Genomic DNA, 456,613 nt, shown 5'->3' with positions numbered 1-456,613 from the left:
ACGTGTACCACCGGCTCGGCGCTGACCTGGCCGCGCGCGGTCTGCTGGAATCGGCGCAGGACGTGGTTCACCTGACCGAGGAGGAGATCCTCGGCACCTACGACGGTACCGCGGTCACCGACGACCTGCGTGGCCTGGCGGCCCTGCGCCGGGCCGAGTACCACGCCCGGGGCGCCGAACTGCCGATGGACTTCGTGACCATGGGACCCGTCCGTGACGGGCTACCGGACCCGAACCGGGGCACGGCCGCCGAGGGCACTCTGCACGGCCTGGGCTCCAGCGGGGGCGTCGTGCGAGGCACCGCCCGGGTGGTTGTCGACCCGCATCAGCTCGGCGAACCCACGGACGACATGATCCTGGTGGCCAGGGAGACCGACCCCGGCTGGCTGTTCCTGATGCTGTCCGCCCGCGGCATCGTCGTCGAGCGCGGCACCCTGCTGTCGCACACCGCCATCTCCGGACGCAAGTTCGGCATCCCCACCATCGTGGCGCTCCAGCACGCGACAACCCGCATCCCGGACGGCACCCGCGTCGAGATGGACGGCGCGGCCGGCACGGTGACGATCCTTGAGGAGGACGAGGCATGACACCCTCTTCCGTGACCGGCCCCGCGTCCCGCCCTCGCCCGGCGGACGAACCCCGCTCCGTGGCACGCAGCGCCCTCCGTCTGCGCGCCTTCTTCGCCGAACGGGCCCCCACCCGGATCTACTTGACCTATGCGGTGCTGTGGGTCCTGGCCCTCCAGGGCACACTGGCGGTGCTCGCGCCGGAGTCGGACTGGAGACTCGGGGGTTCCCTCCTCACCGAGATCGCCACCGTCTATCTGGCGCTGCTGTTCATCCGGGTCGTCGACGAGCAGAAGGACCTGGAGTACGACCGGCAGTACAACCCGGACCGGCCGCTGCCGCGCGGCGCGATCGACGTGGTGGAACTGCGGGCCGCCATGGTACTGATCGTCGTCGCGGAACTGGCGCTCACCGGCTGGCGCTCACCGCTGCTGGCCGGATGGCTGCTGCTGGACCTCGGGTACATCTGCTTCCTGGTCCAGCTGGAGCGTTGGTCGGCGAGGGTACGGGACCGGATCTTCGTCAACCTGCTGGTGAGCTATCCGGTGCAGGCGTTGCTCAGCGTGCACATCTGGCTGTCCTTCCGGCAGGCGACTGGCACCGGTCCGGTGCCGGACGCGGTGTTCGGCGCCTTGCTGTGTGCCTGCGTCTTCCTGCACTACGAGTTCGCCCGCAAGACCGGTGCCCGCGTGGTGCCCGGTGCGTCGCTCTATTCGAACGTCGTCGGCCTGCGCGGCTCGGTGGCGCTGACCTCGGGCTTCGCGCTGGGCGCCGTGGGGCTGGCGCTCGCCCTGGTGCGTCCCTGGGAACTGCACGGCGCGGTGGCGCTGGCGGGCTGGCTTCCGCTGTCCGCGCTGGGCTTCGTCTGGGGCGGAGGCGAACGGTTCGCCTCCCTGCGCACGCCGACCTGGCCGCCCGGTCCGGCCATGGGCTTCCTGGCTTGGTGCTACCTCGGCGTGTTCATCACCGCACTGGTGGTGGCCCGGCCGGGGTTCGGGGGATGACGCCGATGGCGCGGCGCACACCCGGAGCGGATGCCGCGGGCCGCCCGGGTCCCGAGGGCCGCCCGGGCAGCAGCGGGTTCGGGGCGGCAGAGGGCGGCACGGGCTCCCTCGCGCCGCCCGCCGTCCACCGTGAGGTCCGGCTGGCCGCCCACCCGGGCCGGGAGCTGCGGCCGGAGCATTTCGAGACGGTGGAGGTCCCACTGCGCCGACCGTCCGCCGGCCAGGTGCTGGTGCGGAATCTGGTGCTGCGGATCGGTGCTGCCACCCGCACCCTGATGGCGGATGCCGAGGTGCTGCCGATGCCCTCCTGCCGGCCGGGCCGGGCCCTGCGCGGCGCCGCTCTCGGCGAGGTGGTCGAGGCACCGGGGACCGGACTGCGCCCCGGCGAGCTGGTCCGGCACGACTTCGGCTGGCAGCAATACGCGCTGCTGCCCGCCGACGCCGTACGACGGGTCGACTCGGCCCGATGGCCCGATCCCGCGGCATGCCTCTCCCAGGGGTTCGTCGGCTGGCTGGCGGTGACCCGGGGCGGCAGCGTGCGCTCCGGCGACACGGTCCTGGTCACCGGGGCGGCCGGCGGGGTCGGGTGTGTCGCGGGCCAGTTCGCCCGGCTGCATGGTGCCGGGCGGCTGATCGGAACGGTCGGATCCCGCTGGAAGGCCGACTATCTGGAGCGCGAGCTGGGCTTCGACGCCGTGCTGGTGCGAGGCGAAGGCTCGATCGGGGAGCAGCTGCGCGCGGCGGCGCCGGACGGCATCGACGTGCTGGTCGACACGGTGGGCGGCGAGCAGTTCGAGGCCGCCCTGGCGGCGGCCCGCCGCAGGGCCAGGTTCATGGTGGTGGGTGCCCTCGGCGACCAGGCCGCCGGCGGAACCCGGGCCGAGGCGACCGTCGACAACCTGTGGCTCGTCTCCCGAGGGATCACCCTCAGCGGGCTGTCGGCCGTCGACCACCACGCGTCGGTCGACTGCTGGGAGGCGGAGTTCAGCGGCGCGCTGCGTAACGGTACGGTCCGTTTCCCGCACGTACGGCTGACCGGTCTCGACCGGGCCCCCGGCGCGCTGATCGACCTGATGGCGGGCCGTCACCTCGGCACGGTGCTGGTGGAACCCACCTGATCCGGCGTGCCCCGCCGTGCGTCCGGGGAAGTTTCGGTGAGGCGACGACGATGACCTGATGTCGCGGTTGCCCAAGGGATCCCAACGGGATGGGGAGTTGAACATGGAAGAGATCGTCGCCCTCTACGCCCAGGACGAGGTGCCCGGCCGGGTCGTCGGCACCGCGCGCAGGAGCCGGGTGAGGGCCGAGAACCTGCCGCACGCGGCGGTGAAGATCCTCGTGCGCGACGCCGACGGGCGTATCTACGTGCACCGACGCACCAGGACCAAGGACCTCTATCCCGGCCTCCACGATGTCTGGGTCGGCGGGGTGATCGCCGCCGGCGAGGAGCCGCTCTCCGCTGCCGAGCGCGAACTCGCCGAGGAACTGGGGCTACGGGGCTGCGCGTTACGCCCCACAATGCGCCACTGGTACACCGACGCATACACCAACTACCTGACGTACGCCTACGAAACGCTCTACACCCCGGGCCGGCACGGGCCGATCATCCACCAGCCGACAGAGGTCGCCGACGGCTGGTGGCTGCCCTGGCGCGAACTGAACGCCCAACTGTCCGACCCCCTCTGGCAGTTCGTACCGGACGGGCGAGAACACCTGATTCGCTACGCCGCGCAGCACCCCGAATCGGGAGGTCACCACCCCTGACCCGAGGCGTTCCACGGCACCCGGCGAAATGCCGTGTCACGTAGGTCCGGCAGGCGTTCACTCCGCAGGGGGGCGAACCGGGTCAGCAGTTCGCGCGGGATGACGACGAACGTCTCCGAATTGCGCGTTTGTGCGCAACCGCCTGCGGTCGGCTCTACGGGTGGCGGGTGGTCGGGATCCAGGTGCCCTTACGACGGCCGCTGAGTGCCTCGATCAGTTCGACCGGTTCTCGTGCTGCTACAGCACTGCGGGCACCCGCCAGGACGGCTCAAGCGGCATCGGCCGTCTCCTGCCGGGGGCCGTGCTCGTCGCCCGCTCCACGGCACCAGCCCCAGGTCAGTGACCTGGGGCTGGTGTGTTCTCGGCCGAGGAGGTGGCCGGGGGTGGTGAGGGCTCCTGCTCACCGGTGCGGGGCTCGCGATCTGCACCGGGTGGCAGGCCCCTCGTCCCGAGTGGGGGCCGTTTACCGAATGTCGGTGGCCGCCGGATTACGCGCCAACTCGGTTAGCTGGGGCTTGTGTTGCCGCAGCGGTTGGTGCGCTCTTCGTCGGTCATGGGGCGGGACTGGATCCTGATGATCTTGTAGGTGATGTCCCCCTCGACATCGGTGAAGTCGTGGGGACCATGGAAGTTGTGCTCGTTCACGGGAGCGAAGGGGTTCGACTGGTCGACGCCGTTGAGGTGCCAGTTGCCCTTTGCCTTCCGGGTGACCGACACCTCGTCGACCCAACCGATCTCGCCGGGCTTCAGAGTGCCCGTCGTATCGCTGCTCTCCGTGCTCTGCTTGAACCAGGTGTGCTCGATCTTCGGCAGCACCGAGACGGGGTTCGCGCCGACCGACATACCGACGACCGTCGTTTCGCCGGTGGTCTCCGCCTCGCCCTGCTTGAAGTCCGCGTTCTCGGTGGTGCAGTTGTCGCGATAGTCCCCCACCTTCGTCGGCGTGCCCTCGGTCGGCTCACTGACCCATGCGGTGGGGGTGAAGGTGCAGTCCTGGCCACAGTCGGCGAGGAACTCCGCGACCTTCTCGGGGGTGCTCCAGATGCCTTCGCCCTGGGAAACGGGCACGTCCGGCGGGTCGGTCACCCAACCGCCGCCGCCACCGTCCGCCTGCGCCGGGGTGATGGACAGGCACAGCGTCGCCGCGAGGGCCATCGATCCCACCGCGACCGCCTTTGCCCGCCGGCCTCTGCCGGACGGGAGAACATTGCGTACTCGTATGTTCATTTTTTGCGTCCCTACTTTCCACCTGAAGCGCGATTACGTCCTGCGGTTCCGTTCACGACTCCAGGTGCTGCCGTCCCGGGAAAGCGACACCCGGGGTGAGTGAGGTGTGCGTCAGCTCCGAACCGGCCAGGAACGGAGCCCCGCCGGCCAGGCGGCCCTAAGGGACTGCCACTGCGACCGGCACACCACCGATATTCGGCCACATGGCTCATGTTCGGCTCATAAACCGCTCACAGGCGTCGCCCGCGCGGCCGTCACCGAAGAGTTGCTCGGTTTCGCGGGCTCGGTCGCGTGCTTGCCGCTCGGCGGCCGCCCGAATCCCGGGATCAACCACCATGGTTATCCGGCTCGCCCGGTGTGCGGCGAGGGCCTGCTGCCAGCCGGCTGATGGCTCCTGGCTGGGGTACTCGGGCGCGGCCGCAGCCGCCATCGGCGGATCGGTGGGAGGTGAGAGAGCCGCTCGTTGCCCGGACACGTGAAATCCTGCGCTTTCCGGGCCCCAGGTAGGTGGCGGCGATGGAGGCGCAGGCGACTGCGGCGATGCCGAGCCACTGGTACCGGTCGAGGCGCTGGCCGAGGACGAGCAGGCCGAACAGGGCGCCCGCGGCCGGCTCCAGGCTCGTCAGTACGCCGAAGACGCGCGGCGGAATCCGGCGCAGGGCTTCCAGGTTGAGCGAGTACGGCAGCACGCTGGATACCACTGCCACGACGGCCGCCACCCACAGGACGTGCGGGTCAAGCAGGCCGGAGCCGGCGCGCGCGATGCCATAGGGGGCACTGAGCAGCGCCGCCCAGGCGATGGCCACGGCCAGGCCCTGGCCGCCGCTGAGGCGGGTGGCCATGCGGGCGGAGACCAGAATGTACCCGGCCCAGCAGCAGGCCGCCCCTGCGGCCAGGGCGAGGCCGACCGCGGGCAGAGAGGTACTGCCCCCGCCGCTGAGCAGGAGCACGCCTCCTGCGGCCAGGCAACCGGGGAGCAGGTCGAGCGCGCGGCGGGAGCCGGCGAGGGCGATGGCGAAGGGGCCGAGGAATTCGATCGTGGCGACGATCCCGAGCGGGATGTGGTCGACGGCTTCGAAGAAGGCGATGTGGTGTCCGGCGAGCAGGGTTCCGGCGGCGAGCACGGTCTTCCAGGCTCCCTTGGCCGATTTGAGTGCTTGGCGCCTCGGGCGCCACAGCACGCAGAGGATCAGGCCGGCGATGAGAAGTCGCAGGAACACCACGCCCGCGGCTCCTGCCTGGGGATAGGCGCTGGGGGCGAGGGCTGCTCCGAACTGGATCCCGCTCACTCCGGCCAGCACGAGACAGGGCGCGGGCACCTTGCCCGCGACGGCGGAGAATCCTTGGTCCACACTTCTTTGCTGCATTTCTCCGTCCGCGGTTCTGGGCCCGGGCATGGGGGCGCCCGGTCCGTGGTTCTTGTAGGCGGCCGGCGACGTCAACTGCCTGCCGGGAAATGTTCAACCGGAAGCGAACAATAGCAATGTACGATGGGTATCGAACATCTCGCAAGAGTGCGAGGGCCGTGGAGGAGGCAGAGGGATGTCGAAACAGGCTGAAGCCACAGGGCGCCGACCGGCCCCCGTGCACACCCACCCCGACGACGTCCCCGTGCTCACCGCCCTGTCCGCGCTCGCGGACCCTGTGCGCATGCATCTGATCCGCACTCTGGCGGAGCACCCCGACTGGACGCTCAGCTGCAGCAACTTCGACGTATCCGTCGGCAGAGCCGCCAAGAGCCACCACTTCTCCGTCCTGCGCGACGCCGGCCTCGTCGAACAGCGCGACCAGGGCACCAAACGGCTCAACCGCCTGCGCCGCGAAGAGTTCGACGCCCACTTCCCCGGCCTCCTCGACCTGGTCCTCCGTGCCGACTAGGCAGTTCACTTGTCATCGGGCGGACCAGAGGGAAATGCCCGCGATGTGGAGTCCGGCCAGGTAGATGGTCGCGGTCTTCTCGTAGCGGGTCGCCAGGCCATGCCATTGCTTGAGGCGGTCGATACACCGCTCGACAGTGTTGCGCTGCATCCGAGGTAAGCCACTGGGCCTTCCAAGACCGTGGACTCCATCGCTTGCGCATCACCCACTCCGTCGCCGGTCCGGCATCCCGCCGGATCGCCACCAAAGCCGGCTTCCTCGGCTTCCTCCTGGAAGGCGCAGATCGCGCCGTAACACCCCGTCTCAGCAGGGGAATTCCTTGGGCAGGCCCAGTAACAGCGGCGGTTCCTCCCCTATGGTGACGCTGACTCAATACTGACAGCGAGGAGCAACTATCCATGGCGGTCTCGATCGGATTGCATGTCAGCCCGGAATTTCCCGTGATGCTTGAGCGGATTGACGCACTCGGCGAGGCCCTTGACGCGGACGCGGACGCGGCCGAGGAACTCGGCAGACTCACCGAGGGCATCGCGCGGGCGTTGCTGGGTGCTGGGGTCGTGAGGGCCGCACTGCCGCAGAGCCTTGGCGGCTACGAGTTCTCCCCACGCCAATTGATAGAGACAGTCGAGCGGGTCAGTTACCACGATTCCGCGGCCGGTTGGACGATGATGGCGCTGCAGTTGATGACCGGCACCACTGCGGCCTATCTCGACGCCGTCGCGGCGGCCGACTTGTTCCCGGATGTCGCGGGTGGGGACCACGCGTTGTTGGCCGGTCACGGCACCCGGCCCGGCCGGGCCGTCCCGGTGGAGAATGGCTATCTGGTGAGCGGCAGTTGGCAGTTCGCCTCCGGAATGGCGCACGCCACCCATATCCACAGTGCGATCCAGGTCGAGGGCACCGGGGAGCTGCGGGTGCTGGCGATGCCGAAGTCGCAGGTGGAACTCGTCGACAACTGGGATGTGCTCGGGCTGCGTGCGACGCACAGCATTGATTACCACTGCGCCGATGAGTTTGTCCCGGCGACGCACACGTATCTCGCCACGACGACGAACCCGGCCAACGGCGGCGCGATCTACCGCGTCGGATTGGTCAACATGTCCGCAATCGGACACACCGGTTGGGCGTTCGGTGTGGGGCGGCGCCTGCTCGATGAACTGAAGTCGGTCGCCGCGGCCAAATCCGGCACTCGTAACGCCGCCGTCGACACCGCGCAGTTCCACGCGGAGTACGCGACCGCGGAAGCCAAGCTTCGTTCGGCACGGGCGTGGGCGATGGAGGTATGGCGAGGTATCGAAGACACCCTGGATGCGGGCGAGTTGCCGAGTACCGAGCAGGACACTCTGCTCAGGCTGGCGCTCAACCACGCGACGTGGACCGTGCAGGACGTGGGTCAGACGGTGCACCGATGGGCGGGGACGGCGGCGATCCGGCGCGGGCCGATCGACCGGTTTCTGCGTGATCTCGGCACTGGTACCCAGCACATCACCTCAAGCCCCACGGTCCTGCAGAACTGCGGGAAATGGCTCAGCGGCGCGCAACCCCAAGCGCACTGGGAATTTCTCGACTTGACGTCATGACCACGAGGCCGGCGAGTTCGCACCGGCACGAAAGGGCAGCCGGGCGAATACCGGCTCCCCTTCGTGCCGGATTTCGCCGGCTCCCCGATTTCATGGTGCCTGCTTGCGACGCCACCGCTTGGCAGCGGCGTCAAACCTGGTCCTCCGCCGCCCCCCGGCCCCAGCCTGGCGCCCCTGCCTGGTCGAGGCCGAGCGGCACTGTCAGGACCGAGGACGGACACAACGGCCTGCATCGTCCTGTCCGCCGCCCGCCGCCCGCTGATCGACAGGGCGGTCCGGTCGAAAGACCGGATTTCTCCTATGCCCGCAACGTCTCCGAAGGCGACTCCCCGAACTGTTGGCGGTACGCGAGTGAGAAACGACCCGGGTGCAGGAAGCCCCAGCGGGAGGCGACGGCGGTGACGGTCGCGGCACCTGGGTCGGAGGCCAGGAGTTCCTTGCGTACGCGGTCCAGGCGGACCTCGCGCAGGTACGCGAGCGGTGTCGTGTCGAGGTGCCGGCGGAAGCCTTCCTGAAGGGCCCGTACGCCGACGCCGACGCATTCCGCGATCTCCGCGACCGTGAGCGGCTCGGCGGCGTGTCCCTCGATGACCTCCATGGCGTGGCGGACCGCCGGCGGTGCGACGCGCGGCTGCTCGCCGAGCAGCGCCGACGTGTAGTTGTTGGGCTGAGCCATCAACAGCTGGGTCATGAGGAGTGACTCAAGCTGCTTTGTCACGACGGGCTGGCTTGTCATGCCACCAGGCCCCTCCGCCTCCCGGCGCATGAGGTCGACGATGTTGAGCCAGGACCGGGAGCCCGGAGTGGTGAGGTTCATGCCGAGCGAGAAGAGGAGCGGGCGGCGCACGGTGCGGCCGAGCAAACTGCCCAGGTGCGATTCCAGCGACGATCGGTCGAACCACACGATCAGCTGCGGATTGCCGTCACCCCAGCGCATGTCCAACTTTCCGGTCGGAGAGGGGACAGAAGCGAGTTCCGGGGAGGAAATAATCTCCTCGCGGCCGCAGGTGATTTCGGCGTAACCGGCGAGCGGGATCTGGACAAGGTAAAAGCTCTCCAGATCGCCCGGTGTGATCCGGACTTCCGTTCCGTAATCGAGGTAATAGAGACCCGTCCGATCGAAAGGTGCGCCGTGCAGCCTGGCATCGAGCGTCGCCGAACGCCGCATGATGCGCAGGTCATGCGGACAGAAGGCGCGGCCGACCTCGGCCCGCGCCTCCCAAATGTCCGTTGTATGGAACCGCTGGTGATTTGCGAGGGGGGACTCTTCAGCGGGCATATAAACCTCCACCGCCGAGATGCGCGATCGGGACAGCAATCCGCGTGATCCGGATAGCGAGGGTGATCTTGCCATACCAAGATTGCCCCCTGACCACCGCGGACCCGAGAGAATCCTGGGAATCAACAATGCAGGGACTGCCGGGCCGGACTGCGCTCGTCAGAGGCGGAGTCACGCCCAGCGGACAGCCCGTCGCATACGCGCTGCGCTTATTACGCGCGACCGGCGCGGCGAGGGCCGCCAAGGCCGTACCCCCGCACGTCGCGGCACCCTTGCCTCTGCTGCCCCGGCCCGCCGATTCGGCCGGGCCCCTCTAGCCGGCCGGGTCACCCGGGGCCCCTCCCCCGGTCCTACGGGTGACCCGGCCTCCCGCGGCTGCCCGCCGGCCCCCCTCCGGCAGGCAGCCGCCTTCCACACAACCGCCACCCACTCATTCACGCCGCCACGTGCCGAAACGCTGCACAGCGCACGGCACGGCACTGCACGGCACTGCACGACACCGCTCAAAAAACCGCACACCCCAACCCCCGGAGATCCCCCTCATGCGCAAGATCACCATCGTCGGAGCCGGCCAGGCGGGCCTCCAGCTCGGTATCGGTCTGCTCAGCCACGGTTTCGACGTCACCCTCGTGTCCAACCGGACCGGAGACCAGATCCGCGAGGGCCGGGTCATGTCCAGCCAGGCCATGTTCGGCACCGCGCTGGCCCACGAGCGCAACCTCGGCCTCGATTTCTGGGGCGACGCCTGCCCGCCGATCGCCGGGCTCGGCGTGAACATCGCCGACGGCCAGGGCGGCCGGGCGCTCTCCTTCGACGCCCGTCTTGAGGCCACCGCCCGCTCCATCGACCAGCGCGTCAAGATGCCACTCTGGATGGGCGAGTTCGCGCGCCGCGGCGGCCGTCTGGACCTCTGCGAGGCAGGCATCGAGGACCTGGAGCGCTACGCCGCCGAGTCCGACCTGGTCATCGTCGCGGCCGGCAAGGGCGAGATCGCCGGGCTGTTCGAGCGGGACGCCATGCGTTCGCCGTACGACGCTCCGCAGCGCGCGCTGGCTCTGGCGTACGTCACCGGCATGGCAGCGCTCCCCGACCGCCCCGGCGTCAGCTTCAACGTCATCCCCGGTGTGGGTGAGTACTTCACCATGCCCAGCCTCACCACCAGCGGCCCCTGCGACATCATGTTCTTCGAGGGCATCCCGGGTGGCCCGCTCGACTGCTTCGACGGGCTCACCCCCCACCAGCAGCTGGCGAAGTTCCAGGAGCTGCTGCGGACGTACGTTCCGTGGGAGGCCGAGCGCTGCACCGATGTCACGCTCACCGACCAGAACGGCACCCTCGCGGGCCGCTTCGCGCCGACCGTCCGCAAGCCCGTCGCCACGCTGCCCTCCGGTGCGCAGGTGCTGGGCCTCGCCGACGTCGTCGTCCTCAACGACCCGATCACCGGCCAGGGGTCCAACAACGCCTCGAAGTGCGCGGCCTCCTACCTCGCCACCATCCTGGACCACGGCGAGCGCCCGTACGACGCGGCGTTCATGGAGCTGGCCTTCGGCCGCTTCTGGGACAACGCGCAGTCCGCCACGGCCTGGACCAACGCGATGCTCGGCGCCCCGCCGCAGCACGTCCTGGAGATCTTCGGCGCGGCGAGCGCCAACCCCCGTATCGCCGCCCGCTTCGTCAACGGCTTCGACGACCCGCGCGACCTCTTCCACTGGTTCATGGACCCGGTCGCCGCGAAGAACTACCTGACGGAGACCGGCGCCTGAGGGACCCCGTCAGGAGCTGGACAGAGCAAACTGACGCTACGTCAGCGATACAAACGTAAGCAGATCGGGACAGCAGGACATGAGAAGGATCGCGGTGGTTGGAGCCGGGCAGGCGGGTGCACAACTCGCCCTGGGACTCCAGGCACACGGTTATGACGTCACCTTGGTCACCGACCGCGGCCCCGACGAGATACGTCGCGGCCCGGTCATGTCCAGCCAGTGCATGTTCGACACCGCGCTGCAGAGCGAGCGCGAACTCGGCCTGCACCACTGGGAGGACCAGACCCCGGACATCTCCGGCATCGCGTTCTCTCTCATCGGTCCGCACGGTACTCCGAACGTCTCCTGGCGCGCGCCGCTGGAGGGCCCTGCCCACTCCGTCGACCAGCGGGTCAAGTGTGCTGCCTGGATCGAGCAGTTCGCGGACGGCGACCGCGGCGAGATCGTGCTGCATGAGGCGGGCGTCAACGACCTCGAATGGTACGCCCGTACGCACGATCTCGTCGTGGTCTCCACGGGCAAGGGCGAGCTGAGCCAACTCTTCCCGCGAAACTCCGAACTCTCCCCGTACGACCGGCCGCGCCGTGCGCTGGCCCTGACGTACGTCACGGGAATGGCGCCGCGGGAGGGAGAGGACGCCGTCCACTACCGCCTCGTACCCGGCGTCGGCGAATACTTCTCCTTCCCGGCCCTCACCACCACCGGACCCTGCGACATCATGGTCTTCGAAGGCGTCCCCGGTGGCCCGATGGACTGCTGGGACGACATCCGCACACCTGAAGGCCACCTCACCCGCTCACTGGAAATCCTCCACCGGTTCTTCCCCGACGAATACGAGCGCTACCGGCACGCCCGGCTCACCGACAACAACGGCGTGTTGCGCGGCAGGCTCACTCCGACCGTCCGGCACCCCGTCGCCCGCCTGGCCTCCGGCCGGCACGTCCTCGGCATGGCCGACGCCGTCGTCCTCAACGATCCGATCACCGGCCAGGGTTCGAACAACGCGGCCCAGGCCGCGACCCACTACCTCGACAGCATCCTCCGCCACGGCACCGCCGAATTCACCCCGCAGTGGATGCAGCGCACCTTTGACAACTTCTGGCGTGGCTGGGCTCAATGGGCCGTCGGCTGGACCAACTCCCTCCTGACCGACCTGAGTCCCCACCACCACGACCTGCTGACAGCGTCGGCCGAAATCCCCTCCGTCGCCGGCGCCCTCGCCGCCGGATTCGACGACCCGCGCACCCTCTACCGCTGGTGGTTCGAAGAGGCCGAGGCACACCGCTTCCTGGCCGAGAAGCGCGCCCAGCACGCCGCCCGCTTCGACGGCCGCGAACTGCGCCGCGCGCTGGGCCAGTACGCCACCGGCGTGAGCGTGGTGACGGCCCGCGCCCCCGACGGCCGCAACGTCGGCATGACCGCGAACTCCTTCACCTCCGTCTCGTTGGACCCGCCCCTCGTCCTGTGGTGCCCCGGCAAAAACAGCCCGAGCCTCCCGGACTTCACCGACGCCTCGCACTTCGCCGTCCACGTACTGGCCGCCGACCAGCACCACCTCTCCCGCCAGTTCGCCACCCCGGCCGACGACAAATTCCGCGGTACCCCCACCACTCCCGGCATCGCCGGCACCCCCCTCCTGGACGGCGCGGTCGCCCGCTTCCAATGCCGCACCGTCCAGCGCCTCGACGCAGGCGACCACATCATCTTCCTCGGCGAGGTCGAACAGTACGAGGCCGACGGCGGTACCCCTCTGGTGTTCCACTCGGGGTACTACCACGTGGCGACGAAGCATCCAGATCTGTGAACGAGCAAGCGGATCCGGGGATGTACGACGACCTGTGGCCCATGGAGGGGCTGCCCGGGCGTGCCCGGCTACGCCGTCCGCCCTGTTGCATCGACGGTGATGAAATGCTTCCGCCTCATGCAGCTGGGGTTCTCGAACAAGGAACCATATAGCCGACCGGCTGCTCCGGGCTCAGGCCACCATCCGGGCCGGCCATCGCCGCTGAACTCGGCCGCAGCCCGTCGACCTTCGGCAACTGTCAGCCTTTCGGCCTGATCGGCGGCTGGCCCGCGGACGAGTCGTGGCTTCGGTCCCCCGGAGCAGGAAGCGCAGGCAGAGCAGGAGCAGCAGGACCCGACCCTCACGTTGTCGATCAGCGGACCCTAGGCGCCGCTGGCAGTGGTGCTGGCGAACGACAAGGTCGTGGAGGCACCGGTGGCCACGAACGTCACCTGACGTCCCACGTCCCACACCCATCCGGGCGAATGTCTTGCCAGTAGTGTCGAACGAGAAGTCCTGGAAGTTCTGTCCGTCAATGAGCACCTGACCTGTCTTCACGCCCTGATTGCCCGCCGGGTTGCCGGCCAGGGCGTAGGAGACCGTGTACGTCCTGCCCGCTGTGGTCCTGAAAGTCGGCGACACCCAGGTGGTAAGGGGTTCGGGCGTACTGGTGGAGCACACGAAGTCTGTAGCGCGGGCCTCGCCAGGGACAGATCGCGAAGACGGCGCCCGAGGGTATCGGCCCTGGTGAGTTCGCCGTCGCACGCCGCGCTTGCGCATCAGCGCGCCGAGAGAAATCAGCCAGGGCCGGCCGCGAGCACGTCACCGGCTGCGAGTGGCGGCTGACTGATCAGAGTCCATTCCGCTCGTACACGGGTCATGCCCAGGGGATGGTCCGCCAGGGGCTCTCGGCGTGGGTGGCCAGCACTTGATGGGCGTGGAGCATTTGCGTGTACCAGTGCCCGAACTGCTCGTCGTCGAAGTGCAGGCAGCGCCCGAGGATGTAGCCGGCCGCGAATTCCTCCCAGGAGTTGTAGGTCATCTTGCTCAGACGTGAGACGTGCACTACCGCCTGTTCAGCCTCCGGGATATCCGTGAAGCGGGCGCCGACTCCCCAGCGGGCCATACAGGAAGCCCGTCCGTAGTCCCACGCCAGCGCGGACCGCACGCGACTGTTGGCGGCAAGGATTCCGTCCGCGCGAAAACGGCCTTCGTAACGCGTAATGCGGCCGATCAGTTGCTTCACTCCGGCAACTTCGGCTTCGGAGACCATACCGCCCCTTTCGGTGGCGCTGTGGAGCAACACTCTTTCAGCCGTCTCCCTCCACAGTCCCGGATCGACCTGCCCACCGAACTGCTGGGACAGGGAGCTGCGAATCTCCAGTACGAACTCCCAAGGGCCCCTGACACCCTTGCCTTTGAGGAGGCCGTCCAGTGCACCTTGCCAGCTGCTTTGGTCGGTTACTCCCCACCACTGTTCCAGGCTTTTGCGCTCCAGGAAGTAGCCGTTGCCGTGAGTACCCATGGCGTTCCACAAGGCTCCGTTGGAGACGTTCATCAGCGCCCCGCACCCAAGCCCGTGGGCGACGGGCCCCTGGAGCGGGGCACCCACCCACAGGGTTCGCAGAGTGCCACGCTGCACGTCCGACCCCTTCCCCCGGTCCGCATGCGCCTTCCACAACCCCGGATTGGGCGGGAAGTACGCCTCACACGGAGTGCCCGGGTTGACCGCCAGCCACCGCTCGTCGTTGCCCCACGACTCGGCAAAGACACCCAGGGAAATAAGGCCGAAAACCGGATCAGGCGCCGGGGCCGGCAGGGTTGGCCAGCAGTGCCTCATCGATCATCTTGCTGGAGCGGATGACGACGGACTCCGCCGGTTCCTGCGGCCAGACGGCAATGAGGTAGTCCTCGACCGGCTCGTCGCTGACACCGTCCGAGTTGATCGAACGTCCCGATGCGTGGACGCGCATTCGGTACCAGCCCGGCCCTTGGGGGTTGAGCAAGGGAAGGTCATCGGGCGTGATGTCGTAACCGGAGTTGATGCGCAGCTCACCTTCGACCGACCGCACGCTGACCTCTACGATCTCTTCCCAGCCGGTCGCCTCAATGGGCGGTGCGGCATCGAAGCGCTGGGCCGATACACGCACTTGACCGGTGTTGATGCCGGTGAGGATCCACGCTCCGTGGGCCATCGGAGCGGCGAGGCCGTTCGACCACCGCACCGTTTCCATGGGCGCTGGGGCGTCGTCCGAGACGCCGAAGACGCCTTCGTTGACGAACATGACAGACGATGTGGTCACGGAGGTTTCCTGTGTCTCGCTGTTCGGTGTGGGGCCGGGGTCGAGGACAAGAAGCTGTCCGTAGGGGACATTGGTGTTGCTGTACTCGGTTGCCTGGATGAGGTAGCGGTCTGCTGCCGCGGATCTTCCCGCAAGTGTTCCGGTCGGCTACTTGGCCAGGTAGCCGCCGTCGACGACATGGTCGCTGCCCGTCACGTACGAGGCGTCGTCGGACACCAGGAACGCGATGAGTGCGGCGACTTCGGCCGGCTGGGCGGTCCGCCGCAGGGGGACGGCGTTGAGGAGACCGTCGGTGGCTCCGGGCGGCAGCGAGGTGACCATAGGGGTGTCGACGATGCCTGGTGATACCGACACGACCCGGATGCCGTGGCCGGCGTATTCGCGCGCCGCGGTCCGGGTAAGGGCGAGGACACCCTGCTTAGCGGCTGCGTAGGCCGCGTGCCCTCGGAAGCCCGAATGTGCCGCTATCGAGGCGAGGTTGACGATGACACCACCCGTGGCGGTCATCGCGGGGAGCTGGCAGCGCATCGCGTGGAAGACGCCGTACAGGTTCACCCTCATCACGGTGTCGAAGTCGGCGGGCGGGAGTTCGGCCAGTGGGCTGAGGGGGCCGTTGATTCCGGCGCTGTTGACGGCGATCTGCAGGCCGTCGCGCAAGGTGGCGGTTTCCGTGACGACGCGGGTGACGCTGTCCGGGTCGGTGACGTCGATGCGGCGGGGCAGGGCCGTGCCACCGGCTGCGGTGATCTGCCGGGCCACACGGGTCGCGCCGTCCTCGTCGAGGTCCGCGATCACCACCACAGCGCCTTCCGCGGCCAGTCGCCGCGCACACGAGGCACCGATCCCGGAGGCGCCGCCGGTCACCAGGGCGACCCGGTCCCGTAGTCGACCGGGCTGCGGGCCGTCACCTGACGTCTGTGCGTGTGCTGGCATGTGCGGCTCCTGACAAAGTCTGTGGAGGGAAGTGTGAGAGGCCGTGCGGATCAGGACGGGCGGGCATGCGCCGTGAGCGGCAGCCGGTCCGGGCGCAGGACGGTGCCGACCAGGGTCCGCACGGGGGTGGAGCCGGCCGGTGTCAGGCGCCGGTGAGCGGTGAACGCGGCCAGCGCCAGGGTCAGTTCGGTCCAGGCGAAGTCTTCCCCGATGCACAGCCGGCTGCCTGCTCCGAAGGGCAGATAGGTGTGGCGCGGCGCCTTCGCGGCGGCGTCGTGCGACCAGCGCTCAGGGTCGAAGTCGTCCGGGTTCTCGTACAGTTGCGGATCGCGATGCAGGGCGTACGGACTGAAGAACACCTCGGCGCCCGGGGAGAGCCGTACGCCGCCGAGGGTGACCGGCCGCACCGCGCGGCGCATCAGCAACCACGACGGTGGATGCAGCCGCAGCACTTCGGTCAGCACCTGTCGTGTGTAGACCAGTGCGGGAAGATCCTCGAACCCGGGGGGCCGTCCGGCGAGAACGGCGTCGAGTTCGTCGTGGATCCGTCGTTGGACGTCGGGACGGCGGGAGATCTCGTGCAGCGCCCAGGCCAACGACGCGCTGACGGTGCCGGTACCGGCCAGGAACAGGGTGATCAGTTCGTCGGTCACTTCGGCGTCGGTCAGGCCACCGTCCGGGCCGCCCGTGGCCAGGAGCATCGAGAGCAGATCGCCACGATCCCGGCCGTCGGCACGGTATGTCTCGATGATGCGGTGCTGGACGGCCACCAGCCGGCGCAGCGGGCCGGCCTGCGGCGGCCGCCATCCCGCCGACAGCGGGAGGCGTTCCGCCCAGGCTTGCAGCGGGGAGAGGGCAAGGCGCATCGAGTGGTACTTGACGGACAGCCAGTCCTTGACAGCGGTGTGCAGTTCGGGGTCCTGGGGATCCGCGAAGAGGGTACGCAGCAGGATGTCGAGCGTCAGGCGGTGGATCTCCGGCACCAGGTCGAGAGTGGTACCGGGTTCCCAGACGGCGGCCCGTGCCAGGGACCGTTCGGACATGATGCGGGCGTAGCCGGCGATCCGGTCGTGGTGGAAGGCGGGTTGCATCAGCCGGCGGTGGCGGAGATGGCGGTCGCCGGCGGCAGTGATCAGCCCGTCGCCGAGAGGCACGCGCAGGGCGTCGAACATCGCGCCCTTGTCGAAGGCGCGGGCCTGCACGGTCAGCAACTCCCGGACGATCTCGTGTGAGTTGACGGCGTGTACCTGCCGGGGGCCGATGTAGATCTTCGTCACCGGTCCGTGGTGCCGCAGCTCGCGGAAGAAGCCCGGAGCATCACGGTGGATCCTCGGGGCGTGCCCGGCCAGCGGCACGCGGCCGGGGGCAACGGGGGCTTCGGTGGCGGCATCGGTGGGGGCATCAGTGGGGGCATCGGCGGCGGTACGACGTCCCGGTCCACCGGTCAGCCGTGCACCGATTCTGCTCATGCCGGTCCTTCTCGTACCCGGCCGCATGTCAGCCCTCCTCGTGAGCGGAGTCGGTGGCCACCGCAGCGGTTCGCAGACGGCGCTGCCCGGCAAAGAGGCCGCCGACGGCCAACGCATGGGTGTGGGTGGGGTAGTGCGTGAGGAGCGGTCGCGGGCCGTACATGAGCGGTACGCCCGGCCAGGTGCCGTCGTCGCGCTGAGTTTCCACAAGGTAGCCGAGCGCCGGTGCCCAGTGTTCCTCGTTGAGCAGGCCGCCGCGTTCCAGGGCCGCGAGCGCCAGTCCGGTTGCGGCAGGAGTGCTGGGGCCGGCCTCTTCGACGGGCCAGCCACCATCGGAATTACGGGTTTCGGCCAGAGTCCGGGCGGCGGGGTGGCCTCCCGCAGGTACTGCCGCGTCGAGGGCGGGAAGGACCTCGGCGGTGGCGTATGGCAGCCCCCGGTACCACCCGGCGTGCCAGCGTCCCTGTTCGCCGAGGCGTTCGGCAAGCCAGCCACGCGCCGCGGCCAGTTGCACGCGGTGGCGGCCGGAGTGGCGGTCCAGTGCGGTGACGACATGCGCCACCACGTCGTCCACCGGAGGGTCCCCGGCGGACTGCCAGGTCCGCCAGAGACCGTCGGCCGTCTGCTGCCGGACCAGGTGACGTAGCCCGGACCGGATCGTGGTGCCGGGCGCGCCGCTTGCGCCGCCCAGAGCGATCAGGACGGCCGCGGTGGTGTCATTGTCGGACTCGACGCCCAGCCGGTACGGCCAGCCGCCGTCCGGGTTCTGTGCCGCGACCAGGAACGCGACGGCGGCCGGAAGCCCGTGGCGGTCGAATTCCGCTGCGCCGTGGAAGGCGCGGACGGTCAGCGCGGTGTCCCAGACATCGCTGTGGGAAAAGCGCCAGGTCCCGTCAGCGAGTTGGCTGGTGAGAAGGTACTCCGCACAGCGGCGGGCGGCAGCCGTGCCGGGGGCGGCGGCCTGGAGCGCGAGCGCCGCGAGAGCGGTGGTGACCGGATTGGCGAAGAAGTCGCCCGCTGGGGACTGCTGGTCGGCGACCATTTTGGCGGCGTGCCGGGCGGACGTCCGGTCGCCGAAGTGGGTCTCCACCAGTGCGTGCGCAGACCAGACTTCCACCCGGGTCCAGCGCTTGAGCCGCCCCTGGGCTGCGACCGCGGTGGCCAGCAGGGTGCGCAGTGCGGCGGGACCGGTGCCGCCACTGATCGCTCGGCCGGTGTACAGGGCAATGGCCTGGAGGAGCCGGGCACGGGCCGACAGCGTCGGGTCCGCGAAGGAGGGGTGGCTCACGTCGATGGGGCCGCCGGTGTCCAGGGCCAGGGACAGCAGGGCGGTCTCTACGGCGTGGGCCACCGGATGGTGGTTCTGCGGGGCGGCACCGTTGGCGAGCCACGCCCTGCCCCGCTCGGCGGCTCGGTCGGCGCCGGGGTGGGGAGAGCGCGCCAGGGCCAGCGTGCACAGTGCGGTCTCAGTGATGCGAGGGTCGGGGGTGGCCAGCCATGAGCCGTTGTCCCGCTGGGTGGAGAGTGTGTGCCGGGTGGCGAGGGCCAGCGCACGGCTCACCCGTGTTGCGAGCGTGGGCGAGAGATGGGCGTCCGGTATGGACGGTAACGCAGGTCCTGTTGACATCTGACCCCTGTCTTCCCGAGTTCCGCTTCCGCTTCGTGGGCGTGCTTCACTGGCGTGACTCATCGTCGTGCTTCACCGGCGTGACTCATTGGCGTGGACGACGGCCCGACGCGCTGCTGGCCCGCCGGGGGCAAGCGAGGCGATGCGGCTGCGGCGCGTGCACCGGTCCGGGTGCATGCCGAAAAGCACGGAGCTCAGGAACACGCACGAGCGCGGGACGTAGCCTGACGGCGTGGACACTTCGCGACCGCACAGCCACCCTCCCCGGGAGATCGTCTCCATAGCGGACACATGCTCAGCCGCATTGCAGAGCATGCCGCGACTGGAGATCTGGCTCAAAGAGCTCGGGCTGCCCGTGGACACCGCACTGGTTCCCCTGATGTGCCTTCAGACTGCGTTCTTCACCCCTTGGCTGCCGCCGGAGACCTGCTACCAGATGTCCCGGCTCACGGTCTGGCTGATGGCGGTCGACAATGTCCTGGACGCACCGGACGCGGCGGATGCGGCGGATGCGGCGGACGCACCGGGTGCAGCGGACACCGTGGGCCCGGACAGGACCCCAACCCACGTCCGGGCCTGGCACCAGGTCCTCGCGAGGCGCGGCAGCGACAGCAGCGATCCCATGACGCGCGCTCTGGCGGAGATCGCCCGGGACCTGCACCGCGACGGCCGGCCCGAACTCACCGCCGTCTGGCGGAAAAGCATGCATCAGACGCTCATCGGCATGCAATGCGAACGCGAGACGGCCCGGACTGCGGCCGCCGGTGGCGGCGTGCCCCGGCTGACGGACTATCTCCGGCACGGCGCCTGGACCATTGGCGTCGAACAACAGGTCACCGCCCTGTGGGCCCTCATGGACGAGCCAGGTCTGCCCCGACGCCTTCCCGTGCTGCTCGGCGCGCTGCGCGAGGCCGCGACCGCCATCCGTCTGCTCAACGACCTGCGCGGCCACCAACGGGAACAGTCCGAGGGGAAAACCGACGCACTCGCCATCGGCCTGACCGAGCAGGAGGCGTACCAGCGCGCCGAGGCAGCGCTCGAAAGCTGCCGGCGGGCACTGGCTCCGCTCACAGCCGCCGGGTACGGTTCCGCGGTGGCACTGGAGCGGGTGGCGCTCTGGCACGCCCGGATGTACCACCGCTTCGACCCCGTACGACCCGGCCGGGCCGCCACCTCTTCCCTGCCGGGCGGACCGGGAAGCGCCGCGCACGCCCGGCACACCCCGTTCGTTCCCCAACCGAGGGAGGCCCCGGCCATGAGCATCGAGCAGGAAGTTCTGGACGTCATCGCGTCCGGAGGGCAGTGCGACAACGCGAAGCTGGCAGAGCTCTTCGACCGGCTCGAACCGGTCGACACCGCTCTCCTCCTCGGCACCTGGCAGGGTGGCGGGTTCGAGCACACCAGCGAGAACGCCGCGCTGCTGACGAAGATGCGGTGGTACGGCAAGCGGTTCGTCGACGCCGACCACGTGGAGCCGCTGCTGTGCCGCGACGAGGACGGGACGGTCTTCTCGTACGAGGAGATGGGCCTCGCAACATTGCATGAGGTCATCTACCGCGGCAAGCAGTCCACGGCGATGGTCTATGACCAGCTGCCCATCATCGACCATTTCCGCCGGCTCACCGACAACGTCCTGCTGTGCGTCATGGACAAGAAGGAATCCCCCACGGATTTCTTCTTCCACCTCACCCGCGTACCCGCGTCACTGCCCCAGCCATCCAGCGACGGCAAATAGCAAGCCAGCGAGCAGAGTTGGCGTCAGCGCCGCGACGCGTCAGGGCGATTCCACCGCACCGAGGAACCCGCCCGAACGGCACGGAGGGACGCGGCGAGTGCCGTGCGCATCCGTGATGTGGGTTGCTGAGATCCGTCTGACACGGCGACCCTGGCGCCAACCTGCTGGCCCTTGCGTCCCCAGCACCACTCTCTGATGAACCATCAGGAAAAGTCGCCATCGAGTCAGCATCAACCCTCCCAGGACCTGGTTCCAGTCAGCCACACGTGCAGTGGCCGCGCCCGGCGGGCCATGGCTCGCCAACGGGCCCCTCCGGCCCCCTGGCACACATCATCGCCCTCGTCATGCTCACCCTCGCCGGAGACAAACCCACCGCCAGAGCCATACATACAGCAGGAGAGCCTGAACTCGCACGCCTGCCCAATGGGGGATCACCGAAGGTATGCGGCATGACGCTGCAGCCCCAGCCGGGAACCCGTGGGCTTCGACTGGCCGGACCCGTCCGCCGTCTGCATCGATCTCGTCCGCGTCCCGGACCCGGAGACGGTGAAGTGCCGCGTGCACATCGAGCTCACCACCACCTCCGACGCCCATCAGGCGGAGTTGGTCGCACGTCTGAAGGAGCTCGGGGCGACGCCCGCCGATGTGGGCCAGGGCGATGCGCCGTGGACGGTGATGGCCGACCCGGCGGGGAACGAGTTCTGCGTCCTCGGCCGGGGCTGACGCGAAACTCCGTCCGCGCCCTCATGGCGGTGCGGCAGTGCGCGACGCAGGGCCCCGCCCCCGGCCGCCCGCACCCGCACCCGCACCCGCACCCGCACGAAGTGCACGGGGTGGCGCCCTTAGCGGCATCCACATCGGACACGCCGGCGTCCACGGCCGCCCCGGAGGCAAGCCCACCTGGGGCCCACCCGTACATAGCGCCCTGCGACACCTCATCACGGCGGCCCGTGGCTGATTTGCCTCCCACCGTCGCACCACGTCAGTAGCTGTGGCACCTGGCTGCCTGCAGTGCAGGTCATGAGCTCGAAGCATTCGTGCCCACCCAGGCCGAAATCAGGGTGGTCGCGAGCTGGTCAAGGAACCAGAGGAGGAGCGCCAGGCGTCTCCAAGTGATCAAGAGCTTGAGGAGAGGGCGCGGTGCGAATCTATATCAGTGCGGACATGGAAGGCGTCACGGGGCTCGTCGACGCCGACGATGTCCAGCCCAGCGGCCGGGACTACGAGCGTGGACGACTGATGATGGCGGAGGATGTCAACGCGGCCGTCCGTGGCGCCGTCGCGGCCGGCGCCACCGAGATCACCGTCAACGACGCGCACGGCCCGATGCGCAACATCTTGCCCGAGTCCCTGCACCCGGCAGCCCGCCTCATCCGCGGCAAGCCCAAACACATGGGCATGCTCGAAGGTCTCACCGCCGAGCAGGACGCCATGATCTGCGTCGGCTACCACTCCCGGGCGGGTGCGCTCGGCGTGCTGAGCCACAGCTTCATGGGCCACGAGATCGAAGACATGTGGCTGGACGGCCGACCGGTCGGTGAAATCGGCCTGGCCCACGCCACCGCGGCCGCCATCAGCGTTCCGGTGGCGGCCCTCACCGGTGACGACTTCGCCTGCGCAGAGATGACGGAATGGGACGCCTCGGTGAGGACCGTGGCCGTGAAGTGTGCGCGGGACCGGTTCGCTGCAGATCTGCGCCCGGCGGACGAAGCGCGTGCGGCCATCGAAAGAACGGTCACCGCCAGTCTCTCCGCAACACCGAGCGTATTCACTGCTGCTGCGGCCCGTTCCACTCTCGCGGTCCGCTGGCAGTCGGCTTCAGTGGCCTCGACGCTCCTGGGAATCCCGGGAGTCACCTCGACAGATAGCCGAACCGTCCAGGCTCAGGGCACTCTGCCCACCCTTTATCGGCTGTTCGGCGTGTGGATGCGGGTGGCAGCATCCCTGACCAACCAGCCACCGTACTGCTGACCTTCCCGGCCGCGGTGGTTGCTGGCGGAGTCCGCGTCAGGTCAGGCCAGTGCGGGTTCAAGAGTGTTACAGCGCGATGCGGAGGTGTGCTGAAGATGGGGGCGCCAGCTGATTCGCGCGGTGGCAGTGTGCTGGACCCGTGGCAGGCGTGGCGCGCCTTGGTGAAACGTGGTTCGGCTTGCGGACTGGTTCCCGCATGACGCGCGGACGCCCCGGTTCAGGCTGGTCGGCTCTCTCCTCGGACCGCCCGCTCATGCGGCAGGTGTGACGGCCCTGGGCCCGGATCTTGTCTCGTGGAGCGTCCGGGCGCTTCGGGGCTGCCTCCACCTGGACTCCAAGGTCGATTGTCAGTGGTGGGTGCGACGATGGGTGCATCGACTCGGAAAAGGGGGAGCGGTTATGTCCGGAAGCCAGAACTACATCAATCACGTTGCTCTTGTGTTGGATGCCAGTTCGTCCATGTCACACCTGAGCCGCAAGGTCGTCGAAGTCGCCGACCAGCAGATTGCATATCTGGCCCGCCGATCGCAGGAACTGGACCAGGAAACCCGCGTTACGGTGTACGTCTTCGCAGACAAGGTGGAGTGCGTCATCTACGACAAGGACGTGCTGCGGATGCCGTCCCTGAAGCAGCTGTACCGAGTTGGTGGAATGACGGCTCTGCTGGCCGCCACGCTGAAGTCGCAGAAGGAGCTGGCGCAGACAGCTCAACTTTACGGCGACCACAGCTTCCTGACGTTCGTACTGACTGACGGACAGGAGAACGCAAGTCATCGCTGTTTGGATGCCCCTGCCAGGGATCCGCGTGAACTGGTACAGGCCGTGGCCAAGATGACCGAGACACAGGCGGACAACTGGACGCTGGCCGTCCTTGTGCCGGACCAGATGGGCAAGCGCGAGGCCATGCAGTGCGGTTTCCCGAAGGACAACATCGCCATCTGGGACGCCACGAGCACACAGGGTCTGGAAGAGGCCGGCCAGGTCATCCAGGAGGCCACCGAGAAATTCATGGTGGGCCGCACCCAGGGCATCCGGGGATCGCGGGCGGTGTTCTCTACAGGCGCCGAGGCTGTCAACAAGGACACCATAGAGGCAGCCGGTCTCACCCCGGTGAATCCGTCCGAATACCAGCTGATTCCGGTGGCTCGCGAAGCGACGATCCGGGACTGGGTCGTCGAATGCGGGCACACTTTCCGTACCGGCTGTGCGTTCTATCAGCTGAGTAAGTCGGAGAAGATCCAGGCACGAAAGCAGATTGCGGTGCTGGAGAAGAAGTCGGACCGGGTGTACACGGGTCCGGAGGCCCGGGCCCTGCTCGGCCTGCCGGACATGGAAACTCGCGTCAAGCCGGATCACAACGACGACTTCACGATCTTTGTGCAGAGCACCAGCGTGAACCGGAAGCTGGTACCGCACACACGGCTACTGCTGATGAGCTGACGTCTGAAAAGCCCCGCCGGTCCGACTGGCGGGCTCCCCAGGCAGGCAGGCCGACTCACCGCGAGGGCTCTCTTCCACGTCCTTGTCGGGCTGGTCAGCGTTCAGTCCCTCATCGAGCTCGTCAGCCGGTGAGGGACTGAACGACGCCGCGGGCCCGGTTCGTTGAACGCGAAGGTGGCTCACATCTCCGGAGCAATGAGGCTACGGAGCAGCGGAGTGGCGATCCGCACGATGTCCTCCACGTCTGCCTCGGCCAGGTCGGGAAGGTGCAGCAGATGGCGCTGGGCGGCGAGGCCCATCATGATCGCGCTGAACAATGCGGCACGCAGTCGCGCGTCGGGGGCATCGATGGTGGCGGCGATGTGATCGGTGACTTGCACGGTGAGATGCCGACGCAGCAGCTCTGCCGCTTCGTCGCTCGTCATGCTGGTCCGCAGGAGCACTGCCATGGGGCTGTCCGGATCCGCCGCCCAGGTGTCCAGCATGCTGCGCAGGCGGTTCTCCACCGTCTGGCCGGGGTCGCTGGTGGTGAGTTCGTCGTGGGGGATCTGCCAGTGGACGGCCTCGCGGAACAGGTCCTGCTTGCTGCCGAAATACTGGATTACGGAGGACTTGTCCACCTCAGCTTCGGTCGCGATGGCGCGGATGGTGGCGCGCTCGTAGCCGACCTCCGCGAACTTCCGCCGTGCGGCCGTCAGGATGCGCCGACGTGTGCGCTCGCCTTTGCGCTCCGGAAGGGCTGCGTCCTCGGCCGGGCCCCCTGGGCCCACTTTCCGCTGCGCGGCCTGTCCGGGCGCATGCACGGCCTGTCCGGGCGCATTCGTCACTGCATCGGCGCAGGTCAAGTCGGCCTCCTTTCCGGTGCCGGTCCTGATGCTACAAGCACCTCCGGGCGGCGCCGAGTACTTGGAGACGGCAGATCGGAAGGCTCCGCAGAGGGAGGAGCCGATGCTGTTGCAGGGTGAGGGCCGGCTCCCACCGCTACTGCACTCCGGCCGGTGGAGTCCCAACGGCCGGAGTGAGAGGCAGCGGTTCGGCGAATCCGTCACCGTAGTGGTGTGCGGAGGAGAGCCGCCGGCTCAGGCGACCAGCGCCGCTGCGTCCTCCACCAGCCGGTTGAGGTCCGGCAGAGCATGGGACCGGCGCTGGAGTCCTTGGGCGCGGGACCGGTAGGAGCGGTCCTCCAGTACGTTGCGCGCCGCCTCGGCCAGCGAATTGCGGGTGACGTCCTGGACGTCTATCCGCGTCCCGACGCCCAACTGCTGCAGTCGGCCCGCATTGTGGGACTGCTCGGCGAACAACGGCACAGCCACCATGGGGACTCCGGCTGCCAGCGCCTCCCGGGTCCCGTTGAATCCAGCATGCGTAATGAACAGATCGCTGGACCGGAGCAGCAGTTCCTGCTGGACGAACGACGTCAGATGGACGTTGTCGGGGCGTGCTCCGTCCCACTGCCGCGGGTCGCGGTCCGCCCCCAGGGCCACGACACCGGTGACGGGCAGCTCTCCGAGAGTCTCGACGATGGTCTCCAGCAGAGTCTGAGCGCCGCCAGGAAGCCGGGTGGCGTTCGAGCCGAGGGTGGCGAGGACGAGCGGCCGGTCCGTGGAGAGTTGGGCGATATCCGGGTCGAGGGCACCCTGTGCCGACTGGGCGGGGACCTGGTAGTAGCGGGCGCTGGGCAGTCGGCTGTCCGTGGGGTAGAAGTCCTCCGGAACCACTCCGGCGCGGAACGCGCGGAACGTGTGCCAGGCGTCGCTGACCGGTGCCAGGCCGAGCTTCCCGCGTTGCCGGTTGAGTTCCTCCGTCACGACGGGATGGGCATAGGGCGCCATCGGCGCGATGTCCAGAGCGCCGTGTGGGATGCCGAGGCATTCCGCCGCCAGATAGCCGCCGTACTCCGTCGACTCGTGGAGGATCAGGTCCGGTTGCCAGCTCCGCGCCACCTCGAGGAGGTCTTGGGCGCCGGCCTCGGCAAGGTGCCCGACAAAGGCCGAAGCGAAGAATTCCGGCGACAGCTCGACGGTCACGGAACCGGCCTTCTCCATGCCCGGCGGGGGCCGGAGCCTACCCCCCTGGAGCGCTTCCCCCATCGACTGGACGTTGGGCAACGTCAACGCGGTAAGTCCGCGCTTCTCGATGTGCTGGACAACTCCGGCTCCCGTGGCGACGGCTACCTCATGACCTGCCTCTTTAGCTCTCTCCGCCACTGGGAGCACCAGGGGGGCGAGGTGCGAATAGATTGCCTGTGCAGTGATGAGAATGCGCATGATGCTCGCTCTCCACGATGCGGTGCAGGCGCCACGGTGTGGGCCCCGCCCCGGACTTCACGGCCGATTTCCCAAAAAATAAACGCTTGTTGAGAATCTATCACTCGCCCTTCGCGCCCCCTTCAGGCCCCTGCAACACCCGCTCGTGCTCGCGTGCTTGCGCCCACGCCCACTGGCTTCCCGCCCGGCGAGGGAGCAGCGGAAGCGAAGCGATCAACGCCGTCTCCCCGCGGCACATCTGAAACCTGCGAAGGAAGTGAGCCGGATTGCCGAGCGCCACGCACCCGCAACCCGGTGCCCTGCGCGCGAGTGGAAGCGAGCCGCCGAACCTCCCCGTCCGACCACCAGGTTCGTGCCGACCTTTCGGGTGCTCGACGGGCGAGGCACACACGGGTGGATGTTTTGCGACCTGAGTGCACCGCCGGGCAGCCAAGTCCCGCCCCGTACCCCTGACTTTGTTCGGCGAGAACGCTCAGGTTCCGCTGCGAGAGGTCACCTCGGCGGCGGGGTCCGGAGTGCCGTGCCGAGTGAACGCCCACAGCACGAGCCCGAGGCAGCTGAACGTGGCACCCAGTGCGCATACGGCGCCCCAACCGGCCACCGTGTAGAGGGAGGTCGCGGCGATGGCGCCGGTGGCGCTGCCGATCGAGTAGAAGACCATGTATCCGCCGATCAGCCGGCTGCCCGCTTCCGGGTGCAGCGCGTAGATCAGGGTCTGGTTGGTGACATGGACCGCCTGCACGGCGAGGTCGAGAAGGATCACCCCGACGACCAGCGCCCAGAGCGAGCTGCGGGTGAAAGCCAAGGGCAACCACGAGACGGCGAGCAGTGTCAGGGCGATGCCGGTGGTCCGCCGGGAGAGTCCGCGGTCGTTCAGACGGCCCGCCGCGGTCGCGGCCAGGGCGCCGGCGACACCGATCAGCCCCAGCGCCCCGATCGCGCTGTGGGGCAGGAAGTGCGGGGCCTCGCTGAGCGGCAGCGCGACGCTGCTCCACAGGGTGCTGAAGGCGGCGAAGACCAGCAGACCGAACAGGGCCCGGAGCCGCAGCAGTTGTTCCCGTGCGAACAGGGTGATCGTGGAGCGCAGGAGCTGTCCGTAGCGCAGAGTTGTCGGGGGAGCGTCACTGTGGCGCGGCAGCACTCGGTACAGGACCAGGGCGAGCAGAGCGGTGAGCGAGGCCGAGGCGAGGTAGACGGAGCGCCAGCCCGCGAGATCGGCCATGAGGCCGGATGCGGTGCGGGCGAGCAGGATTCCGATGACCACGCCGCTGGTGACCAGACCGACGACCCGTCCGCGCCCGGCGGGAGGGGCCAGTGATGCCGCGAAGGCCACCAGCGTCTGCGTGACGACCGCGAGAAGCCCCGTCGCGGCCATGCCCACGAGCAGGATCGCCGCCGTGTGGGCTGCGGCCACCACGGCCAGCGCCACCACCAGGAACAGTAACTGGGCCACGATGAGCCGCCTGCGGTCGGCCACGTCGCCCAGCGGTACGAGGAAGAAGAGTCCCAGCCCGTATCCGACATGCGTGAGGGTGACCACGCTGCCGACAACTGCCGGACTCATGCCGAGGTCGTGGCCCATGGTCACCAAGAGCGGCTGAGAGAAGTAGACGTTGGCCACCGCGGCCCCGCACGCGACGGCGAACAGCATGACGACGCCACGGGACAGGACGAACATGGAACCTTCCCCGCTTTCCCCGCTTCGCGCCTCGGTCCGTCGCGTCACAGCCTCACTTTTGCCGGGCATCAGCACAGCCACCCCTCCGCACATCTGGTTTCATCTTGCTACCAACAATGGCGACGGTGACGGTAGCCTTTTAGGTAGCATGTTGCAACCATCGTGAGACTGAGGGACGTGAGGGACGCCATGGTGACCAGGACGCGCTTCGACGACAGCGAATGTCCCGTCGCCCGGTCGGTGGACGCGATCGGCGACTGGTGGTCCCTGCTGATCGTGCGGGACGCCTTCGACGGAAGCCGGCGCTTCGGGGAGTTCCAGCGCAGCCTCGGCGTGGCGAAGAACATCCTCACCGCGCGACTGCGCACCCTGGTCGCCGGCGGCGTCCTCGAATCCGTCCCCGCCTCGGACGGCAGCGCCTACCGCGAGTACGTACTGACGCCGAAGGGCAAGGCGCTCTTCCCCGTCATCGTGGCACTGCGACAGTGGGGCGAACAGAACTTCTTCGCCCCCGGCGAACCACACTCACAGTTGGTAGACCGCCGACAGGGACATCGCCTCCGCGCACTGGAAGTGCTCTCTGCGGACGGACGACGACTGAACCCCGACGACACCACCGTCCACAAGGTCTCCGCCCAGTGATCCGAGCCGGAGTCGACCGCCTTTGTGAAGGCGTCCTTATCGACCGCATGGTGCTGCTCGTTGAGGCCTGCTGCTCCGGTGCTTCCCAGCGGACCGCTGCCCGCCGTCCGCTGCCCGCTGCCCGCCGTCCGCCGTCCGGCTTACGTCAATGGCCTCTGCGCCAACTCGCCATCGACTGCGAGAGCACCAACGTGGAGTCAAGCGGGTGTAGTACGCGGAGTGGGCTCAGCGCCGCCCCACTTGCACGTAGGCGTGGGCATTACACAGATCCACAAGTGAGGTTCTGAATGCACGGGAGACGCCGCCAGTGCGCTCCTTTACGACAGGGGGTACGGCCCCGGACCGGCCGCTACAGACGGCCGGCCGGGTATACGCCGCCGTGGCTTCCTCAGGCTTGCCCCACGGACAGGCGGACGAGGTGGTGAGCGCACCGGTGGCTGCTGCCCCCCTCGAACTTCTGGAGGACGTGGCTGAGTTAGGGAGGGCTATGCGGGCTAATCGTCGATGCACTTGGGGTACTTCGAGCCCCGGTAGCAGTCGTGGTAGTCGTACTTGCTGACCCGGAACTTCTTCGCCTTCCCCTCCTTCTTGGGATCGACGACCAGGTAGAACTTCTTCCCGTCCTTGGACTTGTCAGTGACCCGGCCCTCAGGGCCTTGACCAAAGTCCTGCGCGCACCCGGCGAGTGCGAGGGCGGCAACTGCCACGAGGACGGGGGCGAGGATAAGGCGACGCATGTCGTGCTCCGATCAAACTTTGAGACGACGGCAGTCTAGGAGGTCGGCTGACCAGCAGAGCAGGCAGGGCTACCCGCTTCCACCGACGAGCAAGGCTCGACGAGGGCGACCGTGGGAGCTTCCGATCGAAGATCGCATATTGCTGGTCGCGGCGTACTAACGCACGAACTTGACGTTGTGCCAGCTAGCTCCGCTGTTCGGTATCTCGAAGTCCACGATCGACCGAGTCATCGACCACCTCGGGCCGCTTCTCGCGCTCCAGCCACGCAAACGGTTCCCGGTTCCGCAGGGACACCGTGCTCATCGTGGACGGCCCCCTGGTGCCCATCCGCGACCGCTCGGGGTGGCCGAGCAGTCGAAGAACTATCGCTACGCCACCGTCCACCAGGTCGTCATCGACGCCGACAGCCGCATGGGAGTCGCGGTCGCCCAGCCCCTACCAGGCAGAGAATTCGACTCAACTACGCAGTCCTGGACTGCGACTTCGATGTGCAAGGCAGCTCGGGACAGATGCGGACCACGGCATGAGTCTTCGCTACGCCGGCCGCCATACCGGCGGGCGTCCTCACGTCCCGAATACCCCGAATACCTCGAAGGCGTCACCGCACAAGCCGCCGAGGCCCGCTCCAAGGACCGCCGACCGTCGCCGGGTCAGGAAGATCGCCCTCTAGATGGACTGGGCGCCTGCCTCGCGTTGTCCATCGCCGTCCTCATCAGGCTGGCGCATGGCTGCTACGAGTTGGACCACCCACCCAGCGGCTGGTGCCAGGACAACTCAGCCGTCTGCGTGCACTTCTGACAACTCAGGCCCGGAGGTACGGAATAGCGCCGCCAGGCCATCGCGCAGTGCGGGTGCCTCTCCGACCTGGTGAGCACCTCGCCACGTCGGCTGCAGGCTGTCGTCTACGTGCGCCCGGCACTCCGCGTCAGCTCGTCGCATGAGGGGCGGGCTAGAGCAGCGACGTGGAGTACGAGCGGGCGCAGCACGTGGAGTTGGGTACAGCGGATTCCCGCTGCAAGCGCGGCACAGGGACATGGCAGTGCGCCGCAGGGCAGGAACCTGCGGCGCACCGTGGGTGGCTGGTGAGACGGCATCAAGCCTCACCGGCCGGTTGGGGAGGTCAGTGGCTGTGACCCCAGTGACCGTGGTGCCCGCCGTGGCGGCCCCAGCTTTCGAAGTCGACGATGCGGCGGTGGTCGTTGCGCAGGATGGCGGTGTCGTTGTTGTCCCACACGTAGGTGCGGCGGTCCTGGTAGAGGTCCCAGCGGTTGTCGCGTCCGATGCCGGTGTGGACACGGACCTGACTGTGGCCCTTCAGGCGCACATTGCCGAAGCGGTAGGTCTGCCCGGAGCGGTCGGACAGGGTCCATCCACGGAGGTTGACCGCGCGGTGACCGGTGTTCTTCACCGTCACATATTCCGCGTTCAGACTCCGGTTGGAGTGGTCGTCGCGCCCGGGGCTGTCGTACTGGATCGCTCCGAGACTCACCGCCGAGCGGTGGTGGTGCGGGGCCGGAGCGTGGTGGCCGTGGCCGGCCGCGGCGGCCGGGAGGACAGCAGTGGCCGCGAGAGCCGCAGAGCCGAGGACCGCGGCGGCGATACGTGAAGCGTTACGGGACACGAAAACCCCCTGGATACGACGCCACAGCGGGGCGCCGGAAACCGGATACCCGGCCGGTTTGACCGGGCCCCCACACAGTGACCGCCCGTCATGCCTTGACGGAAGAAATCCGGTTTGGTGTTACAAAACACGGACATATACACAACCCCATCAAGCCAGGCGCACACTCCCCCGCGCCCATCAGCCCCAATGCGACGCCCTCTACACGCATCCAGGCGCCCCAAGGGATTACCGACAAATCACGCATGGGGCCCGCTCAAGGATGTCGAGAGCTAGTGCCGTATCAGGCAATGTTTGCCCTGTTGCGACGTGACGTGCCGTTCGGATGCCGGCTCGGGCGGCGAGGTGTTGAAGGCAATGCGGGTGATAGAACGAGTACGCGCCACGCGAGATTGATAACGCTGAAGCGCGACGTCCGCTGGTTCCACTAACGACGGGCGGTCTCCTGCACGCTGAGCAGCAACCCGTCCTCCATTACGGCAGTCACCACCCGCACGCCGACGACGGAGCCGTCCACGATGTGGCGCTCCAGGAACCGGTACACCTCGGGGGTGATACTGGTGACTTCCTCGACCTGGATCGACAAGCCAGGCTGGCTGCCGCCCGCACTACGCAGGGATTCTCGTAGCGTCTCAAGGTCGAGGATCGCTCCATCTGTCGTCACGAGCACGAAGGACTCGTGGTGTGCGCCCAGGAATGCGTTGAGGCTTTCGGCCTCTCCGTCCCTCAGCCACGCAGTCAACTGGTCATGGTGTCGGGCCAAGAAGTTTCCGTTCATCCCCCAACTGTGGCAGCTGAGGCCTACCGACCGACGGGCTGGGGAGCGATATCGCACCAGGGCGAACGACGGCTGATGCGGCACTAGCGCGGCGGCGACGAATTGGACTCCGACGGCGCCCACGGGCAATTCCCAGAAGTCCGACGTCGTCCCTTTCCGCCGGCAACCCCACCACACTCACCCTCGGCGACCACACCGAACTCGCCCTCCGCAAAGGCCCCGAAGACAACCCCAAAGCCACCCGCTAGATCCCCTCGGCAGCGGCCACCAAGTCGTCCTGGCCGACGACGGCAGCTACGCCGTCGCCCTCGCCGACCACTACGGCACCAAGCCGACTACCTGGCCCGGCTCCAAGGGCTACGTCGGCGGCACCGACGACGCTGGCCTCACGCGCCTCGGTGCCCGCGAATACGCCCCAAAGACCGGACGCTTCCTCTCCGTCGAACTCGCCGATTGCAAAGGGTCAGGCTATGAAGCCGCCGGTGACCGAGCAGGTGGCAACGGACGGCTATCGAGTGTCGCCGTCCAGGAGATCGGTCAGGTCGGCGAAGGCCTTACGGACCGCCTGCGGGTTCTCGATCCAGGGAAAGTGGCCGGCACCGTCGATCGTGCGTTGCAGGACGCGGGGCTGGTCGAAGGCGTCGTCGTCCTGCCAGAGACGCTGGTCGACCACGTGATCTTCGGCGCCGCTGACGATCAGCGCCGGAAGCCTGTTGTGCGGCTTCCAACGGGCTTGGTAGGTGTCGTCGAAGTGGGCGTCGGCCCAGGCCACCGCGTCATGACAGTAGGCGAGGTCTTCCAGTGCGGCGCGACCCGCGGCCAGTCCCTCGGGTGTGAAGTTCCATGGCGCGGCGGCGAGGGTGAGCGTGCGCAGGGTCTCGTCGTTCGGGTCCCGGGCGTAGTCCCCGGCTGCCGTGTCCAGGCCGCGGATCGGATGGGCTTCGGCCCACCGGGCGAAGGACGGGCGCCAGCCGGCGTGCGGAGCGCTGCTGACCAGGACCATTCCGACAAGCTGCTCTTCCAGCTCGGGGACGGAGAGGATGAACATCCCACCGGTGGAGTGGCCCACCATGACCACCTCGTGCAGTGCCTGGGCCGCTTCGGCGAGCACGTCTGGCCACCGCTCGTAGGGGTGGTCAGGCACTTCCGGCATGCCACGGTTGGAACCGTCTCCCGGCAGGTCGACCAGCCATACCGTGCCCGGTACCTCGGCCGCACGGGCCAACCCGAGCACGGACTCGGATCCCAGACCAGGGCCGCCGGGCACAAACAGCCAGTTCCACCGCCCCTCGCGCTGCGAGACGCGGCGCAGCCTGACCCCCGACCGCGTCCAGCGATCCTGGCCTTGCACCCCCACGCCGCCTCACCCTTCCTCACCCGAACTTGCGCACTTGCGACTTGCGAACTTGCGAACTTCGGATCCATGCAACCAGAACCCGGACGCTCTACCGCCCGCCGGGCCGAGCAACCATTCAGACAGCCCCGCCACCGCACAGCTCGCCGCAGCGCCAGCACTGCTCCGCGTACGCCAGGAAGCCATGTCAGGTTCTCGCCCGCGGGCTGTTCGGCGCTGGCCCAGAAGCCGGGCCGACGGCCGCGCCGAGAGCGATGCCGGCGCGGTCGGCTGCCCGTCAGCGACGCCGGGGTGACCGGTCCGCCGTGCACACACCAACGCTAGTTTCTTCGACATAGTGGCGTGGAACGGTGACCGACGCCGTGGCGCAGGTGTGTCCGATCAACCCGGTGATCGACCTGGCGCCACGCGCCGGGACAGGCGCGTCGGCGTATGGGCATGACAACGGGCCATGCCCGTACCGGTGGGGCGAGTTGATGTCCTGACACGGGTCTTCCGCGGTGCTTCCACCGGCGGAGAGACGGCATCTCCGCTGGTGGGTTCTCATCAGCGAGCTCCTGCGTCGCGGTCGCGGTGCAGGCATGAGCCCTGGAACGAGTTCGGCCCGCAACAGCCAGGCAGGTTGGGCCGCGCCCTCGTCGCTCTGGGCGGACGGATAATCTGGGCCCGTCAGCGAAGATCGCAGAAGGGCGGAGCACATGGCAGACATCATGGAGACGGCGGCGCGGAAGGTCTTCGAGCGCTATGACATCGACGGGGACGGCCTGGTCACCGCGGACGAATACCGGAAGGTCGTGGCGGAGTTGGAGGGCTCGGAGATCACCGAGTCGGAGGCCCAGGCACTGATCGACTCGCTCGACACCGACAACGATCGCCAGATGTCGTTCGAGGAGTTCTGGGCGGCCATGAATCGCTGAAAATCCCGCGCCCGGCGTGTGAATGCCGCAGGCGGTGTGGCACTTTCCCGTCATCGCGTGGATCGTGGACGACGCAAAGCGAGGCCATGCCCGTATTCCCGCAAGAGCTCCGGCTTGAGAAGGAATGCAAGTGCCAGGAGAACGACTGGAATGTGCACGGGATGAGCAGCGTACGGACCGTCCTGATGTCCGCCGTGCCCAATATGGGCCGGCGGCGCTACAACGGCTCTGATCTCGAATCGGATCCCTGGGCTGCAGTAGCCGCGGATGGTGGTTGAGCCGGCCGAATACACCAGTACGCGCAGACCCCGGGCCGTCAAGAACCCGGGGTCTCGTGCTGTCAGGGCTCGAACTCGGGAAGGCAAGCCAGGCCGGTGTCGAGCATGATGCGGTCGAGCGTCTCGGTGAGGGTGTGAGGGTCTGGCGGCGTCGATGACTGAGGCGTATAACGCCATCCCCATCCTCAAAAGAGGAACGCTTGCCTCGCCATCGCTAAAATCACCCCTCAGAGATAAAGCCCATTCGAGTGAATGTGGGGGCGGCGAGAGGCGCCAGAAGTGAACAAAGCCAATCGGCACCTATGCACTGAGCGCCGACTATCGTCGAGTTCACATCCCTCTGCAGGAGATCCTCATGGACTACTTCGACCTCGGGACCTTCACCCGGCCCGTATCGACACGTTCGCCGGAAGCACAGCTCTGGTTCAACCGTGGCCTCGCCTGGAGCTACGGGTTCAACCACGAAGAGGCCGTCACCTGCTTCGAATCGGCGGCGGCAGCGGATCCCGGCTGCGCCATGGCGTATTGGGGCATCGCGTACGCCCTGGGCCCCAATTACAACAAGCCCTGGGACTTCTTCGACGAGACCGATCTGCAGCGCACGGTGGAACGGGCGCATGCCGCCGTCGAACGGGCCCATGAGCTGTGTGACGGGGCCACGCCAACCGAGCGCGCGCTCATCGCGGCATTGCGCGAGCGCTACCCCGCCTCGTGCGCCGTGGAGGACTGTTCCGTCTGGAACGAGCCCTATGCCGTGGCCATGCGCGCCGTATACGAACTCGCACCCGACGACCTGGACGTCGCCACCCTCTACGCCGACGCGTTGATGAACCTCACCCCGTGGCAGCTGTGGGACCTGCGCACGGGCGAACCCGCCGGCGACGCGCGCACACTGGAGGCGAAGGCCGTCCTCGAACGCGCGTTGCTCACCGCGGCCGGCAGCGATCACCCGGGCACACTCCACATGTACATCCACCTGATGGAGATGTCGCCGACGCCGGAGAAGGCTCTGTCGGTCGCCGACCGGCTGCGAGGGCTGGTCCCGGACGCGGGGCACCTGCAGCACATGCCCTCACATCTCGATGTGCTGTGCGGGGACTACCGACGGGTCGTGTCGGGCAACAGCGACGCGATCAGGGCCGATGAGAAGTACCTGCGGCGGGCCGGCGCGATGAACTTCTACACGCTGTACCGCTCGCACAACTACCACTTCAAGATCTACGGTGCGATGTTCCTCGGCCAGTCCAGGACGGCGCTGGAGACGGTCGCGCAACTCGAGGCGTCCATCCCCGAGGAGCTGCTGCGCGTGGAGAGCCCGCCGATGGCCGACTGGCTGGAGGGCTTTCTCGCCATGCGGGTGCATGTGCTGATCCGCTTCGGCCGGTGGACAGACATCCTCGCGCTGCCGATGCCCGCCGACCGGGAGCTGTACTGCGTCACCACGGCGATGCTGCACTACGCGCGCGGAGTGGCGTATTCCGCCACGGGGGCGACCGTCGAGGCCGAGGCCGAGCGAGAGCTGTTCCGCCGCGCGGCCGAGCGGGTTCCCGAGACGCGGATGCTGTTCAACAACACGTGCCGGGACATCCTGGCGCTCGCCTCCGCCATGCTCGACGGCGAACTCGCGTACCGCAAGGGCGAGTACGACGCAGCGTTTGCCGCCCTGGAGCGCTCCATCGAGCTCGACGACAACCTGCCCTACGACGAACCGTGGGGCTGGATGCAGCCGACCCGCCACGCCTACGGGGCGCTCCTGCTGGAACAGGGCAGGGTCGAAGAGGCCGAGGCCGTCTACCGGGCCGACCTCGGGCTCGACAACACCCTGCCCAGGCCGTTGCAGCATCCCGGAAACGTCTGGGCCCTCCACGGCTTCCACGAATGCCTCGTGCAGCTCGGCAGGACGGGAGAAGCCCGCATCGTCGCCCAGCAACTCACCGTGGCCACCGCACTCGCGGACGTCCCCGTCGAGGCGTCGTGCTTCTGCCGCCTCGACACCGCCGCCGGCGCGAAGAGCGGCTGCTGCTCCGACGGAACCCGTGACAGTGCGAACTGACGCCGGGTACCCACTCCCTTGCTACCCGCGCTGCTGCGCTCTCCTCCCCCGCGACCCCCGCGACGCGCCCCCCCGCGGCGTCACGGTCGCGTACGGCGTCGCGGTCGCGCGCGGCGTTCGGCCAGTCACGAACGGGCTTGCCGAACGCTTCACTCTCACCGGCCCCCGGATCACGCCAGCCCCGTCCACGCGTCAGCTCCGAACGTGCCCTTCACGTCGGATGCGATGGTGATGGCGTCCACCTTGGCCTGCAGGGCGTACACGGTCGTCTTGCGTGCGCCGCGGACGCTGAGGTGGACGGGGCTGTCGCCCGGGTGGTCCGCGAGGATGCGCTTGAGTTCTCTGACGGACTGTTCGGTGATCCGGTGGGCGGGGAGGGCAAGCCGCACGGGGGGTCTGCCGCCGTGTTCGGCGGAGGAGACGTCCAGTACCGCGAGTTCTCTGCCGAAGACGTTCACGGTTCCGTCCCGGTCCTCGATCTTGCCCTTGACGGAGATGACGTTGTCTTCGGCCAGCGCGTGCTGCACGAGCTGGTAGGCGGCGGGGAAGAAGAGGACCTCGATGCCGGCATCACGGTCCGCCAGGTTCACGATGGCCCAGGCGTTGCCCTGTTTGGTCATCTTGAGCTGGATGCCGGTGATCAGTCCGGAGAGCTGTACGTCCCCGGAGGTGCGGCCGGAGGCGAGCAGTTCGGCGATGGAGCAGTCCCGTGCGCCGGAGAGGATGTGCTCGGCTCCGTCCAGCGGGTGGGCGGAGACGTAGAGGCCGAGCATGTCGCGTTCGGTCGCCAGGAGCTGTCTGCGGGGCCACTCGGTGTCGTCGATGGCAAAGTTGAGACCGAAGGGCGCAACGCTGCTTCCCTCGCCGCCCAGGTCGGCGAAGAGGTCGTCCTGTCCGAAGCTTGCCGCCTTCTTCACGGGGATGACCGCGTCGATGGCGTCCTCGTGGATGGCGGTGAGGCCCTTGCGGGAGTGCTGCAGGGAGTCGAAGGTGCCGGCCTTGATCAGGGACTCCACAGCTCGTTTGTTCAGTGCGGGCAGGCCGGCCTTGTCGAGGAAGTCGGAGAAGGAGGTGAATTTCCCTTCCCGGCGGCGGGCCTCGACGATGGCCTCGATGACGTTGTCGCCGACGTTGCGTACGGACCGCAGTCCGAACCGTACGTCGTCGCCGATGGCGGTGAACTCGGCGACGGACTCGTTCACGTCGGGCTGGAGGACGCGGACGCCGTTCTTACGGGCGTCGGCGAGGTAGACCGCGGCCTTGTCCTTGTCGTCGCCGACCGAGGTGAGCAGGGCGGCCATGTACTCGGCCGGGTAGTTGGCCTTGAGGTAGGCGGTCCAGTACGAGACGAGGCCATAGCCGGCGGTGTGGGACTTGTTGAAGGCGTAGCCGGAGAACGGGAGCATGACGTCCCACAGGGCTTTGACGGCTTCCTCGCTGTACCCGTTGCCCCGCATGCCGTCGTGGAACTTGTCCCACTCCGCGGCCAGCACCTCCGGTTTCTTCTTGCCCATCGCACGGCGCAGCAGGTCGGCGCCGCCGAGGGTGTACCCGGCCAGTTCCCGGGCGATGGCCATGATCTGCTCCTGGTAGACGAGCAGGTGGAAGGTGTTGCCGAGGATGGGATCCAGGGCGTCGCGCAGTTCGGGGTGGATGGGGGTGATGTCCTGGCGGCCGGTCTTGCGGTGGGCGTAGTTGGTGTGGGCGTTGGCCGCCATGGGGCCGGGCCGGTAGAGGGCGTTGACCGCGGCGATGTCCTCGAACCGGGTGGGTTCCATCTGCTTCAGCAGTACGCGCATCCCGCCGCCGTCGAGCTGGAAGACGCCGAAGGTGTTGCCCTCGGCCAGCAGCCGGTAGGTCTTGGTGTCGTCCAGGGGGATGACGACGGTGGACGGGTCGCCGTCCAGGGGGTCTACGGTGGCGAGGCTGATTCCCCGGTTCTCGCGGATGTTCTCGATGGCCTGGTCGATGACGCCCAGGTTCCGCAGCCCCAGGAAGTCCATCTTGATCAGACCCATGTCTTCGCAGGACGGGTAGTCGAAGCCGGTGATCTTCACCCCGTCCGAGGCACGCATGTGCAGCGGGATGCGGTCGGTGAGCTTCGTCTTGGACAGGATCACCGCCGCGGCGTGCACGCCGGTGCCGCGGGTGAGGCCCTCCACCCCGCGGGCGGTGTCGATGACCCGCTTCACATCCTGCTCGTTGCCATACATCTGCCGGATCTCGCCGGCCTCGCCATACCGCTCATGGGAGGAGTCGAAGACGGCGGCCAGTGGGGCGGACTTGCCGTTGTGGTCCGGCGGGAGAGCTTTGGTGATCCGCTCGCCGTGGGCGTACGGGTAGCCGAGGATGCGTGAGGAGTCCTTGATCGCGTTCTTGGCCTTGATCTTGCCGAACGTATTCACCATGGCGGTGTACTCCTCGCCGTACTTCTCGGTGACGTAGCGGACCATCCGGTCGCGCTGACGGTCGTCGAAGTCGAGGTCCACATCCGGCGGGTTGATGCGCTCGGGGTTCAGGAACCGCTCGAACAGCAGGCCGTGCTCCAGGGGGCACAGCTCGGTGATGCGGGTGGCGTAGGCGACGATCGAGCCGGTGGCCGAGCCCCGGCCCGGGCCGAGCGGGATCTTGTTGTCCCGGGCGTGGCGGCAGATGTCCGCCACGACGAGGAAGTAGGAGCTGAAGCCCATGGGGCCGATGACCGACATCTCGGTCTCGAAGCGGTCCACGATGTGCGGGGGAACCGGGTCCCCGTAGCGCATGGCCAGCCCCTTGAGGACTTCCTTGCGCAGCCACGACTCCTGCGTTTCGCCTTCGGGCACGTCCGGGAACCGCGGCATCTCGTCGACGTAGTCGAAGACCTCGTCGTAGGACTCGATGCGCTCGGCGATCAGCAGGGTGTTGTCGCAGGCTTCCGGAAGCTCCGAGAACAGGCTGCGCATCTCGGCGGCGCTCTTGAGGTAGTAGCCGGAGCCGTTGAACCGGAAGCGGCCCGGGTCGTCCTTGTTCTTGCCGACGCCGATGCACAGCAGGCTGTCGTGGGCGTCGGCCTGGTCCTCGGTGACGTAGTGCGCGTCATTGGTGGCCAGGAGGGGGATGTTCAGTTCCTTGGCCAGGCGCAGCAGGCCCTCACGGACCTCACGCTCGATGTCCAGGCCGTGGTCCATCAGCTCCAGGAAGTAGTTCTCGCGGCCGAAGATCTCCTGGTAGGCCGCGGCAGCAGTCTTCGCCTCGTCATACTGGTTCAGCCGCAGGCGGGTCTGGATCTCGCCCGAGGGGCAGCCGGTGGTGGCGATGACGCCGCCCGGCCGCTCGGCGATCAACTCCCGGTCCATGCGCGGCTTTCCGGCAGGGAACTGACCCTCATAGCTGGCCTGCGTGCTGAGCCAGAACAGGTTCCGCAGGCCCTGGCTGTTGCGCGCCCACATGGTCATGTGAGTGAAGCGGCCGCCACCGGAGACATCCTTCGACCCCTCACCGTCCGCGTTCGTGGCGCGACGGCCTCCCGGCCCCCAGAACTCCTGCTTGCGGACGAACCGAGAGGAAGGCGCCATGTACGCCTCGATGCCGATGATCGGCCTGATCCCTTCGAAGCCCTTCGCGACCTGCGCGAACTCGTAGGCACCGAACATGTTGCCGTGATCGCTCATGGCGATCGCGGGCATCTCCTGCCGGGCCACCTCGGCGAACATCGGCTTCATCTTCTGTGCGCCGTCCAGCATCGAGTATTCGGTGTGATTGTGCAGGTGAACGAAGGAATCCGGCACGTGTGGGTCGCCTCCGGGGTGAGTAGGGAGCCCCATCCATCCCGGCCAGGGACGCGATGGTGCCTTGTGGTGGCCGACCGCACAGGCATCAGCATCGGCATCGGCAGATGGCTGAGCGGCTCGGCTCGGCTCGTCGCGATGCGGTCGCGCCGACGGAGCGGCCAAGGGGTCGCACCGCCCGTGCACGTGGTCAGTCCGAGCCCTTGGCCGCGCAGGCCCGGCAGCCACCCGGCAGCCGGGCAGCACGCCTCCTGCCGCACTGCTTGCGAAACCACAGGTTGACCAGAGACATCAAAGCCAGCGCGGCCTACGGGAATCAAACAACCATTTCGCCGCCCGCAGTCAACGATTGGTTGTCCACCTAGGATGGTCAGCGTGGACCTCATCGCCGTGCGCACCTTCGTCACCGCCGTCGACGCGGGACAGTTCCAAGAAGCCGCCGCCAACTTGTCGATCACCCCACAGGCCGTATCCAAGCGCATCGCCGTGCTGGAGAAGGACCTCGGTGTGCAGCTGTTCAGCCGTACGGCCCGCGGAGCCCGGCTGACCATCGACGGACAGGCGTTCCTGCCTTACGCCCGGGCTCTCCTGCAAGCCGAGGAACGGGCAGCCGCCTCCGTGCGGCCGGGGCGCCGAGCGTTGCGCGTCGATGTGATCGGCCGCCGGGTTTCGGTGGCGGGTCTGCTGCGTGACTTCCACCGCGCGCATCCCGAGACCGATCTCGATGTCGTGACCCTGTTCGACTCGGACACGGCCATCGCCGCCGTCCGGTCCGGGACGATCGACGCGACCTTCCGCGCGGTGACCATGCCGGGCCGGCAGCTCCCCGACGGCATCGAGGCCACCCCGGTCTACGACGAACCGCTCCACCTGTTCACCGGACCGGCCCACGAGTTCGCCACCGCCCGCGCGATCACGCCCGCCCAGCTCGCCGGGCGCCGGATCTGGATGCCCGGCAACCTGCCCGGCACCGAGTGGGCCGCCTACTATGACGAACTCGCCGCCACGTTCGGTCTCACCATCGACGCGGTCGGCCCCAACTTCGGTATCGAGCCCCTCCTCGACACGATCGCGGCCTCCTCAACACTGGCGACCTTCGTCAGCGAGCAAACTCCGCTGGTCTGGCCTGCCGGCCACGACCTGCGACGCATCCCCCTGCACGACCCGACCCCGGTCTACCCGCACTCACTGATCTGGCGCACCGACAACCCGCACCCCGCCCTCACCGCACTGCGAAACCACCTCACCTCTGCCTACCCCGGCCGGCCCGACAACGGGACCTGGACACCGGACTGGGCTCAGGGCGCCACACCGCCGAGCTAGGCCGGGGACACCAACACACGACAGCCATCGGGCCGAAGGAGATGCCGGGCGCACTTCATCTCGTCATTCCCGTTTAGACCGTGTCCTACGTGGTGAGGCGGACGAGGCGCTTGTAGCAGCAAAGGGCGGCGGCGAGTCCGAGAAAGGCCAGGTAGTTGCGGGAATGGCGCTCGTAGCGGGGGCTGAGTCTGCGGTAGCCGGACAGCCAAGACATCGTGCGCTCGATCACCCACCTCCGGCGCCCTAAGCGTTCGCTGGATTCGATGCCTTTGCGGGCGATGCGCACTCCGATCCGCTTGCCGCGCAGCCATTTCCGCAGATCGGCGCGGTCATACGCCTTGTCGGCGTGAAGGCGCTGGGGCTTGAGGTACCGGCCTCGGTGGGGGTCGTGTCTCGTTTGGTGACCCGCCACCATGGGCTTCAGCCCTTCGCTGTCGTGGGTGTTGCCGGCCGAGATGCCGACGAGAAGGGGCAGCCCGTTCGCGTCCGACAGGATGTGCATCTCGGAGCCCGGCTTGCCCCGGTCCACGGGGCTCGGACCTGTGTGTTCGCCCCCTTTTTAGCCCTGACATGGGCGGTGTCGAGGACAACGCGGGTGACGTCGATCAGGCCGGTGTCGTCGAGGCGGTGCAGCACGGCTGCGTGCAGGCGGCCCCAGACGCCGGCTCTCGACCAGATCAGGAACCGGCGGTGGGCGGTCGACTTCGATATGCCGAAGCAGGGCGGCAGTTGGCGCCAGGCGCAGCCGCTGACCAGGACGTAGACGATGGCCGCGAACAGTGTCTCATCAGGCGTGTCCTGCGTTCCGCCGCCCTGCGGCCGCACTCTCGACGGAGGGATCAGCGGCTTCGCGATCTCCCACAGTCCGTCCGGAACAATCCAACTCCACGTACCCCGCCCCATACCGAAGCCAACGACCGCCTCACCACGTAGGACACGGTCTAAATCAGTCACACCCCGATCGTTGCATGGCTCCAGAGGGAGTGAAGGGGCGGCTCATACACCGCACCCTTCACCGAAGCCCCCGGCTCGCGAGTCGTGGTATTCCACCAACACATCAGCAAGTACCGGTCGCCTTGAGTGGCTGCTGCCGTACGTGGCGCCCCACAACCTCACGGCGCAAGCTCACGGCACAAGCACCTGTTCAGTCGAGCATGGCGGTGGCTTCGACCTCGACCAGATGCTCGGGCACGTCCAGGGCCGCAACGCCCAGCAGTGTGGCCGGCGGTACGGGGGTGACTCCCAGCTTGGCGGCGGCCCGGGTGATCCCCTCCATGAGCAGGGGCATCTTGTCGGGGTCCAGTCGACGACATGGACGGTCAGTTTCGCCACGTCGTCGAAGCTGCCACCGACCTCGGCCAGGGCGGTGCCGATGTTGAGGTAACACTGCTCGACCTGAGCTGCGAGGTCGTTTCCGCCGACCGTGACCCCTTCGGCGTCCCAGGCGACCTGCCCGGCGATGAAGACCAGCCGCGTCCCGGAGGCGATCGACACCTGCCGGTAGGCATCGATCTCCGGCAATCCGCTCGGGTTCACCAGGGTGATGGCCATGCTGCCCGCCTCCTTGCCATAAGAGCCCGTGGGCTCGCTTCCACCGAATCGGGACCAGGACCTTCCCGGTCTCTTGTGGTTACTCAGGAACCGTAGGAGAGTGGCCGCTGACATGGAAGAACGCACTTTTCAGTGACTGGGGAACCTCATGGTGACCAAGCAGTTCAGCGGCTCGCCCGACGAGGCGGACCTGACACGCGCGGACTCTCTGGCACGGGAGATCTTCTCGGACATCGCCAACAAATGGGCGCTCCTGATCATCGAAGCCCTGGGTGAACGCACCCTGCGCTTCAGCGAGTTGCGTAACGAGATCGAGGGCATCAGCCACAAGATGCTCACCCAGAACCTGCGCATGCTGGAGCGCAACGGCCTGGTCCAACGCACCGTGCACCCCACCGTGCCGCCACGGGTCGAGTACACCCTCACCGAACCGGGCCAGGCCCTGCGGGTGACCATCGACGGCATGTGCGACTGGACCCACCGGTACCTCGGCCACATCGAGGCCTCCCGCCACCACTTCGACTCCTGACGGACCGATGGGGCGCTGGAGCGCTGGAGCGCTGGAGCGCTGGAGCACTCCTACGCGGTGCCACTCCAGGATGACGAGCGGCAGTGAGGACGGCAAGCGGCGCTGAGGCCGCTCGCCCGCTCGTTCGCCGCGTGTCAGCGCAGCTCGGTTGCCGGCCAGGCGCGCGGGTACGGTACACGCAGCGACTCGGCCGCCACCGGGGTGTGGTCGGCGGCGGCGTGGAGGCGTCCGTCGCGCAGGACGAGGGCACGGTTGCGGAGCATCGCGGCGACCAGCTCGGTGGCGAGCGCCTCGGGCGTGAGGTCCAGGAGCCGTGCCGCGTCGGTCAGCCAGGCGCGGGCATGAAGGTAGGGCTCGACCTCGTCCGACGCGATGCCTCCGCGGATCATCAGGGCGAAGGCGAAGATGCGCCGGGCGCCGTACCAGACCGCCCCGTCCGGATCGTCGACGAGGCGCTGGGCGCGGCGCAGCGCGGTACCGAAGGCGGCCGTGGGGTCGGCGGGGATCGGGCCGTGCGAGGGAAGGATCACGCGAGGGGCCAGGTCGGCCATCCGCTTGAGGGAGGCGAGCGCCGTCGTGGCCGCGTCGAGCCCGTCGAGCGCGAGGTTGACCCACCCGACGTCATAGTCCGACAGCGCGTCCCCGGCCACGAGGAGCCGCTCGTCCGGTTGCCACAGCGCCAGGTGGCCGGGGGTGTGCCCGGGGGTCCGGACCACTTCCCAGTCGGTGTCGCCGAGGCGGAGCACCTGCCCGTCGTCGAGCGACATGTCTACCGTGTACGGGGCGACCGGCTGGTCCAGGTACTCCGCTGCACAACAGCCCGGGTCCCGGCGGGAGATCGCCTCCGCCTCCGGGGCCCCGGCCGCGATGGCAGCGCCCCTCGCCTGGAGGAGGGCGTTGCCGCCGACGTGGTCGGAGTGCCAGTGCGTGTTCACGACCAGCCCGATCTCCCCGGCGTGCGCACGGGCCCATGCAGCCGTGTCCTCCGCGTGCCCGACGAACCCGCTGTCGACCAGGGCCGGTTGCCGCCCGTGCAGCAGGAGCAGGTTGGCGTCGGGGAACGGCCTCAGCCGCCACGTCACCCAGGGCGGCAGCGACGGCTGCCCGCTCACTGCTCGGGCCGTTTCACGCGAATGAGCGTCTGCTGCCCATTGGCGACGAGCTTCCGCTCGCCGTCGTCCTGAACTCCGAACACCTCCAGCTGACACACGGTCAGCGTCCGCCCGGACTTCAGGACCGTCCCGACCGCCTCGATGCGGTCACCGGCAGCAGGCGCGAGAAGGTTGATCTTGTACTCGACGGTGAGCACGTTGTGTCCTCGGGGAACAGCGTGTAGGCGGCATAGCCGCCGGCGCTGTCCGCGATGGCGCTGGTGGCGCCGGCATGGAAGTAGCCGTGCTGCTGGGTGACTTCGGGCCTGCCGGGGAGCTCGATGTGCACGCGGCCCGGCGCGATGCGGGTGAGCGTTGCTCCGAGATGAGCCATCAGCCCCTGGCGGTCGAAGCTGTCCTGGATGCGCTTCTGCACCTCGGGGCTCGCCTGGTCCGGCTGCGACTGGTCTTCCACGTGCGCCTCCTTCGACGGACATCATGGTCTGTGAACGGGGTGAGGCGGGTTCGTCAGCCGGCCTGGCGTTCCACCAGCAGGAGCCCGCCGATGACGATCATCATGGCATCCGAGGCACGCGTGACCGCCCGGGCTGCGGAGGGCCGGGTCGTTACACCGACATCGAGCCGCACCGGGACTTTCCACCACGCCTCGCGTCACACGCCCTCTGACCGCACTTCCCGCCCTGGGGCGAAGCGAGCAAGCCTTCAAGTGGCCGTCGATGGCGCCGTGCCGATGACGCCGTGCCGATGGCGCCGTGATGCCGCATCCGGTTCGCGCTTACCCGTCCTGACCGGGGCCGTCTTCCTGGCGCGCCAGAGGCGTGGTGGCCCAGCCGTTTTCCAGCAGGGCGAACAGGTCGCGTACGGCCCGGGCCGGCTCGTCGCTTGCGCGGGCCAGACTGGGGACCTCCAGAGCGAAGCGTGCCAGGCCGGTGACGGCAAGGTCGTCCGCGGCCAGCCCAGTGGCATCGGCGAGAGTGGCGGCCAGTGCCTTCTCGTGGCGTGACCACATGCGCCGGGCGTAATCCCGCAACGCGGGGGTGGATTCGACGAGGAGGAAAGTGGGGTCGTCGGTCCGCACGGCGGTACGGGTGCGCACCATGTGGTCGCGCAGGGCGTGCAGCACGGGCTGACCGGGGGCTCGGTCGCGAATGGCGGCGATCAGGGCGCTCTCGATGTCCGCGTCCAGGTCGAAGACGAGGGCTTCCTTGCTGGGGAAGTGCTTGAAGAGCGTACTCAACGAGACATCGGCCGCCTCCGCCACCTCGCGCACACCGACGTCGTCGAAGCCGCGCTCGGTGAACAGCCGCACTGCGGCATCCGTCAGGGCCTGCCTCGTCTGGGCCTTCTTGCGTTCGCGGCGTCCGGTCGTTGTCTCGGCCATGCGCCCACCTTACCCCCTTGAAGAGATTTGATCGCAAAGGCAATCGGATAAAAAATCAGAGCAGTTGTACTTTTGGAGCTGCTGCGCTTCTATGAGCTGGAACGCCTGACCGGCACCCAGCCGCCGGAGCCCGGGGTACATCCCCACACCGGAAGGACGCATCTGCCCTGCCCGAAACGAGGCGTCGGCTTCGGCTTCGGCTTCGCCACAAGTCACCGGCACTGTCTTCAACCGTCGAACGGAGCGTGATCCTCATGTCCACCACCCCTCGCATCGCGATCGCAGGCGCCGGCCTCGGCGGCCTCGTCTGCGCGCGCGTCCTGCAGCAGCACGGCCTGCCGGCCACGGTCTTCGAGCGTGAGACCGCCCCCGACGCACGCTCGCAGGGCGGCACTCTCGACATCCACGAGGACACCGGCCAAGCGGCCCTGCGCACAGCCGGACTGTTCGACGAGTTCCTCGCCCTGTCCCGGCCCGAAAGCCAGGAGTGGCGCCTGTACGACCGCCACGCGACCCTGATACGCCACGACCAGGCCGGCGAGGACGATCTGAGCAGGCCCGAGATCGACCGCGGCCATCTGCGCGCGCTCCTGCTGGACTCCCTCGCCCCGGGCACGGTCCGCTGGGGCCACTCCGTAAGGGCCGTCACCCCACTCCCCCATGGCACCGCCCGCCTACACCACCACAACCACACCACCGAGGACTTCGACCTGGTCATCGGCGCCGACGGCGCCTGGTCCCGGGTACGCCCCGCGCTCTCCGACGCCCAACCCTCCTACGCCGGTGTCACGTTGGTGGAGGCCCACTTCGACGACGTCGACCACCGTCACTCCGGCATCGCCCGCCTGGTAGGTCGCGGCACCATGTCGGCCAAGGCGGGCCGCCGCAGCCTGGTGCTGCAGCGCAACAGCAACGGACACGTCCGCGCCTACATCAACTTCCGCGGCCCCCAGGACTGGCACGCCGGTGTCGACCTCGCCGACACCGAAGCCGTACGCGCCCGCCTCCTCGCCCAGTACCAGGGCTGGGACGAGAGCCTGCTGGACATCCTGCGCGACAACGAGGGCGGGTTCATCAACCGGCCCATGTTCGTCCTTCCCGTTCCCCATACGTGGCGGCGCGTCCCCGGCATCACCCTCCTCGGCGACGCCGCCCATCTGATGCCGCCCGCCGGCGTCGGCGCCAACCTCGCCCTGCTCGACGGCGCCGAACTCGCCCAGTCCGTCATTGGTCACTCCACCATCGCCGAGGCTCTCGACGCCTACGAAAGCGTCATGCTGCCCCGCGCCGCCGAGAACGCGAAGACCGCCCAGCAGATGCTCGCCGGCCTCATGCCTGACACCGACTCCGACGACGCCGCCTTCCCCGACAGCCTCTGGCCGGCCGCCCCTCTCCCTGACTCGCGCCCTGCTCACACCAGCTGAACAGCTGCCAACGGTCAGCTTGCAGCTCTGGCCTGGCGCGGCTTCTTCAGCGCCTCGGATAGGAGGACTTCTTACGCGGTTCTGACTCACACGGCGACCATGCAGAACGACGGAAAGCATCGCTGTCTGAGCTTGCGGGAGCGAGCAACTTCGGTGATTGACCTTCACCTTGGGGAAAGTCGCAGCCTCGTGGCATGCACTCTCAGATGCCCCCGTTCCGCTATCAGGAACTCCTCCGTCAGGCCGACGAATACCGACTTGCCCAGAAGGCGTGGAAGGGCAGTCGGCGCCGGCCCGCCGGCCGGGCTACCGCGGCAGGCAAACCGCTGTTGTCCATGAGCTGGTTCAGGCGCGGGCGCAGGCGGGGCACAGGCCCCGGTAGGTCACCTCGGCCCCGGAGACGGTGAAGCCGAAGCGTTCGGAGGCGGGCAGGTCGGCCAGGGGGTCGCCGCCGGGGTGGACGTCGCGGATGGCGCCGCAGCCCGAGCACACCAGGTGCTGGTGGGGGCGGTGGGCGTTGGGGTCGTAGCGTTTGGCGCGGCCGTCGGTGGCGACCTCGATGACCTCGCCGAGCGAGACCAGTTCGCCGAGGGTGTTGTAGACGGTCGCGCGGGAGATCTCCGGCAGCCGTGCGGTGGCGCGTGCGAGTACCTCGTCCGCGGTGAGGTGGATGTGCTCGCCGTCGAGTACCTCGGCGACCACCCGGCGCTGGGCGGTCATCCGCCAGCCGCGTCCGCGAAGCCGGTCCAGCAGGTCACTCATGACCACCAGCCTAACTGTGCATGGTCTGACAAATGAATTCGTACGGACCTGGTTGTTGTATTGACTTGGACATAGTCGATCGTAGGATCAGTTCCGGCGACAGCCAAGAGACAGGACAACAGCAGGGACAAGCCCGTGACGGTTCAGGAGACGGGTCCGCTCACCACCGAATCCGGTGCTCCGGTCGCGGACAGCCAGTGCAGCGAGCAGGTGGGCGTCGGCGGCCCGGCACCGGTCCGGGGCCGGGTCCCGCTGGAGACGCCCGCCCGCCCCGGCCGCGAGCGCCCCCACCGCGTGTGTGCCGTTCGTGCGGTCTCGTCGCTGACGTCGGCCGCGCGGCCGCCGGCGTGGAGCTCTGCCTGACCACGTCCGACCACCACGGCCCGTTCGACAAGACTTAGGCACCCAGCGGGGCCTGTGCCCCGATTGTTGACCATCCCCAGTTCCTGAGACCCGTGATCCGCCCCGTTCGGAAGGATTTCCATGTCTGAGAACCACGATGCAATCGTCACGGACCCGAAGCCCGAGGAGGCAGGTGGCTGCCCGGTCGCGCACGGCCGCGCCCTCCACCCGACCCAGGGTGGTGGAAACCGCCAGTGGTGGCCGGAGCGGCTCAACCTCAAGATCCTTGCCAAGAACCCTGCCGTGGCGAACCCGCTGGGCGAGGAGTTCGACTACGCCGAGGCGTTCAAGAGCCTCGACCTTCCAGCCGTGAAACGGGACATCGCGGAGGTACTGACCACCTCGCAGGACTGGTGGCCGGCCGACTTCGGGCACTACGGCCCGTTCATCATCCGGATGGCGTGGCACAGCGCGGGCACCTACCGGATCAGCGACGGCCGCGGCGGCGCCGGTGCCGGCCAGCAGCGCTTCGCCCCGCTCAACAGCTGGCCGGACAACGCCAACCTCGACAAGGCCCGCCGCCTGCTGTGGCCGGTCAAGAAGAAGTACGGCCAGAGCCTGTCCTGGGCCGACCTGATGGTCCTGTCCGGCAATGTCGCGCTGGAGACGATGGGCTTTACGACCTTCGGTTTCGGCGGCGGCCGTGCGGACGTCTGGGAGCCGGAGGAGGACGTCTACTGGGGTCCGGAGACCACCTGGCTCGACGACGAGCGCTACACCGGTGACCGGGAGCTGGAAAACCCCCTCGGCGCGGTCCAGATGGGCCTGATCTACGTCAACCCGGAGGGCCCGAACGGCACCCCGGACCCGCTCGCCGCGGCCCGCGACATCCGTGAGACGTTCCGCCGGATGGCGATGAACGACGAGGAGACCGTCGCCCTGGTCGCCGGCGGCCACACCTTCGGCAAGACCCACGGCGCAGGTCCGGCGGACAACGTCGGCCCCGACCCCGAGGCGGCCACGTTCGAGGAGCAGGGCCTGGGCTGGAGGAACACCTACGGCACCGGCAAGGGCGGCGACACGATCACCAGCGGTCTCGAGGGTACGTGGACGAACACCCCGACGGCCTGGGACAACAGCTTCTTCGAGATCCTCTTCGGCTACGAGTGGGAGCTGTTCAAGAGCCCCGCCGGTGCGCACCAGTGGCGGCCGAAGGGCGGCGCCGGGGCCGGCACCGTCCCCGACGCCCACGACGCGTCCAAGAGCCACGCCCCCACGATGCTGACGACCGACCTCGCGCTGCGCTTCGACCCCGCCTACGAGCAGATCTCGCGTCGCTTCCTGGAAAACCCCGACGAACTCGCGGACGCCTTCGCCCGCGCCTGGTACAAGCTGACCCACCGCGACATGGGCCCGAAGTCGCTGTACCTGGGGCCGGAGGTCCCGGCCCAGACGCTGCTGTGGCAGGACCCCCTGCCCGCGGTGACGCACGAACTCGTCGACGCCCAGGACATCGCCACCCTCAAGAGCCAGATCCTCAGCCAGGACCTGCCGGTCTCCCAGCTGGTGTCCACCGCCTGGGCCTCGGCCTCGACCTTCCGCGGCAGCGACAAGCGCGGCGGCGCCAACGGCGCACGTATCCGCCTCCAGCCGCAGAACGGATGGGAGGCCAACGACCCCGACGAGCTGGCAACGGTCCTGCGCGCCCTCGAAGGGATCCAGCAGTCCTTCAACGGCTCCCACACCGGCGGCAAGCAGATCTCACTCGCCGACCTGATCGTCCTCGCCGGCGGCGCAGCCATCGAGCAGGCCGCCAAGGACGCCGGCTTCGACATCCAGGTCCCCTTCACCCCCGGCCGCACCGACGCCTCCCAGGAACAGACCGACGTGGAGTCGTTCGCCGCCCTCGAACCGACCGCCGACCCGTTCCGTAACTACCACGGCAAGGGCAATCGCCTGCCGGCCGAGCACCTCCTGCTCGACAAGGCCAATCTGCTCACCCTCAGCGCCCCCGAGATGACCGTCCTCCTCGGCGGCCTCCGCGCCCTGGGCGCCAACCACCAGCAGTCCTCGCTCGGCGTGTTCACCACCACCCCCGGCACCCTGACCAACGACTTCTTCGTCAACCTCCTCGACCTGAACACCACATGGAAGGCGACGTCCCAGGACCAGAGCACCTTCGAGGGCCGCGACGCCACGGGCGCAGTCAAGTGGACCGGCTCCCGCGCCGACCTCGTCTTCGGCTCGAACTCCGAACTGCGCGCACTCGCAGAGGTCTACGCAAGCGATGACGCGAAGGAGAAGTTCGTCAACGACTTCGTCGCGGCATGGGACAAGGTGATGAACCTGGACCGGTTCGACCTCAGCTGACCATGACGTCCAGGCCGGTCGGCCCCGCGCCGGCCGGCCTGGACACCCACTGCCGATAAGTCGCGGCAGGATCCGCCCCACACGCACGGCACGCACGGCACGCACGCCGCCGAAAAGACCGTGGCCGTGGCCGTGGCCGTGGCCGGGCAAGAAGGAATGCCCGGACGGGCCCCGTCAACCGGCGGGTGCTGCGGCGCGCTTCACCGCCGCCTGGCGAACCAGGCGACCGAAGCCACGGTCCCCGTTGACACCACGACGGCCACCTTCACCGACAGGAGTCCGAGGCCGGGAGTCCACCACCCAACCTTCCACGCCAGGACCCATAACAGCCCTAAAGCCACCACTGTGCAGCCCACAGACGTGGCGACACGCACGGTACGACGGCCTTGAGACTCCGCACTGTTTCCCTCATCCATGGGTGCGACTTTAGGGACCAGGTCGAAGTCCGCTCCGGCCAATTCAGGCTTTGGCCAAATCGCCGGGAGCAGGACCTCTGCGTTCACCGCCGTCCCCCGGCCTGGTCGGCCCGATGAGGGTCGGTGCGTACGTGCGCACGCACCCCTTGCAGGCCGAACAGGATGAGAAGCTCAACCACGCCGCCGTCGGCACTGCCCAGCCAGTGGGGCAAGGACGTGTCGAACTCGGCTGCCTCACCGGGCGGCAGCGTCAGGTCGCGCTCGCCGGTCACGAGCCGCAGGCGTCCGCTGAGCACGTAGAGCCATTCGAAGCCTTCGTGAGTCTGCGGGGCCGGTTCGAGTGGTTCCGGCTGGGCGGGGATGATCATCTTGAACGCGTGCACCCCGCCCGGTCGCCGGGACAGGGGCACGAAGGTCATCCCGAACCGTCTGATCGGCTTGAGGTGTATCCGGGGGTCGCCGGTGTGCGGGGCGCCGACGAGGTCGTCCAACGGAACGTCATAGGTACGGGCTAGCGGCAGCAGCAACTCCAGGCTCGGCCGGCGCTGCCCGCTCTCCAGCCGGGACAGAGTGCTCTCCGATACGCCGGTCGTCGCCGCGAGGCCGGCGAGGGTGATGCCGCGGGCACGACGCAGCGCACGAAGGCGCGGCCCCACCGCGTCGAGCACTTCATCGTCCGTCCTGTGATCCATCAGGTCATCTTGCCGTAACCGCAAGATTCCGTGCCAGGTCATGGGATGCCTGGCAAAACTGAGCGTATCCCGACACAAGGAGTCTTGATGAACACCACCGATGCGGTCGCGTTCTGGGACGGCGTCTACGCGGCCCGACCGGCAGCCGGCGGCCCGCAGCCGAATGCCCGCCTCACCGAGACGGGGACGGGCCTGCCGCCCGGTGACGCGTTGGACCTCGGATGCGGCGACGGCGGCGACGCGCTGTGGCTCGCCCGCCTGGGGTGGCAGGTCACCGCCGTCGACATCTCGGCCGTGGCGGTCGAGCGGCTCGCCGCCCTCGTCCGCTCACACGGCCTGGACGACCGCGTCACCACCGTGCGGGCCGACTTGCACACGTCTTTCCCGCCCGGCGGATTCGACCTGGTCTGCGCCCACTACCTCCACACCCCCTTCGACCTGGACCGGGCAACCGTTCTGCGCTCGGCCGCGCACGCACTGCGCCCGGGCGGGCGGCTGCTGGTCGTCGACCACGGCTCGGCCGCGCCGTGGTCGTGGAACCAGGAGCCCGGCATCCGCTACCCGAGCCCGCGGGAAGTCGCCGCGGGTATCGACCTGGCGCCGCAGACATGGACGGTCGAGCGGGCCGACGCACCCCGCCGGATCGCGACCGGACCGGACGGGCGCACCGCCGAGGTCACCGACCACGTCCTCCTCATCCGCCGCACCGCCTGACACGGGGGCCGATGCCCGCCCCGACAAAGGAAGGGAGACCACGATGCCCAGCACCACGCGCCGCAACGGCCGCCGCGACACCCCGCCGCCCCGTACCGGAAGCAACGAGACCGAGATCCTGCACGGATTCCTCAACTACCTCCGGACCTCGATCGCCGCGAAGGTCGACGGCGCCCCCGAACCGCAGGTGCGCACAGCCGCAGTGCCGTCGGGCACGAACCTGCTCGGCCTGCTCAACCACCTGACGTTCGTTGAGCGTTCGCTGTTCCTCGGGGACGACGTCACCGACTGGCAGGCGACGTTCCAAGCCGCACCGTCGGACAGCGTGGCCGATGTTGTCGCCCGCTACCGCGACGCGGTCAAGCGCGCGAACGACGTTCTCGACGGGTGCACCGATCTCGGCGCACCCGTCCCCCGACTGCGGCCGGACCGCCCCGCTCCCAGCATCCGCTGGGCACTCACCCACATGATCGAGGAGACCGGCCGGCACGCGGGCCACGCGGACATCCTCCGCGAACTCATCGACGGCACGACCGGCCGCTGATCCGCCTTCAGGTCTCGTTCGGCGGCACGGCGTTCGGCGGCACCTCTGACCGGTCCCCGTTCACCAGCACCGAGATCGACGAGTACGCACGAACCTACAGCCGGCCCAAGGTCCTGTCGGGCGGCTTCGAGCTCTACCGCGCCCTCGACAAAGACGTCCGCGACACCGTGGCAGCACCACCGATACGTGTCCCGGCCCTGCTCATGACCGCCCAAGGACAACTCAACGCGATCCGGGGCACAGTGGCCCCGCGCATGACCAACATCGTGCGGGCGGTGGACGTGCCGAAGGCCGGGCAGTGGCTCGTCGAGGAGAACCCCCCGTTCGTCACCGCCGAGCTCTTGCGCTTCCTCGACGGATGACCACGCCACCGATGCGGCGCGAGACGCCGCTCGGCACGGGCGCCACTTCCGGTCGTCACCATCCAGTTCGCCGACTGGCTCTCGCCCCACCAGATCAACATGCGGCCGACCGACCGCCACCACGTCGACCGCGTCTTCCTGGCCGGGAACACCGTCCACATCAACATCCACTCACAGGAGCCCTCTGCCATGCACACATACGACGTCACAGTGACCACCAGCGCCTCGCCGGAAGTGGTCTGGAAGCTGCTGGTCCACGCCGCGAGCTGGCCGCTGTGGTCCAAGGTGGACAGTCTGGACACGACACGGTCGGTCGACCTCGACCCCGGCGGCGACGACGGCGTCGGTGCCGTCCGGGCTTTCCGAACGGGACGCACCGTGACCGGGGAGCGGCTGACCGAGAAGGTCGAGCGACGCCTCTTGGCCTATGAAGACGCGTTCAATTCGTCGCTGCACAACTATCACGCGCGCATCGAGCTGAAGCCGACAGCGAGCTCAGGCACGGTCATCCACTGGTACGGCGAGTACGAGACGAGCTGGCTGTTGGGCTGGGTCATGCCGCGCTACCTCCAGAAGTTCATGCAGGGCATGGCGGATGGGCTGGCCCGCTACGCCGAGGAGTACAAGCCGGCTCAGTGATGCCTACGCCACAGCGCGCGTTCAGCCGGGGCCGCGGCTGATGGCCGCCAATGGGGGCTTGCTGAAATACGTTTACGGCGTCGTGGGGAGTGCCTCTACTGTGACCCGATGACGACTCAGGTGATCGTGCTGAACGGCGGGTCCAGCTCGGGCAAGTCCGGAATTGCCCGGTGTCTGCAGGCGGTTCTGCCGGACCCATGGCTTGCCGTCGGGGTCGACACTCTGATCGAGGCGATGCCCGTATCCATGCAGACATCGGATGCAGGGATCGAGTTTGCCGAAGATGGCGGGGTGAGTGTCGGGCCGGAATTCCGGACGCTGGAAGCAGCATGGATGGCGGGGGTCACCGCGATGGCCAATGCAGGCGCCCGGATCATCGTCGATGAGGTCTTCCTTGGTGGAGCGGCGTCCCAGCAGCGGTGGCAGAAGGCTCTTGGCGGACTGGACGTGCTGTGGGTCGGCGTCAGATGCGAGAGCACGGTGGCCGCAGGCCGCGAGATCGCCCGCGGGAATCGGGTCAAGGGAATGGCCGTATCGCAGGCGGAGGTGGTCCACCAGGGCGTGCTCTATGACCTGGAGGTGGACACCACGCACAGCGAGTCCCTGGAGTGTGCGCGGACCATCGCCGCTCAGACCCGGTGATGGTCACCTCGGTCGCCTGACACCACGGTGGTCCGGCAAACGGCTGGTAGCGGCCGGTAGCAGCCGGCCAGGGACAGGGGACGCGCCCAGCAGCTGAGACGGGTGCCCGCCAGCTGTCGATGTGGGTGTTGAGTTTGCCGGTGGGGGCCCGGTGGGGCCAGTGCGTGCAAGGGGCGCCTTGGATGCTCGGGGGCGTCAGTTCGCGGTCAGGACTTCGCGGGCGGCTCGTTCGCCGGAGCGCACCGCGCCCTCCATCAGTCCGTGCATGAGGGTCGCCGACTCCGTGCTCGCCCAATGGATCCGGCCCACGGGCTCGCGCAGCGCGCTGCCGTAATTGGTCAGCGCGCCCGGCGGGAAATGGGCGACCATTCCGCCCAGCGACCACGGTTGCTCGGACCAGTCGGTCTCCAGGTATGCGGTGGGACGGCGCGCCTCCGGGCCGAAACGCTCGGCGAGCGCGTCCAGCCAGACCTCCTTTCGCTCCTTGGGTTCCAGGCGGCCCAGCCGTACGGCACCAGCTCCGAACGCATAGCTGCTCAGCACGCCCGGCACTCCCGAACGCGGCGTCTGGTCGATGGTGATCGGGACGGGCGACTGGGGCGAGAGCGTCTGGCCGGACAGCTGCTGGCCCCGCCAGAACGGCTCGGAGTACTGCGTGTGCACCCGGATGATCGCCCCGGGCACCACGCGTTGTCGCAGGTGGCTATGGGCAGCGGGCAGCGGCGGGTCGAAGGAGATCCGGCCGGCTAGGACCGGCGGAGTGGCCACGATGACCCGGCGGGCCCGTACGGTGAGCGCGTCGGTGATGACCTCGACGTCGGTCGTGTTCTGGACGATCCGCCGGACCGGGCTGGACAGGTGCACCGCCGTGCCCAGGCGCGCGGCCATCCGCCGGGCCAGTTCGGGGGCTCCACCGTCCACGAGGTGGGATTCCGTCTTCCGGTTGTCGGTGTAGTAGCCGAAGCCGGCGCCCCCGCCACCGCGTGCCAGAACGAGCGCGCCCAGCAGGGAAACCTCCGCCGGGTCGGCACAGAACAGCAGATTCATCGTCGACCTGAGGAGGGTGTGGGCGGCGGCCGAGGGCACGTTGAGTGGATGGGAGAGCCACTGGCCGAGTGTGCGGGCATCCCAGGTCCGTGCGCGCCGTGCCTCCCACGGGGCATCCGCCGGCAGCCGCCGTGCCATCAGGTTCAGGCGCAGGAAGGCCAGCCCGAGCGTGGCGAGTGCGGCCGGGCCGGTCTTGGGGATGCCGCGGTAGCGGTGGTTGCGGCCGTCGAGGCGTACGAGGTGATCGCCCTTGTCGTACTGCGGGTAGACCTCGAGCCCCAGCTCGCGGCAGAGCTGGAACATCCGGTCCTGGCCCTTTCCCAGCCAGGTGCCGCCCGCGGAGACCACGGTGCCGTCGGGCAGCTCCCGGTTCCAGACACGCCCGCCCACCCGGTCCCTGGCCTCGAGTACCACGACCTCACGCCCGGCCGCAGCCAGCTGCCGCGCGGCCGCCAGTCCCGCGAATCCGGCACCCACGACGCATACGTCCGCCGTCACCTGTTCCATGACCCACCTCCACAGTGCAGCCTCGCGCGCCGGGGCCCGCGGCGCCCGGTGGGTGAGTCGGCCGGGCGGGCGCGGGCGTCCAGTCGGGTGACGTGCCTGATCGGGATCCGGCCTCGGTGTTCGGTGCGGTCGGTCGGGCGCGGCGCCTGGCGATCCGGGGCGCGCAGGGGTGCCCCGTGTCGCCAGGTGGGTGAGGGCCTGTGATGGCGGAGTGAGGCGCTGTTGTTGTGTGTGGGCCGGCTGGGGGCGCGGTCAGTGGTGGAGGAACGGGAGGAGGTGCTCGAGGAGGGCGTCGGGGTGCTCTTCGGGAACGTAGTGGCCGCAGTCGGGCAGGACGGCGCTGTCGAGCTGCTCGGTCACGGGTCCGAGGAGGTCAGCGAGGCGTTGGCCTTGTCCGTGGGCTCCGGCGACGCTGAGGACGGGCAGGGTGAGCGGATGGCGCTTGCGCCGGTGGTTCTGGGCGATGTTGTCGTCGGTGGCCCGGTAGTAGTCGAAGCTGGCGCGCAGTGCCTCGGGGTCGCGGGCGAGGCTTTCGACGTAGAAGGCGACCGCTGAGTCCGGCAGCGGGCGGGCGGCTTTCTGGCGGAACTGGTCGCCGTAGTAGATGTGCTCGCGGCCGCGGACGAGCTGCTCATTGACGGACCGCTTGCGGTTGAAGGCGAAGTGCCACAGCAGGTCGTTGTGTGCCTCGGAGCCGAAGAGGGGGACGTCGGGCGCGAGTCCGGGGATGGTGGCGTCGAGCAGGGCGAGGCGTTCGAGCACATCGCGATGATCGGCGGCTAGGGCGTAGCCGATCCACATCCCGACGTCGTGCCCGGCCATGGCGAAGCGTTCGTGGCCGAGCGCCCGCATGAGGGCGACGAGTTCCGCCGCCACGGTGCCGGTGTCGTATCCCCCGTGGGGCTTGTCGGACGGTCCGACTCCGCGGGGGTCGACCGCTATGACTCGGAAGTGCTCCGCCAGGCGTGGCATGACCAGGCGCCACACGTACCAGTTCTGCGGCCAGCCGCCGACGAGGAGGACGGGCTGCCCGGCGCCGCCCTGCACGGTGTGCAGCTCCACCTCGCCGATACGGACGAGGGTGCTGTCGAAGACGTCCGTGAAGCCGTCCGGGAGCCAGGGGACGCCGCTCACGGTGCCGAAGCCGGTGAGCGGCCGGAGGGTCGTCGCGGTCATCCGCGTTCTCCTTGCGTGGAGGTGGGGTGGAGTGAGATGGGGTGGGGTGGGGGGGTGTGCGTCGAAGGCGTTGGCACGGTGACGTCGGTGGGTCTGAGGTCCTGGCCAGTTGCCATTGGAACCGCTTCAACTGGTTCACCTGAACCTATTAAGACGGTTCGCTCCATAGACGTCAAGTGTTGGCGTCCGGAGGGGGAGCGACTACGCTGAACCACCATGACCGGTTCATCCGCTGTTGGAAGCGCTCCCACCCCGGCCTCCGGGCGGCGCAGCTCGGAGGGTTTCCGGCTCGGAAACGAGATCCTCGCGTTCCGCTTCGTCGCCACGCTCGGGGAACGGCGCGCCGATCCCGTGGAACGGATCGGCACCCCCGAGCAGCTGCGAGCCTGGCTCATTGCCAACGAACTGGGCAGTGCGGACATGCCTGCCTCCGAGTCCCTCTTGCGGGACGCGCGCGCACTGCGCGAGGCCATTCACCGGGCCGGCACCGCCATCGCCTCGGGCGGTGTTCCGGATCCGGCTGACGAGGAGCTGCTCAACCGCTGGACCGCACGGCACCGGGCGCGGCTCGTCCTCACCGGTGGGCGGGCCAGGTGGCATCTCCCGGAGACCGACTCCGCGCGCGCCGCACTCGCCGTCGTCGCCCTGGACGCCGTCGCGACTCTCGGCGGCCACGGTGACGGTGTGATCAAGCGCTGCGAACAGCACACCTGCGGGGGACTCTTCGTGGACACCAGCCGCGGCCGACGGCGGCGGTGGTGCTCCATGGCCACCTGCGGGAACAAGGTGAAGAAGGCCAATCTCAAGGCAGCACGGGACGGGACCGAGCCGGGCCTCACGGACGGGTGAGCTGGCACCGGCCACTCCGTCGCCTCCGGGGAGGCCCTCCGGGGTGCGGCCGGTGGCTCGGTCCTCGCCGGCGGCGCAGTCCCACGAAAGGTGCCCGAACCCGACTTCGCCCCGGGTCCGGGCACCTTCACCTGCTCACTGACTACGGCAACAACACCGACACCGGCTACAGCCACGACACCGGCCTACGACTACAGCCACAGCACGGCTACGGCTACGGCTACGGCTACGGCTACGGCTACGGCTACGGCTACGGCTACGGCTGAAGGAGAATCCTCATCCCGCCGTTGCGCTCGATCGCCTGCTCGCTGTACAGCAGCGGGAAGTACTCCCCCGCGCTCCACTTGTCCTGGAGGTCCTTGTAGTGCTTACTGCGCTGATCGCCCGACTGGCCAGGGGCGTTGATGACGCGCGAGTTGTCCCACGCGCCGACGTCTAGTGCCATCTTGAACGTCGCGCCGACCACTTCCGCATACGGATGGTCGAGGTGGTGGAAGTACGAGACAGAGACGGTGTCGAAGCTTCCGCCTCTCTCGGTGGGGCCCACGTTCGGGCCGCCGAGCGGGTGCAGGAACACATGGATGTGCATGGCGCCCCACCGCCACGCGCGCTCGTCGGCGCCGAGTTTCGACGCGACCTCGGTGTAGGCCTTCGGGAGCGTGCTGAGCAGCAGTTCGTCCCGCTTCCGCGCGCCGTCGGCGCCGAACCAGTCATCGGGGCGGACGAATGAGTCATTCATGACGCGCAGGTCGAATTCGATACTGATGCCCACCAGGTAATCCGCCGCCGGCTTCGGCAGCAGGAGCTGTGCCCAGGCGGGGTACAGGAACCGCATCATCCACGTTTCGAACAGCGCCGCTGCCGCCGAGTCCTTACTGGCTACGCCGTCATAACTGGACAGCAGTCGCAGTGCCTTGGCCGTCGTCGGGTCGGTCGAACGCAACTTCTTCACATACGGCAGGAACTGGCCGGCGACTCCTGACTTCACGTCGTTCTGCAGCGCCAGGGTGTCAGCGATGGATGTACCTCGCTGCTGGGAAAGGACCTCGTGAATACGGTCCTTCCGATAGGCCGGCTGCCAGTCGTAGGTGGGTATCGGGTAGCCGGGAGGGAAATTGAATTCGTTGGCCGACACAAAGAATCCCGACCGGGGATTACGCGAGGTGGGCAGCTGCGCGTTGTCGTAGAACCCGTCCCATTCGAAACGCCCGTCACCGGGCACCGGAAGCAGACCGTCATACCCTCTGCCGCTGCGCTTCGGGATCAACGCTCCGGGGGCCCAGCCGATGTCACCCTTGGTGTCGGCGTAGACCAGATTCGACCCGGGAGTCTTCCACCTGCTGATCGCCTCGACGAATTCGCGCGAGTCCTTGACACGCTGGAAGTTGAGGCTGCCGAGATACGGCGACGTGCCCGGTTCCGTCCAGACGGTGCGCACCGCATACGCCTTGTGGTTCTTTTCGTCGATTTTTACGACGGGTCCGTGTCGGGTGAACGACAGCTGAGCCTGGCGGGGTTCACCGCCGGCCACCGCGATCTTTTCCGTGACGGTGGTCAGCTTTTCCCAGCGATCGCGGTAGCGGTATCTGCTGTGGTCTTCCGGATCGAGCTCGTAGACATAGAGATCCGCCTGGCCCGCGGGGAGATTGGTCAGGCCGAACGCGACCATGCCGTTGTGCCCCATGCTGATGCCGGGATTCCACGGCTCACCGGCTCCGATGATATTCAGTCCCGGAGCGCTGAGATGGGCGATGTAGCGGTTGGCGGGGAGCGTGTAATCCTCCCGGTGCGGGTCACCCGCGAGGATCGGCCGACCGGTCGCCGTACGCGTCGCCGCGACCGCCCACGCATTGCTTCCGGTCGCGCTCTCCCGCAGCACATTCCGCCCGTCCGGCATTCTGCGCAGCTTGCCGTCCGCAAACACCATGGGAGAGGTAGCAAGGCTGTAGACCCCCAGGACATCGGCGGGTATGAGGCTCAGATCGAGCCCCTCCGGCACCTGAACCGTGTGGTCGGGTTCCAGCTTGTGGAAGTACGTACTCGCCTTGTTCCCTCCGACGCTCATGAGCCGGGCACGGGCGACCTGCGAACTGAGGTTGCCCCCGATTCCGTGGGTGCGGATCCGCACCACGTCCTCCGGACTCCAGCGCGCGGGCCGGTAACCCAGCTTCTGGAATTCGGCCGGCAGAGCGTCGGGATGGTCACCGAGCCAGTCGATGTAACCGTTGATCCCGGCGACGAAACGGGTCGCCGCCTCGCGGGCCTCGGGACCGTAACTCGCCCACTCGGCCGCCATGTCACCGCGGTAGAGGAACAACCGCGCGGCCCGGTCCTGTTCGACGTATGACGCGCCCAGCACCTCGCTGAAACGGCCCAGACCCCGCCGCCGCCAGGTGTCGATCTGGAAAAGCCGCTCCCGGGCAGCGTTGAATCCCTGCGCCTGGAAAAGGTCACCGACATTGTCGGCGAAAATGTGCGGCACGCCCCACACATCGACCGTCACACGGACCGGCTTCTTCAGCCCGGGCACGGAATACCTTTGCCCCTCGTCCTCCTTCCACTGCGTACGCAACGGCTGGGCAGATGCCGTACCGGCCGGCAGGGTTCCGGTCAGCGCGACGGCAGCGCCGGCAAGACCGGTACCCAGCAGAGCCCGACGGGAAGGAGGAGGTGACATGGCATTCCTCACAAACGAGTTCGGCAAACGGTCAGTGCCCGCGGAGGCATCACGCAGAGGGGCGTCACGACTATTTCCCCGGGGAGTTGAGGTCGATCCCCTCGCACCGGAAAGCTATCCGGCCCACGAGCGCCACCACACCCGTAACCTCCCCCTAATCTCCGGGGGCTTTTCCGCTACCCCTAGGAGAGGGACCACACGAGACTCCGCACTCGCCGCCCCCGCCGTCGCCCAGGCACTCACACACAGGGACGGGTCAGGAACAGGTCCCGGTTGCCCCGGTTGACCCGGTTGACCGGCTCAAGGGCTCGGAATGCCGCTGGTCGGGGGCTGGAGCCGCTGGATCATCTGCTCCATGACGGCGACGGGTAGCGACGGGTGCCGCGCTGCAGTCTGTGCGGTGTCGGTGTCACGGAGCAGTTGGACCAGCACTCGGGCGGGCAATCGTGGGTGCCGGGCCGCCGCGTGGCGTATGTGCTCGTGCGGGTCGTCGAGCATCCGCACGGCCGATGCGGGCGTCAGCCGGGGGTCGTTCGCTGCCCGCAGCCGTACCTCCGCCTCGGTGTCGCGGCTGAATCGCTCCACCAGTTCGGGCGTCGATTCCGGGTCATCAAGGGCCAGTTGACGCATACGCGGGTTCGGGTCCCCGGCGTAGCGCAGGAGGCCGTGGCGGGGGAAGTTCGGATGGCCGCGGGGGCGGTCCGGGGTGCTGAGGCTGCCGGTCCACCATTGCCACACCCTGAGCAGCATCTCGGCGGGTGCGTCGTCGCAGGACTCCGCGAGAAAGAGCTGGACGACACGGTCCTCGTCCTGGGCTAGACGTTCGATGACGTCCGGTGGGAGATGCTGGGCACGGGCGACGCTTCTGCGCACGAGGGGGTGGGACGAGGCGGCCAGGCGGCGCATGGCGTCGGTGTCGTCGTGCAGCGCGGTGACCCAGCGGAGTGCGGAGTGGTGTCCGCGCGGGTCGAAGTCGATCTGGATGCCGGACCGCTGCTCCTCGGTGAGATCGGGGCGGGTGGCCACCACGGAGCGGACGTTCTCGTCGGGGTCCCGGGCGAGGAGCGCGACGAGGTCCCGCTCCAGGTGCGGGTTGCCGGCGAGGGCGCAGCGCTGGGCCGGAGTGCCGTGGTGTGCACGGTTTTCGGCGAGTTCGCGCTCCAGGCGACAGGTCTCCACGGCACGGTCCTTGAGGTCCTCGGAGTCGAAGACCGATGGGGGCATCGGATGGTCCTTGTGGTGCTGGAGGATTGCCTCTGCGCGGACCGTGCCGTGGAGGTCACCCAGGAGATTGCGCCTGACCGGGATCTCCAGGCGAGCCCAGGCCCTCGCGCAGACCATGGCGCGCACGGCCGGGTCGGGGTCGGCAGCCAGCGCGGTCACGGTGCGCGGAGGAAGTCCGGGCAGACGGACGGTCTCTTCGCGGACCGGTGCGTAAGAGTCTGCGGACAGCTGTTCATGGACGGCCTCGGTGAGCTCTGCGCGCCGGTCCGCCGCGAGCGACGTGAGGACCCATCGGCGCCGGGGGTGCTCCTCGCCGAGGATCAGACGGGCCCACTGCTCAGCAGTGATGTTCGGCTGGGCCTCGGCCAGCAGCTCCCGCACCTTCCACTCCGGGTGGACCATCGCCGCCTCCACTACGGCGGTGGGCAAGCGGCGCCACAGAAGGAAGTGCGACAGACCCAGCAGCCTCGCGCGTACGTCCTCGGGCGTGGACGGGTTGAGTGCCAGTCCATGCGCCCACAACTCGCGCAGCCTGCCCGGAGGACACGGCCCCTGAAGCAGCGATGCCCAGGCGGCGGCCCGCTCCTCCGGGGACTCCTGAGCCTTGGTCCGCGCGGCAGCCTCCTGCCGCTCCTTGATCCGGTCCACGGTGACGAGCCAGACCTCGCCTTCCTCGGTGGTCGCCCCGAGCAGGGTGTTGCCGTCCGTCGAGAGCGTCAGGAATTCCGGTTGGCCCGGCCGCTCCCCCAGCACGCCGGCAAGGTTCCATCGGGCGGTGAGCCGCACCCGCGTCCAGCCCCTGGGCACGCATCCGGTCCCGTTGCCGGCGACATCGATGAGGAACACACCGTCCTCACCGATGATCCCTTCCTTGACCGCGAGCCGGTGCCACTGAGTGTTGAGCTCGGCGACCACGTCCGGCCGGTCGATCTGCACAGCCACGGCCGGCTCAGCTTCGAAGGCAATCACTGGACGCCATGCGGCCCGGGGCGGCAGTACCTCTTCGGTGCGCCGGTCCCCCACGATGTCCAGCCCGGCGCGCCGCAGCAGTTCCACGTACTTGTCACTCCCACCCGTCATGGAAGCCCATCCTGCCTTGATGCGCTTCCTGGTCGCTCAGCGGCTCATGTCGCAGGCACCGCGGGTCTGTTGGAGCTGAGGCCGTCCCGGCCGTCAGCATCGGCCGCGGCGAGTACGAGGACACGTCCGGTGCTCCGGCCGAAGACCAGGCGGGCGCCCTGTCGCAGGCAGGAACGGCGCTGCCTCGCCGGTCCGGGGAACCATCTCCGGCTTCGTCTCGTCAGTCATCACGTGTTTGGACCTTGGGATGACATTGACGAGTTCACCAGCCGCATCGAGAACGTCATCGGTGGCTACCCCACCGGTGATCCGTGGGCGACGATTGACATCTGTATCAGCGAGCTGGAGACCGACTTGGACAGTGACGCCACTGTCTACTGGGTCCTCGGGGTCGCTGCCGTCGGCCCGTGGATGGAGTGGTGCGACGAGCGCCCGGATCTCGTCCGCCGAGCGGAGAAGGCGCTGGAGGCAGCGCTCGCCGCCTTCCGTCAGCGGGAGGACAGCTGTACGCATGACACTCACCCGTGGGATGAGGGGCCTTTCAGCATCCCGGACGATCTCACTGGCTTCATGTACCGGCTCCAAGAGGCGGACGACTGGGAACCCGATCCGGAGTACCCGGAAGACGAGGCGCCGTACGGCCCGGACTTCAGCGAACTCATGCGCTGCCCACGCAATGTGGCCGCCTTCGCGAGTGCCGCCGTGTAGGGCGAACTTCCCCGAAGGATCCAACGGTGGTGGCGGGCTCGAAGACTGGGCGTGGCCTCGGTTGATCAGGCAGGTCCGCGGTGTAGCCGGGTGGTATCGGCGCGGGACATGGCGGAGGCCGGCGGGTCGGCCGAGGCCGTGGTGATGGCTTCGTCCAGGACGTCGCGGGAGCGGATCAGGTCGGTGATCATTCGGTCGATGCGCTCCCGTTCCGCCGTGAGCTCGGTGACCAGCCGCGGGGTGGCGATCTCGGACGGGCCGCCGTCCGCATCCCTCATGCAGGGAAGCAGCTGCGCGATCTTCTTGCTGTTCAGCCCCGCGGCGTAGAGCGCCTGGATGCGGATGACCCGGTCGACGGCCCACTCGCCGTAGTGCCGCTGGCCACCCGGAGTGCGCTCGGCCCTCAGCAGCCCCTGCGTCTCGTAATAGCGCAGCGAACGCTCGCTCACCCCACTGCGCCGGGCCAGTTCACCGATCCGCATGTCCCCACCCCGCCCCATCCCGTGTGCCCGCCGACGGACTTGAATCTGACACTGATGTCAACTTCTACCGTACCGACATGACGCACACGCCAGCCATATCCCGCCTGTTCGAACCTGCCCGCCTCGGCGCTCTGCACCTGCCCAACCGCCTGGTCATGGCACCGTTGACCCGCAACCGCGCCGGCGTCGACGGTGTCCCGCAGCCGATCATGACCACGTACTACGCACAACGCGCCTCCGCGGGACTGATCATCGCCGAGGCCGCCACACCGAACGCCGTGGGGCAGACGTACCCCCACATCCCCGCGATCTACAACGAGCGGCACGTCGCCGGATGGCGGCACGTCACCGAAGCGGTGCGGGCCGCGGGTGGCCGGATGTTCCTGCAACTGCAGCACGGCGGCCGGGTCGGCCATCCCGACAACAGTGGGCTGGTACCGGTCGCGCCCTCGCCGGTCCCGCTGCCGGAGACGATCCACACCCCCGACGGGCGCCAGGACGCCGTCGTGCCGCGGGAGATGACCCTCGACGGCATCCGGTCCACCGTGGCCGACTTTGCCACCGCCGCCCGCAACGCCCTCGACGCCGGCTTCGCCGGAGTGGAAGTGCATGCCGCCAACGGCCACCTCCTGCACCAGTTCATGTCGCAGGGCACCAACCGCCGCACCGACGCCTACGGCGGCTCGGTCACCGGCCGCATCAGGTTCGCCGTCGAGGTGACCCAGGCCGTCGCCGAAGCCATCGGCCCCGACCGGGTGGGCCTGCGCATCTCCCCTGGAAACACCATCAACGGCATCGACGAGGGCGACACCGGGAACATCTACCCGGCGCTCATCGAGACCCTGGCCGACTCCGGCCTGGCCTACCTGCACCTCGTGTTCGCCGACCCGGACCAGCCCCTCTTCCATGACCTCCGCAAGTCCTGGCCCGGCACGCTGATCGCCAACCCGGCCCTGGGCTGGGGAACACCACTGCCCGCCGACGGCGGCATGCAGGCGGGCGAGCGGCTGCTGGCCGCGGGAGCCGATCTGATCGCCCTGGGCCGCGCGTTCCTCGCCAACCCCGACCTGGTCGAACGGCTGCGCATCGGCGCACCGCTCAATCCGGTCCGCGACCAGCACATGATGTACGTCGGCGGAGAGACCGGGTACACCGACTATCCCGTGCTGGCCGCGGTCCAGCACCGAGCCGAGACACAACCCGGTTCCGAACCCGCATACGCCCACGCCCACACGCCTGCGTCCAATCCCGCACCCGCACCCGCACCCGCCGGACCGTGACCTTCGCCGACAACCTGGCTGCCTCCAGCCCCGGACCGTCAGGGCTTCCACGCCCTGCGGATCGCCGGGCGGGGGGCCACGGATGCGGGCCGCCGCCATGAGCCATAGCTATAGCGACGGCCCCGGTCCGCTCAGCTCAGCTCAGCCGGGTAGCGGCGTACGCCTCGATGGCATCGCGCTGATACTCGGCCAGGCCCGGCGCGATCGTCTCGTACGCCGCGCGCCACTGCTCGTTGTCCACGCAGGCACGCCCGATCGCGCGATACTCCTGGGCCGAAACTGCCCGGAGTTCGGCCAGCGCACGGTACTGGGCATCGATCTCGGCCTGCGCCGGTACGGCGTCGGCAGGCGTGCCCGCGGCCAGCAGCTCCGCCAGCCGGATCATCTGAGCCGTGCGCTTGCGGTGCCCGGCCTCGATCTCCGCCTCACTCATCGCCGAGGTACGCCGCTCGGTATCCCCCGCCAGCTCCGGGAAAGCACGCAGGCTCTCCCCGTACTGAGCTGGCTCCACCCCCTCGAAGAGGTTCTCCGGCCGGTTGATGCTCGTCATGGGTCTACCGTCCTTCCTGGACTGCTCCAGTTCGGTGATCGTGCGGGAGACGGTGCCGGCCAGGGCGTCGAGCCGGTCGCGCTCGGCGAGCAGCCGACGGTGGTGGCCGCGCAGGGCCTCCAGTTCGTCGACCTGCGCGGCCAGGACCCGGCCGATCTCGGACAGCCCCAGGCCCAGCGCCCGCAGTACGAGAATCTGCTGCAATCGCAGCAACTCGCGCTCCTCGTAGTAGCGGTGACCGTTGGAGCCGATCCGGGCCGGCGGCAGCAGACCGATCTCGTCGTAATGCCGCAGCGTCCGGGCCGTCACACCCGACATCCGGGCGACCTCCGCAATCGGCCAGGCCATCGCCGCCTCCTCACAAGTGCTTCACCGGGCCGACCTCTCCGGCCCTGTTCAAGACGGTAGAAGCTGCCGCAGCGACAACTTCAAGCCCAGTCCCATGATCTCCAGCCCCGCCGGGACGGCACCTGGGCGGAGCTCCGCGTGCACGCGGACGGCGTCGCCCTTTTCCGCTCTGAAGAGTCAGAGTCCAAGAGGGGAAAGGCCGACGCCTCCACAGTCATCTCCGCCGTGCTCGTCTTCCCGCGGTGTGACCAAGGGAGACGGCGTTCCTCACTCAGGCAGGGTCGGATGCTTTGCGATGGTCAACCATGCAGTCCGGTCCGGGGGACATGATGGTTTCGTGGCCATTTTCGGCCCTTACGCGGAAGGGCGGCGTGCCGTTGGGGCCGAGAACCTCGACGATCTCGACGACCCGATCGTGTTTGCCCACGACCCGACCGTGCATCACAAGGCGATCCCCTTTGGAGGCGTGCATCGTTGCGTTCCTCTCTGCCGTTTGCGACACCGCTGACTGCCGGCATCACCCGTTGTTGCAGAGCGTAAGGGATTGCGTACGCGATTCGGCTCTCCCCGCGGTCGACTGAGGGGCGTATTGGCCGGCTCTCAGTCGACCGGGGTGCTCATGAGGCGACAGCCGCAGAGCCGGTTCACTGCCCCGGGCTGCCCCGGCTGCCCCATCTGCCCCGGCCGTCTCGCTGCGGGAGACCAAGGAACCCCCTCATCAGGTGCGGCGCAGACCGAAGCCACTCAGCGCAGTACGGCCGCCAGCAGGTCGGTCCCCAGCGCCGTCAGATCGGGCAGATTGAGGGTGTGACGGACGTACCGACCGTGCCGCCGGGCCGTGAGCAGGCCCGCGCGGCGCAGGACAGCGAGGTGGCGGGAGACCTCCGGGGGTGAAAGTTCCCAGGCGTGGGCCAGCTCACCGGTGGTGTGCGGGCCGCGGGCAAGGGTGCGCAGGAGCCGCAGCCGTACCGGATGTGCGAGTGCCTCCAGCCGTAGGGTGACCGTTTCCAGCGCTACGGGTTCCGATGGACTCTGCTCGGCCACGGGGTACTGCACCACCGGCTGCCACCCGGGCGCGTGGACCACCACCAGGTGCGGGCTGCCGAAGACGCTGGGTATGAAGGTGACCCCGGTGCCGTGGGCGGCGGTCGCCTTGTCCTGCAGCTTGTCCACGATGATGCAGTCGCCGTCCGGTGCCAGGGTGACCGCGCCGGAGACCGATGCGAGCGCCGCCCCGATGCCCTGGCGCTTGAGCAGGTCGTTCTTCAGGCGCAGGTCGTTGGCGAGCTGCACGGCGACGCCCGCCCAGGCGGCGTCGAAGAAGGCCTCGGCGCACTGTTCGAGAGTGTGGCGCACCCGCGCCCGCACAGCGGCAGGGTCCGCGAGCAGCCGTTCCGTGAAGGCTTCTTGCCGCGCGCCGCGAGCCTGGGCCAGGTCCAGGGCACGCTCGCGCGCAGTCGCGTCGGTGAGCGGCGACGGCGCGGCGAAGTGGACCCGGTTGCTGCCGCACGTGGTGACGAGCGCGGCGGTCACATACGTCTCGTCGTCGATCCGGTCCACATCGTCCAACTCCTCGGCGAGGGTCGCCCGGGGCCGTGCGGGGATCAGGAAGTCGGCTTGTGACGAACGCCAGAGGAACTCCGCCTCCCGCAACCGCTCGGACAGCTCCGGCCGCAGCCCGGACCGGACCTCCGCCGCCCAGCCGGTGAACTGCGGATGATGCCCGGGTTCGGCCAGAACGTGCAGCATCGCGGTCAGCTCGGCCAGCGGGGAGGCGGCGAACCGCAGCCGCTCGGACGGCAGGCCGCTGATGTCGATCCTCAACGTCATCCCCTCAGCATCACTGACCGGTTGGCCGGCGACGGCGTCGGTTGACGGTGTCCGTCAACCGACGTGCCCAGCCCGGCCTCCCAACGCACCGTAACCGCCATGTCAACCACCACCAAGATCCAGCCTCGCGCCCTCGTCCGTGCCTCCGGAGGCCCCCGCTATGCCGTCGCCCTGGCCGTGGACGCGCTCGGCACCGGCCTGCTGCGGCCCTTTCTGCTGCTCTACGGGGTGACGGTGCTGAGGCTGTCCGCGCCGGCCACCGGCATCGCCATGACGGTCGGCATCGTCGCGGGTCTGGTGTGCATGCCCGCGGTGGGCCGATGGCTGGACCGGGGCGCACGCAGCACGGTCGTGGCGGCGTCGATGCTGGTGCGGGTGGTGGGCGTGGCGCTGCTGCTGGCCACCCCGGCGGGACACGTCTGGCTGTTCGGGACGGCGGCGCTCTTCCTCGGCATCGGCAACCAGGCATGGCCGGCCGCCCACGCGGCTCTCGTGGCCACGGTCGCCCACGGCCGGGAGCGCGACGCCGCTCTCGCGGGAGGCCGCGCCCTGCGCAACGCCGGCCTGGGCGTTGGCGCACTCCTCGCCACCGTATGCCTGGCGGGCGGCACCACCGCGTTGCAGGCGCTGGCGGCCGTCACCGGGCTCGCCTATCTCGCCGCGGCGGCCTTGGCGTGGTCGGTCCGCCTGCACGCGCGTCCGGCCGCCACCCCGGCCGAGGACGGCACCGACGGGCCCGCACCTCGGATGCGCGCGCTACTGGCCGCCAACGTGATCTACGTCTTCTGCCTCAACGTCCCCGAAATCGCGCTGCCTCTGGTCCTGGTGACACAGTTGCACGCATCGCCGGTGTGGTCGGCGGCCATCTTCGTGGCCAACACGGTGCTGGTGGTCACCCTGCAGGTTCCGGTCACCGTCCTGATGTCCCGCTTCTCCCGGCGGAGCGTGCTGGCTCTCGCCGGCGTGGTACTCGCCGCGTCCTACCTCGGCTTCCTCGTGGCCACCTCACTGGGACACGGCTGGGGTGCCCCGGCCGTCGCCACGGTGTCCGTGGTCTGCACTCTCGGCGAGATCATCTATGCCGGCAGCGCCACCGCACTCGTCACAGCCCTCGCCCCGGCCCAGGTACTGGGACGCACCCTCGCCCGCTTCGAGCTCTCCACAGGCTTCGGCCTCGCCGTCTCCCCGACGGTCATCACCGCTCTCGCACCCCACGGCCCGACGGCCCTCTGGGGCAGCCTCGCCGCTGCGACGCTCGTCTCCGCCTCCGCCATTGCCATCGAAAAGGATCATGGAACCGCCGAGCAGGATCAAGGAACGGCCCAGCCGACGCTGTCGCCGGGCCCGAGCAGGCCCGCGAGCTCAGCAATCGCTTCCGGCAACGGTGTGAAGTAGCGGCGGACACTCTCCGGCTTCTGGTGCCGGGACTTCGCCGTCAGCATCAACGGGGACGTGCGCGCCCTGCTCGCCGAGGCCGGCCAGGTGGTCGTCCTACCGCCCCACCGGTGAGGTGTCCACCACCGGCGAGATGCCACCACCGGCTCGAGGACAACCCCCAGCGCTCTCCCTCCTCATCCGCGCCGAACCACCCACGGCGTCCTTCGGCTGACCCCGGCGTCTCCGCCCCCGCCATCACCAGCCGCGGCCAACCGCGGCCAGCCGTCGAATCCGGCGCGGTCGCCCTGGCCGTACGTCCGACGCAAAATTGCTCGCCCTCATCGGTCACATTCCTTCGCCGTGGCACGTCACCGCGGTGAGGAACGCAAGAGAGCCGGCCGCACAAGTACGCACCGGCATCCGCCTGATGGGAGCATTTCTGATGTCCACCGCCTACATCGTCGTCACCCTCCTCGCCGCCGCCATGGCCGGCTTCTCGGCCGCCTCCGTCTTTCTCGGGGCCCAGTGGGTCGTCCAGCCACTTGCCGACTACGGCATCTCCCGTTCCTGGTGGCCCTGGCTCGGCGCGGCCAAGGCCGCGGGTGCGGCGGGCCTGCTGGCCGGCCTGGTCCTGCCGGTCATCGGCGTCCTGGCCGGGGTCGGCCTGGTGCTGTACTTCGCCGGAGCCGTCGTCACCGTCGTCCGGGCACGCTGGTACTCCCACATCCCGTTCCCGCTGCTGTACGCGGCGCCGGTGGTCGGCGCCCTGGCACTGGGGTTCACCGCCTGAGCACCCGTCACATCCCCCTGGGCCGATCAACGACGTACAGCGGTCCTGATCTGCCGCGTCAACACCGCGGCGAGCAAAACGAATGGTGCGCGGCGCGAACGGCGTGGAGCATGGAAACCATGAGCAAAGAAGTCCGACGGCAGCTGCAAGAGGCCGCCGAGAAACACCAGTTGACGCACCTCGATCGCGCGCTTCCGGGCAGTGACGAGCTCGAGGGGTTCGTGGTCGAGGTGACGCCCTCATGGACGGTCATCGCGGAGTGCAACCGTCTCGCGCTGGACGGTTTCGTGGCGCTCAGAACGCGCGACATCGTGAAGGTCAGACGCCAAGGATCCCGCGATCTGATGGTGCGCTGGCTCCAGCGGGAGGGCCCCTGGCCTCCTCCGGGGCCGCATGGTCCCCTCGCGCAGACGGACTTCCGGTCGCTGGTGGAGTCGGTCAGCAGGAATTACCACCTGATAGCAGTCTTCGAAGAGGATCTGGACCCCGGTGTGGTGTACATCGGGGCACCGGTGCGCTTCGGAAAGAAGCGGCTCAAGCTGCTTGAAGTCAATCCGAAAGCCCGCTGGGCCAGCGCCCCGACGTCCTTCCACTACGACGACATCACCCGAATCGACTTCGGGGACCGGTACAACACCATCCTGGACACCCTGGCCGGCCCTCCGCCCCGGTAACGAGTCGCCCGGCGCGCCTACGACGAGTGGGGGGAGGTGCAGCGCACGCGTACGCACCGTGGAAGGTTGTGTATGACCTGCTGGCGCCGATCGGCCGCGTGGCCGAGTGGCCGAGTGGACCGCGGCTGGAGTCCGGTCCCGGCTGCACCAGGTTCTCCTGGCCAAGCTTCGCGGCGCGAACGCCCTGGACTTCTCCCGGATGCGCACTGATCTGCTGGCGACGCCTGAATTCCCGATAGCAGCTGCAGGACAGGCACGGCCTACGTTGACGGCCCGGCGGCCGGCCTCAGGTCGGCTTGCGCCACACGGAGATGTGCTTCGCGGAGTCCTGGGTGAACGGGGCCCCGTCCCAGTCCGCGACTCGACGTTCCAGCTCGAGCCCAGCGATGCGTGCCATCAGGTCGAGCTCTGCCGGCCAGGCGTACCGGTGCCGGGAGTTTCCGCGGCGGTAGCGGCCGTCGTCGCCGTCGCGGGTGAAGTGGTGCGAGACGAGAATCTGCTCGACGAGGTCGAAGGTGTCGAAGCCGAGATGTTGCTCCGATACGTCGAACGGCACCGCGACCTGGCCGGGCGGCAGGAACCGCAGCGGCGGCACGCCCAGCTCGATGACGAATCGGCCGCCGGGCTCCAGATGGCGTGCGGCGTTGCGGAAGCACTCGACCTGCTCGTCCTGTGTGAGCAGGTTCGTGATGGTGTTGTAGACGAGATAGACCAGGGTGAACTCGCCGGGGATGACGGTGGTAGCCATGTCCCCGATGGCTACCGGGAGCGTGTCCTCGTCGATCTTGCGCCGCAGCACCGCTGCCATGTGCTCGGACAGTTCGATACCCGCTACCGGCACGCCGCGTTCCCGGAGCGGGACGCCCACTCGTCCGGTCCCGATGGCGAACTCCAGCGCCCGGCCGTCTCCGGCAAGGTCGGCGAGGAAGGCGAATGTTGGTCCGAGGACGGCGGCCGAGGACAACTCAGTCTCCTCGGCGTCGTAGCGGTCGGCGGTCGCACGGGTCCACAGCTCACTGCTCGTCACGGGCGGCCACTTTGCCGGGTGCCGAGGGGCGCTGTCGAGCGGATTTACCTTCCACGTGATCCAACTAGCTTGGAGATCATTTCGTTAGGAGCTCTTGGGCGCATGCCTGATTGACCCGGGGAGATGAGCAGGGCCAAGGGCCAACAGCCGGCCGGGATCAGCCGCGAGGTGGATGCTCGTGGTCAACCAGCCGCGGGAGCGGCCGAAAGCATGGTCGATCGGCTCGCTGTCTCCTCCCGCCCCTTGCGACCGGTCAGGGAACAGGACTCGATCCGCGCCCACTGGGAAGGCGTCCCGTCAACGGCACGTTCACATCCACACAACGATCAGACCGTGCTTCAAAGACCCGATCCGGGTACCGCCTCGAACGTGTCACGAGGCGCGCGGCAGCGCGAGCCAATCCTGCCACGTAATGTCGCGGCCCAGATAACGGGGCTGCTGGAAGGGCCAGTCGGCGGCGATCCACTGCGGCACCAGCGCATCGAGCGCGCGCTCCATCTCGCCGCCGGCGAGGTCGTCCACCACCCACCAGGAGACCTCTCCGTCGGAACCGGTGCGCTCGGGCGGGTCGATGTAGACGCAGCCGAGGATCGCCGTCTCCTCTTCGTCCAGCAGCGCGTAGTTGAACGACTGGTGCGCGGCTATCTCCTTCTCGTGCCGCAGCAAGTCGATGCGGTCCTCTTCGTAGGTCATCGTCTCCTTGGGCCAAGCCCAGGCCGGGCCGAAGATCTCCCACAAGCGCTCTCGGGAGCCCATCACGGCGGGGTAGTCGAGCGCGGTGTCCGCCTCGCGGATAGGCCGCAGGTGAAGCGCGGTGTCGGGGACGGGCACGTGGACGGGGTGGACGAAGTCGTCAGGCAGCCAGCTCATAAGGGCCGAGGCTACAGCCGCAGCCGGTCCGCGCGGGATGATTCAGGCGAAGCGGATGCCAGCGCCGACGACCACGGGGCTTCGACAAGACCATCCGCATCTACCAAGCCGCCCCCCACACATCGACCGGCCCTGTACATCGACCGGCCGGCCCTGTACACCGCAGCAACCTTCCTCTGGGCCAAGGTGCGGGCGCCGGGTTGACCTTGTCGCGACGTCAACGTGTCCGCTGGCGGCGTACCGGGGGACATACGAGCCCACGCCGACACCCACCCCAGGAGATGCCGCAGATGAACGAGGCCGCCGAGCCGAGCGCCGTACGGACCCTGCCGTTCGAGCGGCCCGGTCCGCTGGAACCGCCCCTGGAGTACGCGGAGCTGCGCGCCGGCGCGCCCGTAGCGCCTCGGCGCCGCCCTCGCCCGCATCGAACTCGGCGCCGCCTTCAGCGCCCTCGCGCGCCGCCTCCCGGGCCTGCGGCTCCAGGTTCCCGTCGACGACCTCGTCTGGGCCGGCGGGCAGACCGACGCCGGGCCCACAGCCGGAAGCTGGAGGGCGGTGAGTGCGCCGGCCAGGTGCGGTGGCCTAGGGCGCGTGGTTTATACATAGCGGCGGCAGTGACCGGGCGGGCGATGTCGTGACGGCCGGCGGCTGGGGGCTGAGGGCTGAGGGCTGGCGATTGGGGCCGCGGATAGCGGGTGGCGGATAGCGGGTGGCGACTGGCGACTGGCGACTGGCGGCTGGCGGCTGGCGGCTGGCGGCCAACAAGGGGAGGGAGGTCCCAGCGATGCGATCAGGGGCGGCGGGCAGGGCAGTTCGTCAGTCGGCTTCGGGCCCGAAATCGGTGGAGGGGGCGAAGGGTGACTGATTAGCCTCAGGCCAATGAAGCTGCTGACCGTGAACCTGGGCAGGCCCAAGGCCGTGGAGTACGCCACCGGCCCGAGCGGCACCACCGGGATCTTCAAGGAGCCCGCCGACGGTCCGGTCCGGGTGGCGGATCCGGGCCCACCGGGACGGGGAGCGAGTGGCGTGGCCGGTGACGCGGTCTGCGACCTGAGTCGTCATGGCGGCAACGACCAAGCGGTGTACGCCTTCGCCCGGGAGGACCTGGACTTCTGGGAGCGCGAGCTGGGACGGCCGCTGCCCAATGGCGCGTTCGGGGAGAACCTCACCACGTCCGGCCTGGACGTCAACGGCGCCAGGATCGGCGAGCGCTGGCGGATCGGTCCCGATGTGGTGCTGGAGGCCACCAGTGGACGGATTTCCTGCCTCACCTTCCAGCGCCGGATGGGCGAGGAGGGCTGGGTCAGGCGCTTCACCCGGCATGCCGCCACCGGGGCCTATCTGCGGGTGATCGTCCCCGGCGAGATCCGCGCCGGCGATCCCATCGAGATCGTGCACCGGCCGGATCACCGGGTGACAGTGGCCATGGCCTTCCGGGCGGTCACCTTGGAAAGGCAGCTGCTGCCCGAGGTCCTGGCCGCGGGCGAGGCCCTGCATACCGAGGTACAGCGAGTGGCACGTGAGTATGTCACCGCGCTCAAAGAGCGTGCGCAGAACGGGACTTGAGCAAGCGCCAGTGAGCAGAGACGGACTCGAGCAGAGACGGACTTGAGCAGCGACGGGCTCGGGACGAGCTGGAAAGGTGTGAGTAGGGGCGGCGGGGCGGGCCATGGTCGGCTGCCGTGTCATGCGCCGGCGGCTGCCACGGCCGCCACTCCTTGCGGCCCGGTCCCGTTTGCACGCCTGCTCATTCCTGGCGAGGAGGATGAGGTTCGGGGGTGGCCACGGCCGACTCTTTTCTTGCCCGGCCCCGGTCAAGGGACCATGCGCCCAGACCCACCAGTACCGCCGCCCCGGCCCCGTACACCGGCAGCCAGAGGGTCGTGGTGTGCGCCAGGCAGTCGGCAACAGCCATACGGCTCTGAGATGTCTGTGCCTGAGCCAAGGCGGCGCTGCCACGGCCAGCCAGGTTCGCGAGCTCGGCCGCCGTCCGGATGGCTTCGTATCTGCCCAGCTCAGGACATGTGTTACGAGTTCCCGGCATCGGAAACAGCCACGCCCAGCGCTGCAGCATGGGGGCCAGGGTGATCGCTACGCACAGACCGACGACCAGCGCATACGCAGCCAGATTCCGTGCGTACGCAGAACCGAGGCCGGGCCTCCATGTCGGCAGTCGGTAAAAGGAGAAGATCACCGCAAGGAGGGTCACCCCGACGTATGTGGAGAACCATTGCCAGGAACCCTGCGCGAGTGCGGCCGTCAGCACGGCGGCGAGCGCGATGCCGATGACGCCCGACTGACCGGGAGTGTCCTGGCCCGCGCCGGTGGATGTCGACTGCCGGGCTTCTTGAAGGCTGGGGTGGTCGTCGCCCATGGTCCCTCCTGCATGGTTCCGAGGCCCTCAGCATCCGGGGACATCGCGCCCAGGCACGGCGCCATGCCGGGCCGTCCCGGAAGCCCCGCCCGGTTGGCCTGCAGTTCTAGTGGTCGTCGAACGCCTCACCCCTTGGGCGGCGATGAGCCGGCGCGCCGACCGTCCTCCCGGGCGGCCACTCCGGTGCCGAGCGCACCGCGCACTGGACGGTGCTGGGGGCAGTGTGCGAGCAGCATCCGGCGGGCCGAGTCGCCGGCATCAGCCGTGAGGTGTGAGTCGCCGAAGCGCGGGACGCCGCCTGGCGGCAGCACGCCTGATGCGGTGTCAGCTGTCGCGCTTCGGCTCCATCGTCGGATGAGCCGAAGCACGGTAGGTGCCGTCTGCGGCGCCGGCTGACCTGCACCTGCACCTGCGGCTTCGACCGGGCGAAGCACGATGGTTGTCACCCGGGGCGGCGCGCTGTCTGTCACCAGCAGCGCGCGAAGCAGGATCGGTCTCACTGGCTCCGGCGCTTCGCCGATCGCCTGAGCTGCCCGGCAGCCCCGGCGGGGAGAAGCTGTGTCAGAACCCGTGCGCCGGGCCATGACGGAAGTCGCTTGAACCGGTCACAGACCGGCGACGTCTCCGGCCCTCTTCAACACGGAGCCGAGCGTGTCCACCACGGCGTCGTGGCGCCTCGCGCGCGCCGCCCGGTCCGCCGGCACCAGCCGCGCGGCGGCCTGCACGGCATGGGCGTCCGGGTCGCCGAAGGCATCCCGCGGGTGCTCTCCCGTATCCGCGCAGTGCGCCGTGACATCCTTGACCGCCTGGAGCACGACTGCCCGGTCCACGCCCGGCTGCATGACCAGCCGTACCTGGAAACGCGCCATCCACTTTTCGCGGTCCTTCTCCCTCGCCGCGTCCGTCGTCCGGTCCTTCTTCGCCATGTGCCCTCCTGGGTGATCGGCAGCCGTCCGTCATGGAGTTGGACGCCGGGGCATCGAAGTGGGTTGCGGAAGCGGGAATCTGATGCGTTTCAGGTGACTGCCGGGAGCCGCACTTGCTCTACCGTCCGGCCCACTGTCGCAGACGTCACGAATCACGGGTTCTGGCACAGCTTCCGGCCCGCGCGCCTTGTCCGCGCCCTGTCCGGAATTCCGCCCTGATGACGGCAACAGCCTGCCTTGGTGACAGCTATCGTGCTTCGGCTCATCGGCTCCAGGCTCTCACCCCGCCTGCGCCGACTTCAGAAGTCGAGCTCCACATAGTCGATGTCGCTGAACTCGACCAGGAGGCCGTCGGCGCGGCGGCCGCGGTCCTTGAAGTAGATCTCCTGCAGGCCCTCGGCGGCGATGTTCTGGAGCTGTTGCTCGGTGGCGCCGGAGGCCTGGGCGGTGAAGAGCCGGGCGGCGTAGGCGGGCGGGAGGTGCTGGGTGATCAGCCGGATCCGTCCGTCGTCCGTCGAGCCGGGAGCTGCGGTGAATCCGAACCGTGCGCGTGTCTCGATGGTGATTCCATCGGTGGACGCGGCGCGCTGCTGGGCCTTTTGACGCACCTTCGGCTGCCAGCGCCGGCGGACCTCGCGCTCCATGCGGGCCGCGAGCTCGCGGCGGGGCCGCTTGATCTGGTCTTTGACATAGCGCTCCACCGTGCGTTGGCTGACGCCCAGGAGCTGCGCGACGGCCTTGGTGGAGCCCTTGTGCTGCTTGACCAGGAACCGCATCTGCGCACCGGCCGACTTCGGGATCGGCCGGGTGGCGGTGGCGGCCGCTGCCTTCTCCAGGCTGTCGCCGAGGATGCCCACGAGGTGTTCCTACTCTCCGTCGAGTGCGGCGTCGGTGCCCTTGATGTGGCGGGCGGGGTTGTGGCCTTCATCGAGCATCTGCACGGCCCACAGCAGCTCCTGGGTGCCCTCGTGCTTGACCATGCCGGGCGAGACGCCGAGCCGGAAGCTGCCGGGGGCCGGCTTGCCGTCCGCGGTGTGCGGCAGGAAATCCAGCGGGCCGGGGCCGTCGGAGAGGTACACGGCGCAGTCGGACAGCAGCGCGATGGGGAGCAGGGCGTCCTGGCTGAGCATCAGGTTCCCTGACGGTGCCGGAGCCTGCTGGGTGGCCAGCGCCGTCTTGAGGATCTTGCGGTGCATGTTGACCCGGGCGGCGGAGATGACGGCGGCGCGGATGTCGGGGCGCCAGGTCGGGCGCTCCAGTGCCGGCCACCGCTCGCCGTACTGGTGCTTGATGCTCTTGGGCCGCTCGCGGAGCTTGCCGATACCGCCCTTGACCGTCGACTTGACGGCGGAGAGCACTGCGGCGAGCGCCGGGTCCTCCTGCTTGTGGCGGGCCATGGCTTCCAGGAACTCGGGCTCCGGCAGATCGGAGGTGACCCCGAGATCGGCCATGGTCGCCTTGTACGCCTCGCCGATGCGCTTGTACCAGGGGTCCAGGTACGGGCCGGACTCGGTGCGGATCCACGCCTCCAGCGGCCGGATCCGGGCCGGCAGGCGGTAGGTGTCAATGAGCTCCTGGGCGTAGGCGACGGTGGGCGTGGCATACCAGGCCGGGCCCTCGGGCCGGGCGCCGTGCGGGGTGAACGGCGACGGCAGACGCGGGTCGAGCTCGATGCCGGACAGGTCCACCAGCCACGCGCCCGGCGTCTTCTTGTCGAAGGCCGGCGCCCTGACGTGGACCGGCGCTGAGAGGCCGACAACCAGGCGGTTGGCGGCGGCGAGGAAGGCGGTGTTGACGTCGATGCCGACCGCGTAGCTGCGGGTGCACTCGGCGTCGGTGAGCAGCTGCGGGTCACGGATCCACTCGTACGCCTCCTCGTCCAGGACCTCGGACGGGGTGCGCTGGTGGGCGCGGGGGTAGAGGGCGGCGACGACCGGGTGCTCGTCCGGGGCCTCTGCCGGAGCCGGGTCGACCGGCTCGGTCAGCGAACCGGGCATCGGGCCGGACACCCAGCTGCCGGTCTTCTCGTCCTTGACCGCGCGGGTCGGCGGGCGCAGCGCGGTCATCGCCTCCAGGCCGGAGACGGCGGTCGAGCCGCGCGGGGTGATGACGCGCGAGGCGTAGGTGCCGAGCACGCGGGCGATGTCGGCAGGCTCCAGCTCGTCAGTACTCCCCCACGAACGGGAATCGAGCGCCCCCCAGGGCAGCACCGCGAGCTGTACGCACTGGCGCCTGCCGCCCTCGGCGGGCCGGTAGATGCGGGCCCACGGCCCGAACCCGCGCTTGGTCAGCTGCCACTTCGCGCGGGCGAGCTGCTTGACGACCTGGTGGTCCTCCGGCAGCCGCAGCCCTCGCCTGTCCTCCAAGCGCTCCGGCAGCCCGAGGCGCTCGGCGGCCGCAGCGGTGAGCACGATCAGCGGGTCGGCGTCCTTGCCCGACGGGTGCAGCCGGGGCGCGCCCAACTGCCCCTCCGACAAGGTCCAGTCGACCAGGACCGGGACCGTCTTGGCAGGGCAGTCCAGCACCAGACCGCCGACGCAGTACAGCGAGCCGTCGCCGTCCAATACGCCCAGCGGGCCGTTCGCGAACCGCTCGTCGACAGCGACCGGCGCCGCGGCGAGCTTGTGGGTGGCCTTCTTCACCGCCGGGCGCGGCGACGACGTCGACGGCTTGGGGCTCGCCGAACGGGCGGCCGGCGCCTTCGCCATGGTCGGAACGGAGCGGTTCGTGCTCGCCGGAGCAGTCATGGCATCAGGCTCATCGCCCCGGCCCGTGGACGCGTTCCCCGCTTCCGGGGCGTCGGGCACGGCCACCGGCTCCGGGGCGGTGGGCGCGCCGGTGGGCGTGGCCGAGGCCTCGGTCGGCGCCAGGGCGGCGGTGTCGGGAGCGGGGAAGCGGGCGGCGAGGCCCTCCAGAAGCCGGGCGTAGGCGGCGCGCTTCGGGGGCCGCGGCTCGGTCCGGCCGGCCTCCCAGTTGCCCACCGCCTCACGCCGGGCGTTGAGCGCGGTGGCGATCTGAGCCTGACTCAGCCCCGCCGCCTCACGCAGCCTCTTGCGCTCAGCAGGACCCGGCAGGTCATCCTGTGCAACCTGCTCCAGCAGTGCATCGACAGCACTGAACAGCTCGTTCTCCTTGGACACAGAGTCCACCTCCAATAAGAACCCTACCCCAATCACGCATTGGATCGCGCGATTGAACGCACTTCAATCGCGCAGGTCGGAGTGCGGGTGCCACCCGCCGCACGGCGCCGGTCCGGTGCCGGTGCCAGCGCCGGTGCCGGTGCCAGCGCGGCCATCCTCGCCACAGGTCAGGGCGCAGGGGCCCGCTCGGGGTCTGCTGCGAGCTCACCTACGCGAGCCACCTGACTGATTCCGCTGCTGGTCAGCGCGCCGCCTGCCGGGCCGAAGCGGTCCGACTCCGCTCAGCCGCGGGTCAGGGCCCGCACGGCGGGACTCCGGTCACGGAATGAGCCCAAGACCGGCCGCTCGCGCGTCGGGCGATGAGTTCTCGCCGGTCCGGGAGTCAATACGGGTGCAGGCAGTCTCCGCACCCGAAAGGCAGCGTCATGAGCAAGCTGATCGTCACCGCGTTCGTCACCCTGGACGGCGTCATGCAGGCCCCCGGCGGCCCGAGCGAGGACGTCGATGCGGGCTTCGAGCACGGCGGCTGGCAGGTCCCGTATGTCGACGACGACTTCCTGGAACTCATCCAGGGGGTCTTCGAGCGGACCGACCATCTCCTGCTCGGCCGGAAGACCTATGACATCTTCGCCGCCCATTGGCCCCGCGTCACCGACCAGAACGACCCGATCGCGGTGAAGCTCAATGCCATGCCCAAGTACGTCGCCTCGCGCACCCGGAACAGCCTGGAGTGGCACAACTCCCATCTCCTGAAGGGCGAGGCCGCAGACTCCGTCGCACAGCTCAAGGAGCAGCTCGACGGCGTGATCATGACACAGGGCAGCAGCGACCTCATCCGCACCCTGCAGCAGCACGACCTCGTCGACGAGTACCGGCTGCTCGTCAATCCCCTCATCCTCGGCACCGGCAAGCGACTCTTCAGCGAGGGTGCCGCGCCCTCTGCCTGGACGCTCACGGAATCCCGCCCCACCGGCGTGGGTGTGCAGTACTGCACCTACGAACGCGCCGGGAAACCCGAGTACGGATCCTTCATGCTCGACGAGCAGGGGTGAGGACGCTCCGTGCGTCAGAGCATCGGGCCGGAGTTCCTGCACACGGCCGGCGGCTGCGAGTGAGGCCAGCGTCGTTCCGCCGAGGAAGGCCGCGCCCAGCTCGGGCGAGTTGAGGCGCAGGCCAGGGGAAGCGCCCGTACGCGCACAGTCGGCCGGGAGTTGGGCTGCGCCGGAATATTCGCGTGCGCGTGTACGGCACCCGCAGCTAGCTTTCCACCATGGCAATAGTCAGCAATTTCCTCTGACGGGGGTTCGTCGGCAGACGCGGCGCGCCGTTGACCCAACGGCCCGGCGCCGGTTGTGTCTGCGTCTGCGTCTGCGTCTGCGCATCGTCACTTCACTGCGTCCGCCATGTGCGGACGAGCGCTGTGCCCTGAACCTCCGAGCCGAGAAATGAGCTCCATCTATGCCTGTTCAGTCTTCTTCCCGAACCGTGCTTGCCGATTGGTTCCGCGAGCACTCCACCACCCTGACCACCCTTGATCCGCAGCAGCCCCTCGACGACCTCGAAGCGCTCAGGGAGATCGTCGGCGATGCCCGTGTGGTCGCGATCGGTGAGGGCGCCCACTTCGTCGAAGAGTTCTCGTGTGCTCGCCAGCGGGTGCTGCGCTATCTCGCCGAACGCTGCGGATTCACCGTATTCGCCTTCGAGTTCGGCTTCAGCGAAGCCTTCCCGCTCGACAGGTGGCTGCAGGGCGACGGAGAGGACGGCGACCTCGCGAAGGTGAGCCGGGCCGCCGCCGAGTGGGGCGCTTCGGACCTCATGCACTGGCTACGCCGCCACAACCGCACCAGCGGGTATCCGTTGCGCTTCGCCGGCATCGACGTTCCGGAAGCCGGCGGCACACTGCGGCCTGCCCTGGAGCCGGTGGCCGACTACCTGCATGAGGTCGACCCCGACGCGCTCCGCCTCGTCGATACGGCCCTGGAGGTAAGCGACCGGTTCCTCAAGGGCAGCGGCTCCGGCGCTGCGGCCGCGCCCAGATGGGCCGGTCTGGAGGCCGCCGAGCAGAACGAGCTGACCGCCGTACTGGCGCGGCTGTTGTTACGGCTGCGCGCCGCCGAACCGCTTTACGTCTCCCGTAGCAGCCAGCGCCACTTCGATATCGCCCGGCGCAGAGTGGAAGCGGCCTGTCACACCGACTACATGTTCCAGGCCATGAACGCCCTGCTGTCCGGCCGGGGCCTGGCGGCGGACCTGTCGGTCCGGGAGATCTACATGGCCGAATCGGTGCGCTGGCATCTGGATCACGCCGAACCGGGGGCCCGGATCGTCCTCGCCGCGCACAACAGTCACATCCACAAGACGACGCTTGAGTTCGACGGCGGCCTCACCGCACTGACCATGGGCCAGCACCTGCACCGGATGCTGGGCGAGGACTACCGCACAGTGGCCTTCGTCCATACCGCCGACCATGTGCCGGAGATGTACCCCGACCAGAGCGCCGCGGTCGGCTTCACCCTCGCCGAAGCCCACCTTCAGCCGGCCGAGCCCGGCAGTGTCGAGGCGGCCCTCACCGACGCGGGCCTCGCCGACCGGATCACGTTGACCGACCTGCGCGACGCACCGCGCGACACCCAGGGGGCACCGCTGCTCAACAGCATCCGGAGCCAGAGCTCCGCCCTGAGCACCCCGGTCCCTGAGGCGTTCGATGCCTTGCTCGCCGTTCCGACGGTCACCCGGGACCGCACCGTGCGCTTCTGATCACCCCGATCCGAGGTAGGCGGGTCTCCCGGACGGAGGCCCCGCCTACCTCGGATCTGGTCAATCCGGTCAATCCCAGTCGGCGGGCAGGCCCGACCCGTCACCGTGGAGGACCTGGCTCGCACGTGCCTGGCGCGGGCACCCCGTCAGGTGACGCATGTCGCCGTGCTGTGATCCTCCACCCCCTGGCTGCCGCCGGGCACTCCGTACTCAGCGCGTCTGCGTGAAGGTGCCGACAGCCTGGCTGTGGTGGGCGACTGCCCGCGTCTCCCCAAGCTCCTCCACCGCGATGGGAAGCGGTCCGCCGGTGTGTTTCAGAGGGGAAGCCCGACCAGTCCCCACCGGCGTTGTTGGGCTTCGCCGACCACTTCGGCCCAGCCGGACAGCAGCTCGGTGAACTCCTCGAAGTCCGCGATCCACCGCCCTGGGCATGCCGCGTGGTGTGCGTACGGTTCGCGCAGTTGCGGCAGGGCGGGGGCAGCCTTCTGCCAACAACGGTGCAGACCGGCCACGGTCCGGGGGCCGCGGGCGATGAGCGGACCCGGTCGCCACAGGCCGTCCTCGGAAGGGAAGACGCCGGCGTCCACGTGCTCGGCGTCGCTCTCGACCTCAGGGCCCGACCACAGCAGAGCCGTCAGGAAGTCGTCCAGCGCCGTACGCAGCGTGGTCCCGGCGGCGCCCCGGACGTCCTCCCACGCCTGGACGAGCCAGAAGTGCGGCTTGTACGAGCCGAGGGTGCCGCCGAACTCGTACCGGCCCAGCCAGGCCCTGTCCGGCTCGGCCGGCCACACCCAACCCGCGTCGGCCTCATCGCTTTCGTCATCCGCGTACGCCGACTCCTGCAGCACTTCGAGCCGGTCGTCCGGTGCGATCTCCATGAGGTGCGCCCAGTCGACGACCAGGACCGTGATGTCCATGCCCATGCGAGGAGGCTAGCCCGGTCGCGGAGGAGGCTGGCCCGGTCGCGATCGAGCCTGGGCGCCCCTCCCTGCCTGCGGACGGCTCGACTCGGGGTGCCAGGCCCCAACACATGGGCGCGCAGTGTCGGCCGAACGGGCGGAAGATGACGCGACGACCCTCGCCAGACCTCGTCTGTGGGAATGGCGATGGCATGAGCCACTCGCACCACTCCGCCGCCGCGCACACCGGAATCCTCGGCCTCCTCGCCACCGTGACCTGGCAGGTCCTGCCGAGCAGGTCATCCTGAGCGTCCAACTCACCGCGATCACACTGGGCACCCACTCGTACAAGGCCCGGTGAGGCTCTGCCGGCTGCGCATCCGCCGACGGATCCACGCACACGGCATCGATCCCGCCGAGGCCCCCGAGACCTCCGAGACCTCCGAATGGACCGACCTTGCCGGCTGACGGTCTCCTCGCACTCCCGCATCGAACGGCAGGTAATCGCAGGTGAGAGCTTTTGTTCTCCGGAAGGTCGGCGAGGTCGGCGTCATCGAGAAGCCGGTCCCCGAACCCGGTCCCAATGACGTGGTCGTGCGTACCACCGCGGCCTTGGTGTGCACCACCGATGTGCACGTCATGAGGGGCGTGATTCCGGTTGCTCCGGATGTGACGCTGGGGCACGAGGCGGTCGGTGTCGTCCATGCGCTCGGCTCGGCCGTCGAGGGACTGACCGAAGGCCAGCGCGTCGCGGCTGCCGGGATCACGCCCTGCTTCCAGTGCGAGTCCTGCCAGCGCGGGTTCTCCTCGCAATGCCGCGGACAGATGCTGGGCGGCGCCCGGTTCACCAATCAGCGTGACGGGACCCTGGCCCAGTACTTTCTCGTCAACAACGCCGAGGCCAATCTCGCACCGATTCCTGAAGAGCTCTCCGACCACCAGGCGCTGTACGCCACCGACATGCTCTCCACCGGGTTCGTCGCGGCCGAACACGCGGAACTCGAACTGGGCGAGACCGTCGCGATCTTCGCGCAGGGCGCGGTGGGACTGTCGGCGACGATCGGGTGCCGGCTGCTCGGCGCCGGCCTGATCATTGCCGTCGAGTCGGTTCCCGCCCGTCAGGAACTCGCCCGCCGCTTCGGCGCCGATCTGATCGTCGACCATACCCGGTGCGATCCGGTCGAGCGGATCCTGGAGCTGACGGACGGTCAGGGAGTCGACGCGGCGATCGAGGCGCTCGGCGCTCCCCAGACCTGGGAGGCGGCCTTCCGGGTCACGAAGCCGGGAGGGCGGATTTCCAACGTCGGGTACCACGGTGAGGTGCGAGAGCCGCTGAAGATCCCCCTGGAGCCGTTCGGATACGGCATGTCGGACAAGCAGGTGTACGGCGGGTTCAACCGCGGAGGGCGCGGGTGGCTTCGGCGGATCTTCCGGTTGATGGAGACGGGGAAGGTCGACCCCACACCGATGACCACGCACGAATTCAGCTTCGACGAGATCGAACAGGCCTTCCGGATGATGGCGTTGAAAGAGGGGGGCATCATCAAGCCTCTGATTCACTTCGAGGCGGACAGTGTGTAGGTCCCTGACCCTGTCCCTGGCCCTGTCCTTGTCCCCGCCTCTTCCCTTTCCTTGGAACTCCTGCCCCGGTCGCCGTAATTGAGGTGATCGCGGCTGGGGCGGTCGGTCAGGCCGGGGCTGTGACGCACGAGGAAGAGCAACCGTTGACCGGTGGGAACGTCAGCGATGGCGTCGTCCGTGTCGGGGATACCGTCCGCCGTCCCGCGGGGCCGTGGACCCCTGCGGTGCACGCGCTGCTCACGCATCTGTATGAGGGGGGTTTCCGTGCTGCTCCTCGCCCCCTCGGCATCGACGATCAGGGCCGTGAGGTGCTGACCTTCGTGCCGGGCAGCGTGGTCTGGCCCGACCGGTTCTCCCTGCTGGAGCCCGCTGAGCGGCTGGCCCGCGTGGCACGTCTCATCAGGGAATTCCACGATGCGGTGCAGGACTTCACCCCACCACCCGACCCGCAGTGGCAGGTGCTCCTCCCCGCCGAGGGAAGCGAGATCATCGCCCATCAGGACCTGGCCCCATGGAATCTCGTGGTCGGCGAGGACGACGAGTGGGCCTTCATCGACTGGGACACGGCCGCCCCGGGATCCCGGCTGTGGGATGTCGCGTATGCCGTGCACGGCTTCATCCCGCTGTCGGCGCATCCCGGCCGGCAGCGCACCGATGCCGGAGAGCGGCTGCGGATCTTCGCCGATGCCTATGGACTCGACGAGGCCGAGCGGCGTCAGCTGGTCCCCCTGCTGGGGCGTCGCACGCGCGCCATGCATGACTTCCTGCGGGATCAGACCGCTCTGGGCAAGCAGCCCTGGGCGACCCTGTGGGCGGAGGGTCACGGCGATGTGTGGCGAAGTGACGCCGCATACATCGAGCAGCGTGAAGAACAGTGGGCGAGTGTGCTGCTTGGCAGTTGAGGGGCCGAAGCGGCGGAGGCAGCCGAAGTGAACTAGCCGTCATGCCCGGGCCGCGGTCGTCATGGACTCGCGTGCCGTAGGTGCAGATGGCTGTCAAGGGGGTACAACGGCGGTGCCGCGGGCAGGGTCCGTGCGAACTCGAAGCGGCTCTTTTGTGCGACGCGGCACGATGCGACGTTGTCCGCCTGGTGCAGGAGTTCCATGACTTCCAGCCCCTCGGCGCGGAAGGTCTCGAAGGCCCAGGTGGTGAGCGTCTCCAGCGCACGGGAGGCGATGCCTCGGCCGCGTGCGTGTGCCAGTGTCCAGTAGCCGGCTTCGGCAGACGGTTTGCCGGGAGCGATGTCCTTGAGCACGACGTTGCCCACCAACTGTGGGGCGGTGGTATCGGATTGGGCTTCCAGGACGGCGAAGCCGAGCTGGTCTCCCACTGCCCAGCCTCGCTGCTGGGCCTGTATCCACTCCACTCCTCCGGCCTCGTTTTCCGGACGCGAGCTGGTCCAGCGCCCCAGAGTGGGGTCCCGGTACGCCTCGACGACCGCGTCGACGTCCTCCAGGCACCAGGGGCGAAGAACGAGCGCGGGCGCGGTGGGCGTTGCGGCCGCGTGGAGCATCACGGATGTGTTCACCGAGCGCCCCCTTGCGGCAGCGTGATCACTGTGCTGGTCATGTAGCAGACTCCCGCCCTCTCACCACGTCGCCGTCACCACCTTCTGCGGGTGCACCGAGCCTGTTCTGTGAGTGCACCGAGCTGAACGGGCCGGTCGAGCACCGGTTGCAGACTACTTGGCCCCGCCGGCCAGTGATCAGTCCGCGGCGAGGAACGGCCCCTGACGGTCACCCCTTGCTCAGACGCACCGTGTCCCCTCCCGTGTCGCCCGTGAGGACATCGATCCGGACTCCGGTGTCCGGGTCGGTGAAGGTCTGGCCGGGCGTGTAGGCGGCCATGTCCAGCTGGGTGCAGCCGGTGGGCGGGGTGGTGGCCGGGTGGGCGTTGAGGATCCTGACGGGGCCCTCGCCGGTCGGGGTGGCGGAATCGACCTTGTAGAGGAGGACGCCGGTGGAGCAGGCATGCTGATCGTTGCCCTCGGGGCGGCGGGATTCGGCGACATACGCCGTGGTCTCGCCGGTGCGCAGGACGGCGAGCTTGGTGCCGCCGGGGCGCTCCACCGGGGACAGCCGTACCGTACGGCGCCCGGTCCCCGGCAGGCAGGCGACCTGGTGGTCGCGGGTCCAGCCGAGCTTCCACGAGTGCCAGCCGAGGTACTGCGGGGCGGCTCCCGCGATGTTGCCCATGACGTCCCAGCCGCCGGCGTACCGGTGGGTGGAGCCGGTGAAGGAATACAGGTCGGGGAGGCCGAAGGTGTGACCGGTCTCGTGGGCGGCGACCTTGTGTCCCCAGCGCCACATGTCCTGCCCGAAGGTGACGGCCCACTTGATGCGGCGGCCGTCGGCGGTGACGCCGGGTGTGGCCGGGTCGTAGAGGTAGGTCGGGGAGAAGGTGATCGCGGCCGCCGCCTTCGTGGGGACGACGTAGACCATGTCGTACCGGGAAAGGTCCGCGTGGGGGTCGGCGGCGGTGATCGCATCGCGCAGGTACTTCTCGTGGGCCTCGAAGGTGAGGTCCCGCTCGAAGCCGTATGAGGTGGAGTCCGCGGGCATCCTGATCCAGCGGTGCAACGAGGTGAGGGCGAGCCGGGAGCGGCCGTAGCTGGCTCGGCGCATCCAGTCGGCGGCCGGGGCGAGGTGGGTGGCGTACGCGTCCGTGGAGTCGGTGGCCCGGGCGTCGGGGAAGTCCACGAACAGGGTCAGGACGCGGTGGGTGCCGCCGGGGCGCTGGAAGCGGGTTCCGTCGGTGTCGTGGCCCTCGTCCGTCCAGCCGGTCTTGCCGGGGAGGGCGCAATCAGCGGCAGGGGCCGGTGAGTTGGGCCGGGCAGTGGCGGTCGAGATGGCCGGGGTGGCGAGACAGGTGACGAGGGCGAAGGCCGCGGCGAGGGGCCGCAGGCGGGTCGGCAGGGCGGACATGGCTCTCCCATCGGAGGCAGTGGGGGGAGGGAGCAGCGGGCGGGAGGTGTTACGCGCGGCCTGCGGCCAGGTCCATCAGGCGGGACAGGACCCGGCCGCCGGAGGCGGAGACCCCGTCGTGCTCCCACTCATTGGTGACCCAGACGCGGGTGGCGCCGACCTCGCGCGCGGTGCGCAGGGAGAGCCCGGCATCGACGTACATGTCGTCGTGGTAGACGATCGCGGCGAGCGGGACCTGGTTGGCGGCGAGGCGGTGGGGGTCGTACAGCGGCGGCCAGTCGGCGCGTGCGGCCAGCAGGTCGGCGGCGTCCGCGAAGGGCCGCAGGCCGGTGATCTCCCGGAACATCCAGGGGTAGATCATTTCTCCGGTGAGGAGGAGGGGGTCCGCCTCCTCGGTGAAGGCGGTGAAGCCTTCGAGTGCCCGGGAGGCTGCCCAGTCGGTCGGGCCGGCGCCCTGCCCGTAGAGCGTCTCCTGCAGCACGGCGTAGAGGGGATTGTCGGTGAAGCCGGTCAGGTTCCGCACCTGGTGGAGGAAGGTGTCGGTCAACTCGCCGTCGGTGTCCAGGGATTCATCGAGCAGCCAGTGGAGCCGTTCGAAGCCGTCGCCCATGCCGAGGGCGAGGCCGAGGGTGCGCAGCCGGCGGACGGTGAGCCGGTCCCCGTCGGGCAGTCGGACTTCGGTGGTCGCTAGGAGATCGGCAATCCTGCGGAGGCGGGCGGCGTCGTCCGGGTAGCGGGCGTAGAAGTCGAGGACGCGGTCTTGCACCCGGGGGTAGGTACGGGCGTAGACGTCGTCGGCGGTGGCGGTGAGACCGGGCAGACCACCGGTCACGTAGCAGGCCCGCAGGCCCTCGGGGGCGCGGGAGAGGTAGGTGAGGGTGAGGAAGCCGCCGTAGCTCTGGCCGAGCGTCTCCCAGGGTTCGTCCTGGCAGAGTTGCCGGCGGATCAGTTCGGCGTCGGCCACTATCGAGTCGGCGCGGAAGTGGCCCAGGTACGCGGCGAGTTGGGCGGGGGAAGCGAAGCGGGCGGCGGCTCGGGCGGTGACCGGGGTGGAACGGCCGGTGCCGCGCTGGTCGAGCAGGAGCACCCGGTGGGTCGTGAGCGCCTGGTCCAGCCAGCCGGGTGAACCGTGCGACGGGCGGGGGGATTTGCCGCCCGGACCGCCTTGCAGATACAGCAGCCAGGGCAGCCGCTCGCCCGCGCGGGCCGGGTCGACGACCTCGCGGGCGAAAACCTGTATGTCCTCCCCGTCGGGGGCGGAGTGGTCCAGGGGAACGGTGAAGACGTGATCGACGGTGGTGTAGGCGGGGTTCATGGGTCGGTCCCTTTCACAGCCCGAGGGCAGGATGAAGTGTGACATTGCATGACACAGGCAGGGTGCGGCCCGTCGTCGGCGGGGAGCCCCCTCCCCACGTCACGTCAGCGAAGGGGGCTCGCCTCAGTGGGCCGCGCTCCGGCCGGGCCGCCGCTACCTACCGGATTTCGCCGCGGTTCCGCTCCTGGCCCAGAGCGAGCGGACATGGCCCAGGTGCTTGGCCATGCACTTCTCGGCGCCCTTCGCGTTGCCCGCCAGCATGAGGTCGAGGAGTTCGAGGTGTTCCTCGGCCGACGGGATCAGCTCGCCCCGCTCGTCCAGGCCGGTGAGCCCGTACAGGCGCGAGCGCTTGCGCAGCTCACCGACGGTCTCGACGAGGCGGTCGTTGCCACTGAGGCCGAGCAGTTCGAGGTGGAACTGCCGGTCGGCCTCCAGGTAGCCGATGAGGTCGTGGTCGCGCGCGGCGCGCACGATCTCCTCGGCGACCGGCCGCAGCGCCTCCAGCTCCTCACGGGCGGCGGTGCGGGTGATCCGGCCGATCATGGGGATCTCGATGAGCGCGCGGATCTCGGTGTACTGGTCGAGGTCGTGCTCGTTGACTTCGGTGACCCGGAAGCCCTTGTTGCGGACGGGCTCGACCAGGCCCTCGCGCGCCAGGTCGAGCATCGCCTCGCGCACGGGCGTGGCCGAGATCCCGAAGTCCTCGGCCAGGACCGGCGCCGAGTACACCTCCCCCGGCCGCAGTTCCCCGGAGATCAGGGCGGCTCGCAGGGCGTGGGCGACCTGGTCGCGCAGCCGCTCCCGGGTGGCGTTGAGATCGCGGTGCTTCAGGTGCCCCATAACGGTGGTGATCCCTTCATGCCGGAGCGGATCACCAGCATACAATTTCACATTGTTTCCGCAGGTGACAGGGTGTATGTCCGGCTGGAGGTGTAGAACTCCAGGGCGGCGCGGCCCTGTTCCCGCGGTCCGTGGCCGGATTCCTTGGCGCCGCCGAACGGCAGATGGAAGTCGACTCCGGTGGAGGGGGCGTTGACCCTGATCATTCCGGTGTCGAGCCGGTCGAGCCCGTGCAGGACCGGGTCCAGGCCGGCCGAGTGGACCGAGGTGACCAGGCCGTACGGGACCGAGTTGGTGATCCGGACCGCGTGGGCCAGGTCGTCGGCGGGCAGTAGCGCCGCGACCGGTCCGAAGACCTCCTCGCGCAGCAGTGGGTGGTCCGGTGGCACCTTCTCGACCAGGGTCGGGGCCGCATACCAGCCGGGAAGGCCGGGCACGGTGCCGCCCGCGAGGACCGAGAGCCCGTCCCAGGCTCTGCTGACCCGGTCGCGTGCGGGCTCGTTGATGAGCGGCCCGCACACGGTGGAGGCGTCGGCCGGGTCACCGACGGCCACTGCGCGCAGGGCTTCCGGGAGCGCCTCCCGCAGGGGGTCGAGGGCCGCGCCGACCGCGATCACGCGACTGGTGGCGGTGCACTTCTGGCCCGCGTATCCGGCGATCGCGGCCGCGATGTGGAGCGCGGCCTGTTCGATGTCCGCGTCCGGGAGGACCAGGGCCGCGTTCAGGCCCCCCATCTCGGCCTGGACGGGGATGCCCCGGGCCGTGGCCGTATGCACGACCGCCCGGCCGACGGCCGTCGACCCGGTGAAGGAGACGACATCGGCGGCGGAGACGAGTGCGTTGCCCTCGGTCGCTCCGCCGGGCAGCACGGTGAACACCCCGGCCGGCAGGGCCTGCTCGACGAGGGCGGCGAGGCGCCGGGCGCAGGCCGTCGCCTCGGGGGCGGGTTTGAGGACTACCGTGTTGCCCGCGGCGAGCGCCGGGGCGGCCTTCCAGCTCGGAATGGCGAACGGGAAGTTCCACGGGGTGAGGAGGCCGGCGACTCCGTAGGGACGGCGGCGGGTCAGCAGCAGCCCCGGGCCGGCGGCGGTTTCGTGCACGGCGCCGAGGGGTTCGTAGGGGGCCTGGGCATAGTAGCGCCAGATCGCGACGGTTCTGGCGACCTCGGCGCGCGCCTCGGTGAGCGGCTTGCCCACTTCGCGTACGGCGAGCGCGGTCAGTTCGTCCGCGGCGGCTTCGAGGGCGGCGGCGACCGCGCCCAGGGCGGACGAACGGGCGGCGGCACCGCCGGTCGACCAGTTGGGCTGGGCCGCACGGGCCCGCTCGACGGCAGCCACCGCGGCGAAGGCCCCGGGCGCCGGGAACGACACCAGCACATCGGAAGGGTCGGCCGGGTTGCGGGAGGTGACGGAGGAGACGGCGGTGGTCACAGGAGGAAGCCTCCGGGGAAGGGGTCGTCCGGGTCGAGGAAGTACTGGGCGGTGCCGGTGATCCAGGCGCGGCCGGTGACGGTCGGTACCACGGCGGGCAGCCCGCCGACCTCCGTCTCGGCGACGAGCCGGCCGGTGAAGCGGGTGCCGATGAAGGACTCGTTGACGAAGTCGCGGTCCAGGGGCAGTTCACCGCGGGCGTGCAGCTGTGCCATCCGTGCCGAGGTGCCGGTGCCGCAGGGCGAGCGGTCGAACCAGCCCGGGTGGATCGCCATCGCATGCCGCGAGTGGCGGGCGTCCGAGCCGGGAGCGGTCAGATAGACATGCTTGACCCCGGCGATCTCCGGTTGCTCGGGGTGGACGGGGCGGTCCGGCGACGCGTTGATCGCCGCCATGACGGCCAGTCCGGCGGCCAGCAGGTCGTCCTTGCGGGCCCGGTCGAACGGCAGCCCCAGCGCGTCGAGTTCGACGAAGGCGTAGAAATTGCCGCCGAAGGCGAGGTCGTAGGTGACCCTCCCGTACCCCGGGACCTCCACCGTGCGGTCCAGGGCGGCGCAGAAGGCGGGCACATTGGTGAGGGTGACCGATTTCGCCACCCCGTCCGCCACGTGTACGTCGACGGAGACCAGGCCGGCCGGGGTGTCGAGCCGGACGGGGGTGACCGGCTCGGTCACCGGCACCATGCCGGACTCGACGAGGACGGTGGCGACCCCGATGGTGCCGTGCCCGCACATCGGCAGCAGGCCGGAGACCTCGATGTAGAGGACGCCGAAGTCGGCGTCGGCGCGGGTGGGCGGCTGGAGGATGGCGCCGCTCATGGCGGAGTGCCCGCGCGGCTCGTACATCAGGAGGGTCCTGAGATGGTCGAGGTGCTCGATGAAGTGGAGCCTGCGCTCGGCCATGGTGGCGCCGGGGATCACACCGACGCCCCCCGTGATCACGCGCGTGGGCATGCCCTCGGTGTGCGAGTCGACGGCGTGGAAGACATGACGCGTACGCACCATGAGTCCTTTCGAAGCGGCACGGATGCGGTCAGTGGTGTCCGGCGGCCCGGGCCTTCTCGGTGGCGGCCCGGACCTCGGCCTCGATCTCGCCCGTGAGCGGGGAGCGCGGCGGGCGGGCGGGGCCACCGCGGCGGCCGACGAGGTCCATGGACAGCTTGATGCACTGGACGAACTCCGTCTTCGAATCCCAGCGCAGCAGCGCGTGCAGGGACTTGTAGAGCGGCAGGGCGGTCTCCAGGTCACCGGCGACGGCGGCGTGGTACAGCTCGGCGCAGGTGGCGGGGAAGGCGTTGGGGTATCCGGCGATCCAGCCGACCGCACCGGCCACGGCGAGTTCGAGCAGGACATCGTCCGCGCCGATCAACAGGTCGAGTTCCGGGGCGAGTTCGGCGATCTCGTAGGCGCGCCGTACATCGCCGGAGAATTCCTTGACCGCGACGACGCTGCCGTCCTGGTGCAGCCGGGCCAGCAGTCCGGGTGTCAGATCCACCTTGGTGTCGAGGGGGTTGTTGTACGCGACGACCGGCACTCCCGCCTTTGCGACCTCGGTGTAGTGGGCGCGGACGGCCCGTTCGTCGGCGCGGTAGGCGTTGGGGGGCAGCAGGAGGACCGAGCCGCAGCCCGCTTCGGCCGCCTGCTCCGCCCAGCGCCGGGCCTCGGCGCTGCCGTAGGCGGCGACGCCGGGCATGACCCGCGCACCGTCGCCCGCCGCTTCGACCGCGGTCCGCACCACGCGGGCCCGCTCCTCGTCGGTGAGGGTCTGGTACTCGCCGAGCGAGCCGTTCGGTACGACACCGTCGCAGCCCTGCTCGATCAGCCACCGGACGTGCCGGGCGTAGGCGTCGTGGTCGACGGAGAGATCGTCGCGCAGGGGCAGCGCCGTGGCGACCATGATCCCGCGCCAGGGGCGGATGCTGTTCCAGGTGAGGGTGGTCATACCAGTGAACCCTTCTATGGTGTGTGACATTTCATTGGGCCGTCCGCGGCACCCACAAGGGCGGCCCGCGGGTCAGTCGTCGACGGGCGGGGCGGCGTCCGGCCGGCTCCCGGTGGGTTCGTCGGGCGAGGCGAGCGCCGAGAGCGGCACGGGCACCGCGAACGGGCGGCGTTCGGCGGGTGGTTCCGCAGCTCCTCCGCCTGCCGCCAGGCACGCTGCGGCCGTCCCGCACATCCGCCCCTGACACCAGCCCATACCGGCCCTGGTGAGGAGTTTGACGGTGTGTGCGTCACGGGCGCCGAGGTCGGTGACTGCCTCGCGGATCCTTCCGGCGGTCACCTCCTCGCAGCGGCAGACATCCGTGTCGTCGGTCAGCCAGCCCGTCCAGCCCGCCGCCGGTGCGTGACTGACGGCCATCGCCTCGGCGAAGGCACGCATCCGGTCCCGCCGGCGCCGCAGCTCCCGCACACGCCCTCCGTGGACGGGGTGCCCGTGGAGTCTGACGGCTGCCGCCAGCCCGGCCAGCTCCCCTTCCGCGCGGGCGAGTTCTGCGCCGCCCACCCCCCCGGTCTCCCCCGCCGCCCACAGACCGCGTACCGAGGTCTCCTGAAGGCCGTCCAGGGCCAGGGCCAAGGTCCCGTCCGCGGTGGTGCGGGTGGCGCAGCCGAGTGCGGTGGCCAGTTCGATCTGCGGGACGAGGCCGTGTCCCACCGCGAGCGCGTCGCATGTGATCCGCCGGCCCGTCCCCCGTACGGGCCGCCAGTCGCGGTCGAGCCGGGTGACGGTGACGGCCGAGACCCGGTCGGTGCCGTGCACCTCGGTGACCGCGCTGCGGGTGCGCAGCCGTACCCGGTGCCGCAGCAGAGCGGCACCGTGCACCGCCGCCTCGGCGAGTTTCCGCGGGTTGGCCGCGAGCGCACGGGGATGGCGTGCGTATCCCTGATAGCCGGATGCCTCGATCACGGCGGGGACCTGCGCACCGGCGGCGGCCAGCGAGGAGGCGACCGCGAGGAGCAGGGGGCCGCTGCCCGCCACGACGATGCGCCGGCCGGGCAGCACCAGGCCGGACTTGAGCATGGCCTGCGCTCCCCCGGCACCCACGACCCCGGGCAAGGTCCAGCCGGGGAAGGGGAGTTGACGTTCATACGCGCCGGTCGCGAGCAGAACCGCACGGGCCCGCACCCGCACCGGCCGCTCGTCGGCGCCGTCGGCCCCGGTGGCGGCGTGCACCGCCCACAGGTCACCGTCCTCCTTCGTGACGGCCCAGACGTGGTGCCCGGACAGCTGGCGGACGTCGCTCCGCTCCAGCCGGCGGCGCAGTGCGGCGAAGGCCGGCCAGTCATGGTGCAGCGCCTCGGGCCGGGCCGCGCCGAGGGCCGGCGCCGGATGCCGGTAGAACTGCCCGCCGGTCTGCGGCGAGGCGTCCAGCAGGGCTACGGACAGGCCGTGTCCGGCGGCCGCGACGGCGCCGGCGAGACCGGCGCAGCCCGCTCCGATCACCGCGAGGTCGTACGGGTCAGACGCCGATGCGGGCATGGCCGTGTCCCTCCTGGGTGGTGATCACGTCGCCGGGGCGGGCGGGCACCAGACAGGCCCTGCGGTTGGGCTCCCCGTTGATGGTGGCGAGGCAGTCGTAGCACTGTCCGATGCCGCAGAAGGCGCCCCTCGGGCGGCCGGTGGTGCGGGTGGTGCGCCAGGCGAGGATGCCGGCGGACCACAGGGCGGCGGCGACGGACTGGCCGGGAAGAGCGGGGACCGGACGGCCGTCCATCGTGATCTCGAACGACGCGCCGGGGTGCGCCCCTGCCAGTTCGGCGGGGGTACGGGCCACTGCGGGCCTCCTCTCCTAGTGGACGGGTCAGGCGGTGGCTTCGAAGCGGGCGGGGTCGAACGGGCCCGGGTCCAGGGGCAGTTCGCCGCCGCCCAGGGACCGCGCGATGAGCAGCCCGGTGGCCGGGGCGAGACCGATCCCCGCGCCTTCGTGTCCGCAGGCGTGCAGCAGGCCGGGCACCCGCGGATCGGGGCCGATGGCCGGCAGATGGTCGGGGAGGTAGGGGCGGAACCCCACGTACGTCCGCATCGCGCGGACCCCGGCCAGGACCGGGAACAGGGCGGTGGCCTGGGCCGCCAGGCGGCGCAGCACCTCGGTCGACAACGTGCGGTCGAAACCGACCCGTTCGCGGCTGGCACCGATCAGGACGGGGCCCGCCGCGGTGCCCTCGACCACCGCCGAGGTCTGCAGCGCCGCCGAACCGCTGGCGACATCGGCCACATAGTCGGCCGCGTAGACCTTGCGCCGCACCACCCGCGGCAGCGGTTCCGTGACGAGCACGAAGCCGCGGCGCGGCAGCACCGGTAGCCCGACGCCCGCGAGCCGGGCGAACTCGCCACCCCAGGTACCGGCCGCATTGACCACATGCGGAGCATGCACCTCACCCGCCGCCGTACGAACCCCCCGCACCGAGCCGTCCGCCGCGGTCAGCAGGCCGGTGACCTCCTCACCGAGCCGCAGACACACCCGGTCACCCGCCGCGCGCAGCAGATGCGCGGCGGCCAGGGCCGGCATCACCTGCGCGTCCTGCGGGTAGTGAAAGCCCCCTGCCAGACCGGGAGTCAGATGCGGCTCCAGTTCCTGCAACCGGTCCCCCGGGACCTCCTCCGCCCGCACACCGGCCTTGCCCTGTCCGGCCGCGAAGTCACGCAGGGCCTGCATCCCGGCCTCACCGGCGGCGACCACGAGGCCGCCCTTGGCCTCGTACTCGATCTGCGGCGGGAGCAGTTCCGCCAGTTCCCGCCACAACCCGGTGGACAGCAGGGCGAGATCGAGTTCGGGCCCGGGTTCCTTGTCGGAGACCAGGAGGTTGCCCTCGCCGGCACCCGTGGTGCCGCCCGCGACGGGGCCGCGGTCGAGCACGGTGACGGAGAGGCCGGCGCGGGCCGCGTAGTAGGCGCAGGCCGCGCCGACCACGCCCGCGCCGACGACGATGACATCCGAGGTTCTTCTCGTGGGCACGTCAGTAATATTTCACATTGCACTGACGATGCCAAGGGTGGCGCGTCATACGACCGCAACTCCCCCGGGACGGACGGCCGTCGAGGCGTCCCGATTCTCCAGGACCCCTCGGATCCGGGTAAGTAACGGACGCGCCAACACCTCTCCGGCGCCTGCCACTTCCCCGAGGCGGTCTGAACACGGTGATGCCCCGGATCCGGCACGGGATCCGGGGCACCGCTCCGTCATGGCACCGTCTGGACCGTGGTTCCGGCGGAGGGCGCGAAACCGACGTCGCCGTTGTAGTTGCCGGTGACGAGGTGGGTCCCCTTCTGCAGCGGGTTGAAGGACACGCTGGCCGTGCCGCCGACGAGGGGCACGGCCTGGGGGGTGCGTCCCGTGATGGCGAGGGTGACGGTTCCGGTGGGCGTACCCGTTCCGGGGGCGACCGGAACCACGGTCGCGGTGACCGTGACCCGGTCACCCGTCGTCGAGGGGTTGGGGGTGGAGACCACGGTGGTGGAGGTCGCGGCCCGGTTGACGGTCTGGGTATCACTGCCGGTGGAGCCCGTGAAGCTCGCGTCCCCGCCGTAGGTGGCCGTGAGGGTGAAGGGGCTTCCGGTGGTGGTCGTGTAGGTGTGGGTGACGGTCGCGACACCGCCGGAGAGCGTCGCGGTGGCGGCGCCGGTGCCGTCACCGAAACTGAAGGTGACCGTCCCGGTCGGCGCACCGGCCGGGGACGAGACGGTAGCCCGGACGGTCACCGTCCCACCGGACGCCGAGGGGTCGGGAGTGGAGGTCACCGTGCTGGTGGTCGCGCTCTTGGTGAGCGTCTGGGTGTCGTTGCCGGTGGAGGCCGAGAAGTTGGTGTCCCCGTTGTAAGTGGCCGTGACGGGGAAGGGACTTCCGTTCCTGGTGGCATAGGTGTGGGTGACGGTAGCGGTGCCGCCGGAGAGCGTTGCCGTGGCGGCACTGGTGCCGTCCCCGAAACCGAAGGTGACCGTCCCCGTGGGAGTGCCCGCACCCGGCGCCACCGCGGAGACCGTCGCCGTCAGCGTCGCCGCCTGCCCCGCCACCGACGGATCCGGCGAAGACACCACCGCCGTCGTCGTCGCCGCCTTACCGACCGTCTGCGTATCGCTCCCACTCGACGGCGTGAAGCTGCCGTCGCCGTTGTAGGTCGCCGTGAGCGGATACGGGCTGCCGGAGGTCCCGTTGAACGTGTGCGTCACGGTCGCGATGCCGCCGGAGAGCGTCGCGGTGCCGGCGCCGGTGCCGTCACCGAAACTGAAGATGACCGTACCCGTGGGAGTACCGGCACCCGGCGCCACCGCGGAGACCGTCGCCGTCAGCGTCACCGCCTGCCCCGCCACCGAAGGATCCGGCGAAGACACCACCGCCGTCGTCGTCGCCGCCCTGCCGACCGTCTGCGTATCGCTCCCACTCGACGACGTGAAGCCGGCATCCCCGTTGTAGGTCGCCGTGACGGGGAAGGGGCTGCCGGTCCGGGTGGTGTAGGTGTGGGTGACGGTCGCGATGCCGTCGGAGAGCGTGGTGGTGGTGGAGCCGGTGCCGTCGCCGAAGCTGAAGGTGACCGTGCCGGTGGGGGCGGCGGCGCCGGGCGTGACGGAGGCGACGGAGGCCGTGAGGGTGGTGGGCTGACCGACGACCGTGGGATCGGGCGAGGAGGCCACCGCCGTGGTGGTGCCCGCCTTGCCGACGATCTGGGTGTCATTCCCGCTCGACGACGTGAAGTTGGCATCCCCGTCATACGTACCCGTAATGGCGAACGGACTCCCCGACGTACTGCCATAGGCATGCGTCACCGTTGCCAGACCATTACTCACCGGCGCCGTAAGAGTCGGACTCCCATCACCGAAATCAAACGTGACCGTACCCGACGGCGCACCCGCCCCCGGCGCAACAGAAGCCACCGAAGCCGTAACAGTGGTCGACTGACCCACCACCGTGGGATCCGGCGACGACACCACCCCAGTCGTCGTCGCCGCCCTGCCGACGGCCTGAGTGTCACTCCCACTCGACGACGTGAAGTTGGCATCCCCGTCATACGTACCCGTAATGGCGAACGGACTCCCCGACGTACTGCCATAGGCATGCGTCACCATCGCCAGACCATTACTCACCGGCGCCGTAAAAGTCGGACTCCCATCACCGAAATCAAACGTGACCGTACCCGACGGCGCACCCGCACCCGGCGCAACAGAAGCCACCGAAGCCGTAACAGTGGTCGACTGACCCACCACCGTGGGATCCGGCGACGACACCACCGCAGTCGTCGTCGCCGCCCTGCCGACCGTCTGGGTGTCACTCCCACTCGACGACGTGAAGCTGTCGTCCCCCTCATATTGCGCGGTCACCGTGTAGGGGCCGCCCGCGCTCGTGTACGTGTGCGTGATCCTGGCGACGCCGTCGGAAACCGATGTCAGAGTGGGCGGTGTGCCGTCCCCGAAGTCGAAGGTGACCGCGCCGGCCGGCACCCCGGCTCCCGGCTCGACCGGTGTGACGGTCGCGGTGAAGGTCACCGGCTGGCCGACCACGGACGGGCCCGGCGTGGCGGTCACCGTCGTCAGCGTCGACGCCGGATCGACCGTCTGGCTGTCCGTGCCCGAGGAGGAGCTGAAGTTGGCGTCCCCGCTGTAGTTCGCGGTCACGGTGTGGGGGCTGCCCGTCGCGGTGGTGTAGGCGTGCGTGACGGTCGCCACCCCGCCGGTGACCGGTGCCGTGAGGGCCGCCGTTCCGTCGCCGAAGGTGAAGGAAACCGTTCCGGTGGGCACCCCGGCGCCGGGCGGGGTCGGTGCCACGGTCGCGGTGAAGGTCACCGGCTGGCCCGTCACCGAGGGGTCCGGGGAGGAGCTCACGGTCGTCGACGTGGTGGCGGCGCTGACCGCCACCGTGTGGTCTCCGGTGATGGTGGCGGGGGCGAAGTCGGCGTCACCGCTGTAGGTGGCGGTGACCGTGTAGGGGCTGCCCGCCGTGCTCGCGTAGGCGTGCGTCACGGTCGCCACGTCGGAGGAGACCGGTGCGGTGACGGGCACGGTGCCGTCGCCGAAATCGAAGGTGACGGTCCCGGTGGGGGTGCCCGCGCCCGGAGGAACGGCGGTGACCCGGGCGGTGAAGGTGACCTGCTGCCCGGCCACGGACGGATCCGGGGAGGTGAACAGGGTCATGGAGGAAGAGGTCTGACCGACGGTCTGGCTGTCGGTGCCGGTGGAGGAGGCGAAGTCGGTGTCCCCGCTGTAGTCGGCCGTGACGGTGAACGGGCTGCCGGACGTACCGGCCCAGGTGTGCGTCGCGGTTGCCACCCCGGCGGTGACCGTGGCGGTGACGGAGGGGGTGCCGTCGCCGAAGTCGAAGGTGACCGTACCGGTGGGGGTGCCGGCCCCCGGAGCGGCCGCGGAGACCGTCGCGGTGATGTCCACCGGCTGGCCCGTCACCGCGGGATCGGGCGAGGAGGCCACGGCGGTGGTGGTCGCGGCCGGGGTGACGGTCTGGGTGTCGGTCCCCGTGGAGGGCGTGAAGTCCGTGTCCCCGCTGTACTCGGCGGTGAGGGCGTACGGGCTGCCGGACGTACTCGTCCATGCATGGGTCAGGGTGGCGGTGCCGTCCGTCACGGATGCGGTGACGGGCGGGGTGCCGTCGCCGAAGTCGAAGGTGACCGTACCGGTGGGGGCACCCGCCCCCGGGGCGGCCGCGGAGACCGTCGCGGTGATGTCCACCGGCTGGCCCGTCACCGCGGGATCCGGCAACGAGCTGAGCACCGTCGTCGACATCGCCGGCTGCACGATGTGGGTTTTGGTCCCCACGGAGGGGGTGAACTGGTCGTCGCCGCTGTAGGCGGCGTGGACCGTGTAGGGGCCGCCCGTGGCGCTCGTGTACGCGTGCACCGCGGTCGCCACCCCACCCGCTGCGGTGACGGTGACCGGCGCGGTCCCGTCCCCGAAGTCGAAGGTCACCGTCCCCGTCGGCGCGCCATCGCCCGGGGCTTCGGACGTCACCCTGGCGAGGAACGTCACCGGCTGGCCGGTCACCGAGGGCTCCGGCAGTCCGCTGACGGTGGTGGTGGTCGCGGCCGGGGCCACGGTCTGGGTGTCGGTGCCGGTGGAGGGGCTGAAGTCGGCGTCCCCGCTGTAGGTGGCCGAGACGGTGTACGGGCCTGCGGAGGTGCCCGCCCAGGTGTGGGTGAGGGTGGCGGTGCCGTCCGTCACGGGTTCGGTGACGGACGGGGTGCCGTCACCGAAGTCGAAGGTGACCGAACCGGTGGGGGTACCGGCCCCCGGGGCGACGACAGAGACCGTCGCGGTGATGTCCACCGGCTGGCCCGTCACCGAAGGCTCGGGAACTCCGCTGACGGAGATGAAGGTCGCGGCCGGGGCCACGGTCTGGGTGCCGGTGCCGGTGGACGGGGTGAAGCCGGCGTCCCCGCTGTAGTCGGCCGTGACGGTGTACGGGCTGCCGGACGTACCGGCCCAGGTGTGCGTCGTCGTGGCCACCCCGGCCGTGGCCGGCACCGTGAGGGGTGACGTACCGTCACCGAAGTCGAAGGTGACCGTGCCGGTCGGTGTCCCGTCCCCCGGCGCGGCGGCCGAGAGGGTCGCGGTGACGGTCACCGGCTGGCCGGTCACCGCCGGTTCGGGCGACGTGGTGACCACCGTCGTGGACCCGGCCTGGCCGACGGACTGCGTGGTGGTGTCGCTGGAAGCGGTGAAACCGGTGTCGCCGCTGTAGGTGGCGGTGGCGGTGTACGGGCTGCCGGCGGGACCGGTGTAGGCGTGCAGGGCCGTCGCCACCCCGGCGATGACCGGCAGCGCGGCCGGGTCCGTCCCGTCGCCGAAGTCGAAGATGACCGTTCCTGTCGGCGACCCGTTTCCCGGTTCCACCGGAGCGACGATCGCCGTGAAGGCGACCGGCTGGCCGACCACGGACGGGTCCGGCTCGGAGGTCAGCGTGGTGGTCGTCGCGGCCTGCAGGACCGACTGGGTGGCCGTGGCCACCGAGTCGGTGAAGTCGTCGCTGCCGCCGTAGGTGGCGGTGATCGTGTACGGGCTGCTGACGCTGCCGGTGTAGGTGTGGGTGAGCGTGACGGCTCCACCGGCCAGGGGGGCCGTGGCCGGAGTGGTGGCATCGCCGAAGTCGACGGTGACCGTACCGGTCGGTGTGCCGGCACCCGGCGGGACCGGTGCGACCGTCGCGGTGACGGTCACCGGCTCCCCCACGACCGAGGGGTTCGGACCGGAGGTCACCTCGGTGGTGGTCGAGGCCGGGTACAGGGTCTGGGAGGCGGTGGCCGTGGCGGGGCTGAAGTCTTCGTCCCCGCTGTAGGTGGCCGAGAGGGTGAACGGGCTGCCGGCCGTGGTGGTGTACGCATGAGTGACCGTCACCGTGCCGGCCACGGCGGTGGCGGTGACGGTCGGGGTGCCGTCGCCGAAGTCGAAGGTGATCGTCCCGGTCGGGGTGCCCGCCGCCGGGGAATCCGCCGTGAGGTTCGCGGTGACGGTCACCGGCTGGCCGACCGTGGAAGGGTCCGCCGACGAGAAGACGGTGAGGGACGCGGTCGCCGGGTTCACGGTCTGGGTGTCGGTGTCCGTGGAAGGCGTGAAGCTCGCCCCGCCGTTGTAGGTGGCGGTGACCGGGTACGGGCTGCCGGAGGTGTGGGGGTAGGCGTGCACGGCGGTCGCCACCCCGTCGGTGAGGGGCGCCGTGAGGCCCGGGGTGCCGTCGCCGAAGTCGAAGGTGACCGTGCCGGTCGGTGTACCGGCACCCGCGTCCGCCGAGGTGACGGTCGCGGTGAAGGTGACGTACTGGCCGGTCACGGACGGGTCCGGCGCGGAGGCCACCGTCGTCGACGTGGCCGCCTGCGAGACCGTCTGGGTGTCGAGACCGGCCGAACCCGCGAAGTTCCCGTCACCGTTGTAGACCGCGGTGATCGTGGCGGGATCGGCGGCCGCGGTGTAGGTGTGGGTGGCCGTCGCCGTGCCGCCCGTGAGCGGGGCCGTCACGGTCGGGGTGCCGTCGCCGAATTCGAAGGTCACCGTCCCGGCCGGGGTGCCCGAGGCGGGCGGAACGGCCACGACGGTCGCGGTGACGGTGACCGCCTGTCCCACTACGGACGGGTCGGGAGCGGAGCTCACCGTCGTGGAGGTGCCCGAAACGCTGGTCTCCACGCCCTGGGCGAACGTCCCGGTGGAGGCGGCGAAGTCGGCGTCACCGCTGTAGGTCGCGGTGACGGGGTAGGGGCTGCCCGCGGTGCTGACGTAGGTGTGCGTCACCGAGGCCACGTTGTGGGAGACCGGTGCCGTGGCGGGAGTGGTGCCGTCACCGAAGTCGAAGGTGACCGTGCCGGTCGGCGCACCGGCCCCTGGCGGCACCGGAGTTACCCGCGCGATCAGCATGACGCTCTCGCCCACCGCCGAGGGAACCCGCGAGGAGGTCACCGTGGTGGTGGTCGCGGCCGGGGCGACGGCGTGGACGAGGGTGTCCTCGGACGCGGCGTAGTTGGCGTCACCGAGGTAGACCGCGTTGATCGTGTAGGGGCTGCCGGAGACGCTGGTGTAGGGGTGGGTGACCGTCACCGTGCCGCCCACGAGCTCGGCGGTGATGACCGGGGTGCCGTCACCGAAGTCAAAGGTGACCGGCCCGGTCGGGATGCCCGACGCGGGCGCGGTGGGGGTCACGGTGACGGTCACCGACTCCCCCGTCACGGACGGGTCGGGAGCGGCGGTGACCGTGGTGGTGGTCGCGGCCTGCTCGACACTGTGCGTTGTGGTGCCGGCGGACTCGGTGAAGTTGTCGTCCCCGCTGTAGGTGACGGTGACCGTGTACGGGCTGATGGGCGCGCTGGTGTAGGCGTGGGTGAGGTCGGCGGTGCCGTCGGTGAGGGGGGCGGTGACAGGTGCGGTGCCGTCACCGAAGTCGAAGGTGACCGTCCCGGTCGGAGTACCCGCGGCCGGTGTGGGAGCCGCGACGGTCGCGGTGAGGGTGACCGTCTCGCCGGTGACCGAAGGCTCCGGGGAGGAGCTCACCGTCGTCGTGGGCACCGCCTTGGCGACCGACTGAATGTCCGTTCCCGCGGAGGGGTTGAAGTTGTCGTCGCCGCTGTAGGTCGCGGCGACCGTGTACGGGCTCTCCGCCACGTCCGGATTGACATGGGTGACCGTGGCCGTGCCGCCCTCGACGGGTGCCGTGACGGGCGGGGTGCCGTCGCCGAACTCGAAGGTCACGGTTCCCGTCGGCGCTCCGGCCGCCGGGGCCTCGGGGAGGATCTGCGCGACGAAGGTCGTCTCCTGCCCCACCGTGGAGGGGTCGGGTGCGGAGGCCACGGCGGTGGTGGTGTCGGCCGGCTGCACGGTCTGGGTGTCGGTACCGAGCGAGGTGGTGAAGTCGTCGTCACCGTTGTAGATGGCGGTGACCGTGTACGGCAGTTCGGCCGCGTCGTTGTAGGTGTGGGTGAGGTCGGTGGCGCCGTCGGTGAGGAATGCGGTGACGGGTGGTGTGCTGTCGCCGAAGTCGAAGGTGACCGTCCCGGTCGGGGTACCGGCACCGGGTGCGAGCGCGGTGACCGTCGCGCTGAATGTGACCGGCTGACCCACCGTCGAAGGATCCGGCGCGGAGACCACGGCGATCGTGGTGCCGGCCGGCTGGACGCTCTGGGTGTCGGTACCGAAGGACGTCGTGAAGTCCGCGTCACCGTCGTACGTGGCGGTGACCGCGTAGGGGCTGTCCGCCGCGGCGGCGTAGACGTGGCCGGTGGCGGCGGTGCCGTCCGTGAGCGGTGCGTCGACGGGCGCCGTACCGTCGCCGAAATCGAAGGTGACCGTCCCGGTCGGGGTACCCGCTCCGGGCGCGAGCGCGGTGACCGTCGCGCTGAACGTGACCAACTGCCCCACCATCGAAGGATCCGGCGCGGAAACCACCGTCGTCGACGACGCGCTCGGTCCCACCGACTGGCTGCCGGTCCCCGTGGAGGGCTCCAGGTTCCCGTCGCCCTGATAGGTGGCGGTGACCGTGTACGGGCTGCCCGTCGTACCGGCGTAGACATGGCTGGTGGCGGCGGTGCCGTCGGTGAGCGGTGCGTCGACCGGCGGGGTGCCGTCGCCGAAATCGAAGGTGACCGTCCCGGTCGGTGCGGCGGCTCCGGGCGGGACGACGGCGACCGTCGCGGTCGCGGTCACCGGCTGTCCGGCCACGGAGGGGTTGGGCGCAAGGTCCACCGTGGTGGCCGTCGCCGCCTGCTGCACGGTCTGGCTTTCCGTCCCCGTGGAAGGGGTGAAGTTGTCGTCGCCGCTGTAGGTGGCGGTGACCGTGTACGGCAGTGCGGCGGCGCTCTCAAAGGTGTGGGTCACGGTCGCGGAGCCGCCCGCCACCGGCACGGTGGCGGGCGGGGTGTTGTCGCCGAAGTCGAACGTCACGGTGCCCGTCGGCGCACCGGCTCCCGGTGGGGTGGGAGCGACCCGCGCGACGAAGGTGACCGGCTGCCCGGCCAGGGACGGATCGGGGCCGTGGGTCACCGTGGTGGTGGTCGGCGCTGCTTCGACGGCCTGGGTGTCCGTTCCGGTGGTGGCCATGAAGTAGAGGTCGCCGCTGTAGTTGACGGTGACGGCGTAGGGGGTGTCCGACGCGCCGGTGTAGGCGTGGTTGACCGTGGCCGTGGCGTCCGTGAGGGGGGCCGTTACCGGCGCTGTTCCGTCGCCGAAGTCGAAGGTGACGGTGCCGGTCGGTGTACCCGTCGTGGGCGGGACCCCCACCAGGGTCGCGGTGAAGGCCACTTCCTGACCGGCAAGGGAGGGGTCCGGTGTAGAGGTGACGGTCATCGCCGTCGGCGCCTTGTAAGTGAAGGCGTTGGGAAGCGTGACACTGCCCGCGGGTGTGGTGACGACGAAGTCGGCGGGGCCGGGAACGCCCTCGGGCGTCACCACGACGAGCAGGTTGTCGGAGTACGCGCGAAAGGACCTCACGGGGACGCCGTCGATCGTGACGCCGCTGACGCGGGCGAGGCCGCTGCCGGTCAGGACGAGGGTGGTGCCGCCCGCGATCGGCCCGGTGTCCGGGCTGACGCCGGTGACATCTGCCACCGCCGCGTAGGTGTAGAGCAGTCTGTTGCTCACCCCGCCGCGGGTGGTGATACGGACGGGGACGGTGCCGGGCCCCGCGGCAGGAGGAACGGTGACACTGACCTGCCGGTCGGAGAGCGCCGTGGGGAAGGCGACGGCGTCGCCGAAGCGGACGAGCAGCGCGGTGCGCAGATTGGCGCCGGTGAGGATGACGGTGTTGCCGCCGCCGATCGGACCGGTGGCGGGAGCGATGCCTGTCAGGCTGGGCCAGAAGATGTAGAAGAAGTAGCCGACCCGGGCGGATCCGCCGGGGGTGGTGACCGTGACCGGGACCGCCCCCTGGCCCGAGGGAGTCACCGCGACGATGGTCGTGTCGTCGAGGACGGTGAAACTCGCTGCCGGGCGCGGACCGAAGCTGACGGCCGTGGCGCGGCTGAAGTTGCGCCCGATGATGGTCACCAGGGTTCCGCCGCTGTAGGAGCCCTGGTCGGGGAAGACACCGGAGAACTGGTTGCGCGGTGCCGGCGTGCCGGAACGGGCGGCGGCATCGAACCGTCCCGGCATCGGTGCGAGGGCCGACCGGTTGCGCAGCTCGGCAAGGGCGCGCAGCAGGGTGCCGCTGTCGTTCGACGCCGGCACATCAGCGTGGTCGACCACGGTGCACAGGACCGGGCTGTGGGCTTCGCCCCGCGCCACCAGCGGGACGGGCGCGGTGAGGGTGGGGACGATCCGGTGGGACCACGGGTCGAGGACGGCGATGCAGTTCCCGTGGCGGTCGGTGAGGATGACGAGCCCGCTGGGGCGTTCCGGAGTCAGCATGCCGGTGTCACCGCCCACACCGCGGCCCCGGTGCTCGGGTCAACGGGGCGTTCTTCGCCGGGCAGTTGCAGGAGGGGGGCGTGCCGGCCCGTCGTGACCATCCATCGAAGACCGATGGCGCGGACGGGGCACACAGCGCGGGCAGCAGGCATGACGGGCTCCAGACCAACATGCGGGCCCGCCGCACCATGAGGCGCCCGCAAACCGCGCGCCGACATGGCCGGTCCTGCACATCCCCACGGAGGAGCGCCCGAACGGCATCGTCATCACACACCGATGCGCCGAACCAGGCAAGACGCCTTCCACTCCCCCGGAAAGGATGGGCGGCCCACCGGAATCGGACGGACTCAGTAACCCATCCTGGTGAAGTGAAGGCAACACACCGAGATCGAGCTCACCCGAACGGGCGAGCGGAACCCGGGCACCGGCGCACCGCGGTGACCTGTCCCACGGCATGTCAACTCGGTGCCGGCGGTGCCCGGTCCGCCCCGGGCCGGCCGCCCAGCTCAGCCCGCGAAAGCCCGCACGAACTCGTTCGTCTTCTTGCCGATGCTCGAACAGGTCGCCATCGCCTTGATGTTGGCGCCTCCCGGACAGGGCTTGTCCCGGGTGACCGACCACATCGACAGCCGGCCGAGCCCCTTCTCCTCGGCGAACTTCTTGAGCTCGGCCGCGTCGTCGGGCCGGAAGACCTCGCCCTTGACGTCGTTCACACCGATCATCGGCGTGACCGCGACGCTCTTCCAGGCCTTGGCCTCGTCCCGGATGCCCAGCACGCCCTTGACCTGCTTCTGGGTGGCGGTGGCGGCCGCGACGGCGTATTTGCCCATGTCGCCGTCGTAGTAGGTGCCGTAGTCCATGGCCATGATGTTCACGGTGGAGATCCGGGCACCGTTCTTCTTGGCGCTCTTCAGCACATCGACGGCGTGCCGGTTGAGGCCGGAGGGCATCACCGGGAGGGTGTAGGAGACGTCCAGTTTCCTGCGCTGCTGAAGCCGGGCGATCGCCTTGGCGCGGAGGTCGTTGGCCTTGGTGTCCGTCAGCGCGGGGCCCTCGATGTCGAAGTCGGCCTTGGTCAGGCCGTATGCGTCGATGACCTTGGTGTACGCGTTCACCAGCTTGTCCACCGAGCCGCAGACCCGGGCCAGTTCATTGCCGCTCTGCCCGCCGAAGGAGATCCGTACATCGCCGCCCTGGGCGCGCAGCTCGTCCGCCTGCCGCGCCACGGGGTTGGCGCCGAGCGCCTGCCGGCCGCCCCACTTGGGCACGCAGCCGCCTCCCGGGGAGACGAAGGCCAGGTTGTACTCCTTCACGCCGGTCTCCTCGGCCGCCTTGACGAGGTCGAAGGAGGGCTTGAGCGAGGTGTCCACGTAGGGCGAGAAAGCGCCGGTCTTCGGCGTGGGAGCGTGGCTGCTCTGCTGCGGGGAGGGAGGCACCGGGTCCGGCCGCTTGGGCTTCTCCGGCTCCTCGGACGAGCACCCGGCGAGCAGCGACGCCGCTATCACCGCCGCCGTCGCCGCGACGGCGGTCGGCCTCCGCTTGCGGCTCCGCCGAGAAACGTGCGCGTCTGCGTGGTGCGTCATCATCGGGCGGCCTCCAACGGTGGGGGTGGGCAGTGCTGTTCGGACCTACGGCACGGGGGCGACGGGAGATTCCGTCTGCCGCGGCCCGGGTCCGGGGACTTCGGGCGGCATGTGCGGGAGGGAAGGTCCTGGTGCAGCAGTCCACGCAGCACGCGCGACGTCAGCCCGTCAGCGTATAAGGCCGGCCCGTTTGTCATGACCGCCATCGTGCCATCCGGAGCGGACGCACCGGAGGGTGGGTTCGGGGCGCGGCCCGGCATCTGAGGTATGGGACAACTCACACCGCATGGCTGGAACTCATACTTCCGTTCCTCCGACTACCTGGAACGGTACCGGCAGCGGGCCGGGCCACCTCACCTTCGAGCCGGGAGCCCCGCGTGTCCACTGAACAACGTCTCGCATCGAGCGACTCACCGGGCTCCCCGGACCCCACCCGCTCCGGGGAGGAGCGGACAGTACGGCGTACCGGGTGGGCCGCGCTGCGTCCGCTGGTGTTGCGCCTGCACTTCTACGCCGGGGTGCTGATCGCGCCCTTCCTGCTCGTCGCCGCGGTCACCGGACTGCTGTACGCCTGTTCCTTCCAGGCGGAGAAGGTCGCCTACGCGCATGAGCTGACGGCGCCGGCCGGCACGGAGAAGCTGCCGCTGTCGCAGCAGGTCGCCGACGCCCGCAAGGCCCACCCCGAGGGCAAGATCGCCGCGGTACGCCCGGCGCCTCAGCCCGGGGACACCACCCGTGTCCTGCTCTCCGACGTACCTGGGGTCTCCGACGACCACCAGCTCGCGGTCTTCGTCGACCCCTACACCGGCAACGTCAGGGGGGCTCTGGAGACCTACGGTTCCACGGGCGCACTGCCCCTGCGCACCTGGCTCGATGCGCTCCATCGCGATCTGCACCTGGGCGAGGGTGGCCGGCTCTACAGCGAACTGGCCGCCAGCTGGCTGTGGGTGGTCGCCGGGGGCGGACTTGCGCTGTGGATCGGCCGTAGGCGCAAGAACCGCGGACTGCGGGCCCTCGCGCTGCCGGACCGCACCGCCACCGGCCGCCGCCGGACCCTGTCCTGGCACGGCGCGGTCGGCCTGTGGGCCGCGGTCGGCCTGATCTTCCTCTCCGCGACCGGTCTGACCTGGTCCGCGTACGCCGGGGCGAACATCGGCGACCTCCGGGAGGCCCTGGGCCAGGCCACCCCGACCGTCTCGACGGCCGTGACCAAGAGTGATGCCGGACATGACGGACATGGCGGCTCATCGGGGATGGCCGGAATGCCTGACATGCCGGGGATGGGCGGGACGAAGGAGAACCCGTCGAGCGGATCCGCGCCGTCGGACGTGGGCATCGACAAGGTGCTCCGAGCGGCCCGCGCCCAGGGGCTCTCCGATCCCGTCGAGGTCGGCCTGCCGACGGACGAGGGCACCGCCTATGTCGTCAAGCAGGTCCAGCGCAGCTGGCCCGAGAAGCAGGACGCCATCGCCGTGGACCCGGCCACGGGAAAGGTGACCGACGTCTCGCGCTTCGTCGACCACCCCGTCCTGGCCAAGCTCACCCGCTACGGCATCGACCTGCACACCGGCACTCTTTTCGGCATCGCCAACCAGATCGCCCTGGCCGCGCTCGCCCTCGCCCTGATCTTCCTGATCCTCTGGGGCTACCGGATGTGGTGGCAGCGGCGCCCCACCCGCGACCGCGCCCTGTCCTTCGGGCGTCCGATGCCGCGCGGCGCATGGCGGCAGGTGCCGCTGCCCGTCCTCATTCCGCTCGTGCTCGCCGTAGGGGCGGTGGGCTGGCTGGTACCACTGCTCGGCATTTCGCTGGTCGCGTTCCTGGCCGTGGACATCGCCCTCGGCGCGCTCGCACGCCGTCGCCGCGTATCCACCACCGCCGGGGACTGACGGCCCTTACGTCCTGGTCGTGGCGGTGGCGCTCGATTGCGGTGGTCTGCGGGCGATGACCCACGGCGCGGTCACGCGTCGCGCATCTCCGCCAGCCGGAAGGGCCCCGCCGCGCCAGGGCCGTACATCACCGGCAAATTGCGCCCCAGAGGTACGACGACGAGCGGCTCGTCACGGTACTCCTTGAGGAATTTCTCCAGGGGCTCCCAGATGAGGCTCCGGTACCCGGACTCGGTCCGCTGATGCTCAAAGGAGAGGGTCAGCGCGGAGTCCATGACGGTGACGCTCACGGAGTCCACCTCCAGCCACTCTCCACCGATCCAGGCCTCAAGCCTTACGTATGACATGACGCAAGGGTGCCCCGCGCCACACCCGGCTCGCAAACCACACGACGCCCTTGGCAACGAACGCCGCCCGGCCGGCGGCGCTCGCCGCACCGAAAGCCACCTTGCGGCACATCCCCGCAGGTCCGGGCTGGGAGCGCCGTGCCGGGGCCGGCGCCGGGACCGGTGCGGGTGGCGTTTGCCGATCCGGTTGCGGACGCGGTTGCGGAAGATGCGCCGCGATGGGTCAGAGCGCAGCACGCCGCGTACGCCCGGTGCATACGCTGCCGCGCTCCAACAGCTGGTGGTCCGGCGAGAAATGCCCTGAGGACGGCCGCGGGCCCGGCCCATACTGGTGACGTTTCATCAGGCCGACGGACCGTACTTCACAGGCTGACCGCACTTCACAGGCCGACCCGCCCATGCCACCCACCAGCCGTGGCTCTCCCGCTCCGACGGGATCCTTCTCAGCCGGTCCACAGCGGCATGACTGTTCCCACCCTCACACGGAAAAGGACATGTGCCATGCGTCGTCTTCACTCGCTCGCCCTCGCCGCAACCGCCCTGGCTGCTGCCGCCTTCAGTGCCGCACCCACTGCCCAGGCGACTCCCACGGCATCCGCCGGCCTGGCCGCCTACAACTGCAGCTCCGGATACTTCTGCATCTACAGCGACTGGAACGGCGGCGGAACCCGCTGCCAGTGGTCGCAGGCCAGCAAGGCGAACACCGCCGACGACTGTTCCTTCATTCAGCGGGGACAGAATGTGCGCTCCGTATGGAACAACACCGGGCACCGTGTGCAGTACTACACGCAGACCAACTACCACGCACGCGTCGGCTCCACGCCCGCCCACGCCGGCGGCAACTTGCAGGGCAGCTACCAAATCCGCTCCTTCAAGCCCCAGTAGGAGGGTCCGGTCGCGGACATAGGCCCAACGCCTGTACTCCGCGCTCCCGTTGCGGGGGCCGTAAGGAGCACACGACGAAGCACCGACCAGAAATCCTCCCCGCACCCGCGCGGGAGGATGGTCCGCCCCCGTGCGACACCGCCGCACCACCCGGTGGCAGTGAGTCAAGGGGTCACGACAGCCCGCCAGGTTCCCAGCGCCCGGCGGTCTGCTCGTGGGCGATGCGTTCCCATTCCTTGGTGCCGCCGGGCAATGGCCAGGCCCAGGTGGGACGGAGGCCGGTGCGCGCTGCGTCGAGCCGGCGGATGAGTGCCGGCCCGGCGAATTCGGCGCCATCGGGGACGCCGGAACCATGGAGGACGCGCAGCTCGGCGAAACGTGTCAGTTCGGCCTCGTAGGCCGCTACCGCGTGGCGGGTTTCGGTGTCTGCCTCGTCCTCGGGGACGGTCCGGTGGAGTTCCAGCAGTCCCGGGTCCACGGACTCGGCGATCGCCGCGGCGAGGCGGGCATGGCCGTCCAGGACGAGGTGGCAGTCCAGACCGCTGACCCACCAGAGCAGAACGGGCGGCAGAGTCCCGTCCAGGGCCTGCTTCCGGTAGGCCTTGACCCGGCTGTCGTCGGCGTCCGGCATGGGTCGCAGCGGAAAAATCTCCCATGATCCGTTGTGGAGGTACCAGTCGACGTACCCGTCCGGGTGGCCGTCGATGAGCATCGAGCTCCAGTACTCGGCGGGTGCGCGGCGTCCGTGGTTCCAGTGGCGCAACCGGGGATCGGGAGACAGTACCCAGCGGCCGTCGTGCAGGGGCGTCCCGGGCGACGTGGCCAGTAGTTCCGCGAAGCGATGGGCCCAGCGCTCGGCGGACCCGCCGTACGCGCGAGTCGTCTGCGCGCGCAGCGGTGGCACGGGGGACCGGTAGCGGTCCGTGCGGAAGAAGTCCACTCCGGAGGCGGGCGGGTGCACCGCGCCGAGCAGTACCGGATCCCCTTCCTGGGTCAGCAGCAACCGGAGCGGCGCGGTCCGCAGACACAGATCCGGCCTGGGGCGCGCCCGGACATCCAGCGTCAGCCCGGCCCAGGCGCCGTCGGGATCGGTGAGGTTCGCACGCAACATCCTGGGACTGTAGACGGGGCGGACCGTCACCATGCGGCCGAGGGTGCCGTTGCTGCACGGCACCGCAGCAACATCGCGGCCCGCACCGGGGCAGTGGCGAGTGTCAGCGACGCGTCCCTTCCAGCCGGCCGATGACGGCCACTCCGCGGCCCGGCGAGCCCGCGCCCGAGTGCCTCGGCCTTCCCTTCCAAAACCCGCCCGGACCCAGGCGCGCTCCGAAGGGTCCGGCCCCGGCGGGGGGCGACGTAACATACCGGGAATTGTCCGCACGTCCGTTTGGTCGCCGCTATGTCGCCTGAGGTTGCCGGCCCCGCCACCGCGCCCGCTCCCCTGCCGGACCGGGCGCCGCCCGGCCCGGGCCCCCTGTTCCGGCTTCCTGGGCTTCCCTCGTGGTGGCGGCCGTGGGGCGCCACCGCTCTGGACGTGCTGATAGCCATGGGCTGTGCGTGGTTCGACGCACAGTTCCGCACCTCCTTCGTTGAGGAGCAGCTCCACAGCCCGCTCCCCCAAGGCTGGGCCGTAGGACTCACGGTCGTGGGCGCTCTGCTGCTGGTGCTGCGGCGCCGATTCCCCGCGGTGGTCACCGCGGCCATCACCTGCGGTCTCCTCCTGGGCACCGGATCCGTCCTGGCCACGGTGGTGGCGTTCTACTCACTGGCCCGGCACACACCGCGGGTGCGTACGGTGTTCGTCGCCGCGCCCGTCGGACTGTTGCTCGTTCTGGGCGTCGCCGTATTGCATCTGCGGCAGTACGCCCCGCACCACGGGACGGAGGTCACCCGGGAGCCGGTTCTCATCGCGCTCGTCGCTCTGACGGGCGTTGTGGTGCCCGTACTGGCCGGCCTCTACCCGAGGGCTCCGCGGCAGCCCTGGTGGTGGGAGCACCGGAGCGCGATGCTGTTCGACGTCCTGCTCGTGCTGCTTTTCCCGCTCGCGAATCCGGTCGCGCTGGTGAGCGGTCTGAACGGCCCGGACGACGATCCACTGCTGGTGCCGGCTCCGGTGCTCGTCCTGCTCGTGATGGTGCAAGGGGTGGCGCTGATCTGGCGACGGCGCTATCCGGACGCGCTCGCCGCGGTCGCGGTGATCCTCATCCCTCTCGTGCTGCCGTCCTTCAGCATCCTCCCCGTCAGCCTCTACGCGCTGGCGAAGTACGGGGCGTCGCGGCGCAATCTCCTCCTCGGCTCCGGCGCGGCGGCGGTGGTCCTCGTCGCGTGGACCGTGGTCGCCACGGAGTTCGAGGCCGAGCAGTTCATTCCCTACTCGATCTTCCTCGTGGTGCCCTCCGTAGTGGTGCCGGTGCTGTTCGGCATGTACCGGGGTGCCAAGCGGAGCCTGATGGTGACCCTCCAGGACCGGGCGGACCGGCTGGAACGGGAGCAGCATCTCCTGGCTTCGCAGGCCCGGATGGAGGAGCGCACCCGTATTGCCCGGGAGATGCACGATGTGGTCTCCCACCGGGTGAGCCTGATGGTGGTCCACGCCGGGGCGCTGGAGGCCGGAGCCGGCGGCCCCGGGGTCGCCACGGACACCGGCCGGCTGATCGGGGACATGGGCCGGCAGGCGTTGAACGAGCTGCGCCAGGTGCTCGGGGTGCTGCGCCTGGACGACGGGGAGCAGCAGGTTCCGCTCTCCCCGCAGCCGACGCCGGAGGACCTCGCGACCCTCGTGGAGGAGTCACGGGCCGCCGGAATGCAGATCGCCTTCGACGTCATCGGCGAACCGTCGGCCACGGACTCCACGGTCCAGCCCACCCTGTACCGGGTGATCCAGGAAGGGCTGACCAATGCCCACAAGCACGCGGGCAACGTACCGGCCCGGGTGGAGGTGCGGTACCGCAAGGACACGGTGCGGGTGATCGTGGAGAACGAGGCCCCGGCCGGGCCGGTGCCCACCCTGCTGCCGAGCGGAGGACACGGTCTGGTGGGGCTGGGCGAGCGGGTGACCGTGCTCGGCGGCACCTTCGAGGCGGGGGCACTGGAGAACGGCGGCTTCCGGATCACCGCCACCGTCCCCCTCCGCTGAGCCCGGTTCCGCGCCGGCTCCGCCACGCTAGGCGGTTCACCTGCGCGGATGCCCGCCCCGTAACACATGGGCGACGCGTCCGCAGGAGAAGGAACCCCTCCGGGTCCGCCTGGCCGAAGCCCTGCCCCCTCCCCCGATGAATTCGGTCGATATCGGGCAAGATTCCAGTATGGGTACTCAATATCCGGAACCGGATCCACGTGATGCGCCAGGCCTCGGGCCCGGCGGCGGGGTGCCACCCGAGGAAACACCCGCGGGCGAGGGCAGTACCGGGGCAGAGACCGGTCCCCGCGACAAACAGACGCGCGGCTGGTCCACGGGCCCGGTCATCGTCCTCGGCATCATCGTCGTGCTCTGCGCGGCCTTCTTCATCGCTTATGCCGTGATCGTGGCGCTGTAACCGGACGGACGACATCGGCGGCGACCCGGCGGGCGGCAGCCGCCGCCGTGCCGATGAACCGTGTCGCCGATGCCGGTGAACCGCCCGCGCTTCGGCTCACTGCGACCTGGAGCATGCAGACGCAAAGGACGCGGGCGTGTTCTCCACGAGGCCGGGCGTGGCCGAGCGAGTGGTGGGGCGCACCTTCACGCAGCCTTCACGCAGCCCGCCCCGGGCGCCGCCGATGTCCCACGTCCTGCTCAGGTGCCGCGAGCGTTACAACAGACCGGCGATGCTCGGCGGTGCGAATACGTGACGGGCTCGGTGTTCCAGGACGAGCACGGCAGGCATCTGCCGCTTCTCGTCGAATGTGCACCTGTCGCATGACGGGTCGATCGCGGGGACGTCCGACGCATGGTGGGTGGCGATGTGCCGGGCGAGTCGGATCTGGGTGGACACCACCGTGTCGAGGGGGTCGTAGTCCACCCCCGGCTCACCCGCCTCGCGTGCGGCATCCACCACCTCAGGGGCGCGCTTCATCGCCTTGTACAGCTCGGTGCACTCGTGGCAGCTCCACATCCATGGAGGAGGCAGTGGCCACTCGTCGGCGCCGGGCACGTCACTGGAATCCATGCCCGTCACCGTAGCGACCTGTGGACCTCGCGGGGAGCAGATCAGCCGAATCCCCCTACTGGGCAGCAGTCTTGGCTGAACACCCTATTTCCGAACAACACACCTATGCCGTTTCCTGCGCCACGCTTTGATCCCTCCCATCCCCCGAGAGCTACCGCACCACCGCACCGACTGCAGCGCACGTCACTTCACCCCTGCCAGGAGCGCCGGAACATCGGCGAACGCGGCGTCGGCGGCCTGGCCGCAGACCTTGCCGGCCGTTTCGCCGGCGAAGCTGAAGACGCCGGCCAGCTCAGGGCCGCGGCGTCCCCATATAACGAGAGGGCTGCCGCTGTCTCCGAAGCACATGGTCGTGCCGCCGTCGGATATGTCACGGGCGCACAGGACCGACGCCTTGTCCACGACGGCGGGTGTCTGGGCGGCGCACTGCGCATGGGTGCGGACGGTGAGGTCGCCGCGCCGGAGTACGTCACCACGGATCTCCTTCCCCGGCTGGGAGCGGTCCGGTGCGGCCGTGGTGCCGTGACTGAAGAGGGATACGGGAGTGCCGGGAAGCGGCCGGTGGTGCGCGACGGGGAGCGGTTTGACGCCTCGGACAGGGGCGCTGAGGCGGATCTCTGCCATGTCGTAGGCAGCCGAGGAGAGTGCGACGTTGTCGGGGTCCACTGGGGAGGGCAACAGCTCGTATCGGGGGTGGGTGGTGACGCTGCGGATGTCGCGTACGGTGCCGGGGTCCTGCGACAGGACCGAGGACCCGATGTGGACCTCCGCCCGCCGGGTGTCCTGGCCGTCGAGGCAGTGGGCCGCCGTCAGGACCCGGTCGGGAGCTATGAGCGCACCGCCGCACGAGGCGCGTTGCAGCAGCGGGGCATCGCCCTTCACTGCCAGGGTCGCCAGCCAAGGAGCAGCGCCCCTCTGAGGCAACTGCGTACCCCCGGACATGGCGTGCACCGAGCCGGCCGTGCTCACGCTCAGCGCCACACCGACCAGGACCGCACCCAACACCGCCCCCGCACGCCTACCACGACCACGCCACACCGGTCGCCACTGCGCTTCCCCACGCACTTCGTTCCCCCGTCTCTCGCATCCCGTCTCGGATGACATGAGTCGAAGTTAGCGACGAGGGCGGCGGGAGTAGTCAGACCACGGTCGCGTCAGCGGTCATCCTCCGGAGTGAGCATCCCCTGATCCACCGTCAGGGTCACTGCCGCGGGGCTCCGCGACGGACCACGGACGCCGGCCGGAGAACCGCTGGTGGGAGGGGTGGGCGACCACTAGGGGGTGTCTGATCATTGAGCTTGTGGTGAGTCGCGGTGAGCTGGGCTTGAGCTACTTCAGTCTCCCTGCGACCACGCCGCTGTGGGGAGTGACAGGTAGACGCCGAAGTCGCGGAGTCCAGTGGCGGTGCTGATGGCCGCGTGAAGCCCATCTACGCGTTCCTGGCGGTTGGCGGCCCTGCTCTCGAACCACTTTGACCTCACCTCGATGACCACGTCCAAGGCGCTACGGTCCAGCGGGCCCAGCCTCCGGAAGCGAATCTCCACATCGCCCGGCCGCAAGGCCCCGTCGTACGGTTCCTCGGGACACTCCACGGCCTTGGACACCAGGTGCGGCAGTAACGCCCCCAGTTCGCGGAGCTTCGATTCAGCGACACCCGGCGCACAGGTAACTTCCACGAGCGGCATCGGACCACTCTAGACTCGCTCCGGACAACTCCGGACAACGGTCACGTTCGGTGTTCGCGGAGCCGGAGCAGCGACCTGGTCGGACCGCTCAGGGAAGACCGCGCGGATGCCGCGGCGTCACAGGCCGAGCCGGTCCCGGGCACGGGAGCCGGACCGCTGCGCTCACCCCGCCAACTCCCCCAACAGCGCCCACGTGCGCCGTCGGTCGGCGTCCCCGGCAATTTCCGTTCCTGAGAACACGACTTCCGTCGCCCCGGCGTCCCGGTAGCGCCGTACCTCGGCGGCGACCGTCCGCTCGTCCCCGATCACGGCCACATCGGCGGCCCGTTTGCCGCCGGAGAGTCCGATGACCCGTGCGTAGGACGGGAACTGCTCGTAGAACGCGAGCTGTTCGGTGGCCTTCTCGCGCACGGCGTCGACATCGTCGGTCACCACGCCGTGTACGAGTGCCACGATGCGGGGCGCCGGACGGCCGGCAGACTCCGCCGCTGCGGTGACGGCCGGGACGATGTGTTCCGCCAGGGCGCGCGGTCCGGCGAGATAGGGCAGGATCCCGTCCGCCAGCTGACCGCTGACGCGCAGTGCCTGTGGGCCCATCGCCGCGACGAGCAAGGGCACGCCGGATTCCGCGCCCGGCACGCGCGCGGGGATAGGCGTGGTCGCGGTGAGCAGCTCGCCATGGAAGTCGGCGGTGCCGGTCTCCGTCAACTGCCGTAGAGCGGTGAGGAATTCCCGCAGTCGGGCGATGGGCCGTTCGTGCGGGATACCGAAGCCCGCCTCGGTCAGCAGCTTGGTGCCGAGGGCGAGTCCGAGGTGGTAGCGCCCGTGTGTGGCCGCCTGTGCGGTCTGGGCCTGACTGGAGATGAGCAACGGGTGGCGGCCGAAGACGGGGATCGCGGAGGTGCCCACGTGCAGACCCGGTACTGCGCGCCCGACGATCGCCGCGAGCTGCGGCGAGTCGGCGCCGAAGGTCTGGCCGAACCAGGCAGATCGCAGCCCGGCGGCCGCCGCCTCCTCGGCGAGTCGTACGGTGGCGTCGACCTGGTTGTCGGCGCCGGTGGCGTTGAGTGCTACTCCTACAGTCATGTCCGTTCAAACCACGGGCAGTTGGCCGCCATTCCGTTCCCATGTGACAGCTTCGTGTCAGCGGTGCGCGGCCGCTCGGCCGGCCGCTGCGCCGCCTCAGGCCCGTCGCCGGCTCAACCGCCAGTACTGGCGCCTCTTCTCGTCGCGTACGACGACCCCCATCCTGGCCAGCTCTTCGCGCAGCTCTCGGAGATCCCCGGAGGAGCTCTTCTTGTCCAGCAGCTGCGCGCGGGCCTTCAGCAGTGCGTTGGCCCCCTGCGGCAGTCCCGGCATGTCCGACACCCAGCGCCGGAAGTCGTCCTTGTAGGGGTCCTCGTCCGCCCAGCTGTAGCCATGCGCCCTGAAGGCGTCGGCGACGCGCCGGGCATTCAGTTCGCAAGTCTCCCGGGCGAGTTCGTCCTTGTCGGCGTCCAGCAGAACGAGTTGTTTGCCGTCCAGGAATACCTGGACGACGCGGTCGCGCGCGAACTCCCGGTCCTTGGCTTTCCGGGTAAGGGTTGTCCGCTCGTTCGACACGGCGACGGAGAGCTCCTCGTGCTGGGCCATGAGCCCCACGGTCAGCCCCAGGGCCGCTCCGGCACACACCAGGCCCACAGTGAGCCAGGGCTCCGGAACCGAGGTCAGGAGCCTGGCCGGCCCTTGCATCGGCGCCCAGGGCAGTGTCACCAGCCACTCCGCCAGGACCTTGACCAGCCAGCCCGCTCCGGCTCCCAGCAGTGCGAGGGCGAGGTGAACAAGCGCTGCCGACCAGGCGGGTTGCGCCAGGACCGTGGTTTTGTCCAACCGGACGTGGGGTGCGAGCCGGTCATCCATGGGTGTGTCCCCCTTCAGGAGTCTGTGTCGCCCAGGAGTCTGCGTCGCCGCGGCCGGGAGAAGCCGGCGCGGTGCGGCGCAAGAGCGGAAGCCAATCATAAACCGAGCGCGCGGTCTATTATTGGCTGATGCGAAGGAGCAGTTCAGTCATGTGGAAGGTCAGTCATAGGGTGAAGCCATGAGGACGATCGATCCGGCGAAACACGCAGCGCGGCGTCAGCACATCGTGCAGGCCGCGTGCGAGCTCTTCGCCACGCAGGGGTTCGAGCGCACCACGACGGCCCAGATCTGCAAGGCCGCCGGTATGAGCTCGGGAAACGTGTTCCATTACTTCCCCAACAAGCGCGCGATCTTCCTCGCCCTCCTCCAGGACGACAAGGACGACAAGACCGAGCGGCTGGCCCGGGCGACGGCCGGCGCCGACCCATGGGCCGCTCTCCTGGACGTCGTGGAGTTCCTGGCCGCACCCGCCGCGGAACCCCTGACGCCGCCGCTGGTGATGGAGGCCATGCTCCAGGCACACCGCGACCCCGAGCTCGCGGGACTCCTGAGCCAGGACAGCACCGACGAGCACTCCGTGATCACGGAACTGCTCACCAAGGCCGCCGCGGCCGGTCAGATCGACCCCGGCCTCGATCCGGACCACACCGCCTCGTGGGTCATGGCCCTCATCGCTTCGATGTACACCAGCGCGGCCACTGAGCCATCCTTCGACCCGGCCGGACAACTGCCCACCCTGCTCCTCATCGTGCAGCGCTTCCTGCGCGGCGAGCCATCTGAGCACCGGAGCAGCGCCGGCTGACACCTGGACCCGCGCCCTGCCGGTCCGCCCCTCCCCACCCGCAAAAGGACGACCTGACCCGTGAAGAAGAGTGCGATAGCCGGCGGCTGCATCCTCGGCCTCGTCGTGATCGCCTGCGCCTACAAAGGCGGCACCGTCACCAACGACCCGCTGACCCTCGCCGAGTACCGGAAGATCAAGGCCGGCAGCAGCGAGAAGACCCTGTTCGCCTACACCAATACCTGCCGCCAGAACAGCGAGTCCGAGCGCGCCCACGACTACCCGACCACCTGGACCTGCTACGGCGCCGACGGCAGCAGCAACGCCGTGTTCTTCTACTCGGAGGGTGAGATGTTCAGCAAGTCTCAGTCCGGGCTGATGTGAGGGACCGGGCCGACATGACGGCCGTGCGCCGCACGGCCGGCCCACCCCTCCCCCGCCGTACGCAACGCCCCTGACGCACACGGGAGTTGCGCTCCGGCAACGCCGACGGAGCGCCACGAGGCGGCGCCATAAGGCTTCCTTTAGGAAATGCAAAGCACCGTTATGAGGGTAAATCCCGTCGTAAATCGGGCGTCAGGCGATGTCACACGATGGGTCCGGACACGCTTTGACGGGCCACCTCGACATTACTACGTGTGGTAGTGGTGCTGAAACGCCAGGTAGTCGCGCACACATTCGGGATTGCACAGTCAGTGCAGCGAGCATTTCCGGCCGCACGCCGTCACACAGCTGGTTGCGGGTGGAGGAGCTCCGACCGGACGATCAGGCTCCCGCGTGTCGGCCGGCTGTGCACCGGCCGACCGGCACGCCCGTAGGCGAGGAGGTCCTGTGAACGACCAGACGAGTCTCAGCCCGGATGCGGCACGGCAGCTTGCCACCACCACCAAGACCAGCCCGCAGATGCGCGGCATCACCCCGCGCTATCTCCTTCGGGCTCTGCCCTGGGTGGATGTGGAAGCCGGTGTCTTCCGCGTCAACCGCCGCCGCACCTACGTCCTCGGCGACGATCGCATCAGCATCCACGCCGACGGCGGCTCGCCCCGCATCATCCCGGGAGACCTGCGGGAGTTGCCGTACCTCCGGGAGGCCGATGACGCACTGCTCTCCGAACTGGCCGGCTCCTTCACGGAAGTCAGCTTCGAGGCCGGACAGATGCTCGCGCAGGACGGCGATGCGCACGACAAGCTGTGGGTGATCGCCCAGGGCCGCGCCGAGAAGCGGGTGAGCGGCCGTTACGGCGAGGACGCCGTACTCGAAGTGATCGGCGACGGCCAGTTCTTCGATCTCGACGCCTGGACCCGCTCCGAGCCCCTGCCGTACCGCGTCCGGGCGCTCACCCCCGGCGTGGCACTGTGCGTCGAGCGCAGTGTGCTCGAGGGGCTGTGTGAACGCAACACGGCAGTGCGGGGAGCGATGGACGCCTACCTCTCGGCGGACGGAGTGCTGCCGGGCGCCGAGGTGCCAGTCGATCTCAGCTCCGGGCATGTAGGCGAACCCGACCTTCCCGCGACGTTTGTCGACTATGAAGACACGCCCCGCGAGTACCACATGAGCCTCGCCCAGACCGTGTTGCGCGTCCACACCAGGGTCTCCGACCTCTACAACGGGCCCATCGACCAGATCCGGGCCCAGTCCAACCTCACCGCGCACGCACTGCGCGAGCGGCAGGAGGCCTCGCTGCTCAACCACCCGCAGTTCGGTCTCTTCAACAATGTGGCCCCCGGGCAGCGGGTCCAGGCACGCACCGGTTCCCCGACCCCCGACGATCTGGACGAGCTGCTGACCCGGGTCTGGAAGCAGCCCGGCTTCTTCCTCGCGCACCCCAGGGCCATCGCCGCGTTCGGCCGGGAGTGTACGCGCCGGGGCGTGCCCCCGGTCATCGACAACCGGTTCGGCAGCCCCCTGCTGAGCTGGCGTGGAGTCCCGCTGCTCCCCTCCGACAAGGTGCGGTTCTCCGGCGGTGCGGGCATCGGCACCACCGAGATCCTGCTGATGCGGGTGGGCGAGGCCGAGCAGGGCGTGGTGGGTCTGCGTCCCGCGAAGGTCGAGGACGAGGTGGAACCCGGTCTGTCGATGCGGAACATGGGCGTCGACCAGAAGGGCATCACGTCCTACCTGATGACGGCGTACTTCAATACCGCGGTGCTGGTGGAGGACGCGCTCGCCGTGCTCCAGAACGTCGAGGTCTCCAACTACCATGACTACTCCTGACGTTGTCCGGGGTCTGTGGCCCGGGGCGCCGACTCCGAACCTCCTCGGCGACGGCCTGCTGTCGCCCGATCCGGCCACGGCCCCGCCCACGGATCCGACCGTCCCGGCCGGCCACCCCGCGCAGTTCACCGGACTCCCCGGTCAAACGGCCGCCTTCTCACCCGAGTTGGCGCGCCGTGACGTCCCGATCCTGCACCGGACCGTGAACGGGCATCCGCTGGTCTGGCTGGACAACGGAGCCACCACACAGAAGCCACGCCAGGTGATCGAGGCACTGGCCGGCTTCTACGGTTCCGCCAACTCCAATATCCACCGTGGTGCGCACACCATGGCCCGGGAGGCCACCGAGGCGTACGAGGCGGGCCGCTCGGCGGTCGCCCAGTTCCTGGGGGCACCCTCACCGGACGACATCGTCTTCGTACGCGGCACCACCGAGGCCATCAACCTCGTCGCCCAGAGCTGGGGGCGGGCCAACCTCGGCCCCGGGGACGACATCCTGGTGCCGGTGCTGGAGCACCATTCGAACATCGTGCCCTGGCAGTTGATCGCCCAGCAGACCCGGGCCCGGGTGGTACCCGTACCCCTGCAACCGGACGGGCAGATCGACCTCACCGCGTACGACGATCTGCTCTCCATGCGCACCCAGCTCGTCGCGCTCAGCCAGGCGTCGAATGTGCTGGGCACCGTCCCGCCGGTGCGCGAGATGACCGCACTCGCCCATCGCTACGGGGCCAAGGTGCTGGTGGACGGGGCGCAGGCGGTGGCGCACTTCCCCGTCGATGTGCAGGACCTGGACGCCGACTTCTATGTGTTCTCCGGTCATAAGCTGTTCGCCCCCACGGGCATCGGCGCGCTGTATGCGAAGCCGGAGATCCTGCGGGACATGGCGCCGTGGCAAGGCGGCGGCAACATGATCGAGTCGGTCGACTTCACCCGTACCACCTATGCCCCCGTCCCTCACCTCCTGGAGGCCGGTACCGGACACATCTCCGGCGTGGTCGGTCTGCTGGCCGCACTGAACTGGCTGACCGCCTTCGACCGCGATGCCATCGCTGCCTACGAGACCTCACTGATGGCGTACGCACAGCAGGCCCTGGCCACGGTCCCAGGACTTGAGCTGCTGGGCTCCGCGCCCGACCGTATCGCCGTACTGACCTTCACCCTCGCCGGTCACGACCCGTCGGAGATCGCCGCCTGGCTGGACCGTGACGGCATCGCCATCCGGGCCGGGCACCACTGCGCCCAGCCGGCCCTGGCCCACTACGGCCTGGAGAGCGCGGCCCGTGCCTCGCTCGCGCTCTACAACACATCCGAGGAGGTGGACAAGCTGGTGGCCTCGCTGCAGCAGATGCAGCAGGCCGCCTGACGCTCCGCTCCGTCCGGCGTCGCCGACCGGCTACCGGTCGGCGACGTCGGCGCGGGGTGTTTTCCGTTCCTGACGGCCGGTGGCCTCGTGCACGGTTCATACTGGGCACCAGGCCGCACATGAGGGGGAACCGAAGCCATGACATGGTCGGGAGACGGGGTCCAGCCGCCGCAGCGGGTCGCTGATGTGTCGTCCGCCCGCTGGATCGAGGAGAACGTCGGCGGGTTCGACAGTGGTGTCCATGCCCTGCTGCCGGCCGGGTTCGAGGCCTACGTACGGTTGCTGCATCCCAGCGAGCCGTCGGACGGCCGGTTCGAGCGGTGGGCGGAGGTCGCCCAGCGGTCGGGCCGCGCGCTGCGCCCTCTGGCGCGCTTCGAGGAGGTGGCCGGCCCGGGTGATGAGCCGCCGTGGCAGGGTTCGCTGCCCGAGCATGTGCTGGCCGCTCTGTGCCCGGTGCTGGCAGCGGAAACCGCCACGCCGCGGCAGTGCCTCTTCGGGCTCTGGGAAGGCTGGGGCTGGTCCGATGACAACGGGCCGATGGTGCAGTTGAGCGGACGCGCCTACTCGCTGTACGAGGGGCCGATCGAGGCGGCGATGGCCACGGGAGACCGGAGTGCGGGGGTCTTCTTTCCGCAGTCGCCGAACCTGTGGTGGCCACAGGACCGGGCCTGGTGCGTCGCCACGGACGTGGATCTCGACTCCACGTACATCGGTGGGTCCGCCCGCCTGGCGCAGCAGCTGGCGGGCGCACCGGACATCGAGGTACTTCCGGCGGCGCTCGACGACCGGCTCGGCTGAGCCGCGCGTCGAGCACCTCTCATGACGTTTCCGGTCCGGGCGGTCAGCGCCTCCTGCAGGCGTTGATGCGGACCGTCGCGCTGGTGTGCTTCACCTGCTTGGTGTGCGGGGTGTACCCGGGCGGGAAGGTCACCACGCCGACGGAGTAGCCGGTGTAGTTCTGCCGCTTGATGCAGCGGCGCGCGGCGTTCTGGCTCACCTTGTTGCGTCCGGCGTTGACCTTGGCACCGCTCTGCTTGTACAGCGTTCCGTTCTTGTACAGGCCGACGCGGAGGGCCAACTGCGCGACCGACTTGGAGCACTTGATGTCGGCGGTGACGTTCACCCTGTGCCGGTTGTCGGCGTGGGCGTGGTGGGAGTAGTGCGGGAGGTGCGTGGTGATCTTGCAGGTGATCACGTCACCGCTGCGGGCGTCCACCGTGCGTACGGTGGTGGCACCGGTCGCGGTGTCAGGCCCCCCATCGGCCGTCGAAGCGCCGGCGGTCCCCACTCCCATGGTCAGTGCGAGCACACCGGTCAGCGCACCGGAAAGCAGCGTTCGCTGTACAGTCCTCATGAATCTCCCCCTGTGTAGCGCCCGTTGGGGCGCAATGCTGATGCACCGTCACCTCGCAGTGGCCGTTCCGAGGTCCGGCGCGCTGGCCACATAATTCCGCATCAGGGCGACGAGCGCAGGCATATTGCCCATATACCGCCGCGGGCGCGCTGCTCGGCACGGATCGCCCGTTTCATGGGAACCGGCATCCTCACTGCTGAAAGAGCTCCAGCACGCCCTGCGCACCGGCGGGGGAGATCATGATCTCCATGATGCCGGCGGATTCCTGTGCGGCGGCGGCGCCACGTTCGAACATCGCGGTCTCGTAGCTGCTGAGGGCGGCGGTCATGTCGTCGGGCGCGGCGGCGAGCGCGAGGGCGAGATCGGTGGCGCCGAGCATGGCCATGTTGGCGCCCAGCCCTACGGGGGGCATCAGATGGGCGGCGTCGCCAAGGAGCGTGACGCCGGGGGTGCCGGGCCAGGTCAGCCCGACGGGCAGCATGGTGACCGGGCGGGGCACGACGGTGTCGTCGCACGCCTGGATCAGGGCGGTGAACTGCGGGGCCCAGCCGGCGTAGAGATCCGTCAGGGCCGCGCGGGCCCGGGCGGGTTCCGCGTACGGGATGCCGCAGGTGGTGAGCCAGTCCTCGGGGGTGCGGAAGCTGAGGTATACGCGGACGCGGCCGTCGCCGTTGCGCTGGGCCGCCAGGCACTGGTTGGCGCCGATGGCCCAGTAGTTGCCGCGTCCGACCATGGCGGCGAGATCGGGGTGGGTCCGGTCGATGTCGGGGATCCCGCATTCGATCGAGTTGACACCGATGTGGCGGGGCACGGCGTCGGTCAGCAGCGGGCGGACCCGGGAGTGGGCACCGTCCGCGCCGATGAGCAGGTCACAGTCGGTGCTGGTGCCGTCGGCGAAGTGGATCCGGTGTCCGCCCTCGGGCAGGGCGGTGGCGTACCGGAATGCGTGTCCCCATATGACGGTCCCCTCGGGGAGGGAGTCGAGCAGGACGTCGCGCAGGTCGGCGCGGTCGACCTCGGGCCGGTCCAGTGGGGCGTCGTCGGGGGTGTCCTGCTGGAGCAGCACGGTGCCGGTGTGGTCGAGCAGGCGCAGGTCCTGGCCTTCGCGGCGGGCGATGGCGTGGAAGCGGTCCTCCAAACCGGCCTCGCGCATGGCCCGTTGCCCACTCTCCCGGTGCAGGTCGAGCATGCCGCCCTGGGTGCGCGCGGCACGGGAGGCCTCGCCTTCGTGGACGACGGCGTCGATGCCGTGTACGCGCAGGGTGCGGGCGAGGATCAGGCCACCGAGGCCCGCTCCGATGATGGCGATGCGCGGAGTGCGCGTCGTGATGTTCATGGTCTCTGCTTTCTCCGTGTGTGCAGTGGTGAGCGCCCGGAGCCGGGAGGGCATGGGGCACCCCTGCCCGGCCCGGAGAACGATCGATACAGCGCATCGCGACGATACACTGTATCGATCGGGGCGGCGTATCGTTATCTGCGCACTGCGGAGACCTGCGGAAGACGAGGCGTGATGGCAGAACGACGAGAGGCCGGCAGCGGCGAGCCCGCACTCATCTGGGAACGGCCCGAGCCGCCGAGCCGGCCGACGCCGAGCCCGCTGAGCAGGGAGCGGATCGTGCAGGCCGCCATCGGACTCGCCGACACGGACGGGCTGGAGTCGGTGTCGCTGCGCAAGGTCGCCGCCGCCCTCGACGCGGGCCCGATGAGGCTGTACCGCTACCTGTCCACCAAGGAGGAGTTGCTGGACCTCATGGTGGACGCGGTGTACGGCGAGATCCCCGCGCCCGAGCCGGCCGACGGGGACTGGCGCGGCACGCTGCGCTCCCTCGCCCACCACACCAGGCGGGCCGCTCTCCGGCACGAGTGGTTCGCCGACCTGCTCGCCGGGCGGCCGCACCTCGGCCCGCACGCGCTGGCCCACACCGAAGCCTCATTTGCCGCGCTGCACGGGGCTCCCGGATTCGACGACATCGACACGGTCTTGCCCGTCGTCGACGCGGTGAACGCCTACCTGGTCGGGGCGATCAGGAAGGAGATCTCCGTATTGCGCGCCGAACGCGTCACCGGCATGGACGAGGAGCAGTGGCAGCGGGCGGCCGCTCCCTATCTCAGCCGGGTGCTGGCCACCGGCCGTTATCCGACGCTGTCCAAGGTCGTCCAGGACGCGGCCCATCCCGACGCGGAGACCACCTTCGACGCCGGCCTCGACTACCTTCTTGACGGGATCGCCGCACGGATCGCCCGCTGAGGACCGCGGGCGATTGCCGCCGGCCCGATCCCTTTGCGCCCCGGCCGCACGCTCGGACGCGTCATCCGGGACCTGCTCATATCGAGCACCCCCTCACGAGCCCTGGGTGACCGAGCTGCGGTCGGCCGCCGCTGACCGCTCGGGGCGGCTCGTACGGTCCGCGGCGCGTGCGGTGAAGATGCCGATCGCGCAGAGGACGGCGAAGCCGAACAGCAGCCATCGCGCCGAGCCGAGCGTCGACGGCCCGCCCAGACCGACCAGGACACCGGCGACCGCCGTGCCGAACGCGGTGGACATCGTCGTCACGGTGGCGATCGCCGCGGCCGCCTGCCGGCCTTCCGCCGGGTCCGCGGCGGCCGCCATCGCGGCCACGGACAGGTGCGGGTAGGCGATCCCGATGCCCGATCCGGCGACGCACAACACCGGCACCCAGATGACCACCCACCAGATGGGCACGTTCTCACGCAGCAGCAGCCCCTGGACGAGGAAGCCGAGCGCAAGCAACACCGGGCCAAGGGTGCGCAGTCGGCGCACGGTGCGCTCCCGGACCGCCGATGAGCTGCCGATCTGGGTCAGAGACCACCCGAGGGAGACGGCCGCCCCGAAGAAACCGGCCACGAGTGGGGGCAGCCCGGCCAGTCGTTGGCCGAACAGCGGAACGAACGACTCGACCGCGACGCCGAAGGCGAGCAGACCGAGCGTCAGGTAGACCCACTTCAGCGCGGAACCCGCACGGTATGCCGCGCCGGGGAAGACCCGTCGCTCGCTGCGCCGCTCATGGGCGACGAATCCGACGACCAACAGCAGCGCCACCGCAAGGCCGGCTGCCCTCGCCACGATGTCGTGCAGGACGCCCGCCACACTGACGGCCGCGGTGGCGGCCATGACCAGCACCAGCGACACGACCGGCACCGGAGCCGCCGCGCCGTTGCATTCACCTCGGGGCAGCACACGGGGCACGGCCGCGCCGCACACCGCCGCGACCCCCGCCATCAGGACGAACGCCAGGCGCCACGAGCCGAATTGGGCGAAGAGACCACCGAGCGCCGGACCGACGAAGTTTCCGACGCCGTACATCGCCGACATCAGCGCATTGCCGCGGGTCCAGAGCCGACGTGGCAGCGCCGACCGGATGACGGCGAACCCCAGTCCGGACAGCAGCCCGGCACCGAGCCCTTGGAGACAGCGGCCCACCAGCAACACCGGCATCGTCGGACTCACCGCACAAGCCAGTGAGCCCACCAGGAACAGGGCGAACCCGACGAGGTAGGCACCGGCACTCCCCCATCGTGCGAGGAACCGGCTGACGAGCATCGTCGCGATCACCATGGCGACCAGGTAGAGCGTCATGTTCCACGCGTAGAAACTCTCGCCCCCGATATCGGCCACCGCGGTGGGCAACATGCTCGATGCCAGGTAGATATTGACCGCGCCGACGAGTACGCCGGCGGCCAGTACCACCGCGGCTCCGCGATACTCCGGGCCCAAAAGCTCCCGCCAGCGGGGCGGGGCGGCGAGGTCGGGAGTCCCCCGATCATCTCCACCAACTCCACCAGCGCGAGGGAGGTCGTCTTGCGTTGAGTTAGGGAGGTCGTCGTGCGTTGGGTTTCGGATGTGGTCGGTCTGACCGGCGCTTTCGACGGGCTCCGGCTCCACCGCAGGCCTCGGACCAGGCAGTTCGCTGTTGTCGGCAGTCATGACTTCAAGCGTTCCATTGAAGTGGGACCGGAGACTTTGTGCCGTATCTGGCCGTCGGGGCAGGGCCGATGGGCGGATAACCCTCAAACCGCGGGTTGAAGCCGCGGTAGTCCGGAAGGGAGCCATGGATGCCCAGAACGGCTGCGGGGGCGGCACCGGGGCCGGTGCGGGACCGGACCCGACCGTGGTCAGCAGGCGGTTTCGCGCTGTCGGCGCCATTCGGGGGCCAGGACCGACCAGACCTCCATGTCGTGGCGTACGCCCCGGTGCGGGTAGCTTTCCCGCTGCACTCCTTCGCGCACCATGCCGAGCCGCTTGGCGACATTGATGCTCGGGGTATTGGCCGAGGCCGCGATCCACTCCACGCGGTGCATCCCGCGCTCCTCGACGGCCCAATCGATGATTACCCGGGTCGCGCGCGTGATCAGCCCGCGCCCGACCGCCGACTCCTCCAGCCAGCAGCCGGCCTCGCAGCTGCCGAACGTGACGTCGAACGTCACGAACAAGACACCGCCGACGAGCACTCCATCACTCCAGATGCCGTAGAGACGGCCGCTGTCGGCCGCTGCCTTGTCCGCGTACATCTGCAGAAATGCCGTGGCGGACGCGAGGTCGGTGGCGCGGTCCGGCAGCGCGACGTATTGGCCGATGTACTCGCGGCCCCGGTCCATGTGCGCGAGGAACTCCCCGGCATGCCACGGCTCCAGCGGCCGCAGCTCGGCACCGTCGTCACCCAGCGATATCGCAAACACCCGGTTCCCCCTGCACGACACAACGCGTACTCGCCGGCCCTTTGCTGCACGAACCCGGCACGAGCGGCGCCGGCTCCGGCCGCTCGTGCACTGCGCCGGAATAGTCCCATACAGGTACGGCCATGAGCGTGCGGCGGAGGAATCGGCGGGGCGTTCCGCCATGCCCGTCGGCAGTGAAAGCACCGGCGTTGGGGGCCGTGTCCATGGGCCGCCAATGGGCCGTTCCCTGGGCCGTCGCCGTTATCCACAGGCAGAGCCGAATGTCAGTGGCGCATGGCACGATCCTCACATGTCTGCTGCTCCGTCGGTCATGCCGCCCGCCGATCCCCACAACTCCACCGTCTACCTGGACTGGGCGACACTCCATGCGCCCGCGGCGGAGGACGAGGCGCGCGCCCTGCTCGCGCTGATCCAGGAGAACGGCTTCGAGATTTACGAGAAGCCGGGCCGCTTCCTGGACCGGGTCAAGTACCGGGCGCGGGACCTCCCGGTGGAGCAGTTGCCGTGGTTCTGGGACATGACCGGGCATCGCATCGCCCGACGGCAGCCGCGTCATGCGGCGAAGGCCTACGGTCTGGCCCGCGCGGCGGAGGAGGAGCACGGCCTGCCGGTCGACGAGGTCTACCACCGCGAGAACACTCTGCTCTTCGCACGCTTCGGCGCCCTGCCCGCGACGGTGCCCGCCGTCCACCAGCGCCGGCTGCACGCCACACTCGAACCCCGCACCGCCCACCAGGAGTTCCTGCGGCTTCTGCAGGCCATCGCCGCCGGGGGCGCCGCGCTGCCGAAGGATGCGCACCGAAGGATCCAGGCATCGGGCAAGGCTGCCGGGCTGAGCGCGGAAGACGGCGCGCGGGCACTCGGCGACCTCCTCGCCGCCGCGAAGGGGACGCCTCTTCCGGACGGTCTGTTGGAGGGCGCCGCCCGGGTCTTCGCAACGGTGCCCCCGGAGCCGACGGTGCGCCAGGCGCTGGCCGAGCTGTTCCCGACCTCGGCCACCGACGGCGGCGCATGGCTGCGGCTGCTGGCGGCGACCGGTATCGACGAGGCCATGGCCGAAGGGCGGATCGTCCCGGCCGGCGGAGCGGCGGCATGGCTGAGCGACTTCGCCCGCCACTACTCCTTCCTGAAGACGGGCCGTGCCGTCCGGCGGCAGGCCATGCCACCGGAGCTGTTCGCCCTGGTGCCCCGCATGGCTTCTCGGATCAAGGCGGATGACACTCCGCTGTGCCTCCATCAGACACGGTTCCGGCGTCCCCGCTTCGACGCCGATCTCGTCGACCTGTGCCTGGCGAGCGGGCTGGCCGTGGTGGATCCGGGCCCTCGGGTCGAGTTGGAGTTCTGGGGGAAGGAGTCCCGGCGCGACATGCGGGCGCTCGCCGCCGATCCGGTGCTGGGAGTGCGGCTGGCCGGTACCCGCTATGCGCCGAAGCCCCCGCCCACGGGCGCGCGTCTGCCCCTGCGCGAGGGGGCGGATCCGGAGCTGCACGCACGGGTGACCCGACTGCTGGACGCCCTGGCGGAGGGCGGGCTGGGCGCGGCGCAGGAGGCGGTGGCGGAGCTGGACACCGTTCTGAGCCCGCCTGCGATCACGGCACTCGACGGCATCGACGCCGCGCTCAAGGACCTCGACGGCATCGGCCCACTGCTGCGCACCTTGCGCTCCGGTCTGCCGGAAGAGCTGGGCTGGCCTGCGCTGGACGATGCCCTCGCAGAGCTCAATGGCGCTGCGGGGGACGGGACTTGGCGGTCGGCGGCAGGGCGGTCGGAAGAGCCCGGGACATCCGGGGTAGCGCGGGCCGAGGTGGGTACGGCGGTGGCCGGTGTCACCTGCACCTGGCCGGTGCTGACCGTCTTCACCCGGGAACGGGCCATCGCCGTGGACTTCGCCGGGCGGCGCGGCGAGTGCACTTTCTCCCTCCCGGAGGACGGCGCGGTGCACTCCGTCTTCTACGTCGGCGGCAGCTTTCTGGTCGGCTGCTCCCCTGACGGTCACTCGACTTATGCGCGCAAGGCCTTCTGGGCCGACCGGCCCGAGGAGGTCTTCGAGCCCGCGGCGGCGCTCGGCATGGTCCCGTTCGGTGGCAGTACGGACGGCGCGCTCGGCTATCAGTTCGCCACCGCCGACGGCACCGGCCGGTACGACGGCGAACGGGTCCTGCGGCCAGGGGGACACGAGGGCATCGGCTACTTCGAGCAGCAGCTCAATGACGGTACCCGGCTGTGGAGTTCACGTCTCTTCGGCGGCGAGCGCGACAACGGCGCCTGGCGGGAGATCGACCCGGTGACCGGAGCGCGCACCGACCGGGCCGGTCTGCCGCCGTTCCTCGCCGCCGAGCCGCCCCAGGGCCTGGTCCGCACCCATGACCTGCAAACCCTCGCCCCGCTGCCGCCCGGTGCCCCCGCCTCTCCGCTGGGGCAGGCGGACGGGGTGTCCGGCTGCCGGGTGCTGCACTGGAAGCGCAGCGCGCCCCGGCGCTATCTGCTGGAGGGCGTCGACGGGCGGCGCGCCGAATTCCAGGTCACCCGCCAGGGAGAGGACCCCTGGGGCATCATCCGGCTTCCCGAAGGCGGCGCAGAAGCCGTGGTGACCGAGCACGACGCCATGCGCTGCTACTCCGCCGACGACAACTCCCTGCTGTGGCAGGTACGGGGATTCCCCCAGCCGAAACGCCGGGGCCGGTGGGCGGGCTCCGGGCAGGACGCGCCGATGTTCCCGCCGCCCGCCTTCTGGCACTTCCTGACCCCGCGCGACACCGCGTCCTCCGGCGCTCTGCGCACCGTCGGGGAGGATGCCGCGCGGGCCCTGCTGGAGACGGCCCGTACGGGCGATGAGGACGCCGTCCGCGCCGCATCCGCCCGTGTGCTGCCCGGAGTGACCCATCCGCGGATCCTCGACGGCGTGGTTCGTGCGGCGCGCGCCGCGGCCACGGTGGCCGAGCGCCGCGAGGTGATCTCCGGCCGTGTCGCGCTGATCGGGGCGGGCGCCCAGGTCCGCCCGGCGGGTGAGGTCGCCGATGTCGCGCTGTTCGCCGCCCTGCGCGAGCTGGTCAGGCCTTACGTCATGTCCTCCCGGCCCGGCACGCGGCCCGCGACCGTCACGGCGCTCGCCGCCGACGGGGAGTTTCTGCGCGGCCGGATCGACGACGGTGCCCGAAGGGTCAGCCCTCCGGCCCGGCCCCGGGACTGGGCAGTGCTGCTGGGCCACATCGACGCCGCGGCCTGGCGCTTCGCCGTCGAGACCACGGCAGCGGAGGACGTCACCGCGCTCGACGCCCTGCTGCGTACCTGGGCCGCTACACCGTTCGCCGAGCCCGGGGCCTGGCGGCTGGGCCGCGCCACCGGCGAGGCCCTGCGCCCGCTCTGCGCGGACGGGCGGGCCGTGGCCACCGGTATGGGAGACGGCCGCCAGCAGATCGCCCCGGATCCCAAGGCCCCTCTCGACCCGGCCGCCGAATACCGCTTCGTCCAGCCCGCATCCGCCCCCGTGCCCGAGGCTGCCACCGAGGTCCGCACCGTCACGGTCACCCGCGAGGACGCGGCCCGCCTGCGCGCTCTGCTGGACCTGCGCGCCGCTCACGGCCCCGTCCGTATCACCCCCGAGGCGGTCGCTGCGTTCGTCGCGGGCACGGGCGTACGCCGGGCCGTCGCCGTCTGGGCCCTCGCCGGACTGCCCACCAAGAACGATGGACGCACCGGCACCCAGCGCATGCTGCGGGCCAAGCCGTATCAGGCGACGGTCCAGGTCGTCCGGGAGGCGGAGCATCTGGTCGCGCGCCTCGGGACGGACGGTCGGCGGCGCGTGCTGGCGGCCGGTCCGCCCGACGACCCGGCGGAGCTGTGGACACCCGGTGGCCCGGTCGCGGCTGCGGAGCGGATGGCGGCGGCATGGACGGCGCTCCTCGGCCGGCAACGCCAGGTCGACGAGGAGCTCAGCGCGGAGGTGGAACGCGAGCTGGGGCTCGACGATTCCTTCTCGTCGGAGCTGAGCGCGCCCGACGGCGGCAGCCTGCTGACCGAAGACCTGCGGCATCTGATCGCCACCGATGAATACGGCTACCCGCATGTCTACCCTGCCGCCGCCGACGGCTCCCCCGGCAAATGGCCGTCGCGCACCATGCCCTACGCCGGGATCGCGTCCCTGCTGGTCTGGGCGCTGACCGAGCGGCCCGTAGGCGATCCCGTCACAGTGGGCGTACCGGCGCTCTGCGCCCGGCTGCGCGAGCGCCTCGACGCACCGGAACTCCTCGTCGATCTGCACAGCCATGCCCTCGACACCGATGTCGCCGGCGTCTTCGGGCCCGCACTCCATCCCGTGGCGGTCACCGGACCACTCCCCGACAGCCGGCGCCCGCCGGTGCTCTACGACCAGGGCCTGCTCATCGTCCAGGCGGAGACGTCCCTGTCGCAGGTCTTCCTGCGCCCTGCGGGCTTCTCCGAGCGCGGCCGCTACGAGTACGCGACCCGGATCTGCGCAGACCTCGGCCACGGCGCGCTGGTCGCCGCGATCGACCGGATACGGATGCTGCGCGACGGCGTCGAAGCGCTGGCGGAGCGCGCCGCGCACACTCCCGTTCCGGCCGGCGGCTATGAGGCGAATCCGCTGCTGAGCGTGCCCGAACTGGTCGACGAGGCGGCCGCTGCGCTCGCCGTCGGCCGCGACGCCGCCGCGCTCTACCTCCAGTTGCTCACCCTGGCCCGCCCCACCGACCGCAACATCCGCCGGTGGAACGGCTGGACGCAGACGCGGCACCGCACCGCGCAGGCGGAGCTCGTCGCGTGCCAGGCCGTGCTGGCGGACAAGCGCTCCCGCGCCGGCCGCTCGGTCTTCATCCCCGGCGGCTGGACGGACCTCAAGGCTCCACACCTGCCACTGGAGACCGCCAAGCTCGCGGCGTACGGCGCCATATCCACCGAACGGAGGGAAATACAGGGCCCGTTCACCCGCCTGTTGCCTCCGCGCCCCCTCCACATACTGTTCGCCGAGGCCTGGCAGTCCACCCGATGAACACCGGCTCGCAGATGGGGCCCGCCGTGGTGCCCGCCTCTCCCCCACCTCCTTGTACGCGTGCGGGACGGCGTGGGCAGAGCGGGCCGGACCGCTCGCGGAGGGAGCTGGGCGGTGCAGCTGAGTGCTGCACCTGATCGCAGGACGTCGGCCTCACCCCGCCGGCGGACCTGGTCGGCGGGGTGAAGCCGACCTGAACTGCCGGCGTGCGCGAGCCGGCCTCAGCGGTCGGACGACCGTGCCCAGGACGCGGTCGGCCGGGTAGAACCCGAAGTGCCGGGAGTCCACGCTGTGTTGCAGGTTGTCACCGAGCAGGACCAGACTGCCGGCCGGCACCCGGGGCGGGCCGGGGCGGGCAAGGGGCGGCGCGGAGAGCATGGGCTCCGGCACTCGGGGCGGCCGGGGGCGGGCAAAGGGCGACGCGGACAGCATGGGCTCCGGTACCGGGTCACCGGGGAGTGCCGCCAGTCGCTTGATCAGCCACTGGCGCTGTCCCACCGCCCGGGCTCCGGCGCCGGCGGGCAGGGGGCCGCTCGGCCACCGTGTGTGGACGGCGGGCCGTTCCACGACGAGTACCTGACCTCGGGTGGGGCGGGCGGTGCGGCGGACGAGCACCCGGTCGCCGTCCCGGTAGGCAGGGGCCATGCTCACTCCTCGTACGGTCACGACAACGAGGCGGTGGCCCAGCAGGACGGCGGCCGCGGGCAGCAGTCCTGCGAGGCCGAGGAGGGCGGCGGCCGTCGCGGCGCTCATGGCTGCCGTCCGTTAGGTGCCGCGGTGGTGTCCCGGTAGCCGGCGGCTTGGAGCGCGAACAGCCGGGCGTACGCACCCTCTGCGGCCATCAGCGCGTCATGGCTGCCGAGTTCCGCGATGCGGCCGTCGCGCAGCACGGCGATCGTGTCCGCTTCCCGCACCGCTCCCAGCCGGTGCGAGATCAACAGGCTGGTGCGTCCGCTGCGGTGGCGCTTCAACGAGGAGTGGATCTCGGCCTCGGCCTCGGCGTCGAGGCCCGACGACGGTTCGTCCAGGATCATGAGGTCACGGCGGTCCCGCAGGAAGGCGCGGGCCAGGGCGAGCCGTTGCCACTGGCCTCCGGAGAGGACGACGCCCGTTTCGGGGTCGTCCCGGTCCGTTCCGGCGAAGAAGATCCGGGACAGCAGGGTGTCGTATCCGTGTGGCAGAGCGGCCAGTTGGGGGGCGATTCCCGCCCGGGTCGCCGCCGCGGCGACCCGGGCGTGGTCGGGGCTCGCGGAGATGTCGCCGAGGGCGATGTTCTCGGTCGCGGTCATGTCGTAGTTCATGTAGTCCTGGAAAACCGCGCCGAGGCGGCTGCGGAGTTCGGCCGGGTCGGTGTCGCGGAGGTCGACGCCGTCCCACAGCACGGCTCCCCGAGTCGGGTCGTAGAAGCGGCAGATGAGCTTGATGAGGGTCGACTTTCCGGCGCCGTTGAGGCCGACGAGTGCGAGGGAGGTGCCGTGCGGGAGGAACAGATCGATGCCGCGCAGCACCCATGGGTGGTCGTCCGCGTAGCGGAACCACACGTCTTTGAGCTCGATGCCGTGCCGTAGCGCGGGGAGCGTGCGCGGCTCCGGGGGAACGGGCAGGTCCGGTCCGGCATCGACCACGGCGGTGTAGTGGCCGAACAGCAACAGTGCCTGATGGGTCCTGGCGAAGGCGGTGGCGAGCGAGGCGAGCGCGCCCTGCACCCCGCCGATGGCGGCGACGAAGATCGTGACGTCGCCGACGGAGAGCCGGCCGTCCCTGGCCGCCGCCACCGCCCACAGCAGCCCGCCCCCGGAGACCAGTGCCGCGAGCAGTCCCAGTGCGGTCTGCACCCGTGCCTCCCGCAGATCGAGGCCGCGTCGTGCCTCGTTCACGGCCCGCCGGTCGGCGACCATACGCCCGCGCAGAAAGGCGCCGGTGCCGAACAGCCGCACCTCTTTCGCCGCTTCCATCCGCGAGAGCAGCGTGCTGTAGAAGAACTCGCGGCGCTCCACGGGGCCCAGGTCCCACGCCATGCGTGCGCGCAGCCGCGACAGCCACAGCTCGGCGGCCAGCACCGGTACCGAGGCGGCCGTGACCAGGAGGGTCATCAGGGGGCTGAGGACGAACAGCGAGCCGAGGAAGCCGGTGACGGTGAAAACGGAGCCGGCGACGGTGAGCACCGCGTCGAGCACCTGGCCCGGTGAGGCCCCGCCGGACTGCTGGGCGAGCCGCAGCCGGTCCAGGAACGCGGGGTCTTCGAGTCGGCGCAGACCTACGAAGCCGTCCACCGCCCGGTAGAGGCGTTCCTGCGCCGTGACGGCGACTTCCCGGCCCAGCTGCGCCCGCAGATACTGGGCGACCTCCCCCGTCAGCACCAGGGCGACCCCGGCCGCCGCCAGTCCCATCGCGGGCCGGGCGACCTGCGCGAGAGGCGCGCCATCGGCCAGTGCGTCCAGGACGAGCTTGGTCAGCCACGCGGTCGCCACGGGCAGCACGCCGGCGGCCAGGGTGAGTACGGCGTATCCGGTGAGCAGGACGGGCGCCGCTGCCGCGACCAGGGTGCAGGCCGCCCGGGCCAGACGGAGCGGAGCCGCCCCGTCCGTTGCGGACTGCGGAGGTGTGTGCGGTACCGGACCGGGCGCCGCGGGCTTCGGCACGGGCTTCATGCGGCCATCGCCGTCGGGCGCTTCAGGTCCACCGCGTTGGAGGTGACCACCGGCCGCCCTTCGGCGTCGGGGCCGATCCGCAGCAGAGTGGGGTAGGAATGCACCCCGAAAGCCCTGCTCAGCGCACCGTTGGGCTCCTCGATCACCACCTGGGCGACCGGGCCGAGCGGCGCGGCGAACGCGGCGGCCTCCCGGGGCTCTCCGACCACGACGGCCAGGACACCGCGGCGCCCGCCGGGCAGGGACCGTGTGTGGGCCACGAACGCCGGCAGCTTCTCGACGCACGGGGCGCAGCCGGGCGAGAGGAACGCCACCAGCAGGTCATCGGCCAGTGACGCCCGGGTCAGGGGCTCACCTGCCTCGGTCACGGTCTCGAACTCGGCGATCCGCGTGCCGACTTCGAGTTCTGCGGAGGGGGCGCCCCGTCGGCCGGTCAGCAACCCGCTGTGTTCCCGCAGTCGTTTGACCATCGCCAGGGCGAGGACCAGGTTGAGCGCGCTCAGCGCTCCGACGAACACGACCGCGGCGGTCAGGTAAGGCATATCGGCTCCAGGTTCATCGTCGTTCCGGCGTCATCGGCGAGAACAGGGCCAGCAGTTCGTCGAGGGCGGCGACGAGCCCGCCGAGGACGAGACCGGCCGCTGCCGCCACCAGTGCCCCTGCCGGGTGCCCGTCCGGCGCGGCGACGGCCGTGATGGTCGCGCCAAGGAGAGCGAGCACGGCGAGGAGCAGGTTACGGAGGAGATGGTGCGGCCCCAGCGGGGTCGTGGAGGCGCCGAAGCAGTGGCAGGGTGTCTGTGCGCCGCTCCGCAGCGCGCGAGCGAGGCCGGCGGTGAAGACCAGCAGCAGAGCGATGGCCAGCGCGAAGCCCGCCACCGCCGTCGCCCGGCCGGGCACCGCCAGGGCCAGCACCACGCCCGCTTCACCGGCGACGATGAGCACCGCCAGCGGCCGCACGTGGGCCCGGGGCACGACCACCAGACTGCGCAGCGACCGTTCGAACCCACCGAACCCGCCGCGGACCAGCGTCTTGCCGCACAGCGCGAGCAGGAAGACCACGCCGATCAGGCATTTCAGACCGGTCATCAGGTAGACCATGGCATCCTCCGGGAAGCGTTCCTGGGGCGGGCCCGGAGACCCGCCCCAGCAACACGGCACCTGGTTCAGTCAGTTCCAGTCACCGGGCGTGCAGTTGTCGCAGTAGCCGAAGATCCAGTCGCCCGTGGAGCCGTCCGAGCACGCCAGCCGGTACTTCCACCACGTGTGGCGGGTCGAGTTACATCCGCTGGTGCCTCGTACGCACAGGTACTGGTAGTCGCACGAGGTGCTCGAAGCGTCGGCTGCCACCTTCGGCACGATCCGTTCGAGGAGTCTGCTCCCCAGTGTTTCCATCCTTGCGAACATGGTTGCTCCAAGTCCTGATCGGCCCACGACTCCGCGTCGTGGGACATGAGTGCGGTGCTGGAATCGCATCCGTACGCACAGCTGACGGGCTCGGACGGTCTGCGCCGGTGCCCGGACACGACGATGCCGGGGACGGCGGCGGATCGCGTTGACTATCCGTGCAGAGCGCTTGCCGATTCGCGCACGGCGCCGCGGAGGGCGTGCTGCCGGTAGTCCCGGGGCGGCATGCCGTAGGCCGCGCGGAAGGCGCGGCTGAAGTGCGCGGGATCGATGAAGCCCCACTGGGCGGCGATGGCATGGATGGGGCGGAGCTGGAGGTGGGGGTTGGCGAGATCGCGGCGGCAGCGTTCCAGGCGGCGGCCGCGTATCCAGGCGGCGGCCGTGGTGCCTTCCTCGGCGAACAGCTGGTGTACGTAGCGGACCGATATGCGGTGGGCCGCGGCAATGGTGGCCGGGGAGAGCGAGGGGTCGCCGAGATGCCGGCGGATGAAGTCGCGGATCTGCACCTGCAGGGCACGTCTTCGGGATTCCGGGGTCATGGTGTCCTCGGCGTCCAGGCAGCGGCCGAGCACCGCGGCGAGGAGATCCGCGGTGACCGACCGCAGCGTGGGGATATCGGCGGGGGTGAACTCCTCGGCGCGGGCATTGACCTCGGTGAGCCAGCGCCAGAGCACCCCGCCCAGCCCTTGGCAGCCGCTTATCGGGCGAGCGCTCACCCGCTGAACGGTTTTCCAGGGCAGTGGCAGCAGTTCCCGGGGCAGCTGGATGATCATGGCGGCATAGTTCTCCACCTCGCCATGGAGCTGCCCACGGAACGGAAGGCTGCTGTCCACGAGCACCAGTTGCCCCTGCCGGATGGACGTATTCCGATCGCCCTGGGAAGCGCCGCCGGCACCGGCGAGCACGCAATTGACTTGATAGAATTCCCGATCACTTTGCTGCCGTATGAGCTTGGGTGTGCGCACGACCTCCAGACTCGGGAAGGTCATCGTCGATATCTGCGCGTCACCCATGTCCAGCACACGCATCGTCGCACGGAAGTTGTCTTCGTGTTCGCTGCGCATCCAGTTGCGCATGTGTGATTGGGAAGCGAATTCCTCCCACAGCGCGAACCGGTCCTGCGCAGCTACCATCTCTGTGCTGAAGTTGCTCACCAGCATCGCTCCCCCGCCTCTCCGTGCTGGCCCCAGCCCGTCGTTGCCTGAGTATGTGGGGAAGTTCCCTGGACAGCCGAGTAGAAGACCGGCCGTTCTCCGCGCTTTCCGCAATATCAGCAACGATGAATTGCCCGCAGGATCAGCGTCGAAGAGACCGCTCAACGACTGTGCGGACGGAATGCATTCAGAAACGGGGGCATGCGGAAGCGGGCGATGAAACACCGCCCGGCACGGTGAACGCGGTCGCCCGCCCCTACTCGTCCGAAGTCGGCTCGGACGCCTCCTGGAACGCGGCGAGCATCTCCGCGGACCACGTCAGACTGCCGTCCCGAAGGTCGCTCATCACCCCCTGGAGCCATCGCTCCTCGGCACCGAGGACGGCCAGCAGATATTCGTTCTCGATCAGAGTGATCCGCGGCAGTCCGACCTCGGCGTCGGCGGTCTGGCGCTCCAACTCGGCGCGTCGGTCCGCGAGCCGGGCCGCACGCCGCTCCAGGATCGGCAGCACCTCGGCCGGGCTGAGCATGAGCATGTTGGACAGCGCCGCCGGGAACACCGGGAACTCCGCCTTGGGGACTGCCAGCATCTGCTCCAGCCAGTCACGGGTGACCGCCCGGCCCTCATCGGTCACCTCGTAGACGGTCCGCTCGGGGTACAGCTGGTCGCGCTCGGTCTGCCGGACGGCGATCAGTCCGCCGGCCTGCAGCCGCTCGATGGTGCGGTAAAGCCCGGCCCGCTGGCCGACGTTGACGACGTGCACCTTGCCCCACCGCTTGAGCAGCTGCTGGATGCCGTACGGGTGCAGCGGCCGGTGGTGCAGCAGCACCAGCACGGTCAGGCCGAGCGGCGAGCTCTTCACGGTGGCGGTCATACCCGGCATCGTAGTCAGCGAAGAAACTAGTTGCATTTCTACTAGTTGCATTGCAACTATGTCTTCAGCAGTATCCAAGCGGCCACGGGAGGGGACATGAGCAACAACGGCGGTCACGGTGCCGGTGTGCGGACGGCGTTGGTCATAGGGGGCGGTGTGGCGGGCCCGGTAACGGCGCTCGCGCTGCGCAGGGCGGGCATCACGGCGACGGTCCATGAGGCGTACCCCAGCGCGGCGGACGGAGTGGGGGCCTGGCTGGGTCTGGCACCGAACGGCCTGGCGGGTCTGGCAGTGGTCGGTGCCGATGCGGCGGTGAGGGCCATCGGGCAGCCGGTGCCCGGTGTGGTGATGGCGGACGGTGCCGGGAACCGCCTCGCCGCTTTCGGTGGTTTCCCCGAGCTGCCCGCCACGCTGACGATGCCGCGCGACCGGCTGTTCCGGGCACTGACCGACCATGCGGTCGCCGAAGGTGTTCGGTTCGCGTACGGCAAACGGCTGGTCGCCGCCGAGGAGACGCCCGACGGCGTCACCGCCCACTTCGCCGACGGGACCTCCGCGACCGGCGACATCCTGATCGGCGCCGACGGCATCCGCTCCACCGTCCGCACCGTGATCGACCCGCAGGCACCCACCCCCGAGTACGGCGGCGTCCTGAGCTTCGGTGGTTACGCGGCGGCGGACAGCGGGGTCGAGACCGAGCCCGGCGCCATGCATTTCGCGTTCGGCCGCGCCTTCATGGGCTACTGGCGGGGTCCGGACAAGCGGCTGATCTGGTTTGCCGGTCTGCCGACGGACACCCCGCCGGGCCCGGCCGAACTGGCGCAGGTGCCTGCCGCCGAGTGGCTCACCAGGCTGCGCGAGCTGTACGCCGGCCACGTCCCGGGCGAGCAGCTGCTGCGGCACACCGGCCCCGACGAGCTGATGGTGGTCGGCCGGATGGAGCGTATGCCGTCCGTACCGCACTGGCACCGCGGCCGGATGGTACTGGTGGGCGACGCGGTGCACGCCCCCTCCTCCAGCTCCGGTCAGGGCGCCTCGCTGGCCATCGAGAGCGCGGTCGAACTGGCCCGCTGCCTCCGCGATCTGCCCACGCCCGACGAGGCGTTCGCCACCTATGAGGCCCTGCGCCGCCCGCGGGTGGAAGCGATCGGCCTCCATGCGGCGGCCGTCAACAAGGTCAAGGCCGGCAAGGGCGAGCACGCGCCGGCGTTCCCCGCACCGGAGGAGATGTTCCGCCCGTTCCACTTCCATCGGATCGAGTGGGAGGAGAAGGTGAGGGCCGGCGTGACGCCCTGACGGGCACGGCCGGAGGGGCCGCTCGTCACGACCAAGGTCGGCGTTGCGCGATCGGGGCCCTCCGACGAGTGGAGACTTGACGGGCGGCCGGCCGTGCTGCGCGCCCAGGTCGAGCAGGCCCCGCGCCGGCTGCGCGTCGAGTGGATCGAACTGCTCCAGCTGCTCCAGCTGCTCCAGCTGCACCGATCGATCCGGAGACACCACTCGCAGATCAGCTCGGCACGCTGCGGAAGAGACACGCCCTAAGGCCGGTAAATGCATGCCGCCAGCGGCGCGTACACCTTCCAGTCCAGCGTCTCGTACAGCGCACGCCCTTCGTCGGTCGCGCCCAGTACGCCAAGGGCGGCGCCTTCGGTCACCGCGTGATCGGCGAGGGCACGCATGACGAAGGCGCCCAGGCCGCGGCGGCGATGGGCCCGCTCGGTCGTGACGCTGTCGATGACCGTAGCCTTCCCGAGGAGGGCCATCTGCCCCTTCGCGGCCAATTCGCCTGCTGCGTCGTGCACTTGGACGTAGGTGACGCCGTCGCGGGTCTCCACCGAGGCGGTGTAGCCCTCGGGTGCCCTCGGTGCCGTGGCCCGGAGGTCCGTGGCCATCAGATGGCCCGTCTCACCCTTGTCCACCACCCAGCCCGCAGGGAGCCAGCGCCCGACCCCCTCCGGATCCATGGGTACCTTGAGCCAGGTGTGCGGCACGGTGACCGAGGCAGCCGCCTCGCGAACCGCCAACTCATGGGCGTCCGGCAGCACATGACGCCCCACTTGGTCCGGCCGGCCCACTTCGACGTAGAGCCCCCAGGGCCTTTCGGCCGGCCTCGGCGTGTGCCGTGAGACGGCCCAGCCGGACACCCAAGTCCTGACCAGTTCCGGAACCATCAAGCCCTCCCCAAGTAAGTGTCACCTTCTGGGAGTGCACATTACGTCACCGCGTGGCTCCGAGCATCTCCTTTGCGGTGCGTCCCCGGAGCCTGCGAGCGAGGAGGGGACGCACCGCCGCGCCTCCGCACGTGCCGCCGGCGGGAGAAGGGCTTGGGGTGCCTGGGTCCGCAGCCGTATCAGATACCGGGGGGCGCAACTCGGGTGTAGGTCGTCGGGGCGCTGGTGCCGCCAGGAGAGGTGACGGTGATGGCGACCGGCCCGGCGACTCCGGCCAGGACGTCGGCGACGAGGTGGGTGTCGGAGACGACGGTGAACCCGGTCGGCACGGCGCCGAAGAGCACCATGGTCGTCTGGGCGAAGTTGCTGCCGGTGAGGGTGACGGTGCTGCCACCGGAGGCGGGCCCCTGGTTCGGCACCAGAGTCGTGACGATGGGCGCCGCCAGGTAGGTGTAGGAGACCGGGTTGCTCGTGCCGCCGACAGTGGTGACGGTGACCTGCACCGGTCCGGCGGCTCCCGCCGGGACCACGGCGGTGATCTGGGTGTCCGATACCACCGTGAACGAGGTGGCGGCGGTGGCTCCGAAGCGCACCGCGGTGGCCTCGATGAGGTGCGTGCCGGTGAGCGTGACGGTGTTCCCGCCCGCGAGCGGGCCCGAGAGCGGGGCGACGCCGAGGAGCACCGGGGGGCTGACGTAGAAGTAGGCATTCGGGAGGGTGCTGGTGCCGCCGGGGGTGATGACGGTGACGTCGACCGGCCCGGCGGTGGCCGCGGGGGCCACGGCGGTGATCTGGGTCGGGGAGACCACCGTGAAGGAGGTCGCAGGGGTGGCGCCGAAGAGGACCGAGGTGGCTCCGGTGAGATTGGTGCCGGTGAGGGTGACCGTGTTCCCGCCTGACGTGCTCCCCTGGTTGGGGCTGATGCCGCTCAGGGTGGGGGCGCCGGAGTAGGTGTAGGAGAGGCCGTTGCTGGTGCCGCCCGGGGTCGTGACGGTGATCTGCACGGTGCCGGTTCCGGCCGGGGCGACGGCGGTGACGTGGGTGTCGGAGACGACGGTGAAGGAGGTTGCCGGTGTGGCACCGAACCGCACCGCGGTGGTGGCGGCCAGGCCCGTGCCGGTGAGCGTGACCGTCGTCCCACCGGCGGCCGGGCCGGAGTTGGGAGTCGCCGAGGTCAGGGCCGGCACAGGCGCGGAGACGTAGGTGAATGACACACCGTTGCTGGTGCCACCGGGCGTCGTGACGGTGACCTGCACAGTCCCGGATCCCGGGGGCGCCGTCGCCGTAATCTGCGTAGCCGACACCACAGTGAACGCAGCCGACACACCACCGAACCGCACCGCCGTCGCACCCGAAAACCCCGAACCCGACAACGTCACCACCGTCCCACCAGACGCCGGACCCGAAGTCGGACTCACCGAACTCAACACCGGCACAGGCACCGAGACATACGTGAACGACACACCATTGCTGGTACCACCAGGCGTCGTGACCGTCACCTGCACAGTCCCCGACCCCGCCGGCGCCGTCGCCGTAATCTGCGAACCCGACACCACAGTGAACGCAGCCGACACACCACCGAACCGCACCGCCGTCGCACCCGAAAACCCCGAACCCGACAACGTCACCACCGTCCCACCAGACGCCGGACCCGAGCTCGGACTCACCGAACTCAACACCGGCACAGGCACCGAGACATACGTGAACGACACACCATTGCTGGTACCACCAGGCGTCGTGACCGTCACCTGCACAGTCCCCGACCCCGCCGGCGCCGTCGCCGTAATCTGCGAACCCGACACCACAGTGAACGCAGCCGACACACCACCGAACCGCACCGCCGTCGCACCCGAAAACCCCGAACCCGACAACGTCACCACCGTCCCACCAGACGCCGGACCCGAGCTCGGACTCACCGAACTCAACACCGGCACAGGCGCGGTGACGTAGGCGAAGGTGACGAACTGGTTGCTGGTGCCGGCGGGGGTGGTCACGGTGACCTGCACCGTTCCGGAACCAGCGGGGGCGGTGGCGGTGATCTGGGTGTCGGAGTTGACGGTGAAGGAGGCCTGCGTGGCGCCGAAGCGGACGCCGGTGGCGCCGGTGAAGCCGGTGCCGGTCACCGTCACCTGGGTGCCACCCGCGGTGGAACCCGAAGTGGGGGAGACGGACGTGACGGCGGGCGTGGCTGCCGCCAGCGGCAGCACGGCGGTAATGGTGGGCGGGGGTACGGAGCGATTCACGGCCATGGTCCTTTGTGGGCGTGAGCCCCGGCCGGCCTGTGGAGCAGCACCGGGCCGAGGCTCGTCAAGGGAGGGAAGTAGGGCCCGGGCAGGGAGGTTCGCCCCCTGTCCGGGCGGGTTGTCCGCCCACCTGATCGCACGACCAGGCCATCGGCGGCTCAAGGTCCGGTCAGATGCCGGGACCGGCGAGGTAGGTGAAGGCGTCGGTGGAGGTGGCGGTACCACCGCTGGTGGTCACGGTGACATCGACGGCACCGGCAGCTCCGGGCGGGGTGACGACCGAGAGGCTGGTGTCGCTGAGGACGGAGAACGGTGCGAGCGTGCCCTCGAAGTCGACCGACTGCGTGGTGGCGAGGTTGGTGCCGGTGATGGTCACGACCGTGCCGCCGGTCGCCGGGCCCGAGGTGGGGTTCAGGCTGACGATCGTGGGCGCGTCGACGTAGGTGTACGACAGGCCGTTGTTGGTGCCGCCCGCGGTGGTGACCGAGACGCCCACCGGGCCGGCCGCCGCGCCCGCCGGAACGGTGACGGTCAGCTGACCGTCGTTCACCACGGTCGGGGTCGCGGCGGTGGCACCGAAGTTGACCGCGGTGGCGGTGCTCAGACCGGTGCCGGTGATGGTGACGGTGTTGCCGCCCGCGGTGACGCCGGTCACCGGGGACAGGGAGGACTTGAACGGCGCACCTACGTAGAAGAACTGCAGCGGGTTGCTGGTCCCGCCGGGGGTGGTCACCGTCACCGGTACGGTGCCGGTGCCGGACGGGGATGTCACGGTGACCGAGGTGGGGGTGTTGGCGGTGATGGTGGCTGTCTTGGTGCCGAAGCGCACAGCGGTGGCGCCGCCGAGGTTGGTACCGGTGATGACGACCGTGGTACCGCCGCCGGTCGATCCCTGGTTGGGGGAGATGGGCATGATGATGCTCCTTCGGTGAGGTGTGTGTGAGGGAGAGCTGAGCCGGAACCGGATGGCCGCGTTCGCCGTCGACGGTTGGGGTGGTGCCTGGTGGAGCATTCGGCCGAGAGCTCGGCCGGACCGTCAGGTGCAGCCCATGACGCTGCCTGACGGAGCACAGTTGTCCGGGGAGTTGTCTCGCACGGTCGTGGCCAGCAACGTCACCCCACCGGAGTTGACGTAGATGCCGCCCCCACTGGAGGTTGCCTGGTTGCCGGTGACGGAGCTGGTGGTCAGCGTGATGCTGCCGTTGTCGTTGTAGATGCCGCCGCCGGCGACGGCGGTGTTGCCGGTGACGGAACTGGAGAGCAGCGAGACCGTGCCGCCCAGGTTCGACAGCCCGCCTCCTGGGTACGGAGACACCGCGCTGCCACCGCGGAGGGTGATTCCCACCGCGCTCAACTGGCCGTTGGTGCCCGGCACGTTCGCGGCGCCCTCCACCTGCAGAATCCGGAAGGCCGGCGCGCTCGGTGCGCGGGTGATGGTGACTCCCAGACCCAGCAGGGTGATCGGGGTGGTGATCGGCGGCAGCCCCACCGGCCCGTGGGGCGAGCTGCCGTGAGCACTGGTGAGCTGGTAGGTGCAGAACGGAACCAGCGCCAAGGTGTCCCCGCCGGCGGCGTTCGCCGTGTTGATCGCGTTCACCAGCGAGGTCTCGCTGCACAGCACCGGGATCTGGGCGTGCGCCGTGGTCGGAGCCGCGGCCATGGCCACGGTCAGTCCCATGGTCAGCGCGCAGACCCCGAGGATGGATCGCAACGTGCGGACAGTTCGCATGACGCCCCCAGGAAGAGGTGACGTGAGCTACCACACCAGCCGGTACGCACGAACAGGCACCGGGTGGTGAATGCACTTCCTCAACGTGGGAGCGCTGCCTCGATGCCAGGGCCGCACCGCTGCCTGCACTCTCAATCGGACACAAGGGCAGACCAGTTGCCTCTCCCCCGAGAGGAATGGGCAGCCCACCGGATTGGAATGTGACCAGTTATCCATTGGGGTGAGGACGCCTGCAAGGTCCTTGACGACCCCTCACCCAAATGGCAGAGCGCGCATCGGCAGGGGTTCAAAACTCCGGCGTCGCTGCTGGGCTCCGCCCCTGATACGCCGGGCGCGGACGCACACCGCGCCACCGTCCGGACCTCGATGGTGAACGCCGTCAACTACCGCTGAATGACCCGTGCTTGATCACGCCCACGGCTACGGTGAACGGGTGACCGATACCTGGAACGCTACCGACGCCGGGATCCTGAGGCTTCCTTCCGGCCGGCTGATCCGAGGCCGGGGGCTTCGCCGACCGCTGCCGGCCGGCCCGACACCGGCCTTCGCCGTCTATCTCCTCGGCAAGCAGCCGCCCGAGGTCCCCTGGGAATTCCAGTGGCTTCGCTGGCCCGACTTCCGGCTGCCCAGCAGTCACACACATGCCCAGGCCATGCTCCGTACGGCATGGGAGCGTGCCGACGCCGAACGCGTCGAGCTCGCCTGCGCCGGTGGCCGTGGCCGGACCGGCACCGCCCTGGCCTGTCTCGCTGTCCTGGACGGTGTACCGGCCGGCGAGGCAGTGGACTTTGTACGCCGGAACTACGATCCCCGGGCCGTCGAAACCCCCTGGCAGAAGCGCTATGTCCGCCGCTTCGCCGACTGACGTCGACAGCCCGCCAACCGCCTCGCCCCATGCCGGGCTCAGCGGCCGAGGCGTCCCCGGACCATGCCGACCATGGCGCTGAGTTCCGACACCCGCATCCAGTGCGCGAGCAGCACGAAGACACCGAGCAGGACGCTCCCGCCGGCCAGCAGCGTCACGAGTGAGCCCAGGGCGTCGCTGCCGAGGGCCTGGGTGACCGCGTACGCCACACCGCCGCCGGCCAGCGCGGCGGGGATCGCCGCGCCGGTCAGCCGGGCATAGGTACGCAGGACGCGGGAGCCGTCCAGATCGCCGCCCAGCCGCCTGCGCAGACGGCGCCAGGCGGTTCCGACGCCGACCGCGTAGCCCAGGCCGTACGAGGCGGCCATTCCGGCGACGGCCCAGCGCGGCGGGAGGAGGGCGAAGCACGCCCCGGACGCGGCGGCGTTCACCACGGCGACGATGACGGTGTTGTAGAAGGGGGTCCGGGTGTCCTCGTAGGCGTAGAAGCCGCGCAGCACGACGTATTGCACCGAGAAGGGGATGAGTCCCGGGCCGAAGGCCATGAGGACGTAGCCGATGCCCCGGGCGCCCTCGGCGCCGGAGCCGGCGTAGAGCAGGGTGGCCATCGGTACACCCAGCGCCAGGAAGGCGAACGCGCAGGGCACGATGGCGACGGCGGAGGTCCGCAGGCCGTAGGAGAGGTCGTCGCGGATCGCCGTCACGTCGTCGTCCTGGACCGCGCGGGACATCCGGGGCAGCACCGCGGTCATGACCGACACGGTGATGATGGCCTGCGGCATCTGCCACAGCAGCTGGGCGTAGTTGTAGGCGGTGAAGCCGGAGCCGGTGTACCCGGCTCGATCGGCGAGTGAGCCCGCCTTGGTGGCCAGTTGAATCACGACGGTCTGGCCGAGCTGGTTGGCGAGGACGAAGAGGAGCGTCCATTTGGCCAGGCCCATGGCCTTGCCGAGGCCATGGCCACGGAAGTCGAAACGCGGGCGGAGTGTGAACCGGGCGTCGCGCAGATAGGGCAGCATCGCCAGCGCTTGGACGGCGAGGCCCAGGAGGGTGCCGAGGCCCAGGAGCCGTACCCCTTCGGGGGTGATGGTGGAGGGGTCGACGCCGGAATCGGTGAAGCCGCCGAAGGCCCAGATGAAACCGCCGAAGGCCGCAATGGTCACGAGGTTGTTGAGTACCGGGGTCCACATCATCGCGCCGAAGCGGCCCCGGGCGTTGAGGATCTGTCCGAGCACCAGGTGGGCGCCCATGAAGAACATGGTGGGCAGGCAGTAGCGGGCGAAGGTCACGGTGACGGCCATCCGCCGTGGGTCGGCGGCGATGTCCGGCGACATCATGTGCACCAGCAGCGGAGCCGCCAGCACACAGACGACCGTGACACCCGCCAGCACCACCATGACCAGGGTGATCAGACGGTTGGCGTAGGCCTCACCACCGTCGTCGTCCTTCTTCATGGCGCGCACGAGTTGCGGGACGAAGACGGCGTTCAGCGCACCGCCGCCGACCAGGAAATAGATCATCGCGGGCAGGACATTGGCGACCTGGTAGGAGTCGTTGAGGGGGCCTACGCCGATCGCCGCGGCCATGACGAGCGTGCGGAGAAAGCCGGTGATGCGGGAGACGATGGTGCCCGCCGCCATGACGGCGCTGGACTTCAGCAGACCGGCTGCGCCACCACCCGCACCCTTCGGCTCGGGTATCGGCGCACCGGCCTGCGACGGCAACGGAGCGCTCTGCTCCCCCGCCGGATTCCGGTTCCCCAGGCGTGGCCGCAGGGGCACCGTGTCATCCGGCAGGACGTGGCCCCCCGGCTCCCGACCGTCGTTCTCCCGCGCCCGCACGTTCATACCGTCCCCACCCTGTCCGCCCCCGGCCCGTCAAAGGCCCGTCCTCACTCAGCGGGACACTCTTTCATCTGCCGGCTGACGCCCCGACATGTGGCATGGTCAAGGGCTATTCCGGGGCTCGGGGAGGCGGAGGGTGGGTGTGCCGGGCTGTCGTCGTGTGCGTGCTCCGGCCGGATCAGCCGATCTGTGCTCCGGTCTTCTCAAGGGCCTCGCGCACCGGCTGGTAGTAGGTCACGCCGCCCAGGGAACAGTCGCCCCTGCCGCCTGAGGTCAGGCCGAGCGCGGTGTCACCCTCGTAGAGCGAGCCGCCGCTGTCCCCCGCCTCCGCGCAGACGGTGGCCTGGATGAGACCGTCGACCGAACCCTGCTGGTAGTTGGCCGTCACCTCAAGGGCGATGACGTCACCTTCATGCACATGCGTGGAGCCGCCGCTGCGCTGCACCTTCTGGCCCACGATCGGATCGCCCGCCTTGGCGATGGTCTGCATGCTGCCGTTGTAGAGATCCACCGCGCTGGGGTGCAGGATGTCGGCGGCGGTGTACTTCACGAGCCCGAAGTCGTCGCCGGGGAAGGTCCCGGCCTCGGTCATCGCGATCTCGGTGCCCCCCTGCGTCGCGGACCAGCTCCGTACGGCGTTGGTGCAGTGCCCCGCGGTCAGGAAGTACGGCTGGCCGCCCTTGGTGACGTTGAAGCCGAGCGAGCAGCGTGCTCCGGTCCCCCAGATGGCGTCGCCGCCGGCGATCAGTGGCCGCAGCGCGTCCGCCGACTGCCTGAGGGCGACCCGGTCACCGAGTGACGCGGCGACCCTCTTGAGCTGCTCCAGCTTGTCGCCCTGGACCGTGCGGTCGGCGTTGATGACCACCTTGTTGGTCCTCGGGTCCATCCCCCAGGAGGTGCCGGGGATCGTGGCCTGCTTCTTGAGGGTCGCGCGGGCGGCGTCCAGCGAGGCGAGCGAGTGCTTGACGATCCTGGGTTCGGCGCCGGCCGCCCGCGCCTTGGCCGCGGCGGCCTCGGTGGTGACGTTGACGATGAGCTTGTGGTGCTCGGCGTCGTAGTAGGCGCCTGCCCCGTCGGCGCCGAGGGTGGAGCTGAGGCCCTTGGCGCGCTGGCCGGCGGCGCTGGCCGACGGGGGGTCGGGGTTCTTGGCGGGGGCGGCATCGGCGGTCTGCAGGGTGAGTGTGGCGACGGTCAGGGCCACCACCAGAGCGGCACCGGTGAGGACGGTGCGGGGCGTCGGTACGCGGGTGTGCTTCAACTCGGGACCTCTGGTGGGGATGGGACCGGACAAGGGGTGCCGGGGCGGACGGTTGCTTCGTCGCCTGCCCCACCCCTCAAGGGGCGGCGCACCGCCTGCGGCCCGGGGGCGTGACATCGCGGCGCGGACGTATCTCTTCCTGGCCGCGCCGCGCACCACACCCGCCCGGCCACAGGTCCGCGGGAATCACCTGTACGGCCGGTGGCCGGCACAGCGTTCGCCGCGGTGACGAATTCCGGCAGGTGTGGTCGCCGGAGAGCCTTCTGCCGGTCCGGGGCGGCGGCACAGGCGCTCTTCGCGCCGGGTCACATAACGCCCGGCGCGATCACCAAACGCTGGACCGTACGAGTGAAATCGGGTCACCCACCCTATGCACGGGGCGTAGCGCGGTGGGTCAATCGTGCTATCCGCGCGACGGGCCGCCCATTCCTCCGCACGGGGCAAGGACCAGTCCTTCCATCCGATCCCGGGCGACCCACCGGCGCAGCCATACGTAAATGAGTGGTGGCACGGGCCTGGGTGATCCCCCGCAGGAGGCCTCTCGTGCACCATCCTTCCGGTCCGTCGTCCGAGTCAACCGCCATGGCGGGAGGCCCCGTTGCGGGTCACAGGGACGCGAAACCACCGGGCACGGACAGCACACCCCCGGCTCCCAAGCGGTTGTCCTCGCTGACCGGTCTGCGCTTCGCCGCCGCGGTCGCCGTGCTCTATACGCACAGCATGCTGATGATCAACCCGCATCTCGCCAAGACCCTCGGGCCCGAAGTATGGGTGGGCGGGAGTGCGGTATCGCTTTTCTTCATTCTGAGCGGCTATGTGCTCACACACTCCGCCCGACCGGACGACACCGCACGCGCCTTTTGGCGGCGGCGGGCCGCCAAAATCTTTCCCAATCACGCGCTCACCTGGTGCATCGTCGTCGGCGCGCTCGCCTGTGCCGGTGCGACGACCTTCTCTGAGGGTTCCGGGATAGCGGCCAGTCTCTCCAGCCTCTTCCTGGTGCACACCTGGGTACCCAGCCACCTCTTCGTCTCCGCGGGCAACCCTGTTTCCTGGTCCCTCGCGGCCGAAGTGTTCTTCTATTTCCTCTTCCCCTTCATGCTGCCCCGGATCAAGCGGCTGTCGCCTCGTGGGCTGCTCATCGGCGCGGCAACGGCGATCGCGGTCGTCTGGTTGTGGCCGGTGTTCTGCGCACTCGTCGTCAACCCTGACGGCTCGTCCTTTCCCGAGTACTGGTTCCTGTACATGCTGCCGGTCACCCGGCTGCCCGAGTTCGTCCTCGGCATGCTGGCGGCGCGTATCGCCTCGTCGGGACTCCGGATTCCGCGGATCGGCGTCATCCCGTCCGCGCTGGGTGTCATCAGCGCGGTCATCATGAACTCCGCGTTCCTGCCGCAGGGCTTCCTGTACGCGGCCTCGACCGTCGCCCCGCTCGTCGTGCTGGTCCATGCGACCGCGGAGCTCGATCTGCGCGACCGGACCTCGCTGCTGCGTACCCGGCCCCTGGTGCTCCTCGGTGAGATGTCCTACGCCATGTACCTCGTCCACTTCCTGGTGCTGGGGCTGCTGTACCTGGGGCTGAAGGACCACGGCTGGAGCAATCTCAGCGTGGTGCTGCTCGGGATTCCCTTCGTACTGCTGACTTCGTGGCTGCTGTACGCAGGGGTGGAGCGGCCCTGTGTGCGCCGCTTCTCCACGCCCCGTGCCCGTGCCCGTACCCGTGCGGCGGCGGCCTCGTGAGCGCCGGACGGTGCCCTGGCCGACCGCGGGCACAGCTGCCCGGCCGGGCCTTCCTGCCGCGGTGCGCGATCGGGGCGACGCAGCAGCGGGTTGCCGCTCGCCTCGGCCGGCCGGTCCGGCTCGGCCTGCTGGCGGTGCGGCCCAGGAAGGCCAACCTCGCGTATCGCACCCACCCTCAACACCGACGGCCGTGCCCACGCCACCAGGACTACAGCTGAAAGGGGCTCCCCGTGACGAACAAGCGAAGCGAGCAGATCGCCGCCCACAGACCCCGCTACCAGGACGAGCTGGCGCATGGGCTGGAGCGGTTCTTCGATCCGGAGCGCACCACCTGCCCGTGGTGCACCTCCGCCCGCCTGCGCCGGCGTCTGTGCACCACCAACCACCCCCAGCGCAAACCGGGGAAGTTCGTCCTCGACCAGTGCCGTAACTGCGGGCACGTCTTCCAGAATCCCCGGCTGAGCGCGGACGGGCTGGATTTCTACTACCGCGACTGCTACGACGGCCTGGGCGAAGCAACGATGGCGCGGATGGCCGCCTCGCCCCTCGCGGTCAAGCTCTACCGGGCCCGCGCGCGGGCCCTGCTCCCGTTCAGCCGCCCCGGACGCTGGCTGGACGTGGGGACCGGCCACGGCCACTTCTGCGCCGAGGCCCGGCGCATCCATCCGCGTACCGAATTCCACGGGCTCGACTGGGGCGAAGGTGTCGAGATCGGCGTGCGCAACGGCCGTCTCGCCCGTGCCTACCGGGGCTCCTTCGCCGGTCTGGCGGGCCAACTCACCTGTCAGTACGACGTGGTGAGCATGTATCACTACCTGGAACACACTCTGGCGCCGCGGCAAGAACTGGCCGCCGCGCATACGGCGCTCCGGCGCGGTGGGCACCTCCTGATCGAGGTCCCCGACCCCCAGTCCGCCGCCGCCCGGTTACTCGGCCGCTGGTGGGGCCCATGGCTCCAGCCACAGCACCTGCACCTGATCCCCCTGGACAACCTCTGCGCCGCGCTGACCGAGCAGGGTTTCACCGTTGTGGCCACCAACCGGCGGGAGCCGCACATCCCCACCGATCTGACCTCCGCGGCCGTGAATGTGCTCAACTCCGTACTCCCGGGCGAAGATCTGCCCTGGCTGCCCAGGAGGCCCGGCCCGGTCAGCCGCTGGGTCCGCAGGCTGTCCCTGCTGGCCGCCGCGCCCGCCCTCCTCGTCCTCTTCGGACTCGACATCCTGCTGGCGCCCCTCACCCGGCGCACCCGTCTCTCCAACGCCTACCGGGTGATCGCACAGCGGGACTGACAGCGGCCGCCCTGCACAACCGTGCAGGAAAACAAGCGTTTTCGGCTCCACGGGACTCCGGTGGATACCCCACCCGGGTGAAGCACTCCGTGGTCGGAATCGCCGGAACTCAGGGAACGGAACACTGCCGACCATGCACATCCTGATCGCTACCGCAGGTTCGCACGGGGACGTGGCTCCCTACACCGGCCTCGGTGCCCGGCTGCGGCAAGCCGGACACCGGGTGGTGATGGCCACCCATGCCCGCTCGGCCGAGACGGTCCGCCGCAGCGGCCTCGGCTTCCGCCCGCTTCCGCTCGATCGGTACGCCACCTCCGGAACGGGCTCCCAGCAGGGAGACGGGCCGGGGAAAGGGGGCTCCGGGGCCGGTCTCTCCAAAGTCGAACAGATAAAGCTGGCCAGGGAATTGGCGCCGGAGATGGCCGACGCGGTGGCGGAGGCCTGTGCGTCGGGCGCGGAAGTCGTGCTGCTGTCCAGCAGTTTGGCGCCGTTGGGGCTGGTGGCGGCGGAGGGTCTGGGGCTGCCCAGCCTCGGCGTCTTCCTGCAACCCCTCGCGCCCACACGGGAGTTCCCGCCGGTCATCTTCGACATGCCGTCGATGGGGCCGTTCACCAACCGGGCCGCGGCACGGTGCGCCGAGTCCTTGCTGACCCGGGCCTTTGCCCCGGGCGTGCGCCATCTGCAGCGACGGCTGGGTGTGCCGCCGGCCGCCCTGGAACGCCGGCGGGCCACCTGGCCCGTCCAGCACGGCTTCAGCCCGGTGGTGGTCCCCCGGCCCGTCGACTGGCGGCCGGGGATGGAGGTGGCCGGCTACTGGTGGCCGTCGGAGGACCCTGACTGGACGCCGGAGCCCCGGCTCGCGGACTTCCTGCAGTCCGGTCCGCCACCGGTGTATGTGGGATTCGGCAGTATGCAGCCGAGCGATCCGGAGCGGCTCGGGCGGCTCGTCGCACGAGCCCTGAAGCTCGCCGGCGTACGCGGTGTCGTCCAGGCGAGCTGGGCCGGTCTGTCGGTGGACGGCGACGAGGTGCTGACGGTGGGCGAGGTGCCGCACGCCTGGCTGTTCCCGCGGATGGCGGCCGTCGTCCATCACGCGGGGGCCGGAACCACCGCGGCCGGTCTGCGCGCGGGGGTGCCGGCGGTCCCGGTGCCGATGATGCTGGACCAGCCCTTCTGGGCAGCGCGTCTCACCGCACTCAGGGTCAGCCCGGGAAAGGTCCCGTTCCGGCGACTCTCCGCAGAGAACCTGGCGGAGGCGCTACGGAAGGCCGTGCACGACCCCCGGTACCGTCATCGCGCCCGGCAGGTCTCGTCGTTGATCGGCGCCGAGGACGGTGCCGGCCGGGTCCTGACGGCCGTGGAGCATCTGGCGGGGCGGTGACACGGGAGGCGAGACCGCCGATCGCCGAGGGCTTGATGAGGTGGCGGCGCGAGGGCGCTTGTCGCGAGGGCGCTTGTCGGGGCCGCACCGAGGCGATCAGCCTGCTCGCTCTGTCGGCCGGCCTGGGCACCAGCGTCCTGGTCGGCCAGCGCACCCCGGAGGCCGCCGCGCCGGTCCTCCGCCATCACCTGGACCGGCTCTTCCCGAACAGCGGCTGAACCGGTGCTTCTCTATGGGGCGTTGGGGCTGCCGTCGGCGGGAACCGCGGACGGGCGGGGCAGAGGACGAGCGGGGCGGCGGACGATGACGCCGCGCGCTGACGCCGACGGACGCGTCCGTCATGCCGAGTTCCGCCCGCCGTCGCCAGGTGCGCTACGGCCACGGCGGCCTCGGGCGGCACCGTCGTACGCTTCGCCGATGCCGGCTCTCCCGCGGAAGGACTCTGCATGACCGAGGCGTTGACCCCACGACTCATCTCCGCCGTCTACGCGAACGAGGTGGACACGGCGGAAGAGCTCCTGCGGCAGGGTGCTTCCCCCGCCGCCCCGGATGCCGACGGGGAGACGCCGTTGTACCTGGCTGCGGTGTCAGGCCAGTCGGACATGGTGCGACTGCTCCTCGAAGCAGGAGCCTCACCCGATACGGAGAGCAGGGGGCAACCGGGAAGTGAGGGGCTACCGCTGTGTGCGGCGGCCTGCTGGGGCCATGACGAGGTGGTGCGCGCACTGCTCGCACACGGCGCCGACCCCGATCTCAGGGAGGATGACGGCACGTCGTACACCCCCTTGATGTGGGCGGCCACCAACGGCCACCACCGGACCGCCCAGCTCCTACTGGAGGGACAGGCCGATCCGGACGCAGGTCACCGCGACCGCACCCCGCTGATGGTGGCGGCCGAGCGAGGATCGATCGCGGTCGTGCGGGCCCTGCTGCATCACGGCGCCAGCCCGCGGCTCACCGATGCACAGGGCCGGACGGCCTGTCATCTGGCCCGCGAGGAGAGCGGCAAGGACATCGAGAGCGAGCTGCGCCGGAAGGCGGGCGCGGCCCCTGACGCCCGGTGCGAGGTCCGGCGCAGCCCTCGCCCCGAAGGCACCGAACTGGTCGAACTCACCGTCCACGCACCGGACGGCACCGGTGGGGCCGAGTACCACCAGGAGACGGGGCACGCCGCGATCGTGGCCCTGCTGGAGGAGAACACGCCGGATTGAGGCCGGCCGGCACGGGGGCGCACAAGGCCTCAGGTCGCGCCCCGGCCCAGGTGTTCGGGACCGGCCCGCGTCCTGCGGCTTCCCGTATATCGGCCACATTCATAGGATTTCTGCTTTTCTCGGCCTTCTGTCTGCATTGCGTAAAACCATGGGATTTGGCGGGATGAAGAGTGCGCCACAGGTGCATGGTCATTCCTGCCCGGCCACAGGCGGGGCAGCCAACATCACCGCAACGCAGAAAGGCATGATCCTCAATGATTGACGGGTTCAAGCGCGCCATCGCTCTCGGCGCCGCCACCGTGGCTCTCGCCGGAGGTGCGGTCTTCTCCTCGGTGGGAGTCGCCTCGGCCACGCCGTCGCACCCCGGCGGCCACTCCCCCACCAGGCACGTCGACAGGGGCCGCTGTCACATGGTCCATGGACACTGGATCCGTGTCTGGCACCCGGCCTGGCGGGACCGGCACGGCCACCGCCACCCGGGCCACTGGACCCGGACCTGGCACCGGGCCCACCTGGTGTGCCACAGACACTGACCGGACCGCCCCCGGTAGTTACCGGGCCCCCGAGCCGCTTGCGACTCGGGGGCCCTCTGTCATGACCGGAAGTCGCGGCCGCCCTCAGTGCACACCGTGGGGCCGGAATTGGATACTGATCCGCGGTCCTGTCGCGCGGGTGCTCTTGGGGATCGCATGCTCCCAGGTCCGTTGGCAGGAGCCGCCCATCACGAGCAGATCGCCGTGCCCGAGCGGGCGCCGTACCGTGCCGCCGCCGCGCCTCGGGCGCAGCAGCAGATCGCGCGGCGCACCCACGGACAGGATGGCGACCATCGTGTCCTCCCGTCTGCCGCGGCCGATCCGGTCACCGTGCCAGGCCACGCTGTCGTGACCGTCCCGGTAGTAGCAGAGGCCGGCCGTCGTGAACGGTTCGCCGAGCTCGGTGGCGTAGTGGGCGGAGAGCGCCTTCCTCACCTCGTCGAGGACGGGGTGCGGCAGGGCGTCGTCGGCCTGATAGAAGGCGAGCAGTCGCGGTACGTCCACCACCTGCTCGTACATCCGCCGGCGCTCGGCCTGCCAGGGAACCTCGGCGGCAAGCTGCTCGAACAGGGCGTCCGCCCCGCTCAGCCAGCCGGGCAGCAGATCGATCCAGGCACCGTCGCCGAGCTCGGACCGGCGCATCGCGCGCAGCGGACCGAGCCGGACCTCATCGGTCTGGTCGAAGAGCGAGCCCTGGAGATGCGTGGCCATGCCGTCAGGGTACGCCCATAATCGAATGTTTGTTCTGGCACGGTGGGATGCGGCGGGATGAGGGCGCAGACCTCGGCGCGGTCGCGAGCACCCTCCTCCCCACCGCTTGAAGCCGGGCGCCCACCCCATATGAACGGCCCCTAGGATGCTGATCATGACCGATTCGACCGCGCCCCGTATCGAGATCAACGGCCGTGCCACCGAGGCCGATCCGCTGCTGTTCGACATGCTGAGCGGCCAGGGACATTTCACGGCCATGCAGGTCAGGACGGGCCGTGTGCGCGGACTGGATCTCCATCTGCACCGGCTGGACGTGGCCACCCGTGAGCTCTTCGGGGTGGGGCTGGACGGCGAGCTGGTCCGCGGCAGAATCCGCCATGCCCTGCGGGAACGGAGCCAGGACGCCGCGGTCCGTGTCTACGTCTACCACCCCGAGCCCGGCGACGGGCCGGTCACGGTGGTGACCGTCCGTCCCCCGGTCCCCGAGCCCGGGACCGCACAGCGTCTGCGCAGTGTGGCGTACCAGCGGCCCGCGGCCCACCTCAAGCATCTCGGGGGATTCGGGCAGCGGTACCACCTGAGCCGGGTGCAGCAGGAGGGGTTCGACGAGGCTCTTCTGGTGGCACCGGACGGTGCGGTGGCCGAGGGCGCGACCACCAACATCGGCTTCGTCAAGGACGGAAAGGTCATCTGGCCCGACGCACCCGCCCTCCTGGGAACCACCATGCTGGTGCTCCGGCGGGAACTGGACCGGGCCGGGGTGCCCTGGACGCAACGGCCGGTGCACACCGACGACTTGGCCTCCTTCGAGGGGGCCTTCGTCTCCAACTCCCAAGGCGTTGCCGCCGTCTCGGCGATCGACGACACACGCTATCCGGCGGATACGGAGCTGGTGCGCACGCTGCGGAGCCTGTACCAGGCCGCCCCCTGGGACGAGATCTGACCGCTGCCGCCCGGCGTGCGAGCTTCCACGGCACTTGGCACCTGCGCCTGAGTGCATCCGCTCATGCGCACCTCCGATTCGGACGCCTTGCTCGCCGTGTGTGCTCCGCCGCATACCGTCCGCAAGAGAAGGCCGCGTACAGGGAGAGGGCCTTGCCCGGGTGCGGCGCCAGAGGCAGGCTGAACGTATGGGCAACGGCGAGGGCCCCACGCTCATCACCTCCGTCCAGCGAGCCTTCCGGCTGATGGAGGCTGTCGGCGCGCACGAGGGCGGCGCGCCCGCGAAGCAGCTGGCACGGGAGACGGGGCTGCCCCTGGCGACCACGTATCACCTCCTGCGCACACTGGCTCACGACGGGTACATCCGGAAGCTGGACGACGGCGGTTTCGTCCTGGGCGAGAAGCTGACCACGCTGCACGCCGGCGGACAGGGACAGGCGCTGCTGACCCGGGTCCGGCCCGCGCTCGCGGCGCTGCGGGACGCCCTTTCGGCCGCCGCCTACCTGACCTTCTACGAGGACGGCGAAATCCGGGTCGTCGAGATCATCGACGGCCCCCGGGCACCGCGGGTGGACCTCTGGGTGGGCTTCGAGGACGCCGGGCACGCCACGGCGCTGGGCAAGTGCGTGCTGCGCGAGCTGGACGACGAAGCCCGTGACGACTACCTCTCGCGACACCCTCTCGCCGATCTCACACCGCGCACCATCACCGGCCGCGCCGAACTCCTCCGGCAGCTCGACACCACACCCCTGCAGCCGGCGATGACGGACATGGAGGAGTACGCCCTCGGGACGTTCTGTGTCGCGGTACCGGTGTACAGCGGTGAGACGCTCGGCTCCCTCGGTGTGTCACTCCGGGCGGATCGGATCTCCCGCATCGACGAGGTCCGGAACCGGCTGATTCCGGCAGCGGGCCGCGTGACCAGGGGGCTTTCGCTCACTATCTGAAATCCCGGTCCTTGCGGCCGCCACCCTCACACCCGTTTCCTAGATGAAACGGACATTTAGGTACGTAAGTGCCATGAGCAGGGAAGCGAGCCGCGGACGAGGACATGCGCCCAGCCCGAACCCACCACCCCACCCACCGGCCGCAGCGACAGCTTGCCCGTCCGTTCTCCGCTCTGTGGAGGGCTGCCCGTCGTCCTGCCCCGGCCCGGGGTGATGCTCCGTCCGGCGGCGCGGGCGTCCGCCGGCACTTCGCCGCCGGAGTGCCGGTTCTGATCATCGCGGCCGTCGCGCTCCTCGCCCTGACGGGCGGGACCGGGATGAGCTGGCTGCCGCTGCTCGCCGTCGGCCCCGCGCTGGCCGCCGCCACCAGCGGGCCGTGGGGAGTGCTCCGCATCGGTGCGCTGGCCGTGGGGCTGGGCGCCGCCATCGGTGTGCATGCCGGTACCTCGGATCGTGAGCTGGCGATCGTGCTGTCCGCACTGTCCGCCGTGACCTTGGCCAGCACTCTGGCCAGTGCCCTGCGCAGGCGCCGTGAACGGGTACTGGCCGCCGTCCGCTCGGTCGCCGAGGCCGCACAACACGCCTTCCTCAAACCGGTGCCCTCGACCGTGGGGCATTTCCAGGCGGCGGTCCGGTACAGCGCCGCCGCTGCCGAGGCCCGGATCGGCGGGGACCTGTATGCGCTGGTGCCCACGCCCTTCGGCATCCGGCTCATCGTCGGCGACGTACGCGGCAAGGGCCTGCCGGCGGTCGGGGTCGCCGCCCTGGTCCTGGGCGTCTTCCGGGAGGCGGCCTACGACGAGCCGGATCTCCTCGATGTCGTCCACCGGATCGAACGGAGCCTGGCGCGCAACCTCGGGCCGGACGACTTCGTCACCGCGGTGATCGCGGGATACCCGGACGCCGACCGGATGGAGCTGGTCAACTGCGGGCATGCCGCTCCACTGCTGGTCCAGGACGCGGGCGTGCTGCCCGTGGAGCCTGCCCGGCCGACCCCGCCGCTCGGCCTGCGGGCGCTCGCCGACGAGACCCCGAGCCTCCAGGAAGTAGCCCTGGCCGACGGGAACCAGCTGCTCTTCTACACCGATGGCGTGACCGAGGCCCGCGACCACGAGCGGGAGTTCTACCCGCTCCGGGAACGGCTGGCCCTGCACCTCTCGGAGGACCCGTCCCGCACCCTCGCCGCGCTCCATGAAGATCTGCTCACGCATGTGGGCGGAGAACTCCACGATGACGCCGCGATGCTCCTGCTCCGGAAGCCGGCCGTCGCCCCGGCGGCACCGAGCGGCGTCGACGAGCCGGCCGTCCGGTACCCCTCCCGGCCGGTGGCTGCCGAATAGCCGAAGAGGACGCGGGCGCTGATCCGGAGGACGGACCTTGAGGCCGGCTCGTCCTCCGGATCAGCGCCCGGCAGGACGGCCGTGAAGGCGGGAAGCGGCTCCCGCCACGGTCGCCCCGGTCAGCAGGAACCCGGTGGGTGAACTGAGTACAGTCGTTATGTCGATCATGTCGCACGTCCCGGCCGGCGGACGGCTACGTAGTGGAGGGCGCCTCAGATGTCGAAACCACCGCTTCCCGACGCGGCAGTCACCATGCTGGGCAAAGCGAACCCCGCGGTCATCACCACGCTGCGCTCGGACGGGCAGCCGGTCTCCACGGCCACCTGGTACCTCTGGGACAACGGCCGGGTGCTGGTCAACATGGATGAAGGCCGAAAGCGGCTGGCGCACCTCCGCAACGACCCCCGGGTCACCCTCACCGTGCTGGACGAGGGCAACTGGTACACACACATCAGCCTCATCGGCCACGTCGCCGAAATCCGTGACGACGACGAACTCGCGGATATCGACCGCCTGGCGCGGCAGTACCTCGGCAAGCCGTACCCACAGCGGGACCGCCGCCGGGTCAGCGCCTGGATCGAGATCGACCGCTGGCACGGCTGGGGCAGCTTGAAGGACAGCAGCCAGGCCGGCTGAGGACGGCCGGACCCGGCGGGGCGGGGCGGGGCACTCGCGTCCGCTCGGCCACCGGCCCCTGGCCGCCGTGCCATTTTCTCGCCGTCTTCCCTGCCGTCTTCCTCGCCACCACTCTGAGCCATCGCTCTGAGCCACCTTCATGGAGGCCGGGGCCACCGTCATGGCGGCCCCGTCACCCCTCGGCGAGCAGTCCCTTGCGCAAGGTGGTGCAGGCGCGGGTCAGCAGGCGCGAGACATGCATCTGCGAGAGGCCGAGCTCCTCGCCGATCTCGGCCTGCGTCATCTCCGCCCCGAAGCGCAGCTGGAGGAGGGTGCGTTCGCGGTCGTCGAGCTTGGCCAGGTGCGGCTTGAGGGCCTGGATGTCTTCGGCCAGGGCGAGGGCGGGGTCCTCGGTGCCGATGAGGTCGGCGACGAGACCGGTCTGCTGCTTGCCGCCACCGCCGGCCTGGATGGGCCGGTCGATGGAATCGCTGTCATAGCCGTTGCAGGCCACCAAGCCCTCGGACACCTCGTCCTCCGGCATGTCGAGGTGGTCGGCGAGCTCCGCGACGGACGGCTCGTGGCTGCCCTGCCCCTCCAGTTCCTCCCGGGCCCGGGCAAGGTCGATCCGCAGCTCCTGCAGGCGCCGCGGCACCCGCACCGACCAGGTGGTGTCACGGAAGAACCGCTTGATCTCGCCCTGGATGTACGGGACGGCCAGCGTGGTGAACTCGACGTCACGGGAAGGGTCGTAGCGGTCGATCGCCTTGATCAGGCCGATCGTGCCGACCTGCAGAACGTCTTCCATCGACTCCCTGCGGCTGGAGAACCGGCGGGCGACATAGCGCACCAGGGAGAGGTTCATCTCGATGAGGGTGTTCCGCACGTACTGGTACTCGGGCGTACCCTCCTCCACCGTCTCCAGCCGCTGGAGGAAGAGCTTGGACAACTCCCGTGCGTCTGCCGGAGCGACGCGCTGCGGAGCGGGGATGTGCGGCAGCACCGTCGGAGCCGGAACGGCACACACCTTCGACGTGGTCTCCGGCTCCATTCCTGCCTTCATGGTGCTGTTGGTCCTCATGCTTCTGGCTCCCGCCTGTTGCTGAGCCCCCGTCGCACGCTCCCCTACCCGTCGCTGCCACATGCATGTCCCGTCGTTCCTGTGCGTTGACCCGTGGCGGGCGGTGCCGCTGAGCGCTGCCGGCGCGCGCAGGAGCTCGGGACTTGGTGAATCGGCGGCGTATGGCAGCGGCGAGACCGGGAGAGCCAACTGTCCACGTTTTACGTGCTGTTGGAGATCCGCGGAGGGTGCGCCAAGAAATTTGTTGCTTCTGCGGCGGCAACGTGTCAGCATTCTTAATGCAACTAATGTTGCACTAGCGTCTGTCGGTCAACCCTGCTCCGACGCTGCCGCTCCCAAGCACACGCCCGCTCCCCCATCCCTGACCACCGCCTCATGTGCTGCCCCGCCCGCCCGAAAGGACCAGCCCCACCGATGCCCCGTCGTGCCGCCTCGTTCCAGCAGATCCCCGTCTCCGACGCCGCCGCGGGCCCGTACGCCCTCACCGCCGGCCCCGATGGCGCACTGTGGTGCACCTTGGTCCACGCGGGGCAGATCGCCCGGCTGACACCGGAGGGTCAACTCGACCGCTATGCACTCGACTCCGCGTCCTGCGGACCGTCCGTCATCACCTCGGGACCCGACGGCGCGTTGTGGTTCACCCGAAGCCAGGACCATCGGATCGGGCGGATCACCGTGACCGGCGAGGTGACCTCCTTCCCCCTTCCCACTCCGGGCAGTGGGCCCTACGGCATGGTGTCCGCTCCCGATGGAGCGCTGTGGTTCACACAGCTGCATGGCGACCGGATCGGCCGGATCACCACGGACGGCCGGGTGACGGAATTTCCGCTGCCCCTCAGCGGCGCGTTCCCCTCAGCCATCGCCGCCGGCCCCGATGACGCCCTGTGGTTCACCCTCAATCAAGCGCATGCGATCGGCCGCATCAGCTTCGACGGCGAGATCACGCTCCACCCCCTTCCCACCGAGAACGCCGCACCGGTCGGCATCACCTGCGGCGGGGACGGCGCTCTCTGGTTCGTGGAGATAGGCGCCGGCCGGATAGGCCGGATCACGACGGACGGCGAGATCGACGAGTTCCCCCTCCCGGACCCTGCGTCCCGGCCCCACGCGATCGTCGCCGGCCCGGCCGGTGACTGCTGGTTCACCGAATGGGGAGCCAACCGCATCGGGTCCATCACCCCTGACGGCCGCATCGAGGAGTACGACCTGCCGATTGCCGCGTCCGAACCACACGGATTGGCCTTCGGGCCGGACGGTGCCCTCTATGTCGCGCTGGAAATCGGAGCGGTTGTCCGACTGGCGCCCCAGGGGGAGCGAGGGGGCCGCCACTGACGAGCGGGCGACGGCATCGCGCAACCAGAATTGGAGCCGGAACCGGAGCCGGAACCGCGCCCCGCCCCGGAACCGCACCCGGACCCGGAACCAGAGCCGAACCCCGTAGCGGACCCAGAACCCGGAGCCGGTCGTGGTGGAGCGACGTGTCGCGTCCCGTCACTCAGGGCCCACGCTCCGCAACCCGGAGGTGTCGCTCTTGTGCCACACCGCGGTGTCGCTGTCGGTGAGCTCCCTCAGGGTGTCACCATCGACAGCACAGGCATCGCCCTGACCGCACGGGCAGCCGACGATGCCGTGGACGGGACCGCCCACAGGGCGGAGCGCTCGGCGGGCCGACGCCCGAGGAAAGGTGCCTCCATGAGCAGTCCAGCCGCCCGGGGGCGGATGCTGGGTGATCTTATTGCCGCGAGCCATGTGGTCACGCTGGAGCAGATCCCGGACCTGGTCGCCAAGCACGCGGCCAAGGTCGGCTGGCTGGATGTGCAGATCTACCTCGCCGATCTGCAGCAGGTCATTCTGTGCCGGCTCGCCGGCTACGCCTCCGGTTACGGAGCAGGGGTGGAGCCGGCGTCGGATGTGGTGCGGGTGGAAGGCACGCTCGCCGGCCGCGCGTTCCAGACAGGGGGCATCGTCGCGGGTAGCACCTCCGAGAGCGGCCAGTGGTGGGTTCCGATGCTCGACGGCACCGAACGGCTGGGAGCGCTGCGGGCCACCGCCGCCCCGGGCACGGAGATGGACGCCCAGGCGGCCCAGGACCTGCGCAATCTCGGCGGGCTGGTCGCCTTGATGGTGGTCAGTAAGCGAGGGGTGAGCGATACCTACGCCCGGCTGGTGCGGCGCCGGAGGATGAATATCGCCGCGGAGATGGAGTGGCGCGTCATGCCGCCCAGAACCTTCGCCACCGACCGGGTGCTGATCAGTGCCGTGATGGAGCCGGCCTATGAGGTCAGCGGCGATGTGTTCGACTACGCCATCGCCGAAGAGACCGTGCACCTGGCGCTCTTCGACGCCATGGGCCACGACACGGCCGCCGGGCTGACCGCGAACCTCGCGCTCGCGGCCAGCCGTAACCACCGCCGGCGGAACTGCGGAATCCTGCAGATCGCTGAGGCCGTGGAAGAGGCCCTCGTGAAGCAGTTCGACGCCAACCGCTTCGCGACCGGCATCCTGGCCGAGCTGAACGCCGCCACCGGGGTACTGACCTGGACCAGCCTCGGACACCCGCTGCCGGTCGTCATCCGCAAGGGGCGCACCGCCCTGCCCCTGTCCTGCTCCCCCAGCCCTCCCATGGGTACCGACCTGGGCGTGCCGCCCACGCTCTGCCGGGACCAGCTGGAGCCCGGCGACCGTCTGCTGCTCTACACCGACGGCATCACCGAAGCCCGTGATCACAAAGGTCAGGAATTCGGCCTGGAGAGCTTCACCGACTTTCTCATCCAGCACCATGCGGACGGACTGCCCGTGCCGGAGACCCTGCGCCGGCTGATCCGGCGTCATCTTGCCTACCACGACGGGCGGCTCGAGGACGACGCCACCGTTCTGCTGCTGGAGTGGAGCGGTCCCACCCCCTACCGCCCCGCCCGCGTCGAAGCCCTCGCCGGTCTCCCCGAACACACCACCCCCGCCACCGCCCTGCCCACCCCCTGGACGACTCCCGGCACAGCGGCCGGGTGACGCGTCGGCGCAGAGGCACACCCTCGGGCAGAGGCACACCCTGGGGCAGAGCGGCACCCTCGGGGACGAGTGGATGACGGTGCCGTACGCACACCGGCTGAGGGCGACGGGCGGCGACGGGCCCGGTGGTTTCCGCTCTGCGGCCAGGGGCAAACGGAGTGCACCCTCGACGGCGGGAATAGCCTCTGGAGGCAACGCATGCACACGACGACCGCGGTACCCCATATCGGACGAGGCACCGCCCACCGTGCGGCCCGCAGCTCCGCGGTCCGGGCCGCGGCACGTGGTGGTTTCGTGGCTCGGGGCGTGATCTACCTCCTCGTGGGTGTGCTGGCGCTGCGGATCGCGTTCGGTGACTCCGGTGAGCAGGCCGACCGGGGCGGGGCGCTGGCAGAGCTCGCGGCCAGGCCGTTCGGCAGCCTGCTGATCTGGGCACTCGGTCTGGGCCTGGCGGGGATGGCGCTGTGGCGCCTGTCCGAGGCGGGGTTCGGCGCGGCCGGGCCCGACGGGCACAAGGCCGGTACACGGCTGCTGTCGTTGGCCCGTTTCGTGTTCTACGCCGTGGTGTCGTTCTCCGTGGTCTCCTTCGCCGCGGGGAAGCAGGGCAGCGGTAGCGGGGCGAGTGACCAGCAGTCCCGGGATGCCACGGCCCAGGCGCTGGGCCTGCCCGGCGGCCCCTGGCTGGTGGCGGCCGCGGGAGCGGGCATTGCCGTCGCCGGGGCCTGGATCGCGGTGCGCGCCGTCCTCCGTAAGTTCCGCAAGCATCTCAACGGGGGCGGAATGTCGCCCCGGCTGCGGCGCGGTGTGGAGGTGCTCGGCATATCCGGTGGTCTCGCGCGCGGTGGGGTGTTCGCGGTCGCCGGGGTATTCGTCGTCAAGGCCGCGGTGACCTACGACCCCGGCAGGGCCAAAGGCATGGACGACACGCTCCGCTCCTTCGCGGACACCCCGGCCGGTCCCTGGCTGCTCGCCGCGATCGCGGCGGGCCTCGCCCTGTTCGGCCTCTTCTCGTTCACCATGGCCCGGTGGCGCAACTTCTGAGGGCATCACGCCGCGCGGACGGTGCAGGTCCCGCGGCGCTCCAGGGCCCACCGGCATCATCACAGCACGCCTCACACTCCCCTGCCCCACGACAGGAGCTCACCTCGTATGACCGAGACCCATCAGACCCCCCGGACGGTACGAGCGATGTTCCGCGCGGAAGCCTTCGTGCGGAACGGTCGCTGGCACCTTGAAGTCGCCAGCCTCGACCATGAGCCCGATACGGGCGACACGGAGGCTCTGCTCGTCACCCTGTGGCCCGTCGAGGACACCCCCGACGGCACCGGCTTCCCCGCCGTCGCACTCCGCGAGCAACTGCGCGAGAACGGCTTCACCCTCGCCGATCCGGACCACGGCACCGGCGGCTGGACGCCCACCGGCGACCGGGGTCACTACACCACTCCGTGCTACCCGACGGCCTGACCCCTTTCGCACGCCCGGCCGCTCCGTTCCCCACCGCGGTACCGGACGGTGATCTGCCGTAAGGGGCACCGGAGGGGCGAGAGGGGTCAGGCCAGGACTCGTCCCTCCGGTGCCGCCAGGTCAGCCGGTCTGCAGTGTCGCGTCGTCGACGACGAAGCTGGTCTGGAGGCTGGCGTCCTCGGTGGCGGTGAACGTCAGGGTGATCCGTTGTCCGATGTAGGGACTCAGGTCCACGGTGCGCTGGGTGTAGCCGCTCGACGCGTCGGTGTTGGAGAGGGTCGTCAGGGTGGTGCTGCCCACCTTGACCTTGAAGGTGTCGTACACGACGCGCTCGGTCTCATTGGTGTCGATGTGCAGCCAGTAGCTCAGGGTGGCCTTGCCGCAGCCGGCGGGGACGGTCACCGACTGGCTGAGGGAATCGGTGGCGGAGGAGCCGTAGCCGCCGAGCCAGGCGAATCTGCTGCCGCTGTGGGCGGACTGGCCGGCGTGGGCGCCGATCGCCCCGGTGTCACCCGTCCAGGGTGTGGTGCCGCTCTCGAATCCGCCGTTGGTGAGGAGCTGTTGGCCGGTGCAGCCGCCGGTTCCCCTGACGGTCAGGGTGTAGGTCGTGGTGTGGGTGACGGACCCGGTGCCGGTGATCGTGAGGGGGTAGGTGCCCGGTGCGGTGCTCGCGGCCGTGGCGACGGTCATGGTGGAGCTGTTGCCGGAGGTCACCGAGGCGGGGTTGAAGGAGACGGTCACCCCGGCCGGCGCGCCCGCGGCCGTCAGCTTCACCGTCTGGGCGGATCCGCTGGTGGTCGCGGTGGAGACGGTGGCGGTGGCCGAAGCCCCCGGGTCGACGCTGCCGTTGGCCGGGCTGGCGGCCAGGGAGAAGTCGTTCGCCGGGGTGGAGTTGGTGACGGCGAGGTTCCACAGGGTGTAGGCGATGCCGTCGACGCTGCGGTTCAGTCCGGTGGCGTTGATGTTGCCGGTGGTGTCGCAGGACTGGTGGTAGCAGGGGTCGTAGGAGCGGTTGGCGGTGCCGCCCCACTTTGCGGCCTGCGCCGATGTCTTCCTGGCGCCGGCGCCCATGGCGTATCCGGAGGTCGGGATGCCGGCCTGCTCGAAGGAGTAGTCGTCGGAGCGGCCGGCGCCCTCGGTGTTCTCCTCGGGCTGGAGGCCGAGGGAGTCCCAGTACGCCTTCATCGGCTGGGCGGCGGTGGAGGTGACGTGGTTGATGAAGTAGCCGCCGTTGGTCGAGGCGATCATGTCGAAGTTGTAGTACGCCTTGATCTTCGACCGCTCGGCGGAGGAGAGCGAACCGACGTAGAAGTCGGAGCCGTTGAGGCCCTGTTCCTCGTCCGTCCACCAGCCGAAGCGGACCCGGGCGGCCATGGCGGGGTGCTGTTCCGCGAGGGTGAGTGCGGTCTCCAGCAGCGCGGCCGAGCCGGAGCCGTTGTCGTTGATGCCCGGGCCCGCGCCGACGCCGTCGAGGTGGGAGCCGAACATATAGACCTTGGTGGCGTCGCCCTGCGGCCATTCGGCGATCACGTTCGGACCGGCCCCGCTCGCGCAGCCGGAGGTGCAGGGCTGTTCGGTGACGGTGTAGCCGGCCGCCTGGAGCTTGTTCTTGACGTAGGCGACGGAGTCCCGGTAGCCCTGTCCGCTGGACTTGCGGTTGCCGCCGTTGCGGGTGGCGATGTTGTTCAGCTCGGTGAGATGGGCCTGGACCTTGGCCACATCGATGTCCGGGGCGTCGGCGGCAGAAGTGCTGCCGGCGGTGGGAGCGTTGGCCGGTGTGCCGGGAGCGCTGCTCACGGTCTGTCCGGCCGATATCGCGTAGGCGGGCGGGTGGGTCCGGGGGGCCGCCGTGGCGGTGGGGGCAACGGCCAGCGCGGCCGCTCCGATGGTGGCGGCGAGGGATACCCCGGCCACCGCGAGTCTTCGTAGCACCATGGCTCCTTGAGGGGGTAGGGAGTACTACCGGCGGAGGTTCTGGTGGAGCACCGGGCCGTGGCAGCGTCGTGTCATCCGGCCGGCGCCGACGAGGTGGGGCTCGCGCACGGCTGGAGACGACATGTCCATGACCCAGGCCGCCGTACCATCACACCGTGGCACCCACGGCGTCAACGGATGTCCCCGCGCGGAGCGGTGTTTGTCGAAAAACGGCAGTTGGTGCCCGGTATCCGGGCACTCTCCGGCGCTCGTGACCGCTGCCGGACCCGGACGGCGAGGCCCCGGTGACATGGCGAACCCCCGCCCCGGCTCGGAAGCAGGGCGGGGGCGCGGGTTCCGCTCACGCGGATGACGGGCCGTCAAGCGGTCGGTGTTTAAAGGAAGCTGACGTTCTGGGCGAGGGCGAGGCGGCTGGAGTAGTTGATGGTGTTGGTGGCGGAGCGCATGTAGGCGCGCCAGGCGTCGGAGCCGGACTCGCGGCCGCCACCGGTCTCCTTCTCACCGCCGAAGGCGCCGCCGATCTCGGCGCCGGAGGTACCGATGTTGACGTTGGCGATACCGCAGTCGGAGCCCTCCGCCGACAGGAAGAGCTCGGCCTCCTGCTGGTCCCGGGTGAAGATGCTGGACGACAGGCCCTGCGGGACGTCGTTGTGCAGGGCGATGGCCTGGTTCAGAGTCTCGTAGGTCTGCACGTACAGGATGGGGGCGAAGGTCTCCTCGCGGACGACATCGGTCTGTTCGTCGACGCGGACGATGACCGGTTCGACGTAACTGGCCCGCGGCGCGGCGTCGGTGAGGCGCCGGTTGCCGCCGGCCAGAATCTTGCCGCCCTCCGCCTGTGCGCGGGTGAGGGCGTCCTGCATGGTGTCCAGGGCCTGCGGAGTGATGAGGGGCCCGACCAGGGTGGTCTCGTCGAAGGGGTCGCCGATGGGGAGCTTCTGGTAGGCGGCGGTCAGACGGGTGATGAGGGTGTCGGCGATGTCCTGGTGGACGATGAGACGGCGCAGGGTGGTGCAGCGCTGCCCCGCGGTGCCGGCCGCCGCGAAGACGATGCCCTGGACGGCGAGGTCGAGGTCGGCGGAGGGGGCGACGACGGCGGCGTTGTTGCCGCCGAGTTCCAGCAGAGTGCGGCCGAAGCGGGCCGCGACGCGGGGGCCGACCTCGCGTCCCATGCGGGTCGAACCGGTGGCGCTGACCAGCGCGACCCGGGGGTCGTCCACGAGCTTTTCGCCGACGGTGCGGTCGCCCAGCAGCAGGCGGTGCACATCCCGCGGGGCACCGACCTCTTCGGCGGCCCGGTCCAGCAGCCGGTCGCAGGCGAGCGAGATCAGCGAGGTGAGCTCGGAGGGCTTCCAGATCACGGTGTCGCCGCAGGCCAGGGCGACGGCGGTGTTCCACGACCAGACGGCGGCGGGGAAGTTGAACGCCGAGATCACCCCGACCACGCCGAGGGGGTGCCAGGTTTCGGCGAGGCGGTGGCCGGGGCGCTCGGAGGCGATCGTCCGGCCGTAGAGCTGGCGGGACAGACCGACGGCGAAGTCGCAGATGTCGATCATTTCCTGGACCTCACCGAGCGCCTCGGAGCGGATCTTGCCCGCTTCGATGGTGATGAGGTCGGCCAGATCGCTCTTGTGCTCACGCAGCAACTCCCCCAGGCGGCGGACGAGTTCGCCGCGGCGGGGTGCCGGGGTGGTGCGCCAGGTGAGGAACGCCTCGCGGGAGGCGACGAGGGCGTCCTCGGTGTCGGCGGCGGTGGCGGCCCGCAGACCGAAGAGGTCTTCGCCGGTGATGGGGCTGCGGGCGTGGAAATCGCCGCCTTCCACGACGGTGACGCCGACGCGGGCGAGGCTGGTGCGGGCGCGGGTGCGCAGGTCCTCGGTGGTGGGGAGGGCGGTGCCGGTCATGATGCTCCTTGGGTGGGGAGGGGTGGGGTGACGGATCGGCCGGGTCAGCCGGGCAGGCCGTCCAGGGCGAGTTCGCGGGCGACCCGCCCGAGGGAGCGGTTCTGCTGCTCCTCGTAGAGGTCGAAGGGGTCCAGGACCTCACGGCCGATGGCGCCGGAGAGCCATGCGCTGTCGTAGGCGATGCCGGTGCGGTCGTGGTGCCTGGAGCCTTCGTCGCTGAGGTTGGACTGGAAGATGCCGGCCGCGGAGCGCGGCAGGAAGTCCTCGTAGACGAGGGGTTCGGCACGGACCCAGCCCTGTGACAGCAGCTCGTCGAGGCCGGCGGGCGGGCGGCTGCCGTCGGCCGGCCGGTCGGGCACGACGTGATAGGTGAAGTGCGCCAGGCCCTGGGCGGCGAGGGCCTGCTCGGTGTCGGGGAGTTCCGCCGCCCACAGGGCGCGGGCGACATCTGCCCGGTCGGCCTGCGGGTCGCGGGCGGCCAGTTCGTCTACGCGGGCGAGCAGTGCGTCGTAACGGGCCCGGCCCTGGCGGGTGAGGGCGATCCCGCGGGCTTCGACCTCACCGAAGCGCACCCGCAGGGCTCCGCTGATCACACTGCCGTCCGGGGTGCGCAGGGCGCGGGGCTCGGCGAGGGCACGGAACGAGGTCTGGCGCAGCAGGACATCGGGGCCCTTCCACCGGGGCGGGCCCTGAATGGTGTCGATCATCTCGATGCCGCGCTCGGTCATCCGCCGGTAGAGCGCGTCGATGTCGAGGACGCGGGGCGTGAGGTGGTTGATGTGGGTGCTGCGTACGCCGCCGATGTCCGCGGCGACGGCGGAGACCTGTTCCAGGGTTTCGTACCACGCCTTGTCGACCGGCTCCGGGGACAGTTCGAAGACCTGCACGGCGAGGTGGAGGAACCGTTCGGCGTCCGTGTCGGACAGCTCCCCGGCGGCTTCCGCGCGGTCGGCGAGGGCCAGCAGCTCCGGGGGGAACAGCTGCCGCCCGGCGAGGAAGTTTTCCAGGCGGGCGCGCAGGTCGGGGTCGAAGAACCGGGGGTCCGCCGGGGTGAGCATGGAGGTGAAGACACGGAACGGGTTCCGTGCCAGCTCCTCGCCGTCGACGGGGCGGAAGGCGGTCGACACGACGGGGATCGCGCTGGCGGCGGCCTCCCGCAGGTCGTAGAAGCCGACCGGGTGCATGCCCAGGGCGCCGAAGACGCGGGCGACCTGCTGGAGTTCCTCGGGGGTGCCGACCCGGATGGCGCCGTGCCGTTCCGCGGTCACCCGGCCGATGGAGCCCAGGCGTTCGGCGTCGGCGCCCTGCTCGCGCAGCACCTCCTCATTGACCTCGTGTGAGACGTCCACGAGCGTGGTGTAGGCGGGGACCTCCCGCCCGTACATGTCGGAGAGCCGCCGCGCGAAGGCGGCGCGCAGTTGCCACTGGCTGAACATCGACGGGTCTGCCTTTCGGTCGGGGGAACTCACACCACGTGTGCTTCGGGGCGGGTCTCGGCACCGGTCGTGAACCGGTCGGCGCTGAGCGGGGTGACGTCCACGAACGGGGTCCGGTCGAGGTGGAGGTCGCGCATGATCTCGCCGACCGCGGGGGCCTGGAGGAAGCCATGGCCGGAAAACCCGGTGGCGTACAGGAAGTTGGACAGCGTGCCGGAGCGTCCGATCAGTGCGTTGTGGTCCGGGGTGACCTCGTACAGTCCGGCCCAGCCGTCGTGGGTCTCCATGTCGGCGAGGGCGGGGGCCCTGCGCCGGGCGGCGGCACGGAAGAGTTCGAGCCAGTCCGGGGTCCAGGTGGTGTCGAAGCCGTCGGCCTGGGCGGGATCGGCGAGGCCGAAGAGCAGTCCGTCGTCGCTGTTGTGGAAGTAGGCCGTGGAGGCGAAGTCGATGGTGAAGGGGATGCGCGGGGCGGGCGGTGCGAGCGGCGCCGTGAAGGCGAGCTGGCGGCGCACCGGGCGGACCGGGAGGTGGACGCCCGCCATCTCGCCGATCCGTGCGGACCAGGCGCCCGCGGCGCAGATGACCGTGGAGCAGGAGATCCGGCCATGGTCGGTGTGGACGGCCGTGACCCGGTCGCCGGTGGTGTCGATACCGGTGACGGCGGTGTGCGGAGCGAAGACGACCCCCGCCCGCGCGGCGGCACGCGCATAGCCCTGGACCGCCAGTCCGGGCCGGGCATGGCCGTCGGTCGGCGAGTAGGCGGCGGCCACCAGCCCCTCGGTGCTGACATAGGGGCACAGCTGCCGTGCCTCGCGGGGGCCGATCATGCGGCTGGGGACGCCGAAGCTGTTCTGGATGTGGACGCCGGTCTCGAAATCCGTGGCCTGCTGGTCGCTGGTGAGCAGGAAGAGATAACCGACGCTGTCCAGCCGGATGTCGGCGCCGGGCCGCCGCGGGAAGTCCTGCCAGGCGCGCAGACTCCGGCTGCCCAGCGCGATGTTGAGCGGGTCGGAGAACTGCGCCCGCACGCCGCCGATCGGCTTGCCCGAACTGCCGCTGCCCAGTTCGCCGCGCTCGACGACGACGATGTTGTGCACCCCGGCCTCGGCCAGGTGGAACGCGATGCTGGTGCCCATCACACCGCCGCCGACGATCACCACGTCGGCCGTGGGCGGGACGGTGCGGGAGGTGGATGACATGGACAAGAGGCCGATCCCTTCCAGAGGCCCGGGCCGGTGCCGGTGGGCGTCCGTCCGGCACATCGGCTGGGCTGTCAGTGCATGGCGAGAAGAGCTGATCAGCTAGCTGCCCGTCATCGTGCAGCAACCCAACCGTTGACGTCTACGAACAGTTAGTGCGTCTGATCTATTACGATCTCTATATGGACTGGACGAGTGCCCAGCTGCGGTCCTTGGTGGAGCTGACCAGGCGCGGCACGATCACCGCGGCGGCACAGGCCCTTGGATACACGCCCGGCGGGGTCTCTCAGCAGATCGCCGCGCTGGAGAAGGCCGCGGGCATGGAGCTGCTGCGGCGGGTCGGGCGGCGGGTGGAGCTGACCGACGCCGGGCGGACGCTGTCACGTCACGCGGAGCGGATCCTGTCCACGGAGGCGGAAGCCGTCGAGGCCCTGGAGCGCACCCGGCACGAGATCTCCGGCGTCCTGCAGGTGGGGCTGTTCGCCACCGCGGCCGCCGAGCTGCTGCCGCCGGCCCTGCAGGAGGCCCGGCGGGCCCATCCCGGGCTGACGGTACAGAGCCGCGATATGGATGTGGACGAGGTACATGACGCCGTCGCGTCCGGCGCGGTGGATCTGGCGCTCGGGCTGGACTACCCGGATGTGCCGATTCCGCGCGAGCCCACCCTGCGGGTGCGGCGGCTCTACCGCGAGCGGTTCTCGCTGGCGGTACCGGCCGGATCGATGGCGGGTCGCGAGGTGATCGGCCTGGCGGAGACCCAGGAGCTGGGCTGGATCCTGCCGTCGGCGGACAGTTACTACGGGCGCGCGGTGCGCACCGCCTGCCGGCGGGCGGGGGTCGAACCGCGGGTCCAGCACGAGGTGACCGATACCGCGGCCACACTGGCGCTCGTCGAGGCGGGGATCGGGGTGAGCACGGTGACGGATCTGATGCTCGGCCTGCGGGCGTCACGCCTGGACGTGGTGCGGCTGCGGGAGCGGATCGAGCGGCACATCGTGGTGATGTTCCGTTCCTCCGTCGAGCACCGGCCCACGGTGACGGCTCTGGTCGACGTCCTGCGGGCGGTGTCCGGGGCCCGCCACGATCCGTCCGACTAGCCGCCGCCCCGCGCGCAACAGCCTTTCCCCCGGGGCGGGTTGCCCTGCCCCGGGGAACAAGATGCCGTCTACACCAGAGCCCGATCTCCTCGTGCTGCGACGCAGCTGCGCCAGTGTTCCTTACCCTCAGCACCGCAAGTTGTCGCGCTGCGGTCTCTTTTGCCGGGGAGGAACCTGAGTGATGGTTTCAGGCCAGTGGTGACCCACGCCACGACGGTGGCCCGTCGTGCCGCCGCTGCCTGACAGGGAGCGATCGATGTCCCCCCATCACACCTCGAAGTCCGCACTCCCCGCCTTGCTGGGAAGAGGCCCCAAGGGGGTCTTCCGGCGCACACTCCCCCATGAACAGCCCACCGGTGCGCGCATGGTGCGCACCCTGGGCCTGACCCAGCTGACGATGATCGGCATCGGCGCCATCATCGGGGCCGGCATCTTCAGTCTGGCCGCGGCCGTCGCCCGGGACGTCGCCGGCCCCGCCGTCCTCATCTCGTTCCTCGTGGCCGGCGCCGCGTCGCTCTGCGCGGCCTTCGCCTACGCCGAGTTCGCCGGCATGGTGCCGAAGGCCGGCTCGTCCTACACCTACTGTGCCGCGGTGCTCGGGGAGGTCGTGGGCTGGATCGTCGGCTGGGACCTGCTCCTGGAGTACACCGCCATCGTCGCCGTCGTGGCGATCGGGATGTCGGGCTACCTGGGATTCCTCCTGGAAGCCGTCGGCATCCATCTGCCGACCTGGGCCCTGGGCGCTCCCGGCACCGGCGCCGGCCACAAGATCGACCTGCTCGCGGTGGCGATCTGCCTCGGTGTGGCCTGGCTGCTGACCCGTGGCACCCGTACCTCGGCCCGGGTGGAGACGGTGCTGACCATCGTCAAGATCGCGATCGTGCTGCTGGTGATCGTGGTCGGCTTCACCAAGGTCGACAGCAACAATCTGCAGCCCTTCGCGCCGTTCGGTCTCGGCGGGGCGTTCACCGGGGCGGCGACCGTCTTCTTCGCCGTCTTCGGCTATGACGCGCTGAGCACCGCCGCGGAGGAGTCACTGGAGGCACGGCGCAAGCTGCCGAAGGCGATGATGCTGTCGCTGGCGGTCTCCATGGTGCTGTATGTGCTGGTCTGCGTGGTGCTCACCGGTATGCAGCACTACAGCGAGATCAATCCGAAGAGCGGTATCTCCAGCGCGTTCCAGAGCGTGGGGCTCAGCGGGCTGGCCAATGTGATCGCCGTCGGCGCGGTCATCGGCATCGTCACCGTGACCTTCTCCTTCATGATGGGCGCCTCCCGTCTCTGGTACGCCCTCAGCCGCGACGGCCTGATGCCCGCCTGGTTCGGTGCCATCCACCCCAAGCGCAAGGTTCCGCACCGCGCCACCTGGCTGATCGGTGCGGTGTCCGCCGTGCTGGCGGGTGTGCTGCCCATCAACGCCGTCGCCGAACTCACCAATATCGGCGTGCTGCTGGCGTTCGTAGTGGTCTCCGCCTCCGTATTGGTGCTGCGCTACAAGAAGCCGCATCTCAAGCGCGGCTTCCGGTGTCCGGGCATGCCGGTGGTGCCCGTCCTCGGCATCGTCTTCTCCCTCTGGCTGATGTCGTTCCTCCAGTGGGAGACCTGGGTGCGGCTCGGCTGCTGGCTGCTCGTCGGCCTGGTCATCTACGCCGCGTACGGCTACCGGCGCACCCGCCAGGTCATGCCCGGAGGCTCGGTGGATCTCGACACCCTGGACGACATGTCCGATTCCGACGAGGCCGATCCCGCGCCCGTCCCGTGACGGGCGGTCGGCCGCCCCTGCCGGCGCTCCGTCCCTCCCTCCTCCCCGGGAGGGGCGGAGCCCGCCTCCGTCCGGACCGTCAGTCGGACCGCGCCGGATGCAGATACGGCTCACCGGACGGCACCGCCCGGCGCAGACAGCTGAGCACAGCCGGGAGCAGCGGGTTGCTGTTCTCACTGCGGTGCAGCGCCATCACCTGACGGTGGGCGGAGCGCTGGGTGAGCCGGGTGGCTTCGACGCCCTCGCTGGGCAGGTGCCCGAGCGCCGGGACCACGGCCACGCCGAGGCCGGCGGACACCAGCTCCCGCACCACGGCGTAGTTGTTGCTGCGGAAGGCAACGGCGGCCTCGAAGCCCGCGGCCGCGCACAGCCGGACGAACGACCGCGCCCCGGCGGTGTCCTCCCGGCTGGTGATCCAGCGGGCCGAGGACAGCTGGGGCAGCTGCGCGCCCAGGCCGCTGCCCCGGGCCCTGAGCAGGACGAGGTCCTCCCGCAGCAGGTGATGGCGGGTCAGTCCCGCCGGCCACTGCCGGGGGCTGAGCCCGTACTCGTAGACCAGCGCGACGTCCAGATCACCGTGGCTGAGCGCGGTGATGAGCTCTTCCGGCTCGGCTTCCTCCAGCTGGATCTGCGCACGCGGATGGGTCTCGACGAGGGCGGACAGCGCCGCGGGCACCAGCCGGACATCGGCCGTGGGAAAGCTGCCCAGCCGCAGCCGGCCGGTGGCGCCGGTGGCGAGCTCCTGCACCTGGTGGTCCAGATCGTCCATGGCGGCCAGCACATGGGTGCTGAGGTCGACCAGACGGTGGGCGGCGGCGGTGGGACGGATGCCGTGCGCCTCCCGCTCGAACAGCACCAGCCCGGTCTCCTTCTCCAGGGCGGAGATCTGCTGCGAGATGGCGGACGCGGTGTAGCCGAGGTCGCGGGCCGCGAGGGCGAACGATTCGCTGCGGACGACGGCCTTCAGCGTGAGCAGATGCAGTGGTTTCAGCAACGCGGGCTCCCAGAGAGGCGGGAGGCCGAGCATAAGCATCCATTGCCCTCAAGCGTCAATTCTTTCGTCCTGCTGGGCCTTGTCCCGTGCCCCAGCCGGCCCACATCGTGGTCTCACCAGGCCGAACGTGACCGGTGAGCACAAAGGAGCAAGCACGGTGACCACAACAGCGCAGGGTCTCGGCAGCCTCGACGCGGCAGCGGTGGCCGAAGCCCTCGGCGCGGGGGACTGCGGCGAGGTCGCCGCCGACGCCGGCCGCCGGGCACAGTACGCATCCGATGCCTCCAACTACCGCCAGGTCCCGCTGGCCGTCGTCTTCCCCGGCGAGCGGCGGCACATCCGCAACACACTCGACGTCTGCCGCCGTCTGGGCGTGCCGGTCACCGCCCGCGGAGCGGGCACCAGCACCTCCGGGCAGGCCGTCGGACCGGGCGTGGTGCTCGACTTCTCCCGGTACTTCAACCGGCTGCTGGCGCTGGACCCGCAGGCCCGGACCGCGACCGTCGAGCCCGGCATCGTGCTGGACGATCTGCAGCAGGCCGCCGCCCCCCACGGCCTGCTGTTCGGCGCCGATCCCTCCACCCACAGCCGCTGCACCCTGGGCGGCATGATCGGCAACAATGCGTGCGGATCACACTCCCTCGCCTGGGGACGCACCGCGGACAACATCCTGGAACTCGAAGTGGTCACCTACCGCGGCACGGTGGTCCGGCTCGGCGAGATGACCGCGGAGGAGATCGACGAGGCCATTGCCGCGGGAGACGACCGCGCAGAGCTGATCGCGTCCCTGCACCGTCTCGCCCAGCGCAATCTGGCGGCGCTGCGCACCAAGCTGGGGCGGTTCCCACGGCAGGTCTCGGGCTACGCACTGGAACAGCTGCTGCCCGAGCGGCGCTTCAACCTCGCCAGAGCCCTGGTCGGCAGCGAGGGCACACTGGCCGTCGTCCTCTCGGCGACCGTCCGTCTCCTGACCCCTCCCCCCGCACGCGCCCTGGTCGTCCTCGGGTTCTCGGACGCCTGTGCCGCGGCCGACGCGGTACCCGCGCTGCTGAAACATCAGCCGCTGGCGCTGGAAGGGCTCGACCACGCGCTGACCGATATCGTCACCCGGCCCGCGACCAGGGCCGCCATCGACACCCTGCCGGCCGCACGGGCCTGGCTGTTCGCCGAACTCGGGGGCACCGCGGAAGAGCTGCCCGAGCAGGCCGAGGCGCTGGCCGAGACCGCGCGCCAGACCGCGGGATGCACCGGCAGTGAAGTCATCACCGATCCCGCGCGCGCCCGCACGCTGTGGCGGATCCGCGAGGACGGAGCGGGGCTGGCCACCCGTATGCCCGACGGGGCCGAGGCCTGGCCCGGATGGGAGGACGCGGCCGTCCCGCCCGACCAACTGGGCTCCTACCTCCGCAAGTTCACCGAACTGCTGGACCACCACCGGCTGCAGGGCGCCGTCTACGGACACTTCGGCGAAGGCTGTCTGCACGTCCGTATCAACTTCGACTTCAGCACCGAACAGGGCACCGCCGTCTTCCGCGCCTTCCTCACCGACGCCGCCCGGCTGGTCGCCGCCCACGGTGGCTCACTGTCCGGTGAACACGGCGACGGACAGGCCCGCTCCGCGCTGCTGCCGCTGATGTACGGCCCGGACGTCATCGCCCTGTTCGAGGAGTTCAAGAGCATCTGGGACCCCGACAACGGCCTCAACCCCGGAATGATCGTCCAGCCGCTGCCGGTCGACGGAAATCTGCGTGTCAGCCCGCACCGTGCCCCGCTGCCCCTGGCCACCGTCTTCCCCTTCCATGCCGACGACGGGGACTTCGCCAAGGCCACCCGCCGTTGTGTCGGCGTCGGCAAATGCCGCTCCACCGGCCCCCGCGGCGATGTCATGTGCCCCAGCTACCGCGTCACCCGGGACGAGAAGGACTCCACCCGCGGCCGCGCACGACTGCTCTACGAGATGACGCAGGGCGAAGTGATCACCGACGGCTGGCGTTCCACCGAAGTCCGCGACGCCCTCGATCTGTGCCTGTCCTGCAAGGGGTGCAGCGCCGACTGCCCCGTCGGGGTGGACGTGGCCACCTACAAGTCGGAGTTCCTGCACCACCACTACAAGGGACGGCTCCGGCCCGCCTCGCACTACACCATGGGCTGGCTGCCGCTGCTGTCACGACTGGCCGCCCGGGCCCCCGGGCTGGTCAACGCGCTCACCTCCTCCCGGCTGGCCCCGGCCGTCAAACGCCTCGGCGGGATCGCCGCGCAGCGGGAACTTCCCCGCTTCGCCGAGCAGACCTTCCTGGCCTGGTTCCGCCGCCGTACGCCCCGGGGCGACGGCCGGCTCGGCCCGGTCATGCTGTGGGTCGACTCCTTCAACAACCACTTCAGCCCCGAGGTCCTCCAGGCCGGTGTGGCCGTGCTGGAGGACGCCGGTTTCCGGGTGCAGGTCCCGGACGGCACCCAGTGCTGCGGGCTCACCTGGATCACCACCGGACAGCTCGGCACGGCCCGCCGGATCGCCCGGCGCACCGCGGCCGCCCTGGCCCCCGCCGTCGGCGCCGGCCTCCCCGTCGTGGGACTGGAGCCGAGCTGCACGGCGGCCCTCAAGACCGATCTCCCCGAACTCCTCGACGGCGACGAGGACGCCCGTGCCCTCTCCCGCGCCACACTCACCCTCGCCGAACTCCTCGTCCACCACGCCCCCGGCTGGCAGCCCCCGCGGATCGAGGCCCGCTCGCTCAGCCAGACCCACTGCCACCAGCACGCCACCTCCGGCTTCAGTGCCGACAGCGCCCTGCTGGACCGCATGGGCATCGACAACACCGCGCTCGATTCCGGCTGCTGCGGTCTCGCCGGCAACTTCGGCTTCGAGCGCGGCCACTACGACGTCTCCGTCGCCGCGGGCGAACAGGTTCTGCTCCCCGCGGTGCGCTCGGCCCCCGCGGAGACCCAGATCCTGGCGGACGGCTTCAGCTGCCGCACCCAGATCGCTCAGCAGACCCCGCGCAGCGGCACCCATCTCGCCCAGCTGATCGCCCGGGCACTTCCCCCGGCCGACCCCTCTGCCCGTTCCGGCTTTCCTCCGCTTCCTACCGAGAAGGAACACACCCGTGACTGATGCACTCTCTCTCGTCGACGAGTGGGGCCCCGAGAAGACCGTCGTCGTCTCCCACCGGCGCACCGGCATGAAGGGCGTCCTGGTGATCGACAACACCGCCCGCGGCATCGGCAAGGGCGGAACCCGGATGAGCCCCGGTGTGACCGTGGAGGAGGTCTCCCGGCTGGCCCGTGTCATGACGTGGAAGTGGGCCGCTGTCGACCTCTTCTACGGCGGCGCCAAGGCCGGCATCGTCGCCGATCCGGCCGCCCGCGACAAGGAAGCGGTGCTGCGCGCCTTCGCCCGCGCACTGTCCAACGAGGTGCCCCGCGAGTATGTGATGGGGCTCGACATGGGCCTGACCGAAAGTGATGCCGCCATCATCCAGGACGAGCTGGGCGACCGCGGCGCCGCCGTCGGCACTCCCGAGCATCTCGGCGGGGTGGCCTACGACAAGCTCGGGGTCACCGGCTACGGCGTGGCGGAGGCGGCCGACGCCGCGGCACGGCACCAGGGGCTGCCGCTGGCCGGATCCCGGGTCGCCCTGCAGGGCTTCGGTGCGGTCGGCAGCGCCGCCGCCCAGCGGTTCGCTGAGCTCGGTGCCACCATCGTGGCGGTGTCCACCGCCCACGGCGTGCGGTACGACCCCAGCGGTCTCGACGTCGGCGCTCTGCTGGCGGCGCGGGACGAGCACGGCGACCACTTCGTCACCCGCCACTCCGCCGGTACCGCGCTCCCCTCAGGCGCCGAACTCACCGTGGACTGCGACATCTTGGTGCCTGCCGCGCTGCAGGACGTCATCACTCGTGGCACCGCGCACGAGATCAAGGCGAAGCTCATCGTGGAAGGCGCGAATCTGCCGACCTCGGCGGACGCCCGGAGCATTCTCGCCGAGCGCGGGATCACCGTGCTCCCCGACTTCGTGGCCAACGCCGGCGGCGTGGTCGCGGCCGCCTTCGCGATGGATGCCCGCTACTCCGGGTTCCGGCCCGGCACGTCGGGCATCTTCGAGTCGGTCTCGGCGAGGCTGCGGGCCAACACGGTGACGGTCCTGGACGAGGCCCGGCAACAGGACATCACCCCGCACGCCGCCGGCCGCCGCCTCGCCGAGGAGCGCGTCCGCACCGCCATGCAGAGCAAGGGCCGTATCCCGCGCGGCTGACCAGGCGGCGCTGCGGGTCCCGCATGGTCAGGCCGGGCAATCCTCATGGGTCTTGACCACGGTGAGCGTGGCAGGCCTGCCCTGCAGAGGTGTGCCTGCCGCCGGGCTCTGCGCGCAGACCTTCCAGCGCGCCGGCCACAGCACATGGCGGCCCGCGCCGCGCCCGTCCCTGAGCCGGACGGAGGTGTCATAGTTCAGGGCCTGGTAGGCGGACACCAGGCCCTGGCCTGCCACCTGTGGCATCCGTTCGGGGCCGTCGGCCTGCGCCGGAGCGGCCGGGACCAGGCAGGTCAGGGCAAGGAGCGAGGTGGTGACGATGCGTTTCACCACCTGAGAACGATCAGTGCGGGCAAGGGTCACCTGCGGCCGAAGCCGTCACCCTCGCATGGGCGGGTCCGCCCCCGTGTCCTGGTGCTGCCGGGCCGCCGGCCCACCGGACCGGCACGTGCCCGCGGCAGCTACGGGCTGCGCCGCCCGTCCGTCCGCCCGCCCGTCCGCCCGTCCGCCCGTCCGTCCGTCCGTCCGCCCGCCGATGATCCGGGTCAGGCGGCGGTATGCGCCTGCTCGGTGCGGACTTCCTCGATGACATGCCGGGCGATGGCCGCCATCACCGGGTTGGTCTCGCGGTAGTAGCGGAGCTCGTCGAGGGCGATCGACAGCGCCCAGCCGCGGCCGCGGGCCCATGTCGCGTCATCGGCCCCCACGGCCGTACGGAAGACGCCGCGCGCGTCGGCGGGCAGCAGGTACCAGGCCACGATCATGTCGACGGCGGGATCGCCGAGGCCGAGGCATCCGAAGTCGATGACGGCGGCGAGCCGTCCGCGGACGGTCAGCAGATTCCCGGGCTGCAGGTCCGCGTGGATCCACACGGCCGGGCCGGGCCATGCGGGCGCCTGCAGGGCCGCCTCCCAGCCGGCGATCGCCGCGTCGGCGTCGATGATGCCGTCCAGCGCCGCCACCGTGGCGCGCGTCGTTCCGTCCCGTGTCTCCAGGGGCCGGCCGCGGTAGGACGGAGGCCCGTCCGCGGGGTCGATCCGGTGGAGCGCGGTGACGAACTCTGCCAGATCCGCTGCGAGCGAGCGGGGTGCCGCGAGACGGCCGACGGCCGGTGTCTCCCCGTCGAGCCAGCCGTAGACCGACCAGGGCCAGGGGTAGTCCTCGGCGGGCGTGCCCTTGCCCAACGGTCCGGGTACGGCAACCGGGAGCGAGGGGGCGAGCCGTGGCAGCCAGCGGTGCTCCTTCGCCACGTCCTGGGCGGCCCCCTCGATGCGCGGGAGCCGTACGACCATGTCGTCGCCGAGCCGGAACATGGCGTTGGACGTGCCGGCGGAGTCGACCGCCGTGACGGGCAGGTCCGCCCACCGGGCAAACTGCGCAGCGAGCAGGCGGCGCACGAGAGGGACGTCGATGTCCGCCTCGTCGGCGTGCATCTTGCGCGCGCACATGGGCGCCTCCGCATCAGGTCGGCTTCTTGGGCGGCGTCCCTTGATACCCCGGCCTGCCCTCCGAGTCGACTCCGTTTCCTCCTCAGGTCGTCAACTCCGTTTCTTCCTCGGGTCGTCGACTCCGTTCTTTCTCAGGTCGTCGACTCCGATCCTCCTCAGGTCAGGGACCGGCAGAGCAGGGCGTCGGGGCGGCCCTGGTGTCCGAGGCGGCTGGTGTAGGCGAGGCCTGCCGCATAGGAGTGGGAGGGGCACTGTCCTTTGAAGTGGCCGTGGGCGAAGTCGCCGCCGGGGTCGCCGGGCGGGCGGTTGTCTCCGCGGTCGAACCAGAGGGGGCTCCCGCTCGTGCCGAGAGCGGTGCGGGCCGGTGTGCACAATGCGGCGGAGACCTTCTCGCCGCGCAGGCTGTAGCCGGTGAGGAACTGCCCGTCGGGACACTGGAGTTTGCTGTAGCCGGGAGCCCAGTCACCGCCGGCGGGGACATACCGCTCGTCCCGCACCACGGTCGGGACGCTGCCGGGTGCGCGCAGATCGCGGGCCGTGGGGGCGTCGGTGCACAGCCCGCGTCCTCGGGTGTGGCTGATGCCGATGAGCCGTTCACCGTCAGGGCAGGCCGCTTTGCGCGCTCCGCTGTCCCAGTCGCCGAGGGACCGGGCGCTCAGGGACTGGACGAAGTCGCGGTGGTCGGTGGTGAGCAGATGCCAGGCGGGGGTCATGGGCACCGGTCCCGTCTTTTGCGGGGCGCTCATGAGCCGGTGCCAGGCGGGGGCCCGCCAGTCGTCGCCGTCGAGGACTCCGGTGCGGCGCCCGGCGTTGTCGTAACGCAGCAGGGCCCAGTTGTCCCCGGCCGGCCGGCCCTGGCCATCGGTGCTCCAGCCGACGAGCGGCCAGTAGGCGAAGTCCGTGTCGGTGTCGGCAAGGTAGTCGGTGAGGTTGCCGAACCAGGCGCGGGCGGCCTGGCCCGACTCCTCGGAGCCGGTACCGAATTCGCTGATCCACAGGGGTGCGGTGAAGTGCCGGCCGGTCTCCGCGGAGACGTAGAACGCCTGGTCGCGCAGTACGGCGCGGAGCTGGTCGCGGGTCAGGTCCTGGTAGCGGGGGTCGCTGGTCTCCCCCACCCCTGTGGCGCCGCTGTGGTGCGGGCCGGTATAGCCGTAGAAGTGGGCCGAGTAGACGAGTTTCCCGGAGGTGACGAGGGTGTGCGAGAGCGTACGGACCGGGGCGAGGGTGGGGCGGCCGTGCGGCAGGCCGTCCACCGGCAGGCCGGTCCAGTTGATGCCCTCGATGACGATGAGGAGACGGGGGTTGGCCTCGGTCAGGATCCGGTCGGCCGCCTCCTGTGCGGCGGCCTGCCAGTCATGGCGGTCGCCCAGGCCCCAGTTGGGGTCGTCCAGGACGTCACGGCGCACCTCGTTGTAGAGGTCTGCCCCCACGACACGGCTGTTGTGCTGGTAGCGGCGGGCCATGAAGACCCAGTCATCGGCCCATTGCCGCGTGGACTGGCGGCTGTTCCACCGCTCGTTGCCGTCGAGGCCGCAGCACCATCGGGTGGTGTTGGTGTGGTTGTTGAGGATCACCGCGAAGCCGCCCGCGGTCAGGGCCGCCACCACGGCGTCGAAGACCTGCAGTGGCGTCCTGCCGCGGAGCTGTGGGTTGGCGGCGACCGCGGCATCGGGCACGCGGGCCGTGGAATGGATCATCTCGTTGGAGAACGGCAGCCGGATGCTGTTGAGGCCCAGCGCGCGGAAGTCCTCCAGCAGTGCGGCGATGCCCACGCGGTCGAGGCCGAGGGGTATGCCGTGGGAATTCTGACCGCTGTGGTGAGCCGCCGGGTCGTTGATGTCGCCCGAGCCGTTCCAGGAGCCCTGCGCCCCGTCCCAGTTGGCGGACTTCAGCCGGAATCGCCTGCCGTCGGCGTCGACGATGTAGCGGCCTCTGGTGGAGAGCGGAGCGGTCCAAGCCTCGGCGGCTTTCCCAGCGGCCGACGGTCCCTGCGCGGAAGCTTCCGGCTGGGCGGGGGCCGCGGTCGCGCCGGGGACGGCGACCCCTGTCAGTACGAGGCACATCGCCAGGGCGCGGCACAGGGAACGTAAGAGCGGCTGCACGTCATCTGCCTGCTTCGTCGGGTGTGCTCGCCGGCTTCGTCCGGCGAGCGGCCGCCCGGCAGGGGCACCACCGACGGGCCAGGGACAAGTTACCGACGGGTGACCGAGGAGGCCATAGCCCTGCAGCCGTTTTCCCGGACGGTCAACTCCCTTGATGGTTAGTGCCTCTGCCGGATGGGCGCGGGGAGACGATCCCCGTTGCTGCGCACGGCAGAAAGGCTCCGCCCGCGTACGTGCATTCGTCGGCCAGGCCGGTGAGCGACGTGGCCACACCGACCGTCACGGTGACGTCCACCGCCTTCGGGGCGGGGAGCCGGGACGGTACCGCGGCGACGATCTGGGTCGGGCTCTTGACGGTGACCGGCCCCGCGACGGCGGTGTCCTTGAACCGTACGGCCGCCCCCCTGGGCGAGGCCCGAGCCGTCGATGGTGACCTCGATTTCAGGCTCCTGGCCCAGTGGCACCAGCAGCAGCCGCGACATCGGGCGTCGAGCACGTAGAGTGACGAGATGATCACGATTCGGGTGTGCCGTCAGCCGGTTCCCGTCGGCCGGTAGCCGGTCTCCCGGCACCCGTTTCCGGCCCTCGGTCGCACCGGAGAAAGGGACAACGCATGCGCGCTCGCCATCTCGCCACAGCTGCCGTTCTGGCGCTCACCACCGCTCTTCTCGCCGCCGCCCCGGCTCCGGCACAGCCCTCCGCCACCGACCCACCCGCGGACGGCCGGTTCGCCCCGGCCCGCCCGGCCGGACACACCGAGGTTCCCGTCGAGGGCGGCTCGGCCCGCTTCGCCACTCCCCCCGCCCTTCTCGCCGCGCTCAAGGCGCACGGGGTGGTGATCGCGAACGTCGACGCCCAGGGCACGGTCACTCCGCACCACGACTCCGGTGGCATCAGCCTGGGCATCAAGGGCGGCGCGGTCACCAACAGCGGCGGCAAGGTCGGGGGCGAGCTGCGGTTCGCCGACTCCGGGATCGCGCTGATCAACCGCAGGACCAACAAGGTCGTCAAGGTCACCGGCTTCAGCGTCGACCTCGGCCAGGGCGCGCTCCGCGCCCGGCTGGACCGCGGCCCGAAAATGACCGTGGGCACCTTCACCCGGCCCGGAATCGCCGCCTCCGTCGACACCGATGCCGCGAGGTTGCGGATGGACACCGGAATCACGGTCACCGAGGCCGCCGCCGCCAAGCTCAACGCGGCACTCGGCACCACCGGCTTCACCGGCGGCGGTCCGCTGCTCCACGTCCGCGTCGACGCCGCTCTCGACCCGTCCGTCGATCTCGGCACCGCCCTCAACCTGGGCCATCGCCCGGCCCCGTCCGACGCGGGACGCCGCTCGGCCGGTTCCGCGGGCGGAGGAGAGCCGTCGGAGTGGTGATCCGGTCCCGGCCGCGGCCCCGGCCCCGATCGGATCTTCCCGTCGAGCCCGTCTGCAAGCCGCGAGATCTGCGCGACTCATAGGGCGGAATGCCGGGGCCGGCGCAGACCGCGGGACCCCTCCGGCTCGTAGAGCGGAAGGCGGAGACCGGCACCGAGCCGCGGGACCCCTCCGGCTCATAGGGCGGAATGCCGAGGCCGGCGCCGAGCCGCGGGACCTATGCGGCCCATAGGGCGGGATACGGAGACCGGCGCCGGGCCGTAGGACCTGCGGCTCGTAGAGCGCAATGCACAGGCCCGGGGCCGCCGAACCGCTGCGGCTCGCAGAGCGGAATACGGAGGCTGGCACCGGGCCGCGGGCCGACGCCCGTCGAGCAGGGCGCACCCCCCGTCGGCGCCCGTCAAGCAGGGCGCACACCCCGTCGGCGCCGGCCGGCCCGGCCGCGTCGTGCTCCGGCAGCCGGGTCAGGCCGGCGGGACGGAGGTCACTGCCGCTGAGGGGTCCAGGGCAGCGGCAGTCCGTCGTCGGTGCGCCGGGGGACCAGATGGACATGGGCGTGGAAGACCGTCTGTGTCGCCGCCGGGCCGGCCGCGGTGATGATGTTCAGATCCCCCGTGAGTTCCGCGCCCAGTTCGGCCGTGCGCTGCATCACCGCGGCGGTGACGGCCGGGTCGGTCGTCGCGTCCCGGACATGGCGGCGCGGAATGACCAGCAGGTGTCCGGGGGTGACCGGGCGGCGGGGAACGATCGCGAAGGCATCCGGCCAGTCACGGACGAGCGGGACGGGCTCCGTGCCGGCGGCGATACGGCAGAAGGCGCAGGCCTCCAGTTGTCTGGCGGGCTCGCGGTGGATCAGGGGGCGGGCCATATCGCGGTGTTCGACGTCGGCGGCGGTCCCGCGCTCGGCGAGCCAGTCGGCGACGGCGCGGGCGATGGCCGGGGCTCGGTGGCGGCCGTACCAGCAGGCGACGTAGAGGTGAATTTCCTCGTCGGTGGCGGCCCGGTGCAGGGCGAGCAGCTGACGGCCGGTGCGCTCGACGGTCTCGCGGGCGTCCGGGGCGGACAGGACATAGTCGCGGACCTCGGGGTGCAGCCCCGTCAGCGCGACCAGCGGCGCGGTGACCGCGGTGTCGGCCGGGTCCCACATCCGGTCGCGGACGTCCAGTACGAGGGCGCCGGTGTCGTGCCGGGGCGGGGCACCCCAGCGGGCGCCGTAGGACGTGATCCGGATCGGGGCGGCGCTGCGGGGCATGGGCTCTCCTGCCGGGTGGAGACGGGTGGACCGTACGGGCCGGGAGACCTGCCCCGCGTCGCCGTCACCGTCGGCGGGCGGCAGGTTTCCCGCCGGTTTTCCTCCGACAGATGTACCGGACATGGCACGGCCATGGGGGCGACTTGGGACCGGGGTGTGCTGGTCGTCACGGTCGGCCGAGCGGCGGACGGTAACCGACAGGCAATGGGTGTACCGCGTTACGGGTTCGTTCAGCTACCGGCCACGCACGCCGCCCAAGCTCCGGAATGAGACATTCCGCTTGGTGACACCGCTGTGGCCGGCCTCTCGGCCTCGGCACGGAGGGCCTGATGGCCGGTATGACCCAGATCCCCACCAACCGTCGTAGTTTCCTCTTCACTTCCGGTGCCGCCGTCGCCGGAGCCGGTGCCGCATGGGCACTGCCGGGCCGGCACAGCAGCAGCGCGGCGCCGGGCGCCGGACACACGCAGACCCTGAACCGCACCACGCCGGCCCGCCCGGCCGTACGCCGCGCGGCACCGCACGGCGCCACCACGCTGGACACCACGGCGCGCCTCGTCGGCAGCGGGGGCTACCGCCGCCTCACCTCCGGCCCGGGCTGGCCCCTGGTCGTCCGGGGTGAACTCGCCGCCGCGTCGGCCGGACGCCAGGACCGGCGGACCGCCCTGGCGTGCTTCGTCCAGTTCACCGACCTCCATGTGGTCGACGTCCAGAGCCCGTTGCGCACCGAGTTCCTGCGCGCCGGTTCGCCGGGATCGTGGCGGGCCCAGGAGGCGCTGTCGGTGGCCGGTTCGGTCTCGCTGGTGGAGCAGGCCAACGCGCTCGGCGGCGGTCCGCACACGGGCCGTCCGCCAGCGTTCGTCATGTCCACGGGCGACAACATCGACAACCACTCCATGGTGGAGCTGGAGTGGTTCCTCACCCTCATGAGCGGCGGCCGCATCACCCCCAACACCGGAGACCCGACGTCCTTCGAAGGCGTACAGAACTCCGGTCTCGCGCTGTACTGGCATCCGGACGACGGGCTGCGCGACCAGGACAAGAAGCGCGGGCTGCCGTCGATACCCGGCTACCTCGAAGCCGCGATGCGCCCGGTCGTCAGCCCCGGTCTGCGCATGCCCTGGTACTCGACGCCCGGCAACCACGACGACCTGCCGGGCGGCTGTCTGGCCCCGCAGGACCCGGTGCTGACGGAGTACATCACCGGGGCGCGCAAGCTGTTCTCCGTACCGGACGCCGATGTGGCCGCGTTCAAGAAGGTGCTGGATTCCGGCGACGACCCCAAGAGCACGGTGCTCAAGGACATCCTCGCCCGCAACGCCGGCCGGGCACGGACCGTGACCCCCGACGAGCGGCGGCGCATGGCCACACCGCACGAGTATCTGCGGGCCCACCTGAACCCGGCCTTCGCGGGAGCGGGACCCGTCGGCCACGGCTACACCGACAACCACCTCGACGGCGACCGGATGTACTACTCCTTCCCCGTCGCGGAGGGTGTCATCGGCATCAGCATCGACACCACCTACCGCAGCGGCCACTACGAGGGATCGCTGGGAACCGAGCAACTCCAGTGGCTGGAGCGGACGTTGGCGGCCCACAGCTCCCGCCATTACGACGAGGACGGCCGGCTGGTGCGCAATGCCGGCGCCGATGACGCACACATCCTGGTGTTCAGCCACCACCACAGCCCGAGCATGACCCGGCGGCCCGACGCGGCGCGCGCGGAGGAGAAGCGGCACGACGGCGAGGAGGTCATCGCCCTGCTGAGCCGGTTCCCGAACGTGGTCGCGTGGATCAACGGCCACAGCCACGTCAATCGCATCACGCCGCACGCCCACCCGACGGCCGCCCGCTCCTTCTGGGAGGTCAACACCGCCTCGCATGTGGACTATCCGCAGCATGCCCGGGTCATCGAACTCGTCGACAACCACGACGGGACGCTGTCCCTGTTCACCACCCTCATCGAGTCCGCGGCGCCCCACCGCACGGACTTCGACGACCTGTCGGCCGTCGGCCTCGCGTCCCTCTACCGCGAGCTGTCCTACAACGCCCCCGGCCTCGCCGGTATGACGGGCGCGGTCCACGAAGTCATGGCGGGCACCCCGGCGGACCGCAACACCGAACTCCTCGTCCGACGGGCCTGATCCGGGGCCTGATCCGGGGCCCGCCCCTCGACGGCCCCTCGACGGTCCGTCCACGGCCCCCCTCGACAACCGTCCACGCCCCGTCCACGGCCCCGGCCGTCGGCCACCCACGGACGGGGCCGTCGGCTACCCGCGCCCCGGCGGCACCGGCAGCGGGCCGGCCGCGCAGGCCACATCGTGCTCCGGAGCGGCCCCGTCGAGGAGATAGGCGTTCACGATGCCGTCCACACACGCATTGCCGTTCTGATACTGGCCGTGATCGCCGCCCCCCGTCACGGTGACCAGCCGCGAACCGCGCAGCGCACGGTGTGCCGCGAGCGCACCTTCGTAGTACGTGGCGGGATCGTGCACCGAGTTGAGCATCAGCGTGGTCGGCAGCCCCTTGCCGGTGACCCGTACGCGGGGAGCGGCGGGCACCGGCCAGGACGCGCAGGTCGCCGCGTAGGCGAGTTCACGCGCCCCGGCGAGCGGATGGGCCGCGGTGTCCTCGGCGCTGCGCCGGATCCAGTGCCCGAGGTCACGACGCCACGGGGTGTCGTTGCAGGTCACCGAGAAGAAGGCGGCGGCGAACCCTGGGGACAGATAGTTCCCGAAGACCTTCCCGGCCAGGGTGCGCTCGGCCGGTGTGGCGGACGGCCAGTGGTCCAGGGCGCTGAGCGCGGACGCCAGTTGCGGGAACTGCTGCCCTGCGTTGTAGATGTTCTGGAGCGTGGCGTTGTCGAGCTGGTTGGGCCCGATCGTCAGGGAGCCGACGGTCAGCGGATGGTCGCGCAGGGCACGGCGGCGCGCCTCCCACCGCGCCTTCGCCTCGGTCGCGGTGCGCCCGTAGTGGTACGTGGCGTCGTAACGGGCGATCCAGGGCAGGAAGTCCTGCTCGAAGCGGCGCTGGAAGCTTCTCGGCTGGCCTCCTTCGACGTCCTGCCAGGTGCCGCTGAAGTCCAGGTTGCTGTCCAGTACGGCGCGCTCGACGCGCTGCGGGAACTCGGTCGCGTAGTACGCACCGAGCCAGGTGGCGTAGGAGGGCCCGTAATAGGAGATCTTGCGCACGCCGAGCAGGGCACGGAACAGATCCATGTCACGCACCGCCTGCTCGGTGGTCAGCCAGGGAATCAGATCGCCGCTGCGCCGCAGACAGCCGGCGACGAGCTGCCGGGATCGGTCGAGGACGCCGCGCAGCGCCGCGGGCGAACGGTCGCGGAAGTCATGGGCGTAGAAGTCCTGGAACTCGGCGTCGGTCTGGCACCGTACGGGCGTGCTGCTGCCGACGCCGCGCTGGTCAAAGCCGACCACGTCGTACGCGGCTCCCACGGCGGGCGAGCGGGCGGCGAAGTCCGCGGGCCGGGTCAGACCTGAGGCCCCCGGGCCGCCCGCCGCCATCATCAGTACCCCGCGCCGCCGGGCGGGGTCGGCCGCGCGGTGTCGGGAGACCGCGACGCTGAGGTCCGCCCCGGCACCCGGGTGATGCCAGTCGCGCGGCACGGTCATGCGCGCGCACTCCAGGGACGGTTTCGCCGCGCAGGGCTGCCAGTTGAGCCGCTGGTGGGCGTAGCGGGCCGGTACCGGCGGCCCGGAGCGGTCCGCCGCCCGGGCCGGCGACGCGGTGGGCAGCACGGCCGACAGCAACGCGGCCGCTGCCATTCCCGACAGCGCGGCCCTCGGCCACCGTGGTGTTCTGAACGCGGACATCGATCCTCCTGTCGGCGCGCGGAGTGCGCTGCCACGGCAAGAATCCTCGGCGTCCCGCGACCCACGGTCGATCACTCTGGTGCCCGTTCCCGAGGTGGCACCAGCACCACCACGCCTCTCCCCACGCAGCACCGCTCCCCCTTCGCACACCACCGCCGTCCCGGTCGCCGTGCCACGCCAACGGCTCCCTAATGTGGGGCTGTTGGCGGGGACATCTGAAGAAACCGGGGGCGGAGTGCAGAGCAAGGACCATGCCGTATGGGACCGGAGTTTTCCGGTGAAGTACCTGCTGGTGCGGGAGGACGAGGAGGCCGAGGACGGCGAGGAGGAGCTGTGGGCCCGGTGCGCGGCGGTGGAGGGGCTGTTCGTGGACCCGGTGCCGCTACCGCGGGAGGTCCTGACCCTGCGCGGCTACGCCCCCGCGGGCTCGTCGCGCGACGCCATGATCCGGCCGGAAGCGGCGACAGGTCTCCTCGGCGACATGCTGATAGAGGTCTCGGACGGCACCCAGCCGGTGGGGTGGTGGGAGCTCGTCGACGCCGTCGTCCTTGCCCAGCACCCCTGCCGGACCGACCCTTCCCTGGTGGACGTCGTGATGGGGGCCGGCGTCAAGAAGCTGGAGGGCGGTGTCCGCACACCGCCCGCGTCGCCGCGGTTCGAGCTGTTCACCGGCATGAACGCCACCGCGGGCCACTGCCTCGCGGTGGACGGCCTGTTCACACCACGTCAGGATCCGGCCAAGACCCCCATGGAGCTCATCGGCTGCGAACCCACGGAACCGCTGCTCTCCGTGCTGCGCAGGCCGAGCCGGTGGGAGCGGGCCGGGGCCGAGCTGTGGACCCTGGACCGCACCGGCCGGACCATGGCGCGCCATTTTGTCGGCCTGGGCATCGACGGGGCGCGGCCGTCCGTGCTCGGGGGCGCGCTGATCGACATCACCCTCACCGACGGGGGCGACAACCGCCCCTCGCCGGCCACCCGTACGGTCTGGGAATCCTGGTACCAGGGTTTCCCGACGGCCCCCAACCAGTGGGCGCCCTATGCCTCGCAGGGCAGGGCTGAGTGGCTCAGGCTCACTCTCCAGGCCACGAGGGCCCGGTACCCCGACCGCTCGGGCGGTGTCCACCACCTCGACGGCCGGTACATCACGGACGTGCCCGGCCTGCACTGCGCGTTGGGCGAGGCGCTCACCGGTCCCGGAGGGTACTTCGGGTGGGGGTGGGACGCGTTCCGGGACTGCCTGTGCGGCGGGTTCGGTGTGGCGCCGCCCTTCACCCTGATCTGGCACGACGCCGGCACCGCCCGCCGGGCACTGGCGGATGTCGTGTACGACCCGGAGGAAGGGCTCTCCTACTTCGAGGAGGTCGTACAGACCCTGGAGCGCTCCCGAGTCACGGTCGTCCTTGAGTGAGGACGTGACGGGTGGGTCGTGACGGGTGGGTCGTGCCCCGGGTGGGACGTGACAGGTGGGACGTGACAGGTGGGTGGTGGCGGAGCGTCGGCGGCGTCCCGCGTCTGCCGTCCGGACCGGAGCGCTGGGGCGTCCGGGGGACCCGGGCCGACGTGCTGCGTCCCCGCGGTGGTGGTGCGCAGTACCGTCAGTGCGTTGCATATCGGCAGATATGCGGCAGAACAACACCATTGGTGGAGTCTGTATGCCCCTCTCCGTCACACCGCGGCCGGCCCGACGGCGTATCGCCGGCAGCCTGGGCGTGCTGCTGGCCGTCGGCGTCGTCCTCATCGGCCTCATCCAGGCGGCGCCGTCCGCCCCGCGCCGTGAGCTCGATCCGCGGATCGCTTCGATCATGCGGAAGCCGGACTACCGGCATGCCCAGTGGGGGCTTTTCCAGCAGGATCCACAGACCGGCAAGGTGACCCAGTCCCGCTACGCCGGCCAGTTCTTCATCCCCGGTTCGGCGGCCAAACTGTTCAGCGTCAGCGGGACCTGGCACACCCTGGGCGGCGACCATCACTTCGTCACGCCGGTCCACGCCGTCGGACAGCGCCGGAACGCGACGCTCAAGGGCGATCTGGACCTGGTCGCGCAGGGTGATCTGACCCTCGGCGGCAGAACGCGCAAGGACGGCACCGTCGCGTTCACCGCCATCGACCACACCTACGCCAATGACGTCCCGGGGGCCACCCTCACCCCGCAGGACCCGCTGGCCGGCATCGACCAGCTGGCACGGCAGGTACGTCAGTCGGGGATCCGCCGGGTCGACGGCGATGTGGTCATCGACGCGCGCCTGTTCCAACTGGACCCCGCCCTCAATCCGGTCCCCACACCGCTGATCATCAATGACAACGTGATCGATCTGCTCAGCACCCCCGGCGCCGGACCGGGTGCCCCCGCCGGGCTGGACTGGCGCCCGAAGGTCGCGCCCTACCACGTCACATCCTCCGTCCGCACGGTCGCGGCGGGCACAGCGTCCGACATCAACGTGAGCAGCTCCGCCGACGGCACCCGCATCCAGCTGTCCGGCACCATCGCCGCCGGCTCGGCCCCCGTCCTGCGGGTGGCCGCCATCAAGGACCCGAACGCCTTCGGCCGCACCGCCCTGATCGAGGCACTGAAGCGGGCCGGGGTCGAGGTCCGCGCGAAGGCCGTCGGCCCCAACCGCGCCCGCCAGTTGCCGCGCTCCTACCAGGGCGCCCCCATCGTGGCCCGCTACACCTCCCCCTCGTACGCCCAGTACGCCAAGCTCATCCTCAAGGTGAGCCACAACCTCGGGGCGAACCTGGGGATGTGTCTGATGGCCACCAGCAAGGGAAGCACCGACTGCGAGGCCGGATTCCCCGTACTCGCCACGTTCCTGGAGCGTGCCAAAGTGGACCGCAAGGCCGTACAACTCGCCGACGGCCGCGGCGGCAACCCGGCCGACCGGACCACCCCGCAGGCCCTGGCGCAGATCCTGACGTACTGGCAGCGCACCCCCGAGGCACAGCGCTTCCGTACCTCGCTGCCGATCCTGGGCGTCGACGGGACCCTGGCGGACTCCTGCCGCAGCTGCCCCTCACGCGGCAAGGTCTTCGCCAAGACGGGCACCGCGGCGGGCGGCGACCTCCTCAACGACCGGCTGGCCGTGGGCGCCGAAACCACGGCCGGCTATCTGGAGACCCGCAAGGGTCACTACGACGTCTTCTTCGCCGGAGTGAACGGCGCCGCCACCCCCACCGCCGACATCAACGGCGTGCTGACCATCGCCAACGATGTGTCCGACGTCGCGGCCTACCTCCAACAACAGGCGGCCGGGCAGCACTGAGCAGCGGGGTGGGTGAGCGTGACTGCCCGAGCGGCCCGAGCGGAGGGCCGTTCCGTCCCCCCGATAGCCTGAGGGAATGCGGCAGATGCAGTGGGCGGAGCGGACGGCGGGCGCGGTCATCGGCTCGGCGGTGGGCGACGCCCTGGGAGCGCCCTTCGAGTTCGGTCCGGCAGGCGCCTTCTCCGCGCGGTTCCCTGCTCCTGGTGCGGCCGAGGAGATGTGCGGTGGCGGCGGCTGGGACCCCGGCGAGGCCACGGACGACACACAGATGGCCGTCATGGTCGCCGAGTCGCTGCTGGAGCGGGACGGACTGGACCTGCCGGACATCTTCCGCCGGTTCCAGCAGTGGGCGGCCTCCGGACCCAAGGACATCGGCCTGCAGACCGAAGACGTCCTGACCAACGGCGCGCCCTGGGACACGGCTGCCGCCCACCACTTCCAGGTCAGTCAACGGGCCGCGGGCAACGGCTCCTTGATGCGGGCAGCCACGTCCGCCGTCTACTTCGCCCGCGACGGACAGCGCGCCACCATGGACGCCGCCCGCCGTATCGCCGCCCTCACCCATGGCGACCGGGCGGCCTGGGAAGGCACCGCCCTCTTCCACGAACTCCTCCGGGCCACACTGGAAGGCGGCGATCCGCTCACCGTTCTCCCCGATGTCCTGACGCTCGTCCACCCCGACCACCGCCCGCGCTATGCCACGGTCCTCGCACCCGACTGGCACCCCGGCCAGGCCACCGAATTCAACGGGGCCGTCTGGCCATGCCTGGGCTCCGCCGTATGGGCCCTGCGCACCACCGCCGGCTATGAGGAAGCGGTCCGCGCGGCGATCGACCTCGGCGGTGACACAGACACGGTCGCCGCGGTCACCGGTGGCCTCGCGGGCGCCTACTACGGCCTGGACGCGATACCCGCCCGCTGGACCGCCCCCTTGCACGTTCCGCTGCCGGGCTTCGGCGACCGCGTGCTGAAACTGCCACAGCTGCTCGCACTTACCCACCGCCTCGCAGCCTGCCCCTGTCCCGCATCCACCGCCCTACGCCCACTGGCCACTGGCCACTGCCCACTGGCCCCCTGCCCGCCCCCAACAGCGCCCAGGGACGACAAGGCAGCCGCCTTCGGGACTTAAATTGGCATCTTGAATGCCACTTCTATAGAGTGCTGCTGTGCGACTGACCAAAAGCACCGACATCGCCCTCCGTATCGCCATGCGCCTCGCGGTGCTCGGCGATGCGGGTGACGCGCCCACCACCCGGGAGGTGGCGAGCGCCGTCGAGGTGCCGTACACCCATGCGGCCAAGGTGGTCAGCAAGCTCCAACACCTCGGCGCCGTCGAAGCGCGGCGCGGACGTGGCGGCGGGCTGACGCTGACGGCCGCGGGGCGCACGGGGTCGCTCGGGCGGCTGGTGCGTGAGCTGGAGGGGGTCGATGACGTCGTGGGGTGCGAGGACGATCCACCGTGTCCACTGCGTGGCGGCTGCCGGCTGCGCGGCGCGCTACGGGCGGCACAGGAAGCGTTCTACGCCTCGCTCGATCCGCTCTCCGTTGCCGACCTGGTCGACCCACCGACCGGGCCGCTGCTGCTCAGCCTGACCCCCGCACCACCCACGGGCTGAGCGCGCCCGGCCGACCCTGTCACGCCTGGGCGCGAAGGGACCGCCACACCAAGGCCCCTCAGTCCTTCCCGCACCCCCCTCAGACCTCACCGCACCCCTCAGCTTTTTCGCGGTTGAAAATACGCATCCTAGATGCAAGTTAACCTCCCCCACCCTTCGAGAGTCCGGAGTTGTCGATGCTGTCGCCGAAGTCCGCCGAGACCGTACGTGCCACCCTCCCCGCCGTCAGCGGAGCCATCGGCGAGATCACGACGCTCTTCTACGAGAAGCTCTTCGCCGCCCACCCCGAGCTGCTGCGCGACCTCTTCAACCGTGGCAACCAGGCCAACGGCAGTCAGCGGCAGGCCCTCGCCGGGTCCATCGCCGCCTTCGCGCGGCATCTCCTCGACCACCCGGACGACCGGCCGGACGGCATGCTCGCGCGGATCGCGCACAAGCACGCCTCTCTCGGGGTCCGTGAGGACCAGTACCCGATCGTGCGGGAGCACCTCTTCGCGGCCATCGCCGACGTACTCGGCGATGCGGTGACCGACGAGGTGGTGCGGGCCTGGGACGAGGTGTACTGGCTGATGGCGCACGCCCTGATCGCCGTCGAGAAGCGGCTCTTGAGGGAAGCGGGCGTGCGGGACGGCGCGGGATGGCGTCCCTATCGGGTGGCCGGCCGGATCGAGGAGACCGACGAGGTGGCGACCTTCCTCCTGCGGCCCGCCGACGGCGCTCCCGTCCCGGCGTCCCGGCCCGGCCAGTACGTCTCCGTACAGGTCCAACTCCCCGACGGCGCACGGCAGATACGTCAGTACAGCCTGTCGGGGCAGCCGGACGGCGGGCTGCAGATCTCCGTGAAGCGGGTGGCGGCCGGCCGTCGGCCCGGCGGCCCGGGCGACGCGCCCGCGGGCGAGGTGTCCCAGTATCTGCACACACAGGTGCACGGCGGCGAAATCCTGTACGTGAGCCCGCCGTTCGGTGAGGTGGTGCTGTCCGACGGCGACGGGCCCCTGCTCTTCGCGTCGGCGGGCATCGGCTGTACCCCGATGGCCGGCATGCTCGCTCACCTCGCCGCCACCGGCTCCCGGCGCCGGATCATCACCGCGCACGCCGACCGCTCGCCCGCCACGCACCCGTTCCGTACGGATCTCCGCCGGCTCACCGGCAAGCTCGCCGACGCCACGGCGGAACTCTGGTACGAGGAGGGAGCCCGGGACGAGGAGGAGGGCGCGGAGCGGGCACCGGGCGGTGCGGAGGACGCGGTGACCGTGCGCACCGGACTGATGGATCTGACGCAGCTCACCATCCCGTCCGGCACCACCGCGTATCTGTGCGGACCGGTGCCGTTCATGAAGGCCGTACGGGCCCAACTACTGGAAGCCGGCGTGCCTTCCGCGGCGATCCACTATGAGGTCTTCGGCCCGGACCTCGGACTCTAGGCGCGAACGGGCCGTGCCGGACCAGGCCGAAAGTCGCCCCCCACGGCCCGGTGACCTGGGCGATTACCCCAGGTCGGTGAGTAATCGGTGCAGTAGTCGGTGAAGTAGTCGGTGGAGCAAGGAGATCATTGCCAACGGCCGGTGGGGGCAGCATGATGCGAGGAATGACAGCACACCTGCCTTCCACAACACCGGCCGTGATCCGGCTGACGCGGTACACGAGGACGGAACTGAGCGAGATCCTCGGGGACGGCCCGGACCCCTTCGGAGTCTCCTGGGCCGGGCTGACCTGGCTGGACAAGGACGAACACTTCGGAGTCAAGCTGGACGGCCGACTCGTGGCGCACACCGGTCTGGTGACTGTTCCGCTGTCGATCGGCTCCCTGGAGACCCGGGCGGTCGGCTTCGGCGGCGTGGCCGTCGCCCCCGACCTGCGAGGACAGGGACTGGCCCGGATCGTCATGACCGCCGCCCTGGAGCACGCCCGCACGATCGGACCGCAGTACGGCCTCCTCTTCTGCCTGCCGCATCTCCTCCCCCTGTACGAGAGGCTCGGCTGGCGGCAGCTTCGCGAGGACGTAGTGGTTGAGCAGCCCGCGGACACCACCACGGTCATGCCGTTGGAGATCATGTGGACACCACTGCGCGACGGGGCTCAGTGGCCGACCGGTGGGGTGCAGCTGCGGTCACTTCCCATGTGAGCGGTGGTCGTTGAGGTCTCGTCGGGGGCGAGGCGATGGGCGACCGCCGGTCTCCGAGGTCGGCGGTCGGCCTCACCTGTAGCTGCCCCCGGCCCCTGGCCCCTGGCCCCTGGCCCCTGGCACACCGTCACGGCGCCGGGAGGGGCACCGCCTGTCCCGTCACCCGCACCCGCGGGTCATCGGGGTGGACGTCGACATAGAGGTCGCTGGGGCGGCCCATGTCCTCGCCCTGCCGGATGTGCACCCGCAGGGGCTCGGTGACCAGGCCCAGGGCACGCAGATAGCCGCCGAAGGCCGCGGCCGCTGCGCCGGTGGCCGGGTCTTCCACGACGCCGCCGACCGGGAACGGATCACGGGCGTGGAAATCGAAGCGGTCAGCGGCCTCGCGGTGGACGAGGTGCACGGTGGTCCAGCCGTGCCGGCGCATGAGGGCGTGCAGCGCGTCGAAGTCGTAGTCGAGAGCGGCCAGTTGCTCCCGGCTGCGGACCGCGAGGACAAGGTGGTCGTTGCCCGCGAAGGCGACGTGGGGCGGCAGGCCGGTGTCCAGATCGTCGCGGCTCCAGCGGAGCGCGCGCAGCACCGGCTCGACCTGGGTGTCTCCGGCCGGGTGGGAGTGCGCCGGCACGCTGGTGAGCGTCGCGCGGACCAGCCCGTCGTCGAGGCTGGTCCCCACCCGGATCTCGCCGGCGGGCGTCTCGAACAGCAGCTCGCCGGTTCCGTTGCGGGAGGCGAGGGCGACGGCCGTGGCGATGGTGGCGTGTCCGCAGAACGCCACTTCGGCGCGGGGGCTGAAGTACCGCAGCCGGTAACGGCGTGCGGCCGTGTCATGTGCCGTGACGAACGCGGTCTCCGAGTACCCGACCTCCGCCGCCACGGCGAGCATCCGCGCCTCGTCGAGGCCCTCGGCGTCGAGCACCACACCGGCCGGGTTGCCGCCTGCGGGGTCGGCGGTGAAGGCGGAGTAGCGCAGCACCTCGATGCTGTCCGGGCTCGGGAGGGTGTCCGGGCTCTGGAGGATGTCCGGGCTCTCGGCGGTGTGCGGGAGCGGGTTCGAGCTGGTGGGGGACGTCGTCTGTGAGGTCATGGGTCCCACGATGACACCGGGGTCTGATCGCGTCCAACGATGAATTTCGTTCCTGCCCATCGGATCTTGCGATAGCGTGCCACGGGTGGACACCAGACTTCTGCGTACGTTCGTGACCCTCGCCCGCGCGGGAAGTTTCACCGCCGCGGCCCGCGACCTCCATCTCGCCCAGTCCACGGTCACCGTCCAGATCCGCACGCTGGAGAAGGAGTTGGGGACCCCGCTGTTCGACCGGATGCCGTCGGGGACGGTGCCGACCCGGGCCGGGCAGCGGCTGCTGGAGGAGGCCGAGGACGTACTCGACGCGGTGGCCCGGCTCCGTACGACGGCCGCGGTCGCGGCCGGGCAGTGTGACATCGAGGGCGGGACGGCCGAGGGGCAGGTGGTCGTCGGCGCGGGTGATTCGCTGTGCTCCGCACGGCTGCCGGGCGTGATCGCCGCCCTGCGGCGCGCGCACCCTCAGCTGGAGGTCCAGCTGCACGCCGTCAGCACGGCCGAGGCGGTGGACGGCCTGCGCACCGGCCGGCTCGACCTCGCGCTGATGCTGGAGCCGGAGGTCGCCGAGAACGATCTGCTCGCCCGCAGGATCGCGAGCGAGCCGCTGGCGTATGTGGCGGCCCCCGGTCATCCGCTCGCCGGGCGGGCGGCCGGCTGGGACGAGCTGGCGCAGGAGTGCTTCTTCGTGCACGAGGAGGGGTGCTCGTACAGTGACCGGCTCGTGCGGACGCTGCTGGGTCTGCCCGGTGCCCGGCCGCGGATCACCCGGTTCGGCAGTATCGACGCCGCCCGGTCGTGCGTCGCGGCCGGTCTCGGGCTGACGCTGCTCCCGCGTGTGACGGTCGAACGCCACCTTCGTGAGGGCCGGTTGACCATGGTGGAGGGCCCCGAGGCCCCGCCCGTGCCTGTGCAGCTCGTCCGGCACCGGAGACGGTGGTTCGCGCCGGGCGCGCGGATCGTGGCCGAGGAGATGACGCGGACCTTCGCCGCCGCGGAGGCCTGAGCGGAGGCATGAGCGGGGAGGCATGACGGGAGACCAGGGCGGGAGACCCTGATGACGGGAGACCGGGGCGGGAGACCGGGGGGCGGCAGCCGCCACCGGGGAGCCGCCCGCCCCTCGCGTCCGGACCCCGCCCTCGTCGGCTCCGGAGTGCCACGGGAGTTCGTATGTGTCCTTCGTCCGCGTGGAGGTCCGGCGCGTCGTTTGGACAGCTCACGGGCCTCCGACACCGTGAAGGCGTGCGCCCTCTCCTCCTTCGCCTCGTCGCCGCCGCGGCCGTTCTCCTGGCCGCCGGCGGCTGTGTGTCCCTTCCCGCCGGCGGCTCCCCGCAGGCCCCCGGTCTGGCACCGGGCGGCCGCACCGTCGCCCCGGCCCGCCCCTCGCCCCTGCTGCTGCCCACCAAGGGGGCACCGCGTGAGCAGCTGGTGGATGTGGTGTCCGCACGGAAGAAGACGAAGCGGCCCGCGGCGTCACGGAAGAGGCATGCCGCTCCCCGGCACGCCGCGCCGGGGAACCGGGCGGAACGGCGGCCCGTGGGACGGCCGGTGCCGCAGCCCGCTCGCTCCGTGGCGTCGAGGCCACGTCCGGTGCCGGTACGCACGGCACCGAGGCAGCGGCACCACGCGGAGGCGCCGCCGCGCGCGCACCGGCGGCCGCCGCGGCCCCGCTCGACGGTCGATGCCGGTGTGGTGTGCCGGATGGCCGCCGGCCGTGTCCGGGCGGATCTGCTGCGGCTGTGCCACCGGACGTACGGACGCTGAAGCGGCGCGACGGGGTCGGCCCCGGCCCGGCCGCGCTTCGGCGGGCAGGGGAGAATGCTGCGATGAAGCGAAGAACCCGCTCGGCGGCGCTGGTCTGTATCGGAGCCCTCACTCTGCTGTCCGCCTGCACCGCGGACCGTGACACACCGTCCGGCCGCCCCTCCGAAACCCCTGGGCCCACGGCCACCACCACCCTCGCGCCCGGTGCCGCGGCCCAACTGGCCGACCGCTACCGGCGGTCCGGCGGGGCGCACGAGGTGTACGGGATTCAGCAGAAGTCCGGCCCGGGCGGCGTCCCCCTGCTGATCGTGTGGACGCACAACCCTGATGAGGACGGCGCCAGGTTCGACGAGCTGAAGGATTCGATCATCGGCTTCCTGACGCGCAAGGAGGGCCTTTCGCTGAAGCAGGGCTACTTGATGGATGTGTTCGGTCCGAAGGGTGCGCTGCAGCACCGTCTCGACGCCCGCCCGTAGCCGGCGCGCGGGAGGAGACGAGAGATGAAGAGCGACGCGGGTCCTCCGGCGGGACAGGCCGGGGGCTGGGATGCGGAGGCCGTACGGGCCCGGATCGGCGAACTGGCGCTGCGGGACCCGGAATTCACCCGGTTCGGCTCCGATGAACACCGCTACCGGCTCACCCCGCCCCTGCCGGAGGCGGCCCTCCGCGCCTTCGAGGAGCGGTACGCCGTCCGGCTGCCCGATTCCTACCGCGCGTTCCTCGCCCGGGTCGGCGGCTCCGGGGCCGGTCCCCAGTACGGACTGCTGCCGCTCGACGAGCCCCTTCCCGTCGAGAGCGAGGACGCCGTCGACGATCTGCGGGAACAGGACCGGCGGCCGGGCTTTCTGGCGGCGCCCTTCCCGCTCCGTGGGGAGTGGCGGGGCAGTCCTGCCGAGCGGTTCGACGAGGAGGCGGAGCGCGCGAGGGTGGCGGGGTCCCTGGTCATCGCCGAGTCGGGGTGCGGGGAGTTCGTCCGGCTCGTCGTCACCGGGCCGTCCACCGGGCAGATCTGGTTCGACGACATGACCTGGGACCACATCAGGCCCGGACCCGACTTCCGGGACTGGTATCTGTCCTGGCTGCTGCGCTGAACCGGGCACCCGTGCCCGGCACTTGCCACGGCCCGAACCGGTCCCCACCCGACCTGCTACGGCCCCACCTGCCCCGGCCCGACTCGCCACGGCCGGCGGGCAGTCCGCCCGCCCGCCGGCGATTCTTACCACGTCAGTCCAGCCGGATCTCCGCCCCGACCGACCGCTCCCGGGCGGCCGCGACGACCAGGGCCGCGGCCGCGGCGTCCTGCACCGCCACGCCGACGGACTTGTAGAGGGTGATCTGCTGGTCCGAGGAGCGGCCCGGTGCGCTGCCGGCGAGGAGTTCGCCCAGCTCGGCGTGCACATGTTCCTCCGTGATGATGCCGTCGCGGAGAGGGCCCAGCAGATCGTTGCTGCCCGCGGGGAACGGGGCCAGCGCGGCCTGCCGCGACTCGACGCACACCAGCGCTTCGGCGACCGTGGCATCGTCGACCTCCCGGCCGTCCGGGTTGAAGCCCACCGAGGTCACATGCACTCCCGGTGTCAGCCAGGAGCGGCGGATCACGGGGTCGACGGCGTGGGTGGCCGCGGCGGCGATGTCGGCGCCGTCGAGCGCCTCGGCGTAGGTGGCTGCCGCCTCGACGGGTACCTGGAGTGCGGCGGACAGTTCGTCGGCCAGGGCGGTAGCCTTCGCCCGGTCGCGGCCGGCCACCCGGATCTGCCGGATCGGCCGCACCCGGCACATCGCTTCGGCATGCGACCGGGCCTGCGCCCCGGTGCCCAGAACGGCCAGCACCGAGGCGTCCTCACGGGCCAGCAGACGTGCCGAGAGCGCCGAGCCGGCGGCGGTCCGCGCCGCGGTGATCGCCGTACCGTCCAACAGCGCCGTGGGCTCACCGGTGTGCGGATCGAAGGCGACGATCAGTGCCTGGTGGGTCGGCACGGGGGTGCCGCCGTTGTGCGGGAAGACGGAGACCAGCTTGCTCATGAGTACCCCGGCCGACGGAACGAAGCCCGGCATGGCCGCCAGGAAGCCGTCCCGTTCCGGCACCAGCGCGGCGACGCGGTCCGGGGCGGACGCCCGGCCCGCGCTGAGATCCGTCATCGCCGACGCCAGGGCGTCGATCAGCGCATCCAGGTCGAGCAGCGCCTCGACCTGCGAACGACCGAGAACCAGCATCCGCCTCAACCTCCTGCTCAGAGCTGCCCGGCCGACTTGCGCCGGCCGAGGAGTCGACCGTAGTCCCCTCGGCGCGTTCCCGCCTCCCCCTGTTTCCTGACGGGCGGCCGGTGCGGCTTCCGGGGCGCACCGTGCCCGGTTGCCCGGCCACCGCCGGTGGTTGACGCCTGCGGGGGCGGCCGCTCAGGCCGGGGCCAGGGTGCAGGGGTGGCTCAGGAAGTTGCCGAGCCGGCCCTCGGTATCGCCGTTCTTGTAGGCGTGCGCCTCACCGGTCAGCGCGCCCGCTTCGAGCCGGAGGCCGAGTCCCAGCTCCGGGCTGTTGATCCGGGCGTCCGCGGTCGGGAGCTGCAACGGGAAGGAGGCGTGCAGGTCCCAGGACGCCGAGGCGCTCGCCGGGACGGTGGCGCTCGCGCCGGCCAGCCGGAGTTCAATCTGCCGGCCCGGCAGCACCCGGAGGGTGAGCGGCACGTCCCGCTCGGGCGCGCTGATCCGGCCCGTCCATTCGCCCTCCGGCAGCGTCATCGGGCGCGGCGGGCCGGTGAAGGTGGGTGTGATCGACTCGGCGCTGTGGCCCGGGACCAGTTCGCCCAGCACATACTGGAGGATCGCGTCGCGGGCCGCCTTGTTCGTGCAGTTGGTGAGCACCGCGACGGAGAGCCGCCGCTCGGGTACCGCGACGGCCATCGCGGCCACTCCGGGCCCGCCACCGCCGTGGCTCTGCACCAGCGGACCGTCGCCCGAGGACAGGCACCAGCCGAGTCCGTATCCCAGATGCTCGTTGACCGGCAGTGCGTGCCGTACGGCCGCCGCGGTCTCCGGCTTCAGCAGACGGTCGTACGACTGGGCGAACAGCGCCAGCTCACCGGCCGGGGCCCAGCCGAGGGTCGCGCCCGGGTGGCCGCAGTCGTAATCGGGGTAGGCACGGCCGTCGGAGGTGTAGCGGAGCGCCGACGGTGCCGGGCCCGGGGGTACCGGCCCGAGGTGGCAGCCGGTGAGCCCGAGCGGCTCGAAGACGCGTGTGCGGACGCAGGCGCCCAGGTCCTGGCCGGTGGCCTGCTCCAGGAGGCGGCCGAGGAGGCGGTAGCCGAGGTTGGCGTAGCCGAAGCCGGTACCCGGTGCGCGGTAAGGCACGGCGTAGCGGTCCGGGTCGCGCACCCGCTCGCCGTCGCCGTAGTCCCAGTCGTAGTACGGCCCCAAGCCGCCCCGGTGCTGGAGCAGTTGGCGCACACTCGGGGCCGGCCACCGGTCGGCGCCCGGCAGCGGGACGGGGGCGTCCAGGTCCAGGAGTCCTTCGTCGGCCGCATGGCAGACGGCGGTCGCGGTCATCGACTTGGTGACGGAAGCCAGCCCGTACACCGTGTCCGGCGTGGCCGGACGGCCGGTGGCGGTATCGGCCGAACCGTGGGCCGCGGCGAGGACCACCTCGCCGCGCTCGGCCACCGCGACGGAGACCGACGGACACCCGTGTTCCGCCAGCTTCCCGGTGCAGTATTCGCTCAGCCCGTCCAGCATGTCGCGCCCCTCCCCGTCGTATGCGTTCCCCATCAGTTCACGGCTGTTCACGGGAGTCAAGGTGCAAAGTGCCTGGTCGCAGGCCGCGTTGGCCGTGGTCCCCCCGGCCTCGGTCCGTTCGGGTGCGTGCCCGGGCACGGTCCGCCGTCGTGGCCGTGCCGGACCGAAATGTGATCGGTTCGGGGAGGAATGTGTTCGTTGGGGACGGCTGCGCATTGTGGGCGCAGGATCGGGCACGCGAGGACAGCAGGCGTCCGGGCCAGGAGGCTGCAGGAGCAGCCGGCCGCCCCGACGCCGCGCCGCACTGGACATCTACCGCGCCCCGCCGCGGAGAACGGAGGCATTCATGGACTGGCGTCACGACGCGGTGTGCCGCGAAGCGGACCCGGAACTTTTCTTTCCCGTCGGCAACACCGGCCCCGCGCTTCTGCAGATCGAGGAGGCCAAGGCCGTCTGCCGCCGCTGCCCGGTGATGGGGCAGTGTCTCCAGTGGGCGCTCGAATCCCGTCAGGACTCGGGTGTCTGGGGCGGTATGAGTGAGGACGAGCGGCGTGCCATGCGGCGTCGGGCCGCTCGGCACCGGGCTCGCCTTGCCTCCGCCTAGGGGCAGCCGTTCCGGCGCTCGTTCCCACGGGTGCCGCACCGGTACAGCATCCCCGTTCATGACAGGGGCGGTAGCGGAACGAGGCCCGCTACCGCCCCTGACGGTTCCGGCACCGGGCGGCAGGGCCGCCGCCGGACGCCCGCTCAGTCCTCCGCCCGCTGGGTGACCGGGGCCCCGGTGCGGTCCCCCGGGAACTCGTACCAACGGCGCTGCAGACAGACGTAGTGCGCATCGGCCTCGACGAGGCGGAGGAACGCGGTGACGGTCTCCTCCAGGCGCTGCTGCAGCCCGGAGTCGGTCAGCTGCCCGTCCTCGGTGAAGCCCTGGTGGGCCGCGGCAAGACTGAACATGTCCGGGTAGACGCGGGTGCCGAGATGCTCCAGCGGAACCCTCAGCGCCCACAGCCCTCGGTTGCCGCCGACCATGGACGGGGAGGCGGAGACCAGCAGCGCATGCTTGGTCTTGAACGGCTGCGGCCGGACCCGTGAGACCCAGTCGATCGCGTTCTTCACCACTCCTGGCACGGAGGCGTTGTACTCGGGTGAGGAGAGCACGAAGGCGTCGCACCATTCGAGCCGGTCGCGCAGTGCCAGCGCGCCGTCCGGCAGCCCCTCCGTCTCCTCCACATCACCGTCGTACATCGGCATGCTGAATTCCCGCATCCTGGCGACATCCACGGACGCGTCGGCAGCGGACAGCATGCGGCCCACGAGGGAGGCCAGACGGGCATTGGTCGATCCGGCCCGCAGCGAAGCCCCGAGAACGAGTACGCGCAGCGGGCCGGGGTGTGCATCCGTGGGCATGGTGATGTCCTTCCGTCGCCGGGCGGGACAGGTCTCGCCTACAGCAGGTGCTCGATCCTGATCGGCAGTTCCCGTGCGCGGTATCCGGTCGCGTGGAAAACGGCGTTGGCGATGGCCGCCGCGGCGCCGACCATGCCGACCTCGCCGAGTCCCTTGACGCCGAGCGGGTTGACGACCGTGTCCGGCACTTCCACGAACTCGACAGCGACGTCGGGTGCGTCGGCGTTGACCGGCACCAGGTACTCGCCGAGGCTCGCGTTCGCCCAGCGGCCGTCGCGGGTGTCGACCAGACTGCCTTCGAGCAGTGCCTGGCCGAGGCCCCAGAGCATGCCGCCCACGGCCTGGCTGCGGGCGGTCTTGGCGTTGAGGACCCGGCCCGGGGCGAAGGTGCCGACCATGCGGCGCACCCGGACCATGCCGAGGTCCGGGTCGACGGCGACCTCGGCGAACTGGGCGCCGAAGGTGGCGAGCCCGTACGGCAGGTTCTGTGGTGGCGGGCTCCAGCTGCCGAGCGCGTCCAGGTCGGTCATGAAGTGACGCTGCATCAGGGCGCTGTAGGTCTCGCCGGTCTCGGGCCGGTCCCGGAGCTGCATCCGTCCCTCGCGGACGATGACGGTGGCGGGGTCCGCGTGGTGCAGCGGGGAGCCGGGGTCGGCGATCGCCTGCTCGATCATCTGGTCGCGGAGTGTGGTGGCGGCCGTGTACACCGCGGCGCTGATCATTCCGGCGCCGGCCGAGCCGACCGCGGCCGCGACGTTCGGGAGGTCGGTGTCGCCGTACTCGAACCGCATGTTCCGCAGGGCGACGCCCAGCCCGTCGGCGGCGACCTGGGTCATGGCGGTACCCACTCCGGTGCCGAACTCCTGGGTGCCGGCCTGCACCACCGCGGTGCCGTCGGCGTAGAGCCGGGCACGGGCCCGCTGCGGCTGCATGGGGAAGAGCACGGGGTAGCCGGCGGTGGCCATGCCTTTGCCGATGAGCCAGTTGCCGTCCCGCTCGGAGCGGGGTTCGGGGTTGCGCGACTGCCAGTCGAAGCGGGCCGCGCCGCGGCGGTAGCACTCCTCCGCGCCGTCACTCGACCAGGGGTGGCCGGTGTTCGGGTCGGCCTCCGCGTGGTTGCGCAGCCGCAACTGCACCGGGTCGACGCCGATTTGGTGGGCGAGTTCGTCCATCAGGCATTCCAGGGCGCACATACCGGTGGTCTCGCCGGGGCCGCGGGTGAAGGTGGGCGTCATGGTGTTGCTGCGGATCAGCCGGTAGACGCCCTCGTAGTGGGGGCAGGCGTAGGCCTGCGAGGCCATGCCGAGCGAGGGTTCGGCCCACTCGTCGAAGGGCGAGGTCAGCGAGAGCTTGTGGTGGCGCAGTGCGGTGAGCCGGCCGTCGTCGGTCGCCCCGAGTTCGATGCGTTGTTCCTGCTCCTCGCGGTGGCCGCAGGAGGTGAACATCTGCTCCCGGGTGAGCGTCAGCTTGACCGGCCGGCCCACCTGCCGCGCGGCCAGGGCAGCCAGGGTCACATGCGGCCAGATCATGGCTTTGCAGCCGAATCCCCCGCCGACGAAGGACGCCCGGACCCGCACCTTCGACGGCGGGATGCCCAGCAGCGCCGCCACGGTGCTCTGGGTCGCCACGATGCCCTGGGTGGCGTCGTAGAGGGTGAGCCGATCGCCGTCCCAGACGGCTGTGGTGGCCGAGGGCTCGATGGGGTTGTGATGGTTTGCCGCGAAATGGTAGGTGGCGTCGAGGCGTTGGGTCGCGGCCTTGAAACCGGCCTCGACATCACCTCGGACGGTACGTGCGGGAAGGAACCCGGCGAAGATCGCCTCGGGTTCGTAGGCCTGGTCCCTGCCCTCGTCCAGGGTGGTGACGGAGGCACTCCGGTCGTAGTCGACGTGGAGCTGCCGGGCCGCGAACTGGGCGCGTTCGAGCGAGTCTGCGATCACCATCGCCACGGGCTGGCCGAAGTAGTGGACGATGTCGTCCTGCAGCGGGAAGAAGCTCTCCCCCGGGGCGGCGTGACCGGCCAGGGACGGCAGCAGGGACGGCCGGCCGGGGATCTTCGGCAGGTTCTGGTGGGTCAGCACGGCGAGCACACCGTCGGCCCGCTCCGCGGCGTCCGTACGGATTCCGGTGATCCGCCCGTTGGCCGTGCGGGCGCCGACCAGGGCGGCGTACGCAGTGTTGGGCAGGGTGATCTCCGCGGAGTAGCGGCCGCGTCCGGTGACTTTGGCGGGACCGTCGACGCGGTCGACGGGCCGGCCGACGGCTTCGAGTGTGGCGCCCGTGGTCATGCCGTCCCGCCTCCCGTCGTGGCAGCGGTCCGCAGGGCACGGACCAGGGTCCGCCGGGCGAGTTCCGTCTTGAACGCGTTCATCGGCCGGGTGACGGCGGGGGTCAGTTCGGCGGCCGCGGCCCGTGTGAACGTGCCCTCGTCGGCGCGCTGTCCCACCAAGAGGTCCTCGGCCCGGCGGGCGCGCCACGGTTTGGTCGCCACCCCGCCGAAGGCGAGCCGGACCTCGCGGATCACTCCGTCCTCCAGCGACAGCGCCGCCGCAACCGAGGCGAGGGCGAACTCGTAGGACTCGCGGTCCCGCACCTTGAGGTACAGCGAGCCGCGCGCCATGGGGAGTGCGGGCACCTCGATCGCGGTGATGAGTTCGCCGGGTGTGAGCGGATGCTCCCGCTCGGGCGTATCGCCGGGGAGCAGGAAGAAGTCATCGACCGGGATGGTGCGGCTGCCGTCCATGCCTTCCACGTGCACCACGGCGTCCAGGGCGACGAGGGCGACCGCCAGGTCCGAGGGGTGGGTGGCAATACAGTGCTCGCTGGTGCCGAGGACGGCATGACCGCGGTTGACGCCGTCCAGAGCGGAACAGCCGCTCCCCGGAACGCGCTTGTTGCACGCGGATTCGGGGTCGCGGTAGTAGGCGCACCGCACCCGCTGCATCAGGTTCCCGCCCATCGAGGCCATGTGCCGCAACTGGGCGGAGGCCCCGAGCAGCAGTGCCTGGGACAGCATCGGGAAACGCTCCACGACCGCGCGGTCCTCCGCGACCTCGCTCATCCGGGCCAGCGCACCGATGAGCAGCCCCCCGTCGGAACGGTCCTCGACGCCGGTCAGCGGCAGCCGGTTGATGTCCACCAGACGATGCGGTCGCAGCACATCCAGCCGCAGCAGATCGACTTCCGTGGTGCCGCCCGCGAGGAAGGAACTCCCGGGGTCACTCGTCACCGCCGCGACGGCGCTGTGCACGTCCGTCGCGCGGGTGTAGCTGATGGCACGCACATCACTGTCCTGTCTTCCGGTCCCGCATCTCGCGAATCGCGGAGCGGATATGGGGATAAGCCGCGCATCGGCAGATGTTGCCGCTCATCCACTCGGCGATCTCGCCGTCGGTCCCGGCATGCCCCTCGTTCAGCAGCGCCACGGCCGACATGATCTGTCCGGGCGTGCAGTACCCGCACTGGAAGGCGTCGTGTTCGAGAAAGGCGCGTTGCATCGGGTGCAGCTCATCGCCCTCGGCGAGGCCCTCGATGGTGGTCACTTCCCGGCCTTCGCAGCTGATGGCCAGGGTCAGACAGGACAGCACTCTGCGCCCGTCGACCCAGACCGTGCACGCCCCGCAGGTTCCCTGGTCACAGCCCTTTTTGGAACCGGTGAGGGCCATCTGCTCACGCAGCGCGTCCAGCAGGCTCACCCGTGGCTCCAGGTTCAGGACCCGGGAGACGCCATTGATGTCGAGGGCCACCTTCACGCTGCCCGGCCCGCGCGTCTCCAGGGTGGATGGCTGGGTGACGGATATCGGCGCGCCTTTGTCTGCCACGACACTCACCTCGGAGTCGATGCCGTATGTCGAGCGTCCGTCCGGTCGTCCGGGCTCGCAACCGGACGACTGAGGAGTGCCGGACGGCGGACGCCGGTGCACCCGGCGGATCCGCGCCGAGTTCCTTGCGGGATAATGCGGGGCATGCGGATCTCAGCCAGAGCGGACTATGCCGTGCGTGCCGCGCTGCAACTCGCTGATGCCCGGGATGCGGGGCCGCTCAAGGCAGAGGCCATCGCCCAGGCCCAGGACATTCCGCACAAGTTCCTCGAAGGCATCCTCAACGACATGCGCCGGGGCGGACTGGTGCAGAGCCGGCGGGGCGGCAACGGCGGATACCGGCTGGCCAAGCCCGCGGAGGCGATCAGCATCGCGGATGTGATCCGGGTCGTGGACGGGCCGCTGGTGTCGGTACGCGGAGTCCGGCCGCCGGAGCTGTCCTACACCGGTGCCGCCCGGTCACTGCTGCCGCTGTGGATCGCGCTGCGGGCGAACGTCCGCGAGATCCTCGACGGCGTGTCACTGGCCGATGTCGCCTCCGCCGAGCTGCCGCCGCAGGTGGCGGAGCTGACCGAGAACCCCGATTCCTGGACGAATCCGTAGATTCCCAGGGATCGGGGCATGCCGGGCCGCCCTCCCCGGATGACGACGGTCCGGATGCCAAGACGAGGCTGTCCACCCCTTGAACGCCCCTTGATCCGCCCGCAGTCCGGAAGCGATTCTTTCCCTATCAATCCAGTGGGAAAACTAGGGAAGCCAGGAGGTCGGCGTGCGCACACCGACGCGTTCCGTCCCGTCGGCCGGTGGTCCGTTGTCCACCCCCGCACCGGACGCGGCCGACCGGACGGGCCAGGCCACCACGCCCGAGAAGTCCCCCGCGCAGCCCGCTTCCCCGCAGGTCAAGCACGGTACCGACGACGAGATCTGGCGGCGCGTCACCCGTGAGGTCGCCGATGATCTCGCGGTCGACGCCCTCGTCCGCGACCGGGCGGGCAAGCCCCCGTTCGACGAGCTCGCCCGGCTGCGCGAGGCAGGGCTGCCCGCGCTGCTGACACCCCCCGGCCCCGCCCGGCGGGGCACCGACTGGCGCACCGCCTGCGCGGTCATCCGGGAGATCTCAGCAGCGGACGGTTCCATCGGCGAACTGCTGGGCCGCCACTATGTGTTGTCGTGGAGCGCACGGTTCTTCGGCACGCCGGAACGGGCCGACGGACTCGAACGCCGGGCGAGCGCGGAGCAGTGGCTCTGGGGCGGCGGTATCGACCTCCCGGACACGGAGCCGGCGACCGGCCCCGATCTCACCCTCACCCCGGCCGAAGGCGGGTACCTCCTCAACGGATGCCAGTCGTTCGCCGCGGGTGTGACCGTCGCCGACCGGCTGGTGCTCGGCGCGGTCTGCACCGCTACCGGCGAGTCCCTGGTGGTCTGTGCCGACCCGGCCCACCCGGGTGTGACGGCCGACCCCGAGCACGACCGCCTCGGCCAGCGGCTCTCCGCGGCCGGCCGGATCAGCTTCGACGGTGTCCCGGTCCCCACGGACCAGGTGCTCGGCGCGGTCCCGCACGACGAGCACGCGCTCGCCCCGTTCACCACGCTCGCCCCCTTGGCGCTCCGGCTCGCCCTCGTCCACGTCAGCCTGGGGATCGCCGAAGGAGCGCTGGCCGAGGCGCGGGACATCACCCGATCCGCACCCCGCAGCCGGCCGGTCACCGGGCGGGACGACGGCACCTACCCGGACCGCCCGGACGCGGACCCCTATCTCCTCCTCGCGTACGGGGAATTGGTGACCGATGCCCACACCGCCGCGGCCGTGGTCGAGTCGGCGTCGGAGGCCCTGGCGAGGGGGCTGCTCGCGGGGCCGGAGCTCGGGGTCGACCAGCGCGCCGAGATCGCGGTGCTGGTCGCCGCGGCCGAGGCCGTCACCAGCCGCTCCGCGATGCACCTCACCACCCGCATCCTGGAACTCACCCAGGGCGCCGACTCCGCGGCCGACCCCTTGGGGTTCGACAGGTTCTGGCGCAACACACGCGTGCTGACGGCGCAGGCCTCCCCCACCCATGGGCTCCGTGACATCGGTGACCACTACCTGAACGGGACGCACCCGGCTCTGACGCTGCACGCCTGACCGCGGCTCGTACGGCGCGGAGGTGCGGAGGTACGGAGGTACGGCGGTGCGGCGCATCGCGCGGAGGTAAATCGCCGGGCCTGTCGGCGTCGCTTCGGACGGATCGGTACCAGGGGCTGCTACATCTCGGATGTTCATCCCGAAGCGGGGAAGCCCGTCGGTCCTGTGAGGTGGCGCCTTGTCAGAAAGCCGCAGCGTACCCGTGCAGCCGCCTGCCCGACGCGGGGAGCCGTTGCAGCGACTGCTGTTCGGCGGGGTGTACGGCTCGGTGCTCGCCAGCGCTCTGGCGGCGGCGCTGGGCCATGAAGGCAGGCCGCCGGACCCCGGCTACGACGCGCTGTGGGTGGCCCTGACGGCCGTGGCATCGGCCGCGGCACATGGCTACGCGCACTCCATCGCGCACCGGACGAGCGACGACAGGCAGGTCACCGCGAGCGCGGTGCGTTCGATGCTGTCGGAGTGGCCGCTGGTGGCCGCGATGCTGCCCACCATGGCCGCGCTGTTCGGCGCACACCTGGGGTGGTGGGGCGAGGAGAGCGCGATCGAGGTCGCACTGGGCCTCAATCTGGTCGCGCTGTTCGGTTGGGGGGTATGGGCGGCCCGGGTGGCGGAGCGGCGCTGGGGGGCGTCCTTTCGGGTCGGTTGCGTGGACGTGATGATCGGTCTGCTCATCGTGATCGCGAACGTGTTGAGCAAATAGCCGGAAGGCGGCAGAAGTACGGGGGTGCCGGTCGACCGCCGCTCCGGGATCAGGGTTCCACGGCGAGCCAGGTGGCGATGGCCTGGGCGATGGGCTGGTCGGTCTCCAGCTGGATGAAGCCGAACTGGCCGCCCTGGTTGCATTCCAGGAACCACCAGGCGCCGTCCGGGTCCTCGGCGAAATCAAAAGCACCGTAGGCAAGTTGAGCGGCAGTCATATAGGCATTCACGCCTCGCTGGACGGCGTCGGGCACCTCGACGGGCTCCCAGGTGCCGTGGTGGGTGAAGCGGCTGTCCACTTCTTCCGGATCGGCTTTCTTACGGGCGGCGAAGAGATGGTCACCGACACAGGTGAGCCGGATATCGGCCTCCTTGGGGATGTGCTGCTGGAGCAGGGTCGGCCCGCCCGCCACCCCCGAGAAGTCCGTGTCCGGGCTGATACGCGTGGTGGGCAGCACCATCGGCGGATCGCCGGGGTGCTTTCCGCTCACCGATTTCACCACCAGGTCCTGGTGGGCGGCGGCGAACTGCCGGGCCATCGAGGGGAACGTGGTGAGCAGGGTGGCGGGCACGAGAAAGCCGCTCCGGTGGGCGAGATGCAGCTGCCAGGGCTTGTAGCGCGCCTGCGCGGACGCCACGGGATGGTTCATCCAGCGCGCCTGAGTGGAGGTCAGCATGCCGTAAAGCGCCTGCTCGGCCTCGGCCGTGATCCAGGCGGACTGTTCCGCGGTGCGTGCCCCAGGGGTACCGGGCCGGCGGACCCATACCGAGCGCAGACTGCTCAGGCTCACCATGCGTTCGCCGGACTTCAGATATCCGTGGAAGTCGCCCCCCGTGTACTCCGCCGACAGGGAGACCCTCCCGGGCAGGTCGGCGGGGTCGAGGCGGACGAGCGGGACACCGAGGTCCTGCAGCGTCGACACCACGATGTCCGCCGTCAAATCTTCTTCGCAGGTCAGGACCAGGACGGTCATGGCGCTCAGTCGTCGAAGTGGGTCTTGGAGCCGGCGGTGGAGGCGGTGGTGCCGGTGGCCAGCAGTACCGCCCGGCTGCAGGTCGCCGGTCGCCCGTCCGGCAGGACGTTGAGTTGCCGCGTGGCGTCGTAGCTGTACGGCGTACTGGTCGATGACTTCGCCGCCGGACGGGCGTAGCTCAACGCAAACGGTCGCATTCCATCTCCTTCAAAGACCGGTTTCCGAGCCCTTGGCACGGGGCAGGGGTGGAAAGCCCCTACTTATGACTCTGCACGGAAGACGCGACAATCTGGTCAGTTAGTTGCCTCTTTTGCTCGTTTCCAGTGTTCCTCTTGACTGAAAAGCGGCGAGCGCGTACGCACTGTCTCCGTGATGTGCCACCGAGTAGGCAAACGGGCCCGGAAACGCCTCATGCCCCGCCCGAACGGGCGGGGCTGACTGCACGTCATGGGGCGGATGTGCCTCCTGGGCGACTACGCCGGGCGCACCCCGTCGGCCGCTTCGGGCAAGGGCGTGCCGTCCAGGAGGGCGGCGACGAGGTCCACGGTCAGCCGGTGCCAGTGACGAGCGCCACGCAGCATGGTGTGTCCGCCGCGCGGCATGGCGACGGTGTGGGCCCGGGCACCCGCCTGCCGGGCCCGGTCGGCGAGGAGCCAGGAGCCCTCGGCGTCGGTGACCCGGTCGTCCGCGTCGTGCAGCAGCACCAGGGTCCGGTCACGCAGATGGGCGACGGGTTCGTCGGGCGGACACCACGGGGCGAGGGCGACGATGCCGCGGACCGCCGGATGGCCGCCGGTGAGCAGAGCGGCCCGGCCGCCCATGGAGTGGCCGACGAGCACGACCGGGATGTCCGCGGCCCGCGCGGCCAGCTCGTCCAGGGCCTGACGGGCGTCCGAGGCGGCGTCCGCCCGCGGCCCGTTCCACCCCCGGCAGCGGTAGCGCACCGACGCGAGCAGCACCTCCCGTCCGCGCAGGGCCCGGGACATCGCGGATCCGAAGGGCCGCATCCGCAGCGCGGGGAGGTTGAGCCGCGGCGGCGGGCCGGGACCGTCGGCCCGCCCTCCGTGCAGCAGGAGCACCGCCGCCCGCGGAGTGTCCGGGCCGCGGTGGACCACCAGCGGCCGGTGCGGGACCCGCTGTCCGTCGCTGCCGGGGCCGGTGGTGCGGGCCGGTCCTGTGGTCATGGGCGGGGGTCCTCCGTGTGGGGGTGTCGACGGGGTGGCAGCGGCACGAAACCGCTGGTGCGGGCCCGGTAGGCGGCGTAGCCGGGGCGGTCGGCCAGTTGGTTCTCCAGCAGCCGCTTACCGCTGCCGTACGTCAGCAGCAAGGACATCACCAGCGGTGAGACCACGGCAAGCGCGGCGCTCTGCCCGGTGCCGCAGGCCAGCAGGAACAGTCCCCACCACACGAGGAAGTCACCGAAATAGTTGGGGTGCCGGCTCCAGCCCCACAGTCCGCGGTCCATGACCCGGCCGCGGTGCGCCGGATCGGCCTTGAAGCGGGCGAGCTGGAAGTCCCCGATGCTCTCGAAAGCGAAGCCGGCCGCCCACAGGAGAGCGCCGGCGACGGCGCCCGCGCCCAGCGGCACCGGCACGTACTGAGCCACCTGCACCGGGAGGGAGACCAGCCACACCAGGGCGCCCTGCAGCAGGTACACCATGCGCAGGGCGTAGGCGTCTCGGCTGCCGGGGGCCCTGGCGAGCAGGCGTTCATAGCGGGGGTCCTCGCCGTGCCCTCGTCCCCGCCAGGCGATATGGACGGACAGCCGCAGCCCCCACAGCACCGTGGCCAGGGTGACCAGGAGCCGCCGGCCGTCGTCACCGTGGCCGGCCGACATCCCATACGTGACCAGGGCCACCGCGGCGAACGCCGCTCCCCAGGCGGTGTCCACCAGCCGGTGCACGCCCTTGACCCGGGCCACGGCGAACGTGAGAAGCATGACGGTGCCCGCCGCCCCGGCCGCCACCGCGAGGTTGGCGGCGAATGCCGCCCAGGGGAATCCGGTCACCGCCGGGCTCCCCCCACGGACCAGCCGTCCGGCGTCGGCGGCATCGCTGCCTCGCCTTCCGGTGTGGGGCGTACGGCGAGGATCTGGTCGACGCCCATCCGGCGCTCGGTGAACGCGAGTCCGCTGCCGGCCAGATACAACCGCCACACCCGGGCGGTCGGTTCGCCCGCGAGCGCCACGAACTCCTCCCAGCGGGTCTCCTGGGTGCGGTACCAGGCGGCGATGGTCCGTGCGTAGTGTTCCCGCAGCGCTTCGACGGACCGCACCTCCAGCCCGCCGGCCTCCAGCAGGCCGATGGTCTCGCCCAGCGGGCGCATATGCATGTCGGGGGCGATGTAGGACTCGATGAACGCACCGCCTCCGGGCGCGGCGGAGCCCCGGGACATCTGCTGGATCAACGCCCGTCCCTGGGGGCGCAGCAGCGCATGCAGCCGGGCGGCGAACGCCGGGTACTGGGCGTCGCCCACATGCTCACCCATCTCGATCGCGCACACCGCGTCATAGCCGCCTCCCCTGATCTGCCGGTAGTGCCGGAGTTCGGCCTCGACCAGATCGCCCAGGCCCTCCGCCTCGATACGGGCGGTGACATGGGCATGCTGTTCGCGGGAGAGGGTGACCGCGGTGACCCGAGCCCCGAACTCCCGTGCCGCGTACAGCGACAGGCTCCCCCAGCCGCAGCCGATGTCCAGCAGTCGGGCGCCGGGGCCGAGGCCCAGCTTGCGGCAGATCAGGTCCAGCTTGTCCCGCTGGGCGTCGGCGAGTCCGTAGGACGGGTCGTCGGGGCGAGCCCAGTAGCCGCAGGAGTAGGCCATGGACTCGTCCAGCAGCAGCGCATACCAGTCGTTGGAGAGGTCGTAGTGATGACTGATGGCCGCCCGGTCGCGGGCGCTGCTGTGGAGGGTGCCCCGCAGCCGTGCCCGCGGGGCTCCGGGCGCGGGCGGGCGCGGGCCCAGCGCACCGAGCCGCAGTGCGGTGACGGCCATTCCGGTCAGCCGGCGCGGGCCGGGCGGAGCGGCGGCGGCCGGGCCACCCGCGCGCAGCGACCGCCACACTCTGCTCAGCCCGTCGGCCAGATCGCCGTCGATGTCGAGATCGCCCGCGATGTAGGCCTGTGCCAGTCCGAGTTCACCGGGCTGCCACACCAGGCGGCGCAGCGCCCGCCGCGAACGCAGGACCACGACCGGCGCGTCCGGCGGCCCGGCCTCGCTGCCGTCCCAGGCCCGCAGCCGCACCGGCAGGTTCCCCGCGAAGTGGCCGGCGAGCAGTGCGGCGAGGCGGTCCGCGGCCCGTGTCACCGGAGGCCTCCGTCCCGCGCCGTCGTGGTGGCCCGGGTGAGGAGCAGCTGGCGGACGTCCAGGTAGCCGGCGCGGAATCCGGCCTCGGAGTAGGCCAGGTAGAACTCCCACATACGGCGGAAGACCGGGTCGAAGCCCAACGCGTCCACCTCGGCGGACCGTTGGGTGAAGCGTTCGCGCCACAGCCGCAGCGTCTCGGCATAGTGGCCGCCGTATCCGTCGTTCTCCCGCATCCGCAGGCCGGCGGCCGCCGTGTGCTGCGCGATGGCCTCGACGGACGGGATGAGGCCGCCGGGGAAGATGTACTTGTGGATCCAGGTGTAGGTGGTGCGGGTGGTGAGCATCCGCGCGTGCGGCATGGTGATGGCCTGGAGTGCGATCCGGCCGCCCGGCAGCAGCAGGCGTTCGAGGGTGTCGAAGTAGACGGGCCAGTAGTCCGCGCCGACGGCCTCGATCATCTCCACGCTCACCACGGCGTCGTAGCGGCCGGTCACCTGCCGGTAGTCACACAGCTCGACCGAGACCCGGTCCGCGTGACCGGCCTGCGCGATACGCGATGTGGCGAGGTCGCGCTGCTCCTGTGACAGGGTCACCGAGACGACACGGGCGCCACGGGCGGCGGCGCGCAGGGCCAGTTCTCCCCAGCCGGTGCCGATCTCCAGCAGACGGGTGCCGTCGCCGACGCCGGCCAGGTCCAGCAGCCGGTCGATCTTGCGGTGCTGGGCGTCGGCCAGGTCGCTCCATACGACCGGACGCTTCCGGAAGACGGCCGAGGAGTACGTCATGGTCGGGTCCAGGAAGAGCGCGAACAGGTCGTTCGACAGGTCGTAGTGCCGGTGGATGTTCTGCCGGGCGCCCTCCAGGGTGTTGCGCTGTCCGCTGGGCCGACGGCGCGCCCAGGTGCCCCGGAGCCGCTGCAGCGGACGGGGTACCAGCGAGGTGAGGTGGGAGGCGAGGACGGTCAGCGCGCCGACCAGGTCGTCCGCCTCCCACTCCCCCGCCATGTAGGACTCGCCGAAGCCGATCAGCCCGTCGGTTCCGATCCGCCGGAAGAACGCCTCCGGGTCGTGCACCCGCACCAGGGGCCCCTCGTCGCCCGTGACGGGAGCGTCCCCGAGTGCGGTCCGCAACGGCAGGGCGGCCAGTGCCCGTTGAACGAGCAGCCGGGTCACGGCGGTGCGTGTCGCCGAACCGCGCGGACCGTGCGCCACATCGGGCCACCTGGCCGCGTCCGCCCGGGGGCGGTCCGTCGCGAGCGCGGCGGCCGGGGCGGCAGCAGCGGGCCCGGCGGCGGCAGAGGATGCGGTGCGGTCCGAGACGGAAGTCTTCACTTCATGCCTTCCTGGATGCGGTGGTGGGGACGGGGCTGGACGGGCAGCCCGCGCAGGAACAGGGCGATGCCGTGCCGGCGGATGCCGGCGGAGACGGCGGCCGTGGACCAGGGATGGCGCAGCGCCGCGGCCAGCAGCCGCCCGGCGGTCGCGGGCCGGCGGGTGCCGCGCACGGTCGCGGTGAACGGCCGGGTGGCGCCGCGGCGCAGCGCTACCGTCAGGTCGAGCCGGCCGGCCGGTTCGGGCAGGCGCATCCGGTAGTCGCCGTCGACCGGGAAGAACGGCGACACGTAGAAGTCCTTGGCGACCTCCGCGCGGCCCTGTGCGTCGGTGCGCAGCAGGTAGCAGTGGCGCTCGCCGTAGGTGTTGTGCACCTCGGCGACGACGCAGACGGGCTCGTCGTGCCGGTCATGGCACCAGTAGAGGGTCAGCGGGTTGAAGACATGGCCCAGGACCCGGGCGTGCGCGAGCATCAGCACCCGCCCGCCGTCCAGCTCTATGCCGTGACTCGTCAGGAACCGTTCCAGTCCGGCCCGGAGGGTCGGCGCGGTGCCGGCGAAGTGGTCCCGGGGGTCGAACCGGGCCAGCGGGCGCAGCGCGGCGGGGAGCCGTGGCGGGTGATCGAGGTCGACCAGCCACATATAGGTCCGGTGACGCAGGGAGTGCCGCACCGGCGCCGTACGGGCGTGGGAGACCAGGCACTCGTAGAGGGCGGGGGTGGCGGGGACGGTGGCCGGGGCGGCCGTACCGGGGGTCACCAGCGCACCCCCAGGGCCGCGGCCGCCTGGACGCCGGAGCGGCAGCCGTCCTCGTGGAAGCCCCAGCCGTGGTAGGCACCCGCGAAGGCGGTGACCGCCGTGTTCAGCTGCGGCAGCCGCTGTTGGGCGGCGACCGACTCCGGTGTGTAGAGGGGGTGTTCGTACACCATCCGCGCCAGGACCCGGTCACCGTCGATGCGGTCGGCGGCGTTGAGGGTGACGATGAAGTCCTCCGGGGTGTCCAGCCGTTGCAGCCGGTTCATGTGGTAGCTGACCTGCACCTCGTCCGCAGGAGTGGTGCAGGAGGCCATCAGGTAGTTCCACGAGGCGCGCGCCCCGCGGGCCCGCGGCAGCAGGGCGGTGTCGCTGTGGAGCACGGTGGTGTTGCGCGAGTAGGGGAACGCGCTCAGGATCTGCCGTTCGTCGCCGGTGGGGTCGGCGAGCATCCGCAGTGCCTGGTCGGGGTGGACGGCCACCACCACCGCGTCGTAGGTGCGCTCCGTGCCGTCCCCGGTGACGATCCGGGCCCGGTCGGGTGCGCGGTGCACCGTACGGACCGGGGTGCCGGTGTGGACGGTCGTGAGCTGCTTGCCGACCCGGCTGACGTACTCCACCGAGCCGCCGGTGACCGTCTTCCACCGGGGTGAGCCGCCGACCGACAGCAGACCGTGGTGCTCAAGGAAGCGGAACAGATAGACGGCCGGGTACTGCATGGCGGTCGTGGGGGCGCAGGACCACACCGCGGAGACCAGCGGGGTGACGAAGTGGGTGACGAAGTACCGGGAGAAGCCGCACCGGGTCAGGAACCTGCCGAGGGTGAGGGTGTCGCCGCGGTCGGTGGCGAGCGTGGTGCGCGCGGCGCGGTGGAAGGCGCGGATCTCGGTCAGCATCCGCAGATAGCGGCCCCGCAGGGCGCTGCGCGGCTGGGCGAACAGTCCGGCCGGCCCGCGGGCACCGGCGTACTCCAGACCGCAGCCCTCGCACCGTACGGACATGCTCATCTCGGAGTCCTGGGTGGTCACCCCGAGTTCGCGGAACAGCCGCAGCAGCAGCGGATAGGTGCGCTCGTTGTGGACGATGAACCCGGTGTCGACCCGTATCACCCGGCCGTCTTCCGAAGCCCTGTCGTGGGTGTGGGCGTGGCCGCCGAGGCGGTCCTCCGCCTCGTACAGCGACACCGCACAGCCGCCCTGCTGCAGTACGTAGGCGGCGGTGAGTCCCGCCACCCCGCCGCCGACCACGGCGATCCGTCGACGCTCCACGGTCATGTGCCTCCTCGCCTCGGGGCGGGCCGCGTTGCGGTTGCGGCGGCCCGCTCAGGAGGGATTCGGTGCCCGGGGCGGCGCGGATTGGTCGTGATGTTCCGAACCGCAATGCGGGCTGGTGGGCTCCGGTGTCCGGGTATGCCGAGCCGGCCGCCGGCCCGGGGGGGGGCGGCGGCCGGCGGTGTCAGCTGCGGTGGGTGCCGGGGCTCACACCCGGAGGACGGCCAGCGGCGGGGTGGTGGGCCGGCTGGAGCCGCCCGCGGGTTCCGCCGTGACGCCTACCCCGTCCGCGCCCTCGGGCCCGCCGGTCAGCAGCATCGCGCCGGAGGAGCTGCCGGTCTCGACGAGCCCGGCGGGCTCCATGGCGCCGTTGCGGCTGTACCAGAGCTCGTACACCCGCTGACCGGACAGCTTCGGCAGGCCGTGGTAGAGGAACGCGGTCTGTCCCCTCCTCTTGGAGGCGACGACCGTTCCGCTGCCGCCGCCCTTGAGCGCCGTGGTGTGGAAGGTGGCGTCCGGGGCGGCCATCAGAGCGCTGACCGCGGCCGCCTGCTGCTCGGCGCGGGCCGTACGGTCCCGCTGCTGGTCGGCGTCGTTCCGGGCGGTGACGGCCAGCCCGCCGGCGATCGCGGCGACGACCAGGCAGGCGGCGGCCGCGAGATACGGCAGCCGGTGCCGCAGTCCCCGGCGCAGCGGGACCACGGGCGCGGTCGCGTGGCGCCCCCTCGGCGGCAGTTGCCGGACCTCGGGCAGGGCGGCCATCACCCGGGTGCGCAGATCTGCCGGGGGCACCTCGGCCACGGCCAGGGCCAGCCGGGCCGCGGTTTCCTGCAGTTCCCGCACCTCCCGGGTGCAGGCCTGACACTGCGCCAGGTGGCGGGTGAACTCGGCGGACTCCTGCTCGGACAGCGCGCCCAGTGCGTAGGCGCCGGTCAGTGTGTGCAGATCGACGGTGCTCATGCCGACACCCCCAGGCAGTCGCGGAGCCGGATGAGGCCGTCCCGCAGTCGTGTCTTGACCGTGCCCAGCGCCGCGCCCAGCAGATCGGCGGTCTCCCGGTAGGTGTAGCCGCGGTAGTAGGCGAGTGTCACCGACTCCCTTTGCAGGTCGGTCAGTTGCGCCAGGCAGCGGCGCACCTGCTCACGCTCCAGCCGCCGCTCGACCTGCTCGCTGACCTCGTCGAAGGGGGCGGTGTAGGCACCCACCCCGGCCCGCTGGTCACGGTCGGCCGCCGCCTGGACGGAGCGCACCCGGTCCACCGCCCGACGATGAGCCAGCGTCATGATCCAGGCCATGGCGCTGCCCTGCCGCGCGTCGAAGCGGGCCGCGGACCGCCACACCTCGATCAGCACCTCCTGCGCGACCTCCTCGGACTGCGCCGGATCCCGTACCACCCGGCGCACCAGGCCCAGTACGGAGCCGGCCACCGCCGTGTAGAGATTCTCGAACGCGTACTGATCGCCGCGGGAGACGCGGTCGAGCAGTGATTCCAGCGCACCGGTATGGGGCGCTGGGGACCGGTCGCCGCGGGCTGCGACGGGCATGGACACCTCCGGACTGTGACGTGGTCACGAGTGATTCGGCGCCGTGCGACACCTGGATTGGTCGGGAGAGGATTCTCGCGGACACCCCGTCGGGCAGCGCACCCGGGGCGGTCACCACGGTTCGTACGCCACGGCCCCCCGGATTCCCGCGCGTCGGATACCGCCTGACGGGCCGGGACTGCGCAAGGATCACCGCGGGGGCACCGAGGCGGCGAGAGGACTGGGCGTGCGGGACGCGGATGCCGTCATCGTGGGCGCGGGTGCGGCCGGGCTGTCGCTCGCCTACCGGCTGTGTGCGCCGGCGGCCGGCGGCCGGCCGCTGCGGGTGGTGCTCGTCGACGCACCGCCCGGACCGCTCACCCCCCAGGAGCGGACCTGGTGTTACTGGGAGGCACCGGGCGGCGCGTTCGACGACGCCCTGACCGCGTCGTGGGAACGGCTGCGGGTGCACGGGCCCGGCGGGGAGGCGACGGCGGGGCGGCCCGAGCCCTTCCGGTACAAGATGCTGCGGTCGCGTGACTTCGAGGCCCTGGTGGACGACCGGCTCGCCGAACAGGATGCCGTGGTCCGGGCCGAGGCGACGGTGGAGTCCGTACGGGACGTGTCCGGCGGGGCAGAGGTGCGCGGGCGCGACGCGGCGGGGCGGCCGGTGACCCTGCGGGCCCGCTGGGTCTTCGACTCCCGGCCGGCCGGGCGGCTCCCTCCGGCGCGGACCACCCTCCAGCAGCACTTCCGCGGCTGGTTCGTCCGCACCCGGCGCCCGGAGTTCGATCCCACGACCGCGGATCTGATGGACTTCCGCACCCCGCAGCCCAGCCATGGTCTGTCCTTCGGGTACGTCCTGCCGCTCAGCGACTGTGCCGCGCTGGTGGAGTACACGGAGTTCTCCCGCCGCACCGTGGACACCGCTGTCTACGAACGGGCCTTGCGCCACTACACCGGGCAGGTGCTGCGGCTGGGCGCGTTCCGTGTCACGGCTGCCGAGCAGGGCGCGATCCCGATGACCGACGGCCGCTTTCCGCGCCGGGCGGGTCGCGCGGTGTTCCGCATCGGGACCGCGGGGGGCGCCACCCGTCCGTCGACCGGGTACACCTTCGCTTCCGTACAACGGCAGACGGCGCTCATCGCGGCCGCGCTGCTGGCCGGCCGGCCACCGGTCACCCCTCCCCCGCACACCGCCTGGCACCGGGCCATGGACGCCGTGCTGCTGCGTGCGCTGGACAGCGGCCGGGTGGACGGCGCCGAGTTCTTCACCGGGCTGTTCCGCACGGTGCCGATGGAGCGGCTGCTGCGGTTCCTCGACGGCCGCTCCCGTCTGTGGGAGGACGTCACCATCGGTCTGCGCACCCCGGTGCTGCCCATGCTCCGCACCGTCGCCGAACTCCCGCTGCTGCCACGCCGCACCGCCGTGCGGTGACCCCGCCCGCTCATGCGCCCCGGACCGGAGGAGAGACATCCATGGCACTGCTGCACGACGGCGAGCTGTCCGCCGCCTTCGACCACGCGTCCCGCACTTATGACCGGCTGGTCGCGGTGAACCCCGGCTATCACGGTCAACTGCGCCGCTCCGTAAGGCGGTTGGGCCTGCCCGACGAAGGCCGTGGACTGCGCGTGCTGGATCTGGGGTGCGGCACCGGCGCCTCGACGGCGGCGCTGCTCGCCCTCGCCCCGCACGCCGAGATCGTCGCCGTCGACGCCTCGGCCGGCATGCTGGCGCGCGCCGCCGCCAAGCCCTGGCCGCGCGGGGTCTCCTTCGTGCACGCGCCGGTGGAACGACTGGCCGACGCCGGGGTGACCGGTGGCTTCGACGCCGTCTTCGCCGCGTACCTCTTCCGCAATGTCACGGACCCGGATGCGGTCCTCGGGGCGGTACGGGAGGCGCTGACTCCGGGCGGGCGGCTGGCCGTTCATGAGTACACCCTGACCGGCGGTGCGGTGCCGCGCGCCGTGTGGACGGCGGTGTGCACCGGAATCCTGCGGCCGGCCGGGCGGCTCGCGGGCGACGCCGGGCTGTACCGACATCTGTGGCGCAGCGTCCTCGCGTTCGACACCGCCGCGGAGTTCACCGGGCGGCTGCGCCGGGCGGGCTTCCGGCAGGTGCGGGCCCTGCCGCTGCCCGGCTGGCAGACCGGCATCACCCACACCTTCGTCGCGGCCACGGCCGGCGCCCACGAGGAGGGGGCATGACACCTCGACGCGACAACGGCGGGGCCGCGCGACGCGGACGCGACCGGCGGGCCCGGACGGTGCCAGGGCCACCGGGGCGGGAGCGGGCGGCGGACGGCGGTCCGGAGGTGGCGGTGATCGGCGGCGGTATCGCGGGCCTCTCCGCCGCGACCGCGCTGGCCGAGCGCGGGGTGCGGGTGACCCTGTACGAACGTGCCGGGGTCCTCGGCGGACGGCTGGCGGGCTGGCCCGTGCGGCTCGCCGACGGCTCGACGGCGACCATGAGCCGCGGATTCCATGCGTTCTTTCCCCAGTACTACAACCTGCGGGGGCTGCTGCGCCGGGTCGACCCGGGCCTGGGGATGCTCAGACGGCTGCCCGACTACCCGCTGCACCACCGGTCGGGCATGCGGGACAGCTTCGCGCGGGTGCCCCGGACACCGCCCTGGAGCGCACTGGGCTTTGTGGCGCACAGCCCCACCTTCACCTGGCGGGACCTGGTACGGATGCGCCCCGTCGCCGCCCTGCCCCTGCTGGACGTACGGGTGCCGCAGGTCTATCAGCGGCTGGACCGCATCAGTGCCTGGGACTTCCTCTCCCGTATCCGCTTTCCCGAGGCCGCGCGTCATCTCGCGTTCGAGGTGTTCTCCCGGAGCTTCTTCGCTGACCCGCGGGAACTGTCGGCCGCGGAGCTGGTGCTGATGTTCCACATCTATTTCCTCGGCTCCAGTGAAGGGCTGCTGTTCGATGTGCCCGACGAGCCGTTCCCGCAGGCGCTGTGGCACCCCCTCGGCCGGTATCTCGCGGGGCACGGCGTCCACCTGTGCACGGACACGGAGGTGACGCGGGTCGAGCCGGTGGCGGGCGGTGGGGTGCGCGTCGCCGGGGAGGGCGCGGACCGCCGGTTCGACGCGGTGGTGCTGGCGCTGGACCCGGGCGGACTGCGCCGCCTCGTCGCCGCCTCACCCGAGTTGGGGGACGCCGCCTGGCGGGCGCGGATCGGGCGGCTGCGGACCGCTCCGCCCTTTCTGGTGTCCCGGCTGTGGCTGGAGCGGCGGGTCTGCGCCGACCGGCCCGGCTTCCTGGGCACCAGCGGTTTCGGCTCGTTGGACAATGTCAGCGTGCTGGAGCGCTGGGAAGGCGAGGCGGCCCGCTGGTCCGCCCGCACCGGCGGCTCGGTGCTCGAACTGCACGCCTACGCCGTCGCCCCGGGAGCCGACCGGGAGCGCGAACAGCGGCGTCTGGTACGGCAGTTGAGCGCCGTCTACCCGGAGACCTATGGGGTCAGGATCATCGACCGGCGTGATGAGTGGCGCGCGGACTGTCCGCTGTTCCCGGTGGGCGGCTTCGACGACCGGCCCACCGTGCACACCCCCGACCCCCGGGTGGTGGTCGCGGGCGACACGGTGCGGACCTCGTTCCCGGTGGCGCTGATGGAGCGGGCCGCGACGACCGGGTTCCTCGCGGCCAATGCGCTGCTGGCGCGCTGGGGCGTACGCGGCCAGACCCTGTGGACCGTGCCGGACCGGGGGCGGTCGGCGGCCCTGCGGTGGGCGGCCCGGCGGGCCGGGTGGTGACCGGGGCGCGCCATCCGGACCCACACCGGCACGGGCATCGGCTGGTGTCAGCCCGGATGGCGTCCGCTGCTGCGCAGTTCCCAGCGGCGCTCGGCGTAGGCCAGATCGTCCCGCCACAGCCGTCGCGCGGCGGCGCGCATCAGCGGACGCAGGGCGGGCGCGGCCGCACGCGCCAGGGCGAATCCGGGGCGCCCGGAGGTGGCGACGATCGCTTCGACGACCGCGGTGCGCGGGCGTCCCCGGTCGTCCGGGCCCAGGGGCGTGGCATGGGTTTCCACCACGGACCCCTGTCCTTCGCCTGCCAGGATCCGCATCACCACCGTACGGGGCCCGGGGGCGGTGAACAGCGCCGTGACCGGCACCACCGCACGTCCGGCGACCTTGAAGGAGACCTCGACGGTGAGGCCGTCGGACGGTTTCCCGCCGTGCTCCGCCGGGGCGTCGAGCACGGTGAGGTCGACGAAGGAGTAGGGGTGGAACCAGGCACCGTGCCAGGGATCGAGGCGGTTGGCCACCACGTCCTCGGGTTCACAGCAGCCGGTGGCGGTGTAGACGGTGGCGACGGCGCCCGCCGCCTTCGGCCGGGCGGGGAGCACGGGCTGTGGCAGCGGGCGTTCACCGCCCGCCTCGTCGAGCCGTACCCAGGCCAGCAGTCCGTCGTCGTAGGCAGGGAACGGCTCCCAGCCGGCGAACGGAGCACCGTCCAGGGGGAGTCCGTGCCACCGGCAGCGGAGGATGCCACAGCGCACGGGCCCCTGAGCGAGGGGCGCGCCGAGGTGCGGGCACGCCCCGGGGCCCGCGAGCAGGCGGCCTGCGGCGTCCCGCCAGGCGACCACCTCGATCCCGGCGACAGTACGGCCGACGGCACGGTCCGCACCGATGTCGCGGGCCGCGCCGAGGACGAACCAATTGCCGGACGGTCGCGCGAGTGCGGCCTTGACGGCCTCGGCGATGCGCGCGGGTTTGGCGTCGCGCCAGGTGGGGCGCTGGCGATCCCACGGCTCGGGTCTGCGGCGCAGCCGGAGCGGAAGGCGCGGGGGACGGCGGGCCTCCTGGGTCATGGGGTCTCCTCCTGCGCGTAGTGCGGCACTCCGCCACGCCGCACACCGGGCGGCCGGACGGTGGCGCGAGCGGCGACGAGACGGGCCAGACCGCCGAGGGCGGTGGCCGCGCGGCGTCGGCGGGAGACGACGGCGCGGCGGTGCAGCACGGCGTACCCGTCGTCACGCACGGCGTCGAGGATGGCGCCGTAGAGGACGAACGCGGTGCGGATGCACGGGCGGGAGACCGGGTCGAGCATGGCGAGGCCGGGTGCCGCCTCGCGGTAGACACCGCGGGTGAGCTCGGCGGCCGCCGCCAGGGCCGCGGTGATCCGCGGGTCGGGGAGGCCGGTGTCGCGGCTCCACCGGAGCAGTGCGCGGTCGACGCCGTGCGCCGCGAGCAGGTCGGCAGGGAGGTAGACGCGGCCACGGTCGAGGTCTTCGCCGACATCGCGCAGGAAGTTGGTGAGCTGGAAGGCGATACCGAGGGCCGCGGCGTGCGGCACGGCTTCCTCCTGCGGTACGACGGTGCCGAGCACCGGCAGCATCTGCAGTCCCATCACCGCGGCGGAGCCGTGCATATAGCGCCGCAGATCGGCGTAGGTCGGATAGTCCGTCACCGTCAGATCGCTGCGCATGGACGTCATGAAGTCCGCGAAGTGACGGTGGTCGATGCCGTACACGGCGGCGGTGTGTGCCACCGCGCGCACCACCGGCTCGGTGCTCGCGCCGCCACGCAAGCCGTCGTCGAGGCAACGCTGGAGGGCGTCGAGCGCGTGTGCGCGGTCCGCGGTGGTGTGACCGGTGGCGGGGTCGTCGACGATGTCGTCGGCCCAGCGGGCGAAGCCGTACAGGGCGTGTACGGCCGGCCGGCGTCCCGCGGGCAGCAGCCGGGTGGCGAGGAAATAGGTCTTGCCGTGCCGGGCGTTGAGCCGGCGGCAGTGGGCGTAGGCCTCGCGGAGCCGGGGATCGGTGACGCCTGCGGCGTCCAGTTCGCGTGCGGTCATGCCGGGATGCCTCTCGTGGCGGGGCGGGACGAACCGGCGGTGGAGCGGGGCGGCCGCAGGCCGGTGATCCGGGCCGCGGCGAGTTTGCCGGAGATCAGGACGGTGGGGACGCCGACGCCCGGGGTGGTGCCGCAGCCCGCCAGTACGGCGTTCTCCGTGCCGCGTACGAGGTTGCGGGGGCGGAAGGGGCCGGTCTGCGCAAAGGTGTGTGCGGCGGAGAACGGCGTTCCGGCGGCGAGCCCCTGTGCGGTCCAGTCGGCCGGGGTGACCATGCGGTACTCCTCGATGGCGGCGCCGATGCCGGTGAGCCCCCGGCGTTCGAGGACGGCGAGCAGGCTGTCGCGGTACCGGGGGGCGAGGTCGCGCCACTCCCCCGCCCCGGGGCCGGTGTCGGTGTTGGGGCAGGGCGCCAGGATGTAGTGCAAGTGGCGTCCGGGCGGGGCGAGTTGCGGGTCGGAGGCGGTGGGGCGGGTGAGCAGCAGGGAGGGGTCGCTCATCAGCTGACCGGTGCGGGTGAGTTCCTCGAAGGTCCGCTCCCAGGCGGCGCCGAAGGAGATCGTGTGGTGCGCCAGACGGGGCCAGGTCCGGTCGGTGCCGGCGTGCAGGATCACCGCGGACGGCGCGTGGCGGAGCCGGACCGGGCGGCGGGGCCGCCGGCCGAGCAGCCGGTGGACGACCGGCAGGTCGGGGGTGAGCACCACCGCGTCACAGGGAATGCGCTCGTGCGGGGTGACCACCGCCGTGATCCGGTCGCCGGTGCGTTCCAGCCGGGTGACGTGGTGGCCGTAGCGGAAAGCGGCACCGGCGTCGGCGGCCGCGTCCGCCATCGCCCGGGGCAGGGCGTACATCCCGCCGCGGGGGAAGTACACCCCGGCGACCGTGTCCATGTAGGCGATGACGGCGTAGGCGGCCAGGGCACGCGCGGGCGGGACCCCGGCGTACAGCGCCTGGAAGGAGAAGACCCTGCGCAGCCGGGCGTCGGGCAGGAAGCGGCCGATCCGGTCGTCGAGCCGGCCGAATCCGCCGAGTGCGGCGAGGCGGACCAGGTCCGGGTGCATCAGCTGCAGCGGTGAGTCGAAGTTGGTGTCGATGAAGCGGTGGCGCTGGACCGCGTACAGCTGCTGGAGCCAGCGGCGCAGCCGGCGGTAACCGTCGGCGGCCCCGGGTCCGGCGAACCGTTCGACCTCGGCCTCCATGGCCTCCGCGTCGGTGTGGACGTCCAGCTCGCTGCCGTCGGCGAACTGGGCGCGGTACGCCGGGTGCAGGGCCCGCAGCTCCATCCGGTCGGTGAGCCGTTCACCGACCGCGGCGAACGCCTCGTCGATGAGGTCCGGCATGGTCAGCACGGTCGGGCCGGTGTCGATGCGGTAGCCGTGGCTCTCGATCCGGCCTGCCCGGCCGCCGGGCAGCGCCGCACTCTCGACGACCGTCACCCGCCGGCCGGCGCCGAGCAGATGCAGCGCGGCGGACAGCCCGGAGAGACCGGCGCCGACCACCACCACGTGGTCGGTGGGGCCCTTGACGGTTCTCATACGGCGCCCCCTTCGGCCACCCCGGCGGGTACGGGCGAGGTGATTACGTCGGGTGCCGGGCCCCGGACGGTGGCGGTGCGCAGGCCGGCGACGGAAGCGAAGAGGCCGCGCAGCCGGGCGGCCGCGGAGGGTTCCAGGGCGGCCGCGGCCAGATGGCGGATGCTGCGCGCGACCAGCCGGTGAATGCGCAGTTCGACGAGGCCGAGCGCTCCGGTGGCGACGAGGACGGCACGTACCCGCTCCAGATCCGCGGCGTCCAGTTCGCTGTCGCCGACACAGCGGTCGAGGAGCGCGAGGGCCGCCCGGTCACCGCGCTCCATGGCCCGGGCCCGGCCGACCGCCAGCAGATAGGTGAGCTTCCCCTCCCGGATGTCGCCGCCGGACGGTTTGCCGGTCCGGTCCTGGTCCCCGAACACCCCCATCAGATCGTCCTGGAACTGGAAGGCGACCCCGGCGCAGCGGCCGGCGGCACACAGTGCCCGGGTGGTGTCCTCATCGGCGCCGGCCAGGGCCGCACCGAGCGCGAGCGGCCGCTCCACCGAGTAGCGCGCGCTCTTGAGGTACGCGGTACGGACGGCCAGTGCCGCCGAACGGGAGCCGGCGACCTGGCCGTACAGGTCGAGATACTGACCGGCCACCATTTCCATCCGCATCGCCCGCCAGATGTGCCGCACCCGCGGAGCGGTCTCCGCACCGAGTTCCGCACCGGCGACCGTGTCATCCGCCCAGGCGAGGGCGAGATCACCGGCGAGTACCGCGGCGGAGGTGCCGAACCGCCCGGCCGCTTCCGCGGTGCCCGGCGTCGCGTACTGGCCGGCGAATTCGGCGTGGACCGCGGGCCTGCCGCGGCGCAGCGGTGACCGGTCCATGGCGTCGTCGTGGATGAGCGCACAGGTCTGGATGAGTTCGACGGCGGCGGACACCCGGAGCGCCGGCTCCACGGCACAGGCGCCCGGCCGGTCCTCGCAGGACCGTAGCCCCCACCACAGGAATTGCGAGCGGGTGCGCTTGCCCCCTTCCAGGGTGAAGCGCGCGACCCGCGCGGCCACATCCCGGGCGAAGGTGCCCTCGATCTCGGCCGCCCGCGCGACCTGCTCCCCGAGGACGCCGACGAGCATCCGGCCGACGGCGGCCGGCACATCCGCATCGACGGTGTCCGGCCCGAGGCCGGCTGAGCAGGTGTCACCACGGCCCGGAAGTGCGTTCCCGGACGGGCAGCCGGACGGCGGCGGGCCGGCATCGCGCAGCGCGAGGGGGGCGGTTGCCCCGGTACGACGGCGCATCGTGATTCCTCTCGGCGCGTCGGTCGGCGGAGGTCGGAACGGGCCGCGGAGTCCGTCGGCGACGCCGCGGCGGGCTCGCGGTGCCGGTCACGGCGGCCGTGCGCGGCCCGGCCCGCGGGTCAGGCGGACCGGAAGACGAGGGCGGCGTTCTGGCCGCCGAAGCCGAAGGACGTGCTGGCGGCGGCGGACAGGGGCGTCTGGCGAGGGGCCTTGGCCACGATGTCCAGGTCGATATCGAGGTCGGGGTCCTCGTGGTTGGCGGTGGGCGGGATGGTGTCCTGTTGGAGGCTCATGACCGTGACGGCCGCCTCGATGGCGCCCGCCGCGCCGATGGCGTGGCCGAGCGCGCCTTTGAGGGAGGTGACGGCGGGGGGCTCGGCGAAGACGGTGTGCAGGGCCCTGGCCTCCGCCAGGTCGTTCAGGCGGGTTCCGGTGCCGTGCGCGTTGATGTGATCGATGTCCCCGGGCGCCAGGCCGGCGTCGGCCAGGGCGGCGGTGAGGGCGGCCGCGGCGCCCCGGCCCTCGGGGTCGGGAGCGGCGTAGTGGAAGGCATCGCAGCTCGCCCCGTAACCGACCAGCTGCGCGCGCGGGCTCGCACCACGGGCACGGGCGTGCTCGGGGCGTTCCAGCACCAGGACGGCGGCGCCTTCCGAGAGGACGAAACCGTCGCGTGCGGCGTCGAAGGGCCGGCTGGCGCCCGCGGGGTCCTCCGTACGCCGGGACAGCGCGCCCATGCGGTGGAAGCAGGCCGCGGGGATGGGGTGGCGGGCGGATTCCGCGCCGCCGGCGAGCACGAGGTCGCAGGTTCCGGCGCGCAGCAGGTCACGGGCGATGCCGAGGGCGCTGCTGCCGGAGGCGCAGGCGGTGGAGACCGCGAAGTTGGGCCCGGTGGCCGTCAGGTCGAGGGCGATCTCGGCGGCTGCCATGTTGGGCACGCTGCGGGTGATCGCGAGGGGCGAGATGTCCAGCGGGCGGCCGGCCGCGAGCTTGGCGAACTCGGTGACATAGCGTTCCATGCTTCCCGTGCCCGTGCCCATGACCACTCCGACGCGCGAGGCGTCCCACTCGGCGGGGCTGAGGCCGGCGTCGGCGACGGCGTGCCGGGCGGCGAGGAGGGCCATGGCGACGAACCGGTCCAGCCGCCAGGCGGCTTTCCGGCCGACCAGGCGTGCGGTGTCGAAGTCGGGCACCTGGCAGGAGATGTCCACCGGCAGTCCCACGAGCCCCGCGTCCCGGGTGGCGGTGGACCGGCCGGTGAGCAGGGTGTCCCAGGTGGCCCGTGCGCCGATCCCGGCCGGGCTGATGACACCCAGCCCGGTGACGGCGACCTCACGGCACTGACCGGGCATCAGCTGCTGCTGTTCGGCGCGGTGGTCAGGGCCTTGTCGGCCGTACTGCTGTCCATCAGCGCGGCGAGTTCGCCGATGGTCGTCCGCAGCGGAACGTCGTCCAGGGAGATCCCGGTGCGCTCCTGCAGCATCAGGCCCATCTCGACGAGCGCGAGGGAGTCCAGGCCCAGGTCCTCGAAGGTGCGCTCGGGGGTGACCTCGGCGGGGTCGAGGTCGAAGGTCTCGGTGAGGGTGCTGGTGATCAGCTCTGCACTGGTGGGCACGGGTGACTCCTTCGGTTGGGGTGGTCGTGCCGGCCGCCGTGGGCGGGGCGCTGTCCGGGGGCCAGGGGGTGTCCGCAAAGCCCCGTCGTCCGCCCGGAGAGCCGGACGGGACTGTGCGGACACGCCCTAGGCGTCGCTGCGGACAGGAACCGCGGGTCCGCGCCGCAGGAGCCCGGGGCACCGTGGGCTGTGCAGGTGCGGACGGGGCGTTCATCGTGGCTCCAGGCGGGCAGGGGCGGCCGGCACCGGGGGCCGGTGCGCAGGGGTCGGTCTCGCGCTCTACTGTCGCCGACCGTGTCCCCGGGCCCTGGTCATGAAGGCACCTCCGAACGAGTGACTTATCGCTCTATAGCGCCGGACGCTCTTCTTCCCTGGGTGCCGGCTGCGGTCCACGGAGCCGGGCACGGCCGTCGGGTGACGCACCGTGGGGGCGGTCCGGCCGGCCGAGCCAGCGGGCGGCGGCCGCGGCGGTGAGCAGGGTGACGACTCCGGCGACGATGGCGGTCAGCGTCATGGCGTCCGTGAAGGCTCTTCGTGCGGCGGACAGCACACCGCTGCGCAACGGGCCGGGCAGGCGCATGGCCTGTGCGGGTACGGACAGCATGCTGTGCCGGGCCGCCGCGGCCACCGGAGCGGGGGCGTGCAGATCGGTGAGGGAGGCGGAGAGCCGGGAGGTGAAGACGGCCGCCAGCAGGGAGCCCTGGACCGCCACCCCGAGGGCGGAGCCGACCTGGCGGGTGGCGTCGTTGATGGCCGAGCCGAGTCCGGCTCTTTCGGTGGCGACCGAGCCCATCACCGATTCGGTGGCCGCTGCCGCCACCAGTCCGGCGCCGACGCCCGCCACCAGCTGGAAGGCCGCGCAGTGCGGGTAGTCGGAGTCCGGGGTGGTGGTCGCCAGGATCGCGAAGCCGGCCGACACCAGGGCCAGACCGCCCACGACGGGGACCCGGCCCCCCAGCCGTGCCCGTACGGGTACGGCGCACACCGCGCCGAGGGCCAGTCCGGCCGGCAGGGGCAGCGTCCGCACTCCGGCCTGCCAGGGGCTGAAGCCCAGCACCCCCTGGAGGTAGAGGGTGAGCACGAACAGCGCCCCGAACATGGCGAAGGACATCAGCGCCAGGGCCGCCGCGGCCACCCCGATGGCCGGCACCCGCAGCAGGTACAACGGGAGCATGGGGGCGGGCGCGTGCAACTGGCGGCGGACGAAGGCGGCGAGCAGCAGCGCGGCGGCGGCGAATCCGGTCAGGGCGGCCGGACTCGTCCAGCCGCGGTGCGGGCTCTCGGTGATCGACCACACCAGGACCAGCAGCCCCGCCGCGGACAGGAGGGCACCGGGCACATCGAAGCCGGCCCGCCGTCGCGCATGGGACTCGGGCACCAGGAGCAGGGCCAGGACGATGATGACGGCGGCCGGCGGCAGATTGATCCAGAAGGCGGCGCGCCAGGAGAAGTGCTCCACCAGCCAGCCACCGATGACCGGACCGCACAGGCCGCCCATGCCGCCGACCGCTGCCCACGCGGCGATCGCCCGGCTGCGCAACCGGGCCTCGGGGAACAGATGGTGGATGACCGCCAGCGTCGCGGGCATCAGCAACGCGGCCCCGGCCCCCATGGTGCAGCGCGCGGCGATCACCTGCCAGGGCTGCGCGGCCACCGCGCCGCCCAGCGAGGCCCCCGCGCAGACCGCCACACCGCAGACGAAGGAACGCCGTCGGCCCCAGGCGTCGGTGAAGGCTCCCACGGCCAGCACCGTTCCGCCCAGGACCAGGGCGTAGCCGTCGACGATCCACTGGACCTGCGCGGTGGAGGTGTTGAGACCGCCCTGCAGGTCGGGCACCGCGACATTCAGAACCGTCAGATCCAGGCCGAGCATGAACAGGCCCAGGCACACCACGGCGGCCGCTCCCGCGCGGCGCACGGGTACGGCCGGCGTGCGAACCGGCGCAGTGGCCGTCATGCCGTCGCCACGGGGCGGTTGACGGCGGCGTCGAGGGTGCCGGCGAGATGGCCGACCAGTGCTTTCGTCTCCGTCTGCAGGTAGGTGTGCCCGCCGGGGAAGAGCTGGGTCGGGGCCGGCGTGGCGACCAGGTCGTTCCATGCCTGGAGGTCCTGCACGCTGGTGACGGGGTCGTGTTCACCGCCGTAGAGGGCCAACGGCACATCGAGGGGCGGCTCGGGGCGGTGCCGGTAGTGCAGGAGCAGCAGACAGTCGGCCAGCAGCGGCGTGCAGGCCGCGGCCATCAGGCGGGCGTCGGCGAGCAGTTGGTCGGGGATCGGGCCGACGAGTTCGCGGATGCCTTCCAGGCCGGCGGTCAGCCGCGGTGGCAGACCCGCGCTGTAGGCGTCGATATGCGGCGCCGACAGCGAGGACACCGCCAGCAGCGAGGGCAGCCGGCCGTGGGTGCGCCGCAGATGGCGGGTCGCCTCGTAGGCCAGCAGTGCGCCCGCACTGTGTCCGAAGACCGCGAACGGACGGGGGTCGGTCCAGTCGTCGAGTACCGCGGCGAGCCGGGCGCTCAGATACGCGGGGTCGGTCAGCGAGGGTTCCGCGGCGCGTGTGCCACGGCCGGGCAGTGCCACGGAACACGGCTCGATCCAGGGCGGCAGCAATGGCGCCCAGCGCAGATAGCAGTCCGGGCCGGCCCCGGCGGGCGGCACACAATACAAGCGCAGCGCCGCCTGCGGGCGGGCAGCCAGCACGACACGCTCCGGCACCGCCGACGCCGCAACCGTCACCGACGTCGACTGTTCTGTGAAACCGACACCCACGACACACGCCCTTCGCCTCGCGCTCCACTGGTTCAGGCCCCGCCCCGGCACAGCCGGCCGCCCCGGACGGGCCGCGTGCAGCCGTTCGCGCCCGGGGCGTCCGGCCGAGCGGCCGGCCGGCCGACGGGGTACGAAACCTCCGGCCGGCCGACGGGGTACGGAAACCTCCGGCCGGCCACAGGACCGGTGCCCACGCCGACCCTGCCCTCCCCCGCCCTCTCACTCCACACACCACGCAAGGCACCGCCCCCCTCTGACACCAACGGCGGCAGCTACGGCAATCGAGCGGCCGTGAGGGGCGATATCGAGCAGCCGTGAGGGGCGATCAGCGCGGGGCGGGGCACGGGATAAGGCAGGGCCCGGCCCCGTCCGCCACTCACCCAGGGCGCCTCCGTACGCGACGTCCAAGGCACGACGCCGTATCGCACCGCGCCTGACGAGTCATCCGCATCAGCGGCCGTCGGCGTCGCCCTCCAACCCGCGGCGGGGCACGGCACCGGCCTCGGGACGCGGGTGGACGTATGCACTCCCCGCGGCCGTCGCGTCCCGGGGTTCGAGCAGGCGGGCCGTACCGGCGGCGACGGCGCAGAAGGCCACGGGCAGGAGGAACGTGAGGTTGAGCGGGACCAGATGGGTCAGTGGTCCGATCACGGTGGGTCCGGCGAGCATCCCGAGGTAGCCGAGGCCGGCCACCCGGGAGACATTGGCCCCGGCGGCGTCCTGGTCCGCGTGGCCCGCAGCGCTGAACAACTGCGGAATGCAGCCGGAGAGCCCGGCCCCGAAGACCGCCCAGCCGCACAGGGCGAGCGGAATCCACGGGGAGAGCACCACCGCTGTCAGCCCCAGAGCGGCCAGCGAGGCGCCGTAACGCAGGACGGCGACCGGGCCGATGCGCGCGGCCACCCGGTCGGTGAGCAGACGTCCGACGGTCATGGCCGTGGAAAAGGCACCGTAGGCGAAGGCCGCGGTAGCGGGGGGCGCGTCGAGCACCTCGCGCAGATCCAGCACGCTCCAGTCGTTGGCGACCCCTTCGCAGAGCATGAGCATCATCGCGAGCGCCGCCAGCGCCCAGATGCGCGGGGGCGTGCGTGGGGCCGCGCCACGTGCTGCCGACGGGTTCGCGGCGCGGGCGGATGCGGGCGGCAGCAGTGCGGGTGCGGCGAATGCGCTGATGACCAGCCCGAAGAGGCTTGTCGCGGCGAGCGTCGCCGCCGCGCTCCAGCCGAGGCTGAGGGTTCTTGCGCCGACCAGCGCCGCGAAGACGCCGCCTATCGAGAAGACGGCGTGGAAGGCGGACATCACGGGGCGGCCGTAACCGCGCTCGACCTGCACGGCATGGGTGTTCATGCTGACGTCCAGACAGCCGTTCCCGAAACCGAGCACCAACAGGGCAGCGCCCAGGGTCCAGCCATCGGTGGCCAGCCCCGGCAGCGTCACGGCCAGGCTGCACAGCGCCCCGCTCACCGGCACGACTCGCCGGGCGCCGAAGCGGTCGGTGAGCCGCCCCACCAGCTGCATCCCGACGAACGCACCGCCCCCGAGAAGCAGCAGCAACCAGCCGAGCACCGCGTGCCCGATACCGGCGCGGTGCTCCACGGAGGGGATGTGCACGATCCACATCCCCATGACAAAGCCGTTGAGCCCGAAGAACGTGAAGGTGGCCAGTCGGCCGGCTCGCAGTGATCTCTCCATGCCAGCGAACGTAGCAAACATGATTCATGTTCGAAAGCTAGTCTTTCGAGCATGAGTAGTGTTCGATAGCGTTGCGTGGCGGGGGGGAGCACAGGCACCCCGCCACCCCACCCCGATAAGCCCTCAACAGGTCTACGACCCAGCGGATCTCGTCCATGCCGAGGAAGCCGGCTCTACGCAGTTCGGTGAGCAGGACCTCGTGCACCGCACACCAATAACCGTGCGGGTACGGGTACGCATGGGGCGTACGTAACTAACGGAACCCCGGCGGCAGTTCTCGTTCCGCCCCTCGGGCCAGGGCACACCCTTCGACCCCCTCTCCGCGTCGAGTCGCCGACTGCACCACAGTGGCGCAGGTCACCTTCCCTGGTGTCATACAGCTCTGCACCCCGGACCGTGTAAATGACGTCGAATAGCCGAATAACTGCATCGGCACCAATTGGTGAGTCACGCAGGTGTCACAGGAGGGAAAGCATGTCGACGTTCCGTACTCGCTTGATTTCAGGGGCCGTTGCCGGCCTCGCGCTGACCGCCACGACCGTGGGCCTCGCCAGCCCGGCCGCCGCAGCCGGGACCGCCCCGCCGTGTGTCATTGGCATGGTCGACGGAGCGTCGGGGCCGGCGGCCAAGATGGCGTATGTCAGTAACAAATGCGACTTCAACGTCGCCGTCGACATGGTTGTTTCGAACGGTACGGACAGCGGGTGCGTCACCATCTCGCCCGGACGTCAGTACAAGTTCAGGACATGGGGCTCCAATCAGCAGGTCTTCGCCATCAACAACTGTCAGCCGTAAGGCTCGACAAGCTGGGCCACAGCTTCGGACGAAGAAGCCCGGCATGACGAGGGGCGCCCGACTGCCGGGCGCCCCTCGTCTGCTGTCTCAGCGGCGTGTGGAAAGGCCGATGCCGGGGGGGGCTCGTACGTGACGCGGATTGTTGCGCCACCCGGCTGATTGTGGCCGCCGGGGTTCCGTTGCCTGCGGGTTGAACGCTCCTACGGCCCGATAGCGGCAGCACGATACGCATGGTAGCCGTTGGACGAAGCCGCGAGGAGCGACGTGTGAGAAGAATTGTGCAGGCGGGCAGTATCGCCGGTGCGTGCGGGCTGGTGCTGCTCGGCAGCGGCATTGCCCGCGCTCAGAGCCTTCCGGGCGAATCCCTGCTCTCCGCCGCCGTGGGCGCCGACCTCGTCACCGTCACCGGCTTGGTCTCCGGAGTGGTGTGCAACAACCGCCTCGCCGACTTCAACTACAAGGCACCTGTGTTCCGTTCGCCGCACCCCTGTATCAACGGGCCGGTGCGCAGCGGAAACAGTTTCCACAGCGGCAACTTCCTCAACCATGGGAACCCGAACAACAGCGGCAACCTCGCCAACACCAACGGGTCGACCAACAGCGGCAACGCCGTGACGGGCGCCTCGTCGGGCAGCGGCAACAGCGTGCAGCGCATCCTGGGAGGCTTTCTGCACTGAGGCCATGACCTCCCCAGGCTGCCGGGCCGCGAGGCCGCGGCAGTCGCACGATCGCCCGGCGGACTACGCCGGGCGATCGCCGTTTTCCGCCCAACCCCCGGCGCGGCCACGGCCGCACAGCCCTCCGGCCCCGGATCGCGCCGGGGCCGGAGGGGGCGGAGAAGGCGGAGAAGGCGGAGAAGGCGGAGAGGGCGGATTCAGTGTCGGGTCACAACTTCTGCTTCCCGCCGCCACCGATGTGCTGCTGGTCGTTGCTGGACTTGTTCTCGGCTCCGGTCGTGCCGCCGGCGTCGTCGTTGGTGTTGCCGTTGACGTTGGTCGGGCTACCGCTGTTGCTGTTGTCGCCGGACAGGTAAACGTTCTGCGAGTTCCGGACGTTTCCGCTGTTCAGCGGCCCGTTGATGCAGATCCTGGCCCGGTGCGAGCAGTTGAACCCGGTGTGGAAGTTGGCGATGGTGTCGCTGTTCCAGACGCCGTCCCCGCCGCCGAACAGAGCACCGTTCCACTACCGTCCCTTACCACTACTGATCACGTCCCTTTGACCTGCTTCCTCGGAGAGAAACGATGGGGAGCCCCAGCGGCACCGGCCTGCGACGCTCGAAGCGCTGAGCCTGCTCCCCAGCGCACTCCCCACACGCCCGCTACTCGCACGAGAAAGGCACCCATGACACAGCAGCCTGCCACCACCCCATACAACAGCGGCTTGTTGAGCAATGACGCCCAGCGTGAACGTGACCGCTTGGAGTCCATCCAGCGCAGCGTCGACGCGTTCACCACCGGAGTCCTCGATGGCCTTCCCATCGAAGCGTCATGGAACTGTCTGGAACTGGGCGCGGGCACCGGCTCCATCGCCTACTGGCTCGCCGAACGCTGCCAGGACGGGCGCGTGGTCGCTGTCGATCTCGACACCCGCTACCTGGATGCGGGCCGGGCCGCGAATCTGGAGATCCAGGAAGCCGACATAACGCGCCGGGACTACGCGCCCGGCACCTTCGACCTCATCCATGCCCGTTACCTGTTCTGCCATCTTCCGGACCGCGACGAGATGATCGCGCGCGCCGCCCGCTGGCTCTCCCCCGGTGGCTGGCTCGTCATCGAAGAGCCCTATCATCTGCCGGCCGACACCTCGCCATCCCCACTGGTCCGGCGCATCCTCGACGCCTATCAGCGCACATATCGCAAACACGGCGCCGACATGACCTGGGCCCGCGCCCTGCCCTCCCTCCTCGCGCGCAACGCACTGACCGAAGTGGCCTACACCGGAAACCTCGGCTGCATGGGCGGGCTGGACAAGGACCGCTGGCTCCCCCTCATCACCCAGGCGGCTCCCGCACTTCTCGCCGACGGTCTCATCACTGAAGCCGACCTAACCGAGTTCGCCACCCTGTTGAAGGACCCAGCCTTCATCGACATCCCGCAAATCACCATCTCCGCATGGGGCCGCCGCCCCAAGGAAATTCCGTCAGGTCAGTCCGTGGCCACCTAGCGGATCGAGCTGCCTCAAGGCCGAGGTCGTCGAGCTGTGCCGCCGTGGGGCGTGAACGAGCGACTGGAACGCGGCCTCTTCTCCCCCCATGCTCTCGTCTCCATGGTGGACAACGTCCGGGGCGCCAACCCCTGATCCCAGATGTCCGTCAAAGCGGATCAAGCCCACCCGGGTCTTCGGCTGCTGGTCACGGTCACCGCAGGTGGGGGCCTCGGCGGAGAAGCCACTCACGACTGACCGCCCAGTTCGCGGCGTTTCTGGCGCGGGTCGGCGTGCCACTGGTACCGCTCGGCGCGATGGCGCGCTCGGTGGTCGCCGGAACGAAGCCACCGACGGCGGAAGACGCGTTCCGGCTCGCTCCCGAGCTGGTCGCCGCGCGGTTCGACACGCTCACCGCGGCGGCCGAGAGATGTGACGCGCGGTTCAGGGACGAGATCACAAGGCACCATGACTGCCTGCTTGTCGCCGTGTTATCCAAGGGCAGTGACGACTTCGAAGCTCTCCAGTAGGCCCTTCGACGCAGTGCTGTGCGACCTCGACAATGTGATCCGCTTCTACGACACGACGGAGCTGGCACGCTTGGAGCGTGGGGCAGGGCTGATGGAGGGCACAACCGAGAAGGTGGCATTTGCGCCGGAGATAGATCGGCCGCTGCTCCTCGGCGCGATCACCAAGCGGCAGTGGGTGGAGTCCATCGTGATCGGCCTCGCAGGGCAGGTGCCGGAGGTCCAAGCGCGCGAACTGGGTACGGCCCTCGCCGAGGCGCCATTCCGGGCCGACGACGTTGTGGTGGCCATGCTTCTTCAGGTGCGGGCGCATGTGCCCTTGGTGCTGGTGACCAACGCGACCGTGGAACTGGAGGACGATCTGGCGTCGTTGGGTCTGGCGGATTTCGCAGACCATGTCGTCAGCAGTGCCCGGGTGGGGGTGGCCAAGCCGGACCGGAAGATCTACGAGATCGCGGCCGAGCAAGCGGGTGTCGCCATGGACCGGTGCCTTTTTGTGGATGACCGGCTTGAGAACATCCAGGCCGCAGTCGGGCTCGGCATGACCGGCGTGCACTACCGCGAACCCGCCGACCTTCGTGGGCCGTTGGGCTTGCTGCTAAGCAACTGATTCACCGTGGCGGACGACGCCGAGGCCAGGTAGCAGCCGTTGCTCAGTGAACTCGGTCAGCGGTTCTTGGCTGGTGGGGCGGTGCTGTACCTGGGCTGCGGAAGCGGGGGCCGGTCGCACGTGATCTTCCAGCCCGAAATGCGAATCGAACCCGATCAGCTTGTCCGCAGTCAGCGGACTGAAAGCGGCCTTCGTCTGGAGCGTTCCTGGCACTGGTACCGCCTTCGAGATCACGCAGGATATCGTCGAGCGGCGCTGGCTCGGTGAGGCCCGGGATTCGGCCGGGGTCGGCCGTCGGCCCGGCGGAACGTGAGGGAGCACGGTGATCTCGGACTACCAGCAGCGACTGCGTGAACGGTTCCTTTCCGTCCCCGAGTATCCTCCGCCGGCCCCCTGGCGCCCGGTCCTGAGCCACCAAAACCCCATCGGCGGCCTGCTCGGAATCGGCTTCGCCGTCGCTCCCGACACTGGTCACGACCTCGTTATGGCGGTCTCCGGCGACGGGCACGGCCTTTTCGACGCCCTCACCGGGGAGAAGATCGCCAGGGACCGCGATCCGGACCCCGACCACAGCACCCCGGACGCGGTGCCGGACCTCTCCTGTCCCGGACTCGGACCGATCGCCGGGACCCGGGTTCAGATCGCCGGACTCTTCGGCGGCGGCCTCCACACCACCCCCCATGACGGCTGGAGCCTGGAAGTCGTCAGCCCCGAGTGGCCCCATCACCGGGTTCTGCTCTCCAGAGACGGAGGCATGCCGCACGGCGAACGCTGGTGGCACATCTTCGACTCCAACTACTCCGAACTGCGGACCGCCGGCTTCTCGCCGTCCGGACGCACCCTCGCGGTCGCCACCAGCAGCGATCTCAGCCTCTGGGCCCGCCCGGACCCCGAAACAGGAACCACGGGCAAGATCGCGGTATGTCAGTAGAAGAGCATGGTCTTGCGTCGTCGATGTGAGCCCGGGGTGCGTCGCCGTTACTACTTTTCGGTTCCTTCGTCGGCGTCGTCTTCCAAAGCAGCCATGCGGGCCTTGTATTCGGCCTGTGGGATTTGCCCGAGAACCGCGAGACGTTCCAGTTCGGCTGCCTCGGCTTCATGGGAGATCTTGCGGCTCTGTTCGACTTGCTCTCTGCTGTACTTGACGGCCTTGGCGCGCTGCCTGGAACGGCTTCGCTGTAACTGCTCAGCGATCGCCCTTCCGGTTTCTTCGAAGTAACTGTCATGCCTACCTGACCACATTTCTCCACCTCTCACTATCGATGGAAATACCGGAAGCCGGGTCCAGGATATCCCGGACCCGGCTTCCCCAACCTGGCCATTCGTCAGATTTTGAAGTTCTTGTAGTCGATGGTGCACTTGATTGCCGTTGTGCCGGCGCCGCCGCAGCCCTGGGGGTGTGACTGCCACACCCAGCCCGGTGTGAGGAAGTTGGCCCACATGTCGTGCTGTACGTGCAGGGTCTTGGGGCGCTTCACCTTCGCCGTCACCTCTGAGATGGTGGGTGTCGGGTCGAGTGGCTGGATAACGGTGCGCTCGCCGTCGGCGATGGACTTGTTGTGGTCATCCATGAGCCGTGCGCGGGACTCTCCGGTGAACTCCGGTCCCCCGGGCCCTACAGCTGCGCAGTAGAACCTGGTGCTGCCGGTAACTTCGGAGACGGTCCCGGCACCCCACTTCCAGTTGGCGTTCCACTCGCACAGGACGGTTCTGGCCTTGAGCGGTGCGCCGGTCTTGGTGTCGATCTTGGCGACCTTGGCAACGAAGGTTCCGCTCCCGCCATGAGGACCGTTGTGTTCGGCTGCCGTGGTGTAGTGGGGAATGCTGCTATCGGCACCGAAGGTGATGCCAGCGGTCTTGGCACTCTGGGCGCTCTGGGCGCTTGCGGAACTGGCTGCCGGAAATGCCAGTGTCGACGTAGCGACAGCGGTGGCGATGGCTACCTTGACGGTATGCGACACGCTGGGACGCGCGATTCCCCCGTTGACTAACTTACCTTTCACTTTTCCCCGTTTCTCGTGTGGATGTTACGTGACCATTTGTAGCAGCCCTGCAAGGTTCCGTCGAGTGAGAGACGGGACTTGGCTCGAACTGGAAAGGCATGGCCAACACGCCTACTTTTAACGTTATTTTGACGGTAATTCAGGTGAACGGAGTTAAACTGAATACCGGAACTGCTGGTACCGAATGCAGCGCAGACGCAGACGCAGACGCAGGCGCAGGCGCAGACCAGACGCTGAGCGCTGGGCGTCCGAGCAATCAGCGGCGATGGAACAGCGCGCGGTACTCCCTCGGTCGTTGGCCCGTGTGTCTGGCGAAGATGTCGCTGAACGCGCCAGGGTCGCGGTACCCGACATCGGTGGCGATGCTTGCGACGGTCCTGTCGGTCGTCTCCAGCAGGTGTCTGGCTCGACGTACCCGGACCGTCTGCAGGTAGGCGAGTGGCGTCTCGCCGGCTTCGTCGCCGAAGCGACGGAGCATGGTTCTCGTGCTCACGTGGAACTCCTGGGCGAGGGTGGGCAGGTCATAGCGGGTGCTGAGGTTCTGGTCGAGCCACCGCTTGACGCCGAGCGAGAACTCCCTGCCCACAGTGGGTATGAGCTCGGGGTCGACATAGGGAGCCTGCGTAGAACGTGCATCGTCGACAAGCGCGATACGCGCGGTGCTACGGGCGACGCGGGGGCCGTCGTGCTCGCGGATGAGCTGCAGCGCGAAGTCATACATGGCACTGAAGGCCGCTGTGGTCGTCACCCCCCGGTCGGTCACGACCAAGCTCTCCTGGCGCAGGCGCACATCGGCGTACCGGCGGGCGAACCGATCCGCGAACAACCAGGACGTGGTCGCTTCGCGCCCGTCGAGCAGCCCGGCTTCAGCGACCAGGAAGGCGCCGACGCAGATCGATACGACAGCGTTGCCTGAAGCCGCCTGCGAACGAATGGACGCTACTTCCGGTCCCAGGTTGGCGAGTGCCGCGTCGAGGTCGAGCGTGGGCGAGAGTTCGAAGCCCGGCACGACCAGGACGTCGACCGGGCGCATCGCCGAAACGTCGAGGACCGAGCCGCCGGACGCGACCACGCGCCGCCGGGGCGAGATGACCGACGTCTCGTAGGCCGGCTGAGGCACCCCTTGCGCCGCAGCGACATGAGTTGCCATTGCCAGGAGGTCGGGGACTCCGAATACCTCCGACGCGAAGCAGCCGGGGTAGGCCAGCACACCGAGTCGCAGCGGACTCATACGGCACCTCCGGCGCCTCCGGCACTTCCTGCGCCTCCAACTGCTCCAGCGGCTCCAGCGGCTCCAGCGCCCTCCAACAGGTGGCGATATTACCGGGATTCATGGCGATGCCGCCACTTTTCAGGAGTGCGGCCGACTCGTCATCATCTCGGTCATGACCATGTTGCGAGGACAGCGCGACCCGTTGGACGACTTCTTCCGGAGAACCGTCAGCGTCGATGACGTCGACAAGACCGTGCACGTTGCCGGGACGGGACCAGCGGTCATCCTTATGCCCGAGATGCCAGGTATCAGCCCGGACGTCGCGCGGTTCGCGCGTTGGGTGCGTGATGCCGGCTTCTCCGTGTACCTGCCCTCTCTTTTCGGCGTCGACGGCGCCTATCCACTCGCCGAGGCCCGCGAGACCATCGTTCGACGCGCGTGCGTCAGCGCCGAGTTCCGCGCGTTTGCCGGTGGCGGCACCAGCCCGGTTGTCACCTGGCTGCGCGGCCTCGCTCGCCTGGCGCACGCCGAGCGTGGCGGGCCTGGCGTCGGCGCCGTCGGGCTCTGTTTCACCGGCAACTTCGCCCTGACCATGGCGCTCGAGCCCGCTGTCATCGCGCCAGTGGTCAACCATCCGTCGCTTCCGCTCGACGACCCCGGTGGTCTGGAGATCAGCGACGAAGACGCCTCTGCCGTGGCGGAACGCGTGGCGCGAGACGGATTGAAGGTTCTCGCCTACCGCTTCGACAACGACAGGTGGTGCACCCGCCAGCGGTTCGCCGCTTACCGAGCGCTGCTCGGGGACGCATTCGACGGCCGCGTACTCAAAGCCGAGACGGCGAATACGAACCCGCCGCCCTTCTTCCGTGACGTCGTCGGCTGCGCCCACAGCGTCGTCACGGCACACCTCGTCGACCAGGAAGGCCACCCCACCATGCAGGCCCGGAACGAGATCATCGCCTTCCTGGCCGAGCGGCTCGGGACGCGGCCGGAATGAACTTTGACGCTCGCTCCGGCCCGGGTTGAAGCCTTGGCTGCCATGGTTCCCGGTGCCGCCGCGGCCGCTCCCGGGCCAGGGGCGCCCCTCCGCCAAGGGCAGGGGGGCTGGTTCGCCTAAGGGCTGCCCCGTAAGTGATCTTCCAGATCTCGCCACCTAGTTCGGAAGGGTCATGCACGAGAGCTTTGAACGTCAGCTGCTGGTGATCGAGCGGGGAGAGGACGTTTGTGCCTCGTGGGGTGGCCACCGGGGAAGCACAATGGACGGTAGGGCTGGAAGCCACGGGGTTCGGTTTCGCGCCTGACCGTCACGCCACGTCCGTCAGGTGGTCAGACCGGCACTGGTCAGCCAGATGTGTTCGCAGGTCGCGGATGCCCCTTGCAACGTCTCGCGGGACTCTTGTGAGGCGTGGTAGAAGGTCCGCTCGATCATCCAGCACAGGGCGCGTGCCATCGCTGAGGCTTGTTCTGGTTCGGTGCCGGCCTGGATGCCGGCCCGTTCCAGGACGGCGGTGATGGCCGTGATGAACAAGTCCGCTGTATGGCTCCACAGCTCGCCGATCTCCGGCACGGTCAACGACAGGTCGATCGCCGTGCGCATGACCAGGCCGTGCTCGTTCCACAGCTCTACCGTGCGCTGCATGGCTTCTGCGATGGCCTGGCGGGGCTCGTCGGTCTGCGCGGTGGTCCGGGACCGCTCCCACAGATGCTCGACGGTACGCGCCACGAGTGCCACAACTACTTCTTGCTTGGAGCCGAAGTAGAAGTACAGGGCGCCGCGTGTGATGCCGGCGCCCTGGGCGATGTCGCCGACGGTCATGGCGTTGTAGCCCTTGTGCGCGAGCAGGGCTTCGCAGGTGTCCAGGATGGCCCGCTCCCGCAGATCGCCCTTGCGTTCGGTGCTGCGTCGGCTCCGCGCGGGGTGGTGGCTGGGCATCAGAGCTGAGCACCCTCGTCGAAGTCGGTCGTGCGGGAGAGCGTCTCCCATGCGCGGATGTCCTCGTCCACGGCAGTGCGCGCAGTGGTGACCAGCCGCAGCGCGTCCGAGCCCAGGACGAGGTGGGCCGGCGGCTGGTCGACCGAGGCGATGCGCACGACGGCTTCTCCGGCCTTGGCCGGGTTGCCGAGCTGGTTCCCGCTTGCCTTCTGCCGCGCTTCACGGATGGGATCGAACAGCTCGTCGTAGTCGTCGATGGTCCGCGCGGCGCGTGTCATGGACCGTCCGGCCCAGTCGGTCCGGAAGGAGCCGGGCTCGATCGCCGTCACGTGGATCCCGAACTGTGCGACCTCCTTGCCCAGTGCTTCGAGGATGCCTTCCAGGGCGAACTTGCTGCCGCAGTAGGCGGACATGCCGGGCACGGCCATGAGCCCGCCCATGGAGGTGACGGCCATCAGGTGTCCGCGGCGGCGTCGGCGCATGTGGGGCAGTGCTGCCTGCAGGGTGGCCACTGCCCCGAATACGTTGATCTCGAATTGCCGCCGCACCTCGGCCAGCGGGGTTTCCTCGAAGGTGCCCTCCAGGCCGTAGCCGGCGTTGGCGATGACGACATCCAAGGGGCCGACGCCTCGCTCCACCTCCGTGATCACATCCGAGACGGCGTGGTCTTCCGTCACGTCCAGGATGCGGCCGCGAGCGTAACCGGGCTTAAGCCCCTCGAAGGCCCGCAGGTCCTCCTCGGAGCGGACCGTGCCGACAACGGTGTGACCGGCAGTCAGGGCGGCCTGGGCGAAGGCACGTCCCAGGCCCGTGCTGACGCCGGTGATGAGCCAGTTCTGCCTCTGCATTGCTCCTCCAGGAAGGTCTCGCGGGGATCAGGACTGCTCCCCGCCCAGAAAGTCTACACAGTGCATATTTTTATCTTCGCCACGTTGGTTCTGGGTTACTCAACGGCATCACGCCTGGCCGGGGGAGATCCGGCCGCACCGAGACCGGGGCCCGCCGGCGCAGGCCGCTGTGCGCACTGGCTGGTGAGTTGCGGTGCCGTCCCGCGAAGTCACTCCGGCCGTCACCGTCCGCATCCGGCAGGTCGTGGCCTGGCATGGTCTGGCGTCGCGGATCATTACCAGGATGCCGAGTCGCGGTGGCTGATGGACGCATCGGTGGGTCCTGCCGGCGGAGACGGACTGATCAGCGCAAGGTGGCTGTTCACCTCCGGGATCATTCCCACGTGTCTGGTGCGATCACGGCGTCGAAGTCATCCTGGACAGCCCCGTTCACCGGGCTGAGCCCACAGTAGTTCGGCAAGCTGATCACAGCCTTGCGGCGTGAAGAACCGACCAGGCACACAGGGGCCGGCCCTTGGTCCCCACCCGCGATCACACCGTCGCCGAGCAGTCGAAAAACTACCGCTACTCGACCAACCACCAGGTCGTCATCGACGCCGACACCCGGTTCGTCGTCGCCGTCGGCCGGCCTGTCCCGGGCAACCGCAACGACTGCAAGGCGTGGGAAATCTCCGGCGCAAAGGCCGCTGTCGGTCACACCACCGTGATCGCCGACGGTGGTTACCGGGGCACTGGACTGGTCATCCCGCACCGACGCGAACCCGGCCAGACCGAACTCCCAGCCTGGAAAGAGGACCACGACACCTCCCACCGGAAAGTCCGTGCTCGCGTCGAGCACGCCTTCGCCCGCATGAAGGCGTGGAAGATCCTGCGCGACTGCCGCTTCCAGGCGTCGGTGTCCACTACGCCATGCTCGGCATCGCCCGTCTGCACAACCTCACGCTGGCTGGATAGGAGGAGCCGCGCCGGCCACCATCACACCGGAGGTCACTACGGGGCAGCCCTTAGGGTGCTGGGGTGAACAGTCAGATATCGCGTAAGCCGAGCACGAAGCGGCAGAAGGAGCCGAAGCCGGCGTTGGGCTGGCGGGTCGCCGGGCTGCTGCTTGGTCTCGTGCTCTCCCTTGTCGGCGTCGGAGCTGTCTTTGTCAACAGTGTCCAGGGTGTGCAAGCCACCGGTCTGGTGGGCACGCGTGGCATTTTCACGGTCGATTACTGCAACGACACCAATCCCAGCGGGAAGAATTCGGACTACGAGTGCGGTGGCGATTTCATCCCCCGCGGCGGGAATTCCGACGACGGGTGGAGTGGAACGCTCGAGAACGCGGACGACTATTCGGCCGGGGAGAAGCGTGACGTGGTCGAGTCCTGGCTGGGCAGCGAGTGGCGCTTCCGGGAGGTCGGTGTCGGGGCGACCTTGGGATCCGTGATGTGGTTCTGCATGGGGCTGGTGATCCTGGCGATGGGTGTCTCCCAGGTGCGCACCTGGGGGAAGAGCTTCAAGAGTTAGGGCGTCGACCGCCGGGAGGGCGCGGTGGCCGGCTCCCCCTACTGGATGTTCAGCAGGTGGGGGTGTGTCGGGTCGGTGGGACAGATGAAGATCCGTAGTGCGCCCCATCGGCCAGGAGACAATCCGGTGGGCGTGCAGGCGCCCACGTGGTCTGCCTCGGCATCTTCGATGGGGCGCCAGCTCTTGGAGCCACCGTCCCATTCGCTGCTGTCGAAGCTGAGCAGTAGGTCCATCGACGCTCCGCACCGGCAGTTGACGGGTGCCGGATCGGTCAGATGCCAGGATGCCCAGCCGCCGGCCTTGCAGCCGGGGGCGATGGACAGGTCGTACTGGTAGGCGTAATCAGTCTCTTCCAGCCATTGCTCGTCCTGTGCGTCGAGGCGCGCGCAGAGTGCCTCGGGCAGCAGATCCGCGTACTGATACTCGGTGACCTGCTCAGGGTGCAGTACGCACGGGGTGGGCATGTAGGGGTCGTGGGTGTCCCGGGGTTGCGGAGGCACGCTGCCGGGCGCGGAGGAGAGATCGGACGCGCGCCGCCAGACGAGGTGTACGTACGGACCCCCGTAAAAGCGGGGCTGACCGGGCAGGTCCTGGTGATCGGTGGGGCACCACAGCACCTGGAGGAGGTCGGTCCCTGAGGGGAAGCCAACGGTCGGGATATCGCGGGCGTGCAGCTGGGCGACGGCCACCAGGGGGTTCGGCTCCTCATGCGCCTCGGACTCGTACCAGTGGGTGGTGTAGCGGATGAGGTCGATGGACGCGCCGCGACGGCCGGATGCCTCGTCGAGCAGAGCGAGCTCCTCCGGGCTGCGCCGGCCGCGCCCCGACCCCTGCCGCGCCTCCCGCTCGGCCTGAGCCTGCTGCAACGCGAGGACGAGCGCGGGGGCTATCGGCTCACTGCGCTGGACCATACGGGGCGCGGTGCACGTGGGCCACGGCTCACTGGCGGGCCAGAACAGCGGACCGCCGATCGAGCTTTCGGCGATGTCCGGAGCGCCGGGCCTCGGGTGCAGCCGGGTCGTCTCCCTGGTGTGGGCTGCCAGTTCGGGCAGTACGGCGGTGACGTCGATGGGGCGTGGTGGTGTCGTACGGGGCAACGTGCTGCTCTCCAAAGGCTGCTGCGGTGTGGGGGCCGGCCGACAGCAGTATGGACGCAGCGATCAGTCGGGACCCGCCCGCCGAGGCGGGGTGGGCGGCTGGCGCAGATGGGTCTCCCCGTGACGGGCCCGGGCGTTCTCCGCCCCGCGCCTTCTCCGTCCCGCGCGTTCTCCTTCCCGAGCGTTCTCCTTCCCGAGCGTGCTCGTCCGGGCGGGCTACCCGGCGGTGCGGGCGGCCGGGGCCATCCGGGCGAGTACGGTGCGCAGCGCGGCGTTGAACCGGTCGGGGAGCTCCTGGTGCGGCATATGGCCGGCGCCGGTGATCACGCTGACCTCGGCGCCGGGTGTAAGGGCGGCGCAGGTCCGGGGCACCTCCAGGGGGATGGCGGTGTCCAGCTCACCGTGGAGGTAGTGGATCGGCACCTGCAGCCCGGGCAATGCCGGGCGCGGGTCGTAGCCGGCGGCGGTGGCTTGGTGCTCGTCGATGTAGACGCCCGAGTTCAGGATCTGACGGACCGTCCAGTCGATGAGCGCGGGCGCGGTGCCCGGCGCGTACCACCCCGGCACCCAGTCGGCGACCGTACCGGCCCGGTCGCGGCGCAGTGCGGCCACGAGCTCCGCCTGAGTCTCCGTCGACGGCCAGTACCCCGGCGCGCCCACCGACACCACACCTCCGGTCAACTCGGGCCGTCGCAGCGCCAGTTCAGTGGCGAAGACCCCGCCGATCGACGAGCCGATGACCACCGGCCGGTCCAGCCGCAGCGCGTCGATCAGCGCCACGATGTCGGTGACCACCATGGCGGTGGTGTTGCCGCGGGCCGGGTGGGCCGACCGCCCACAGCCCCGCCAGTCGACGGTGACGACCCGGTGGTCCCGGGTGAAATCGGGCAGCTGGGCGCACCAGGTTCGGCCGCTGGTGCCCCAGCCGTGCAGGAACAGCAGCGCCGGGCCGGTCCCCTCGTCCTCGTAGTGGAGTGTGGTGTCGTTGATGTCCAGGCTGGGCATGGTGGTTCCCCTCTGTCCCGTGACCCTTACGGGCCGCGCGGTGCGTGATGTCCCCAGCCAACCGCGATCACCGTCGCCGACCAATGGGCGGTCCGCGCCTACACTTTTCACGAACGGTGATCAATGATCAGTGCCGGTCACGGCGAACAAGAGGACCGGGGGCCATGGAGCTGCGTCAGCTGCGCTACTTCCTCACCGTGGCGGAGGAACTGCACTTCGGCCGGGCCGCCGAGCGGCTGCACATCGTGCAGTCCGCGGTGAGCCAGCAGCTCCGCCGGCTCGAACGCGAGCTGGGTACCGAGCTGTTCACCCGTTCCACCCGCGTCGTCCGGCTCACCGAGGCCGGCAACCGGCTCCTCCCGTACGCCAGGGAGATGCTCGCCCTGCAGGCACGCGCCCGGGAGGCCGTCGACGAACTGCGCGCCGAACAGGCCGCGACGGTGCGCCTCGGCACCAGCTCAGGGCTGGGTGCCTGGCTGGATGTCGTACTCACGGCGTACGCCCGGCACACCGGCCACGCCCAGCTGGAACTCGTCACCGGCGGCACCGAGGAGCGCCTGGCGCAGGTGCGGGCCGGTGAGCTGGACGCCGCCCTGCTGCGTGGTGAAGGGACCGACCCCGGGCTGGAGTTCCTGCCGCTGTGGCAGGACGCGCTGATGGCGGCACTGCCCGCGGGCCACGAGCTCGCGGCGCGGGAGACCGTCGAACTGGCCCGGCTCGCGGAACTGCCGCTGCGGCTCTCCCCGCGCTCCCGCAACCCCGCGCTCCACGACCTGGTGATGCGCTCCTGCCGGGCGGCCGGTTACGCGCCCGTCCTGGGCCCGGAGTTCACCAACGACCAGGACACGCTCGCCGCCATCGGCCACGGCAAACCGTCCTGGACGGTCTTCTACGCCCCGCACGCCGAGCAGCTCCCCGTTCCCGGCGTGGTGTTCCGTCCCCTGAGCGACCCGGCGCCGGTCATGCGGACCTACCTTGCGGTGCGGAACGGCCCGCCCCGGGCCGCGCTGCGTGCTCTGATCGAGGCCTGCTACGAGGCGGTCGACGGTGGCCCGGGCGTACGACCCGGCTCGCCGCTCACCCGGGATGTGCACGACGTCGGCCGTTGACTCGCGCTGGTGCTGGTGCTGGTGCTGGTGCTGGTGAAGTGTGGGTGGTGGCCAGGTGTCTGGTCGAGGGACCGGACCGTGCGGGGTCCGCGTATGCGGTGCTGCCGGGCGTGTGCTGGGTCAGGCCGGCGCGACCGGTCGTGTGCGGGTGTCAGGCCGGCGCGGGCGCGTTCTCGGCCGTACGCCGGCGTTTCCAGTAGGCGACCGTCAGCACGGCCAGAAGCGGCCCCCACAGGACCAGGGGCGCATAGCAGAGGTGAAACCAGGCCTCCTCCCAGCCGCCCGCCTCGCCCGGAAACTCGCGGGGCAGGACGTCACCTCGGATCGTCCTCCCCATGAATTGGGTAATGGGGGCCAGGAGGGTCCACAGGAACGTGAGGAGAACGGCACCGATCGTGGCCGGGATGACTGCCGCCATCGTCGGGACCCGGCGGCCGCCCAGTAACGGGAGCCAGCGCGGAAACACCTCGCCCCATTGCGCGACCAAGCCGAACGCGGTGAACGCGAGCGCCTCGGACAGGACCGACAGGAAGACGACGTACGCCCGCTCTCCGACCCCGATCCCGTGGTCGAACGCGATCGGAAGCCTCCACAGGCTGGACGGCAGGACGGCCAACACCACGGCGAGGGCGACGCATTGCATCCGCCGGGACACTCCGGCGACGGGCTCGTGGGCCACCTGCCATGCGGCCCTGAGCCGTCCGGGGCGGGCGGCGAGGTCCTCGGTGTGCGGGGGCGGCTGCTGCATGTACGGTCCCTTCTTCTCGGTGGGCTCTCGGTGGGCGCGGCTCTTCTCGGTGGGCTCGACCGGCCCGTACACCCATGAAGGTCGCACTCGGGCGGGCGCCGAGAGTCGCTCCGCGGGCTGAACCGGCTCCGCCGTCCAGCCGAGGGAGCGGTGCGACCGAAGGAGGACAGCAGGGTGCGCCATGCCGGGTGGGGTGGTGGGTGGAGTGGTTCCATGCCGACTGCCGGCCGCTCGCCGCGCGCACCATGCATGCGCTCCGCCCACTCAGGGAGTCAGAGAGTGAGGGAGTGAGGGAGCGAGGGGGTAAGGGAGTCAAGGACTCAAGGGGCGGATGACTCCCCGCTCTCCGTATCGACTCTGACCAAGGTGAGCACTCCCCAGGTGATGAGCACCGCGCCGACGCCCTCCGGGATCAGCCACCATCCCGTGCGGACCCGGTCCTCGTACACCAGGATGCCGAGAGTCACGCTGACCAGCCCCTCGCCCAAGGTGAGGGCGGGCTGGGAGGCCACCAGTGGGCCGGATTCCATGGCGTTGGCCAGGAGGAAGAGGGAGCAGGCGCCGGCCGCGACGAAGGCGTAGGTCTGCCAGGCGGCGAAGAAGGCGCCCGTGCCACGCTGTTCGAAGGTCTCGGTTGCGGACTTCATGAGGGTGGCGGTCAGGGCGTAGCCGATCGCCGAGGCGGAGCTGAACAGGGCCGCGCGTGCTTTTCCCCGGGGTTGGCGCAGGGCGGCCAGTACGCAGAGCGAGATGACGAGCGCGGTGGTGAGCAGGGTCAGTACCCACGTGCCTGTCGACACCACGGAGTTGCCGCCCGACGGCGCGGCCGCGGCCAGTGTGAGAGCGAGGCCGCCGGCGACCATGACGGAGGCGGTCCAACCGGCCGCGGGCAGCCGCCGCCGGGAGAACGCACAGGCGATCAGGAGGGTGAAGGGCAGTTCGGTCACCAGAATGGGCTGCACCAGCGACAGCGGACCGAACGCCAGGGCCAGTGCCTGGCATGCGGCGGCGCCGACCACCACGGCGATCCCGGCGAGCCACGCCGGGTGGTGCAGCAGGTGACGGACCAGCCGGATGCTGAAGGCGTCGCCCGGGGGAACGGACCGCGCGCCGACGCGTTGCAGCACCGTTCCTGTGGCATTGCCCACGGCCGCCAGCAGGGCGAACAGTGCGGACAGCACGGCTGCCACGGGGCGGCCCCTCCGGGTCGGCGCGTCGGTTGATGACCGCCACGGTGGCAGAGGAACCAAGTGCGCCGGGAGCGCACCACCGCGCGGAGGAGACCATCACACGATCGGCGGGGTCATGCCCTTGGCCGCTCCGGATGCGGCCCGGCGGTGCGGAAGGTCGGGCCGACCGTCGCACCGAGTCCCGTCAGTTCCGCGGCGAGCAACGCGAACCACACCCCCACCAGCAGCAAGTGGGCCCGCTGTGGGATGCCGTGCCAGCCGGGGTGGCCGAAGAGCGGGCCGACGGTGCTCACCGCGGTCGTCAGCGCGGCAGCCAGCACTCGTACGCCCCAGCGGCGGATCATCGGAAGACGGGGGCGTTCGCCCGCGCCCGCCGCGCAGAAGAAGACCATGGAGGCGAAGAGGAAGAAATGCGCCAGTGCGCTGGTGGCCGTGTGCCACGGGTGTACGGCATCACAACTCCACTCCACGGAAGGCGCGCAGCGCATGGGCAGGATGACATCGCCCAACGACGACATACCGAGGGCGAGCACCGAGGCCCAGCCGGCGCGTGCCCATGGCCCTTCCGCGGAGCGGCCTGCCAGGAGTGCTCCCGCCATCACGATGACGGCGCAGGCGGCCTCGATGCCTCCGAACAGCAGACGGAACGGCTGGTCGGCTGCGTAGAGCTCACTTACGTAGGAGTGCCTGGGGTCCAGCCCAGTAGGCAGGACGAACTCAAGAACCCAGCTGTTGTACAGCACGGCTGCCGTCGCCAGCAGAAGCGCTGCCCAGCCCTCCCGCGACATATCGCTCTGCCCGGGGGTTGCACGGGCAGAGCTGGAGATATGGGGCACGGTGTGTCCTGTTCGTGTGACATCGTGAGTTCGCAGTCACCAGTCACCCTTCACCATTCACCGCACAACTCGGGGCATTTCGCAGTTCGAGGTCAGGTCCGCGGCTCCGGGTGGACAGTGGCGGCCCAGAGGCCGTCGACCGGGGCCCGGCTGCCCCTCTGCCAGGATCACCACGTGGCTGGGCACGACACAGATCGCGGCTATCTGCTGGACGACCGGCAATCGGTGTCAGGCCCCGAACAGCAGCTCGCCAACCGGCTGCGGTCCGGCTTCCGCACCCTGATGGCGGCGCGCGGCGCGGACCTCGCCTACGGGCCCCCGACGAGGAGATCGCCCGTCGCCTGGCGAACATCGCCACCGGACGGCTCGATCTGGCCACTGCCCCGATGATCTCCGCCTGGGCGCCGCCCGTAGCCCCTCCCCCGATGGCCCACCTCGTGTCGCCCTGCTCGGCCGGAATCCGGGCGGGGATGCCACACCTACGACCAGAGCTGAGAAGCCCTGCATCGCCAAGAGGGCTCGCGGGCCCCGGCAGATGCACGGAACGCCACGTCCGACGGCTCCCCGCCGGCCCGGGAAGGGTTCGACGGCGTGTGGCACGGACGGCCAGGCGTCGGTACTCCTCGCCCGTGCGCGCTGCGCCATCCGGGTTACGTTGCTCGCAGACTGTGGCGCGGCGTCCGGCCGGTCCGTTGAATCGGTGCTACCGACGGTGGGGTGCCCATCCCCTGGCGGGGGACCATGGACGGCTGCTGGCGTGATGCGGTTTCGTCGTTGTTCTTCAGGGCACCCCCGGCAGGTGAGCGCGCTCGGACAGTCTCCTGCCTTCCGGCGTGCATCAGCCCCCCACCTCCTTCACGGAGCCTTCGAAAGGGGCTGTCCAGCATGGCACTCGTTCTTACTCTCACCCCGTCAACCGTCGCGGCGGGCCAGACGTTCCAAGCCGCTGTCACCGGTGCCGCACCGGGAGAGGTGATCACCTTCACCTATGACGCGGCACCCCCGCAGTCCATCACCGCCGACGCCATGGGCAACGCGAGCGCCACCTTCACAGGGACCACAACGGGCGCAGTAGTTGCCGCCGGGCCCACCAGTGGCGCGGCCACCGCGACCCTGACCATCAGCGCGGCACAGAACTGTGTGATCACGGTGACGTCCACACCGGCCAACCCGACGGCCGGCCAGCCGGTGACCGTCACGGCGACCGTCACCTGTAACGGCACCCCCGTACAGGGCGCGACCGTGCTCTTCGCCACCGTCAACGGGCCCCTGGGCATCGGCGTCACCAGCGCCGCCGGTCAGGCCAGCGTCACCACCAGCACGCTGCCGAGCGGGCTCAATGTGGTCACCGCCACCGTGATCTCCGCCGAGACCACCTGCATCTGCGTCGGCACCTCCGCGACGGTGAACATCACGGTCGCCGCGGCACAGAACTGCGCGATCACGCTGTCGACCACGCCCGCCAAGCCGACGGCCGGCCAGCCGGTGACCGTCACCGCCACCGTCACCTGCAACGGCGCCCCCGTACAAGGCGCGACCGTACTCTTCGCCACCGTCAACGGGCCCCTGGGCATCGGCGTCACCAGCGCCGCCGGTCAGGCCAGCGTCACCACCAGCACGCTGCCGGCCGGAGCCAACGTGGTCACCGCCACCGTGATCGCCGCCAACACCACCTGCACCTGCGTCGGGGTTTCCGGGACGGCGACCGTCAACGTCGGCGCATCGACAGGGGGGCTCACGGCGAACCCGGCCTGCTACACGCTGAACTTCCCGCCGCTGCCGTGGGCTTTCGCGACCGCCACGTTCAGTGCGAGTGGCGCGACTCCGGGCGCGGTGGTCACCTTCCACCTGGACGGCCCCTCCGGCCCCGTGGTGTGCACCGCCGTGGCCAACGCGAGCGGCAACGCCAGCTGCACGGCCACCCTCAACATCGGCCAGGTGCTGTACTCCAGCTACACCGCCACCACACCCTCCGCCGGTGGGACGCTCAGCTCGTCCAGCACCCTGGGCATCTGCCTCACCTGACGTCCCGTCCCGTCCCGTCCCGGCCGGCGCGCTGCGCGGCAGGAAGCGTGCGGCCGCTGATCCGAACCGGCGAGAACGGCCTCGGGCCGATGAATGACCCAGACAGCCGTCCCCCGTAACGCATATACGGGGGACGGCTGCTGGGCCACAAGGATAGGCCCGGAAGACATGGCGTTGCCCGTCGGACCGATTGATCCTCATCGCGAAAAGTCACCGAAGGAGCGGAACATGGGCTGCAATTGCGGCGGCGGTGCCCGCCAGGCCGTCACCATCTACCAACTGACGCTGCCCGACGGCACGGTGCGCCACTACTACACGTGGCAAGAGGCTGATGCGGCCAACAAACGCGCGGGCGGCATCGGCACCATCCTCATCATCAACCAGTAACGGATCGCCCGGGGCATTCGCGGTTACAGGGTGGATTTCATGAGCCTTCTGGAGTTTCTGCTTTCCCTCGGCGCCACGTGCCGCCTCACCAGGTTCATCACCAAGGACACTCTCGCGGCGGGCTTCCGCTCATGGGTCGCCGACCGGTTCGGCGATGACTCCAAACCGTCCTACCTGGTCAGCTGCAGCTGGTGTACGAGCGTGTGGGTGGCTTCCGCCATGGCCGTCCTCACTCACTGGACCGGAGGAACGACAGGGCTGCAGATCGCCACAACAGCCCTGTCCCTTTCCTACCTCGCCGGGCTCGCTTCCCAGTGGCTCGATTGAGCCACTCCGTCCAGGCCGCGGCCGTCGGCCGGTCCGTTCCCGCGGCGCCTGCTCTCCGCGTCGGGAAGAGGGCGTCGCTTCAGCGGCCGACGGCCTTGCGGAGCTGTTCCTTGTTCATCTGGGAGCGGCCGTCGATGTTCTTCTTCTTGGCCTCTTCATACAGCTGGTCCCTGGTGGGGCTCTGCGGCCCCTTGTGGGAGCGCTCGCCGCCGCGCTGCGGGGCGGATTTCGGGTCCCGGAGGGAGGTTCTGCTCGCGGACTTGGCCTCACCGGAGCGGGCGCGTTCCTTATTGACGGTGCGCGCGGCGATCTCCTTCGCCCGCTTTTCGGAGGTGCCCCGTTCCTCGGCCTGTTCCTTGATGTGCTCGTACTGCCGCTCACGCTTCTTGCTCGAACCCGCAGGCATGATGCCGCTCCTCGGTCGCGATCTTCTGGATGTCCTTCCACGGCCCGGCGGATCCACGGCCGCGCCCGGCCATCTACCAGTTCACGCCCAAAGGGGGCGGCGCGCCACATCAGAGGGCCGGACCCCTGAACCGGCCTCTAGAGAACGACGGACTCGATGAGCTTCGCGATGGCCTCGACGGCCGTCTGCTCATCGTGCCCCTTGGCGACGATGACGACTTCCTTGCCGTGGCTCATCTCCAGCGTCTGCAAGCTGAACAGGCTCTTCGCGCTGGCTTCCTTGCCGTCGACGAGGAACATGATGTCCGAGACGTAGCCCTGCGCTTCCTGAACGATGCGCGACGCGGGACGCACCCGCAAGCCGCCCGGCGACGCAATGGTCACGGTCGTCTCCGCCATGAACTGACTCCTTCAACCGACAGCGGCCGGCGAGCTTTCGGCCAAGCGCCCACCATACGGAGCGTCGGCCCGATCGCGGGGCGAGGCACTCACGGCCCCGTGAACCCGCAGCGGACTGCGCACGCGCTGCTGTCGCGCCGATGCCACCACTGCGTGATCACTTCCGGTAACTTACGGCCCCCAGGCGTCCGGCTTCGCGTGTCGCCACACCTCTCAGAGCGTGGACCGGAAACCTGTCCGGCGCTACTCGCCGGGGAGGCCACCTCCGCCCACTCCAGGGGACCGTCGGGGGTGGCCTCGGCATCGCGGCTCACCGCCCGGCCCTGACCGTACCGGTGACGCGGAAGAGTCCCCCGCGGAGGGGTCCGACCGGCCCCACCGCACAGCGCCGGCCAGCCGATCGCCCGGCGAGGTCGCGATATTGCGCTTTGATAACGTCGCCGGTGCGGCGGCGATCCGTTTGTCCCGTCAGCGCAGAGCGTTTCCGGTGGGGAATGTCGGATCGAGAGACGGAGCTCAGGTGACGCTACGCACTGTCCGCGACGCCGTCGTCCCGGGTGGCCGCGCCCTCCTCGTCGGCCGCGAGCCGGGCGGACGCCGCGTGAAAGGCCTCGAGGCCGGCCGCGAGCTTGACCACATCGGAGGGTTCCATCCGCTCCAGGGTGGCCGTGACCTCCCGGCTCCGCGCCGCTCGGTACTCCTCGAGCAGCACTTTGCCGCGCAGGGTCAGCCGCAACTCGACCTCACGGCGGCTCGTCGCACTGGGGCCCCGTTCGGCGAGACCCATCGCTTCCAGACGGTCGCAGAGCCTGCTGACCGCCGAGGGACGCGAGGCGAGCGCTTCGGCGAGCGTGCGCAGATTCGTACCTTCCCGTTTCTCGATCACCAGCAGGGCGCGGAGCTGGGAGAGGGAGACCTCCGCCGAGCGCGCCGCCTCCTGGCCGTGCCCCCACAGGACCTCGAGCAACTCGGAGGCGGCAAGGGCCGCCGCGCTCGCCTGTTCGCGGGAAGGGGACCGACTGGTGAAACGGGACACACGAACACTCTGTCACCCTGCGCCTCCCGTTGTCAGACCGACCCTGCTCTTGGCGCCGGACGAAGGGTGCTCGGGAACCATGACTGACCGCATCGACATGGGAGCGGCGCTGCGTGGCGCGCTCCCGCACGCCCTGCTGGACACCGTGCGTGACCATCTCGCCTCCGCCTATGGGGCCACCTCGGTGCACCTGTTCCTGACGGACTACGGCGGCACGGTCCTCAGCCCGTGCGACTCCCCGGAAGGCGGCGAGGGCTCACTGCCCATTGCCGGCAGCCCGGAGGGGCGGGCACTGGGAAGCCAGGAGCCGCGCGAGCAGCAGGCGCCCCATGGTGAGGCCGTCGACCACCATCTCCCGGTGACGGTGCGCGGCGACCGGATCGGCATCCTGACCGTCCGGCTTCCCGCCGGACGGTCCACGCCGGCGGTCCTCGACGAGCTGCGGCAGGTGGCCGGCCAGCTGGGCCACGAGATCCTTGTCGCCGAGCGGGACACCGATGTCTACCAGCGGGTACGCCGCGTCAGCCGCCTCACCGTGGCGGCGGAGATGCAGTGGCAGCTGCTCCCGGCCCGGGCGTGCAGCGCCGCGCAGTACGCCGTCGGTGCCCAGCTGGAACCCGCCTACGCGGTGCACGGCGACAACTTCGACTGGGCTTCGGACGGCGACGAGCTGATCCTCACCGTCACCAACGGCATGGGGCAGGGCGTCGACGCATCGCTCCTCACCCACCTCGCCGTCAGCGCATTGCGCAACGCCCGCCGGGCCGGCGTCGGCCTCGCCGATCAGGCGGCACTGGCCGACCAAGCGGTCTACGGCCACTACCGGGGCAGGTCCCACGTATCGACGCTGCTGCTGCGCGTCGACCTCGCGACGGGGCGCATGGAGATCGTCGACGCGGGCTCGCCGCAGATGTGGCGGCTGCGGGGCAAGTCCGTCGAGCGCATCGAGCTGGACAAGCAGCTGCCGCTGGGCATGTTCGAGGAGTCCCACTACGCGGCGGAGAGCTTCACGGTCGAGCCGGGTGACCGGCTGCTGTTCGTGAGCGACGGGGTGTACGACGCCCCCTCGCCGCGGGGCAGAAAGTATGCCGAGGGCGCGCTCGCGCGGGCGCTGCACGCCACGCGTCTGCTGCCCGCCGCCATGGCGCCGGGGGCCGTCCTGCGCGATGTGGCCGAATACCGTGCTGCGGAGACGCTGGATGACGCCCTGGTGCTGTGTTTTGACTGGTTCGGAAACGATCTCCGTTAGGCCCGGACCGGTGTGAGTCCGGCGCCGGCGTCCTTGAACCGATTCCGCCTCTGCGCGGCCCGTACCCTGTCCCCTTCAGGAGGAGGCTGCCTCCGGCGTTGTCCGGGTCCGGGATCTCATATCTCCTCCCCGGCCGCAAAATCACCGCACCGATTCAGCCGTCCGGCCGTTCTCCGCCTCGGCGGGTGAAGAGGGGGCCCGCGCCTACCCACGCTTGATCGCGCTCGCTAACATTTGCCGGAAGGCAATTATCGTCGAGCGCGGGTGGGCCCGGCCGCACCGTCGGGCGAGAAGTCCCGAGGCGGTCAGGCGGGCCGGACCCCGGAAGGACACTGAGTTGGTTTCCGCTGAGGCTGCCGCACGCGAGCGCGTCACGAGCGTGCTGCGCGAAGAGGCCGATGACATCTCGGACCGATGGGTGCAGTTGCAGCTGGCGCAGCCGTCGCTGGACGGGGATGTGAGCGAGGCCGAGCTGGGTGAGGAGGCCGATGCGCTGGTCGGTGCCCTGCTCTCCGGTCTGGACTGCGGCCTTCCGGTCGAGCAGGTGGTCACCTCGCACGAGGAGATGCACCGGGCGGTGTCCGAGATCTCGCTGCGCCGCGCGCGCCGGGGTGTCTCCCCCACCGCGACCTCCCTGGCGGTCCTGTCGCTCAAGGAAGCCCTGCTGGAGGCCGTGCAGCGGCGGACCCGTGAGGGCGAGGACCTCTTCGGCAGTGCGGTGCTGATCAACCGCCTGCTGGACACCGCCGGTGCGCTCTCGTTCGAGATCTTCGTCGAGGGCCGCGAGGAGATCATCCGCCGGCAGAGCCAGCAGTTGCTGGAGGTGTCCACGCCGGTCGTCAGGCTGTGGCGCCAGGTCCTGGCCGTACCGCTGATCGGCACGCTCGACACCGCACGTACCCAGGTGGTGATGGAAAACCTCCTCCAGGCCATCCAGGAGCACGAGGCGCTGGTCGCCATCATCGACATCACCGGCGTGCCCACGGTCGACACGGCGGTCGCCCAGCATCTGATGCACACCGTCAACGCGGTGCGTCTGATGGGCGCGGACTGCGTCATCAGCGGCATCCGGCCCCCCATCGCGCAGACCATCGCGCAGCTCGGGATCGACCTGTCGACGATCCTGACCCGCGCCACCCTCGCCGACGCCCTCGGAGAAGCCGTGAAACTCACCGACGCAGCATCGGATACCTCCCCGCTGGACAGGCGATGAACGCCCCCGCCTCGGGTGGCGTCCCGATTCTGCGCCTGGGGGATGTCCTGGTCACGGGCCTCCTCAATGAACTCGACGACAAGACCGCCGTGGCGTTCACCCAGGAGCTCACCGACCGCATCACCAGCGATGGGGCCCGCGGTGTCCTCATCGACATCTCCCGGCTGGAGATCGTCGACTCCTTCGTGGCCCGTACGTTGATGGAACTGACCACCATGGCAAGGCTGTTGGGCGCCCGGGTGATCGTTGCCGGGATGCGGCCGCCGGTCGCCATCACCCTGGTCGAGCTGGGGCTCCAGCTCACCGGAGTGGAGACCGCGCTCAACGCCGAACAAGGCATGGCTGCGTTGGGCTGGCGTCAGAGCCCACAGCCGTCCGGAGGGAGCCTGAGTGAGTTCCGCCCGGAGCACTGACGATGCGGTGGCTCCCGTCGCCACCCCGGCGAACGACACCGCTGACCGTGACGGAAAGGCAGACCGTGACGGAAAGGCAGACCGGACCGTCCACGAGGTGCGTACCGAAGAAGACCTGCTGACCGTCCGCCACGCGGTGCGCGCGGCCACCTTGCGTGCCGGCTTCAGCATCGTCGACCAGACGCGGGTGGTCACCGCTGCCAGTGAGCTGGCGCGCAACGCCTTCATCCACGGCGGAGGCGGCAGCGTGACCATCGAGTATCTGACGCTGGGCGGGAACGCCGGGCTGCGTCTGACCGTCGATGACAACGGGCCCGGCATCAGGGACATCGACGCGGCGCTGACCGACGGCTTCACCACCGGCGCGGGACTCGGCCACGGCCTGGGGGGCGCCCGGCGGCTGATGAACGACTTCGAACTGCACACCGCGTCCGGGCAGGGCACGACCGTGATCGCCACTCGATGGGCGGGGCGTTGACTCTTCCGGAGGCCTTGCCGACGGCACACATCGCGGTCGACCACTACAGCGCCGTTCATCTTGCCGCCGAGACCGCCCGCGCGGTCGCCGGACGCTGCGGCCTGCCGGGAGCACTGCCCGACCAGGCCGCCGTCATCGCCTCGGAACTGGCCGGCAACCTGGCCAACCACGCGACCGGCGGCTCGCTGTTCATCCAGCCGCTGCCCCTGGGCGGCGGGATGGAGGTCGTCGCCGCGGACCACGGTCCCGGTATCAGCGCACTCCAGCAGTGCCTCACCGACGGTTACACCACCGGCAACACGCTCGGTGCCGGCTTGGGTGCCGTGAAGCGGATAGCGACCGACTTCACCATCCGTACGCAGCCCGGGACCGGCACCCTCGTCTGCGCGCGCCTCACCGGGCCCGAAGCCACCCGGCCGGCCGGCCAGGAGGTGGGCGCCGTCTGTCTGCCTGCGGACCGCGAGCAGCTGAGCGGCGACGCCTACGCCGTCGTCGATCAGGGCACCGTCCGCACCGCCCTCGTGGTCGACGGCCTCGGTCACGGCCCGCAAGCAGCCGAAGCCGCGCAGACGGCGATCCGGGCCTTTCACCGGGCCCCGGACCTCCCCCTGCCCGCACTCGTCACCGCCCTCCACCGAGCGCTGCGCCGCACCCGGGGCGCGGCGGTGGGCCTGCTGCGTCTGCAACCCGGCCGGGCGGAGTACACCGGTATCGGCAACGTCCGTGTCCTGACGATGACGCCGCTCGACGTGGGCCATCGCCTGAGCGGTCAACCCGGTATAGCCGGCCTGAACATGACACCGCCGCAGGTGCGCGCTTTCCCCCTGCCGCCCGGCACCACCGCCGTGCTGCACTCCGATGGCATCGACCAACGATGGGCCCAGTCACCCTCGCCCTTCGTGCGTCGGCTGCCGCCGCACCTGCTCGCCGCGTCCATCGCCCACAGCCACCGCCTCACCCGCGACGATGCGACCATGCTCGCCGCCCGACCCAGCCAGAGACTTCCGTGACCCCCCACACCTTCCACAACCTGCCGGGCCTGCGCCGCGCCGTCCGGGAACTCTGCGAAGCCCACCGGCTTCCGTCCCACCACGGAGCGCGGCTGCTGCTCTCCGTTTCCCGGACGGCCACGGCCGCCTTCGACGCCGGCGGCCCCGTCCGCCTGGAGGTCGTCGAACAATCCGTGCCCGACGGAGAGAAGCTGCTGGCGGTCACCCTGTACACCGGGCAGACGGCAGCATCGCTGAGCCTGACCGACCTTCCGCTGCGCGGGCAGGCCACGCCCGACGGCACCATTGCCTGGCACCTCCCCCTCGGCGAAGGGGAGGACTCGGCGCGTCCCGCCGCGGTGGCCGCACCGCACGGCGCGGTGCCCGCCCAGAGCCACACCCGGGAGAGCGACGGCGCGGTGGCCTACGAAGCGGAGATCGCGGCGCTCGAAGGTGATCTCGGCGCCGCACTCTCGCGGGTGGACACCCTCACCACCGAACTGCACCGGCTCAAGGACGAACTCGCCGAGACCAACAGCGGAGTGCTCGCCCTCTACATCCAACTGGAGGAGAGGGACGAGCGACTGCGCCGGGCGCACGGCCAGATCCTGCGGGAGCTGGAGGACGCGCTACGGCCCCCGCCGATCACCGTCAGCGGCCTGGAATTCGCCGTCCACTACGCCCCGGCCGATACCGACGCCCCCACCGGAGGCGACTTCTACGACTGGCTCCTGCTTCCCGACGGCACGGTGCACATCACGGTCGTGGACGCGCTGGGCCACGGGGTGCGCAGTACCCGCAGTGCGCTCAATGTCACGCATGCGGTGCGCACACTGGCCCTCGAAGGCCATCCGCTGGAATCCATCGTGGCCCGTACCCATGACATCCTCGCGCCGTTCGACCCCGAGATCATGGCCACCGTCCTGCTGGCCCGTATCGACCCCGAGACCGGAGCCCTCCGCCTGGCCAACGGCAGCCACCCGCCGGCCTTGGTCGTACGTGCCGACGGGACCGCCGATTACCTGGAGGTCCGCGGCCGGGGCATCGGATTTCCGCTTCCCGGGAGCGAGTCCGTGCTGGAGGACACGCTGCACGAGGGCGACCTTCTGGTGCTCTACACCGACGGACTGACCGAGAGCCGACGGGATCCGATCGAAGGCGAGGCGCGACTCGTCAAGAGCGCCTGGGCCCATGCCCGACGGCCGGTGGACGAGGTCCCCGGCGCCATCGCGAAGGACATGCACACGGTGATTCTGCATCCGGACGACACGCTCGCCCTGGCCGTCCGCCGGGCGGGGAACCCACAGGGCAGTCACTGATCTGGCGGCTTTGCGCGGCCCACACCGCGGCGGGCCGCACCCACTCTTTTCCCGAGCGATTGTCTGGGTAGACGCGTCATGAACAGCAGCCGAGAACGGGGCCCTACCGAGCGGGGGGAGAAAGCCGTGCCACACCAGCTTGCGATGGACGACCACCCGTCACATCCGGCCCAGCGTGTCTGCCAACCGGATTCCGCAGCGGACGCCCGCGATTTCGTCAGAGCCTTCGTCGCCCTGCTCCGCCCCGCGCCCCCCGCAGGGACCATCCAGAACTTGCTGCTCCTGGTGTCCGAGCTGGTCGCCAACGCGCTCCGGCACGCCGGCGCCGTCACGGCCCTGCATCTGCGCGCGGACCGCGAGCGCATCGAGGTTCTCGTCGAGGACCCCAGCTCCGCGCATCCTCAGGAGCGCCGTCCCGATCTGTCCGGCAGCAACGGCGGCTTCGGATGGCCCATGGTGCACAGTCTGGCCCTCGACATCGTGATCCTCCCGGGGTCCTGCGGCGGCAAGACGGTACAGGCGGCCCTGGCGCGCTGAAGGGTTGTCCGCATGCCGTTGTGTTGTGGACGGCGGGGCGGCTGTGTGACCCGGAAATCACCGGGCCGGGCGGGCCGGTGAGAGAGCTAGCCCTCGCGGTCGCCGCCGTCGGTTCCGAGGGGCGCCGACGGCTCGGCGTCGAGGGCTTTCGTCACGGAGTCGTGGAGCGGCAGGACCGTGTCGAGCCCGGTGAGGGTGAAGAGTCGTTCCAGAACGGCGGAGGGGGTCGCGAGGCGCAGCGCCGGGCCCAGCGCGGTGTGCGCCTGGAGCAGGACATTGACCGCGGCGGAGTCCGCGAACGTGACGGCGGACAGGTCGACGACGACCCGTGCGACGCCGTCCTCGGCCGCCTTCCTCAGGGTGTCGTCGAGGGGCGCGACGTTGTCGAGATCAAGATCTCCCGTGATGGCGACGAGCAGAGCTTCTCGCCCGTGCCACACGACCCTCTCCGTCTCAATCGGTCGGCCTCCACTGGGCTGGGGCAGCACGGTGAACCTCGCTGTAGGGCTAACGGGCTGTAGGGGCTAACGGCTTGAGCAACTCATCGGTCCGGATGCCGGACGCCAGGTGACCAGCTCGGTCCAGGATAGAAGCGATAGTTGCCGTTTGACAACATTCGCTATAAGGCAACAATCTGTTCTCGTCACAGATCAAGGCGGCTGCACTGGCGTGGCTTGAGACCAAGAGCGGCCTGAGTTCCGCTACGCGCTGTCAGAAACATGAGTGTGGCCGCCGACGACGTGTGGGCGGTCACTCCTATGCGAGTGGGGAGGAGTCCGCCGCGTGGAACCCATCGGGCCGTCTCCTGCCCGGCACCGACGCCTCGGCCGGTGCAACTACGGGAAGGACGCCCGCCCTTCCGCGCTCGCGGGGGTCGAGCGGCCACCGTAAGGGGGCCACCCCGCCCACTCCGTTCCGTCATTCGGCGCCGTTCCCCGCTGACGCCCGCCTTTGCCCTCGTCCACGGACGAAGAATGCCTGAGAGACCGTGACTCAACGCCCTGAGGTAGCACGAGCTTTGCAAGCGTCGGCCCCGCACGCTCTGGTGGACACGCTTCGTGCGGTACTCGCCGAAGGCTATGGAGCGCTCTCCGTGGAGTTGCTGCTCGCGGACTACGGGGCGACGGCCCTCGCTCCCTTCGGTGCGGTGGGGACGGCCGCCGCACCGGTCCCCGTCGCCAACAGCGCCGAGGGCAGAGCGTTCGGCAGTCAGCAGCCCCGTCAGCGGAGCCGGCACGGAGGTGTCGTCGAGCACCACCTTCCGGTGACCGTCCGCGGGGAGCGCACCGGCATCCTGACCGTGCGGCTGCCGGTTGAGCGGTCCGTTCCGGAAGCCGTCGACGGCCTTGCCCAGGCAGCCGGTCTGCTCGGCCACGAACTCATGGTGGCCGAGCGCGACACCGACGTCTACCAGCGGGCACGACGCATCAGCCGGCTCACCCTGGCCGCCGAAATGCAGTGGCAACTCCTGCCGGCCAGGGCCTGTTCGGCCGAGGAGTACGCCATCGGCGCCCACCTCGAACCCGCTTATGACACCCACGGCGACAACTACGACTGGGCCTCGGACGCCGACGAGCTGACCCTCGCCGTCACCGACGGCATGGGCACCGGCGTCGACGCCTCGATGCTCACCCATCTCGCCGTGAACGCGCTGCGCAACGCACGCCGGGCCGGTATCAGCATCGAGGACCAGGCGGCCCTGGCCGACCAGGCCCTCTACGCCCAATACCGCGGAGCCGCCTACGTATCCACCCTGCTGCTGTGCTTCGACCTCGCGACGGGCCGGGTCCGGGCCGTGGATGCCGGGTCGCCGCAGCTGTGGCGACTGCGGAGAAGGACGATCGAGCGCATAGAGCTCGAACCGCAGATGCCGCTCGGCATGTTCGAGGAGACCCACTACAAGGCGCAGGAATTCGAGGTTCTGCCCGGGGACCGGCTGCTCATCGTCAGCGACGGCGTGTACGCGGCGCACTCCCCGCAGGGGGAGGCTTACGCGGAGCGGGCCCTGGCCCGGACCCTCCACGCCGGCAGGCTGCTCCCGGCCGCCGATGTGCCCCGGGCCGTACTTCGTGATCTGGCCGCATACCGGGACGCGGAATCGCTGGACGACTCCCTGGTGCTGTGCGTCGACTGGTTCGGGCGGCAAGGAGACCGGCCGGCGGAACCGGGACAGGCAGCCGGCACCGGGGACGGTGCCCGTTAGAAGCAGACGATCCGGGTACCCGGGACAAGGCACCGCTCCAAGGGCGCAGTTGGTGTCGCAAGCAGGAGCCTTGAGCTCGCCGGTGTTTCCGGCGCCGGCCCCTGCCGTCCCCCATGGAAAGGCGGATCATGCTCTTCCTGGTCGTAGCCCTGTTCCTGTTCGGCGCACTGCTGGGCACCGCGGGGCATGTCCCCGTGTCCGTCACGGTCGTCGCCGGAATCGCCATCGCGGTCTGGCTGGTGATCTTCTTCACGAGGGAGCGCCGTAAGGCAGGCAGTACGACGAAGGGAGCCGGCCGATGACCTCCACACGGATCCCCCTGAAGACCGGGCCGCACCCGCAGGCCGACCGTATGGCGGTCGCCGCGTTCGTCTGCGGTCTGCTGGGCATGCTGGTGTTCAACATCATCTTCGCTCCGTGCGCCCTGTTCTTCGGCGCCGCGGCCCTCTACCGCGGGACCATCCGGCGCCTGCGCGCCTACTTGGGCCTGCTGTTCGGCACCGTCGACATCGTGCTGCTGGTGGTGCTGTCCGCCCACAGCGGCACCATCAGCTGGCACGTCTGAGCGTCGGCCGGCTCCACCCTCCGCTACGGGTGTGTCTGCTGTGGCCGGGCACGAGCCGGGCAGGACACTTGGCGCCTGGCCGGGCGCGGAAGCGGAGGGTGTGGATGGCTGGCAGCACGGGTCAGGCGGAGCCGTGGGAGGCAGGCCGGTTCGCCCGAGCCTTTACTACAACCCGCGCCGCCTTTTCCGCCGCCATAGCGGGCACACCGGCTTCGAGAACTACGGGGCCGTGCTGGGGGCACTGGAACGGGCCCTGTACCAGGTTGCCTCCCTCACCCGCAGCCTCCACCAGTGGCGCGACACCGAGACCAGCTACAACTACCGGGCATTCGTCGAGCGCTATGGCACATTCCTGGCGTCCATCGCCGACAACGCCCAGCTCCTCAGCACCCTGGACGAGGACCACTTGGCCGACCAGGCCGGTGAACTGCGCCGACTGGCGGAGCGGGCCCAGCACTTCCGGCGGCAGGTGACCGAGCAGGCCGAGCGCGACGGACCCGCCCCGGACACGGCAGCGGTCCACGCCGTCACATTGACCGGCGGCCGGATTGCCACGGGGCCGGCCCGGTGCCGGCTTCCCAGGCCCAGAGCATGTCGTGGTCGAGGCACCGGATGCCGCTTTGCTCCGCGTACTCAACTGCGGGCTCGGTGAAGGTGCTGGTGGTGACGACTGCTGCGATATCGGCGCCGTGAATGGCGAAACAGGTCCCGCCGAAGCGCTGGAGATCCTGGGACCCGACCTTGTGGTCTTCGCCGTACTGCTTGCACTGGATGACGAGACGGAGACCGTCGGGCGTCACCGCGATGACGTCGGCACCCAGGTCATTGGCACCGCCGACGACGCGGATCTCACGGCAGCCGTCGCGTTCGCACAGCAGCGCCACCACCTGCTCGAATTCGTCCGGACCCAGCTCGGCGTCGTCGGCCAGATAGACGGCCTCGTCCGGTACGCCTTCCTCACTCCGGAGGCCGGGTTCGGACGCGGCGTGGGGCGCTTGAGAGCCCGTGGTACCGGCCCCTAGGGGTACTGTCCGGTTGCGCTTTCTGCCGCGGATGACCACCAGGGCCGTTGCGACGAGCACCAGACCGAGGAGGGCCACCGCCCCGGGGCGCAATGTCGAGCCCTGCAGCGTCTTGAGGACCAGTCCGATACCGAGAACACCGCTGGCGACGAATCCGAAGACGAGGGTCAACTGACGCATGCTGAAACGAGGGCGGCGTGTGGTGGCATGCTCCCGGCGTATCGGCTTCACCATGAACGAGGGTCTCCCAGCGTGAGTCGAAGATCGTTTGGATCTCGTGCCCCACGGCTGCCGATTCAATTGCCGGAAGATCACCCCTGACGAGAACCCCTTGTGTCGCCGGCTGCGCGATGCGTCAGGCCATGGATGCGCGGGCCTCGTCCCCGGGTCCGCACGGTGACCCGGACGAAAGTCCCTGATCCCCGTTGAACATCGTCACCAGCCGTCGGGCGAACTCCTGCGGATGTTCGGTGCATCCGACGTGGCCGCCGGGGAATTCGACGGCCTGCCCGTCCAGCAGTTCGGCGAGCCGGGTGCCCGGTCCGTACAGCGCCTCCTGGTTACGGGAATCGCGCCCCACCGCGACGCCCAGTTTGTGGGCGGCGGCGCGCAGCGCCGGGAGATCCGGGGTGGTCGCGGTGAACGGGCACAGCATGTGCTCCAGGAAGACCGGGAGGTTGGCATGCATGCGGGCCGCCATCTCCCGGATTCCGGGCGGCAGTTCCGTCGGCGCCTCCGTGCGCCGGTCTCCAAGTCCCTCGCTGAACCGGGCCATTGCGGGACCCGGGCCGTGCAGACGGAAGGTCTCGCGCACCTCGGCGAAGAGCGCACGGTACGGTGCGGGATCGTCCAGAAGCTCCACCAGCGGCGGCTCGTGGACCACCACCCGGCGCAGCTGCCCGGGATGCCGGGCCAGCAGGTCGAGGGCGACGATCGCGCCCGAGCTGCTGCCGAAGACGCAGGCCTCCCCGTCCGGTGACAGCGCGGAGAGCAGCCGGTGGGCGTCGTCGCTCCACACCTCCACCCGCTGGTCGGCGAGCGGCTCTTCGAGAGCGCTGCGGGAGAGTCCGCGCGGATCGTAGGAGACCACGGTGTACCGGGTGGCGAGGTCGGGCGCCATGCCCTCGTACACGCCGGCGTCGGCCGCGCCGCCTGGTATCAGCAGCAGTACGGGGCCGCTGCCACGCTTCTCGTAGTGCAGGGTGGCACCGGGGACCTTGAGGGTGCCGGTCGTGGGGGTGGGCATCACTTGCTCCGATCGGGTCGGGAAGGCCAGTTCTCCAGGAGCACGTGGAGCGCCTCAAGAGAGCGCTTCCAGGACTCCTGCACGCCTCGGGGGTGTCCGAAGCCTCCGCTGAGTTCCAGGTGGATATAGCCGTGGAAGGTGCTGCGCAGCATCCGGGCCGCGTCGGTCAGGTCCGGCTCGGTGAGGCCGTAGGCGCGCAGCATGCCGTAGGTCAACTCGACGCTGCGGCGCAGCCCTGCGGAGTCGGCGACCTCCTCGGGGGAGAACCGCATCTGGCTCACCGCGTAGCGTCCGGGGTGGTCGAGCGCGTACTGCCGGTAGGCGTCAGCGAAGGCGATCAGCGCGTCCTTGCCCGCCCGCCCCGCCACGGCGGAGCCGATGCGGTCGGTCATCTCGACGGCAGCCAGCAGGGCGATGCGTACGCGCAGGTCCTGCAGGTTCTTCACATGTGAGTAGAGGCTCGCGTCCCTGACACCCAAGCGCCGCGCCAGCGCGGACACCGTGAGCCTGTCGGCCCCGACCTCATCCGCCAACTCCGCGGCGGCCTCCGCCACTTTGACCGCAGTGAGCCCCGCGCGCACCATGCAGCACCTCCGTATCCGTCATCACCCATAACCTAGGACCTCTAGGCTAAAAGCTAGCATGGCTAGGAAGGCTTTGGTTCGGGGTGAGGTGTACGGAGGCTGCTACGGGGGCTGCGGGGAGGGGGAATTGCCGGTCGCGGCGTGCCCGGACGGCCGAGGGGGGGAGGAAGACCGGCCGCGGCGGCAGACAGGCAAGCGCCGCGGGGCTACCGGGCTACCGGCGGCGGTGCGACGCGGTGCCGTTCCCCTTCACCTCGTGCGGGGTGAGGCGTTGCTCGCCCGGGACGAGTTCGTCCGGCTCGCGGCTCTCCACGACATCTCCCACCGGGCCGCTCTCCGGCAGGCGCGGTTGCTGCTCGGGCAGGGGCGGCCCCGGCTCACGGGCCTTGATGCGACGTCCCCATACGAAGGCCGCAAGGAGAACCGCGACGACGAGAACTCCCACGATGGCGAGCAGAATTCCGCTCGTCCCACTACCGGCTGCCAATTGCTCGATCATGGTCACTCCCATGCATAGGGTTCCTTATGGGAGCCGGGTACCCCCCGAGGCAGGGACCATCCGCCGGCCCGGCGGGTGGTGAGGGAGCCTTCGCCCGGGACTTGAGGGAACCCCGCCCGGGGAGGAGAGTTCGGCTGTGGCTCCGGGATGACCTGCGGGTTTCCTGACGTTCGCTGCCGCTACCCGCATCGCGTGGCATCGCCCCGCACGCCTTGAGGGTGGAGACGCCTCAGTCGGTGGTGAGCATCTCCGTGCGCAGGTGGTTCAGGCAGCGTGTCAGGAGGCGGGAGACATGCATCTGGGACAGGCCGAGTGCCGCGCCGATCTGGGACTGTGTCATCTCCTGGCCGAAGCGCATTTCGAGGATCTGGCGGTCACGGTCCGCAAGCCGCTCCAGGAGGGGCTTGAGGGCGTGCAGATCTTCGAAGAGGTCCATGTCCTCGTCGCGTTCGCCGATCAGGTCCGCCAGCGCGGCCTCGTCGCCATCGGTGTGGAGGGGCGTGTCGATGGAGGTGGCGTTGTAGCCGTTGGCGGCAACCTGCCCCTCCACCACCTCCCCTTCGGTGATCTCCAGATGCGCGGCGAGCTCGCAGACCTTGGCGTCCCGGCCGAGCTCGTTGGAGAGGTGCTCGTTCGCGCGGGCCAGCTCGACGCGCAGCTCCTGCAGGCGGCGCGGGACGCGTACGTCCCACGTGGTGTCACGGAAGAAGCGCTTCATCTCGCCGGTGATGTAGGGGATGGCGAGAGTGGTGAACTCCACCTCACGGGACAGCTCGTAGCGGTCGATGGCCTTGATCAGGCCGATCGTGCCGACCTGCATGAGGTCATCCATTTCATCGCCGCGGCTGCGAAAGCGCCGGGCGGCATAGCGCACCAGCGAGAGGTTCATCTCGATGAGGGTGTTGCGCGCGTACTGGTACTCGTGGGTCCCCTCCTCAAGAGTCTCCAGTCGCTGGAAGAACAGCCGCGTCAGCTCCCGGGCGTCGGCCGGAGTGACGGTCTCAGGTGATTCGATGAAGGGGAGAGTCGCTTGCGAGGCGGATTCCACGCGTGCATCGGAAATGGATGTCTGCGTTACTACCGGTGCCGGTGCTGTGCGGATCATGTCCTGCTCCCACCCTTGCCGAGCCCCCGCTCATCTCTGGCCCCTACCCTGCCGCAAGCACAGCATGCGCGCCGTACTCACCAGCGTCAGATTTTCCTGACGGCTTTGCGGAAAAGGAGAGGCAGTTGGCAGGATTTCCTGCCAACCGACCGGATGCGTCAGGCGCGGTGCCAGCCCGCGTAGTAGACGCCCACCTGCTCGTGATATCCGGCATCGCCGAGGTGCTTGTCCATGTCGAACTCCGGCGCGTCTTTGATCTCTTCCTTGGTGCGCTCCACGTAGATCTTCTCTTCCGCGTCATCGATGCGGCTCACCGTGCCGGCGGGCAGCAGGACATGCTTCCCGAAAATCCACACTCCGGTATCGACGACCAGATACGAAGCACCCACTTCGTCCGAGTGCCTGTCGACCTTGCCGATGCTTCCGTCGGTGGCCTCGACCTTGTACCCGATCAGGCTCGCGCCCGCGATGTATCCGCTGGTCGGCTGATAGCCCCAGATGTCGCTCATGGAATCGGCTCCTTCGTTGACGACGTGCGAGGAGGAGAATGGTGCTCTCCTTCGAGGGCGCTTCCTCGCTGTTCCGCGTGGCCCGTATCTTGGACTTGGCCCGGTGCTCATGAGATTTTTTCACGCGTTCGGCGATTTGGACGACCGTAGCGTGAGAGGCGCGGTTCTTCAGCAGAGGAACCGCCGCCGCCGATCGAGCGGCCCGTGGACCGCGGCCCGGTGTGTAGCCGAAAATTCTGCCCCGCACCCAGTTATCTGGAGCGATGGTCTGCGCCGACCGACCTTCGTTGCTGAAATGGACTGGTGGGCCCCGTGGGACACGAAGCGAAGAAGAAATCCTCCTACAAAGGCACCTCATCGAAGGCGATCCTTCATCAATACGACTTCTTGGGTGACTTCTACCGGCTGACCCTGGGACCCGAACTCGTCTTTTCCTACGGCATGTGGGAGGAGGGCGACACACTCGACTCGGCTCAGACCCGAAAGCTCGATTACCACGCCGAGGCGGCGCACGCCGTGGGCGCGGACCGGGTGCTCGATATCGGCTGCGGGTACGGCAGCCTTCTGCACCGGCGTGGCCCGGTACCGGGAGTTCTTCCAGCGCTGCCATTCCTGGCTGCGGCCGGCCGGGCGCCTGTCCGTACAGGCCAACGCCTGGAATGAGCGCGGGTGGCCCGCCTCCCTGGTACTACCACCGCAGCAATTGGCCCCGCACGGGAGGTGCGGCGCCCGTGAACGCCTCGGCCTCAAGGACATCCTCGGCGGCATCAAGAACGTACGCGAGGGCCTTCATGGTGGCAGGCCCGCGATCCGGCGAGGCGCTGCTCCTCCGCACCGGCCGACGCGCTCCCCTGCGCACCGGCCGACGCGTTGCCCCTCCGTACCGGCCGACAATGACACCCCCGCCCGCCGATCACCGGGAACGTCGGTGGGTGCGGCACAGTCGGCGAGCGGTATCCGTTCGCCGGCTGGGGACGGCCCCTCAGTCAGCGCCGCCGGACAGGGCGAAGGCGCGGTAGCCGTCCTCAGCGGCGGCGCCGCACTCCGCCCGGTACCGTTCCAGGCCGCCCGTGTAGGCCAGGAACACCCGCGGCTTGCCCGGCACGTTCGCCCCCATGTACCAGGAGTCGACGGACGGGTAGAGGGTCTGGGCGGCGAGGTCGGCGACATGGGTGCACCAGTCCGCCTCGGCACGCGGGGTGGCGTCGATCTCGGTGATGCCGTTCCGCCGCAGGTGGGCGATGCAGTCGGTGATCCACTCCACGTGCTGTTCGATGGCCACCACCGCGTTGCTGAGCACCGACGGGCTGAGGGGTCCGATGACGGTGAAGAGGTTCGGGAAGCCTGCCGAGAGCAGGCCCAGGTGGTTTCGGGGGCCGTCGGCCCACTTCTCCCTCAGGGTGGTGCCGCCCTTGCCGACGATGTCCATGGCCACCTGGGACCCGGTCAGGGCGTCGAAGCCGGTGGCGAAGGCGATGACGTCGACGGCGTGTTCCCGGTCCGAGGTCCTGATCCCCCTCGGTGTGATCTCCACGATCGGCGTCTTGGTGAGGTCCACAACGCTCACGTGCGGCTTGTTGTAGGTGGCGTAGTAGCCGGTGTCCAGGCAGGGACGCTTGGTACCGAACGGGAAGGTGCGCGGCGAGAGCGTCTCGGCCGTTTCCGGGTCGGTGACGATCGACCGGATCTTGGACCGGACGAACTCGGCGACGGTCTCGTTGGCGGCCCGGTCGACGAGGATGTCGGTGTACGTGCGCAGGAGGCCGCTGAGTACGCCCGAGTCCCAGCCCTCCTCATAGGTGGCCCTGCGCTCCGCCTCGTCCACCTCCAGGGCCGACCGGGTGGGCGGCTCGAAGAGGGTGCCTCCTTTGGAGCGCCGCTGGGCGGCGCGGAACTCCGGGTAGCGGGCCTTGAGTTCGGCGGTCTCCGCGGCGGACAGCGGCCGGTTCCGGGCGGGCAGCGCGTAGACCGGCGTGCGCTGGAAGACCGTGAGTTCGGCGGCCTGCTCGGCGAGGAGCGGGATGGCCTGGATGCCGGAGCACCCGGTGCCGATCACGGCGACCCGTCTCCCGGTGAGGTCGACGTCCTCGTGCGGCCAGTCGGCGGTGTGCAGGGCCCGGCCGGCGAAGGTGCCGGCCCCGGGTATGTCCGGTTCCTTGACGGCCGACATGCAGCCCGTGGCCAGCACGACGAACCGGGTGATGACCGTCTCTCCGGTGTCGGTGGTGACCTGCCAGGTGTGCCCGCCCTCGTCGTACACCGCCCCGGTCACACGGGTCCGCAGGGTGATGTCCTTGCGCAGGTCGAAGCGGTCGGCGACGTGATGGAGGTAGCGGAGGAGCTCCGGCTGCGTCGCGTACCGCTCGCTCCACTCCCACTCCTGGTCCAATTCGGGCGAGAAGGAGAAGGAGTACGCCGTGCTCTCGACGTCGCAGCGGGCACCGGGGTACCGGTTCCGGTACCACGTTCCGCCGATGTTGTCGCACGCTTCGAGGACGCGGGTGCGCAGGCCTAATGCGCGCAGTCGGTACAGCTGGTAGAGGCCGGAGAAGCCCGCCCCGACGATGACGGCGTCGAGCTGCGGGGCGGCGGAGGGGGAAGGGGGCCTGGGGGCGGTGTGCATGCTGTTCTCCTGACAGGTGTCTCGCGCCGGGCGGTACGGGCTGCGCACTCCGGTGCCGGGCGGCCTCCGGCACGCGACGCCGCAGGCCCGTCCGGCGGGCCGCCAGGGCCGGTGACCGGCTCCTTCGCGCGCTTTCCGCAGGAGGACATCTTGGTTCACGCCCTGGCCTGCTGAGAAGACCCGGGGCGCCGGGCCGGTGCCACCGCCGCGAGGGCTGTTCAGGCTGCGCTCACGGAGCTCTGCCCGAAGACAGAGCCGGGCAAGCTCTCCCTCCTGGCGAACGCAGCAAACGCGATTGATGTTCGTAAGGTGCATTTCCGAGCATGGATGGTGTTCTATAGCGGGTATGGCGAGCACAGATCGACTGGGACAGATCACCGATGCCGTGCGCGAGGCCGGGCAGCTGAGCGTCGCGGAACTGGCCGGTCTCACCGGGGCCTCGGAGATGACCATCCGTCGCGACCTGGAACTCCTTTCCGGCCAGGGCGTCCTGGAGCGTTACCGGGGCGGGGCCAGAAGTCTGCTGCTGCGAGGGGAGGAACCCCCGTTCACCCTGCGCGCACAGGAGGGGCTGGAGGCCAAGCGCCGCCTCGCCGCCGAGGTCGCCGAGCTGATCGCCGACGGCGAGTCCGTCGTGATCGACAGCGGTACCACCTGCCTGGAGGTGGCCCGCGCACTGGCGCACCGCCGGCTGACCGTCATGCCGTTGTCGCTGCACGCCGCCAACGCCCTCACGGGCGCACCCCAACTGCAGCTCCTGCTGCCCGGCGGCGCACCACGCCCCGTCGAGCTGGCCCTCACCGGCCCCCTCGCCGAGGCCTCGCTGGCGGCTCTGCGCTTCGACACCGCCGTCCTCGGCTGCTGCGGGCTGAACACCGCGAACGGGCTGACCGCTTATGACCTGGCCGACGCCGCGGTCAAGCGCGCCGCGATCGCCTCGGCGCGCCGCGTCATCGCCGTTGCCGAAGCCGCCAAGTTCACGCGGACCGCCCTCGCCCATGTCATGGAGGTGTCCGCGCTGGACGCCGTCGTCACGGAGGGGTCGGCGCCGGCCGAGGAGCTCGAAGCGCTGGCTGCGGCGCAGGTGACCGTGCGACAGGTATGAGCGGAAGAAGGGGGTGACTCCGAGACCGGTGCGCCGCGCCGCGCTCCGCCCCCTACCCCTGATACCTGAGAGCCACGTCGGAAGTGCGCTCTCCGGCGGGACGTCGACCAAGCACCGCGCTCCATAACTTCGGTACCGGAAGCACGACCGGCTTCCGGTACGGAAGGACCATCCCTCATGGCGTCCCGCCCGCGCGGCAGTCGTCCGCTGCGCACTCTGCTCGCCGCTCTCGTCGTCACCTCGGTGGTGGTGCCCGTCTCGGGTGCGGCCCGGCCCGCGGCCGTCCCGGCACCTGTCCCGAGGACCCTCGCCCCGCTGCGAGACGCCGGACCCGACGTGCTCGCCGAGCGGTACGCCGTCAACCGCGAGGGCATCCGCGCGGCGGAGCGGATGGCCGAGGGCCACGGCGACCGGGCCCGGGCCGAGGCGCTGCGCGGTATGGCCGGCCCGGCGCGGCAGTTCCTGTCCTTCGACGGCCGCGACGGAGGCCGTACCACCGAGGTCTTCGGTGACCTGGCCCGGGCCGAGCGGATCGCCGTGCTGGTGCCGGGCTCGGACACCAACCTCGACAGGTACGAACGTCTCCGGTCCGGCGCCGTGGCGCTCCAGCGGGAGCTGGGCGGCCGGTCCGCCGTCATCGCCTGGCTCGGGTACGAGACCCCGAGCACGGTGAGCCCCGGCGTGCTCAGCCCCGCCCGCGCGGCGGAGACCGCTCCCGGACTCCGCGCCTTCGCCGGTGCCGTGGCGGCGCTCCGTCCCACGGCCCGGATCTCCGTGCTCTGCCATTCCTACGCCGCCGTGGTCTGCGGCCGGGCCGCACCGGGGCTCGATGTCGCCCACCTCGTGCTGTTCGGCAGCCCTGGCGCGGGTGCCGAAAACGTCTCCGCGCTGCGCACCCCGGCGACCGTGTGGGCCGGCCGGGGCGACGACGACTGGATCGCACATGTGCCGCACGGGGAGCTTCAACTCCCCTTCGGCACCGTTGGGTTGGGAGCCGACCCGGTCACGCCCGAGTTCGGCGCCCGGATCTTCGCGGCGGGCCCCGGAGGTCACAGCGACTACCTCAAGCCCGGCTCCCTGTCCCTGCGGAACCTCGCCCGGATCGTCTCTGGCCAGGCCCCTTCCGAGGAGAGACGAGATGCGTGAGCTCATCCGGCGGATCGCCGCCGCCACGCCGGCCGACCGCGACCGCGGTGTCGACGCACTGCGCGCGCTCGCCATTCTCGGGGTGATGCTCGGGCACTGGCTGGTGACCGCCCTGGTCGCCGACAGCGGCACGGTGCGTGTCGTCAGCCCCCTCCACCAGCTGCCCCAACTCACCCCGGCCTCCTGGCTCTTCCAGACCCTGGCGGTCTTCTTTCTGGTGGGCGGCCAGATGGCGGCGAAGAGCTGGGCCGCCGTCCGTGCCCGGGGCGGAATGTACCGCCGGTGGCTCGGCGCCCGGACGGTCCGGCTGTTCCGGCCGGTGGTGGCCGTAGTGGTGGTCTGGGGCGTGGTGGCGGGCGCGCTGCTCGTCGCCGGGGCCGGTCTGCAGACCGTCCACACACTGGGCGAACTGGCCCTGTCCCCGCTCTGGTTCCTGCTGGTCTTCGCCGTGCTGACGGCGGCGACTCCGCTGGTCGCCCGGCTCCATCCGCTGTGGCCGCTCACCGTCGTCCTGCACATCGACCTGATCCGGTTCGGCATGGGCGGGCCGGCCTGGCTCGGCTGGGCCAATGTGGCGGCCGGCTGGCTGGTTCCGTACTGCCTGGGCGCGGCCTGGGCCCGAGGTGGGCTGCGGGGCCGGGCGACCGGGTGGGTGCTGCTGCTCGGCGGCGGCGCCACCACCGCCGGTCTCGTCCTGTGGGCCGGCTACCCGGCCGCGATGGTCGGGGTGCCCGGCGCCGGTATCTCCAACCTCAACCCGCCCACCCTCGCGGCCGTCACCTTCGGTCTCGCCCAGTGCGGGGCGGCCCTGCTGCTGCTCGGACCGCTGCGGCGCATACTCCGGCGCCCCGCCGTCTGGGCGGCGGTGGCGCTGATGAACCTTTCGGCGATGACGCTCTTCCTGTGGCACCAGACCGCCATGATGGCGGTCACCGCCGTCGGTCTGCTCACGGGCGGCTTCCTGCCCGGACTGCACACCCTTCCCGACGGTGCCGGCTGGGTCCTCGCCCGGCTGGCCTGGCTGCCGGTGTTCGCCCTGGCGCTGCTGGTGTGCTGGGCCGCGTTCCGCACCTACGAGCACGGCCGGCGCGGCGGCACCAAGGTGGTGCGGGAGGGACGTCCCGCCGAGGCCAGGGCGGTGCGGAGTGCTTAGGATGCCCCGTGTGAGTCAGGGGGGCTGGAGAAGTGGGGGGCCACGGCTGCGGGCGGCCGTGCGGACGCTTCCGCTTACCCTGCGCGAGGACCTGTGGACGGTGGCGCGCGATCCACTGCCCCGGATGCGCTGGCTGGGCCGGCTGCCGCATGCCCATGTGGTGCTGGCGGCGGTGCTGATGGGCTGGCTCAACGCGGTGCAGTACGAGGGGGACCTCGGGCCGGCCGCGCTGACGACCGCCCTGGTGCTCGCGGCGCTCCAGTCAGGCGCCGTGGTCCTCGCACTGTCCCGTCCGGTGCCCGCCTGGTGGCTCTCGACGCTCGCGCTCTTCCTGGCCAGGGACGCCGGTCCGCTCAAGGTCAGCCACGCCCCGCTGTGGTCCTGGAGCATCCCGGGCATCGCCCTGCACGCACTGGTGCTGTTCCTGCTCGCGCTGCGGGTCCGGCCCCGTGTCGCGGTCGAGGCACTGGGGTTCTCGCTCCTGGCGGCGGTGTCCGCCCTGGCCTTCATGGCGCCGGTACCGGACCACAGCATCCCGCCGGGTGCGGCCGGTCCGGTCCTCGCGTCCTCCGCCCAGGACGTGACGGTCGTCCAGGACGCCGTGACGCTGACGTTGGCGGTGGTGGTGGGCGCCTCACTGCGCGCCCGCCGGGTGGCCCGTACCCAACTCGTCGAGCAGGAGGTGCTCACCGCCGAGGAGCGGGCCCGGCGCACCCTGCTGGAGGAGCGCAACCGGATCGCCCGCGAGCTGCACGACGTGGTCGCCCACCACATGTCGGTGATATCGATCCAGGCGCAGGTCGCACCGCATCTGGTCAAGGACCCCACCGACGAGCTGAAGGAGAACCTCGCGGGCATCCGCGGGAACGCCGTCGAGGCACTGACCGAACTCCGGCGGGTCCTGGGCGTGCTGCGCTCGGAGGACGCCCTGGCGGACGGCGTACGGCACACCCCGCAGCCCACCCTCGGCCGGCTGGACGAGCTGGTCGGCACGGTGCGCGGAGCCGGGCTCAACGTCACCACCGAGATCACCGGCGAGCCGCGCCCGCTGTCGCCGGGAGTCGAGCTGTCCGCGTTCCGTATCGTCCAGGAAGCGCTCAGCAATGCGATCCGGCATGCGCCCGGAGCGGAGGTGCGGGTGGCCATCGGGTACCGGACCGGCGGTCTCACCATCCGGGTCGCCAACTCCGCGCCGGACGGGCCCGCCCCGCCCTCGCAGGGCGCCGGCCACGGCTTGCTGGGCATGCACGAGCGCACCGCCATGCTCGGCGGCGAACTCGCCACCGGCCCCACCCCCGACGGCGGTTACGAAGTGACCGCGATCCTGCCCGCCCAGGCCGCGATGCCTGATGACCCCGGTGAGTTTGCCCCATGACGACCATCCGTGTGCTGATCGCCGATGACCAGATGATGGTCCGTCAAGGCTTCACGGTGCTGCTCAACGCCGAACCCGATATCGAGGTCGTCGGCCAGGCCGTCGACGGCCTCGACGCCCTCACCCAGGTCGCCGAACTCGCCCCGGACGTCGTCCTGATGGATGTCCGGATGCCCCGGCTCGGCGGGATCGAGGCGACCCGTCGTCTCACCGGACCGGCCGGCGCCACCGTCAAGGTCCTCGTCCTGACCACCTTCGACCTCGATGAGTACGTGTACGAGGCGCTGCGTGCGGGCGCCTCCGGCTTCCTGCTGAAGGATGCCTCGGCGGAGGAACTCGCCCATGCGGTACGGGTGGTGGCGGCCGGGGAGGCGCTGCTCGCCCCGAACCTCACCAAGCGCCTCATCGCCGAGTTCTCCCGGGTCACCAGCTCGCCCCGCGCTCCGCTCAAGGACCGTGTCGGTGACCTGACGGAACGCGAGACGGAGGTCCTGTCCCTGATAGCGCAGGGCCTGACGAACGGCGAGATCGCGGAACGGCTGGTGCTGGCGGAGCAGACCGTGAAGAGCCATGTGGGCCGGATCCTGGGCAAGTTGGGTCTGCGCGACCGGACCCAGGCCGCCGTCTTCGCGTATGAGACGGGGCTGATCCGCCCGACCGGATATTGAGGGGACCGGCAGGCGTGGCGCCGCGGCCGGACAGCGAACCTTGCCGGTTGCCCCCCGGGCATCGGCCTCGGGTACTCCTTCCCGCTCCGCCACGTGGCGGAGCGGCACCCGCCTGTGGAGCGATGTCCGGCGGCGCGGCGGACGGAACCGTGGTGGTCAGCAGGGAATCGACGCCCTGCCGCACCGGTTCCGGTGCCGACCTCATCCGCAGGAGGACGCAATGCCCCGAATCCGCCGCCCGTTCGTCGTGGCCGCCACCGCCCTCGCCGTCTGCACGGCGACCGCGCTGACCCTGGGCCCGGCCGGGCCGGCCGCGGCGGCCGGGAACGGGACCGGGACCCAAGCCGCCCGGCACACCGTCGACGAACCGTCCCTGACGGGCTCGGCCAAGCTCGCGCGGCAGCCCGGCGACAACGTCCACTTCCGCTTCAACGCCCATGGCTTCGGCGAACAGGCCCGCGGCACGTTCTACGCCAGCCACCACATCGGCAAGGACTGGGGCGGGTACTTCAAGGGCCGGATCGACTGCCTGGTGACCGGCGGCCCGGTGGCCGTCGCCACCGGCATCGTGACCGAGATGCGCTTCAAGAACGCACCGGGCATGCCGGAGCTCGGGGACCTCAGGGGCAAGCGGTTCGGCTTCACCGTCCTGGACAGCGGCAAGAAGGACCAGCTGGGCTACAGCTGGGCGATGGACGGCCTGCCGAAGAACAGTGTCGGCAAGTGCCTGGGCTCGGCCCCGTTCGAGACCCTGGCGAAGGGCGACTTCAAGGTCCACCACTGGATGCCGCCGCGCACCCCCGCGAAGCACTGATCCACCGCCGTAAGCCTGACCACCGGGTGCCGAATGCCGAAAGGCGCGGCACCCGGTGGTCGTTCCCGCCGTGCCCGTCCCCCACCCGGCATGGCCTGCTGTGACAGCCGGCGGGAGCCGGTTACAGCTGGAAGGAGTCGGCCAAGGTGTCGAGCTGCGCGGCGAGCAGTGTCTGCGCCCGGTGTCCCATCCCGGCGTACTGACCGGACACCTCCAGGCTGACCGTGCCGTGCAGCTGCGACCAGACCAGCACCGTGCCGGCGAGGGCGGTCCCCGCCGCCTCGTCGTGCGGAGCCAGGCCGGTGTGCTGGGCCAGCCAGTCGGCGACGCCCTCCTCCTTGCGCACCCAGGCGGCCATTTCCCCGACGACCGGCCGCAGCGCCTCAGCGGGGACGCCCGCGGCGAACACCTTCAGGAACGGTCCCAGGACCGCCCGCGCCCGCAGCAGCGTGTCGGGCGGTGCCGCGTACCCGGGCAGCGGGGTCCCCTGGATCAGCAGATAGCGGTGCGGCTGGGCGACGGCCCAGCCCCGGTAGGCGTCAGCGAGGGCGTGCAGAGTGGCGCGCGCATCGTCGGCGGGTGCGGCACCGACCCGCCCGACGACCTGCGCCACCTCGTCGTAGGCGTCCCGGATCAGCTCGCTCAGCAGGTCGTCCCGGCCGGCGAAGTAGCGGTAGAGGGCGGGGCCGGACAGCCCCATGTCCTTGGCGATCCGGGTGAGCGCGACGGCCTGGACGCCGCCCTCGGCGAGCTGCTGCAGCGCGGCCGCCTTGATCTCCGCGCGGTTCTGCTCGCGGTAGCGCGCCCGGGGGCTCCGCGCCTCGGCGGCCATGTTCTCCTCCTGCGTTCGCGACGACATGAAGCAAGCGTGAATGGTCATTGCTGATCCTAGCCAACACGTTGATTGCGATGGAGCATCGCTAGAGTTATAGTCTCTAACAGACGTGAGCGACCAAAACTCGGTTCGCTCGCCACTGACCCGTGTGGTGGCCCCCCGGCCCGGAGAGAAGGAACCGTCATGTCTGCTGCATCAGTCCCGCTCCACGTCGTACTGGGCGCCGGCCCGGCAGGCACCGCGCTCGCCGGCGAACTCGCGGGCCGCGGTCACGCCGTACGGCTGGTCAGCCGCTCGATGCCGGAGAGCACGGTCGAGGGCGTCCAGCGGTTCGCCGCCGATGTGAGCACGCCCGAAGGGGCGCTGGCCGCCGTCGCGGACGCCGCCGTCGTCTACCACTGCGTGAATGTCGCCTATCACCTTCAGACCGAGGTGATGCCCCGGGTCCAGCGCGCGGTGCTGGCCGCCGTCGAGACCACGGGGGCACGGCTGGTCGTCCTGGACACGCTGTATCCGTACGGGCAGACGCACGGCGAGGTGATGACGGAGGAGACCCCGTGGCGGGCGACGACCCGCAAGGGGCGGATGCGGGCGCAGCTGGACGAGCAGTATCTCGCCGCCCACCGCGCGGGGCGCGCCCGTGTCGTCCTTGGCCGGTCGGCCGACTTCGTCGGCCCCGGAGTGCTCAACTCGACGCTCGGCGGAGCGGTCTTCCCGGCGGCGCTGGGCGGCGGTGAAGTCCTCAGCCTGGGCGATATCGACCTGCCGCACAGCTACACGGACATCCGGGACGTGGCGGCCGGACTCGCCACGCTCGGCGCGGACCCGGAAGGCGACGGCCGGGTGTGGCATCTGCCCACCGCGCCCGCCGTCTCCACCCGCGAGATCCACGCGATGATCCAGGAGTTGGTGGGCCGCCCGGTGCAACGGGTGGTCCTCACCGAACCCCGCCCCTTCGGGCCGTTCGACGCGGCCTTCATGGATGAGTACGCGGAGATGTTCTATCAGCACACCGAGCCGCAGATCATGGACTCCACGGCCTTCGAGCGGGCCTTCGGCGTCCGCCCGACTCCGCTGGACGCGACCCTCGACGCCACCGTCGAGTGGTACCGCGCGCTGCTGACCGGCCCGCGGAGCTGACCCGGCCGCACGACCGGCCGCCGGGGGCGGCGCGCAGACACCGGGGGCCGACGCGCGGTGCGTCGGCCCCCGGTGTGCGGGTAGCGGTCAGGAAGCGCTGGGGAGCTTCGCCGACCAGGCGGTCACCGACAGCTCGCCGCCATCGACGTCCTTGTCGAACGCCACGACACTGTGCGCGTTGCTGCCCGTCGGGGAGACCTGCAGGTACTTGGCTTTCGCGGACGACGGACCGGCGTGCGTCCAGACCAGGTCCGCGTAGGCGCTCCTGCCCGGCTTCAGGGTGACGCCGTGCATGCCCGGGTCCTTGGCGAAGTAGGTGTCACCGTGGTGCGCCGTCGTCTTGATGGCCGTGTGTCCGGCGCCCTCCAGCGCCAGCCCCGGGTAACCGCCTATCGTGCAGGTGCTGTTGCCGGTGTTGGTCACCTTGAGATAGGTGCCCTCGTGGTTCATTCCTACCTGGCTCGAACCCGCGTCGGTGGTCGTGACCTTCAGCGTTCCCGGCCGGCACACGTCGGCTGCCGCGCCGGGTCCTGCCGTACCCGCCGCGGAGGCGACGCCGGCGCTCGCGCCCGCGACCAGCGCCAAGGCGGCGGCGACGGTGGCGGTACGCAGACCACGCTTCGTCATCAGTCATCAACTCCTCCTTCTCCGGCACCCGGAGAACCTCGGTGGAACGTCCGCCGGCCCCGCCCGGCTCGGTCCGCAGTCCCGGTGCAGGGGGCCGGGAACGGAGGAGCCGGGCCTCGGGTCCGGTCGGTGCGCTCTCTTTCGTTTGCGCACCACCCACCCTGGGCGCCGCCACTGATGATCGACTAACGCCTCACTAACACCGGGAATGCCGGGAATGAGCGGAAAGCGACCTTTGCCTGGAGAGCGCGGAATAGGGGGAGTTGGGGAGGGAGCGGCAGGGGGCCGCGGGGGTGCCGGGACGGTGCGGCGGAAGCCGGTCCGAGCAGGCGTGCGATGCTGGGGCACTCCGGATCATGGCAAAAATGGGGAGTGTACGGCAGCGTGCTGGCAGCGATACGGCGGACTGGGACGCACAGCTGGGACCGCTTCGCGGCATCCGACCCAGGGCTACTGCGGCTGATGGCAGGGCTGCGCACGGTCGGGGCCATCGTGCTCACCCTCGTCGTCCTGGCGCTGCTGCACACCGACGTCACGCTGATGGTCGCGGGCGCCATGACGGCCATGGTGTCCACCTTCGCGATCAAGGAGAAGGAGGTGCGCGGCCAGGCGGTCACGCTCGCGCTGGGTCTGCCCGTCGCACTCGCCGCGATGTCGCTGGGGGCGCTGCTGCACACCCTGGTCGTCGCCGGCGATCTGTTCTTCGTCCTGCTGATCTTCGGCGCCGTCTACTGCCGGCGGTTCGGTGACCGCGGCACCGCGCTCGGCCTGATCGGATTCCAGGTCTACTTCGTCTCGCTGTTCGTGCAGGCCACCGGCCCTTCCCTGCCCGACCTGTATCTGACCCTGGGCATCGCCTTCGCGTGCAGCGCGGTCGTACGGTTCGCCGTCGTCCCGGAGACCCCCACCCGCACCTTGCGGCGGCTGCGCGAGGCCTTCCGGGCGCGCCTCGCCCAGCTGCTGGCGACCCAGATGGAGCTCCTGGACGCCGGACCGGACGACCTCGACAAGGTGCTGGACGACTTGCGGCGGCACACCGCCCGGCTGCACGAAGCGGCACTGATGATCCAGGGGCACCTGGAGGAGGGCACCCGGGACGCGGCCACGGCGGGGCTGGTGCAACGCCGTGTCGCGGACGCCGAGATCGCCGCCGAACGGCTGGGGATGCTGATCCTCAATGCCCGCAGTGCCGAGCGCGCGGACACCATCACCATGCATCTGCCGCACGCCCCGGTGCCGGCCACGGCGACCCGGCTGGGGACCGAGGACGACGCGATCGTCACCCTGCACCGGGATCTGAACGCGCTGCTGCTGCTGATCGCACGGCGCGCGCCCGACGACCGCGGCACCGCACTGGCCCTGGTACGCAACCGGCTGCTCGGCTACCGGGAGGAGGACGACCTGCCGCGCGCCTCGGCCGCCGTCCAGGACGTCTTCCGTGGACTCGGTGAGGCCGCGCGCGCCGTCCTGGGTCTGCGGCTGGCACTGGACGGGCCGCAGGACGAGTCGGACGACTCCCCCGCCACCACGCGCTCGCGCGAGGAGTTCGACGCCGAGGACCTCTCGATCGTCGGGGCCGAGGAGACCGAGGAGCCGGAGGAGGACCGCACCGGGCTCGCACGGCCCACCACCCGGGCCGCGTTCCAGGTCGCGGTGGGCTCGACCCTGGCCATCATCGGCGGGGAGTTCCTGTCCAGCCAGCGCTGGTACTGGGCGGTGCTGACCTGCTGGGTGGTCTTCCTCAACACCGCCTCCACGGGCGAGATCCTGGTGAAGGGCTATCGCCGGCTGGTGGGTACGGTCCTCGGTGTGGTCGCCGGTGTCGCGCTGGCCGGGCTGGTCGGCAATCACACCTGGGCCGCCTTCGCCCTGGTTCTGCTCTGCATCTTCGGGATGTGGTTCACGGCGCCGTTGTCGTACGCGCTGATGTCCTTCTTCGTCACCACGATGCTCGGGCTGCTCTACACCCTGCTCAACACCTACAGCCTCTCCGTGCTGGTGCTGCGCATCGAGGAGACCGCGCTGGGCGCCGCCTGCGGGATCATCGCCGCCGTACTGGTGCTGCCGGTGCACACGGACCGCCGTACGGACGAGCTGCTGGGCACGGTGCTGGTCCGGCTGCAGGACGTGGTGTCCGCCGCGGTGGAGCAGCTCAGCGGCGGGCCCGCCGTCGATCTGCTGGGCAAGGCGCGCGACCTGGACACCGCGCTGGACGAGCTGCGCGCCTCCACCCAGCCGTTGACGCACCCGATCACCCCGCTGCGCGGCCGCCGGCGGACCGTCCGTTATCTGGTGGCGCTCCTGGAGACCTGCGCCTATCACGCCCGCTCCTTGGCGGCCACGGCGGAGCTCGTGCCGTACAGCAAGACCATTGCGGCCGACCCGCGCCTTGCCCGGGCCGGCCGGCGCATCGGCCAGAACATCGATCTCCTCGTCGCCCGGGTGCTGGAGGAGAGCACCGAGGGCGAGGTCGACTCCGGATTCAGCATCGCCGCGATGCTGGAAGCGGCCGGCTCGGGGGCGCTGCAGTCGGGCACGGTCACCTTCCGCGTGCTGCGGCATCTCCAGCGTCTCGACGAGGGAGTGGTCGGTCTCGCCCGCCCGCTCGATGTGCCGGTGGCCGGGCCCAAGGGGGGCAAGGCCGGCTGAGCGAAGGCGTGGACGGTGGCCGTCCGGCGCGGCGAGCGCGGTTCGGACTCCCCCGGGCCCGTGCCGGTCACCCGTCGACGGCCCCGGCGTCGTGCCGCGCGAGCACCGCACGCTCCTCCTCGGAGGAGTAACCGCCCGGCAGCGGCGGCTCACCACGCCCGCGGTCCCAGGCCAGGACGTCGGACAGGGTCACCTCCAGCGGGGTCGTGGGCAGGCCCGCCGCCCGGGCGCGCGCCGGACTGCGCTGCTGTGACGTCCGGTCCGGCCGGACGAGCGGGAACATCGGCGGCCGTCCGTCGGGCGACACCGGAACGATCTCGACCTCGGCGCCCGCCACCCGCGCACAGGTCTCGATGAGCCCGCCAAGGGTGACCGGCTCGTCCGGCCCCACCGCGTGGAAGGCACCCGGCCGCGCGTCGGCGAGCAACTGCACCACCAGACGGGCCAGATCACGCGAGTCGACGAGCTGCACCGGCTGTCCGGGGTCGGCGGGCAGTGCCACCCGTCCGCCGCGCGCGGCCCGGCGCACCCAGTACATGAGGGCTTCCGTCGGATCGTGCGGCCCGGCCACCTTCCCCGGCCGCACCACCGTCGCCCGTGGGCCGTACCGGGCCACCACATCGTCCTCGCAGGCCACCTTGAGCGGACCGTAGGTCTCCTCGCTGAGCTCCTCGGTGTCCCGCACGGGCGGTCGGCGCGGGGTGTCCTCGGTCGACCCCGGCCCCACACCCTCGCGCCGGTACACCGCATGGCTGGAGATGAAGAGATACCGCCCGGCCCGGTCCCCCAGCGCGTCCATCGCCTGCCCGACATGCCGTGGCACGTAGCCGCTGACATCCACGACCGCGTCCCAACTCCCGTCGCGCAGCGCCGCGTAGTCGCCGGTGTCGCGGTCACCGATGAGCCGGGTCAGCCCGGGGAACAGCTCCGTTCCGGTCCTCCCCCGGCCGAACAAGGTCACTTCGGCGCCGCTGCGCAGCGCATCGTCCACGATGGCGCGGCCCACGAACGACGTCCCGCCCAGTACCAGAATCCGCATGGTCCTCGACGCTAGCGACCAGGACGTCACGGCGGAGGCGAGGGGCCGGAAAATGATGTGCGGATCAGGTATCCCGTTGACAGGCTGGGACCATGAGTTCTCAGTCTGCGTCCGTCCCCCGCCCCGGCGCCACACCCCCGGCAACTGGCTGGATCACCACGCCCGTTACCGCGGATCTCCTTAGCGGCGCGCTCGATCTGGAGCACACCGAGCACGGGGTGCTGCCGCACCGGCTGCCCGCCCGGGCCCGCGCACAGTGTGCCGACGGGCTGCTGGCCATGGCGGAGGCCCAGCCCTCGGGCGTACGGCTGGTGTTCCGCACCCGGGCCACCGCCGTCGAGCTGGATGCGCTGCGCACCAAGAATGCCTACCAGGGCGCCCCGCCCCGGCCCGATGGCGTCTACGACCTGTTCGTCGACGGGCAGCTGACCGGGCAGGCGAGTGTGACCGGCGGCAACGTCGTGACGGTGGACATGACCACCGGGACGGCGGAAACCCGGCCCGGCCCGGCCGGCACCGCCCGGTTCGCCGGTCTCCCCGACCGCGTCAAGGACGTCGAGGTCTGGCTGCCGCACAACGAGATCACCCAGCTGATCGCCCTGCGCACCGATGCCCCCGTCGAGCCCCTGCCGGAGGGTGGCCGCAAGAAGTGGCTGCACCACGGCAGTTCGATCAGCCACGGCTCCGACGCCGCGAGCCCCAGCACCACCTGGCCCGCGCTGGCCGCCGCCCTCGGCGGCGTGGAACTGACCAACCTGGGCCTGGGCGGCAGCGCCCTGCTCGACCCGTTCACCGCCCGCGCCCTGCGGGACACCCCCGCGGACCTGATCAGCGTCAAGATCGGCATCAATCTGGTCAACTCCGACCTGATGCGGCTGCGCGCCTTCACTCCGGCGGTGCACGGCTTCCTCGACACCATCCGCGAGGGCCATCCCACCACTCCGCTGCTGGTCGTCTCACCCATCCTGTGCCCCATCCACGAGGACACCCCCGGCCCCAGCGCCCCGGACTTCAGCAACCTCGGCGAGGGGAAGCTCCAGTTCAAGGCCGCGGGTGACCCCGCGGAGCGGGCCGCCGGAAAGCTGACGCTCAACGTCATCCGGGACGAACTGGCCCACCTGGTGAAGCAGCGGGCAGCCGACGACCCGAACCTGCACCATCTCGACGGCCGCGACCTCTACGGCGAGGCGGACTTCGCCGAACTGCCACTGCCCGACCAGATCCACCCGGACGCCGCCACCCACCGCCGCCTCGGCGAACGCTTCGCCGCCCTGGCCTTCGGCCCGGACGGCCCGTTCGCGGCCGTGGGTGCCTAGTCCTCCCCCGCCCCGGAGCGGCATGCGGGATGTCCCCAGCCGTCCGGGTTCTTGGTGATGGGCTCGCCCGCCGCGTAGGAGCGACCGCAGCGGCAGCGGCCGGGGAACTTGGCGTTGAGGGTGCGCGTCGGCTTCCCCGAGGTGCGGCGCTGCGGTGCGGAGGCCTTCTTCGCCGCCGGGCCGGAGGTGCGCCGGCGGGTGGCGGCGGGCCGTACGGCATCGGGGGCGGGCGGCGGCTGCGGGGAGCCGAGGGCGCTGCCTGCGGCTTCCTGGACGATCGCCGCCTGGCTCGCCGCACGGTCGGCGAAGTCGTTGAGCGGGTCGCCGTCGACCTGGTGCGCGGGGACGTACCGGAACTCCACGGAGCGGCCCGTGAGCAGCGCGTCGATGCTCATGACCAGTTCCTGATTGGCGACCGGCTTGCCCGCGGCCGTCTTCCACCCCTTGCGCTTCCAGCCGGGCAGCCAGGTGGTGACGGCCTTCATCGCGTACTGGGAGTCCATCCGGATCTCCATCGGGACGGCCGGGTCGGTGGCTGTCAGCAGGCGTTCCAGCGCCGTGAGTTCCGCGACGTTGTTCGTCGCGGTGCCCAGCGGCCCGGCCTCCCACCGGACGACGGTTTCCGCATCGTCGGCGATGACCCAGGCCCAGCCCGCGGGCCCGGGGTTTCCTTTCGAGGCGCCGTCACAGGCGGCGATCACGCGTTCAGCCATGGGCGCGATCATGCCAGGCAGCGGCGCGTCGCGCGAAGCCGCCTCCGCGGACTCGCGGCGCGCGGCCGCCCGGCGCCGGGCGGCCCGGCGTGCGCCTCAGCGGGGGGCTCCTACGCCACTGCGGACGGCGATGCCGAGACCTGGGTGTCGACCTGGGCCGCGCTCGCGGGCACGGTCCGCGCCCAGGCCGGGAAGTGCGCCGCTGAGGGGCGGGCGGTCAGTGCCAGGGACGCGTTCCTGCGGGCGGCGGGCTACTTCGGTACGGCCTTGGTGGCCGTCGACGGTTGCGCCGATCCGGAGGCGCGGCTGGGCGAGCTCTTCACGGAGCACCACGACTGCTTCGACCACTTCGCGGCGGCCTGGGACCCGCCCGCCGAGCGGGTCGCGATCCCCTACGAAGGGATCTCGCTGCCGGGCTACCTCGTCAGCCCGCCGGGCCGTTCCGGAGCGCTGCCGACGGTGAGCAGCGGGTCTTCGACTGGCTGGACGCACGTCTGGCCCGCGGGCGCGGGGCTGATCCAGATCAGTTGCCGGATTCCTTCTCCGGGCGGAGTTCGCTGGGCCGTACGATCACGAATCCCTCACCGTCGAGGCGGAGTTGGACGGCCTCGCCGGAGCCGCCGCGCAGCATGGAGCCGAGGCTCTGCGAACGCTGCAGCGAGGTCTGCAGACCGCTGCTCCAGCCGACCACGGCGTCGGTGTCGACAAAGACCGGGGACTGCGGGGACACGGGTATCACGATGGGGTTGCCCTCGCAGATCACGCCCAGCTTGCCCTGGCCGCTGAAGACGGAATTGAAGAGCCCTCCGCCCGCCATGCCGGCGCCCTTGACGACCTTGATCTCGTAGGAGAGGGACGGGTCGAAGCACAGCACATTCCGGCCGTTGACGGTGATGCCGTCGCCGGGGGCGAGGTCGATGATGAAACAATTGGCGGCCTCGTGCGCGAACCACACCTCGCCACGGCCCCGTACGGCCATCAGCGCCAGCCCCTCGCCGGTGACCGCGCGCTTGAGGAACTTGCCGATGCCCTGCCCCTGCTTCTCGAATTGCAGATCGCCGCGGTAGGCGATCATCGCGCCCTGGCGGGCATAACACTCGCCGTCCAGCGCGTACTTGAGCGATTTGGCGTTCTGCTGCGTCATTCCGGGCGCCGTGGCCGGTTGGGCCATGTGCTCCGAGGCGAAGAGATCACTGTTCATGACCGGCATGCTATCCAGGGCATTGCCGGGCACACCGGAAACGTCCGGCGGCGGCTGCCGGAAGGCCGCGGCCCCGCCCCGCGCCGGCCTCCGGGCCCCGGCCGAAACCGGATCACGTGGTCACGCGCTTGTAAACAATGGGACACAAGAACACTCAAAATAGGTAAACCACAGCAGTCGGGCGCAGCGTGCTCTAGCGTCACGTCCGACACGGGGGCGGTTGTGTGGCCGGGGGGCTCCAACCGCGCCGGAAGTGAAGGGGACGACCAAGTGGGGGGCCATGGGGTTGTTCGAAGCTGCCGGAGCAAGGGTGATTGATTCACCTGCCGGGACAGCAGCCGAGTTGGACCGCGTACCGGAACGCGGCGGGAAAGGCAGAAACAAGCCGACGGAACGGCGGCTGCGGCAGCTGGCGTTAGCCGTTGACACAGGGGGTGTCCTGCTGCCGGTGGGGCTGCTCTGTGCCGTGACACAGCAGCCGCAGCCACTGCTCACCGCGGCGCTGGCCAGTGCGTCATGGCTGGCCGTCGGCGCATCGAAGAATCGTTACAGCCGGGAGGAGCCGGCCGGTGACGATGCCGTGCTGCCGGTCTTGCGGGACTGGCTGACCATGCTGGGCGTGCTGGCCGTCGTCTGCGTCGCGGCGCGGGTCGAGGTCTCGCTCAAGGTCTGTGTGCTCGCGCTGCTGCCGTGCCTGGCACTGGGCGTGGCCCGGCGCAAGCTCGTGCACCGGTATCTGCTGGCCATCCGGCGTCGCGCGCAGGCGCTGCGCCGGGTGCTGATCGTCGGGGAGGCGGGCGCCGTCGATGTGGTGCTCGCGGAGCTGGCACACCGTACCGATCATGAATATGTCGTCGTCGGCAGCTGTCTCGTCGGCGAGGAGACCACCGACTCGGCGGTGCCGGTCCCTGCCCGGCTCGCGTCCGACGGGAACACACCCGAAGCGGCACTGGACGGCGAGACCGTCCTCGGGTGCGCCGCCGAACTCGACGCCGATCTCGTCTTCGTGGCGCCGGGCCGTCAGCTGTCCGCGGCGCGGGTGCGGCGGCTCGCCTGGGCCCTGCATGACGGAGGCCGGAATCTGGCCATACTGCCGGGCCTGATCGATGTGTCGCAGCATCGTGTCCGGCTCGCGAAGGCGGCGGGCCTGACGGTGATGCACATAGACCCGGCGGCGCGGCGGGGGATGCCGGTGCTGCTGAAGCAGATCACGGACCGGCTGGGAGCGCTGCTGCTGCTGATGCTGCTCTCCCCCGTGTTCGCCCTGGTGGCGGCGGCGATAAGGCTCACCTCCAGTGGGCCGGTGTTCTACTGGCAGATCCGGGTCGGCCAGGATCTGATGCCGTTCCGGATGTGGAAGTTCCGCACGATGGTCGTCACCGCCGACCGGATGCGGACCGCGCTGGAGGCGTCGAACGAGCACGACGGGGCGATGTTCAAGATCCGGCGGGATCCGCGGGTGACGCCGGTGGGCCGGGTGCTGCGCCGCTTCTCGCTGGACGAACTGCCCCAGCTGTTCAATGTCCTGGCCGGCCATATGTCGTTGGTCGGCCCGCGGCCTCCGCTGCCGGAAGAGGTGGAGCGGTACAACGGGACCGAGCTCCGTCGGCTGTCCGTCAAACCGGGTCTGACCGGTCTGTGGCAGGTCAGCGGGCGGTCCGATCTCACCTGGGACGAGACCGTCGCCCTGGATCTGAGCTATGTGGACAACTGGTCCTACACCCGCGACATCGGTGTGCTGGTCCGGACCGTGCGTGCCGTCGTGGACGGGCGCGGTGCGTACTAGCGGGCTCCGGTGTGCGTCCGGCGCCTCGCCGAGAGGCGGGCGCCGGGCGCACAGCACGAGGCAGGGGCGATCACACCGTGGCCGGCTCCTCGCGCCATGCCTGGTAGGTCCGGGCGATGCCCTCGGCGAGCGGGATGGTGGGCGACCAGCCCAGGGCACGCATCTTGCTGATGTCGAGCAGCTTGCGCGGGGTGCCGTCGGGGCGGGACGGGTCGAAGGCGATCCGGCCCTCGTAGCCCACCGCGGAAGCGACACAGGAGGCCAGGTCGGCGATGGTCAGGTCCGTTCCGCAGCCGACGTTGACCGTGTCGTCGCCGTCATAGCGGCGCAGCAGCACCTCGCAGGCGGCGGCCAGATCGTCGACGTGCAGGAACTCGCGCAACGGTGTGCCGGTGCCCCAGAGGGTGAGCTCCGCCAGTCCCTGCTCCTTCGCCTCGTGGAACCGGCGGATGAGGGCGGGCAGCACATGCGAGGTCTCGAGGTCGAAATTGTCGCCGGGCCCGTAGAGGTTCGTCGGCATGGCGGAGATGAAGGAGGCACCGTATTGCCGGCGGTAGGAGCGGATCTGGACGAGGCCGGCGATCTTGGCGAGCGCGTAGGCCTCGTTGGTGGGCTCCAACGGCCCGCTCAGCAGGGCGTCTTCGGTGATGGGCTGGGCGGCGTGCTTGGGGTAGATACAGCTCGATCCGAGGAACAGCAGTCGGCGCACCCCGGCCTGGTGCGCGCCCGCGATGACGCTGAGCTGGATGCTCAGATTGTCCTCCAGGAACTGCACGGGGTAGGTGCTGTTGGCCATGATCCCGCCGACCTTGGCGGCCGCCAGGACGACGGCGTCGGGGCGGGCCGAGCGCAGATAGGCCGCGGTGGCCCCGGCATCCCGCAGGTCGAGCTCCGCGCGGGTACGGGTCAGCACGTCATAGCCCCGGTCGGACAGCCGCCGGGCCACGGCGGATCCCACCAGGCCTCGGTGGCCCGCGACAAACACGCGAGCGGGTGTGGGCAGCAAGTCATCCATGGGCCGGATTGTGTCAGTCAACCCGATACGCCCACCGGCTATTTCAGGAAATATCTGCCACCCATCGCTCTCGACCAGCGGCGACGGAGCGGGTAGCGTCCACGCCCCGCGGTCCGCCGGCGCGTGGGTAATCCATCAAGTTCGATCCCGATGCACATCACTTCTCGTGGGGGGAAGCCATGCCGAAAACCGCGGTCATCACCGGAATCACCGGTCAGGACGGGTCATATCTCGCCGAATTGCTGCTGAGCAAGGGCTATGAGGTGCACGGGCTGATGAGACGCTCGTCGAGCTTCAACACCGAGCGCATCGACCACATCTACCAGGACCCGCACACCCCCGACCGGAAGCTGCTGCTGCACCACGTCGATCTGTCGGACGGGGTGGCCCTGGTGAATCTGCTGCGCGATGTGCAGCCCGACGAGGTCTACAACCTCGGTGCCCAGTCCCATGTCCGGGTCTCCTTCGACGCTCCGCTGTACACCGGCGATGTGACCGGGCTGGGCGCCGTACGCCTGCTGGAGGCCATCCGCGCCAGCGGCGTGCAGACCCGGCTCTACCAGGCCTCGTCCTCGGAGATGTTCGGCGCCACCCCGCCGCCGCAGAACGAGGCGACGCCCTTCCATCCGCGCAGCCCGTACGGCTGCGCCAAGGTCATGGCGTACTGGTCCACGGTCAACTACCGTGAGGCGTACGGCCTGTTCGGGGTCAACGGCATCCTCTTCAACCACGAGAGCCCGCGGCGCGGCGAAACCTTCGTCACCCGCAAGATCACCCGTGCGGTGGCCCGCATACAGGCAGGCCTGCAGGAGCACCTCTACCTCGGCAACCTCGATGCCGTCCGCGACTGGGGTTACGCCCCGGAGTACGTGGAGGCCATGTGGCGGATGCTCCAGCAGGACGAGCCCGACGACTATGTGGTGGCGACCGGGGTGGCCGCGACCGTACGGGACTTCCTGCAGGCCGCCTTCGACGCGGTGGGGCTGGACTGGGAGCGCAGTGTGCGCTTCGACCCGAAGTACGAGCGGCCCTCCGAGGTGGACGCGCTCATCGGCGACGCGTCCAAGGCCAAGAGCCTGCTGGACTGGTCGGCGAAGGTACAGTTCGACGAACTCGCCCGGATCATGGTGGAGTCGGACATACGGCAGCTGGAGGACGAACTCTCCGGTCACCGGGTGCGGGTGGACCGATGACGGTCACCGCCACCGACCGCCGGCTGCGCGGCTTCACCGGAGCCGGCTACGACAAGGGCCGGGGGCTGCTGACCCAGGTCGCCTGGTTCGTCGTGCTCAACGTCCTGTTCATGAAGTGGTGGTGCCCGCCGCGGCTGCGGCCCCCGCTGCTGCGGGCCTTCGGTGCCCGGGTCGGCGCCCGGGTGCTCATCCGGCACCGGGTGCGGGTGCAGTGGCCGTGGAAGCTGACGATCGGCGACGACGTCTGGGTGGGTGAGGACTCCTGGCTGATCAACCTGGAACCGATCACTATCGGCCATGATGTCTGTGTGTCCCAGGGTGCCCTGCTGTGCACCGGGAGCCACCAACGCCGCTCCCCCACCTTCGAGTTCGACAACGCTCCGATCCGTCTGGAGCCGGGGGCCTGGGTGGCCGCCCGCGCCATGGTGCTGCGCGGGGTCACCGTCGGAGCGGATGCGGTGGTCGGGGCCGGTGCGGTCGCCCACCGCGATGTGCCGCCGGGGGCCGTGCACACCACCGGGGGTGCCGTATGAGGATCACCCATGTCGTGACGCTGGTCAGCGACGACGGGGCCTACGGCGGTCCGGTGAGCGTGGCCACCGGGCAGCTGGGCGAACTGGCCTCGCGGGGGCACGAGGTGGGGCTGGTCTCGCTGTGGCGGGGCCGGAGCGCACCCCCGCGGTCCGTGGACGGGGTACCGCTGCACGCCTGGACCGCCCGCACTCTGGTGCCGGGGCAGGGCTTCCTCGGTCTGTTCCACCCGGGGCTGCTGCCCGCGCTCTGGCGGCGGGTGGGCAAGGCCGACGCCGTGCATCTGCACGCCGGGCGGGACCTGGTGTCCCTGGCCGCGCTCGTGGTGGCCGCGGTGCGGCGCCGCCCGTTCCTCGTGCAGACCCATGGCATGGTCCAGCCCCGCGGCTCGGCCGTGGCCCGGCTCTTCGACCGGGTCTATGTCCCGCTGCTGCGCCGGGCGGCCGCGGCACTGGTCCTCACCGACGAGGAAGAGGCCGGGCTGCGGCAGGTGCTGGGCCCGCGCGGACCGCGGCTGGTCAGACTCCCCAACGGGGTCCGCTCCCGCCCGGCCGACGCGGAGCGGAGCAGTACGGATGTGCTGTTCCTCGCGCGTCTGCAGAGCCGCAAACGCCCTGAGGCCTTCGTGCGGATGGCGGCGCTGGTGCACCGCAAACGGCCCGAGGTGTCCTTCACCCTGCACGGTTCGGACGAGGGACGGCTCGCGGAGGTCCGGCGGCTGATCGCCGAGGAGGGGCTCGGCGACGTGGTGACGTACGGCGGGGCCCTCGACCACGACGCCGCGGTGCGGCGGACGGCGCAGGCCACCGTGTACGTGCTGCCCAGCGTCGACGAGCCGTTCCCGATGAGTGTGCTGGAGTCCCTGGCCGTGGGCACCCCGGTGGTCTGCACCGACAGCTGCGGGATCGCCGGTGCGCTCCGGCGGCGCGAGGCCGCTGTGGTGACCGACGGTTCGCCGGAACAGCTGGCGGACGCGGTGCTGCGGCTCCTGGAGGACCCCGCGCTGCGGGAGCGCGTCACCCGCGCCGGCCATGCGGCCGTCGAGGCGGAGTTCTCCCTCACGGCCGTGGCCGACCAACTGGAGGAGTGGTACGGGTCGCTCGCCCGGCCCGGCGGCGGGTGACCGGGGGCGGGGGGGGCCCTGGCCCCCGCCGCCTCTGGCTACCGGCCGGCTGCCCTGGCGATCCGCAGCAGCTCGGTGATCCGCTCCAGACCGGCGCGGCTGCTCAGCCGCTGCTCGACGTACTCCGGGCCCCGGGCTCCCAGCCGGGCCGCCCGCCCGGGGTCGTCGGCGAGCGCACGGACCTCCGCCAGCAGCGCCTTCGGGTCCTCCGGTGCGAGCACCGTCCCGGCACCCGAGCGCAGGACCTCCTGGGCGGTGCCCCCTTCGGCGGCCACCGAGGCGATCACCGGCCGGCCCGTCATGAAGTACGAGGTCAGCTTGGACGGCAGACTCATGTCCAGCACGGAGGCCTTCTGGGTCACCGCGAGCACATCGGCGGCGGCGAGCACCTCGGGGAAGTCCTCGGCGTCGGCGGGCGGCAGGAAGGACAGCGCGGAGACGCCCGCGGCGAGCCGTTGCAGGTGCGCGCGCTGATTGCCGTCCCCCATGAGCACGAACCGCACGGGCGCGGCTTCCTGATCGGCGAGCCGCGCGGCCTCGACCAGTACCTCCAGCCCCTGCTTGAGGCCCATGTTGCCTGCGTGCAGCACCACGGTCTCGCCGTCGGACCAGCCCAGTCGTGCCCGGGTGCGGTCCCGGTCGCCGGTCGGGCCCTGCACATGCGTCCAGTTGGGCACCACATGCACCCGTCCGCGCGGCACGCCCATCGCCGTGACCCGGTCCACGAACGATTCGTGCACCACCCCGACGACGGCCGCCTGGCGCAGCACCCGCGCCTCCACCGCCCCGGCCAGGGCTGCGGCCCGGCCCCCGCCCTGGATGCCGCTCTGCTCGGCGGCGGCCCCCATCAGGTCCTGGACGATCACGACATGCGGTACCCCGGCCTGCCGCGCCAGCCGCCCGCCCAGCACTCCCCCGGCCAGGCTGGGCATCTGGGTGAGCACCACGTCGGGGCGGATGCGCGGTGGTGCCATGGCGCTGTGGGCCAGGATGCTCGCCTCGAACAACGCCCGGCGCAGGGCGGTCTGGTGCGGCGGAACGGTGTGCCGCCGGCGGTGCACCGTCACCCCGCCGCGGCGCTCCCGGACGCGCCATCGGCCGCGATAGCCGTCCGCCACCCGCCAGGCGGGGTAGTGCGGCATGCCCGCGAGGACATGGGTGTCGGCGCCGGATGCGGCCAGGTGCTCGGCGATCTGTGTCGAGTACGGCCCTATGCCGGTGTGTTCGGGTGCGTAGTTGGTCGAGACCACAAGCACGCACCGGCCCGCGAACGAGTCTTCCACGAAAGGCCCCCCTCTGGATGTGCGGTCATCGTAGGAGCCCGTCGGGGCCCGCGGGCTGTGAATTGCGTTGCGATTGTGTCCCGAAGGCGACCTTGTTTCCCGATGTCCCTTAGATTGTGGTCGCTGGTGGGGAGTTGGGGGGAGGTGGGCCGATGCTGCACGGGAAACGTCCGGGCACCGCGGAGCCGGTGCGTGGCATCGCCGCACTGTGCTGCTGGGCGCTGCTGCTGGTGGTGCTGCTGCCGGTGCTGATCCTGCAGTCGCTCGACGCCCGTTTCGGTGCCGCGCTGGCCGTGCAGTGCGTGGTGGTGGTGCACACGGGTGCGGCGCTGGCCCGGGTGCTGACGGACGTCCGGGCACGGCTGATCGCCTTCGGTTTCTGGCTCTTTTCCTACGTGTGGCTGGGACTCGCGCCGTTGGCGATGCTCGCGACGGACGCGTACCCGCGGGGTTTTGTCGTGGACGCGAACACCGCGTTCGTGACAACGGCCGTGGTGGAGACGGGACTTCTCGCCTACAGCGCGGGGTCGGCGGTGGCGTCCTGGCGGTCGGCGCGCACCTCCACGGTCCTCGAACCGCTCCTTGCCCGGCGGCTGTCGCCGGGGCGGGTGCTGCTGCTGTGCGGTCTGGCGCTGCTGCTGGCGGTCGCGTTGATCCCGGGGCAGGGCGGGCTGTCGGCGTTCTTCCTCAGCCGGCAGGCCGCCAACGAGGCGGCGGCGCAGGCTGCGCCGGCCGCGTCCGCGGACCGGGCGATGGCCGCCTGGGCCCTGTCGGTGCCGGCTTTCTGGGCGCTGGTGGGGCTGGTGCACGTACCGCGGTTCACCGCCGGCGACCGGACCCTGCGCGGATTACGGTGGCTGCTGCTCCCGCTGCTGATCGCGGTGAACGTGGTGGTCAACAACCCCATCAGCCAGCCGCGTTTCTGGGCAGGAACGGTCCTGCTGGCGCTGCTCTTCAGCGCCTCCTGGCTGCGCGGACCGCGGGCCTTCCGGATGGGCGCGGCGGTGGTGGCCGCCGTGGTGCTGGTGGTCTTCCCGTACAGCGACTACTTCCGCTACGACAAGCGGGAAGCCGTCCGTGTCGTCTCGCTCGCCGAGCAGTTCACGTCCAACGGTGACTATGACGCGTTCCAGCAGATCGAGACGGGCGTGGACTACGTCCGTACCCATGGCTTCACCCCGACGGCCGCGCTGGGCCCCCCGCTGTTCTTCGTGCCGCGTGCCGTCTGGCCCGGCAAGCCCGATGACGCGGGCATCCTGCTCGCCCGGCACGCCGGCTACACCTTCGAGAACCTCTCCGCGCCGTTGTGGATCGAGTCGTACATGTGGGCCGGCTTCCCGTCGGTCATCGCCGTCTTCGGCCTGATCGGCGCGGTGGGGCGGCGCATCGACAACCTCCGGCACCGGCTGCGGCGGCGCCCGGGGACCCTCGCGGCCCTGCTGGTACCGGCCTTCGGCTTCTACCAACTGGTGCTGCTGCGCGGCAGTTTGATGGCCATCGTGGGCCCGCTCGCACTGCTGGTCTGCGTCCCGCTACTGATCACCCGTAAAACGGGACGGCGGGCCCTTCCGCCGTCCGCTGAGGACCCCGCGTGCGCCTCGACGTCACCAGCGCACCGCGCCGCCTTGCCTCTACCCACAGGAGGAGCACGTACGTGAGCGTCTTCGACGAGCCCGCGGAGGAGCCGGACCAGATCCGGGACCAGCTGCGCCAGCTCTTCCGGTATCGCGCCCTGGTCGTGCTGGGGCTGGTGCTGGGCATGCTCGGCGGTGGCGCCGTGTCCCTGCTCGGCGGTTCGACCTATACGGCGACCGGCGAGGTCGTGGTCCATGCGATCAGTACGGCGCCCTTCGAGGCCGGCGGGGTCTCGGTGGACAAGCAGATCAGCATGGGCACCGAGCGGCAGATCGCCCAGAGCGCCTCGGTCGCGGCCCGCGCGGGCAAGGCCCTCAAGCTGGCGACCGATCCGGCCACGCTCCAGCGCGATCTGCGGGTGAGCAATCCGCCCGAGACCCAGACCCTGATGTTCGAGTACAGCGCGGACTCCCCGGACCGGGCGTCCGCGCTCGTCAACGCCTTCGTGCAGGCGTATCTGAAGTACCGGCAGGACGCGGCGACCCAGCGGATAGACAAGACCGTCGGCAAGCTGAGCGCCGAACTCAAACCGCTGCAGGAACAGCGCAAGGTGCTGGACCGGCGGATCGCGGGCGGGGGCGGTGCGGCGGGACGGGCCACCGACGAGTCCGAGCGCAGCAATCTGGTGTCGGAGATAGCGGATCTGCAGGGGCGGATCTCCAGCCTGAAGTCCCTCGACACCACGCCCGGTGACATCGTCCGCAAGGGCGATCCGCCGGCCTTCCCGTCCAGCCCCGGTCTCGTCGTGCTGCTGCTCGCCGGGGCCGTGGTCGGTCTGGTGCTGGGCATCCTGGCGGCCTGGATCCGCTCGGTGCTGGAGCCGCGGGTCCGGTCGGTGGCGGATGTACAGGACAATCTGCGGGCACCGGTGCTCGGCATACTGCCGCGCCGGCAGGGCGGTACGGAGCTGCTGGAGGTCGGGCGGACCGGCCGCGGCAACCGTGCGGAGGCCTACCGGACGATCGCATTCCGGCTGGTGCACGACCAGCGCTTCGCGGGACGTGGCAGTCTGCTGGTCGTCTCGCCCCGGGAGAACGCGGAGGCCGTCTCGGTCGCGGTCAACCTGGCCGGTGCGTTCGCCGAGATCGGCAACGACATCCTGCTGGTCGAGGCTGATCTGCGCACTCCGCAGCTCGCCCAGCGGCTCCCGCTGCACCCCGGCCACGGGCGTCCGGTGCCGGGCAGCTGGGCGGACGGCGAGCGGCTCGCCGTGGACGCGGGCGTGGACGGGCGGTTCGATCTGCTGCCCGGCCGGGAGGTGCCCAACCCGGCACGTACCCTGTCCTCACCGCGGTTCGCGCGGCTGCTGAACACACCGTCCGGCCCGAACGAGAATGTCGTGGTCGTCACCGGGCCGCTGCTGTCACATGCGGACGGGCTTGCCGTCGCCAAGCAGGCGGCCGGCGTCGTCGTGGTCTGTGATCTCAACGAGGTCCGCCGGGACGATCTGGACCGGGTGTGGGAGCTGATCACCGGCGCCGGCGGGCACATCCTGGGGGCCGTCCTGGACAAGGGCAGCCGCGCGACGTCGCTGCGCCGGCTGACGGACGGCGGGCCGACGCACCGCAAGCGTGGCCGGGGCCGCCCACGGGCCGCCGCGGTGGCACCGCCGCCCCGGCCCGGCCCGCCGCCGCCCCGCCTCGGCCCGGCACCGCAGGACGGAACGCCCCTCGACTCCGACACCACCTCGCTGCGCAGGTGACGGCCATCCGTCCGGCGGGTGCGGACGGCCGGTCCGCGCCCGCGGCGCCGGGAGGGGCCGCGGCCGGCGGGCGCGGGGTGGGCTCGACCGCCCGCGGCAGTCTCTTCGGTCTGGCGGGCTCGGCCGCCAACGCGCTGTTCGGGTTCGTCCTGGTCGCCGTCATCACCCATGGCCTCGGGGCCGGCGGGGCCGGGGCGGTCTTCACGGGCGTCGCGGCCTTCACCATCCTGAGCAATGCGCTGAAGCTGGGGGCCGATACCGCGCTGGTCCGCTTCGTCTCCCGGGACCTGGAACTCAGCGGCGGGGCCGGCGTACCGGCACTGCTGCGGATCTCGGTCCTGCCGACGCTGCTGGCGAGCGCCGCGGGGGCGGCCGTCCTGCTGTGCTCCCCCGGGCTCGCCGGCCTGCTGCTGCCCGAGCTGGACCCGGGCCAGGCCGCCGCGCTGATACGGCTGTTCGCGGTCTTTCTGCCGGTGACGACGGTGGCGCTGGTGCTGCTCGGGGCCACCCGGGGGTACGGCTCGGTGGTGCCCTTCGTGGGCGTGGAGCAGATCGGGAAACCGGCCGTGCGGGTGCTGCTCGCGGTGCCGCTGGCCCTGCTCGCACCGAGCGTGACCGGGCTCTCCGCGGCCTGGCTGGCGCCCGGGGTGCTGGGTGCGGTGGCCGCCTGCGTCTCGCTGCGCCGGTCCCGCCGTGCGCATCCGGGCTCCGGTCAACCGCCGTCGCAGGCACGGGAGTTCTGGGCCTTCGCCGGACCGCGGGCGGTCTCCTCCGTCTTCGACATCACCGCGGTGTGGATCGGGGTGATCCTGCTGTCGGTGCTGGGCACCGGCACCGACGCCGGCATCTACACGGCGATCGGGCGTCTGGTCACCGCGGGGTCGCTGCTCCAGCTGGCGATCAGGCTGGCGGTGGCACCGCAGATCAGCCGGCTGCTGGCGGGCGGTGACACCCACGGCGCCCATCATCTGCACCGGCTGTCGACACGCTGGATCGCGCTCTTCTCCTGGCCCGTTTTCCTGGTCCTCGCGGCCTACCCACGGACCGTGCTGTCGCTCTTCGGGCCCGGCTTCGACGAGGGCGCGGCGGGGTTGGTGGTGCTGGCGGCGGCCTGTCTGGTCAATGTCGGCGTCGGCAATGCGCAGACGGTCATCCTCATGGCCGGGCGGAGCGTCTGGAATCTGGTGGTTGCGGGCACCGCGTTCGCGGTTCAACTGGGCAGCGGGGTATGGCTGGTGCCGCGGTACGGGGTGCTGGGGGCGGCGGTGTCCTGGGGTCTGGCGATCGTGGTGGACAACGGTGCCTCGGCGCTGCTGGCCCGCTACCGCCTGGGCTTTCGCACCGTCGACCGGGGCTATCTGTACGCCGCGGCGATCGGCATCGTGACGGTGGCGCTCCCGGTGTTCGCCCTGCGGACGCTTTTCGGGGACAGCCTTCCCGGTACGCTTTTGGGAATTGTTTTAGCCATTGGGGCTTTCGGCGCGGCCGTCTGGCGCTATCGTTTGCCGCTGGGGGTAGGGGAGTTCTTCGGGGCGCTGCGCAAGCGTGGTTCGGGAAACTCACCGTGAACACCGGTCCCATTTCCGCACAGAACTCGTCGCGTTCCCACGTCCTACCCTGACAATTCCGATCGCGCCATGCTTCCAGGGGGGACCTGTGCGCCAAAGAAGCAGACCTGTCCATCTCTTGCTCGCCGCCGCGGTGCTGGGCACCGCATCGACGGCCCTTTCCGCCGGACCCGCTCAGGCCGCCGGTGAAACCACCCTCACCGCCGATCCGCTGAGCACCTGGCAGACCGACGGCATCGTGTGGGCCATGGCCTATGCCAAGGGCATCGTCTACGTAGGAGGCACCTTCAGCCACATCCGGCCGCCGGGCGCCGCGCCCGGCTCCACCGGAGAGCTCGCCCGTAAGAACTTCGCGGCCTTCGACGCCGAAACCGGTGAACCGCTGCCGTGCGCCCCGGCGTTCACCGGCGGCACGGGCACCGTCCGGGCCATGAAGGCCTCGCCCGACGGCTCGAAGATCTACATCGGCGGCTCGTTCGGGAAGGCCGGCCCGGTGGGCCGGTCCAACACGGCCGCTCTCAACACCGCCGACTGCACCATCGGGGCGGACTGGCAGCCGACGGTCAGCTCGACCGTCCGGGCCCTGGACGTCACGGCCGACACCGTCTACATCGGCGGCGGCTTCGACACCGTCCAGGGACAGACCCGCGAGCGGATCGCCGCGCTGCGGCCCGACGGCGAGCTGCTCCCGTTCAAGGCGACGATCCGTGGTTCCTCGGTCGGCAACGACCCCACACCGGCGGTCAACGCCATCACGGTCGCCCCCCAGCTCAACAAGGTCATCATCGGCGGCCGGTTCACCTCGGTGAACGGCAGCTGGCTGAGCGTGCACGCGCTGGCCGGGCTGGACGCGACCACCGGGCGGGTCGTCAACTCCTTCGCCGGCTGGATTCCCCAGAGGTCGGCGGTCAAGTCGCTCGTCAACGACGGGACCAACTTCTATCTGGGCGCCGAGGGCACCGGCGGCGGGGTCTTCGACGGCCGCGCGGCCGGACGGCTGTCGGACGGCTCGCAGCTCTGGAAGGACACCTGCCTGGGCGCCACCCAGGCGGTCCTGCCGTACAAGGGCGTCCTCTACAGCGGCTCCCATGCGCACGACTGCTCCAACACCCCGGGCGGCTTCACCGACATCGGCAACCGTCAGCACTTCCTGGCGCAGTCGATCTCGGACAAGACGATCCTGCCGTGGTTCCCGGACACCAACGACGGGATCGGCGAGCAGATCGGCCCGCGGGCGCTGACCGTGGGGGACGGCATCCTGTGGGCGGGCGGCGAGTTCACCACCGTCAACGACGCGCCGCAGCAGGGTCTGACCCGGTTCGCTGCGGGGCCGGACACCGGGGCGCCGCAGGTGCCGCTGCTCAGCGGTGCGAGCGGGTCCCGGGGCAAGATCACGCTGAACTGGAAGGCCTCGTGGGACCGGGACGACGGTGTCCTGACCTACAAGATCTACCGCGACGGCGAGTACCTGACCTCGCTCAACCAGGATTCGCGCTACTGGAACCGCCCCAACATGAGCTACACGGACACCGTGCAGCCCGGGGCTCAGCACCGGTACTCGATCGAGGTCACCGACGGCACGAATGTGTCCGGGCGCAACGGCCCGGTCTATGTGACCGCCAGAAACTGACCGAACGCCGAGTGGGGGGTAAATGACGCACCGAGTAGGTTATGCGCCGGGGGTCTATGACCTCTTCCATGTCGGACACCTGAACATTCTCCGGCACGCCAAAAGTCAGTGCGACTATCTGGTGGCCGGCGTCGTCTCGGACGAAATGGCGATGCAGGCGAAAGGGCAGGCACCGGTCATTCCGCTGACCGAGCGGCTGGAGATCGTACGCAGCGTCCGATTCGTGGACGCGGCATTCGTCGAGACGGTGCCCGACAAATTGGAGACATGGCAGCAGGTGCGGTTCGACGTCATTTTCAAGGGCGACGACTGGCGGGGGACGAGCAAGGGCGACAAGCTCGAACGGGATTTCGCGACGGTCGGGGTCGAGGTGGTCTATTTCCCCTACACCGTGCACACGTCGAGCACCCTGCTGCGCAAGGTGCTCGACGGGCTGGCGAATTCGGCGTGACCGGAGGAACTGATCCGGTGCCCGGCCCGGGGCGCCCGCTCCGGTGAGGTGTCCGTCCCCGGCCTGTCAGCGGCCGGGGACGGACAACTCTCGGTACCACTTCACGAGGAACGCCACCATGAACAGCAGATGGGCGGCGAACAGGACGCAGTACATCGCCAGGAACAGATCCTGGCTGCCGAACAGCAGGAACAGGGCGCAGAACACCCCGTAGTCGACGGGCAGCAGGGCGACGGAACGCAGCGTGGAGGCGGGTGCCGAGGGCGCCGCACCGCCCGCACCGCTCCGCAACCGGTCGGCGCGCTTGAGCTGTTCGGTGAGGATGCCGCCGAAGAAGACCACCACCGCGGCGAACTGGAAGACGACCGGGAGGAGCAGATACCTGGGGTCGGAGAAGCCGAAGTAGCGGTAGAACGAGATGAGTACGGCCATGTGGAGGGCGAGCATCTTCGCGCAGTCGACCACATGGTCCAGCCACTCCCCCGCGGCGCTGCCGGTTCCGGTCAGCCGGGCGAGCTGCCCGTCGGCGGAGTCGAGGGCGAAACCGAGGACCAGCGCCGCGAAAATGCCGGCCGCCGCGGCGGGCGAGGGGCGGAGCACCGCAATCATGACCACACCGGCAAAGGTGAACACCGCACTGATCATGGTGATTTGATTGGGCGTCAGTTTCATGGTGTAGCCCGCGGCGGCCAACACCCGGCCGGCCGGCCGGTTCACATAACGCGAGTACAGGGACACTCCCTTCGCGGATTTCTGGGCCGCAGACAGCTGTCTGATCGCATATCCGAACTGGCTCATGTCCCCCACCTGATGAATGGACCCCCGAAGGAGCAACATCATGGCAGGCAGGACCTCTCCGTCAACCGGTGGCGCCGATCGCCGGACAGTGCTGGCCGGTACGGCCGCGGCACTGGCGGCCGCCCTCACCGGGTGTGAGCCGGCATCCCCTGCCACCCGGCAGTCGTCCGACGACGCCAGGGTCCCGGTGGTCACCGGCCACAAGCCCAAGGGCAAGGACGTCATCGACGTGGTGGCGGACTGCGGCGCCAAGGGCGACGGACGCACCGACGACAGCCGGGCGTTCGCCCGCGCGTACTCCTACGCGGCCGGCCGGGTGTGGGACCACATCGGCCGCACCGTGATCGACATACCGGCCGGCACCTACCTCATACGCAAGCCCCACGCCCTGCTCAACGCCACCGGAGGAAAGCTCAAGGCCAATGGCTTACGGTTCCGCGGGGCCGGCAAACGCATGACACAGCTGCTCTTCGCACCGGCCGAGGCCGACAACGCCTATCTGTGCCGCAACGAGGACAGCTGGGCGAATGTGATGTTCGAGCAGCTGGGCTTTGTCGCCGCCACCCCCGGCGCCTCGTTCTTCTACTCCTACTCGACCGGCCAGGCCCAGGACTACCGCTTCACCGAATGCGAGTGGACCGGCGAGTGGACCTACGGCCTGGCGCTCGACGGCAGCAACACCAACTCGGAGATGCGCTGGGACGCCTGCCGTGTGGGGGGTGCCTACCGCAAGGCGTTCCTGTACTCCGGACTGTCCGAGAAGTCGCTGAGCCACCGCCAGCAGGACCAGTTCCTCAACTACTGGTTCAACGACATGAAGGTCGAGTACGCCTGGGGCAACTTCCTGGAGTTCCCCTACGGCGGTTCCATCACCTGCCGCGGCGGCTCCTACATCGTCACCGGCCGCCGCCCCGAGGACTCCGCCGACTACGGGCGCACCAGCACCTTCTTCCGCTTCCCGCGCGGTCCGCACCACGACTCCGTACAGCGCTTCCACGCCGAGGACATCCGCTTCGAGGTGCGCGACCCGGACACCGTCGTGATCGACTGCGCCTGGGACAGCGGGACGGTGCACTTCAACGACTGTGACGACACCGCGAACGCCTTCAAGTCCTTCGCCGAGGAGAGCAGCCCCCATCGCTACCGCATCGGCTCCCGGGGCCCGCTCGTGCGGTACGACTCCTGCCAGCTGTCCGGGCAGCACTCCTACGAGCAGGACGGGGGCGGCGCCGGCCCCCGGGCGCGCTACGACATGTGCCGCTTGCGCAATCACTCCCCGCAGGACTTCATCAAGGGCGCGGACGGCCGGGTGAAGTTCGTCGACTGTCTGGGGGCCTGAACGGGCCGCGGTGGGCGGGAACCCGACGGTGCGGGAACGCCGCTGACGGCCTGTGCGTCCGCGGCCCGCTTCCTCGCCGACGGTGACCAACGGCACACGTACTGGTCAGTAATGTTGCCCCTGGTCGGGCCTAGAGTGAGGGCCGCAATGGCGCCGCCGGGCACCGGCGGCGGCCCGCCCTCCGAGCCGACCAGGGAGACTGCATGCGTTCTCCGAAGGACTTCTTCCGCCCGCTGGCCGTCGGGGCGCCCACACCGGTACGCGAGGTACCGTTCCGGCCGTCCCGGATGATCCACTTCTTCGACCCGGGCAACGAGAAGATGGCCGCCAAGGTGCCGGCCATCGCGCCCACCGTGGACGTGCTGCTCGGCAATCTGGAGGACGCGGTCGCCGCCGACCGCAAGGAAGCCGCCCGGTCGGGCCTGGTGAAGATCGCCCAGGCCACCGACTTCGGCGACACCCAGCTGTGGACCCGGATCAACAGCCTGGACTCGCCGTGGGCGCTGGACGATCTGCTGACGCTGGTCGGCGAGATCGGCGACAAGCTGGACGTGATCATGGTGCCCAAGGTCGAGGGCGCCGAGGACATCCACTACGTCGACCGGCTGCTCGCCCAGCTGGAGGCGAAGGCACAGATCCGGCGGCCGATCCTGGTGCACGCCATCCTGGAGACCGCGACCGGTGTCGCCAATGTCGAGGAGATCGCCGGAGCCAGCCCCCGGATGCAGGGCATCTCGCTCGGCCCCGCCGACCTGGCGGCCAGCCGCCGGATGAAGACCACCCGGGTGGGCGGCGGTCACCCCGGATACCTGGTCCGGGAGGACCCGCACGGCGCGGACGGCACGGCACCGCGGGCCACCTTCCAGCAGGACCTGTGGCACTACACCCTGGCGCGCATGGTCGACGCCTGTGCGGCGCACGGCATCCTGCCGTACTACGGGCCGTTCGGTGACATCAAGGACACCACCGCCTGCGAGGACCAGTTCCGCAACGCCTTCCTGCTGGGCTGTGTCGGCGCCTGGAGCCTGCACCCGGTGCAGATCGCCATCGCCAAGAAGGTCTTCTCGCCCGCACCCGCCGATGTCGCCTGGGCCCGCCGGGTCATCGAGGCGATGGGCGACGGCACCGGCGCGGTGATGATCGACGGCAAGATGCAGGATGACGCCACGTACAAGCAGTGCCAGGTGGTCGCCGAACTCGCCGACGCCCTCGCCGCCCGCGACCCCGAGCTGCGCGACGCCTACGCCGCGGCCGAGAAGGAGTAAGACCCGTGTCCGACGCGATCCTGCGGCCGCGCCGCTCCGTGCTCTACATGCCCGGTGCCAATGAACGCGCCCTGGAAAAGGCCAAGTCCCTCCCCGCCGATGCGCTGATCCTCGACCTGGAGGACGCCGTCGCCCCCGACGCGAAGGCCGACGCCCGCGAGCGGGTCGCGGCCGCCGCGGCCTCGGGGGAATACGGCTACCGGGAGGTGACGATCCGGGTCAACGGCCCGGGCACCGCCTGGCACGCCGACGATCTCCGGGCCGCCGCCGAGGCCGGTCCGGACGCGGTGGTGGTGCCCAAGGTGGACTCCGCCGACACCGTGCGGGAGGTCGAGCGGGCGCTGGAGGCGGCCGGCGCTCCGGACCGTACGGCGATCTGGGCCATGGTCGAGACACCGCGCGCGATGCTGGACGCCCGTGCGGTCGCCGCCGCCAGCGAACGGCTCACCGTGCTGGTGATGGGCACCAACGACCTGGCGAAGGAGCTGCACGCCGAGCATGTTCCCGGCCGGGCCCCGCTGCTGACCGGACTGTCCCTGGCGCTGCTGGCGGCCCGTGACACCGGCAAGGCGATCCTGGACGGCGTCTACAACGACGTGAAGAACGCCGAGGGGTTCGAGGCCGAGTGCGTGCAGGGCCGGCAGTTCGGGTTCGACGGGAAGACGCTCATCCATCCGTCGCAGGTCGAACCCTGCAACCGGGCCTTCGCCCCGTCGGCCGACCAGATCGCCCGTGCGCAGAAGATCATTGACGCCTTCGACGAAGCCACCCGTGAAGGGCGCGGTGTCGTCACCGTCGACGGCCGGATGATCGAGAACCTTCATGTCGAGGACGCCCGCCGGATCCTGGCCCTCGCCGAGGCGATCGCCGGACGCTGAAGTCCGGCCCGCAGGAGCTCATGCTTCCTGCGGGCCGTCGGCACGGCGGCGCGGAATTCCAGGGCCGTCGCGGTGAATCCCATAATCGGACAGGGTGAATAAACGGGACTGGCCGCTGCTCAGGCTTGGTGGTGCCGGGCATCCGGGATAGCAAGACCCCCGGGGACCCACCATGAGTGCAGGAGCACACAGTGAAGAATTCGGCACGCGTCAATGTCGTGATGGCAGGAGCCTGCGGTCTGCTCCTGGCCGCCGGTACGGTCTCGCCCACCCTGGCGTGGGCCGAGTCGTCCGGCGGCGACGGCGTCTCGAACAGCGACACCGTCGCCCGCTTCGACGCCAGATTCCGCTGCGCGCACCGGGCCAGATTCTGTATCAACGGACCGGTACTCAGCGGAAATCCCAGAAGATCCCAGAACGTTCATGTCTCCGGCGGCACCATCAGCAACAGCGGTAGCCCGACCAACACCAACGGAAACACCAACGACGACACCGGCGGCACGACCGGCACGGCGACCAAGTCCGGCAACAACGAGCAGCACATCCACCACCACCGCGAATGAGACGGCGAGTGCGCGTCCAGCCGCTCCGGCCCCGGGCATTCCGGGGCCGGAGCGGTTCAGGGGCGACGACGACCGCCCGGCGACTGTGCCGGGCGGTCGTGTGACGGCCGGCGCGGTGCCGTATCCGTCGGTGCGGTGTCCGGATCAGTGGTGCGGCGTCCGGATCAGTGGTGCGGCGTCCGGATCAGTGGTGCAGGAATCCGAGTCCGAGGATGCGCTGGACGTTGTTGCTGCTGCCCGTCGATGCACCGGTGACGGAGTTGGCGGCGTTGGTGGTTCCGTTGGTGTTGGAGAGGTTCCCGCTGTTGTTCGGGTTCCCGTGGTTGATGAAGTTGCCGCTGTGCAGGCTGTTGCCGCTGTTCACCGGACCGTTGACACAGGCGTGGGGTGACAGCAACACGGGCGACCGGTAGTGGATCTGGCCCAGGCGGTTGTTGCAGACCACGCCGTTGACCGTGCCGGTCACGGTGCCCACATCGGCGTCCGCCACCGCGGAGAGCAGAGAGTCCGGAAGTGTCACCGCCTGGGCCGTGCCACCGCCGAACAGCACCAGCCCGCACGCCCCGACGACAGTTCCCGCCTGCATGATTCTTCTCACGACGCTCCTCGCCTCTTCATCCTTCTGATGCCAGACGTATCGTGCTGCCGCGGTCGGCCCGCGCCGGTGTTCAACCCGCGGGGAGCAAAACCCCCGGCGGCCACAATCAGCCGGGTGGCCCAAACCCCGGGGGCGACGGCGGCAGGAACGTCAGGTGACGCTGTGCGGATGGCAGGCCGTCGCCGAGCGTGGCGGCCAGGCCTGGGGGGCGAGGATGCCCAGCACGTAGGCGCGCGCGACCAGAGCGGGTCTGGTCGGGGCGTCCAGGAGATCGCGCAGCCGGCTGAGGTGGTAGTCGACGGTCTGCCGGGAGAGGTGCAGGGAGGTGGCGATCTCCGCGTTGCTGCGGCCGGCGGCCAGCAGGGACAGGATGCGGACCTGACTTGCCGTCAGCGGTGGATGGGGCTCGTGGGCGAGCCCCTGGTGGGTGATGACCGCCCAGACGCTGGTGGCACGGTCCGCACTCCGGCCCACCGTGGTCAGATGCAGCCGGGCGCGCCGCTGGTGACCGCGGGAGTCCACCAGCGCGACGGTCGTCTGGATGCGCCGGCTGCGGCGCGCTATCAGGTCGAGCCAGCTGCGGTGCAGCCCCGGTAATTCGGGGGCCGGGGCGAGCACGGTGTGCGCGCGGCGGCCGACGAGGTCGGAGAGCCGGGTCTGCAGCAGTTCGGCGGCCGCGGCGCTGGCCTGCTGGATCCGTCCGCCCGCGGAGATCAGGGCGCACGGCAGTCCGCTGTGATCGCGCAGCGCATGCAGGCTCTCCTCGGCCTCCCGGCGCTGGCGCAGGGCACGGGTGTAGTCGCTGATGTCGATGTAGATGCCCGCCACGCAGGTCTGGCTTCCTTCCCGTACGGGGAAGCGATGGCCGACCGCCTGCCCGCCGGTGCCGTCGAAGCGGTGGTAGGTGAGGGTGTGCCGGACCGGTTTGCCGCGGTCGAGCACCTCCCGGTCCAGGCCGAGGACCTGCGCGGCGTCGGCGGGGCCGTCGACGTCGGCGACGTCCTTGCCGATGATGTGCTCCGGGGTGGTGCCGTACAGATGGGCGTAGGCGTGGTTCGCCCAGAGGTAGCGCCCGTTCGCGTCCCGGATGAAGGCAGCGGCGGGGGCGAGGTCCGCGAAGGCGTCATAGCGGCGGGGGCCGGCCGGAGGGGGGCCGACCTCCACCGCCAGCCCACGGGAGCGGCCCTGCCGGGGCACGCCGAGGGGCCAGTTCACATCGAAGACACGACCGTCGAACTGTGCCTGCCAATGGCTGATTTCAGGTGCTGCGGCCGGCCCGGGAAGCTCCTTTCGCACGGTGTCGAGGAACCGTTGGGCCGTCACCGTGTCGTCGAAGGCACCCCCGCCGCTGTCGATCACCCGTAGCTCACGGTCGGCTTCCCACCAGGACACCGGAAGGTGTTCGAGCAGCGACTTCAGACTGGTCTCGTCCACGACGGGCCCCTTTGCGGTGAAGAGTTCAACGAGTTCGGACGGCGCGCCACCGCCATGCGTATCCCCCCGCGTCCGGTGGCATGCCCGGTTCTCGGCCGATCTGGCGACGTCCGCGCACCTCCGCGGCGTCGCGGGCGCGCCATACGCCATCACGGAACCTTCACGATTGCCTGGGGGTACCCACAACTCTGGCATTTGCCTGAGCGGTTGCGGCCCGATCAGGGGAACGGTGGGCCGCACGGCTGCTTCGCTTGAGGGACGGCGTTCGGATTCCGGGGGGCCGGACGCTGTCCAGCCGTTTCCGATGGTTCCCATCGTATGAAAAGGAGTCCGATTCCAGTGAGCAAGGTGCTGTTCGTGTATGCCAAGGGTGGTCCGCCCTTGGGGTACGCCCTGTCACGGGTCGCCGCACGGTCGGCAGTGCACCTGCTGGCGCTCAGCGCGCTCCCTCCCACCGTGGCCGCGTCCGCTGACCGGCTGTGCGCTTCGGTCCTGCGCCCCGCCGAGTCCGAGCGGCACGACCTGGTGTCCCTGATCGTCTCCCGGGCCCAGGCGGTGGGCGCGGACGCCGTCGTCACCTTCTCCGAGTACGCGGTCGTCGCGGTCGCGGAGGCCTGCGAGAAGCTGGGCCTCGCCGGGGCGGGCGGCTCCTGTGCCCTGGCCCGCGACAAGCGGATGATGCGCCGCACCTGGCAGGAGCGGGGCATATCCCAGCCCCGGTTCCGCCCCGTCGCCACCGAGCGGGATCTGCACGACGCGGCCGCCGCGCTCCGCTTCCCCCTGCTGTTGAAGGCCGCCTGGAGCGCCGGCTCCACCGCGCACCGGATCCTGCGCTCCGCCGATGACGTACCGGCGGCCTGGGAACGGGCGCGGGAGGTGATGGCCGAATCCGCGCAACTGGGCTACGCCGAACTCCATGTGGCCGACGCCGGGGCGGACTTCATCGTCGAGGAGATCGTGCCGGGCACCGCCACGGAGTGGTTCGACCAGGAGGGCTGGGGCGACTACGTCAGTGTCGAAGGCGTCGTCGTGAACGGCGACTTCCGTCCGGTCTGTCTCAGCGGGCGGATGCCGACGGTGGAGCCGTTCACCGAACGCGCCGGCATCACGCCCGCGGCGCTGCCGCACGACGCCCAGCAGCGCGTCGTGGCCCTGGCGCGCGAGGCCGTCGATGCGCTGGGGCTGCAGAACTGCGGTACGCACACCGAGATCAAGCTCGGCGCCGGCGGGCAGATGTGGGTGATCGAGACCGCCGCCCGGTTCGGCGGGGCGATGACCGTCCCGCAGATCGAGGAGGTCTTCGGCCTGGATCTGATCGGCATGCTCACCGACCATCTGCTGGGGCGTCAGGTCTCCTGGCCCGCCGAGGTGCGCACCCCGCAGGAGGCGCACGGCGCGGCCGGTTCCCTGGTCGTGCTGGCCGTCGACGGCGCCGGTGAGGCCTGGCCGGACCAGCGGGTCTGGGACTTCCCGACGGTGCGGGACGCCGTACCGCTCAGCGTCGGCAGCCATCTGTCCGTGGTGGCCGAGAACTCGCTGCCGGACGGGACTCCGGTGCCGGTGTACGACCCGGCCGCGGGCGCCAACACCATGGCGGCGCTGTGCCTGCTGTCCGCCACCGACCCGGAGACCGTGATCCGCGACTTCCGGACCCTGGTGGAGGCCCTGCCGCAGACCCTCCCCACGGCCGGCGTCACCACGGAGGTGCGCTCATGACCACCACCGCCGTTCTGCCCTCCGGCACCCCGGGCCCCCTCACCGACCGCACCGTCATCGGTGAGAACCTCTCCCTGCCGCTCTTCCGCACCCTCTCCGGAGTCCTGGCCGGTCACCCGTACCTCAAGGTCGTGGTGGACCGGGTCGAGGACACCTGGCATCTGCTCGACACCGCCGTCCACCCCTTCCACGTCAACTACATCGCCACCCGCGTCCTCGGTATGGAACTGGCGGAGCTGGACTCCTGCCTGGACGCCTTCAACGCCTCGGTCTACATGGACCCCGAGCGCCGCTTCCTGCTGGGTGTGCTCTCCCTGCACACCGACGAGGACGCCGAAGGACGGGAGCGGCCCTTCCTCGTCCTGGAGACCACCGAGGCCGACACCATGCACGGGCGGCTGCTGGAGGAGTTCTACACGTTCGTCCGGCACCGGGTCGACGGCCGCCTGCCGCTGCTGCTGAAGCCGGCGAACCACGGGCAGGAGCACGAGCTCGCCGCGATCAGCGACGTACGGGTGCCGCGGATCCTCGGCCATCAGCTCTTCGGCAACCGCACCCGTACCCCGCTCAACCCGGGTGACGCCGTCGGCCGGCTCCGCTACTTCCGGACCCTTGAGGAGTACACGGCCGCGGCCGACGGGCTCGGCTGGTCCGACATCGTGGCCATGCCGTGTCTGCCGGACGATGTGCCGCGGGTGGCCGGTTTCCTCAACACCTCACCGGGCACCCCGCTCTCGCACACCAATGTGCTGGCCTCCGGCTGGGGCATCCCCAACGCGATCGTCCGCGATCTGGAGCGCATGGTCGACGCGGACGTCCTCGACGGAGCCTGGGTCCGCTACCGGGTCCAGGACGACGAGATCACCCTCGTCCCGCTGACCCATGCCCCGACGCTGGACGCCCCGGCCTGGCACCAGCAGCGCATCCGGATGGAACCGCCGCTGCTGGAGGACGTGCCCGCGCTGTGGCTGCACCGGCTGCGCCGCGCCGACCGGGACCGGTACGGGACCAAGGCCGCCAACCTCGGCGAGCTCCATCACGTCCTGGACAGCCGCACCGCCGACCTCACCGCCTTCTACGGGCAGCCGCGCCCGCCCCGCGCCGACCTCTACGGCCACCTCGCGGCCCGGCTCGGCGCCAAGGACGCGACGGGCGCGGAACTGCGTTCCCTGGCGGCCGACTTCGTGGCCGGGGTGATCGCGGCGCCCCACGGGATCGCCCTCCCGTTCGCCCTGCAGCACCGCTTTCTGACGTCCTCACCGGCCGTGCAACAGGGCCTCGGCAAGCTCAAGATGGCACTCGAACTCGACGCCGTCGACGCGCTGGACGCGGTCTGTCTGCATCTTCAGCAGCTCATCCGGAACACCCCGATGCCCGAGGACGTCTCCCGTCAGATCACCTCGGCGCTGCCCGGCGGTCCGGACACCGGCAACCGTCTGGTGGTGCGCTCCTCCTCCAACGCCGAGGACCTTCCCGGGTTCTCCGCGGCCGGGGTCTACGACTCGGTCACCACCGTCCACGGCGCGGACGAACTCCTCGACGCGGTACGCCAGGTGTGGGCCTCCCTGCTGTCGCCACGCAGTGTCCGGCTGCGCCATCAGGCGGGCATCTCCCTCGATGACACCTATATGGGCGTGATCATCCAGGAGTATGTGCCCGCTGACCTCGGCGGAGTCCTGGTGACCTGCAACCCGACCCGGCGCGAGGACTTCCGCAACGTCTACCTCAACTGCTCCCCCGGCTCGCCCGAGACGGTCGTCGACGGTACGACGCTGCCGCTGCAGTACCTGTACAACACGGTGGAGGGCGGCGGCCGTACCGTCGCGCTCGGCTCGTCCGGCCGGGACCTGCCGGTCGGCACCCGGGACAAGCTGGCACGGCTGGCGCTGACCGGGCGGCTGCTGCAGTCCCACTTCAGCGAGACCGATGTGGACCATCCGCTCGACATCGAATGGCTGATGACCGATCAGGGGGACTTCCGCCTGGTCCAGATCCGCCCCTACGCGCTGTGATCCGGCGGTTCACCGGCCCGCTGCGCGCCCGCAGGACCCGGACCCCGGGCGCGCCCCTGACACCACGGGCCCGACGGATCATCCGGCTGAACAACGGCTTCCAGCTGCTGTTCAACCTGTTGTGGTGGATGCCGGTCTTCTACGCCTACCAGCGGGAGGCAGGGCTCTCCGACGGGCAGATCTTCGGCATCCAGAGCATCTACTACGTCGCGTTCTGCCTCTTCGAGATCCCGACCGGGATGGTGGCCGACCGCATCGGTGCCCGCAACTGTCTGCGGGCCGGTGCCTTCGTGATGACCGCGGCGAATCTGGCGCCGGTCCTCGCGCCCAGCTACACCGGCTTCCTGGTGCACTTCCTGGCCATCGCCGCCGGCCGTTCGCTGACCTCCGGTGCCGCCAGCGCCTATCTCTACGACGGCCTGGCGGCCGAGGGCGCGGGAGAGCACTACCTGAAGGCGGAGGGGCAGGCGCGGGCGCTGGGGCTGGCGACGAAGGTGGTGTGCTGGCCGCTGGTCGGGCCGCTGATGGCCGTCGCGCACGCCACGCCGTATGTGCTGAGCGCCGCGAGCGCGGCGGGCTCGCTCGTCTGTGCCGTGGTGCTGCCGCGGCAGGCCGCGGCCCGGCACGGCGGTGCCGGTGGCGCCGGGAAGGCGTCGCGCGGCGGGCCGGTGTTCCTGCGCGATGCGGTCTCGGCGCTGCGCTGGGTGTGGGCCACGCCCTGGCTCGCGCTGCTCATGGTGCAGGGCGTCGCGGTGTTCACACTCTCCCGTATCTGCCAGGTCAACCTCTTCCAGCCGGTGCTGCTGGACCACGGCATCCCCGAGAGCTCGCACGGCGGGGTGCTGGCCGCGATGACCGTCGCGGAGGCGGTGGCCTCGGCCCGTCCGCAGTGGCTCGGCTCCCGGCTGTCACCGGTGGCCTGGGTGTCGCTGCTCAGCCTGGCGATGGCGGGCACGCTGGCGGGCAGCGTCCTGGGCGGGCCGTGGACCGTGGTCGCCCTGCTGTGCCTGTTCGCCGCGGTCACCGGCTTCGCCTATCCGCTCCAGCGCAAGCTGGTGAACGACGCCATCCCGGCGGGAGCGCCACGGGCCACCCTGCTGTCCGTCGAGAGCATCGTGGACCGGGGCGTGTGTGCGCTGGCGGCCGTGGCCGCGGGAGCCTATCTCTCGGCGGGCCGGCTGGACGCGCTGCTGTGGCACAGCGCGCTGGTGACCGCTGTGGTGATGCTGGTCCTGCAGCTGGTCCTGCGGCGTGCCCCGGGCCGGCGCCGGAAGCCGCCGGCGGCGGAGCCGGCCACGGAGCTGGTCACCACAGCAGGAAACCCCTGAGCGGCACCGTCATACTGGGGACGTGCGGGCTACGGAAGCCGGGCGCTACGGCGAAGGTCTGTTCCGCCCGGAGGAGACCGGCGAGGCCGGCCGTATCGATCTGGGAGCGCTCGCCTATGACGAGGCGAGCGCCGCCCGGTTGGCGGCGCTGGGCGCCGGGCCCGGCTGGCACTGCCTGGACGTGGGCGCGGGCACCGGCACCGTCGCGCGGTGGCTGCTGGAGTCGGCGGGTGTCACGGGGGTCCTCGCGGTCGACCGTGACACCCGGTCCCTGGACGCCGGCCGGACACCGGGGCTGTCGACGCTGACCGCCGACATCACCGCGCCGGACTTCGACCCCGGCCGGTTCCAGCTGGTCCACGCACGGTTCGTGCTGATGCATCTGCGCTCGTGGCGCCGCATGATCGCCAAGCTGGGTTCGCTGGTGGCGCCCGGTGGTGTGCTGGTGCTCAGCGATGCCGTGGACCTGACGACCGCCGAGGCGCCGGCCACCCCGTACACCACGGTCATGCGGGCGATGTGGCAAGGGCTCCGGGAGTCCATCGGCACGGACATCTCCTGGGTGCCCGACTATCCGTACCTGCTGCGGGAGGAGGGCCTGCACCGGGTGGCCGCCGAGATCCACGTCCCGCCGTTGGTGCCGGGCAGCCCCCTCAACCGCTTCTGGGCCGATACGTGGGACCGGGCACGGGGCGCCATCCTGGCGACGGGGCAGGTGGACGAGGCACAGATCGAACGGGCCCGGCGGGCGCTGTCGTCGGACGAGTGCACCGGCCTCTCCCCCGGGATGCTCACCGCCTGGGGCTGGCGGACCGAGGAGGCCGGCCGTGACCAGCACCACTGACCGGGAACGGGAGCGGGTGTGGGAGCTGCACACCAGCAGCGAGTTCCGCACCCTCGATCTCGACACGACGATGGCCACCATGTCCGACGCCCCGGAGGTGCTGCATGTGCCCACGGCCATGGGCGCCCGCGGCAGGGCGTCCGTACGGCACTTCTACCGCCGCTGGTTCGTGGGACACAACGCACCGGATTTCGCCCTCGCGCCGCTGACCCGGACCACGGGCGGCTCGCGGATCGTCGATGAAATGCTGGTCTCGTTCACCCATGACGTGGAGGTGCCCTGGATCCTTCCCGGGGTGCCGCCGACCGGGCGGCCCGTCGAGATCCCGGTCATCGCCGTGGTGTCGTTCGACGGGCCGCTGATCTCCGCCGAGCACATCTACTGGGACCAGGCAGCGGTCCTCGGCCAGACCGGACTCCTTCCGGCGGAGACGATGGCGCGGCTGCCGGTCGTGCTGGATCAGCGCGGGACGCTGGCGGACGGCCCGCTCAACCAGCTGGCGGGGCGCGGCCACGGGCGGGGCTGAGCCGAGCCGTTCCGGTCGGTCCGGTCGGTCCGGTCGGTCCGGTCGGTCCGGTGAGCGTCAACCGGCCTTGGGGAGTTGCTGGGTGGAGCAGTGGATACCGCCCCCGCCCTCGCCGATGTTGTCGACGGGCAGTTGGACGACCTCCCGCCCCGGGTACTGCTCCCGCAGGACGGCGGCCGCCTTGCTGTCGGCCTTCCGGTCGCCGAAGCGGGGCATGATGACCGCGCCGTTGGCGACGTAGTAGTTGGCGTAGCAGGCCAGGAAGTCCTTCCCGCGTCGCCCGATGTCGGCCGGCTCGGGCAGCTCGACGACCTCCAGCCGCTTCCCCCGGGCATCGACGGCCCCCTCCAGCACCTCGCGGGCCTGTTCGTAGGCGCCGGTGAAGTCATTGCGGGGGGCGTGCTTCGCGGGGGTGCTGAGGACCACGACGCCGGGTGCGGAGAACCGTGCCAGCGCGTCGATGTGATAGTCCGTGATGTCCTTGCCCTTGACGCCCTTCACCCAGATCACCGTCGTGGCGCCGAACAGGTCCTTGAGCTCCCGTTCGAGGTCCTCGCGGGACCTGCCGGGGTTGCGGTTGTCGTTGACCAGGGAGCTCTCGGCCACCATCAGGGTGCCCTGGCCGTCGCCCTCCACCGCCCCGCCCTCGCTGACGAGCGGGGCCTTGATCCTGGGGAGCCGCTCGTCGGCCAGGGTCGCGCGGGCGACCCGGCGGTCGTGGCCGTGCTCCTGTTTGCCGCCCCAGCCGTTGAAGTTGAGGTCGACGCCGGCGACCCCGTCGGGGCCGAGCACGAAGACCGGCCCGGTGTCGCGCATCCACAGGTCGTCCACCGGGGTCGGGACGACCTCCACCCCGGACCCGCAGGCCCGCTGCGCCGCCTTCGCCTCCCGGTCCCCGGCCAGCAGCCGCACCGGCTCGAACTCGGCGATGGTCCGGGCGAGTCGGGCGATGTCGGCACGCACTCCGGCGGTGTCCGGCCCCCAGATCCTCCGGCCGGGCCAGGACATGTAGGTCGCCTCGTGCGGATGTGCCTCGTCGGGCAGCCGCCTTCCGCCGGCCGACCGCGCCGCCGCGGGGGCGGCGCCGGCCTCGCGCGGCGCCGACCCGCCGCTGTCCGGTGTGCCACAGCCGCTCAAGGCTCCCCCGAGGGCGGCGACGGCCGCCGCCTGCAGTGTCTGACGTCGGGATATTTCCACGATCAGCTCCTGACTGAAAATTTGGTCAGGACGATGCTAGGGCATGATCGGACCCGAGACACCTTGATTTCTTCGGACAGCGGGAGCATGCGATGCCGGACAGGCCCACCCAGATCCTCGAAGCCGCCGCCCGGCTGATCGCCCGGCGCGGCGTCCGCGGGCTGCGTGTCGAGGAAGTTTCCGCGGAGGCCGCCGTCTCGACCGCGCTGATCTACTACCACTTCAAGGACCGCGCCGGACTGCTGCGCCGCACACTGGAGTTCATCAGCCGGCGCGCGGTCCGCTACACCGACGCCGCACTGGATGCCTCCGACGATCCCCGTGTCCAGCTCACCGAGATGCTGCTGCTGGAGCTCCAGGACACTCCCCAGGTCAAGGAGAACAGCGCGGCCTGGGGCGAGTTGCGCGCCACCGCCGTCTTCGACCCGGACCTGCGGGAGCTGCTGGCCGCCGCGACCCGTTCCTGGGTGGAGGATCTCGCCGGGCTGCTGCGCCGGGCCCAGGAGGCGGGTCCGGACGGGGCCGGGACCGACCCGTACGCGGCGGCCGAGCGGCTCACCGCGCTGGTCGAGGGCCTGAGTGAACGCTGGCTGAGCGGCACCACCTCGCTCCAGCGGGCCCACGAGCTGCTCCGCGGCGCCGTCGACACGGAACTCCGGGCGCGCTGACGGGTGTTGTGGCCGCGACCGCCCGGGGAGCGGCGGGCACCCGTGCTTGCACAGGTGAGTCGCCCCGCCGCCCCGGGACCGTGGCGTCGGAACGGATGCCATAGCGGATGAACAAAGCGCTTCGGTCAATAAGCGGACATCGACGACTGTTTTCGGTCGGAGTCCGTCACGTCACGCTCTGCGCATGATCGCCCGGTCTCCCCCTGTCGCCACCACGGCATTCCTCGTTCGCCAGGAACGCAGCAGGTGGCGGTCCTCCGGCAGTTGCCAGGATCTGACGGAAAATTTTTTGTCATGGTGGGTAAATGGTGAAGAAAGCCGACCGAAAGTGTGCATCGGGTTTTGACCATTGATCGGCCGCTCCGCGATGGTCCTTCGTATGCCCGCCATACCCCGACCCGCGGCCAGCGGCCCCCTGCGCCTGCGCGATTTCCGTCTTCTGCTCGCCGGTGCCGCGGCCGGACAGCTTGGCGCCCAGGTCACCCTGGTCGCCCTGCCCCTCGTCGCGGTACTGGAGCTCAACGCCCCCGCTTTCCAGGTGGGGTTGCTCACGGCCGCGGAGACCGCCGCGTTCCTGCTGGTCGGGCTGCCGGCCGGGGCCTGGGTCGACCGGATGCGCAAGCTGCCGCTGATGATCCGGGCCGATGTCGTACGGGCCCTGGCGATGGCGAGCATCCCCCTGGCCGCCGTCGCCGATGTGCTGACGATGGCGCAGCTGTATCTCGTCGCCCTCGTCACCGGTGTGGCGACGGTCTTCTTCGACGTGGCCCACCAGAGCTTCCTGCCCCAGCTGCTGCCCAAGGACCATCTGGTCTCGGGCAACGGGGCGCTGGAGACCATCCGTTCCTCGGCGCAGGTGGCCGGTCCCGGGCTCGGCGGCGGTCTCGTCCAGCTGCTCGGGGCCTCCCTGGCCATCGTCGCCGACGCGGCCGGCTATGTGCTCTCCGCGCTGTTCCTGTGGGGCATCAAACAGCCCGAGAGCCGCCCGTCGCGCGTCGCGGGTTCGTCCCTGCGCCAGGACATCGCCGAGGGGCTGCGGTTCGTGTGCGGGCACCGCCTGCTGCGCGTGATCGCGGTGACGACCGGGCTGGCGAACTTCTTCACCGCCACGCTGATGGCCACTCAGTCCGTCTTCCTGGTACGGGTGCTCGGACTGGCGCCGGGAGTGGTCGGCCTCGTCCTGGCCGCCTCGGCGGTCGGCGGGCTCACCGGCGCACTGTGTGCGGGCCGGCTCGCCGCCCGGCTCGGCCAGGCCAGGATCATCTGGCTGTCCCTACTGGCCACCGGCCCGTTCGCGCTGCTGTGGCCGCTGTCCGGGCGCGGCGCGGGCGCCGCACTGTTCGCGGTCGGCTCCGGTGTGGTCTTCTTCGGTGCCGTCGTCTACAACGTCGCACAGGTGAGCTTCCGTCAGGCGCTGTGCCCGCCCCGGCTGCTCGGCCGGATGAACGCCACCCTGCGCTTCCTGATGTGGGGCACCCTGCCGCTCGGAGCCCTGGCCGGCGGTGCGCTGGCCGACGCGTTCGGCGCCCGCACGGCGCTGGCGTGGTGCGCGGCCGGAATCCTGGTCGTCCCGCTGCCGCTGCTGCTCTCCCCGCTGCGCCGGATGCGGGACCTGCCGGCCGCCGACGCGGCCGAGGACGCCCCGGCCGATTCCGCGGACCCGGCCGAGCCCGCGTCCGTCGGCTGACGGCTGACGGCTGACGGCTGACGGCTGACGGCCGTATCCGGCCCCGCCCGTCTCTCTCCCCCTCCCCCGCACGGCCTTCCCACCCGCATCCCCTCCGGCGATGCGCCGCAGTCACGACGAAGAGGATCACGTGCTCAGCATCACGAGCCAGTACCTGGCCCGCTACCGGCGGCTCGACGCCGGTGACGGCACCCCGGTCCTGCTGCCCGTCACGGGCGCCCAGCGTCGCTTTGCGCTGGTGCGTGCCATGGACCCCGCCGGGCGGCCGGATCTCGTGCCGATGTTCTTCGCCTTTCCGCGCGGCACGGTGGACCCCGTACGGCTCGCGGCGGCCGCGAACCGGCTCGCCGCCCGGCACCCCGTGCTGCGTGCCCGGCCCACCGTGCTGCGCGGTACACCCGTACTCCGCCTGGAGCGGCCGCAGGTCCCCGTGACCCGGGAGACCTGCGCGCCCGGCGAGGACGCGGCCGCCGTGCTGCGCCGTGCCCTGGGCCGGTGGGCGCCGGAGGGCTCACCGCTGCGGCTGTTCCTGGTGCCGGAGGGTGCGGAGGAGGTGCTCGCCGTCGTACTGGACCACAGCGCGTGCGACGGCCAGTCGCTGGCCCGGCTCGTCGCAGAACTCGGCGCCGGCTACGACGAAGGTCCGGGCGCCGACGGCCCCTCGCCCGCGGACGTCGCGGCCGAGCTGGCCGACTACCGGGAAGCCGTGCTGCGGCAGCTCGACGCGGAGGAGCGCGCGGGTGCACCGGACGCCATGGCGTACTGGGGCGAACGGCTGCGCACCGTACGCGAACAGGCCCCGGTGGCACGGCCGGAACCCCTCTCCCCCGGTGCGCCGCCGAGCGGCTCGGCCACCCTGCGGATGCCCGCGGCCCCCGACGGGGTGCCCTTCCCCGAGCTGCTCCACGCCTGCCGTGCGGCGGCAGCGGTGCTGTACGGAGCGGGCCATGTGGTGCCGCTCGGCTACCCGTGGGGCGGCCGGCCGGCCGGTACCGCTCCGGTGCTCGGCTGCTTCCTCAACACCGTGGTCTTCCCGACCGCCACGGGCGAGGCGCCCACCCCGTCCGCGACGGCAGCTGCCTGGTGGGACGACCTGGACCATGCCGCCACCCCCTTCGACGCCGTGGTGCACGCCGCCCGCGCGGCCGGCTCCGGCTGGAGCGGCCGGCTCGACGGCATGCTGACCGTCGACGACTCCCGCCGCCAGCCCCCGCTGTGCCTGGGCGGGGTGACCGGCCGGGAGATCCATGTCGACGGCAGAGCGGTCCGCGGCCCGTTCGCGGTCTCCGTCACCCAGGGCCCCGAGCTGCGGCTGCGCATGGTGTGGGACCGCACGGTCCTCCCCGACCGCACCGCCGAGAGCGCCTTCACCGCCCTCGCCGACACGGTGCGGACACCGGCACCGACAGCCGGCTGACCCACCCCGGGGGCCCGCCCCCGCACCTACCGACCCGACACCGCCAGACCTGCCGCGCGATCCGTGGCGCGGTCTGCGCACCCCACAGGCCGGGCCCGACCATGCCCCGGCCGGAGCACACCCGCCCCGACGACCTCAGGGATCGCCCATGCTTCCGCTCTCCTCCTCGCAGGAGATCGTCTGGCTGCACGAACAGGTGCAACCGGGCAGCCGCGCCTACAACTTCACCGCCGCCCTCGACCTGTGGGGCACGCTCGACACCGAGGCGCTGCGCCACGGGCTCGCCGCCACCCTCGACCGGCACGCCGGCCTGCGGCTGGAACTCGTCGCCGTCGCCGGGGCGATGCCCGGACAGCGGGTCGCCGAGGCCTGTGCACCGCGGCTGCGCACGGTGGACCTGAGCGGGGCGGCGGACCCGGAGGCCGCGTTCCAGGAGCTGCTGCGCACCGAGGCGGAGACCCCGCTCGACACCTACGAGGCACCGCTGCTGCGCTGGACGCTGGTCCGGCTCGGGGACGACCGGCACCGGCTCATCCATGTCGAACACCATCTGATCCACGACGGCCACTCGTTCGCGATCCTGCTGCGGGACGTATTCACCGTCTACCGGGGCCGCGTCCTGGGCGAGCCGGTGGAGCTGCCGCCCGCTCCCTCGTACGCCGACCATGTCCGTGCCCGGTCCGGGGACCAGGCGACCGCGGAGCGGCAGGAGGGCCTGGAGTTCTGGTCCGGGGCGCTGCGGGAGATGTCCTACGACATGCCGCTGCCCGGTCTGGCCAAGCCCGGCGCCCGGCGCCGGCACCACGGCGGCCAGTTGCGCCAGTCGATCGGTGCGGATCTGGCGGAACGCCTCCGGGCCCACGCCCGCACCCGTGGTCTGACGCCGTTCGCCACGCTCCTCGGGCTCTTCGCCGAGATGCTGCGCCGGCACAGCGGCCGCTCGGAGATGGTGATCGGCACCGCGGTGGGCAACCGTCCGCGCGGTTTCGAGGAAACCGTCGGCATGTTCGTCAACACCATCCCGCTCCCGCTCCGGCTGGACCCGGCCGCCCCGGCCGAGGAGTCCATGGACGAGGTGACGGACACCCTCATCCGCGCGCTGCCGCACCAGGAGGTGCCGATCCAGGAGCTGACCCGCGCGCTCGGTCTGCACACCTCGGGTGCCGACAACCCGCTGTTCGGCGTCATGTTCAGCGCGCACGACGCCGAACTGCCCGACATCGACGTCCCCGGTCTGGACATCACCCTGTTCGAGGGCTTCAACACCGGCACCACCCGCTTCGACCTGGACGTGGTGCTGCTGCCGGACGACCGCCGCGGCGTCGGCCCCCGGCACGGAGCAGCGGGGATGACGCTGGTCTGGGACTACGACGCCGATCTGTTCGGCGAGGACGTGGCGAAGCTGCTCGCCGGGCGGTTCCTGGACCTGCTGCGGGCGTATCTCGACGCGCCCGGCACCGCCCTCGCGGACCTGGCGCCGCCGCCGGCACCGCCGGCTCTCCCGGCCGCCGCTCCGCAGGCTCCGCGGCACGACCCGCTCGACCCCGCCACCGCCCACGACCGCTCGCTGCCCGCGCTGCTCGTCGGCGCCCGCCGGATCACCTACGGCGACCTGGCGGACCGGGTCGCCGCGCTCGCGCAGCGGATGCAGGCGGCCGGGGTGACCGCCGGTCAGCCGGTGGCCGCGGTGCTGCCCCGCGGTGCCGACTCGGTCGTGACGCTGCTGGCCTGTCTGCGGACCCGGGCGGTGTACTGCCCGCTCTCGCCGTCCGATCCGCCGGCCCGCTTGACGCTGCTGCTGGAGCGGCTGAACCCGGCGCTGGTGCTGACCTCGGCGGACGCCGCCGTCACCGTTCCCCACGGTCTGCCGTCGGCCACCGTCGACACCGCGGTCCTGCCGCCGGCGCGGGCCGCCGAGGCCGTGCCCGGCGCCGCGTACCTCATTCACACCTCCGGCTCGACGGGCATCCCCAAGCCCGTCGCCGTCGGCCGCGCGGCGCTGGAGAACCATCTGACCGGAGTCGCCGGGCGGTTCGGCCTGGGCGCGGGTGACCGGGTGCTGCTGTTCGCCCAGCCGTCGTTCGACGTGGCCCTCGAAGAGGTGCTGCCGTCGCTGTACGCCGGGGCGTGCCTCGTCGCCCCGGAGCGCGAGGTCCCGACCGGCACCGAGCTGGCCGAACTGCTGGCCGCCGCCCGGGTCACCGTGGCCAATCTGCCCACCAGCTACTTCCTGGCCACCCGTCAGGAGATGCGCCCCGCGCTCCGCGACGGTCACTGGGCGCCGCGGCTGCTGGTGCTCGGCGGTGAACGCCTCCCGGCGGATGCGCTGCGCGCGTTCCTGGCCGACACCGACAGCACCGTGCTCAATGTCTACGGCGTCACCGAAGCCGCGATCAGCTCCACCGTCCACGAGATCACCCGGGACGGCCTGACCGACGGGGCGGAGATTCCGCTGGGCACCGAGCTGCCCGGCGAACGGGTCCATGTCCTGGACGCCCACCACCGGCCGCTGCCGGACGGTGCGGTCGGTGAACTGGCCATCGCAGGCGCGGGGTTGGCCGAGGGCTATGCCGGCAACCCCGAGGTCACCGAAGCCCGGTTCCGCCGGATCGAGGCGCTCGGCGGTGAGCGGGTCTACCTCACCGGCGACCGCGGCTACCGTGGCCGCGACGGGCTGCTGTACTTCCTGGGGCGCCTGGACCACCAGGTCAAGCTGCGGGGTTACCGCATCGAACTCGAAGAGGTGGAGGCGGCCGCCTCGGCCGCGCTCGGCGGCCGGTCCTGCGCCGTCGTCCTGGACCGCGAAGCCCCGGGCGGGCCCCGGCTGGTCGGCTTCCTGGAGAGCGCGGACGACGACGGGCCGTGGGACGAGCAGGCGTTGCACACGGAGCTGAGCCGACGGCTGCCGAGCGCCCTCGTACCGGGACGCTGGGCCCGGCTCGATGTCATGCCGAGGCTGGCCGGCGGCAAACCGAACCGCACCGCGCTGACGCGCCGCGCCGCCGCGCTGGAGCCGGCCGCGCCCGCCGCCCCCGCCGCGGAGCCCGGTGACGGGCAGCCCGCGGAGCCGGCCGATCCGATGACGGCGCTGCTCGTCGAGGGCTGGCGCGAGGCTCTGGGCCACGGGCGTTTCGACCTGTCGTCGGACTTCTTCCGGTCCGGTGGCCACTCGCTGCTCGCCGCGCAGCTGGCCTCCTGGCTGGAGCCGCGGCTGGGACAACGGCCGCCCCTGCGCCTGCTGTTCCAGAACCCGGTGCTGACCGACCAGGCCGCCGCGCTCGCCGCCGTCGGCACCGCCACGCCCGTTCCCGCCGCCTCGACCACCGTGACGGAGTCCCGATGACCCAGCCGATGACCGCCCGGACGGCGGCCCCGACGACCGTCGCCGGCGCCGGACGGCACACCCCGCAGCCCGGCACGCTGAGCATCGCCCACGGCGCCCGTCCCGCCACCGACGGCGCGGCCGGAGTCCTCGCCCGCTTCGAGGAGTGGGTCCGCCGCTCCCCGGAAGCTCCCGCGGTGATCGACGGGGCCCACAGCTGGACGTACGGCCAGATCGGCAGCGCCGCGGACGAGGTCGCACAAGCGCTGCGCGCCCGGGTGCGGCCCGGGGACCTTGTCGGCGTCTGCCTCGACCGGTCGGCCGCCCTCGTGGTGACCGCCGTCGCGCTCGCCAGGATCGGCGCCGTCTATCTGCCGCTGGGCCCCCGCCCCGGTGAGCGCCGCACCGACGCCGTCACCGAGGACATCGACGTCGTCTGCCTGATCGGCGATCCCGGGCTCCTGCCGCCCCGGTACCGGACGGCCGACCGGATGGACCTGACGCTACCCGGCGAGGGGGCCAATGCCACCGCCACGGTCGTGGCGGCCTTCGCCGCGCCCGGTCCCGCCGCGCACTCCGCGCCCGCCGGGACGTTCTACGCCGTGCTGACCTCCGGATCCACCGGCCGCCCCAAGGCGGTGGCCGTCGGTGAGCCCGCGCTCGGCGGGCTGCTCGACTGGTACCGCGCCACGACCGGGCTCGGCCCCGGTGACCGGCAGTCGCTGCTGATCGGCGTCGCGTTCGACCCCCATCTGCTGGAGCTGTGGGGCGGGCTGACGTCCGGCGCGGCCCTGGTGCCCGCGCCGGACGAGGTCCGCTGGGACTCCGTGGTGCTCGCCGACTGGTGGCGTACGGCCGGGGTGTCGGTGTCGGTCGCGGCGACCCCGATGGTCGAGCCGCTGCTGGACCGGCCCTGGCCGCAGGATCTGAGGCTGCGTCATCTGATGACCGGCGGCGACCGGATGCGCCGCCACCCCGGCGCGGAGGTGACCGCCACCGTCCACAACGCCTACGGACCGGCCGAGGCCACCGTGATCGCCACCACCCACGCCATGCACGGCACGGACGGTGCGGCGGGCACGGACTCCGCGCCCCCGATCGGCCGCCCCGTACCGGGCGTGACCGTGATCGTCGCCGGCCAGGACGGCCGGCCCGTCGAGCGCGGTACGGAGGGCGAACTCCTCATCGGCGGAAGCGGGCTGGCGCTCGGCTATCTGGACCCCGAGCTGACCGCGCGCCGCTTCACCGCCGTGCCCGAGGGCCTCGAACTGCCGGGAGTGGAGCGGGTGTACCGCACCGGGGACCGGGTGCGGATGGCGGCCGACGGGCAGCTGGAGTTCCTCGGCCGCCTCGACGACCAGGTCAAGATCAGCGGGGTCCGGATCGAACCGGCCGAGGTGGAGGCCGCGTTCGAGCAGGCCCCGGCGGTCCTGAGCGCCGTCGTCACCGCACCGCGCTCCGCCGACGGCCGGGCCCGCCTGGTGGCGTACGTACGCGCGGCTGCCGATTCCGGGCTCACGGCGGAGGCGCTGCTGCCGGCCCTGCGGACCTGGCTGCCCGAGCAGGCCGTCCCCTCGGACGTACGGATCGTGGGCTCCTTCCCCCTGGACGCCAACGGCAAGGTCGACCGCGCCGAGCTGACCCGACGGGCGGCCGAGTCCGCCGCGCCCCGCCCCGGCGGCACCGCCCCGGACGACGGAGCGCCCGCCGGCGCCACCCCCGGTGAGCGGCTCGTCCTGAGCGCCGTCCGCGATCTGCTCGACCGGCCCGGGACCTCGCTGGCGGACAACTTCACCGAGGCCGGCGGCACTTCTGTCCTCGCCGCCCGGCTGCTGACCGTCATCGAGAAGGAGAGCGGGGTACGGCTGCGCGCCCCCGAGCTGCTCCGTCAGCCGGATCTGCGCGCCGTGGCCCTGCTCGTCGACCAGCGGTGTGCCTCCCGGCAGCCGGCGGGAGCCTGAGATGACCATCCCCCGAACCCCCGCGTTTCCGTCCTCCCCCGACGCCCGGAAGGAAGGCCCCGTGCCCACCGAAGGCACCCCGTCACCCGCGCCCGGCCCGTCCGGCGAGCGCACCGCGTCCGTCCCGGCGGCCGGACCGCCCGCGCCCGGACTGCCGGTCCTCGTGGCCCGGCACGCCGCACGGACCCCGCACGCCCTGGCCGTGGCGGACGGCGACACCACGCTCACCTACGCCCAGCTCGTCTCGTCGGCCCGCGCGCTCGCCGGGCAGCTGCGGACGCACGGCGTCGGCCCGGGTGACTCCGTGGCGCTGCTGATGCCCCGCTGCGCCCGGACGGTCGTCGCCCAGCTCGCGCTGTGGTGGGCGGGCGCCGTGTGTGTGCCGCTGGATCCGGCGCATCCGCGCGCCCGTTCCGAGGCCCTGGCCGCCGAGGCGGGCGCGACGCTGACCGTCGGCGACAGCAAGCTCCTCGAATCCGCGGCACTCACCGGTGCCACCCTTGCGCTGCCCGGGGAGCCGCTGGTGGACGGCGACCACCTCCCGGCGGCCGAACCGGGCCCGGACGCCACCGCGTTCATCATGTTCACCTCGGGCTCCACCGGCCGCCCCAAGGGCGTGGCCGTGCCGCACCACGCGATCGCCGAGCTGGTCACGGATCCGGCGTATCTCACCCTCACCTCCCGCGACCGGGTGCTCTTCCACTCCCCGATGACCTTCGACGCCTCGACGTTCGAGGTGTGGGGAGCCCTGGCCAACGGCGCCGCGGTGGTGGTGTGCACCGCCGAACGGCCGTCGTTCGAGGACCTGGCCCGGCATGTGGAACGCCACGGCGTCACCGTCGCCTTCTTCACCACCGCGCTCTTCCACCAGCTGGCCGGCCGCCGCTCCCGGATCTTCTCGCTGCTGCGCACGGTCATCGTGGGCGGCGAGGCGCTGTCCGCGCACCATGCCCGCGCGGTCCTGCGGGCCTTCCCCTGGCTGGAGTTGGTCAACGGCTACGGGCCGACGGAGGCGACGACCTTCACCACCGCCCACACCGTCACCGACGCCGACTGCGACGGCCAGGTGCCCATCGGCCGGCCGATCGCCGGTGCCACCGTGCATCTCCTCGACGACACCGGCCGGCCGGTCCCGGACGGTGAGCAGGGCGAACTGTGGATCGGCGGCAGCCGGCTGGCGCACGGATACACCGGGCAGCCGGAGCTCACCGCCGAACGCTTCGTCCACCACCCCGGCTTGGGGCGCCTCTACCGCAGCGGCGACCTCGTCTCCCGGCGCCCGGACGGACACCTCGACTTCCACGGGCGCACGGACGACCAGGTGAAGATTCGCGGCTTCCGGATCGAACCCGCCGAGATCGAACACGCCCTGCGGGAGCGGCCCGAGGTGGCGGACGCGGCGGTGACCGTGCACCGCCCCGCCCCCGACGACGCCCGCCTCGCCGCGTTCGTGGTGGCCGCGTCCGGGCCGGTCCCCCGCCCCGACGCCCTGCGCGACCGGCTCGCCGCCGTCCTGCCCGCCCATCTGGTGCCCGACGAGGTGCAGCTCGTCGACGCACTGCCGCTCACGCCCTCCGGCAAGGTCGACCGCCGCGCCCTGGCGGACCTCGTCACGGCGGACGGGCCCGGCACTCCGGCCGGTCCGCTCGGTCCGCTGGAGCAGGCGGTCGCCGAGATCTGGAGCCGGTCGCTGGGCCGTGAAGTCACCCGTGCGGATGCCGACTTCCTCGCACTGGGCGGCCATTCGCTGCTGGCGCTCGCCGTCACCGACGACCTTCGCGAGGACCTCGGCGTCGAGCTGACCCTCGCCGACTTCTTCGCCGCCCCCACGGTGGCGGGCCACGCCGCGCTGGTCGAGCGCGCCCTGCTCGCCACGCACAGCGATCTGCGCCCCGGCGCCCCGGAGGACACCGATGGCCACTGACACCCCCGCCGCGGCGGCGCTGCAGGAGGAACTGCTGCGCCGGGCGCGCTCCCGCGCCGCCCGCCCCGCTCCCGCCCCCGAGGCCGTCCACCACGGACCCGCGCCGCTCTCCCACGCCCAGCGCCGGATGTGGCTGATGGACCGGCTGGGCCACGACAGCGCCTCGTACAGCGTGCCGTTCGCCACCCGGCTGCGCGGTCCGCTCGACCTGGACGCGCTGGCCGCCGCGCTGACGTCACTGGTGGGACGCCACGAGATCCTGCGTACCCGGTACGGGCACCAGGACGGTGAGCCCTACCAGGAGGTGCTGCCCGCGCCCGAGGCGGTGGCGCTGCGCGTGGTGGAGACGGCCGCCGACGGCGCCGGCGCCCTGCTGGCCGAGGAGGCGCACCGCCCGTTCGACCTCGCCGCCGGTCCCGTACCGCGCGCGCTGGTCCTGCGGCACGGCCCGCAGGACCACACCGTGCTGCTGACGTTCCATCACATCGCGCTGGACGGTGCCTCGCTGGAGACCGTCGCCGGGGAACTGGCCGAGCTCTACGCGGCCGCCGCCCGGGGCGCCGCTGCCGAGCAGCCGGCTCCCCCGCAGTACGCGGACTTCGCACGGCGTGAGCAGGCCGCCGCCGACCGCCTCGAAGAGGGCCTGCGCCACTGGGAAGCCCGCCTCGAAGGCGTCACCCCGCTGCGGCTGCCCCGCCCCGCGAACCCGCCCGCCGACGGTGGCGCCCGGTCCGCCGGAACGCACACCACCCCGCTCGACCCGGGGGTGCCGGCGGCCCTGCGCGAGCTGGGCCGGCAGCACCGGGCCACCCTCTTCACCGTGGCCCTCGCCGCGGCCTTCGCCGCCCTGCACCGCTTCACCGGCCAGGACGACCTGGTGATCGGGGTCGCCGGCACCCATCGGCAGGGCGCGGAGATGCGCGGCCTGGTCGGTCTGTGCGTCAACACCCTCCCGGTCCGGGTGAACACGGCGGGCGATCCGTCCTTCACCGCGCTGGTGGAGCGCGTACGCGAGGCGCTGCTCGACGCCCAGCAGTGCCGCGAGGTGCCCTTCGATCTCATCCTGGAGCGGCTCGGCGCCGCCGCCCGCGACACGGACGGGACGCCGCTGATACGGGTGACCGCGGATGTCCTGGGCGCACCGACCACCCTGCGGCTGCCGGGCATGGTGGGCGAGTACGTCGAGGTCGGCCCCGGCGAGGCCAAGTTCGACCTCTCGTTCGGCCTGGTGGACACCGACGTCCCCGCCGCACTCGTCCAGTACGGCCGGACCGCGCTGGACGAGGAGGCGGCGGCCGGTCTCGGTGCGCACCACGCCGCGCTGCTCACCGCGGTCGCCGACGAACCGGGCCTGCGGCTGTCGCAGTTGCCCGGTGCGGTGCCGGCCCCGCGGGAGGAGACCGTCGGGCACCCGGCCGAGGCGCTGCTGCGGTCGCACCCCGGGGTGGCCGAGGCCGCGGTGCTCGAACCGGCCGGCGGCCCCCTGCTGGCCTATGCCGTACTGCGCGAGATCGGCGGCCCCACATCTGCCGAGCTCCGCTCCCTTCTGCGGGACGCACTGGCTCCGGAGCAGGTGCCCGCCGCGGTGACCCTGCTGGACGCGCTGCCGCGGACGGCCGACGGCGCGGCCGATCCGTCCCGGCTTCCCGGTGTGCCGTCCGCGCCCGCACCGGAAGGCGCGCGCGCCGAGGCCGTGACCGAAGGCTTCACCGCGCTGCTGGGCCGGCCGCCCCGGCCGGACGACGACTTCTTCCTCCTCGGCGGCCACTCGCTGATCGCCGTCCAGCTCGCCGAACGGCTGCGCCTGGCCCTGAAACTGCCGCTGACCGGTCTGGACATCCTCCAGGCCCGCACCCCGCGTGCGGTCACCGCGCTCCTGGACGCCCGCGCGGCGGAGCGGGCCGCCGCACCCTCGGTCACCACGGCCCGTCCGCGGCGCTCGCGCGAGGGAACGGTCCTGGTCACCGGCGGCACCGGCGGGGTCGGCGCCTTCGTCCTGCGTGAACTGGCCGCACAGGGGCGCCCGGTGCTGGCCCTGGCCCGCCCGGAATCCGCGCATCTGGTCGCCGGGGACGGGGTGGACGTCATCGAGGGCGACCTCACCGACCTGGACGGTCTGCGCAAGGCCGTCGACAGCGCCGATGCGGTCATCCACGCGGCCTGTACCTTCACCCGCGCCGAGGTCGATGTGACGGCGATGGCGGCGATGGTCGGCGCCTGGTCGCGCGGTCCGTTCGTCTTCGTCAGCAGCGTGGACGCCTACGGACACCCCGCCGGCGAGTGGGTGGCGGAGGAGTCCGCCCCGGGGCAGCCGCTGAGCCCGTACGGACAGGCGAAGCTCGACTGTGAGGCGCTGCTGCTGCAGGCCGCCGGTTCCCAGGGCCGGGGCGGGGCGAGCGCCGTCCGCTCCCCCCTCGTCTGGGGCCCGCACCAGCGGCTGCGGGACCAGTTGCGCTGGGGTGCGACCGGTGTGCTCTACCAGGCCGCGCGCGAGGGCCGGCCGATCGCCGTGCCCCGGCCGGGTGCCGGTGGCCATGCCTGGTACGGAGCGGCCTGGGTGCACGCCGCGGCGCTGGCCCGGTCCGTGGTGTCCTGCCTGGACTCCCCCGTGCACGGTGTCGCCAACGCCGTCAGCGGACATGTCACCTGGCACGACCTCGCCACCACACTGACCGAACTGCTCGGCAGCGACAGCGAGATCCTCGAAACGGACGACGTCCATCCGGACCTCGACCACCGCTGGCACTATCACTCCGACCGGCTGTCCCCGTCCCTGCGCCTGCAGCCGGGCGAGGACTGGCGCTCCGTCCTGGCCGCGATGGCCGGCCCGTCCGAGCGGTGAGCCGCCCGGTATGACGCCGACGCGCCCGGTGGCTCCCCGGCCACCGGGCGCCCTCCTGCCGTCGCCGCCCCGTACGCGGATCAGACCGTCAGGAACGCGGCCGCGGTAGCGGCACCGAGGGCGGCGCCGGCCACGGTCTGGGCGACGGTGTGGTACGCCAGCGCGACCCGCGACCAGCACACCGCGGCCGTCAGCGCACCGGCCGCCAGCCACCACGGAGAGTGCACCACCGCCAGGAGCGCGACGACGGCGGCGGCGACCGCGGAGTCCACCGAGATCTTCCAGACCGTGTTGACCGTCAGGAGGACGACCGTCATCGCCCACAGGGCGAGCATCGCGACCAGGATGCCGGTCGGCGCCCGCCCGAGGACCATGACGAGCGTGCCGGCACCGATGGACGCCAGGATGACGAGGAAGATCGGCGCCCGCTTCGTGCGGTCCACGACATGACGGTCGCCCCATGTCCCGCGCCGGCGCTCCCATTCGATGTAGCCGGCCGGGACGAGCCCGGCGCACAGCGCTCCGAGCAGGCCCCACAGGACGCCGGTCCAGTCCCCCGCGGCCGCCCATCCGATACCGAGCATTCCGGTGAGGAGGACATTGCGGGGCTGGAGTATGTCGGTGACGGCGCGGGCGGCCGTGGCACGGCTCATACGGGAACCTTCGTGTTCTGGTGAGATCCGGGAAAACGTACGCAAGACAACGCACCGCCCTTTCACCGGGGGTGACACCGGATCACGCGAACGGGCTCACTTTCCTGAGCCGGATCACCGTAACAAGGCCGAAATGCCGCCTTTCGGCCTGCCCCTCGCCGTTTCCCGCGCTCCGCTTGCGACCATGGGCGGGCTGCCGGGGCTGATGCCTTCCGGGGTGCCTGACGGCCGCGGGAGTGCGGCATATCGGTCCACCGGTACCGGTTGTCCGCGGAATTTCCGCGCGAAGCCCTCCGTCGCCGCAAAGGAGCCCGCAATGAACGCCAGCACGGATCTGCTCGTCGATGCCTTCGGACGTATCCGGGAGAGTGTCGAGGATGCGGTCACCGGGCTCGACCCCGATGAGCTCGGTACCCGCCCCGACGACGACGCCAACTCGATCGGCTGGCTGGTCTGGCATCTCACCCGGATCCAGGACGACCACCTCGCCGGTGTGGCCGGCACCGAGCAGATCTGGATCGCGGACGGCTGGTACGACCGCTTCGGGCTGCCCTTCTCCCCCGACGACACCGGCTACGGCCACTCCGGCAAGGAGGTGGCGGCGGTGCGGGACCTGACGGCGGAGCTGCTGATGGACTATCACGGCGCGGTGCACGACAACACCGTGCAGTACCTGGCCGGGGTCGACGACAAGGACATGAAGCGGGTCGTCGACCGTGCCTGGACACCTCCCGTCACCCTGGGCGTCCGGCTGATCAGCGTCATCGCCGACGATCTCCAGCACGCCGGGCAGGCGGCCTATGTGCGTGGCCTGCTCGGTCGTTGAGCACCCGGCCGGGCGGGGCGGCCGGCCGCCGCGCGCTCACCGTCTGCGGGGCAGGCGGTGCAGCTCCACCGCCGTGAGCCGGCCCGCCGTGATCCGCGCCGTCATATAGGTGCAGTACGGCTGCCGGCGGCGGTCGGTCGGCGAGCCCGGGTTGAGCAGCCGCAGCCGGTCGCCGGCCGTGGTGTCCCAGGGGATGTGGCTGTGTCCGAACACCAGCACATCGAGCTCGGGGAACCGTTCGGCGCACCGGCGCTCCCGCCCCTGTGCGGGGCCGGTCTCATGCACCACACCGAGCCGTACTCCCGCCAGTTCCGCGTACGCCACCTCGGGCAGCCGCGCCCGCAGCTCCGGGCCGTCGTTGTTGCCGTACACCCCGATCAGCCGCCGGGCACGGGCCGTCAGCAGGTCCAGAGTGGCGGTGTCCACCCAGTCCCCGGCATGCACGACGACATCGGCGCGCGGCACCTCGTCGAGCAGCTGGGGCGGCAGCGCCTTGGCGCGCTTGGGCAGATGGGTGTCGGACAGGAGCAGGAGTCGCACGGGGAACTCTCCTCGGGCCGTGCTCACGGACGCGGGCCGGACGGTCAGCGTTCCTGGGCGGTGGGCCGAACGGTGATCTCGTTGACCGCCACATGGGGCGGCTGGGTGACCATGAAGACGACGGAACGGGCGATGTCCTCGGCCCGCAGCCAGGATTCCGGCGGCAGCCCGTGCGCCGACGCCGCCTGGCTGCCGCCGCGTGTCATCTCCGTCGTGGTCATCCCCGGTTCGACCAGCCCGACCCGGACCTGACGCCCGGTCACCTCTTGGCGCAGCGCCTCGCTGAAGGAGCACACCGCGTGCTTGGTGGCCGAGTAGACACTGTTGTCCTTGCGGGGCACCCGGCCCGCGACCGAGCTGACGGTCACCAGGTCGGCCACGCCCCGCGGCCCCTCGTGCGCCGCGCGCAGCAGATGCGGCAGTGCGGCATGGGACATCCGCAGCACCGCCTTGAAGTTGAGGTCGACCATCCGGTCCCAGTCCGCGGGGTCGCTGTCCGCCACCGCGCCGCGTGCGCCGAAGCCCGCGTTGTTCACCAGGACGTCCAGCCGCCCGAAGTGGTCCACGGTCTGATCGACCGTCCGACGGACCTCGTCCGCGGCAGCGAGATCGGCGGTCAGGGCGAGGGACGCGCCTCCCTGCGCGCCGATCGCCTCCGCCAGCTCCTCCAGTCGCCCGGTCCGGCGGGCCACCAGCACGAGGGAGCAGCCCTCCCGGGCGAGTGCCAGGGCGGTGGCCGCACCGATTCCGCTGGAGGCGCCGGTCACCAGCGCCACACTGCCCGACAGCGGATTCCGGCCGTCGCCGGCGCCCACCTCGACCGCGCCCTGCCGTGCCGTCGCGGCCTGTCCGGTCTCTCCGGTGCCCCTCACCTCTCGCTCCTCCCGCTCGAATTCTTCAGCCGGCGACATCCGCAATCCCGGTCCGGAAACCCGTACCCCACCGAGCCTCCGTATTCCCTTTGCTCTCTGCTCTCCGTACTCACCATCTGCCCCATGGGGAACGCCGGATGGGCCGGGAATTGCGGAGCGGCATTTCCCTGGACGCGGTGCGCACGGCCCAACACCGGGTAATACCTCAGATAACCCCTTGCGCTCCCGGGAGCTGCTCATGAAGCACACGCATCCCCTGCCCGGCGACATCGGACTCACCCAGATATCCGGCATCACCGGCCGGTTGATCCGCCTCGGACAATGGATCAACGGAGACGGTTTCGCCGACTACCAACACGCCTTTCTCGTCCTGCCCGACGACCGGCTGCTGGAAGCCCAGCCGGGCGGGGCCCGCATCCAACCCCTCAGCGCGTACGACGGCAGCTCCGTGCTCTACGTCTGCCCGGAAGGGCTCACCGAGCAGCAGCGCACCGCCCTCTGCGCCGCGGCCACCGCCTATGTCGGAGTGCCCTACAGCTTCCTCGACTACCTGGCGATCGCCGCGCACCGCTTCCACCTGCCCCTCCCGGGGCTGCGCCGCTATGTCGCCAGCACCCGGCACATGATCTGCTCCCAACTCGTCGACCAGGTCTATCAGGACGCCGGTATCCATCTGTTCGCCGACGGCCGCTGGCCGGGCTATGTGACACCGATGGCCCTGTACAACCAGCTGGCCCACTGACCCCGCGCACGGACCCACCACGGCACCCGGAATTCCTCCCGATAGCGTGGCACCTATCATGGATTCCATCGGCGTGAGAGGTGGCGGGATCATGCGGCGGCAACCCGTACTTGTCTATGACGGCGACTGTGCCTTCTGCACGTCCTCGGTGCGGTTCGCGGAACGGCGGCTGCGTCCGCACTGTGCGGCCACACCCTGGCAGTTCACCGATCTCGAGAAGCTCGGCATCAGCAGGCGGCGTGCCGAGCACGAAGTGCTGTGGGTGACGCCGACCGGTTCGGTGCACGGTGGCGCGCAGGCGGTCGCCAAGCTGCTGCTGAGCGCGGACCGCGGGTGGCCGGTCGTGGGCGCGTTGCTCACGCTCCCGCCCGTGCGCTGGGTCGCCCATGGGGTGTACCGGCTGATCGCGCACAACCGTCATCGGATGCCGGGCGGGACAGCTGCCTGTGCGCTGCCGTCCTCCGCCGCCCGGAAGCAGCCGTAGCGGGATCCGGCCGACCGGCTCCGGTCCGGTATGCCGGTGACACGCGCCCGGTGGCCTTTACGCCATCGGGCGCTCGATCCCCCTCTCGCCCCCTTGTCCGTCCTCAGGTGCCGGACTTGCGGCCGTAGACGTAGACGTCATCACCGTTCTTGAGCAGGGACCAGTACTTCTTCGCGTCGTTGCTGCGCATATTGACGCAGCCGTGCGAGCCGGGGGCCGACCAGACGCTGCCGCTGATGGAGTGGAACGCCTGCCCGCCGTCGAAGAACTGGCTGTACGGCATGGGCACGTGATAGATGGTCGACACATGGTGCAGATTGCGCCAGTAGATCTTCTTGGCGCCGGTGCGGGTCTCGTAGCCGTCGCGGCCCGTACGGACCGGGACCGGCCCGAACACCAGCTTCCCGCCGTCCTGGACCCAGCTGAGCTGGCGGGTCAGGTCGACGCAGGCTATCCGCCCCTTGTTGGTGGGGCAGCGCCCCGCCTTGTTCGGGTGCTGCCCGGCCGCCTTCTGCTGTGCCACGACGCGCATCACGCCCCAGGTGACGGGCCCGGCGTAGCCGATGTTCGGGGTGATGCCGTGGCTGGTCTGGAAGGCGCGGATCGCCCGGCAGTCGGCGGCCGACTGCCGGCCGTCCACCCGCAGCCCGAGGAACTTCTCGGCCTGCTTCTGGTAGGGGCCGCGGGCCGCGGTGCACGAAGACGCGGAGGCGGCCTGGGCGGTGGAGCCGAAGGCCACCGTCAGCGGAACGGTCAGCGCCGTGAGGGCGAGCGCCGCGCTCGCCCGGCGACCGGCGGCGGACCGCGGGACACGCAGGTTCAGTCGTCTTTTCATGCCCCGTAGGACTGTTTGCCCGACCCGCCGGTTGCAGGCGTGACCGACCCGAAATATCTGATACGCGATACCGAGCCCCCGGCAGCCGGAACGGATCCGGACTGCCGGGGAGACGAGCCCTACAGAACCGAGACCTTCTCCTCGTGGCCGTAGCTGAACCCGTCATCGTCGAAGTAGAAGATGGTGACCTTCACCTTGTCGCCCTTGGCGAATCGTGAAGGGGCGGCCGGGCGCAGGGTCACCTTCGCCGTGTGGCTGCCGTAGTCACAGATGAGCTTGTCCCTCTTGATGGTGCCGGCGGCGGTCGACTCGCCGGGGCCGTTCTCGTTGGGCATGCTCGCGTTGGCGACCAGCTGGTGGTTGATTTCGGTGTCGCAGGAGTAGGTGACCTTCACCTGCAGGCCGGGCTCGTGCAGTGTGACCTTGTCGATGGCCAGGAAATTGGCCTTGGCGACCGCTGCCGGTGCGCCGACCAGCACGCCGACGCCGGCCAGGACCGCGACGGCCGTGGAACCGAGGACGCGACGGCGTAAACGGGATGACTTCATGTTGAGGTTTCCTTCCCCCCGCGCTGCCACCCAGGTCAGAGGCGTGGAGATATATCCGCCTGTGCGGGTGACTGCGACAGATGTTCAATTTGACGGCGATCATACGTGACCTTCCGCGCGGAACCGCAGGTTTATGGCCACGACGGGCGCGACGGGGCAAGACGGTGAACACACCCTCCTCGATGACCATCCGCTATCGCATCGCCACTTAATGTGCTCATGGTGACGGTCGCGGCGCCCGCGACCGGCCGCCTTCCCGGGCTCCACCAGGAGTCACACCCGCCCAGAAGGGATGACGCATGATCACCGATGCGCTGCGCGCGGAGTACGAGCACCGCTTCTCCACGTACGACACCGACGGCGACGGCTACCTGACCGCACAGGACTTCACCGACCGGGCACGGGTGCTGACGGACGCGGTGGGTGAACCGGCGGACTCCGCCAAGGCGCGGGCGCTGGGCGCGGGGATGCGCCACACCTTCGAGCAGCTCGCCGCTCTGGCGCAGATCGACGCCACGGGCCGGCTGAACCGGGAGCAGTTCGTCGAAGCCTTCACGCGCGCCGGCGAGTTGGGGTCCCTCGGCAGGGTCGTGGGACCGTCGATCGCCGCGACCGTCGCGCTCGCCGACGCCGACGGGGACGGTGTCGTCAGCCGGGAGGACTTCGCGGTGGTGCACCGCGCGGCCGGGTACTCGGCCGCGCAGGCGGAGGAGGCCTTCGCGGCGCTGGACCGGGACGGTGACGGGCGGCTGCTGGTCGAGGCCTGGCCGGGCGCCGCCCCCGAGTAGAACTTCCCCCCGGCCCTCACCCGCGGAAGGTCAACGCGAGGTGCGCCACCAGCCCCGGGCCGCTCACCGGGGCGTCGCGCAGCCCCAGGTAGCCGTCGGGGCGGATGAGGAATCCTTCGCCGCCGCGTGCGCCGTACATCTGCCGGAAGGCGTCGAGGCCGTCGTGGACGACGGGCAGCACCAGGCCGTCCGTCCGGAGGTGCGGGGCCGCGATCACCCAGACGCTCAGCTGCCCCTGCGCTCCGCGCCGTGCCGACGCCACCACCTCGTCGTACGGCGCCAGTTGGGCCTCGTCGTCCGCATAGAGCAGCAGGGTGTGCTCCTGGCCGCGCAGCAGGTCGAACAGCCGGAACGGGAAGGCGGTGAGGTCATGGCGGAGGCCGCCGCAGTCCGGTGCGCGGTCACCGGCGGCGGGGCCCTGGTCCGGCTGCCGGTCCGGCCCGACGATCGGGCTGCCGCGGTAGCCGACGAGCAGTTGGGCCTCGCGCTGCATCACCGTCGACGGGTCGTCGGGGTCCGCCTGGACGCCGCTGCCGGCGTGCCGGACGGTCCGTTGCACCACTTCCTCGCCCACGGGGTGGCGTTCCGCGTGGTAGCTGCGCAGCAGTCCCTCGCTCGCGGCCGACCGCACCGCCAGGGCCACCTTCCAGGCCAGGTTGTAGGCGTCCTGGATGCCGGTGTTCATGCCCTGGGCACCGGTGGGCGGATGGATATGGGCGGCGTCCCCCGCGACGAACACCCGGCCCGCTCCGTAGCGGTCCACCAAGCGGTGGCTGATGCGGAAGACCGAGGACCAGCGGAGCGCCGAGGCGCGGGTGGGCTGCGGTGAGAGCCGGTCGAGGACGGCCTGGATGTGCGGGAGGCCGGGGGTGGGGCCGGTCTCCAGGCCGTGCAACACCTCTTCCTCGGACGGCTGTTGGGGCAGGGAGAGTTCGGGCGGGACGAGCATGGACATCCGGTAGCGGTTGCGGCCGGGCAGCGGGATGCACACCAGCAGATCGTCGACGCGTCCGTCGCTCCGGTGCATGGCCCGGACCGCGTAGCCGGCCGGCAGCTCCCAGTCGACCTCGACGTCCCCCAGCATGTACTCCTCGGGGAAGGCGCCGCCCTCGAAGCGCAGCCCGAGAGTCTTGCGGACGATGCTGTGGGCGCCGTCGCAGCCGAGGAGGAACCCGGTGCGGATCCACTCCTGCGCGCCGGACGGCAGCACGAGGCAGGCCCGGACCTCGTCGGTGTCCTGCTCGAAGTCCACCAGCTCCGTGCCGCGTTCGACGGGGGTTTCCCATCGCGCGAGCAGTTCCGCAAGGATGCGTTCGGTGGCGTACTGCGGGAGGGCGGCGAAGCGGTAGGGCACCTCCGGCGGCAGGGTCAGCTCGATCCGCGCCTGCTCCGCGCCATTGACGTAGAGCAGTTGCCCCCGGAGCGGGGCCGCGGCCGCCAGGGCTTCCCGCGCCACTCCCATGCGGTCCCAGATCTCCAGCGTCCTGGGCTGGATGCCCACCGCCTTCGCGAACGGCTGCGGGGCGGGCAGCCTGTCGATGACGCGGCACCGCACACCGCGACGCCGCAGCTCGCAGGCCGCCGTCAACCCGACCGGACCCGCCCCGACGACCAGGACATCCACATCGGCCACGGCTGCCTCCCGGGCGGAATCACGCTCCTTCCCAATGCACCACAGCGCGGTGGGCCTGTCCATTTCGCGCGAGGAGGGGGGCGGAGGCCCCGGGGGAAGGCGGCCTCCCGTATCGCGGCCTGGCCTGGTGGCCCGTCGCCGGGAAGGATGCTGCCCATGCCGTATCTGGTGCCGCCCTGCTTACCTCCTGGCAGCTTTTCCGCTCTCGACCAGCCGACCGTGCCGGTCAAGGGCGGTCTACTGCTCCGCCCTTGGCGGCAGACGGACGCCGCCGCCCTCGCCGCGGCATTCACGGACCCCGGCATTCAACGCTGGCACGTGCGGCGCATCGACTCCGAGGAGGAAGCCCGCGGCTGGATCACGCGGTGCCAGGAGCGCTGGCAGGCCGAAACGGGTGCTCAGATCAGGGAGGACCGGCCCGCCGCGGTGTGAGCGGTGGCGTGGGCAGCGGCATTTTTGAACTCCTGCACCATCCGGCCCACTTGCGACGCGAGCCACATGAGGGTGCGTCCCACAGGGGCGGAAGCCGGCGCGAGCCAAACGGCGTCCACGGCTTTCACGACTCTCGCGGCTTCCTGCCCCCCGTACCGACGAACGGGCCCTGGCACCGCCAAGGACCCGTGCGCGGTGCATGCGTACCTGCACAGCGCGTGCACCAAGTGCGCCGGTTGCGCTCGGCGGACACCCCCCGGCCGAGCAGGTGATCGCCGGGCTCATGAAGGCCATGCGCCTGCGGCCTGAGGGGTGCGCCCCTGCCCGTCTGAACAGGTGCGCCGTCCGCAGGCACGGTCACGCTGCGACGGCAAGGGGGCAGGCCGGACCGCGGCGGCGCTACCGCGCGCTCTGCCGATAACAACTCGGGGCATGGTTGTCTCTTCCCCGTCGAATTCATGGCGCCGCGCGGAAATCGCGGTTCGAGCACCTTTCGAACGCGATACGCCGCGTAGGCACCAGGTTTCCTGAATGACTGCCAGGCAACTGCGCGGTGAGCGACGGGAGTAAAGGCATGCAATTTTCTCAGGTATCGGAATCGACGGCCCGGAGTGAATTCCGGGGCTATGGGGCACGGGGCATCACGGCAGCGGCCGTCCTGCTGGCGGCCGGTGCGCTGAACCTGGCAGCCGAGCGGCCCGCCGAGGCCCGGGGAGGCGGGTCCTGGGACCGCCTGGCCGGCTGCGAGAGCGGCGGGAACTGGCGTATCGACACGGGGAACGGGTTCTCCGGCGGGCTGCAGCTCGCCCACTCCACCTGGCACTCGTTCGGCGGTGGCGCCTATGCGTCACGGGCGGCGCGGGCGACCCGGGCCCAGCAGATCCAGGTGGCGCAACGGGTGCTGGCCCGTCAGGGCTGGGGCGCGTGGCCGGCCTGCTCGGCCTCGCTGGGGCTCAACTCGGCCACCGCACACCGCACTCCGCGGAGCACCGCGGCCCGCCCCGCACCGCAGCGGCACACCGCACCGCAGCGGCACGCCGCGCCCTCGTCCCGGGGCCGGGTCCGGCATCCGCAGTCCCATGAGAAGCGCTACAAATCGGGGCGCCATAGGAGTACCGGCGGCTCGGTCGTCGTCAACGCCGGGGACACGGTGAGCAGTATCGCGTACGCACACGGCTTTGGCTGGCAGGAATTCTACCGGCTGAACCGGCGCGTGATCGGAGCGAATCCGCATCTGATTTTCCCCGGCACACGACTGACCGTGCCGCACTCCGGCGCCCACTGAGCGCCTTCCGGAATTCCCGGGTACGCCGTGGCACGGCCCTCCGGGAATTCCGCTGAAAGTCCGCATCTGTACCACGCGGTGGCCCGCCGGAGGGGACGGGCCACCGCGCGGTGCAGGGTTCGCCGTGGGCTTTCCGCCGCCGAGCGGGCGTGAAGGGATGCGTGGGGAGGCGCGGTGCGGGCCCGGCCGGCAGCAGCAGCGGCCCGGGCGGACGGCTCCGCTTCCCCCGCGCTATGCGGTCGCGTACACCTTGCTCGCGAACTCCGCGATCTCCGCGTCGCTGAGGTTCTTGGCGAGGTTGGCCTCGGTGATCATCCCCACCAGACGGTGGCCGCCCTTGACGTCGATGACCGGCAGGCGCTTGATGTGGTGCTGCTCCATGGTCTGCAGGACCTCACTGGCGTCCGCGTCCGCGTCGATCCAGTGCAGTGTCCCGCCCATGGAACCGGCCTGCACCGTCGACGGATCGACCCCTTCGGCACAGCAGGCGACGACGATGTCACGATCGGTGATAAGGCCCATGAGCCGGTTGTTGTCACCGCAGATGGGCAGGCAGCCGACGTCCAGATCCCGCATCATCTTCGCCGCGTCGTACAACGACTCGTGTGCACCCACACAGTGCGCTCCGCCGGACATGATGTCTCGGGCTCGCAGCTTGGTGGCCATGATTCCTCCTGTCTCAGGAGTGTGCTTGCTTGCCTCGCCTTCGATCACACCACGGATGGACCGACGACGCTCACCGGGATGGCCCGGAACGCACCGCCGTGGCCGGGCGGGACCGTCTCCTGGGACGACTGCCGGACCGGGCGCCGCCTCCGGGCGTAGTGTCGGTCCGTGACGACGTCGAATCCCTTCTTCGAGCCGAGTGATCTGCCGTACGAGCTGCCGCCTTTCGCGCGGATCCGGAACGATCACTTTCTGCCCGCGTTCACCCGCGGTATGGCCGACCAGCTGGCCGAGGTGGCGGCGATCGGCGCCTGCGCCGGGCCGCCGACCTTCGAGAACACCGTGGAGGCGCTGGAGCGCAGCGGTGCGGTGCTGGGCCGGGTGTGCCGGGTGTTCTCCAACAAAGCGGCGTCCGACACCGACGAGGAGATCCAGGCACTGGAGGTCGAGATCACCCCCCGGCTGGCGGCCCATGAAGACCTGCTGCTGCTGGAGCGCCACCACACCCTCCGGGTACGGGCCGGTGCGCGGCTCGCCCCCGAGCAGCAGCGTCGGCTGCGCGAGCTCAATGCCCATATCGCCGCGCTGTGCACCGAGTTCGACCAGAATCTGCGGGTGGCCACCGCGGACGCCGCGCTGGTGCTGGACCGCGCCGAGGAGCTCGCCGGTCTGCCCGCGGACCAGATCGCGGCCGCCGCCGAGAACGCCCGAGCCCTCGGGCACCCCGGCAAATTCGTGCTCAGCCTGAAGAACTTCTCCTGCCAGACCGAACTCGCCGCGCTGGAGGATCCCGCGCTGCGCGAGCGGCTGCTCGCCGCCTCCCTCGGGCGCGGCATCGACAGCAACGGCCCGATCGCCGTCACCCTGGCCAGGCTGCGCGCCGAGCGCGCCGCGCTGCTCGGCTACCCCAGCCACGCCGCCTGGGAGGTCGCGGACCGTACCGCAGGTACCACGGATGCCGTCGAGGAACTGCTCGGCCGGCTGGTCGCGCCCGCCGTCGCCAACGCCGAGCGCGAGGGCGCGGCGCTGGCCGAGGCGGCCGGGGTGGCACAGATCCGCGCGGCGGACTGGCAGTACTACTCGGAACGGGTGCGCAAGGAGCGGTACGACCTCGACGCGGCGGCGCTGCGGCCCTACCTGGAGCTGGAGACCGTGCTGCACGACGGGGTCTTCCACGCCGCCGGGCTGGTCTACGGCATCACCTTCACCCGGCGCCCCGATCTGGTGTCGTACCACCCGGACGCCCGTGTCTACGAGGTGCACGACGCCGACGGCAGCCCGCTCGGCCTGTACATCGGCGACTTCCACGCCCGCGAGTCCAAGCGGGGCGGTGCCTGGATGAACTCGCTGGTCGTGCAGTCGCATCTGCTCGGGCAGCGGCCGGTGGTGGTCAACAACCTGAATGTCGCCAAGCCTCCGGCGGGCGAGCCGGTGCTGCTGACCTGGAGCGAGGTCAACACGCTGTTCCACGAGTTCGGGCATGCGCTGCACGGGCTGTTCTCCGATGTCCGCTATCCACTGCTGTCCGGCACCCAAGTGCCCCGCGACTTCGTCGAGTTCCCCTCGCAGGTGAACGAGGTGTGGGCGGACTGGCCCGAGGTGCTGGCGCATTACGCCCGGCACCACCTCACGGGTGAGCCGATGCCGGCCGAACTCCCCGCCCGGCTGCGGGAGGCGGAGAATTTCGGCGCGGGATTCCGGATGGTGGAGCACCAGGCCGCCGCGGTGCTGGACTGGGCCTGGCACACCCTCTCCGCGGACGGCGACGTACCGGGGGAGGACGAGGTGGAGGCGTTCGAGGCGGCCGCCCTGGAGCGCTACGGGCTGGCGATGGCCGCGATCCCGCCGCGCTACCGCACCGGCTACTTCGCCCATATCTTCAACCACGGCTATGCGGCGGGGTACTACGGCTACCGCTGGGCCGAGGTGCTGGACGCCGACACCGTGCGCTGGTTCCGGGAGAACGGGCGGTCGATCCGTGAGAGCGGTGAGATCTTCCGGCGGGAACTCCTCGCCAAGGGCGGCAGCGTGGACCCGCTCGCGGCGTTTCGCGCGGTGGTCGGACGCGACGCGGAGATCGGGCCGCTGCTGGCCCGCCACGGGCTGACGGGCTGACGGACCGATTCACGGGCTGACGGGCTGATCCACGGGAGGCCGCGGGACGTCGCGCCGCAGGGCAGGGGCCGCAGCCGCGCCGTGGTGGCGGACCGCCCGTCGGGCCGCCGCGCCGCTCAGCCGGCGACGAAGTGCTGATGCCGCTCCCCTTGGAGGCGGCCGGGCGGGAGCTTGCGGCCGTAGGCGACCAGCAGCAGGTCCTGGGCGGCACCGGACAGCGGTGTGCCGCTGCCGAAGGACCAGTCGAGGTCATCGGCGCGGAGCTGGATACCGCGGAGACCGGCGCCGAAGAACCTGGCCGTCCCGGGGGTGATCTTCTGCAGGAGGAGGCGCACCCGGTCCTCGGGGACGCGCCGGTCGAGGCCGAGGGCGACCGTGATGTCCAGGCCGTGCACCACGTCGTGCCCCAGCGCCGCCGCGATGCCGCCGACCGGCGGCTTCCAGGGATGGTGCGCATGCTCCCGGAGGAAGCCGGCGAGTTCCCGCGTCGAAGCGGCGGCCGCGTCCCTGCGGGCACAGTGGTCGGTCATCCGGTGGAGGTTGCCTCCGGCGCGGAGGAGTTCGGCGGCCATCTTGGGGAGCGAGTAGCGGAACCCCATCGACATATGTGCCACGACATCCCGCACCCGCCAGCCCGCGCACAGCGTCGGCGCGTCCCACTGCCCGGCCGTCAGACCGTCCAGCAGGGCCGCCAGTTCCCGGCGTTCGGCCGCGATCGCCGCCTTGATGTCCATCGGAGTTCTCCTCTCGAACTGCCTCTGGTTCCAAGGATCTTGCTCGCGTCGTGATAAGTCCAAGAGCTGGTCGTTCTGCTCTCTAGAATGACGCGTTATGGAACTTCGGCAGCTGCAGTACTTCGTCGCTGTGGTGGAAGAGGCCAACTTCACCCGGGCCGCCGCCCGGCTGCATCTGGCGCAGCCGGGAGTGAGCGCCCAGATCCGGCAGCTGGAACGGGAGTTGGGGCAGCCGCTGCTCGACCGCTCCGGCCGTTCGGTGACCGTGACGGAGGTGGGCGGGGCCGTCCTCATCTATGCGCGGGCCGCACTCGCCGCCGTCGAGGGGATACGACAGACCGTGGACCAGTTCAGCGGGCTGCTCCGCGGCCGGGTCAGAATCGCCCTTCTCTCGGGCGCCGGCAGTCACCGGTTCGACATGGCCTCCCTCCTCGCCGATTTCCACGACGCTCATCCGCAGGTCGAGATCTCCCTCACGGAGGACACCTCGGAGCGGATGCTCACCGCACTGCAGCGCGGCACGCTCGATATCGCCGTGATCGGCCTCATGGACGAGGAACCGCCGCCGGGTACGTCCTGCCAGATCGTGGTGGACGAGCCGCTCGTCGCCGCCGTCGCGCCGGACGACGCCCTCCTGACACCGGACGCGGAGCGGACGGGCATCCCGCTGGCCGCGCTCCGCGACCGCGCCTTGATCAGCCTGCCGCGCGGTACCGGCCTGCGCGGGGTGCTCGAACGCGCCTGCGCGGAGGCGGGTTTCCGGCCCCGGATCGCCTTCGAGGCAGCCGCCCCGCAGGTGCTGGCGCGGCTCGCGGCGCGTGGCCTCGGGGTGGCCGTCGTCCCGGCGCTGCCGGCGGACGAGGCGGCCGCCGCCGGGCTGCGGACGCTGGAGATCACCGCACCGCGGCCGCGCGGCCGGGTCGCCCTGGCGTGGCGGACGGAAGGGCCCGCCGGCCCGGCCGCCAGGGCCCTCCTGGGACGGCTGCGCGCCGCGCTCCCCGTAGTGGGAACGGGGGACGGCGCCGCGGCCGCCGGGGGCGCCCGCCAGGCGGCGGGCACCGCGCCGGATCACCAGGCCGTGGGCGCGTAGTCCTTCAGGAAGCAGCCGAACAGATCCTCGCCGAGCTCACCGCGGACGATCGGGTCGTACACCCGGGCCGCTCCGTCGACCAGGTCGAGCGGGGCGTGGAAGCCCTCGTCGGCCAGGCGCATCTTGTCGGGGTGCGGACGCTCATCGGTGATCCAGCCGGTGTCCACGGCGGTCATGAGGATGCCGTCGGTCTCCAGCATCTCCCGCGCGCTGGTGCGGGTGAGCATGTTCAGCGCCGCCTTGGCCATATTGGTGTGCGGGTGGCCGGCGCCCTTGTAGCCACGGCTGAACTGGCCTTCCATCGCCGACACGTTCACCACGTACTTGCGGCGCGCCGGGGCCGCCGCCATCGCCGGGCGCAGCTTGCTCACCAGCAGGAAGGGCGCGGTCATATTGCACAGCTGGACCTCCAGCAGCTCGACCGGGTCGACCTCGTCGACCTTCTGGATCCAGCTGTTGGTGGCGTGCAGATCCGGTACGAGCCCACCGGCGTCGATCGCGGTCCCCGCCTCGATACGGGCGGGTGTGGCGGAGCCGGTGGTCAGGGCGAGGGCGGTGAGGTCGGCCGCGGTCAGCGCGCCGGACGTGCCCGCGGCGGAGGGGAGGGCCGCGGGGGCGCCACTGCCGAAGTGCCCGAGGACGAGGGAGGCGGGCAGTTCTCCGGCGGGCAGCGGGGCGGACTCGGCGGCGATCAGCTGTCCGTACGCCTCGGGCGACCGGCGGACGGTCTGTGCGGCGTTGTTGATCAGAATGTCGAGCGGGCCCTCGGCGCTCACCGCGTCGGCGAGAGAGATGACCTGGGCCGGGTCCCGCAGATCGATCCCGACGATCTTCAGCCGGTGCAGCCACTCCGCGCTGTCCGGCATCGCCTTGAAGCGACGGATGGCATCGCTCGGGAAGCGGGTGGTGATGGTGGTGTGGGCGCCGTCGCGCAGCAGGCGGAGCGCGATATACATGCCGATCTTGGCTCGGCCGCCGGTGAGCAGGGCGCGCCGGCCGGTGAGGTCCGTGCGGGCGTCGCGGCGGGCCCGGTTCTCCTTGGCGCACACCGGGCAGAGCTGGTGGTAGAAGGCGTCGACCTCGACGTAGCGGGACTTGCAGGTGTAGCAGGACCGGGGCCGCTGCAGGATTCCGGCGATCTCCGTGGTCACGGAGCTGGTGAGGGCCAGACCCTGGGTCTCGTCATCGATCCGGTCGGGCGCACCGGTCGCCGTGGCCGCGGTCACCGCCCTGTCGTTGGCGGTCTTGGCTGCCCGGCGTTCCTGCCGGCGCCGCTGCTTCACCGTGCGGTAGATGCCGGCGGTGGCGCGCCGTATGGTGATCGCGTCCGGGTGGTCGACGGGCAGCGTGTCGAGCTCCTCCAGCACGCTCAGGCAGACCGCCATCCGCTCCGAGTCGATACCCGTGCCATCGGCCCGGCCTGTTTCGGTCACCGTCATCGCCGCTGCCGCTTCCCTGGGATCGTGTGTTCTATTCAAGCTTCGGCGGAACTGTACGTAGGCGGGGGCTGCTGCGCCAAACCCGGTGGGAGCGCGCGGGCCGGTCAGCGGGGTACGGGAGCGGCCGCAGCGCGTCACCCGGCGCCACCCCGGTCATGGCCGAGGGCCCGGCGCTCCGCGCGCGCCGGGCCCTCGTCATGCCGCATCCCGCCGGCCGTCACCGCACCGGGTCGTGGCCCAGCTCGATGTCGAACTCACCGTGTCCGGCGGCCTCCAGGCGCAGCGGGGTGGCCGCCGGCGGATAGCCGCTGGCGATCAGGGTGTACTCGCCGCTGTCGAGGTCGGTGAAGACATACTCACCGTCCTGACCACTGGTGGCGGTGCCCACCACGTTGCCTGCCGGGTCCAGCAGGGTCACCCGGGCGTCGTCCACCGGGCTGCCGTGCGCCGTGCGTACGGTGCCGCGGACCTGGGCTCCGGGCGTCAGCCGGACCTCGTACCAATTGCGGTTGCCGGAGGTGACCTCCACCGGGAGGGCGGACGGGCGGTGGCGCTCGGCGCTGACGGCCAGGGTGTAGCTGCCGGGGGCCAGTTCACCGAAGGCGAAGCCCCCGTCCGGGCCGGCCACGCCGGACGCCACGACCTCGCCGGTGACATCCGTGGCCACGACGAGCGCGCCGGGCACCGGGGCGTCGCCCTTCTCCGCGCGGACCTCGCCCGAGAGGCCGGCCGCGCCGCCGAGAGCCAGGTCGAACGACACCGGCTCACCGCTCACCACGACGGTCACGGCCTGCGGCTGCCGGGCCCCGGCGGAGCCGATCAGTACATAGGTGCCGGCGCCCGTCGTGGGCAGGGCGTAGCCGCCGTCGGCCTCGGTCGAGGTACGGCCGAGCTGCCGGCCGTCGACGCTGATCAGGGTGACCGCGGCCCGCGCCACCGGCCGGCCGTCGCCGTCCCGTACGGTTCCCCGGATCTCCGGCCCGGTCGTGCCGAATCCCCGGTCCGCGGGGGGCGCGGAGGCGCCGGAAAGGGCGGGGACGGGGTCGGCGCCCGGGGTACCGGCGGGGTCGGACGACCCGGACGACCCGGATGCCCCTGACGACTCGGACTGCGCCGGCGTGACCGCCGCACCGTCGGCACCGGCCGCCGCCGCACCGGCACCGCCCGCTGCCCCGTCGACAGCCTCCACCGCACCACCAGCAGACTTCGCGGACTTCGCCACGGCATCGGCCTCGGCCTCGGCGTCGGCCTGCGCACGGGCCTGCAGACCGGAGATCTGCCGCAGCGGGACCTCCTTGATGAACCACATCAGCACGAAGGCCAGCGCGACGACGATCGCGCCCATGAGGAAGACCGTGTGCATCGAGTCCGCGAAGCCGCGCTTGAACGGCTCGGCCAGCCGCGGGTCCAGGTGCTGGATGAACGACGAATCGCTGAGCACGCCCGAGGAGTCCGCGTTGCCGGGGTGCTTGAGCATGTCCAGCACGGGCTTGTTGGCGGGGTCGTGCAGCACCGCGGGATCGTGCAGCGCGGCCTGGAAGCGCTCGGTGGACACCGCGTCCTTGAACGCCGCGGAGATCTTGTCACCGACCGTGCTGAACAGCACCGACAGGAAGACCGCGGTACCGGCGGTGGCGCCCATCTGCCGGAAGAACGTGGACGAGGCGGTCGCCACGCCCATGTCCCGCGGCGGCACCGCGTTCTGCACCGCGAGCACCAGCGTCTGCATACAGCCGCCCAGGCCGAGGCCGAAGACCAGCATGTAGATCATGGTCTCCCACAGCGGGGTGTCCCACTGGACCCGGAAGTGGAAGAGCAGCATCGCCGCGATCATCAGCGCGGTCCCGATGATCGGGAAGATCTTGTAGCGGCCGGTCTTGGCGGTGATCTGGCCCGACGCGATCGAGGCGATGAACATGCCCGCCATCAGCGGCAGCATTTGCAGACCCGAGCTGGTGGGGCTGGCGCCCTTCACGATCTGGAGGTACTGCGGGATCATCAGCATCCCGCCGAACATCCCCATACCGATCAGCACGGACAGCACACTGGTCTTGCTGAAGGTGCCGTTGCGGAACAGCCGCATCGGGATCAGTGCGTCGTCGCCGATCCACCGCTCGACGAAGATCCAGGCGATGATACCGACGACACCGATCACATAGCAGGCGATCGACCGGGACGAGTCCCAGCCCCACTCCCGGCCCTGCTCCGCGACGAGCAGCAGCGGCACCACACCGACGGAGAGGGTGAGCGCTCCCCACCAGTCGATGCGGTGGTCGCGCCGGGTGTGCGGAATGTTGAGGACCTTGGCGACCACGAACAGCGCGATGATCCCGATCGGGACGTTGACCAGGAAGACCCAGCGCCAGCCGGTGATGCCCAGCAGCTGGTCCTGTCCGGCGAGGGCCCCGCCGATCAGCGGCCCGGCCACACTGGACGTGGCGAAGGTGCCCAGCATGTAGCCCTGGTAGCGGGCGCGTTCCCGGGGCGGGACGATGTCACCGATGATCGCCAGTGCCAGCGACATCAGACCGCCGGCGCCCAGGCCCTGCACCGCCCGGAACGCGGCGAGTCCGGTCATCGAGGTGGAGAAGGTGCACAGCACCGACCCCACGACGAAGATGGTGATCGCGGCCAGGTAGTACGGCTTGCGGCCGTACAGGTCGGACAGCTTGCCGTAGAGCGGCGTGGCGATCGTCGAGGTGATCAGATAGGCGGTGGTCGCCCAGGCCTGCTGGCTGAGGCCGTGCAGATCGTCGGAGATGGTCCGGATAGAGGTGCTGACGATGGTCTGGTCGAGCGCGGCAAGGAACATCCCCAGCATCAAACCGCTGAGAATGGTGAGGATCTGACGGTGGCTCAGGATTCCTGGTCCGGATATCTCCTCGGTTCCCGCCCCGGGCGGGGAGGTGGCGGTGCTCATGTACGTAGCTCTCCCTGCTCCACGGCGGCACCCTGGTCTCCCCCGGGACCCAGCCGTGTGTGTTGTCGTTCTGCCATGTCCTCGTTGAGCCGGCCCAGCAAGCGGATCAGGTCGGCCCGGTCCTGGGGCGACCACGGTCCGAGAAGCGCGGCCAGTTCCGCGTCGCGCTGCCTGCGGTAGTGCGCGAACGCGGCGCGCCCCGCCTCGGTCGCGGCCAGCAACGACCCGCGGCGGTCCTCCGGATCGGGGCGCCGGGTCACCAGGCCCCGCTCCACCAGCGAGCGCACCTGACGGCTGACGGTCGACAGATCGAGGAACGCATCGGCGGCCAGATCGGTCGCCCGCTGGTCCCCGCCGACCACCAGCCGTGCCAGCAGCACCCGGTCGGCAGCGCCGCCGTCGCTCTTGGCGCGCTGCTTCCAGGCCGCGATCAGCCGCGAGAAGCGGACGATCTCCGTTCCCAGCCCGGCGGCCGCCTCGTCCAGCCCTGATGAGGCGGTGACTTGCGGAGCAGCCTCGTCACAGGCATGGACCGTGCCCTTGCTCATCGTCGTGATCCTTCGCGGTGATGTTGTCGGCCCGTGGGATACCTTGCTTGTATCCAGCAAGCATAGCGGCCGAAATCAGCTGCGCCGCACCGCCCAACACCGGCTCGCGGGAGAGGGTATGGGGCGCGGGGGAGCGGACATGCCCCCGTATATGCTCCGCCACGCCCCGCGCGAGCGGTGCATGTCCACCCAGCGGCGGGAGAAGACCGGACAGGCCCCGCCCCCTCCGACCGGCCGGGAGACCCTTGTGCACCTTCCCTCTGAACTGCTCGCGCTGCTGCGCCTGCCGAGCACCTGCTATCTGGCCACCTCGATGCCCGACGGTTCCCCTCAGTTGACCCAGACCTGGGTCGACACCGACGGCACACATGTGCTGATCAACAGCGTCCGGGGCCATGTCAAAACCCGGAACATCGGGCGCGATCCCCGTGTGGCCGTCGCCGTCTCCGACCCGGACAACCCCTCGCGCTTCTTCCAGGTGCGCGGCCGGGTGATCGAGACCACGACCGAGGGCGCGGTCGAGCACGTCGAGAAGCTCGCCCAGAAGTACCTCGGTGAGCCCTACCCCTGGTACGGGGGCCGCGACGAGGAACGCGTGCTCTTCGTCATCGCGCCGGAGAGCATCAGCAGCATGGGGTAGGGCGCGTCGCTCGGAGCAGCCCGGGGGCCGCGGTGTCGCAGGGGTGCTTCGGTTCGACGGCCCTCGACGGCGGGCGCCCGCTCAGCCCGACGTGCGGTCCCGTCCCCGCTCAGCCCGACGTGCCGGTCCCGTCCCCGCCCAGCTGCCGCACCACCTCGTCCGGATCGCCGAGCAGCCACGGCCGCCGGGCGACCGTCGGATGGCCCGTGCGGAACGCCGCCACCACGGCGGCCGCATCCCGCAGAGCACATCGGTCACGACCGGACACCTCCCGTGTGACGACGACCGCGTTGCCGAACGGCGCGCCCCACTCCAGCAGCAGGTCCTGCACCGCGTCCATGCCCCGCTCGGCAAGGACGCCCGCGCATTCCGCGGTCAGCGACGCGAACCAGGCCGCCCGTTGCTGGTAGGCGGCGGTGGCGCCACTGCCGTCATCCGTCGCGAAGGTGGGCCCCAGAGCCGTCACGAGGCGCTGGACGTACTCGTGCTCCACGGACGGGCCCGGCGCCGTGAACCCGGTACGGTCCGGGTACTCCTTGCGGAGTTCGAACCAGTCGCGTTCGATCCCGCAGAGGGTCTCCGGCAGCACCGGATTCCGGTCGAAGACGCCGCCGTCCACACCCCGGAACACCTCACGCAACAGGGGAAACGGCAGCTCTGTGCTCTCCGCGAGCAGCACGGCGTCGTAGAGGTCCTTGCCCTCGGGGTGCATGTCGCTCACCAGCCAGAGAACCTTCCAGGCGAGCGACAGCGCACGGGTCGCCGCGCGAACCACCACCGGTGCCGTGCCCTGCGGTCCGCGGATCTCGGCCGGCTCCGCGGGCGCGGGCAGGTGCTCGTTGAAGACGAAGTCGAGCTGCACGCTTCCCGCCGGTACCCCGTCGGCCACGGCCGTCCACGGGATGACGAGCCGCCGGCCCGGCACCCGGTCGTACGACCAGATCTCGTCGCCGACCGCGGCCCGCGCGTCCAGGCGTACCGGACCGCCGCGGTGGGACAGCTCCTCCGCCGCGGCGGCGATGCCGTCGAGCATCCGGTCCGTACGGGCGTCCGCGAGCTGCCAGGTCTCCGGCACCACGACGAAGTCGAGATCCCCCGGCTCGCGCGCCGCTTCCCCGAACCACGACGCGAGCAGCATGCTGCCGCGGAGGACCAGGTGGCCGGCCCACGGGGACTGCGCGATCGCGGCCAGCACATGATGCAGCGCATGCCGCCGTGCCGCGTACCAGCGCGCGCCGGCCGACGCGTCCGCGAAGCTCGGCTCGCCCAGGCGCATCCCGAAGACATGGTGGGCCGCCGCGGGGTCGAACACCGGGCGCTGCACCACACCGTCGTCCGGTACGGGAAGCAGCGTGGCCGGCAGATCCATCCGCGCCCGTGTCGCCTCGTCCGGCCGGGCCCGGGGCACGACCGCCGTGTCCGCCCACGGTCCGAACCGGAACTCCCGCCACTGCGCCGCCGCACCCGTCTCGTCGGTCCCCGTCATGAGCCGTTCCTCTCCCCCGCCACTGCGCACTCCTCGTCCAGCCAGCCCGCGTCCAGCGCCAGATTCCCGTCGTGGACCACGAACTCCCGCTCGACGGAGGCTATCCGGTGTCCCGCGGCACGCAGCTGCCCCGACAGGGCGTCCAGCCGCTGCCCCGCCGTCGCCAGGCCCACCCTCCGGCACCGCTGGGTCACAAAGCGCTCCACCCGGCCGTCGGACCGTGCCCGCCGTGCGTTGCGCGAGAGGTGCGCGCCGTGCGCGACGGCGAGGGCGAGCAGGGAGCCGACGGGAGCGGAGCGCGCCAGTACCAGCTTGAGGTGATGCTCGAAGTAGTAGTCGGGGCCGAGGTCCGCCGCCTCCTCGTCCGTACCGGGTACGCCGTCGCTCCACGGTGTGGCCTCGATCTTCGTCCGCACCACGTCGAACCCCGCGGCCCGCAGCCCGGCCGCCTTCGCGACGGCCTCGGCCCGGACCTCCTCGTACGTCCCGGCCCCGTGCAGCGTCAGCATCGGCTGTGAGGGCACCTCCCCCTGTTCCAGGAGGATGTGGACGCACTTCAGGTGATGTGCCGCCGCATAGGCGGCCAGTTGCCCGGCCGCCTCGTGGTGCCCGTCGTCCCGGACGGTGAGATGCACCTCGAACTCCCCCACGAAAGCAGGCCTGCCGGCCGCTTCCGCCCCGCATCCGGGCACTGCCGCCCCGCCACTCGTTCGCATCCCGAGATGATCACACAGCATCCGGCGGCGGTGCCGTGGCGCCGTCCGCCGGGCCGCTTCAGGTGACGGCGGGATACGGGAGGGAGCAGACGGCGGCTGAGCGGGACCCGCCGCCGGGTACGGCATGGCACGCTTGCCGGCGGACCGGCACCGCAGGCAGACGGAAGGACATGACGATGAGTGCGGACAGCGGCACCCCCCGGCGGGCAGCGCTCGCGACCTGGCCGACCCCGCTGGAGCCGGCGCCGCGGCTGGCCCGCGCGCTGGGGCTCGGCGCGGACGACCTCTGGGTCAAGCGCGAGGACCTCACCGGTCTCGGTGGCGGCGGGAACAAGGTCCGGAAACTGGAGTGGATCTGCGGTGCGGCGCTCGCCGAGGGCGCCACGACCCTGGTGACGACCGGCGCCGCGCAGAGCAACCACGCCCGGCTGACCGCGGCCGCCGGCGCGCGGCTCGGGCTCGATGTGGTCCTGGTGCTGGCCGGTGCGGCCGGCTCCTCGACCTCCGGGAACCTCGTCCTCGACGGCCTCTTCGGGGCCACCGTCGTCTGGGCCGGGGAGGTAGGGGGCACACAACTCGCGGCCGCGGCGGAGGAGGTGGCCCAGCGGCTCCGCGAGCGGGGAGCCGTCCCGGCGCTGATTCCGCTGGGTGGTTCCAGCCCGCTGGGTGCGTACGGCTATGCCGAGTGCGGGCGCGAACTCCTCGGCCAGGCCCCTGACCTGGACACCGTCGTCGTCGCCCTGGGATCCGGTGGCACGATGGCCGGCCTGGTGGACACCCTCGGCCCCGGGAAGGTGCTGGGCGTCGACTGCGGCGCGGTGCCCGACCCGGCGGACACGGTCACCGGCCTGGTCACCGCGCTGTCCGGCACCGTCCACGCACCGGAGACCCTGCGTCTGCGGCGGGAGCAAGTCGGCGCCGGTTACAGCACATTGACCGAGGAGTCGATGGACGCCCTGACGCTGGCGGGCCGTACGGAGGGCATCGCGCTCGACCCGGTCTACACCGGGCGTGCGCTGGCCGGACTGCGGGCGGCGGTGCGGGACGGGAGCGTGGCTCCTGGGCAACGCACCGTCCTGCTGCACTCCGGCGGGCTGCCCGGTCTGTTCGGCCACAGCGACGCCGTCGCCCGGTGCCAGGAAGCGCTCACGGTCCTTCCGGTCCACGAGTGAGCACGGCGGGGCGGACGGCCCCGCCGGCCTGCCCGCGGAGGAAGTCAGATCTCTTCGGGGTCAGATCTCGGGGAAGGCCTCGGGAACGCCGAGTGTTCCCGCGACGGCCCGCCAGATGGCCGCTTGAGCGGCGGGGAGGTCGACCCGTGGGTCGCCCAGCATCAGCCGGATCCCGAATCCGTCGCTCAGTGCGAGCAGCAGCGTGCTGGTCTCCGCCACATCGCAGTCGGTGAACTCGCCCGACTCGATGCCCCGCCGGATGGCCTGGCTGATCCAGGTGTGCAGCTGGTCGTACAGGTCGACGGCGAGATGCTGGGCGGTCTCGTCGCGCAGGGCCCGCACCCACAGTTCCTGCCACAGCCGCCAGTCCTGCCGCAGCTCGGGGTCCGTGGGCAGCATGTTGTGCAGGATGCGGGCCAGGACCACGGAGGCGGGCACCGTGTCGGCGTCCCGTTCGAGTTCCGTACCGGTCTGTGCGAAGGAGTGGGTCATCGCCTCGGCGAAGAGCCGCTCACGGTTCTCGAAGTGGTAGTGGAGCAGGGCGGTGGACACACCGGCGTGCTCCGCGACCATCCGCATACGGATCTTCTCGAAGCCGACCTCGGCAATCACTTCGCACGCGGCGGACAGGATCCGTTCCCGCGTTTCGAGAGTGCGTTCAGCCTTGGCCACGTGAGTGCTCCCCGGGTCGGTGTCGGTGTGCTCGGCGGGCTCGGCGGGCCCGTCCCGTCCATCTTCCCGCATCACCGCCGTCGGCCGTCCGCCGCCGGGCGGGCTCATCGGTAGCGGTGGAAGCCCTGGCCCGATTTGCGGCCGAGGAGGCCCGCCTCCACCATCCGGGCCAGCAGCGGCGGGGGCGCGTAGCGCGGTTCACGGAACTCCTCGTACAGCGACTCGGCGATCGCCCGGGTCGTGTCGAGGCCGATGAGATCGGCCAGCGCGAGCGGCCCCAGCGGGTGGGCGCAGCCCAGCCGCATCCCCCGGTCGACATCGCCCGCCGAGGCCGCGCCGGACTCGACCATCCGCACCGCGTCCAGCAGATAGGGGACGAGCAGGGCATTGACGATGAATCCGGCACGGTCCGCGGCGTGCACGACCTCCTTGCCCAGTACGTCGGCAGCGAAGGTGTGCGTCCTACGGGTGGTGTCGTCGCCGGTCAGCAGGGAGGGCACCAGCTCGACGAGCGGCAGCACCGGAACGGGGTTGAAGAAGTGCAGGCCGATGACCTGCTGGGGGCGTGCGGTGGCGGCGGCGAGGCGGATGACGGGGAGGGAGGAGGTGTTGGTCGCCAGGATCGCGTCCGGCCGCCGGACCACCTCGTCGAGCCGGGTGAAGACGGCCAGCTTCGCGGCCTCGTCCTCGGCGACGGCTTCGACGACCAGATCGCGGTCGGCCAGCGCGGCCAGGTCGGTGGTGACCGTGATCCTGGCGAGCGCGGAGTCCCGGTCCCGGACGGAGAGCCTGCCGGCCGCCGTGGCACGTTCCAGGGAGCCGGTGATCCGGCGGAGCCCGGCGTCCGCGGCGGCCGGGCCGGTCTCGACGACGCACACCTCCCGGCCCGCGCGGGCACACACCTCGGCGATGCCGGAGCCCATCAGGCCGCAGCCCACGACCCCGATGCTGTCGACTGCTCTCTCGGACATCGCTCCTCCTCGGCCGGTGTTCCGGGACGTCTCGCGGGTCCCGCCGGTGGGTCGGTGGTGCCGGGCGGGGTACGGCGGGTCACCGGGCCGGGCGCCCCCGGCCCGGTGACCGCGGGCTCAGGGCGTGGGCATCTGCAGAACTCCCGTGCCCCGCTTGACCAGTTCGCCGGCGATGATCAGACGCTGGATCTCGGAGGTGCCCTCCCAGATCCGGTCCACCCGCAGCTCGCGGTAGAGCCGCTCGACGGGGTAGGAGCGGTCATAGCCGCGACCGCCGAAGATCTGCACACAGCGGTCGATGACCCGGCCCGCCGCCTCGCTCGCCGCGAGCTTGGCGATCGCCGCCTTGGCGTGCAGGGTCTTGCGGTCGACGGTGCCCTCGTCCACCTCCCAGGCGACCTGGTGCGCATAGGCCCGGTTGACCGCGATATCGACCGCGCAGTCCGCCAGCATCCCCTGCACCAGCTGGAAGTCGGCGATCGGCGACCCGAACTGCTTGCGCTCCACCGCCCAGTCCCGCGCCAGCCGGAGGGCCCGCTCGGCGGCGCCCGTGGTGCGGGCCGCGATCATCAGCCGTTCCTCCGTGAACCAGGACCGGGTGATGTCGTAGCCCTTGCCGACGCCCCCGAGCACGGCGTCCTCAGGGACCTGCACCTCGGTGAAGGTGAATTCGGGGTGCTCGTAGACGAAGGTGTGCATGAAGCGCGGCACCCGCGTCATCTCGATACCGGGGGTGTCCTTGTCGACGAGGAAGAGCGTCGGCTCCCGGTCCGGGCCCGCGGCGGCGAGGACGATCATGAAGTCGGCGTGGTCGCCGACGGTCACGAACCACTTCTCGCCGTCCAGTGTCCAGCCGTCGGCGGTCCGCGTCGCGGTGGTCGCCAGGTTCTGCGGGTCGGAGCCGGCCCCGGGTTCGGTCACCGCGTAGCAGTCGCGGCGCTCGCCACGGATGACCGGTTCGAGGTAGCGCTCGCGCTGTGCGGGGGTGCAGAAGCGCAGGGCGTTGGCGGGGCGCCACACGGTGTCCCACAGGGCACCGGTGAGCTGTCCCAACTCCTCCTGGACGATGGCCTGTTCCAGGATGGTCAGCCCGGCGCCGCCCCACTCCCGGGGCATGTTGACGGCCTGCAGGCCGGAGGCGAGGACGGCGTCACGAATGGCGGCGTGGTCCTGCGCCGTCAGGCCGTTGTTCTCCTCGCAGTCGGTTTCGTAGGCGGTGAGGGTCTCGGTGAGCTCGCGCGCGGTGCGCTTGAGGTCCGCCTGGCGGGGGGTGAGACGGAAGTCCATGTCAGTCCTCGAAGTCGGTGGGGAGCCGGGCCGGGTGGTGGCCGCGGGTCAGGGCAGGGGCAGGTCGAGGGCGCGGGTGCCGCGCTTGATGAGCTCGTTGGCGATGATCAGACGCTGGATCTCGGAGGTGCCCTCCCAGATCCGGTCCACCCGCAGCTCGCGGTAGAGCCGCTCGACGGGGTACGAGCGGTCATAGCCACGACCACCGAAGATCTGCACACAGCGGTCGATGACCCGGCCCGCCGCCTCGCTCGCCGCGAGCTTGGCCGTCGATGCCTTGGCGTGCAGCGCCTTGCGGTCGGTGCCCGGCTGGTCGGCCTCCCAGGCGACCTGGTGGGTGTAGGCCCGGTTGACGGCGATGTCCACCGCGCAGTCGGCCAGCATCCCCTGCACCAGCTGGAAGTCGGCGATCGGCGACCCGAACTGCTTGCGCTCCACCGACCGGTCCCGCGCCAGCCGGAGCGCCCGCTCGGCGGCGCCCGTCGTACGGGCCGCGATCATCAGCCGTTCGTCGGTGAACCATTCCTTGGTGAGTTCGTACCCGTTGCCGACGCCGCCGAGGACGTCGTCATCGGGCACGAAGACCTCGGTGAAGGTGAACTCGGGGTGCCCGTTCACGGCGGAGTGCATGAACCGCGGCACCCGGGTCATCCGTACGCCCGGTGCCTGCTTGTCGACGAAGAAGAGGGTGGCGGCCCGCTCCGGGCCCGCGTCGGCCTGCACCAGCAGGAAGTCGGCGATGTCCCCGCAGGTCACAAACCACTTCTCGCCGTTCAGCAGCCATCCGCCCTCGGTCCGGGTGGCGGTGCTGGTGCCCGAGGCGGGGTCCGATCCGGCGCCGGGTTCGGTCACCGCGAAGGCGTCGAAACGCTCGCCCCGGATGACGGGGAGGAGGTACTTCTCCCGCTGGGCCTCGGTGCCGTACGCCAGCACGTTGGCGGGCCGCCAGGGGATGTCCCACAGGCAGTTGGTGACCTTGCCGAATTCCTCCTCGACGATGACCTGGTCGAGCAGCGACAGTCCCGGGCCGCCCCACTTCTCGGGCATGTTGATGGCGTAGACACCGGCGTCGATCGCGGTCCGGGTCAGCTCACGGACCGTGTCGGCGGGCAGCGGTCCCCCGGCCTCCTCGGCCTGCTGCTCGTACCGGAACAGCAACTCGGTGTAGGCGGCGGCGCGGGCCTTCAGATCGGCCTGTCGGGGGGTGTAGCGGAAGTCCATGGCGGGTGTCCTCCGGGAGGGCGGGCGTGGGCGGGCGTCAGGCCAGTACGGCGCGGGCATCGAGGGCGAGGGCGCCGTCCGGGCGGACGAGCAGCGGATTGACCTCGATCTCGGTGATCTCGGGGTGGGCGGCGGCGAGCGTGGTGAGGCGCTCGATCACGGCCCCCGCGGCTGCCAGGTCGACCGCGGGCCGGCCGCGGACGCCCCGGAGGAGCGCGGCGGTCCGCAGCCCGGTCAGCAGCTGTTCGGCGCGGGCCGCGGGGACGGGTGCCAGGGCGAAGGCGACATCGTGCAGCGCCTCGGTGAGCACCCCGCCCAGGCCGACCATGGCGACCGGCCCGAACCGGGGGTCACGGTTCACCCCCACGATCAGCTCGACGCCGTCGGTCGGATCGGCCATCGCCTCGACCGAGTAGGAGGCGGCGCCGAGCCGGGCGTGCATCTCCCGGAAGGCGGTGACGAGCGCGGACCGGTCCGGCAGTCCGAGGGCGACACCGCCGGCGTCGGACTTGTGCAGGAGGTGGAGGGCCTTGAGGACGTAGGGGCCCTCGAACGTGTCGGCGGCGGCGAGCAGTTCGGCCTCATCGGTGATCTCACGGGCCTCGGGGAAGGGCACTCCGGCGGCGCTCAGCAGCGTGCGTACACCGTGGTAGCCGGGGTCGGACAGCGGTGCCGCGGACGGTGGCAGCGGGCGGACGCCGGGCGGGCCGGCGGCCCCTGCCACGGTCATCGCCGCCAGCGCGCGGGCCGCGTCCTCGGTGGAGGCGAACACCGGTATGCCTGCCTCCACCAGCGTCCGGCAGCTGGGGGCGTCCGGGAACATCGACTGCACCACCAGGGGTTTGGCGGTCCGTGCCGTATGGACGGCCATCTGGTGTGCGGTCTCCAGCTCACCCGCCGCGAGCGCGCTCCCGCCGCCCGCGGTACCGCTCTCGGCGGCCGGACCTCCCAGACCGCCGGTCGCCGCCGAGTAGCCGCCGAAGTACCCGGTCAGCATGACGGAGTCGACCTCGTCCAGGGCGAGCAGAGCACCGACGGTGTCGCCGTAGGAGTGCGGATTCTGCTCCCCCATCCCGGCCAGGTCGACGGGGTTGCCCACCGCGGACTGTTCCCACAGCAGCGTCCTGAGCCGTTGCTGTGCGGCGGGCCCGAGTTCGGGCACGGCCAGCCCGGCGGACTCGGCGGCGTCGGCGGCGATGGCTCCGTGGCCGCCGCCGTCCGTGCAGACCGCGGTGCGGTGTCCGGTGGCGCGCCGCCCCCCGTTCAGCGCGGCGAGGACGACGGTCATCTCATGGGGTGTGGCGACGAGTTCGACGCCCGCGTCGCGGCAGGCGGCGGCCACGACGTCGGCGGAGGTGGTCAGGGCGCCGGTGTGCGACTGTGCGCTGCGCGCGGAGGCGGTGCCCCGCCCGGCGGTGAGCAGGACCACCGGTTTGCCCGCCGCGGCGGCCGCCTCGGCGAAGGCCCGGCCGTCGCCGAAGTCCTCCGCGTAGACGGCGATGGCCCGGGTGGGGTCGTGCCGGGCGGCGTCCTCGATGAGGTCGACGAGGGTGACATCGGCCTGGTTGCCCAGCGAGACGAAGCGGGAGAATCCCAGACCGTGCGGGGCGCAGCGGAGGTGGAGTTCCAGCGCGAGGTTGCCGCTCTGGCTCAGCAGGGCGATACCGCCGGGCGCGAAGCGGTCCGAGGCGAGGTAGAGCTCGGTGGTGTTGTCGGCGATGCCGAGGCAGTTCGGGCCGACGAGGACGGCGCCGGCGGCGCGCACCCGTTCGGCGATCGCCTGTTGGCGGGCCAGCCCGAGGGGACCGGTCTCGGCGAACCCGGCGGTGATACCGACGATGGCGCGTGCGCCGCAGGCGAGCGCGTCGTCGACGGCGGCCTCGAAACCGGGGCCCGGTACGGAGATCACCACGAGTTCGACCGGTTCGCCGATCCCGGCGAGCGAGGTGGCCGTGGTGCGCCCGAGGACCGTACCGCCGCGGCGGTTCACGAGGTGGACGGGCCGGCGGTCGGGTGCCCGCAGGGCCTGGGCGGCGACCGCATGGCCGTACTTCGCCGGGTCGTCACTGGCACCGACCACCGCGACCGACTCCGGGTCGAACAGGGCCGACAGATCACGTCCCATGGTCACCTCTCCAACCGGAGCGCGGAGTTGGGGCAGACCTCGGCGGCGGCCCGGGCGGCGTCCTCGGAGGCGCCCGGCGCGGGGTCGGCGACGACGGCGGCATAGCCGAAGTCGTCGAGGTCGATGAGGTCCGGTGCGGGTTCCTGGCACAGGCCGTAGCCCTGGCAGCGGGTGGCGTCGAGACGGAGTTTCACGGCGTTCGTCCTTTCAGCGGGAGGAGGAGACGGAGCGCGGGCGGGGCACGCTCCGCCGGGCGACGTACGGGACGGACACGGTGAGCCGGCCGACGTCCGCGGGCGCGGCGCAGCCCGGGCAGGGGGCGTCGAGGTGGGCGCGGACCAGGACGGGGAAGGCGCGCAGGAGGCTGCCGGTCGTGCCCGCCGCGGCACCGAGCAGCCCGCAGGCACCGCGGCCGGGCAGTGAAGTGGACCAGCGCTGCAGCCGGGTGAGGAGTCCGGAGTCGGCCGTGCCGTTCGTCAGGGCGCCGACGGCGTCGCGGAGGGAGCCGGTGCCCGCGACGCAGATGCCGCACTGCCGGGCGCTCTCGGCGGCGAGGTGGGCGAGGGCGGCGGAGACGAGGGAGACCGGGCATTCGTCGGGGGCGAGGAAGCGGATCGCACCGCAGCCCAGTGCCGTCCCCGCGGCCGCGAGGGTATCGGGGTCCAGCGCGAGGTCGAGCCGGCCGGGACCGATCAGCCCCCCGAAGAGGCCGCCCATGAGGGCGCCGGCCGGCTCGGGCGTGCCCTGGGCCTGCGCCAGGGTCCGCAGGGTGCAGCCGTAGGGCACCTCGGCGAGCAGGGGGTCGCCGCCGCCCGCGAGCGTCACCAGGGTGGCGCGGGCCGTACGGCGCCGGTGGTCCGGCTGTGCGGCGATGAGCGCGATACGGGCCAGGGTCTCGACGTTGGCGACGAGGGTCGGGGCGCCGCCGACGCCCTGCTGGTAGGGGCGGGGCGGTTTGGCGGTGGGGAGGGCGGGGCCGCCGTTGATCCGGCGGACCACGGCGGTCTCCTCCCCCGCGACATAGGTGTGCGGGGTGTCGACGACATCGCACGGCAGCTGGGGTGTGCGTTCGGCGAGCGCACGGCGGATCCGTTCGCCCGCCGCGGTGTCGGAGACGTAGACGTAGCCGCGTTCCGCGCCGGTGATCTCCGCGGCCAGCGCCAGCCCGTCCAGGACCAGGTGCGGGCGGGCCCGCAGCAGCCAGCGGTCCTTGACGGAGCCGGGCTCCCCTTCCTCTCCGTTCGCCACGACGACGGGGCGGGGTCCGGCGTCGCGTACGGCGCGGAGTTTCGCGGCGGTGGGGAAGCCGGCGCCGCCGCGTCCGCGCAGGCCGTCGATCCGGTCGAGGAGCTCCGCCGCCCCGATCGCCCGGCGGTAGCCTCCGGCGGCCACATACGCCCCGGCGTCCTCGGTCACGCCCGGTGCCGCGCCGAGCACGGAGGGGGTTCCCGGCGGTATCAGGGAGTCGGTCCCGGTCATCCTCGGTCTCCGTCCGGTGGGGTGGTGCGCAGGGTGCGCACCGCGCGTTCCAGGGCGCTGCGGTCCGCGGCCGTCCGGTCGTACCCCGGTCCGGGGAGGCCGATCAGCATGCGGTGGTGGTCGAGCACGACCTCTGCCGCACGGAGTGCGGCCCGGCGGTCGCCGGGGCGGGTACGGGCCGCGACCGCGGTCACCAGGCCGGTCACCTCGGCGAGATAGCGGAGCCAGCCGTGCTGGGTGCCGTGCAGGATCAGGCGCTCGACGCGGCGCCGTTCGGCCTCGGTCGCCTCCGCGGGGGTGTCCGCCGTCCGCCGCGCGGTACGCAGGGCCGCGACGGTGGCGGGCAGTTCCCGTTCGGGTTCGGGAGTGAGCCCGAGCCAGATCAGGTTCCGACGACCGCTCATGCGTGCCTCCGGGGAGAGGGGTGGGGTGCCGGCTCGGGTCAGGGCAGCGGGGTGTGGGGGCGGTGCCGTGGCTCGGGGCCGGGGCGAGGTGCCGTTGCGGGGGTTCGGCCGGCGGATCGGGGCGCGATGCGCCCGTTCGCTTCCGGGATCCGTGCGGCGGAGCGCCGGAGCGGCGATGCCACTAAGCTAACTAATCAATTAGTCAGGACACAAGTCTTGACTTCGTTGAAACCCGCCAGCAATCTGACTGACCAATTAGTCAGCACGGATCCGGTGCGCCGGTCCAGGGACTTTCCACCGCGCCCTGCCGCCCCGGCCCCGGCGCCCCGTGCGGCATGGAGGAGTGACCCCGATGCACCCCGAAGCCACCACGACACCGACGGCACCGGATGCCCCCGGGCAGGCACTGCCCGCCCGCTACTACACCGACCCGGCCGCGGCCACCGCCGAGACGCAGCACCTCTTCGCCAAGTCCTGGCAGCTCGTGTGCCATGAGTCCGATCTCCCCGGCCCCGGCGCACGCCTCGCCGCCACCGTCGCCGACCGCGAGGTACTGGTCGTCCGTACCGAGAACGGCACCCTGGCCGGGCACCTCAATGTGTGCCGGCACCGCGGGACCCGCCTGGTCTCCGCCCCCGAGGCGTCCGGCAAGGCCCTCCGCTGCCCGTATCACGGCTGGACGTACAAGCTCGACGGACGGCTGGTCGGTGCGCCCGAAGCACGGCAGATCCCCTGCCTCGACAAGCCCGCGCTCGGTCTCTTCCCCGTCCGGGTCGAGTCGTTCCTGGGGTTCGTCTTCGCCAACCTCGACCCGGATGCCGTGCCGCTGGCCGAGCAGTGCGCCGGACTGGCCGAGACCGTCGGCCACTACGCGGGGACCGATCTGGTGCCCGTCGGACGCAGCCGTATCCACGATCTGGCCGGCGCGGAAGTACAGCACGCCAACTGGAAGGTCGCCGTCGACAACTACCTGGAGGGCTACCACGTCCCGGTCGCCCATCCCGGGCTGATGCGCCTGCTCGACTACCAGGGCTACACCAGCGAGATCGACGAGTCCTATGTCCTCTTCGCCTCACCGCTGCGCGACAAACCGTCCTCGAACTGGGCCGAGCGGCTCTACCAGCGCCTCGCCTCCCCCATGCCGGGTCTGACCGAGGCCGACCGGCGGGTCTGGCGGTACGCGGTGATCTACCCCAACACACTCATCGACTTCTACCCCGACCATGTGCTTGCCTGGACCGCCATACCGACGGCGGTCGACCGGGTGGCCGTCCCCGGCGCCTTCTACACGCGCCGCGGGACGAGCGCACGGACCCGGCTCGCGCGCCGGCTCAACATCCACATCGGCTGGATCACCAATGACGAAGACGCCGAATTGGTGGCCCGGGTGCAGAAAGGCCTCGGCACCCCGGGCTTCGAGCCGGGCCCCCTGTCCCGCCGGGAAGCCGCGGTCGGCTGGTTCGCCGACCGGGTACGCACCGACCTCGGTGGCGCGATGCGCTGACCCCCACCGGTGAGACAGCGCCATGAGCCGTCCCCCTCGGCGCGCGACGCCCCGCGCCACGGCTGACAGGTCCCGCACGGAGGACAGGGCTTCCGTGCGTCCGTGACCGCTCCCTGAAGCAGCGCTCATCCCCTACGGAGAGGACCTCATGTCCCCCGAGGAACCCCCACCTCCGTCCCGGCGCGCGTTTCTGCGCTCGGGCGTCGCCGCGGCCTTCGGCCTCGGTCTGGCCGGATGCGGCTTTCTGCCGGAGGGCCGCAACGCCTTCGGCGACCCGGACCGGCCGATCGACGTCAAGGTGGACGGCGACCTGGTGTATTTCAACTGGGCGGACTTCGTCGCCCCGGCGGTCTTCGACGGATTCGAGAAGGAATACGGCGTCAAGGTCATCCAGTCGAACTTCGACTCGATGGAGGGCATGGCCGCCAAGCTCAACGCCGGGAACCGCTACGACATCATCTTCCCCACCGCGAAATGGGCGCAGCGGCTGGCCGACGGCGGGCGGCTGCGCCGTATCGACCACTCCCAACTGCCGCACGCCGACGCGGTGTTCAGCCGGTACCGCTACTTCGCCGACCCCTGGTACGACCACCACTCCGCGCACACCGTCCCGTTCACCATGTACAAGACGGGCATCGGCTGGCGGAAGGACCGGATGGGCGACGACCTGGCCGGCTCCTGGGGCGACCTGTGGAACGCCCGGGCCAGGGGGCAGGTCTTCGTCCTCGACGACCGCGACGAGGTGCTCGGGATGGCCGCGCTCAAACTGGGCCTGGACATCGGCACCTCCGATGAACGCGACCTCGCCCGGATCACCGCCACGCTGCAGAGCCTCCGCCCCCGGCTGCGCGGCTTCTCCAGCGACAGCTACAACAACCTGCTCAACGGCAACGCGGTGATGACCCAGGCCTGGAGCGGCGATATGGCCGCCATGCTCGGGCAGGCCAAGGACCCGTCCGTGCTCGGCTTCGAGGTCGCCCGGGAGGGCGCGCCGATCAACTCGGACTGCTACGCGATCCCCGTCAACGCCCGCCACCCCGGCACGGCGATGCTCTTCATCGACTACATGCTCAGACCCGAGAACGTGCGCAAGAACATCCGGTACATCGGCTACCCCATGCCGGTCGGCGGCAGCGAGGACGTCTACGCCGCGATCGTGAAGCCGTTCCCGCAGTGCCTGGTCGCCCCCGACGACCTCAAGGCCGACCTCTTCTTCCGCAATGCGTCCTCGAAGGGCGAGCAGGCCCGCGATACCGCCTGGACCCACGTGAAAGCCGGCTGACATGGCACAACGCACCCCCTCCGGGGCACTCCGGGACCGCCGCGGGCGCTCCGCGTCCGGCACCCGGCTGTGGACCTGGCTCATGCTCCCCGGCACCCTGTGGATGACCGGGTTCCTCATCGCCTCCCTGATCCTCGTGGCCACCCTGGCCCTGGGCACCACCGACCCCCTCGGCAACCCGCGGTTCGGGTTCAACTTCGACAACATCGCGGCGATGGCCGACCCGGCCTACCGCATCGTGCTGCTGCGCTCGCTGGGCTTCGCGCTGATCGCCTGCGTCGTCTGCCTGATCGTGGCCTATCCCGTGGCCTACTCGATCGCCCTGCACGGCGGGCGGTTCAAGAACCTGTTGATCGCCGCGATCGTCGTCCCGTTCTTCGCCAACTACCTGGTGCGGATGTACGGCTGGTCGGTGGTGCTGTCCGGCGGTGGCCCGGTGCTGAAGGCGCTGCGGGCGGTCGGACTCGCCGACGGGCACACCAAGATCCTGCAGAGCGGGGTCGGCGTCATCGCCGGGCTCGTCTACGGCTTCATCGTCTTCATGATCATCCCGCTGTACGCGGCGCTGGAGCGGATGGACCTCTCGCTGATCGAGGCCGGACGCGATCTGTACGGAGGGCCGTTGCGGACCTTCTTCTTCGTCACCCTCCCAGCCACCCGGCAGGGTGCCGCCGCGGGCGCCGTCCTGGTCTTCCTGCCCGCCATGGGCGACTTCGTGAGCGCCCAGCTGATGGGCGGGCCGGACCAGATCATGATCGGCAACCTGATCCAGGACAAGTTCTTCCAGGGCCAGAACTGGCCGCTCGGCTCCGCCCTCACCATGCTGATGATGGCGGTGCTCTTCATCGGGATGCTCGGCTATCTGCGGCGCACCCGCAAGGACGAGGCGGAGGCCGCCCGATGACGCTTCGCCCCCCGCGCCGCCTGCACCGCCGCGGCACCGACCGCAGGCCCCGGCTCGCCCTCACGGTCACCACCCTCTTCTTCCTCCTCCTCTACCTCCCCATCGGCGTCGTCGTCCTCTTCTCCTTCAACGGCCAGAAGTCCCTCACCGTCTTCAAGGGCTTCAGCCTCCGCTGGTACTCCGCCTTCTTCCACGACAACGTGCTGATCGAGTCGCTCGGCATGAGCCTGCGGGTCTCCCTGGTGGCCATGGCGGGTTCGGTGGTCCTGGGAGTGGCACTGGCCCTGGGGCTGGTGCGCTGCCGTACCCGGCTCGGCTCGCTGGCCGGCCTGATCATGCTGGTCCCGCTGATCACCCCGGAGATCGTCACCGGTGTCGCCGCGATGCTGCTGTTCAAGGGCATGGACATCACCCTCTCCTCCGGCACGGTGATGCTCGCGGAGATCACCTTCTCCATCTCCTATGTGACGGTGATCCTGCGCTCGCGGATCGCCGCCCTCAATCCGGAGGTCGAGGAGGCGGCGATGGACCTGGGCGCCACCCGCTGGCAGGCCCTGCGGCTGGTCACCCTGCCCGCGCTGCTGCCCAGCATCCTGGCCTCGGCGGTGCTCATCTTCGCCCTGGTCTTCGACGACTTCGTGCTGGCCTACTTCACCACCGGCGTGGACCCGCAGCCGCTGTCCGTCCGCATCTACTCGGCGATCCGGTTCGGCGTACAGCCCACCATCAATGCGGTCGGCACGCTGATGCTCGCCGGTTCCATCGGCCTCATCGGGCTCGCCCTGGCCATCCCCCGTCTGTTCGGCCGCCGCGGTGGCCTCGATCTGCTCTCCGGGAAGTGACACCCATGACCTCCTCCGACGCCCCCTCCGCCGGTGCGGCCCCGGCCGGCGACCCGCCCGCCGTCCGGCTCGACAACATCAGCAAGAGCTACGGCGGTTCCTCCGCGGTCCACGAACTCTCGCTGGACATCGCACCCGGCGAGTTCTTCTCCCTTCTGGGCCCGTCCGGCTGCGGCAAGACCACCTCGCTGCGGATGATCGGCGGCTTCACCGACCCCACCGCGGGCACCATCCTGCTCAGCGGTGAGGACGTGACCGCGCTCCCGCCGGACAAGCGCAACGTCAATACGGTGTTCCAGAGCTACGCCCTCTTCGACCATCTCTCGGTGGCCGACAACGTGGCCTTCGGCCTCAAGCGCAAGGGCGTCGGCCGGGCCGAGATCCGCGAGCGGGTCGGCGCCATGCTCGACCGGGTGCAGCTCGGCGGTCTCGGCGACCGCAAGCCCCGTACGCTCTCCGGCGGGCAGCGTCAGCGGGTGGCCCTGGCCCGCGCCCTGGTCAACCGGCCCCAGGTCCTGTTGCTCGACGAGCCGCTGGCCGCGCTCGACCTCAAGCTCCGGCGGCGGATGCAGGTCGAACTCAAGCAGATCCAGCGCGAGGTCGGCATCACCTTCGTCTTCGTCACCCATGACCAGGACGAGGCACTGACCATGTCGGACCGGGTGGCGGTGATGAACGAGGGCCATGTGGAGCAGTGCGGGACGCCGGAGGACGTCTACGAACGCCCCGCGAGCCGGTTCGTCGCCTCCTTCATGGGGACGTCCAATCTCGTCCCCGGCACCTACCGCGACGGGCAGGTCGTCCTCGACTGCGGCCCCGCGCTGCCGGTCGGCGACCGCACCGGCGTCTCCGACGGCAGCAGCGTCAGCCTGTCGATACGGCCCGAGAAGATCTGGCTCTCCGATTTCGAACCGGGCATGGCGCTGGTGCACGGCGTGGTCCGGGAGACCGTCTACTCCGGCCCCACCACCACCTATCTGATCGAACTCGCCCCCGGCGTCACGGTGTCCGTACTGGAGCAGAACACCGACCGCTCGCGCATGGAGGACCGCTGGAGCGGCGGCGAGAGCGTGGAGATCGGCTGGAAGCCCGAGCACTGCCTGGTCCTGGATTAGGGCCTGTCCGATGGGTCAGGGCCGGGTCCGCGGCGCCTGACCCATCGGACAGGCCCTAGGCCCCACTGCGGCCCCCGCCCCCTCGACCAGGCCTGGTGCGCCCGCACCAGCCGCCCGCCGACAGCAAAGGAACGCTCCCTCATGAACCACGATGTCATCGTGCTCGGTGCCGGTCTCGCCGGGCTCGCCGCGGCGCGGGACCTGAGCGCGGCCGGTGCCGACGTCCTCGTCCTCGAAGCCCGCGACCGGGTCGGCGGACGCGTCGAGCAGGCCGTGCTGCCCGACGGCCGGCTGGTCCAGCTCGGCGGAGAGGTGGTCGGCCGGGCCCATACCGCCTACCTCGCCCTCGCCGCGGAGCTCGGCCTCACCCTCATCCCCAGCTATGTCGCCGAGCCCGGCCGGATGGCGCGGGCCACCGCGGAAGGGGTCTCGGCCGGCGACCCGCCGCACTGGTTCGGGCCCGGTGACGAGGCCTGCCACCGGAAGGTCACCGACGCCTTCATCGCGCTGGCCCGGACCGTGGACCCCGAGGACCCGTGGTCGCATCCGCAGGCCACGGCCCTCGACCGGCTGTCGGTCGGTGCCTGGCTGCGCGGCGAAGGGGTGAGCCCGGCCGTCGTACGGCTCTGGGAGATCGGCCAACTCGCCCTGGCCAGCGGTTCCTACGAGCGCACCTCCCTGCTCGCCGCGCTGCGCAAACACGCCGCGGTCCCCGGTGACGACCCCTACGCCTACGAGGACTGGGAGGGCCTGCGGGTGGCCGAGGGCTCGGCGACGGTGGCGCTGCGGATGACCACGGAACTCGGCCGGCGCATCCGGCTCGAAGCGGCCGTCGAGGAGGTGGCGGTGCGCCCGGGAGGCTGCCGGGTGCGGCTGGCCGGCGGGGAGAGTCTGACGGCGGACGCCGTGGTCAGCGCGCTGCCGGTCGGTCCGCTCCGCTCGGTCGCCTTCACCGGCGTCTCCGAGGCCCGGCTCGCCTCGCTGCACCGCCAGCGGCAGGCCGTCGCGGCCAAGTTCGCCGCGGCCTACGACAAGCCTTTCTGGCGCGGCCTGGACCTCAACGGCCTGTCCGAATGCGAAGGGGTGCTCGGCAGCACCTGGCCGCAGAGCGAGGGCATCCTCTCCGCGCTGATCCCTCCCGAGCGGTACGGCGTCCTGCTGGGCATGCCCGCCCCGGTACGGGACCACGAGCTGCTCTCGGACGTGGCCCGGCTCTACGGTGCCCAGGCCTTCCACCCGTTCACGTCGTATCTGCGGCTGTGGGGCACCGATCCCTGGACCCAGGGGTACGTCACACAGTGGAACCCCGGCGATGTCATGGCCGTCGGCCCGCTGCACGGCACCCATGAACCGCCGTTCTACGTCTGCGGGTCCGACCAGTGGGTCGCCGGCTACATGGAGGGCGCGGTGCGCACCGGCCGCGACACGGCGCGGGAGGTGCTGCGCCATGGCTGAGGACACCACCCCCGCCCCGGTCCTCAACCACCTCGCGGGGACGGACCGCCCGGCGGCCTCCGGCGCGACGACGGACCTGGTCAACCCCGCCACCGGCGAGGTGCACCGCAGTGCCCCGCGCTCCGGCCCGTCCGACACCGACGCGGCCTGCACCGCCGCGGAGACCGCCCTCGCCCGCTGGTCGCTGACCACCCCCGCCGAGCGGCAGCGGGCACTGCTGCGGATCGCCGACGCGGTCGAGGAGCACGCCGACGCCCTGGTGGCCGCCGAGGTCGGGGACACCGGCAAGCCGCCGGAGCAGTTCCGCACCGAGGAACTGCCCGCCGTCATCGACACTTTCCGCTACTTCGCGGGGGCGGCGCGCCAGCTGCCGGGGGCGGCCGCCGCCGAGTACACCGAGGGCCGTACGTCGGTGCTGCGCCGCGAACCGGTCGGCGTCTGCGCCCAGATCACCCCCTGGAACTACCCGCTGATGATGGCCGCGTGGAAGGTCGCCCCGGCGCTCGCGGCAGGCAACACCACCGTCCTGAAGCCCGCCGACACCACCCCGTCCTCCGCCTCGCTGCTGGCCCGGATCGCCGCGGAACATCTGCCGCCCGGGGTGCTGAATGTGGTCTGCGGGGACCGTGACACCGGGCGGTCCCTGACGGCGCATCCGGTGCCCCGGCTCGTCGCCGTCACCGGCAGTGTCCGGGCCGGGCAGGAGATCGCCGCCACCGCCGCGGCGGACCTGAAACGGGTGCATCTGGAACTGGGCGGCAACGCGCCGGTCCTGGTCCATGAGGACGTGGACGCCGAGGCCACCGCGGCCGAGCTCGCGGCCGTGGCGTACTACAACGCCGGCCAGGACTGCACCGCTCCCACCCGGTTCCTGGTCCACCACCGCCGCTACGACGCGTTCGTGGCCGCGTTCGCGGCGGCCGCGCAGTCGCTGCGGACCGGGCCGCCCGACGATCCGGCCGCCGACTACGGCCCGCTCAACAGCGCGGCCCAACTGGGCTCCGTACAGGCCTTGTTGAGTCGTCTGCCAGCGCATGCCGAGGTGGTGACGGGAGGTACGGCACCGGAGCGGCCGGGCTGGTTCCACTCCCCCACGGTCGTTGCCGGAGTGCGCCAGAGCGACGAGATCGTGCAGGAGGAGATCTTCGGCCCGGTCGTCACGGTGCAGCCCTTCACCGACGAGGCCGAGGCCCTCCGGCTGGCGAACGGGGTCCGGTTCGGCCTGGCGGCGAGCGTGTGGACCGGCGACCATGCCCGGGCGATGCGGGCCACCCGCGCCCTGCACACCGGGATCGTCTGGGTGAACACCCATGGCACCACGGTGTCGGAGATGCCGCACGGCGGGGTCAAGCACTCCGGCTACGGCAGCGATCTGTCCCTCGCAGGCCTGCTGGACTACACCCAGGTCAAGCACGTCATGCTGTGAGGCGGCGGCTCCCGGGAGCGGCCGTGCCCGGGAGCTTCGGGCGGCGCGCGGCGCTCAGGTGTCCGCCGGTCCGGGCGCCGTACCGCGGTCGCGGGCGGCGGTCGGCGCCTGGTCCTGAGTATCTGTCAGATCCCGGACCAGTGCGACGCGGGAGAGCAGCACGGCGCCCCACAGGACCAGCCCGACGCCCAGCGCCTCGGGCAGCAGCCACCAGCCGGTCCTGACCCGTTCGTCGTACAGGGTGACGCCCAGCGACAGGCTCACCAGCGCGTCGCCAAGAGTGAGCACCGGCTGCGAGGCGGTCAGCGGGCCCGACTGCATGGCGTTCTCCAGGAGGAAGATGGCCAGTACGCCGGTGGCGGCGAAGCCGTAGGTCTGCCATGTGCTGAAGAACGCGGCGGGACCGCCGGTCTGCCAGGCGTGGGTGGCGTCCTTGAGCATGGCCGCGGTCAGGGCGTACCCGACCGCTGTCGCCCCGGCGAAGCAGGCGGCCCGTACGCCGCCCGCCCCGCGGCGGAGCGCGGCACCGACCGCCGTGGCCATCACCCCGGCGCAGACCACCAGGGCGGGCACCCAGCGGTCGAAGGGGGCGTGGGTGGTGCCGATGGTGGGCGCGGCGGCGGCGAGGGCGGATCCGAGTCCGACGACGAGCAGCCCCACACCGATCCAGCCGGAGCGGGAGATCTGGCCGCCGAGCAGGACCCGTCCGATGAGCAGGGCGAGGGGCAGTTCGAGGACGAAGAGGGGCTGCACCACCGACAGCGCGCCCTGCGACAGGGCCAGCGCCTGGAAGCAGGCCGCGGCCACGACGGCGAGCATCCCGCCGAGCCAGACGGCCCGGTGCAGCAGATCGACGAGCAGACCGAGGCGCAGCCCGGCGGACAGCGGCACCGTACGGGCGGCGCGCCGCTGGAGGACGGTGGCCAGCGCATTGCTGGCCGCCGCGAGCAGTGCGAACAGCACGGCCGGCCACGTGGCCACGGCCCACCTCCTCGTCGGCCACCCGGGCACCCGGGCGGGGCCCGCGCCACGTGGTCGGGCGGCGGCGGGGCGGCGCTGTACCGGTCTTCGACGCTATCCGGCGGCCGGCGCGGACCGCCCGGCGACACGGGCGCCGGAGGGCCGCATTCGCTGGGCCGGACGGATGCTTCCCGTCTGCCGGGGTGACCGATCCGGGGTGCCGGGCGAGCGTCTCCCGGGCTCCGGGCGGCTGCCCCCGGAGTGGCAGATCTTGTCGTCTCAGCGGCGAACCACCAGGTCACAGCCGCGTCCCACCCGGCGGTAGGTGGCGCAACACTGCGGCAACACCACTGGCCGGATCTCGTCGGTATGGTCCACCGCATGCCAGCCGAACGCACCCGCCAGCACACGACCCCGGTAGCGGCCGCGCGCCGTCGCCGGCTCCGCGCTGACCGCGCCCGGCAGCTCGCCGACCTGCTGCGCCACCAGGTCCTCGGGGGCGGTTTCCCCGGCGGCGTACTGCCGCACGAGGAGGTGATCGGCGCGGACTACGGCGTGTCCCGCAACACCGTCCGCCAGGCCCTCGATCTGCTGCGCGCCGAACAGCTCGTGGAGCGTCAGCCGGGGGTGGGCACGGTGGTGGTCTGCCAGAAGTACCCGCATGCGCTCGACCGGCTGATGGGTCTCGCCGAGACCCTGCACCCGCACGGCAGGGTCACCAATGAGGTGCGCACGATCAGCCCGGTCCCGGCTCCGGCCCCGGTGGCGGACCGGCTGCGCATTCCGCCGCGTTCCGAGGTGCTCTACGTGGAACGGCTGCGCCGGCTGGACGGTCTGCCGCTGTCGCTGGACCTGACCTATGTCCCGATGCACATCGGGCTGCCGTTGCTCGACGCCGATCTGGAGAACAACGACGTTTTCCGGCTGATCGAGGAGACCGCCGGACAGCCGCTGGGCACCGCCGAGATCACCCTGGAGGCCGTCAATGCCGATGCGCACTCCGCCGCCGTGCTGGAGGCGCCGCGCGGCACCGCGGTGCTGATGCTCGAACGTCTCACCCATCTCGCCGACGGCGCCCCCGTCGACCTGGAGTTCATCCGCTTCCGCGGCGATCGCCTCACCATGCGGGGCCTGCTGCGCCGCACGCTCTGAGCCACTCCCCCGCCCGCGCCCCTCCCCGCCCTCCTCCGCTCCCCGCCATGCTCTGGAGACCCCCATGCCTCTTACGCCCCAACGCGCCGACGTGCCCGTGACCATCGACGAGTCGAAGTGCATCGACGGCTGCACGCTGTGCGTCGACATGTGCCCGCTGGACTCGCTCGCCATCGACCCGGCGAGCAACAAGGCGTACATGCACGTCGACGAGTGCTGGTACTGCGGCCCGTGCGCCGCGCGCTGTCCCACCGGCGCGGTCACGGTCAACATGCCCTATCTGCTGCGATGAGAGGCCCCCGTTCATGAGCTCCCGATTCACGGGCTCCCCCTTCCCGCCGTCCCCCTCACCGTCCACCGCCGCCCCCTCAGCCGCACCGCACCCGGCCCGTCGCCGTGCGCTCACCGCGGCGCTGGTGTCCGCGCTGCTGCTGGGCTCGCTGAGCGCCTGCGGTACGCCCGCGGACGCCTCGGACGGCAAGACCGTCACCGTGACCGTCGGCTACCAGTCCAAGACCATCAACACGGTCACCGCCGGCACCCTGCTGCGCGCACTCGGCTCCTTCGAGCGTGCGCTGCGCGCCCAGGGCAAGCGGGACGGCAAGGTGTACAAGGTGCGGTGGCAGGACTACGCGACCGGTGCGCCGATCACCGCGCAGATGGTCGCCGGGAAGGTCGACATCGGCTCGATGGGCGACTTCCCGCTGCTGATCAACGCCGCCCGCGGCACACAGCTGCACGCCCCCACCCGGCTGGTCTCGGTGACCGGCTACAACCTGCGCGGGGCGCTCAACACCATTGTCACCAAGCCCGGTTCCACGCTGCGCTCGCTGCGGGACCTGCGCGGCAAGAAGGTCTCCAGCAGCGTCGGCTCGGCGTCGGACGGCACTCTGGTGCGGGCCCTGCAGCGGGCCGGACTCGATCCGGAGCAGGACATCCACAAGCTCAACCAGCAGCCGGCGGTGGGGGCCTCGGCGCTCCAGTCGGGCAGCGCGGACGCCCTGTCGCAGTTCGTGGCCTGGCCGGGGCTGCTCGCCTTCCAGGGCAAGGCACGGGCGCTCTACGACGGGGGCGCGCTCGGCCTGCCCACCTTCCACGGGGTGACCGTACGGGACGCGTTCGCCACCCGGCGCCCGGCCGTGGTGCGGGCGTTCCTCACCGCACAGCGGGACGCGACCCGCTATCTGCAGAGCCACCCCGTCGATGCCGCGCAGCGCGTCGCCGAGGCCACCGGGCTGCCGCCCGAGGTGGTCTACCTCTACAACGGCGCCGGCGGTATCGCCACCTTCGATCCCACCCTCAAGCCGCAGCTGATCGCCGCGCTGAAGAAGGACGTCCCCGTGCTGCGCGCGGCGAAGCTGACCGGGCCGGTCGACGTCGACTCCTTCGTCAACGACCGCTTCATCAAGCAGAGTTACGGCAAGGACTACCCCCGGGCCGTGCGCACCACGGCTCATCCCTCGCCCGACGAGGTGTGGCTGCGCGGCGCGGACCGGACCCGTTCCTTCGCCGGCCCGCGGGCCTTGCTCCGGTTCGTCGCCGGGCATCGCGGCAGAGTGCGTGCCGCGTATGTGGCCGATACGACGACCGGCAGCCGCTGGTTCGCCGACAAGTCGGTCTGGGTCCGCGACGGCGCACGGCTGCTGCCCTTCGCCACCCGGGCCACCGCCGACGCCTGGACGCGGCAGCACCGCAGTGCCCGCACCCTCAGCTACGCCGCCGCTCTGGAGCAGGCCCGGTGAGCGCGCCCGCCACAACGGCCGGCCGCACGGGACGGACCGGCCCGCGCCGAGGGAACTGGATCCGCTACGCCCGGATCACCGCCGCGGTCCTCGCGGCGCTCGCCGGGTGGCAGTTGCTCGCCCAGTTCCGGGTGAACCTGTGGCTGCGGTTCTCCCAATTCCCGACGGTCACCGAGACGGCCCGTGAATTCGCCCGCCGGCTGGGCACCGCCACGTACTGGCAGGACGTCTCCGACAGCCTGACCCGGATCGTCGGCGGCTTCGCCCTCGCGGCCGTCCTCGGCGTCGCAATCGGCACCGCTCTCGCCCGCTCCCCCGTCGTCTCCGATCTGTGCGGACCGCTGCTCGAAGTGCTGCGCCCGATACCGGCGATCGCGCTGGTGCCGGTGGCGATCCTGCTGTTCCCCAGCAATGAACAGGGCATCGTCTTCATCACGTTCACCGCCGCGTTCTTCCCGGTCACGGTCTCCACCCGGCACGCGGTCCAGGCGCTGACGCCCGTCTGGGAGGAGGCGGTCCGCACCATGGGCGGCGGCCGGTGGCGGGTACTGCGGTCGGTGGTGCTGCCGGGGGCGCTGCCCGGCATCCTCGGCGGACTGTCGGTGGGCATCGGTGTCTCGTGGATCTGTGTGATCTCCGCCGAGATGATCTCCGGCGAGTACGGCGTGGGCTATCGCACCTGGCAGGACTACACCATCGTCGACTACCCGGGGGTCTTCGTCGGGATGGCCACCATCGGTCTGCTCGGCCGGCTCACCTCCACGGTGGTGGAACGGCTGGGGCGGCGGCTGACGCGCTGGCTGCCGCGCACTGAGCGCGGCCCGGGGGCGTCGGCGGGCGGCCGGGCCCGGTGGCGGACGGTCCGGACGGCAGTCGGGGAGCCGTCATGACCAGTACCGAAACCACTCCGGCGGCCCCGGCGCAGGCACCCGCACCGGGCCTCCGGCTGACCCTGGACGACGCCGCGCTCGGCCGCCCCGGTGCCCCCGTCCTCGACCACCTGGACCTCGATGTCGCCGCGGGCGAGATCCTCACCGTCGTCGGGCCGTCCGGCTGCGGCAAATCCACCCTGCTGCGCACGCTGGCCGGTCTGCTGCCGCTCCTCGGTGGCCGGCTGACCCAGGACGGCGAGCCGGTCGGGGGACCCGCCGCCGACCGGGCGCTGGTCTTCCAGGAGGACGCGCTGCTGCCCTGGCGCGGTCTGCGGGCCAATGTGGAACTCCCGCTGGCCATCCGGGGAGTGGCCCGCGCGCAGCGCCGGGCGCGGGCCGATGACTGGCTGGCCAGGGTCGGGCTCACCGAGCACGCCGCCCGGCTGCCGCACCAGGTCTCCGGCGGCCAGCGGCAGCGCACCCAGCTGGCCCGGGCGCTGGCCGGGCGGCCGCGCGCGGTCCTGATGGACGAACCGTTCGGTGCGCTCGACGCACAGACCCGGGCCGGTATGCAGCAGTTGCTGGTGACGGCGCTGAGCGGCACCCGCGCCACCGTCGTCTTCGTCACCCACGACGTGGACGAGGCGCTGTTCCTGGGCGACCGGGTTGCGCTGCTGGGCTCCGGCCGGGTGCTGGACGTACCGCGGCCACGTCTGCGCGGGGCGCACAGCGACCCGGCGACGGTCGCCCTGCGCCGCGAGGTGCTCGCGTCCCTGGACGGCCGACCCGGTTCCTGACCGGCGTCCGGCCCGGGCGCGACCCGACACATCACCGACCTGCCCGGCGCGTCCTCGTACGTGACCGGCGAGCGAAAGGCACTGTCATGCCGGAAGGCACCGTCAGCGGGACCGCGGACACCATGGAGATTCCCGCCCTCGACTCCGCCGAGGAGCTGTCCTGCGACGTCCTCGTCATCGGCGGGGGCACCGCCGGGACGATGGCGGCGCTCACCGCCGCCGAACGCGGCGCCTCCGTCCTGCTGTTGGAGAAGGCGCATGTCCGCCACTCCGGTGCGCTCGCCATGGGCATGGACGGGGTCAACAACGCCGTCGTCCCGGGCCGCGCGGAACCCGACGACTATGTCGCCGAGATCACCCGCGCCAACGACGGCATCGTCGACCAGTCCACCGTCCGCCAGACCGCGACCCGCGGCTTTGCGATGGTGCAGCGGCTGGAGTCGTACGGCGTGAAGTTCGAGAAGGACGAACACGGCGAGTACGCGGTCCGCCAGGTGCACCGCTCCGGCTCGTATGTGCTGCCGATGCCCGAGGGCAAGGATGTCAAGAAGGTCCTCTACCGGCAGCTGCGCCGGCGGGAGATGCGCGAGCGGATCCGTATCGAGAACCGCATCATGCCGGTGCGGGTGCTGACCTCCGGCGGCCGGGCGGTCGGGGCTGCGGGCTTCCACACCCGCACCGGGCACTTCGTCACGGTCCGGGCGGGCGCGGTGATCCTCGCCACCGGTGCCTGCGGCCGCCTCGGCCTGCCCGCCTCCGGCTATCTCTACGGCACCTACGAGAACCCCACCAACGCCGGTGACGGCTACGCCATGGCGTACCACGCGGGCGCCGAACTGACCGGCATCGAGTGCTTCCAGATCAACCCGCTGATCAAGGACTACAACGGCCCGGCCTGCGCCTATGTCGCCAACCCCTTCGGCGGCTACCAGGTCAACCGGCACGGCGAGCGGTTCGTGGAATCCGACTACTGGTCGGGACAGATGATGGCGGAGTTCGCCGCCGAGGTCGCCTCCGAACGAGGCCCGGTCTATCTGAAGCTCAGTCACCTCCCGGAGGAGTCCGTCTCCGCCCTGGAGACGATCCTGCACACCACCGAGCGCCCCACCCGCGGCACCTTCCACGCCGGGCGCGGCCACGATTACCGCACCCATGACGTGGAGATGCACATCTCCGAGATCGGCCTGTGCGGCGGGCATTCGGCGTCCGGGGTACGCGTCGACGACCACGCCCGCACCACCGTGCCGGGCCTGTATGCGGCCGGGGACCTGGCCTGTGTCCCGCACAACTACATGATCGGCGCGTTTGTCTTCGGTGACCTGGCGGGCGCGGACGCGGCCCAATACCGGGCGTACGAGGGTGAGTTGCCCGCGGACCAGCTGCGGGACGCCCATGAACTGATCTACCGGCCGCTGCGGAACCCCGACGGCCCGCCGCAGCCTCAGGTCGAGTACAAGCTCCGCCGCTTCGTCAACGACTATGTCGCGCCACCCAAGAGCGGCGCCCGGCTGTCGCTGGCCGTCGAACACTTCGCGCGGATGCACACCGACCTCGCCGGGATGGGCGCCCGCACCCCGCACGAGCTCATGCGCTGCGCCGAGGTCAGCTTCATCCGCGACTGCGCCGAGATGGCCGCCCGGTCGTCACTGGCCCGCACCGAGTCCCGCTGGGGCCTCTACCACGCGCGCACGGACCACCCTCAGAGCGATGACGCCGAGTGGCTGCACCACCTCGACCTGCGGAAATCAGCGACGGGAAGGATGGAGTTCACGGCCCGCCCGGTGGCGCCGTACCTCGTCCCGGTCGACGAGTACCACCCCGTGGGCGGCGCTCCCCGCTTCCTCGGCGAGATCCATCCGGAGCAGGTCGCGACGGCAGGACCGAGGGATACGCCGCCGGTGGGGTCCCTGGGGGCGGATGCGGCAGCCGTGAGCACTCCGGCGGCGGACGGGGCGGTGGCCGATGCCGGCGGCCCGTCCGGGACCACGCCCGGAGCCGGTGCCGGCACCTCTCCCCGCATCCTCGAACTCCTCGCCCTCGCCGAGGACCCGCCGGACCTCCCGACGCTGCGCCCGTACCTCGCCGACCCCGACCCGGCCGTACGGCGCGCCGCCGTCGACACGCTCACCGAAACCGTCCCGCCCGGCACGGGCCAGGCCCTCGCCACCGCCCTCGCCGACTCCGACCCCGCCGTACGGGCGGCCGCGGGTGCCTCACTGCGTGAGCTGATCGAGGTCCTCCCGCCGGAGCCCGGTCTGCGGGCACCGCTGGCCGCCGCGGCGCACGGGCCCGACGCGGTCGTCCGGTCGGCGGCCGTGGAGGTGCTGCGCGCGCTCCGCCTCGGCGACCGGGCCCTCTTCGCCACCGCACTCACCGACCCCGCCGTGGACGTACGCCTCCAGGCCGTCCGCGCCCTGGTCTCCGTCGACGCCGCGGACGCTCTGCGACGTGCCGCCCAGGACTCCTCCCGTGAGGTCCGGGTGGCCGCCGCGCACGGACTCGGTACGGTCGGCGGCCCCGGGGACCTGGCGGTGCCGCTCCGCGACGAAGACCTCCTCGTACGGGCCGCGGCGCTCGCGGCGCTGGCCACCACCGGCTGCCCGCCGCCCTATGACGCGGCGGCCGTCGCGGCGCTCGGCGACCCGGCCTGGCAGGTCCGGTCCGGTGCCGCCACGGCCCTGGCCGCCGCCGGCCCCGAACCCGCCGTCGCCGCGCTGCGCTCCGCGCTCGCCGACGGGCACGCGGATGTGCGCAAGGCGGCGGTGCTCGCCCTGCGTGCGCACTCCGGTCACGCGGAGGCCCGCCAGGCACTGGCCACGGTCGCCGACGACCCGGACGCCGATGTCCGCGCCTACGCCCGGCTCGCGACGGAGGGGTGACACGGCTGCGGGGCGTCCGGACCGTCGGGCGGCATCCCGGTGCGCCACAGCCCGGCGCACCGCGTGCGGCCCCCTGACCGGGCGCCACGGCGACGCCCGTGACGACTGCGGTATAAAACAGCCCAAAACAGGCATATTCCTGCTAGCCGACATGGACAGCTGGTCAGGAATGCCTATGCCCTCCCTCTCCCCCCGATGGCCCCGATACGTCGAGTTCGCTCCGAGCGTCCTGGTCGCCGGAGGGCTCGTCTGGGACGCGTTCTCGCCGGCCGACTATTGGGGCGACCCGATGCTGACGGCGGCCAGCGTGACGGCCGGTGCGCTGCTCTCCCTGCGGCACACCCTGGCGATCGGCGCCGCCATCGTCGGCGGTGTCTTCGCGCTGACCGTGAAGGACGGCACCGCCGGCGACATCGTCGGCTATCTGGAGCTCATCAACACCGTCTTCGCCGCACTCATGGGGGTCGGCGTCAATCGGGTGATCGCCCGGCACGGACGCCGTCTGGACGTGGTGCGCTCGGTGGCGGAGGCCGCCCAGCGTGCCGTGCTGCCCGCACCACCGGAACGCATCGGACCGCTCTCGATCGCCGCCCGCTACCAGGCCGCACAGAGCGAGGCCCGGATCGGCGGGGACGCCTATGCCGTCCAGCGGACCCCGTTCGGCGTCCGGCTGCTGATCGCCGATGTGCGCGGCAAGGGACTGGGCGCGGTGGGCGCGGTGTCGGTGCTGCTGGGGGCGTTCCGTGAGGCCGCCGAGGAGGAGCCGGACCTCGCGACACTGGCCGACCGGATGGAGCGGGCCCTCCTGCGGGAGAGCGAGCACACCTCCGAGGAAGACCGGCTGGAGGGCTTCATCACGGCCCTGCTCTGCGAAGTCCTCCCGGGGGCCGCGGGCCTGCGACTGCTGAACTGCGGCCACCCCGCGCCCTATCTCTGCCACGACGACGAGGTCCGCGTCCTGGAGGCCGGTGATCCGGGGCTTCCGCTGGGGATGGGCACACTGGGAGTGGAACGGACCTGCCCCGCCGACCGGCCGTTCCCGGTGGGCAGCACGCTGCTGCTGGTCACCGACGGGGTGACGGAGGCCCGGGACCGTACAGGACGGTTCTACGATCCCGCGACACAGCTGGCGAGCCAGGGCCCGTTCCGGGGGCCACAGGACGTGATCGACCAGTTGGTGCGGGACGTCGAGCGCTGGACCGGCGGGCCGCGCGACGACGATATGGCGGTCCTCGCCCTCACCCGGCAGAGGGAGGGCCGGATGCGGATCCCCCGTAGCGGGAGCAGCCCCGACCACTGAAGCGCAGGACGGACTGCGGGACTGCGGGCTGCGGGACCGCGGCTGGCCGGAGACTGTTCGCGGACGCAACCAGCCCGGCGACAGCACGCCTCACCGAAACCCGGCCGTTCCGCCCGGACCTCGCCCTTCTGCCCTACCGGACCGACTGACACACCAAGCCCTGCCTTGGCGTGCGACGACTGCCGTAAATCTCCGTCATCACTCCGCACCCGCCGCCACATTGCGTCTTTTCCCCGGCCCTTTGGGAATTTCGTCGTGTGCTGCCGAAAATCCGGGGTGGGAGATGAGATGATCAGTCAGAGCATCAGCATCCGCACCGAGCGATCCATCGCTCCCGCGCAGATCGGAGTTGATGTGTCCGACAACAGATCAACCCTGCTGAGTCAGCGCGCCGCCGTTATTTTCCTCCTTGGCGCCCTCACCGCAATCGGCGCCGGTGTGCTCACCTTCTTCAATGGCGGCACCCCGGCTTCCTCCACCCTCGTCGGCGGCGCCGCCTTCGGTGCCGCCGTGACCTTCTTCCATACGGTCATCGACTGAGCCGGCCATCGACGAGCTTCGGTACGGCCGGAAACGCCTCCCGTGCGCGACGCGGCCGACTCACCAGGCCGGTTGGGTCAGCACGGCGTGACCCAAGTCCCGGCGCCGGCAAGGCACTTGGACAGCCGGGCACAGTGCCGGGCTGCCCGGTGGTGGCCGGGCGCGGACGGTGACCGATGCGCGCCCACGGTCCCGCAAGTGACCCACGGTCCCGCAGGTAAGGGGAAGACCTCGGCGCGAACAGCGCCCGCGGAGCGCAGACTGCGTCGGTCGCCCAGGCGCCGGCCACCACACCTTCAATTTTCACACCTTCAAGTTTCTCGCTGCCCTGGGTTGAGGGTTTTCAAGGATTCCTGGCTCTGGATACGGCTGTGAACTGAGAAATCAGTCGCTCCCGCGCAGCCCGGAACGGATAACCTTCAAATTCTTGAAGAACCTTCCGGGGGAGGACGGACCGATGGGCAGTACGGAAGTGGGGCTCCGCCCGGTCGATCTGGCGCGTATGGCGGGGGTCTCCACCCAGCTGATCCGCAACTATGCGGACGCGGGCATCCTGCCGCCGGCCCCGCGCACCCCGGCCGGCTACCGCACGTTCGGCTCCCGCCACCGTCGCGCGCTGCTCACGTACGGGGTGCTCACGCGGGGATACGGCCCGGGCACCGCTCAAGCGATCATGCAGGCCGTGCATGCGGAGGACCTCAGCCGGGCGCTGGCGCTGGTGGACGCCGGTCATGCGGCACTGCATGAACAGCGGCTCTCCCTGAAGGCTGCGAGCGAGGCGCTCGAAGCGCTCGCGGGCCAGGCTCCGGACGACTCGGCGGTGCCGCGGTCGGGCCTGCGGATCGGGGAGGTGGCTGCCCTCCTGGGGGTGCGTACCTCTGCCCTGCGGGTGTGGGAGTCCGCCGGCCTCCTGGCGCCACGGCGGGACCCGGGCACCCGGTACCGCAGCTACCGCGCCGCCGACGTCCGGGACGCACGGCTGATCGCCTTGCTCCGGCAGAGCCACTATCCCCTGGACCGGATTCGGCCGGTACTCGACGATCTCCATCACGAGGGCAGCAGCGACGCCCTGCGCACCGCGCTCGGACCACGGCAGGCCGAGCTCACCCGGCGCGCCACCGCGATGCTCGAAGGGTCCGGCGCCCTCCACGCCTACCTCACCGGGGACGGGCCGGCGGAGGCGGGCTGAGCGCCGCGCAGCGGACCGGCGGCCTGCGGTCCGGAGCCGCGGGACCGGCCCGGCTACGGGGCCCCGGCCCGGTCTCTGCCGCCCCATGCGGAATCCGTGGCACCGCATGCGGTGCGCGGGCGCACCTCAGGTGCCAAACTTGAGACACCGCGCCCGGCCGCCAGCCGGGGCCCTTGCCGCCGAGGGGTGATCATGACCTGGGCATCTTGGACCACTGTGGGGATCCACGCCCTACCTGGCGCGGTTCGCACCGCGGAGATCGGCGTGATCAACGGAGACCTGACCATTCACACGACCTGGTCGGAGAACCTGGCTCATGTAGCTGTGCAATACACCGGGTCATCGGACTGGTACACCATGGCCGGCAGCCCCGTCCCGTGCGATTCCGAAGAGGCCAGCCGCACCTTCCACCAGGCCGTCGTCGAAGCCGTACGCGGCGGAGAGCGAGCCGACGCCTCCCTTGAGGAACTCTTCCATCACTAGGGCATCGCCCTGACCCGGCCCGGTCGGTGCCGGCTCCGGTTAAGGGTTGCCCCGTAAACGATCAACGCCTCGGGTGGGACGTGGCCTCCGCGGCCCCGAGTGCCGTCCACGATGAGCACGGCGCCCTTGCGGAATCGCTTGCAGCGGAAGGCGCCACGGTCGGCCCTTACGAACTCATCCCACCCGTGAAGAGATACGGGGCAACCGTCAAGTGTGCAGGATGCGCACGGCGAGCAGCGTCTGCCAGGTCCAGCCGACAGCGAGTGAGACGCGCTGGATCAGCCCGCCGAGGTCGGCCCAGCGTTGACGCTGCCTGAACGCGGCATCGGCCAGCGCCACCGTCGCCGTGAAGAACACACCGCTAGAGGGCCTGCGGCCATCCCGCAGGCAAGCAGCACTTGATTACCCATGCCGTCAACATAGGTCGACGGGATGAGGATGCGCCAACATTCGTTGACGCGAGGCGGCAGTCCTCAAGCCCATCACCAGCCCCGGCAGGCAACAGCCATCACTGAAACGCCTACTCGGTGATCCGCGCCCCTGCTCCGGGAGACCAATTGCGGGACAGGCCGCACCGGCAGCACCCCCCACCGCGGACCAACAGGCCCGCGGTGAGGACCGTTCGGGGCGGGTCGAGCCTGCCCCTGTAGCAGTCCAGAGTTCCGCTCACTTTCCGGGCAACCATTTCGCGCCACCCCATGTCTCCTCAGGTGGACCACAGTTGGTCACCTGTTGGCTACTTAAAGCTGACCAATTGTTAAATTTCGCCCACGAATCTCAATTACTGATCATTTCGCTTTACATGCCCATGCCAGACACACCAGGGTTTGCGCGGGGCCCCGCGGCCCCCGTGGTGCACAACAGCACCGCGCGTACGGGCGGTTGGCCAGCCGACCGCCCCCGCAGCGCTAAGGACCCACATCAGTGCGTAGACCCCACATACGCAGACACCGCCTGGCCATCGCGGTCGCCGTGACGACGGCCGCCACCCTGACGGCGGGTGTGGCGGGCAGTGCCTCCGCGACCCCTCCGGCCTCGCCGGTCGCTGCTTCCTCCTCAACTCCCGCCTCTCAGAAGGTCGTTGACACGGCCCGTGCCGCCGCATTCGCGCACGCCTCGGCCACCGGAGTCAGCAAGAAGGACACCCTCGAAGCCACCGACACGCTCGTCGACCCGGACGGCCGGCAGCACGTCCGCTTCGTACGGACCCACCGCGGAATGCCGGTGCTCGGCGGCGACCTCGTCGTCCACCTGACCGCCAAGTCGGCGTACGAGGGGGTGACCCGGGCCTACCGTCACCAGGTCGACGTGAGCGGCACGGACGCGAAGCTGTCGGCCGGAGAGGCCCGTACGAAGGCCGCCGCCGTCGCCAAGGGCCGGGCCGGCGACGCCGAACTGGTCGTGGACGCCCGCAACGGCCGCACGACGCTGGCCTATCAGGTCGAGGTGGCCGACAGCGGCACCGCCGAGTCCGGTGGCGTCCGTACGGTCGTCCTCGACGCGGCGTCCGGCACGGTGCTCAGCAATGTCCAGGCCGACGACTCGTTCCTGTCGCCCGCCCTCCAGCGCAAGCTGCGCGCGCGGGGCGAGCGGCTCAACCCCGCGACCGGACTGTTCACTCCCGCCGCGCCCGCCACGGGCAAGGCGGCGAAGGCCGCCGGCTTCCCGGCCGCGGCCAAGGGCACCGGCGCGTCCTTCTTCGTCGGCAGCGTCCCGCTGTCCACCACCCAGACCGCGAAGAAGTCCTTCACCCTGAAGGACTCCACCCGCGGCAACACCGAGACCCGGGACGCCGGCGACAAGGAACTGGAGAAGTTCAGCAGCGGCAAGGCGTTCACCAGCACCACCAACCGCTGGGGCAACGGCACCACGAGCAACCGGGCCACCGCCGCCGTCGACGCCCAGTACGGCATCGCCAGCACCCTGGACTTCTACAAGAAGGCCTTCGGCCGCAAGGGCATCAAGAACGACGGCCGCGGGGCGCGCGCCCTGGTGCACTTCGGCAAGAAGGTCGGCAACGCCTTCTGGTCCCCCGACTGCGGCTGCATGCTCTACGGCGACGGTGACGGCAGGACGTTCACCAAGCCGCTGGTCGTCCTGGACGTCACCGGCCATGAGCTCTCCCACGGCGTCGTCGACGCGACCGCCAACCTCCAGCCCACCCGGGTGGACATCGAGGGCAACCAGTTCGGCGAGCCCGGCTCGCTCAACGAGTCGCTGGCGGACATCTTCGGCAGCGCGGTCGAGTTCTCGACCAACAACCCGAAGAACCCGCCGAACTACCTGTTGGGCGAGAAGCTCGGCCTCGACCAGAAGTTCCTGCGCCGTCTGGACAAGCCGTCCCTCGACAAGCTCGAAGGCGCGGTCGACTACTGGTCGAAGGCGTCCTACGACACCGAGGTGCACGCCGGCTCCGGTGTCTCCTCGCACGCCTACTACCTGCTCGCCGAGGGCAGCGGGAAGAAGACCATCGGCGGCGTTGCCTACAACTCCCCCACCCATGACGGCTCCAAGGTGACCGGCATCGGCCGGAACAAGGCGACGGCGATCTTCTACCGGGCGCTCACCCGGTACATGGTCTCCACGACCGACTTCCACGACGCCCGGACCGCGACCCTGCATGCGGCCAAGGACCTGTACGGCGCCAAGAGCACCGAGTACAAGACGGTGGACAAGGCCTGGGCGGCCGTGAATGTGAAGGCCTCCAACACGCCCTCCGCCAAGCACTGATCCCCACGGAAAGGCGCAGCGTGGTGCCCCGCGGTCGGTGGGGGGCACCACGCTCGTCCGTTTCCCGGCCCGGGGTCCCTCCAGTGGTCCTCGACGGGGTGGCGGCGGGAGCCTACGTTTGAGGCCATGATCATCGATCGCACGGGCGGGACCCGGCGGCTCGGCTATCCGGCAGCGGCCGGCGTGTTCGCCGTCGGCATGGCCGGGACGACACTCCCCACCCCGCTGTACGGGCTCTACCGCGCACAGCTCGGGTTCTCCGAGCTGATGGTGACCGTGGTCTTCGCCGTGTACGCGCTCGGCGTGATCACGGTGCTGCTCCTCGCCGGCAATGTCTCCGACGAGGTGGGCCGGCGGCCGGTGTTGCTGTGCGCGCTGGGTCTGTCGGCGGCGAGCGCGCTGTGCTTCGTGTTCGAGGGCGGGCTGCCGATGCTGCTGCTGGGCCGGGTGCTGTCCGGCTTCGCCGCCGGGTTGTTCAGCGGCGCCGCCACGGCGGCCGTGCTGGAGCTCGCCGGGCCCGGCCAGGAAGCGCATGCGGGGTTCGCCGCCACCGCCGCGAACATGGGTGGCCTCGGCTGCGGCCCATTGCTGTCCGGGCTGCTGGCGCAGTACGCGCCGTGGCCGCTGGTCCTGCCGTTCCTGGTGCATCTCCTCCTGGTCGCCGGGGCGGCCGGGGTGACCTGGTTCCTGCCGGAGACCGTCGGGCATCCGCACCGCCCCCGGAAGCTGCGGCCGCAGGGCCTTCGGCTCCCGCCCGAAGTGCGGGGCGTCTTCACCCCCTCGGCCGTCGCCGCGTTCGCCGGTTTCTCCCTCCTGGGGCTGTTCACCGCGGTGGCGCCGAGCTTCGTCGGCGAGACTCTCGGGGTGCACAACCTGGCCGTTGCCGGGTTGATCGTCTTCACGGTGTTCCTGGGCTCCACCGCCGGGCAGTCCCTGACGGAACGGATCGGTGTCCGCAGAGCCCTGCCGGGCGGCTGTCTGGTGCTGGTGGTGGGCCTCTTGCTCGTGGCCACCTCGCTGGCCGTGACCTCCCTGCCGCTCCTGGTCATCGGCGCGGTGTGCGGCGGCGTCGGCCAGGGCCTGGCGTTCCGGGCCGGGCTGACCGCCGTGGGCCGCGCGGCACCGCCCGAGCACCGCGGCGGCACCATCTCGGCCTTCTTCCTCGTCGCCTATCTCGGCATTTCGCTGCCGGTGGTCGGGGTCGGTGCGCTCACGCTGGTGCTCGGTCTGCGCGGTGCGGGCCTGGCCTTCTCCGGCTGTGTCATCGTGCTCGCCGTCGCCGTCGGCCTCTATGTACTTCTGCACCCGCCGGCCGACGAGGACTGACCGGTCCCGGGCACCGCATGCCGTCGGCCCGCCACCCCGGGCAGAATCGCAGGATGAACCTCACGGTCTGGCTGGACGATTGGCAAATGCAGTGCTGCGGCGACCCGTTCCGCATCGGGTCACAGGTGTCGTGGACACTGACCGACGCGAAGAAGGAGTGGCTGACGGACGTCCTCGGCGCCGAGACCGCCGAGACGGTGGACGCCGCCGAGGAACATCACGGCGGGGCCGCGGAGGGGGCCGCCCCCACGGTCGCCACCGTCACCGCCATCAGCGCGGTGCACTGCCGGTACGCACCACGTCCCGGCGACCCGGACGGGACGCGGTATGCGGTGCCGGGTACCGGAACGCTCACCGCCCTGTCGTCCGCCGACGGATGGACGCCCGACCGTGACGCTCTCAGGTTCGTCGGCTACCTCGTCGAGCTCGCCGTGTCCGGGCGGTGAAGGCGTCGGCCGGGCAAGCTCCTCGGCGGCGGTGAACGTGACGGAACGTCAAGCCCCGTGCGCCCGCACTCCGTCGTCCCCCGGCACCAGCCGCACCCGCAGCCGCTCCGGCCCGCGGGTGAACACCCCCGCGTCGGCGGGCGCCGTACCCTCCGCGAAGTCCATGGCGGGAAACGCGTCGAGCAGCTGATTGACGGCGACCTCCACCTCGGTCTTCGCGAGGAGTGCACCCACGCAGAAGTGCCGGCCGAGCCCGAAGGCGACGTGATCGGCGGCGGCGCTGAAGGCCGTGGCGGGCGTCAGATCGCCGCGGAGGACATGGAAGGTGTCGGGCCGGGCGTAGTGGCGCTCATCGCGGTTCGCGGAGCCGATCAGGCAGGTGACCGTGGCCCCCGCGGGGACGGTGCCGCCGCTGAGGGTCACCTCGGCGGCGGGCTGACGCATGATCATCTGGACCGGCGGGGTGTAGCGCAGGGTTTCGGCGAAGGCCGCGGGGATCAGCGACCGGTCGGCGCGTACGGCGGCCAACTGGTCCGGGTGGGCCAGCAGATTACGGAAGAGGGCGGCGAGGGCCTTGTCCGTGGTTTCACCGCCGGCAGCGAGCAGCAGGCTGACGAACGACGTGATGTCCTGGTCGTTCATCCGGGTGCCTTCGACCTCGGCGGTGCAGAGCGTGGAGAGCAGGTCGTCACCGGGGGCGGCCCGCCGTTCCTGGATGACCGGAAGCAGGTAGGCGGCGAGCTCCCGGGCGGCCCGCAGACCGGCGTCCGCGATCTCGGGGTCCTGGGCCAGATTGGACAGGAAGCCGACGACGGATGCGTACCAGCCGTGGAAGCGGTCGTGGTCGGCCCGGTCCAGCCCGAGCATGTCGACGATCACGTTGATCGGGAAGCGGGTCGCGAACCGCGCCACGAGATCGGTCTCCGCCGCGTCGCGGAAGGTGTCGATCAGCTCCCGTGCATTGCGCTCGATGACGGGCAGGAACTTCTCCCGCAGCTCCCGGCCCCGGAAGGCGGGGGCCACCAGGGCCCGGCGTACGGCGTGCTCGCGGCCGCTCATCTGGGGCAGGGTCCGGCCGCCGTGCGCCGGTTCGAGCTGCCACTCGTAGTTGTCGCTGGTGAACACCGGATCGCGGAAGGCCCGTGCGACGTCCTCGTACCGCGAGATCAGAAAGCTGTCGGTGCCCGGGTCGTGGAACAGCGGGTAGTGCTCACGCAGGATGCGGTACGCGGGATAGGGGTCCGCCGCGAACTCCGGTGACAGGATGTCGGGCGGCTGCGGGAGGGTGGTCACAACACGTCCTCGGCTTCCCTGAGCGGAGATCGGGCTCGGACGGTGGTGCATAGCCGGCTGTTGACGCTAGGGCACGGCCCCGGGCCCGTCCAGAGCGCCCCGGCCGCGCCCGCACCGCCCGGATGCACGGCACGGCCGGGCGCCACCCGGATGGTCGGCCGCCTTCACTCCCCTGCTTCTCCGGGCACGCTCTTCCGGCGGCGGACGGAAACGCTGAGACCGGCACGCCGTCCCAGCCATCCCCTCCCCGGCCCCGCCCCCGCGGCCCGCATTCCGTACGCCGGTGAACGACAGCAAAGGACCGACCACCTCATGGGCACCCTCACCACGACCGACGGCACGGAGATCTTCTACAAGGACTGGGGAACCGGCCGCCCCGTCGTGTTCAGCCACGGCTGGCCGCTCAACGCCGACGCCTGGGACGACCAGATGCACCTGGTCGCCGCCCACGGATACCGTGCGGTGGCCCACGACCGCCGTGGGCACGGCCGCTCCGGCCAGCCCTGGCAGGGCAACGACATGGACACCTACGCGGACGACCTGGCGCAGCTGATGGAGGCCCTGGACCTGCGGGACGCGGCGCTGGTCGGGCACTCCACCGGCGGCGGTGAGGTGACCCGCTACATCGGCCGTCACGGCACCGGCCGGGTGGCCAAGGCGGTGCTGCTCGGTGCGGTCCCGCCGCTGATGCTCAAGACCGAGGCGAACCCCGAGGGGCTGCCGCGCGAGGTCTTCGACGGGATCCGTGCCGGTGTCGCAGGCGACCGCTCGCAGTTCTACAAGGACCTCAGCGAGACCTTCTACGGTGCCAACCGGTCCGGGGCCGCCGTCTCCCAGGGCATCCGCGACGCCTTCTGGATGTGGAGCATGCAGGTCGGGCTGAAGGGGGCGTTCGACTGCGTCAAGGAGTTCTCGGAGACCGATTTCACCGAGGACCTCAAGCGGTTCGACGTCCCCACCCTCATCATCCACGGTGATGACGACCAGATCGTGCCCCTCGTGGCCGCCGGCCAGAAGTCGGCGAAGCTGGTGCCGGACGCCACGCTCAAGATCTACCCGGGTGCACCGCACGGCCTCTCGGCGATCGGCTCGTACAAGGACGACTTCCACGCCGACCTGCTGGCCTTCCTCAAGAGCTGAGCGCCTCGGACCGCCGCGTCCGCGCCGCTCAGCTGCGGGTGTCGCGGGTGGCCGTGCCGTCCTCCGGGCCGCGCCAGCGCGGCGAGCGGCCGAGCGCCGCCAGGATCCGCTCCAGGGTGTCCGCGTCCTCGTCCGTGGCCAGCCCCGGCCGGAAGGCGCTGCCCGGGGCGAGCCGGGAGTCGTCGTCCGGGACGGCACGGGCTATCGGCAGGGCGGCCCGCAGGAGTTCGGTATCCGGGGTGTAGGCGAGGCCCAGGGCGCGGGCGACGTCCCAGCTGTGCACCACGTAGTCGATGAGGTGGAAGCCGATCGCGCGGACGGCGCGGAAGGTCCGGGTGGTGCTGAATTCGGGGAGGGCGAAGGCTCTGTCCGGGCCCTCTACGGTCGCGAAGGCGGCGATGACGTGCTCGGCCGCGGCGGTGTACAGCCCGACGGGGTCCGTGCCGAGCGGCCGGACCGACCAGTGCGCCAGGTCCTGTCCCTTTCCCAGCGCCGCCGCCGCGAAGCCGTGGTGCTGGGCCGTCATATGGGCGAGCAGCTCGGCCAGTGTCCACGCCGAGCACGGTGTCGGCCGGGACAGATCATCAGGGGTCACCCGGCGGATCAGGGCCACGCTGTCCCGGACCGCCTGGGCATGGAGCCGCCGGAGGTGGGCGAAGTCCGGGTGAGAGGCGGACGACGCGTCCGCGGAATTCGTATGCATGTGCTTACGATCAGCTCAAGCACATGAATTGTCAACGGGTATTTTCTTGACCATGGCCGAGAACGCAGCCGACAGGGGCACCACATCCGGAGGGCGGCCGACGGCCCGTCCCGATCTGGCGGCGATGGTCGTGCCCTTGGGCCGTGCGCTGATGGCGGCCGAGCAGCCGGTCCTCGACGCACACGGGCTGACGATGTGGGCCTACACGGTCCTGCTGTATCTCGACGAAACTCCGGTCCGCACGCAGGCGGCGCTGGCCGAGGCGATCCGGGCGGACAAGACCCGCATCATCGCCGTCCTGGACGACCTGGAGGCACGGGAACTGATTCGCCGTCAGCCGGATCCCGAGGACCGCCGGGTGCGTCTACTGTCCCTCACCACGGAGGGCCGGCGGCTTCGGGATGCGGCTCAGGCCGCGATCCAGGAAGGCGAGGAACGGCTGCTCTCCCGGCTTCCGGCCGCCGATCGCGCCGGCTTCCTGAGGTCGCTGCACACGCTGTCCGGACTGCCGGAGCTCACCGCGCGCAAGCCCGGCCGGGGACCGTCCCGGACCTGACCCGCCGGACAGACCGCGGGGCGCGGCCCGCACATGACGCCGGTGCCGGCCGACGGACCCGTGGGTCGCGTCGGCCGGCACCGGCCGGCAAAGCTCTTTGATTACCTCCGGTGGCCCTTGTCGTCGCCGCCCCAACCCCAGCCGCCCTTCTCGCAGCCCTCGCTGAAGACCGGGCCGACGTGGTGGAGCACACCCGCGGAGAGCCAGCAGGAGCCGTAGTGGCCGTGGCCGTGGTGGTGCTTGTAGTGGTGGTGGTGACGACGGTCCTTGTGGTCCTTGTGGTCCTTGTTGCAGGCCAGGGCGGCGCTCGCACCGCCCATGACGATGGTGGTGGCCAGGGCGCTGGCTGCGATCGCGGCGCGGATGCGCATGTCTGCTCCTCGGGAGGATCAAAGGGGTATATCGACCTTTTCAGGATGCACCTCTGCGTAACCTCCCAAAACCTGACACAACATGAATTGGGCGAGTTGGAGTAACTGATCACACCGCAGACCTCCCTCTCGGCGTACGGATACCGCTCGTTGAGGAAAAACGGCAGCGCCCCCGCCGGGTGGTGCCGGCGGGGGCGCCCTTCCTGGCATGCCCGGGGGTTGGTGCGGAACTGAGGGGGCATCACACGCCGCTTCGTCAGGCCCCTTCCGCTGCTTGCCCGGACAGCGGGCGCACGGGGCGGGCGCTCGGGCGCAGGCCCAGCGTCACCAGCGCCACAGCCACCGCGAGGAACCCGGAGAGCACCGCGAAACCGGTCACGCTGGAGCCGGTGACGTCGGTCAGCCAGCCGACCAGGTAGGGGCCGGCGAACCCGCCGAGATTTCCCAGGGCGTTGATCAGGCCCATGGCGACGGCCACCACCTCGAAGCGCAGCAACTGACCGGGGATCGCCCAGAACGGCCCGTACGGCGCATAGACCGCGGCGGCCGTCACACACAGCAGCAGCATCCGGGGCAGCGCGCCGTCCACGGCCTGTCCCAGCAGCAGTGCCGCGATGCCCACGACGAGCGGGACGGCCACCGCCTGCCGCCGTTTGCCCGTGCGGTCGGACCAGGCGGCGTTGGCGATCATCACGACCAGGGCGACCGTGAACGGGATCGCGGTGAGCAGCCCGACCTCGGTCGGCGATCCGTCGTGGGTCAGCTCCTTGATGACCGAGGGCAGCCACAGATTGAAGCCGTAGAAGCCGGTGATCCAGAAGAAGTAGACGCCGATGAGGACGAGGACCGACTTCTGCTTGACCGCGTCGAGGTACGAGCCGCTGCCCGCCGACGGTTTCGCGGCCTCGTCGGCGGCGATCGAGCGCTCCACATGGTCGGCCTCGGCGCGGGAGATCCACCGGGCCCGGTCGGGCCGGTCGGCGACGGCGAACCACCAGACCACCGCCCACAGCAGGGGCGGCACCCCCTGGAGCACCAGTACCCAGCGCCAGCTCGCATGGTCGAGCATCCATCCCGACAGCGGGGCCATGAGCACCGAGGAGAGCGGCAGACAGGCCATCCACAGCGCGTTGGCACGGGCCCGCTCGCGCAGCGGGAACCACGAGGCGAGCAGGATGAGCACGGCCGGCCAGACACCGCCCTCGAAGAAGCCGAGCACGAACCGGGCCACGTAGAACTGTGACTTGGTCTGGACGAGACCGGTCAGCGACGCAGCCAGCCCCCACGCCACCATGAGGAGGAGGACGGTCTTCCGGGCGCTCCAGCGCTGGGCGAGGATCGCGGCCGGGATCTGCAGGAAGACATAGCCGACGAAGAAGATGCCGCCGACCAGGCCCTTGTCGGCATTGGACAGCTCCAGGTCGCCGTGCATGTAGGGGAGGATGACGGAGACATTGTTCCGGTCGAGATACGCCAGCATGTACATGATCGCGGCGACCGGAATGACATACGCCCAGCGCTTGGCGGGGATCGCGGACGGGGGCGACTGCGGGATCGGCTGCGGTCCGGTCTCCGTCACCGGCCGGCCGCCGTTCCGTACGCGGTCCGGATCCGGTCGGTGAAGCGGCTGAAGCCGGCGGCGGCGCGGAAGGCCGCGGCCATCGTGCCGTGCGAGGCGCGGCCGCTGCCCGCGATGTCGAAGGCGGTGCCGTGGTCGACGGAGGTCCGCAGGATCGGCAGGCCCACGGTGACCGACACGGTGCCGTCGAAGTCGACGGTCTTGGCGGGGATATGGCCCTGGTCGTGGAAGTGCGACAGCACTCCGTCGAAGCGGCCTTCGAGGCCCTGGTGGAAGACCGAATCGGCGGGGATCGGCCCCACGACGCCGAGGCCCTCGGCGGCCGCCTTCTCGACCGCCGGACGCAGGACGGTGATCTCCTCGTCGCCGAAGTGGCCGCCCTCGCCGCCGTGCGGATTGATCGCGGCGACGGCGAGCCGGGGCTCGTCATGGCCGAAGACGCGCAGTGCGGTGGCGGCGTGACGGATGCTCGAGGCGACCCGCTCCTCGGTGATCTGGTCGAGCGCCTTGCGCAGGGCGAGATGGCGGGTGGTGAAGAAGATCTTGAGGCCGCGGACCACGAACATGGTGTCGAAGTGGGCGGCGCCGGTGAGTTCGCCGAGCATCTCGGTGTGGCCGAGGTGCTGCGAACCGGCCGCCCAGATGGCCTCCTTGTTGATCGGCGAGGTGACGATGCCGTCCACCTCACCGGCCAGCGCGGCGCGGGTCGCGGCCTCGATCGCGGCCACGGCGGAGCGGCCCGCCACCGCATCGACCGTGCCCCAGGGCAGGTCGGCGGGGGCGATCCCGAGGTCGAGCACATCGATGGTGCCCGGCTCGAACCGTGCCTCGCCGGGCGCGGCGACGGCGTGGACCTCGACGTCCAGGCCGCAGACGGCGACGGCGCGGCGCAGTACGGCGGCGTCGCCGACGGCGAGTCCGCGGGCGAGCGAGGCGGTCGCCGGGTCGGCGAGGGTGCGGGCGGTGATCTCGGGGCCGATCCCGACGGGATCGCCGAGGGTGACGGCCAGGAGCGGCAACGGGCCGTCGGCATCCGGCCGGTGCCGGTCCGTCCGAGGGCCGGTCGCGTGCTGAGGGTCGGTCATGGGGACCGCCTTTCGGGGTGCGGTGTTCATGTCGCGATCGAGGTGGGGCCGAGGGTGCGGCGGGTGCAGGCCGCGCGCAGGTGTTCCAAGCAGTCGCGGGCGGCGTCGGGGCCGCCTATCAGGCCGCCCTTCGTGGCGAAGGGCAGTCCGTCGTGGGGGCCGCCCACCAGGTGTCCGGCGATGGCGAGCGGGAGCACCTCGGTCTCGATGGCGAAGCCGTCGGCGCCGAGGGCGGAGGTGACCGCCGCGGCGACGTCGCCGCCGGAGGCGTACAGCCCGCCGGGGCACAGCTCGGCGACCGCCCGGCGGGCGATCTCGGCGAGCGCGCGCAGGATGCGGGCCGCGGTGCCGGGATCGGGGACGGAAGCGGCTCCCGTCGGCTCGGGGGCTACCCGGACGCCGAGCACCGTGGCCCCCTCGGCCGCGGCCGCGCGCAGTGCCGCCAGCACCCGGCCGGGGTCCGGGGCGGCGGGGTCGAGGTCCGCCCAGCGGGCGCCGAGCGCGGTTTCCGTGCGGGCGAGCTGGGTGCGGGTGCGGTCGGTGACGCTGCCGACGACCGCCAGGACGGTGGCGGGTGCGCCGCCTTCGGGCCGCAGGCCCAGTTCGGCGGCGAGGGCGGCGCCGAACGGTCCGGAGTCCAGCGCGATCCAGCGGATGCGGTCCTCGGCGCCGAGGCGGGCCGCGGCCGCCGCGACCGTGCCCAGATGGGCGTTCTCGGTGGCGTCGCAGACCACGATGTCGGCCGGGCTCTCCCGCAATGCCGCGGCCACCGCGTCGGGGCCCCGCTCCACCACGTCCAGGGCCAGTTCGCCCGTGCTGCGTCCGCTCTGTGCGCCCAGCACGGCCGCGACCCGCGAATGCCGGACGGGGTCGAACGGGTCGTTGGCCACGGCCGTCCGGGTCAGCGGTACGCCGTCGACGAGATGCAGACCGCCCACCGTGCTCCGGCCGGCGTCGGGGAAGGCGGGGACGGCCAGGGTCCGGATCCGGGCCGCGGGCTCGCGGGCGGCGAGGACATCCGCCACCGCGTCGAGTTCACTGCCGGGATTGCCGCGCAGGGTGGTGTCGACGCGCTTGACGACCAGGGGCACCTCGTCCGCGGTCTCGGCGGCGGCCCGGACGGCCGCGTAGGCGCGGGCGGGGGTCCAGTGCCGCGACGCGGTGTTGACAACGAGGACGTCCACCCGGTCCGCGTAGCGTGCCACTTGGGCGAGGTCGCCGACGGTGACGGCCCGCAGGCCCAGTCGCGCATAGAGGGCGCCGGTCGCATTGCTGCCGGTGAGGTCGTCTCCGATGACGAGCACCTGGGCCACACGGTCTCCTCCCGTCGGCTTCGGTGCCGTCCCCGACCCCGAAGTGACCGAACCGCGCACTTTTTATTGCGCGGTTCATGCAATTCAGGGTGGCCACTCGCCGAACGGGCTGTCAAGAGGTGTGCAACGGGGCGCCCTCGACGACTCCCTCGGGGGCCTCCGCGGCCGGGTGCACCGCCCACCCGGCGTCCGTGAAGGAGGCCAGCTCCCGCTCCCCGCCCCCGGAGATCAGGCCCGTACCCGCCGGCATCGCCGCCCAATAGGGGAAGCCCCCTCCCCCGCCGAGTTTGGAGTGGTCGGCGAGCACCCAGGAGGCCCGGGCGCACTCGGCCATCGTCTCCTTCAGCGCGGCCTGCTCCGGGTCCGGGCAGTTGATGCCCCGCCGGGGGTCGAGACCGTCGACGCCGAGGAAGGCGATGTCCGGGGTGAGCCGGCGCAGCGCCTGTTCGGTCCGGGTGCCGAGCAGCGACTCGTTGGGGCGCCGCAGCCGGCCGCCGAGCACCACGACCTCCACCTCCGCGTCCGCCAGCTCGACCAGCGTGGACAGGCCGTTGGTGACGACGGTGAGATCGGCACGGTCCCGCAGCTCGTGGGCCAGCCGGGCGACCGTGGTGCCCGCGTCGAGGAGGACGACATCGCCGCTGCGGACCAGCCCCGCCGCGGCGCGGGCGATGGCGTCCTTCTCACCGCGCTGCTCGTGCTCCTTGTCGTGCCAGGACCGCTCCACCGCCCGGTGGTCGACCGCGCCGCCGTAGGTGCGCGTGATCCGGCCCAGGGCGGCCAGCGTGGCCAGGTCGCGGCGGACGGTGGACAGCGAGACATCGAACTCCGCCGCGAGATCGTGCACGCTGATGTCGCCGGCGCCGAGCAGCTCCACCATCCGCTCGCGGCGGCGCCGGGTGGCCGAGCGCTCCCCACTGGTCACTTCACTGCCCGCCTCTGCCTGCTGTCGTCTGCCGGTGTCTGCCTGCGTCCGTTGTGGGACGATTCTCAAGTTGCGCGTTTCACGCAATTGGAGATTAGCAGTCGGGCAGGCAGGGACGGGCACCGCCGCAAGCGGGTGAGGCACGGTCAGGCGAGAACCTTCGCCTTGGCCTTCTGGTACTCCTCCTCCGTGATGTCGCCGTGGTTCTTCAGCTCGGCGAGCTTCGCCAGGGAGTCCGCGTGCCGGCCCGTCTCGTCCCCGGTCGCCACGGTCTCCCGCAGATAGGCCTGCAGCTGTTTCTGCTGCCGCTCGGCCTGGGCGATCTCCCGCTCGCTCATCCCGTGACCACGCGCGACCACGTAGATGAAGACGCCCAGGAAGGGCAGCAGGATCACCAGGACCAGCCATCCGGTCTTGCCCCACCCCTTGAGGTCCTGGCTGCGGAAGATGTCACCGATGATGCGGAACAGCAGGATCAGCCACATGACCCACAGAAAGATCAGGCACATGGTCCAGAATGCGTTGAGCAGCGGGTAGTCCATCACGGCCTCCTATGGGCACTGGGAGCCCCCGAGCTCATCCATCCGTCAGCTCAAGGATCCCCGCCGTCGGCCTCCCCCGCGACCACATCCAGGTCGGTGAGGGCCTGTTCCGTCCAGATGACCTTGCCGCTGGTCGTGTACCGGGTTCCCCACCGTTCGGCCAATTGGGCGACCAGGAAGAGCCCGCGGCCGCCCTCGTCGGTGGTGGCCGCCTGCCGCAGATGCGGTGAGGTGCTGCTGCGGTCGGAGACCTCGCAGATCAGGGAGGTGTCGCGGATCAGCCGTACGCGGATGGGACCGGCGGCGTACCGGATGGAGTTGGTGACCAGCTCGCTGAGGATCAGCTCGGCGGTGAACGCCTCCTCCGCCAGGCCCCACTCGACCAGCTTGCGGACCGCCGCGGCCCTTATCTGGCCCACCGCCGAGGGGTCCGGCGGCACATCCCAGTCGGCGACATGCGCGGTGTCCAGCACCCGGGTGCGGGCGACCAGCAGCGCGATGTCATCGCTGGGCCGCTCCGGGAGCAGCGCGCTGAGCACCGCCTCGCAGGTCTCGTCCGGTGTCCGGCCGGGTTGATCGGACAGGGTGCGGCTCAGCAGCGCCATGCCCTCGTCGAGGTCCCGGTCACGGTCCTCGACGAGGCCGTCGGTGAAGAGCACCAGACGGCTCTCCTCCGGCAGTTGCCCCTGCCAGGTCTCGAAGGGCAGGCCGCCGAGCCCGAGGGGCGGGCCGCCGGGCACGTCGGCGACCTCGGTGGTGCCGTCAGGGCGCAGCAGCATGGGCTGGACGTGCCCGGCACGCGCCATGGTGCAGTGCCCGGTGGCCGGGTCGTAGATGGCGTAGAGGCAGGTGGCTCCGGTGACCGATCCCTCGGCCTCCTCTGCGCCCTCGTCCTGGTCGATGCGGGTGACCAGCTCGTCGAGGTGCCAGAGGATCTCGTCGGGCGGCAGGTCCAGGTTGGCGAAGTTGTGGACGGCGGTGCGCAGCCGGCCCATGGTGGCGGCGGCATGCAGCCCGTGCCCCACGACGTCGCCGACGACGAGCGCCACCCGGGCGCCGGGCAGCGGGATGATGTCGAACCAGTCACCGCCGACGCCGCCGAGCCCGCCGCGTCCGGCCTGGGCGGGCAGATAGCGGTAGGCGGCCTCGACGGCGTTCTGCTCCGGCAGGGCGCGTGGCAGCAGGCTGCGCTGCAGGGTGACCGCCATGGTGTGTTCGCGGGTGTAGCGGCGGGCGTTGTCGATGCTCACCGCGGCACGGGCGACCAGCTCCTCGGCGACGGAGAGGTCCTCCTCCTCGAAGGGCTCGGGCTCGTTCGAGCGCCAGAAGATGGCCACGCCCAGGATGACGCCGCGGGCGCGCAGCGGCACCGCGATCCGCGAGTGGATACCGTGCTGGACGATCCTCCTGGCCCGTTCGGGACTCTGCAGATGCCAGCCGGCGAACGCCGTCAGATCCGCGTCCAGCGCCGCTTTGCCACTGGCGAGGCCCGCGCCGAGGGCGGTGGCCGGCTCGAAGCGGATCAGCTTGCCGACGGGGTAGAGGCCGCTGTCCGGCGGGGCGCCCCGGGAGGCGATCCGCCGCATCCCGAGGGCCGCGCCGCCGGGGGACGTCGGCTCCTCGCCGATCAGCACGTCCTCGGCCAGATCGACCGTGACGATATCGGCGAAGCGGGTGGCGCCGAACTGCGCGAGCTCCTCGCAGGTGTGCACCACGTCGAGCGTGGTGCCGATCTCGGTACCGGCGTCGTAGAGGAGCTTCAGACGGCCGCGGGCCACATCGGCCCGGCCGGTCAGCGCCCGGAGCTCGGTGGTGTCCCGTAGCGTCGTGACGCTGCCGGGCGGTCCGCCCGCCTGGTCCGTCGAGCGCTGGTTGACGGCCAGCAGACGGTCGCCGACCGGGTGGACCTCGTCGGTGACGACCCGGCCGGAGGCCAGCAGATGGGCGGTGGCGGGGTCGAGCCCGAGGTCGGCGACCTGGCGTCCCTCGACGTCCGGCGGCAGGCCGAGCAGCCGGCGCGCCTCGTCGTTGGCGAGCAGCAGACAGCCGTCGCCGGCCACGATGATCACGCCTTCGCGGACGGCGTGCAGCACCGCGTCGTGGTGCTCGTACATCCGGGTCATCTCGGCCGGGCCGAGGCCGTGGGTCTGCCGCCGCAGCCGCCTGCTGACCAGTGCGGTGCCGCCGGTGGTGAGCAGCAGGACGCCGGCCGCGGCGCCGAACAGCAGCGGGAACTGGTCGTCGACGACACCGCTCACACGGTTGACGGTGATCCCGGCCGAGACCAGCCCGATGACCTTTCCCTTGTCCGGGCCGCTGTGGCTGAAGACCGGCACCACGGCCTGGACGAGCGGCCCGATGGTTCCGGTGATCTTCTCGGTGACCACGCGGCCGGCCAGCGCCGGCTGCAGGGTGCCGACGAACTTCTTGCCGATCCGGTTGGGGATGGGGTGGGTGTAGCGGATGCCCTGGGTGTTCATCACGACGATGAAGTCCACCTCGGAGCGCTTGCGGGCGGCCTCTGCCCGCGGCTGCAGCACGATGGTCGGATGGGCGGTCTTCAGCGCTGCCTCGATGCCCGGCGCGTTCGCGAAGGCTTCAGCGACGGCGACGGACCTGTTGCGGGCTTCGCGGTCTGCGTCGGACCGGGATTGCAGCACAAGTGCCGCAATGGCGGCGGCGACGAGCAACACCACGATCGCCACCTGCAGGAGAAAGACCTGGCCTGCGACAGTTCGCATCCTGAGAACCGAACGCGGGCGGCCGTAGCGTCCGGCCATGTCCTCTTTCTACACCTCCCGCATACGGTGGGCGACCTGCGCGATGCGGAGCGCAGCAGCCACCAGGGCATGTCCGCGGTGTCCCGCCCGGCCGGGCGGCCTCACGGGCTGTCCGAGGATGATCCCGTGATCCGCGACCGGGCGCCAGAGGGCGGGAAGACCCCCGGGTAGGTTTCACTACTACGCATATGCGAACCTCTCCAATGAAGGGGACATACCCGGCAGCCACTGGTCGCCACCCCATCGGGAACAAATCGCCCAAGCCGTGCATGGTTCATGTAACTCTTCCCACAGGCCGGGCCGCTTGCCTGATCGGGCGCTGCCGGTCGGGTGAGTCCAGCGCCAGCGCAACGTGCCTGGTCAGCCCGGTTCACCGGGACCCCGGAGCCGGGCCTCGGGCGGCCCCGGGGGTGCCCTGGGCGTCATCCGGGCCGTCGGGACGGTATGAGACGTTCGTGGGCATGCATGTTCCCGAGGAGATCCGAGCCGAGGCGGCCGCGCTCATCGACCACCACGCGCTCGGACTGTGGAAGCCGAACGACGCCGACCGGCGTGCCGCCGTGGCGCTGTTCCGCTTCCTCGAAACCGGTCTGCCGCTCACGGGCGAGCAGATCCGGTCCGTCCTTGCGCACACGGAACCGGCTGCCGCGATGACCGAGCGACTGCTGAACCTGCTGCGGGGAACCGCCGGGCTGCTCGATGACGCACCGGTGGCCGAGGGCCCCGCCGGGCGGGACGCCGTCGACCACGTATGCCTCCTCCTGGACGCGCTCGCGCTCTCCCGGCTCTCCGACCGGTAACAAAGAAGGCCCGCCCGGGCACAAGCTCCGGGCGGGCGGTTCTGCGGCCTTCTACGGCCTCTACGGCTCTATGCGGGCAGCGAGCCGGCGGACTTCTCGACGGGGGCCTGCTCGTCCTCGGGAACCGAGATCACCCAGTGCGTCTCCTGGCGCGGGCGGAGGTAGCACGCCCAGTACAGGGCGGCGACGGCCACGATGACGCCCGTGATGACCAGGCTCTTGGTGCTCTGCTGGCAGAGCACCCACGCCAGCACCACGATCAGCAGCGCCGGGACCGCCGGCCACAGCGGCATCCGCCAGGCCGGCCGGTGCTTGTGCTCACCGCGGCGCGAGACCAGGGCCCCCAGGGCGACGAAGACATACATCGCGGCGACGGCCACCCCGGTGACCTCGCTCAGGGTGTCGAGGTTGACGAAGCACAGCGCCGCGCCCGGGACACCCACCGCGAGGGTGGCCGCCCAGGGGGAGCCGAAGCGCCGGCCGACGTGCGAGAAGACGCGGTTGACGGCGGTCGGCCAGGCCGCGTCGCGCGCCGAGGAGAAGACCACGCGGGAGTTCTGGATCACCATCACGATCGCCGCGTTGATGATCGCCAGGGCGATACAGAGGCTGACGAAGGTGCCGGTGCCCGAGTTGCTCCAGTCCTGCACCATGCCGGCGACGTCACCGGCGCCGAGCGTCTTCAGGTCGGGGGCGCCGAGGGTGATCGCGACCACGGGGATCAGGACGACGGCCACGCCGATGGCGAGGGTCCACAGCACGGTGCGGGAGACGTTGCGGCGGGGGTTGTCCATCTCCTCGGCGAGGTACACGGCGGTGGAGAAGCCCTGCAGGATGAAGAGCGCGGTGGCCAGTCCGGTCACGATGAGCCCTGCGGTGACGGCGGTGCTGGTTCCGTCTCCGGCGTCGATCACGGGGTTCACCAGCACGGACGCCGAGCGCTGGGTGTGGGTGAAGCCCAGGAAGGCGACGACCGCGCAGGCCACCACCTCCAGCACCAGGAAGATGCCGGTGATCCAGGCGTTGGCGCGCAGGTCGAGCAGGCCCATCGCGGTGGCCAGCAGCATCACGCCGGCGGCGGTGAACTGCGGATCCAGTTGCACGACCGGCGCCAGATACTCGGCGGTGCCCAGGGCGATGATGGGCGGAACGATCATGACGACGATCAGCGAGAGTATGAAAACCAGCCACCCCGCCAGGCGGCCCATGAGCGTGCCGACCATGGCGTACTCGCCGCCGGAGCTGGGGATCAGGGTGCCGAGCTCGGAGTAGGTGAAGGCCACCCCGATACACAGCAGGGCCGCGACGGCGATGGTCAGTGCGGTGCCCGTGCCCAGGCCGGCGAAGGAGTCCGGCACGATCACGAAGAGCGAGGACGCCGGGGTCAGACAGGACAGCGTGAGCAGCGTGCCGCCGACCACACCGATCGACCGGGTGAGTTGGGGGGTGCTGGAGGCGTCCCCCTCCGTCGCGCTTCGGGTGTCCCGCTCAGGTGCTGCGGAGGCAACAGGCGTGTAGGGCATATCGGTATCCGTATCCCATCGGTGCTGGGCGGCAGGAGGGGTGGCGCTTGGGGGAAGAGCACCGCAAAGCGGTGCGGACCCGGCATCCAAAAGGCCCCGCTTCGGTGACCGAATAAAACCCCTGCCGACGACTCACGTCAAGGTCTCGTTAAGGCTCTCTGGCAACGAAATCCGCAGCCTTAGAGGCCTCCCTAAACGCTTATTCATGATCCATCGTGGAAATTAAGCGGAATCCGCGTCCGGGCGAGTGGTACGGATTCCCCGTGGGGAGCCGCCGGATCCATGGCCGATCCCGCCGGAGCCGCTGCCCGTGCCGTCAGTCCTTGTGTGCATGCACACGGGCGATGAGCAGCGCGACGTCATCGTGGTCGTGCTCATCGCGCAGGGCCCCCAGGAGGCGGTCGCACAGCCCCTCCAGATCGTGCTGGGGCGCGGCCAGCAGTCCCAGGAGGGTGTCCAGGCGGGCGTCGATGGGCTGGTCCCGGGTTTCGATCAACCCGTCGGTGTAGAGCACCAGTTGGTCGTCTTCGCGGAGCGGCACCGTGGTCTGCTCGAAGGGGACGCCACCGACCCCGAGCGGCGCGCCGGTGGGCAGATCGAGCAACTCGGGCGGCCGGTCCGGCCGTACGACGATGGGGGGCAGATGCCCGGCGACGGCGATCCGGCACTCCATGCGGTGCGGGTCGTACACGGCGTACAGGCAGGTGGCGAAGGCCGGGTCGAGGCCGACGGCGATGTGGTCGAGGTGGCGGAGCACTTCGGCGGGGTCGAGGTCGAGGTCGGCCAGGGCGCGGGCGGTGGTGCGCAGCTGGCCCATGGTGGCGGCGGCGTTGATACCGCTGCCCATCACATCACCGACCACCAGCGCGGTCTTGTCGCCGGCCACCGGGATGGCGTCGAACCAGTCGCCGCCGACCTCGCTGGCGGCCTGGGCGGGCTGGTAGCGGTAGGCGATCTCCATGGCCGTGGGCTGCGGCGGCCGGTGGTTCATCAGATGGCGCTGGAGGGTGAGCGCGGTACGGCGTTCGCTCTGGTACGACCGGGCGTTGTCGATGCACACCGCCGCCCGGGCGGCCAGTTCGACGGCGAGCACCGCATCGTCCTCGTCGAACGGCAGCGGATTGCGGACGCGGTACAGCGACAGCGCGCCGAGGACCTCACCGCGGGCGATCAGCGGCACGGCGAGGTAGGAGTGCAGTCCGGCCTTGCCGAGGAGCGCGGCACCCTGCGGGTCGGCGGCGATATGCGGCAGATCGTCCGCGCTCACCCGCGGGACCAGCACCGGACGGGCCTCGGTCACACACCGGGTGATCAGCCGGTCGGCCTCGTAGGAGGCGATCTGGCCGGTGGGGTCGGCGGCCCGGACGGCTTCGGTGGAGTAGGCCGCGGACACGGCGAGCGCCCGGAAGCGGGCCGGGCCGCCACGGGACAGCGAGGTCGGGCGCCGGCCGTCCAGTACGGCGTCGAGGACGTCGACCGCGGCCATGTCCGCCAGCTCGGGCACGATCACATCGGCCAGTTCGTGGGCGGTCTGGTCGACGTCGAGGGTGGTGCCGACGGTGGCGGAGGCGTCGGCGATGACGGCCAGCCGCCGGCGGGCGCGGGCGGCCTCGGTGGCGGAGCGGTGCTGCTCGGTGACGTCCACGACGGAGGTGGCCAGCCCCAGCACCCGGCCGTGGGGGTCCTCCAGCCGGTAATACGACACCGACCAGGCCCGGTCGGCGTTGGGGTCGGCGGCGGTGCGGCCGACGGTGTACTGGTCGAGCAGTGGCGTACCGGTGTCGAGGACCGCGCGCATGCTTCTCACTATGGTGTCGGTGTCCAGGAAGGACAGCGCCTCCCGGACATCGCGGCCGATGTGCTGGTCGGCGGGCAGATCGTTGATGCGCTCCAGCGCCGGGTTGACCATCACGAAGCGCAGCGAGGTGTCCAGGACCGCCAGGCCGATCGGCGACTGGGCCACCAGGCGGACGGACAGCGCCAGATCCCGCTCCACCCGGCGCAGGACGGCCTGGTCGGTGGCGATGCCCAGGGCGTAGGACTCACCGCGCTCGTCCAGCAGCCGCATGTTGCGGAACTCGACGAGCCGGGTGCTGCCGTCCTTGTGCTGGACCGGGAAGACCCCGGCCCAGCTCTCCCCGCCCGCCATGACCTGGGAGAACAGCCCCAGCACCAGATCGAAGTGCTCCGGTCCGACCAGCAGCTGCGCGGCGGGGCGGCCCAGCGCCTCCTCCGCGGTCCAGCCGAACAGCGCCTCGGCCTGCGGGCTCCACAGGGTGATCCGTCCGTCCGCGTCCAGCATCACCGCGGCCACGCCCAGCACGTCCAGCAGGCCGCCGGGCTGCCCCGGTGTGGCCCCCACAGGGGCAGCACCTTCGGGGAACGCGTCGGTCGCACCCATCCAGGCACTCCTTCCGCCGGTCATCACAGACCGACAGCCGTGGCGCTCTCCGTACATCGGCCGGTTCTCGCTGTGCTTCCGTTGCTCCCCATCATCTCTCGACACGGGACGGACCCGCAGGGAGAGCGAGATCCGCAGGGCATCCGCGTCCCGTGCGCGAGGGAGCATTATCCGCCGTGATTCCCAGGTGGGCGACCGTGTTGACGATATTCGGGGCGATGATTCCGGCCGGGGTCCCGGGGTGGGCGGCCGGGGCGGTGGCCGTACGCCGCAAGGCCGGCGGGCCGCCGTGGCCCCGCCCGCCCTCCGGACCCGGAAGTCCGGCTTGGAGATGTTGATCTCCAGCGACTACCCTGACTTTAGTTGCCTCTAGCAACTAAACGAACATCCGGCGCAGGTGCCCGCACGCACCCGCCGGCGTCAGGAGGAAGCCCGCAATCATGCCCATCGCCGCCCGGACATTCCGTACCTACGTGGAGGAGAACCTCGATGCACTTAGCGCCGACCCGGCGCGCGAGGCCCTGGTCCACCAGGGCCGCCGCGTCACCGCAGGCGAGTTCCGCTCACTGGTCCACCGCCTGGCACGCGCCCTGCGCGCCCGGGGCGTCGACCGGGGAGCGACCGTCACCCTGCTCAGCGGCAACCTCCCCGAGGCCGTCGCCGCCCGCTACGCCGCCAATCTGATCGGCGCCCGGGTCAACCACCTCTACAACAAGCTGTCCGCCGAGTCCCAGGCCGCTATCGTCCGCGATGTCGAGACCCGGGCCCTGATCGTCGACCCGCGGTATGCCGAACGGGCCGCCGAGGTCACCGAGTTGGCGCCGGTGCCGGACGTCCTCGTCCTCGGCCCCGCGAAGCTGGGCGCGGATCTGCTGGAGCTGGCGGCCGGACAGTCCGACGAGCCGTTCGCGAGCCGGGCCCGGCCCGACGATGTGTGCACCATCCGCCACACCGGCGGCACCACCGGCCACCCGAAGGGCATCTGCACCACCTTCGAGCAGGCACGCTGGTTCCACGGAGTGCTGCCGCAGCAGCCGGAGTTCGAGCGCCGGCAGCTGGTCTGCACCACCCTCGCGCACGCCGCGGGCATGATGGCCGACAGCACGCTGCACGCGGGCGGCGCCGTCGTCCTGCTCGACGACTTCGACCCCGGCACGGTGCTCACGGCCATCGCCCAGGAGCGCATCACCGAGATGTTCCTGCTGCCGCCGCTGCTCTATCAGCTGATGAACCACCCGGACGCACCGCACACCGACACCTCCAGCCTGCGGATGCTGACGTACGGCGGCTGCCAGGCGTCCCCGGCCCGGATAGCCGACGCGGTACGGGCGTTCGGCCCGGTGCTGATGCAGGGTTACGGGCAGAACGAGGCCGGCGGCATCAGCGTGCTCACCCAGGAGGACCACGACCCGCGGCGCCCCGACCGGCTGCGCTCGGCGGGCAAGGTGCTGCCCGACGTCGAGGTGGCGATCCGCGACGAGGCGGGCCGCGATCTGCCGGCCGGTGAGCACGGGGAGGTCTGTGTGCGCTCCGCCATGATCATGAAGGGGTACTGGAAGCAGCCCGAGCTGACCGCCGAGGTGCTGAGGGACGGCTGGCTGCACACGGGGGACATCGGATTCCTCGACGACGAGGGGTACTTGACCATCGTCGACCGGATCAAGGACATGATCGTCGTGGTCGGCGGCCATGTGTACACCACCGAGCTGGAGGACCTGCTGAACTCGCACCCGCAGGTACTGCAGAGCGCGGTGTTCGGGGTCCGGGACGCCGACCGGATGGAGCGGGTGCACGCCGCGGTGGTACGGGCGCCCGGCAGCGACGTCGACGGACAGCAGCTGCGCGCGATGGTGTGCGCGGAGCGCGGCGCGATGTACGAACCGCACCGGGTCATCTTCGTCGAGGCGCTGCCGCTCACCGATGCCGGCAAGCCGGACAAGAAGGAGCTGCGCCGGCGGGCCGAGCAGGAGGCCGGCACCCTGGCATGACAGCGACGAGCCGCCGCAGCCAAGGGCTGCGGCGGCCTGTCAGTGCTGCTGCCGGTCAGAGGATGCCCAGCAGGCCGAAGGGGAAGCCCCCGAAGCCGTAGCCGTAGTTGCCGCAGCCGTTGTAGCCGTTGTGGCCGCCGAAGCCGTTGTAACCGCCGAAGCCGCCGAAGCCGCCGAAGCCGTTGAAGCCGTTGTAGCCGCCGTTGTGGTGGCAGTGGTGCCAGTGGTGGTGATGGTGACGACCGTGGTGGTGACGACCGTGGTGGTCACCGTTTGACGATGCGGCCGGCGCCTGCGGGGTGGCCGAAGCCATGCCGGCGAGCGGGAGGACGGTAGCGGCGGCAAGGGCCGCGGTGGCCACGGAGCGGCCTATGAACTTGCGCATTGCGTTTCTCCTGTGTGGCAGGAAATCTGACATTCGATGAGTACCGCGCCTCACCGAAAACCCTGCAGACACGACGGAGAGCCACTCCAACGGCCCCAAGAATTGCTCCAGTCGCGGCAATGAATCGGTAAAGCGAACCGCTGAAAGGCCTGGTCAGAGCCGGATGATGACAAGGGCCGCGTCATCGGTCGCCCCGCCGGGCGGCAGCAGCTCGGCCAGCAGCGCGTCGGCGAGCGCCTCGGCATCGGCGCCGCGGTGCCGGGTGAGCGCATCGGCCAGCCGTCCCAGACCGACGTCGATGTCCTCGCGGCGGCGCTCGATCAGACCGTCCGTGTACAGGGCCAGCACGGCGTCGTCGGCGAAGGTCACGCGCGCCTCGGGGCGCTCCACATGCTCGGGCCGCGCGCCCAACGGCGGGTCGGTCGCCCGGTCCAGCAGTTCCACGGTGCCGTCCGGGTGCAGCAGGGCCGGCGGTGGATGGCCGGCGCTGCTGTAGGCGATGGTGTGCGTGGTCCAGTCGATGAAGGCCTGCACCGCGGTGGTGGATTCCGCGCCGTCCACCGAGCGCGCATAGATGCCCAGCACCTCCAGCGCCCGGGCGGGCCCGGCGACGACCCGTGCGGCGGCGCTCAGCGCGCTGCGGAGCTGGCCCATGACGCAGGCGGCGGCCAGACCGTTGCCCACGACGTCGCCGACGGCCACCGCCATCCGGTCCCCCGGCAGCTCGGCCAGGTCGTACCAGTCGCCGCAGACATTGAGCGCACCGACCGCGGGGTGGTAGCGCACCGCGGCGCGATGGTGCCCCACGGGCTGTGGCGCCGGCAGCATCGCCTCCTGGAGAGCCAGCACCACCTCCCGCTCCCAGTCATTGGCCTGCCGCAGCCGCTCGTTGACCTCTTGGAGCTCCTGGGCGCGGGTGTAGAGCTCGGCCGCCATCCGCTCCCGGTCGCCGACGCGGTCCCCGGCACCGGCCCGGACGGTCTCGGTCACCTCCTCGACCCGGTGCACGATCAGCTGCACCCGCCCGTCGGCGTCGAGCACCGGCGCGTTGACCGGACTCCAGTACCGCTCCTCGAACACGCCCGGCCGGCCGGGCGCCTCGACGTCATAGCGCTGCAGCGCCATGGTGTCGGGCGCCCCTGAGGCCACCACCCGCTCCAGGGACGCCCGGAGATTGCGCGTACCGGACGCGTCGGGGTCGTCCGGGTTGTCGGGGAAGACCTCGAAGAGGAAGCGGCCGACCAGCTGCTGGCGTTCGCGGCCGGCCCGCCGCAGCAGCGCCTCGTTGGCATCGGCGATCACCAACTCCGGGGTGATCAGCAGTATGGCGCCCGGCAGTGCCTGGAAGACCGCCACGTAGTCGATGCCGGAGGTGCTCTCGGGACGCCGCGCCGCCCCCGCCCCGGCGTCCCGTCCCTCCGGTGCGTTCCTGTCGTGCGCCACGTGCGGAATGGTCCCGCCCCGGCGGGCCGGCCGCATGCCGGGACAGGCGGGCCCGCGCCCCGTCGGCCCGCGAACGGCGTGGCCGGTCCCGTGCGGTGCCGGCCGTGGCGGGTGCCGCCGTTCGGGTCAGCGCACCGGAGCGCCCGGTCCCAGGGGGATGCCGAGCAGCCACCAGACGACGAACAGCGCCGTCCAGACGAGCAGCATCGCCATCGCGACCGGCAGGGTGCAGGACACCAGGGTGCCGATGCCGGCCTGCTTCTTACGGGTCTGGAGGAAGCCGACCGTGAGGATGAAGGTGGTGCTCATGGGAGTGATCGAATTCGTGCAGGAGTCGGCGATCCGGTAGAGCGCCATCGTGGTCGCGGGGTTGATGTGCAGCAGCATCAGCATCGGGACCAGCACCGGCGCGACCAGGGCCCACAGCGCCTGACCGCTGGTGATCAGCAGATTCAGACCGGCGACGGCGGCGATCAGGACGAGGAAGAGGACCAGGGTGGGGGCACCCAGGTCACGGAGGGCGTCGGCACCGCGGACCGCGACATAGGTGCCGATGTTCGTCCACTTGAAGAGCGCGACGAACTGCGAGACCGCGAAGAAGATCACCAGCAGCGGTGCGATGGAGCGCAGCCCGTCCGCCATGAAGGCCGGTACGTCCTGGCCGGCCGAGACACTGCCCGTGAGCCTGCCGTACACCAGGCCGATGACCAGGAAGAACAGTGCCAGAAAGACCGCGATGTGGTCGAAGAGCGGGGACGCGATGACCGCGCCGTCCGCGGCACGCAGCGGTGAGTGCTGTGGGAGCGTGGCGAGCGCGATCAGCGCCCAGTAGCCGAGGGCGGCCCAGCCCGTGAGCTTCAGTGCCCGGATCTCGCGGGGGCCGGGGGCGGGCCGTACGGCGTCACCGGCGGCCCCGGCCGTGGCGTCGTCGGGCGCCAGGGTGTGCTCGCGGCGCGACAGCACACGCTCCACCACGAAGGTGATCACCAGGGCCAGGACGACGGCCGACACGGTGGTGAAGTACATGTTGTCGGTCGGGCGCACCACGGCGTCCGGAGACACCGTGCGCGCCGCCTCGGTCGCCATCGCCGCGAAGGCCGCGTCGCCCGGCGCGATCAGAGGATTGGCGTCGCCGGCCGCGTTGATGGAGACAAAGGCGACGATCATGCCGAGGAGGGGTGAGCGGCCCACGGTCTGGAACGCGATGGCGCCCAGCGGGATCAGGATGATGTAGGCGGAGTCGGAGAGGAATTTCGACAGCGCACCGGCCAGGGCCACCGCCAGCACCACATAGGTGGCGGGCACCCGGGCGAGCGCCCGGCGGGCCAGGGTCTCGAAGAAGCCCGCGCGTTCGGCGACCGCGACGCCCAGCATGATCAGGGTGACGGTGCCCAGAGGGCCGAAGGTGACGAAGTTTTCCTCGATCATCGAGAGGAACTCGCGGGCACCGCCGGCCGACAGCACCGTCCGTACGGCGAGGCTCTTGCCCGTCCCCGGCTCGGTGACCCGCAGTCCGCCCGCGGCCATCGCCCAGCTCGCCAGCGCGGTGACCGCCAGGAGGATCCAGAACAGCCAGAAGGGATGCGGCAGCCGGTTCCCGGTGCGCTCGATCGCGCCCAGAAACCTGCTGAATCTCGGTGGTACGGGGTCGACGGCGGTGGTGTCCACTGCTGCCATGGCGGCCCTCCTGGCGGTGGCGGTCTGAGGTGCGGCGACCTTACGAGCAGCCGGGGACAGTCTGACCAGGGTTACCAGGGGCGCGGTAATCGAGGTCCGGTGGAGCGGCCGGGACGGCAGGGTCGGGGGAGAACGCGCCTGCGCCCTGCGCCGCACCGGAGCGCAGCGGCGTACCGGAGCCCGTCGCTCCCCGCCCTTCGTACCCAGGAGACCCGTTGTCCGCTGCCGCCCCCTCCCCCGCCGTCCCGCCCCGTGCCCTCTCCGCCGAGGTCGCCGCCCTGCGGCCCCGTATGGAACGGGTCAGCCGGGCGATCCATGCCGAGCCGGAGCTGAAGTTCGAGGAGTTCGCCGCCCAGAAGCTGCTGACCGAGTGGCTGGCGGAGGCGGGCTTCGCGGTGGCGGCGCCGGCCGGCGGTCTCGGGACGGCGTTCGTGGCCACGCATGAGGGATCTACGCCCGGCCCGTATGTCGCGGTGCTCGCCGAGTACGACGCGCTGCCCGGCATCGGGCACGGCTGCGGGCACAACCTCATCGCCTCGGGCGGTGCGGCCGCCGCGATCGCCGCGGTCCGGGCCCTGCCCGACCACCCGGGGACCGTCGCGGTGATCGGCACCCCCGGGGAAGAAATGGGCGGCGCGGGCAAGATCCGGCTGGCGCGGGCGGGCGTCTTCGACGGGGTGGACGCGGCGGTGATGTTCCACCCGGCGGACCGGTCGCTGACCACCCGGCACGGCCTGGCGGCGGCACATCTGCGGGTCGGTTTCACCGGGGTCAGCGCCCATGCGGCCAAGTCCCCCTGGGAGGGCCGGAGCGCGCTGGCCGCCGCCCAGCTCTTCCTCAACGCCCTTGATTCGCTGCGGCAGTTCATGCCGCCCACCGCCCGGATCCACGGGATCGTCACGGATGGCGGCCAGGCCCCGAACGTCGTCCCGGCCGACGCCGCGGTCGATCTGTACGTCCGCGACCGGACCGCGGCGTCCGCCGAGGCGCTGGTCGCCCGGGTCGAGCGGGCCGCGCACGGAGTGGCCATGGCCACCGAGACCACGGCCGAGGTGTCCGAGACCGGTCCGATGTACGCGGACCGCCGCAACAACACGGTGCTCGCGGAGCGCTTCGGGCAGACCGTGCGGGCGCTCGGCCTGGACATCGTGCCGGGTGATCCGGCCACCCCGGCCGGCTCCTCCGACATCGGCAACCTCTCCCAGCTCCTCCCGGTGATCCACCCGTATGTGCAGATCGCCGAGCGGGGGACGCCGGGCCACTCGGAGGCGATGCGGGAGGCGGCCGCCACCGCGTACGCCCACGACCGTACGGAGATCGCGGCGACCGGACTGGCCCGGGTGGTGCTCGATCTGCTCACCGAGCCGGGGTTCCTGTCGGCGGTGCGGGCGGAGTTCGACGCCGCCGAGGCGGTCTGACCTGCTGCGCACCGGCCGGGAGGAGAGGCCCGGCCGGTCGTAGACTCCCGGCATGTCCGTCGTCATCGTCCTGGAGGGGGCCGGCCCCGGGTCCTTCACGGTGGCGGTCTCCCCGCTCGCGGAGCTCTCCGCCTGTCTGCACGCGCTGACCGGGTCCGCCCACCATCCGCAGCTGCGGGAGTGGGCCACGGCGGTCACCGACGGCGCGTCCGGTGCCCTCCGCGCCGGGCTCCACCGCTTCTCCCCGTTGTGGTCCGCGTTGCGCTGGCGGGGTTTCTATCCGGGGCTCGACGGGACGGCGGCGGGCGGCACCCGGCCGGTGGCCGGCGGGCTGGACGAGCAGCTCCAGGGCCTGGCCGGGCTGCCGGTCGCGCGGTTCGCGGAGCTGACGGCCTTCGCCTGTGTGAGCGGCTACCGGGGTTTTGACTTCTCCCGGCTGCTGCACTCCGCCGGGCAGCGGGCGGCCCTCGGCCATGCCGTCGCCGCGCTCTCCGCCGAGCGGCGGGCGCTGGCCGCTGAGCTGCTGCGGGACCCCGAGCGCTGCCGCGACGGTCTGCTGGCCTTTCTCGACCGGTGCCGGGCGGAGTTCTTCACCCAGGCCTGGGCCGACACCGAGCCGGAACTGCTCCACTCCGCGCACACCGTCCGCGGGCGGCTGACGGCCGGCGGCGGGCGGGGCCCGGCCGGCACCGACGAACTGTCAGCCGCGCTCGCCTCGCTCAGCCCCGACGCCTCCCGGCTCACCGGACCGCCGCGGGTGGTGTTCGACAAGCTCCACCACTCGGTGATCACCCCGGCCCGCACCCCCGTCCTCCTCGTCCCCTCCCGCCACAACTCACCGCATCTGGTGGTCAAGAACGAGCCGGGTCTGCCGCCCGTACTGCACTATCCGGTCGACGCCCCCGAAGTGGGGGTCACGCTCGCCCGCAGCCGGATGCTGGCACTGACCGATCCGCGGCGGGTGCGGCTGTGCCGGCTGATCGCCCGGGAGTCGATGACCACGCTCGATCTGGCGGCCCGGCTGTCGATGACCGCGCCCCAGGTCTCCCGTCATCTGCGGGCCCTGCGCGATCTGGGCCTGGTGCGGACGGAGCGCAGCGGCCGCTTCGTCCTCTACCGGCTCGATCTCGCGGCGGTCGAGCGCCTCGGGCAGGACGTCGTCACCGGGCTGCAGCACTGACTCGCCGCGGGCCGGCCCGCGCACCCTCAGCGCTTACGGGCCCGGCTCGGCTGCACCCGGGACGGCTCCCCCGGCATCTTCGGATGGTCGGGCGGATAGGGCAGATCGCCGAGCCCCTCGTCCGCCGCCTGCCGGTCCGCGAGCTCCAGGACGGACTCCAGGCCGAAGGCTTGCTCCGCCATGTCCGCGTGCAGATCGCCGAGTTCCGCGAACCGCGGCGGGACCGTTCGCAGATCGAAGTCCTCGGGGGCGGCGTCGGACAGCTCGTCCCAGTGCAGCGGGGTGGAGACGGTCGCGCGGGGCCGGGCGCGCAGTGAGTAGGCGGAGGCGATGGTCCGGTCCCGGGCCATCTGGTTGTAGTCGACGAAGACCTTCTCGCCGCGTTCCTCCTTCCACCACGCCGAGGTCACCAGATCCGGCATCCGGCGCTCCAGCGCCCGCGCCACGGTGATCGCGGCCCGTCTGACCTCGGTGAAGGTCCAGCGCGGCTGGATCGGTACATAGACGTGCAGTCCGCGGCCGCCGGAGGTCTTCGGCCAGCCGCGCAGCCCGTGCTCCGCCAGCAGCTCGCGCAGGACGAAGGCGACCTTGACGGCGTCCGCGAAGTCGGTGCCGGGCTGCGGGTCGAGGTCGATCCGCAGCTCGTCGGGGTGCTCGGTGTCCCCGCGGCGGACCGGCCAGGGATGGAACGTCAGACACCCCAGGTTGGCGGCCCAGAGCACGGCCGCCGGTTCGGTGGGGCACATCTCGTCGGCGAACCGTCCGCTCGGGAAGGCGATACGGGCCGTGGGCAGCCAGTCCGGCATCCCCTTGGGCGCCCGCTTCTGGTAGAAGAACTCGCCCTCGACGCCGTCGGGGAAGCGCTGCATGGTGGTGGGCCGGTCGCGCAGGCCCCGCAGCACCCCCTCGGCGACGGCGAGGTAGTACTGCGCGACGTCCATCTTGGTGAAGCCGCGCTCCGGGTAATACGTCTTGTCGGGGTGCGACAGGCGCACCTTTCGCCCCGCGACGTCCAGTTCCACAGCTCCGGCTCCGGCCATGACTCCACGTTAAGTACCGTGCGGCGCCGCCGCGCGCCGGAAGGGCGGCGGGCCCGGCCGCCCGGCGCGCGGGAACCGTCCGCAGCCCGCAGGATCGGGACATGGACCTGCCCGTCATGCCCCCGGTCTCCCCCATGCTCGCGAAGCTGGTGGCCGACATTCCCGCCGGCATGCAGTACGAGGCCAAGTGGGACGGCTTCCGCGTCATCGTCTTCCGGGACGGCGAGGACATCGAGATCGCCAGCCGTACCACGAAATCGCTCACCCGTTACTTCCCCGAGGTGGTCCGGGCGGCCCGGGCCGAGCTGCCCCGGCGCTGCGTCGTCGACGGCGAGATCGTGATCGCCCATGACGGCCGACTGCACTTCGAGGAGCTGCTGGAGCGCATCCACCCGGCGGACTCCCGGGTCCGTACGCTCGCCGAGCGGACGCCCGCCTCGCTCGTCGCCTTCGATCTGCTGGCCCTCGACTCCGCCGCGCTGGTGCACGAGCCGCAGTCGGCGCGCCGGGAAGCCCTGGTCGAGGCGCTGCGGCCGGCCCGTGCACCGGTGTACACCGCGCCCGCGACAAGGGACCAGGAGCTGGCGCGCAGCTGGTTCACACAGTTCGAAGGGGCGGGGCTGGACGGGGTGGTCGCCAAGCCGCTGGATCTGCCGTACCGGCCGGGCGACCGGGCCATGTTCAAGATCAAGCATGCCCGCACCGCCGACTGCGTCGTCGCGGGGTACCGGCTGCACAAGAGCGGGCCGGTGGTCGGGTCCCTGCTGCTGGGGCTGCATGACAGCGCCGGGCAGCTGCAGCATGTCGGGGTGTGCGCCTCGTTCCCCATGGCCAAGCGGCGCAAGCTGGTCGACGAGCTGGAGCCGCTGCGGATGGACGATGTCTCGGGCCATCCCTGGGGCGAGTGGACCGATGAGGCGGCGCATGCGTCGCGGCGGATGCCGGGCGGGCCCAGCCGCTGGAGCGGCGGCAAGGATCTGTCGTGGGTGCCGCTGCGCCCGGAGTGGGTGTGCGAGGTCGCCTACGACCACATGGAGGGCAGCCGCTTCCGGCACACCGCCCAGTTCCGCCACTGGCGTCCCGACCGTACGCCGGAGAGCTGCACCTATGCCCAGCTGGAGGAGCCGGTGGGCTACGACCTGGAGGAACTGCTGCGGGGCTGACCGCAGGGACGGCGCGGGCGGCGGGTCAGCCGTCCTCCCCCTCCGGCGGCCACCGGCGCCGGCTCTCCCCGGGGGCGAGCCGGTCCACCACGTCGGCCAGTTCGCGGCAGGCCTGCTCGATCTTGCGGCGGATGCTGTTCTGCTCGGTGACGATGGCCGCCAGCAGCAGCGCGGTGAGCGCCGCGGACGTGTTGAGCGCCTGCAGGTTGACCATCGCCTCCAGCAGGCTCTGGCCCTCGAACGGTCCGGTGCGGCGCGTCGCCGCCATGATGGCCAGGACGGACACCAGCAGCACACAGGGCGCCGCCCCCGCGAGCTGGAAGCGCAGCGCCGCCCACACGATCAGCGGAAAGACCAGGAACAGCAGTGAGAGCTCGCTGGTGACCGCCACCAGCGAGACCGCGACCGACGCGACCAGCAGGGCCGTGGCCTCGGCCCACCGATAGGCGGGGACGCCCTGCGGCCACCGGACCTTGCGGCAGGCGAGGACGAGCGGGGTGACGACGAGGATGCCCATGGCGTCGCCCACCCACCACGCCGCCCAGGTCCGCCAGAAGCCGCCGGCCGGCAGCGCACCGCTGAGGAGAAGCGTCCCGCTGCCCACCGTCGCGCTGATCAGCATCCCGGCGAAGGCGCCGAGGGCGACCAGCGCCACCCCGTCGCGCAGCCGGTCGAGCCCGGTATGGAAGCCCACCCGACGGAGCATCAAGTAGGCGCACACCGGGGCCAGGGTGTTGCCCGCCATGATGCCGAGGACCGAGACATCGAGCGGGCTGAGGGAGGCGACGACCAGAAGTGTGCCGAGGGCGATGCCGGGCCAGGTCCACAGGCCCAGGAGCAGCAGACAGCTCAGGGAGATGCCGGTGGGCGGCCATAACGGTGTGACCCGGGCACCCGCGATCACCACCTGCTCCAGCAGCCCGATCTGTGCGGTCCCGTAGTAGACACCGGCGAGCACGAGGATCGTCAGGGCTGCCGGTGCGAGACGGCGGAGTTCCTCGGTGCGCACCACATCAGCCATCAGACAACGCGGACCGCCGGGCGCCGTCCGCGACACGCGCGCCCGTGCCGCGCTTCACCCGGCTCTGGGCGGCGCCGCGTCGAAGCGCAGCACGAGCACCGCGGAGTCGTCGGTGTGCCCGGTGAACTCGGCGACGCTCATCGCCACATCCGCCACGGTGGCCGGATCGCCGTCGGCGTTGGCGCTGACCAGCCGGGTCACCTGGGTCAGTCCCGCCTCTATCGGGAACGACGGCCCTTCGACGACCCCGTCGGTGAGCAGCACGAACGCTCCCGCGGTGGCGAACCGGCGGCGGGCGACCGGGTACCTCTCCCCCGGCACGATGCCCAGCGGCAGGCCCCCTGGGTCATCGGCGAGGCCGGACCGGCCGTCGGTGGTGGCCCAGATTCCGGGTACATGGCCGGCGCGGGCGCTGGTCAGCTCCCAGGCGACCGGGTCGAAGCGGACGAAGGTGCAGGTCGCGAAGAGCCCGCAGTCGACCGAGAGCAGCAGGTCGTTGGCCCGGCTCAGCACCTCTCCGGGATCGGCGGCGTGGCCGGCGACGGCCCGCAGCCCGAAGCGGATCTGCCCCATGAAGGCGGCCGCCTCGACGTCATGGCCCTGCACATCGCCGACGCAGAAGGCGAGCGATCCGTCGGGCAGCGGGAAGCCGTCGTACCAGTCGCCCCCGATGTCCAGGCCGTGCCGGGCGGGGGCGTAGGTGGCGGCGGCGCGCAGCCCCGGTGTTCCCGGCAATACGGAAGGCAGCATCTCCCGCTGCAGCGCCTCGGCGAGCTCGACCCGGGCCCGCTGTTTCTCGGCGCCTTCCCGCGCCTGGGCGGTCAGCCGCCCGAGCGTGGTCAGCAGATCGTCCGCGCTCGCCGACCGCGGGGGACGACGCCGAAGCATGGGCCGCTCCCAGGTGCGTCGGTGCCCGGGCCACCGCGGCGCGCGCGTGCGTCTCCGCAGTGGCCGCCTGACCTGGCCTCATGGGGCTCTCGGGGAGCCCGCCTCTCCCGATTCATCTTATTTCCGCGGTGGGACTTCCGCTTGACGGCCCGGCCCGCCACGGGCCGTCACCCTCTGTAGCCCCTCCCGCGGCCGCCTTCAGACGGCTATGGGGCGGGCCACCTCCAGATGCCGGACGCCGGACCGCACGGCCCAGAAGAAGACCGCGAGCGCGAGGGCGGCCACGGTGACCGAGTCGTACGGCGCCGGCAGCCGGCCGGAGCCCTCGAAGGTGCCCAGCCAGGAGAGCGCCGTCAGGGCGATCAGATAGGCCACCAGCCAGGCGCCGGTGCGGAGTTCGGCGCCGAGTGAGCGGCTCGGGCCGGCGCCGTCGCTTTCCAGGGCGGCCTTGTCACGGGCGCCGGAGCGGCGCATGACCAGGAAGATCAGCAGGCCGCCGAGCACCAGGGGCAGGGCGAGGCGCAGATCGTGCCAGCCCGACCAGTAGATGAACTCGCTGGCCACCACGAAGCTGAGCGGCGCGATCCAGCCCAGCCCCGGGATCCAGCCGGCGGTACGGCCGCCCGGTTCGGCCCGGAACACGGCGACCGCGACCGCGGAGGCGGCGTAGATCAGCAGATACATGGTGCCCATGACGCTGACGATGTCCTGCCAGCCGCCGAACGGCAGCAGGAAGACCATGATGACGACGAGGTTGATCGCCAGGGCCCGGCGCGGGATGCCGAACCGCTCGTTGACCTTCATGAAGAAGCGGGGGATGGTGCCGTTCTTGGCGAGCGCGTAGGTGTGCCGCGCGTTGATCGCCACGCCGACGTACGCCGAACCGCCGGGCGAGAGCACCGCGTCCGCGTACAGCAGGCTGGCCAGCCAGTGCAGATTGAGGATCAGGGCGAGCTGGCCGAACGGTGACTCGAAGGAGACGCCCTGCCAGCCGTTGCCGAGCAGATGCTCGGGGACGGTGAAGAGGAACGCCAGTTGCAGGGCCAGGTACATGAGGACGGCGAGGCCGATGCCGGTGAGCACCGCGGCGGGAATGGTCCGGCGGGGGTTGCGGGTCTCGCCCGAGAAGTCCAGCGGTGCCTGGAATCCGTTGACGGAGTAGACGATGCCGCCGCCGGCCAGCGCGGTCAGGCAGGCGACATAGCCGTACGGGGCGAAGCCGCCGTGGTCCGTCAGACGGCCGGAGTGCCAGCCGGAGGCGATCAGCGCGATCACGGTGACGACCGGGATCACGATCTTGAACACCGAGACCAGGTTGTTGAGTTGGGCGAACATCCGCACCGCGAACCAGTTCAGCGCCGTCAGCACGGTGCTCAGACCGGCCGCCAGGGCCAGCCCGGAGAGCGTGAGGGTGTGGCCGTTGTAGATGCCCGGCAGGTAGTGCGCGGCATACTGCATGATCGCGCTGATCTCGGCCGCGGTGCCGCCCACCGACAGCAGCGTCGACCAGCCGATGAGGGTGCCGACGAGCCGGCCGCTGGCGAACAGGGGCCAGCGGACCGTGCCGCCGCCCTCCGGACGGGACGCGCCGAGTTCGATCATGACCAGGGCGACCAGCCCGCACAGCAGACCGGCCCCGATCCAGGAGAGCAGCGCCGCGGGGCCGGCCGTCTGGGCCGCGTACATGGCGGCGAACAGCCAGCCGGAGCCGACGATATTGGAGAAGCCGATGCCCGTCAGCCCCCAGAAGCCCAGGTCACGGCGCAATCGGCGCTCCTGCGCCTGCACTTCCGGGACATCGGTCCCGTCGCCCTCACCCGATACCTGACTCTCCGCCACGAGAACGGCCTCCTTGATTCACTGTTCCGGCTCGCCGGACCCTACTCGACGATCACCGAAGAGGAATCTCGCGTTCCACCAGCGGACACTTCCTGCACGCAGCGCAGCGTCGGGGTGCTGGAGAGTGCGGATCGGTACGCAGCCACTCACTCATGATCAGAAGGGTAAATGGCGCCACTGACAACGGCTTTGACCTGCACAGCCTCCCGTCGATGCGGAGAGCGGGTGCTTCGCCGGGCGAGGTCAGGAGACCTGGTCGGCCGGGACGCCGAAGGCCGTCGCCAGGCCCTCCCGGCGGGCGCAGGAGGATCTCAGCCGCAGGTCCAGCAGCCCGACCAGCATGCGTGGCGGCGCGGAGGGTGCCGTCGGCCCGGAGGCCGATCCTCGGGCCGGCCGTCTTCGGCGAGGGCGCGCAGCCCGGCAAGTTGGGCGCACAGCACCACGCTGATCGCCGCGATTTCCTCCGGCTCGGCATGGCCCTTCTCGATACGCAGCCAGGAGGCGGGCGGGCCGTCGACGGGCGCGCTCCCGTCGAGGGGCGTGGCGTGGCCGACGGCGGTCCCCTGCCCGGCGGCCGCGCTCCCGCCGGAGGGTGTGCCCTCACCGGCGGCGGTGCGCTCGTCGGGGGCCGTACCCACGCCGGCGGAGGCGTCCCCGTTGGCGGAGGGGGCGCCGTTGACGGAGGGGGCCCCGTCGGCGGATGTCCCCTCGCTGACGGGTGCGGCGGTGCCGTTGACTGCGCGCTCGTCCAGGGTGGTGCCCTCACCGAGGGGGGCGGTCTCGCTGATGACGGTGCTCGCGTCGGTGGATGTGCTCATGTGTGGGGGTCCATGGGCTCGGTGGTGGTACACGGTCCGTGACGTGCCGCCCGGCGGTCCACGGTGGGTGTTCGGGCAGGTCACAGGGCCGACGCTAGAAGCGCGCGGGGGCGCTGTCGCGCGGTGGGCCCGCCGGCTGCGCCATTCGGACGACCCGCCGGGGTCCCAGGCGTGATATCCGGGGCCGGGGCCGTGTTGCTCCCGGCCCTCACGGGGTGGGCGGCGAGCATCGCGCACAGGGATGTGCAGGCACGCGGCTGCCGGATGACGCAGTCAGGATGGCGGGACGATGAGACGTGATCAGGCCGACGACGGGTGTGCCCTTCCGCGGCACGACGGACGCCGGGGGTTCTTGAAGTGTGCGGCGGGGATCGCGGGGGTGGCCGCCGCGGGAATCGGCGGGCAGGCGGCCGCCGCGCCGGCGGACCGGCCGGTAGGCGGGTTGCGCGACGGCGGGCTGCTGCCCGACAAGGTGCCCTTCCACGGGCGTCATCAGGCCGGCATCGTGACCCCGCAGCAGCTCTTCGCCGGTTTTGTCGGCTTCGATGTGCTGGCCCAGGACCGCGACGGTCTGACCGCCCTGTTCCAGAAGCTCACCACGCGGTCGCGGGTGCTGGCGGCCGGTGTGAAACCGCAGGACGAGCGGGTCGCCTCGGAGGAGCCCACCCCCGACTCCCTCACCATCACCCTCGGCGTGGGCGCCTCGCTGTTCGACGACCGCTTCGGCCTCTCCGGGCACAAGCCCCGGCACCTCAAGGCGATGCCGGCGTTCCCCGACGACCGTCTTGAGCCGGCCCGCTGCCACGGTGATCTCTCGTTGCAGGTCTGCGCCCAGCACCCGGACGCCGTCGTCCATGTGCTGCGCGATCTGGCGCGGGAAACGGACGGTCTGCTGCGGCCCCGTTGGCGTGCGGACACCTTCCTCAACCCGTCACGGCCGTCGGGGTCACCGCGCACCTTCGTCGGCTTCAAGGACGGGATCGTCAATCCGGACGTCGGCTCGGCCCGGGAGATGGACCGGCTGCTGTGGGTGACCCCGCCCTGCGGGGAGCCGGACTGGGCACTGGGCGGCAGCTATCAGGTGCTGCGCCTGATCCGCTTCCATGTCGAGAAGTGGGACAAGGTGCCGGTGTCCCGCCAGGAGAAGATCTTCGGCCGGCGCAAGGCGAGCGGTGCGCCCCTGGACGGCAGTCACGAGTCGGATGTGCCGAAGTACCGCGAGGACCCGCACGGCAAAAAGATCCCGCTCGACTCACACATCCGGCTGGCCAACCCCCGCACCGAGAAGACCGACAAGTCCCGCTTCCTGCGCCGGAGTTACAACTACGACGCCGGTTACGACAGCAAGGGGCGGATGGACCTCGGACTGGTCTTCTGCGGCTATCAGCAGGACCCGGAGCGGCAGTTCGCCACCGTACAGCGGCGCCTTAGGCACGAGCCGCTGTCCGAGTTCATCACCCCCATCGGCGGCGGCTACTTCTTCGTGCTGCCCGGGGTACGGGGCGCCGACGACTGGTTCGGTTCCCGGCTGCTGACGAAGACCTGAGCAGGTCCGGCCCCATGGGCAGAGGGCGGCGCCGAAACCGGCGCCGCCCTCTGTGTACTCCGGACCTGCCCACTGTCAGCGGCGCGGGAGTTCCGGGGGCACGCGGCTCAGCAGATCCGCGGCAGCTGCTCGCCCAGCGGCAGATCGACGACCCGGGTGCCGCCCAGCGGAGTGCGGGCCACGACCATGCCGGGGTGGGTCTCGACGGTCTCCCCGATGATCCGGGCGCCGGCGCCCAGGGGGTGCGCACGCATCGCGTCCAGCACGGCGTCGGCGTGCTCGCGGGGGACGAACGCCACCAGCTTCCCCTCGTTGGCGACGTACATCGGGTCCAGGCCGAGGATGGCGCAGGCATTGGCGACGGCCGACGGCACGGGGATGGCACGCTCCTGGATGACGATGCCGGTGCAGGAGGCGGAGGCGATCTCGCACAGGGCCGCGGCCAGCCCGCCGCGGGTGGGGTCGCGCAGCACATGCAGATCGGGGGTGACGGCGAGCATGGACTCGACGAGGCCGCCGAGGGCCGCGCAGTCGCTCTCGATCTCGACGCCGAACTCCAGGCCCTCACGGACGCTCATGATGGCCACGCCATGCAGGCCGATGTCCCCGCTGACGATCACCACATCGCCGGGGACCACACGCTGCGGGCGCAGATCGACGCCCGCCGGGATCAGGCCGATACCGGCGGTGTTGAGGTAGACGCCGTCACCGTGGCCCGCCTCGACGACCTTGGTGTCGCCGGTCGCCACCTCGACCCCGGCGGCCCGTGCCGCCGCGCCCATGGCGTCGGCGACCCCGGCGACCACCGGCATCTCGACGCCCTCCTCCAGGATGAAGCCGCAGGAGAGGTAGGCGGCTCTGGCGCCGCTCATGGCGAGGTCGTTGACGGTGCCGTTGACGGCGAGGTCGCCGATGCAGCCACCGGGGAAGAAGAGCGGCCGCACGACATAGGAGTCGGTGGAGAACGCCAGACGGACACCGCCGAGGGACACCGCCGCGGAGTCGCCGAGCTGGGCGAGGATCTCTCCGCCGAAGGCCGGGGCGAAGATCTGCTGGACGAGTTCGGCGGACAGCGCGCCGCCACCGCCGTGCCCCATGACGACGCGGGGCTGGTCACGGAGCGGGGTGGGGCAGGTCCACCCGGAGATGTCGACGGTGGGCAGACCGCGGTCGGCCGGGGTGGGGCCGCCGGGGGTGGGGTGCTTGGTGTCAGGCAACGGGGCTCGCCTCCTGCGGGGTGGGCGTGGTGCCGAGTCGGCGGTAGAGGTAGTAGGCGGCGCAGGCACCCTCGCTGGAGACCATGGTGGCGCCGAGCGGGGAGCGCGGGGTGCAGGTGGTGCCGAAGGCTTCGCACTCGTGCGGCTTGATGAGCCCTTGGAGGACCTCGCCGCTGCGGCAGGCGGCGGGTTCGCGGGTGGTGATGCCGTCGACGGAGAAGCGGTACTCGGCGTCGTAGTCGCGGTAGCGCTCCGACAGCCGCCAGCCGCTGGCGGGGATGGTGCCGATGCCGCGCCAGGCACGGTCGGTGACCTCGAAGACATCGGCGAGCATGGCCTGGGCGGCCGGGTTGCCCTCGCTGCGGACGGCGCGCGGGTAGGCGTTGTCCACGGTGTGTTCGCCGCGCTCCAGCTGGCGGACGGTGCGGCGGACGCCCTCCAGGATGTCGAGTGGTTCGAAGCCGGTGACCACGATCGGCACCTGGAAGCGGTCGGCCAGTTCGGGGTACTCCCCCATGCCCATCACGCTGCAGACGTGACCGGCGGCGAGGAACGCCTGGACCCGGCAGCTGGGCGACGTCATGATCGCCTCGATCGCGGGCGGTACCCGGACGTGCGAGACCAGCAGGCTGAAGTTGGGGATGCCCAGCTTGCGGGCCTGATGGACCGTCATGGCATTGGGCGGTGCGGTGGTTTCGAAGCCGATGCCGAAGAACACCACCTCGCGGTGCGGGTTCTGCTGGGCGATCTTCAGGGCGTCGAGCGGAGAGTAGACGACCCGGACATCGCCGCCCCGGCTGCGCACCTGGAACAGATCGCGGTCGCTGCCGGGCACCCGGAGCATGTCGCCGAAGGAACAGAAGATCACGTCGGGGCGGGCGGCGATCTCCAGGGCCTTGTCGATGACCTCCAGCGGCGTCACACAGACCGGACATCCCGGGCCGTGGATCAACTCGACCTCATCGGGCAGGAGTTGGTCGATGCCATGACGGATGATGGTGTGGGTCTGTCCGCCGCAGACCTCCATCAGGGCCCAGGGCCGGGTCACCGTGGCCCGGATCTCGTCGAGCAGCCGCCGGGCCAGCTCGGGGTTCTGGAATTCCTCGAGGTACTTCACCGGCTCGTCTCCCACTCTCCGTCGTTGAGGGCGGCCGGGGGTGTGCCGCCCGCCCCGTCCCACCCCTGGGAGGCGGCAGCCGCTTCCCAGGGATCGCCGAACTCCTCCTGGAGCAGGCCCAGTTCCTCGAACAGGGCGAGGGTGTGCCGGGCGGACTCCTCGTCCAGGCGCTGCAGCGCGAAGCCGACATGGACGATGGCGTACTCACCGACCTTCAGGTCGGGGACGTACTCCAGGCACACCTCCTTGACCACTCCGCCGAAGTCGACGGTCGCCATGCGGGTGCCGTCCCGTTCCTCGATGTCCAATACCTTGCCGGGTACCGCCAGACACATGGGGCCTCTCCTCGTCTTGGGTACGTTGCGTCCGCCGTGCAGCGGTGCCGCTCAGCGCACGGCGGCTCCTGCCGTGCGCGCCGCCACGACGATCTGACCGAGCGCCAGTCCCCCGTCATTGGGCGGGACGCGGCGGTGGCGCAGGACGGTGAAGCCGTCCTCCCGCAGGAGGCGGGCGGTGGCCTCGGCCAGCAGGGTGTTGGCGAAGACCCCGCCGGTCAGTGCCACGGTCGTCAGACCGGCGCGCTCCCGGGCCAGCGCGCAGCCGCGCCGCACGAGATCGGCGACCGCGGTGTGGAAGCGGGCCGCGATCAGCGGTACGGCGGTGCCCGCGCGGACGTCCTCGACGACGGCGGTGAGGACCGGCGCCGGGTCGGCGACGAGGTCGGCGGCCCCCGGTCCGGCCGGCCCGGCACGCAGCGCGAACGCGTAGCCGGGACCGTGGTCCTCGCCCGCGGCCAGGGCCGCCGCTTCGAGGGCGATGGCGGCCTGGGCCTCGTATCCGGCGTGGTGGCAGACCCCGGCCAGCGAGGAGACGGCATCGAAGAGCCGGCCCATGCTGGACGTGGGCACGCAGTTGAGGTGGCGTTCGAGCTGCCGGGCCAGCAGCGGCCGCTCGTCCGGCGGGCAGGCCGCCACCGGGGGCAGGTCCTCGGCCCAGTCGATACCGGCGGCGCGCAGATGGGCGAGGGCCATCCGGTAGGGGCGCCGTACGGTGGTGTCGCCGCCGGGCAGCGGGACGTAGGCGAGCTGTCCGAAGCGGCGGTATCCGTCGTAGTCGGCGAGCAGGATCTCGCCGCCCCAGACGGTGTGGTCGTCGCCGTAGCCGGTGCCGTCGAAGGCGACCCCGATGACGGCGCGGCCGTCGCGGAGGCCGTGTTCGGCCATGGCCGCGGCGATATGGGCGTGATGGTGCTGGACGCGCACCAGCGGCCGGCCGTCGGTGTGCGACTGCGCCCACCGGCCCGAGCGGTAGCCGGGATGCCGGTCGGCGGCGAGGAGTTGGGGGCGTACCCCGGTGACCGTCTCCAGATGCGCCTCGGCCTGCTCGAAGGCGAGCTGGGTCGCCAGATCGTCCATGTCGCCGATGTGCGCGGACAGCCAGGCGCGGTGCCCTTCGGCCAGGCAGAGCACGTTCTTGAGGTCGCCGCCGGTCGCGAGTGCGGGCCGGACCGGCACCGGGAGGGGGACGGGGAACGGCGCATAGCCGCGGGAGCGGCGTACGAACAGCGGTTCCCCGTCGCTGATGCGGACCACGGAGTCGTCGCACGGGATCCGGATCGACCGGTCGTGGGTGAGCCAGGCGTCCGCCAGGTGCGCGAGGCGCCGTACGGCCTCGTCGTCGTCGGTGACGATCGGTTCGCCCGCGACATTTCCGCTGGTCATCACGAGCAGCCGGGGCCCCGGAGGGTCGCCGGGCAGTCCGAGGAGCAGGTGGTGCAGCGGGGTGTACGGCAGCATGACACCCAGGTCGGGGCTGCCGGGGGCGACGGCATCGGACAGCGTGGGTGCACCCGGGGCCGGTGCCGGATGCGGGGTGCGGCGCAGCAGGACGATCGGGCGTACGGACCCGGTGAGCAGCGCGCGTTCCTCCGCCCCTACCCGCACCAGGTGCTCCACATCGGCGACATGACGGGCCATCAGCGCGAAGGGTTTGTCGCCGCGGGCCTTGCGGTGGCGCAGCAGGGCGACGGCGGTGTCGTCGGAGGCGTCGCAGACGAGGTGGTAGCCGCCGAGGCCTTTGACGGCCACGATCGCGCCGTCGGCGAGCAGCCGCCGGGTGTCGGCGACCGGGTCGGTGCCGGGTGCCGGGCGCGGTGGGCGGGTGCGGTCGGCGGGGTCGGTGGTCAGCAGCCGCAGCCGGGGGCCGCAGTCATGGCAGGCGATGGGCTGGGCGTGGAACCGCCGGTCGCCCGGGTCCGCGTACTCCCGCGCGCAGCGGGGGCACATCGGGAAGCGGTCCATGGTCGTCAGCGCACGGTCGTAGGGGACCGCGGTGACGATGGTGAAGCGCGGTCCGCAGTGGGTGCAGCTGAGGAAGGGGTGCCGGTGGCGGCGGTCGGCCGGGTCGGTCAGCTCGGCGAGGCAGGCCTCGCAGGTGGCGGCGTCCGGGGCGACCAGGGTGCGGGAGGGGCCGTGGGCGCGGGAGGGGAGGATGCGGAAGCCGGCGTCGCCCGCCACGGCGATGTCCTGGCCGTCGACGGTCTCCACGACGGCCAGTGGGGGCGCCTCGCCGCTGATGCGTTCGCCGAAGCGGGCCAGCGCCGCGGGGGCGCCCTCGACCTCGGCGACGACGCCCTCGCCGGTGTTGGTCACATGGCCGGTCAGGCCCAGTTCCGTGGCGAGGGTGTGGACGAACGGGCGGAAGCCGACGCCTTGGACGACGCCGCGCACGGTGATCCGGCGGCGTGCGGCGGCTGTGGGAGGGGCCGTCACGAGGGCCCCCTCGGCCTGCCCGGTGGTCATGAGCGGCTCGACGCCACGGTGTCGGGGTCGGTGGTGTGCGCATGGCCGCCCGGTGCCGGATGGGCGTGCGTGTGCTCCCCGGCGCGCGTGTGCTCTTCGTTGTGCGAGTGGCCCGCTGCGTGCGAGTGGCCTGCTTCGTGGGTGTGTCCCTCGTCGCACGGCTGGCCGTCCTCGGCGTCGTGGACGTGGTGGGACTTACGGGTCATGACCGGGATGTGCACCGGCGCACCGTCCCGCGCCGCCAGCGCCCGGTCCAGCATCAGTCCGTCCCCCTCACCGCCGCGCGCCGAGGTGAGGACGACCTCCACGCCCGGGTTGATGCGTTCGACGTTGGCGCGGAACTCCTTCTCGTCGAAGGAGACCGCCTCGGCGATGTCCATCTTGGTGACCACGACCAGATGGGCGAGCCCGAAGGCGGTGGGGTACTTCAGCGGCTTGTCCTCGCCCTCGGTCACCGACGCCAGCACGATGCGCAGCGCCTCACCGAGGTCGTAGGAGGCCGGGCAGACCAGGTTGCCGACGTTCTCGATGAATAGCAGGCGGGTGTCGGCGGGGAGCCAGCCGTGGAGGTGCCCGCCCAGCATCTCGGCCTCCAGGTGGCACAGCCCGTCGGTGAGCACCTGTTTGACGGGCACTCCGGAGCGCGCCAGCCGGACGGCGTCGTTTTCGGTGGCGAGATCGGCGGTGAGCGCCGCGACCGGAATGCCCCGGCTGCGGGCGAGGGTGAGCTCACGCTCCAGGAGCGCGGTCTTGCCGCTGCCGGGGCTGGAGAGCAGATTGACCAGCGCGGTGCCACGGGCGGCGAGGTCCTCGCGCAGGGTGTGGGCACAGGCGTCGTTCTTGGCAAGGACCGCCTGTTGCAGGTCGACGACACGGCACATGGTTCAGCGCTCCTGATGAGTCGGTACGTGTACCGGGGCGTCGTTCCAGCACACACTGACGATCTGCAGTTCCCGGCCGGACAGCAGCTCGGCCGTGGCGCCGCCGCAGCCCGGGCAGCTGAGCTGCGGCGGCATGCCCACCGGCCAGGTGTCCGCGCAGGGGCCGCAGCGGGCGCGGGCCGCGACGGGTTCCGTCACCAGCTCCGCGCCCTCCAGCACCGTTCCGGCACAGGCGAGTTCGAAGGAGAAGGCCAGTGCCTCGGGGACCACCCCGGCCAGTTCGCCGACCTGCAGCCGGACGCTGTTGACGGTGGTGGCCCCGGCGGGCCGGGCCGCGCTTTCGACCTGGTCCACGACCGCAAGCGCGATGGACATCTCGTGCATCGGTCCCTCTCTGGTACGGGGACGACCGGGTGCCGCTCGGCTTCATTAGACGGCGCGTCCGAGGGGCGGCCGGGGTGCCTCGCCGGGGCGGCGCGGTGGCGTACGCCGTTCGGTGCAGCGTCGCCCGTCACATGGAGCGAATGCGCATATAGCGCTTGATGTCAGGCAGCACGGACTTCACGACGAGGGCGAGCGCGGCGGCGAGGGCCCCGCTCAGGGCGAGCTTCAGCATGGTGTCGTGTTCCTCTCACTGGTGTGCGGTCCGGCGGCGGACGGTGTCGGTTCCTCCGCGCCGACCAGCCGCAGGATGAGCTGTACGGCCTCGTCGACCGCGGCGTCGACGGGTTCGCTGAGCCCGATGCCTTCGGCGACATCGGCCGGTTCGCAGCCGACGACCATGACACGTTCCGGGCGCCGGCCGCCGGTGCCCGCACTGAGGGTGTCGAGCAGTGCGAGCACGGCGTCGGGGGTCATATGGTGCCCGTCCAGCGCGGTGGCCGGCGGGCGGTCGGCGGGAGTGGTGGCGTCGAGGAGGTAGACGGTGCCGGGTTCGCCGCCGCGCGCGGAGGCGTCCACCAGGAGCACCGTGTGGTAGCCCTCCAGCATCTGGTAGGCCAGGTGTACGCCCCGTACACCGACGTCGACGACCTCGACCCCGTCGGGGAGTTGGTGCTCGTCGAGCCGGCGGACGGCCTCGACGCCGAAGCCGTCGTCGCCGAGGAAGATGTTGCCGACGCCGGCGATCAGCGTCTTCGCGGGCCGCTTGGCGACGGCTGCCTCGGGACTCACGCGTCCTCCAGGGGAGCGACTTCGTCGGGTTGGAAGTACAGGAACCGGCCCTGCTCGCGCCGGATGTCGACGCCCGGATCGCCCTCCACGGTCACCGCGAGGTGCACCCCGCCGTCGACGTCGTGCAGGACCGCCTCCACATGCGCCGTGCGGCCCTGGAGGAAGAGGTCCTGGGCATCGGTGCGCCGCAGGCCGGGGCGCAGCAGCACCCTGCTGCCGGCACCAACCGACCGCCCGTCGACGGTGATCCGGTCGCGTACGGGGTCGACGCTGCGGTCGCTCTCCGGGTCCCACCAGGGAGTGTCCGGACGGACGCCCGGCACCTCCGGGGCGAGCTCGTCGGGGGCGGCCGGGCCGGGCCCGGTGACCTCGCGCAGCGCCCGTACGGCGCCGTGCAGTCGCTCCAGCACCTCGGGCGGCATGGTGTCGGCGAGCTCGATGACCTCGGCGGCGCGGGGGTCGGTGCCGCGGGCCTCGCGCTTCTCCTCATCGGTGAGGGCCGCGGTGCGCAGGGCCAGGATCTCGTCGATCTCCAGGGCGTCGTAGAGCGCACCGGGGCTTTCCGGGGCGATGGCCGGGTGGTCCTCCAGGATGATCGGCGCGGAGAGCACCACATCGGCGCGGCCGGACTCACCGGCCAGCACGGGCCAGACGTGCTCGTTGCGGCAGGCCGCGACGGCGCCCCTGGCCCACTCCGGCGGGTCGGTCATGGACACGAAAGCGCCCGCGCTCAGGCCGAGGAGGAGATGGGCACCGACAAGTGAGCGGGGCAGTGCCGCGGCGCGGTCGGCCTCGGTGTCGTCCGGTTGCCAGGTGCTGGTGTTCTCGACGGTCGCGGTCAGCCGGAACGCCGCGTACGGGCCGTCGAGTTCGCTCGCGGTGAGCCGGACCCGGCCGTCGATCTCGGCACTGTGGCGCACCAGCCGGCCGACGAGCTGTCCGTCGGCGTCGTGGACCTGCTCGGTCTCCTCCCGCGCGGGCCGGTTGAAGGGGACGGTGACGCCCTCGCCGGTCAGCTTGGAGATGTCGGCCACGAGCGTGACGCGTTCCTCGACGCCCTCGTCCCAGGGGACCAGCACCCGGTCGGACAGTTCGAGTTCCGCCACGGTCTCGAACCCGCCGTCCGCACAACGGCGTTGGACCGTCCGCCGCTGGGCGCGCAGGAACCGCAGCTCGGCCGAGAGCCGGGCACCGGAGCGGGGCTCCATGAGGCATTCGGTGCGCTGGAAGGAGTGCTCCGCGCTGCCGGCGCCCCAGTGGGGCGGAACGAGCACCCCGAACTGCCAGCGGAGTTGGTTCTTGGCGGCGGACGCGCGGTACGGGTAGAGCACATAGCCCTCGAACAGCACGGCGTCGGCCACCTGGCGGGCGGCGGCGAAGCGGTCCGCCGTCTCCTCGGGCAGCACGCTGGTCGTCACGGCGCGGTCCTCTCGCTGACGGGGCGGACGGCGGCGCCCGGGAAGAGCCGGGCGCGGGGCGCGGGCGGTTCGGTGCCGTCGGCGGCTGCCAGCAGGGACTCGACGGTCGCCTGCCAGGAGGGCAGGGCGTGCCGGGAGCGGTAGGCGAGCAGTGCGTCGAGGGTTTCGCGGGGCAGCCGCAGCCAGCCGCAGCCGGGGAAGTGCGTCTCGGTCATCTCCTGCCAGACGGCCACCGGCATCCGCACGGACGCTTCCTTGTTCCAGGGCACCGGCTGCACCTGGAATCCGCCGGGGCCGGCGAACACCGTGCCGGAGAACAGCAGCAGCAGCGGCACCTCGCCCTCGCGCAGCGCATGGAAGTAGCGGCCGACCGCGACGTCCAGGTCGTAGGTGCAGGGGACGGGGAGATCCACCTCGGTCTCGCCGGTGAAGCCGGGGACGACGAGGGAGACGTGGGCGAACTGCAGGGGGTGCAGGGTGGTGCCCCAGCGGGACCGCTCGCCGAAGAGGTCGGACAGCGCCTCGGCCTCGTCGGACCGGTAGCCGCGCCGGGCCGGTTCGATGCGGAGCTGGCAGCGCAGCGCGAGGGCGTGCACCCGGGCCGCTCCGGCGGCGGTGATGCGCAGCCGGAAGAGGAGGGTGGGTGCGGCGGCGTAGCGGTCGGCGCGTACGCCGGTGCAGACGAAGGACAGCTCGGTCACGGCCGGTCGTCCCCCTTCGGCTCGCGGGCCCGGCGGGCGACCTTGGTGAAGAAGTCGGAGAGCGCGGCGCGGGCCTCGGCGCCGCCGTCGAAGCCCTGCCACAACAGCCGCATCCGGCCGACGAGTTCGTAGCAGATGTCGACGGGCACCAGATAGCAGTCGATACGGCCCTCGGAGCGACGCAGCAGCAGCGCCTCCACATCGGGCCGGAGGAGGGTGGCCAGACGGCTGGCGGAGAGCACGGTCTGCCAGGTCGACGGATCGAGTTCGCTCTCGGTGGCGCCGGCCGGGCTGGGGTAGAGGGCGGCCAGCCGGTCCTGGTCGGCGCTGCGCAGGAAGAACGCGACGCCGACGGGGATCTGGAGTTGGTCCCAGGCCGCGTCGTCGAGGGTGTGGCCGGGGTCGACGAGATAGCGGTCGGGGACCGTACGGAACTGTCCAGCGCCGGCGCCGGGCCGGTCGAAGAGCAGCGCGCACGGGGTGCAGGCACAGGCGAGCGCGCGGCGTTCGGTGTCGACCAGGTGGCGGTGGTTGTGCTCGGCGAGCACCATGGCGCACAGTTCGCAGCGTTCGGGGGCGGCCGGCACCGGCGCCCGGAAGCGGCGCAGGCCGCGGTGGGCGGGCGGCGGTCCCAGGCGCGGTGGCGCCGCTGGCCGGCCGCTCACGAGGCGGTGGCGGCGGTCGGCGGGCGACGGGAGATCTGCAGCAGCGCCGGCTCGGGCCGCTCGCCCGCCGCCTCCCACTGCATCGAGGTCACCTCGGGCGCGAAGCAGGACACGGCGGCCTCGACGGCCTGTTGCGCCTGCCGGCTGGTGCTCGGGCAGCCGCAGCCGCCGGAGTCACCGGAGCGCAGCCGCAGCGTTCCGGTGTCCCCGTCGAACTCCGCGACCTCGGCGGGGTGTTGACGGCGGACGCTGTCCAGGGCGCGGCCGATGCGGGCCGCGGTGTCCTCGGGGTGCAGATCGTGCAGCACCAGCAGGCTGGTCACCAGATCGTCGCCCAGCAGCGCCGAGCGCGGGCCGTCGTCGTCCGTGCCGCTGCCCAGGAGGTGCATGATCCGGGCGAGTCCCGCGCCGTAGAAGTCCATCAGGACGCGGACGAGTTCCTCGGCGGCGGCGCTCGCCTCACGGTCGTCGCGCTGCGCGAGGCGGTCGAGTACCTCTTCGACGCGCCGGCCGGTGGCCTCGGCGTTCGGCACGGCGGCGGACGCGGCGCCCCTGGGTGCACCGGCCTGCGGTGCGGCGGCCTGCACCGTGGTGGCCCCGGCGCTCATCCGGCGAGCCCGCTCAGACCGGTGGGCACATGCATCTTCTGTACGGACTGCCCGTTGCCGACGTACATGTGGACGCCGCAGGGCAGACACGGGTCAAAGCTGCGCACCGTGCGCATGATGTCGATGCCCTTGAAGTTCTCCGGGGTGTTCTCCTCGAAGATCGGGGTGTTCTGGACGGCGTCCTCGTACGGGCCAGGGGTGCCGTAGGTGTCCCGGGTGCTGGCGTTCCACGGGGTCGGCGGGTACGGGTGGTAGTTGGCGATCTTCCCGTCCCGGATGACCATGTGGTGCGAGAGGACGCCGCGCACCGCCTCGGTGAAACCGCAGCCGATGGACTCGTCGGGAACCTCGAACTTCTCCCACGTCTGGGTGCGTCCGGCGCGGACCTCCTCCAGGCCCTTCTCCGCGAAGTGCAGCGCCATGGCGGCGGTGTACGCCTGGAAGTAGGTGCGGGCGCGGTTGCGCTCAATGGCGTTGCTCCACTTGGGGATCTTCCACTCGAAGCGGGCCTCGGGCCGGGTCATGGAGCGGGGCAGGTCGATGGTGACGCTGTGGCCGGTGGACTTCACGTACGGGGTGTCCACCAGTCCGGACAGCGCGGTGGACCACAGCCGGGCGATCGGGCCGCCGCCGGTGTCCAGGGCCAGATGCTCCTTGCCGTCGAACCAGCGCGGGGACATCACCCAGCTGTACTTGTCGGCGAAGTCCCGCTTCTGCGGGGCGGGGATGGTGTGCTGGTTCCACGGGTGGCGCGGGTCGACGGGGTTGCCGAGCGGGTCGTGGGTGACGAACTGCTCCTGGCCTTCCCAGTCCTGGTAGTAGGAGCTGCCCAGCAGGATCCGGATGCCCAGGTTGATCTCGGTGAGGTCGTTGGTGACCAGTTTGCCGTCGACGATGATGCCCGGGGTGACGAACATCTTCCGTCCCCAGTCCGTCATGTTGCGATAGGTGAAGTCGCAGTGGTCGGGGTCGTTGAGCGCGCCCCAGCAGCCCAGCAGGACGCGCCGGCGGCCGACCTCCTCGTACCCGGGCAGCGCCTCGTAGAAGAAGTCGAACAGGTCGTCATGGAGCGGGACGACCCGCTTCATGAACTCGACGTAGCGCATCAGCCGGCTGAGGTAGTCGGTGAAGAGCTGGACGCTGGCGACGGTGCCGACACCGCCCGGGTAGAGCGTGGAGGGGTGCACATGGCGGCCCTCCATGAGACAGAACATCTCCCGGGTGTAGCGGCTGACCTGGAGCGCCTCGCGGTAGAACTCGCCCTCGATGGGGTTGAGGGAGGTCATGATGTCGGCGATGGTGCGGTAGCCGTGGTCGCCCGCGTGGGGGGCTTCGGTGCGCTGGGCGAGCTCCCACACGCCGGGGTTGGTCTCGCGGACCATCTTTTCGCAGTAGTCGACCCCGACCAGGTTCTCCTGGAAGATGTTGTGGTCGAACATGTACTCGGCGGACTCGCCGAGGTTGATGATCCACTCCCCCAGGTGCGGGGGCTTCACCCCGTAGGCCATGTTCTGCGTGTACACCGAGCAGGTGGCGTGGTTGTCACCGCAGATGCCGCAGATGCGGCTGGTGATGAAGTGCGCGTCACGGGGGTCCTTGCCCCGCATGAAGACGCTGTAGCCACGGAAGACGGACGAGGTGCTGTAGCACTCCGCCACCCGCTTCTGCTTGAAGTCGATCTTGGTGTGGATGCCGAGGCTGCCCACGATCCGGGTGATCGGATCCCAGGACATCTCCGTCAGACCGCTGCCGTCGGCCGCCTTCGTTCTCGGTGCCATCGTGAGTGCCGTGCCCTTCTTTTGCGCGCGGGGGTGAGGTCGGACGGACGGTCCGGGGTGCCGGACGGCTACGGGCGGGGTGTGCTCACCAGGGTTTCCGGTAGCCGGTGGTCAGTTGGTCGCCGCGGTGGCGCCACTTGGGCTCGTGGTCGACGGTCCTGGCCGTGATGCTCCGCAGACGGCGGACGACGCTGCCGTACGCGGCGCTGGCGCTGCTGGAGAGCTTTCCGCCGGGGGGCTCGTCCATGAACGGCATGAACTTGTCGGGGAAGCCGGGCATGGTGCAGGCGATACAGATGCCGCCGACGTTCGGGCAGCCGCCGATGCCGTCCATCCAGCCCCGCTTGGGCACGTTGCATTTGACCACGGGCCCCCAGCATCCGAGCTTCACCAGACACTTGGGCGAGTCGTACGTGGTGGCGAACTGGCCCTGCTCGTAGTAACCGGCCCGGTCACAGCCCTCGTGCACGGTCTCCCCGAAGAGCCAGGTGGGCCGCAGCTGGTCGTCCAGCGGGATCATCGGAGCCGCGCCCGTCGCCTGGTAGAGCAGGTAGGTCAGCGTCTCCGAGAAGTTGTCCGGCTGGATCGGGCAGCCCGGCACACAGACGATCGGGATCCCTGCCTTGGACGTCCAGTCCCAGCCCAGGTAGTCGGGCACACCCATGGCGCCCGTCGGGTTGCCCGCCATGGCATGGATGCCGCCGTACGTGGCACAGGTACCGATCGCCACCACGGCGAGCGCCTTGGGGGCGAGCCGGTCGATCCACTCGCTGGTGGTGATCGGCTGGCCGGTCTCCGGGTTGTCACCGAAGCCGCACCAGTAGCCTTCCGGCTTGATGGACTCGTTGGGGATGGACCCCTCGACGACCAGCACGAACGGATCGATCTCGCCGCGTTCGCCCTTGAAGAACCACTCGATGAAGGTGTCCGCGCCCCCGACCGGGCCGCATTCGAAATCGATCAGTGGCCAATGGACGGCGACCTTGGGCAGCCCCGGCAGCACACTGAGCGCGATCTCCTCAATGCTCGGCTGCGTCGCGGCGGTGAGCGACACGGAGTCGCCATCGCAGCTCAGGCCGGCGTTGATCCAGAGAATGTGGATCGGGGACTCGTCCTCGGCGGACGGCTTTCCGTTCGCTGCGGCCTTGTCGGCCACGCTCGAAGCTGCAGACATGGGGATGTCTCCTAGGCAGATATGCAACGAAAGCGCTCATTCAAGGCTTCCATCCACCTTGGTAACACCGATACCGAAGCACGGGGCGGTCACCAGGGGCCGTTGTGGTGACATACCACCCGAGCGTCCGAATCAAAGGCCACAGCACCACAGCGGGTCACCGTCCTCCGCGAAGGCCTGCGGTCCGGTCCGGCCGGCCCCCTCCCGGCATGCGCACGCCCCCGGCGCACCGTGCACCGGGGGCGTGCTTGTCGTGACGAGGCCGTCCGCGGCTGTCCTTGCCGCGCGCCCGCGGACCGGGCCGTCAGCCCAGGGAGCCGGCCGTCACCGCGGTCACGTCGAACCGCCCGCCGCACACCCGCAGTCCGCGGCTGCCGGTGGTCATCGACTCCTTGGAGCCGGGCGGGTAGACGAAGACGAGCTGCGACTTGGCCCAGCACGGGGTGTCCGAGACGCCCTCGTTGAGGGTGTGCAGCAGGGCGTGTGCGCTCTGGCCCGGCTGGAGCCGGACGGCACCGCGGGCACCGCCCTCGCGGGTGGCGGGCTTGCCGACGGCCGAGCCGTCACGGTTGATCAGCGAGACCCCGGGGAAGCCGCGCAGCGAACAGGCCTTCTTGCCCTTGTTCGTGAAGACGAGGGGGTAGCGGATGTTGCCCGCACCGGCGTCGGAGGCGCCCAGGCGCAGCGACATGTTGGCGGCGGTGCAGCGGTCGGAGGCCGCCGTGGTGGAGGTGTGGGCCTCTGCGGCGCTCGGCGCCTTGCCCGTCGGCTCACCGCCGGGAGAGGCCACCGCTTTCGCCGACGGCTTCTGAGCGCCCGCGGTGGACTGCTCCTTCGCAGCGGACGGCTGCGCACTGCCGTGGGACGTCTTGTCCCCGCCACTCGCCTTGTCGTGGGACGTGGCGGGTGCGGCGGCCGACGAGGGGCGGGATGCGGCGTCGGGGCCGCCCTCACAGGCAGTGAGCGCAAGCGCCGCGACAGCGATCAGCGATCCCGCGGCGACACGACGACCGCGGCCGAGCATCTTGATGGTGAGCGACATAAGTGTCCCCCTCGTCTGGTAGGGCGAGCTCTCGTAGTGGGGTGCGGTCCGTCCGTTGCTCGTTCCAGCGTGGCCCTGGGCACTGCCGGTCCGCTAACGAGGCACTAACACACCACTAACGAGCTTGGGTGCTCGGCACGCCGATAACCCCGGCAACCGGTGTGACCAGCCGGGTTTCGGGGCGCGCCGCTCAGACTCGCAGAAAATTCCCGATGTGCGGATGCGGCACCCCCGAGTTCGGCCGTTCCGCCGACCCGGACCATAGGCCCCACGGGCCCCTGCGGGCCCACCGGCCCCAGTGGGCCCGCAGAGGGCCGGGTCCGCTACTCCCCGTGTCCCCGGTCGGCACCGTCGTTCGGCGGACCGGGGACGAGAGGGCCGTAGGAGTCGCGGTCGCCCCGCCCGGGACGCGTACGCCCGCGCCCAGGGCCGGGGAGCCGGTACGCAGGCGTAGAAGGACCTGGGTCAATGCCGCGGACGGCGGGCGCCGTGGAGCGCCCGCCGTCCGCGGCCCCTACGAGACCTCCCCCTTCGCCCGGTTCACGGCCGACAGCACCGCCCGCACCGAGGCCATCAGGACGGAGGTGTCCCGGCCCGCACCCCAGTACGTGGCGCCGCCGATACGGCACCGGACGTAGGCGACCGCGGCACTGTCCGGGCCCGGGGCGAGGGCGTGTCCGGCATAGCTGAGGATGCCGACGGGGTGCCCGGCGGCGGCCAGCGCGTCGGTGAAGGCGGCGAGCGGACCGTTGCCGGAGCCTTCGTAACGCCGCCGGCCGTCCGCGGCGTTGCCCCCGCCGAAGCTGCACACGACACGGTGCTCACCCGGCGCGGGCTCGGTGGCGCTCCAGGAGCCGAGCGTCAGCGGGCCCTCCTCCCCCGGCGCGAGATAAGTGCTCCGGAAGAGCTCCCACAGCTCCTTCGGGGTGGCCTCCTGCCCGCTGTCGTCCGTGGCGCGCTGCACCGTGCGGGAGAAGTCGGGCCGCAGGTCCTGCGGCAGGTCCAGGCCGTGGTGCAGCTGCAGGAGGTGCGCGATCCCGCCCTTGCCGGACTGGCTGTTGACCCGGATGACCGCCTCGTAGGTGCAGCCGAGGTCGGCCGGGTCGACGGGCAGATACGGCACCGTCCAGGGCGCCTCGGACTCCGGTACGCCCAGGCCGGCCGCGCGCCGGGCATGGTGGGCCAGCCCCTTGCTGATGGCGTCCTGGTGGGTGCCGGAGAAGGCGGTGTGGACGAGCTCACCGGCATACGGGTGGCGTGGGTGGACGGGCAGCCGGATGCAGTCCTCCACCGTGCGGCGGACGGTGGAGAGATCCGAGAAGTCGATCATCGGGTCGACGCCCTGGGTGTGCAGATTGAGGGCGAGGGTGACCAGGTCGACGTTGCCGGTGCGCTCCCCGTTGCCGAACAGACAGCCCTCCACCCGCTGCGCCCCGGCCAGCACGGCGACTTCCGCACAGGCCACTCCGGTACCGCGGTCGTTGTGCGGGTGCACGGAGAGGACCACCGCATCCCGCCGCGTCAGATGCCGGTGCATGTACTCGATCTGGTCGGCGTACACATTGGGTGTGGCGACCTCGACGGTGGCCGGCAGATTATGGGTCACCGGACGGTCCGGCGAGGCGTCCCAGAGGTCCGTCAGACCGTTGCAGATCTCCAGCACGAGATCGGGCTCGGTGAGGTTGAAGACCTCCGGCGAGAACTGGAACCGGATGTCGGCCCCGGGCCGTGCCGCGACCAGCCGGGCCATATGCGTCGCGGCATCGTGTACCAGGTCGCGCACCTCCGCCCGGCTGCGGCCGAGGACCACCTGACGCCACGTGGGTGCGGTCGGCGTGTAGAGGTGCACGACGGTGCGCGGCAGCCCCTCGATGGCCGCGAAGGTCCGCTCGATCAGTTCCCGGCGGGCCGGGGTGAAGACCACCACCGTCACGTCGTCCGGCACCGCACCGCTGTCCGCCAGATGGCGGACGAAGTCGAAGTCGGTACGGCTCGCGGAGGGGTAGGCAACCTCGATCTCCTTGAAGCCCATCGCGACCAGCAGGTCGAACATCCGGCGCTTCCGGGGAGTGTCCATCGGCTCGGCGAGCGCCTGATTGCCGTCGCGCAGATCGACCGGCACCCACAGCGGGGCCCGCTCGATCCGGGCGGCGGGCCAGGCCCGTCCGGTCAGCGGCACCTCGACGCGGTCCTGCGCGGGCCGGTAACGGTGGGCGGGCATCGCGCTGCCGCGCTGCGGATTCCACGCCGGCGCGTCGGCGGGTACGGGGCCGGCGGGCGTACGGAGGGTGGGAAAGCCGCCCACGGCGGTGCGATCGGCTGAAGTGGTGCGGGGCATGACGGTCCTTCACAAGCCGGAGGGAGACCGGCAGCACCGAACCCCGCGGCGGGGTGCCGGTCGCGTCAGGCCCCGCCACGGCGGCCGATAAGGAGACCACGCAGCTTCATGGCCGGTACACTAACCACGGAACAACTCCTCAGACAACCTGAGAGGTATGACGGGATGGCACTCGAAGCTCTCCGCCCCAGCCCGCTGGTCGAACAGGCCGCCCAGCGGCTGCGCGACCAGATCACCGGCGGGCACTGGCCGGTGGGCACCAAACTCCCCGGCGAAACCACGCTGGCCAAAACCCTCGGCGTCGGCCGCTCCACGGTCCGCGAGGCCGTACGGGCCCTGGCCGGCGCCGGGTTGGTGCAGCCACGCCAGGGCGCCGGCGTCTTCGTGATCGCCACCGAGCCCACCGAGGACTGGCCCACCCGCCTGCGCCGCGCGGCCGTCGCCGATGTCTACGAGGTCCGCGCCATGGTCGAGGTACAGGCCGCCCGGCTGGCCGCCACCCGGCGCACGGAGGCCGATATCGCGGCGATGCGGGCCGCCCTGGAGGGACGGCGTTCGGCAACCGGAGCCGGCCACGCGGCTTTCGTGGACGCGGATATCGCGCTGCACGCGGCCGTGGTCGATGCCGCGCACAACCCCGTCCTGACCGATCTGTTCACGGAGTTCGCACCGGCACTGCGCCAGGGGCTGATCGACCTGGTGGAACTGCTGGGGCTCGGGAACGAGGAACCGCAGCACGGTGACGCCCGGCACGCGGCACTGGTCGAGGCCGTGGCGGACGGCGACGGGGAGGCGGCGAGCCGCGTCCTGCAGACCGAACTCGAGGAGACGCTGGCGCAGCTGCTGAACCGCTGACCTGCACCGCACGGACCGCGAACGGACACCCGCCGATTACCGCCGCGCCCCCGCATTCGACAGGATGGGAGGCATGACCGAGATCCGCACCCCCCGCCTCATCCTCCGCCGCTGGACCGACGACGACCTCGCCCCCATGGCGGACATCAACGCGGACCCGCTCGTCATGCGCTGGATCGGCGACGGCTCCACCCTCGACCTGGACCGCACCGCCGAGGAAATCGAACGGTGGGAGGAGGAGTGGGACGACGAGGGCTTCGGCCTCTTCGCCGTCGAACTGCTCGCCTCGGGCGAACTGGCCGGATGCGCCGGCCTGTCCGTACCCGAATTCCTGCCCGAGGCCCGGCACGAGATCGCGATCAGCTGGCGCCTCGGCCGGCAGTACTGGGGCCAGGGCTACGCCTCCGAAGCCGCCCAGGCGGTGCTGGAGTTCGCCCTCCAGGACCGCGGCCTCGACCGCGTCATCGCCATCAACCGGCTCGGCCATGAGTCCTCGCAGAACGTCGTACGCAAGCTCGGCATGGCCTTCGAACGGGAGGCGACCCATCCGGAGTACGGCCATGCACTGACGGTGCACAGCATCGACCTCACGGAGTATCAGGGCTGAGGGGGACCGGGGACGGGGTCGGGGGGGACGAGGTCGGGCGCCTGGGGGGCGAGCGCCGGGGCCGGAGGCCGGGGGTTCGGCCACCGAAGTTCCATGACGTCCCCCTCCGGCCCGTCGGGGCCCCTCAAGCACCACGCAGCGAACCGGAACCGGACCGGCAGCGGGCCAGCGGGCAGTTGACTGCGGTGCCTGGTGGGCCGGAGCAGCTCAGCCGGCGGCTGTCGGTTGTTGGGCAAGCTCCAGATCGAGGGTTTCGCTGGCGCCCGCGGTGAGGGATATCGGGGCGGAGTGCGGCGGATAGCCGGCCGCGGTGAGGGTGTAGTGCCGGCCTCTCAGGTCGGAGAAGGCGAAGGCGCCGTCCGGCCCGGTGACAGTGTGTCCGGCGACCGTGCCGTCCTCGACGAGGGTCACGGCGGCGTCGGTGAGCGGTCGACCGCCCGGGCCCCGTACGGTGCCGCGGACCGTGGCCATCGGCTGGAGGTGGGCGTTCTGCCGTTCCGGTGCGCCGCCGGACAGTTCCATGGCGCGGGCCTGCGGCTGATGGCCTACGGCGCTGAGGACCAGGGTGTAGTGGCCGGGCGGCAGTTGGGGGACGTGCCAACTCCCCTCGGCACCGGATGTCGTACGGGTCACCACAGCGCCTTCGGCATCGGTGACGACGATGCTCCCGCCGGCCAGCGGGGTGCCTTCGGCGCCTCCGAGCAAGGTGCCGCCCAGTCCGCCGGTGGGTGCGAGGATCAGGTCGACCCGGGTCGAACCGCCCTTGCCGTGGTACGTGGCGGAGGCCGCGTACGGGGTGTGGCCGGGCGCGGCGCCCGTGAGGACGTAGATGCCGGCCGAGGAGGCGTCGAGTGCGTAGCGGCCGTCGGCGTCGGCCGTGGTGACGCCGGTCTGGCGGCCCTGCCGGTCGATCAGGGTGATGCTCGCGCCGGAGACCGGACTGCCGGAGGTGTCCACCACCCGGCCCCGGAAGCCGGCGGCGACGGCATCGGCAACGGCTCCGGCACCGGCAGTCGTCGCGTCGGGGGCCAGCCGGGAGGGGGCCGTGTGCCGTTCGGTGACCGGCTGCGCCCAGGACGGTGCCGGCTTCACCAGCGGGGCCAACCGCCCGGCCGATGCAGTCAGTTCGGCCGGTTCGGCTGCTACAGCCACTGCGGCCGGGGCAGCAGGTGCGGGCGCGTCAGCAGGTGCGGGCAGGGTAGCGGCGAGCGGCGCAGCGGTCTCCGCCGCCGGCCGCGCCGCACCCCGCGCACCGTCGGTGTCGGCTGCGTCCGCCGCCTCTCCGTCGGTGCTCTGCGCGACCAGGGTCGGGCGGGGCGCCTTCCGCTGTGACGGCAGGAAGGACGCCAGGGCGACGCCGATGAGGACCGCGGCCGTGGCGATGAGGAAGGAGACCCGGAAGCCGGCCATCGTGGGCACCGTCACCGGTCCCACGCTCTTGGACATATGGGCCAGCACCATGCCGATCACCGCGCTGGACACGGAGGTGCCGATGGAGCGCATCAGGGTGTTCAGACCGTTGGCGGCGCCGGTCTCCGAGGCGTCGACGGCACCGATGATCAGCGCGGGCAGCGAGGAGTAGGCCAGGCCTATACCGGCGCCCACGACCACCGCGATGATGACGGTCTGCCAGGCGGCATTCATCAGGCCGATGCCCGCGCCGTAGCCGATCGCGATGACCAGCATGCCGAGCAGCAGCGAGACCTTGGGGCCGCGCCGCGCGGCGATCCGCGCGTACAGCGGCGCGACGAACATCATCGTCAGGCCCAGCGGCGCCATGCACAGCCCGGCCACCACCATCGACTGGCCCAGGCCGTAGCCGGTCGACGTGGGCAGTTGCAGCAGCTGCGGCAGCACCAGGGAGATCGCATAGAACGCCACACCGACCGTGATCGATGCGAGGTTGGTCAGCAGCACCTCACGACGTGCGGTGGTCCGCAGGTCGACCAGCGGATCGGCGAGACGCAGCTCCATCACGCCCCACAGGACCAGGATCAGGACCGCAACACCGAAGAGTACGAGGGTCGTCGGCGAACCCCAGCCCCAGTCACTGCCCTTGGTGAGGGGCAGCAGCAGAGCCACCAGACCGGCCGACAGCCCGATGGCGCCCGCCACGTCGAACCGCCCCTGGGCCCGTACCGCGGTCTCCGGTACGACGAGGAGCGTGAGCAGCATCGACAGCACGCCGAGCCCGGCGGCGCCGAAGAACAGGGCGTGCCAGTCGGCGTGTTGGGCGACCAGAGCCGCGGCCGGCAGTGCGAGCCCGCCGCCGACGCCGATCGATGAGCTCATCAGACCCATGGCCGAGCCGAGCCGTTCGCGCGGCAGCTCGTCGCGCATGATGCCTATGCCGAGCGGAATCGCGCCCATGGCGAAGCCCTGCAGCGCCCGGCCCACGATCATGGTGACCAGGTCACTGGTGAAGCCGCAGATCAGCGAGCCGACGACCATGACCGCGAGGCTGGTCAGCAGCATCCGCCGCTTCCCGTACAGGTCACCGAGGCGCCCCATGATGGGAGTCGAGACGGCACCGGCGAGGAGGGTGGCCGTCATGACCCAAGTGGCGTTGCCTGCCGTGGTGTTGAGCAGCACCGGCAGGTCCTTGATGACCGGCACGAGCAGCGTCTGCATCACCGCGACGACAATGCCGGAGAAGGCGAGGACCGGGACGACGCCGCCGGAGGATCTGCGCTTCCCAACCACTGCCGGGTCGGACACCGGGGGCACGGCTGGGGTGCCCACGGTCCTTTCGGGAAGCTGGTCCGTCGTCGTCCGGTTCATACGCGCGGCCTCCAGGGCGGCAGAGGTGAGTGTGGTGGGTGGGTGTCGCCAGGGGGTGGCGAAGCAGGGGTGAGCGGCAGGCGTTCGGGCATCGGGCGTCGTCTGCGGGCATGGGCACGATCAGGCCGTGAACAGAGGGCAGTCCGATACGTACAAGACTGATACGTGCATGGCGAACGTTTTATCCGGGAGTCCTATTCCGCCGCGCGGCCCCGCGTCTCGCCCCGGCGGCCGTGACCTGCCTCACGCCGCCCCGCCCGCTACTCTCCCCCGCCCCGCCCATCGAACCTCCCCCTCGCCCCGCCTTCGATGCGGAATCCACCGAGCCCACCGAGCCCACTGAACCCGCTGAATCCAGTGAACCGCACGCCACTGACAATCCCGCGCGACAGCGGCCACCACCCCGCCACCACCGCTCACGACTGCTCATGCACTGCCGTACCCGTTACCCGTTACCCGTCAACGGCGAGAGGCGCCGCGGCCCTTCCGCGACGCCTCTGACCTGCACAAGTTATCCACCACTTGCTCACACTTCACCATTCAACACCGTCTGCGCGGTATGTTTTCACCCCGCCCTCAAGGTGCTGAACAGCCCGCCCCGGCCCGGCTCCCGGCAGGCCGGGCTCACCGCGTGGGAACGCCGGCCTCAGCATCGGCCGCGACATCCGCCAGGGCCTTCCCCTGCAGGGCGGCATCGAGTTTCGCCCCGCGCTCCGGGTCCAGATTGAGCTTGGCGAGGATGGCCGGCACCGCGATGCTGGGGAGAGTGTGCTGGAAGAAAATGGTCAGGCGCTGGCTGAGGTCGGCCTGATTGGTCAGCGCATGTGACATCAACTGCAGGCCGGCGAAGGCTCCGACGAAGAGCTCGGCGGTCTCGGGCACGACGACGCTCTCCATGATCTCGCCGCGGTCCCGCGCCTGATCCAGCAACTCCACGACGAACCGGGTCCAGGCGAGCATCGACTGCTTGCGGTCAAGGTGGTTGGAGCCTTGCTCGACCGCCAGCCGGGCCGCCCCGCGCTGGATCGGGTCACTGCGCAGCCGGTATGCCAGCACCTGCCCCGCGTCGACGAACTCCTGCAGCTTGATCTTCTGCGGCTCCACCGCGATGTCCAGCACATGCTCGTCAAGTACCGCGAGCGCGAGCTGCTCCTTGGAGGCGAAGTGGAAGTACAAGGCGCCCTTGGTCACGCCGGCGCGCTCCAGGACTTCGGCGATGGTCGCGCGGTCGTAGCCGAGGTCGTCAAAGACCGATGCGGCCGCCTCCAAGATCAGTCGCCGGGTCCGGATCGCGCGGTCCTGTTGCGCCACAGGACGCCTCCTGTCTCTCGATGTATTTTCACGTTCCGCATCAGTTAGCTACCGCTCAAGTCGCGCCTGGACCAGCTACTTGCTCCGTTTCGCCGCCCGGCATTGAAAATAAAACCGGATGGTACGTATCTTAACAGCGCCGGACCTCATCCCATTGAGACGCCTGGGGGCAGTCATGAGCGACACGATGCACGTCAGCGGCGCTGTTCAACCCAGGGCTCCACATCAGACGCAGCCGAAGCGGAACCACCACAGCACCGCCGATTATCGCCGCGACCCCGGTGTCCCACGGGAATTCGTGCACCGTCCCTTCATCGACGACATTCTGGTCACCTCATGGCATCGCCGGGACGACTCCCACTTCTCGCTGACCGCACAGTGGCCGCACGATCACGGGTATTTCACTCCGGTCCATGGCCGTCACCATCTCATTCTCACCGGCGAGACCATTCGCCAGGCCGGGCTGCTGCTGTGTCACACCGAGCTCGGCGTACCGGTCGGCCATCACTTCATTCTCGGGGACCTGGTATATACAACCCACCCCGAGCACCTGGTCGTTGGCAGCGGCCCCACCCGGCTGTCGATCGATGTCACCTGCAGCCGGATGCGGATGCGGGCAGGCACGCTCACCAGCGGGCACTTCGACATGACCATCCGCAAGGCGGGCCGGATCGTCGCGACCGGCCACTCCGACGTGACCGTCACCTCCCCCGCCGTCTACCGCCGGATCCGCGGCGACCGGCTAGCCGCACGCCGACCGCTCGGCCCGCCCCCCACAGCCGTACCGCACCAACTGACCGGCAGCGCCCATGACAGCGATGTCCTGCTCTCCCCCACCGCCCGGCCCGACCGCTGGCAGCTGCGTATCGTGCCCGGCCATGCCGCGATGGTGAACCCGGCGAACGACCACATTCCGGGAATGCTGCTGCTCGACGCCGCGCAGCAGGCGGCCCGCGCGCTCACCGCGCCCCAGGCCTTCGTGCCGTACGCCTTCGGTACGGAATTCCGCCGTTACGCCGAGCACGGCATTCCCTGCGTCATCGAGGCGCACCGCCTCCCGTCCGCGCTCCCCTGCACCACGACGGTCCAGGTCACCGGCTCCCAGGACGGCCGGCCGGTGTTCCTCTCCACCCTGACAGCGCTGGAAACCCGGGACTGAGCACACTGCTCACGAGCCGCCTGCGTCACGACAGGCATCCGCAGGTCATGGCCGCCGCACCGCGCGATCGGCCACCGCGGGTCTGAGCCGTAGCGGCTCTTGAGGCAGGGGCGGCCGGCCCCCGGCAGCCGCACCACGGCACAACACGGCACAACACAGCAATTGAAGGTCCACGGCGGCAGCAGGACCGCCGCAGTTACACGGAAGGCCAATCACACTCATGGGTGACCTCAACGGAAAGACCGCGCTGGTGACGGGATCCAGCCGGGGTATCGGCCGGAGCATCGCCCAGCGCCTCGCCAAGGACGGTGCACTGGTAGCCGTCCACTACGGCAGCAATGACACCGCGGCCAAGGAAACGGCGGAGAGCATCACCACAGCGGGTGGACGGGCCTTCATCGTGGGCGCGGAACTGGGAGTTCTCGGTGATGCCGAAGCCCTCTTCGCCGCCTTCGACACCGAACTCGCCGCCTCTGGTGCGGAACCCGGGCTCGACATTCTCGTCAACAACGCAGCGCTCAACTTCCCCGGGCGCATAGACCAGGTGACCCCCGAGGAGTTCGACCGCACCATCGCGGTGAACATCAAGGCCCCGTTCTTCCTCGCCCAGCACGGTCTGCGGCGGATGCGGGACGGCGGACGCATCATCAACATCTCATCGGCGGTGACGAGTACGGCGCACCCCTCGCAGATCGCCTACAGCATCTCCAAGGGCGGGATGGACACCCTCACCCTGGCCCTCGCCAAGGACCTCGGTGCCCGCGGGATCACGGTGAACACCATCGCCCCCGGCTGGGTCGAGACCGATGTGACCGCGACGCGGCGGGCGACGCCTGAGGGGCGGGCCGCGCTGGCGGCCTATTCGGTGTTCAACCGGATCGGCAAGCCCCAGGACATCGCCGACGTCGCCGCGTTCCTCGCCTCGGACGACTCCCGCTGGATCACCGGCCAGCGCTTCGACGTCACCGGCGGCTCCATGCTCTGACGCCACCGGGCAGCGCCCTGGGCCGGCGCGGGCGACGGCGTCGTCAGGCGTCGTGGAATACCAGGCCCAGGGAGTGCCGCCGGCCGGAGCGGACGGTGCTCACACCGTGGCGTACGGGGCCTGCCGACCAGCCTCGGGCGGAGCGTACGGGGCGGTCGCGGGTGGTGAAGATCAGGCCGTGGCCCTGCGGCAGGACGGTGGTGGTGCCGCGGGACTGGGCGCGCGGCCGCTGCTCGACGAGGAGGAATTCCCCTCCGGTGTAGTCGGTGCCCTGCTCGTCCAGGCCGATGACCACCTGGAGGGGGAAGACCACCTCCCCGAAGATGTCCCGGTGCAGCGCGTTCCAGTCGCCCTCCCCGTAACGCAGCAGAATCTGTGCGGACTTGGTCTGCCCGGCTTCGTGGCACAGGGTCAGCCACTCCTCCAGGGTGTCCGGCCAGGGGGCCGGTCTGCCGAGCTTGTCCGCCCAGTCGCGGGCGGTCTTCAGCAGGTGCGGGTAGAACGCCTCGCGCAGTGCCTGGACCGGTTCGGGGAGCGGGTCGGCGAAGTAGCGGTACTGGCCCGAGCCGAAACGGTGCCGTGCCATGTCGATGGTCGAGCGGAAGCGGGCACGGCTGCCGGATTCCGCGCCGTGGTCCGGGGCCGGCTCGTCGTACAGCGCGCTGAGGGCGCGGCAGTCCGCCGGGCTGAGCAGACGTGGGGTCACCGCGCAGCCCACACCGTTGAGTTCCTCGGCCAGCGCCGTCCAGTCGGCGGCGGCGACGCGCTGGGCGAGCGTGGCGGGGCGGGCGTGGCGCTTGGTGGTCGTGGTGGTGGCAGTGGTCGTGGTGGTCATGGAGCGCTCCAGCGGGGCGGGGCGGCGCCCGGCGATCCCGAGCGGCGCGGGGCGGCTCAGAGGGCATCCGGCGTGACATCGGGGAGGGCGCCCTCGATGCCGAGGAGCTGCCGTTTGCGTACGGGCCCGCCCGCGTAACCCGAAAGGGAACCGTCCGCGGCGATCACACGGTGGCAGGGCCGGACGACGAGCAGCGGGTTCGCGCCGATCGCCGTTCCGATGGCGCGCACCGCACCCCGCGCAGCACCGATGTCGGCGGCGATCTTCCCGTACGTGGTGGTGGTGCCGTACGGGATGGCCTCCAGCGCCTGCCACACCCGCCGCTGGAAGTCCGTTCCCCGGGCGGGGGCGTAGGCGATGCCGAAGCGGGTCAGCTTCCCGTCGAAGTAGGCGCGGAGCTGGTGGGCGATGTCGGCGAAGGCGGCGGGGGCGTACGTCCAGCCGTCCTGGACGGTCGCCCCGCCCTTCTGTCCGGGGACGGACAGCGAGGCGAGCGCGAGGCCGCCCGGGGCTGTGGCCGATTCCTCGCCCACCAGCAGGAGTTCGCCCAGCGGGCTGCCGAGGGTGGTGTAGAGCGTCATGGTCCGGTGCTTTCCGTGGTGGTGGGGCGGGGGTTCGCCGGCTCCGTGGCCGGCGCGTTCCAGAAGTGGTGCATCGCGTACGAGCGCCAGGGGCGCCAGGAGGTCGCCCGCTCCTTCAGACCTGCCGTCGGGACTCCGGCCCGGCGCATGCCTGCCAGTACGGCCGCATCGCCGGTCAGCAGGACATCGGGGTCCCCGAGGGCACGCATCCGGATGTATCCGGCGGTCCACGGACCGATGCCGCGCAGCCCGAGGAGCGCGCGTTCGGCCTCGTCACGGTCGGCTCCGGCGTCCAGGACGACCGTGCCGTCGGCGAGTGCGGCGCTCAGGGTACGCAGGGTCGCCCGCCGCGACTCGGGCATCCCGAGCTCGGTGAGGGTGGCCTGCGCCAGGTCCTCGATGCGGGGGAAGAGGTGGGTGAGCGCACCGGCCGGCTCGGGCAGCGGTTCTCCGTGGGCGGCGACCAGGGCGCCGCCGAGCGTGCGGCCGGCCGCGACCGAGACCTGCTGTCCGAGTACGGCACGGACGGCGAGCTCGTCCGGGGCGGGAGCGCCCGGGGAGCGCAGTCCGGGGCAGCCGTCCACCAGCCGCGCCAGTACGGAGTCCGCCCCGAGCCGCTCGGCGACCGCGTACGGATCGGCGTCCAGATCGAAGAGGCGGCGCACCCGCTGGCTCGCGGTGGTGAGGTCCCGCAGCTCGGTCAGGCGCAGCCGGCAGTCCAGCCAGCCGTCGCCGGCCGCCTCGTCGACCTCGGCGATCCCGGTTCCGTGCGGCAGCCGCAGGGTGCGCCGGTAGGTACGGGCGCCGGGCTCGCCGCTGACCTCCTCGACACCGGTGATCGCGCGCCGCTGGAGGTGGTCGAAGAGCTGCCGCGCCGCATACGGCCCGCGGAAGGCCAGCCGCAGCGGCAGCACCCCTGGAGTGGTGGGCGGCGCGACCGGTCCGAATCGGGTGCCCTTGCCGGGGCGGGCGGTGCGCAGCCCGCTCGGGGTGAGGGCGTAGATCTCCTTGATGGTGTCGTTGAACTGCCGCACGCTGGCGAAGCCCGCCGCGAAGGCGATCTCGGCCGCCTGCAGTCCGGTGGTCTGCAGCAGGACCCGGGCGGTGTGGGCACGCTGTGCCCGCGCCAGGGCCACGGGCCCGGCGCCCAGCTCGGCGTTCAGCTGGCGCTGGACCTGCCGGGCGCTGTAGCCGAGCCGGGCGGCCAGACCGCAGACGCCTTCCCGGTCGACCACACCCTCGCTGATCAGCCGCATCGCCCGTCCGACGAGATCGGCACGGGCATTCCACTCCGCCGAGCCGGGCACCGCATCGGGGCGGCAGCGCCGGCAGGCACGGAAGCCGGAGCCCTGGGCAGCCGCCGAGGTCGGGAAGAAGGCGACATTCCGGCGTCGGGGTGTGGTGGCGGGACAGCTCGGCCGGCAGTAGATCCCGGTCGTGGACACCGCGAAGAAGAAGGCGCCGTCGAATCTGGCGTCCCTGCTGCGCACCGCCTCGTACCTGCTGTCCTCGTTCATCACAGAGTCCACTGTGCAGCAGGTCAGGCGGCGGCGCTGGCGGAAATCGGACGGAGCGTTCGGGGCGTGGGGGGCCGTGGGGCCGGGCGGTGCGGCGGGGCGGTGCGGCGGGGCCGCACAGTCTTGGGGGAGGCAGCGGGCGTGCGGGCTCGGGTACCCGGCTCGCGTCCCCGGCTCGTAGCTGCGGATCTGCCGCGGGAGCGCGGCACGAACGTGCGGCACACCGGCGGTCCGGCAGGCAACAGCCTTTAGCAGTACGGGAGTTCAGGCTTACGGCCCCCGGGGAGAGAGTCTCGTGCGGGCGCCCGGCTGGATCGTCCGGCGTGGGCTCCCAGGGGATATACCCGAATTGGGGAGTTCCGCCGCGTCGAACCGGCCCTACGACGCCACTATCGCGAGGATCACCAGGAACGCGACCAGCGCGAAGGTCTCCCAGCGCATCGCCCTCCGCAGGACGTTCAAGTCCGAAGAACCCCCCGACCCGCCCCTCAGCGGCGAGTACCCGCCGTCGTCGCTGGTCCCGTTGTCCCCGTCGTCGCTCACGTCGTGCTCCCGCTCTCCTGCCGTCAGCTCACCGGCCGACGGCCTGCCCATCGTCGCTCGTCAGCGTATCCCCCTGCCCAGCGGCACCGAGAGGCGGCCACGAATGCGGAGAAGGCCCGGCTACGGGCACGGTACGGCTACGGCTACGGCTACGGCTACGGCTACGGCTACGGCTACGGCTACGGCTACGGCTACGGCTACGGCTACGGCTACGGCTACGGCTACGGCTGACGATGGCGTGCGTACGCGTCGTTCCCAGCTTGACGCGGAAGCCGCCCCAACAGCCGACCGGCCCCGCCGTTCAAGGCGGTGGCATCGGCCAGTCGTCCAGCGAGCCACCACGCCATTCGACGAGGCGGGGGTCGTCCAGCTCGATGTCCCCGGCCGGACTGGCGACGCCCGCGCGGCGGAGGAATTCAGCAACATCGCCGCGGCCATGGGCCAGGCCGACGATCTGCCCACGCACGGTCACCCGTCGGCCGCCGGACGGCGTCGGCGGGTGCACGATGACAGGCGGATGCTCGGTCATGCCTCCAGCGTGCGCTGGGCTCCGCGCTCGCGCATTTCGGCAGCCGCCGTGAGCGTCAACCCTCCGCCGTCGCGGTGCGCCCGCCCTCCGGCGGCCCCTGCGCCTGACGCGCGGCCTGCAAGCCCGCCCGTGACCTCGACCGGCGACCGGGCCGTACGCGACAATCGCGGCCATGACCATGGATGATCTTGTGATTCCCGATACCCGGGCCTGCCGTGCCGCGCTGGAGGTGGCGAGTGCCTACTGCTCGCCCGCGCTGCTGAACCATTCCGTGCGGGCATACCTCTGGGCGGTCGGCTATGCCTCGGCCCACGACATCGCCTTCGATCCGGAACTCCTCTATGTGTCGGCCATGTTCCACGACATCGGGCTGGTGAAGGAGTTCGACAGCCACACCGTGCCCTTCGAGGAGGCGGGTGGCCATGTGGCGTGGGTGTTCGGGGCGGGCGCCGGGTGGCCGGTGGAGCGGCGGGTACGGGCGTCCGAAGTGATCGTCCGGCATATGTGGGACGCCGTGGAGGTGGCACTGGATCCGGAGGCACATCTGCTGGTGTTCTCCACCTCATTGGACATCTCCGGGCAGCGTCCCGACGCCCTGCCGGCCGGCCTCCGCACCGAGGTGCTGGAGCGCTATCCGCGGCTCGGCCTCGGCGAGGAGTTCCTGGCGTGCTTCCGGAACCAGGCCGAGCGCAAGCCGGACAGTTCCGCGGCGGCCTCGGTCCGCCAGGGCATCGCCGCGCGCATCTCCGCCAATCCGCTGGATGCGCCCGGGGTGTAGCGGGCCTACCCGGTGCCGTACGAGGCCTGCCGGACAGTGCAGTCGGCGGCAGCGGCATGAGGAAGCCCCGGCCAGACGGGGGGACGCTGGCCGGGGCGGCTCGGGAGGGGTGTGCAACACCCACACCCATTTGAACGGTGAACAACAGCTTGGCGTTCCACACGCAGACGTGACGGTCGTCACGCCAGCGGCCACTCTCGCCGTCACCCGTCACCCGTCGCCCGCCGCTCGTCGCTCGTCGCTCGCCCCAGCGGACGTCGGGCTCAGCTTTCGGTGGTGTGTCCGGAGAGGCGTTCGACGCCGCGCAGGAGGGCGGAGTGGTCGAGGCCGCCGTCGCCCTGGGCGCGGAGGGCGGCGACGAGTTGGGCGACGACGGTGCCGACGGGCAGGGCGGCGCCGACGGCGCGGGCGGCGTCGGTGACGATGCCCATGTCCTTGTGGTGCAGGTCGATGCGGAAGCCGGGTGTGAAGTCGCGGGTGGTGAAGTTGTCCTTCTTGCGGGCCAGGACGGTGGAGCCGGCCAGTCCGCCGCCCAGGACGTCGAGGGCGGCGGGCAGGTCGACGCCGGACTTCTCCAGGAAGACGACGGCTTCGGCGCAGGCCTGGATGTTGACGGCGACGATGAGCTGGTTGGCGGCCTTGACGGTCTGGCCGGAGCCGTGGGGGCCGCAGCGCACGATGGTCTTGCCGAGGGTTTCCAGGAGGGGGCGGGCGGCGTCGAAGTCGGCCTGTTCGCCGCCGGCCATGATGGACAGGACTGCTTCGATGGCGCCGGCTTCGCCGCCGGAGACGGGGGCGTCCAGGACGCGGATGCCCTTGTCGGCGGCGGCGTGGGCGAGGTCGATGGAGGTCTGCGGGGTGATCGAGGACATGTCGATCAGCAGGGCGCCGCGGCGGGCGTGGGCCAGGATGCCGTCGGGGCCGTAGGCGATGGCCTCGACCTGCGGGGAGGCCGGGACCATGGTGATGATGACGTCGGCGTCGGTGACGGCCTCGGCGATCGAGCCGGCCGCGTGGCCGCCGTTCTTGGCGAGCCGCTCCAGCTTGTCGGCCTCCAGGGTGTAGCCGGTCACCGAGTAGCCGGCCTTGATCAGGTTCTCGGCCATGGGCGAGCCCATGATGCCCAGACCGATCCACGCGATCTTGGGAAGATTGCTCATGAGGTGCCTCTTTCACATCGCAGAAGGGGAAGACGGCGGCGGACGAGCGCCGTCCGGGTCTTGACGGGAGGGGCGGCGCACCGGGCGCGGGCGTGCACACCACGCCCGGCACACCGTCCGGATCGAGTCCGGCGCCGGTCCGGCGTCAGACCTTGAGCGGCTTGATCGCGGTGGGCGCGTGACCGGGCTCGGTCGCGATGTCCTCCCACTCGTTGACACTGGCGATGTCGGAGCCGCTCATCGAGATATTGGTGATCCGCTCCAGGATTGCCTCGACGACGACCGGGACGCGGTGCTCGGCGGCCAGCTTCTTGGCCTCCTCGAAGGCGGCGCCCAGCTGGCTCGGGTCGGTGACCCGGACGGCCTTGCAGCCCAGGCCCTCGGCGACCTTGACGTGGTCCACGCCGTAGACGCCCAGCTCCGGCGAGTTGATGTTCTCGAACTCCAGGTTGACCTGGAAGTTGATGTCGAGGTTGCGCTGCGCCTGACGGATCAGCCCCAAGTAGGCGTTGTTCACCAGGACATGGATGTACGGGATCTGGTGCTGGGCGCCGACGGCCAGCTCTTCGAGCATGAACTGGAAGTCGTAGTCGCCGGAGAGCGCGACGACCGGGGTCTCCGGGTCGGCGGTGGCGACGCCCAGCGCGGCCGGGATGGTCCAGCCGAGCGGGCCGGCCTGGCCGCAGTTGATCCAGTGGCGCGGCTTGTAGACGTGCAGCATCTGCGCGCCGGCGATCTGGGAGAGGCCGATGGTGGTGACGTAGCGGGTCTCCGGGCCGAAGGCCTTGTTCATCTCCTCGTAGACGCGCTGCGGCTTCATCGGGATGTTGTCGAAGTGCGTACGGCGCTGCAGCTGGGCCTTACGCTCCTGAGTGGCGGCCGCCCAGTCGCCGCGGTCGGGCAGCTTGCCGGCGGTCTTGAGCTCCCTGGCCACCTCGACGAACAGCTCCAGCGCGGCCTTGGCGTCCGAGGCGATGCCGTAGTCCGGGGCGAAGATCTTGCCGATCTGGGTCGGCTCGATGTCGACATGGACGAACGTGCGGCCCTGGGTGTAGACGTCCAGCTTGCCGGTGTGGCGGTTGGCCCAGCGGTTGCCGATGCCGAGGACGAAGTCGGACTCCAGGAAGTTCGCGTTGCCGTAGCGGTGCGAGGTCTGCAGGCCGACCATGCCGGCGTTCAACTCATGGTCGTCGGCGAGGATGCCCCAGCCCATCAGGGTGGGAACGACCGGTGTGCCGGTCAGCTCGGCGAACTCCACCAGCAGGTCACAGGCGTCGGCGTTGATGATGCCGCCGCCGGCGACGATCAGCGGGCGCTCCGACGCGTTCAGGAGCTTGAGGGCCTTCTCGATCTGGGCGCGGGTCGCGGCCGGCTTGAAGGCCGGCAGCGGCTCGTACGTCTCGGGGTCGAAGTCGATCTCGGTCAGCTGGACGTCGATCGGCAGGTCGATGAGGACCGGCCCGGGGCGTCCGGAGCGCATCAGGTGGAAGGCCTGCTGGAAGACACCGGGGACCTGCGCGGCCTCCATCACCGTGGTGGCGGCCTTGGTGACCGGCTTGGCGATCGACGCGATGTCGACGGCCTGGAAGTCCTCCTTCTGGATCACCGCGGTGGGGGCCTGGCCGGTGATGCACAGGATCGGGATCGAGTCACCGATCGCGGAGTAGAGGCCGGTGATCATGTCCGTGCCGGCCGGGCCGGAGGTACCGATGCAGACGCCGATGTTGCCCGGATGGGTCCGGGTGTAGCCCTCGGCCATGTGCGAGGCGCCCTCGACATGACGCGCCAGCGTGTGATCGATCCCGCCCGCGCCCTTGAGCGCCGCGTAGAAGGGGTTGATCGCGGCACCCGGCACTCCGAAGGCGTGGGCCACGCCCTCCCGCTTGAGGATCTCCACCGCGGCGCGGGCGGCTGTCATTCGAGGCATCGAGTACTCCTGCGTCGACCTGTCACGGGCAAGCTCCAGCGCAGCGCCGGAGAGGGTTAATTCCGTATCGTGGAACTAATGTTTTGCTTTATGGAAGGAAAGTAGAACGCGGCGATGCAGCCGTCAAGGGGATGCGGGACGCATGGGGTCGCGGGGCGGCCTCGTGGAACGGCAACGCGAACGCCCGGCCAGTTACCGGCCGGGCGTTCATACAGGGCAGACGGGGTGGGCCCTGACCGCCAGGCGGCCGCCCCGTCGCCGGGCTGCGCAAGTTGACCTAACTGACCTTGCTGACCGCCGCTGACTCTTCACCGGCAGCCGCCCCTCGACTGTCATAGGACCGCACCTCTTTGGTGCACCAGAGACGATCTGGGGGGAACTGATGCTGGACAAGAGTTACGTCGTGCCCTGGGGGAAGCGGGGCAGCATGTCGACCGGCGCCGAGGCCGCCGTGCTGGCCGACCTCGTCCACGAGAGCGCACCGCTGCCGGCGGGCACCCGGCGCGAACGGTTCGAGCGCTCCTTCGCCGAGTCGGTCGGCAGCCGGCACGCGATCTCGGTCAACAGCGCAGCGGTCGCCCTGCACATGGCGATCCGGATGCTCGACCTGGCCCCCGGCGACGAGGTGATCGC

Annotated in this window: 393 protein-coding genes and 12 pseudogenes (2 of these 405 cut by a window edge); 192 read left to right on the top strand and 213 right to left on the bottom strand. The window is 70.9% G+C overall.

The window, feature by feature from the left end; all coding sequences use genetic code 11:
• The 4 genes from NUT86_RS39740 to NUT86_RS39725 all read left to right on the top strand — a co-directional run.
• Window positions 1-587, top strand: partial view of a PEP/pyruvate-binding domain-containing protein gene (locus tag NUT86_RS39740; protein WP_274740232.1) — the 3' portion only. 2,140 nt of this gene lie to the left of the window's left edge; 587 of the gene's 2,727 nt are visible here — the last part of the coding sequence; the start codon falls outside the window, past its left edge; the stop codon is at window positions 585-587.
• Window positions 584-1,570, top strand: coding sequence for a hypothetical protein (locus NUT86_RS39735; protein WP_018093175.1), 987 nt, complete (start codon window positions 584-586; stop codon window positions 1,568-1,570). The genes NUT86_RS39740 and NUT86_RS39735 overlap by 4 nt, the downstream gene beginning before the upstream one ends.
• 5 nt (window positions 1,571-1,575) lie before the next feature.
• Window positions 1,576-2,688, top strand: a complete 1,113-nt coding sequence (locus NUT86_RS39730) for an MDR family NADP-dependent oxidoreductase (protein ID WP_159483574.1) — start codon at window positions 1,576-1,578, stop codon at window positions 2,686-2,688.
• A gap of 103 nt (window positions 2,689-2,791) precedes the next feature.
• Window positions 2,792-3,334 (top strand): NUDIX domain-containing protein, encoded by a 543-nt coding sequence (locus tag NUT86_RS39725; protein ID WP_266447064.1) that lies wholly within the window; start codon window positions 2,792-2,794, stop codon window positions 3,332-3,334.
• Between the two features lie 504 nt (window positions 3,335-3,838).
• Here NUT86_RS39725 and NUT86_RS39720 read toward each other — a convergent pair.
• Window positions 3,839-4,561, bottom strand: a complete 723-nt coding sequence (locus NUT86_RS39720) for a hypothetical protein (protein ID WP_148587854.1) — start codon at window positions 4,559-4,561, stop codon at window positions 3,839-3,841.
• Between the two features lie 326 nt (window positions 4,562-4,887).
• Window positions 4,888-5,928: an EamA family transporter gene (locus tag NUT86_RS39715; protein WP_266447061.1), complete on the bottom strand. Its 1,041-nt coding sequence runs from the start codon at window positions 5,926-5,928 to the stop codon at window positions 4,888-4,890.
• Between the two features lie 175 nt (window positions 5,929-6,103).
• Between NUT86_RS39715 and NUT86_RS39710 the strand changes: the two genes are divergently transcribed.
• Entirely contained in the window at window positions 6,104-6,439 is a 336-nt protein-coding gene (locus NUT86_RS39710; RefSeq protein ID WP_266447058.1) for an ArsR/SmtB family transcription factor, read from the top strand.
• Window positions 6,440-6,451: 12 nt separating this feature from the next.
• Here NUT86_RS39710 and NUT86_RS39705 read toward each other — a convergent pair whose 3' ends face one another.
• On the bottom strand, window positions 6,452-6,589 hold the full coding sequence (locus NUT86_RS39705; RefSeq protein ID WP_159483579.1) for a transposase: 138 nt from the start codon (window positions 6,587-6,589) through the stop codon (window positions 6,452-6,454).
• A 248-nt stretch (window positions 6,590-6,837) separates the two neighbouring features.
• Between NUT86_RS39705 and NUT86_RS39700 the strand changes: the two genes are divergently transcribed.
• Window positions 6,838-8,019 (top strand): acyl-CoA dehydrogenase, encoded by a 1,182-nt coding sequence (locus tag NUT86_RS39700; protein WP_274740230.1) that lies wholly within the window; start codon window positions 6,838-6,840, stop codon window positions 8,017-8,019.
• Between the two features lie 298 nt (window positions 8,020-8,317).
• On the opposite strand, the gene NUT86_RS39695 is transcribed toward NUT86_RS39700, so the two are convergent.
• Complete coding sequence (locus tag NUT86_RS39695) at window positions 8,318-9,298, bottom strand: AraC family transcriptional regulator (RefSeq protein WP_018093183.1); 981 nt, start codon at window positions 9,296-9,298, stop codon at window positions 8,318-8,320.
• A 542-nt stretch (window positions 9,299-9,840) separates the two neighbouring features.
• On the opposite strand from NUT86_RS39695, the gene NUT86_RS39690 reads away from it, so the two are divergent.
• Together NUT86_RS39690 and NUT86_RS39685 are read left to right on the top strand one after the other, a co-directional pair.
• Window positions 9,841-11,061, top strand: a complete 1,221-nt coding sequence (locus NUT86_RS39690; RefSeq protein ID WP_266447052.1) for a styrene monooxygenase/indole monooxygenase family protein — start codon at window positions 9,841-9,843, stop codon at window positions 11,059-11,061.
• A 79-nt stretch (window positions 11,062-11,140) separates the two neighbouring features.
• Window positions 11,141-12,865: a styrene monooxygenase/indole monooxygenase family protein gene (locus NUT86_RS39685; protein ID WP_266447049.1), complete on the top strand. Its 1,725-nt coding sequence runs from the start codon at window positions 11,141-11,143 to the stop codon at window positions 12,863-12,865.
• Window positions 12,866-13,227: 362 nt separating this feature from the next.
• Here NUT86_RS39685 and NUT86_RS39680 read toward each other — a convergent pair.
• The 6 genes and pseudogenes from NUT86_RS39680 to NUT86_RS39655 form a co-directional block, all read right to left on the bottom strand.
• Window positions 13,228-13,486: pseudogene (locus NUT86_RS39680) on the bottom strand (DUF642 domain-containing protein); the annotation flags it as partial.
• Window positions 13,487-13,721: 235 nt separating this feature from the next.
• Window positions 13,722-14,402: a DUF1266 domain-containing protein gene (locus tag NUT86_RS39675; RefSeq protein WP_274740229.1), complete on the bottom strand. Its 681-nt coding sequence runs from the start codon at window positions 14,400-14,402 to the stop codon at window positions 13,722-13,724.
• A gap of 241 nt (window positions 14,403-14,643) precedes the next feature.
• A complete protein-coding gene (locus tag NUT86_RS39670; RefSeq protein WP_274740228.1) occupies window positions 14,644-15,129 on the bottom strand; it encodes a hypothetical protein in 486 nt (161 codons plus the stop codon).
• A gap of 165 nt (window positions 15,130-15,294) precedes the next feature.
• Window positions 15,295-16,080, bottom strand: coding sequence for an SDR family NAD(P)-dependent oxidoreductase (locus NUT86_RS39665; protein ID WP_274740227.1), 786 nt, complete (start codon window positions 16,078-16,080; stop codon window positions 15,295-15,297).
• Between the two features lie 50 nt (window positions 16,081-16,130).
• Window positions 16,131-17,549 (bottom strand): cytochrome P450, encoded by a 1,419-nt coding sequence (locus tag NUT86_RS39660; protein WP_274740226.1) that lies wholly within the window; start codon window positions 17,547-17,549, stop codon window positions 16,131-16,133.
• 28 nt (window positions 17,550-17,577) lie between these two features.
• Window positions 17,578-19,110: a prenyltransferase/squalene oxidase repeat-containing protein gene (locus NUT86_RS39655; RefSeq protein ID WP_274740225.1), complete on the bottom strand. Its 1,533-nt coding sequence runs from the start codon at window positions 19,108-19,110 to the stop codon at window positions 17,578-17,580.
• A 298-nt stretch (window positions 19,111-19,408) separates the two neighbouring features.
• Between NUT86_RS39655 and NUT86_RS39650 the strand changes: the two genes are divergently transcribed.
• The 5 genes and pseudogenes from NUT86_RS39650 to NUT86_RS39630 all read left to right on the top strand — a co-directional run bounded on the left by NUT86_RS39650 (window position 19,409) and on the right by NUT86_RS39630 (window position 24,322).
• Window positions 19,409-20,911 carry a DUF4334 domain-containing protein gene (locus NUT86_RS39650; protein ID WP_274740224.1) on the top strand — a complete coding sequence of 501 codons (1,503 nt, stop codon included), beginning with the start codon at window positions 19,409-19,411 and terminating at the stop codon, window positions 20,909-20,911.
• 471 nt (window positions 20,912-21,382) lie between these two features.
• A pseudogene (locus NUT86_RS39645) lies at window positions 21,383-21,622 on the top strand (VOC family protein); the annotation flags it as partial.
• An 85-nt stretch (window positions 21,623-21,707) separates the two neighbouring features.
• Window positions 21,708-21,869: pseudogene (locus NUT86_RS39640) on the top strand (phosphotransferase); the annotation flags it as partial.
• Between the two features lie 182 nt (window positions 21,870-22,051).
• Window positions 22,052-22,882 carry a M55 family metallopeptidase gene (locus NUT86_RS39635; protein WP_274740223.1) on the top strand — a complete coding sequence of 277 codons (831 nt, stop codon included), beginning with the start codon at window positions 22,052-22,054 and terminating at the stop codon, window positions 22,880-22,882.
• Window positions 22,883-23,281: 399 nt separating this feature from the next.
• The gene (locus NUT86_RS39630) at window positions 23,282-24,322 is read left to right on the top strand and encodes a vWA domain-containing protein (RefSeq protein ID WP_093643952.1); all 1,041 of its coding nucleotides are present in this window, start codon (window positions 23,282-23,284) and stop codon (window positions 24,320-24,322) included.
• A gap of 179 nt (window positions 24,323-24,501) precedes the next feature.
• Here the strand turns inward: NUT86_RS39630 and NUT86_RS39625 are convergent, their stop codons facing one another.
• The 3 genes from NUT86_RS39625 to NUT86_RS39615 all read right to left on the bottom strand — a co-directional run bounded on the left by NUT86_RS39625 (window position 24,502) and on the right by NUT86_RS39615 (window position 28,336).
• Complete coding sequence (locus tag NUT86_RS39625; protein WP_274740222.1) at window positions 24,502-25,167, bottom strand: TetR/AcrR family transcriptional regulator; 666 nt, start codon at window positions 25,165-25,167, stop codon at window positions 24,502-24,504.
• 234 nt (window positions 25,168-25,401) lie between these two features.
• Window positions 25,402-26,349, bottom strand: coding sequence for a glycosyltransferase (locus NUT86_RS39620; protein ID WP_229838472.1), 948 nt, complete (start codon window positions 26,347-26,349; stop codon window positions 25,402-25,404).
• 712 nt (window positions 26,350-27,061) lie between these two features.
• A complete protein-coding gene (locus NUT86_RS39615) occupies window positions 27,062-28,336 on the bottom strand; it encodes an MFS transporter (RefSeq protein WP_446750810.1) in 1,275 nt (424 codons plus the stop codon).
• Between the two features lie 120 nt (window positions 28,337-28,456).
• Between NUT86_RS39615 and NUT86_RS39610 the strand changes: the two genes are divergently transcribed.
• Window positions 28,457-28,909, top strand: a complete 453-nt coding sequence (locus NUT86_RS39610; protein WP_274740759.1) for a winged helix-turn-helix transcriptional regulator — start codon at window positions 28,457-28,459, stop codon at window positions 28,907-28,909.
• 494 nt (window positions 28,910-29,403) lie between these two features.
• Here NUT86_RS39610 and NUT86_RS39605 read toward each other — a convergent pair whose 3' ends face one another.
• The gene (locus tag NUT86_RS39605; protein ID WP_018093684.1) at window positions 29,404-29,646 is read right to left on the bottom strand and encodes a hypothetical protein; all 243 of its coding nucleotides are present in this window, start codon (window positions 29,644-29,646) and stop codon (window positions 29,404-29,406) included.
• Window positions 29,647-29,743: 97 nt separating this feature from the next.
• Between NUT86_RS39605 and NUT86_RS39600 the strand changes: the two are divergent.
• Window positions 29,744-30,095 (top strand): annotated as a pseudogene (locus NUT86_RS39600) (helix-turn-helix domain-containing protein); the annotation flags it as partial.
• A gap of 672 nt (window positions 30,096-30,767) precedes the next feature.
• On the opposite strand, the gene NUT86_RS39595 reads toward NUT86_RS39600, so the two are convergent.
• The 3 genes from NUT86_RS39595 to NUT86_RS39585 all read right to left on the bottom strand — a co-directional run bounded on the left by NUT86_RS39595 (window position 30,768) and on the right by NUT86_RS39585 (window position 33,313).
• Window positions 30,768-31,268, bottom strand: a complete 501-nt coding sequence (locus NUT86_RS39595; RefSeq protein WP_018093683.1) for a lamin tail domain-containing protein — start codon at window positions 31,266-31,268, stop codon at window positions 30,768-30,770.
• 427 nt (window positions 31,269-31,695) lie between these two features.
• Window positions 31,696-32,046, bottom strand: a complete 351-nt coding sequence (locus NUT86_RS39590; RefSeq protein ID WP_148588175.1) for a hypothetical protein — start codon at window positions 32,044-32,046, stop codon at window positions 31,696-31,698.
• Window positions 32,047-32,554: 508 nt separating this feature from the next.
• The gene (locus NUT86_RS39585) at window positions 32,555-33,313 is read right to left on the bottom strand and encodes an alpha/beta fold hydrolase (RefSeq protein WP_274740757.1); all 759 of its coding nucleotides are present in this window, start codon (window positions 33,311-33,313) and stop codon (window positions 32,555-32,557) included.
• A gap of 785 nt (window positions 33,314-34,098) precedes the next feature.
• On the opposite strand from NUT86_RS39585, the gene NUT86_RS39580 reads away from it, so the two are divergent.
• Both NUT86_RS39580 and NUT86_RS39575 read left to right on the top strand, forming a co-directional pair.
• Window positions 34,099-34,317: an EF-hand domain-containing protein gene (locus NUT86_RS39580; protein ID WP_018093680.1), complete on the top strand. Its 219-nt coding sequence runs from the start codon at window positions 34,099-34,101 to the stop codon at window positions 34,315-34,317.
• A gap of 633 nt (window positions 34,318-34,950) precedes the next feature.
• A complete protein-coding gene (locus tag NUT86_RS39575; RefSeq protein ID WP_274740219.1) occupies window positions 34,951-36,648 on the top strand; it encodes a tetratricopeptide repeat protein in 1,698 nt (565 codons plus the stop codon).
• A 170-nt stretch (window positions 36,649-36,818) separates the two neighbouring features.
• Here NUT86_RS39575 and dnaE read toward each other — a convergent pair whose 3' ends face one another.
• On the bottom strand, window positions 36,819-40,415 hold the full coding sequence (dnaE, locus tag NUT86_RS39570; RefSeq protein WP_274740218.1) for a DNA polymerase III subunit alpha: 3,597 nt from the start codon (window positions 40,413-40,415) through the stop codon (window positions 36,819-36,821).
• 375 nt (window positions 40,416-40,790) lie between these two features.
• On the opposite strand from dnaE, the gene NUT86_RS39565 reads away from it, so the two are divergent.
• Window positions 40,791-41,738: a LysR family transcriptional regulator gene (locus tag NUT86_RS39565; RefSeq protein ID WP_274740216.1), complete on the top strand. Its 948-nt coding sequence runs from the start codon at window positions 40,791-40,793 to the stop codon at window positions 41,736-41,738.
• A gap of 85 nt (window positions 41,739-41,823) precedes the next feature.
• On the opposite strand, the gene NUT86_RS39560 is transcribed toward NUT86_RS39565, so the two are convergent.
• Window positions 41,824-42,641 (bottom strand): IS5 family transposase gene (locus tag NUT86_RS39560; protein ID WP_274740755.1). Its coding sequence is split into 2 segments (ribosomal slippage): window positions 41,824-42,299 and window positions 42,299-42,641, totalling 819 coding nucleotides; the frame shifts between segments, so codons are not numbered across the junction.
• A gap of 241 nt (window positions 42,642-42,882) precedes the next feature.
• Window positions 42,883-43,289, bottom strand: a pseudogene (locus tag NUT86_RS39555) (RidA family protein).
• Between the two features lie 148 nt (window positions 43,290-43,437).
• Between NUT86_RS39555 and NUT86_RS39550 the strand changes: the two are divergent.
• Window positions 43,438-43,818: a winged helix-turn-helix transcriptional regulator gene (locus tag NUT86_RS39550; RefSeq protein WP_018091403.1), complete on the top strand. Its 381-nt coding sequence runs from the start codon at window positions 43,438-43,440 to the stop codon at window positions 43,816-43,818.
• Window positions 43,819-43,952: 134 nt separating this feature from the next.
• On the opposite strand, the gene NUT86_RS39545 is transcribed toward NUT86_RS39550, so the two are convergent.
• The 3 genes and pseudogenes from NUT86_RS39545 to NUT86_RS39535 all read right to left on the bottom strand — a co-directional run bounded on the left by NUT86_RS39545 (window position 43,953) and on the right by NUT86_RS39535 (window position 46,311).
• Window positions 43,953-44,930, bottom strand: a complete 978-nt coding sequence (locus tag NUT86_RS39545; protein WP_274740215.1) for an MBL fold metallo-hydrolase — start codon at window positions 44,928-44,930, stop codon at window positions 43,953-43,955.
• Window positions 44,927-45,384 (bottom strand): annotated as a pseudogene (locus tag NUT86_RS39540) (PaaI family thioesterase). Before NUT86_RS39540 ends, NUT86_RS39545 begins: the two are co-directional and overlap by 4 nt.
• A 321-nt stretch (window positions 45,385-45,705) precedes the next feature.
• Window positions 45,706-46,311, bottom strand: a complete 606-nt coding sequence (locus tag NUT86_RS39535) for a TetR/AcrR family transcriptional regulator (protein WP_274740214.1) — start codon at window positions 46,309-46,311, stop codon at window positions 45,706-45,708.
• Between the two features lie 254 nt (window positions 46,312-46,565).
• Here NUT86_RS39535 and NUT86_RS39530 point away from each other — a divergent pair, with 254 nt between their 5' ends.
• Window positions 46,566-47,735, top strand: a complete 1,170-nt coding sequence (locus tag NUT86_RS39530) for an FAD-dependent oxidoreductase (RefSeq protein WP_274740213.1) — start codon at window positions 46,566-46,568, stop codon at window positions 47,733-47,735.
• Window positions 47,736-48,080: 345 nt separating this feature from the next.
• Here the strand turns inward: NUT86_RS39530 and NUT86_RS39525 are convergent, their stop codons facing one another.
• Window positions 48,081-48,497, bottom strand: coding sequence for a Fur family transcriptional regulator (locus tag NUT86_RS39525; protein WP_026169938.1), 417 nt, complete (start codon window positions 48,495-48,497; stop codon window positions 48,081-48,083).
• A 135-nt stretch (window positions 48,498-48,632) separates the two neighbouring features.
• On the opposite strand from NUT86_RS39525, the gene NUT86_RS39520 reads away from it, so the two are divergent.
• Together NUT86_RS39520 and katG are read left to right on the top strand one after the other, a co-directional pair.
• Entirely contained in the window at window positions 48,633-48,860 is a 228-nt protein-coding gene (locus NUT86_RS39520) for a hypothetical protein (RefSeq protein ID WP_381282835.1), read from the top strand.
• Between the two features lie 120 nt (window positions 48,861-48,980).
• Entirely contained in the window at window positions 48,981-51,209 is a 2,229-nt protein-coding gene (gene katG / locus NUT86_RS39515; RefSeq protein ID WP_274740212.1) for a catalase/peroxidase HPI, read from the top strand.
• A gap of 499 nt (window positions 51,210-51,708) precedes the next feature.
• On the opposite strand, the gene NUT86_RS39510 is transcribed toward katG, so the two are convergent.
• Entirely contained in the window at window positions 51,709-52,317 is a 609-nt protein-coding gene (locus tag NUT86_RS39510; protein ID WP_274740211.1) for an XRE family transcriptional regulator, read from the bottom strand.
• Window positions 52,318-52,404: 87 nt separating this feature from the next.
• Here NUT86_RS39510 and NUT86_RS39505 point away from each other — a divergent pair, with 87 nt between their 5' ends.
• The 4 genes from NUT86_RS39505 to cpt all read left to right on the top strand — a co-directional run bounded on the left by NUT86_RS39505 (window position 52,405) and on the right by cpt (window position 55,218).
• Window positions 52,405-53,031 carry a class I SAM-dependent methyltransferase gene (locus tag NUT86_RS39505; RefSeq protein ID WP_266450740.1) on the top strand — a complete coding sequence of 209 codons (627 nt, stop codon included), beginning with the start codon at window positions 52,405-52,407 and terminating at the stop codon, window positions 53,029-53,031.
• A gap of 43 nt (window positions 53,032-53,074) precedes the next feature.
• Window positions 53,075-53,575: a DinB family protein gene (locus NUT86_RS39500; RefSeq protein WP_274740210.1), complete on the top strand. Its 501-nt coding sequence runs from the start codon at window positions 53,075-53,077 to the stop codon at window positions 53,573-53,575.
• 461 nt (window positions 53,576-54,036) lie between these two features.
• Window positions 54,037-54,576: an SRPBCC family protein gene (locus NUT86_RS39495; RefSeq protein WP_274740209.1), complete on the top strand. Its 540-nt coding sequence runs from the start codon at window positions 54,037-54,039 to the stop codon at window positions 54,574-54,576.
• A gap of 108 nt (window positions 54,577-54,684) precedes the next feature.
• The gene (gene cpt, locus NUT86_RS39490) at window positions 54,685-55,218 is read left to right on the top strand and encodes a chloramphenicol phosphotransferase CPT (RefSeq protein WP_274740208.1); all 534 of its coding nucleotides are present in this window, start codon (window positions 54,685-54,687) and stop codon (window positions 55,216-55,218) included.
• Between the two features lie 195 nt (window positions 55,219-55,413).
• On the opposite strand, the gene NUT86_RS39485 is transcribed toward cpt, so the two are convergent.
• Window positions 55,414-56,772: a flavin monoamine oxidase family protein gene (locus tag NUT86_RS39485; protein WP_018091419.1), complete on the bottom strand. Its 1,359-nt coding sequence runs from the start codon at window positions 56,770-56,772 to the stop codon at window positions 55,414-55,416.
• Between the two features lie 252 nt (window positions 56,773-57,024).
• Window positions 57,025-57,948 carry an alpha/beta fold hydrolase gene (locus tag NUT86_RS39480; protein WP_274740207.1) on the bottom strand — a complete coding sequence of 308 codons (924 nt, stop codon included), beginning with the start codon at window positions 57,946-57,948 and terminating at the stop codon, window positions 57,025-57,027.
• Between the two features lie 216 nt (window positions 57,949-58,164).
• On the opposite strand from NUT86_RS39480, the gene NUT86_RS39475 reads away from it, so the two are divergent.
• Entirely contained in the window at window positions 58,165-58,797 is a 633-nt protein-coding gene (locus tag NUT86_RS39475; RefSeq protein WP_274740206.1) for a CGNR zinc finger domain-containing protein, read from the top strand.
• A 256-nt stretch (window positions 58,798-59,053) separates the two neighbouring features.
• On the opposite strand, the gene NUT86_RS39470 is transcribed toward NUT86_RS39475, so the two are convergent.
• Together NUT86_RS39470 and NUT86_RS39465 are read right to left on the bottom strand one after the other, a co-directional pair.
• Window positions 59,054-61,474, bottom strand: coding sequence for a penicillin acylase family protein (locus tag NUT86_RS39470; RefSeq protein WP_274740205.1), 2,421 nt, complete (start codon window positions 61,472-61,474; stop codon window positions 59,054-59,056).
• 300 nt (window positions 61,475-61,774) lie between these two features.
• The gene (locus NUT86_RS39465; RefSeq protein ID WP_274740204.1) at window positions 61,775-63,778 is read right to left on the bottom strand and encodes a PE-PGRS family protein; all 2,004 of its coding nucleotides are present in this window, start codon (window positions 63,776-63,778) and stop codon (window positions 61,775-61,777) included.
• 231 nt (window positions 63,779-64,009) lie between these two features.
• On the opposite strand from NUT86_RS39465, the gene NUT86_RS39460 reads away from it, so the two are divergent.
• Window positions 64,010-64,486 carry a hypothetical protein gene (locus tag NUT86_RS39460; protein WP_018091426.1) on the top strand — a complete coding sequence of 159 codons (477 nt, stop codon included), beginning with the start codon at window positions 64,010-64,012 and terminating at the stop codon, window positions 64,484-64,486.
• A gap of 65 nt (window positions 64,487-64,551) precedes the next feature.
• On the opposite strand, the gene NUT86_RS39455 is transcribed toward NUT86_RS39460, so the two are convergent.
• The gene (locus NUT86_RS39455; protein WP_018091427.1) at window positions 64,552-64,968 is read right to left on the bottom strand and encodes a MerR family transcriptional regulator; all 417 of its coding nucleotides are present in this window, start codon (window positions 64,966-64,968) and stop codon (window positions 64,552-64,554) included.
• A gap of 77 nt (window positions 64,969-65,045) precedes the next feature.
• Here NUT86_RS39455 and NUT86_RS39450 point away from each other — a divergent pair, with 77 nt between their 5' ends.
• Complete coding sequence (locus NUT86_RS39450; RefSeq protein WP_274740203.1) at window positions 65,046-66,248, top strand: alkene reductase; 1,203 nt, start codon at window positions 65,046-65,048, stop codon at window positions 66,246-66,248.
• 136 nt (window positions 66,249-66,384) lie between these two features.
• On the opposite strand, the gene NUT86_RS39445 is transcribed toward NUT86_RS39450, so the two are convergent.
• The 3 genes from NUT86_RS39445 to NUT86_RS39435 all read right to left on the bottom strand — a co-directional run bounded on the left by NUT86_RS39445 (window position 66,385) and on the right by NUT86_RS39435 (window position 68,976).
• Window positions 66,385-67,146: a MerR family transcriptional regulator gene (locus NUT86_RS39445; protein WP_274740201.1), complete on the bottom strand. Its 762-nt coding sequence runs from the start codon at window positions 67,144-67,146 to the stop codon at window positions 66,385-66,387.
• 271 nt (window positions 67,147-67,417) lie between these two features.
• Window positions 67,418-67,618: a DUF1918 domain-containing protein gene (locus NUT86_RS39440; protein ID WP_078518720.1), complete on the bottom strand. Its 201-nt coding sequence runs from the start codon at window positions 67,616-67,618 to the stop codon at window positions 67,418-67,420.
• Window positions 67,619-67,890: 272 nt separating this feature from the next.
• The gene (locus NUT86_RS39435; protein WP_274740200.1) at window positions 67,891-68,976 is read right to left on the bottom strand and encodes a helix-turn-helix domain-containing protein; all 1,086 of its coding nucleotides are present in this window, start codon (window positions 68,974-68,976) and stop codon (window positions 67,891-67,893) included.
• A 99-nt stretch (window positions 68,977-69,075) separates the two neighbouring features.
• On the opposite strand from NUT86_RS39435, the gene NUT86_RS39430 reads away from it, so the two are divergent.
• The 4 genes and pseudogenes from NUT86_RS39430 to NUT86_RS39415 form a co-directional block, all read left to right on the top strand.
• Window positions 69,076-70,371 (top strand): MFS transporter, encoded by a 1,296-nt coding sequence (locus tag NUT86_RS39430; RefSeq protein ID WP_274740199.1) that lies wholly within the window; start codon window positions 69,076-69,078, stop codon window positions 70,369-70,371.
• Window positions 70,372-70,795: 424 nt separating this feature from the next.
• The gene (locus NUT86_RS39425; RefSeq protein WP_159483663.1) at window positions 70,796-71,143 is read left to right on the top strand and encodes a DoxX family protein; all 348 of its coding nucleotides are present in this window, start codon (window positions 70,796-70,798) and stop codon (window positions 71,141-71,143) included.
• Between the two features lie 119 nt (window positions 71,144-71,262).
• On the top strand, window positions 71,263-71,817 hold the full coding sequence (locus tag NUT86_RS39420) for a hypothetical protein (protein WP_274740198.1): 555 nt from the start codon (window positions 71,263-71,265) through the stop codon (window positions 71,815-71,817).
• Between the two features lie 115 nt (window positions 71,818-71,932).
• Window positions 71,933-72,028: pseudogene (locus NUT86_RS39415) on the top strand (IS5/IS1182 family transposase); the annotation flags it as partial.
• Window positions 72,029-72,103: 75 nt separating this feature from the next.
• Here NUT86_RS39415 and NUT86_RS39410 read toward each other — a convergent pair.
• Together NUT86_RS39410 and NUT86_RS39400 are read right to left on the bottom strand one after the other, a co-directional pair.
• The gene (locus NUT86_RS39410; RefSeq protein ID WP_274740197.1) at window positions 72,104-72,844 is read right to left on the bottom strand and encodes a class I SAM-dependent DNA methyltransferase; all 741 of its coding nucleotides are present in this window, start codon (window positions 72,842-72,844) and stop codon (window positions 72,104-72,106) included.
• A gap of 372 nt (window positions 72,845-73,216) precedes the next feature.
• A complete protein-coding gene (locus NUT86_RS39400; RefSeq protein ID WP_262036843.1) occupies window positions 73,217-73,714 on the bottom strand; it encodes a GNAT family N-acetyltransferase in 498 nt (165 codons plus the stop codon).
• An 879-nt stretch (window positions 73,715-74,593) separates the two neighbouring features.
• Here NUT86_RS39400 and NUT86_RS39395 point away from each other — a divergent pair.
• On the top strand, window positions 74,594-75,280 hold the full coding sequence (locus NUT86_RS39395; protein ID WP_266450706.1) for an MOSC domain-containing protein: 687 nt from the start codon (window positions 74,594-74,596) through the stop codon (window positions 75,278-75,280).
• 181 nt (window positions 75,281-75,461) lie between these two features.
• Here NUT86_RS39395 and NUT86_RS39390 read toward each other — a convergent pair whose 3' ends face one another.
• The 4 genes from NUT86_RS39390 to tap form a co-directional block, all read right to left on the bottom strand.
• A complete protein-coding gene (locus NUT86_RS39390; RefSeq protein WP_159483671.1) occupies window positions 75,462-76,088 on the bottom strand; it encodes a hypothetical protein in 627 nt (208 codons plus the stop codon).
• 605 nt (window positions 76,089-76,693) lie between these two features.
• Window positions 76,694-77,014: a hypothetical protein gene (locus NUT86_RS39385; protein ID WP_159483677.1), complete on the bottom strand. Its 321-nt coding sequence runs from the start codon at window positions 77,012-77,014 to the stop codon at window positions 76,694-76,696.
• A 299-nt stretch (window positions 77,015-77,313) separates the two neighbouring features.
• Window positions 77,314-77,871: a telomere-protecting terminal protein Tpg gene (gene tpg, locus NUT86_RS39380; RefSeq protein WP_018091441.1), complete on the bottom strand. Its 558-nt coding sequence runs from the start codon at window positions 77,869-77,871 to the stop codon at window positions 77,314-77,316.
• A gap of 9 nt (window positions 77,872-77,880) precedes the next feature.
• Window positions 77,881-80,154 (bottom strand): telomere-associated protein Tap, encoded by a 2,274-nt coding sequence (gene tap / locus NUT86_RS39375; protein ID WP_274740194.1) that lies wholly within the window; start codon window positions 80,152-80,154, stop codon window positions 77,881-77,883.
• Window positions 80,155-80,579: 425 nt separating this feature from the next.
• On the opposite strand from tap, the gene NUT86_RS39370 reads away from it, so the two are divergent.
• Both NUT86_RS39370 and NUT86_RS39365 read left to right on the top strand, forming a co-directional pair.
• Window positions 80,580-81,206, top strand: coding sequence for a dihydrofolate reductase family protein (locus tag NUT86_RS39370; protein WP_148589399.1), 627 nt, complete (start codon window positions 80,580-80,582; stop codon window positions 81,204-81,206).
• 433 nt (window positions 81,207-81,639) lie between these two features.
• On the top strand, window positions 81,640-82,911 hold the full coding sequence (locus NUT86_RS39365) for an erythromycin esterase family protein (protein ID WP_274740192.1): 1,272 nt from the start codon (window positions 81,640-81,642) through the stop codon (window positions 82,909-82,911).
• A gap of 314 nt (window positions 82,912-83,225) precedes the next feature.
• Here NUT86_RS39365 and NUT86_RS39360 read toward each other — a convergent pair whose 3' ends face one another.
• Window positions 83,226-83,834 (bottom strand): hypothetical protein, encoded by a 609-nt coding sequence (locus NUT86_RS39360; protein WP_018091445.1) that lies wholly within the window; start codon window positions 83,832-83,834, stop codon window positions 83,226-83,228.
• Between the two features lie 486 nt (window positions 83,835-84,320).
• Here NUT86_RS39360 and NUT86_RS39355 point away from each other — a divergent pair, with 486 nt between their 5' ends.
• Complete coding sequence (locus tag NUT86_RS39355; RefSeq protein ID WP_018091448.1) at window positions 84,321-85,391, top strand: zinc-binding dehydrogenase; 1,071 nt, start codon at window positions 84,321-84,323, stop codon at window positions 85,389-85,391.
• A 143-nt stretch (window positions 85,392-85,534) separates the two neighbouring features.
• The gene (locus tag NUT86_RS39350) at window positions 85,535-86,293 is read left to right on the top strand and encodes a phosphotransferase enzyme family protein (RefSeq protein WP_274740191.1); all 759 of its coding nucleotides are present in this window, start codon (window positions 85,535-85,537) and stop codon (window positions 86,291-86,293) included.
• Window positions 86,294-86,352: 59 nt separating this feature from the next.
• Here NUT86_RS39350 and NUT86_RS39345 read toward each other — a convergent pair whose 3' ends face one another.
• The 12 genes from NUT86_RS39345 to NUT86_RS39290 all read right to left on the bottom strand — a co-directional run bounded on the left by NUT86_RS39345 (window position 86,353) and on the right by NUT86_RS39290 (window position 108,303).
• Window positions 86,353-86,919, bottom strand: coding sequence for a GNAT family N-acetyltransferase (locus tag NUT86_RS39345; RefSeq protein WP_274740190.1), 567 nt, complete (start codon window positions 86,917-86,919; stop codon window positions 86,353-86,355).
• Window positions 86,920-87,127: 208 nt separating this feature from the next.
• Window positions 87,128-88,315 (bottom strand): M6 family metalloprotease domain-containing protein, encoded by a 1,188-nt coding sequence (locus NUT86_RS39340; protein ID WP_274740189.1) that lies wholly within the window; start codon window positions 88,313-88,315, stop codon window positions 87,128-87,130.
• A gap of 49 nt (window positions 88,316-88,364) precedes the next feature.
• A complete protein-coding gene (locus tag NUT86_RS39335; RefSeq protein WP_266440323.1) occupies window positions 88,365-89,630 on the bottom strand; it encodes an alpha/beta fold hydrolase in 1,266 nt (421 codons plus the stop codon).
• Between the two features lie 153 nt (window positions 89,631-89,783).
• Window positions 89,784-90,470 (bottom strand): GntR family transcriptional regulator, encoded by a 687-nt coding sequence (locus NUT86_RS39330; protein ID WP_018091453.1) that lies wholly within the window; start codon window positions 90,468-90,470, stop codon window positions 89,784-89,786.
• 47 nt (window positions 90,471-90,517) lie between these two features.
• Window positions 90,518-91,900 (bottom strand): aldehyde dehydrogenase family protein, encoded by a 1,383-nt coding sequence (locus NUT86_RS39325; protein ID WP_159483695.1) that lies wholly within the window; start codon window positions 91,898-91,900, stop codon window positions 90,518-90,520.
• Window positions 91,897-92,901 carry a proline racemase family protein gene (locus NUT86_RS39320; protein ID WP_274740753.1) on the bottom strand — a complete coding sequence of 335 codons (1,005 nt, stop codon included), beginning with the start codon at window positions 92,899-92,901 and terminating at the stop codon, window positions 91,897-91,899. The genes NUT86_RS39325 and NUT86_RS39320 overlap by 4 nt, the downstream gene beginning before the upstream one ends.
• 31 nt (window positions 92,902-92,932) lie before the next feature.
• A complete protein-coding gene (locus NUT86_RS39315; protein ID WP_274740188.1) occupies window positions 92,933-93,841 on the bottom strand; it encodes a dihydrodipicolinate synthase family protein in 909 nt (302 codons plus the stop codon).
• A 72-nt stretch (window positions 93,842-93,913) separates the two neighbouring features.
• Window positions 93,914-95,377: an FAD/NAD(P)-dependent oxidoreductase gene (locus tag NUT86_RS39310; RefSeq protein ID WP_274740187.1), complete on the bottom strand. Its 1,464-nt coding sequence runs from the start codon at window positions 95,375-95,377 to the stop codon at window positions 93,914-93,916.
• On the bottom strand, window positions 95,358-95,672 hold the full coding sequence (locus NUT86_RS39305; protein ID WP_018091458.1) for a (2Fe-2S)-binding protein: 315 nt from the start codon (window positions 95,670-95,672) through the stop codon (window positions 95,358-95,360). Before NUT86_RS39305 ends, NUT86_RS39310 begins: the two co-directional genes overlap by 20 nt.
• Before the next feature lie 27 nt (window positions 95,673-95,699).
• Window positions 95,700-96,854, bottom strand: a complete 1,155-nt coding sequence (locus NUT86_RS39300) for an NAD(P)/FAD-dependent oxidoreductase (RefSeq protein WP_274740186.1) — start codon at window positions 96,852-96,854, stop codon at window positions 95,700-95,702.
• A 224-nt stretch (window positions 96,855-97,078) separates the two neighbouring features.
• Complete coding sequence (locus tag NUT86_RS39295; protein WP_274740185.1) at window positions 97,079-106,720, bottom strand: Ig-like domain repeat protein; 9,642 nt, start codon at window positions 106,718-106,720, stop codon at window positions 97,079-97,081.
• Window positions 106,721-107,226: 506 nt separating this feature from the next.
• The gene (locus NUT86_RS39290; RefSeq protein WP_308433112.1) at window positions 107,227-108,303 is read right to left on the bottom strand and encodes a chitinase; all 1,077 of its coding nucleotides are present in this window, start codon (window positions 108,301-108,303) and stop codon (window positions 107,227-107,229) included.
• Window positions 108,304-108,680: 377 nt separating this feature from the next.
• Here NUT86_RS39290 and NUT86_RS39285 point away from each other — a divergent pair, with 377 nt between their 5' ends.
• Window positions 108,681-110,192, top strand: coding sequence for a PepSY-associated TM helix domain-containing protein (locus NUT86_RS39285; RefSeq protein WP_274740184.1), 1,512 nt, complete (start codon window positions 108,681-108,683; stop codon window positions 110,190-110,192).
• Window positions 110,193-110,263: 71 nt separating this feature from the next.
• Here the strand turns inward: NUT86_RS39285 and NUT86_RS39280 are convergent, their stop codons facing one another.
• Window positions 110,264-110,539 carry a hypothetical protein gene (locus NUT86_RS39280; protein ID WP_018091464.1) on the bottom strand — a complete coding sequence of 92 codons (276 nt, stop codon included), beginning with the start codon at window positions 110,537-110,539 and terminating at the stop codon, window positions 110,264-110,266.
• Window positions 110,540-111,040: 501 nt separating this feature from the next.
• Here NUT86_RS39280 and NUT86_RS39275 point away from each other — a divergent pair.
• On the top strand, window positions 111,041-111,424 hold the full coding sequence (locus NUT86_RS39275) for a peptidase inhibitor family I36 protein (RefSeq protein WP_266440308.1): 384 nt from the start codon (window positions 111,041-111,043) through the stop codon (window positions 111,422-111,424).
• 172 nt (window positions 111,425-111,596) lie between these two features.
• On the opposite strand, the gene NUT86_RS39270 is transcribed toward NUT86_RS39275, so the two are convergent.
• Window positions 111,597-112,535: a hypothetical protein gene (locus NUT86_RS39270; RefSeq protein ID WP_266440306.1), complete on the bottom strand. Its 939-nt coding sequence runs from the start codon at window positions 112,533-112,535 to the stop codon at window positions 111,597-111,599.
• 288 nt (window positions 112,536-112,823) lie between these two features.
• On the opposite strand from NUT86_RS39270, the gene NUT86_RS39265 reads away from it, so the two are divergent.
• On the top strand, window positions 112,824-114,560 hold the full coding sequence (locus NUT86_RS39265) for a sensor histidine kinase (RefSeq protein ID WP_274740183.1): 1,737 nt from the start codon (window positions 112,824-112,826) through the stop codon (window positions 114,558-114,560).
• A gap of 136 nt (window positions 114,561-114,696) precedes the next feature.
• Window positions 114,697-114,960 carry a DUF6480 family protein gene (locus NUT86_RS39260; protein ID WP_229838463.1) on the top strand — a complete coding sequence of 88 codons (264 nt, stop codon included), beginning with the start codon at window positions 114,697-114,699 and terminating at the stop codon, window positions 114,958-114,960.
• Window positions 114,961-115,215: 255 nt separating this feature from the next.
• Here NUT86_RS39260 and NUT86_RS39255 read toward each other — a convergent pair whose 3' ends face one another.
• The 5 genes from NUT86_RS39255 to NUT86_RS39235 all read right to left on the bottom strand — a co-directional run bounded on the left by NUT86_RS39255 (window position 115,216) and on the right by NUT86_RS39235 (window position 119,156).
• Window positions 115,216-115,572, bottom strand: a complete 357-nt coding sequence (locus NUT86_RS39255; protein ID WP_229838462.1) for a hypothetical protein — start codon at window positions 115,570-115,572, stop codon at window positions 115,216-115,218.
• Between the two features lie 183 nt (window positions 115,573-115,755).
• Window positions 115,756-116,577, bottom strand: a complete 822-nt coding sequence (locus tag NUT86_RS39250) for a S1 family peptidase (RefSeq protein ID WP_274740182.1) — start codon at window positions 116,575-116,577, stop codon at window positions 115,756-115,758.
• A 329-nt stretch (window positions 116,578-116,906) separates the two neighbouring features.
• Entirely contained in the window at window positions 116,907-117,257 is a 351-nt protein-coding gene (locus NUT86_RS39245; RefSeq protein ID WP_018091471.1) for a hypothetical protein, read from the bottom strand.
• A gap of 162 nt (window positions 117,258-117,419) precedes the next feature.
• The gene (locus NUT86_RS39240; RefSeq protein WP_018091472.1) at window positions 117,420-118,343 is read right to left on the bottom strand and encodes an LLM class F420-dependent oxidoreductase; all 924 of its coding nucleotides are present in this window, start codon (window positions 118,341-118,343) and stop codon (window positions 117,420-117,422) included.
• Between the two features lie 96 nt (window positions 118,344-118,439).
• Window positions 118,440-119,156 (bottom strand): YqeB family protein, encoded by a 717-nt coding sequence (locus NUT86_RS39235; RefSeq protein ID WP_274740181.1) that lies wholly within the window; start codon window positions 119,154-119,156, stop codon window positions 118,440-118,442.
• Window positions 119,157-119,334: 178 nt separating this feature from the next.
• On the opposite strand from NUT86_RS39235, the gene NUT86_RS39230 reads away from it, so the two are divergent.
• The 5 genes from NUT86_RS39230 to NUT86_RS39210 all read left to right on the top strand — a co-directional run bounded on the left by NUT86_RS39230 (window position 119,335) and on the right by NUT86_RS39210 (window position 124,315).
• Window positions 119,335-119,958 (top strand): TetR/AcrR family transcriptional regulator, encoded by a 624-nt coding sequence (locus NUT86_RS39230; protein WP_018091474.1) that lies wholly within the window; start codon window positions 119,335-119,337, stop codon window positions 119,956-119,958.
• Between the two features lie 60 nt (window positions 119,959-120,018).
• Entirely contained in the window at window positions 120,019-120,321 is a 303-nt protein-coding gene (locus tag NUT86_RS39225) for a hypothetical protein (RefSeq protein WP_018091475.1), read from the top strand.
• 447 nt (window positions 120,322-120,768) lie between these two features.
• Window positions 120,769-122,151, top strand: a complete 1,383-nt coding sequence (locus tag NUT86_RS39220) for a family 2B encapsulin nanocompartment shell protein (RefSeq protein WP_018091476.1) — start codon at window positions 120,769-120,771, stop codon at window positions 122,149-122,151.
• Entirely contained in the window at window positions 122,138-123,517 is a 1,380-nt protein-coding gene (locus tag NUT86_RS39215) for a cysteine desulfurase (protein WP_018091477.1), read from the top strand. The genes NUT86_RS39220 and NUT86_RS39215 overlap by 14 nt, the downstream gene beginning before the upstream one ends.
• A gap of 138 nt (window positions 123,518-123,655) precedes the next feature.
• Complete coding sequence (locus NUT86_RS39210; RefSeq protein ID WP_274740180.1) at window positions 123,656-124,315, top strand: hypothetical protein; 660 nt, start codon at window positions 123,656-123,658, stop codon at window positions 124,313-124,315.
• A gap of 43 nt (window positions 124,316-124,358) precedes the next feature.
• On the opposite strand, the gene NUT86_RS39205 is transcribed toward NUT86_RS39210, so the two are convergent.
• Complete coding sequence (locus NUT86_RS39205; RefSeq protein WP_018091479.1) at window positions 124,359-124,871, bottom strand: hypothetical protein; 513 nt, start codon at window positions 124,869-124,871, stop codon at window positions 124,359-124,361.
• 190 nt (window positions 124,872-125,061) lie between these two features.
• On the bottom strand, window positions 125,062-126,207 hold the full coding sequence (locus NUT86_RS39200; protein WP_274740179.1) for an FAD-dependent oxidoreductase: 1,146 nt from the start codon (window positions 126,205-126,207) through the stop codon (window positions 125,062-125,064).
• A gap of 174 nt (window positions 126,208-126,381) precedes the next feature.
• Between NUT86_RS39200 and NUT86_RS39195 the strand changes: the two genes are divergently transcribed.
• A complete protein-coding gene (locus tag NUT86_RS39195; RefSeq protein ID WP_187412912.1) occupies window positions 126,382-127,119 on the top strand; it encodes a TetR/AcrR family transcriptional regulator in 738 nt (245 codons plus the stop codon).
• Between the two features lie 93 nt (window positions 127,120-127,212).
• Here the strand turns inward: NUT86_RS39195 and NUT86_RS39190 are convergent, their stop codons facing one another.
• Window positions 127,213-128,580, bottom strand: a complete 1,368-nt coding sequence (locus NUT86_RS39190) for an MFS transporter (RefSeq protein ID WP_274740178.1) — start codon at window positions 128,578-128,580, stop codon at window positions 127,213-127,215.
• A gap of 425 nt (window positions 128,581-129,005) precedes the next feature.
• Window positions 129,006-129,569 (bottom strand): GNAT family N-acetyltransferase, encoded by a 564-nt coding sequence (locus tag NUT86_RS39185; protein WP_159483722.1) that lies wholly within the window; start codon window positions 129,567-129,569, stop codon window positions 129,006-129,008.
• 289 nt (window positions 129,570-129,858) lie between these two features.
• Here NUT86_RS39185 and NUT86_RS39180 point away from each other — a divergent pair, with 289 nt between their 5' ends.
• Window positions 129,859-134,577 (top strand): hypothetical protein, encoded by a 4,719-nt coding sequence (locus tag NUT86_RS39180; protein ID WP_274740177.1) that lies wholly within the window; start codon window positions 129,859-129,861, stop codon window positions 134,575-134,577.
• A gap of 153 nt (window positions 134,578-134,730) precedes the next feature.
• Here NUT86_RS39180 and lepB read toward each other — a convergent pair whose 3' ends face one another.
• The 6 genes from lepB to NUT86_RS39150 all read right to left on the bottom strand — a co-directional run bounded on the left by lepB (window position 134,731) and on the right by NUT86_RS39150 (window position 140,660).
• On the bottom strand, window positions 134,731-135,330 hold the full coding sequence (gene lepB / locus NUT86_RS39175) for a signal peptidase I (RefSeq protein ID WP_274740176.1): 600 nt from the start codon (window positions 135,328-135,330) through the stop codon (window positions 134,731-134,733).
• Window positions 135,327-137,228: an ABC transporter ATP-binding protein gene (locus tag NUT86_RS39170; protein ID WP_274740175.1), complete on the bottom strand. Its 1,902-nt coding sequence runs from the start codon at window positions 137,226-137,228 to the stop codon at window positions 135,327-135,329. The genes lepB and NUT86_RS39170 overlap by 4 nt, the downstream gene beginning before the upstream one ends.
• The gene (locus tag NUT86_RS39165) at window positions 137,225-137,770 is read right to left on the bottom strand and encodes a TlpA family protein disulfide reductase (RefSeq protein WP_093635705.1); all 546 of its coding nucleotides are present in this window, start codon (window positions 137,768-137,770) and stop codon (window positions 137,225-137,227) included. The genes NUT86_RS39170 and NUT86_RS39165 overlap by 4 nt, the downstream gene beginning before the upstream one ends.
• A 13-nt stretch (window positions 137,771-137,783) precedes the next feature.
• Window positions 137,784-138,314: a MauE/DoxX family redox-associated membrane protein gene (locus tag NUT86_RS39160; protein WP_274740174.1), complete on the bottom strand. Its 531-nt coding sequence runs from the start codon at window positions 138,312-138,314 to the stop codon at window positions 137,784-137,786.
• A gap of 470 nt (window positions 138,315-138,784) precedes the next feature.
• Window positions 138,785-139,792, bottom strand: a complete 1,008-nt coding sequence (locus NUT86_RS39155; protein WP_266440271.1) for an AraC-like ligand-binding domain-containing protein — start codon at window positions 139,790-139,792, stop codon at window positions 138,785-138,787.
• Between the two features lie 250 nt (window positions 139,793-140,042).
• Window positions 140,043-140,660 (bottom strand): PadR family transcriptional regulator, encoded by a 618-nt coding sequence (locus NUT86_RS39150; RefSeq protein WP_020397753.1) that lies wholly within the window; start codon window positions 140,658-140,660, stop codon window positions 140,043-140,045.
• 96 nt (window positions 140,661-140,756) lie between these two features.
• Between NUT86_RS39150 and NUT86_RS39145 the strand changes: the two genes are divergently transcribed.
• Both NUT86_RS39145 and NUT86_RS39140 read left to right on the top strand, forming a co-directional pair.
• The gene (locus NUT86_RS39145) at window positions 140,757-141,956 is read left to right on the top strand and encodes an FAD-dependent monooxygenase (RefSeq protein WP_274740173.1); all 1,200 of its coding nucleotides are present in this window, start codon (window positions 140,757-140,759) and stop codon (window positions 141,954-141,956) included.
• Between the two features lie 9 nt (window positions 141,957-141,965).
• Window positions 141,966-142,186, top strand: a pseudogene (locus NUT86_RS39140) (aldo/keto reductase); the annotation flags it as partial.
• Window positions 142,187-142,198: 12 nt separating this feature from the next.
• Here the strand turns inward: NUT86_RS39140 and NUT86_RS39135 are convergent.
• From NUT86_RS39135 to NUT86_RS39115, 5 genes and pseudogenes are all read right to left on the bottom strand, one after another.
• Entirely contained in the window at window positions 142,199-142,831 is a 633-nt protein-coding gene (locus NUT86_RS39135) for a GNAT family N-acetyltransferase (protein ID WP_167540474.1), read from the bottom strand.
• A 179-nt stretch (window positions 142,832-143,010) separates the two neighbouring features.
• Complete coding sequence (locus NUT86_RS39130; protein ID WP_446750850.1) at window positions 143,011-144,045, bottom strand: IPT/TIG domain-containing protein; 1,035 nt, start codon at window positions 144,043-144,045, stop codon at window positions 143,011-143,013.
• Window positions 144,046-144,090: 45 nt separating this feature from the next.
• Window positions 144,091-145,080: pseudogene (locus NUT86_RS39125) on the bottom strand (IPT/TIG domain-containing protein); the annotation flags it as partial.
• Window positions 145,081-145,243: 163 nt separating this feature from the next.
• The gene (locus NUT86_RS39120) at window positions 145,244-145,987 is read right to left on the bottom strand and encodes an IPT/TIG domain-containing protein (RefSeq protein ID WP_159483740.1); all 744 of its coding nucleotides are present in this window, start codon (window positions 145,985-145,987) and stop codon (window positions 145,244-145,246) included.
• Between the two features lie 123 nt (window positions 145,988-146,110).
• Window positions 146,111-146,785, bottom strand: coding sequence for a hypothetical protein (locus NUT86_RS39115; RefSeq protein WP_229837795.1), 675 nt, complete (start codon window positions 146,783-146,785; stop codon window positions 146,111-146,113).
• 451 nt (window positions 146,786-147,236) lie between these two features.
• Between NUT86_RS39115 and NUT86_RS39110 the strand changes: the two genes are divergently transcribed.
• Window positions 147,237-147,668, top strand: a complete 432-nt coding sequence (locus tag NUT86_RS39110) for a protein-tyrosine phosphatase family protein (RefSeq protein ID WP_266440264.1) — start codon at window positions 147,237-147,239, stop codon at window positions 147,666-147,668.
• 38 nt (window positions 147,669-147,706) lie between these two features.
• Here the strand turns inward: NUT86_RS39110 and murJ are convergent, their stop codons facing one another.
• Window positions 147,707-149,515, bottom strand: a complete 1,809-nt coding sequence (gene murJ, locus NUT86_RS39105) for a murein biosynthesis integral membrane protein MurJ (protein ID WP_274740170.1) — start codon at window positions 149,513-149,515, stop codon at window positions 147,707-147,709.
• A 175-nt stretch (window positions 149,516-149,690) separates the two neighbouring features.
• Window positions 149,691-150,770 carry a S1 family peptidase gene (locus NUT86_RS39100; RefSeq protein WP_274740168.1) on the bottom strand — a complete coding sequence of 360 codons (1,080 nt, stop codon included), beginning with the start codon at window positions 150,768-150,770 and terminating at the stop codon, window positions 149,691-149,693.
• Between the two features lie 660 nt (window positions 150,771-151,430).
• On the opposite strand from NUT86_RS39100, the gene NUT86_RS39095 reads away from it, so the two are divergent.
• The 5 genes and pseudogenes from NUT86_RS39095 (at window position 151,431) to NUT86_RS39075 (ending at window position 156,394) form a co-directional block, all read left to right on the top strand.
• Window positions 151,431-152,510 (top strand): acyltransferase family protein, encoded by a 1,080-nt coding sequence (locus NUT86_RS39095; RefSeq protein WP_274740167.1) that lies wholly within the window; start codon window positions 151,431-151,433, stop codon window positions 152,508-152,510.
• A gap of 230 nt (window positions 152,511-152,740) precedes the next feature.
• On the top strand, window positions 152,741-153,802 hold the full coding sequence (locus NUT86_RS39090) for a class I SAM-dependent methyltransferase (protein WP_018091505.1): 1,062 nt from the start codon (window positions 152,741-152,743) through the stop codon (window positions 153,800-153,802).
• Window positions 153,803-153,935: 133 nt separating this feature from the next.
• Window positions 153,936-155,183 carry a glycosyltransferase gene (locus NUT86_RS39085; protein ID WP_274740165.1) on the top strand — a complete coding sequence of 416 codons (1,248 nt, stop codon included), beginning with the start codon at window positions 153,936-153,938 and terminating at the stop codon, window positions 155,181-155,183.
• 83 nt (window positions 155,184-155,266) lie between these two features.
• Window positions 155,267-155,401: pseudogene (locus tag NUT86_RS39080) on the top strand (TetR/AcrR family transcriptional regulator); the annotation flags it as partial.
• 228 nt (window positions 155,402-155,629) lie between these two features.
• A complete protein-coding gene (locus tag NUT86_RS39075; RefSeq protein WP_274740163.1) occupies window positions 155,630-156,394 on the top strand; it encodes an ankyrin repeat domain-containing protein in 765 nt (254 codons plus the stop codon).
• 617 nt (window positions 156,395-157,011) lie between these two features.
• Here the strand turns inward: NUT86_RS39075 and NUT86_RS39070 are convergent.
• Window positions 157,012-157,638: an alpha-ketoglutarate-dependent dioxygenase AlkB gene (locus tag NUT86_RS39070; protein ID WP_274740161.1), complete on the bottom strand. Its 627-nt coding sequence runs from the start codon at window positions 157,636-157,638 to the stop codon at window positions 157,012-157,014.
• A 154-nt stretch (window positions 157,639-157,792) separates the two neighbouring features.
• Between NUT86_RS39070 and NUT86_RS39065 the strand changes: the two genes are divergently transcribed.
• From NUT86_RS39065 to NUT86_RS39050, 4 genes are all read left to right on the top strand, one after another.
• Window positions 157,793-158,581: an aminotransferase class IV gene (locus NUT86_RS39065; protein ID WP_274740159.1), complete on the top strand. Its 789-nt coding sequence runs from the start codon at window positions 157,793-157,795 to the stop codon at window positions 158,579-158,581.
• Window positions 158,582-158,768: 187 nt separating this feature from the next.
• Entirely contained in the window at window positions 158,769-159,527 is a 759-nt protein-coding gene (locus NUT86_RS39060; RefSeq protein ID WP_018091512.1) for an IclR family transcriptional regulator, read from the top strand.
• A 260-nt stretch (window positions 159,528-159,787) separates the two neighbouring features.
• On the top strand, window positions 159,788-160,867 hold the full coding sequence (locus NUT86_RS39055; protein WP_159483756.1) for a PP2C family protein-serine/threonine phosphatase: 1,080 nt from the start codon (window positions 159,788-159,790) through the stop codon (window positions 160,865-160,867).
• A gap of 216 nt (window positions 160,868-161,083) precedes the next feature.
• Complete coding sequence (locus tag NUT86_RS39050) at window positions 161,084-161,503, top strand: PPOX class F420-dependent oxidoreductase (protein ID WP_274740155.1); 420 nt, start codon at window positions 161,084-161,086, stop codon at window positions 161,501-161,503.
• 172 nt (window positions 161,504-161,675) lie between these two features.
• Here the strand turns inward: NUT86_RS39050 and NUT86_RS39045 are convergent, their stop codons facing one another.
• Window positions 161,676-162,533, bottom strand: a complete 858-nt coding sequence (locus NUT86_RS39045; RefSeq protein ID WP_266440362.1) for a SigB/SigF/SigG family RNA polymerase sigma factor — start codon at window positions 162,531-162,533, stop codon at window positions 161,676-161,678.
• Window positions 162,534-162,977: 444 nt separating this feature from the next.
• Here NUT86_RS39045 and NUT86_RS39040 point away from each other — a divergent pair, with 444 nt between their 5' ends.
• The 4 genes from NUT86_RS39040 (at window position 162,978) to NUT86_RS39025 (ending at window position 167,036) form a co-directional block, all read left to right on the top strand.
• The gene (locus NUT86_RS39040) at window positions 162,978-163,895 is read left to right on the top strand and encodes a Vgb family protein (protein WP_159483760.1); all 918 of its coding nucleotides are present in this window, start codon (window positions 162,978-162,980) and stop codon (window positions 163,893-163,895) included.
• 387 nt (window positions 163,896-164,282) lie between these two features.
• Window positions 164,283-165,572, top strand: coding sequence for a PP2C family protein-serine/threonine phosphatase (locus tag NUT86_RS39035; protein WP_018091518.1), 1,290 nt, complete (start codon window positions 164,283-164,285; stop codon window positions 165,570-165,572).
• 198 nt (window positions 165,573-165,770) lie between these two features.
• Window positions 165,771-166,613, top strand: a complete 843-nt coding sequence (locus tag NUT86_RS39030; RefSeq protein ID WP_148593056.1) for a DUF1206 domain-containing protein — start codon at window positions 165,771-165,773, stop codon at window positions 166,611-166,613.
• 108 nt (window positions 166,614-166,721) lie between these two features.
• Window positions 166,722-167,036, top strand: coding sequence for a hypothetical protein (locus tag NUT86_RS39025; protein ID WP_159483762.1), 315 nt, complete (start codon window positions 166,722-166,724; stop codon window positions 167,034-167,036).
• 120 nt (window positions 167,037-167,156) lie between these two features.
• Here NUT86_RS39025 and NUT86_RS39020 read toward each other — a convergent pair whose 3' ends face one another.
• The 4 genes from NUT86_RS39020 to NUT86_RS39005 form a co-directional block, all read right to left on the bottom strand.
• Complete coding sequence (locus NUT86_RS39020; RefSeq protein ID WP_446750849.1) at window positions 167,157-168,968, bottom strand: M28 family peptidase; 1,812 nt, start codon at window positions 168,966-168,968, stop codon at window positions 167,157-167,159.
• Window positions 168,969-169,345: 377 nt separating this feature from the next.
• Complete coding sequence (gene amaB, locus NUT86_RS39015) at window positions 169,346-170,875, bottom strand: L-piperidine-6-carboxylate dehydrogenase (protein WP_266440242.1); 1,530 nt, start codon at window positions 170,873-170,875, stop codon at window positions 169,346-169,348.
• A gap of 44 nt (window positions 170,876-170,919) precedes the next feature.
• Window positions 170,920-172,311, bottom strand: a complete 1,392-nt coding sequence (gene hglS / locus NUT86_RS39010; protein WP_159483766.1) for a 2-oxoadipate dioxygenase/decarboxylase — start codon at window positions 172,309-172,311, stop codon at window positions 170,920-170,922.
• 29 nt (window positions 172,312-172,340) lie between these two features.
• Complete coding sequence (locus NUT86_RS39005) at window positions 172,341-173,510, bottom strand: NAD(P)/FAD-dependent oxidoreductase (protein ID WP_274740148.1); 1,170 nt, start codon at window positions 173,508-173,510, stop codon at window positions 172,341-172,343.
• A 182-nt stretch (window positions 173,511-173,692) separates the two neighbouring features.
• Between NUT86_RS39005 and NUT86_RS39000 the strand changes: the two genes are divergently transcribed.
• Window positions 173,693-174,607 carry a LysR family transcriptional regulator gene (locus tag NUT86_RS39000; RefSeq protein ID WP_274740147.1) on the top strand — a complete coding sequence of 305 codons (915 nt, stop codon included), beginning with the start codon at window positions 173,693-173,695 and terminating at the stop codon, window positions 174,605-174,607.
• Window positions 174,608-174,971: 364 nt separating this feature from the next.
• Window positions 174,972-176,369, top strand: coding sequence for an amino acid permease (locus NUT86_RS38995; RefSeq protein ID WP_018091526.1), 1,398 nt, complete (start codon window positions 174,972-174,974; stop codon window positions 176,367-176,369).
• Window positions 176,370-176,448: 79 nt separating this feature from the next.
• On the opposite strand, the gene NUT86_RS38990 is transcribed toward NUT86_RS38995, so the two are convergent.
• A complete protein-coding gene (locus tag NUT86_RS38990) occupies window positions 176,449-177,363 on the bottom strand; it encodes a LysR family transcriptional regulator (protein ID WP_037742567.1) in 915 nt (304 codons plus the stop codon).
• A 157-nt stretch (window positions 177,364-177,520) separates the two neighbouring features.
• Here NUT86_RS38990 and NUT86_RS38985 point away from each other — a divergent pair, with 157 nt between their 5' ends.
• Window positions 177,521-180,475: an FAD-binding and (Fe-S)-binding domain-containing protein gene (locus NUT86_RS38985; RefSeq protein WP_274740143.1), complete on the top strand. Its 2,955-nt coding sequence runs from the start codon at window positions 177,521-177,523 to the stop codon at window positions 180,473-180,475.
• Entirely contained in the window at window positions 180,468-181,616 is a 1,149-nt protein-coding gene (locus NUT86_RS38980; protein WP_018091529.1) for a Glu/Leu/Phe/Val family dehydrogenase, read from the top strand. The genes NUT86_RS38985 and NUT86_RS38980 overlap by 8 nt, the downstream gene beginning before the upstream one ends.
• Window positions 181,617-181,643: 27 nt before the next feature.
• Here NUT86_RS38980 and NUT86_RS38975 read toward each other — a convergent pair whose 3' ends face one another.
• From NUT86_RS38975 to NUT86_RS38965, 3 genes are all read right to left on the bottom strand, one after another.
• The gene (locus NUT86_RS38975; protein ID WP_274740141.1) at window positions 181,644-181,946 is read right to left on the bottom strand and encodes a hypothetical protein; all 303 of its coding nucleotides are present in this window, start codon (window positions 181,944-181,946) and stop codon (window positions 181,644-181,646) included.
• Between the two features lie 212 nt (window positions 181,947-182,158).
• A complete protein-coding gene (locus NUT86_RS38970) occupies window positions 182,159-183,061 on the bottom strand; it encodes an aminoglycoside phosphotransferase family protein (protein ID WP_274740139.1) in 903 nt (300 codons plus the stop codon).
• Between the two features lie 155 nt (window positions 183,062-183,216).
• The gene (locus NUT86_RS38965; protein WP_274740750.1) at window positions 183,217-185,124 is read right to left on the bottom strand and encodes a glycoside hydrolase family 5 protein; all 1,908 of its coding nucleotides are present in this window, start codon (window positions 185,122-185,124) and stop codon (window positions 183,217-183,219) included.
• 652 nt (window positions 185,125-185,776) lie between these two features.
• Between NUT86_RS38965 and NUT86_RS38960 the strand changes: the two genes are divergently transcribed.
• Window positions 185,777-186,541, top strand: coding sequence for a hypothetical protein (locus NUT86_RS38960; protein ID WP_274740137.1), 765 nt, complete (start codon window positions 185,777-185,779; stop codon window positions 186,539-186,541).
• A 484-nt stretch (window positions 186,542-187,025) separates the two neighbouring features.
• On the opposite strand, the gene NUT86_RS38955 is transcribed toward NUT86_RS38960, so the two are convergent.
• The gene (locus NUT86_RS38955) at window positions 187,026-187,793 is read right to left on the bottom strand and encodes a RapZ C-terminal domain-containing protein (protein ID WP_018091535.1); all 768 of its coding nucleotides are present in this window, start codon (window positions 187,791-187,793) and stop codon (window positions 187,026-187,028) included.
• 329 nt (window positions 187,794-188,122) lie between these two features.
• Here NUT86_RS38955 and NUT86_RS38950 point away from each other — a divergent pair, with 329 nt between their 5' ends.
• Window positions 188,123-189,937: a TIGR03767 family metallophosphoesterase gene (locus NUT86_RS38950; RefSeq protein WP_274740135.1), complete on the top strand. Its 1,815-nt coding sequence runs from the start codon at window positions 188,123-188,125 to the stop codon at window positions 189,935-189,937.
• Between the two features lie 126 nt (window positions 189,938-190,063).
• Here NUT86_RS38950 and NUT86_RS38945 read toward each other — a convergent pair whose 3' ends face one another.
• On the bottom strand, window positions 190,064-191,623 hold the full coding sequence (locus tag NUT86_RS38945) for an alpha/beta hydrolase (protein ID WP_274740133.1): 1,560 nt from the start codon (window positions 191,621-191,623) through the stop codon (window positions 190,064-190,066).
• Between the two features lie 235 nt (window positions 191,624-191,858).
• Between NUT86_RS38945 and NUT86_RS38940 the strand changes: the two genes are divergently transcribed.
• The 6 genes from NUT86_RS38940 to NUT86_RS38915 all read left to right on the top strand — a co-directional run bounded on the left by NUT86_RS38940 (window position 191,859) and on the right by NUT86_RS38915 (window position 198,627).
• Window positions 191,859-193,034 carry a barstar family protein gene (locus NUT86_RS38940; protein WP_274740132.1) on the top strand — a complete coding sequence of 392 codons (1,176 nt, stop codon included), beginning with the start codon at window positions 191,859-191,861 and terminating at the stop codon, window positions 193,032-193,034.
• 244 nt (window positions 193,035-193,278) lie between these two features.
• Window positions 193,279-194,886, top strand: coding sequence for a D-alanyl-D-alanine carboxypeptidase/D-alanyl-D-alanine endopeptidase (gene dacB, locus NUT86_RS38935; RefSeq protein ID WP_274740131.1), 1,608 nt, complete (start codon window positions 193,279-193,281; stop codon window positions 194,884-194,886).
• Window positions 194,887-194,971: 85 nt separating this feature from the next.
• On the top strand, window positions 194,972-196,015 hold the full coding sequence (locus tag NUT86_RS38930) for an ADP-ribosylglycohydrolase family protein (RefSeq protein ID WP_274740748.1): 1,044 nt from the start codon (window positions 194,972-194,974) through the stop codon (window positions 196,013-196,015).
• A 37-nt stretch (window positions 196,016-196,052) separates the two neighbouring features.
• Window positions 196,053-196,502 carry an RrF2 family transcriptional regulator gene (locus NUT86_RS38925; RefSeq protein WP_148592683.1) on the top strand — a complete coding sequence of 150 codons (450 nt, stop codon included), beginning with the start codon at window positions 196,053-196,055 and terminating at the stop codon, window positions 196,500-196,502.
• A 176-nt stretch (window positions 196,503-196,678) separates the two neighbouring features.
• The gene (locus NUT86_RS38920) at window positions 196,679-197,926 is read left to right on the top strand and encodes a globin domain-containing protein (RefSeq protein WP_274740127.1); all 1,248 of its coding nucleotides are present in this window, start codon (window positions 196,679-196,681) and stop codon (window positions 197,924-197,926) included.
• 164 nt (window positions 197,927-198,090) lie between these two features.
• Entirely contained in the window at window positions 198,091-198,627 is a 537-nt protein-coding gene (locus NUT86_RS38915) for a GNAT family N-acetyltransferase (RefSeq protein ID WP_274740125.1), read from the top strand.
• A gap of 127 nt (window positions 198,628-198,754) precedes the next feature.
• Here NUT86_RS38915 and NUT86_RS38910 read toward each other — a convergent pair whose 3' ends face one another.
• On the bottom strand, window positions 198,755-199,711 hold the full coding sequence (locus tag NUT86_RS38910) for a PhzF family phenazine biosynthesis protein (RefSeq protein ID WP_274740123.1): 957 nt from the start codon (window positions 199,709-199,711) through the stop codon (window positions 198,755-198,757).
• Window positions 199,712-199,796: 85 nt separating this feature from the next.
• On the opposite strand from NUT86_RS38910, the gene NUT86_RS38905 reads away from it, so the two are divergent.
• From NUT86_RS38905 to NUT86_RS38890, 4 genes are all read left to right on the top strand, one after another.
• Window positions 199,797-200,711, top strand: a complete 915-nt coding sequence (locus NUT86_RS38905; RefSeq protein ID WP_274740121.1) for a LysR family transcriptional regulator — start codon at window positions 199,797-199,799, stop codon at window positions 200,709-200,711.
• Window positions 200,712-200,947: 236 nt separating this feature from the next.
• The gene (locus NUT86_RS38900; protein ID WP_274740119.1) at window positions 200,948-201,469 is read left to right on the top strand and encodes a hypothetical protein; all 522 of its coding nucleotides are present in this window, start codon (window positions 200,948-200,950) and stop codon (window positions 201,467-201,469) included.
• A 62-nt stretch (window positions 201,470-201,531) separates the two neighbouring features.
• Entirely contained in the window at window positions 201,532-201,945 is a 414-nt protein-coding gene (locus tag NUT86_RS38895; protein ID WP_274740118.1) for a hypothetical protein, read from the top strand.
• A gap of 24 nt (window positions 201,946-201,969) precedes the next feature.
• Entirely contained in the window at window positions 201,970-202,560 is a 591-nt protein-coding gene (locus tag NUT86_RS38890; protein ID WP_274740116.1) for an SMI1/KNR4 family protein, read from the top strand.
• 133 nt (window positions 202,561-202,693) lie between these two features.
• On the opposite strand, the gene NUT86_RS38885 is transcribed toward NUT86_RS38890, so the two are convergent.
• Window positions 202,694-203,683 (bottom strand): ornithine cyclodeaminase family protein, encoded by a 990-nt coding sequence (locus NUT86_RS38885; protein WP_274740115.1) that lies wholly within the window; start codon window positions 203,681-203,683, stop codon window positions 202,694-202,696.
• A 183-nt stretch (window positions 203,684-203,866) separates the two neighbouring features.
• On the bottom strand, window positions 203,867-205,246 hold the full coding sequence (locus tag NUT86_RS38880) for a serine hydrolase domain-containing protein (RefSeq protein ID WP_274740113.1): 1,380 nt from the start codon (window positions 205,244-205,246) through the stop codon (window positions 203,867-203,869).
• A 295-nt stretch (window positions 205,247-205,541) separates the two neighbouring features.
• Between NUT86_RS38880 and NUT86_RS38875 the strand changes: the two genes are divergently transcribed.
• Complete coding sequence (locus NUT86_RS38875) at window positions 205,542-205,799, top strand: WhiB family transcriptional regulator (RefSeq protein ID WP_018091550.1); 258 nt, start codon at window positions 205,542-205,544, stop codon at window positions 205,797-205,799.
• Window positions 205,800-205,942: 143 nt separating this feature from the next.
• On the opposite strand, the gene NUT86_RS38870 is transcribed toward NUT86_RS38875, so the two are convergent.
• From NUT86_RS38870 to NUT86_RS38855, 4 genes are read right to left on the bottom strand one after another with little or no spacing between them, the layout of a single operon-like run.
• Window positions 205,943-206,602, bottom strand: a complete 660-nt coding sequence (locus NUT86_RS38870; protein ID WP_018091551.1) for an NADPH-dependent FMN reductase — start codon at window positions 206,600-206,602, stop codon at window positions 205,943-205,945.
• A gap of 38 nt (window positions 206,603-206,640) precedes the next feature.
• The gene (locus tag NUT86_RS38865; RefSeq protein ID WP_274740110.1) at window positions 206,641-208,890 is read right to left on the bottom strand and encodes a xanthine dehydrogenase family protein molybdopterin-binding subunit; all 2,250 of its coding nucleotides are present in this window, start codon (window positions 208,888-208,890) and stop codon (window positions 206,641-206,643) included.
• Complete coding sequence (locus NUT86_RS38860) at window positions 208,887-209,885, bottom strand: FAD binding domain-containing protein (RefSeq protein WP_274740108.1); 999 nt, start codon at window positions 209,883-209,885, stop codon at window positions 208,887-208,889. The genes NUT86_RS38865 and NUT86_RS38860 overlap by 4 nt, the downstream gene beginning before the upstream one ends.
• Window position 209,886: 1 nt before the next feature.
• A complete protein-coding gene (locus tag NUT86_RS38855) occupies window positions 209,887-210,423 on the bottom strand; it encodes a (2Fe-2S)-binding protein (RefSeq protein ID WP_018091554.1) in 537 nt (178 codons plus the stop codon).
• A gap of 144 nt (window positions 210,424-210,567) precedes the next feature.
• Between NUT86_RS38855 and NUT86_RS38850 the strand changes: the two genes are divergently transcribed.
• From NUT86_RS38850 to NUT86_RS38840, 3 genes are all read left to right on the top strand, one after another.
• Window positions 210,568-211,026 carry an RrF2 family transcriptional regulator gene (locus tag NUT86_RS38850; RefSeq protein WP_018091555.1) on the top strand — a complete coding sequence of 153 codons (459 nt, stop codon included), beginning with the start codon at window positions 210,568-210,570 and terminating at the stop codon, window positions 211,024-211,026.
• A 166-nt stretch (window positions 211,027-211,192) separates the two neighbouring features.
• The gene (locus NUT86_RS38845; protein WP_274740106.1) at window positions 211,193-212,548 is read left to right on the top strand and encodes an acyl-CoA dehydrogenase; all 1,356 of its coding nucleotides are present in this window, start codon (window positions 211,193-211,195) and stop codon (window positions 212,546-212,548) included.
• 232 nt (window positions 212,549-212,780) lie between these two features.
• Window positions 212,781-213,248 (top strand): hypothetical protein, encoded by a 468-nt coding sequence (locus tag NUT86_RS38840; RefSeq protein WP_018091557.1) that lies wholly within the window; start codon window positions 212,781-212,783, stop codon window positions 213,246-213,248.
• Between the two features lie 49 nt (window positions 213,249-213,297).
• Here the strand turns inward: NUT86_RS38840 and tgmB are convergent, their stop codons facing one another.
• From tgmB to sigK, 10 genes are all read right to left on the bottom strand, one after another.
• Window positions 213,298-214,221: an ATP-grasp ribosomal peptide maturase gene (tgmB, locus tag NUT86_RS38835; protein WP_274740104.1), complete on the bottom strand. Its 924-nt coding sequence runs from the start codon at window positions 214,219-214,221 to the stop codon at window positions 213,298-213,300.
• A gap of 5 nt (window positions 214,222-214,226) precedes the next feature.
• Window positions 214,227-214,418 (bottom strand): putative ATP-grasp-modified RiPP, encoded by a 192-nt coding sequence (gene tgmA / locus NUT86_RS38830; protein ID WP_026169961.1) that lies wholly within the window; start codon window positions 214,416-214,418, stop codon window positions 214,227-214,229.
• 276 nt (window positions 214,419-214,694) lie between these two features.
• Window positions 214,695-215,405, bottom strand: coding sequence for an alpha/beta hydrolase (locus NUT86_RS38825; RefSeq protein ID WP_274740102.1), 711 nt, complete (start codon window positions 215,403-215,405; stop codon window positions 214,695-214,697).
• Entirely contained in the window at window positions 215,402-216,229 is an 828-nt protein-coding gene (locus NUT86_RS38820) for a DUF1295 domain-containing protein (protein WP_274740100.1), read from the bottom strand. Before NUT86_RS38820 ends, NUT86_RS38825 begins: the two co-directional genes overlap by 4 nt.
• Window positions 216,226-217,524 (bottom strand): SAM-dependent methyltransferase, encoded by a 1,299-nt coding sequence (locus tag NUT86_RS38815; protein ID WP_274740099.1) that lies wholly within the window; start codon window positions 217,522-217,524, stop codon window positions 216,226-216,228. Before NUT86_RS38815 ends, NUT86_RS38820 begins: the two co-directional genes overlap by 4 nt.
• Complete coding sequence (locus NUT86_RS38810) at window positions 217,521-218,855, bottom strand: SAM-dependent methyltransferase (protein WP_274740097.1); 1,335 nt, start codon at window positions 218,853-218,855, stop codon at window positions 217,521-217,523. The genes NUT86_RS38815 and NUT86_RS38810 overlap by 4 nt, the downstream gene beginning before the upstream one ends.
• Window positions 218,852-219,613, bottom strand: a complete 762-nt coding sequence (locus tag NUT86_RS38805) for a DUF1365 domain-containing protein (RefSeq protein WP_274740096.1) — start codon at window positions 219,611-219,613, stop codon at window positions 218,852-218,854. Before NUT86_RS38805 ends, NUT86_RS38810 begins: the two co-directional genes overlap by 4 nt.
• Window positions 219,610-220,881 (bottom strand): NAD(P)/FAD-dependent oxidoreductase, encoded by a 1,272-nt coding sequence (locus NUT86_RS38800; protein ID WP_018091565.1) that lies wholly within the window; start codon window positions 220,879-220,881, stop codon window positions 219,610-219,612. Before NUT86_RS38800 ends, NUT86_RS38805 begins: the two co-directional genes overlap by 4 nt.
• 204 nt (window positions 220,882-221,085) lie before the next feature.
• Complete coding sequence (locus NUT86_RS38795; protein WP_018091566.1) at window positions 221,086-221,838, bottom strand: anti-sigma factor; 753 nt, start codon at window positions 221,836-221,838, stop codon at window positions 221,086-221,088.
• Entirely contained in the window at window positions 221,835-222,422 is a 588-nt protein-coding gene (sigK, locus tag NUT86_RS38790) for an ECF RNA polymerase sigma factor SigK (protein ID WP_018091567.1), read from the bottom strand. The genes NUT86_RS38795 and sigK overlap by 4 nt, the downstream gene beginning before the upstream one ends.
• A gap of 226 nt (window positions 222,423-222,648) precedes the next feature.
• On the opposite strand from sigK, the gene NUT86_RS38785 reads away from it, so the two are divergent.
• Genes NUT86_RS38785 through NUT86_RS38775 form a run of 3 tightly spaced genes read left to right on the top strand, consistent with a single transcriptional unit; the run spans window position 222,649 to window position 226,165 of the window.
• Window positions 222,649-223,839, top strand: a complete 1,191-nt coding sequence (locus NUT86_RS38785; protein WP_159483815.1) for a lycopene cyclase family protein — start codon at window positions 222,649-222,651, stop codon at window positions 223,837-223,839.
• Between the two features lie 41 nt (window positions 223,840-223,880).
• Entirely contained in the window at window positions 223,881-224,609 is a 729-nt protein-coding gene (locus NUT86_RS38780) for a class I SAM-dependent methyltransferase (RefSeq protein ID WP_159483817.1), read from the top strand.
• Complete coding sequence (locus NUT86_RS38775) at window positions 224,606-226,165, top strand: NAD(P)/FAD-dependent oxidoreductase (protein WP_274740092.1); 1,560 nt, start codon at window positions 224,606-224,608, stop codon at window positions 226,163-226,165. Before NUT86_RS38780 ends, NUT86_RS38775 begins: the two co-directional genes overlap by 4 nt.
• Before the next feature lie 47 nt (window positions 226,166-226,212).
• Here the strand turns inward: NUT86_RS38775 and NUT86_RS38770 are convergent, their stop codons facing one another.
• The 9 genes from NUT86_RS38770 to NUT86_RS38730 form a co-directional block, all read right to left on the bottom strand.
• Complete coding sequence (locus NUT86_RS38770) at window positions 226,213-227,226, bottom strand: DUF5914 domain-containing protein (RefSeq protein ID WP_274740090.1); 1,014 nt, start codon at window positions 227,224-227,226, stop codon at window positions 226,213-226,215.
• Window positions 227,223-228,212 carry a phytoene/squalene synthase family protein gene (locus NUT86_RS38765; protein WP_274740089.1) on the bottom strand — a complete coding sequence of 330 codons (990 nt, stop codon included), beginning with the start codon at window positions 228,210-228,212 and terminating at the stop codon, window positions 227,223-227,225. The genes NUT86_RS38770 and NUT86_RS38765 overlap by 4 nt, the downstream gene beginning before the upstream one ends.
• The gene (gene crtI / locus NUT86_RS38760) at window positions 228,209-229,744 is read right to left on the bottom strand and encodes a phytoene desaturase family protein (RefSeq protein WP_018091573.1); all 1,536 of its coding nucleotides are present in this window, start codon (window positions 229,742-229,744) and stop codon (window positions 228,209-228,211) included. The genes NUT86_RS38765 and crtI overlap by 4 nt, the downstream gene beginning before the upstream one ends.
• Window positions 229,741-231,027 carry a polyprenyl synthetase family protein gene (locus tag NUT86_RS38755; protein WP_274740087.1) on the bottom strand — a complete coding sequence of 429 codons (1,287 nt, stop codon included), beginning with the start codon at window positions 231,025-231,027 and terminating at the stop codon, window positions 229,741-229,743. The genes crtI and NUT86_RS38755 overlap by 4 nt, the downstream gene beginning before the upstream one ends.
• Window positions 231,028-231,146: 119 nt before the next feature.
• A complete protein-coding gene (locus NUT86_RS38750; protein ID WP_159483829.1) occupies window positions 231,147-232,376 on the bottom strand; it encodes a beta-ketoacyl-[acyl-carrier-protein] synthase family protein in 1,230 nt (409 codons plus the stop codon).
• Window positions 232,376-232,639, bottom strand: coding sequence for an acyl carrier protein (locus NUT86_RS38745; RefSeq protein ID WP_127154625.1), 264 nt, complete (start codon window positions 232,637-232,639; stop codon window positions 232,376-232,378). Before NUT86_RS38745 ends, NUT86_RS38750 begins: the two co-directional genes overlap by 1 nt.
• A gap of 346 nt (window positions 232,640-232,985) precedes the next feature.
• A complete protein-coding gene (locus tag NUT86_RS38740; protein WP_274740084.1) occupies window positions 232,986-234,596 on the bottom strand; it encodes an MFS transporter in 1,611 nt (536 codons plus the stop codon).
• On the bottom strand, window positions 234,593-235,375 hold the full coding sequence (locus tag NUT86_RS38735; RefSeq protein ID WP_274740082.1) for a thioesterase II family protein: 783 nt from the start codon (window positions 235,373-235,375) through the stop codon (window positions 234,593-234,595). Before NUT86_RS38735 ends, NUT86_RS38740 begins: the two co-directional genes overlap by 4 nt.
• Before the next feature lie 483 nt (window positions 235,376-235,858).
• On the bottom strand, window positions 235,859-237,100 hold the full coding sequence (locus NUT86_RS38730; RefSeq protein WP_274740080.1) for an MFS transporter: 1,242 nt from the start codon (window positions 237,098-237,100) through the stop codon (window positions 235,859-235,861).
• Between the two features lie 474 nt (window positions 237,101-237,574).
• Between NUT86_RS38730 and NUT86_RS38725 the strand changes: the two genes are divergently transcribed.
• The 6 genes from NUT86_RS38725 (at window position 237,575) to NUT86_RS38700 (ending at window position 242,105) form a co-directional block, all read left to right on the top strand.
• The gene (locus tag NUT86_RS38725; protein ID WP_274740078.1) at window positions 237,575-237,895 is read left to right on the top strand and encodes a hypothetical protein; all 321 of its coding nucleotides are present in this window, start codon (window positions 237,575-237,577) and stop codon (window positions 237,893-237,895) included.
• Window positions 237,896-238,161: 266 nt separating this feature from the next.
• Complete coding sequence (locus NUT86_RS38720) at window positions 238,162-238,572, top strand: hypothetical protein (protein WP_229837801.1); 411 nt, start codon at window positions 238,162-238,164, stop codon at window positions 238,570-238,572.
• Between the two features lie 664 nt (window positions 238,573-239,236).
• Window positions 239,237-240,058, top strand: coding sequence for a class I SAM-dependent methyltransferase (locus tag NUT86_RS38715; RefSeq protein WP_274740077.1), 822 nt, complete (start codon window positions 239,237-239,239; stop codon window positions 240,056-240,058).
• Window positions 240,059-240,330: 272 nt separating this feature from the next.
• Entirely contained in the window at window positions 240,331-240,567 is a 237-nt protein-coding gene (locus tag NUT86_RS38710; protein WP_274740076.1) for a hypothetical protein, read from the top strand.
• On the top strand, window positions 240,506-241,174 hold the full coding sequence (locus NUT86_RS38705; RefSeq protein WP_446750809.1) for an HAD family hydrolase: 669 nt from the start codon (window positions 240,506-240,508) through the stop codon (window positions 241,172-241,174). The genes NUT86_RS38710 and NUT86_RS38705 overlap by 62 nt, the downstream gene beginning before the upstream one ends.
• A 322-nt stretch (window positions 241,175-241,496) precedes the next feature.
• Entirely contained in the window at window positions 241,497-242,105 is a 609-nt protein-coding gene (locus NUT86_RS38700; RefSeq protein WP_274740073.1) for a hypothetical protein, read from the top strand.
• A 50-nt stretch (window positions 242,106-242,155) separates the two neighbouring features.
• On the opposite strand, the gene NUT86_RS38695 is transcribed toward NUT86_RS38700, so the two are convergent.
• The 3 genes from NUT86_RS38695 to NUT86_RS38685 form a co-directional block, all read right to left on the bottom strand.
• Window positions 242,156-242,416, bottom strand: coding sequence for a hypothetical protein (locus NUT86_RS38695; RefSeq protein ID WP_148588528.1), 261 nt, complete (start codon window positions 242,414-242,416; stop codon window positions 242,156-242,158).
• 83 nt (window positions 242,417-242,499) lie between these two features.
• Window positions 242,500-243,135 carry a hypothetical protein gene (locus tag NUT86_RS38690; protein ID WP_274740071.1) on the bottom strand — a complete coding sequence of 212 codons (636 nt, stop codon included), beginning with the start codon at window positions 243,133-243,135 and terminating at the stop codon, window positions 242,500-242,502.
• Between the two features lie 298 nt (window positions 243,136-243,433).
• Window positions 243,434-244,408 (bottom strand): GlxA family transcriptional regulator, encoded by a 975-nt coding sequence (locus NUT86_RS38685; protein WP_274740069.1) that lies wholly within the window; start codon window positions 244,406-244,408, stop codon window positions 243,434-243,436.
• Window positions 244,409-244,562: 154 nt separating this feature from the next.
• Here NUT86_RS38685 and NUT86_RS38680 point away from each other — a divergent pair, with 154 nt between their 5' ends.
• A complete protein-coding gene (locus tag NUT86_RS38680) occupies window positions 244,563-245,387 on the top strand; it encodes a dienelactone hydrolase family protein (protein WP_274740067.1) in 825 nt (274 codons plus the stop codon).
• A gap of 321 nt (window positions 245,388-245,708) precedes the next feature.
• On the opposite strand, the gene NUT86_RS38675 is transcribed toward NUT86_RS38680, so the two are convergent.
• Entirely contained in the window at window positions 245,709-246,323 is a 615-nt protein-coding gene (locus NUT86_RS38675; RefSeq protein WP_018093608.1) for a TetR/AcrR family transcriptional regulator, read from the bottom strand.
• Window positions 246,323-247,171 (bottom strand): oxidoreductase, encoded by an 849-nt coding sequence (locus NUT86_RS38670; RefSeq protein WP_274740064.1) that lies wholly within the window; start codon window positions 247,169-247,171, stop codon window positions 246,323-246,325. Before NUT86_RS38670 ends, NUT86_RS38675 begins: the two co-directional genes overlap by 1 nt.
• A 383-nt stretch (window positions 247,172-247,554) precedes the next feature.
• Here NUT86_RS38670 and NUT86_RS38665 point away from each other — a divergent pair.
• Window positions 247,555-248,125 (top strand): annotated as a pseudogene (locus tag NUT86_RS38665) (transposase).
• A gap of 63 nt (window positions 248,126-248,188) precedes the next feature.
• Window positions 248,189-248,680, top strand: coding sequence for a hypothetical protein (locus NUT86_RS38660; protein ID WP_274740062.1), 492 nt, complete (start codon window positions 248,189-248,191; stop codon window positions 248,678-248,680).
• A 38-nt stretch (window positions 248,681-248,718) separates the two neighbouring features.
• On the opposite strand, the gene NUT86_RS38655 is transcribed toward NUT86_RS38660, so the two are convergent.
• Together NUT86_RS38655 and NUT86_RS38650 are read right to left on the bottom strand one after the other, a co-directional pair.
• Window positions 248,719-249,777 (bottom strand): hypothetical protein, encoded by a 1,059-nt coding sequence (locus NUT86_RS38655; RefSeq protein ID WP_274740061.1) that lies wholly within the window; start codon window positions 249,775-249,777, stop codon window positions 248,719-248,721.
• A gap of 216 nt (window positions 249,778-249,993) precedes the next feature.
• A complete protein-coding gene (locus NUT86_RS38650) occupies window positions 249,994-250,782 on the bottom strand; it encodes an alpha/beta fold hydrolase (RefSeq protein WP_018093613.1) in 789 nt (262 codons plus the stop codon).
• Between the two features lie 164 nt (window positions 250,783-250,946).
• Between NUT86_RS38650 and NUT86_RS38645 the strand changes: the two genes are divergently transcribed.
• Window positions 250,947-251,891, top strand: coding sequence for a LysR family transcriptional regulator (locus NUT86_RS38645; RefSeq protein WP_274740059.1), 945 nt, complete (start codon window positions 250,947-250,949; stop codon window positions 251,889-251,891).
• A 151-nt stretch (window positions 251,892-252,042) separates the two neighbouring features.
• Here NUT86_RS38645 and NUT86_RS38640 read toward each other — a convergent pair whose 3' ends face one another.
• The 3 genes from NUT86_RS38640 to NUT86_RS38630 form a co-directional block, all read right to left on the bottom strand.
• A complete protein-coding gene (locus tag NUT86_RS38640) occupies window positions 252,043-252,639 on the bottom strand; it encodes a hypothetical protein (RefSeq protein ID WP_159483853.1) in 597 nt (198 codons plus the stop codon).
• A gap of 320 nt (window positions 252,640-252,959) precedes the next feature.
• A complete protein-coding gene (locus NUT86_RS38635) occupies window positions 252,960-253,829 on the bottom strand; it encodes a DMT family transporter (protein WP_018093616.1) in 870 nt (289 codons plus the stop codon).
• Window positions 253,830-253,942: 113 nt separating this feature from the next.
• On the bottom strand, window positions 253,943-254,665 hold the full coding sequence (locus NUT86_RS38630) for a DUF998 domain-containing protein (protein ID WP_018093617.1): 723 nt from the start codon (window positions 254,663-254,665) through the stop codon (window positions 253,943-253,945).
• Between the two features lie 228 nt (window positions 254,666-254,893).
• Here NUT86_RS38630 and NUT86_RS38625 point away from each other — a divergent pair.
• The 4 genes and pseudogenes from NUT86_RS38625 to NUT86_RS38610 form a co-directional block, all read left to right on the top strand.
• Window positions 254,894-255,066: pseudogene (locus NUT86_RS38625) on the top strand (SAM-dependent methyltransferase); the annotation flags it as partial.
• Window positions 255,067-255,550: 484 nt separating this feature from the next.
• Entirely contained in the window at window positions 255,551-256,690 is a 1,140-nt protein-coding gene (locus tag NUT86_RS38620; RefSeq protein WP_274740057.1) for an Ig-like domain repeat protein, read from the top strand.
• Window positions 256,691-256,858: 168 nt separating this feature from the next.
• Entirely contained in the window at window positions 256,859-257,077 is a 219-nt protein-coding gene (locus tag NUT86_RS38615) for a DUF7196 family protein (RefSeq protein WP_141725504.1), read from the top strand.
• A gap of 39 nt (window positions 257,078-257,116) precedes the next feature.
• On the top strand, window positions 257,117-257,404 hold the full coding sequence (locus tag NUT86_RS38610) for a hypothetical protein (protein ID WP_026170364.1): 288 nt from the start codon (window positions 257,117-257,119) through the stop codon (window positions 257,402-257,404).
• Between the two features lie 79 nt (window positions 257,405-257,483).
• Here NUT86_RS38610 and NUT86_RS38605 read toward each other — a convergent pair whose 3' ends face one another.
• The 3 genes from NUT86_RS38605 to NUT86_RS38595 form a co-directional block, all read right to left on the bottom strand.
• Entirely contained in the window at window positions 257,484-257,810 is a 327-nt protein-coding gene (locus NUT86_RS38605) for a hypothetical protein (RefSeq protein WP_018093621.1), read from the bottom strand.
• Between the two features lie 137 nt (window positions 257,811-257,947).
• Window positions 257,948-258,208, bottom strand: coding sequence for an HPr family phosphocarrier protein (locus NUT86_RS38600; RefSeq protein ID WP_093635540.1), 261 nt, complete (start codon window positions 258,206-258,208; stop codon window positions 257,948-257,950).
• Window positions 258,209-258,734: 526 nt separating this feature from the next.
• Window positions 258,735-259,244 carry a MarR family winged helix-turn-helix transcriptional regulator gene (locus NUT86_RS38595; RefSeq protein WP_274740054.1) on the bottom strand — a complete coding sequence of 170 codons (510 nt, stop codon included), beginning with the start codon at window positions 259,242-259,244 and terminating at the stop codon, window positions 258,735-258,737.
• 79 nt (window positions 259,245-259,323) lie between these two features.
• On the opposite strand from NUT86_RS38595, the gene NUT86_RS38590 reads away from it, so the two are divergent.
• The 7 genes from NUT86_RS38590 (at window position 259,324) to NUT86_RS38560 (ending at window position 265,442) form a co-directional block, all read left to right on the top strand.
• Window positions 259,324-260,493, top strand: coding sequence for a PP2C family protein-serine/threonine phosphatase (locus NUT86_RS38590; protein WP_274740052.1), 1,170 nt, complete (start codon window positions 259,324-259,326; stop codon window positions 260,491-260,493).
• 337 nt (window positions 260,494-260,830) lie between these two features.
• Window positions 260,831-261,706, top strand: coding sequence for an STAS domain-containing protein (locus NUT86_RS38585; protein WP_018093625.1), 876 nt, complete (start codon window positions 260,831-260,833; stop codon window positions 261,704-261,706).
• Complete coding sequence (locus NUT86_RS38580; RefSeq protein WP_018093626.1) at window positions 261,703-262,119, top strand: STAS domain-containing protein; 417 nt, start codon at window positions 261,703-261,705, stop codon at window positions 262,117-262,119. The genes NUT86_RS38585 and NUT86_RS38580 overlap by 4 nt, the downstream gene beginning before the upstream one ends.
• Entirely contained in the window at window positions 262,097-262,597 is a 501-nt protein-coding gene (locus NUT86_RS38575; protein WP_018093627.1) for an ATP-binding protein, read from the top strand. Before NUT86_RS38580 ends, NUT86_RS38575 begins: the two co-directional genes overlap by 23 nt.
• A 14-nt stretch (window positions 262,598-262,611) precedes the next feature.
• A complete protein-coding gene (locus tag NUT86_RS38570; RefSeq protein WP_274740048.1) occupies window positions 262,612-263,607 on the top strand; it encodes a SpoIIE family protein phosphatase in 996 nt (331 codons plus the stop codon).
• Window positions 263,604-264,905, top strand: coding sequence for a PP2C family protein-serine/threonine phosphatase (locus tag NUT86_RS38565; RefSeq protein ID WP_274740047.1), 1,302 nt, complete (start codon window positions 263,604-263,606; stop codon window positions 264,903-264,905). The genes NUT86_RS38570 and NUT86_RS38565 overlap by 4 nt, the downstream gene beginning before the upstream one ends.
• Window positions 264,906-265,049: 144 nt before the next feature.
• Window positions 265,050-265,442, top strand: a complete 393-nt coding sequence (locus tag NUT86_RS38560; RefSeq protein ID WP_018093630.1) for an ATP-binding protein — start codon at window positions 265,050-265,052, stop codon at window positions 265,440-265,442.
• 86 nt (window positions 265,443-265,528) lie between these two features.
• Here the strand turns inward: NUT86_RS38560 and NUT86_RS38555 are convergent, their stop codons facing one another.
• The gene (locus NUT86_RS38555; RefSeq protein ID WP_159483863.1) at window positions 265,529-265,882 is read right to left on the bottom strand and encodes an STAS domain-containing protein; all 354 of its coding nucleotides are present in this window, start codon (window positions 265,880-265,882) and stop codon (window positions 265,529-265,531) included.
• A gap of 605 nt (window positions 265,883-266,487) precedes the next feature.
• Here NUT86_RS38555 and NUT86_RS38550 point away from each other — a divergent pair.
• From NUT86_RS38550 to NUT86_RS38540, 3 genes are all read left to right on the top strand, one after another.
• The gene (locus NUT86_RS38550) at window positions 266,488-267,645 is read left to right on the top strand and encodes a PP2C family protein-serine/threonine phosphatase (RefSeq protein ID WP_446750808.1); all 1,158 of its coding nucleotides are present in this window, start codon (window positions 266,488-266,490) and stop codon (window positions 267,643-267,645) included.
• Window positions 267,646-267,773: 128 nt separating this feature from the next.
• Window positions 267,774-267,947 carry a hypothetical protein gene (locus NUT86_RS38545; protein ID WP_187412925.1) on the top strand — a complete coding sequence of 58 codons (174 nt, stop codon included), beginning with the start codon at window positions 267,774-267,776 and terminating at the stop codon, window positions 267,945-267,947.
• Window positions 267,944-268,210: a DUF4190 domain-containing protein gene (locus NUT86_RS38540; protein WP_274740043.1), complete on the top strand. Its 267-nt coding sequence runs from the start codon at window positions 267,944-267,946 to the stop codon at window positions 268,208-268,210. Before NUT86_RS38545 ends, NUT86_RS38540 begins: the two co-directional genes overlap by 4 nt.
• A 527-nt stretch (window positions 268,211-268,737) precedes the next feature.
• Here the strand turns inward: NUT86_RS38540 and NUT86_RS38535 are convergent.
• The 6 genes from NUT86_RS38535 to NUT86_RS38510 form a co-directional block, all read right to left on the bottom strand.
• Window positions 268,738-269,412 (bottom strand): restriction endonuclease, encoded by a 675-nt coding sequence (locus tag NUT86_RS38535; protein WP_274740041.1) that lies wholly within the window; start codon window positions 269,410-269,412, stop codon window positions 268,738-268,740.
• Window positions 269,413-269,587: 175 nt separating this feature from the next.
• The gene (locus tag NUT86_RS38530; protein ID WP_274740039.1) at window positions 269,588-270,478 is read right to left on the bottom strand and encodes an alpha/beta fold hydrolase; all 891 of its coding nucleotides are present in this window, start codon (window positions 270,476-270,478) and stop codon (window positions 269,588-269,590) included.
• Window positions 270,478-271,062 (bottom strand): TetR/AcrR family transcriptional regulator, encoded by a 585-nt coding sequence (locus NUT86_RS38525; protein WP_262036978.1) that lies wholly within the window; start codon window positions 271,060-271,062, stop codon window positions 270,478-270,480. Before NUT86_RS38525 ends, NUT86_RS38530 begins: the two co-directional genes overlap by 1 nt.
• 214 nt (window positions 271,063-271,276) lie before the next feature.
• Window positions 271,277-271,573 carry a DUF6479 family protein gene (locus NUT86_RS38520; protein WP_018091919.1) on the bottom strand — a complete coding sequence of 99 codons (297 nt, stop codon included), beginning with the start codon at window positions 271,571-271,573 and terminating at the stop codon, window positions 271,277-271,279.
• A gap of 217 nt (window positions 271,574-271,790) precedes the next feature.
• Entirely contained in the window at window positions 271,791-272,666 is an 876-nt protein-coding gene (locus tag NUT86_RS38515) for a SigB/SigF/SigG family RNA polymerase sigma factor (protein ID WP_037742743.1), read from the bottom strand.
• Between the two features lie 158 nt (window positions 272,667-272,824).
• Window positions 272,825-273,175, bottom strand: a complete 351-nt coding sequence (locus tag NUT86_RS38510; RefSeq protein ID WP_018091921.1) for a PRC-barrel domain-containing protein — start codon at window positions 273,173-273,175, stop codon at window positions 272,825-272,827.
• A gap of 312 nt (window positions 273,176-273,487) precedes the next feature.
• On the opposite strand from NUT86_RS38510, the gene NUT86_RS38505 reads away from it, so the two are divergent.
• Window positions 273,488-273,838, top strand: coding sequence for an SAM-dependent methyltransferase (locus NUT86_RS38505; protein ID WP_274740035.1), 351 nt, complete (start codon window positions 273,488-273,490; stop codon window positions 273,836-273,838).
• Window positions 273,839-274,157: 319 nt separating this feature from the next.
• On the opposite strand, the gene NUT86_RS38500 is transcribed toward NUT86_RS38505, so the two are convergent.
• On the bottom strand, window positions 274,158-275,798 hold the full coding sequence (locus NUT86_RS38500; RefSeq protein WP_274740033.1) for a flavin-containing monooxygenase: 1,641 nt from the start codon (window positions 275,796-275,798) through the stop codon (window positions 274,158-274,160).
• Between the two features lie 346 nt (window positions 275,799-276,144).
• Between NUT86_RS38500 and NUT86_RS38495 the strand changes: the two genes are divergently transcribed.
• The 6 genes from NUT86_RS38495 (at window position 276,145) to NUT86_RS38470 (ending at window position 282,059) form a co-directional block, all read left to right on the top strand.
• The gene (locus NUT86_RS38495; RefSeq protein WP_274740031.1) at window positions 276,145-276,903 is read left to right on the top strand and encodes a DeoR/GlpR family DNA-binding transcription regulator; all 759 of its coding nucleotides are present in this window, start codon (window positions 276,145-276,147) and stop codon (window positions 276,901-276,903) included.
• A 177-nt stretch (window positions 276,904-277,080) separates the two neighbouring features.
• On the top strand, window positions 277,081-278,049 hold the full coding sequence (locus NUT86_RS38490) for an alpha/beta hydrolase (RefSeq protein ID WP_274740029.1): 969 nt from the start codon (window positions 277,081-277,083) through the stop codon (window positions 278,047-278,049).
• The gene (locus tag NUT86_RS38485; protein ID WP_274740027.1) at window positions 278,042-279,202 is read left to right on the top strand and encodes an acyltransferase family protein; all 1,161 of its coding nucleotides are present in this window, start codon (window positions 278,042-278,044) and stop codon (window positions 279,200-279,202) included. Before NUT86_RS38490 ends, NUT86_RS38485 begins: the two co-directional genes overlap by 8 nt.
• Before the next feature lie 124 nt (window positions 279,203-279,326).
• Window positions 279,327-280,577, top strand: coding sequence for a sensor histidine kinase (locus tag NUT86_RS38480; RefSeq protein ID WP_338149807.1), 1,251 nt, complete (start codon window positions 279,327-279,329; stop codon window positions 280,575-280,577).
• On the top strand, window positions 280,574-281,245 hold the full coding sequence (locus tag NUT86_RS38475; RefSeq protein ID WP_018091929.1) for a response regulator: 672 nt from the start codon (window positions 280,574-280,576) through the stop codon (window positions 281,243-281,245). The genes NUT86_RS38480 and NUT86_RS38475 overlap by 4 nt, the downstream gene beginning before the upstream one ends.
• Window positions 281,246-281,465: 220 nt before the next feature.
• Complete coding sequence (locus NUT86_RS38470; protein ID WP_274740023.1) at window positions 281,466-282,059, top strand: hypothetical protein; 594 nt, start codon at window positions 281,466-281,468, stop codon at window positions 282,057-282,059.
• Window positions 282,060-282,180: 121 nt separating this feature from the next.
• Here NUT86_RS38470 and NUT86_RS38465 read toward each other — a convergent pair whose 3' ends face one another.
• Window positions 282,181-282,891, bottom strand: a complete 711-nt coding sequence (locus NUT86_RS38465; RefSeq protein ID WP_093635506.1) for a TetR/AcrR family transcriptional regulator — start codon at window positions 282,889-282,891, stop codon at window positions 282,181-282,183.
• Window positions 282,892-283,077: 186 nt separating this feature from the next.
• On the opposite strand from NUT86_RS38465, the gene NUT86_RS38460 reads away from it, so the two are divergent.
• Window positions 283,078-284,034 (top strand): NAD-dependent epimerase/dehydratase family protein, encoded by a 957-nt coding sequence (locus tag NUT86_RS38460; RefSeq protein WP_274740021.1) that lies wholly within the window; start codon window positions 283,078-283,080, stop codon window positions 284,032-284,034.
• An 87-nt stretch (window positions 284,035-284,121) separates the two neighbouring features.
• Here NUT86_RS38460 and NUT86_RS38455 read toward each other — a convergent pair whose 3' ends face one another.
• On the bottom strand, window positions 284,122-284,661 hold the full coding sequence (locus tag NUT86_RS38455; protein ID WP_274740019.1) for a DUF4232 domain-containing protein: 540 nt from the start codon (window positions 284,659-284,661) through the stop codon (window positions 284,122-284,124).
• 462 nt (window positions 284,662-285,123) lie between these two features.
• Between NUT86_RS38455 and NUT86_RS38450 the strand changes: the two genes are divergently transcribed.
• A complete protein-coding gene (locus NUT86_RS38450) occupies window positions 285,124-287,310 on the top strand; it encodes an FUSC family protein (protein WP_018091934.1) in 2,187 nt (728 codons plus the stop codon).
• Window positions 287,311-287,377: 67 nt separating this feature from the next.
• Here the strand turns inward: NUT86_RS38450 and NUT86_RS38445 are convergent, their stop codons facing one another.
• On the bottom strand, window positions 287,378-288,349 hold the full coding sequence (locus tag NUT86_RS38445; protein WP_274740017.1) for an NAD-dependent epimerase/dehydratase family protein: 972 nt from the start codon (window positions 288,347-288,349) through the stop codon (window positions 287,378-287,380).
• Window positions 288,350-288,441: 92 nt separating this feature from the next.
• Here NUT86_RS38445 and NUT86_RS38440 point away from each other — a divergent pair, with 92 nt between their 5' ends.
• Window positions 288,442-289,665, top strand: coding sequence for a GDSL-type esterase/lipase family protein (locus NUT86_RS38440; protein ID WP_274740015.1), 1,224 nt, complete (start codon window positions 288,442-288,444; stop codon window positions 289,663-289,665).
• Here the strand turns inward: NUT86_RS38440 and NUT86_RS38435 are convergent.
• Both NUT86_RS38435 and NUT86_RS38430 read right to left on the bottom strand, forming a co-directional pair.
• Window positions 289,662-290,390 (bottom strand): ribonuclease H family protein, encoded by a 729-nt coding sequence (locus tag NUT86_RS38435; protein ID WP_018091937.1) that lies wholly within the window; start codon window positions 290,388-290,390, stop codon window positions 289,662-289,664. The two genes, NUT86_RS38440 and NUT86_RS38435, sit on opposite strands and share 4 nt — an antisense overlap.
• 511 nt (window positions 290,391-290,901) lie before the next feature.
• Window positions 290,902-291,579: an AIM24 family protein gene (locus NUT86_RS38430; protein ID WP_026170026.1), complete on the bottom strand. Its 678-nt coding sequence runs from the start codon at window positions 291,577-291,579 to the stop codon at window positions 290,902-290,904.
• A 280-nt stretch (window positions 291,580-291,859) separates the two neighbouring features.
• On the opposite strand from NUT86_RS38430, the gene NUT86_RS38425 reads away from it, so the two are divergent.
• A complete protein-coding gene (locus NUT86_RS38425) occupies window positions 291,860-293,365 on the top strand; it encodes a sugar transferase (RefSeq protein WP_266440086.1) in 1,506 nt (501 codons plus the stop codon).
• Window positions 293,366-293,435: 70 nt separating this feature from the next.
• Here NUT86_RS38425 and NUT86_RS38420 read toward each other — a convergent pair whose 3' ends face one another.
• The gene (locus NUT86_RS38420) at window positions 293,436-294,380 is read right to left on the bottom strand and encodes a GDP-L-fucose synthase family protein (RefSeq protein WP_266440084.1); all 945 of its coding nucleotides are present in this window, start codon (window positions 294,378-294,380) and stop codon (window positions 293,436-293,438) included.
• Between the two features lie 179 nt (window positions 294,381-294,559).
• On the opposite strand from NUT86_RS38420, the gene gmd reads away from it, so the two are divergent.
• The 3 genes from gmd to NUT86_RS38405 are packed head-to-tail and all read left to right on the top strand — an operon-like array spanning window position 294,560 to window position 297,227.
• Window positions 294,560-295,573 carry a GDP-mannose 4,6-dehydratase gene (gene gmd, locus NUT86_RS38415; RefSeq protein ID WP_018091941.1) on the top strand — a complete coding sequence of 338 codons (1,014 nt, stop codon included), beginning with the start codon at window positions 294,560-294,562 and terminating at the stop codon, window positions 295,571-295,573.
• Window positions 295,570-296,106 (top strand): DapH/DapD/GlmU-related protein, encoded by a 537-nt coding sequence (locus NUT86_RS38410; RefSeq protein ID WP_274740011.1) that lies wholly within the window; start codon window positions 295,570-295,572, stop codon window positions 296,104-296,106. The genes gmd and NUT86_RS38410 overlap by 4 nt, the downstream gene beginning before the upstream one ends.
• Window positions 296,103-297,227 carry a glycosyltransferase gene (locus tag NUT86_RS38405; RefSeq protein WP_274740009.1) on the top strand — a complete coding sequence of 375 codons (1,125 nt, stop codon included), beginning with the start codon at window positions 296,103-296,105 and terminating at the stop codon, window positions 297,225-297,227. The genes NUT86_RS38410 and NUT86_RS38405 overlap by 4 nt, the downstream gene beginning before the upstream one ends.
• Before the next feature lie 38 nt (window positions 297,228-297,265).
• Here the strand turns inward: NUT86_RS38405 and NUT86_RS38400 are convergent, their stop codons facing one another.
• Window positions 297,266-298,477 carry a glycosyltransferase gene (locus tag NUT86_RS38400; protein ID WP_020397760.1) on the bottom strand — a complete coding sequence of 404 codons (1,212 nt, stop codon included), beginning with the start codon at window positions 298,475-298,477 and terminating at the stop codon, window positions 297,266-297,268.
• A gap of 185 nt (window positions 298,478-298,662) precedes the next feature.
• Here NUT86_RS38400 and NUT86_RS38395 point away from each other — a divergent pair, with 185 nt between their 5' ends.
• The 5 genes from NUT86_RS38395 (at window position 298,663) to NUT86_RS38375 (ending at window position 305,496) form a co-directional block, all read left to right on the top strand.
• A complete protein-coding gene (locus NUT86_RS38395) occupies window positions 298,663-300,168 on the top strand; it encodes a hypothetical protein (protein WP_018091945.1) in 1,506 nt (501 codons plus the stop codon).
• Window positions 300,165-301,847: a polysaccharide biosynthesis tyrosine autokinase gene (locus NUT86_RS38390; RefSeq protein ID WP_159483901.1), complete on the top strand. Its 1,683-nt coding sequence runs from the start codon at window positions 300,165-300,167 to the stop codon at window positions 301,845-301,847. The genes NUT86_RS38395 and NUT86_RS38390 overlap by 4 nt, the downstream gene beginning before the upstream one ends.
• Window positions 301,844-303,415, top strand: a complete 1,572-nt coding sequence (locus NUT86_RS38385) for an oligosaccharide flippase family protein (RefSeq protein ID WP_274740006.1) — start codon at window positions 301,844-301,846, stop codon at window positions 303,413-303,415. Before NUT86_RS38390 ends, NUT86_RS38385 begins: the two co-directional genes overlap by 4 nt.
• An 88-nt stretch (window positions 303,416-303,503) precedes the next feature.
• Window positions 303,504-305,045 (top strand): hypothetical protein, encoded by a 1,542-nt coding sequence (locus tag NUT86_RS38380; RefSeq protein ID WP_037742748.1) that lies wholly within the window; start codon window positions 303,504-303,506, stop codon window positions 305,043-305,045.
• A 22-nt stretch (window positions 305,046-305,067) separates the two neighbouring features.
• Window positions 305,068-305,496, top strand: a complete 429-nt coding sequence (locus NUT86_RS38375; protein WP_018091949.1) for an adenylyltransferase/cytidyltransferase family protein — start codon at window positions 305,068-305,070, stop codon at window positions 305,494-305,496.
• 66 nt (window positions 305,497-305,562) lie between these two features.
• Here the strand turns inward: NUT86_RS38375 and NUT86_RS38370 are convergent, their stop codons facing one another.
• Window positions 305,563-306,294 (bottom strand): CDP-alcohol phosphatidyltransferase family protein, encoded by a 732-nt coding sequence (locus NUT86_RS38370; protein ID WP_274740003.1) that lies wholly within the window; start codon window positions 306,292-306,294, stop codon window positions 305,563-305,565.
• Between the two features lie 40 nt (window positions 306,295-306,334).
• Between NUT86_RS38370 and NUT86_RS38365 the strand changes: the two genes are divergently transcribed.
• The 4 genes from NUT86_RS38365 (at window position 306,335) to NUT86_RS38350 (ending at window position 310,339) form a co-directional block, all read left to right on the top strand.
• Entirely contained in the window at window positions 306,335-307,633 is a 1,299-nt protein-coding gene (locus tag NUT86_RS38365) for a glycosyl hydrolase family 28-related protein (protein WP_274740001.1), read from the top strand.
• Window positions 307,634-307,836: 203 nt separating this feature from the next.
• Entirely contained in the window at window positions 307,837-308,898 is a 1,062-nt protein-coding gene (locus tag NUT86_RS38360) for an HpcH/HpaI aldolase/citrate lyase family protein (protein ID WP_018091952.1), read from the top strand.
• A 5-nt stretch (window positions 308,899-308,903) separates the two neighbouring features.
• The gene (locus NUT86_RS38355) at window positions 308,904-309,776 is read left to right on the top strand and encodes an HpcH/HpaI aldolase/citrate lyase family protein (RefSeq protein ID WP_266440069.1); all 873 of its coding nucleotides are present in this window, start codon (window positions 308,904-308,906) and stop codon (window positions 309,774-309,776) included.
• Window positions 309,777-309,967: 191 nt separating this feature from the next.
• Window positions 309,968-310,339: a hypothetical protein gene (locus NUT86_RS38350; RefSeq protein WP_018091954.1), complete on the top strand. Its 372-nt coding sequence runs from the start codon at window positions 309,968-309,970 to the stop codon at window positions 310,337-310,339.
• Window positions 310,340-310,523: 184 nt separating this feature from the next.
• Here the strand turns inward: NUT86_RS38350 and NUT86_RS38345 are convergent, their stop codons facing one another.
• Both NUT86_RS38345 and NUT86_RS38340 read right to left on the bottom strand, forming a co-directional pair.
• Window positions 310,524-310,925, bottom strand: coding sequence for a hypothetical protein (locus tag NUT86_RS38345; protein WP_018091955.1), 402 nt, complete (start codon window positions 310,923-310,925; stop codon window positions 310,524-310,526).
• A 162-nt stretch (window positions 310,926-311,087) separates the two neighbouring features.
• A complete protein-coding gene (locus NUT86_RS38340) occupies window positions 311,088-312,371 on the bottom strand; it encodes a PAS and helix-turn-helix domain-containing protein (RefSeq protein ID WP_266440065.1) in 1,284 nt (427 codons plus the stop codon).
• 339 nt (window positions 312,372-312,710) lie between these two features.
• Here NUT86_RS38340 and NUT86_RS38335 point away from each other — a divergent pair, with 339 nt between their 5' ends.
• The 5 genes from NUT86_RS38335 to NUT86_RS38315 are packed head-to-tail and all read left to right on the top strand — an operon-like array spanning window position 312,711 to window position 318,797.
• Window positions 312,711-314,087 carry an ATP-grasp domain-containing protein gene (locus NUT86_RS38335; protein WP_159483910.1) on the top strand — a complete coding sequence of 459 codons (1,377 nt, stop codon included), beginning with the start codon at window positions 312,711-312,713 and terminating at the stop codon, window positions 314,085-314,087.
• The gene (locus tag NUT86_RS38330; protein ID WP_159483912.1) at window positions 314,084-316,099 is read left to right on the top strand and encodes a PEP/pyruvate-binding domain-containing protein; all 2,016 of its coding nucleotides are present in this window, start codon (window positions 314,084-314,086) and stop codon (window positions 316,097-316,099) included. Before NUT86_RS38335 ends, NUT86_RS38330 begins: the two co-directional genes overlap by 4 nt.
• Window positions 316,096-317,427: an MFS transporter gene (locus tag NUT86_RS38325; protein ID WP_274739997.1), complete on the top strand. Its 1,332-nt coding sequence runs from the start codon at window positions 316,096-316,098 to the stop codon at window positions 317,425-317,427. The genes NUT86_RS38330 and NUT86_RS38325 overlap by 4 nt, the downstream gene beginning before the upstream one ends.
• Before the next feature lie 22 nt (window positions 317,428-317,449).
• Window positions 317,450-318,271 (top strand): class I SAM-dependent methyltransferase, encoded by an 822-nt coding sequence (locus tag NUT86_RS38320; protein ID WP_274739995.1) that lies wholly within the window; start codon window positions 317,450-317,452, stop codon window positions 318,269-318,271.
• Window positions 318,255-318,797: a nuclear transport factor 2 family protein gene (locus tag NUT86_RS38315; RefSeq protein ID WP_018091961.1), complete on the top strand. Its 543-nt coding sequence runs from the start codon at window positions 318,255-318,257 to the stop codon at window positions 318,795-318,797. Before NUT86_RS38320 ends, NUT86_RS38315 begins: the two co-directional genes overlap by 17 nt.
• A gap of 57 nt (window positions 318,798-318,854) precedes the next feature.
• Here the strand turns inward: NUT86_RS38315 and NUT86_RS38310 are convergent, their stop codons facing one another.
• Window positions 318,855-319,994: an agmatine deiminase family protein gene (locus NUT86_RS38310; RefSeq protein ID WP_274739993.1), complete on the bottom strand. Its 1,140-nt coding sequence runs from the start codon at window positions 319,992-319,994 to the stop codon at window positions 318,855-318,857.
• Between the two features lie 92 nt (window positions 319,995-320,086).
• On the opposite strand from NUT86_RS38310, the gene NUT86_RS38305 reads away from it, so the two are divergent.
• The 7 genes from NUT86_RS38305 (at window position 320,087) to NUT86_RS38275 (ending at window position 333,815) form a co-directional block, all read left to right on the top strand.
• Entirely contained in the window at window positions 320,087-320,662 is a 576-nt protein-coding gene (locus NUT86_RS38305; RefSeq protein WP_159483918.1) for a TetR/AcrR family transcriptional regulator, read from the top strand.
• A gap of 379 nt (window positions 320,663-321,041) precedes the next feature.
• On the top strand, window positions 321,042-322,349 hold the full coding sequence (locus NUT86_RS38300) for an MFS transporter (protein WP_093635459.1): 1,308 nt from the start codon (window positions 321,042-321,044) through the stop codon (window positions 322,347-322,349).
• A gap of 130 nt (window positions 322,350-322,479) precedes the next feature.
• Complete coding sequence (locus NUT86_RS38295; protein ID WP_274739990.1) at window positions 322,480-323,766, top strand: non-ribosomal peptide synthetase; 1,287 nt, start codon at window positions 322,480-322,482, stop codon at window positions 323,764-323,766.
• Between the two features lie 148 nt (window positions 323,767-323,914).
• Window positions 323,915-327,109 carry a non-ribosomal peptide synthetase gene (locus NUT86_RS38290; RefSeq protein WP_274739989.1) on the top strand — a complete coding sequence of 1,065 codons (3,195 nt, stop codon included), beginning with the start codon at window positions 323,915-323,917 and terminating at the stop codon, window positions 327,107-327,109.
• Entirely contained in the window at window positions 327,106-329,049 is a 1,944-nt protein-coding gene (locus NUT86_RS38285) for a non-ribosomal peptide synthetase (protein WP_274739987.1), read from the top strand. Before NUT86_RS38290 ends, NUT86_RS38285 begins: the two co-directional genes overlap by 4 nt.
• A gap of 1 nt (window position 329,050) precedes the next feature.
• Window positions 329,051-330,973: a non-ribosomal peptide synthetase gene (locus NUT86_RS38280; RefSeq protein ID WP_274739985.1), complete on the top strand. Its 1,923-nt coding sequence runs from the start codon at window positions 329,051-329,053 to the stop codon at window positions 330,971-330,973.
• On the top strand, window positions 330,963-333,815 hold the full coding sequence (locus NUT86_RS38275) for a condensation domain-containing protein (protein ID WP_274739983.1): 2,853 nt from the start codon (window positions 330,963-330,965) through the stop codon (window positions 333,813-333,815). The genes NUT86_RS38280 and NUT86_RS38275 overlap by 11 nt, the downstream gene beginning before the upstream one ends.
• 80 nt (window positions 333,816-333,895) lie before the next feature.
• On the opposite strand, the gene NUT86_RS38270 is transcribed toward NUT86_RS38275, so the two are convergent.
• Complete coding sequence (locus tag NUT86_RS38270) at window positions 333,896-334,468, bottom strand: hypothetical protein (protein ID WP_159483930.1); 573 nt, start codon at window positions 334,466-334,468, stop codon at window positions 333,896-333,898.
• Between the two features lie 316 nt (window positions 334,469-334,784).
• Between NUT86_RS38270 and NUT86_RS38265 the strand changes: the two genes are divergently transcribed.
• Complete coding sequence (locus NUT86_RS38265) at window positions 334,785-335,294, top strand: mycothiol transferase (RefSeq protein WP_018091970.1); 510 nt, start codon at window positions 334,785-334,787, stop codon at window positions 335,292-335,294.
• 36 nt (window positions 335,295-335,330) lie between these two features.
• On the opposite strand, the gene NUT86_RS38260 is transcribed toward NUT86_RS38265, so the two are convergent.
• Both NUT86_RS38260 and NUT86_RS38255 read right to left on the bottom strand, forming a co-directional pair.
• The gene (locus NUT86_RS38260) at window positions 335,331-335,834 is read right to left on the bottom strand and encodes a metallophosphoesterase family protein (protein WP_109895267.1); all 504 of its coding nucleotides are present in this window, start codon (window positions 335,832-335,834) and stop codon (window positions 335,331-335,333) included.
• 44 nt (window positions 335,835-335,878) lie between these two features.
• Window positions 335,879-336,745 (bottom strand): SDR family oxidoreductase, encoded by an 867-nt coding sequence (locus NUT86_RS38255; protein WP_274739981.1) that lies wholly within the window; start codon window positions 336,743-336,745, stop codon window positions 335,879-335,881.
• 199 nt (window positions 336,746-336,944) lie between these two features.
• Here NUT86_RS38255 and NUT86_RS38250 point away from each other — a divergent pair, with 199 nt between their 5' ends.
• Both NUT86_RS38250 and NUT86_RS38245 read left to right on the top strand, forming a co-directional pair.
• On the top strand, window positions 336,945-337,448 hold the full coding sequence (locus NUT86_RS38250) for a hypothetical protein (RefSeq protein WP_274739979.1): 504 nt from the start codon (window positions 336,945-336,947) through the stop codon (window positions 337,446-337,448).
• A 91-nt stretch (window positions 337,449-337,539) separates the two neighbouring features.
• On the top strand, window positions 337,540-337,932 hold the full coding sequence (locus NUT86_RS38245) for a thiol-disulfide oxidoreductase DCC family protein (protein WP_018091974.1): 393 nt from the start codon (window positions 337,540-337,542) through the stop codon (window positions 337,930-337,932).
• Between the two features lie 103 nt (window positions 337,933-338,035).
• On the opposite strand, the gene NUT86_RS38240 is transcribed toward NUT86_RS38245, so the two are convergent.
• Window positions 338,036-338,767 carry a L,D-transpeptidase family protein gene (locus NUT86_RS38240; protein WP_018091975.1) on the bottom strand — a complete coding sequence of 244 codons (732 nt, stop codon included), beginning with the start codon at window positions 338,765-338,767 and terminating at the stop codon, window positions 338,036-338,038.
• A gap of 119 nt (window positions 338,768-338,886) precedes the next feature.
• Complete coding sequence (locus NUT86_RS38235) at window positions 338,887-339,315, bottom strand: hypothetical protein (RefSeq protein WP_148589054.1); 429 nt, start codon at window positions 339,313-339,315, stop codon at window positions 338,887-338,889.
• A gap of 299 nt (window positions 339,316-339,614) precedes the next feature.
• On the opposite strand from NUT86_RS38235, the gene NUT86_RS38230 reads away from it, so the two are divergent.
• Window positions 339,615-340,103 (top strand): EF-hand domain-containing protein, encoded by a 489-nt coding sequence (locus NUT86_RS38230; protein WP_018091977.1) that lies wholly within the window; start codon window positions 339,615-339,617, stop codon window positions 340,101-340,103.
• Between the two features lie 16 nt (window positions 340,104-340,119).
• On the opposite strand, the gene NUT86_RS38225 is transcribed toward NUT86_RS38230, so the two are convergent.
• A complete protein-coding gene (locus NUT86_RS38225) occupies window positions 340,120-341,736 on the bottom strand; it encodes an FAD-dependent monooxygenase (RefSeq protein WP_274739976.1) in 1,617 nt (538 codons plus the stop codon).
• Window positions 341,737-341,892: 156 nt separating this feature from the next.
• Between NUT86_RS38225 and NUT86_RS38220 the strand changes: the two genes are divergently transcribed.
• Window positions 341,893-342,168 carry a GNAT family N-acetyltransferase gene (locus tag NUT86_RS38220; RefSeq protein ID WP_274739975.1) on the top strand — a complete coding sequence of 92 codons (276 nt, stop codon included), beginning with the start codon at window positions 341,893-341,895 and terminating at the stop codon, window positions 342,166-342,168.
• Between the two features lie 574 nt (window positions 342,169-342,742).
• On the top strand, window positions 342,743-343,453 hold the full coding sequence (locus tag NUT86_RS38215) for a transglycosylase family protein (protein WP_274739973.1): 711 nt from the start codon (window positions 342,743-342,745) through the stop codon (window positions 343,451-343,453).
• Between the two features lie 231 nt (window positions 343,454-343,684).
• Here NUT86_RS38215 and NUT86_RS38210 read toward each other — a convergent pair whose 3' ends face one another.
• Complete coding sequence (locus tag NUT86_RS38210) at window positions 343,685-344,119, bottom strand: CBS domain-containing protein (protein ID WP_018091980.1); 435 nt, start codon at window positions 344,117-344,119, stop codon at window positions 343,685-343,687.
• Between the two features lie 168 nt (window positions 344,120-344,287).
• Here NUT86_RS38210 and NUT86_RS38205 point away from each other — a divergent pair, with 168 nt between their 5' ends.
• Window positions 344,288-346,234 (top strand): M3 family metallopeptidase, encoded by a 1,947-nt coding sequence (locus NUT86_RS38205; protein ID WP_274739971.1) that lies wholly within the window; start codon window positions 344,288-344,290, stop codon window positions 346,232-346,234.
• Between the two features lie 116 nt (window positions 346,235-346,350).
• Here the strand turns inward: NUT86_RS38205 and NUT86_RS38200 are convergent, their stop codons facing one another.
• The gene (locus NUT86_RS38200) at window positions 346,351-346,968 is read right to left on the bottom strand and encodes a maleylpyruvate isomerase family mycothiol-dependent enzyme (RefSeq protein ID WP_274739969.1); all 618 of its coding nucleotides are present in this window, start codon (window positions 346,966-346,968) and stop codon (window positions 346,351-346,353) included.
• Window positions 346,969-347,065: 97 nt separating this feature from the next.
• Between NUT86_RS38200 and NUT86_RS38195 the strand changes: the two genes are divergently transcribed.
• On the top strand, window positions 347,066-348,058 hold the full coding sequence (locus NUT86_RS38195; protein WP_274739966.1) for a LysR family transcriptional regulator: 993 nt from the start codon (window positions 347,066-347,068) through the stop codon (window positions 348,056-348,058).
• Here NUT86_RS38195 and NUT86_RS38190 read toward each other — a convergent pair.
• The 3 genes from NUT86_RS38190 to NUT86_RS38180 form a co-directional block, all read right to left on the bottom strand.
• Window positions 348,037-349,497 (bottom strand): SDR family NAD(P)-dependent oxidoreductase, encoded by a 1,461-nt coding sequence (locus NUT86_RS38190; RefSeq protein ID WP_018091984.1) that lies wholly within the window; start codon window positions 349,495-349,497, stop codon window positions 348,037-348,039. The two genes, NUT86_RS38195 and NUT86_RS38190, sit on opposite strands and share 22 nt — an antisense overlap.
• A gap of 217 nt (window positions 349,498-349,714) precedes the next feature.
• Window positions 349,715-352,417 (bottom strand): MFS transporter, encoded by a 2,703-nt coding sequence (locus NUT86_RS38185; protein ID WP_274739962.1) that lies wholly within the window; start codon window positions 352,415-352,417, stop codon window positions 349,715-349,717.
• Window positions 352,414-352,965 carry a MarR family winged helix-turn-helix transcriptional regulator gene (locus NUT86_RS38180; RefSeq protein WP_093635420.1) on the bottom strand — a complete coding sequence of 184 codons (552 nt, stop codon included), beginning with the start codon at window positions 352,963-352,965 and terminating at the stop codon, window positions 352,414-352,416. The genes NUT86_RS38185 and NUT86_RS38180 overlap by 4 nt, the downstream gene beginning before the upstream one ends.
• Before the next feature lie 139 nt (window positions 352,966-353,104).
• Between NUT86_RS38180 and NUT86_RS38175 the strand changes: the two genes are divergently transcribed.
• Complete coding sequence (locus NUT86_RS38175) at window positions 353,105-353,605, top strand: PPOX class F420-dependent oxidoreductase (protein ID WP_266440011.1); 501 nt, start codon at window positions 353,105-353,107, stop codon at window positions 353,603-353,605.
• 109 nt (window positions 353,606-353,714) lie between these two features.
• Here the strand turns inward: NUT86_RS38175 and NUT86_RS38170 are convergent, their stop codons facing one another.
• Together NUT86_RS38170 and NUT86_RS38165 are read right to left on the bottom strand one after the other, a co-directional pair.
• On the bottom strand, window positions 353,715-355,091 hold the full coding sequence (locus NUT86_RS38170) for a nucleotidyl transferase AbiEii/AbiGii toxin family protein (protein WP_274739960.1): 1,377 nt from the start codon (window positions 355,089-355,091) through the stop codon (window positions 353,715-353,717).
• On the bottom strand, window positions 355,088-355,726 hold the full coding sequence (locus tag NUT86_RS38165; RefSeq protein ID WP_274739958.1) for a hypothetical protein: 639 nt from the start codon (window positions 355,724-355,726) through the stop codon (window positions 355,088-355,090). The genes NUT86_RS38170 and NUT86_RS38165 overlap by 4 nt, the downstream gene beginning before the upstream one ends.
• 257 nt (window positions 355,727-355,983) lie before the next feature.
• On the opposite strand from NUT86_RS38165, the gene NUT86_RS38160 reads away from it, so the two are divergent.
• A complete protein-coding gene (locus NUT86_RS38160) occupies window positions 355,984-356,979 on the top strand; it encodes a D-cysteine desulfhydrase family protein (RefSeq protein WP_274739957.1) in 996 nt (331 codons plus the stop codon).
• A gap of 60 nt (window positions 356,980-357,039) precedes the next feature.
• On the opposite strand, the gene NUT86_RS38155 is transcribed toward NUT86_RS38160, so the two are convergent.
• The 8 genes from NUT86_RS38155 to NUT86_RS38120 all read right to left on the bottom strand — a co-directional run bounded on the left by NUT86_RS38155 (window position 357,040) and on the right by NUT86_RS38120 (window position 365,138).
• Window positions 357,040-357,651: a TetR/AcrR family transcriptional regulator gene (locus tag NUT86_RS38155; protein WP_093636395.1), complete on the bottom strand. Its 612-nt coding sequence runs from the start codon at window positions 357,649-357,651 to the stop codon at window positions 357,040-357,042.
• A 104-nt stretch (window positions 357,652-357,755) separates the two neighbouring features.
• Window positions 357,756-358,622, bottom strand: a complete 867-nt coding sequence (locus tag NUT86_RS38150; protein WP_274739955.1) for a 3-hydroxybutyryl-CoA dehydrogenase — start codon at window positions 358,620-358,622, stop codon at window positions 357,756-357,758.
• Between the two features lie 117 nt (window positions 358,623-358,739).
• Window positions 358,740-359,909 (bottom strand): acyl-CoA dehydrogenase family protein, encoded by a 1,170-nt coding sequence (locus NUT86_RS38145; protein WP_266439999.1) that lies wholly within the window; start codon window positions 359,907-359,909, stop codon window positions 358,740-358,742.
• Window positions 359,910-359,957: 48 nt separating this feature from the next.
• The gene (locus NUT86_RS38140; RefSeq protein ID WP_274739953.1) at window positions 359,958-361,130 is read right to left on the bottom strand and encodes an acyl-CoA dehydrogenase family protein; all 1,173 of its coding nucleotides are present in this window, start codon (window positions 361,128-361,130) and stop codon (window positions 359,958-359,960) included.
• A gap of 37 nt (window positions 361,131-361,167) precedes the next feature.
• Window positions 361,168-363,255, bottom strand: a complete 2,088-nt coding sequence (locus NUT86_RS38135) for an acetate--CoA ligase family protein (protein WP_274739952.1) — start codon at window positions 363,253-363,255, stop codon at window positions 361,168-361,170.
• A gap of 2 nt (window positions 363,256-363,257) precedes the next feature.
• Window positions 363,258-363,449, bottom strand: coding sequence for a ferredoxin (locus NUT86_RS38130; protein WP_093635414.1), 192 nt, complete (start codon window positions 363,447-363,449; stop codon window positions 363,258-363,260).
• 13 nt (window positions 363,450-363,462) lie between these two features.
• On the bottom strand, window positions 363,463-364,734 hold the full coding sequence (locus NUT86_RS38125; protein ID WP_274739950.1) for an NADH-ubiquinone oxidoreductase-F iron-sulfur binding region domain-containing protein: 1,272 nt from the start codon (window positions 364,732-364,734) through the stop codon (window positions 363,463-363,465).
• The gene (locus NUT86_RS38120; RefSeq protein WP_266439992.1) at window positions 364,731-365,138 is read right to left on the bottom strand and encodes a hypothetical protein; all 408 of its coding nucleotides are present in this window, start codon (window positions 365,136-365,138) and stop codon (window positions 364,731-364,733) included. The genes NUT86_RS38125 and NUT86_RS38120 overlap by 4 nt, the downstream gene beginning before the upstream one ends.
• 352 nt (window positions 365,139-365,490) lie before the next feature.
• On the opposite strand from NUT86_RS38120, the gene NUT86_RS38115 reads away from it, so the two are divergent.
• The 7 genes from NUT86_RS38115 (at window position 365,491) to NUT86_RS38085 (ending at window position 373,666) form a co-directional block, all read left to right on the top strand.
• Window positions 365,491-366,642, top strand: coding sequence for an aromatic ring-hydroxylating oxygenase subunit alpha (locus tag NUT86_RS38115; protein ID WP_274739947.1), 1,152 nt, complete (start codon window positions 365,491-365,493; stop codon window positions 366,640-366,642).
• Window positions 366,643-366,790: 148 nt separating this feature from the next.
• Window positions 366,791-367,924 (top strand): polyamine ABC transporter substrate-binding protein, encoded by a 1,134-nt coding sequence (locus NUT86_RS38110; protein WP_274739946.1) that lies wholly within the window; start codon window positions 366,791-366,793, stop codon window positions 367,922-367,924.
• Between the two features lies 1 nt (window position 367,925).
• Complete coding sequence (locus NUT86_RS38105) at window positions 367,926-368,828, top strand: ABC transporter permease (protein WP_274739945.1); 903 nt, start codon at window positions 367,926-367,928, stop codon at window positions 368,826-368,828.
• Window positions 368,825-369,670: an ABC transporter permease gene (locus tag NUT86_RS38100; RefSeq protein WP_159484257.1), complete on the top strand. Its 846-nt coding sequence runs from the start codon at window positions 368,825-368,827 to the stop codon at window positions 369,668-369,670. Before NUT86_RS38105 ends, NUT86_RS38100 begins: the two co-directional genes overlap by 4 nt.
• 5 nt (window positions 369,671-369,675) lie before the next feature.
• Window positions 369,676-370,785 (top strand): ABC transporter ATP-binding protein, encoded by a 1,110-nt coding sequence (locus tag NUT86_RS38095; RefSeq protein WP_266439984.1) that lies wholly within the window; start codon window positions 369,676-369,678, stop codon window positions 370,783-370,785.
• Window positions 370,786-370,926: 141 nt separating this feature from the next.
• Complete coding sequence (locus NUT86_RS38090; protein ID WP_274739943.1) at window positions 370,927-372,240, top strand: flavin monoamine oxidase family protein; 1,314 nt, start codon at window positions 370,927-370,929, stop codon at window positions 372,238-372,240.
• A complete protein-coding gene (locus NUT86_RS38085) occupies window positions 372,233-373,666 on the top strand; it encodes an aminobutyraldehyde dehydrogenase (protein WP_266439980.1) in 1,434 nt (477 codons plus the stop codon). The genes NUT86_RS38090 and NUT86_RS38085 overlap by 8 nt, the downstream gene beginning before the upstream one ends.
• Before the next feature lie 54 nt (window positions 373,667-373,720).
• Here the strand turns inward: NUT86_RS38085 and NUT86_RS38080 are convergent, their stop codons facing one another.
• Complete coding sequence (locus NUT86_RS38080; RefSeq protein WP_274739942.1) at window positions 373,721-374,647, bottom strand: DMT family transporter; 927 nt, start codon at window positions 374,645-374,647, stop codon at window positions 373,721-373,723.
• Between the two features lie 360 nt (window positions 374,648-375,007).
• Here NUT86_RS38080 and NUT86_RS38075 point away from each other — a divergent pair, with 360 nt between their 5' ends.
• The 10 genes from NUT86_RS38075 to NUT86_RS38030 all read left to right on the top strand — a co-directional run bounded on the left by NUT86_RS38075 (window position 375,008) and on the right by NUT86_RS38030 (window position 385,580).
• Entirely contained in the window at window positions 375,008-375,778 is a 771-nt protein-coding gene (locus NUT86_RS38075; RefSeq protein ID WP_026170033.1) for a GntR family transcriptional regulator, read from the top strand.
• Between the two features lie 64 nt (window positions 375,779-375,842).
• Window positions 375,843-376,070 (top strand): 4Fe-4S dicluster domain-containing protein, encoded by a 228-nt coding sequence (locus NUT86_RS38070; protein WP_026170034.1) that lies wholly within the window; start codon window positions 375,843-375,845, stop codon window positions 376,068-376,070.
• A gap of 13 nt (window positions 376,071-376,083) precedes the next feature.
• Window positions 376,084-377,520, top strand: coding sequence for an ABC transporter substrate-binding protein (locus NUT86_RS38065; protein ID WP_274739940.1), 1,437 nt, complete (start codon window positions 376,084-376,086; stop codon window positions 377,518-377,520).
• On the top strand, window positions 377,517-378,410 hold the full coding sequence (locus NUT86_RS38060; RefSeq protein WP_446750807.1) for an ABC transporter permease: 894 nt from the start codon (window positions 377,517-377,519) through the stop codon (window positions 378,408-378,410). The genes NUT86_RS38065 and NUT86_RS38060 overlap by 4 nt, the downstream gene beginning before the upstream one ends.
• A complete protein-coding gene (locus NUT86_RS38055) occupies window positions 378,407-379,189 on the top strand; it encodes an ABC transporter ATP-binding protein (protein WP_274739939.1) in 783 nt (260 codons plus the stop codon). The genes NUT86_RS38060 and NUT86_RS38055 overlap by 4 nt, the downstream gene beginning before the upstream one ends.
• Before the next feature lie 86 nt (window positions 379,190-379,275).
• A complete protein-coding gene (locus NUT86_RS38050; RefSeq protein WP_274739937.1) occupies window positions 379,276-382,068 on the top strand; it encodes a fumarate reductase/succinate dehydrogenase flavoprotein subunit in 2,793 nt (930 codons plus the stop codon).
• A 175-nt stretch (window positions 382,069-382,243) separates the two neighbouring features.
• On the top strand, window positions 382,244-383,368 hold the full coding sequence (locus NUT86_RS38045) for a PP2C family protein-serine/threonine phosphatase (RefSeq protein WP_018091997.1): 1,125 nt from the start codon (window positions 382,244-382,246) through the stop codon (window positions 383,366-383,368).
• 288 nt (window positions 383,369-383,656) lie between these two features.
• Window positions 383,657-383,908 carry a hypothetical protein gene (locus NUT86_RS38040; RefSeq protein ID WP_018091998.1) on the top strand — a complete coding sequence of 84 codons (252 nt, stop codon included), beginning with the start codon at window positions 383,657-383,659 and terminating at the stop codon, window positions 383,906-383,908.
• 457 nt (window positions 383,909-384,365) lie between these two features.
• Window positions 384,366-385,097 carry a MerR family transcriptional regulator gene (locus NUT86_RS38035; protein WP_274739936.1) on the top strand — a complete coding sequence of 244 codons (732 nt, stop codon included), beginning with the start codon at window positions 384,366-384,368 and terminating at the stop codon, window positions 385,095-385,097.
• A gap of 192 nt (window positions 385,098-385,289) precedes the next feature.
• Window positions 385,290-385,580, top strand: a complete 291-nt coding sequence (locus tag NUT86_RS38030; protein ID WP_026170038.1) for a hypothetical protein — start codon at window positions 385,290-385,292, stop codon at window positions 385,578-385,580.
• A gap of 207 nt (window positions 385,581-385,787) precedes the next feature.
• Here NUT86_RS38030 and NUT86_RS38025 read toward each other — a convergent pair whose 3' ends face one another.
• Window positions 385,788-385,937: a hypothetical protein gene (locus NUT86_RS38025; protein WP_274739935.1), complete on the bottom strand. Its 150-nt coding sequence runs from the start codon at window positions 385,935-385,937 to the stop codon at window positions 385,788-385,790.
• 567 nt (window positions 385,938-386,504) lie between these two features.
• Here NUT86_RS38025 and NUT86_RS38020 point away from each other — a divergent pair.
• The 3 genes from NUT86_RS38020 (at window position 386,505) to NUT86_RS38010 (ending at window position 390,082) form a co-directional block, all read left to right on the top strand.
• On the top strand, window positions 386,505-388,310 hold the full coding sequence (locus NUT86_RS38020; RefSeq protein WP_159484277.1) for a M4 family metallopeptidase: 1,806 nt from the start codon (window positions 386,505-386,507) through the stop codon (window positions 388,308-388,310).
• 126 nt (window positions 388,311-388,436) lie between these two features.
• Window positions 388,437-389,636, top strand: coding sequence for an MFS transporter (locus NUT86_RS38015; RefSeq protein ID WP_018092003.1), 1,200 nt, complete (start codon window positions 388,437-388,439; stop codon window positions 389,634-389,636).
• Between the two features lie 53 nt (window positions 389,637-389,689).
• The gene (locus NUT86_RS38010) at window positions 389,690-390,082 is read left to right on the top strand and encodes a DUF6578 domain-containing protein (protein ID WP_274739934.1); all 393 of its coding nucleotides are present in this window, start codon (window positions 389,690-389,692) and stop codon (window positions 390,080-390,082) included.
• A 48-nt stretch (window positions 390,083-390,130) separates the two neighbouring features.
• On the opposite strand, the gene NUT86_RS38005 is transcribed toward NUT86_RS38010, so the two are convergent.
• Window positions 390,131-391,375 carry a cytochrome P450 gene (locus tag NUT86_RS38005; protein ID WP_274739933.1) on the bottom strand — a complete coding sequence of 415 codons (1,245 nt, stop codon included), beginning with the start codon at window positions 391,373-391,375 and terminating at the stop codon, window positions 390,131-390,133.
• A gap of 312 nt (window positions 391,376-391,687) precedes the next feature.
• Here NUT86_RS38005 and NUT86_RS38000 point away from each other — a divergent pair, with 312 nt between their 5' ends.
• Entirely contained in the window at window positions 391,688-392,515 is an 828-nt protein-coding gene (locus NUT86_RS38000; protein WP_159484283.1) for an alpha/beta fold hydrolase, read from the top strand.
• Between the two features lie 28 nt (window positions 392,516-392,543).
• Here the strand turns inward: NUT86_RS38000 and NUT86_RS37995 are convergent, their stop codons facing one another.
• Complete coding sequence (locus tag NUT86_RS37995) at window positions 392,544-393,218, bottom strand: TIGR03086 family metal-binding protein (protein ID WP_159484285.1); 675 nt, start codon at window positions 393,216-393,218, stop codon at window positions 392,544-392,546.
• A 52-nt stretch (window positions 393,219-393,270) separates the two neighbouring features.
• Between NUT86_RS37995 and NUT86_RS37990 the strand changes: the two genes are divergently transcribed.
• Window positions 393,271-393,774 carry a MarR family winged helix-turn-helix transcriptional regulator gene (locus NUT86_RS37990; protein ID WP_159484287.1) on the top strand — a complete coding sequence of 168 codons (504 nt, stop codon included), beginning with the start codon at window positions 393,271-393,273 and terminating at the stop codon, window positions 393,772-393,774.
• A 101-nt stretch (window positions 393,775-393,875) separates the two neighbouring features.
• On the opposite strand, the gene NUT86_RS37985 is transcribed toward NUT86_RS37990, so the two are convergent.
• The 7 genes from NUT86_RS37985 to NUT86_RS37955 form a co-directional block, all read right to left on the bottom strand.
• Window positions 393,876-394,145, bottom strand: a complete 270-nt coding sequence (locus NUT86_RS37985; protein WP_018092009.1) for a hypothetical protein — start codon at window positions 394,143-394,145, stop codon at window positions 393,876-393,878.
• A 256-nt stretch (window positions 394,146-394,401) separates the two neighbouring features.
• A complete protein-coding gene (locus tag NUT86_RS37980) occupies window positions 394,402-395,724 on the bottom strand; it encodes an MFS transporter (RefSeq protein WP_274739932.1) in 1,323 nt (440 codons plus the stop codon).
• Window positions 395,721-396,809, bottom strand: coding sequence for a 4-hydroxythreonine-4-phosphate dehydrogenase PdxA (gene pdxA / locus NUT86_RS37975; protein ID WP_159484291.1), 1,089 nt, complete (start codon window positions 396,807-396,809; stop codon window positions 395,721-395,723). Before pdxA ends, NUT86_RS37980 begins: the two co-directional genes overlap by 4 nt.
• Window positions 396,810-396,835: 26 nt before the next feature.
• The gene (locus NUT86_RS37970; RefSeq protein ID WP_274739931.1) at window positions 396,836-398,122 is read right to left on the bottom strand and encodes a four-carbon acid sugar kinase family protein; all 1,287 of its coding nucleotides are present in this window, start codon (window positions 398,120-398,122) and stop codon (window positions 396,836-396,838) included.
• Window positions 398,123-398,234: 112 nt separating this feature from the next.
• Window positions 398,235-399,047, bottom strand: coding sequence for a DeoR/GlpR family DNA-binding transcription regulator (locus tag NUT86_RS37965; RefSeq protein WP_274739930.1), 813 nt, complete (start codon window positions 399,045-399,047; stop codon window positions 398,235-398,237).
• Between the two features lie 146 nt (window positions 399,048-399,193).
• Window positions 399,194-399,589, bottom strand: coding sequence for an SHOCT domain-containing protein (locus NUT86_RS37960; protein ID WP_018092014.1), 396 nt, complete (start codon window positions 399,587-399,589; stop codon window positions 399,194-399,196).
• A 50-nt stretch (window positions 399,590-399,639) separates the two neighbouring features.
• A complete protein-coding gene (locus tag NUT86_RS37955) occupies window positions 399,640-402,369 on the bottom strand; it encodes a SpoIIE family protein phosphatase/ATP-binding protein (protein WP_159484295.1) in 2,730 nt (909 codons plus the stop codon).
• 461 nt (window positions 402,370-402,830) lie between these two features.
• Between NUT86_RS37955 and NUT86_RS37950 the strand changes: the two genes are divergently transcribed.
• Window positions 402,831-403,169, top strand: a complete 339-nt coding sequence (locus NUT86_RS37950; protein WP_148590635.1) for a hypothetical protein — start codon at window positions 402,831-402,833, stop codon at window positions 403,167-403,169.
• Window positions 403,170-403,237: 68 nt separating this feature from the next.
• On the opposite strand, the gene NUT86_RS37945 is transcribed toward NUT86_RS37950, so the two are convergent.
• Window positions 403,238-404,692: an APC family permease gene (locus NUT86_RS37945; RefSeq protein WP_274739929.1), complete on the bottom strand. Its 1,455-nt coding sequence runs from the start codon at window positions 404,690-404,692 to the stop codon at window positions 403,238-403,240.
• A gap of 316 nt (window positions 404,693-405,008) precedes the next feature.
• Window positions 405,009-407,093, bottom strand: coding sequence for a SpoIIE family protein phosphatase (locus NUT86_RS37940; protein WP_159484297.1), 2,085 nt, complete (start codon window positions 407,091-407,093; stop codon window positions 405,009-405,011).
• Between the two features lie 440 nt (window positions 407,094-407,533).
• On the opposite strand from NUT86_RS37940, the gene NUT86_RS37935 reads away from it, so the two are divergent.
• A complete protein-coding gene (locus tag NUT86_RS37935; protein ID WP_274739928.1) occupies window positions 407,534-409,081 on the top strand; it encodes an AMP-binding protein in 1,548 nt (515 codons plus the stop codon).
• Window positions 409,082-409,136: 55 nt separating this feature from the next.
• Here the strand turns inward: NUT86_RS37935 and NUT86_RS37930 are convergent, their stop codons facing one another.
• The 3 genes from NUT86_RS37930 to NUT86_RS37920 form a co-directional block, all read right to left on the bottom strand.
• On the bottom strand, window positions 409,137-409,466 hold the full coding sequence (locus NUT86_RS37930) for a hypothetical protein (protein ID WP_176608067.1): 330 nt from the start codon (window positions 409,464-409,466) through the stop codon (window positions 409,137-409,139).
• Between the two features lie 153 nt (window positions 409,467-409,619).
• On the bottom strand, window positions 409,620-410,909 hold the full coding sequence (locus NUT86_RS37925) for a PP2C family protein-serine/threonine phosphatase (RefSeq protein ID WP_274739927.1): 1,290 nt from the start codon (window positions 410,907-410,909) through the stop codon (window positions 409,620-409,622).
• Between the two features lie 126 nt (window positions 410,910-411,035).
• Window positions 411,036-412,586, bottom strand: a complete 1,551-nt coding sequence (locus tag NUT86_RS37920; RefSeq protein ID WP_159484301.1) for an AbgT family transporter — start codon at window positions 412,584-412,586, stop codon at window positions 411,036-411,038.
• Window positions 412,587-412,801: 215 nt separating this feature from the next.
• Here NUT86_RS37920 and NUT86_RS37915 point away from each other — a divergent pair, with 215 nt between their 5' ends.
• The gene (locus NUT86_RS37915) at window positions 412,802-414,004 is read left to right on the top strand and encodes a M20 family metallopeptidase (protein ID WP_018092022.1); all 1,203 of its coding nucleotides are present in this window, start codon (window positions 412,802-412,804) and stop codon (window positions 414,002-414,004) included.
• A 52-nt stretch (window positions 414,005-414,056) separates the two neighbouring features.
• The gene (locus tag NUT86_RS37910) at window positions 414,057-415,184 is read left to right on the top strand and encodes an ArsR/SmtB family transcription factor (protein ID WP_274739926.1); all 1,128 of its coding nucleotides are present in this window, start codon (window positions 414,057-414,059) and stop codon (window positions 415,182-415,184) included.
• A 26-nt stretch (window positions 415,185-415,210) separates the two neighbouring features.
• Here the strand turns inward: NUT86_RS37910 and ligD are convergent, their stop codons facing one another.
• Window positions 415,211-416,224 carry a non-homologous end-joining DNA ligase gene (ligD, locus tag NUT86_RS37905; protein ID WP_274739925.1) on the bottom strand — a complete coding sequence of 338 codons (1,014 nt, stop codon included), beginning with the start codon at window positions 416,222-416,224 and terminating at the stop codon, window positions 415,211-415,213.
• Window positions 416,225-416,325: 101 nt separating this feature from the next.
• Between ligD and NUT86_RS37900 the strand changes: the two genes are divergently transcribed.
• Window positions 416,326-417,387 (top strand): ATP-dependent DNA ligase, encoded by a 1,062-nt coding sequence (locus tag NUT86_RS37900; protein ID WP_274739924.1) that lies wholly within the window; start codon window positions 416,326-416,328, stop codon window positions 417,385-417,387.
• A 25-nt stretch (window positions 417,388-417,412) separates the two neighbouring features.
• Here NUT86_RS37900 and NUT86_RS37895 read toward each other — a convergent pair whose 3' ends face one another.
• The 4 genes from NUT86_RS37895 to NUT86_RS37880 form a co-directional block, all read right to left on the bottom strand.
• Entirely contained in the window at window positions 417,413-418,399 is a 987-nt protein-coding gene (locus tag NUT86_RS37895; RefSeq protein WP_167540574.1) for an MASE1 domain-containing protein, read from the bottom strand.
• A gap of 63 nt (window positions 418,400-418,462) precedes the next feature.
• Window positions 418,463-419,296, bottom strand: a complete 834-nt coding sequence (locus NUT86_RS37890; protein ID WP_274739923.1) for a PP2C family protein-serine/threonine phosphatase — start codon at window positions 419,294-419,296, stop codon at window positions 418,463-418,465.
• Window positions 419,297-419,494: 198 nt separating this feature from the next.
• The gene (locus tag NUT86_RS37885; protein WP_274739922.1) at window positions 419,495-421,135 is read right to left on the bottom strand and encodes an APC family permease; all 1,641 of its coding nucleotides are present in this window, start codon (window positions 421,133-421,135) and stop codon (window positions 419,495-419,497) included.
• 311 nt (window positions 421,136-421,446) lie between these two features.
• On the bottom strand, window positions 421,447-421,953 hold the full coding sequence (locus NUT86_RS37880; RefSeq protein ID WP_274739921.1) for an acyl-CoA carboxylase epsilon subunit: 507 nt from the start codon (window positions 421,951-421,953) through the stop codon (window positions 421,447-421,449).
• Window positions 421,954-422,242: 289 nt separating this feature from the next.
• On the opposite strand from NUT86_RS37880, the gene efeB reads away from it, so the two are divergent.
• On the top strand, window positions 422,243-423,499 hold the full coding sequence (gene efeB / locus NUT86_RS37875; RefSeq protein ID WP_237537998.1) for an iron uptake transporter deferrochelatase/peroxidase subunit: 1,257 nt from the start codon (window positions 422,243-422,245) through the stop codon (window positions 423,497-423,499).
• Window positions 423,500-423,606: 107 nt separating this feature from the next.
• Here the strand turns inward: efeB and hypE are convergent, their stop codons facing one another.
• From hypE to NUT86_RS37800, 16 genes are all read right to left on the bottom strand, one after another.
• Entirely contained in the window at window positions 423,607-424,662 is a 1,056-nt protein-coding gene (gene hypE, locus NUT86_RS37870; protein ID WP_051104225.1) for a hydrogenase expression/formation protein HypE, read from the bottom strand.
• Window positions 424,663-424,708: 46 nt separating this feature from the next.
• Entirely contained in the window at window positions 424,709-425,833 is a 1,125-nt protein-coding gene (gene hypD / locus NUT86_RS37865) for a hydrogenase formation protein HypD (protein ID WP_018092032.1), read from the bottom strand.
• Complete coding sequence (locus NUT86_RS37860; RefSeq protein WP_274739920.1) at window positions 425,830-426,168, bottom strand: HypC/HybG/HupF family hydrogenase formation chaperone; 339 nt, start codon at window positions 426,166-426,168, stop codon at window positions 425,830-425,832. Before NUT86_RS37860 ends, hypD begins: the two co-directional genes overlap by 4 nt.
• A 51-nt stretch (window positions 426,169-426,219) precedes the next feature.
• Window positions 426,220-428,634: a carbamoyltransferase HypF gene (gene hypF / locus NUT86_RS37855; protein WP_274739919.1), complete on the bottom strand. Its 2,415-nt coding sequence runs from the start codon at window positions 428,632-428,634 to the stop codon at window positions 426,220-426,222.
• Window positions 428,631-429,515, bottom strand: coding sequence for a hydrogenase nickel incorporation protein HypB (gene hypB, locus NUT86_RS37850; RefSeq protein ID WP_274739918.1), 885 nt, complete (start codon window positions 429,513-429,515; stop codon window positions 428,631-428,633). Before hypB ends, hypF begins: the two co-directional genes overlap by 4 nt.
• 3 nt (window positions 429,516-429,518) lie before the next feature.
• Window positions 429,519-429,899 carry a hydrogenase maturation nickel metallochaperone HypA/HybF gene (locus tag NUT86_RS37845; RefSeq protein ID WP_274739916.1) on the bottom strand — a complete coding sequence of 127 codons (381 nt, stop codon included), beginning with the start codon at window positions 429,897-429,899 and terminating at the stop codon, window positions 429,519-429,521.
• A 127-nt stretch (window positions 429,900-430,026) separates the two neighbouring features.
• Window positions 430,027-430,131: a DUF6893 family small protein gene (locus tag NUT86_RS40770; RefSeq protein WP_371874773.1), complete on the bottom strand. Its 105-nt coding sequence runs from the start codon at window positions 430,129-430,131 to the stop codon at window positions 430,027-430,029.
• Window positions 430,125-430,688, bottom strand: a complete 564-nt coding sequence (locus tag NUT86_RS37840; RefSeq protein WP_018092038.1) for a hydrogenase maturation protease — start codon at window positions 430,686-430,688, stop codon at window positions 430,125-430,127. Before NUT86_RS37840 ends, NUT86_RS40770 begins: the two co-directional genes overlap by 7 nt.
• Window positions 430,685-432,106 carry a hypothetical protein gene (locus NUT86_RS37835; RefSeq protein ID WP_274739914.1) on the bottom strand — a complete coding sequence of 474 codons (1,422 nt, stop codon included), beginning with the start codon at window positions 432,104-432,106 and terminating at the stop codon, window positions 430,685-430,687. The genes NUT86_RS37840 and NUT86_RS37835 overlap by 4 nt, the downstream gene beginning before the upstream one ends.
• The gene (locus NUT86_RS37830; RefSeq protein ID WP_266439924.1) at window positions 432,103-432,807 is read right to left on the bottom strand and encodes a DUF6084 family protein; all 705 of its coding nucleotides are present in this window, start codon (window positions 432,805-432,807) and stop codon (window positions 432,103-432,105) included. Before NUT86_RS37830 ends, NUT86_RS37835 begins: the two co-directional genes overlap by 4 nt.
• Entirely contained in the window at window positions 432,804-433,358 is a 555-nt protein-coding gene (locus NUT86_RS37825) for a DUF5947 family protein (RefSeq protein ID WP_018092041.1), read from the bottom strand. The genes NUT86_RS37830 and NUT86_RS37825 overlap by 4 nt, the downstream gene beginning before the upstream one ends.
• Before the next feature lie 110 nt (window positions 433,359-433,468).
• Window positions 433,469-434,080: a hypothetical protein gene (locus tag NUT86_RS37820; protein WP_174876295.1), complete on the bottom strand. Its 612-nt coding sequence runs from the start codon at window positions 434,078-434,080 to the stop codon at window positions 433,469-433,471.
• Window positions 434,077-435,858 carry a nickel-dependent hydrogenase large subunit gene (locus NUT86_RS37815; protein ID WP_018092043.1) on the bottom strand — a complete coding sequence of 594 codons (1,782 nt, stop codon included), beginning with the start codon at window positions 435,856-435,858 and terminating at the stop codon, window positions 434,077-434,079. The genes NUT86_RS37820 and NUT86_RS37815 overlap by 4 nt, the downstream gene beginning before the upstream one ends.
• 85 nt (window positions 435,859-435,943) lie before the next feature.
• Complete coding sequence (locus NUT86_RS37810; protein ID WP_026170050.1) at window positions 435,944-437,032, bottom strand: NADH-quinone oxidoreductase subunit B family protein; 1,089 nt, start codon at window positions 437,030-437,032, stop codon at window positions 435,944-435,946.
• Window positions 437,033-437,336: 304 nt separating this feature from the next.
• Entirely contained in the window at window positions 437,337-438,074 is a 738-nt protein-coding gene (locus NUT86_RS37805; protein WP_274739910.1) for a DUF4232 domain-containing protein, read from the bottom strand.
• A gap of 514 nt (window positions 438,075-438,588) precedes the next feature.
• Window positions 438,589-440,412, bottom strand: a complete 1,824-nt coding sequence (locus tag NUT86_RS37800) for a 2-isopropylmalate synthase (protein WP_274739908.1) — start codon at window positions 440,410-440,412, stop codon at window positions 438,589-438,591.
• 165 nt (window positions 440,413-440,577) lie between these two features.
• Between NUT86_RS37800 and NUT86_RS37795 the strand changes: the two genes are divergently transcribed.
• The gene (locus tag NUT86_RS37795) at window positions 440,578-441,267 is read left to right on the top strand and encodes a FadR/GntR family transcriptional regulator (RefSeq protein WP_159484325.1); all 690 of its coding nucleotides are present in this window, start codon (window positions 440,578-440,580) and stop codon (window positions 441,265-441,267) included.
• A 73-nt stretch (window positions 441,268-441,340) separates the two neighbouring features.
• Complete coding sequence (locus tag NUT86_RS37790) at window positions 441,341-441,874, top strand: GNAT family N-acetyltransferase (protein ID WP_159484327.1); 534 nt, start codon at window positions 441,341-441,343, stop codon at window positions 441,872-441,874.
• 207 nt (window positions 441,875-442,081) lie between these two features.
• On the opposite strand, the gene NUT86_RS37785 is transcribed toward NUT86_RS37790, so the two are convergent.
• Together NUT86_RS37785 and NUT86_RS37780 are read right to left on the bottom strand one after the other, a co-directional pair.
• Window positions 442,082-444,655 carry an MFS transporter gene (locus NUT86_RS37785; protein WP_274739906.1) on the bottom strand — a complete coding sequence of 858 codons (2,574 nt, stop codon included), beginning with the start codon at window positions 444,653-444,655 and terminating at the stop codon, window positions 442,082-442,084.
• Between the two features lie 624 nt (window positions 444,656-445,279).
• A complete protein-coding gene (locus NUT86_RS37780) occupies window positions 445,280-445,966 on the bottom strand; it encodes a ScbR family autoregulator-binding transcription factor (protein ID WP_274739904.1) in 687 nt (228 codons plus the stop codon).
• Between the two features lie 175 nt (window positions 445,967-446,141).
• On the opposite strand from NUT86_RS37780, the gene NUT86_RS37775 reads away from it, so the two are divergent.
• Entirely contained in the window at window positions 446,142-447,125 is a 984-nt protein-coding gene (locus NUT86_RS37775) for a ScbA/BarX family gamma-butyrolactone biosynthesis protein (RefSeq protein WP_229837840.1), read from the top strand.
• A 220-nt stretch (window positions 447,126-447,345) separates the two neighbouring features.
• Entirely contained in the window at window positions 447,346-448,110 is a 765-nt protein-coding gene (locus NUT86_RS37770) for an SDR family NAD(P)-dependent oxidoreductase (RefSeq protein WP_159484331.1), read from the top strand.
• Window positions 448,111-448,153: 43 nt separating this feature from the next.
• Here the strand turns inward: NUT86_RS37770 and NUT86_RS37765 are convergent, their stop codons facing one another.
• The 4 genes from NUT86_RS37765 to NUT86_RS37750 form a co-directional block, all read right to left on the bottom strand.
• Window positions 448,154-448,945 (bottom strand): 2OG-Fe(II) oxygenase, encoded by a 792-nt coding sequence (locus tag NUT86_RS37765; RefSeq protein WP_159484333.1) that lies wholly within the window; start codon window positions 448,943-448,945, stop codon window positions 448,154-448,156.
• Window positions 448,946-449,001: 56 nt separating this feature from the next.
• On the bottom strand, window positions 449,002-449,526 hold the full coding sequence (locus tag NUT86_RS37760; protein ID WP_159484335.1) for a methylated-DNA--[protein]-cysteine S-methyltransferase: 525 nt from the start codon (window positions 449,524-449,526) through the stop codon (window positions 449,002-449,004).
• Entirely contained in the window at window positions 449,523-451,043 is a 1,521-nt protein-coding gene (locus tag NUT86_RS37755) for an AlkA N-terminal domain-containing protein (protein ID WP_274739900.1), read from the bottom strand. Before NUT86_RS37755 ends, NUT86_RS37760 begins: the two co-directional genes overlap by 4 nt.
• Before the next feature lie 378 nt (window positions 451,044-451,421).
• A complete protein-coding gene (locus tag NUT86_RS37750) occupies window positions 451,422-451,586 on the bottom strand; it encodes a hypothetical protein (protein WP_262037921.1) in 165 nt (54 codons plus the stop codon).
• Window positions 451,587-451,589: 3 nt separating this feature from the next.
• On the opposite strand from NUT86_RS37750, the gene NUT86_RS37745 reads away from it, so the two are divergent.
• Window positions 451,590-451,817 carry a hypothetical protein gene (locus NUT86_RS37745; protein WP_274739898.1) on the top strand — a complete coding sequence of 76 codons (228 nt, stop codon included), beginning with the start codon at window positions 451,590-451,592 and terminating at the stop codon, window positions 451,815-451,817.
• A gap of 70 nt (window positions 451,818-451,887) precedes the next feature.
• On the opposite strand, the gene NUT86_RS37740 is transcribed toward NUT86_RS37745, so the two are convergent.
• On the bottom strand, window positions 451,888-452,115 hold the full coding sequence (locus tag NUT86_RS37740; RefSeq protein ID WP_018092057.1) for a hypothetical protein: 228 nt from the start codon (window positions 452,113-452,115) through the stop codon (window positions 451,888-451,890).
• A gap of 172 nt (window positions 452,116-452,287) precedes the next feature.
• Between NUT86_RS37740 and NUT86_RS37735 the strand changes: the two genes are divergently transcribed.
• Window positions 452,288-452,893: an HD domain-containing protein gene (locus tag NUT86_RS37735; RefSeq protein ID WP_274739896.1), complete on the top strand. Its 606-nt coding sequence runs from the start codon at window positions 452,288-452,290 to the stop codon at window positions 452,891-452,893.
• A 263-nt stretch (window positions 452,894-453,156) separates the two neighbouring features.
• Here the strand turns inward: NUT86_RS37735 and NUT86_RS37730 are convergent, their stop codons facing one another.
• Entirely contained in the window at window positions 453,157-454,053 is an 897-nt protein-coding gene (locus tag NUT86_RS37730; protein ID WP_109893750.1) for a 2-hydroxy-3-oxopropionate reductase, read from the bottom strand.
• Between the two features lie 145 nt (window positions 454,054-454,198).
• Window positions 454,199-455,980, bottom strand: coding sequence for a glyoxylate carboligase (gene gcl, locus NUT86_RS37725; protein WP_274739893.1), 1,782 nt, complete (start codon window positions 455,978-455,980; stop codon window positions 454,199-454,201).
• A gap of 382 nt (window positions 455,981-456,362) precedes the next feature.
• On the opposite strand from gcl, the gene NUT86_RS37720 reads away from it, so the two are divergent.
• Window positions 456,363-456,613, top strand: the 5' end (the start) of a protein-coding gene (locus tag NUT86_RS37720) for a DegT/DnrJ/EryC1/StrS family aminotransferase (protein ID WP_274739891.1). 1,009 nt of this gene lie beyond the right edge of the window; 251 of the gene's 1,260 nt are visible here — the first part of the coding sequence; it begins with the start codon at window positions 456,363-456,365; the stop codon falls past the right edge of the window.

The organism is Streptomyces sp. G7(2002), assembly GCF_028870195.1.
Classification (GTDB): domain Bacteria; phylum Actinomycetota; class Actinomycetes; order Streptomycetales; family Streptomycetaceae; genus Streptomyces; species Streptomyces nigrescens.
This window is presented reverse-complemented; position numbering and strand designations above follow the sequence as displayed.

Excerpts from the sequence above, each read along its gene's own strand:
- hglS (WP_159483766.1), bottom strand. The coding sequence starts at position 172,311 with ATGTTCAGCCAGTGGCAACTGCGCGCCGCCTTCGCGCGGCGGCTCTCC.
- NUT86_RS38030 (WP_026170038.1), top strand. The coding sequence starts at position 385,290 with ATGACCTGGGCATCTTGGACCACTGTGGGGATCCACGCCCTACCTGGC.
- NUT86_RS38910 (WP_274740123.1), bottom strand. The coding sequence starts at position 199,711 with ATGACCTCACAGACGACGTCCCCCACCAGCTCGAACCCGCTCCCGCAC.
- NUT86_RS37955 (WP_159484295.1), bottom strand. The coding sequence starts at position 402,369 with ATGGCCGGACGCTACGGCCGCCCGCGTTCGGTTCTCAGGATGCGAACT.
- NUT86_RS39070 (WP_274740161.1), bottom strand. The coding sequence starts at position 157,638 with ATGGCCACGCATCTCCAGGGCTCGCTCTTCGACCAGACCGATGAGGTC.
- NUT86_RS38455 (WP_274740019.1), bottom strand. The coding sequence starts at position 284,661 with ATGACGAAGCGTGGTCTGCGTACCGCCACCGTCGCCGCCGCCTTGGCG.
- NUT86_RS37800 (WP_274739908.1), bottom strand. The coding sequence starts at position 440,412 with ATGCCCCGCACCACTTCAGCCGATCGCACCGCCGTGGGCGGCTTTCCC.
- NUT86_RS38955 (WP_018091535.1), bottom strand. The coding sequence starts at position 187,793 with ATGCCCCGCAGCGCCGCCCCGATCCGGATCACGTCCTACGGCGCCCGC.
- NUT86_RS38525 (WP_262036978.1), bottom strand. The coding sequence starts at position 271,062 with ATGGTGCGCGCGGGGCTCACTGCGGTCAAAGTGGCGGAGGCCGCCGCG.
- NUT86_RS39120 (WP_159483740.1), bottom strand. The coding sequence starts at position 145,987 with ATGCCCATCTCCCCCAACCAGGGATCGACCGGCGGCGGTACCACGGTC.
- NUT86_RS39710 (WP_266447058.1), top strand. The coding sequence starts at position 6,104 with ATGTCGAAACAGGCTGAAGCCACAGGGCGCCGACCGGCCCCCGTGCAC.
- NUT86_RS39295 (WP_274740185.1), bottom strand. The coding sequence starts at position 106,720 with ATGCTGACTCCGGAACGCCCCAGCGGGCTCGTCATCCTCACCGACCGC.
- NUT86_RS38645 (WP_274740059.1), top strand. The coding sequence starts at position 250,947 with ATGGAGCTGCGTCAGCTGCGCTACTTCCTCACCGTGGCGGAGGAACTG.
- NUT86_RS38175 (WP_266440011.1), top strand. The coding sequence starts at position 353,105 with ATGCCCCCGTATATGCTCCGCCACGCCCCGCGCGAGCGGTGCATGTCC.
- NUT86_RS38950 (WP_274740135.1), top strand. The coding sequence starts at position 188,123 with ATGGCCGGTATGACCCAGATCCCCACCAACCGTCGTAGTTTCCTCTTC.
- NUT86_RS39310 (WP_274740187.1), bottom strand. The coding sequence starts at position 95,377 with ATGCCCGCATCGGCGTCTGACCCGTACGACCTCGCGGTGATCGGAGCG.
- NUT86_RS39085 (WP_274740165.1), top strand. The coding sequence starts at position 153,936 with ATGCACATCCTGATCGCTACCGCAGGTTCGCACGGGGACGTGGCTCCC.
- NUT86_RS38420 (WP_266440084.1), bottom strand. The coding sequence starts at position 294,380 with ATGGATGACTTGCTGCCCACACCCGCTCGCGTGTTTGTCGCGGGCCAC.
- NUT86_RS39495 (WP_274740209.1), top strand. The coding sequence starts at position 54,037 with ATGCGGCCGACCGACCGCCACCACGTCGACCGCGTCTTCCTGGCCGGG.
- NUT86_RS38460 (WP_274740021.1), top strand. The coding sequence starts at position 283,078 with ATGTCTGCTGCATCAGTCCCGCTCCACGTCGTACTGGGCGCCGGCCCG.
- NUT86_RS39630 (WP_093643952.1), top strand. The coding sequence starts at position 23,282 with ATGTCCGGAAGCCAGAACTACATCAATCACGTTGCTCTTGTGTTGGAT.
- NUT86_RS39445 (WP_274740201.1), bottom strand. The coding sequence starts at position 67,146 with ATGGCCTGGCCGATTGCGGAGGTCGCCCGGATGTCGGGTGTGACGGCC.
- NUT86_RS38680 (WP_274740067.1), top strand. The coding sequence starts at position 244,563 with ATGACCATGTTGCGAGGACAGCGCGACCCGTTGGACGACTTCTTCCGG.
- NUT86_RS38195 (WP_274739966.1), top strand. The coding sequence starts at position 347,066 with ATGGAACTTCGGCAGCTGCAGTACTTCGTCGCTGTGGTGGAAGAGGCC.
- NUT86_RS37910 (WP_274739926.1), top strand. The coding sequence starts at position 414,057 with ATGTCCGTCGTCATCGTCCTGGAGGGGGCCGGCCCCGGGTCCTTCACG.
- NUT86_RS38000 (WP_159484283.1), top strand. The coding sequence starts at position 391,688 with ATGGGCACCCTCACCACGACCGACGGCACGGAGATCTTCTACAAGGAC.
- NUT86_RS38885 (WP_274740115.1), bottom strand. The coding sequence starts at position 203,683 with ATGCTGGTTCTCGGTCGTTCGCAGGTCGAGGCGCTGCTCGACCTGGAT.
- NUT86_RS38445 (WP_274740017.1), bottom strand. The coding sequence starts at position 288,349 with ATGCGGATTCTGGTACTGGGCGGGACGTCGTTCGTGGGCCGCGCCATC.
- NUT86_RS39420 (WP_274740198.1), top strand. The coding sequence starts at position 71,263 with ATGAGCAAAGAAGTCCGACGGCAGCTGCAAGAGGCCGCCGAGAAACAC.
- NUT86_RS38480 (WP_338149807.1), top strand. The coding sequence starts at position 279,327 with ATGCGCTGGCTGGGCCGGCTGCCGCATGCCCATGTGGTGCTGGCGGCG.
- NUT86_RS38650 (WP_018093613.1), bottom strand. The coding sequence starts at position 250,782 with ATGCCCAGCCTGGACATCAACGACACCACACTCCACTACGAGGACGAG.
- NUT86_RS38435 (WP_018091937.1), bottom strand. The coding sequence starts at position 290,390 with ATGATCGCGCCCATGGCTGAACGCGTGATCGCCGCCTGTGACGGCGCC.
- NUT86_RS39215 (WP_018091477.1), top strand. The coding sequence starts at position 122,138 with ATGACTACTCCTGACGTTGTCCGGGGTCTGTGGCCCGGGGCGCCGACT.
- NUT86_RS39720 (WP_148587854.1), bottom strand. The coding sequence starts at position 4,561 with ATGAACATACGAGTACGCAATGTTCTCCCGTCCGGCAGAGGCCGGCGG.
- NUT86_RS39035 (WP_018091518.1), top strand. The coding sequence starts at position 164,283 with ATGCTGGGTGATCTTATTGCCGCGAGCCATGTGGTCACGCTGGAGCAG.
- NUT86_RS39470 (WP_274740205.1), bottom strand. The coding sequence starts at position 61,474 with ATGTCACCTCCTCCTTCCCGTCGGGCTCTGCTGGGTACCGGTCTTGCC.
- NUT86_RS38580 (WP_018093626.1), top strand. The coding sequence starts at position 261,703 with ATGAACGCCCCCGCCTCGGGTGGCGTCCCGATTCTGCGCCTGGGGGAT.
- NUT86_RS38170 (WP_274739960.1), bottom strand. The coding sequence starts at position 355,091 with ATGACGGGGACCGACGAGACGGGTGCGGCGGCGCAGTGGCGGGAGTTC.
- NUT86_RS38305 (WP_159483918.1), top strand. The coding sequence starts at position 320,087 with ATGCCGGACAGGCCCACCCAGATCCTCGAAGCCGCCGCCCGGCTGATC.
- efeB (WP_237537998.1), top strand. The coding sequence starts at position 422,243 with ATGAGACGTGATCAGGCCGACGACGGGTGTGCCCTTCCGCGGCACGAC.
- NUT86_RS38120 (WP_266439992.1), bottom strand. The coding sequence starts at position 365,138 with ATGAGCGGTCGTCGGAACCTGATCTGGCTCGGGCTCACTCCCGAACCC.
- NUT86_RS39270 (WP_266440306.1), bottom strand. The coding sequence starts at position 112,535 with ATGTTGCGTGCGAACCTCACCGATCCCGACGGCGCCTGGGCCGGGCTG.
- NUT86_RS38185 (WP_274739962.1), bottom strand. The coding sequence starts at position 352,417 with ATGAGCACCGCCACCTCCCCGCCCGGGGCGGGAACCGAGGAGATATCC.
- NUT86_RS39575 (WP_274740219.1), top strand. The coding sequence starts at position 34,951 with ATGGACTACTTCGACCTCGGGACCTTCACCCGGCCCGTATCGACACGT.
- NUT86_RS38090 (WP_274739943.1), top strand. The coding sequence starts at position 370,927 with ATGAACCACGATGTCATCGTGCTCGGTGCCGGTCTCGCCGGGCTCGCC.
- NUT86_RS39475 (WP_274740206.1), top strand. The coding sequence starts at position 58,165 with ATGACCGGTTCATCCGCTGTTGGAAGCGCTCCCACCCCGGCCTCCGGG.
- NUT86_RS38800 (WP_018091565.1), bottom strand. The coding sequence starts at position 220,881 with ATGACCGTGGAGCGTCGACGGATCGCCGTGGTCGGCGGCGGGGTGGCG.
- NUT86_RS39395 (WP_266450706.1), top strand. The coding sequence starts at position 74,594 with ATGAAGCTGCTGACCGTGAACCTGGGCAGGCCCAAGGCCGTGGAGTAC.
- NUT86_RS38535 (WP_274740041.1), bottom strand. The coding sequence starts at position 269,412 with ATGCGTCAGTTGACCCTCGTCTTCGGATTCGTCGCCAGCGGTGTTCTC.
- NUT86_RS39690 (WP_266447052.1), top strand. The coding sequence starts at position 9,841 with ATGCGCAAGATCACCATCGTCGGAGCCGGCCAGGCGGGCCTCCAGCTC.
- NUT86_RS38050 (WP_274739937.1), top strand. The coding sequence starts at position 379,276 with ATGCCGGAAGGCACCGTCAGCGGGACCGCGGACACCATGGAGATTCCC.
- NUT86_RS38865 (WP_274740110.1), bottom strand. The coding sequence starts at position 208,890 with ATGACCACGGGCGCCACACTCGAAGCCGTCGGCCGGCCCGTCGACCGC.
- NUT86_RS39695 (WP_018093183.1), bottom strand. The coding sequence starts at position 9,298 with ATGCCCGCTGAAGAGTCCCCCCTCGCAAATCACCAGCGGTTCCATACA.
- NUT86_RS38970 (WP_274740139.1), bottom strand. The coding sequence starts at position 183,061 with ATGTGCGCGCGCAAGATGCACGCCGACGAGGCGGACATCGACGTCCCT.
- NUT86_RS38920 (WP_274740127.1), top strand. The coding sequence starts at position 196,679 with ATGCTGTCGCCGAAGTCCGCCGAGACCGTACGTGCCACCCTCCCCGCC.
- NUT86_RS39430 (WP_274740199.1), top strand. The coding sequence starts at position 69,076 with ATGTCAACCACCACCAAGATCCAGCCTCGCGCCCTCGTCCGTGCCTCC.
- NUT86_RS39385 (WP_159483677.1), bottom strand. The coding sequence starts at position 77,014 with ATGGCGAAGAAGGACCGGACGACGGACGCGGCGAGGGAGAAGGACCGC.
- NUT86_RS38150 (WP_274739955.1), bottom strand. The coding sequence starts at position 358,622 with ATGTCCGAGAGAGCAGTCGACAGCATCGGGGTCGTGGGCTGCGGCCTG.
- NUT86_RS39235 (WP_274740181.1), bottom strand. The coding sequence starts at position 119,156 with ATGGATGACCGGCTCGCACCCCACGTCCGGTTGGACAAAACCACGGTC.
- cpt (WP_274740208.1), top strand. The coding sequence starts at position 54,685 with ATGACGACTCAGGTGATCGTGCTGAACGGCGGGTCCAGCTCGGGCAAG.
- NUT86_RS39260 (WP_229838463.1), top strand. The coding sequence starts at position 114,697 with ATGAATTCGGTCGATATCGGGCAAGATTCCAGTATGGGTACTCAATAT.
- NUT86_RS38085 (WP_266439980.1), top strand. The coding sequence starts at position 372,233 with ATGGCTGAGGACACCACCCCCGCCCCGGTCCTCAACCACCTCGCGGGG.
- NUT86_RS39590 (WP_148588175.1), bottom strand. The coding sequence starts at position 32,046 with ATGAACGGAAACTTCTTGGCCCGACACCATGACCAGTTGACTGCGTGG.
- NUT86_RS37785 (WP_274739906.1), bottom strand. The coding sequence starts at position 444,655 with ATGAACCGGACGACGACGGACCAGCTTCCCGAAAGGACCGTGGGCACC.
- NUT86_RS38275 (WP_274739983.1), top strand. The coding sequence starts at position 330,963 with ATGGCCACTGACACCCCCGCCGCGGCGGCGCTGCAGGAGGAACTGCTG.
- NUT86_RS39335 (WP_266440323.1), bottom strand. The coding sequence starts at position 89,630 with ATGAACCCCGCCTACACCACCGTCGATCACGTCTTCACCGTTCCCCTG.
- NUT86_RS38105 (WP_274739945.1), top strand. The coding sequence starts at position 367,926 with ATGGCACAACGCACCCCCTCCGGGGCACTCCGGGACCGCCGCGGGCGC.
- NUT86_RS38945 (WP_274740133.1), bottom strand. The coding sequence starts at position 191,623 with ATGTCCGCGTTCAGAACACCACGGTGGCCGAGGGCCGCGCTGTCGGGA.
- NUT86_RS39735 (WP_018093175.1), top strand. The coding sequence starts at position 584 with ATGACACCCTCTTCCGTGACCGGCCCCGCGTCCCGCCCTCGCCCGGCG.
- NUT86_RS38065 (WP_274739940.1), top strand. The coding sequence starts at position 376,084 with ATGAGCTCCCGATTCACGGGCTCCCCCTTCCCGCCGTCCCCCTCACCG.
- NUT86_RS37985 (WP_018092009.1), bottom strand. The coding sequence starts at position 394,145 with ATGCGCATCCGCGCCGCGATCGCAGCCAGCGCCCTGGCCACCACCATC.
- NUT86_RS39615 (WP_446750810.1), bottom strand. The coding sequence starts at position 28,336 with ATGCCCGGCAAAAGTGAGGCTGTGACGCGACGGACCGAGGCGCGAAGC.
- NUT86_RS39400 (WP_262036843.1), bottom strand. The coding sequence starts at position 73,714 with ATGAGCTGGCTGCCTGACGACTTCGTCCACCCCGTCCACGTGCCCGTC.
- NUT86_RS39290 (WP_308433112.1), bottom strand. The coding sequence starts at position 108,303 with ATGACGCACCACGCAGACGCGCACGTTTCTCGGCGGAGCCGCAAGCGG.
- NUT86_RS38640 (WP_159483853.1), bottom strand. The coding sequence starts at position 252,639 with ATGCAGCAGCCGCCCCCGCACACCGAGGACCTCGCCGCCCGCCCCGGA.
- murJ (WP_274740170.1), bottom strand. The coding sequence starts at position 149,515 with ATGAACGTGCGGGCGCGGGAGAACGACGGTCGGGAGCCGGGGGGCCAC.
- NUT86_RS38615 (WP_141725504.1), top strand. The coding sequence starts at position 256,859 with ATGGCGTTGCCCGTCGGACCGATTGATCCTCATCGCGAAAAGTCACCG.
- NUT86_RS38200 (WP_274739969.1), bottom strand. The coding sequence starts at position 346,968 with ATGGACATCAAGGCGGCGATCGCGGCCGAACGCCGGGAACTGGCGGCC.
- NUT86_RS39240 (WP_018091472.1), bottom strand. The coding sequence starts at position 118,343 with ATGACTGTAGGAGTAGCACTCAACGCCACCGGCGCCGACAACCAGGTC.
- NUT86_RS37825 (WP_018092041.1), bottom strand. The coding sequence starts at position 433,358 with ATGGTGCTCGCCGAGCACAACCACCGCCACCTGGTCGACACCGAACGC.
- NUT86_RS38450 (WP_018091934.1), top strand. The coding sequence starts at position 285,124 with ATGGCAGGGCTGCGCACGGTCGGGGCCATCGTGCTCACCCTCGTCGTC.
- NUT86_RS38670 (WP_274740064.1), bottom strand. The coding sequence starts at position 247,171 with ATGCAGAGGCAGAACTGGCTCATCACCGGCGTCAGCACGGGCCTGGGA.
- lepB (WP_274740176.1), bottom strand. The coding sequence starts at position 135,330 with ATGAGCGCCGCGACGGCCGCCGCCCTCCTCGGCCTCGCAGGACTGCTG.
- NUT86_RS39700 (WP_274740230.1), top strand. The coding sequence starts at position 6,838 with ATGGCGGTCTCGATCGGATTGCATGTCAGCCCGGAATTTCCCGTGATG.
- NUT86_RS39005 (WP_274740148.1), bottom strand. The coding sequence starts at position 173,510 with ATGTCATCCACCTCCCGCACCGTCCCGCCCACGGCCGACGTGGTGATC.
- NUT86_RS39480 (WP_274740207.1), bottom strand. The coding sequence starts at position 57,948 with ATGACCGCGACGACCCTCCGGCCGCTCACCGGCTTCGGCACCGTGAGC.
- sigK (WP_018091567.1), bottom strand. The coding sequence starts at position 222,422 with ATGCCCGTCGCAGCCCGCGGCGACCGGTCCCCAGCGCCCCATACCGGT.
- NUT86_RS39610 (WP_274740759.1), top strand. The coding sequence starts at position 28,457 with ATGGTGACCAGGACGCGCTTCGACGACAGCGAATGTCCCGTCGCCCGG.
- NUT86_RS38425 (WP_266440086.1), top strand. The coding sequence starts at position 291,860 with ATGGGGTTGTTCGAAGCTGCCGGAGCAAGGGTGATTGATTCACCTGCC.
- NUT86_RS37735 (WP_274739896.1), top strand. The coding sequence starts at position 452,288 with ATGACCATGGATGATCTTGTGATTCCCGATACCCGGGCCTGCCGTGCC.
- gcl (WP_274739893.1), bottom strand. The coding sequence starts at position 455,980 with ATGCCTCGAATGACAGCCGCCCGCGCCGCGGTGGAGATCCTCAAGCGG.
- NUT86_RS37945 (WP_274739929.1), bottom strand. The coding sequence starts at position 404,692 with ATGCCCTACACGCCTGTTGCCTCCGCAGCACCTGAGCGGGACACCCGA.
- NUT86_RS39665 (WP_274740227.1), bottom strand. The coding sequence starts at position 16,080 with ATGCCAGCACACGCACAGACGTCAGGTGACGGCCCGCAGCCCGGTCGA.
- NUT86_RS38510 (WP_018091921.1), bottom strand. The coding sequence starts at position 273,175 with ATGAGCGACATCTGGGGCTATCAGCCGACCAGCGGATACATCGCGGGC.
- NUT86_RS39135 (WP_167540474.1), bottom strand. The coding sequence starts at position 142,831 with ATGGTTCCGGAACTGGTCAGGACTTGGGTGTCCGGCTGGGCCGTCTCA.
- hypF (WP_274739919.1), bottom strand. The coding sequence starts at position 428,634 with ATGACCACCGGGCAGGCCGAGGGGGCCCTCGTGACGGCCCCTCCCACA.
- NUT86_RS37765 (WP_159484333.1), bottom strand. The coding sequence starts at position 448,945 with ATGACCACCACGACCACTGCCACCACCACGACCACCAAGCGCCACGCC.
- gmd (WP_018091941.1), top strand. The coding sequence starts at position 294,560 with ATGCCGAAAACCGCGGTCATCACCGGAATCACCGGTCAGGACGGGTCA.
- NUT86_RS37880 (WP_274739921.1), bottom strand. The coding sequence starts at position 421,953 with ATGAGCACATCCACCGACGCGAGCACCGTCATCAGCGAGACCGCCCCC.
- NUT86_RS37920 (WP_159484301.1), bottom strand. The coding sequence starts at position 412,586 with ATGGCAGCAGTGGACACCACCGCCGTCGACCCCGTACCACCGAGATTC.
- NUT86_RS39265 (WP_274740183.1), top strand. The coding sequence starts at position 112,824 with ATGTCGCCTGAGGTTGCCGGCCCCGCCACCGCGCCCGCTCCCCTGCCG.
- NUT86_RS39330 (WP_018091453.1), bottom strand. The coding sequence starts at position 90,470 with ATGGGGCACCTGAAGCACCGCGATCTCAACGCCACCCGGGAGCGGCTG.
- NUT86_RS39050 (WP_274740155.1), top strand. The coding sequence starts at position 161,084 with ATGTCGAAACCACCGCTTCCCGACGCGGCAGTCACCATGCTGGGCAAA.
- NUT86_RS38915 (WP_274740125.1), top strand. The coding sequence starts at position 198,091 with ATGACAGCACACCTGCCTTCCACAACACCGGCCGTGATCCGGCTGACG.
- NUT86_RS37795 (WP_159484325.1), top strand. The coding sequence starts at position 440,578 with ATGGCACTCGAAGCTCTCCGCCCCAGCCCGCTGGTCGAACAGGCCGCC.
- NUT86_RS39000 (WP_274740147.1), top strand. The coding sequence starts at position 173,693 with ATGGACTGGACGAGTGCCCAGCTGCGGTCCTTGGTGGAGCTGACCAGG.
- NUT86_RS38405 (WP_274740009.1), top strand. The coding sequence starts at position 296,103 with ATGAGGATCACCCATGTCGTGACGCTGGTCAGCGACGACGGGGCCTAC.
- NUT86_RS39210 (WP_274740180.1), top strand. The coding sequence starts at position 123,656 with ATGACATGGTCGGGAGACGGGGTCCAGCCGCCGCAGCGGGTCGCTGAT.
- NUT86_RS38180 (WP_093635420.1), bottom strand. The coding sequence starts at position 352,965 with ATGAGCAAGGGCACGGTCCATGCCTGTGACGAGGCTGCTCCGCAAGTC.
- NUT86_RS38965 (WP_274740750.1), bottom strand. The coding sequence starts at position 185,124 with ATGTGCCTCGTACTGACAGGGGTCGCCGTCCCCGGCGCGACCGCGGCC.
- NUT86_RS38135 (WP_274739952.1), bottom strand. The coding sequence starts at position 363,255 with ATGGGACGTGATCTGTCGGCCCTGTTCGACCCGGAGTCGGTCGCGGTG.
- NUT86_RS38375 (WP_018091949.1), top strand. The coding sequence starts at position 305,068 with ATGACGCACCGAGTAGGTTATGCGCCGGGGGTCTATGACCTCTTCCAT.
- NUT86_RS38540 (WP_274740043.1), top strand. The coding sequence starts at position 267,944 with ATGACCTCCACACGGATCCCCCTGAAGACCGGGCCGCACCCGCAGGCC.
- NUT86_RS38870 (WP_018091551.1), bottom strand. The coding sequence starts at position 206,602 with ATGCCCACGGATGCACACCCCGGCCCGCTGCGCGTACTCGTTCTCGGG.
- NUT86_RS39500 (WP_274740210.1), top strand. The coding sequence starts at position 53,075 with ATGCCCAGCACCACGCGCCGCAACGGCCGCCGCGACACCCCGCCGCCC.
- NUT86_RS38365 (WP_274740001.1), top strand. The coding sequence starts at position 306,335 with ATGGCAGGCAGGACCTCTCCGTCAACCGGTGGCGCCGATCGCCGGACA.
- NUT86_RS39450 (WP_274740203.1), top strand. The coding sequence starts at position 65,046 with ATGACGCACACGCCAGCCATATCCCGCCTGTTCGAACCTGCCCGCCTC.
- NUT86_RS38015 (WP_018092003.1), top strand. The coding sequence starts at position 388,437 with ATGATCATCGATCGCACGGGCGGGACCCGGCGGCTCGGCTATCCGGCA.
- NUT86_RS39155 (WP_266440271.1), bottom strand. The coding sequence starts at position 139,792 with ATGCTGGTGAGCAACTTCAGCACAGAGATGGTAGCTGCGCAGGACCGG.
- NUT86_RS37755 (WP_274739900.1), bottom strand. The coding sequence starts at position 451,043 with ATGAACGAGGACAGCAGGTACGAGGCGGTGCGCAGCAGGGACGCCAGA.
- NUT86_RS38270 (WP_159483930.1), bottom strand. The coding sequence starts at position 334,468 with ATGAGCCGTGCCACGGCCGCCCGCGCCGTCACCGACATACTCCAGCCC.
- crtI (WP_018091573.1), bottom strand. The coding sequence starts at position 229,744 with ATGAGAACCGTCAAGGGCCCCACCGACCACGTGGTGGTGGTCGGCGCC.
- hypB (WP_274739918.1), bottom strand. The coding sequence starts at position 429,515 with ATGTGCCGTGTCGTCGACCTGCAACAGGCGGTCCTTGCCAAGAACGAC.
- NUT86_RS39550 (WP_018091403.1), top strand. The coding sequence starts at position 43,438 with ATGGTGACCAAGCAGTTCAGCGGCTCGCCCGACGAGGCGGACCTGACA.
- NUT86_RS38610 (WP_026170364.1), top strand. The coding sequence starts at position 257,117 with ATGAGCCTTCTGGAGTTTCTGCTTTCCCTCGGCGCCACGTGCCGCCTC.
- NUT86_RS37930 (WP_176608067.1), bottom strand. The coding sequence starts at position 409,466 with ATGCGCAAGTTCATAGGCCGCTCCGTGGCCACCGCGGCCCTTGCCGCC.
- NUT86_RS37940 (WP_159484297.1), bottom strand. The coding sequence starts at position 407,093 with ATGGGTGCGACCGACGCGTTCCCCGAAGGTGCTGCCCCTGTGGGGGCC.
- NUT86_RS38095 (WP_266439984.1), top strand. The coding sequence starts at position 369,676 with ATGACCTCCTCCGACGCCCCCTCCGCCGGTGCGGCCCCGGCCGGCGAC.
- NUT86_RS38395 (WP_018091945.1), top strand. The coding sequence starts at position 298,663 with ATGCTGCACGGGAAACGTCCGGGCACCGCGGAGCCGGTGCGTGGCATC.
- NUT86_RS39025 (WP_159483762.1), top strand. The coding sequence starts at position 166,722 with ATGACCGAGACCCATCAGACCCCCCGGACGGTACGAGCGATGTTCCGC.
- NUT86_RS38055 (WP_274739939.1), top strand. The coding sequence starts at position 378,407 with ATGACCAGTACCGAAACCACTCCGGCGGCCCCGGCGCAGGCACCCGCA.
- NUT86_RS39605 (WP_018093684.1), bottom strand. The coding sequence starts at position 29,646 with ATGCGTCGCCTTATCCTCGCCCCCGTCCTCGTGGCAGTTGCCGCCCTC.
- NUT86_RS39685 (WP_266447049.1), top strand. The coding sequence starts at position 11,141 with ATGAGAAGGATCGCGGTGGTTGGAGCCGGGCAGGCGGGTGCACAACTC.
- NUT86_RS37730 (WP_109893750.1), bottom strand. The coding sequence starts at position 454,053 with ATGAGCAATCTTCCCAAGATCGCGTGGATCGGTCTGGGCATCATGGGC.
- NUT86_RS38715 (WP_274740077.1), top strand. The coding sequence starts at position 239,237 with ATGACACAGCAGCCTGCCACCACCCCATACAACAGCGGCTTGTTGAGC.
- NUT86_RS37860 (WP_274739920.1), bottom strand. The coding sequence starts at position 426,168 with ATGTGTCTGGCGGTACCCGGCAAGGTATTGGACATCGAGGAACGGGAC.
- NUT86_RS39525 (WP_026169938.1), bottom strand. The coding sequence starts at position 48,497 with ATGAGTGACCTGCTGGACCGGCTTCGCGGACGCGGCTGGCGGATGACC.
- NUT86_RS39245 (WP_018091471.1), bottom strand. The coding sequence starts at position 117,257 with ATGCCGCTCGTGGAAGTTACCTGTGCGCCGGGTGTCGCTGAATCGAAG.
- NUT86_RS38475 (WP_018091929.1), top strand. The coding sequence starts at position 280,574 with ATGACGACCATCCGTGTGCTGATCGCCGATGACCAGATGATGGTCCGT.
- NUT86_RS38600 (WP_093635540.1), bottom strand. The coding sequence starts at position 258,208 with ATGGCGGAGACGACCGTGACCATTGCGTCGCCGGGCGGCTTGCGGGTG.
- NUT86_RS39180 (WP_274740177.1), top strand. The coding sequence starts at position 129,859 with ATGTCTGCTGCTCCGTCGGTCATGCCGCCCGCCGATCCCCACAACTCC.
- NUT86_RS38730 (WP_274740080.1), bottom strand. The coding sequence starts at position 237,100 with ATGGAGAGATCACTGCGAGCCGGCCGACTGGCCACCTTCACGTTCTTC.
- NUT86_RS38495 (WP_274740031.1), top strand. The coding sequence starts at position 276,145 with ATGGCGAGCACAGATCGACTGGGACAGATCACCGATGCCGTGCGCGAG.
- NUT86_RS39670 (WP_274740228.1), bottom strand. The coding sequence starts at position 15,129 with ATGTTCGTCAACGAAGGCGTCTTCGGCGTCTCGGACGACGCCCCAGCG.
- NUT86_RS39725 (WP_266447064.1), top strand. The coding sequence starts at position 2,792 with ATGGAAGAGATCGTCGCCCTCTACGCCCAGGACGAGGTGCCCGGCCGG.
- NUT86_RS39200 (WP_274740179.1), bottom strand. The coding sequence starts at position 126,207 with ATGAACATCACGACGCGCACTCCGCGCATCGCCATCATCGGAGCGGGC.
- NUT86_RS38040 (WP_018091998.1), top strand. The coding sequence starts at position 383,657 with ATGATCAGTCAGAGCATCAGCATCCGCACCGAGCGATCCATCGCTCCC.
- NUT86_RS39275 (WP_266440308.1), top strand. The coding sequence starts at position 111,041 with ATGCGTCGTCTTCACTCGCTCGCCCTCGCCGCAACCGCCCTGGCTGCT.
- NUT86_RS39065 (WP_274740159.1), top strand. The coding sequence starts at position 157,793 with ATGACCGATTCGACCGCGCCCCGTATCGAGATCAACGGCCGTGCCACC.
- NUT86_RS39230 (WP_018091474.1), top strand. The coding sequence starts at position 119,335 with ATGAGGACGATCGATCCGGCGAAACACGCAGCGCGGCGTCAGCACATC.
- dacB (WP_274740131.1), top strand. The coding sequence starts at position 193,279 with ATGCCCCTCTCCGTCACACCGCGGCCGGCCCGACGGCGTATCGCCGGC.
- NUT86_RS38370 (WP_274740003.1), bottom strand. The coding sequence starts at position 306,294 with ATGAGCCAGTTCGGATATGCGATCAGACAGCTGTCTGCGGCCCAGAAA.
- NUT86_RS37760 (WP_159484335.1), bottom strand. The coding sequence starts at position 449,526 with ATGACGCTCTACACCACCCTCGGCAGCCCGCTGGGCGAACTCCTGCTG.
- NUT86_RS38960 (WP_274740137.1), top strand. The coding sequence starts at position 185,777 with ATGCGCGCTCGCCATCTCGCCACAGCTGCCGTTCTGGCGCTCACCACC.
- NUT86_RS37960 (WP_018092014.1), bottom strand. The coding sequence starts at position 399,589 with ATGGACTACCCGCTGCTCAACGCATTCTGGACCATGTGCCTGATCTTT.
- NUT86_RS37790 (WP_159484327.1), top strand. The coding sequence starts at position 441,341 with ATGACCGAGATCCGCACCCCCCGCCTCATCCTCCGCCGCTGGACCGAC.
- NUT86_RS39045 (WP_266440362.1), bottom strand. The coding sequence starts at position 162,533 with ATGGAGCCGGAGACCACGTCGAAGGTGTGTGCCGTTCCGGCTCCGACG.
- NUT86_RS39255 (WP_229838462.1), bottom strand. The coding sequence starts at position 115,572 with ATGGATTCCAGTGACGTGCCCGGCGCCGACGAGTGGCCACTGCCTCCT.
- NUT86_RS38675 (WP_018093608.1), bottom strand. The coding sequence starts at position 246,323 with ATGCCCAGCCACCACCCCGCGCGGAGCCGACGCAGCACCGAACGCAAG.
- NUT86_RS39280 (WP_018091464.1), bottom strand. The coding sequence starts at position 110,539 with ATGTCATACGTAAGGCTTGAGGCCTGGATCGGTGGAGAGTGGCTGGAG.
- tgmB (WP_274740104.1), bottom strand. The coding sequence starts at position 214,221 with ATGACCGTCCTGGTCCTGACCTGCGAAGAAGATTTGACGGCGGACATC.
- NUT86_RS38245 (WP_018091974.1), top strand. The coding sequence starts at position 337,540 with ATGCGGCGGCAACCCGTACTTGTCTATGACGGCGACTGTGCCTTCTGC.
- NUT86_RS38360 (WP_018091952.1), top strand. The coding sequence starts at position 307,837 with ATGCGTTCTCCGAAGGACTTCTTCCGCCCGCTGGCCGTCGGGGCGCCC.
- NUT86_RS37890 (WP_274739923.1), bottom strand. The coding sequence starts at position 419,296 with ATGCTTCGGCGTCGTCCCCCGCGGTCGGCGAGCGCGGACGATCTGCTG.
- NUT86_RS38755 (WP_274740087.1), bottom strand. The coding sequence starts at position 231,027 with ATGCGCCGTCGTACCGGGGCAACCGCCCCCCTCGCGCTGCGCGATGCC.
- NUT86_RS38605 (WP_018093621.1), bottom strand. The coding sequence starts at position 257,810 with ATGCCTGCGGGTTCGAGCAAGAAGCGTGAGCGGCAGTACGAGCACATC.
- NUT86_RS39715 (WP_266447061.1), bottom strand. The coding sequence starts at position 5,928 with ATGCAGCAAAGAAGTGTGGACCAAGGATTCTCCGCCGTCGCGGGCAAG.
- NUT86_RS39075 (WP_274740163.1), top strand. The coding sequence starts at position 155,630 with ATGACCGAGGCGTTGACCCCACGACTCATCTCCGCCGTCTACGCGAAC.
- NUT86_RS38410 (WP_274740011.1), top strand. The coding sequence starts at position 295,570 with ATGACGGTCACCGCCACCGACCGCCGGCTGCGCGGCTTCACCGGAGCC.
- NUT86_RS37805 (WP_274739910.1), bottom strand. The coding sequence starts at position 438,074 with ATGTCGCTCACCATCAAGATGCTCGGCCGCGGTCGTCGTGTCGCCGCG.
- NUT86_RS38780 (WP_159483817.1), top strand. The coding sequence starts at position 223,881 with ATGGCACTGCTGCACGACGGCGAGCTGTCCGCCGCCTTCGACCACGCG.
- NUT86_RS39145 (WP_274740173.1), top strand. The coding sequence starts at position 140,757 with ATGAGCAACAACGGCGGTCACGGTGCCGGTGTGCGGACGGCGTTGGTC.
- NUT86_RS39455 (WP_018091427.1), bottom strand. The coding sequence starts at position 64,968 with ATGCGGATCGGTGAACTGGCCCGGCGCAGTGGGGTGAGCGAGCGTTCG.
- NUT86_RS39705 (WP_159483579.1), bottom strand. The coding sequence starts at position 6,589 with ATGCAGCGCAACACTGTCGAGCGGTGTATCGACCGCCTCAAGCAATGG.
- NUT86_RS38290 (WP_274739989.1), top strand. The coding sequence starts at position 323,915 with ATGCTTCCGCTCTCCTCCTCGCAGGAGATCGTCTGGCTGCACGAACAG.
- katG (WP_274740212.1), top strand. The coding sequence starts at position 48,981 with ATGTCTGAGAACCACGATGCAATCGTCACGGACCCGAAGCCCGAGGAG.
- NUT86_RS39465 (WP_274740204.1), bottom strand. The coding sequence starts at position 63,778 with ATGACGGGTGGGAGTGACAAGTACGTGGAACTGCTGCGGCGCGCCGGG.
- NUT86_RS38590 (WP_274740052.1), top strand. The coding sequence starts at position 259,324 with ATGACTGACCGCATCGACATGGGAGCGGCGCTGCGTGGCGCGCTCCCG.
- NUT86_RS38530 (WP_274740039.1), bottom strand. The coding sequence starts at position 270,478 with ATGCCCACCCCCACGACCGGCACCCTCAAGGTCCCCGGTGCCACCCTG.
- NUT86_RS38430 (WP_026170026.1), bottom strand. The coding sequence starts at position 291,579 with ATGAACAGTGATCTCTTCGCCTCGGAGCACATGGCCCAACCGGCCACG.
- pdxA (WP_159484291.1), bottom strand. The coding sequence starts at position 396,809 with ATGACCGACCCTCAGCACGCGACCGGCCCTCGGACGGACCGGCACCGG.
- NUT86_RS39030 (WP_148593056.1), top strand. The coding sequence starts at position 165,771 with ATGCACACGACGACCGCGGTACCCCATATCGGACGAGGCACCGCCCAC.
- NUT86_RS37810 (WP_026170050.1), bottom strand. The coding sequence starts at position 437,032 with ATGTCTGCAGCTTCGAGCGTGGCCGACAAGGCCGCAGCGAACGGAAAG.
- NUT86_RS38470 (WP_274740023.1), top strand. The coding sequence starts at position 281,466 with ATGCCCCGAATCCGCCGCCCGTTCGTCGTGGCCGCCACCGCCCTCGCC.
- NUT86_RS38240 (WP_018091975.1), bottom strand. The coding sequence starts at position 338,767 with ATGAAAAGACGACTGAACCTGCGTGTCCCGCGGTCCGCCGCCGGTCGC.
- NUT86_RS38725 (WP_274740078.1), top strand. The coding sequence starts at position 237,575 with ATGTCGACGTTCCGTACTCGCTTGATTTCAGGGGCCGTTGCCGGCCTC.
- NUT86_RS38705 (WP_446750809.1), top strand. The coding sequence starts at position 240,506 with ATGACTGCCTGCTTGTCGCCGTGTTATCCAAGGGCAGTGACGACTTCG.
- NUT86_RS38035 (WP_274739936.1), top strand. The coding sequence starts at position 384,366 with ATGGGCAGTACGGAAGTGGGGCTCCGCCCGGTCGATCTGGCGCGTATG.
- NUT86_RS38995 (WP_018091526.1), top strand. The coding sequence starts at position 174,972 with ATGGTGCGCACCCTGGGCCTGACCCAGCTGACGATGATCGGCATCGGC.
- NUT86_RS38560 (WP_018093630.1), top strand. The coding sequence starts at position 265,050 with ATGGACGACCACCCGTCACATCCGGCCCAGCGTGTCTGCCAACCGGAT.
- NUT86_RS39340 (WP_274740189.1), bottom strand. The coding sequence starts at position 88,315 with ATGTCCGCCCTGCCGACCCGCCTGCGGCCCCTCGCCGCGGCCTTCGCC.
- amaB (WP_266440242.1), bottom strand. The coding sequence starts at position 170,875 with ATGACCGGCACCGCCCTCCCCACCACCGAGGACCTGCGCACCCGCGCC.
- NUT86_RS39150 (WP_020397753.1), bottom strand. The coding sequence starts at position 140,660 with ATGACCGCCACCGTGAAGAGCTCGCCGCTCGGCCTGACCGTGCTGGTG.
- NUT86_RS37820 (WP_174876295.1), bottom strand. The coding sequence starts at position 434,080 with ATGAGCGCCGGGGCCACCACGGTGCAGGCCGCCGCACCGCAGGCCGGT.
- NUT86_RS38110 (WP_274739946.1), top strand. The coding sequence starts at position 366,791 with ATGTCCCCCGAGGAACCCCCACCTCCGTCCCGGCGCGCGTTTCTGCGC.
- NUT86_RS37845 (WP_274739916.1), bottom strand. The coding sequence starts at position 429,899 with ATGCACGAGATGTCCATCGCGCTTGCGGTCGTGGACCAGGTCGAAAGC.
- NUT86_RS39440 (WP_078518720.1), bottom strand. The coding sequence starts at position 67,618 with ATGCACGCCTCCAAAGGGGATCGCCTTGTGATGCACGGTCGGGTCGTG.
- NUT86_RS39195 (WP_187412912.1), top strand. The coding sequence starts at position 126,382 with ATGGCAGAACGACGAGAGGCCGGCAGCGGCGAGCCCGCACTCATCTGG.
- NUT86_RS37740 (WP_018092057.1), bottom strand. The coding sequence starts at position 452,115 with ATGACCGAGCATCCGCCTGTCATCGTGCACCCGCCGACGCCGTCCGGC.
- NUT86_RS38220 (WP_274739975.1), top strand. The coding sequence starts at position 341,893 with ATGCCGTATCTGGTGCCGCCCTGCTTACCTCCTGGCAGCTTTTCCGCT.
- NUT86_RS38215 (WP_274739973.1), top strand. The coding sequence starts at position 342,743 with ATGCAATTTTCTCAGGTATCGGAATCGACGGCCCGGAGTGAATTCCGG.
- NUT86_RS39370 (WP_148589399.1), top strand. The coding sequence starts at position 80,580 with ATGAGCAAGCTGATCGTCACCGCGTTCGTCACCCTGGACGGCGTCATG.
- NUT86_RS38300 (WP_093635459.1), top strand. The coding sequence starts at position 321,042 with ATGCCCGCCATACCCCGACCCGCGGCCAGCGGCCCCCTGCGCCTGCGC.
- NUT86_RS39360 (WP_018091445.1), bottom strand. The coding sequence starts at position 83,834 with ATGGGCATGGACATCACGGTCCTGGTCGTCGACTGGGCGCACCTCATG.
- NUT86_RS38765 (WP_274740089.1), bottom strand. The coding sequence starts at position 228,212 with ATGACCGCACGCGAACTGGACGCCGCAGGCGTCACCGATCCCCGGCTC.
- NUT86_RS40770 (WP_371874773.1), bottom strand. The coding sequence starts at position 430,131 with ATGCTGAAGCTCGCCCTGAGCGGGGCCCTCGCCGCCGCGCTCGCCCTC.
- NUT86_RS39315 (WP_274740188.1), bottom strand. The coding sequence starts at position 93,841 with ATGACCACCCTCACCTGGAACAGCATCCGCCCCTGGCGCGGGATCATG.
- NUT86_RS38280 (WP_274739985.1), top strand. The coding sequence starts at position 329,051 with ATGACCATCCCCCGAACCCCCGCGTTTCCGTCCTCCCCCGACGCCCGG.
- NUT86_RS39505 (WP_266450740.1), top strand. The coding sequence starts at position 52,405 with ATGAACACCACCGATGCGGTCGCGTTCTGGGACGGCGTCTACGCGGCC.
- NUT86_RS39165 (WP_093635705.1), bottom strand. The coding sequence starts at position 137,770 with ATGCCTTACCTGACCGCCGCGGTCGTGTTCGTCGGAGCGCTGAGCGCG.
- NUT86_RS38775 (WP_274740092.1), top strand. The coding sequence starts at position 224,606 with ATGACACCTCGACGCGACAACGGCGGGGCCGCGCGACGCGGACGCGAC.
- NUT86_RS38330 (WP_159483912.1), top strand. The coding sequence starts at position 314,084 with ATGACCACCACCGCCGTTCTGCCCTCCGGCACCCCGGGCCCCCTCACC.
- NUT86_RS38465 (WP_093635506.1), bottom strand. The coding sequence starts at position 282,891 with ATGGCCGCCGAGGCGCGGAGCCCCCGGGCGCGCTACCGCGAGCAGAAC.
- NUT86_RS39510 (WP_274740211.1), bottom strand. The coding sequence starts at position 52,317 with ATGGATCACAGGACGGACGATGAAGTGCTCGACGCGGTGGGGCCGCGC.
- NUT86_RS38010 (WP_274739934.1), top strand. The coding sequence starts at position 389,690 with ATGAACCTCACGGTCTGGCTGGACGATTGGCAAATGCAGTGCTGCGGC.
- NUT86_RS38825 (WP_274740102.1), bottom strand. The coding sequence starts at position 215,405 with ATGACCACAGGACCGGCCCGCACCACCGGCCCCGGCAGCGACGGACAG.
- NUT86_RS38045 (WP_018091997.1), top strand. The coding sequence starts at position 382,244 with ATGCCCTCCCTCTCCCCCCGATGGCCCCGATACGTCGAGTTCGCTCCG.
- NUT86_RS39530 (WP_274740213.1), top strand. The coding sequence starts at position 46,566 with ATGTCCACCACCCCTCGCATCGCGATCGCAGGCGCCGGCCTCGGCGGC.
- ligD (WP_274739925.1), bottom strand. The coding sequence starts at position 416,224 with ATGGCCGGAGCCGGAGCTGTGGAACTGGACGTCGCGGGGCGAAAGGTG.
- NUT86_RS39040 (WP_159483760.1), top strand. The coding sequence starts at position 162,978 with ATGCCCCGTCGTGCCGCCTCGTTCCAGCAGATCCCCGTCTCCGACGCC.
- NUT86_RS38930 (WP_274740748.1), top strand. The coding sequence starts at position 194,972 with ATGCAGTGGGCGGAGCGGACGGCGGGCGCGGTCATCGGCTCGGCGGTG.
- NUT86_RS38545 (WP_187412925.1), top strand. The coding sequence starts at position 267,774 with ATGCTCTTCCTGGTCGTAGCCCTGTTCCTGTTCGGCGCACTGCTGGGC.
- NUT86_RS39535 (WP_274740214.1), bottom strand. The coding sequence starts at position 46,311 with ATGGCCGAGACAACGACCGGACGCCGCGAACGCAAGAAGGCCCAGACG.
- NUT86_RS38145 (WP_266439999.1), bottom strand. The coding sequence starts at position 359,909 with ATGGACTTCCGTCTCACCCCCCGCCAGGCGGACCTCAAGCGCACCGCG.
- NUT86_RS37995 (WP_159484285.1), bottom strand. The coding sequence starts at position 393,218 with ATGCATACGAATTCCGCGGACGCGTCGTCCGCCTCTCACCCGGACTTC.
- NUT86_RS39425 (WP_159483663.1), top strand. The coding sequence starts at position 70,796 with ATGTCCACCGCCTACATCGTCGTCACCCTCCTCGCCGCCGCCATGGCC.
- NUT86_RS38125 (WP_274739950.1), bottom strand. The coding sequence starts at position 364,734 with ATGACCGGGACCGACTCCCTGATACCGCCGGGAACCCCCTCCGTGCTC.
- NUT86_RS39435 (WP_274740200.1), bottom strand. The coding sequence starts at position 68,976 with ATGACGTTGAGGATCGACATCAGCGGCCTGCCGTCCGAGCGGCTGCGG.
- NUT86_RS37815 (WP_018092043.1), bottom strand. The coding sequence starts at position 435,858 with ATGGCACCGAGAACGAAGGCGGCCGACGGCAGCGGTCTGACGGAGATG.
- NUT86_RS38500 (WP_274740033.1), bottom strand. The coding sequence starts at position 275,798 with ATGCACACCGCCCCCAGGCCCCCTTCCCCCTCCGCCGCCCCGCAGCTC.
- NUT86_RS39205 (WP_018091479.1), bottom strand. The coding sequence starts at position 124,871 with ATGAGGACTGTACAGCGAACGCTGCTTTCCGGTGCGCTGACCGGTGTG.
- NUT86_RS38115 (WP_274739947.1), top strand. The coding sequence starts at position 365,491 with ATGCACCCCGAAGCCACCACGACACCGACGGCACCGGATGCCCCCGGG.
- NUT86_RS38685 (WP_274740069.1), bottom strand. The coding sequence starts at position 244,408 with ATGAGTCCGCTGCGACTCGGTGTGCTGGCCTACCCCGGCTGCTTCGCG.
- NUT86_RS39390 (WP_159483671.1), bottom strand. The coding sequence starts at position 76,088 with ATGGGCGACGACCACCCCAGCCTTCAAGAAGCCCGGCAGTCGACATCC.
- NUT86_RS38160 (WP_274739957.1), top strand. The coding sequence starts at position 355,984 with ATGAGTGCGGACAGCGGCACCCCCCGGCGGGCAGCGCTCGCGACCTGG.
- NUT86_RS38345 (WP_018091955.1), bottom strand. The coding sequence starts at position 310,925 with ATGCAGGCGGGAACTGTCGTCGGGGCGTGCGGGCTGGTGCTGTTCGGC.
- NUT86_RS39660 (WP_274740226.1), bottom strand. The coding sequence starts at position 17,549 with ATGAGCAGAATCGGTGCACGGCTGACCGGTGGACCGGGACGTCGTACC.
- NUT86_RS38515 (WP_037742743.1), bottom strand. The coding sequence starts at position 272,666 with ATGATCCGCACAGCACCGGCACCGGTAGTAACGCAGACATCCATTTCC.
- NUT86_RS38750 (WP_159483829.1), bottom strand. The coding sequence starts at position 232,376 with ATGCCCGGTCAGTGCCGTGAGGTCGCCGTCACCGGGCTGGGTGTCATC.
- NUT86_RS38490 (WP_274740029.1), top strand. The coding sequence starts at position 277,081 with ATGGCGTCCCGCCCGCGCGGCAGTCGTCCGCTGCGCACTCTGCTCGCC.
- NUT86_RS38075 (WP_026170033.1), top strand. The coding sequence starts at position 375,008 with ATGCCAGCCGAACGCACCCGCCAGCACACGACCCCGGTAGCGGCCGCG.
- NUT86_RS38520 (WP_018091919.1), bottom strand. The coding sequence starts at position 271,573 with ATGGGAGTGACCATGATCGAGCAATTGGCAGCCGGTAGTGGGACGAGC.
- NUT86_RS39730 (WP_159483574.1), top strand. The coding sequence starts at position 1,576 with ATGGCGCGGCGCACACCCGGAGCGGATGCCGCGGGCCGCCCGGGTCCC.
- NUT86_RS39160 (WP_274740174.1), bottom strand. The coding sequence starts at position 138,314 with ATGACCGGTCTGAAATGCCTGATCGGCGTGGTCTTCCTGCTCGCGCTG.
- NUT86_RS38740 (WP_274740084.1), bottom strand. The coding sequence starts at position 234,596 with ATGACGGCCACTGCGCCGGTTCGCACGCCGGCCGTACCCGTGCGCCGC.
- NUT86_RS38230 (WP_018091977.1), top strand. The coding sequence starts at position 339,615 with ATGATCACCGATGCGCTGCGCGCGGAGTACGAGCACCGCTTCTCCACG.
- NUT86_RS38895 (WP_274740118.1), top strand. The coding sequence starts at position 201,532 with ATGAAGCGAAGAACCCGCTCGGCGGCGCTGGTCTGTATCGGAGCCCTC.
- NUT86_RS37935 (WP_274739928.1), top strand. The coding sequence starts at position 407,534 with ATGCCCATCGCCGCCCGGACATTCCGTACCTACGTGGAGGAGAACCTC.
- NUT86_RS38875 (WP_018091550.1), top strand. The coding sequence starts at position 205,542 with ATGGACTGGCGTCACGACGCGGTGTGCCGCGAAGCGGACCCGGAACTT.
- NUT86_RS38850 (WP_018091555.1), top strand. The coding sequence starts at position 210,568 with ATGCGGATCTCAGCCAGAGCGGACTATGCCGTGCGTGCCGCGCTGCAA.
- NUT86_RS38140 (WP_274739953.1), bottom strand. The coding sequence starts at position 361,130 with ATGGACTTCCGCTACACCCCCCGACAGGCCGATCTGAAGGCCCGCGCC.
- NUT86_RS39485 (WP_018091419.1), bottom strand. The coding sequence starts at position 56,772 with ATGGAACAGGTGACGGCGGACGTATGCGTCGTGGGTGCCGGATTCGCG.
- NUT86_RS38190 (WP_018091984.1), bottom strand. The coding sequence starts at position 349,497 with ATGACGGTGACCGAAACAGGCCGGGCCGATGGCACGGGTATCGACTCG.
- NUT86_RS38210 (WP_018091980.1), bottom strand. The coding sequence starts at position 344,119 with ATGGCCACCAAGCTGCGAGCCCGAGACATCATGTCCGGCGGAGCGCAC.
- NUT86_RS38440 (WP_274740015.1), top strand. The coding sequence starts at position 288,442 with ATGAGTTCTCAGTCTGCGTCCGTCCCCCGCCCCGGCGCCACACCCCCG.
- NUT86_RS39170 (WP_274740175.1), bottom strand. The coding sequence starts at position 137,228 with ATGAAGCCCGTGCCGAAGCCCGCGGCGCCCGGTCCGGTACCGCACACA.
- NUT86_RS38070 (WP_026170034.1), top strand. The coding sequence starts at position 375,843 with ATGCCTCTTACGCCCCAACGCGCCGACGTGCCCGTGACCATCGACGAG.
- NUT86_RS39675 (WP_274740229.1), bottom strand. The coding sequence starts at position 14,402 with ATGAACGTCTCCAACGGAGCCTTGTGGAACGCCATGGGTACTCACGGC.
- NUT86_RS37770 (WP_159484331.1), top strand. The coding sequence starts at position 447,346 with ATGGGTGACCTCAACGGAAAGACCGCGCTGGTGACGGGATCCAGCCGG.
- NUT86_RS38235 (WP_148589054.1), bottom strand. The coding sequence starts at position 339,315 with ATGAAGTCATCCCGTTTACGCCGTCGCGTCCTCGGTTCCACGGCCGTC.
- NUT86_RS37775 (WP_229837840.1), top strand. The coding sequence starts at position 446,142 with ATGAGCGACACGATGCACGTCAGCGGCGCTGTTCAACCCAGGGCTCCA.
- NUT86_RS38770 (WP_274740090.1), bottom strand. The coding sequence starts at position 227,226 with ATGACCCAGGAGGCCCGCCGTCCCCCGCGCCTTCCGCTCCGGCTGCGC.
- NUT86_RS37990 (WP_159484287.1), top strand. The coding sequence starts at position 393,271 with ATGGCCGAGAACGCAGCCGACAGGGGCACCACATCCGGAGGGCGGCCG.
- NUT86_RS38265 (WP_018091970.1), top strand. The coding sequence starts at position 334,785 with ATGAACGCCAGCACGGATCTGCTCGTCGATGCCTTCGGACGTATCCGG.
- NUT86_RS38695 (WP_148588528.1), bottom strand. The coding sequence starts at position 242,416 with ATGTGGTCAGGTAGGCATGACAGTTACTTCGAAGAAACCGGAAGGGCG.
- NUT86_RS38795 (WP_018091566.1), bottom strand. The coding sequence starts at position 221,838 with ATGAGCACCGTCGATCTGCACACACTGACCGGCGCCTACGCACTGGGC.
- NUT86_RS37950 (WP_148590635.1), top strand. The coding sequence starts at position 402,831 with ATGCATGTTCCCGAGGAGATCCGAGCCGAGGCGGCCGCGCTCATCGAC.
- NUT86_RS39580 (WP_018093680.1), top strand. The coding sequence starts at position 34,099 with ATGGCAGACATCATGGAGACGGCGGCGCGGAAGGTCTTCGAGCGCTAT.
- NUT86_RS38100 (WP_159484257.1), top strand. The coding sequence starts at position 368,825 with ATGACGCTTCGCCCCCCGCGCCGCCTGCACCGCCGCGGCACCGACCGC.
- NUT86_RS38485 (WP_274740027.1), top strand. The coding sequence starts at position 278,042 with ATGCGTGAGCTCATCCGGCGGATCGCCGCCGCCACGCCGGCCGACCGC.
- NUT86_RS38255 (WP_274739981.1), bottom strand. The coding sequence starts at position 336,745 with ATGTCGCCGGCTGAAGAATTCGAGCGGGAGGAGCGAGAGGTGAGGGGC.
- NUT86_RS38620 (WP_274740057.1), top strand. The coding sequence starts at position 255,551 with ATGGCACTCGTTCTTACTCTCACCCCGTCAACCGTCGCGGCGGGCCAG.
- NUT86_RS39060 (WP_018091512.1), top strand. The coding sequence starts at position 158,769 with ATGGGCAACGGCGAGGGCCCCACGCTCATCACCTCCGTCCAGCGAGCC.
- tgmA (WP_026169961.1), bottom strand. The coding sequence starts at position 214,418 with ATGCGACCGTTTGCGTTGAGCTACGCCCGTCCGGCGGCGAAGTCATCG.
- NUT86_RS38285 (WP_274739987.1), top strand. The coding sequence starts at position 327,106 with ATGACCCAGCCGATGACCGCCCGGACGGCGGCCCCGACGACCGTCGCC.
- NUT86_RS38890 (WP_274740116.1), top strand. The coding sequence starts at position 201,970 with ATGAAGAGCGACGCGGGTCCTCCGGCGGGACAGGCCGGGGGCTGGGAT.
- NUT86_RS38250 (WP_274739979.1), top strand. The coding sequence starts at position 336,945 with ATGAAGCACACGCATCCCCTGCCCGGCGACATCGGACTCACCCAGATA.
- NUT86_RS37900 (WP_274739924.1), top strand. The coding sequence starts at position 416,326 with ATGGACCTGCCCGTCATGCCCCCGGTCTCCCCCATGCTCGCGAAGCTG.